At 37.6% G+C, this 461,373-nt stretch carries 411 protein-coding genes, 13 tRNA genes, 3 rRNA genes, 12 pseudogenes and 7 riboswitches (1 of these 446 cut by a window edge); of the genes and pseudogenes, 331 read left to right on the top strand and 108 right to left on the bottom strand.

Annotated features, from left to right (window positions below):
* From ACZ5N5_RS07785 to ACZ5N5_RS07810, 6 genes are all read left to right on the top strand, one after another.
* A protein-coding gene (locus ACZ5N5_RS07785; RefSeq protein ID WP_464368454.1) for a rhamnogalacturonan acetylesterase crosses the window boundary here: on the top strand, positions 1 to 180 show its final stretch. Its footprint begins 516 nt before the window's first position; the window shows 180 of its 696 coding nt (coding positions 517-696); its start codon lies off the left edge, out of view; it ends in the stop codon at positions 178 to 180.
* Positions 177 to 821, top strand: a complete 645-nt coding sequence (locus ACZ5N5_RS07790) for a bifunctional 2-keto-4-hydroxyglutarate aldolase/2-keto-3-deoxy-6-phosphogluconate aldolase (protein ID WP_054788473.1) — start codon at positions 177 to 179, stop codon at positions 819 to 821. The genes ACZ5N5_RS07785 and ACZ5N5_RS07790 overlap by 4 nt, the downstream gene beginning before the upstream one ends.
* The gene (locus tag ACZ5N5_RS07795) at positions 818 to 1,828 is read left to right on the top strand and encodes a PfkB family carbohydrate kinase (RefSeq protein WP_464373586.1); all 1,011 of its coding nucleotides are present in this window, start codon (positions 818 to 820) and stop codon (positions 1,826 to 1,828) included. Before ACZ5N5_RS07790 ends, ACZ5N5_RS07795 begins: the two co-directional genes overlap by 4 nt.
* Before the next feature lie 20 nt (positions 1,829 to 1,848).
* On the top strand, positions 1,849 to 2,679 hold the full coding sequence (gene kduI, locus ACZ5N5_RS07800; RefSeq protein ID WP_054788474.1) for a 5-dehydro-4-deoxy-D-glucuronate isomerase: 831 nt from the start codon (positions 1,849 to 1,851) through the stop codon (positions 2,677 to 2,679).
* 12 nt (positions 2,680 to 2,691) lie between these two features.
* Entirely contained in the window at positions 2,692 to 3,474 is a 783-nt protein-coding gene (gene kduD, locus ACZ5N5_RS07805; protein ID WP_109984700.1) for a 2-dehydro-3-deoxy-D-gluconate 5-dehydrogenase KduD, read from the top strand.
* 65 nt (positions 3,475 to 3,539) lie between these two features.
* Positions 3,540 to 4,391 (top strand): TIM barrel protein, encoded by an 852-nt coding sequence (locus ACZ5N5_RS07810; protein ID WP_054788475.1) that lies wholly within the window; start codon positions 3,540 to 3,542, stop codon positions 4,389 to 4,391.
* Positions 4,392 to 4,699: 308 nt separating this feature from the next.
* Here ACZ5N5_RS07810 and ACZ5N5_RS07815 read toward each other — a convergent pair whose 3' ends face one another.
* Positions 4,700 to 5,242 carry a hypothetical protein gene (locus tag ACZ5N5_RS07815; RefSeq protein ID WP_464373587.1) on the bottom strand — a complete coding sequence of 181 codons (543 nt, stop codon included), beginning with the start codon at positions 5,240 to 5,242 and terminating at the stop codon, positions 4,700 to 4,702.
* Between the two features lie 82 nt (positions 5,243 to 5,324).
* Here ACZ5N5_RS07815 and ACZ5N5_RS07820 point away from each other — a divergent pair, with 82 nt between their 5' ends.
* Together ACZ5N5_RS07820 and larC2 are read left to right on the top strand one after the other, a co-directional pair.
* On the top strand, positions 5,325 to 5,945 hold the full coding sequence (locus tag ACZ5N5_RS07820) for a TetR/AcrR family transcriptional regulator (RefSeq protein WP_109984703.1): 621 nt from the start codon (positions 5,325 to 5,327) through the stop codon (positions 5,943 to 5,945).
* Positions 5,926 to 6,390, top strand: coding sequence for a nickel pincer cofactor biosynthesis protein LarC2 (gene larC2, locus ACZ5N5_RS07825; RefSeq protein ID WP_054788477.1), 465 nt, complete (start codon positions 5,926 to 5,928; stop codon positions 6,388 to 6,390). The genes ACZ5N5_RS07820 and larC2 overlap by 20 nt, the downstream gene beginning before the upstream one ends.
* On the opposite strand, the gene ACZ5N5_RS07830 is transcribed toward larC2, so the two are convergent.
* Together ACZ5N5_RS07830 and ACZ5N5_RS07835 are read right to left on the bottom strand one after the other, a co-directional pair.
* Positions 6,382 to 6,819 (bottom strand): PH domain-containing protein, encoded by a 438-nt coding sequence (locus ACZ5N5_RS07830; protein WP_054788478.1) that lies wholly within the window; start codon positions 6,817 to 6,819, stop codon positions 6,382 to 6,384. The genes larC2 and ACZ5N5_RS07830 overlap by 9 nt on opposite strands.
* Positions 6,820 to 6,869: 50 nt before the next feature.
* Positions 6,870 to 7,862: a LacI family DNA-binding transcriptional regulator gene (locus ACZ5N5_RS07835; protein ID WP_109984704.1), complete on the bottom strand. Its 993-nt coding sequence runs from the start codon at positions 7,860 to 7,862 to the stop codon at positions 6,870 to 6,872.
* A 148-nt stretch (positions 7,863 to 8,010) separates the two neighbouring features.
* Here ACZ5N5_RS07835 and ACZ5N5_RS07840 point away from each other — a divergent pair, with 148 nt between their 5' ends.
* Positions 8,011 to 9,483, top strand: a complete 1,473-nt coding sequence (locus ACZ5N5_RS07840) for a tagaturonate epimerase family protein (RefSeq protein ID WP_054860723.1) — start codon at positions 8,011 to 8,013, stop codon at positions 9,481 to 9,483.
* Between the two features lie 21 nt (positions 9,484 to 9,504).
* Positions 9,505 to 10,905 (top strand): glucuronate isomerase, encoded by a 1,401-nt coding sequence (uxaC, locus tag ACZ5N5_RS07845; protein ID WP_464373588.1) that lies wholly within the window; start codon positions 9,505 to 9,507, stop codon positions 10,903 to 10,905.
* 79 nt (positions 10,906 to 10,984) lie between these two features.
* Here the strand turns inward: uxaC and ACZ5N5_RS07850 are convergent, their stop codons facing one another.
* Entirely contained in the window at positions 10,985 to 11,359 is a 375-nt protein-coding gene (locus ACZ5N5_RS07850) for a PH domain-containing protein (protein ID WP_054788482.1), read from the bottom strand.
* 118 nt (positions 11,360 to 11,477) lie between these two features.
* On the bottom strand, positions 11,478 to 11,879 hold the full coding sequence (locus ACZ5N5_RS07855) for a secondary thiamine-phosphate synthase enzyme YjbQ (protein WP_464373589.1): 402 nt from the start codon (positions 11,877 to 11,879) through the stop codon (positions 11,478 to 11,480).
* Positions 11,880 to 11,983: 104 nt separating this feature from the next.
* Between ACZ5N5_RS07855 and ACZ5N5_RS07860 the strand changes: the two genes are divergently transcribed.
* Positions 11,984 to 12,361 (top strand): RidA family protein, encoded by a 378-nt coding sequence (locus tag ACZ5N5_RS07860; protein ID WP_054788483.1) that lies wholly within the window; start codon positions 11,984 to 11,986, stop codon positions 12,359 to 12,361.
* A gap of 116 nt (positions 12,362 to 12,477) precedes the next feature.
* A complete protein-coding gene (locus tag ACZ5N5_RS07865) occupies positions 12,478 to 13,395 on the top strand; it encodes a DUF1002 domain-containing protein (RefSeq protein WP_109984709.1) in 918 nt (305 codons plus the stop codon).
* Positions 13,396 to 14,019: 624 nt separating this feature from the next.
* On the opposite strand, the gene phnE (ACZ5N5_RS07870) is transcribed toward ACZ5N5_RS07865, so the two are convergent.
* The 4 genes from phnE (ACZ5N5_RS07870) to ACZ5N5_RS07885 form a co-directional block, all read right to left on the bottom strand.
* A complete protein-coding gene (phnE, locus tag ACZ5N5_RS07870; protein WP_464373590.1) occupies positions 14,020 to 14,829 on the bottom strand; it encodes a phosphonate ABC transporter, permease protein PhnE in 810 nt (269 codons plus the stop codon).
* Positions 14,829 to 15,629 (bottom strand): phosphonate ABC transporter, permease protein PhnE, encoded by an 801-nt coding sequence (gene phnE, locus ACZ5N5_RS07875; RefSeq protein ID WP_464373591.1) that lies wholly within the window; start codon positions 15,627 to 15,629, stop codon positions 14,829 to 14,831. Before phnE (ACZ5N5_RS07875) ends, phnE (ACZ5N5_RS07870) begins: the two co-directional genes overlap by 1 nt.
* Positions 15,622 to 16,401: a phosphonate ABC transporter ATP-binding protein gene (gene phnC / locus ACZ5N5_RS07880; protein ID WP_277677987.1), complete on the bottom strand. Its 780-nt coding sequence runs from the start codon at positions 16,399 to 16,401 to the stop codon at positions 15,622 to 15,624. Before phnC ends, phnE (ACZ5N5_RS07875) begins: the two co-directional genes overlap by 8 nt.
* A gap of 75 nt (positions 16,402 to 16,476) precedes the next feature.
* Positions 16,477 to 17,391 carry a phosphate/phosphite/phosphonate ABC transporter substrate-binding protein gene (locus ACZ5N5_RS07885; protein WP_464373592.1) on the bottom strand — a complete coding sequence of 305 codons (915 nt, stop codon included), beginning with the start codon at positions 17,389 to 17,391 and terminating at the stop codon, positions 16,477 to 16,479.
* A 201-nt stretch (positions 17,392 to 17,592) separates the two neighbouring features.
* Here ACZ5N5_RS07885 and ACZ5N5_RS07890 point away from each other — a divergent pair, with 201 nt between their 5' ends.
* The 6 genes from ACZ5N5_RS07890 (at position 17,593) to tnpA (ending at position 25,754) form a co-directional block, all read left to right on the top strand.
* A complete protein-coding gene (locus tag ACZ5N5_RS07890; protein ID WP_464373593.1) occupies positions 17,593 to 19,320 on the top strand; it encodes an ABC transporter ATP-binding protein in 1,728 nt (575 codons plus the stop codon).
* Positions 19,307 to 21,121: an ABC transporter ATP-binding protein gene (locus ACZ5N5_RS07895; protein WP_464373594.1), complete on the top strand. Its 1,815-nt coding sequence runs from the start codon at positions 19,307 to 19,309 to the stop codon at positions 21,119 to 21,121. Before ACZ5N5_RS07890 ends, ACZ5N5_RS07895 begins: the two co-directional genes overlap by 14 nt.
* 66 nt (positions 21,122 to 21,187) lie before the next feature.
* On the top strand, positions 21,188 to 23,548 hold the full coding sequence (helD, locus tag ACZ5N5_RS07900) for an RNA polymerase recycling motor HelD (RefSeq protein WP_464373595.1): 2,361 nt from the start codon (positions 21,188 to 21,190) through the stop codon (positions 23,546 to 23,548).
* Positions 23,549 to 23,651: 103 nt separating this feature from the next.
* Positions 23,652 to 24,491, top strand: coding sequence for an aldo/keto reductase (locus tag ACZ5N5_RS07905; RefSeq protein WP_109984716.1), 840 nt, complete (start codon positions 23,652 to 23,654; stop codon positions 24,489 to 24,491).
* Positions 24,492 to 24,819: 328 nt separating this feature from the next.
* Positions 24,820 to 25,056, top strand: a complete 237-nt coding sequence (locus ACZ5N5_RS07910; protein WP_054788484.1) for a DUF362 domain-containing protein — start codon at positions 24,820 to 24,822, stop codon at positions 25,054 to 25,056.
* 227 nt (positions 25,057 to 25,283) lie between these two features.
* The gene (tnpA, locus tag ACZ5N5_RS07915) at positions 25,284 to 25,754 is read left to right on the top strand and encodes an IS200/IS605 family transposase (protein ID WP_464372713.1); all 471 of its coding nucleotides are present in this window, start codon (positions 25,284 to 25,286) and stop codon (positions 25,752 to 25,754) included.
* Positions 25,755 to 25,885: 131 nt separating this feature from the next.
* Here the strand turns inward: tnpA and thiW are convergent, their stop codons facing one another.
* The gene (gene thiW / locus ACZ5N5_RS07920; protein ID WP_430735801.1) at positions 25,886 to 26,359 is read right to left on the bottom strand and encodes an energy coupling factor transporter S component ThiW; all 474 of its coding nucleotides are present in this window, start codon (positions 26,357 to 26,359) and stop codon (positions 25,886 to 25,888) included.
* A gap of 122 nt (positions 26,360 to 26,481) precedes the next feature.
* Positions 26,482 to 26,592, bottom strand: a riboswitch (TPP riboswitch).
* A gap of 127 nt (positions 26,593 to 26,719) precedes the next feature.
* On the opposite strand from thiW, the gene ACZ5N5_RS07925 reads away from it, so the two are divergent.
* Positions 26,720 to 27,688, top strand: coding sequence for a ring-cleaving dioxygenase (locus ACZ5N5_RS07925; protein WP_464368447.1), 969 nt, complete (start codon positions 26,720 to 26,722; stop codon positions 27,686 to 27,688).
* 310 nt (positions 27,689 to 27,998) lie between these two features.
* On the opposite strand, the gene ACZ5N5_RS07930 is transcribed toward ACZ5N5_RS07925, so the two are convergent.
* Positions 27,999 to 29,234 carry an IS110 family RNA-guided transposase gene (locus ACZ5N5_RS07930; RefSeq protein WP_054789366.1) on the bottom strand — a complete coding sequence of 412 codons (1,236 nt, stop codon included), beginning with the start codon at positions 29,232 to 29,234 and terminating at the stop codon, positions 27,999 to 28,001.
* 301 nt (positions 29,235 to 29,535) lie between these two features.
* On the opposite strand from ACZ5N5_RS07930, the gene ACZ5N5_RS07935 reads away from it, so the two are divergent.
* From ACZ5N5_RS07935 to ACZ5N5_RS07975, 9 genes are all read left to right on the top strand, one after another.
* Positions 29,536 to 30,756: an oligogalacturonate lyase family protein gene (locus tag ACZ5N5_RS07935; protein ID WP_464373596.1), complete on the top strand. Its 1,221-nt coding sequence runs from the start codon at positions 29,536 to 29,538 to the stop codon at positions 30,754 to 30,756.
* 338 nt (positions 30,757 to 31,094) lie between these two features.
* Complete coding sequence (locus ACZ5N5_RS07940) at positions 31,095 to 31,556, top strand: SRPBCC family protein (RefSeq protein ID WP_277679811.1); 462 nt, start codon at positions 31,095 to 31,097, stop codon at positions 31,554 to 31,556.
* 608 nt (positions 31,557 to 32,164) lie between these two features.
* Positions 32,165 to 33,439: an extracellular solute-binding protein gene (locus ACZ5N5_RS07945; RefSeq protein WP_464373597.1), complete on the top strand. Its 1,275-nt coding sequence runs from the start codon at positions 32,165 to 32,167 to the stop codon at positions 33,437 to 33,439.
* Between the two features lie 27 nt (positions 33,440 to 33,466).
* Complete coding sequence (locus ACZ5N5_RS07950; RefSeq protein WP_109984720.1) at positions 33,467 to 34,348, top strand: carbohydrate ABC transporter permease; 882 nt, start codon at positions 33,467 to 33,469, stop codon at positions 34,346 to 34,348.
* A gap of 119 nt (positions 34,349 to 34,467) precedes the next feature.
* Positions 34,468 to 35,316, top strand: coding sequence for a carbohydrate ABC transporter permease (locus tag ACZ5N5_RS07955; protein WP_109984721.1), 849 nt, complete (start codon positions 34,468 to 34,470; stop codon positions 35,314 to 35,316).
* Positions 35,317 to 35,390: 74 nt separating this feature from the next.
* A complete protein-coding gene (locus tag ACZ5N5_RS07960) occupies positions 35,391 to 37,244 on the top strand; it encodes a glycoside hydrolase family 127 protein (protein WP_464373598.1) in 1,854 nt (617 codons plus the stop codon).
* An 80-nt stretch (positions 37,245 to 37,324) separates the two neighbouring features.
* Positions 37,325 to 38,188 carry a Cof-type HAD-IIB family hydrolase gene (locus ACZ5N5_RS07965; protein ID WP_109984723.1) on the top strand — a complete coding sequence of 288 codons (864 nt, stop codon included), beginning with the start codon at positions 37,325 to 37,327 and terminating at the stop codon, positions 38,186 to 38,188.
* A 177-nt stretch (positions 38,189 to 38,365) separates the two neighbouring features.
* Positions 38,366 to 39,292: an ArsR family transcriptional regulator gene (locus ACZ5N5_RS07970; protein WP_054789262.1), complete on the top strand. Its 927-nt coding sequence runs from the start codon at positions 38,366 to 38,368 to the stop codon at positions 39,290 to 39,292.
* Between the two features lie 383 nt (positions 39,293 to 39,675).
* Positions 39,676 to 41,523, top strand: a complete 1,848-nt coding sequence (locus tag ACZ5N5_RS07975) for a family 43 glycosylhydrolase (protein ID WP_181397550.1) — start codon at positions 39,676 to 39,678, stop codon at positions 41,521 to 41,523.
* Here the strand turns inward: ACZ5N5_RS07975 and ACZ5N5_RS07980 are convergent.
* Positions 41,515 to 43,212: an IS1182 family transposase gene (locus tag ACZ5N5_RS07980; RefSeq protein WP_464373599.1), complete on the bottom strand. Its 1,698-nt coding sequence runs from the start codon at positions 43,210 to 43,212 to the stop codon at positions 41,515 to 41,517. The two genes, ACZ5N5_RS07975 and ACZ5N5_RS07980, sit on opposite strands and share 9 nt — an antisense overlap.
* A 402-nt stretch (positions 43,213 to 43,614) precedes the next feature.
* Between ACZ5N5_RS07980 and ACZ5N5_RS07985 the strand changes: the two genes are divergently transcribed.
* The 19 genes and pseudogenes from ACZ5N5_RS07985 to ACZ5N5_RS08075 all read left to right on the top strand — a co-directional run bounded on the left by ACZ5N5_RS07985 (position 43,615) and on the right by ACZ5N5_RS08075 (position 64,890).
* Positions 43,615 to 45,396 carry a glycoside hydrolase family 2 protein gene (locus ACZ5N5_RS07985; RefSeq protein WP_464373600.1) on the top strand — a complete coding sequence of 594 codons (1,782 nt, stop codon included), beginning with the start codon at positions 43,615 to 43,617 and terminating at the stop codon, positions 45,394 to 45,396.
* 19 nt (positions 45,397 to 45,415) lie between these two features.
* Positions 45,416 to 46,978, top strand: coding sequence for an arylsulfatase (locus ACZ5N5_RS07990; RefSeq protein ID WP_277678457.1), 1,563 nt, complete (start codon positions 45,416 to 45,418; stop codon positions 46,976 to 46,978).
* Positions 46,979 to 47,071: 93 nt separating this feature from the next.
* Entirely contained in the window at positions 47,072 to 48,622 is a 1,551-nt protein-coding gene (locus ACZ5N5_RS07995) for an extracellular solute-binding protein (RefSeq protein WP_464368443.1), read from the top strand.
* Between the two features lie 105 nt (positions 48,623 to 48,727).
* On the top strand, positions 48,728 to 49,663 hold the full coding sequence (locus ACZ5N5_RS08000) for an ABC transporter permease (RefSeq protein WP_054860751.1): 936 nt from the start codon (positions 48,728 to 48,730) through the stop codon (positions 49,661 to 49,663).
* 28 nt (positions 49,664 to 49,691) lie between these two features.
* Positions 49,692 to 50,585, top strand: coding sequence for a carbohydrate ABC transporter permease (locus tag ACZ5N5_RS08005; RefSeq protein WP_109984727.1), 894 nt, complete (start codon positions 49,692 to 49,694; stop codon positions 50,583 to 50,585).
* 44 nt (positions 50,586 to 50,629) lie between these two features.
* On the top strand, positions 50,630 to 54,745 hold the full coding sequence (locus ACZ5N5_RS08010; protein ID WP_464373601.1) for a carbohydrate-binding protein: 4,116 nt from the start codon (positions 50,630 to 50,632) through the stop codon (positions 54,743 to 54,745).
* A gap of 421 nt (positions 54,746 to 55,166) precedes the next feature.
* Positions 55,167 to 55,771, top strand: a pseudogene (locus tag ACZ5N5_RS08015) (glycoside hydrolase family 172 protein); the annotation flags it as partial.
* Positions 55,772 to 56,398: 627 nt separating this feature from the next.
* Positions 56,399 to 56,473, top strand: a complete 75-nt coding sequence (locus ACZ5N5_RS08020) for a hypothetical protein (RefSeq protein WP_464373760.1) — start codon at positions 56,399 to 56,401, stop codon at positions 56,471 to 56,473.
* 162 nt (positions 56,474 to 56,635) lie between these two features.
* Positions 56,636 to 56,833: a hypothetical protein gene (locus ACZ5N5_RS08025; RefSeq protein WP_464373602.1), complete on the top strand. Its 198-nt coding sequence runs from the start codon at positions 56,636 to 56,638 to the stop codon at positions 56,831 to 56,833.
* Between the two features lie 563 nt (positions 56,834 to 57,396).
* Positions 57,397 to 57,669 (top strand): hypothetical protein, encoded by a 273-nt coding sequence (locus ACZ5N5_RS08030; protein ID WP_464373603.1) that lies wholly within the window; start codon positions 57,397 to 57,399, stop codon positions 57,667 to 57,669.
* Positions 57,635 to 57,817 carry a hypothetical protein gene (locus ACZ5N5_RS08035; protein WP_464373604.1) on the top strand — a complete coding sequence of 61 codons (183 nt, stop codon included), beginning with the start codon at positions 57,635 to 57,637 and terminating at the stop codon, positions 57,815 to 57,817. The genes ACZ5N5_RS08030 and ACZ5N5_RS08035 overlap by 35 nt, the downstream gene beginning before the upstream one ends.
* A 676-nt stretch (positions 57,818 to 58,493) precedes the next feature.
* Positions 58,494 to 58,649, top strand: coding sequence for a hypothetical protein (locus ACZ5N5_RS08040; RefSeq protein WP_464373605.1), 156 nt, complete (start codon positions 58,494 to 58,496; stop codon positions 58,647 to 58,649).
* A gap of 1,280 nt (positions 58,650 to 59,929) precedes the next feature.
* Positions 59,930 to 60,067: a hypothetical protein gene (locus tag ACZ5N5_RS08045; RefSeq protein ID WP_464373606.1), complete on the top strand. Its 138-nt coding sequence runs from the start codon at positions 59,930 to 59,932 to the stop codon at positions 60,065 to 60,067.
* A gap of 262 nt (positions 60,068 to 60,329) precedes the next feature.
* Complete coding sequence (locus ACZ5N5_RS08050; protein WP_464373607.1) at positions 60,330 to 60,761, top strand: sensor histidine kinase; 432 nt, start codon at positions 60,330 to 60,332, stop codon at positions 60,759 to 60,761.
* Complete coding sequence (locus ACZ5N5_RS08055; protein WP_464373608.1) at positions 60,761 to 60,895, top strand: hypothetical protein; 135 nt, start codon at positions 60,761 to 60,763, stop codon at positions 60,893 to 60,895. The genes ACZ5N5_RS08050 and ACZ5N5_RS08055 overlap by 1 nt, the downstream gene beginning before the upstream one ends.
* Before the next feature lie 152 nt (positions 60,896 to 61,047).
* Entirely contained in the window at positions 61,048 to 61,506 is a 459-nt protein-coding gene (locus ACZ5N5_RS08060; protein ID WP_464373609.1) for a helix-turn-helix transcriptional regulator, read from the top strand.
* A gap of 114 nt (positions 61,507 to 61,620) precedes the next feature.
* A complete protein-coding gene (locus ACZ5N5_RS08065) occupies positions 61,621 to 62,949 on the top strand; it encodes an ABC transporter substrate-binding protein (RefSeq protein WP_109984732.1) in 1,329 nt (442 codons plus the stop codon).
* Between the two features lie 175 nt (positions 62,950 to 63,124).
* Positions 63,125 to 64,003, top strand: a complete 879-nt coding sequence (locus ACZ5N5_RS08070) for a carbohydrate ABC transporter permease (RefSeq protein WP_054789188.1) — start codon at positions 63,125 to 63,127, stop codon at positions 64,001 to 64,003.
* A 20-nt stretch (positions 64,004 to 64,023) separates the two neighbouring features.
* A complete protein-coding gene (locus tag ACZ5N5_RS08075) occupies positions 64,024 to 64,890 on the top strand; it encodes a carbohydrate ABC transporter permease (protein WP_464373610.1) in 867 nt (288 codons plus the stop codon).
* Positions 64,891 to 64,932: 42 nt separating this feature from the next.
* Here the strand turns inward: ACZ5N5_RS08075 and ACZ5N5_RS08080 are convergent, their stop codons facing one another.
* Positions 64,933 to 65,562: a YesL family protein gene (locus ACZ5N5_RS08080; protein WP_464373611.1), complete on the bottom strand. Its 630-nt coding sequence runs from the start codon at positions 65,560 to 65,562 to the stop codon at positions 64,933 to 64,935.
* Between the two features lie 195 nt (positions 65,563 to 65,757).
* Here ACZ5N5_RS08080 and ACZ5N5_RS08085 point away from each other — a divergent pair, with 195 nt between their 5' ends.
* The 19 genes from ACZ5N5_RS08085 (at position 65,758) to ACZ5N5_RS08175 (ending at position 94,922) form a co-directional block, all read left to right on the top strand.
* Positions 65,758 to 67,254 (top strand): extracellular solute-binding protein, encoded by a 1,497-nt coding sequence (locus ACZ5N5_RS08085; protein ID WP_464373612.1) that lies wholly within the window; start codon positions 65,758 to 65,760, stop codon positions 67,252 to 67,254.
* Positions 67,255 to 67,641: 387 nt separating this feature from the next.
* Positions 67,642 to 68,496 carry an AraC family transcriptional regulator gene (locus ACZ5N5_RS08090; protein WP_109984735.1) on the top strand — a complete coding sequence of 285 codons (855 nt, stop codon included), beginning with the start codon at positions 67,642 to 67,644 and terminating at the stop codon, positions 68,494 to 68,496.
* 334 nt (positions 68,497 to 68,830) lie between these two features.
* The gene (locus ACZ5N5_RS08095; protein ID WP_109984736.1) at positions 68,831 to 69,814 is read left to right on the top strand and encodes an aldo/keto reductase; all 984 of its coding nucleotides are present in this window, start codon (positions 68,831 to 68,833) and stop codon (positions 69,812 to 69,814) included.
* Positions 69,815 to 70,501: 687 nt separating this feature from the next.
* Positions 70,502 to 72,250, top strand: coding sequence for an ABC transporter ATP-binding protein (locus tag ACZ5N5_RS08100; RefSeq protein ID WP_109984737.1), 1,749 nt, complete (start codon positions 70,502 to 70,504; stop codon positions 72,248 to 72,250).
* Complete coding sequence (locus ACZ5N5_RS08105) at positions 72,247 to 74,271, top strand: ABC transporter ATP-binding protein (protein WP_464373613.1); 2,025 nt, start codon at positions 72,247 to 72,249, stop codon at positions 74,269 to 74,271. Before ACZ5N5_RS08100 ends, ACZ5N5_RS08105 begins: the two co-directional genes overlap by 4 nt.
* Positions 74,272 to 74,344: 73 nt before the next feature.
* The gene (locus ACZ5N5_RS08110) at positions 74,345 to 75,532 is read left to right on the top strand and encodes an ROK family transcriptional regulator (protein ID WP_464373614.1); all 1,188 of its coding nucleotides are present in this window, start codon (positions 74,345 to 74,347) and stop codon (positions 75,530 to 75,532) included.
* A gap of 150 nt (positions 75,533 to 75,682) precedes the next feature.
* The gene (locus tag ACZ5N5_RS08115; RefSeq protein WP_464373615.1) at positions 75,683 to 76,477 is read left to right on the top strand and encodes an AraC family transcriptional regulator; all 795 of its coding nucleotides are present in this window, start codon (positions 75,683 to 75,685) and stop codon (positions 76,475 to 76,477) included.
* 119 nt (positions 76,478 to 76,596) lie between these two features.
* Positions 76,597 to 77,877: a sugar ABC transporter substrate-binding protein gene (locus tag ACZ5N5_RS08120; RefSeq protein WP_109984741.1), complete on the top strand. Its 1,281-nt coding sequence runs from the start codon at positions 76,597 to 76,599 to the stop codon at positions 77,875 to 77,877.
* A gap of 76 nt (positions 77,878 to 77,953) precedes the next feature.
* Positions 77,954 to 79,261: a carbohydrate ABC transporter permease gene (locus ACZ5N5_RS08125; RefSeq protein WP_277678446.1), complete on the top strand. Its 1,308-nt coding sequence runs from the start codon at positions 77,954 to 77,956 to the stop codon at positions 79,259 to 79,261.
* Positions 79,261 to 80,103 carry a sugar ABC transporter permease gene (locus ACZ5N5_RS08130; protein WP_109984742.1) on the top strand — a complete coding sequence of 281 codons (843 nt, stop codon included), beginning with the start codon at positions 79,261 to 79,263 and terminating at the stop codon, positions 80,101 to 80,103. The genes ACZ5N5_RS08125 and ACZ5N5_RS08130 overlap by 1 nt, the downstream gene beginning before the upstream one ends.
* Before the next feature lie 22 nt (positions 80,104 to 80,125).
* Positions 80,126 to 81,202: a glycoside hydrolase family 53 protein gene (locus tag ACZ5N5_RS08135; RefSeq protein ID WP_464373616.1), complete on the top strand. Its 1,077-nt coding sequence runs from the start codon at positions 80,126 to 80,128 to the stop codon at positions 81,200 to 81,202.
* Positions 81,203 to 81,211: 9 nt separating this feature from the next.
* A complete protein-coding gene (locus tag ACZ5N5_RS08140) occupies positions 81,212 to 83,266 on the top strand; it encodes a beta-galactosidase (protein WP_109984744.1) in 2,055 nt (684 codons plus the stop codon).
* A gap of 488 nt (positions 83,267 to 83,754) precedes the next feature.
* The gene (locus ACZ5N5_RS08145; protein WP_181397554.1) at positions 83,755 to 84,753 is read left to right on the top strand and encodes a substrate-binding domain-containing protein; all 999 of its coding nucleotides are present in this window, start codon (positions 83,755 to 83,757) and stop codon (positions 84,751 to 84,753) included.
* Positions 84,754 to 84,774: 21 nt separating this feature from the next.
* Positions 84,775 to 86,580, top strand: a complete 1,806-nt coding sequence (locus ACZ5N5_RS08150; RefSeq protein WP_109984849.1) for a cache domain-containing sensor histidine kinase — start codon at positions 84,775 to 84,777, stop codon at positions 86,578 to 86,580.
* Positions 86,577 to 87,776, top strand: coding sequence for a response regulator transcription factor (locus ACZ5N5_RS08155; RefSeq protein ID WP_109984746.1), 1,200 nt, complete (start codon positions 86,577 to 86,579; stop codon positions 87,774 to 87,776). Before ACZ5N5_RS08150 ends, ACZ5N5_RS08155 begins: the two co-directional genes overlap by 4 nt.
* A gap of 657 nt (positions 87,777 to 88,433) precedes the next feature.
* Positions 88,434 to 89,540, top strand: coding sequence for a multiple monosaccharide ABC transporter substrate-binding protein (gene chvE / locus ACZ5N5_RS08160; protein ID WP_277678444.1), 1,107 nt, complete (start codon positions 88,434 to 88,436; stop codon positions 89,538 to 89,540).
* A 67-nt stretch (positions 89,541 to 89,607) separates the two neighbouring features.
* A complete protein-coding gene (mmsA, locus tag ACZ5N5_RS08165) occupies positions 89,608 to 91,140 on the top strand; it encodes a multiple monosaccharide ABC transporter ATP-binding protein (RefSeq protein ID WP_109984850.1) in 1,533 nt (510 codons plus the stop codon).
* Positions 91,141 to 91,143: 3 nt separating this feature from the next.
* Positions 91,144 to 92,304, top strand: coding sequence for a multiple monosaccharide ABC transporter permease (gene mmsB, locus ACZ5N5_RS08170; RefSeq protein WP_054860697.1), 1,161 nt, complete (start codon positions 91,144 to 91,146; stop codon positions 92,302 to 92,304).
* A 338-nt stretch (positions 92,305 to 92,642) separates the two neighbouring features.
* A complete protein-coding gene (locus ACZ5N5_RS08175) occupies positions 92,643 to 94,922 on the top strand; it encodes an Ig-like domain-containing protein (RefSeq protein ID WP_464373617.1) in 2,280 nt (759 codons plus the stop codon).
* Between the two features lie 46 nt (positions 94,923 to 94,968).
* On the opposite strand, the gene ACZ5N5_RS08180 is transcribed toward ACZ5N5_RS08175, so the two are convergent.
* Entirely contained in the window at positions 94,969 to 95,256 is a 288-nt protein-coding gene (locus ACZ5N5_RS08180) for a hypothetical protein (RefSeq protein ID WP_054789211.1), read from the bottom strand.
* 395 nt (positions 95,257 to 95,651) lie between these two features.
* Here ACZ5N5_RS08180 and ACZ5N5_RS08185 point away from each other — a divergent pair, with 395 nt between their 5' ends.
* From ACZ5N5_RS08185 to ACZ5N5_RS08200, 4 genes and pseudogenes are all read left to right on the top strand, one after another.
* The gene (locus tag ACZ5N5_RS08185) at positions 95,652 to 96,584 is read left to right on the top strand and encodes an ABC transporter permease (protein WP_277678458.1); all 933 of its coding nucleotides are present in this window, start codon (positions 95,652 to 95,654) and stop codon (positions 96,582 to 96,584) included.
* Entirely contained in the window at positions 96,585 to 97,454 is an 870-nt protein-coding gene (locus ACZ5N5_RS08190; RefSeq protein ID WP_054860692.1) for a carbohydrate ABC transporter permease, read from the top strand. It abuts the gene before it with no gap.
* Between the two features lie 17 nt (positions 97,455 to 97,471).
* On the top strand, positions 97,472 to 99,013 hold the full coding sequence (locus ACZ5N5_RS08195) for an extracellular solute-binding protein (RefSeq protein WP_109984750.1): 1,542 nt from the start codon (positions 97,472 to 97,474) through the stop codon (positions 99,011 to 99,013).
* Between the two features lie 148 nt (positions 99,014 to 99,161).
* Positions 99,162 to 100,004 (top strand): annotated as a pseudogene (locus ACZ5N5_RS08200) (type 2 periplasmic-binding domain-containing protein); the annotation flags it as partial.
* Between the two features lie 142 nt (positions 100,005 to 100,146).
* On the opposite strand, the gene ACZ5N5_RS08205 reads toward ACZ5N5_RS08200, so the two are convergent.
* Positions 100,147 to 101,382, bottom strand: a complete 1,236-nt coding sequence (locus ACZ5N5_RS08205) for an IS110 family RNA-guided transposase (protein WP_054789366.1) — start codon at positions 101,380 to 101,382, stop codon at positions 100,147 to 100,149.
* Between the two features lie 367 nt (positions 101,383 to 101,749).
* Here ACZ5N5_RS08205 and ACZ5N5_RS08210 point away from each other — a divergent pair.
* From ACZ5N5_RS08210 to ACZ5N5_RS08230, 5 genes and pseudogenes are all read left to right on the top strand, one after another.
* Positions 101,750 to 102,442, top strand: a pseudogene (locus ACZ5N5_RS08210) (type 2 periplasmic-binding domain-containing protein); the annotation flags it as partial.
* Positions 102,443 to 102,543: 101 nt separating this feature from the next.
* A complete protein-coding gene (locus ACZ5N5_RS08215; protein ID WP_464373618.1) occupies positions 102,544 to 104,841 on the top strand; it encodes an AraC family transcriptional regulator in 2,298 nt (765 codons plus the stop codon).
* Position 104,842: 1 nt separating this feature from the next.
* Entirely contained in the window at positions 104,843 to 106,897 is a 2,055-nt protein-coding gene (locus ACZ5N5_RS08220; protein ID WP_464373619.1) for a glycoside hydrolase family 65, read from the top strand.
* Positions 106,898 to 106,922: 25 nt separating this feature from the next.
* A complete protein-coding gene (locus tag ACZ5N5_RS08225) occupies positions 106,923 to 109,307 on the top strand; it encodes a glycosyl hydrolase family 95 catalytic domain-containing protein (protein ID WP_464373620.1) in 2,385 nt (794 codons plus the stop codon).
* A gap of 15 nt (positions 109,308 to 109,322) precedes the next feature.
* A complete protein-coding gene (locus ACZ5N5_RS08230) occupies positions 109,323 to 110,012 on the top strand; it encodes a DUF624 domain-containing protein (RefSeq protein ID WP_464373621.1) in 690 nt (229 codons plus the stop codon).
* On the opposite strand, the gene ACZ5N5_RS08235 is transcribed toward ACZ5N5_RS08230, so the two are convergent.
* Positions 110,009 to 111,586, bottom strand: coding sequence for a Vga family ABC-F type ribosomal protection protein (locus ACZ5N5_RS08235; RefSeq protein ID WP_464373761.1), 1,578 nt, complete (start codon positions 111,584 to 111,586; stop codon positions 110,009 to 110,011). The genes ACZ5N5_RS08230 and ACZ5N5_RS08235 overlap by 4 nt on opposite strands.
* 477 nt (positions 111,587 to 112,063) lie before the next feature.
* Between ACZ5N5_RS08235 and ACZ5N5_RS08240 the strand changes: the two genes are divergently transcribed.
* Together ACZ5N5_RS08240 and ACZ5N5_RS08245 are read left to right on the top strand one after the other, a co-directional pair.
* Positions 112,064 to 112,186 (top strand): GapA-binding peptide SR1P, encoded by a 123-nt coding sequence (locus tag ACZ5N5_RS08240; protein WP_425454586.1) that lies wholly within the window; start codon positions 112,064 to 112,066, stop codon positions 112,184 to 112,186.
* Positions 112,187 to 112,344: 158 nt separating this feature from the next.
* On the top strand, positions 112,345 to 114,420 hold the full coding sequence (locus ACZ5N5_RS08245) for a glycosyl hydrolase 115 family protein (RefSeq protein WP_464368436.1): 2,076 nt from the start codon (positions 112,345 to 112,347) through the stop codon (positions 114,418 to 114,420).
* Between the two features lie 65 nt (positions 114,421 to 114,485).
* Here ACZ5N5_RS08245 and ACZ5N5_RS08250 read toward each other — a convergent pair whose 3' ends face one another.
* A complete protein-coding gene (locus tag ACZ5N5_RS08250; RefSeq protein WP_109984757.1) occupies positions 114,486 to 115,133 on the bottom strand; it encodes a helix-turn-helix transcriptional regulator in 648 nt (215 codons plus the stop codon).
* 172 nt (positions 115,134 to 115,305) lie between these two features.
* Here ACZ5N5_RS08250 and ACZ5N5_RS08255 point away from each other — a divergent pair, with 172 nt between their 5' ends.
* From ACZ5N5_RS08255 to ACZ5N5_RS08290, 8 genes are all read left to right on the top strand, one after another.
* A complete protein-coding gene (locus tag ACZ5N5_RS08255; RefSeq protein WP_054789132.1) occupies positions 115,306 to 115,926 on the top strand; it encodes a superoxide dismutase in 621 nt (206 codons plus the stop codon).
* A gap of 109 nt (positions 115,927 to 116,035) precedes the next feature.
* Positions 116,036 to 117,028: an acrylyl-CoA reductase family protein gene (locus ACZ5N5_RS08260; protein WP_109984758.1), complete on the top strand. Its 993-nt coding sequence runs from the start codon at positions 116,036 to 116,038 to the stop codon at positions 117,026 to 117,028.
* Between the two features lie 339 nt (positions 117,029 to 117,367).
* On the top strand, positions 117,368 to 118,495 hold the full coding sequence (gene yfkAB / locus ACZ5N5_RS08265; RefSeq protein WP_464373622.1) for a radical SAM/CxCxxxxC motif protein YfkAB: 1,128 nt from the start codon (positions 117,368 to 117,370) through the stop codon (positions 118,493 to 118,495).
* A gap of 100 nt (positions 118,496 to 118,595) precedes the next feature.
* A complete protein-coding gene (gene desA / locus ACZ5N5_RS08270; protein WP_054860686.1) occupies positions 118,596 to 119,651 on the top strand; it encodes a Delta(5) desaturase DesA in 1,056 nt (351 codons plus the stop codon).
* A 92-nt stretch (positions 119,652 to 119,743) separates the two neighbouring features.
* Positions 119,744 to 120,220, top strand: a complete 477-nt coding sequence (locus tag ACZ5N5_RS08275) for a DinB family protein (protein WP_109984760.1) — start codon at positions 119,744 to 119,746, stop codon at positions 120,218 to 120,220.
* Between the two features lie 108 nt (positions 120,221 to 120,328).
* Complete coding sequence (locus ACZ5N5_RS08280) at positions 120,329 to 121,459, top strand: sensor histidine kinase (protein ID WP_109984761.1); 1,131 nt, start codon at positions 120,329 to 120,331, stop codon at positions 121,457 to 121,459.
* Positions 121,456 to 122,055: a response regulator transcription factor gene (locus ACZ5N5_RS08285; protein WP_109984762.1), complete on the top strand. Its 600-nt coding sequence runs from the start codon at positions 121,456 to 121,458 to the stop codon at positions 122,053 to 122,055. Before ACZ5N5_RS08280 ends, ACZ5N5_RS08285 begins: the two co-directional genes overlap by 4 nt.
* A 90-nt stretch (positions 122,056 to 122,145) precedes the next feature.
* Positions 122,146 to 123,564, top strand: coding sequence for a DHA2 family efflux MFS transporter permease subunit (locus tag ACZ5N5_RS08290; RefSeq protein WP_109984763.1), 1,419 nt, complete (start codon positions 122,146 to 122,148; stop codon positions 123,562 to 123,564).
* Between the two features lie 50 nt (positions 123,565 to 123,614).
* Here the strand turns inward: ACZ5N5_RS08290 and ACZ5N5_RS08295 are convergent, their stop codons facing one another.
* Positions 123,615 to 124,442: an MBL fold metallo-hydrolase gene (locus ACZ5N5_RS08295; protein ID WP_054789128.1), complete on the bottom strand. Its 828-nt coding sequence runs from the start codon at positions 124,440 to 124,442 to the stop codon at positions 123,615 to 123,617.
* Between the two features lie 252 nt (positions 124,443 to 124,694).
* Between ACZ5N5_RS08295 and ACZ5N5_RS08300 the strand changes: the two genes are divergently transcribed.
* On the top strand, positions 124,695 to 125,294 hold the full coding sequence (locus ACZ5N5_RS08300) for a YpjP family protein (RefSeq protein ID WP_109984764.1): 600 nt from the start codon (positions 124,695 to 124,697) through the stop codon (positions 125,292 to 125,294).
* Between the two features lie 208 nt (positions 125,295 to 125,502).
* Positions 125,503 to 126,408, top strand: coding sequence for a homoserine O-acetyltransferase MetA (gene metA / locus ACZ5N5_RS08305; protein ID WP_277678530.1), 906 nt, complete (start codon positions 125,503 to 125,505; stop codon positions 126,406 to 126,408).
* Between the two features lie 53 nt (positions 126,409 to 126,461).
* Here the strand turns inward: metA and ACZ5N5_RS08310 are convergent, their stop codons facing one another.
* A complete protein-coding gene (locus ACZ5N5_RS08310) occupies positions 126,462 to 126,824 on the bottom strand; it encodes a carboxymuconolactone decarboxylase family protein (RefSeq protein ID WP_109984766.1) in 363 nt (120 codons plus the stop codon).
* A gap of 155 nt (positions 126,825 to 126,979) precedes the next feature.
* Here ACZ5N5_RS08310 and ACZ5N5_RS08315 point away from each other — a divergent pair, with 155 nt between their 5' ends.
* The 7 genes from ACZ5N5_RS08315 (at position 126,980) to ACZ5N5_RS08345 (ending at position 134,888) form a co-directional block, all read left to right on the top strand.
* Positions 126,980 to 127,135 (top strand): hypothetical protein, encoded by a 156-nt coding sequence (locus tag ACZ5N5_RS08315; RefSeq protein ID WP_181397558.1) that lies wholly within the window; start codon positions 126,980 to 126,982, stop codon positions 127,133 to 127,135.
* A gap of 343 nt (positions 127,136 to 127,478) precedes the next feature.
* Positions 127,479 to 129,413 (top strand): BglG family transcription antiterminator, encoded by a 1,935-nt coding sequence (locus ACZ5N5_RS08320; RefSeq protein WP_109984767.1) that lies wholly within the window; start codon positions 127,479 to 127,481, stop codon positions 129,411 to 129,413.
* Between the two features lie 126 nt (positions 129,414 to 129,539).
* Entirely contained in the window at positions 129,540 to 131,459 is a 1,920-nt protein-coding gene (locus ACZ5N5_RS08325) for a PTS fructose transporter subunit IIABC (RefSeq protein ID WP_109984768.1), read from the top strand.
* Between the two features lie 194 nt (positions 131,460 to 131,653).
* On the top strand, positions 131,654 to 132,922 hold the full coding sequence (locus ACZ5N5_RS08330; RefSeq protein WP_109984769.1) for an ammonium transporter: 1,269 nt from the start codon (positions 131,654 to 131,656) through the stop codon (positions 132,920 to 132,922).
* A gap of 49 nt (positions 132,923 to 132,971) precedes the next feature.
* On the top strand, positions 132,972 to 133,910 hold the full coding sequence (locus ACZ5N5_RS08335; RefSeq protein WP_464373623.1) for a DUF294 nucleotidyltransferase-like domain-containing protein: 939 nt from the start codon (positions 132,972 to 132,974) through the stop codon (positions 133,908 to 133,910).
* Positions 133,910 to 134,626: an exonuclease domain-containing protein gene (locus ACZ5N5_RS08340; protein ID WP_347403247.1), complete on the top strand. Its 717-nt coding sequence runs from the start codon at positions 133,910 to 133,912 to the stop codon at positions 134,624 to 134,626. The genes ACZ5N5_RS08335 and ACZ5N5_RS08340 overlap by 1 nt, the downstream gene beginning before the upstream one ends.
* A gap of 22 nt (positions 134,627 to 134,648) precedes the next feature.
* Entirely contained in the window at positions 134,649 to 134,888 is a 240-nt protein-coding gene (locus tag ACZ5N5_RS08345) for a MerR family transcriptional regulator (protein ID WP_054788226.1), read from the top strand.
* 46 nt (positions 134,889 to 134,934) lie between these two features.
* Here ACZ5N5_RS08345 and ACZ5N5_RS08350 read toward each other — a convergent pair whose 3' ends face one another.
* Complete coding sequence (locus ACZ5N5_RS08350) at positions 134,935 to 135,717, bottom strand: TIGR00266 family protein (protein WP_109984772.1); 783 nt, start codon at positions 135,715 to 135,717, stop codon at positions 134,935 to 134,937.
* Between the two features lie 319 nt (positions 135,718 to 136,036).
* Here ACZ5N5_RS08350 and ACZ5N5_RS08355 point away from each other — a divergent pair, with 319 nt between their 5' ends.
* The gene (locus ACZ5N5_RS08355; RefSeq protein ID WP_181397560.1) at positions 136,037 to 136,213 is read left to right on the top strand and encodes a hypothetical protein; all 177 of its coding nucleotides are present in this window, start codon (positions 136,037 to 136,039) and stop codon (positions 136,211 to 136,213) included.
* Positions 136,214 to 136,314: 101 nt separating this feature from the next.
* On the opposite strand, the gene ACZ5N5_RS08360 is transcribed toward ACZ5N5_RS08355, so the two are convergent.
* Positions 136,315 to 137,100, bottom strand: coding sequence for an RDD family protein (locus ACZ5N5_RS08360; RefSeq protein ID WP_464373624.1), 786 nt, complete (start codon positions 137,098 to 137,100; stop codon positions 136,315 to 136,317).
* Positions 137,101 to 137,188: 88 nt separating this feature from the next.
* Between ACZ5N5_RS08360 and ACZ5N5_RS08365 the strand changes: the two genes are divergently transcribed.
* On the top strand, positions 137,189 to 138,160 hold the full coding sequence (locus tag ACZ5N5_RS08365; RefSeq protein ID WP_109984774.1) for a stage II sporulation protein M: 972 nt from the start codon (positions 137,189 to 137,191) through the stop codon (positions 138,158 to 138,160).
* On the opposite strand, the gene ACZ5N5_RS08370 is transcribed toward ACZ5N5_RS08365, so the two are convergent.
* Positions 138,140 to 139,351 (bottom strand): DUF58 domain-containing protein, encoded by a 1,212-nt coding sequence (locus ACZ5N5_RS08370; RefSeq protein ID WP_464373625.1) that lies wholly within the window; start codon positions 139,349 to 139,351, stop codon positions 138,140 to 138,142. The genes ACZ5N5_RS08365 and ACZ5N5_RS08370 overlap by 21 nt on opposite strands.
* On the opposite strand from ACZ5N5_RS08370, the gene ACZ5N5_RS08375 reads away from it, so the two are divergent.
* Entirely contained in the window at positions 139,314 to 139,550 is a 237-nt protein-coding gene (locus ACZ5N5_RS08375; protein ID WP_464373626.1) for a hypothetical protein, read from the top strand. The genes ACZ5N5_RS08370 and ACZ5N5_RS08375 overlap by 38 nt on opposite strands.
* Here the strand turns inward: ACZ5N5_RS08375 and ACZ5N5_RS08380 are convergent.
* The 7 genes from ACZ5N5_RS08380 to pepT all read right to left on the bottom strand — a co-directional run bounded on the left by ACZ5N5_RS08380 (position 139,449) and on the right by pepT (position 147,159).
* Positions 139,449 to 140,378 carry an AAA family ATPase gene (locus ACZ5N5_RS08380; RefSeq protein ID WP_109984776.1) on the bottom strand — a complete coding sequence of 310 codons (930 nt, stop codon included), beginning with the start codon at positions 140,376 to 140,378 and terminating at the stop codon, positions 139,449 to 139,451. The two genes, ACZ5N5_RS08375 and ACZ5N5_RS08380, sit on opposite strands and share 102 nt — an antisense overlap.
* Positions 140,375 to 141,517 carry a DUF4350 domain-containing protein gene (locus ACZ5N5_RS08385; protein WP_464373627.1) on the bottom strand — a complete coding sequence of 381 codons (1,143 nt, stop codon included), beginning with the start codon at positions 141,515 to 141,517 and terminating at the stop codon, positions 140,375 to 140,377. Before ACZ5N5_RS08385 ends, ACZ5N5_RS08380 begins: the two co-directional genes overlap by 4 nt.
* The gene (locus tag ACZ5N5_RS08390; protein ID WP_277678539.1) at positions 141,514 to 142,176 is read right to left on the bottom strand and encodes a DUF4129 domain-containing protein; all 663 of its coding nucleotides are present in this window, start codon (positions 142,174 to 142,176) and stop codon (positions 141,514 to 141,516) included. Before ACZ5N5_RS08390 ends, ACZ5N5_RS08385 begins: the two co-directional genes overlap by 4 nt.
* A gap of 13 nt (positions 142,177 to 142,189) precedes the next feature.
* On the bottom strand, positions 142,190 to 143,116 hold the full coding sequence (locus tag ACZ5N5_RS08395) for a DUF7847 domain-containing protein (RefSeq protein WP_109984778.1): 927 nt from the start codon (positions 143,114 to 143,116) through the stop codon (positions 142,190 to 142,192).
* Between the two features lie 178 nt (positions 143,117 to 143,294).
* Complete coding sequence (locus tag ACZ5N5_RS08400; protein ID WP_109984779.1) at positions 143,295 to 144,776, bottom strand: MDR family MFS transporter; 1,482 nt, start codon at positions 144,774 to 144,776, stop codon at positions 143,295 to 143,297.
* Complete coding sequence (locus ACZ5N5_RS08405) at positions 144,776 to 145,606, bottom strand: TetR/AcrR family transcriptional regulator (RefSeq protein ID WP_464373628.1); 831 nt, start codon at positions 145,604 to 145,606, stop codon at positions 144,776 to 144,778. Before ACZ5N5_RS08405 ends, ACZ5N5_RS08400 begins: the two co-directional genes overlap by 1 nt.
* A gap of 323 nt (positions 145,607 to 145,929) precedes the next feature.
* Positions 145,930 to 147,159, bottom strand: coding sequence for a peptidase T (pepT, locus tag ACZ5N5_RS08410; protein ID WP_464373629.1), 1,230 nt, complete (start codon positions 147,157 to 147,159; stop codon positions 145,930 to 145,932).
* A gap of 119 nt (positions 147,160 to 147,278) precedes the next feature.
* On the opposite strand from pepT, the gene fni reads away from it, so the two are divergent.
* Both fni and ACZ5N5_RS08420 read left to right on the top strand, forming a co-directional pair.
* Positions 147,279 to 148,310 (top strand): type 2 isopentenyl-diphosphate Delta-isomerase, encoded by a 1,032-nt coding sequence (gene fni, locus ACZ5N5_RS08415; protein WP_109984782.1) that lies wholly within the window; start codon positions 147,279 to 147,281, stop codon positions 148,308 to 148,310.
* Positions 148,311 to 148,326: 16 nt separating this feature from the next.
* Positions 148,327 to 149,325: an NAD(P)/FAD-dependent oxidoreductase gene (locus tag ACZ5N5_RS08420; RefSeq protein WP_464373630.1), complete on the top strand. Its 999-nt coding sequence runs from the start codon at positions 148,327 to 148,329 to the stop codon at positions 149,323 to 149,325.
* A 107-nt stretch (positions 149,326 to 149,432) separates the two neighbouring features.
* Here the strand turns inward: ACZ5N5_RS08420 and ACZ5N5_RS08425 are convergent, their stop codons facing one another.
* A complete protein-coding gene (locus ACZ5N5_RS08425; RefSeq protein WP_464373631.1) occupies positions 149,433 to 149,972 on the bottom strand; it encodes a M15 family metallopeptidase in 540 nt (179 codons plus the stop codon).
* Between the two features lie 120 nt (positions 149,973 to 150,092).
* Between ACZ5N5_RS08425 and ilvD the strand changes: the two genes are divergently transcribed.
* Positions 150,093 to 151,784: a dihydroxy-acid dehydratase gene (gene ilvD / locus ACZ5N5_RS08430; RefSeq protein ID WP_277678543.1), complete on the top strand. Its 1,692-nt coding sequence runs from the start codon at positions 150,093 to 150,095 to the stop codon at positions 151,782 to 151,784.
* 157 nt (positions 151,785 to 151,941) lie between these two features.
* On the opposite strand, the gene ACZ5N5_RS08435 is transcribed toward ilvD, so the two are convergent.
* Positions 151,942 to 153,063, bottom strand: coding sequence for an NAD(P)/FAD-dependent oxidoreductase (locus ACZ5N5_RS08435; RefSeq protein WP_464373632.1), 1,122 nt, complete (start codon positions 153,061 to 153,063; stop codon positions 151,942 to 151,944).
* 193 nt (positions 153,064 to 153,256) lie between these two features.
* On the opposite strand from ACZ5N5_RS08435, the gene ACZ5N5_RS08440 reads away from it, so the two are divergent.
* The 3 genes from ACZ5N5_RS08440 to ACZ5N5_RS08450 all read left to right on the top strand — a co-directional run bounded on the left by ACZ5N5_RS08440 (position 153,257) and on the right by ACZ5N5_RS08450 (position 156,110).
* The gene (locus tag ACZ5N5_RS08440; protein ID WP_464373633.1) at positions 153,257 to 154,249 is read left to right on the top strand and encodes an ABC transporter substrate-binding protein; all 993 of its coding nucleotides are present in this window, start codon (positions 153,257 to 153,259) and stop codon (positions 154,247 to 154,249) included.
* Between the two features lie 81 nt (positions 154,250 to 154,330).
* On the top strand, positions 154,331 to 155,323 hold the full coding sequence (locus ACZ5N5_RS08445; protein ID WP_109984787.1) for an ABC transporter permease: 993 nt from the start codon (positions 154,331 to 154,333) through the stop codon (positions 155,321 to 155,323).
* Positions 155,316 to 156,110 carry an ABC transporter ATP-binding protein gene (locus ACZ5N5_RS08450; RefSeq protein ID WP_054788236.1) on the top strand — a complete coding sequence of 265 codons (795 nt, stop codon included), beginning with the start codon at positions 155,316 to 155,318 and terminating at the stop codon, positions 156,108 to 156,110. The genes ACZ5N5_RS08445 and ACZ5N5_RS08450 overlap by 8 nt, the downstream gene beginning before the upstream one ends.
* A 311-nt stretch (positions 156,111 to 156,421) precedes the next feature.
* Here ACZ5N5_RS08450 and ACZ5N5_RS08455 read toward each other — a convergent pair whose 3' ends face one another.
* Positions 156,422 to 157,420 (bottom strand): Gfo/Idh/MocA family protein, encoded by a 999-nt coding sequence (locus ACZ5N5_RS08455; protein ID WP_054788216.1) that lies wholly within the window; start codon positions 157,418 to 157,420, stop codon positions 156,422 to 156,424.
* A 474-nt stretch (positions 157,421 to 157,894) separates the two neighbouring features.
* On the opposite strand from ACZ5N5_RS08455, the gene ACZ5N5_RS08460 reads away from it, so the two are divergent.
* Entirely contained in the window at positions 157,895 to 159,082 is a 1,188-nt protein-coding gene (locus ACZ5N5_RS08460) for an aminotransferase-like domain-containing protein (protein WP_109984789.1), read from the top strand.
* A 31-nt stretch (positions 159,083 to 159,113) separates the two neighbouring features.
* On the opposite strand, the gene ACZ5N5_RS08465 is transcribed toward ACZ5N5_RS08460, so the two are convergent.
* The 4 genes from ACZ5N5_RS08465 to ectA form a co-directional block, all read right to left on the bottom strand.
* Positions 159,114 to 159,542, bottom strand: coding sequence for a YueI family protein (locus tag ACZ5N5_RS08465; RefSeq protein ID WP_054788235.1), 429 nt, complete (start codon positions 159,540 to 159,542; stop codon positions 159,114 to 159,116).
* Positions 159,543 to 159,860: 318 nt separating this feature from the next.
* Positions 159,861 to 160,247: an ectoine synthase gene (locus ACZ5N5_RS08470; RefSeq protein ID WP_054788215.1), complete on the bottom strand. Its 387-nt coding sequence runs from the start codon at positions 160,245 to 160,247 to the stop codon at positions 159,861 to 159,863.
* Positions 160,248 to 160,315: 68 nt separating this feature from the next.
* Complete coding sequence (gene ectB, locus ACZ5N5_RS08475) at positions 160,316 to 161,584, bottom strand: diaminobutyrate--2-oxoglutarate transaminase (RefSeq protein WP_054860669.1); 1,269 nt, start codon at positions 161,582 to 161,584, stop codon at positions 160,316 to 160,318.
* Between the two features lie 86 nt (positions 161,585 to 161,670).
* Entirely contained in the window at positions 161,671 to 162,180 is a 510-nt protein-coding gene (gene ectA / locus ACZ5N5_RS08480; protein WP_277678205.1) for a diaminobutyrate acetyltransferase, read from the bottom strand.
* Positions 162,181 to 162,527: 347 nt separating this feature from the next.
* Between ectA and ACZ5N5_RS08485 the strand changes: the two genes are divergently transcribed.
* Positions 162,528 to 163,385, top strand: coding sequence for a VanW family protein (locus ACZ5N5_RS08485; RefSeq protein ID WP_277678204.1), 858 nt, complete (start codon positions 162,528 to 162,530; stop codon positions 163,383 to 163,385).
* A gap of 46 nt (positions 163,386 to 163,431) precedes the next feature.
* On the opposite strand, the gene ACZ5N5_RS08490 is transcribed toward ACZ5N5_RS08485, so the two are convergent.
* Positions 163,432 to 164,901, bottom strand: a complete 1,470-nt coding sequence (locus tag ACZ5N5_RS08490; RefSeq protein ID WP_054860668.1) for a catalase — start codon at positions 164,899 to 164,901, stop codon at positions 163,432 to 163,434.
* A 407-nt stretch (positions 164,902 to 165,308) separates the two neighbouring features.
* Here ACZ5N5_RS08490 and ACZ5N5_RS08495 point away from each other — a divergent pair, with 407 nt between their 5' ends.
* From ACZ5N5_RS08495 to ytzI, 4 genes are all read left to right on the top strand, one after another.
* Positions 165,309 to 166,082: an ABC transporter ATP-binding protein gene (locus ACZ5N5_RS08495; RefSeq protein ID WP_054788233.1), complete on the top strand. Its 774-nt coding sequence runs from the start codon at positions 165,309 to 165,311 to the stop codon at positions 166,080 to 166,082.
* Between the two features lie 12 nt (positions 166,083 to 166,094).
* Entirely contained in the window at positions 166,095 to 167,024 is a 930-nt protein-coding gene (locus ACZ5N5_RS08500; protein WP_109984792.1) for a bile acid:sodium symporter family protein, read from the top strand.
* 68 nt (positions 167,025 to 167,092) lie between these two features.
* The gene (locus ACZ5N5_RS08505; RefSeq protein ID WP_054860665.1) at positions 167,093 to 167,440 is read left to right on the top strand and encodes a DUF1360 domain-containing protein; all 348 of its coding nucleotides are present in this window, start codon (positions 167,093 to 167,095) and stop codon (positions 167,438 to 167,440) included.
* 280 nt (positions 167,441 to 167,720) lie between these two features.
* A complete protein-coding gene (gene ytzI, locus ACZ5N5_RS08510) occupies positions 167,721 to 167,870 on the top strand; it encodes a YtzI protein (protein WP_109984793.1) in 150 nt (49 codons plus the stop codon).
* A 265-nt stretch (positions 167,871 to 168,135) separates the two neighbouring features.
* Here ytzI and ACZ5N5_RS08515 read toward each other — a convergent pair whose 3' ends face one another.
* Complete coding sequence (locus ACZ5N5_RS08515) at positions 168,136 to 169,302, bottom strand: iron-containing alcohol dehydrogenase (RefSeq protein ID WP_464373634.1); 1,167 nt, start codon at positions 169,300 to 169,302, stop codon at positions 168,136 to 168,138.
* Between the two features lie 332 nt (positions 169,303 to 169,634).
* On the opposite strand from ACZ5N5_RS08515, the gene ACZ5N5_RS08520 reads away from it, so the two are divergent.
* The gene (locus ACZ5N5_RS08520) at positions 169,635 to 170,054 is read left to right on the top strand and encodes an organic hydroperoxide resistance protein (RefSeq protein WP_109984796.1); all 420 of its coding nucleotides are present in this window, start codon (positions 169,635 to 169,637) and stop codon (positions 170,052 to 170,054) included.
* A gap of 194 nt (positions 170,055 to 170,248) precedes the next feature.
* Here the strand turns inward: ACZ5N5_RS08520 and ACZ5N5_RS08525 are convergent, their stop codons facing one another.
* Both ACZ5N5_RS08525 and ACZ5N5_RS08530 read right to left on the bottom strand, forming a co-directional pair.
* Entirely contained in the window at positions 170,249 to 170,563 is a 315-nt protein-coding gene (locus ACZ5N5_RS08525; protein ID WP_464373635.1) for a hypothetical protein, read from the bottom strand.
* Between the two features lie 113 nt (positions 170,564 to 170,676).
* Positions 170,677 to 171,855: a CynX/NimT family MFS transporter gene (locus tag ACZ5N5_RS08530; RefSeq protein WP_464368427.1), complete on the bottom strand. Its 1,179-nt coding sequence runs from the start codon at positions 171,853 to 171,855 to the stop codon at positions 170,677 to 170,679.
* A gap of 185 nt (positions 171,856 to 172,040) precedes the next feature.
* On the opposite strand from ACZ5N5_RS08530, the gene lepB reads away from it, so the two are divergent.
* The 12 genes from lepB (at position 172,041) to ACZ5N5_RS08590 (ending at position 183,089) form a co-directional block, all read left to right on the top strand.
* Entirely contained in the window at positions 172,041 to 172,589 is a 549-nt protein-coding gene (gene lepB, locus ACZ5N5_RS08535; RefSeq protein WP_054788213.1) for a signal peptidase I, read from the top strand.
* Positions 172,590 to 172,653: 64 nt separating this feature from the next.
* Positions 172,654 to 172,762, top strand: a riboswitch (TPP riboswitch).
* Positions 172,763 to 172,855: 93 nt separating this feature from the next.
* A complete protein-coding gene (gene thiD, locus ACZ5N5_RS08540; RefSeq protein WP_464373636.1) occupies positions 172,856 to 173,680 on the top strand; it encodes a bifunctional hydroxymethylpyrimidine kinase/phosphomethylpyrimidine kinase in 825 nt (274 codons plus the stop codon).
* The gene (thiM, locus tag ACZ5N5_RS08545) at positions 173,680 to 174,486 is read left to right on the top strand and encodes a hydroxyethylthiazole kinase (RefSeq protein WP_464373637.1); all 807 of its coding nucleotides are present in this window, start codon (positions 173,680 to 173,682) and stop codon (positions 174,484 to 174,486) included. Before thiD (ACZ5N5_RS08540) ends, thiM begins: the two co-directional genes overlap by 1 nt.
* A complete protein-coding gene (gene thiE, locus ACZ5N5_RS08550) occupies positions 174,486 to 175,130 on the top strand; it encodes a thiamine phosphate synthase (RefSeq protein WP_464373638.1) in 645 nt (214 codons plus the stop codon). Before thiM ends, thiE begins: the two co-directional genes overlap by 1 nt.
* 58 nt (positions 175,131 to 175,188) lie before the next feature.
* Positions 175,189 to 175,713, top strand: a complete 525-nt coding sequence (locus ACZ5N5_RS08555; protein ID WP_109984800.1) for a type 1 glutamine amidotransferase domain-containing protein — start codon at positions 175,189 to 175,191, stop codon at positions 175,711 to 175,713.
* A 383-nt stretch (positions 175,714 to 176,096) separates the two neighbouring features.
* Positions 176,097 to 177,245 (top strand): MFS transporter, encoded by a 1,149-nt coding sequence (locus tag ACZ5N5_RS08560; protein WP_464373762.1) that lies wholly within the window; start codon positions 176,097 to 176,099, stop codon positions 177,243 to 177,245.
* Between the two features lie 102 nt (positions 177,246 to 177,347).
* Entirely contained in the window at positions 177,348 to 178,856 is a 1,509-nt protein-coding gene (locus ACZ5N5_RS08565; RefSeq protein WP_277678195.1) for a glycine betaine uptake BCCT transporter, read from the top strand.
* 207 nt (positions 178,857 to 179,063) lie between these two features.
* Complete coding sequence (locus tag ACZ5N5_RS08570) at positions 179,064 to 179,540, top strand: DUF456 domain-containing protein (protein WP_277678194.1); 477 nt, start codon at positions 179,064 to 179,066, stop codon at positions 179,538 to 179,540.
* Positions 179,541 to 179,559: 19 nt separating this feature from the next.
* Positions 179,560 to 180,363: a bifunctional hydroxymethylpyrimidine kinase/phosphomethylpyrimidine kinase gene (thiD, locus tag ACZ5N5_RS08575; RefSeq protein WP_464373639.1), complete on the top strand. Its 804-nt coding sequence runs from the start codon at positions 179,560 to 179,562 to the stop codon at positions 180,361 to 180,363.
* 428 nt (positions 180,364 to 180,791) lie between these two features.
* Positions 180,792 to 181,697: an ABC transporter ATP-binding protein gene (locus ACZ5N5_RS08580; RefSeq protein WP_054788231.1), complete on the top strand. Its 906-nt coding sequence runs from the start codon at positions 180,792 to 180,794 to the stop codon at positions 181,695 to 181,697.
* On the top strand, positions 181,690 to 182,640 hold the full coding sequence (locus tag ACZ5N5_RS08585) for an ABC transporter permease (protein WP_277678193.1): 951 nt from the start codon (positions 181,690 to 181,692) through the stop codon (positions 182,638 to 182,640). The genes ACZ5N5_RS08580 and ACZ5N5_RS08585 overlap by 8 nt, the downstream gene beginning before the upstream one ends.
* Positions 182,641 to 182,657: 17 nt before the next feature.
* Positions 182,658 to 183,089, top strand: coding sequence for a DUF4064 domain-containing protein (locus ACZ5N5_RS08590; protein WP_109984804.1), 432 nt, complete (start codon positions 182,658 to 182,660; stop codon positions 183,087 to 183,089).
* Between the two features lie 47 nt (positions 183,090 to 183,136).
* Here ACZ5N5_RS08590 and ACZ5N5_RS08595 read toward each other — a convergent pair whose 3' ends face one another.
* Entirely contained in the window at positions 183,137 to 184,072 is a 936-nt protein-coding gene (locus ACZ5N5_RS08595; RefSeq protein WP_109984805.1) for a DUF4349 domain-containing protein, read from the bottom strand.
* 287 nt (positions 184,073 to 184,359) lie between these two features.
* Between ACZ5N5_RS08595 and ACZ5N5_RS08600 the strand changes: the two genes are divergently transcribed.
* The 6 genes from ACZ5N5_RS08600 to murB all read left to right on the top strand — a co-directional run bounded on the left by ACZ5N5_RS08600 (position 184,360) and on the right by murB (position 193,536).
* Positions 184,360 to 185,619, top strand: coding sequence for an argininosuccinate synthase (locus ACZ5N5_RS08600; RefSeq protein WP_109984806.1), 1,260 nt, complete (start codon positions 184,360 to 184,362; stop codon positions 185,617 to 185,619).
* Positions 185,616 to 187,043, top strand: coding sequence for an argininosuccinate lyase (gene argH, locus ACZ5N5_RS08605; protein WP_277678191.1), 1,428 nt, complete (start codon positions 185,616 to 185,618; stop codon positions 187,041 to 187,043). The genes ACZ5N5_RS08600 and argH overlap by 4 nt, the downstream gene beginning before the upstream one ends.
* A gap of 190 nt (positions 187,044 to 187,233) precedes the next feature.
* Positions 187,234 to 188,328, top strand: a complete 1,095-nt coding sequence (locus tag ACZ5N5_RS08610) for a carbamoyl phosphate synthase small subunit (RefSeq protein ID WP_464373640.1) — start codon at positions 187,234 to 187,236, stop codon at positions 188,326 to 188,328.
* On the top strand, positions 188,321 to 191,557 hold the full coding sequence (carB, locus tag ACZ5N5_RS08615; RefSeq protein WP_464373641.1) for a carbamoyl-phosphate synthase (glutamine-hydrolyzing) large subunit: 3,237 nt from the start codon (positions 188,321 to 188,323) through the stop codon (positions 191,555 to 191,557). Before ACZ5N5_RS08610 ends, carB begins: the two co-directional genes overlap by 8 nt.
* Complete coding sequence (argF, locus tag ACZ5N5_RS08620) at positions 191,554 to 192,495, top strand: ornithine carbamoyltransferase (protein ID WP_464373642.1); 942 nt, start codon at positions 191,554 to 191,556, stop codon at positions 192,493 to 192,495. Before carB ends, argF begins: the two co-directional genes overlap by 4 nt.
* 117 nt (positions 192,496 to 192,612) lie before the next feature.
* Positions 192,613 to 193,536, top strand: coding sequence for a UDP-N-acetylmuramate dehydrogenase (murB, locus tag ACZ5N5_RS08625; protein WP_109984811.1), 924 nt, complete (start codon positions 192,613 to 192,615; stop codon positions 193,534 to 193,536).
* Positions 193,537 to 193,934: 398 nt separating this feature from the next.
* Here murB and ACZ5N5_RS08630 read toward each other — a convergent pair whose 3' ends face one another.
* Positions 193,935 to 194,861: a helix-turn-helix transcriptional regulator gene (locus ACZ5N5_RS08630; RefSeq protein ID WP_464373643.1), complete on the bottom strand. Its 927-nt coding sequence runs from the start codon at positions 194,859 to 194,861 to the stop codon at positions 193,935 to 193,937.
* 164 nt (positions 194,862 to 195,025) lie between these two features.
* On the opposite strand from ACZ5N5_RS08630, the gene ACZ5N5_RS08635 reads away from it, so the two are divergent.
* From ACZ5N5_RS08635 to ribH, 7 genes are all read left to right on the top strand, one after another.
* Positions 195,026 to 195,442 (top strand): GyrI-like domain-containing protein, encoded by a 417-nt coding sequence (locus ACZ5N5_RS08635; protein WP_245902337.1) that lies wholly within the window; start codon positions 195,026 to 195,028, stop codon positions 195,440 to 195,442.
* Positions 195,443 to 195,682: 240 nt separating this feature from the next.
* Entirely contained in the window at positions 195,683 to 196,015 is a 333-nt protein-coding gene (locus ACZ5N5_RS08640) for a PadR family transcriptional regulator (RefSeq protein WP_054861632.1), read from the top strand.
* On the top strand, positions 196,015 to 196,992 hold the full coding sequence (locus ACZ5N5_RS08645) for a permease prefix domain 1-containing protein (protein WP_464373644.1): 978 nt from the start codon (positions 196,015 to 196,017) through the stop codon (positions 196,990 to 196,992). The genes ACZ5N5_RS08640 and ACZ5N5_RS08645 overlap by 1 nt, the downstream gene beginning before the upstream one ends.
* Positions 196,993 to 197,366: 374 nt before the next feature.
* Positions 197,367 to 197,518, top strand: a riboswitch (FMN riboswitch).
* 183 nt (positions 197,519 to 197,701) lie between these two features.
* Positions 197,702 to 198,769, top strand: a complete 1,068-nt coding sequence (gene ribD, locus ACZ5N5_RS08650; RefSeq protein ID WP_464373763.1) for a bifunctional diaminohydroxyphosphoribosylaminopyrimidine deaminase/5-amino-6-(5-phosphoribosylamino)uracil reductase RibD — start codon at positions 197,702 to 197,704, stop codon at positions 198,767 to 198,769.
* Entirely contained in the window at positions 198,769 to 199,404 is a 636-nt protein-coding gene (gene ribE / locus ACZ5N5_RS08655) for a riboflavin synthase (protein WP_054788203.1), read from the top strand. The genes ribD and ribE overlap by 1 nt, the downstream gene beginning before the upstream one ends.
* A gap of 10 nt (positions 199,405 to 199,414) precedes the next feature.
* On the top strand, positions 199,415 to 200,635 hold the full coding sequence (locus ACZ5N5_RS08660) for a bifunctional 3,4-dihydroxy-2-butanone-4-phosphate synthase/GTP cyclohydrolase II (protein WP_277678187.1): 1,221 nt from the start codon (positions 199,415 to 199,417) through the stop codon (positions 200,633 to 200,635).
* 1 nt (position 200,636) lies between these two features.
* Complete coding sequence (ribH, locus tag ACZ5N5_RS08665) at positions 200,637 to 201,104, top strand: 6,7-dimethyl-8-ribityllumazine synthase (RefSeq protein WP_464373645.1); 468 nt, start codon at positions 200,637 to 200,639, stop codon at positions 201,102 to 201,104.
* A gap of 429 nt (positions 201,105 to 201,533) precedes the next feature.
* Here the strand turns inward: ribH and ACZ5N5_RS08670 are convergent, their stop codons facing one another.
* From ACZ5N5_RS08670 to ACZ5N5_RS08690, 5 genes are all read right to left on the bottom strand, one after another.
* Positions 201,534 to 202,013: a glutathione peroxidase gene (locus ACZ5N5_RS08670; RefSeq protein ID WP_054788202.1), complete on the bottom strand. Its 480-nt coding sequence runs from the start codon at positions 202,011 to 202,013 to the stop codon at positions 201,534 to 201,536.
* A 48-nt stretch (positions 202,014 to 202,061) separates the two neighbouring features.
* Positions 202,062 to 202,712 (bottom strand): hypothetical protein, encoded by a 651-nt coding sequence (locus ACZ5N5_RS08675; protein WP_464373646.1) that lies wholly within the window; start codon positions 202,710 to 202,712, stop codon positions 202,062 to 202,064.
* 97 nt (positions 202,713 to 202,809) lie between these two features.
* Positions 202,810 to 203,784, bottom strand: coding sequence for an oxygen-dependent tRNA uridine(34) hydroxylase TrhO (gene trhO / locus ACZ5N5_RS08680; protein WP_277678183.1), 975 nt, complete (start codon positions 203,782 to 203,784; stop codon positions 202,810 to 202,812).
* 289 nt (positions 203,785 to 204,073) lie between these two features.
* Entirely contained in the window at positions 204,074 to 205,483 is a 1,410-nt protein-coding gene (locus ACZ5N5_RS08685; protein ID WP_464373318.1) for an ISLre2 family transposase, read from the bottom strand.
* Between the two features lie 136 nt (positions 205,484 to 205,619).
* Positions 205,620 to 206,489, bottom strand: a complete 870-nt coding sequence (locus ACZ5N5_RS08690; RefSeq protein ID WP_109984817.1) for an NAD(P)-dependent oxidoreductase — start codon at positions 206,487 to 206,489, stop codon at positions 205,620 to 205,622.
* A 109-nt stretch (positions 206,490 to 206,598) separates the two neighbouring features.
* Between ACZ5N5_RS08690 and ACZ5N5_RS08695 the strand changes: the two genes are divergently transcribed.
* Positions 206,599 to 206,943: a TraR/DksA C4-type zinc finger protein gene (locus ACZ5N5_RS08695; protein ID WP_054788956.1), complete on the top strand. Its 345-nt coding sequence runs from the start codon at positions 206,599 to 206,601 to the stop codon at positions 206,941 to 206,943.
* A gap of 32 nt (positions 206,944 to 206,975) precedes the next feature.
* Here the strand turns inward: ACZ5N5_RS08695 and ACZ5N5_RS08700 are convergent, their stop codons facing one another.
* A complete protein-coding gene (locus ACZ5N5_RS08700) occupies positions 206,976 to 208,232 on the bottom strand; it encodes a S1C family serine protease (RefSeq protein ID WP_464373647.1) in 1,257 nt (418 codons plus the stop codon).
* Between the two features lie 242 nt (positions 208,233 to 208,474).
* Here ACZ5N5_RS08700 and ACZ5N5_RS08705 point away from each other — a divergent pair, with 242 nt between their 5' ends.
* From ACZ5N5_RS08705 to ACZ5N5_RS08720, 4 genes are all read left to right on the top strand, one after another.
* Complete coding sequence (locus ACZ5N5_RS08705) at positions 208,475 to 209,164, top strand: response regulator transcription factor (protein ID WP_109984819.1); 690 nt, start codon at positions 208,475 to 208,477, stop codon at positions 209,162 to 209,164.
* Positions 209,161 to 210,516 (top strand): sensor histidine kinase, encoded by a 1,356-nt coding sequence (locus ACZ5N5_RS08710; RefSeq protein ID WP_464373648.1) that lies wholly within the window; start codon positions 209,161 to 209,163, stop codon positions 210,514 to 210,516. Before ACZ5N5_RS08705 ends, ACZ5N5_RS08710 begins: the two co-directional genes overlap by 4 nt.
* 80 nt (positions 210,517 to 210,596) lie before the next feature.
* A complete protein-coding gene (typA, locus tag ACZ5N5_RS08715; RefSeq protein ID WP_277678179.1) occupies positions 210,597 to 212,426 on the top strand; it encodes a translational GTPase TypA in 1,830 nt (609 codons plus the stop codon).
* Between the two features lie 107 nt (positions 212,427 to 212,533).
* Entirely contained in the window at positions 212,534 to 212,812 is a 279-nt protein-coding gene (locus ACZ5N5_RS08720) for a YkvA family protein (protein ID WP_464373649.1), read from the top strand.
* A 22-nt stretch (positions 212,813 to 212,834) separates the two neighbouring features.
* Here the strand turns inward: ACZ5N5_RS08720 and ACZ5N5_RS08725 are convergent, their stop codons facing one another.
* Both ACZ5N5_RS08725 and ACZ5N5_RS08730 read right to left on the bottom strand, forming a co-directional pair.
* Positions 212,835 to 214,172, bottom strand: a complete 1,338-nt coding sequence (locus ACZ5N5_RS08725) for an ABC transporter permease (RefSeq protein ID WP_054788954.1) — start codon at positions 214,170 to 214,172, stop codon at positions 212,835 to 212,837.
* Positions 214,169 to 214,861 (bottom strand): ABC transporter ATP-binding protein, encoded by a 693-nt coding sequence (locus ACZ5N5_RS08730; RefSeq protein ID WP_054788953.1) that lies wholly within the window; start codon positions 214,859 to 214,861, stop codon positions 214,169 to 214,171. Before ACZ5N5_RS08730 ends, ACZ5N5_RS08725 begins: the two co-directional genes overlap by 4 nt.
* Before the next feature lie 183 nt (positions 214,862 to 215,044).
* Here ACZ5N5_RS08730 and ACZ5N5_RS08735 point away from each other — a divergent pair, with 183 nt between their 5' ends.
* The 9 genes from ACZ5N5_RS08735 to ACZ5N5_RS08775 all read left to right on the top strand — a co-directional run bounded on the left by ACZ5N5_RS08735 (position 215,045) and on the right by ACZ5N5_RS08775 (position 221,936).
* Positions 215,045 to 216,220, top strand: coding sequence for a CapA family protein (locus ACZ5N5_RS08735; RefSeq protein WP_464368416.1), 1,176 nt, complete (start codon positions 215,045 to 215,047; stop codon positions 216,218 to 216,220).
* 48 nt (positions 216,221 to 216,268) lie between these two features.
* Positions 216,269 to 217,081 (top strand): DUF368 domain-containing protein, encoded by an 813-nt coding sequence (locus ACZ5N5_RS08740; RefSeq protein ID WP_277678175.1) that lies wholly within the window; start codon positions 216,269 to 216,271, stop codon positions 217,079 to 217,081.
* 70 nt (positions 217,082 to 217,151) lie between these two features.
* Positions 217,152 to 217,472, top strand: coding sequence for a thioredoxin family protein (locus ACZ5N5_RS08745; RefSeq protein ID WP_464373650.1), 321 nt, complete (start codon positions 217,152 to 217,154; stop codon positions 217,470 to 217,472).
* A gap of 101 nt (positions 217,473 to 217,573) precedes the next feature.
* Entirely contained in the window at positions 217,574 to 218,266 is a 693-nt protein-coding gene (locus ACZ5N5_RS08750; RefSeq protein ID WP_464373651.1) for an ABC transporter ATP-binding protein, read from the top strand.
* Complete coding sequence (locus ACZ5N5_RS08755; protein ID WP_464373652.1) at positions 218,263 to 219,660, top strand: hypothetical protein; 1,398 nt, start codon at positions 218,263 to 218,265, stop codon at positions 219,658 to 219,660. The genes ACZ5N5_RS08750 and ACZ5N5_RS08755 overlap by 4 nt, the downstream gene beginning before the upstream one ends.
* Positions 219,661 to 219,770: 110 nt before the next feature.
* Complete coding sequence (locus ACZ5N5_RS08760; protein ID WP_464373653.1) at positions 219,771 to 220,235, top strand: MarR family winged helix-turn-helix transcriptional regulator; 465 nt, start codon at positions 219,771 to 219,773, stop codon at positions 220,233 to 220,235.
* Positions 220,236 to 220,336: 101 nt separating this feature from the next.
* Complete coding sequence (locus ACZ5N5_RS08765; protein ID WP_109984827.1) at positions 220,337 to 220,576, top strand: glutaredoxin family protein; 240 nt, start codon at positions 220,337 to 220,339, stop codon at positions 220,574 to 220,576.
* A 69-nt stretch (positions 220,577 to 220,645) separates the two neighbouring features.
* Positions 220,646 to 220,987 carry a YppG family protein gene (locus ACZ5N5_RS08770; RefSeq protein ID WP_054788948.1) on the top strand — a complete coding sequence of 114 codons (342 nt, stop codon included), beginning with the start codon at positions 220,646 to 220,648 and terminating at the stop codon, positions 220,985 to 220,987.
* Between the two features lie 217 nt (positions 220,988 to 221,204).
* Entirely contained in the window at positions 221,205 to 221,936 is a 732-nt protein-coding gene (locus tag ACZ5N5_RS08775; RefSeq protein ID WP_109984829.1) for an alpha/beta hydrolase, read from the top strand.
* Here ACZ5N5_RS08775 and ACZ5N5_RS08780 read toward each other — a convergent pair.
* Positions 221,933 to 222,838, bottom strand: coding sequence for a DMT family transporter (locus ACZ5N5_RS08780; RefSeq protein ID WP_109984830.1), 906 nt, complete (start codon positions 222,836 to 222,838; stop codon positions 221,933 to 221,935). The two genes, ACZ5N5_RS08775 and ACZ5N5_RS08780, sit on opposite strands and share 4 nt — an antisense overlap.
* A 634-nt stretch (positions 222,839 to 223,472) precedes the next feature.
* Here ACZ5N5_RS08780 and ACZ5N5_RS08785 point away from each other — a divergent pair.
* The gene (locus tag ACZ5N5_RS08785) at positions 223,473 to 224,939 is read left to right on the top strand and encodes a DEAD/DEAH box helicase (protein ID WP_109984831.1); all 1,467 of its coding nucleotides are present in this window, start codon (positions 223,473 to 223,475) and stop codon (positions 224,937 to 224,939) included.
* 43 nt (positions 224,940 to 224,982) lie between these two features.
* Here ACZ5N5_RS08785 and ACZ5N5_RS08790 read toward each other — a convergent pair whose 3' ends face one another.
* Positions 224,983 to 225,429, bottom strand: coding sequence for a hypothetical protein (locus tag ACZ5N5_RS08790; RefSeq protein WP_054788947.1), 447 nt, complete (start codon positions 225,427 to 225,429; stop codon positions 224,983 to 224,985).
* Positions 225,430 to 225,476: 47 nt separating this feature from the next.
* Positions 225,477 to 226,241, bottom strand: coding sequence for a rhomboid family intramembrane serine protease (locus tag ACZ5N5_RS08795; RefSeq protein WP_464368414.1), 765 nt, complete (start codon positions 226,239 to 226,241; stop codon positions 225,477 to 225,479).
* A 150-nt stretch (positions 226,242 to 226,391) separates the two neighbouring features.
* On the opposite strand from ACZ5N5_RS08795, the gene acpS reads away from it, so the two are divergent.
* The 15 genes from acpS to ACZ5N5_RS08870 all read left to right on the top strand — a co-directional run bounded on the left by acpS (position 226,392) and on the right by ACZ5N5_RS08870 (position 239,116).
* Entirely contained in the window at positions 226,392 to 226,760 is a 369-nt protein-coding gene (gene acpS, locus ACZ5N5_RS08800; RefSeq protein ID WP_054788946.1) for a holo-ACP synthase, read from the top strand.
* A gap of 45 nt (positions 226,761 to 226,805) precedes the next feature.
* Positions 226,806 to 228,305 carry an NAD(P)H-hydrate dehydratase gene (locus tag ACZ5N5_RS08805; protein ID WP_464373654.1) on the top strand — a complete coding sequence of 500 codons (1,500 nt, stop codon included), beginning with the start codon at positions 226,806 to 226,808 and terminating at the stop codon, positions 228,303 to 228,305.
* A 54-nt stretch (positions 228,306 to 228,359) separates the two neighbouring features.
* Positions 228,360 to 229,376 (top strand): LolA family protein, encoded by a 1,017-nt coding sequence (locus ACZ5N5_RS08810; RefSeq protein WP_464373655.1) that lies wholly within the window; start codon positions 228,360 to 228,362, stop codon positions 229,374 to 229,376.
* Positions 229,377 to 229,522: 146 nt separating this feature from the next.
* Positions 229,523 to 230,638, top strand: coding sequence for an alanine racemase (gene alr / locus ACZ5N5_RS08815; protein ID WP_054788945.1), 1,116 nt, complete (start codon positions 229,523 to 229,525; stop codon positions 230,636 to 230,638).
* 126 nt (positions 230,639 to 230,764) lie between these two features.
* Positions 230,765 to 231,046, top strand: coding sequence for a CopG family ribbon-helix-helix protein (locus ACZ5N5_RS08820; protein ID WP_054788944.1), 282 nt, complete (start codon positions 230,765 to 230,767; stop codon positions 231,044 to 231,046).
* 3 nt (positions 231,047 to 231,049) lie between these two features.
* Complete coding sequence (locus ACZ5N5_RS08825) at positions 231,050 to 231,400, top strand: type II toxin-antitoxin system PemK/MazF family toxin (RefSeq protein WP_109984836.1); 351 nt, start codon at positions 231,050 to 231,052, stop codon at positions 231,398 to 231,400.
* Between the two features lie 328 nt (positions 231,401 to 231,728).
* The gene (locus ACZ5N5_RS08830) at positions 231,729 to 232,595 is read left to right on the top strand and encodes an RsbT co-antagonist protein RsbRA (protein WP_054861506.1); all 867 of its coding nucleotides are present in this window, start codon (positions 231,729 to 231,731) and stop codon (positions 232,593 to 232,595) included.
* A 13-nt stretch (positions 232,596 to 232,608) separates the two neighbouring features.
* Positions 232,609 to 232,965, top strand: coding sequence for an STAS domain-containing protein (locus tag ACZ5N5_RS08835; protein ID WP_109984837.1), 357 nt, complete (start codon positions 232,609 to 232,611; stop codon positions 232,963 to 232,965).
* Between the two features lie 2 nt (positions 232,966 to 232,967).
* Positions 232,968 to 233,372 carry an anti-sigma regulatory factor gene (locus ACZ5N5_RS08840; protein ID WP_054788943.1) on the top strand — a complete coding sequence of 135 codons (405 nt, stop codon included), beginning with the start codon at positions 232,968 to 232,970 and terminating at the stop codon, positions 233,370 to 233,372.
* Positions 233,373 to 233,506: 134 nt separating this feature from the next.
* On the top strand, positions 233,507 to 234,517 hold the full coding sequence (locus ACZ5N5_RS08845; RefSeq protein ID WP_109984838.1) for a PP2C family protein-serine/threonine phosphatase: 1,011 nt from the start codon (positions 233,507 to 233,509) through the stop codon (positions 234,515 to 234,517).
* Positions 234,518 to 234,686: 169 nt separating this feature from the next.
* Positions 234,687 to 235,022, top strand: coding sequence for an STAS domain-containing protein (locus ACZ5N5_RS08850; protein ID WP_054788941.1), 336 nt, complete (start codon positions 234,687 to 234,689; stop codon positions 235,020 to 235,022).
* Positions 235,023 to 235,024: 2 nt separating this feature from the next.
* Positions 235,025 to 235,501: an anti-sigma B factor RsbW gene (gene rsbW / locus ACZ5N5_RS08855; protein WP_054788940.1), complete on the top strand. Its 477-nt coding sequence runs from the start codon at positions 235,025 to 235,027 to the stop codon at positions 235,499 to 235,501.
* Positions 235,473 to 236,264: an RNA polymerase sigma factor SigB gene (sigB, locus tag ACZ5N5_RS08860; protein WP_109984839.1), complete on the top strand. Its 792-nt coding sequence runs from the start codon at positions 235,473 to 235,475 to the stop codon at positions 236,262 to 236,264. Before rsbW ends, sigB begins: the two co-directional genes overlap by 29 nt.
* Complete coding sequence (locus tag ACZ5N5_RS08865; RefSeq protein ID WP_109984840.1) at positions 236,264 to 236,869, top strand: SpoIIE family protein phosphatase; 606 nt, start codon at positions 236,264 to 236,266, stop codon at positions 236,867 to 236,869. Before sigB ends, ACZ5N5_RS08865 begins: the two co-directional genes overlap by 1 nt.
* Before the next feature lie 78 nt (positions 236,870 to 236,947).
* Positions 236,948 to 239,116, top strand: coding sequence for a Tex family protein (locus tag ACZ5N5_RS08870; protein WP_109984841.1), 2,169 nt, complete (start codon positions 236,948 to 236,950; stop codon positions 239,114 to 239,116).
* Between the two features lie 86 nt (positions 239,117 to 239,202).
* Here ACZ5N5_RS08870 and cmpA read toward each other — a convergent pair whose 3' ends face one another.
* Positions 239,203 to 239,316, bottom strand: coding sequence for a cortex morphogenetic protein CmpA (gene cmpA, locus ACZ5N5_RS08875; protein WP_109984842.1), 114 nt, complete (start codon positions 239,314 to 239,316; stop codon positions 239,203 to 239,205).
* Between the two features lie 102 nt (positions 239,317 to 239,418).
* On the opposite strand from cmpA, the gene ACZ5N5_RS08880 reads away from it, so the two are divergent.
* The 22 genes from ACZ5N5_RS08880 to tsaD all read left to right on the top strand — a co-directional run bounded on the left by ACZ5N5_RS08880 (position 239,419) and on the right by tsaD (position 250,779).
* Positions 239,419 to 239,874 carry a SprT family protein gene (locus ACZ5N5_RS08880; protein WP_054788939.1) on the top strand — a complete coding sequence of 152 codons (456 nt, stop codon included), beginning with the start codon at positions 239,419 to 239,421 and terminating at the stop codon, positions 239,872 to 239,874.
* Between the two features lie 169 nt (positions 239,875 to 240,043).
* Positions 240,044 to 240,118: transfer RNA gene (locus ACZ5N5_RS08885), tRNA-Asn, on the top strand.
* Position 240,119: 1 nt separating this feature from the next.
* Positions 240,120 to 240,210: transfer RNA gene (locus ACZ5N5_RS08890), tRNA-Ser, on the top strand.
* Positions 240,211 to 240,220: 10 nt separating this feature from the next.
* Positions 240,221 to 240,292, top strand: a tRNA-Glu gene (locus ACZ5N5_RS08895).
* Positions 240,293 to 240,368: 76 nt separating this feature from the next.
* Positions 240,369 to 240,445, top strand: a tRNA-Asp gene (locus ACZ5N5_RS08900).
* Between the two features lie 4 nt (positions 240,446 to 240,449).
* Positions 240,450 to 240,524 (top strand) — tRNA-Gln (locus tag ACZ5N5_RS08905).
* Between the two features lie 111 nt (positions 240,525 to 240,635).
* Positions 240,636 to 240,711: transfer RNA gene (locus tag ACZ5N5_RS08910), tRNA-Lys, on the top strand.
* Between the two features lie 21 nt (positions 240,712 to 240,732).
* Positions 240,733 to 240,816 (top strand) — tRNA-Leu (locus ACZ5N5_RS08915).
* Positions 240,817 to 240,885: 69 nt separating this feature from the next.
* Positions 240,886 to 240,962, top strand: a tRNA-Arg gene (locus ACZ5N5_RS08920).
* A 4-nt stretch (positions 240,963 to 240,966) separates the two neighbouring features.
* Positions 240,967 to 241,043, top strand: a tRNA-Pro gene (locus tag ACZ5N5_RS08925).
* Positions 241,044 to 241,257: 214 nt separating this feature from the next.
* Positions 241,258 to 241,331, top strand: a tRNA-Gly gene (locus ACZ5N5_RS08930).
* A gap of 10 nt (positions 241,332 to 241,341) precedes the next feature.
* A tRNA-Ile gene (locus ACZ5N5_RS08935) sits at positions 241,342 to 241,418 on the top strand.
* Between the two features lie 104 nt (positions 241,419 to 241,522).
* Positions 241,523 to 243,084, top strand: a 16S ribosomal RNA gene (locus ACZ5N5_RS08940).
* A 275-nt stretch (positions 243,085 to 243,359) separates the two neighbouring features.
* Positions 243,360 to 246,273: ribosomal RNA gene (locus ACZ5N5_RS08945) — 23S ribosomal RNA — on the top strand.
* Positions 246,274 to 246,373: 100 nt separating this feature from the next.
* Positions 246,374 to 246,490: ribosomal RNA gene (rrf, locus tag ACZ5N5_RS08950) — 5S ribosomal RNA — on the top strand.
* The 16S, 23S and 5S rRNA genes sit together here with 13 tRNA genes alongside, the layout of an rRNA operon.
* A gap of 149 nt (positions 246,491 to 246,639) precedes the next feature.
* A tRNA-Met gene (locus tag ACZ5N5_RS08955) sits at positions 246,640 to 246,716 on the top strand.
* Positions 246,717 to 246,796: 80 nt separating this feature from the next.
* Positions 246,797 to 246,873 (top strand) — tRNA-Asp (locus ACZ5N5_RS08960).
* 291 nt (positions 246,874 to 247,164) lie between these two features.
* Positions 247,165 to 248,142: a thiamine-phosphate kinase gene (gene thiL / locus ACZ5N5_RS08965; protein ID WP_109985668.1), complete on the top strand. Its 978-nt coding sequence runs from the start codon at positions 247,165 to 247,167 to the stop codon at positions 248,140 to 248,142.
* 7 nt (positions 248,143 to 248,149) lie between these two features.
* Positions 248,150 to 248,605: a tRNA (adenosine(37)-N6)-threonylcarbamoyltransferase complex ATPase subunit type 1 TsaE gene (gene tsaE / locus ACZ5N5_RS08970; protein WP_054788163.1), complete on the top strand. Its 456-nt coding sequence runs from the start codon at positions 248,150 to 248,152 to the stop codon at positions 248,603 to 248,605.
* Positions 248,602 to 249,309 carry a tRNA (adenosine(37)-N6)-threonylcarbamoyltransferase complex dimerization subunit type 1 TsaB gene (gene tsaB / locus ACZ5N5_RS08975; protein ID WP_277679375.1) on the top strand — a complete coding sequence of 236 codons (708 nt, stop codon included), beginning with the start codon at positions 248,602 to 248,604 and terminating at the stop codon, positions 249,307 to 249,309. The genes tsaE and tsaB overlap by 4 nt, the downstream gene beginning before the upstream one ends.
* Entirely contained in the window at positions 249,302 to 249,748 is a 447-nt protein-coding gene (rimI, locus tag ACZ5N5_RS08980) for a ribosomal protein S18-alanine N-acetyltransferase (RefSeq protein ID WP_054861147.1), read from the top strand. The genes tsaB and rimI overlap by 8 nt, the downstream gene beginning before the upstream one ends.
* The gene (gene tsaD / locus ACZ5N5_RS08985; RefSeq protein ID WP_109985849.1) at positions 249,745 to 250,779 is read left to right on the top strand and encodes a tRNA (adenosine(37)-N6)-threonylcarbamoyltransferase complex transferase subunit TsaD; all 1,035 of its coding nucleotides are present in this window, start codon (positions 249,745 to 249,747) and stop codon (positions 250,777 to 250,779) included. The genes rimI and tsaD overlap by 4 nt, the downstream gene beginning before the upstream one ends.
* 74 nt (positions 250,780 to 250,853) lie before the next feature.
* Here tsaD and ACZ5N5_RS08990 read toward each other — a convergent pair whose 3' ends face one another.
* The 3 genes from ACZ5N5_RS08990 to ACZ5N5_RS09000 are packed head-to-tail and all read right to left on the bottom strand — an operon-like array spanning position 250,854 to position 253,778.
* Positions 250,854 to 251,402 (bottom strand): NADPH-dependent FMN reductase, encoded by a 549-nt coding sequence (locus tag ACZ5N5_RS08990; protein WP_054788164.1) that lies wholly within the window; start codon positions 251,400 to 251,402, stop codon positions 250,854 to 250,856.
* A gap of 26 nt (positions 251,403 to 251,428) precedes the next feature.
* A complete protein-coding gene (locus ACZ5N5_RS08995) occupies positions 251,429 to 252,343 on the bottom strand; it encodes an NADP-dependent oxidoreductase (protein WP_464368412.1) in 915 nt (304 codons plus the stop codon).
* 22 nt (positions 252,344 to 252,365) lie between these two features.
* Positions 252,366 to 253,778 carry an MFS transporter gene (locus ACZ5N5_RS09000; RefSeq protein ID WP_464368411.1) on the bottom strand — a complete coding sequence of 471 codons (1,413 nt, stop codon included), beginning with the start codon at positions 253,776 to 253,778 and terminating at the stop codon, positions 252,366 to 252,368.
* Between the two features lie 138 nt (positions 253,779 to 253,916).
* Here ACZ5N5_RS09000 and ACZ5N5_RS09005 point away from each other — a divergent pair, with 138 nt between their 5' ends.
* Positions 253,917 to 254,831, top strand: coding sequence for a LysR family transcriptional regulator (locus tag ACZ5N5_RS09005; RefSeq protein WP_109985671.1), 915 nt, complete (start codon positions 253,917 to 253,919; stop codon positions 254,829 to 254,831).
* A 229-nt stretch (positions 254,832 to 255,060) separates the two neighbouring features.
* On the opposite strand, the gene ACZ5N5_RS09010 is transcribed toward ACZ5N5_RS09005, so the two are convergent.
* Positions 255,061 to 256,101 (bottom strand): LCP family protein, encoded by a 1,041-nt coding sequence (locus ACZ5N5_RS09010; protein ID WP_464373656.1) that lies wholly within the window; start codon positions 256,099 to 256,101, stop codon positions 255,061 to 255,063.
* Between the two features lie 119 nt (positions 256,102 to 256,220).
* Positions 256,221 to 258,152 (bottom strand): ABC-F family ATP-binding cassette domain-containing protein, encoded by a 1,932-nt coding sequence (locus ACZ5N5_RS09015; protein WP_464373657.1) that lies wholly within the window; start codon positions 258,150 to 258,152, stop codon positions 256,221 to 256,223.
* 156 nt (positions 258,153 to 258,308) lie between these two features.
* On the opposite strand from ACZ5N5_RS09015, the gene ACZ5N5_RS09020 reads away from it, so the two are divergent.
* The gene (locus ACZ5N5_RS09020) at positions 258,309 to 258,953 is read left to right on the top strand and encodes a redox-sensing transcriptional repressor Rex (RefSeq protein WP_464373658.1); all 645 of its coding nucleotides are present in this window, start codon (positions 258,309 to 258,311) and stop codon (positions 258,951 to 258,953) included.
* Between the two features lie 23 nt (positions 258,954 to 258,976).
* Here ACZ5N5_RS09020 and ACZ5N5_RS09025 read toward each other — a convergent pair whose 3' ends face one another.
* Both ACZ5N5_RS09025 and ACZ5N5_RS09030 read right to left on the bottom strand, forming a co-directional pair.
* Positions 258,977 to 259,177, bottom strand: coding sequence for a DUF4305 domain-containing protein (locus tag ACZ5N5_RS09025; protein ID WP_054861183.1), 201 nt, complete (start codon positions 259,175 to 259,177; stop codon positions 258,977 to 258,979).
* 4 nt (positions 259,178 to 259,181) lie between these two features.
* Positions 259,182 to 259,886 (bottom strand): CPBP family intramembrane glutamic endopeptidase, encoded by a 705-nt coding sequence (locus ACZ5N5_RS09030; protein ID WP_109985674.1) that lies wholly within the window; start codon positions 259,884 to 259,886, stop codon positions 259,182 to 259,184.
* Between the two features lie 430 nt (positions 259,887 to 260,316).
* On the opposite strand from ACZ5N5_RS09030, the gene groES reads away from it, so the two are divergent.
* The 6 genes from groES to ACZ5N5_RS09060 all read left to right on the top strand — a co-directional run bounded on the left by groES (position 260,317) and on the right by ACZ5N5_RS09060 (position 263,322).
* Positions 260,317 to 260,601 (top strand): co-chaperone GroES, encoded by a 285-nt coding sequence (groES, locus tag ACZ5N5_RS09035; protein ID WP_054861151.1) that lies wholly within the window; start codon positions 260,317 to 260,319, stop codon positions 260,599 to 260,601.
* 63 nt (positions 260,602 to 260,664) lie between these two features.
* Positions 260,665 to 262,302: a chaperonin GroEL gene (groL, locus tag ACZ5N5_RS09040; protein WP_109985675.1), complete on the top strand. Its 1,638-nt coding sequence runs from the start codon at positions 260,665 to 260,667 to the stop codon at positions 262,300 to 262,302.
* Between the two features lie 125 nt (positions 262,303 to 262,427).
* Positions 262,428 to 262,655, top strand: coding sequence for a hypothetical protein (locus tag ACZ5N5_RS09045; protein WP_464373659.1), 228 nt, complete (start codon positions 262,428 to 262,430; stop codon positions 262,653 to 262,655).
* Positions 262,652 to 262,843, top strand: coding sequence for a hypothetical protein (locus tag ACZ5N5_RS09050; RefSeq protein ID WP_464373660.1), 192 nt, complete (start codon positions 262,652 to 262,654; stop codon positions 262,841 to 262,843). The genes ACZ5N5_RS09045 and ACZ5N5_RS09050 overlap by 4 nt, the downstream gene beginning before the upstream one ends.
* The gene (locus ACZ5N5_RS09055) at positions 262,844 to 263,176 is read left to right on the top strand and encodes a site-specific integrase (RefSeq protein ID WP_464373661.1); all 333 of its coding nucleotides are present in this window, start codon (positions 262,844 to 262,846) and stop codon (positions 263,174 to 263,176) included.
* An 11-nt stretch (positions 263,177 to 263,187) separates the two neighbouring features.
* Positions 263,188 to 263,322, top strand: a complete 135-nt coding sequence (locus ACZ5N5_RS09060) for a hypothetical protein (protein WP_464373662.1) — start codon at positions 263,188 to 263,190, stop codon at positions 263,320 to 263,322.
* Between the two features lie 427 nt (positions 263,323 to 263,749).
* Here ACZ5N5_RS09060 and ACZ5N5_RS09065 read toward each other — a convergent pair whose 3' ends face one another.
* Both ACZ5N5_RS09065 and ACZ5N5_RS09070 read right to left on the bottom strand, forming a co-directional pair.
* Positions 263,750 to 263,941: a hypothetical protein gene (locus tag ACZ5N5_RS09065; RefSeq protein WP_464373663.1), complete on the bottom strand. Its 192-nt coding sequence runs from the start codon at positions 263,939 to 263,941 to the stop codon at positions 263,750 to 263,752.
* A gap of 209 nt (positions 263,942 to 264,150) precedes the next feature.
* The gene (locus ACZ5N5_RS09070; protein ID WP_054788167.1) at positions 264,151 to 264,441 is read right to left on the bottom strand and encodes a hypothetical protein; all 291 of its coding nucleotides are present in this window, start codon (positions 264,439 to 264,441) and stop codon (positions 264,151 to 264,153) included.
* 43 nt (positions 264,442 to 264,484) lie between these two features.
* On the opposite strand from ACZ5N5_RS09070, the pseudogene ACZ5N5_RS09075 reads away from it, so the two are divergent.
* The 6 genes and pseudogenes from ACZ5N5_RS09075 to ACZ5N5_RS09100 form a co-directional block, all read left to right on the top strand.
* Positions 264,485 to 264,874, top strand: a pseudogene (locus ACZ5N5_RS09075) (recombinase family protein); the annotation flags it as partial.
* Between the two features lie 729 nt (positions 264,875 to 265,603).
* Positions 265,604 to 266,515 carry a hypothetical protein gene (locus tag ACZ5N5_RS09080; RefSeq protein ID WP_464373664.1) on the top strand — a complete coding sequence of 304 codons (912 nt, stop codon included), beginning with the start codon at positions 265,604 to 265,606 and terminating at the stop codon, positions 266,513 to 266,515.
* Positions 266,516 to 267,186: 671 nt separating this feature from the next.
* Positions 267,187 to 267,393, top strand: a pseudogene (locus tag ACZ5N5_RS09085) (IS1595 family transposase); the annotation flags it as partial.
* Between the two features lie 65 nt (positions 267,394 to 267,458).
* The gene (locus ACZ5N5_RS09090; protein WP_464373665.1) at positions 267,459 to 268,016 is read left to right on the top strand and encodes a hypothetical protein; all 558 of its coding nucleotides are present in this window, start codon (positions 267,459 to 267,461) and stop codon (positions 268,014 to 268,016) included.
* Between the two features lie 586 nt (positions 268,017 to 268,602).
* Positions 268,603 to 268,752, top strand: a complete 150-nt coding sequence (locus ACZ5N5_RS09095; RefSeq protein ID WP_464373815.1) for a hypothetical protein — start codon at positions 268,603 to 268,605, stop codon at positions 268,750 to 268,752.
* Positions 268,753 to 269,241: 489 nt separating this feature from the next.
* Positions 269,242 to 270,228 (top strand): aldo/keto reductase, encoded by a 987-nt coding sequence (locus ACZ5N5_RS09100; protein ID WP_054788171.1) that lies wholly within the window; start codon positions 269,242 to 269,244, stop codon positions 270,226 to 270,228.
* A 199-nt stretch (positions 270,229 to 270,427) separates the two neighbouring features.
* Here the strand turns inward: ACZ5N5_RS09100 and ACZ5N5_RS09105 are convergent, their stop codons facing one another.
* Positions 270,428 to 271,234 (bottom strand): sulfite exporter TauE/SafE family protein, encoded by an 807-nt coding sequence (locus tag ACZ5N5_RS09105; protein WP_109985730.1) that lies wholly within the window; start codon positions 271,232 to 271,234, stop codon positions 270,428 to 270,430.
* Between the two features lie 195 nt (positions 271,235 to 271,429).
* On the opposite strand from ACZ5N5_RS09105, the gene ACZ5N5_RS09110 reads away from it, so the two are divergent.
* The 5 genes from ACZ5N5_RS09110 to ACZ5N5_RS09130 all read left to right on the top strand — a co-directional run bounded on the left by ACZ5N5_RS09110 (position 271,430) and on the right by ACZ5N5_RS09130 (position 277,482).
* The gene (locus ACZ5N5_RS09110) at positions 271,430 to 272,395 is read left to right on the top strand and encodes a formylglycine-generating enzyme family protein (RefSeq protein ID WP_464368409.1); all 966 of its coding nucleotides are present in this window, start codon (positions 271,430 to 271,432) and stop codon (positions 272,393 to 272,395) included.
* Positions 272,396 to 272,760: 365 nt separating this feature from the next.
* A complete protein-coding gene (locus ACZ5N5_RS09115) occupies positions 272,761 to 273,255 on the top strand; it encodes a PTS sugar transporter subunit IIA (RefSeq protein WP_464373666.1) in 495 nt (164 codons plus the stop codon).
* Between the two features lie 39 nt (positions 273,256 to 273,294).
* On the top strand, positions 273,295 to 274,122 hold the full coding sequence (locus ACZ5N5_RS09120) for a PRD domain-containing protein (protein ID WP_054861155.1): 828 nt from the start codon (positions 273,295 to 273,297) through the stop codon (positions 274,120 to 274,122).
* Positions 274,123 to 274,574: 452 nt separating this feature from the next.
* Positions 274,575 to 276,110: a glucose-specific PTS transporter subunit IIBC gene (ptsG, locus tag ACZ5N5_RS09125; protein ID WP_464373764.1), complete on the top strand. Its 1,536-nt coding sequence runs from the start codon at positions 274,575 to 274,577 to the stop codon at positions 276,108 to 276,110.
* Positions 276,111 to 276,141: 31 nt separating this feature from the next.
* Positions 276,142 to 277,482: a sulfatase family protein gene (locus ACZ5N5_RS09130; RefSeq protein ID WP_464373667.1), complete on the top strand. Its 1,341-nt coding sequence runs from the start codon at positions 276,142 to 276,144 to the stop codon at positions 277,480 to 277,482.
* Between the two features lie 192 nt (positions 277,483 to 277,674).
* Here ACZ5N5_RS09130 and ACZ5N5_RS09135 read toward each other — a convergent pair whose 3' ends face one another.
* Positions 277,675 to 278,568, bottom strand: coding sequence for a LysR family transcriptional regulator (locus tag ACZ5N5_RS09135; RefSeq protein ID WP_109985734.1), 894 nt, complete (start codon positions 278,566 to 278,568; stop codon positions 277,675 to 277,677).
* 203 nt (positions 278,569 to 278,771) lie between these two features.
* Here ACZ5N5_RS09135 and ACZ5N5_RS09140 point away from each other — a divergent pair, with 203 nt between their 5' ends.
* The 3 genes from ACZ5N5_RS09140 to ACZ5N5_RS09150 all read left to right on the top strand — a co-directional run bounded on the left by ACZ5N5_RS09140 (position 278,772) and on the right by ACZ5N5_RS09150 (position 283,519).
* Positions 278,772 to 279,536, top strand: coding sequence for a MurR/RpiR family transcriptional regulator (locus tag ACZ5N5_RS09140; protein ID WP_181397687.1), 765 nt, complete (start codon positions 278,772 to 278,774; stop codon positions 279,534 to 279,536).
* A 176-nt stretch (positions 279,537 to 279,712) separates the two neighbouring features.
* Positions 279,713 to 281,488, top strand: coding sequence for a sulfatase (locus tag ACZ5N5_RS09145; RefSeq protein ID WP_464373668.1), 1,776 nt, complete (start codon positions 279,713 to 279,715; stop codon positions 281,486 to 281,488).
* 120 nt (positions 281,489 to 281,608) lie between these two features.
* A complete protein-coding gene (locus ACZ5N5_RS09150) occupies positions 281,609 to 283,519 on the top strand; it encodes a beta-glucoside-specific PTS transporter subunit IIABC (RefSeq protein ID WP_109985737.1) in 1,911 nt (636 codons plus the stop codon).
* Between the two features lie 219 nt (positions 283,520 to 283,738).
* Here the strand turns inward: ACZ5N5_RS09150 and ACZ5N5_RS09155 are convergent, their stop codons facing one another.
* Together ACZ5N5_RS09155 and bglX are read right to left on the bottom strand one after the other, a co-directional pair.
* A complete protein-coding gene (locus ACZ5N5_RS09155; protein WP_464373669.1) occupies positions 283,739 to 287,026 on the bottom strand; it encodes a GH36-type glycosyl hydrolase domain-containing protein in 3,288 nt (1,095 codons plus the stop codon).
* Complete coding sequence (gene bglX, locus ACZ5N5_RS09160) at positions 287,026 to 289,209, bottom strand: beta-glucosidase BglX (protein WP_464373670.1); 2,184 nt, start codon at positions 289,207 to 289,209, stop codon at positions 287,026 to 287,028. Before bglX ends, ACZ5N5_RS09155 begins: the two co-directional genes overlap by 1 nt.
* Positions 289,210 to 289,564: 355 nt before the next feature.
* On the opposite strand from bglX, the gene ACZ5N5_RS09165 reads away from it, so the two are divergent.
* The 6 genes from ACZ5N5_RS09165 to ACZ5N5_RS09190 all read left to right on the top strand — a co-directional run bounded on the left by ACZ5N5_RS09165 (position 289,565) and on the right by ACZ5N5_RS09190 (position 295,902).
* Positions 289,565 to 290,797, top strand: a complete 1,233-nt coding sequence (locus ACZ5N5_RS09165) for a sugar ABC transporter substrate-binding protein (RefSeq protein ID WP_464373671.1) — start codon at positions 289,565 to 289,567, stop codon at positions 290,795 to 290,797.
* A 65-nt stretch (positions 290,798 to 290,862) separates the two neighbouring features.
* The gene (locus ACZ5N5_RS09170; protein ID WP_109985741.1) at positions 290,863 to 291,750 is read left to right on the top strand and encodes a carbohydrate ABC transporter permease; all 888 of its coding nucleotides are present in this window, start codon (positions 290,863 to 290,865) and stop codon (positions 291,748 to 291,750) included.
* Between the two features lie 11 nt (positions 291,751 to 291,761).
* Positions 291,762 to 292,583, top strand: a complete 822-nt coding sequence (locus tag ACZ5N5_RS09175; protein WP_054861161.1) for a carbohydrate ABC transporter permease — start codon at positions 291,762 to 291,764, stop codon at positions 292,581 to 292,583.
* Positions 292,584 to 292,662: 79 nt separating this feature from the next.
* Complete coding sequence (locus ACZ5N5_RS09180; RefSeq protein WP_109985742.1) at positions 292,663 to 293,649, top strand: LacI family DNA-binding transcriptional regulator; 987 nt, start codon at positions 292,663 to 292,665, stop codon at positions 293,647 to 293,649.
* Between the two features lie 37 nt (positions 293,650 to 293,686).
* Positions 293,687 to 294,385 carry a carboxylesterase family protein gene (locus ACZ5N5_RS09185; protein ID WP_054861162.1) on the top strand — a complete coding sequence of 233 codons (699 nt, stop codon included), beginning with the start codon at positions 293,687 to 293,689 and terminating at the stop codon, positions 294,383 to 294,385.
* A 53-nt stretch (positions 294,386 to 294,438) separates the two neighbouring features.
* Positions 294,439 to 295,902 (top strand): sulfatase family protein, encoded by a 1,464-nt coding sequence (locus tag ACZ5N5_RS09190; RefSeq protein ID WP_054788179.1) that lies wholly within the window; start codon positions 294,439 to 294,441, stop codon positions 295,900 to 295,902.
* 241 nt (positions 295,903 to 296,143) lie between these two features.
* Here the strand turns inward: ACZ5N5_RS09190 and ACZ5N5_RS09195 are convergent.
* Positions 296,144 to 296,388: pseudogene (locus tag ACZ5N5_RS09195) on the bottom strand (MBL fold metallo-hydrolase); the annotation flags it as partial.
* A 227-nt stretch (positions 296,389 to 296,615) separates the two neighbouring features.
* Between ACZ5N5_RS09195 and ACZ5N5_RS09200 the strand changes: the two are divergent.
* Positions 296,616 to 297,026: an Lrp/AsnC family transcriptional regulator gene (locus tag ACZ5N5_RS09200; RefSeq protein ID WP_464368483.1), complete on the top strand. Its 411-nt coding sequence runs from the start codon at positions 296,616 to 296,618 to the stop codon at positions 297,024 to 297,026.
* A 31-nt stretch (positions 297,027 to 297,057) separates the two neighbouring features.
* Here the strand turns inward: ACZ5N5_RS09200 and ACZ5N5_RS09205 are convergent, their stop codons facing one another.
* Positions 297,058 to 297,939 carry a MurR/RpiR family transcriptional regulator gene (locus ACZ5N5_RS09205; RefSeq protein ID WP_464368405.1) on the bottom strand — a complete coding sequence of 294 codons (882 nt, stop codon included), beginning with the start codon at positions 297,937 to 297,939 and terminating at the stop codon, positions 297,058 to 297,060.
* A 185-nt stretch (positions 297,940 to 298,124) separates the two neighbouring features.
* Between ACZ5N5_RS09205 and ACZ5N5_RS09210 the strand changes: the two genes are divergently transcribed.
* The gene (locus ACZ5N5_RS09210; RefSeq protein ID WP_464373672.1) at positions 298,125 to 299,507 is read left to right on the top strand and encodes a 6-phospho-beta-glucosidase; all 1,383 of its coding nucleotides are present in this window, start codon (positions 298,125 to 298,127) and stop codon (positions 299,505 to 299,507) included.
* A gap of 53 nt (positions 299,508 to 299,560) precedes the next feature.
* Here the strand turns inward: ACZ5N5_RS09210 and brnQ are convergent, their stop codons facing one another.
* Entirely contained in the window at positions 299,561 to 300,880 is a 1,320-nt protein-coding gene (brnQ, locus tag ACZ5N5_RS09215) for a branched-chain amino acid transport system II carrier protein (protein WP_464373765.1), read from the bottom strand.
* 657 nt (positions 300,881 to 301,537) lie between these two features.
* Positions 301,538 to 301,635: riboswitch (TPP riboswitch) on the top strand.
* A gap of 117 nt (positions 301,636 to 301,752) precedes the next feature.
* Between brnQ and tenA the strand changes: the two genes are divergently transcribed.
* Together tenA and ACZ5N5_RS09225 are read left to right on the top strand one after the other, a co-directional pair.
* The gene (gene tenA, locus ACZ5N5_RS09220) at positions 301,753 to 302,436 is read left to right on the top strand and encodes a thiaminase II (RefSeq protein ID WP_054788181.1); all 684 of its coding nucleotides are present in this window, start codon (positions 301,753 to 301,755) and stop codon (positions 302,434 to 302,436) included.
* Between the two features lie 12 nt (positions 302,437 to 302,448).
* Positions 302,449 to 303,699: an acetylornithine deacetylase gene (locus ACZ5N5_RS09225; RefSeq protein ID WP_464373673.1), complete on the top strand. Its 1,251-nt coding sequence runs from the start codon at positions 302,449 to 302,451 to the stop codon at positions 303,697 to 303,699.
* Between the two features lie 194 nt (positions 303,700 to 303,893).
* Here the strand turns inward: ACZ5N5_RS09225 and ACZ5N5_RS09230 are convergent, their stop codons facing one another.
* Entirely contained in the window at positions 303,894 to 304,064 is a 171-nt protein-coding gene (locus ACZ5N5_RS09230; RefSeq protein ID WP_181397689.1) for a hypothetical protein, read from the bottom strand.
* A gap of 110 nt (positions 304,065 to 304,174) precedes the next feature.
* On the opposite strand from ACZ5N5_RS09230, the pseudogene ACZ5N5_RS09235 reads away from it, so the two are divergent.
* A pseudogene (locus ACZ5N5_RS09235) lies at positions 304,175 to 305,094 on the top strand (SDR family oxidoreductase).
* 61 nt (positions 305,095 to 305,155) lie between these two features.
* On the opposite strand, the gene bioB reads toward ACZ5N5_RS09235, so the two are convergent.
* Positions 305,156 to 306,142, bottom strand: a complete 987-nt coding sequence (bioB, locus tag ACZ5N5_RS09240; RefSeq protein ID WP_464373674.1) for a biotin synthase BioB — start codon at positions 306,140 to 306,142, stop codon at positions 305,156 to 305,158.
* A gap of 197 nt (positions 306,143 to 306,339) precedes the next feature.
* Between bioB and ACZ5N5_RS09245 the strand changes: the two genes are divergently transcribed.
* The 7 genes from ACZ5N5_RS09245 to ACZ5N5_RS09275 all read left to right on the top strand — a co-directional run bounded on the left by ACZ5N5_RS09245 (position 306,340) and on the right by ACZ5N5_RS09275 (position 315,347).
* Positions 306,340 to 307,893, top strand: coding sequence for a BCCT family transporter (locus tag ACZ5N5_RS09245; RefSeq protein ID WP_464373675.1), 1,554 nt, complete (start codon positions 306,340 to 306,342; stop codon positions 307,891 to 307,893).
* 198 nt (positions 307,894 to 308,091) lie between these two features.
* Positions 308,092 to 308,397, top strand: coding sequence for a PTS sugar transporter subunit IIB (locus ACZ5N5_RS09250; protein WP_054861165.1), 306 nt, complete (start codon positions 308,092 to 308,094; stop codon positions 308,395 to 308,397).
* Between the two features lie 30 nt (positions 308,398 to 308,427).
* Positions 308,428 to 309,708 carry a PTS cellobiose transporter subunit IIC gene (gene celB / locus ACZ5N5_RS09255; protein WP_054788182.1) on the top strand — a complete coding sequence of 427 codons (1,281 nt, stop codon included), beginning with the start codon at positions 308,428 to 308,430 and terminating at the stop codon, positions 309,706 to 309,708.
* A 207-nt stretch (positions 309,709 to 309,915) separates the two neighbouring features.
* Positions 309,916 to 310,221, top strand: a complete 306-nt coding sequence (locus tag ACZ5N5_RS09260; protein WP_054788183.1) for a PTS lactose/cellobiose transporter subunit IIA — start codon at positions 309,916 to 309,918, stop codon at positions 310,219 to 310,221.
* Between the two features lie 14 nt (positions 310,222 to 310,235).
* A complete protein-coding gene (locus ACZ5N5_RS09265; RefSeq protein ID WP_464373676.1) occupies positions 310,236 to 311,624 on the top strand; it encodes a glycoside hydrolase family 1 protein in 1,389 nt (462 codons plus the stop codon).
* Between the two features lie 82 nt (positions 311,625 to 311,706).
* Complete coding sequence (locus ACZ5N5_RS09270) at positions 311,707 to 313,623, top strand: BglG family transcription antiterminator (protein WP_109985752.1); 1,917 nt, start codon at positions 311,707 to 311,709, stop codon at positions 313,621 to 313,623.
* Between the two features lie 524 nt (positions 313,624 to 314,147).
* Positions 314,148 to 315,347 (top strand): MFS transporter, encoded by a 1,200-nt coding sequence (locus tag ACZ5N5_RS09275; protein WP_464373677.1) that lies wholly within the window; start codon positions 314,148 to 314,150, stop codon positions 315,345 to 315,347.
* A gap of 46 nt (positions 315,348 to 315,393) precedes the next feature.
* Here the strand turns inward: ACZ5N5_RS09275 and ACZ5N5_RS09280 are convergent, their stop codons facing one another.
* From ACZ5N5_RS09280 to ACZ5N5_RS09295, 4 genes are all read right to left on the bottom strand, one after another.
* On the bottom strand, positions 315,394 to 316,080 hold the full coding sequence (locus tag ACZ5N5_RS09280) for a winged helix-turn-helix domain-containing protein (RefSeq protein ID WP_054788184.1): 687 nt from the start codon (positions 316,078 to 316,080) through the stop codon (positions 315,394 to 315,396).
* Positions 316,081 to 317,160, bottom strand: coding sequence for a sensor histidine kinase (locus ACZ5N5_RS09285; RefSeq protein WP_464373678.1), 1,080 nt, complete (start codon positions 317,158 to 317,160; stop codon positions 316,081 to 316,083).
* A 76-nt stretch (positions 317,161 to 317,236) separates the two neighbouring features.
* Positions 317,237 to 317,425 (bottom strand): DUF5957 family protein, encoded by a 189-nt coding sequence (locus ACZ5N5_RS09290; RefSeq protein ID WP_054861169.1) that lies wholly within the window; start codon positions 317,423 to 317,425, stop codon positions 317,237 to 317,239.
* Positions 317,426 to 317,566: 141 nt separating this feature from the next.
* Positions 317,567 to 317,944, bottom strand: a complete 378-nt coding sequence (locus ACZ5N5_RS09295; protein ID WP_464373679.1) for a DUF6220 domain-containing protein — start codon at positions 317,942 to 317,944, stop codon at positions 317,567 to 317,569.
* Between the two features lie 482 nt (positions 317,945 to 318,426).
* Here ACZ5N5_RS09295 and ACZ5N5_RS09300 point away from each other — a divergent pair, with 482 nt between their 5' ends.
* The 8 genes from ACZ5N5_RS09300 (at position 318,427) to ACZ5N5_RS09335 (ending at position 330,246) form a co-directional block, all read left to right on the top strand.
* A complete protein-coding gene (locus ACZ5N5_RS09300; RefSeq protein WP_109985757.1) occupies positions 318,427 to 319,200 on the top strand; it encodes a TerC family protein in 774 nt (257 codons plus the stop codon).
* A gap of 307 nt (positions 319,201 to 319,507) precedes the next feature.
* Positions 319,508 to 321,250: a sensor histidine kinase gene (locus ACZ5N5_RS09305; protein WP_464373680.1), complete on the top strand. Its 1,743-nt coding sequence runs from the start codon at positions 319,508 to 319,510 to the stop codon at positions 321,248 to 321,250.
* Between the two features lie 16 nt (positions 321,251 to 321,266).
* Complete coding sequence (locus tag ACZ5N5_RS09310; protein ID WP_464373681.1) at positions 321,267 to 322,781, top strand: response regulator transcription factor; 1,515 nt, start codon at positions 321,267 to 321,269, stop codon at positions 322,779 to 322,781.
* 129 nt (positions 322,782 to 322,910) lie between these two features.
* Positions 322,911 to 323,867: an ABC transporter permease gene (locus tag ACZ5N5_RS09315; RefSeq protein WP_464373682.1), complete on the top strand. Its 957-nt coding sequence runs from the start codon at positions 322,911 to 322,913 to the stop codon at positions 323,865 to 323,867.
* A 12-nt stretch (positions 323,868 to 323,879) separates the two neighbouring features.
* On the top strand, positions 323,880 to 324,791 hold the full coding sequence (locus ACZ5N5_RS09320) for a carbohydrate ABC transporter permease (protein WP_109985761.1): 912 nt from the start codon (positions 323,880 to 323,882) through the stop codon (positions 324,789 to 324,791).
* A 72-nt stretch (positions 324,792 to 324,863) separates the two neighbouring features.
* Positions 324,864 to 326,549, top strand: coding sequence for an ABC transporter substrate-binding protein (locus ACZ5N5_RS09325; protein WP_464373766.1), 1,686 nt, complete (start codon positions 324,864 to 324,866; stop codon positions 326,547 to 326,549).
* Between the two features lie 160 nt (positions 326,550 to 326,709).
* The gene (locus ACZ5N5_RS09330; protein ID WP_464373683.1) at positions 326,710 to 327,636 is read left to right on the top strand and encodes a glycosyl hydrolase; all 927 of its coding nucleotides are present in this window, start codon (positions 326,710 to 326,712) and stop codon (positions 327,634 to 327,636) included.
* 72 nt (positions 327,637 to 327,708) lie between these two features.
* Complete coding sequence (locus ACZ5N5_RS09335; RefSeq protein ID WP_464373684.1) at positions 327,709 to 330,246, top strand: glycosyl hydrolase; 2,538 nt, start codon at positions 327,709 to 327,711, stop codon at positions 330,244 to 330,246.
* A gap of 55 nt (positions 330,247 to 330,301) precedes the next feature.
* Here the strand turns inward: ACZ5N5_RS09335 and ACZ5N5_RS09340 are convergent, their stop codons facing one another.
* The gene (locus tag ACZ5N5_RS09340) at positions 330,302 to 331,108 is read right to left on the bottom strand and encodes a VLRF1 family aeRF1-type release factor (RefSeq protein WP_464373685.1); all 807 of its coding nucleotides are present in this window, start codon (positions 331,106 to 331,108) and stop codon (positions 330,302 to 330,304) included.
* Between the two features lie 168 nt (positions 331,109 to 331,276).
* On the opposite strand from ACZ5N5_RS09340, the gene ACZ5N5_RS09345 reads away from it, so the two are divergent.
* Positions 331,277 to 331,711, top strand: a complete 435-nt coding sequence (locus tag ACZ5N5_RS09345) for a DUF2512 family protein (protein WP_054788196.1) — start codon at positions 331,277 to 331,279, stop codon at positions 331,709 to 331,711.
* A 34-nt stretch (positions 331,712 to 331,745) separates the two neighbouring features.
* Here ACZ5N5_RS09345 and ACZ5N5_RS09350 read toward each other — a convergent pair whose 3' ends face one another.
* The 8 genes from ACZ5N5_RS09350 to ACZ5N5_RS09385 form a co-directional block, all read right to left on the bottom strand.
* Positions 331,746 to 333,068: an amino acid permease gene (locus tag ACZ5N5_RS09350; RefSeq protein ID WP_464373767.1), complete on the bottom strand. Its 1,323-nt coding sequence runs from the start codon at positions 333,066 to 333,068 to the stop codon at positions 331,746 to 331,748.
* Positions 333,069 to 333,198: 130 nt separating this feature from the next.
* Entirely contained in the window at positions 333,199 to 333,825 is a 627-nt protein-coding gene (locus tag ACZ5N5_RS09355) for a LysE family transporter (RefSeq protein WP_109985766.1), read from the bottom strand.
* A gap of 125 nt (positions 333,826 to 333,950) precedes the next feature.
* Entirely contained in the window at positions 333,951 to 335,765 is a 1,815-nt protein-coding gene (locus tag ACZ5N5_RS09360) for an ABC transporter permease (protein ID WP_464373686.1), read from the bottom strand.
* 42 nt (positions 335,766 to 335,807) lie between these two features.
* Complete coding sequence (locus ACZ5N5_RS09365) at positions 335,808 to 336,572, bottom strand: ABC transporter ATP-binding protein (protein ID WP_464373687.1); 765 nt, start codon at positions 336,570 to 336,572, stop codon at positions 335,808 to 335,810.
* Positions 336,573 to 336,704: 132 nt separating this feature from the next.
* Entirely contained in the window at positions 336,705 to 337,340 is a 636-nt protein-coding gene (locus ACZ5N5_RS09370; RefSeq protein WP_181397691.1) for a FusB/FusC family EF-G-binding protein, read from the bottom strand.
* Positions 337,341 to 337,405: 65 nt separating this feature from the next.
* Complete coding sequence (locus ACZ5N5_RS09375; RefSeq protein WP_109985770.1) at positions 337,406 to 337,678, bottom strand: CD3324 family protein; 273 nt, start codon at positions 337,676 to 337,678, stop codon at positions 337,406 to 337,408.
* Positions 337,679 to 337,783: 105 nt separating this feature from the next.
* A complete protein-coding gene (locus tag ACZ5N5_RS09380) occupies positions 337,784 to 338,263 on the bottom strand; it encodes a hypothetical protein (protein WP_464373688.1) in 480 nt (159 codons plus the stop codon).
* A gap of 4 nt (positions 338,264 to 338,267) precedes the next feature.
* Positions 338,268 to 339,218: a nuclease-related domain-containing protein gene (locus ACZ5N5_RS09385; RefSeq protein ID WP_464373768.1), complete on the bottom strand. Its 951-nt coding sequence runs from the start codon at positions 339,216 to 339,218 to the stop codon at positions 338,268 to 338,270.
* 100 nt (positions 339,219 to 339,318) lie between these two features.
* Here ACZ5N5_RS09385 and ACZ5N5_RS09390 point away from each other — a divergent pair, with 100 nt between their 5' ends.
* The 6 genes from ACZ5N5_RS09390 to ACZ5N5_RS09415 all read left to right on the top strand — a co-directional run bounded on the left by ACZ5N5_RS09390 (position 339,319) and on the right by ACZ5N5_RS09415 (position 344,093).
* Positions 339,319 to 339,681 (top strand): nuclear transport factor 2 family protein, encoded by a 363-nt coding sequence (locus ACZ5N5_RS09390; RefSeq protein ID WP_054860869.1) that lies wholly within the window; start codon positions 339,319 to 339,321, stop codon positions 339,679 to 339,681.
* A gap of 40 nt (positions 339,682 to 339,721) precedes the next feature.
* Entirely contained in the window at positions 339,722 to 340,477 is a 756-nt protein-coding gene (locus tag ACZ5N5_RS09395) for a DUF817 domain-containing protein (protein WP_277678715.1), read from the top strand.
* Positions 340,478 to 340,624: 147 nt separating this feature from the next.
* Positions 340,625 to 341,563 carry a metal ABC transporter solute-binding protein, Zn/Mn family gene (locus tag ACZ5N5_RS09400; protein WP_464373689.1) on the top strand — a complete coding sequence of 313 codons (939 nt, stop codon included), beginning with the start codon at positions 340,625 to 340,627 and terminating at the stop codon, positions 341,561 to 341,563.
* Position 341,564: 1 nt separating this feature from the next.
* Positions 341,565 to 342,335: a metal ABC transporter ATP-binding protein gene (locus ACZ5N5_RS09405; protein WP_054789251.1), complete on the top strand. Its 771-nt coding sequence runs from the start codon at positions 341,565 to 341,567 to the stop codon at positions 342,333 to 342,335.
* Complete coding sequence (locus ACZ5N5_RS09410; protein WP_109985775.1) at positions 342,310 to 343,215, top strand: metal ABC transporter permease; 906 nt, start codon at positions 342,310 to 342,312, stop codon at positions 343,213 to 343,215. The genes ACZ5N5_RS09405 and ACZ5N5_RS09410 overlap by 26 nt, the downstream gene beginning before the upstream one ends.
* Positions 343,212 to 344,093 carry a metal ABC transporter permease gene (locus ACZ5N5_RS09415; protein ID WP_464373690.1) on the top strand — a complete coding sequence of 294 codons (882 nt, stop codon included), beginning with the start codon at positions 343,212 to 343,214 and terminating at the stop codon, positions 344,091 to 344,093. Before ACZ5N5_RS09410 ends, ACZ5N5_RS09415 begins: the two co-directional genes overlap by 4 nt.
* Before the next feature lie 72 nt (positions 344,094 to 344,165).
* Here the strand turns inward: ACZ5N5_RS09415 and ACZ5N5_RS09420 are convergent, their stop codons facing one another.
* Positions 344,166 to 344,336 (bottom strand): hypothetical protein, encoded by a 171-nt coding sequence (locus ACZ5N5_RS09420; protein WP_181397693.1) that lies wholly within the window; start codon positions 344,334 to 344,336, stop codon positions 344,166 to 344,168.
* 78 nt (positions 344,337 to 344,414) lie between these two features.
* Between ACZ5N5_RS09420 and ACZ5N5_RS09425 the strand changes: the two genes are divergently transcribed.
* Positions 344,415 to 345,377, top strand: coding sequence for a LacI family DNA-binding transcriptional regulator (locus tag ACZ5N5_RS09425; protein ID WP_464373691.1), 963 nt, complete (start codon positions 344,415 to 344,417; stop codon positions 345,375 to 345,377).
* 201 nt (positions 345,378 to 345,578) lie between these two features.
* Here the strand turns inward: ACZ5N5_RS09425 and ACZ5N5_RS09430 are convergent, their stop codons facing one another.
* Positions 345,579 to 346,109: a YceI family protein gene (locus tag ACZ5N5_RS09430; RefSeq protein WP_054860872.1), complete on the bottom strand. Its 531-nt coding sequence runs from the start codon at positions 346,107 to 346,109 to the stop codon at positions 345,579 to 345,581.
* A gap of 139 nt (positions 346,110 to 346,248) precedes the next feature.
* Between ACZ5N5_RS09430 and ACZ5N5_RS09435 the strand changes: the two genes are divergently transcribed.
* The 13 genes and pseudogenes from ACZ5N5_RS09435 to ACZ5N5_RS09495 all read left to right on the top strand — a co-directional run bounded on the left by ACZ5N5_RS09435 (position 346,249) and on the right by ACZ5N5_RS09495 (position 360,673).
* Positions 346,249 to 346,572: a winged helix-turn-helix transcriptional regulator gene (locus ACZ5N5_RS09435; RefSeq protein ID WP_054789253.1), complete on the top strand. Its 324-nt coding sequence runs from the start codon at positions 346,249 to 346,251 to the stop codon at positions 346,570 to 346,572.
* Between the two features lie 98 nt (positions 346,573 to 346,670).
* On the top strand, positions 346,671 to 347,603 hold the full coding sequence (locus ACZ5N5_RS09440) for a nucleoside hydrolase (RefSeq protein ID WP_464368387.1): 933 nt from the start codon (positions 346,671 to 346,673) through the stop codon (positions 347,601 to 347,603).
* A 13-nt stretch (positions 347,604 to 347,616) separates the two neighbouring features.
* Entirely contained in the window at positions 347,617 to 348,486 is an 870-nt protein-coding gene (rbsK, locus tag ACZ5N5_RS09445) for a ribokinase (protein ID WP_054789254.1), read from the top strand.
* 5 nt (positions 348,487 to 348,491) lie between these two features.
* Positions 348,492 to 349,172 carry a uracil-DNA glycosylase gene (locus ACZ5N5_RS09450; protein WP_464373692.1) on the top strand — a complete coding sequence of 227 codons (681 nt, stop codon included), beginning with the start codon at positions 348,492 to 348,494 and terminating at the stop codon, positions 349,170 to 349,172.
* 101 nt (positions 349,173 to 349,273) lie between these two features.
* Positions 349,274 to 350,641 carry a TrkH family potassium uptake protein gene (locus ACZ5N5_RS09455; RefSeq protein ID WP_464373693.1) on the top strand — a complete coding sequence of 456 codons (1,368 nt, stop codon included), beginning with the start codon at positions 349,274 to 349,276 and terminating at the stop codon, positions 350,639 to 350,641.
* Between the two features lie 645 nt (positions 350,642 to 351,286).
* Positions 351,287 to 352,240: an AAA family ATPase gene (locus tag ACZ5N5_RS09460; protein ID WP_464373694.1), complete on the top strand. Its 954-nt coding sequence runs from the start codon at positions 351,287 to 351,289 to the stop codon at positions 352,238 to 352,240.
* Positions 352,237 to 353,511 (top strand): DUF58 domain-containing protein, encoded by a 1,275-nt coding sequence (locus ACZ5N5_RS09465; RefSeq protein ID WP_464373695.1) that lies wholly within the window; start codon positions 352,237 to 352,239, stop codon positions 353,509 to 353,511. Before ACZ5N5_RS09460 ends, ACZ5N5_RS09465 begins: the two co-directional genes overlap by 4 nt.
* On the top strand, positions 353,508 to 355,718 hold the full coding sequence (locus ACZ5N5_RS09470; RefSeq protein WP_464373696.1) for a DUF4129 domain-containing transglutaminase family protein: 2,211 nt from the start codon (positions 353,508 to 353,510) through the stop codon (positions 355,716 to 355,718). Before ACZ5N5_RS09465 ends, ACZ5N5_RS09470 begins: the two co-directional genes overlap by 4 nt.
* A 31-nt stretch (positions 355,719 to 355,749) precedes the next feature.
* A riboswitch (purine riboswitch) is annotated at positions 355,750 to 355,850 on the top strand.
* Positions 355,851 to 355,975: 125 nt separating this feature from the next.
* Positions 355,976 to 357,496 carry a glutamine-hydrolyzing GMP synthase gene (gene guaA, locus ACZ5N5_RS09475; protein WP_277679469.1) on the top strand — a complete coding sequence of 507 codons (1,521 nt, stop codon included), beginning with the start codon at positions 355,976 to 355,978 and terminating at the stop codon, positions 357,494 to 357,496.
* A gap of 511 nt (positions 357,497 to 358,007) precedes the next feature.
* On the top strand, positions 358,008 to 358,268 hold the full coding sequence (locus ACZ5N5_RS09480; RefSeq protein WP_464373697.1) for a hypothetical protein: 261 nt from the start codon (positions 358,008 to 358,010) through the stop codon (positions 358,266 to 358,268).
* A 407-nt stretch (positions 358,269 to 358,675) separates the two neighbouring features.
* A complete protein-coding gene (locus ACZ5N5_RS09485; RefSeq protein WP_054860881.1) occupies positions 358,676 to 359,392 on the top strand; it encodes a DNA alkylation repair protein in 717 nt (238 codons plus the stop codon).
* 10 nt (positions 359,393 to 359,402) lie between these two features.
* A pseudogene (locus tag ACZ5N5_RS09490) lies at positions 359,403 to 360,109 on the top strand (SDR family NAD(P)-dependent oxidoreductase); the annotation flags it as partial.
* Positions 360,110 to 360,400: 291 nt separating this feature from the next.
* Positions 360,401 to 360,673, top strand: a complete 273-nt coding sequence (locus ACZ5N5_RS09495) for a conjugal transfer protein (protein WP_464373769.1) — start codon at positions 360,401 to 360,403, stop codon at positions 360,671 to 360,673.
* Positions 360,674 to 360,936: 263 nt separating this feature from the next.
* Here ACZ5N5_RS09495 and ACZ5N5_RS09500 read toward each other — a convergent pair whose 3' ends face one another.
* Both ACZ5N5_RS09500 and ACZ5N5_RS09505 read right to left on the bottom strand, forming a co-directional pair.
* Complete coding sequence (locus tag ACZ5N5_RS09500; protein WP_464373770.1) at positions 360,937 to 361,014, bottom strand: hypothetical protein; 78 nt, start codon at positions 361,012 to 361,014, stop codon at positions 360,937 to 360,939.
* 124 nt (positions 361,015 to 361,138) lie between these two features.
* Positions 361,139 to 361,699 carry a TetR/AcrR family transcriptional regulator gene (locus ACZ5N5_RS09505; protein ID WP_464373698.1) on the bottom strand — a complete coding sequence of 187 codons (561 nt, stop codon included), beginning with the start codon at positions 361,697 to 361,699 and terminating at the stop codon, positions 361,139 to 361,141.
* A 320-nt stretch (positions 361,700 to 362,019) separates the two neighbouring features.
* On the opposite strand from ACZ5N5_RS09505, the gene ACZ5N5_RS09510 reads away from it, so the two are divergent.
* Complete coding sequence (locus ACZ5N5_RS09510) at positions 362,020 to 362,460, top strand: carboxymuconolactone decarboxylase family protein (RefSeq protein ID WP_464373771.1); 441 nt, start codon at positions 362,020 to 362,022, stop codon at positions 362,458 to 362,460.
* A gap of 250 nt (positions 362,461 to 362,710) precedes the next feature.
* Here the strand turns inward: ACZ5N5_RS09510 and ACZ5N5_RS09515 are convergent.
* From ACZ5N5_RS09515 to ACZ5N5_RS09550, 8 genes and pseudogenes are all read right to left on the bottom strand, one after another.
* Positions 362,711 to 362,942: pseudogene (locus ACZ5N5_RS09515) on the bottom strand (site-specific integrase); the annotation flags it as partial.
* A 147-nt stretch (positions 362,943 to 363,089) separates the two neighbouring features.
* Entirely contained in the window at positions 363,090 to 363,854 is a 765-nt protein-coding gene (locus tag ACZ5N5_RS09520) for a hypothetical protein (RefSeq protein WP_109985789.1), read from the bottom strand.
* Positions 363,838 to 364,773: an ABC transporter ATP-binding protein gene (locus ACZ5N5_RS09525; RefSeq protein ID WP_109985790.1), complete on the bottom strand. Its 936-nt coding sequence runs from the start codon at positions 364,771 to 364,773 to the stop codon at positions 363,838 to 363,840. Before ACZ5N5_RS09525 ends, ACZ5N5_RS09520 begins: the two co-directional genes overlap by 17 nt.
* Entirely contained in the window at positions 364,770 to 365,543 is a 774-nt protein-coding gene (locus ACZ5N5_RS09530) for a MerR family transcriptional regulator (protein ID WP_181397694.1), read from the bottom strand. The genes ACZ5N5_RS09525 and ACZ5N5_RS09530 overlap by 4 nt, the downstream gene beginning before the upstream one ends.
* Positions 365,544 to 365,718: 175 nt before the next feature.
* On the bottom strand, positions 365,719 to 365,898 hold the full coding sequence (locus ACZ5N5_RS09535) for a DUF3173 family protein (RefSeq protein ID WP_109985792.1): 180 nt from the start codon (positions 365,896 to 365,898) through the stop codon (positions 365,719 to 365,721).
* Positions 365,899 to 366,096: 198 nt separating this feature from the next.
* Positions 366,097 to 367,248, bottom strand: a complete 1,152-nt coding sequence (locus ACZ5N5_RS09540) for an acyltransferase family protein (RefSeq protein ID WP_109985862.1) — start codon at positions 367,246 to 367,248, stop codon at positions 366,097 to 366,099.
* A 103-nt stretch (positions 367,249 to 367,351) separates the two neighbouring features.
* Positions 367,352 to 367,573 (bottom strand): hypothetical protein, encoded by a 222-nt coding sequence (locus ACZ5N5_RS09545; RefSeq protein WP_054788050.1) that lies wholly within the window; start codon positions 367,571 to 367,573, stop codon positions 367,352 to 367,354.
* Positions 367,574 to 367,597: 24 nt separating this feature from the next.
* A complete protein-coding gene (locus tag ACZ5N5_RS09550) occupies positions 367,598 to 368,311 on the bottom strand; it encodes a GAP family protein (protein WP_464373699.1) in 714 nt (237 codons plus the stop codon).
* A 96-nt stretch (positions 368,312 to 368,407) separates the two neighbouring features.
* On the opposite strand from ACZ5N5_RS09550, the gene ACZ5N5_RS09555 reads away from it, so the two are divergent.
* Entirely contained in the window at positions 368,408 to 369,013 is a 606-nt protein-coding gene (locus tag ACZ5N5_RS09555; protein WP_054860889.1) for a TetR/AcrR family transcriptional regulator, read from the top strand.
* 149 nt (positions 369,014 to 369,162) lie between these two features.
* Here the strand turns inward: ACZ5N5_RS09555 and ACZ5N5_RS09560 are convergent.
* Positions 369,163 to 369,378 (bottom strand): annotated as a pseudogene (locus ACZ5N5_RS09560) (IS4 family transposase); the annotation flags it as partial.
* A gap of 182 nt (positions 369,379 to 369,560) precedes the next feature.
* Here ACZ5N5_RS09560 and ACZ5N5_RS09565 point away from each other — a divergent pair.
* The gene (locus ACZ5N5_RS09565) at positions 369,561 to 370,103 is read left to right on the top strand and encodes a hypothetical protein (RefSeq protein ID WP_054788049.1); all 543 of its coding nucleotides are present in this window, start codon (positions 369,561 to 369,563) and stop codon (positions 370,101 to 370,103) included.
* Between the two features lie 1,112 nt (positions 370,104 to 371,215).
* Here the strand turns inward: ACZ5N5_RS09565 and ACZ5N5_RS09570 are convergent.
* Positions 371,216 to 371,494, bottom strand: a complete 279-nt coding sequence (locus tag ACZ5N5_RS09570) for a DUF1572 family protein (protein WP_109985794.1) — start codon at positions 371,492 to 371,494, stop codon at positions 371,216 to 371,218.
* Between the two features lie 923 nt (positions 371,495 to 372,417).
* Positions 372,418 to 373,170: an alpha/beta fold hydrolase gene (locus ACZ5N5_RS09575; RefSeq protein WP_054860893.1), complete on the bottom strand. Its 753-nt coding sequence runs from the start codon at positions 373,168 to 373,170 to the stop codon at positions 372,418 to 372,420.
* Positions 373,171 to 373,489: 319 nt separating this feature from the next.
* Here ACZ5N5_RS09575 and ACZ5N5_RS09580 point away from each other — a divergent pair, with 319 nt between their 5' ends.
* Positions 373,490 to 373,630 carry a hypothetical protein gene (locus tag ACZ5N5_RS09580; RefSeq protein ID WP_181397695.1) on the top strand — a complete coding sequence of 47 codons (141 nt, stop codon included), beginning with the start codon at positions 373,490 to 373,492 and terminating at the stop codon, positions 373,628 to 373,630.
* Positions 373,631 to 373,642: 12 nt separating this feature from the next.
* Here ACZ5N5_RS09580 and ACZ5N5_RS09585 read toward each other — a convergent pair.
* Positions 373,643 to 374,552: pseudogene (locus ACZ5N5_RS09585) on the bottom strand (conjugal transfer protein).
* 184 nt (positions 374,553 to 374,736) lie between these two features.
* Between ACZ5N5_RS09585 and ACZ5N5_RS09590 the strand changes: the two are divergent.
* The 24 genes from ACZ5N5_RS09590 to ACZ5N5_RS09705 all read left to right on the top strand — a co-directional run bounded on the left by ACZ5N5_RS09590 (position 374,737) and on the right by ACZ5N5_RS09705 (position 406,118).
* Positions 374,737 to 375,762 carry an ROK family transcriptional regulator gene (locus ACZ5N5_RS09590; RefSeq protein WP_109985795.1) on the top strand — a complete coding sequence of 342 codons (1,026 nt, stop codon included), beginning with the start codon at positions 374,737 to 374,739 and terminating at the stop codon, positions 375,760 to 375,762.
* Positions 375,763 to 375,948: 186 nt separating this feature from the next.
* Positions 375,949 to 377,154, top strand: coding sequence for a Bcr/CflA family efflux MFS transporter (locus ACZ5N5_RS09595; protein ID WP_109985863.1), 1,206 nt, complete (start codon positions 375,949 to 375,951; stop codon positions 377,152 to 377,154).
* A gap of 540 nt (positions 377,155 to 377,694) precedes the next feature.
* Positions 377,695 to 378,357 (top strand): G protein-coupled receptor family protein, encoded by a 663-nt coding sequence (locus ACZ5N5_RS09600; RefSeq protein WP_054860894.1) that lies wholly within the window; start codon positions 377,695 to 377,697, stop codon positions 378,355 to 378,357.
* Between the two features lie 73 nt (positions 378,358 to 378,430).
* Positions 378,431 to 379,270, top strand: coding sequence for an AraC family transcriptional regulator (locus ACZ5N5_RS09605; protein WP_181397696.1), 840 nt, complete (start codon positions 378,431 to 378,433; stop codon positions 379,268 to 379,270).
* Positions 379,271 to 379,326: 56 nt separating this feature from the next.
* Positions 379,327 to 380,292: a DMT family transporter gene (locus ACZ5N5_RS09610; protein ID WP_109985798.1), complete on the top strand. Its 966-nt coding sequence runs from the start codon at positions 379,327 to 379,329 to the stop codon at positions 380,290 to 380,292.
* A gap of 310 nt (positions 380,293 to 380,602) precedes the next feature.
* Complete coding sequence (locus ACZ5N5_RS09615) at positions 380,603 to 381,598, top strand: ABC transporter substrate-binding protein (protein ID WP_464373772.1); 996 nt, start codon at positions 380,603 to 380,605, stop codon at positions 381,596 to 381,598.
* Positions 381,591 to 382,595: a FecCD family ABC transporter permease gene (locus tag ACZ5N5_RS09620; RefSeq protein ID WP_054788041.1), complete on the top strand. Its 1,005-nt coding sequence runs from the start codon at positions 381,591 to 381,593 to the stop codon at positions 382,593 to 382,595. The genes ACZ5N5_RS09615 and ACZ5N5_RS09620 overlap by 8 nt, the downstream gene beginning before the upstream one ends.
* Complete coding sequence (locus ACZ5N5_RS09625; protein WP_109985801.1) at positions 382,592 to 383,374, top strand: ABC transporter ATP-binding protein; 783 nt, start codon at positions 382,592 to 382,594, stop codon at positions 383,372 to 383,374. Before ACZ5N5_RS09620 ends, ACZ5N5_RS09625 begins: the two co-directional genes overlap by 4 nt.
* A gap of 40 nt (positions 383,375 to 383,414) precedes the next feature.
* Positions 383,415 to 384,335, top strand: coding sequence for an ATP-binding protein (locus ACZ5N5_RS09630; protein ID WP_464368370.1), 921 nt, complete (start codon positions 383,415 to 383,417; stop codon positions 384,333 to 384,335).
* Entirely contained in the window at positions 384,323 to 386,152 is a 1,830-nt protein-coding gene (locus ACZ5N5_RS09635; protein WP_464368369.1) for a VWA domain-containing protein, read from the top strand. The genes ACZ5N5_RS09630 and ACZ5N5_RS09635 overlap by 13 nt, the downstream gene beginning before the upstream one ends.
* A 48-nt stretch (positions 386,153 to 386,200) precedes the next feature.
* Entirely contained in the window at positions 386,201 to 389,866 is a 3,666-nt protein-coding gene (locus ACZ5N5_RS09640; RefSeq protein ID WP_464373700.1) for a cobaltochelatase subunit CobN, read from the top strand.
* 146 nt (positions 389,867 to 390,012) lie between these two features.
* Positions 390,013 to 390,282: a 30S ribosomal protein S14 gene (rpsN, locus tag ACZ5N5_RS09645; RefSeq protein WP_464373701.1), complete on the top strand. Its 270-nt coding sequence runs from the start codon at positions 390,013 to 390,015 to the stop codon at positions 390,280 to 390,282.
* Between the two features lie 104 nt (positions 390,283 to 390,386).
* Positions 390,387 to 391,352 (top strand): CobW family GTP-binding protein, encoded by a 966-nt coding sequence (locus ACZ5N5_RS09650; protein WP_464373702.1) that lies wholly within the window; start codon positions 390,387 to 390,389, stop codon positions 391,350 to 391,352.
* A 47-nt stretch (positions 391,353 to 391,399) separates the two neighbouring features.
* Complete coding sequence (locus ACZ5N5_RS09655; RefSeq protein WP_219987243.1) at positions 391,400 to 392,512, top strand: NAD(P)/FAD-dependent oxidoreductase; 1,113 nt, start codon at positions 391,400 to 391,402, stop codon at positions 392,510 to 392,512.
* A complete protein-coding gene (locus tag ACZ5N5_RS09660; RefSeq protein WP_109985805.1) occupies positions 392,506 to 394,179 on the top strand; it encodes a FeoB small GTPase domain-containing protein in 1,674 nt (557 codons plus the stop codon). The genes ACZ5N5_RS09655 and ACZ5N5_RS09660 overlap by 7 nt, the downstream gene beginning before the upstream one ends.
* An 18-nt stretch (positions 394,180 to 394,197) precedes the next feature.
* Positions 394,198 to 395,388 carry a GTP-binding protein gene (locus tag ACZ5N5_RS09665; protein WP_464373703.1) on the top strand — a complete coding sequence of 397 codons (1,191 nt, stop codon included), beginning with the start codon at positions 394,198 to 394,200 and terminating at the stop codon, positions 395,386 to 395,388.
* Positions 395,389 to 395,404: 16 nt separating this feature from the next.
* Positions 395,405 to 395,935 (top strand): dCTP deaminase, encoded by a 531-nt coding sequence (gene dcd / locus ACZ5N5_RS09670; RefSeq protein WP_464373704.1) that lies wholly within the window; start codon positions 395,405 to 395,407, stop codon positions 395,933 to 395,935.
* A gap of 161 nt (positions 395,936 to 396,096) precedes the next feature.
* Positions 396,097 to 397,284, top strand: coding sequence for a GTP-binding protein (locus tag ACZ5N5_RS09675; RefSeq protein WP_464373705.1), 1,188 nt, complete (start codon positions 396,097 to 396,099; stop codon positions 397,282 to 397,284).
* Between the two features lie 655 nt (positions 397,285 to 397,939).
* Positions 397,940 to 398,413, top strand: a complete 474-nt coding sequence (locus tag ACZ5N5_RS09680) for a 2-thiouracil desulfurase family protein (RefSeq protein WP_054788029.1) — start codon at positions 397,940 to 397,942, stop codon at positions 398,411 to 398,413.
* Positions 398,414 to 398,441: 28 nt separating this feature from the next.
* Complete coding sequence (locus ACZ5N5_RS09685) at positions 398,442 to 399,011, top strand: DUF3267 domain-containing protein (RefSeq protein WP_464373706.1); 570 nt, start codon at positions 398,442 to 398,444, stop codon at positions 399,009 to 399,011.
* A gap of 95 nt (positions 399,012 to 399,106) precedes the next feature.
* Positions 399,107 to 399,209: riboswitch (purine riboswitch) on the top strand.
* Between the two features lie 114 nt (positions 399,210 to 399,323).
* Positions 399,324 to 400,622 (top strand): NCS2 family permease, encoded by a 1,299-nt coding sequence (locus tag ACZ5N5_RS09690; protein ID WP_464373707.1) that lies wholly within the window; start codon positions 399,324 to 399,326, stop codon positions 400,620 to 400,622.
* Positions 400,623 to 400,883: 261 nt separating this feature from the next.
* Positions 400,884 to 402,794: a PTS mannitol transporter subunit IICBA gene (locus tag ACZ5N5_RS09695; RefSeq protein ID WP_109985811.1), complete on the top strand. Its 1,911-nt coding sequence runs from the start codon at positions 400,884 to 400,886 to the stop codon at positions 402,792 to 402,794.
* Between the two features lie 97 nt (positions 402,795 to 402,891).
* On the top strand, positions 402,892 to 404,973 hold the full coding sequence (locus tag ACZ5N5_RS09700; RefSeq protein WP_464373708.1) for a BglG family transcription antiterminator: 2,082 nt from the start codon (positions 402,892 to 402,894) through the stop codon (positions 404,971 to 404,973).
* Positions 404,974 to 404,978: 5 nt separating this feature from the next.
* Entirely contained in the window at positions 404,979 to 406,118 is a 1,140-nt protein-coding gene (locus ACZ5N5_RS09705) for a mannitol-1-phosphate 5-dehydrogenase (RefSeq protein WP_054788062.1), read from the top strand.
* Positions 406,119 to 406,168: 50 nt separating this feature from the next.
* On the opposite strand, the gene ACZ5N5_RS09710 is transcribed toward ACZ5N5_RS09705, so the two are convergent.
* Positions 406,169 to 406,600 carry an Hsp20/alpha crystallin family protein gene (locus ACZ5N5_RS09710; RefSeq protein WP_054788026.1) on the bottom strand — a complete coding sequence of 144 codons (432 nt, stop codon included), beginning with the start codon at positions 406,598 to 406,600 and terminating at the stop codon, positions 406,169 to 406,171.
* Between the two features lie 116 nt (positions 406,601 to 406,716).
* Here ACZ5N5_RS09710 and ACZ5N5_RS09715 point away from each other — a divergent pair, with 116 nt between their 5' ends.
* From ACZ5N5_RS09715 to purD, 14 genes are all read left to right on the top strand, one after another.
* Positions 406,717 to 407,316: a DUF2179 domain-containing protein gene (locus tag ACZ5N5_RS09715; RefSeq protein WP_054788025.1), complete on the top strand. Its 600-nt coding sequence runs from the start codon at positions 406,717 to 406,719 to the stop codon at positions 407,314 to 407,316.
* Positions 407,303 to 407,470 (top strand): NETI motif-containing protein, encoded by a 168-nt coding sequence (locus tag ACZ5N5_RS09720; protein ID WP_245902402.1) that lies wholly within the window; start codon positions 407,303 to 407,305, stop codon positions 407,468 to 407,470. The genes ACZ5N5_RS09715 and ACZ5N5_RS09720 overlap by 14 nt, the downstream gene beginning before the upstream one ends.
* Before the next feature lie 83 nt (positions 407,471 to 407,553).
* Positions 407,554 to 407,652, top strand: a riboswitch (purine riboswitch).
* A 318-nt stretch (positions 407,653 to 407,970) separates the two neighbouring features.
* A complete protein-coding gene (purE, locus tag ACZ5N5_RS09725) occupies positions 407,971 to 408,462 on the top strand; it encodes a 5-(carboxyamino)imidazole ribonucleotide mutase (protein ID WP_054788023.1) in 492 nt (163 codons plus the stop codon).
* Positions 408,449 to 409,579, top strand: a complete 1,131-nt coding sequence (gene purK / locus ACZ5N5_RS09730) for a 5-(carboxyamino)imidazole ribonucleotide synthase (RefSeq protein WP_464373709.1) — start codon at positions 408,449 to 408,451, stop codon at positions 409,577 to 409,579. The genes purE and purK overlap by 14 nt, the downstream gene beginning before the upstream one ends.
* An 11-nt stretch (positions 409,580 to 409,590) precedes the next feature.
* The gene (gene purB, locus ACZ5N5_RS09735) at positions 409,591 to 410,886 is read left to right on the top strand and encodes an adenylosuccinate lyase (RefSeq protein ID WP_464373710.1); all 1,296 of its coding nucleotides are present in this window, start codon (positions 409,591 to 409,593) and stop codon (positions 410,884 to 410,886) included.
* Positions 410,887 to 410,899: 13 nt separating this feature from the next.
* Positions 410,900 to 411,613 carry a phosphoribosylaminoimidazolesuccinocarboxamide synthase gene (purC, locus tag ACZ5N5_RS09740; protein ID WP_464373711.1) on the top strand — a complete coding sequence of 238 codons (714 nt, stop codon included), beginning with the start codon at positions 410,900 to 410,902 and terminating at the stop codon, positions 411,611 to 411,613.
* Positions 411,610 to 411,861, top strand: a complete 252-nt coding sequence (purS, locus tag ACZ5N5_RS09745; protein WP_054788022.1) for a phosphoribosylformylglycinamidine synthase subunit PurS — start codon at positions 411,610 to 411,612, stop codon at positions 411,859 to 411,861. Before purC ends, purS begins: the two co-directional genes overlap by 4 nt.
* Positions 411,858 to 412,541 carry a phosphoribosylformylglycinamidine synthase subunit PurQ gene (purQ, locus tag ACZ5N5_RS09750; RefSeq protein ID WP_054788021.1) on the top strand — a complete coding sequence of 228 codons (684 nt, stop codon included), beginning with the start codon at positions 411,858 to 411,860 and terminating at the stop codon, positions 412,539 to 412,541. The genes purS and purQ overlap by 4 nt, the downstream gene beginning before the upstream one ends.
* A complete protein-coding gene (gene purL / locus ACZ5N5_RS09755; RefSeq protein WP_464368358.1) occupies positions 412,525 to 414,753 on the top strand; it encodes a phosphoribosylformylglycinamidine synthase subunit PurL in 2,229 nt (742 codons plus the stop codon). The genes purQ and purL overlap by 17 nt, the downstream gene beginning before the upstream one ends.
* Positions 414,729 to 416,141 (top strand): amidophosphoribosyltransferase, encoded by a 1,413-nt coding sequence (gene purF, locus ACZ5N5_RS09760; protein WP_277678901.1) that lies wholly within the window; start codon positions 414,729 to 414,731, stop codon positions 416,139 to 416,141. The genes purL and purF overlap by 25 nt, the downstream gene beginning before the upstream one ends.
* Positions 416,142 to 416,302: 161 nt before the next feature.
* The gene (gene purM / locus ACZ5N5_RS09765; RefSeq protein WP_277678902.1) at positions 416,303 to 417,331 is read left to right on the top strand and encodes a phosphoribosylformylglycinamidine cyclo-ligase; all 1,029 of its coding nucleotides are present in this window, start codon (positions 416,303 to 416,305) and stop codon (positions 417,329 to 417,331) included.
* A complete protein-coding gene (gene purN, locus ACZ5N5_RS09770; RefSeq protein ID WP_054788019.1) occupies positions 417,324 to 417,902 on the top strand; it encodes a phosphoribosylglycinamide formyltransferase in 579 nt (192 codons plus the stop codon). The genes purM and purN overlap by 8 nt, the downstream gene beginning before the upstream one ends.
* A gap of 2 nt (positions 417,903 to 417,904) precedes the next feature.
* Entirely contained in the window at positions 417,905 to 419,440 is a 1,536-nt protein-coding gene (gene purH / locus ACZ5N5_RS09775; protein WP_277678903.1) for a bifunctional phosphoribosylaminoimidazolecarboxamide formyltransferase/IMP cyclohydrolase, read from the top strand.
* A gap of 110 nt (positions 419,441 to 419,550) precedes the next feature.
* Positions 419,551 to 420,804, top strand: coding sequence for a phosphoribosylamine--glycine ligase (gene purD / locus ACZ5N5_RS09780; protein ID WP_277678904.1), 1,254 nt, complete (start codon positions 419,551 to 419,553; stop codon positions 420,802 to 420,804).
* 63 nt (positions 420,805 to 420,867) lie between these two features.
* Here the strand turns inward: purD and ACZ5N5_RS09785 are convergent, their stop codons facing one another.
* From ACZ5N5_RS09785 to ACZ5N5_RS09795, 3 genes are read right to left on the bottom strand one after another with little or no spacing between them, the layout of a single operon-like run.
* Entirely contained in the window at positions 420,868 to 421,653 is a 786-nt protein-coding gene (locus ACZ5N5_RS09785; RefSeq protein WP_464373712.1) for an ABC transporter permease, read from the bottom strand.
* Positions 421,637 to 422,575, bottom strand: coding sequence for an ABC transporter ATP-binding protein (locus ACZ5N5_RS09790; protein ID WP_464368354.1), 939 nt, complete (start codon positions 422,573 to 422,575; stop codon positions 421,637 to 421,639). The genes ACZ5N5_RS09785 and ACZ5N5_RS09790 overlap by 17 nt, the downstream gene beginning before the upstream one ends.
* Position 422,576: 1 nt before the next feature.
* Positions 422,577 to 423,191, bottom strand: a complete 615-nt coding sequence (locus tag ACZ5N5_RS09795; protein WP_054860938.1) for a TetR family transcriptional regulator — start codon at positions 423,189 to 423,191, stop codon at positions 422,577 to 422,579.
* A gap of 196 nt (positions 423,192 to 423,387) precedes the next feature.
* Here ACZ5N5_RS09795 and ACZ5N5_RS09800 point away from each other — a divergent pair, with 196 nt between their 5' ends.
* The 13 genes from ACZ5N5_RS09800 to ACZ5N5_RS09860 all read left to right on the top strand — a co-directional run bounded on the left by ACZ5N5_RS09800 (position 423,388) and on the right by ACZ5N5_RS09860 (position 436,615).
* Positions 423,388 to 423,813, top strand: coding sequence for a hemerythrin domain-containing protein (locus tag ACZ5N5_RS09800; RefSeq protein WP_342767762.1), 426 nt, complete (start codon positions 423,388 to 423,390; stop codon positions 423,811 to 423,813).
* Between the two features lie 15 nt (positions 423,814 to 423,828).
* Entirely contained in the window at positions 423,829 to 424,113 is a 285-nt protein-coding gene (locus ACZ5N5_RS09805) for a hypothetical protein (protein WP_054860939.1), read from the top strand.
* 24 nt (positions 424,114 to 424,137) lie between these two features.
* Positions 424,138 to 424,413, top strand: a complete 276-nt coding sequence (locus ACZ5N5_RS09810; RefSeq protein ID WP_054788014.1) for a hypothetical protein — start codon at positions 424,138 to 424,140, stop codon at positions 424,411 to 424,413.
* Entirely contained in the window at positions 424,403 to 428,080 is a 3,678-nt protein-coding gene (locus tag ACZ5N5_RS09815; protein ID WP_464368353.1) for a nitrate reductase subunit alpha, read from the top strand. Before ACZ5N5_RS09810 ends, ACZ5N5_RS09815 begins: the two co-directional genes overlap by 11 nt.
* Positions 428,070 to 429,572, top strand: a complete 1,503-nt coding sequence (narH, locus tag ACZ5N5_RS09820; RefSeq protein WP_109985833.1) for a nitrate reductase subunit beta — start codon at positions 428,070 to 428,072, stop codon at positions 429,570 to 429,572. The genes ACZ5N5_RS09815 and narH overlap by 11 nt, the downstream gene beginning before the upstream one ends.
* Complete coding sequence (narJ, locus tag ACZ5N5_RS09825) at positions 429,569 to 430,162, top strand: nitrate reductase molybdenum cofactor assembly chaperone (RefSeq protein ID WP_109985834.1); 594 nt, start codon at positions 429,569 to 429,571, stop codon at positions 430,160 to 430,162. The genes narH and narJ overlap by 4 nt, the downstream gene beginning before the upstream one ends.
* Positions 430,163 to 430,185: 23 nt before the next feature.
* Entirely contained in the window at positions 430,186 to 430,878 is a 693-nt protein-coding gene (narI, locus tag ACZ5N5_RS09830; protein ID WP_109985835.1) for a respiratory nitrate reductase subunit gamma, read from the top strand.
* Positions 430,879 to 430,993: 115 nt separating this feature from the next.
* Positions 430,994 to 431,842 carry a VOC family protein gene (locus ACZ5N5_RS09835; protein ID WP_054788012.1) on the top strand — a complete coding sequence of 283 codons (849 nt, stop codon included), beginning with the start codon at positions 430,994 to 430,996 and terminating at the stop codon, positions 431,840 to 431,842.
* Between the two features lie 175 nt (positions 431,843 to 432,017).
* On the top strand, positions 432,018 to 432,932 hold the full coding sequence (locus tag ACZ5N5_RS09840; RefSeq protein WP_464373713.1) for a WD40/YVTN/BNR-like repeat-containing protein: 915 nt from the start codon (positions 432,018 to 432,020) through the stop codon (positions 432,930 to 432,932).
* Positions 432,919 to 433,776 carry a hypothetical protein gene (locus ACZ5N5_RS09845; protein ID WP_464373714.1) on the top strand — a complete coding sequence of 286 codons (858 nt, stop codon included), beginning with the start codon at positions 432,919 to 432,921 and terminating at the stop codon, positions 433,774 to 433,776. The genes ACZ5N5_RS09840 and ACZ5N5_RS09845 overlap by 14 nt, the downstream gene beginning before the upstream one ends.
* 13 nt (positions 433,777 to 433,789) lie before the next feature.
* Positions 433,790 to 434,302 carry a MogA/MoaB family molybdenum cofactor biosynthesis protein gene (locus tag ACZ5N5_RS09850; RefSeq protein WP_109985838.1) on the top strand — a complete coding sequence of 171 codons (513 nt, stop codon included), beginning with the start codon at positions 433,790 to 433,792 and terminating at the stop codon, positions 434,300 to 434,302.
* A gap of 472 nt (positions 434,303 to 434,774) precedes the next feature.
* The gene (locus tag ACZ5N5_RS09855) at positions 434,775 to 435,791 is read left to right on the top strand and encodes an AraC family transcriptional regulator (RefSeq protein ID WP_464373773.1); all 1,017 of its coding nucleotides are present in this window, start codon (positions 434,775 to 434,777) and stop codon (positions 435,789 to 435,791) included.
* Positions 435,792 to 435,820: 29 nt separating this feature from the next.
* Positions 435,821 to 436,615 carry an SDR family NAD(P)-dependent oxidoreductase gene (locus ACZ5N5_RS09860; protein ID WP_464373715.1) on the top strand — a complete coding sequence of 265 codons (795 nt, stop codon included), beginning with the start codon at positions 435,821 to 435,823 and terminating at the stop codon, positions 436,613 to 436,615.
* An 88-nt stretch (positions 436,616 to 436,703) separates the two neighbouring features.
* On the opposite strand, the gene ACZ5N5_RS09865 is transcribed toward ACZ5N5_RS09860, so the two are convergent.
* The 3 genes from ACZ5N5_RS09865 to moaC form a co-directional block, all read right to left on the bottom strand.
* Complete coding sequence (locus tag ACZ5N5_RS09865; RefSeq protein WP_054788006.1) at positions 436,704 to 437,333, bottom strand: hypothetical protein; 630 nt, start codon at positions 437,331 to 437,333, stop codon at positions 436,704 to 436,706.
* On the bottom strand, positions 437,326 to 437,853 hold the full coding sequence (locus ACZ5N5_RS09870) for an RNA polymerase sigma factor (protein ID WP_464373716.1): 528 nt from the start codon (positions 437,851 to 437,853) through the stop codon (positions 437,326 to 437,328). Before ACZ5N5_RS09870 ends, ACZ5N5_RS09865 begins: the two co-directional genes overlap by 8 nt.
* A gap of 113 nt (positions 437,854 to 437,966) precedes the next feature.
* Complete coding sequence (moaC, locus tag ACZ5N5_RS09875) at positions 437,967 to 438,449, bottom strand: cyclic pyranopterin monophosphate synthase MoaC (RefSeq protein WP_109985842.1); 483 nt, start codon at positions 438,447 to 438,449, stop codon at positions 437,967 to 437,969.
* 108 nt (positions 438,450 to 438,557) lie between these two features.
* On the opposite strand from moaC, the gene modA reads away from it, so the two are divergent.
* The 20 genes and pseudogenes from modA to ACZ5N5_RS09975 all read left to right on the top strand — a co-directional run bounded on the left by modA (position 438,558) and on the right by ACZ5N5_RS09975 (position 461,345).
* Positions 438,558 to 439,331, top strand: a complete 774-nt coding sequence (gene modA, locus ACZ5N5_RS09880; RefSeq protein WP_464373717.1) for a molybdate ABC transporter substrate-binding protein — start codon at positions 438,558 to 438,560, stop codon at positions 439,329 to 439,331.
* Positions 439,306 to 439,956, top strand: a complete 651-nt coding sequence (gene modB / locus ACZ5N5_RS09885) for a molybdate ABC transporter permease subunit (protein WP_109985844.1) — start codon at positions 439,306 to 439,308, stop codon at positions 439,954 to 439,956. The genes modA and modB overlap by 26 nt, the downstream gene beginning before the upstream one ends.
* Positions 439,957 to 440,050: 94 nt before the next feature.
* Positions 440,051 to 441,792: pseudogene (locus ACZ5N5_RS09890) on the top strand (adenine deaminase C-terminal domain-containing protein).
* 93 nt (positions 441,793 to 441,885) lie between these two features.
* Entirely contained in the window at positions 441,886 to 442,917 is a 1,032-nt protein-coding gene (locus ACZ5N5_RS09895; protein WP_464373718.1) for a DUF3048 domain-containing protein, read from the top strand.
* A gap of 26 nt (positions 442,918 to 442,943) precedes the next feature.
* Entirely contained in the window at positions 442,944 to 443,240 is a 297-nt protein-coding gene (locus tag ACZ5N5_RS09900) for a YerC/YecD family TrpR-related protein (protein ID WP_054788002.1), read from the top strand.
* A 60-nt stretch (positions 443,241 to 443,300) separates the two neighbouring features.
* Positions 443,301 to 444,284: a Gfo/Idh/MocA family protein gene (locus ACZ5N5_RS09905; RefSeq protein ID WP_109985847.1), complete on the top strand. Its 984-nt coding sequence runs from the start codon at positions 443,301 to 443,303 to the stop codon at positions 444,282 to 444,284.
* Positions 444,285 to 444,420: 136 nt separating this feature from the next.
* Entirely contained in the window at positions 444,421 to 445,500 is a 1,080-nt protein-coding gene (locus ACZ5N5_RS09910; RefSeq protein ID WP_464368343.1) for a PRK06851 family protein, read from the top strand.
* 477 nt (positions 445,501 to 445,977) lie between these two features.
* On the top strand, positions 445,978 to 446,502 hold the full coding sequence (locus ACZ5N5_RS09915) for a CueP family metal-binding protein (RefSeq protein ID WP_054788000.1): 525 nt from the start codon (positions 445,978 to 445,980) through the stop codon (positions 446,500 to 446,502).
* Positions 446,503 to 446,526: 24 nt separating this feature from the next.
* Positions 446,527 to 447,126 carry a YdhK family protein gene (locus ACZ5N5_RS09920; protein WP_425454570.1) on the top strand — a complete coding sequence of 200 codons (600 nt, stop codon included), beginning with the start codon at positions 446,527 to 446,529 and terminating at the stop codon, positions 447,124 to 447,126.
* Between the two features lie 164 nt (positions 447,127 to 447,290).
* Positions 447,291 to 447,974: a heptaprenylglyceryl phosphate synthase gene (gene pcrB / locus ACZ5N5_RS09925; RefSeq protein ID WP_054787998.1), complete on the top strand. Its 684-nt coding sequence runs from the start codon at positions 447,291 to 447,293 to the stop codon at positions 447,972 to 447,974.
* Between the two features lie 19 nt (positions 447,975 to 447,993).
* Positions 447,994 to 450,234 (top strand): DNA helicase PcrA, encoded by a 2,241-nt coding sequence (gene pcrA / locus ACZ5N5_RS09930; RefSeq protein ID WP_464373719.1) that lies wholly within the window; start codon positions 447,994 to 447,996, stop codon positions 450,232 to 450,234.
* 16 nt (positions 450,235 to 450,250) lie between these two features.
* A complete protein-coding gene (gene ligA / locus ACZ5N5_RS09935) occupies positions 450,251 to 452,263 on the top strand; it encodes an NAD-dependent DNA ligase LigA (RefSeq protein ID WP_464373720.1) in 2,013 nt (670 codons plus the stop codon).
* Complete coding sequence (locus ACZ5N5_RS09940; protein WP_109983909.1) at positions 452,264 to 453,415, top strand: CamS family sex pheromone protein; 1,152 nt, start codon at positions 452,264 to 452,266, stop codon at positions 453,413 to 453,415. It begins immediately after the preceding gene.
* 150 nt (positions 453,416 to 453,565) lie between these two features.
* A complete protein-coding gene (gene gatC, locus ACZ5N5_RS09945; protein ID WP_109983908.1) occupies positions 453,566 to 453,856 on the top strand; it encodes an Asp-tRNA(Asn)/Glu-tRNA(Gln) amidotransferase subunit GatC in 291 nt (96 codons plus the stop codon).
* Between the two features lie 12 nt (positions 453,857 to 453,868).
* Entirely contained in the window at positions 453,869 to 455,341 is a 1,473-nt protein-coding gene (gene gatA / locus ACZ5N5_RS09950) for an Asp-tRNA(Asn)/Glu-tRNA(Gln) amidotransferase subunit GatA (protein ID WP_054861529.1), read from the top strand.
* Entirely contained in the window at positions 455,338 to 456,771 is a 1,434-nt protein-coding gene (gatB, locus tag ACZ5N5_RS09955) for an Asp-tRNA(Asn)/Glu-tRNA(Gln) amidotransferase subunit GatB (protein WP_054861528.1), read from the top strand. The genes gatA and gatB overlap by 4 nt, the downstream gene beginning before the upstream one ends.
* A gap of 232 nt (positions 456,772 to 457,003) precedes the next feature.
* Positions 457,004 to 457,921: a diacylglycerol kinase gene (locus ACZ5N5_RS09960; RefSeq protein WP_109983907.1), complete on the top strand. Its 918-nt coding sequence runs from the start codon at positions 457,004 to 457,006 to the stop codon at positions 457,919 to 457,921.
* Between the two features lie 223 nt (positions 457,922 to 458,144).
* Positions 458,145 to 459,536 (top strand): 23S rRNA (uracil(1939)-C(5))-methyltransferase RlmD, encoded by a 1,392-nt coding sequence (gene rlmD, locus ACZ5N5_RS09965; RefSeq protein ID WP_464373721.1) that lies wholly within the window; start codon positions 458,145 to 458,147, stop codon positions 459,534 to 459,536.
* Between the two features lie 814 nt (positions 459,537 to 460,350).
* Positions 460,351 to 460,482, top strand: coding sequence for a hypothetical protein (locus ACZ5N5_RS09970; RefSeq protein WP_464373722.1), 132 nt, complete (start codon positions 460,351 to 460,353; stop codon positions 460,480 to 460,482).
* 134 nt (positions 460,483 to 460,616) lie between these two features.
* Entirely contained in the window at positions 460,617 to 461,345 is a 729-nt protein-coding gene (locus ACZ5N5_RS09975) for a GntR family transcriptional regulator (RefSeq protein ID WP_464373723.1), read from the top strand.
* The last annotated feature ends 28 nt before the right edge of the window (positions 461,346 to 461,373 follow it).

A 461,373-nucleotide genomic window follows, 5' to 3' on the forward strand; every position in this document is an offset into this window, starting at 1 on the left:
AAGAAGTGGTTTATGTGGCTTGAAACAAACCAATTTTCTTCATATCCTGATGGGGCGAAGGATGATACTCATTTACGGGAAGAAGGAGCAATGGCTCATGCAGGAATCTTTATACAGGAGTTAATAGAAAGGAGTCATCCTTTAAGTAGATATGTCAAAAAGATAGAGGTGACCGAATGAACAAATTACGTGTATTATCCAATATTGAAGTCCAAAAAGTAGTAGCGGTGATTCGTACAGATACGGAAGAGCAAGCTTTAAAGGTCGTGGATGCCTGTATAGAAGGTGGAATAAAAGCGGTGGAGCTAACTTATTCGATTCCCCATGTAGAGAACGTTATCGAGCAGTTAGTAGAAAAATATCGAGGGGGGAAGGAGATAACGATCGGCGTAGGTACCGTATTAGATGCCTATACAGCAAGACAGGCGATCTTTGCTGGCGCTACCTTTATTGTCAGCCCATCATTTGATGCAGCTACAGCAAAACTTTGTAATTTGTATCAAACCCCATATATGCCGGGTTGCCTAACTGTCACAGAGATTAAGGAAGCAATGGAAAGTGGAGCAGATGTAGTAAAAGTATTCCCTGGCAGTAATGTGAGTCCTGGATTTCTAAAGGCTGTACATGCCCCAATCCCTCAAGCGAACATGATGCCCACAGGGGGAGTGAACCTAGACAATATAAAGGATTGGCTGGAGGCAGGTGCCATTGCTGTGGGGATAGGAGGAAATCTCGTAGCCCCAGCTAAAATGGGTGATTATACAAAAATTACAGAGCTTGCAAGGCAATATGTAGCAAAAGTAAAAGAGGCGAGTGTATGAAGGTAGTTACGTTTGGCGAAATGCTAATGCGTCTCACCACAGATCCTACAGCTAGACTTCAGCAAACGAATCAGTTCAGTTTTTATTATGGGGGAGCAGAGGCTAATGTTGCCGTTTCACTTGCCAATTTTGGAGTGAATACTAGTTATATTAGTCGCGTTCCACTTAATCTAATTGGTGACACTTGTGAAAGATATTTACGTGGTTGTAGTGTGGATACGTCTTTCTTATTAAAGGGTGGTGATCGCTTAGGACTGTATTTTGTCGAATCAGGAATTGGCAACCGTCCTGGTCAGGTCATCTATGATCGGAAGTTTTCTAGTTTTTCGCAAATAAAGAAGGAAAACATAGAATGGGATCGAATATTAGAAGGTGTAGAGCTTTTTCATACGACAGGTATTACGTTAGCGCTCTCAGAGGAGCTCCAAGAGATCACGATAGAAGGAATGAAACGAGCGAAGGAACAAGGAATAAAGGTTAGCTTTGACTTCAACTATCGTGCAAAGCTCTGGAGTCAACAAGAAGCAAGTATTGTGATCCAAAAGGCTTTGCCATATGTCGATATAGCCTTTTGTAATCATATGGATGCTATTTATCTATTAAATATCGAACCAGTCGAAGAAGAGCTAACGCATAAAGAGAAACTACAGTATTATTATGATAATATCCGAGAGTTATATCCAAATATCGAGCTATTCGCTTCGACGAAAAGGGATGTAAAATCGTCATCTGTTCATTTTTTACAAGGTTATCTATATAGGGAAGGGATGCTCGAGCAAACAGCTACTTATACCATTGAACCAATTATTGATCGTATTGGTGGGGGGGATGCTTATGCAGCAGGAATTCTATACGGGATTCTCCATAGATGGAACCCGATAGATATGGTTCGTTTCGCAACAGGTGCAAGTGTATTGAAGCACACTGTCAAAGGAGATGGCAATGCCTTTTCCGTACCTGAGGTGGAGCAATTTATCCAAAGTATAAATCAAGAGATTAATCGATAATTTTCAAGGAGGAATTATTCATGGAAGTACGTTATGCCAACCATCCAGAGGAGATTAAAAGATATAACACAGACGAGCTGAGAGAAAAATTTCTAGTAGAAAAACTATTCGAAGCAGGGAAGGTTCATTTAACCTATACACATGTTGACCGTATGATCTTTGGTGGTGTGACACCTTCATCTGAAGAATTAACGATTAAATTAGATAAACAACTAGGGGTTAGCTATTTTTTAGAGCGAAGAGAGCTTGGGATCATTAATATTGGTAATGATGGCTATGTCCTACTAGATGGGGAACGTTATGAAATGAAACGACATGACGGTCTATATGTAAGTAGAGGAACAAAAGAAGTATGGTTCGGCTCCAATGATCCGGCAGCACCTGCGAAATTCTATATTAATTCAGCACCAGCACACCATACTTATCCAACCGTGAAGATCGATATTAAAGATATTAAGCCACTGGAATTAGGAGAGCCAGGTACGTTGAATGAACGAAAAATTCACCAATATATTCATCCAAATGTGTGTGAAAGCTGTCAATTACAAATGGGCTTAACGATGCTTATGCCAGGAAGTGTTTGGAACACGATGCCTGCACATACTCATGACCGTCGAAGTGAAGTCTACTTATATTTTGATATGGAGGAAAATACGCGTGCCTTCCACTTTATGGGCGAGCCAGAAGAAACAAGGCATCTTGTTCTGAAAAATGAACAAGCCGTTATCTCACCAAGTTGGTCCATCCATTGTGGTACAGCAACTAGTAACTATACATTCATTTGGGGAATGTGTGGCGAAAACATTACTTATGATGATATGGATCATATAAGTATGGATCAGTTACGATAAGGAGGTAGTGTTATGAGTGCAGGAATCCAAGATTTTTCACTAAATTATTTTTCATTAAAAGGAAAAACAGCGATCATTACTGGTGGTAACACGGGTCTTGGTCAAGCGTATACCGTTGCACTGGCAGCAGCTGGAGCGGATGTGTTCGTTGTGACACATGGAACGAATTGGGATGACACAAAAGCATTATTAGAAGGAAAAGAAGGGAAAGCACAATTCTATCAGGCTGATTTAATGGATCGTGAGCAACTATCCAATGTGGTTCCTGCTTGTCAAAAGGAGTTTGGCACAGTAGATATATTAGTCAACAATGCTGGGACAATTCGCCGTAATCCTTTATTAGAGTATAAGGATGAGGATTGGGATGATGTGATGGCACTAAATTTGGATGCTGTCTATTTTCTAAGCCAAGCGGCAGCAAAGGCTATGGTCGCACAAGGTTCAGGCAAAATCATTAATATCGCCTCCATGCTCACATTCCAAGGAGGAAAATTTATACCGCCATATACAGCAAGCAAGCATGCGGTAGCGGGCTTGACTAAATCGTTTGCCAATGAATTAGCAGAGCATGGGATCCAAGTGAACGCAATCGCACCTGGATATTTTGCAACCAAAAATACAGCGCCTATCCGTGCCGATGAAAAACGAAATGCAGAGATTTTATCAAGAATTCCTGCGGGCTATTGGGCAGAGCCAAGTGATTTAATGGGTACAGTAGTCTACCTCGCCAGCCGAGCATCTGATTATATGAATGGTCATGTATTAGCCGTAGATGGTGGCTGGTTAGCAAGATAATAAAAGAGTGACTAGCTGTTTGGTTAGTCACTCTTTTCATTTTTTGATGATGAGGAGGGTCCATATTGGAACTTAATCTAGGAATACGAGCACACGATATCACCTATCAAGATCCAGAGCAGATCGCAGAAGAGGTATCTTCCAAAGGATTAGGCTCTGTTCAATTAGCATTGGCCAAATCCTTCCCAAATCTCCCGACCCAAACAGGAGCCTTAAGTCCAGGCTTTGGCAAATATATGTACCAAGCTTTTTCCAAAAAGAAGGTAAATATCGCCATACTAGGTTGCTATATTAATATGATCCATCCAAATGTAGAAAAACGTAAGCAGCTTTTGGCAAGATTCAAGGAACATATTCGATTTGCGAAAGACTTTGGATGTAGTATCGTCGGCTCTGAAACAGGCAATATTCGTGAACAAATGGGTTATACAGAGGATAATTTTACAGAAGAAGCATTCCAAAAGGTAGTAAAAAGTATTCGTGAATTGGTAGAAGAAGCTAAAAAGTGGGGCATTATTGTTGGGATAGAAGGGGGCATTAATCACCCGATCCATACGCCTCAGTTGATGAGACGCTTATTGGATGAGGTTCCGTCTAGCCAGCTACAAGTTATCTTTGATCCTGCCAACTTTATGTCAATGGAAAATTATCAGAATCAGGCAAAAGTGTTTCAAGAATCATTTGAGCTCTTTGGTGAAAGAATTGTAGCGATTCACGCAAAGGATTTTATTATTGAAGACAACTGGATTAAAATGGTGCCCGTTGGACAGGGAATGCTGCGCTATGATTATTTATTTTCTTGGATCAAAAAGCATAAGCCCTTTGTTGAAGTCTTGTTGGAAAATACGAAAGAGCCGTATATTGATGAAAGTATAAAGTATCTGCATAAAAAGTTTGCGGAAGTAGATGGGGCATAGACGTTTCACAATATTGCCAAGTGTAGACTGATGAAATTGGGAAATATAACTAACCCAAGCGAGAGCTCAAGTGTAGATGTCTGAATTAATCTGTATATCGGACATCTCAGTTGAGAGATCAGGCTGAAATGTCTAATAAAACCAGATATCGGACAATTTAAACGAGGGCTCAAGTGGAGTTGTCCGATAAAACCAGATATCAGACAATTCAAGGGAGAGCTCAAGACAAAACTGTCCAATAAAACTAGATATCGATCAATCTAAGCGAGAGCTCCAGCCAAACTATCCGATAAAACGAAGATCATCACTTAAAATGTGCCTTTTTGTTGACGAGGAAATACCGTATAACTAAAACTAATCAGGAAATCTATTATTAAAATAATAGACCAGAGACGAAAGATATGGAAAAGCTGTTCCGTCTGAGGATTATTATCAATATAATAAATAATTGCGAAAATAATGCCACTACCAATAACCCAGGATAATAAATGGCGGAACCAGCCTTCTCTTTCAATTTTTGCATATTCACTTCCATATTTTTTCTTCTTATCTGGCTTCGGCCCATTGCGAAAATAATAGGCAAAGCGAACATCCGCCCATGCAATCATGCGATGGCCAAAGGCTATACTTACCCCGATATAAATAGCTGCAATCCCGTGAACCGTCGTTGCTACTGCACCGTTCTTTAAATCTATTACTGTTGCCACGAGTAATAACAAGTCTACAATTGGGGTGCAAATTAATAAAAGGTTTCCTAACTTTCGTTGATTGAACACATATCTAGCGATTAGACCAGCCAATACAAAAATCCAAAAGCCTACCTCACATGCAATAATAATCCACGCAATCAAAATTTTCTCCACTCCTTTTTAGTACAACTGTATTAAATCATATCACATTTCTTAAATAATACAAGTGTGTTAAAATAAAAATATGCCAAAATTCGTGGATCATGAAAAAAGAAAAATAAAAATTGCAGAAGCAACCTGGAAGTTAATCGTCGAGCAAGGAATTGAGCAAGCTACGGTTAGAAAAATAGCACAAGAATCAGGCTTATCGGTTGGGGCCTTACGACATTATTTTACAACACAGTCTGAATTATTAAAATTTTCAATGGAGCTAGTCGTACAGCGGGTAATGGATCGTACGCATTCGACTAATTACAAAGGCTCCCCCTTTGAAATAGCAATGGATGCTATTAGCGAAGTACTACCAATTGACTCTGATCGTAGGGTAGAAATGGAGGTGTGGTTTGTTTTTTCAGCCAAAACCCTTGTCGATCAAAGCCTTCGTTCTGTTGGAGAAAAAACGTATCAAAATATGCATCAAGGATTGTATCGGGTTTTAGAATTCCTATACTCCCAACATTTATTAAAAAAGGACATTGACCTAGAAATGGAGGCAAATCGCTTGCACCCATTAGTAGATGGAATGGCTTCCCACCATCTACTCTATCCGTCTATTTATACGTATGAAAAAATGATAGCAACATTGAGGTACCATTTAAAAACATTATGGAATGGAGATGATCTAAATGAGTCTACATCCTCCTAATCATGAGCACACAGATGAACAGATGCTAAAGGTAGAAGTCAACTTAGATGATACACCTGGCGAATGGCTAGGATATGTGATGGATCAATTATTTGAAATGGGCGCAAATGATGTATATTATACACCCATTTATATGAAAAAAAATCGTCCAGCTGTACAACTCCAAGTCCTTTGTAAAAAGAATATTTTAGAGAATATTAAGCAGATTATACTTACCGAAACGACAACACTTGGTATTCGCTACTATCCTCTTACCGTTTATCGAATGGAAAGGCAAATGCGAACAATCGATACGAAGTGGGGAAAAGTAACGATAAAAGAGGGGATTTGGGAAGGGAAAGTAATCCAAGCATCCCCTGAATATGAAGATTGTCGTAAGCTAGCAGAGCTGCATCAAGTTCCATTAAAGGATATCTATGCAGCAGTTTGGCAACAGCTAAAATAATGAAAGATGGGGGCACCTTTTATGTAGCTCGTGTAAAAATGTTTCCTTCTTGCAAGGTGAAATTTTCACACTACCTAACATTCCTTTTTTATAGTAAATTTCAACGCCATCCTTAGACGACATAATGCGGTAGCCTGTTAACATATCGTTAGTTGAAGTGATTTTAGTAATATCGCCATATGGAATTTTACTTCTGAATGGCCCGCCTTTTACATAAAGATAATCGTTTGTAAGCACATACCTTATGCCGATAAATGGCCAAATGATGATTCCGATTAACAATAGAAGAATGGATAATAAAATTGCTACATCTAATCGTGTAATATGAGGATCTAAAAACAACGGTAATAGAGTAACTGATGTGATAATCATCATAGCGATACCAATCAATAAGGCAAAAGAACGGTCTAGTTTTGAATAAAATACCATGAAATTACCTCCTACGACTGATTACGGAATAGGAGGTAAAATGGTTTCGTTTATTTTTTCTTTGGAGCAGGACCTGAGCTTTCCCTTTCTGTTAGTATGGGGGATAGTTTTTTCACTAAATTCTTCTCTTCCTTTGATTCAATTTGTTCAATAATGGCATGGACGATTTCCTCTGCTAATAAATCTACAGGTACACCGATACACGTCATGGGTACCTCTAATGTTTCCATTTGTGGGATATTGTCATAGCTAATCAAGGAAATATCCTTTGGAATCTCCAGATTTTTCTCCTGAAGGGCTCTTAGAATACCTCCACTAATATCATAGCTTCCACCAATAATTGCTGTTGGTTGCTGTTGTTGATGAAAGATCTCTTTTACAGCACTATATCCATCAAACCAATTTAATCCTCCAGCATCAATAATTTGAGTATGCCTCGTTAAACCATGCTGCTTCATCGCCTTTGTGTATCCTTCAACTTTTTCTAATTGAAGCACATCGTCTGTTTCATGGAGACCAATGTAGGCAATATTCCGATGTCCAAGCTCGTACAAATATTGGACTGCATGCTGCATGGCTTTTTCGTGATTAGCGTCAATAATCGGATAGGAGGAGGTTCTTTTTTCCGACACACCATAGGCTACCATTGGTATATTCTCTTGGGTGATCGGTGAACTGGTCGATTCCTCAAACACAATCATGCCATCTACTTGAAATTTTTTAAAGGTTTCAATGGCTGTTTCTGGTTGATCAACTGATAAAATCATCGAGTATGGAGTTGCTTCAAAGGCTTTGCTTATATTCGTAACTAAAGTGGCTAGTACAATTCGTTCAATAGTTGGCCAAAGTAGTCCAATTACTTCCGTTTTTTTGCGAACGAGCTGCTTAGCTGCTAAGTTTGGTTCATAGCCCATTTCTTCAGCGACTTGAATGATTTTTCTTTTGGTTACTTCCTTTACTAGCGGGCTATTGTTCAATGCTTTTGATACCGTCGAATAGCTAACACCAGCCACTTTAGCAATATCTTTAATGGTTATTGACATAACATCACCTATAACTTTCTTAGAAAATATTTATTTATTGGTTGTGTTCTATTTTTAAATAGTATATCATAAAAATAACAACGTTGTTATTTATTTTTTGAAAATAACTGAAACCGTTAACATGTAATTTAAAAGGAGTGGAGACATAGTGGAACAATTTACAGATGTAGTGCAGGCATTAGCGCAAGGTAAGCAACCAGCCTCTAATAATCATATCTCGGTTTATGAAAGCTCATTTGAACAAAAAGATGGAACAAATGTGATAATGGCAAAAGCAGGAACAGAAAAATATTTAGTTGCTGCAGGGCAAGGAGAACTATTCAATAGCCTGACAGGTGACACCGTGGCAGGTGGAAAAGTATGTGGGTTAACACATGAAAACCGTATAGTCCTAAATAAATTTTTTGCTTACACGGTACCTCAAGCATTTGGTACAGAAATAGCGACAATGGGACTTGGAGATCGATTGGGTGTGGCATCCCCTGGCCATATTGAAACAACACGAAATCGCAAGGTAAAACCAATTTTGGCACAACAAAGTATTCGAGAACTAACCCTATTAAATCGAACAATGACAGATATATTAGATGCAGCAAGCTTTGCTGTGTTCCAGGAAGGCTATAAGGATGGATATGGTGCCGATGCAGATCATATCAAACTAGAAAAGGACATAGAATATGCTCTAGAATTGGGCTTTAGTTTTATTACATTAGATTGCTCAGAGCAGATCCGAAATGACGTTGAGGATGCTCAAAAGGAATATGCTGGATTACCTGTCGATCGAAAAGAATATTATAACCATTATTTGAACAAAACATTTGAAGTACAAGGCTTGAATATTACATTTGACGATGAAAGCTTAGCGAAAAACGTTTTAGTATATGGAGAAGCAATAGATTTTATGGAGCATGTCTATAATGAGTATATTTCAAAGGCGGAAAAAGCAATAGATTTTGAGATTTCCATTGATGAAACAGAAACTGTAACAGCACCAGAGGCTCATTTCTTTGTGGCAGAGGAGTTAAGAAGAAGAGGAGTTACAGTACAAAGCTTAGCACCAAGATTTTGCGGTGAGTTCCAAAAGGGAATTGATTATATCGGTGATCTGGAGCAATTTGAAAAGGAATTGCATGAACATGCAGAGATTGCTAAATACTTCGGTTATAAGCTAAGCATCCACTCAGGTAGTGATAAGTTCAGTGTATTCCCGATAATTGGTAAGTATACAGAAGGGTTATTGCACATCAAAACAGCAGGAACGAACTGGTTAGAGGCTGTTCGTGTTATTGCTGTAGAGAATCCGGATCTGTATCGTCGTATGCATGTATATGCAGAGGATCATTTTGAAGAAACATTAAAATATTATCATGTAACACCTGATTTAGACAGTATTGCTCCATTAAATGAAACGGCTGACGCTGATCTACCAACATATATGGATCATGATGCAGCTCGTCAATTATTCCATGTCACTTATGGAATTTTATTAACAGCAAAAAATGAAGCAGGTGAGGATTTATTCCGCAAAGAATTTTTTGATACCCTATTGAATAATGAAGATACGTATCGTCAAGGCTTAGTGAAGCATATTGGTCGTCACTTAGACTTATTAGGACTTTAATCAAGAGAAAGTAGGGATAAAATGAAAGCATTTATGGACGAGAATTTTGTCTTAACCAATGAAACTGCTAAAAAACTTTATCACAATTATGCGAAGGATCTACCAATTATTGATTACCATTGTCACCTAAGTCCTCAGGAAATCTATGAGAATACGAAATTTGAAAATATTACGAAGGTATGGCTATATGGAGATCACTATAAATGGCGTGCAATGCGTGCAAATGGTGTGGAGGAAAAGTACGTAACAGGTGATGGCAGTGATTATGAGAAATTTCTAGCATGGGCAAAAACTGTCCCAATGCTAATAGGTAATCCACTGTACCATTGGACACATCTCGAGCTAAAAAGATATTTCGGTATAGAAGAGCCTTTAAATGAAGATACTGCACCAGCGATTTGGAATAAAGTAAATGATCTATTAAATAGTGGTGAATGGAATGTTCGTGATTTTATTGTGAAATCAGGTGTGGAGGTGGTCTGTACAACAGATGATCCAACAGATTCCCTTGAATATCATGAAAAAATTAAGGCAGATGCTGATTTTGATGTCAAGGTATTACCAAGCTTCCGCCCAGACAAAGGACTAGAAATTAATCGTGAAACCTTCCTTCCATGGGTACAAAAGCTAGCAGAAGCATCTAGTATTTCCATTGATTCCTATGATGCTTTCTTGAAGGCACTTGCTAATCGTATCCATTTCTTCCATGAAATCGGTGGGCGTGTTTCGGATCATGCATTGGATGTGATGATGTATGAAGAAGCGTCTGAAGAAGAGGTTGCTAGTATTTTTGAAAAGGCATTAGCAGGCAATAAAGTTAGTTTAGAAGAAGAAAAAAAATATAAATCCTATACCCTTACCTTCTTAGGAATGCAATATCACCAAAAGGGCTGGGCGATGCAATACCACATTAATGCCCATCGAAATAACAATACGAGAATGTTTAATGAATTAGGACCAGATACTGGGTATGATTCGATGAATGATGATCTTTTAGCAAAGCCTTTACAGAAACTATTAGATTCATTAGATCAAGCGGATGCTTTACCGAAAACGATTCTTTATTCATTGAACCCGCGTGATAATGTGACGATTGCGACACTTATTGGTAGCTTCCAAGGTGGCGGGATTCCTGGGAAAATGCAATTCGGAACCGCATGGTGGTTTAATGATACGAAGCTTGGCATGATTAACCAAATGGAAACATTAGCAGATATCGGTGTATTCAGTCGCTTTATCGGTATGCTAACAGATTCGCGAAGCTTTTTATCTTATACACGTCATGAATATTTCCGCCGCATCATGTGTAATTTGATTGGTGAATGGGTGGAAAATGGGGAATATCCTAATGATGAAGAAACATTAACAAAAATCGTCCAAAATATTTCTTATTATAATGCAAAAGAGTATTTTGGTTTTTAATGGAGTGCTTTGCTCTGATGGTTTTTATTCGGCCCTTACATGCATTCGTGGATGAATGCATGTAAGGGCTGTTTTGCCTCTATAAAACATAACTAGCTAATACACTCTGAACCTCATAAATATTCAAGCTTTTATTAAACTGTTTTTGAAATGGAGTAGAGCTTCCAGAAACCCATATTTTTAATTCAGCGTCTAAATCAAAGCTCCCAGCAGTCTCAATACTAAAGTAGGTAATATTTTTATACGGAAGTGAAAGGATTTCTGTTTTCTTTCCAGTGACGCCTTGCTTATCCACTAAAATCAATCGTTTATTGGTGAAAATAAACAGATCACGAATCAATTTGTAGGCTTTTTCCACTTGTTCGCCTTGTGCTAAAGTGGTGGGGAATTCCTTTTCGATATCACTCACTTTCATTTCAGAAGCATTTCCCATTAGTCCATCTAAAAATCCCATCTTTAAAACCTTCCTTCATTGTTTATCCTTTGCCTTATTATATAATCAAGAACGATTTATCATGCACTTTCTTTATTGCGAAAAGTGGAATAATAGCATAGATGTAGTAAATGATATGCTATCCTTCGATCAGCTTCACATGAAATTTCCGATGTCTAGGTCCGTCGAATTCACAAAAATATACGCCTTGCCATGTTCCAAGCACTAGTTCTCCATCTGAGATCACTAATGTTTGATTATGCCCAACTGTACTCACTTTTAAATGGGCAGCCGTATTTCCTTCCATATGCAAATCCTTCGGGTGCTCCCAAGGGTAAACCTCATCTAAACGGCGTAGGAAGTCTGTTTTAACATCAGGATCAGCATTTTCATTTACCGTAATTCCAGCAGTCGTGTGTAACGATGAAACAATGATAATTCCATTTACAACATTATTTTCCCGGATGAATTGCTGAACATGTGACGTAATATCAATCATCTCATCATGTTTGCTCGTTTTTAATGGGAATAGCTTTTCCATTTGTTCTCAACCCTTTCTAAAAATGTCTCTATAAATATTCTACTAAAAATCGTTTCTATGTTAAAATTTCAAGTGAAGGAAATGATAGAAAGGATGCGATTCATTTGGTAAAAGCACTACATACAAATAAAGCCCCACAAGCAATAGGGCCATACTCACAAGCAATAGATATTGGAGATTTAGTTTTCGTATCTGGTCAAATTCCATTAGATCCAGAAACAATGGAAGTAGTGGAAGGAGATATTGCGGCACAAACAGAGCAGGTGATGAAAAATCTTCAAGCAATTCTTTCTGAAGCAGGACTAACGTTTGCGAATGTAGCAAAGTTTACTATTTATATTACAGATATGGATAACTTTGCGACAATTAATGAAACTTATTCAACGTTTTTACAAGAGCCATACCCTGCTCGTGCGACGGTAGAAGTGAGTAAACTACCAAAAGGAGTAGGCGTAGAGATGGATGTTATCGCCAAAAAGTAATGTAGATAGTCTTCTTTCTAGTAGCTTTGTTAGAAAGAAGATTTATCTTTTTTCTTCCCATATTTTCATAAATCCTGCATAATATAAGTGTAAGTCTAAGAAAAAGGAGAAAATCTATGAAAAAGTTAATTTGGATGCTTGTATTAACAGCTTTGATAGGACTAGCTATCGTGCCAGTAGCTTTTGCTAGTGAAGGTAATACCAATACGGATGATGTAGGAATAGATGAGCGTAACGGAAAACCAAAGGTCGTACTCGGTGAGGCTCTGTCTGAGGAACAAAAGGACAAGGTTCGAAGCTTACTAAAAGCAACCGATCCAGACCAAGTGGAGGAATATATCGTTACAGCTGAGGACCTAGTGAATTTTATTGGTGGCGACCCAAGCTCCAACATGTATTCTTCTGCCAAAATTACACGTAAAAATGAGGGTTATGGTGTTGTTGTTAATATTGTAAACCCAGAAAATATTACCCAAGTAACTAATGAGATGTATGCCAATGCTTTACTGACAGCTGGAGTAGAAAACGCGCTAATTGAAGTGGCATCTCCTTTAAAGGTAAGTGGCCATTCTGCTTTAACAGGAATTTACAAAGCCTTTAATGTTGATGGGGAGCAGTTAGATCAAGAACGAATGGAAGTAGCGAACGAGGAATTAGATGTCGCAACAGACCTTACTGAGCAATCTGGCATTGAAAAAGAAAAGGTTAGTCAACTATTAACAGAGATTAAGCAGGAAATAGCAGACCAAAATCCTGCAACTAAAGAAGATGTCGAAAGAATTGTTAGTGAACAATTAGAGAAATTAAATATAGAGTTGAGTCCAGAAGATAGAGAAATGCTAACAAACCTATTTGAAAAAATGCGTAATATCAATATTGATTTCGGTAAAGTGACCGATCAGTTAGATAGTATTGTCAGTGATTTAAAAGGAAAATTAGATGAAGTGACCGGTGGAGATACAGAAGGATTCTGGCAATCAGTCAAGGATTTTTTCAAAAATATCGTTGATGGAATTAGAGGATTGTTTAATTGATGAATCTGACTTAGCTTGGTGAAAGCACTGCGCATGTTTAGGCAGTGCTTTCTTTGTGCAATTTTTATATTCTTGCGTGCATTGAAGCATTTGATAAACAAGAACGAATACTACCATAATAAAACGTATTATAAACGGAGCCCCTTGCCGAGGTAATGATTAAAGATCGTATAAAACGCATTATAAGCGAAGCCCCTTTGCGAAGTGATGATTAAAGATCGTATAAAACGCATTATAAGCGAAGCGCCTTGCTGAAGTGATGATTATAGCCTGGATAAAACGCATTTCAATCGAAGCCTCTCACCGAAGTGATGATTATAGCCTGTATAAAACGCATTATAAGCGGAGCCTCTCGCCGAAGTGATGATTAAAGATCGTATAAAACGCGTTATAATCTAAGCGCCTTGCTGAAGTGATGATTAAAAGATCGTATAAAACGCATTATAAGCGAAGCCTCTTGTCGAAATGATGGTTAAAGATCGGATAAAACGCATTTCAATCGAAGCCTCTCGCCGAAGTAATGATTAAAACCCTAATAAAATACATTTTAACAAATACTCCCGCCATAAGGATGTCCACATAGCTTCAAGCAAGAACACAGACGTATTACAATTGAACATCCACCTATACTAATCTTTTCCGGATAAACCCAGAAATCTGGTCAATGATCGTGACAGTGATAATAATAACTAAAAGGATCATTCCGACCTCTTCCCAGTTCCGATTCATATAAGCAAACGTAATGAGTGTTCCGATACCTCCTGCCCCTACAATACCAAGAACAGAGGATGCGCGAACATCGATTTCAAACCGATAAATAGCATAGGATAAAAACTCGGGCAAGACCTGTGGTAAAATCCCATAAAAAAGGATTTGTAATTTATTCGCACCGCTTGCTTCCAATGCTTCCATAATATCCATATCGATCGACTCTATTACTTCCGCATACAATTTTCCTAACATTCCAGTTGAACCAATCGCAATGGCAAGTACTCCGGCAAAAGCATTTGGGCCAACAGCCGCAACAAAAATAATCGCCAAAATAATTTCAGGAAAAGCTCGAACTGCCCCGAGAATCCACATTCCGATATTATTTAAAAATTTATTTCGTGCAATATTGGTGGCACATAAAAAGGCAAGTGGAACCGCAAGAACAGCAGCAGCTAATGAGCCAGTATAGGCAATAAAAATTGTCTCGAACATCTTACCGAAAATAGAAGAGGTTTCCTGCCATGCAGGTTGGAAAAATCTTGGAATTATTCGATCAAAATTCTCCATTGTTCTTGAACTAAAAATGACATCCCATTTAATCGTAACACTTGAGATCGTCCAAATATAAATCCATACAATAATTATCAAAGTTATGATTCGTTTTATTAAAGTCCATTTACTTCGTGGTTTTGTCGGAAGGGTAATTTCAACATTTTTCGCCATTACAAAAGACCCTCCCTTAACTTTGCGCTTATGAAGTCAATGATGACAACTACTACAAAAATGATGATAACGATCGTACTTACAGCAGGATAGTTCATGAAATTAATTTCTTTATTGATTAATTGTCCAACCCCACCTGCACCGACGAGTCCAAGAACGACAGATGCCCGTATATTAATCTCAAAAACATATAAACTAAAAGAGATAAATTGGGGTAGGATTTGTGGTACAATCGCATAACTAATCGTTTGAAGTGCATTTCCTCCAGTTGATCGAATCGCCTCCGTAGGATTCATATCTATTGCTTCAATAATTTCACTCATTAATTTTACTAGAATTCCAACGGCAAAAATAATTAAAGCGATAATACCAGAAAAAGCGCCAATTCCGAATAATCCAACGAAAACTACAGCTAATATAATGTCAGGTATGGTGCGAATAATATTTAAGATAAATCGCATAAATTGATAAATAATGGAATTAGTCATGACATTTCTAGCAGCTAATAGGGAAAAAGGAATACTGATCAATACGGCAAGAGTTGTTGCAATAATCGCCATATGGATTGTTTCAAACAACTTTGGCCAAATTTGCTCGACATATCCCCAATCTGGTGGAAAGAAATCACCGATTAGGCCAAAGACGTTCGGAATTTTGATGAAAAAATCAATAATAAAGGATTCAGTAATGATGGAACTAAGTAAATAAAAGCCGATCACAACAACAGCAGAAATAGTAAAAATTCGTTTTGTTCTGAGAGGGTATAGACCCCGAGGAATGAAGGATGCTTCCTTATCCATCGATTTCCCCTCCTCCACGCTTATCCTCTTCACGGATCGCTCGACCATAGATCTCTTCAAATGTCTTCTCCGTCACTTCACTCGCTGGCCCATCGAATACGATCTCACCTGCTCGCATGCCGATAATACGATCTGCATATTCGATTGCCATATCGATAAAATGCAAATTAACAATCGTTGTAATATGGTCTTCTTGATTAATTTGCTTTAAATATTGCATGACCTGATGAGAGGTAGGAGGATCAAGGCTTGCGACAGGCTCGTCTGCCAAAATTAATTTTGGCTGTTGTGTCAAGACACGAGCAATGCTTACCCTTTGTTGTTGTCCGCCACTTAATTCATCGGCACGATTATAGAGCTTTTCCTCAATATTTACTCTCTTTAAGTTTTCATAAGCAAGTAGTTGTTCCTCTTTAGAAAAAATATTAAAAATGCTTTTCCATGTTCCGGTATAACCCAATCTACCGGAAATAACATTTTTCATTACTGTCGAACGCCTAACGAGGTTATAGTTTTGAAAAATCATGCCGATCTTCGTTCGGAGCTTGCGTAACTCCTTGCCTTTTAAACGAAGAATATCGTTGCTATCTACTAATAACGCTCCGTCTGTTGGAGTCACTAGTCGATTAATACTCCGTATAAACGTTGACTTACCAGCACCAGAAAGTCCGACAATAACAACAAATTCTCCTTGATTAATTTTAATATTGATATCTTTCAACCCTTGGGTTCCGTTGGGATAGACAAGGGAAACATTCTGAAATTCAATCATGACACTGTCCCTTTCTTTCTCTAATTAGATGGAAAAACAGGAGAGAGCGTGCTCTCTCCTGTTATTTTCAAAATTTTAAAGATCATTGATACTAATGGAGTCACTAAATTTCTCATACGTGTCTCTTACAACATCATATTCGCTATCTTCAGCTTCAATAATAGCATCCCAGCTGTATACATCATTCATAATTTTAATCATTTCTTCCTCTTCATTAAAGCCTAAGAAGGTATCCTTTATTTTTTGTACAAATTCATCATTTAGTTCACTTGTGACAGAAATCGTATCATTTGGAATTTCAGAGGTATACGTAAGAACGCTTAATTTATCCATTATGTCTGGGTATTCTTCTTCTAATTCTGTACGAACATCATCAAAAGTTGTTGCCACATCAGCTTCTTCATTGTAGACAGCAATTGCTGAGTTGTCGTGGCCACCAGTTTGAATGGAATTGCTGAAGAAGTCTGTTTCAGGATTCTCCACATTAAACTCGTCCATTATTTGTGCAGCTGGGAACAAGTATCCACTTGTAGAGGTAGGGTCACCATATGCCCAAAGTTTTCCTTCTAAATCCTCTAGATTTTTAATATCCGAATCTGAACGTACTAAATATTGTGCTTTATATGTTCCACTGCCATAACGCTCAGACTTAAGAATTACCTCCACATCATGCTTTTCGTTTGCTAATACATAGGCAAAAGCAGGGATGAAACCGATCTGTACTTCATTTGTACCCATTGCCTCAACGAGTGCTGTATAGTTTGTCATTACTTTTCCTTCAACCTCTACCCCAAGTTTTTCTGCAAGCTTGTCCGCTAAAGGTTTTACCGTATCAGCAATCGTATCCGAATCCTGTGAAGGGACGAATCCCATGACCAATTTATCAGGTGTTCCTTCTCCACCTCCGCTTGCTTCTCCGTCACTACTACCACAGCCTGCAATGATTAGAACAGCAATCATTGAAATAAAAAGCCAGCCTATTTTTTTCATTCTTTCTTTTCCCCCTAGAGATCTTTTTGCATTACAATAGTATTATCTATACAAAAAATGTGGAAATCTAGGGTATTTACCAAAACCTAACAAAACTATCAAAAAATTTATAAATTTTACGTCAGTTTAAAAATACAATTAAATGGAGTAAGCGTTTTACTTCCTATATAATAAAGAAGTAAGCTGATTTGGGGGAAGAGTATGAAAAAAGTATTTCAATATGCCATGCTGTATAAAACGGCGATGTTCATCGCATTAGCGCTCATGATTGTTGAATTAATTGTGGAATTAGTCCAACCAATGATTATGTCCAAAATAATTGATGATGGGATTATAGCTGGAGATATGGAGACGATTTATTTTTATGGGGCTATTTTATTATTCATGACACTGGCTGCATTTATTGCAGGAATAAGCAGTTCCTTTTTTGCTGCAAAGGTGAGTCAAGGTGTTGGCTATGATCTCAGAAAAGATATGTTTCACCAATTGCAGATGTTCTCTGCTATGAAGATAGAACAGTTTCAGACATCTACCTTATTAACAAGGCTCACAAATGATGTTACCCAAATACAGGGCTTGCTGTTTGCCTTTATGCGAATAATGCTTCGTGCACCATTATTTATCATTTTTGGTATAGTAATGTCCTTTACCATTAATCCATCATTAGCATTTATTTTATTATCCACTATTCCAGTATTGTTTATCATTATGATTTTTCTCATGGTAAAAGGAATGAATCTTTTCCGCATGGTACAAGAGAAAATCGATCAAGTGAATAACATTATTCGTGAGAACTTACTTGCGATAAAATTAGTGAAAGCTTTTCATCGGATTGGATTCGAAAAAAAACGTTTTTCTAAGGTGAATCATTCCTTAAAGGAACAAAATAAAAAAGCCTTATGGGTAATGGAAATGGTGATGCCGATTGTGATGCTAATTATGAATATCGCCATGATTGTCCTATTATGGTTTGGGGCAGTACAGCTTGAATCAGGATCTGCTCAAGCAGGTGAGGTTGTCGCAATCATTAATTATGCGACAAGAATGCTTGCTTCCTTCGGTGTCTTTTCCTTTTTATTGATGAACCTTTCAAGAGGAAGAGCTTCCGCAATCAGAATAAATGAAATTCTTCATACTGCAACAGATGATGCGGTATCTACCACTTCGGTGAAAGGCTTGGTAAAGGGAGGGGTTTGCTTTGAAAAAGTATCCTTCCAATATCCGAAATCTGATCAACCCACATTACATTCTATATCGTTTGAGGTAGAATCAGGGCAAAAAATTGGTATTCTCGGTGAAACTGGTTCTGGTAAAACAACCTTACTTCATTTGATTCCCTATTTGTATCAAGCAACAAGTGGTATGATTAAGATCGATCATGTGCCAATTGAAAAGTGGGGAAACAAGGTGCGACATGATATCACCCTAGTGCCACAGGAAGGGTTTCTCTTCTCAGGTACGATCCGTGAAAATATCTCTTGGGGGAATGACCATTTAACCGCCGATGAAATTGAAAAAGTCGCGAAAGAAGCACAGTTACATACTTTTATTGAAACATTACCCGAAAAATACGAAACACTAATTGGTCAACGAGGAGTGAATTTATCTGGTGGTCAAAAGCAACGCTTGTCGATCGCCCGTGCACTAGCAGATAATCCAAGTATTCTGTTGTTAGATGACAGTACGAGTGCCCTTGATGCTGCAACAGAACACCTTGTACTAGAAGCCATTCGTGAACGACAATGTACTACCTTTATTGTTTCACAAAAGATTAGTTCTGTTATCGATGCCGATCAAATTATCATTCTCGATAAAGGGAAAATAAAAGGAATAGGATCACATGAGAAATTAATGCAAAAGCTTCCACTGTACCAAAAGATGTGGAGATCCCAGAAGAAGGAGGGAATTGGAACTAATGAAACAGAGTAACCAATCTAACATTCTTAAATCAAGACACCACCCTCCGATTGGGAAAAAGCCAAAAGTGAAAAATTTACGTTATACGGTGAGGAGAATATGGAGTTACATGGCAACAGATCGTTGGTTATTTTGGCTTGTTATTTTCTTTGTTGTTCTTAGCTCCATCCTAGGATTGTTAGGCCCCTATTTTATAGGAGTAGCTGTTGATACAATGACAGGAGAGGCAAACTTATTTACTTTTTCACAAATTTTAGGTATTCTCATTGTCGTATTTATTTTTCATTCCCTAACGTTAGCCCTGCAAAATTATTGGATGATCGAGATTTCGCAACAAACTGTCTATTCTATGAGAAAAGATTTATTTGCACATGTTCTTCTTTTACCACTTTTATATTTCCAAAAATCTCAAAGTGGGGATTTGATGAGTCGGCTGACGAATGATATAGAGAATGTCAGTCGTACATTGAATACAGCGGTTATCCAATTAACAACGAGTATATTGACATTAGTCGGAACATTAGCTGTCATGTTTTGGCTTAGCCCATTGCTAACATGGATGACGTTAACGATAGTTCCGATGATGTTTTTTGGGATGAAGTGGATTACGAATAGAACAGGAAAATATTTCAAACAACAACAGAATGAATTGGGGAAAATGAATGGTTTTTTAGAGGAAACCTTATCTGGCCATACAATGGTAAAACTATTTCATCAAGAACACAGGGTAATCGACCAATTTGACAGCCACAATCAACCATTACGAAATGTAGGGTACTGGGCACAAGTCTATTCTGGATTTATTCCTAAATTGATGAATACATTAAACAACTTTAGCTTTGCAATTATCGTCGGTATAGGTGGTTGGGTTGTATTATCTACAAACGCCACAAGTGTCTCCATCGGAATCATTGTTACCTTTACGACTTATGCTCGTCAGTTTACCCGACCATTGAATGACTTAGCCAACCAATTTAATATTATTCTCTCAGCAGTCGCAGGGGCAGAGCGTGTGTTTGAGGTAATGGATGAAGAGCCGGAGGAAAGGAAAAAGAAACAATCACTGACAAACGTTGACGGAGATGTATTGTTCCAAAAGGTAACTTTCTCATATAATGAGGAAGAGAAAGTATTAAGAAATGTTTCTTTTCATGCAAAGCCTGGTCAAACGATTGCACTTGTCGGACCAACGGGCGCGGGGAAAACAACCATTATTTCTTTATTAGCAGGGTTTTACCAGCATTATAAAGGCAGTATCCTATTAGATGGTCAGGATATTTCCGCTATTTCTTATGCAAGCTTACGTGATCAACTAGGAATTGTCTTACAGGATGCCTATTTATTTGATACAACTATAAGAGAAAATATTCGGTATGGAAAGCTTGATGCAACAGATGAAGAAGTGATGACAGCAGCAAAGCTTGCCAATGCCCATTCCTTTATTGAGCAGCTTCCAGATCAATATGATACGATACTAGAAGGAAATGGACATGGAATTAGCCAAGGTCAAAGACAGCTAATTTCAATCGCTAGAGCTATGTTGCGCAACCCATCCATTCTTATATTAGACGAAGCAACGAGTAGTATTGACACCATTACCGAAATAAAGATAACCGATGCGTTAAAACGATTAATGAAAGGGAAAACTAGTTTCGTTATTGCTCATCGATTGAACACCATTCAAGAAGCTGATTTGATACTTGTCTTGAAGGACGGAGAAATTTTAGAGCAAGGAAATCATCAAACACTTATACATGAAGGTGGTTTTTATGCTAATCTAGTAGCAACACAACAAAAAACTGGTCATGGATAATTTTACCGGTATAAAACTTTTGAAATTATTGGGTATAGTAAAAGTAAGCGTCATGGAGGTGAAAAAATGACGGAAGATAGACAAAAGCATGAACGAATACAGGAACAAAAAAGAGTCGATGAAGTAGTAGCGGAAATTAAACGCAAAATTAATCTTTTACAAACAAAGGCGAAGCAGCTAAAAAAAGACGTGATCGATATTCGTCGTGATTTCTGGGAAGACGTTACCGTTAATATAGAAGAAATGGATGATAAAATTGAAACAGAAGCAAGTATAAAGCAGCAAGCAGAATTCCTCTCCGAACGTGAGCGGAGCCATGGGCAGGTAAGCGAAAGACTAGATATTTTAGAGCGTTTGAAGGATACCCCTTATTTCGGACGGATTGATTTTCGACCAGAGAGAGAAGAGAAGGAGCTGCCAATTTATATTGGGCTTGCCTCTGTTTTGGATAAAGAAGAAAATGATTTCCTAGTCTATGATTGGAGAGCTCCAATAGCGAGTATGTATTACGATTTTCCTCCAGGTCCAGCAAATTACGACACAGTTCAAGGAAATATTTCCGGGGAAATAACACTAAAACGTCAATATATGATAAGAAATGGCGAACTAAAAGGAATGTTTGACACTGGTCTGACAATAGGAGATCATTTATTACAGTCTGTATTGGGGAATCAGGCAAACACAAAAATGAAAAGCATTGTGGCCACTATTCAACGAGAACAGAACCAAATTATTCGTAACGAGAGAAGTAAGGTATTAGTCGTACAAGGAGTTGCTGGAAGTGGTAAGACATCTGCCGCATTACAAAGGGTGGCCTATCTTCTATATCGTTATCGAGAGACCTTAACCTCAGAACAGATTGTCTTATTCTCGCCGAATCCATTGTTCAATAGCTATGTTGCGACAGTATTGCCTGAGCTAGGTGAGGATAATATGCAGCAAATGACTTTTTATCAATACTTACACCTACAGTTAAACGATAGTTTTCAACTAGAAACCCCTTTTGAGCAAATGGAATACTATTTGCAGGAAAAGGGTGATGATTATACAGCAAGAGTAGAGGCAATGCATTATAAAGCTAGTCTATCCTATAAGCATGTGATCGATGACTATTTAGCACAGCTAGCAAGCAATGGTTTAGTTTTTCGAAATATTACTTTTCGTGGCCAGATTATTATTCCTAAGAAGGCAATCGAACAATATTTTTATCGAACAGAATCCAACCTTTCTATTCCAGAACGTTTGGAAAAAGTTGCTAACTGGTTATTACATCAGTTAAAAAAAGTTGAAAAATACGAAAGAGAAAAGGATTGGGTACTTGAGGAAAGTGAATTGCTGGAAAAAGAAGATTATGTCGATGTCCACCATACATTACAGGAAGAAAATCGGTTCACAGAGGATACCTTTGATGATTATGAACGGGAAGAGGCACTATTAAGAAAAAGGGTGGTAGCAAGTAAATTAAGACCACTTCGTCTCAAAATAAGAAAATTGGCTTTTGTTGACCCATTAAAAACATTTCGAAAATTATTTCAACCTTCTTTCCAAGTTAAGGAGAACATTTCCCTTCCATCACATTGGGAGGAAATATGCCGATTAACAGATAATCATTTAAAGAAGAAATTTTTAACATGGGAGGATGCTCCAGCATATATTTATTTCGAAAAAAGTCTGCTCGGTTTCAACGCACAACGTACGATCCAGCACTTGTTTATTGATGAAGCACAAGATTACACGCCATTTCAATTTGCTTTATTGAAAAAAATGTTCCCTGTTAGCAGGATGACCTTATTAGGAGATATTAATCAAGCAATCTATGCTCATGCACTAGAAAATGAGACGTTGCTATCTGAGAAATTAGAGGAAAAGCATGAAAGAATTGTATTGACGAAAAGCTATCGATCAACAGAACCGATTGTATCTTTTACGAAAGCTTTTATGCCTAATGGTGATTTGATTGAACCCTTCGAAAGAGAGGGGAATCTTCCTATTCTAATGGAAGTTGAACAAAATGAAATGGCAGAAGAAAAAATGATTTCACAAATACGACTCTTTCGGGATCAGGGCCATGAGACGATTGCCATTGTTGGTAAGACCATGGAGGAATGCCAGCAATTACACGAAAGACTACGTCATCGCATTCCTGTCAGCTTAATGACACAAGAAGCACATACCTTTAGTAAAGGAATTGTGATTATTCCCGCATATCTTGCAAAGGGAATAGAGTTTGATGCTGTTATTCTGAGCAATGCTTCTGACAAAAACTTCCATCACACCTTAGATCGAAATCTGTTTTATACAGCATGCACGAGAGCAATGCATGAGCTTGCACTATTTTCTATTGGACGCCCAAGCCGTTTTATAGATGAGGTACCTAAAGCAAGATTCAAGCATTATAAAATTCACGAGATTATGGCGAAAAAATAGTGATCGTTTCAAAACGGTCACTATTTAAGTTGAGCTACTTATTTTCATTATCGAGCATTTTGTGGGAAGATAATATCGTAGTGAAACAAAGGGAGGAATGAAAATGGTGAAAAGTTTACAATCCACCACAACATTAAACAATGGGGTAGAAATGCCTTGGTTTGGTCTTGGTGTTTTCCAAGTGGAAGATGGAGAAGAAGTCATTAATTCTGTAAAATGGGCTCTCGAACATGGCTACAAGAGTATTGATACTGCCGCCGTCTATAAAAATGAAGAAGGTGTAGGACAGGCCATAAAAGAATCAGGAATTCCTCGCGAAGAACTATTTATCACATCAAAGCTTTGGAACAAAGATCAAGGCTATGAAGAAACGTTACAAGCTTTTGAAACGACGTTACAAAAATTAGGTTTAGATTATTTAGATTTATATTTAATCCATTGGCCAGTACCAAAGCAAAATAAATACAAGGAAACATGGAAGGCGATGGAAAAGCTATATCAGGATGGCAAAATTCGTGCTATTGGTGTAAGTAACTTCAAAGAGCATCACTTGGAGGATTTATTAACTGAGGCAAAGATTGTGCCGATGGTAAATCAAGTAGAATTCCATCCACATCTACAACAAAAAAGCTTACATGAATTTTGTAAAAAGCACAACATACAGCTAGAGGCATGGTCTCCCTTAAAGCAAGGTCAAATATTATCTGATGAGACGATAACTAAAATTGCGAAGCATCATGGAAAATCAACCGCTCAGGTTATTTTACGATGGGATCTACAAAAAGAGGTTGTGACAATTCCGAAATCGGTAAAACAACATCGTATTCATGAAAATGCCGATGTGTTCGATTTTGAATTATCAGAAGAAGAGATGAAATTAATTGCTGATCTGAATAAGGAAGAGCGTATCGGACCAGACCCAGATGATTTTGATAAGAGATAATAAAAAAGAAAGATGCTGGGACATAACTAAATAGAGAGAATCAAAATCCGAACAATATTCTGACTACGCGTAGTCAAAATACGTAGACTCCAGTGGGAACAGCACGAGCTGAAGATCCACTTTGCAAAGCGGTTTTCTTTGCAAAGTTAGCAGATCGCCGTGCCCACGGAAAGCGAAGTATTTTGACGAAGCGATTGCAGTGCAGAAATATTAACGTTCGGATTTTTTCCTTCTTACTAATCTTTTGTCCCAGGCACTTTTTCTTGCAAAATGCTAGGAAGATAAGATATCGTAGTTAATAGATTTAAACACTTAAGGGGGTTTCGAATTGGCTTTTGTAATAACGGAACCTTGTCAGGCAGAAAAAGCTGGTGAATGTACTACTGTTTGTCCAGTTGACTGTATTGTAGAAGGTCCAGATCAATTTTATATAGATCCTGATGTGTGTATTGACTGTGGGGCATGTAAAGCTGTCTGTCCAGTGGATGCCATCGAAGAGGAGTATGATCTTACTCCTGAACAGGAAGTTTTCTTGGAAAAAGCAGAGGCATATTTTGCACGTTAGAAAATTAAAAAGCTAACTTATTCGTTAAAAAAGACGAGTTTCTAACGTAGTAATAGCAAGATGCGACCATCATAAGCATGGTCGCATTTTCTTAATGTTGTTGAAAACCCCTTGCTATGCGAGGGGTTCCGGAAAGCTTTCAGCGTGGGCCAAAAAAGCCTCACTTCATGGTAAGATAAAGTTGGTTTCCCGACCACTAAATCTCACCAAAGAAGGAGGCGAGTCCTATGAAGGACAAGAATAGTTTAGCACACACAACATGGAATTGTAAGTATCATATAGTGTTTGCACCAAAGTACAGAAGGCAAATAATATACGGAAAATACAAAAAAAGCATAGGTCAAATCATACGCGATTTATGTGAACGAAAAGGTGTGATCATACATGAAGCAAATGCTTGTCCGGATCACATCCATATGTTAGTAAGTATCCCACCGAAATTAAGTGTATCTCAATTTATGGGGTATTTAAAAGGGAAGAGCAGCTTGATGATATTTGATCGACATGCCAATTTAAAATATAAATATGGAAATAGAAAATCTTTATGCCGAGGATTCTATGTCGATACAGTGGGACGAAATAGAAAGCAAATACAAGAATACATTAGAAATCAGCTAAAAGAAGATTACATGTCGGATCAATTAACTATATTCGAAGAATTTGATCCGTTTATAGGACAAAAAAATAAGAAGAAGTAGGAGATTCTTTAGAATCAGTGAGTGAATGTGGTGCAAAAGGAGAAACCGTTCGGTGGGCCTTTTAGGCCGAGGCCGGTAATAGAGGCTTCCAGCCGCAGAGCAAACCACCAGTTCACACTGGTGGTTTTGATTTACTTAGAGGAAAGTGGATGGTGTAACAGATTCGTAGTTTTTATCTTTGATAGAATCAAAAGTCCAATTAAAGCACCAGTGACACTACTAACTAAAAAGCCTGGTAGGAAGGCAAGTGCCCCAACAGAAGTGCCCATAAGGAGATAAGCATATGGGACAGATAGAAAGGAACCAACAACACCTGTACCTATCACTTCTCCAACTGCTGCCATTTGTTTCTTACTTGTTAGTCGATAAAGAATTCCTGCAAGTAATGCACCAATCATCCCACCTGGGAATGCTAATAGTGTACCTAGTCCAAGAAGATTTCTCAATAGACCGATCACAAATGCAATCAATAAAGCCGGAATTGGCCCTAGAGTTACGGCTGCCATCACGTTAACGGCATGTTGAACAGGATAGGCTTTGGCGATGCCAGTTGGAAACCATAAAAACTGTGATCCAATCGTTCCAACCGCGACATATACTGCCATCGTTGTAAGTATTAATGTTCTTTTTTTCACAATATTCTCCCCTTATTTTTGTGTATAGAAAACGGTAGTAGAGGGAAAATATAAAAAGCCAGCTCCAAAATGGACCTGGCTTCACATACCAATAGTAAGATCAGCTACTTCCCTCCGCTGGTATAAACCAGATCAGGTCCTTAAGGGTTGAAAAGCACATGTGCTTCTCTCTCAGCCATTCATTGGCACCCCTAGTAGTTATACACGTATAGAATTTAATGAAAATTTTATCATAAGTGGGTGAAAAGTCAATAGGTGATACTAATTACTTTGAATTCGAGATATTTTGTCATATAATTGTAGAATAGAACAACGTGGAGGGGTGATAACATGGAATTAAAAGGTATCCATCATGTATCAGCAATAACTGCTAATGCTAAGGACAATTATCGTTTTTATTCTAACGTGCTTGGGATGAGATTAGTAAAGAAAACGGTAAACCAGGATGACCCCAGTATGTATCATTTATTTTATGCCGATGAACAAGGAAGTCCTGGTACAGATCTTACCTTTTTTGAAATAGCAAGAGCAGGACACACCTATACTGGGAATCAAAGTATTTCACAAACTTCTTTAAGGGTACCAGATGATGAAGCTCTAGCCTATTGGTTAGATCGTTTTCGGCAATTTAAAGTGAATCATGAGGGAATGGGAGAGCAATTTGGGAGAAAGGTAATTCGATTTCGTGATCATGAAAACCAACGATTAGTTTTAGTGTCAGATCAGACCAACCAAGGGGTAGCTTCTGGTATTCCATGGACAAATAGTGCAGTTCCACAAGACAAAGCGATTACAGGTCTTGGGCCTGTTCAATTAACCGTTCCAGATATCTCCCCTACTGCACGAGTATTAACAGAATTATTAGGTTTTCGCCAAGTTGGAAGCTACCCTTCTCGTAATAAAGGGATGCCAGATGTAGAAGTTTTCTCAACTGGAGAGGGTGGAACTGGGGCAGAATTGCATGTAGAGCTAAGCTCAGATTTGCAGAAAGAAAGACCTGGACGTGGAAGTGTGCATCACGTAGCATTACGAGTCGACAACCGAGCAGAATTGGAAAAATGGCACGAAAAAATTCGAAGGGAACGACTACCAAACTCAGGATTGGTGGATCGATACTATTTTCAATCCTTATACTTTCGAGAGCCAAATGGTATTTTAATCGAGTTGGCTACAGACGGACCAGGGTTTGCTACAGATGAAGAAACGGAGCATTTGGGTGAATCTTTAGCTTTACCTCCATTTTTAGAAGACCGTCGAGAAGAGATTGAATCGAGGTTAGAGCCATTGGATACAAAATAGGACAAATGGTAGATCGATAACGGAAATAGATTGGTTATATGAGCACCTCTAATCAGGTGCTTTTTTCTTTTTGGCTGAATAGTATAGTTAATATATAATCGGATCATTGTTCATTAAGAGTTAGTAAGCTATTGTAAATGTAAATGTTTTATATTGTAGAAGAAAAAAGACCTGCGGTAATATGTCAAGATACAAAATAAAAAAGATTTAGATATCAAGGTGCAATTTTGTTAAAAAAGGCAATAGGAAACTAGACCATTAATCAAATGTAAATTAATGGTAATTACACAAGGGTTGTAGAAGCTACTTTCTAAGCTTCATGTTTCACGCTCCCTTGTGGCGTGTAGATTTGATGGTTGCGTAGTAGCGCATCCACCAAACGCACTAATTTTCTAGCGGTTAAGACGAGTGCTCTTTTATGTTGGTGTTTCGGTACTTCACGGTATTTCTTCTCGTAATAAGCTTGGTATTCAGGTACATGCCTTCTCACCGAGTTGGCGGCTTCAACAAGGTAATAACGCAAATACTGATTCCCGTTACGAGATAAGGAAGTATCATCTGCCGTAAACCTGCCTGATTGGTGTTTTCGCCAGTATAGTCCTGCATATTTGGCTATTTTGGCCTCTGCTTCAAATCGTTCAATCTGACCGATTTCTGCGATGATACCAGCAGCGAATACAGGTCCAATTCCGGGTGTGGATTGCAGGGTATTGGGTAAGCCAGCCATGATTTTAGTGATCGCTTTATCGATTTGCTTGATTTGTGCCTTCATGGTGCGAATCAGCTCAATAATAGTGCCCAAGATGAGATCAATCGAGTCTTCCACTACCTTATCCAAACGATAGGAAGAACGTACTGCTTTTTGAATGGACTTGGCCACTTTTTCAGGGTCGTGAAAACCATTTTTACCTTTGGTTTGGAGGTAATCAGCTAGGTCTTCGATCGACATCTGAGCGAGTTCTTCCAGGCTATATTTTTCAAAGAATAAGTCCATCATAGCTTGTCCAAACACGGAAGATTCGACGTTTTCTTGAAACGTATTACACTTATAACTCAAGTGTTGAAGAAAATGTTGCTTTTCTTTGGTCATCTGATGTACGAGTTGGTAGCGAGAGCGTGTCAACTGTTGTAGGGCAACGTATTGACTCTCTTTGACCACCGACATCGATAAACGACCAAATCGTAAATAATCGGCAATCACAAATGCATCAATCTCGTCGGTCTTGTCCATGTCTGGATAACTCTTTTTGAAGTTGGCAATCTGTTTTGGATTCATCACAAATACTTGTGCACCAAGCTTACGGAGCTCTTCATCCTGATGAAAAAACATCGCTGGATGAAAACTGTACACGGAAGTGGATTCTAAGCCAATCTTTAATACTTCCACAGATTGTCCATCCATGGTACGAAAAATAGCTTCACGTAAAGCAGTAGCACCAGGTAAATCATTCGACACGGTGAAGGAAGATAACTTTACACCTTCACTATCTAACAAACAAACCTTGATATCAAAAGAACTAACATCTAATCCGACAAATAATCGCATGGGGAATTCCCCTCCTTTCTAAATTAGAATCATTGGAACCTATCTTGGACGCCTCGGGATATCCCTAGTGTGAACGCCGATCAACAACCTCGTGTATCAGTACTATCTCTGTATCGAAAGCCGCCTTGGAGCTACTACCATCCAAGTTCGAGGGACAGAGTGCACAGCCTGCGAGTAGGAAGGTCTGCACGTACACTGGGAAACAGTCTTTAAATGTGGTTAGCCACAGGAGATGACAGAATTGTCCCAAATGATCCTTAAGACCATTATCTAGGAACATCACAAGACGTCCAAGTGTTTTTTGAAATTTATTGCAGGTCAAATGAGGAAAATAGTGAGTCCAACAGATGGGCTTAAATATAATATACGAGGAGATGAGAAGATGGGGAAGGGAAAAGAGTGGCAACCGGAATGGAGGAAATTTCAAGATAGAATTACTGGTATATCTACTCTCCAGCTAACAAGCTATACTGGACATAGTCATCATTTTTATTTTACGGAGAATGGCTGGTATGACGAAGGTCGTAAACTATTATTTTGTTCAGATCGTAATAATAAAACAGATTTATTCAGCATCTGTATAGAAACAGGTGTAATTACCCAATTGACTGATCATGATAAAACCTATGAAGGACTTTCACCATGTTTACATCCTGATGAAACGAGAGTTTACTTTCGTAAAGATCAGCAGATAATAGAATTAGATCTAAATACTTTGAAAGAAAAAGTAATATATGAAGAATTAAGCTCATGGTTAGGTGGAAACCTAAATTGTACGGCAGACGGAAAATACTTAATTACTTGTAAGAGAGAGGATCTCTCAGATAAGGTTTATACAGATCTAGGGAATGGCTATATTGGTCATCGTGCATTAATGGAAGCAAGACCAAAATCTCAAATCATCAAGATTTCTCTCGAAACAAATGAGGTAACAGTAGTGTATCAAGAAGATAACTTCATTACCCATATTAATACCTCTCCAACAAAAAAAGAATTAATTACGTTTTGCCATGAGGGACCATGGAATTTGGTGGATCATCGTATTTGGGTACTTAATATCGAGTCTTTGGATGTGTGGAAAATTAGACAGAGAAAAGAAGAGGACGAAATGATTGGACATGAATATTGGTATCAGGATGGAGAAACAATTGGCTATCATGGATTTAGGCAAGATCGGACAGGCTTCTTTGGCAAAATTAAATATGATCATACGGAAGAAGAAGAAGTTGAGTTTAATTTTGTAAATTGGCATGCCTTTTCGAATGATTTTTCAAAAATAGTGGTAGATGGTAGAGCCCCTTTAAAGAATATCATTATATGGTACAAGAACGAGGATGGATTTTCTAAACCAAAGGTTCTTTGTGAGCATAGATGTAGCTTTCATGTACAAAAGGTTCATGCACACCCTAGGTTTACACCAGACGGGAAGAAATTACTTTATACAAGCGACCGAAACGGCTATGCAAATCTTTATCTTGTAGATGTTCCAGATGATGCAAATGAACTGCCGGATTATGTGTAGCTTTGAAATATAATCGCGACGTTTTACCCTTTGGATATCCTTTTGTCCAAAGGGTATTTTAATAGTAACAATAAAATAAAGTTGTATATATAACGAATATGAATTACTTAGTTAAGCGGAAGTCTGATCCAATATCGATTTTCCTTATAAATTAGATCTTGTTGTTCCCAATACTTTAGATTATCTATACACACCAATGTGTTATGCAAGAATTTAATAGAGAATGAACTTTTAAGCAATCGGAAAGAAATGCTTATCAGTCATATATGATAAACTTAAGATTGATACCAAAAGTAATAAAATAAGGAATGAAGCTAGAAAGAGGAAGGAGAAATAAGATGGTAACATTGAATCATATCCCGATTGTTAAATCAGAAATGCTAATTCGGAGACCAGTTGATGAAGTATTTGAAGCTTTTATTAACCCGGAAATTACTACAAAGTTTTGGTTCACCAAAAGTAGTGGAAGATTAGAGGAGGGAAAGCATATTAGATGGGAATGGGAGATGTACGGCGTTTCTGATGATCTATATGTAAAAGAAATTAAGCAAAACAAACTGATTCGGATCGAATCATCGGACAACACAAAAACCGAGTGGTCGTTTTTCCCGCGAAATGAAAATGAAACATTTGTTTCAATTACAAACTCAGGGTTTGCAGGCAATGGAGATGATATGGTAAACAATGCCATTGATTCAATGGGGGGATACACGATGGTGCTCTGCGCGTTAAAAGCACTTCTTGAGCATAACATCATTCTGGCTGTTGTAGCTGACAAAGCCCCTGATGCTCACGTTTAATGTGAAGAATTAGTGACTTTTGACCTGAAAGAAGCCACTTTAAGGGATAAAAATATTGCTCTCCACGCATACAGTTGGTTCAGTTACACCTGTCAGTTGAAAAGCTGTTCTGTTCAAAATGTTTGTATAAATCGAAAAACCCAGATCAAATATTCAAATACTTTGGAATGGAGTTACTCACTATTCCCTCAAGCTACACATGGATATAAGAAGACCTAAGTCTAATGAAAATTAGATTTAGGTCGTTTTTTATTGAAATTGTAGACTATAATCTATTTTCTCTGATACCGATATCCATAGGTTCTTATTTGGCTTGTGTAACCTGGTTCACCCTTTCCGCCTTTTAATCCATTTAATTTTCTAAAGTCCCCTGATAATTATTTCCCTTCTAATGATAGATTTAAATCTCAGAGATTAGATGGAAACATATATTTTCCCTGTTTGCTCCAATAAAAACATAAAATGTGTAATAAAACACAAATGAGATAAAATAATGTTGACATATTAAAAATGTAAGCGTATTATTTTACTAATGTTACATATAATTTGTAATAAAACAAAAATTGTAACGATTTACCCTTTTTTTCGTTACAAGGAAAGGAGAAAAAATGAATAAAATTTTCAAACTGATGCTGATTTTACCTTTCTTTCTTTTTGTGTTAGCTTCGTGCTCCTCAGACAGTGAAACGAATAATAATGCCAAAATTGAATTAGACTTCTGGACATTGTTTGGTGGAGGTGATCTCAGTTTTATGGAAGAAATAGTAGAGGAGTTTAATAACAGTCAAGATGAGATTGTTGTCCATATGCCGGCGATAAGAAACAGTGATTACTATACCAAACTGGTAACTAGTGTTGCTGCCAATCGAGGACCGGATGTAGCAATAGCGCATACTTCTAAAATTCCTGAACTTAACAGTCGGGGGTTAACAGAGCCAATTGATGATTTTGCAGAAGAGGTAGGGCTCGATTTTAATGAATTCACTAAAAATCTAGTCGAAGGAACTAATTTGAATGGGAAGCATTACGGTGTTCCGATTGATACACATCCATTTATTATGTATGTAAATAATGATCTTGCAGCCCAAGCGGGAGTGTTAGATGAAAATGGAAACATCATAATGGAAGAAACACCTGAAGGGTATATCGATTTTCTGCTCAAAATAAAGAAAGCGCTACCGGATAAAATACCATTAGCGATTAGTAATGCTGGCGCAGACCCATTTCGTATGTGGTGGGCATTTTACTTTCAAATGGGAGGGTCACCAATTTATTCAGGGGATCTGTCCAGTCCAGATGTAACAATCGATCGAGAAATAGCGATTAAGGCGGCGAACTATGTGCGTTCTCTCTTTCATGAGCATGAGATTGTCCCATTAAACCTTGCCGATTTTTATCAGGATTTTCAAACAGGTCGAGCAGTTACCATGACAACAGGGGTTTGGGCGACTGGAATCTGGGAAACAACGGAAGGGTTAGATTTTACTGCGCTGCCTTTACCGAACCTTTTTGAGCAAAAAGCAACATGGGGAGATTCCCACACACTAATTATGCCAATAAAGGAAAATACGACTAGAGAGAAACAACTCGCTGTTGTAAAGTTTATGGATTTCGTAACAGACCGTGGGGTTGATTGGGCGGAAGCAGGTCATATTCCAGCAAAGAAATCGGTTGTAGAGTCACAAGAGTTTCAAGATCTTCCTTATCGATCTGATTATGCAAAAGTAGCAGAATATGTTGCTCTACCAAACAAGACAGCCTATGGAGATATGTCTAAAAGAGTCTTTGAACAAAATCTGGATTTAGCCTGGACAAACAGAGAATCTACAGAAAAAGTGATTGACACACTGATTAAAGATTTAGAGAACCTCGTGAAGAAGTAAATTTTAGTTGAAAGGAGAAGAAAACGAATGAAAAAATCATTATGGAAAAAGGACCTTTATGCTGGTTTGTTCTTGTTACCCTTTTTTCTAGCTTATGTAATTTTTACGATATTTCCAATCTTTAAAGGTTTACAAATGAGCTTTTTTAATTGGTCGTTAATAGAAAAAGGTGAATTCACAGGGTTTAGCCAATATATTGCTTTGTTTACAGATATAGACTTCTGGCAATCGTTATGGAATACGACATTGTTTGTCATCCTATCAACCCCAGGAATGATCATACTAGCACTTTTGTTAGCTTTACTAGCAAATTTAAATTCGAAATTAAAGACATTATTTCGCAGTGCTTATTTTCTCCCAAGTATATTATCGGTTTCCGTTATTTCTTTCTTGGCGATTTTTATATTACAACCTTATAATGGTTTCCTTAACAACTTCATTCAGTTATTTGGAATAGATGCAGAGCCTTTTTGGTTAAGTAATCCTGTATTGGCATGGGTAAGTATTGTCGGGGTTACGTTATGGTGGACAGTGGGTTTTAATATGATTTTGTTTTTAACAGCTTTACAAGACATTCCTGATCACTTGTATGAAGCGGCAGAAATAGATGGTGCCACTCGCTGGCAAATGTTTAAATCGATTACATTGCCACAGCTTATACCGATTTCAAGGGTGATTTTGTTGCTACAGGTTCTTAGCTCATTCAAAGTATTTGCTCAAATTCTATTAATTACAGATGGAGGACCCGGGACTTCCACAAGGCCACTAATACAGTACATTTATGAGATGGGATTTGAGAGATATGACCTTGGTTATGCTGCTTCTATGTCCTATGTTCTGTTCTTTATCCTGTTAGTATTATCTATTATTCAAATTCGTGCAGGAGGTCAAGGAGGGCGAATGATTTAAATAGATTGGCAAAACTTCAGTAAGTCAGCAATGCACTGCATCTATAATGGGAAATTAAGACAAACACATTAACTCTAAGTATAAGGAATGCGAGTTTTTCTAAAGAAAGGAGAATTTTTATGAGTACCCCTAATGCACTACTAGAACGGAATCGCGATCCACTCCGTTTATTAAAGGTTATCATTGCTTTAGTTGTGGCTTTACTATTTATCTTTCCGATCATTTGGATGCTATTTGTTTCGTTAAAACCAAAAAATATGGCTGTCGCCAATCCATTAGATTGGTTTACTCCACCATATACCTTTGCTAATTATACGGAGATTTTAATGGAAAGTGATGTGCTTCTCTGGCTGTGGAATAGTGTGATTATTGGTGTGATCACAACAGTATTAACATTAATTATTACTTCCTTAGCTGCTTTTGCACTATCGAAAATGCAATTTCGTTATAAGACTCCAATTTTTCTATTCTTTTTGGCTGGAATGATGGTCCCAGGGGAGGCGACGATTATTCCACTCTTTGAGATTGTAAAAAGTATGAATATGCTAGATACCTATGCTGGATTGATTTTACCTATGATTGCCTCCCCAATTGGTGTAATCATATTAAAGAGCTTTTTTGATAGTGTCCCGCACGAGGTAATGGAAAGTGCTAGAATTGATGGTTGCTCCAACTGGCGTTTATTTTGGAATATTGTGCTTCCTTTAGCCAAACCTGCTCTTGCTGCAATAGCTATTTTCACTTTTATTGGATCCTGGAATAACTTTTTGTGGCCTTTTCTAGCTATCGTTTCTGAGGAATTATATACCTTGCCAGTAGGAATTCCAACATTTAATTCTACTTATTCCTCTAGTTATATGTTACCGATGACCGTCAATGCTATCGCATCGATCCCTGTCATTATTGCCTTTTTACTATTTGAAAAACAGATAGTAAAGGGTGTAAGTTTTACAGGATTAAAAGGTTAATTAGTTAAGGAGATCGGTGGCTGGTAGCCGATTTCCTTCCATCTCGCTGTTATTTGAAAGGTAGGGAATAAAGCATGAAACAAACAAGATGTTCAGAAGTATCATTTACGAATGTCACCATCCTAGATGGTTTTTGGAAAGACCGATTTTATGACCACCAAAAAACAACATTACGTGTCTCTCTAGATAAGTGCTGGCAAACGGGCAGAATTGATAATTTCTCAAAAGCTGGTGGGTTAATGAGCGGTGATTTTGAAGGGATTTTTTTCAATGATTCCGATGTATATAAGGTGTTAGAAGGGGTCGCCTACTCCTTAGCTAATCAATATGACTCAGAACTTGAATGTGAAGCGGATGATATCATTGATAGAATTGCAAGTGCGCAAGAGGAGGATGGCTACCTCATGACTTATTATACTTTAGTAGAGCCAGAGAATAAATGGACAGATATGGACAAACATGAAATGTATTGTGGAGGCCATTTAATAGAAGCAGCTATTGCCTATAAGCACGCTACTGGAAAAGATAAGCTATTGGGGGTTGCTTGCAGATTGGTAGATCATTATGATACCATTTTTGGCCCAAGTAAACGACACTGGGTTCCTGGCCATGAAGAAATCGAACTTGCCCTAACGAAGCTTTATCAAGAAACGAGTGAAAAGCGTTATCTAGATTTGGCAATATGGTTATTGGAGCAAAGAGGAAGAGGGCTTGGGGAAGGTGCGATTTGGAATAAAGAAGATTGGGGCCCAGCATATTGTCAAGATGATCAGTTAGTACGTGAAATAGAAAAAGTCAAGGGGCATGCGGTGAGGGCGATGTACCTGTATACCGCTATGTCTGAGGTTGCCCGCTTAACAGAAAAGGAAGATTATTTAGCTGCTTTAGATAGAGTATGGGAAAATGTGATCACTAAAAATATGTACATTACAGGGGGGATTGGCTCTTCTCATCATAATGAGGGTTTTACGAAGGATTATGATTTGCCAAATGAAACTGCCTATTGTGAAACCTGTGCATCTGCAGGAATGATATTTTGGAATCATCGAATGAATCTATTATATGAGGATGCCAAATATGCGGATATTGTTGAGACCGAGCTATATAATGGACTTTTGAGTGGTGTATCTCTTGATGGAAGGAAATTTTTTTATGATAATCCACTCGCCTCGAATGGACAGCATCATCGAGTAGAATGGTTTGGCACTTCGTGTTGCCCAACTCAGTTAGCTAGATTTATACCTTCGATTGGGAATTATCTGTATAGTGTTAGTAATGATACCCTTTATATTAATCAGTTTATCCATAGTAAATCTAATGTGACATGGAATGAAAAGCAGGTGTCTATTACACAAAAAACGAATTACCCATGGGATGGGAAGATTGATCTGCAGTTCGATCTCCAAAGTGAGTCATCGTTTGAATTAGCTGTAAGATTACCAGGCTGGTGCAATCAATATAGGCTACTGCTCAATGGGGAACTATTAGAGGAATATCAATCGGAAAATGGTTATGTAAAAATAAACAGAGTATGGCATGCAGAAGACCGGATAACGCTTGATCTACATATGGAAGTAGAAAAAGTCTATTCTTCTCCAGCAGTTAGAGAAAATGTTGGTAAAGTAGCTTTGAGAAACGGTCCATTAGTCTATGCGTTTGAAGGTGTGGATCACCTCAATAGAGATTTAGAAAGAATTTTTTTATCCGATTCATCACATTTCACCACAAAATTTGATGAATCGATTCTTAGCGGAGTGAGTGTCATAAAGAGTAATGCGTTATACGTGAAGGATGAATGCTTAAAGGAACCCTTATATCACAGCAATAAACCTGATTTAATACCAATTGATATCAAAGCAGTGCCATATTACAGTTGGAATAATAGAGGTAATGGTCAAATGCGTGTTTGGTTGAATCATAGAATATAAAACTGCTTATTAAACGATGAGTCCCCCTATTAATTATCTCTGTGCTATAATGGATATTGTGTTGAAAGGGGGATATTTTGATGTCTTTTTTTATGCCTAAAGCTATTTGTTTAGATATGGATGGCACATTACTAAATAATAAAAATGAATTAAAAAAACAAACGATTGATGTAATACAAGTCATCAGAGAGAAAGGGATCCGAGTATTTATTGTCACTGGTAGATCGTTGAATGAGATTTATGATTCTGCTCCGAAGGATTTAGAACTAGATGGATTTGTAACAGCAAATGGAATGATTACTTACGTAGAAGAAAAAAAATTGGTAGAACATAGCTTGTCCACAGACCTTGTTCAGAATGTTATTTTATCTGCCAGAGAGCATGGGATTTATTATGAAGTACATCCGAATGACGGTCAGCGCCTGAGCTTGAAGCAGGATCAATCTTATATGAAGGATATGATCGAAAAAGACAAGCCGGAGGAAGTAGGAATAAATGAATGGTTAGAGAGAGAAGCCGCTATAGCTGAAGACATTGCTTGGGTTGAAAAAATACCTGAGCAAAAGTATGCCAAGATATATTGTTTTAGTACAGAACATAAGCAAATGGATGCTTGGATTCAGGAGCTAGAAAGAATGAAAAAAGAAGAGGATTTTACAACCTCCTCCTCTTCCTATCATAATGTGGAAGTAATGGTAGCAGGAGTAAACAAGGCTACCGGAATTAAAGCACTGCTGGAATTATACAACATAGCTCCAGAGGATACGATGGCAATAGGTGATAGTAATAATGATTTGCCGATGATGCGTTATATTGGTTACCCAGTTGCTATGAAAAACGGAACAGATCAAGTGAAGGAAATCGTAAAAGAGATCACTGCATTTACGAATGAGGAAGACGGAGTAAGAAAATACTTGCAAGAATACTTTTCAATAAACAAATAGTAGCCAGCTTCAAAAATCAAGTGATCGAGCCATCGCTTGATTTTTTTAATAAAAATTAAAAAATTTAAACCAAATACTAGAATTTTATATAAACACTAGATAAAAACATTTTTTTTGTTTATATTTATGATAGACTTAATACTAATTGGGAACAAACTGTTTAGGGAGGGGTTAGAATTGTTGGAGCTTTCTATTAATGAACCAGAAAAATTAAGTAAAGTAACACATGCATTATCCTCGAAGGTAAGACTTAGTATTCTTGAATTATTAAATAAAGGAAATTTAAACATACATCAGCTAGCGGAGTCTTTAAATATACCGATCTCTACAGCTGCTTCGCACGTCAGAGTATTAGAAGAAGCAAATCTTATCTTGACTGAATTAAGGCCAGCTAGTAGAGGTGCGATGAAGGTGTGTACCCGCAATTTTGATGACGTACATATTGTTTTGAACAGTCTACATAAGTCGTCCGCAAGTGATTTAAAAACATACGAAATTGAAATGCCTATTGGGCAGTATGTGGACTTTCAAGTAGCACCTACTTGTGGGATGGCAAACCATGAAAGGTTTTTAATTCCGGAAGATTCCCCGGTTTACTTTCATAATCCCGAAAGAATTCAGGCTCAAATTATCTGGACGCGAAAAGGATTTCTAGAGTATAAATTCCCTATCGTGATTCATCCTGATTCTGTCATAAAAGAAATTCAGTTTTCGCTAGAATTATGCTCTGAAGCACCTAATTATGATCCTAATTGGCCTTCAGATATCACGGTCTGGGTAAATCATGTCGATATAGGTACATGGACTAGTCCAGGTGATTATGGGGATCGGCCAGGAAAGCTGAATCCAACCTATTGGAAAGATACTACAAGTACTCAATATGGAACATTAAAAACATGGAAGATTTCAAATGAAACTACCATGATAGATGATTTTCACTTATCTAATACCACATTAGCAGATTTAGCGCTATCAGATAAGGATTATATTACCTTTAAAATTGGAATTAAAGAGGATGCGGTTCATAAAGGTGGTATTAATATATTTGGAAAAGAGTTCGGTGATTATGAGCAGGATATTAAACTGAAAATTCTGTTCGAATAATGTGATTCGAGAAGAGGTCTTCGGTCAAAGAAAACTAACGCATTTCTTCCTTCATTGAGAGTGTGTTAGTTTTTTTATTTTCTGCTTGAGATTTCAAAATGCCCTCCTTTTATTGTGAAATAGCTTGTATCCGAATGGAATGATTAGTAAAAACAAGCATTGACTTATCTATAATGAAAGCGTATTCTTTAACCTATGAACAGCTAATGTGTATAAAAACATGAATATTGAATGAAAGGGAGGGAAAATTGTTTCATCCATTGCTAAATGAGAAAGGGAGTGATGAAACAAGGACTTGAATACCTTGATATTTTGATTGATTACGGAAAAATGGCTCTGTCCCTATTTGCTTTGGATTATATTTTTTAAAGGAGATGATAAAAATGAATTCAATAAAGAAAAAAACCTATATTCTTTCCTTGTTTTTACTTGTGTTGTCCTTGTTTATTGCATCCTCTTATTTTGCTAAAAGTAAATCTGGAACAAAATCAATAAAAGCTTCTACTACTACATTTACTAATCCAATTAATACAGCGGGAGCAGACCCGTATGTCATGCTGCATTCGGATGGATACTATTATTTCACGCGTACTTTAGGCCATCGTATCGATATTTGGAAGTCAAGAACGCTGACAGGGATCGAACTTGGTGAACGAAAAACAATCTGGACGAAGCCGGATCACTTAAAAGACATTTGGGCTCCGGAAATCCATTACATTAACGGAAAGTGGTACATTTACTACACGGCTAATACAGGTTGTGGTGATGCGTGTCGTGGCGTGTATGTCCTAGAAAATGATTCACCTGACCCGCTTCAAGGAGAATGGATCGAGAAAGGTAAGGTCAACACACAATACGATGGTCTTGATGGATCTGTTTTTGAGCATAAAGGAAAGTTATATTTCATGTATGCGGCATATGGTGACTGGTCGGGAGAGCATGGTAGTGCAGTCGCTATTGCACCTATGTCTAATCCATGGACATTAGATGGTGAAAATGTGATCCTAACCTATCCAGAGTATGACTGGGAAAAGAAAGGCATGCATGTAAATGAAGGGGCGGTGATCTTAAAACGAAATGGCAAAGTTTATCTTGTTTATTCAGGTAGCGCTTGTTGGGAGGATGATTATGCAATCGGAATATTAACTGCTTCCGAGGATAGTAATTTATTGGACCCACACGCTTGGTCCAAATCAAAGGAACCAGTTTTTAAGAAGTCTATTAAAAACAGTGTCTACGGTCCAGGTCATAATTCTTTTGTTCCATCTAAAGACGGAACGGAAGACTGGATTGTTTATCATGGTAACAGCGCTCCTGGGCAAGGGTGTAGTGCTCGCCCGACGAGGATCCAAAAATTCAGTTGGAACGAGGATGGTACACCGAATTTTGGTGAGCCATCAACAGAATTAATGAATGTTCCATCAGGGGAATATAAAATAGAGGCTGAGCATGGGATAATAAACAAAGCAAAAGTAAACGACCGACCGGGCCAAGAAACGGTGACACTGAATAATAAAAATAGCTCCATACTTATTGAGGATGTGAATGTTCCGGAAGCTGGGACATACACCATAACAGTTAAATATGCCAACAATGCTAGACCTGATGCGGAAAATTATATCTACGTGAATGATCAACCTGTATCGATATTGACCTATCCATATACTGGTAAGAAAAACTTTGAAGAAGTCACAATGGAAGTTGATCTTAATAAGGGGTATGATAACACGATTAAATTCATGAAGAAAAAACATGTGGTGGAAATTGATTATGTCGAAATTTCTGGAGAGGTTAATTTTTCAATAGAATCTGGGGTTGAGTACAAATTAGTAAATCCTAATGGTGGGAAAGTATTAGATGTAGAGGATGGTTCATATAATGTTAGAACATGGGATGGATCTGATGTTACTCTGTCGCAACGTTGGAGAATGACAGATGTCGGTGACGGCAAGTATAGTGTAAAAAATACTAACAGTGGAAAATATTTAACTGTTGATGGTGATCTGACCGCACCGTGGGTAAATGTAAACCTCCAAGCGTGGAATGGAACGGATGCACAAAAGTGGAGTATAGAAAAAGTAAGTAATAAATATTATAAATTGATCAATGTAGCTAATGGAAAAGCATTAGATGTGGATGGTGCGAGTATTGATCGCGGTGCGAATATAGGTACATGGGAAGATCTCCCTAGTGGGCCAGCACAAATGTGGTTGTTTTATCCATTAGATTAATGATTGATGAGAAGGGGCTGGGACATAACTAGCCAAAAAAGTATAAAAAGTGTCTCTGAACAATTTATTTTGTTCAGAGACACTTTTTGTTTGTTTATTTTCTATTTTCAACAAAAGTTTTCCATCCTTGGCGGTATACTTTCTCAAGTTTACCGCCATAAACGCAAATCCTAATTCATTTTTAACTTTGTCTTTGCCTCTTAAAGACATTCGAGTGAAACCCAAATTAGCCTTCAAGAATCCAAAAACTGGTTCCACATCGATTTTACGTTTACCGTATATTTCACCAGTTTTCTCATCTGAAAGCTTCGCTCTCACATATTCTTTTTGAGTTTCCCACTTTTCATTGTAATGAACTTTCCGATTATTTCCTTCTTTTGCTTTCGTACAAAGTGAACGTAAAGGACAATCAGTACAATCTTCACACTCATACACTTTGTACTGTCGGGAATAACCATATTTATCTGTTCGATTAGACACATAGCTAAACGACACTCTTTTGCCATTTGGACATGTATATGTATCGTCTTCCTTGTTGTACGCCCAATTATCTACATGAAAAGCGTTATTTTTATGCTTCTTTTTTTTCTCCTTTCGGTATTGATTATATGTAATGAGAGGTATTCTTTTTCTTTGTTCGAGGACATCTTCATAATTTTGCTCGCTACCATATCCGGCGTCGGCCACAATGTATTTAGGTAATTCAAAGAAATTGTTTTCTATATGATTGAGAAATGGAATGAAGGTTCGCGTATCCGTAGGATTCGCAAAAACATCATAGGCTAAAGTATACTGACCTTCGGTCGCGATCTGTATATTATAGCCTGCTTTTAATTGACCGTTCTTCATATAATCATCTTTCATTCTCATAAACGTGGCATCTGGGTCTGTTTTGGAATAACTGTTGCGATCTCCAAAGATTTTCATAGCTTTTTGATATTTATGTTTACGCTGTATAAAATCCATAAAGTGCTTGCGAGATTGCTTTGGTAGCTTCCGTTCACTACGTAATTGTTTTCGTTCACTTACAATTTTATTCTCTTCAATTCTTGTATCATATTCTTTTATCTTTTCATCAAGTTTTTCCACTACTTCTTCCATTTCTTCTGTCGATAATTCCTCAAGATTTTCTCGTTTTATTTCTGGGATGATTTGCTTCTCTAGTAGTTCATCATACATTTGATTCGACTTTTTAATCAGGCTAGAACTGTATTTCTCCACAGACTTCCGCCACACAAACGTAAACTTATTTGCATTCGCTTCAATCTTTGTGCCATCAATAAAAATAGCTTCTTCCTCAATTAAATCTTCTTTCACTAAATGAGAACGAAATTGAACAAAGCATTCCCTTAGTAATTCTTCAACCAAAGGATTGGAACGGAATCGATTAATGGTACGATAACTTGGTTCATGACCTTGAGCTAACCACATCATTCGAACACTATCTACTAACATCGCTTCAATCTTTCTTCCTGAGAAAGCTGACTGCGTATAGCCGCATAAGATAATCTTCAGCATCATGCGAGGATGGTAAGCAGGACAACCAGTTTTTCGTAGAAAACTCTTGAACGCTTCCTCCGGAATGCTTTCCACTAATTCATTAATGGCAAAAGCAATATCATTTTTTCGTAGTTTAACTTCTAAATCTAAAGGCAAAACAACTTGGTTCATGGTATAATGTTTAAACATAAGGACACCCTTTCTGAATTATGGTTTGGTCACTTTAATTCTATCAAAAGGTGTCCTTTTTGTTTACATAAATTTCGAAGAAATATAAAAACGTGATACCATCACTACGCTGAGTGACGGCATCACGTTTATTTTTTATCTACTGGGGTTTTGTCCCAGCCTCTTCTTCTTTAGGTGATGTGATATCACTTCATTTATTAAAACAGAAAATTTGAATTAAACTATAAAAATTAAATTTAAGTATTGACTTTTAGGATTTGAAAGCGTAATCTTATACATAATAAACAGATATTAGGAATTAAAGCAGAAATAGTGAATAAAAATAAATAAATACTGCTTATTTAAAAAAAGAATAATATCTGATGGGTGTATTGATTATTAAGGAACAAAGGAGAGAATAGTATGTCAACAAATGTAACCACTTATCAAAGAACAGAATATCCACGTCCTCAATTTCAACGGGATACTTGGATGAATTTAAATGGCCAATGGAATTTTCATTTTGATGATGAAAATATTGGGGAAAAGGAGTCGTGGTACAAAGCGGCAAGTTTTACTAAAGATATTCAAGTACCCTTTACTTATGAAACCGAAGCAAGCGGTATTGGGGAAGAAGCATTTCATCCCAACGTTTGGTATCAAAGAGAATTTGAGATTCCCAAAGATCAAATAGGAAAAAAAGTTATCTTACGTTTTCAAGCAGCTGACTATTTAACGAAGGTGTGGATCAACGGTATTTTCATCGGAGAGCATGCAGGCGGAAATTCGGCCTTTTCCTTTGATATAAGCCATGCAGTTGAAGAAACAAAAACTAATAAAATCGTTGTAAAAGTCGAAGATAGTCAGAGCTGTATGCAACCAAGAGGAAAGCAGCGTTGGATTGATGAAAACTTTGGTTGCTGGTATGTACAGAACACCGGTATTTGGCAGACTGTCTGGCTTGAATTTCTGGAAGAAGAACATATGGAAAGCGTAAAAATAACCCCAAATATCGATAAAAATACCGTAGCGATGGAGTACAAATTGAATGGAAAGGTGCAGGATAATTGGAGATTAGATGCTGTGATCCACTTTAACGGGAAAAAGATAAAACAGTTGTCCATTGTACCAGATCGTGAAAGCGGAAGATTTGAGATAGATTTGCAGTCTGATCTCCATGAATGGAAGGTGTTTTATTGGTCACCACAGCATCCTAATTTATATGATGTCACTTTTCAGTTAACAGTAAATGGATCTGTTAAAGATGAGGTGGATTCCTATTTTGGAATGAGGAAAATATCTATTAAAGATGGCCAGATACTTTTAAATAATGTGCCTATCTATCAGAAGCTTTTGCTAGATCAAGGATATTGGAAGGAAACGATGCTTACCCCTCCATCAGATGAAGCGATGATTGAAGATATCGAGAAAACCTTGGCTATGGGATTCAACGGTGTTCGTAAGCATCAAAAACTAGAGGATGAACGATTTTTATATTGGTGCGATAAAAAAGGGTTACTCGTTTGGTCAGAAATGGCTGCAACCTATGAGTTTAGTGATCAAGCCATTGAGAACTTTACAAAAGAATGGTTAGAAATCATGCAGCAGCATTATAATCATCCATCTATTATTACGTGGGTTCCTTTCAATGAGTCGTGGGGTGTTCCAAAAATATTCAACGATAAGAAACAACAGGCATTTACGGAATCGATTTATTACTTATCGAAAGCAATCGATGGGGAACGTCCGGTAATTGTCAACGATGGCTGGGAGCATACTGTTTCCGATATTATCGCCCTTCATGATTACGAAGAGCTCGGATCTGAATTTGCTCAGCGTTATAAAGATAAGCAACTGATCTTAGAAAATAAGCTTCCTCACAATAAGCATAAATATGCGTTTGCAGAGGGGTATAGCTACCAAGGTCAGCCAATAATGATTACAGAGTACGGTGGTATCGCCTTTAACCATGAAAGTGGCTGGGGATATGGTAATCAAGTAGAAACTGAAGAGGAATTTCTAAAAAGATATCAAGATATTACAGATGCTATTAAGTCCATTCCATACATTTGTGGCTATTGTTATACGCAAACAACGGATGTTCAACAAGAGGTGAACGGTTTATTGAGAGAAGACCGTACTCCGAAAATCGCCTTAGAAAAGATTAAATCTGTCAATGATGCGAAAAGAAAACCAAATACCTAATGATTTAGGAGGAATTAGAATGACGTCCAATAATAAACCAAATATTGTGTTAATTCTTGCAGATGATCTAGGGTATTCTGATTTAAGCTGTTTTGGAGGGGAGATCGATACACCGAATATCGATAGTCTTGCCTCCAATGGATTGCGATTCACTCAATTTTATAATTCTGCTCGGTGTTGTCCTAGCCGAGCCTCCCTTTTAACAGGGGTTTATCCACATCAAGCAGGGGTTGGAGAGATGACTGAGGATCGTGAAACACCTGGATATCGGGGGTTTTTAAAGGATCAATGTGTGACACTTGCTCAAGTACTAAAGGGTGGAGACTATCACACTTATTTAGCGGGTAAATGGCATGTTGGGAAGCAGGGTCCGATTAAAAAAGGATTTGATGAATTTTATGGTCTTTTAGGTGGCTTTACGAGTTTTTGGGATCAGAAGGATTATTCCCGATTACCAGAAGGAAGACCTCAGCACCAGTATAAAGATGGAGAGTTTTATGCAACAGACGCTATTACTGATTATGCACTAGATTTTATGGAGGATTCTAGAAAGGATGATAAGCCTTACTTTTTATATCTCTCCTATAATGCTCCTCATTTCCCTTTACAAGCACCTGAAGCGGATGTTGCTAAATACGAGGGAATGTATGATAGAGGCTGGGACAGAATTAGGGAAGAACGTTTTAATCGATTGAAGGAGCTAAAGCTTATTCCAGAGGATGCCAAGTTACCACCGCGGTCAGAATACTGGAGTCGTGACAGAGAGATTCATGGTGTTATTCCTTCGTGGGATTCACTTGATCCGGATCGCCAGAAGGATCTATCAAAAAGGATGGCAATATATGCAGCAATGGTGGACCGGATGGATCAAAATATTGGAAGAGTGATAGAGGACTTAAGAGAGAATAATGAGTTAGACAACACATTGATCTTATTTTGTTCAGATAACGGTGCATGTGGTGAATGGGACCCATGGGGATTCGACAATTGGATCACCACCTCGAATTTCCTCCATCGTAAAGGAGATTTAGACAAAATGGGTGGTCCAGATTCCTATCATAGCTATGGATCTGGCTGGGCAAGCGCATGTAGTACACCACTTCGTCTCTATAAACATTATGGACATGAAGGAGGAATCAGTACACCATTAATTGCACAATGGCCAAAGGTTGTCACACGTCAAGGAGAGATTGATCATCGACCAGGTCATTTCATTGATTTTATGGCAACAATGGTTGATATTGCTGGGGTAGAATACCCTGAAAAATATGAAGGACATCAAATTCTTCCAATGGAGGGTAAAAGTATGCTACCTGCATTCCTTGGGAAGGAAGAAGAGCAAAGGACACTTTGTTTTGAGCATGAGCAACATTGTGGTATCAGACATGGAAAATGGAAGCTATCGAAAATAAAAGAAAGAGATTGGGAGCTTTATAATATAGAAAATGATCGAAATGAATTAGTGAATGTAGCGGATATCTATCCAGAGCTAGTGGAGAAATTAACATCAATGTGGAAACAATGGGCAGATAGAACAAATGTTACTCCAAGACCGAAAACGAACCTTTATCAATCATCATGATCTTGACACTCCATCTTCATTTAGATGGATTTCTTTTTACCATTTATGAAAACGCTAACAAAATTTGTTTTTAAAAATGAAGGAGGTAAAAAAATGAAAAAGTTTGTCTTGTTACTTATTCTGGTAGGTTTCTTGGCTGGGGGATGCTCGAATTCAGAGGAAGTTAAGCAAGATCATGTGGATGAAGGACCTTCCGAAGGTTTCCGTGAGGAGGGTATGCCCATTGTGGAGGAAGAAATAGATTTAAGGTTTTTTGCAAGAAGATCACCTGTAAATTCGCCATATCAAGATATGCGAATGTTTCAGGAATACGAGGAAATGACTAACATGAACATCGAATGGGATGATGTCCCTCAAGATGGATTTGCTGAAAGAAAGAACTTAGAGTTTTCCTCAGGCGAATTGCCGGATGTATTCTATAAATCTGATATTTCGCAATTAGAGGCAGTGGAGTACGGATCATCAGGTATTCTCATTCCACTTGAAGAATTGTTAGAGGAGTATGCGCCTAACCTAACAGCACTCTACGAAGAGTATCCTGAAATAAAAGCATCGATCACGGCTCCTGATGGGCATATATATGCATTGCCTGCATTGATAACATTAAATGCAGCTCGTACGGATAAAATCTGGATTAATAAAACATGGCTAGATAACTTAGGGCTTAAAGAGCCAACGAATCCTGATGAACTGATAGAGGTATTAACGGCTTTTAGAGATAATGATCCAAATGGAAATGGCGAACAGGATGAAGTACCAATGACTTCTCGTAACTGGGGACAATTAATGAACTCCATGGCTGGTTCGTGGGGACTGGTTAATCAAATGGGATATCAGCTTAATATTAAGGACGATCAAGTAAATATATGGATGACAGATGATAGACTCAAGGAATATTTGCAATTTTTAAACAAATTATACACTGAAGGATTAATGGATAGAGGGATATTCACCCAGGAAGAATCGATATTTGTCGGAAATATGACGGCAGGAAAGGTCGGCATTTTTTGGAATCAAACAACAGATGCCTTTAATGATGTGAAAGAGCATTATATTGGAATGTCACCAATTGTCGGTCCACATGGCGATCAACTACATCCATCTTCTCCAATCGCAAGGGATTTCGGAACATTTGCTATTACTTCGGCAAATGAATATCCACAGGAAACCATGAGATGGATTGACCATTTCTTTAGTGAGGAAGGCTCTATTTTCTTCCGTTATGGAGTGGAAGGAGAAACCTTTGAATATGATGAAGAAGGAAATCCCCAATACTTAGGATCCGTGTCTGGAGAGAAAATTGGCCAGTTTACTCCATGGCCAGGTGGAGGTTCACCTCAGCTCGTGACAGAAAAAAATGCATCTGCTATTAATCCACCAGAAGCACAAGAGGCACAAGGAAAGTTAGATCCTTATTTACCAGAAGCAGTCTATGGTGCTCCGATTTTCGATGAGGATACAACGAAAGAAGTTGAGCAATTAAGGCAGGATATAGATATGTATTATCAAGAATCGACGGCTAAGTTTATTACTGGTGACCTAAGCTTTGAGAAGTGGGAAGAGTATGTGGCAACACTTGAAAATATGGGATTAGATCGTTTGGAGGAGATCTATCAGGAAGCATACGATTTAAATTATAAATAACTTTTAGAAAAAAATGTCGCTAAGTACAATTAGTGCTTAGCGACATGATAGAAGAGAGGGTGTTATAGAGTGGCTACTTTTAAGAGTGATGCTTCTCATTCAGACATAGAGCTAAGGAAAAAGACGGTACCAAGAAGTAAAGTCATACTCAAGCAAGTAATAAAGCGCTATGATTTGTATCTTATGCTCTTATTACCACTACTTTGGTATATAATCTTTCAATATGGCCCTATGTATGGATTGCAAATTGCTTTTAAGGATTTTAATCCAGCCTTAGGCTTCATGGGGAGTGATTGGGTAGGCTTTGAGCATTTTGAACGGTTTTTTTCTTCCTACTATTTTGGTAGATTGCTATGGAACACATTTTCCATTAGTGTACTGTCCTTAGTCATCGCTTTTCCTATCCCTATTATGCTAGCACTATTAATTAATGAAATACGGAGTACAGCGTTAAAAAAATGGGTGCAAAATGTAACTTACATTCCTCACTTCATCTCTGTTGTTGTTATTGTTGGGATGTTAAGTTTATTCTTAGATCCTGATAGTGGATTTGTTAATGTTTTGCTTCAATCCTTTGGAAAGGATTCGATCGCCTTTTTAGAGAAGCCAGAATGGTTTAAGACAATATTTATTGGATCGAATATTTGGCAAAGTATGGGCTGGCAATCCATTATATATGTTGCCGCACTTAGTGGAATTGATCCACAGTTGTATGAAGCTGCTAAAATAGATGGTGCGACAAGATTTCAACGAATTATCCATGTTTCCTTGCCCGGAATCTTTCCCATCATTATCATTCTATTAATTTTGGATATCGGACAATTTATGAATGTTGGATTTGAGAAAATTTTATTAATGCAAAATAGTTTAAATTTGGAATCCAGTGAAGTCATTCAAACCTTTGTCTATAAGAACGGTATTTTAAACGGAGATTTTAGCTACAGTTCTGCTATAGGTTTATTTAATTCGATAATTAATTTTATTTTATTAGTCTTAGTAAACCATTTTGCACGGAAAAAGGCAGAGACGAGTTTATGGTAGAACACTTTTCAAGAAAGGAGTACTTGTCATGACTTCTCGTACGAAAGGAATATCCGATGGAAAAGTATTTGACTTCTTGGTTGGCGTAATGTCTTTCATTATTTTGGCAGTGGTGCTATATCCTTTGATTTTTGTTGTAAGTGCTTCCTTTAGTGATCCTTCAAGAGTGATGAATGGCGAAATGTGGTTATTGCCAAAAGGCTTTACTGTAGATGCCTATACGGAAATCTTTAAGAATAGTGACATTTGGAATGGCTATAAAAACACATTTATCTATACAACATTAGGTACCTTTATCAATATTATTCTAAGTACACTTGCTGCTTATCCACTATCGAGGCGAGATTTACCTGGTAGGAACATCTTTATGTTTTTAATAACATTTACGATGTTTTTTCATGGAGGTCTAATTCCAACCTTTTTAGTTGTCCAAGATTTAGGGATGGTAGACACGATTTGGGCTATGGTTATTCCAAATGCAATTGCGACCTATAATTTAATTGTCATGAGAACATATTTTCAAACAAGCATACCATGGGAGCTTCAAGAATCCGCCATGATTGATGGTTGTTCTAATATTAAGCTTTTATTTAAGATTATTTTGCCACTGTCCAAGCCGATTATTGCAGTAATGGTTTTGTTCTATGCAGTGGGGCATTGGAATGCATTTTTCAATGCATTAATTTATTTGCGAGATGATCAGCTTTACCCATTACAGCTCATCCTTCGAGAGATCTTACTTGTCAATCAACTAAGTGGTACAGAGTCTGCTGGTATGTTTGGCATGGATGAAAAGATATTACTCGGTGAAAGTATTAAATATGCCTTAGTAGTCGTTGCTAGCGTGCCAGTACTAATTATGTATCCATTTGTACAAAAGCACTTTGTAAAAGGTGTCATGATTGGTTCTATAAAAGGATAAGCACTATTTTGATAATATTTATAAAAGCGAAGGAGCTGAACATGATGAATAAATTCACTTTATCCTTCATCACTTGTTTGATTGGCTGTTTTGTATTTTTTCCTTCTATTTCTTTAGGTTATAGTAATCCATTAGATATACCTGATTCCTGGGTGTGGGATCATGGAGGATTCTATGGAGAAGGGGATCCTTATATACTTAAGCATAACGGAATATACTACCTCTATGTGAGTACAGTCGATGATAAGAGTGGAGTAAAGGTATGGAAATCTAATAATCTAATAGATTGGGTGTATGGTGGTTTAGTTACAGAAGAAGCAAGTACAAAAGCAGCATATGCGCCAGAAGTAACGTATTGGAATGGTGCTTTTTATATGTACACATCTCCAGGAGGTAATGGTCACTATGTATATAAAAGTGACAGTCCTCTTGGTCCTTTTAAGAAACAAACAGAGAATCTAGGGATGGGTATAGATGGCCATGTGTTTATAGATGATGATGGTAAGTGGTATTTTTATAGCACAGGATCGAATCAGATTATAGCTAGGCCAATGAGTGATCCCTATACCTTCGGTGAACCAGTGGATACGGGAGCTGCTATGAACGGCTGGACAGAAGGAGCTACACTACTTAAAAGAAATGGGAAATATTTTATGACCTATACTGGTAACCATATATGGAATAAAGCATACCGAATTAACTATAGTAGCAGTGATGTGCCAACAAATGGCTTTGGAGATGATTCCTATCAAAATCCAATTATCATTCAAACCGAAGGATCACATACAGGATTAGGTCATAATTCCATTATTAAAGGCCCAGATCTCGATACTGATTATATCGTTTACCATAGTCATGCTAATCCAGGACGAGAAACGAATATCGATAGAATTGTTTGGAATGGGGATAAAATGCTTACTCTTGGCCCAACGACGACGGCACAGCCTAATCCAGATATGCCTGAATTTAGTGATCTATTTAAAAGAGATATAATCGGTGACGACTGGGAGAACGTTAATGGCGGAGATTGGAAAATAAGTAATAAGAAATGGTTATCTCAAGATAAAAAAGGGGATGAAAACTGGTATCGATTAGTCACAACGGAAAAAACAGCTGAAAATTATACAGCGGAGTTCAATATGAAGATGAAAGAACAGGGAACTAGTGATAATCCTAGATTTGGAGCGATATTTTCCTACACAGATGAAGAAAATTATGGTGTGGCGCTGTTAAGCCCTAAGAAAAATCGATTAGAAACCTTCTTTAAAGTAGATGGTATTGATCAAGGGTGGGAGAGCACAGATTTACCATCTGGATATGACTACTCTAATCTTCATCAAATTCGAGTGGAAAAAGAAGACGACACCTTTAAGATTTACGTTGATGGAATGTTAAAACAAACGAGAAAGGGTCTTAAACTGAATGGTGGAAAAACAGGATATACCACTCAAGATTTAAGTGCGCACTTTGGTTATGTTGCGTTTAGTAATAAAGTAAATGGAAGCAATGCCTTTGATGCTTATAAGCCTTTACCTGGATCAATTGAAGCTGTACATTACAACACTGGCGGGGACGGAAAAGGATATCATGAATTAACAGATAAAATTAATTTGGAGTACAGAAAAGATACAGTAGATATTGAACCTAATTCTGAAGGTGGATATATGGTTGGATCCAATCAGAAAGGTGAATGGCTGAAGTATAACACGAATATAAGTGCGAGTGGGAAATATGATTTGTCCTTGAGAGTAGCATCTGAAGAAGAAAATACTAGAGTAAAGCTTTGGTTGGATGAAGAAACGGATTTAACTGGAATAGTAGCCATTCCAGACACAGATGGCAATTGGCAGAATATCCTCGTGGATGGAGTTGCGTTGCCAGAAGGAAAACACACGATTAAGGTGGAAGTACTTGAAGGTTCCTTCGATTTTTCTCAATTGAAAGTGAACAAGCATAAAAAAGTAACTGCTCTTTACGATGACTTTAATGATGGGAATGATGAAGGTTGGACTAGCTATGATGGTGACTTTATAGTGGACACGAATTTGCCAAGTCCTTTTGATGCCTATAAACCAGTGCCAGGGAAAATAGAAGCACCATATTACAATACAGGCGGAGAAGGCGTTGCTTATCATGATAGAACATCGGATAATATTGGTGGCGTTCTTCGAGAGGATGCGGTCGATATTCGGAACAAACCCCAAGGCGGTATGGCGGTTGGATGGAACCAGACAGGTGAATGGCTAAAATATAATATAAACGTAAAAGAAAGTGGTGAATATCATTTCAGTATTGATACAGCTACTACGTTTACGAATGCCAAAATGAGATTATGGCTAGATGACGAAATAGACTTAACTGGCGTAGTGGATGTTCCGAGTACAGGTGACTGGAATAATTGGAATCCCGTTACGGTCGAAGGGATACGCTTACCTGAGGGTGAACATACAATTAAACTAGAAATAGTCAATGGAGAATTTGATTTTGCCAGCCTTCAGTTTGCTTCTTATGAAATTTACAAGCCTCTTCCTGGATTACTTGAAGCAGAAGATTATAATTCTGGTGGTCAAGGAGTAGCTTATCTGGATAATACGGAAGGTAACAGTGGTGGTGAATATCGCGACGAGGATGTGGATATTCGACTGCTACCTCACGGTGGATATGCTATAGAAAGCTTCGAACAGGGAGAATGGTTGAAATATAACGTCGATATTAGTGAGGAAGGCAATTACGGCTTGGATTTAGTGGTATCTTCAACCGATGACAATGCCCAAGTAAAATTAAAGTTAGATGATGAAGCTATTTCAGATACAATAACCATTCCTAACACCGGTGGCAATAACAATTGGGAAACTATTACTTTTAACGATATTCCATTACCAGAAGGCAAGCATGTAATTACCGTGGAAGCAGTAGAGGGCGAATTTGAACTTTCCAAAATGATCGTGCAAACCTTTGATAATCATAAAGAACTCCCAGGCACCATAAAGGCTGTAGACTATATCACTGGTGGTGAAGGTGTGGGCTACCACGATCTTACTGCTGGTAATACGGGAGGAGAGTTCCGTGAAGATGATGTAGATATGAGAGTACACCCAGACGGTTCTTATAATATTGGGTGGAATCAAAAAGGAGAATGGTATAAATATAATGTAAATGTAAGTGAAGGTGACAACTATACGTTGGATATGAAGGTTGCCACAACTTTTAAAGATAGCCAGGTAAGATTATGGCTAGATGATGAGATTGATTTAACAGGAGTAATAGATATACCAAGTACAGATAGCTGGGACGACTGGTCAAGTGTCATTAAAGAGAACATCTCATTACCTGCTGGAGACCATACGATTACAGTAGAAGTTGTAAATGGCGAGTTCGATTTTCATAGCTTTCGGTTTTATCAAGGGCCGAAAGAAGAAATGGAAATAGAAGGGGAGTATACCGCAAGCCTTGGAACATTCGCAAAATCGGTTATCGGGGAAAAAGATTGGAAAGATTACAGTGTGGAAGCAGATATTAATTTAGTGGATGGCAATGGTGAAGCCGGATTAATTTTTAGAGTAAACAACCCAGCCGATGGAATCGAATATAATCAAAACAGATCAGACTTCATGCAAGGCTATGTAGCCTATCTAGATGAAGATGGGGTGCATCTAGGAAAACTAAATTATAATTGGGAGTATTTGGATGGGGTGAAGATATCTGGTATAAAGGATGAGTGGCAGCATATGAAGGTAGAAGTGTTAGGATCCAATATTCGTGTATATGTAGGGGATATGGAGACCCCGAAAATTGATTATGATGATCATAGTGTCACGGCAATTAGTCATGGGAAAGTTGGGGTGAAAAGCTTATTTAGTAACGCTAAAATTGACAATTTCCTTGTAAAACCTATAGATATTAATCATCTTTCAATTGAGGAAATACTCAAAACAAATGAGAAGCTCGGTAACCTAAGTACACCCTTGTATAGGAAATTATACAATAAATTAAATCAATCACAGCATCATATGGACAAAGGTCGGATCGGACAAGCAACAAAGCACCTTAAGGACCTACTAATGAATCTAGAAAGAAATAAAGAAAAAATGGCTTTCCGTATTTATGAACAATTAAAATATGATGTAAATTATTTGATAGAATATTTGCAAAATAAATAAGAAATATTTTAGTTATTAATCCTTGTGCTAATTTTTCTTAAGACCCCACTTCAACATTGGGAAGTGGGGAATCTCTGTCAGAAAATGTCCAATGGAAGATTTCATTTAATGGGAGGTTAGGAAAATGAGTGGATTTAATGGGTTAGGAATGGGCTTAGGAAGCTTATCGAGATTATCCAAAGCGAAAACAAGGTCGATTAGTGCAGAAAACTTTGATGGGGGAAAAGGTAGAGGGGGAATGGCAACAGAAGGAACAGGTGCAGAAGCAGCAAGAGACTTAGGTCAAGGATGGAAGGTTTCCCCGTCTGTGATGTTGAAATCGAACACTTCTTTTACGATTGCTAATATAGAAGGGCCTGGTGTTATCCAGCACATTTGGATGACTACTTTCCCAGCACATTGGCGCGATTTAATTATCCAAATGTTCTGGGACGATGAAGATCATCCCTCCGTCGAAGTTCCATTTGGTGATTTTTTCTGTAACGGATGGAACGAGAGATGTCATGTTAATTCGATACCGATATCTGTTAATCCTGCTGGGGGAATGAATGCCTATTGGGAAATGCCGTTTAGAAAGTCAGCAAATATGAAGGTCGTTAATCTCAGTGATCAGGAATTCCCTCTATATTATCAAGTGGATTATAGCTTAACTGACATCCCAGAAGATGTTGGGTATTTTCACGCACAGTGGAATAGGAGTAATCCGTTGGCTTATAAAGAAGTTCATACAATTGTTGATGGAATTATGGGTCATGGTCATTACGTAGGTACTTATTTGGCATGGCAAGTAAACAGTAATCAATGGTGGGGCGAGGAGAGATTAAGTTTTATATGGATGGAGACGAGGATTTTCCGACGATATGTGGAACTGGGACAGAGGATTATTTTGGCGGTGCCTGGAATGGTGAACAACCACAAGGGGAGTATGGTCACTATTCAACAGCTTTTTTAGGCATGCCCCAAGTAAGCAGTAAACACTGGTGGGGCGTTACCGAGCGAATCAACGATTTGGAATGTATGGATGGCAGATCGATGGACCCAATACGCTTTGCCGACGATATGAGGGTAACCATTCAAGCTCTAGGGTGGCGTTCAGGAGGAAGGTACCTCCGTTGCAAGACGAGATGTCTTCTGGAGCTTATTGGAATCAACCGGAACCGCATGGGGAGTATGGTCCAACACTACCTAATCAACATGCGTTGGAAATTATTTAGGTATGCCCCAAGTGAATAAAAATCTTCTGATGGGCGTTACCGAGCGAATCAACCATCTATGGAATTTGCTTATATTTTTGTATGGCCTATGATCGAATGGATCCCAATACGAACTTGGAAGCTTCAGATTATGAATGGGTAACCATAGGTCAAGCCGTCAAATAGAAGGTGGGCATAGACTATGCTAGTTGCAGGAAGGCACCACCGCAGTGTGGCGGAAGTGAATCAGAAAAAACGTGTGCGGTATCAGAATTATCTGCACGTTTCTCCGTAACAGATGAACCGCATCGGAAGAGATTTTCCAGACAGCTACCAAAGGAAAGAAAGCGTAGCCAGAAGCCATGGAGGATGCTGTAAGTAAAGAACCTTCTATCACGATGGACCAGAGATTCCTATTCAAGACCGGCGATAATTAGCTCATGTAGAGGAAAAGAACCAAATAGCAAAAGAAGCGGTAAAACACATAGAAGAGACCGAGAAGATCTTCTTAGACGCTAGTACAACCGCGAAATAGGTAGCCGAAAAATTTACCGAAGGTGCCCATTACCGTTTTAACTAATTCGGTGAATGTTGTCTTAGAATTAAGTACAAAACATCATGTAACGGCTATTGCAACTGGAGGGACGTGACTTGCCCGCACCTTTTCATATGTCGGTCCCCTAGCAGAGCGTATCGATTGATTTATATCATCTGCATAAGGCATTTCTCTCCTGTAACAGAGGAACCAATTCGAGAAGAGGCATTTAGTGAGTCCAATGCTACAACAGCACGTGTCAAACAGAAGATGATCGGATTGCCAGATACGCCTTATAGAGTAGCAGAGCATCGTAAAGTTCATCGACAAGCCTTCTGCACATGGACCAGAGATTCCTGATCAAGTTCAACGGATTGTAACAGATAGCTCAAGTGGAGGAAGAGGATGATCATCAAATAGCAGAATTAGGATTAGCGAGTGATCAAAGCACATTGCTAGAGACCTGATAGAGACACTTAGTAGACGCAAGTACAACCGCGTTTATATGTTGCCGTAATATGATAGTATACTCGAATCATACCCTAGGTTATCCGTATAAACAAAGTCGCGTGAGTGATAGAATGCTCAAACATATTAGAAAGTGGAATACAGTAAGAAAACAATTACTAGTCGTCTATTTATTCGGTTATCTTACTAGTACTAAGCATAGTGAGTGCCGTTACTTGCCTTTCGCTCGCGGATTTGTTACAAAATAATGTCAGAAGAACAAATTCGACAAACGGCTATTGAATCAAGAGGCCGTTCTGATTGCTTTATACGAGCAATGTGAATAAGGTAACGATAACAAGTAATTACGAATGAAGAAGTAAGCATACCCTATTCAATGAAACAAGAGGAGATACCATTACAGTTGAGTCCAAAGAACAATCCTTAAGGCATACCGTGAATCAAATTCAAGCAAGATGCGGATCGTAGTTATTGCCGATACGACATTTATACAAAAAATTACGCAGCGTGTCATCCCGATAGATTCTACGAGTCAAGCTGATAGCCTAAATGCACAGTGGATTACAGCTGCCAATGAGAGCAAGAGGGGGATTCAATCTGGCTTGGTGAACACCCATATGCCGAAGATGGATGAAGAGGATGGTCGTCAAATCAACTTAGTCGATCGGAATTTTCTTAGAGGAGGTTACATCCTTGCAAGTGATAAGCAGAAGCCATTTTCAGCTTAATCCTGCTAAGCAGGACGACGGGGCTCAAGAGATTACTACGGTGGTGTTAGATGAACAGAATAGACCAATCGTTCTAAGTTTAATGGAGATAGGAATCGATAACTGCATACGGATATCCGACAGGCACATGATCGCTGATGAAGAATGATATGAATGCTCACAACATACCTCAGAACTACAGGCTGGACCACTTATATGATAATCAACTGTACTAGGCGTCTAACCAATCGGGATCTCTACTCGTACTAGGCAGGGAGTGTAGTGCCAGGACTTACATTTCGGTAGTAGGATTTGCTTAGCATCCTCCCTCAATAAATGCAGATAGAATCTTAGAATTTCATCGTTTTCCTTCCAATATCTCTTGCTTACTTGAAGTCCATGATAGGCCACGTTACTGATTCTTTATACGAGCATGATTAAATATGGAATTCAATCGTCATACTTCTAACAAGGTATCGGATTTATTTTCCAATGAATGGATATTGGTGCAACATACGCACAATGGATCTCCACTTGACACAAGGCGGAGAGACCCTCCCACGTCTCTCGGCGTCAAAGCGCGTAAATTCCTTCGATCGACCTGACCATGGTGGAGGCCGGAAATGCTCCTATAGTGGGTCAGATGCCCGGATGGTATGTAATAACGACCGGCTTCTCCGTGCGTCAATTGATACAAAAGATTGACGTAGACGTTGGTTCTATCGCTACTTATGCAACTTCCTGTATATCGAATCATGGGAATATCCCGAATCATTCGTTCGTCACTGAATGCGCAGTTACGTGTCCCTAATAGGAAAAGTGGATCTTCACGACGTTTCTGCCTAATGCGAGCAAGAGGAGGGCTTGCTCTGGCAGTGGATGAAGGGACCCATATGACGATAGTAATGATGCAATTGTTTGGATCCGTCATTGTGCAACGATCAAGGGTCTTGCCACTCGATACGAGAAGTTTCGCAGTCTTCGACGCCCTCGTTTGGTGATAGTCGTCTGACCCTTGCAAGGATAACCAGATTGAGTCATTTTCAGCTTAATCCCGCTAAGCTAGGAGGAGGTGGCGTCAAGGATCTTGATACGGTGGTGTTAGATCGCCAACTTCAGCAAAAGACCAGCCATCGGTAATGGCGCTCACACCTTTGAATGGCATCATCTGATCAGCACCAGCGAATACTGCAGAACGGAGTTCGGACAGTTGTGCTTCAAGAGCGATTCGATCGTTCTTCCAACGCCTTATACTGATCCAGGAGACAACGGATACCTCATGAGCGTCCCATGCGCAAGCCTACTTAAGCCCACGCTATGCTTAGCTGCTTCTTTTAAGGCCTGAATTCGTGTGATGTCCCACCGCTCGAGTTGCAGGCCTGATTGTACTGCCAGGAAGTAAGCTTTCTTCGGTATGCTGCTCGTATATCTTCTGGCAGATAACCTCCTATCTAATAACTGAAGGGCAGCCTTTCCCGACCAAGCCGATTACACGACCGTCACGAAACTCTGGACAATAGCGATCCAGTGCAGGAGGCAGGTGTGCCTTGATCGACGCGATATCCTCCTGGATCATGTCCATCAAGCGTCACGCCATCCCGCAATTCCGCATTACACATCCTCGGGTAACGTTGGTTCGTGGTAACCACCGTCACGCATGACCTGAGACGATGACTTTCGCATCTTTGGTGTCAAATGGTCGTATGGAGAAGCGTCGTCCATTTCCTTGAACCGTTTTACCTTCATCGGAGTAACAGCCACCGCGGGAATGTCTCGCGCCTTTACATAAGCAGCGAGATTCACCCACATAGTGGCCAGTCGGTTCCATTCCAATTAACAGATTAGGTGCCGTTGTGTTTCTCGGACAGGTTTTGAGCCCATGCTAGCAACGCCAGAAGAACCTTGATAGGAATTAGTGCACACTAGTCGTTGTCACTAGCGATCTCGCCCACGAGCATCTATCGCTCGGGCTACATGTTATGCGATTGGCCACATCCACCCCAATAATGAAGAGGAGTGGGTCATTGACTTAAAGACGAACTAGCCGTCTACATGTGTAAAGATCCATACTGGAAGTCCTGCGCATCGAGTACTTAATGCGAGGTCATGCATGACACTCTCGAGCGTACCAAGGAGGCTTTTTTTATGCATTTCTCAGATTCGGCTAGATGTCCTCAAATTTTCTTATTCCAGGAATGCTCCGATGTTTTATCTACGTTTAGCACCAAGCCGATTACACGAATGACGATATAACAATGCGTGAAGCAGGGGAAGGTGTAGCTTGGCCCAGAATCCTGTCATTCCGTCAACGAACGAAATAAATGAATTAAATCAAACCTATAACCAGCTAGCAGCTGAGACGAACTATCTTGTGCAAATGGTCTATGAAACAGAGCTATTAAAGATAGAACAGAGCTGAAGGCATTACAAGCACAAATTCACCCACAGTTCCTGTTAATACAGTAGATGCCGTGTACTGGTCACTAGATGAGAACGAAGAAGAGGAATTAGCCAATGTTGTACTAGCGATGTCAGAGCTATTCCGTTATACGATTACAGAAGGAGACTGAAGAGGAGTGGGTGAATGATTAAAGACGAACTAGCAGCCACATTGAAAGATATATGGAAATCATGCGCATGAGATTTGGAGATCGATTAAATTGGGTACGAGGAAGTTAGCTTTGCAATGGTCCGATGCAAAAAGTCCGAAGCTGATGAGTCAGCCAATCGAACGAGAAAGCGATATTACGTGGGCTGGAAATGTAGTTGAGCCCATGTCATGTCGCCACGGGATAATATTGAAAGACAACGGAGCTAGAAACGCCATTGACCGTATATCAGTAAGTGATAATGGACCAGGAATGCAATCAAGAAATGCTTGCACATGTCAACAGCCTGATGAGTGGTTATCACAAAAACAAAGAGGTTCAGGACTAGCTTTATATAATGTTCAGAAGAGACTAGAGATGTTACATTTTGCAAGAAAAGGAATATCAGGCCCAATTGTGATTGCAAGCGAAGTAGTAATCAGGGTATCGCGGCTTAGCTCTGAAATTCCGACTAAGGCGCATCAGAGCGACTGGAGCGAGGAGTGGTCAATTAGTAGTGGATGATGAGCCTAGAAGTCGCCAAGGGAAAGAAAAGACTAATAGAGAGAAACGCCATTGACCGATACGAGGTACTAACGGCAGAAAATGCAACAGAAGCAAGCAAGCAAATTCATCAACAGAAGAGGGCCATGGTTTAATAGCAGATATTCGCATGCCTGAGGTAACATGGACTGGAGATGTTACAGCAATTAAAGGAAAAGGCCCAAGATCCAGTAGTAATCCGTAGCTCTGCTTACTCTGAATTTGACTATGCGCATCAAGCACTGGAGCTAGGTGTGGTCAATCGCATTTGTTAAAGCCGATTGCGAAAGCAAAGCTCATGGAAGCAATCGAGAAGGCGATAGCAATGGAAGAAGTCCATCTAAAAAGCAGAGGGATGGTAAAGAGAATCGTAGATGAAAAATGGATGGAAGTAAGCAATGAAACATCCTATAACCGAGCCGTAAAAGAAACGATCGCCTTTATTGAATCGCATTTTGCTGAGGAGCTTACTCTGAAAAAAGTTGCAGGAGAAGTCCATCTAAATGCTAGTTATTTAAGTGCACTCTTCAAAGAAGAACTGAATATGACCTTTAGTGAATATCTCACTCGCAGAAGATTGCAGGAAGCAAAAAAGCTATTATTATCAACTGATTTAACCATTTTTGAAATCGCAGAACAAATAGGTTATCAAACTTCTAAATATTTTATCAAGCTATTTAAGCAATATGAAAATATGACACCAAATGTGTATCGAAAAAGTAATTGAAAACGATTTCTAAAATTAGTGGTATTTTACCTAATCATTGATACCTTACAGAGAAAAAAACTTGGTGCTAAACTGAAATGGAAATGAAAAAACATATTTCAAGGGGGTTTTACAATGAAGGGTAAATGGAAGAAGAGTTTGTTCGTTTTGTCTCTCGCTTTTGTTTTCATTCTTGCAGCATGTGGAGGAAATTCTGAATCTGAAACGAGTGATGATTCAAATGAAAGCGGTTCAGACTCAGGGAAGAAGACGATTGAATTTATGCACTTATGGCCAGAAGGTAGTTCTAAACAGCATCATGAAATCGTCAATAATATTATTAAAGAATTTGAAGAAGAAAATCCAGACGTTAAGGTGGAAGTGGAGATATTAGGAAATGAACAATATAAAGAAAAATTAAAGGTTTTATCCACCTCTAATGAGCTTCCTGATGTGGGAATGGCATGGCCAGCTGGATTTTTGGAGCCATATGTAAGCGGTAATATGTTTGCTTCATTAGATGATGTTCTTGAAGGTCCATTAAAAGACAAATTTGTAGCTGGTACTGCAGAAGCTTATCAAATTGATGGAACGACTTATAGTTTACCATTAGAATTAAATATTACGCCAATCTATTACAACAAACGTATTTTTGATGAAAATGGAGTGGAAGTTCCAAAGACATATGAGGAGTTAAAAGCTGCGATTCAAACATTGGCAGATAATGGCGTTACTCCTGTAGCTCTTGGAAACAAGGATCGTTGGACAGGGTCTATGTGGTATATGTACTTAGCTGATCGTATTGGTGGTCCAGAAGTATTGAATAATGCGATTAATCGCACAGGTAGCTTTGAAGATCCTGCATTGATTCAAGCAGCAGAGGAGATTCAAGAGCTTGTAGATATGAATACATTTATCAATGGTTTTAACGGTCTTGGTAATGACGAAGCAAAAGGATATTTTATTAATGAACAAGCAGCCATGTATCTTATGGCAACTTGGGATTTACCAGAATGGACTACTAATGAAGATAATCCAAAGGAATTTAGAGATTCTGTGGAATATATGAAGTTTCCAACGGTTGAAGGCGGAAAAGGCGATATAAATAGCTTCGTAGGTGGTCCAGGTGTTGGATTATTTGTGGCAGAAAATTCAGATGTAAAAGAAGAAGCAAAAGATTTTGTTGCCTTTTTTGTAGAAAAATGGGGCGAAAAATCGGTTACAGATGCTGGTGTTATCCCTGCGACAAAAGTAAACACAGAAGGTATGGAGTTACCACAAATGTATATTGATATCTTAAATGATTTAAATGAAGCATCTAATTTAACACTTTATGCAGATGTACAAATGAGTCCAAGTGTTGCAGAAGTTCATCTAGATATGATACAAGCATTATTTGGTAAAGCTGTTACACCAGAGGAATTTGCAAAAGAGCAAGAAGATGCACTAGCAGCAGAAGAATAAATTAGTATTCTCTATCGAAGTAACCAATCAATCATTATACAACAACTTCGAAAAGGAACTGTCTTAAAAGCTAGTTTACAAATGTATGGAACTTGTCATTGCTCCAGTCCGCCGTGAGCTAGCTTTGAGTACAGCTCCTTTTCTTTTCTAAAAATAAGGAGAAGGGGATTTTTCTATGAACAAAGTAATGTCAAATAAACTAGTCATTGCTTTATATGTATTGCCAGCGCTAATACTAATCGTTGCTTTAATTTATGGGCCGATTTTATTAACTGGATACTATGGGCTAATGGAATGGAATGGTATTGGTCCCATGACATTTATTGGTCTTGAAAATTATATGGAATTAGTAAAAGATGCGAAGTTCTGGGAAAGTGCAGGACATTCCTTTTTACTAGCATTATTTTCAACGATCAGTCTTGCAGGATATTTAATTATTTCTTTAATATTAGCTGGAAAAATAAAAGGATCTAATCTATTAAGAAAAATTTACTTAATCCCAATGCTGTTGTCATCTGTTGCGATTGCGCAGCTATGGATTAAGATATATGATCCAAATAATGGAATGTTAAATAGTTTATTAATGAGCTTAGGTGTTGAGTCTCCTCCAGCATGGCTTGCAGATCCTAATTTAGTTTTATATGCAATTTTTGTAGCGATCTTATGGCAATATGCAGGCTTTTATATCATCATCTACTATGCCGCTTTAAAAGGTATTCCAGAATCGTTGATTGAAGCAGCAAAGATTGATGGAGCAAATCCTATACAAATTGCTTATAAAATTAAGGTACCTTTAATTTCCGGGGTTATAAAAGTAACCGTCGTTTTAGCTATTGTTGGGTCATTGAAATATTTTGATTTAATTTATGTGATGACCGGTGGTGGACCAAATGGAGCGAGTGAAGTGATTGCTTCCTATATGTATCAAAAGGCCTTTGGAAGCTATGAGTTTGGCTATGGTAGTGCAGTAGCATTCTTCCTATTGATCATTACCTTAATCGTAACATGGTTGACCCGTAAGCTGACGGCTTCAGAAGATGAAGTGCAATATTAATGGAAGGAAGGTATAACAGGATGGCTTTGAGTAGACAAAACGTTAAGTCCGACCAAAGTGCTTGGACAAGAATTGGTATGACTGTGCTTTATATAGCTTTAATTATAGTAGCTATTTTTCAAATATATCCATTAATCTGGTTGTTTCTATTTTCGCTAAAAAGTAATGCAGAGGTATTTGGATTGTCTCCATTCGCTTTACCACAAGAACCGAAATGGGAGAATTATGTTAGGGTATGGACAGACGGTAATATTGATCTCTATTTCTTTAATAGTGTCTGGATTACAATAGTATCGGTTATTTTAACGGTATTACTTGCAAGCTTTGTCACATTTGCGATAACGAGAATGCAATGGAAGCTAAATAAGCTCGTTCTTGGATTATTTATGGTTGGCTTGATGGTTCCCATTCATTCTGCCTTAATTCCACTATTTGATTTTTTCTTACAGCTAGACTTAGTAGATCATCCGTTATCGATTATTTTATCCTATACGGCTTTTAATTTACCTTTGACCATTATGATTTTATTAGGATTTTATTACACGTTACCACGTGAGATAGAGGAAGCTGCTGTCGTAGATGGTTGTTCTGTTCATCGTATCTTCTTCCAAATCACATTACCAATGACAACACCGGTGATGGCGACAACAGCGATCATTAATATGATCTACAACTGGAATGAGTTTGTCTTTGTAAATACATTTATTAGCTCAGATAAATTTAAGACATTAACAGTAGGTATCCAAAATTTTATCGGTCAATATTTGACAGATTGGGGTGCGATTGGGGCAACACTAGTCATTAGTATTATCCCGATTTTAATTGCCTTTTTAATCCTAAGTGATCGTATCGTAGAAGGGATTGCAGCGGGATCGATCAAAGGTTAAATTTTATATAGCTTGATGAAAACCTGAAGCTTTTAAGGAGCTTCAGGTTTTACTACTTTCTTCTAATAGCTTCTCTTGTTTCGCCTCAACTCTCTTAAATGTGAGATAACTATTCCCCATTATTAGAAAGGCGATGATACTTCCACTAAAGAATGGAATTAATCCAGGTATTGCTTGCATGACGAATAGAAGGATGATAATACTTACAACTAAAGCAATGTTATGCATTGGATGTAATAACATGAGGAAGAATGCATTTCTCCATATTTGTTTAAACCGGACATCGTAATGTACATATACCGGAATCACATAAAGGATAGTTAAACTAATTAAGAACATAAATAGATATAATGGAATTTTAATAATATCATGAAATCCACCTTGATTCATGCCGATGTATTGAAAATTAACATAGAACAAAAAGGCAATGATCATAATAATTAAACCGATTACATTACTCTTTAAAAATTCTTGTTTATACGTTTTCCAAAAGGTTAAAAATACCGGATCATCGATATTCCCCATAATCCATTGCCTAACAAGCGTAAACATGGCTACCGTCGCAGGGAAAAACCCGAATACGACTAACCCGAGTAAGGAAAAACCTATCCACAGGATATTAACATAGGCAAAGCGCGTAATCCATTCTGTTCCTTTATATAAAGCATTCATTATTTATAATCTCCCCTGCTTATTTGTGATATCTCTATTTTAACATAAAGTAGTGCCATATTGCGGATGAAAATGGACAGAAATAAGCTCAAAATGTAAGAATAATAGGTTAAATCAATAAAAATATGTAAACGTTTAATTGATAAAATAGTGTTAAGTGTTAAGAGAAAGAAATTTAGAAAGGGTTGTGGTCAAATGAAAAAAATATGGTTAATTAGTGCATTGTGTATGGTTGCTTGTTTGATCGTTGCATGTAGTAATAATACGACAAGTAAGAAAGAGAATGACTCCTCTAGCTCAAGCAATTCAGATGGCCCTTTTGAAATGTCAGTCATGCTGAATCTTCACACACCTGAAGTCCCTCAAGATAAATTAGAGAAATTGCTCGAAGAAAAAACAAATACAGAGCTGGAAATACAATGGGTACCAGATGGCAATTATGAGGAGCGTGTGAATACAGCTTTCTCAACTAATACATTGCCTGATGCCTTTTTAGTTAAGACAGAACAGTTTGTTCAATTTAAGGATGCTATTCGGGATGGACAATTTTGGGAGATTGGGCCATATTTAGAGGAATTCGAAAATTTAAGTAAACTAAGAGAAAGCACACTAGAAAATTCGAAGGTAGATGGTGGATTATATTCTTTATATATGGGGCGTCCCTTATCCCGATCTGGTCTTATTTACAGAAAGGATTGGGCTGATAACCTAGGAATCGAAACACCAAAAACCATCGATGAATTCTATGAAATGCTCCGTGCTTTTACAGAAGACGATCCAGATGGTAATGGAAAGAACGATACGATCGGTCTTACAGACAGAGGAAATTTAGGTACTTTTGTAACCGTCTTTTCATGGATGGGTGGACCTAACAGATGGGGAGAACAGGATGGTAAGCTATTACCAGAGTTTATGTTTCCGGAATATAAAGAGGCGATGGATTTCTTTAAGGATTTGCACAGTAATGGCTATATGAATAAGGATGCACAAGTAACGAGCAAAACAGATCAGCAGGAAATGATGAAAAATGGGACAGCAGGCGCCTATATTGGCTCCATGCAGGATGTTCACGGAATCTATCAAGATGCAAAAGTGATTAATCCTGATGTTTCCTTTGATGTACATAATTATATCGAGGGGGCAAATGGTGAGTTCGGACTTCGATCGATCCCTGGCTATGGTAGTCTTATCATGTTTCCGAAATCAGCTATCACATCAGAAGAGGAGCTGAAGGAAGTACTGAAATTCTTTGATTTTTTAATGACAAAAGAAGGAGCTAACTTGCTCATCTGGGGTCAGGAAGGAGAGCACTACAAAGTGGTAGATGGCCGTGCGGATGTCATTGACCAAGATAAATTCGATGTAGAAATCAAGCCATATACAGCTTTTGAAATAGGAGAGCCGATGACTAATGGCAGATATGAATCCTATTATGATTATGAACCAGCAGCAAAAGCAACAGAATTATATAAGGATAATGATAATTATGTCGTCAATGACTTAAGTGTGGGGCTTGATTCGGAGACATATATTAAAAATGCAGGTACATTGGATCAAATTATCGAAGATGCTACCTATCAATATATTCAAGGTCAAACAGATGAAGCAGGTTTTGATGCAGCAATAGAAAAGTGGAAAGAAGCAGGCGGTGAGGAAGTAATAAAAGAGTACAATGAGCAATGGAGTAAATAAAAAAAGGATAATAATGGACATGTGCAGGGGCAAGGAGAGCTGTTGCACATGTTTTTTTATTGCTTAGGAAATTATAAAATTTTAGGTTGTGGATAACATATAGAACCATGATTAGCCACTTCCAGCTCCGAGCGCCAGAAACTAGGCGACTTCCCGAAAGCGCCCTACGATAAGTCATCATCGGTTCGTAACCTCACCGTGATTCCTTTATCTCAGTTGCTTCGCTCCAGCCGCTACGTTTCTAAGCAGGCGCTCTGCGCTTTTGTTCTTGGTTTTTTACTGAAGATTTCTTCCATCAACTATGGTCATAGGTATTATGACACTTTCTAGATTTTGTGAAATCCGATATGCTAAAACTACTTCACCATACTTTGAGGAGGGGTAGTTTTGGTTGATAAGGTTAATGTCTCATTGAGAAATCAATCCTTTTACCTAGATTATTCACGAGGATATGAGAATAGCCAGGATATGCAACATTATCACCTTCATCAAGATTATGAGATCCTATATCTTTTAGAAGGCGAAAAAATTCTTTTTATGAATGGTGGAAAATTTACGGTTAAAAAGGATCATATCATGTTCATTGATAAAAATGTAATGCACAAAACGATTGTCAATGACCACAAGTATCAACGAATTGTCATGAACTTTAGAGATGGTTTCCTGTTGAAGGAGGACCAGGCACTAATTATGAGTCTATTTAAGCAGGGGCCACTTATGTTATCGATAAGGAATCAACAACACTTACCCTTTATTTTAGAGAAAATGCTAAAGGAATATTTCCTCAACAAGCAAGACAGTTACCGTTATTTGCAATTGTTATTATCTCAGTTTCTAACAGAATGTAAGCGATTACTAAACGAACAAACACCATCTTTAGAGCAAGAACACGTCCATCCGTCATCTGAAATTATTGACGATCTTATAGCATATATTAATGAGCATTTCCATCAAGAGATTACATTGTCCGTGCTTGCTGAGTCATTTTACCTTCATGAGCAATCCATTAGTAAGCTATTTAAAAAGTCGATAGGGTGTAGCTTTATTGAGTATTTAAATGCAGTAAGAATAACAGAGGCTAAACGACTGTTAACAGAGACAACTATGAAAATAAATCAAATTATGAAGCGAGCGGGTTATACGAACCATGTCCACTTTTGGAGAATATTCAAAAAATTAACAGGTCTATCCCCAAATGAATACCGAGAACAAGAGATATCTAAGATAAATAGAACCATATAATGTGGATAAAGTATACCTATCCACAAAAATCTGTGGATAGGTATAGAATGTGTGGATGATTCTAATCCTTATTTTTTGGCATTATGGAACGATTACGAAAAAATATATAAATCCGAAAAAGGTGATGAGAACAAGCATGTTGAGTCTTATAAACAACTTTTGTGGATAACCTGTGGGTATGTTTGATCCCTTGTGTATAATTTTCTGTGCAAAAGCTTTCCAGGATGAAAACGAATTCTTTTTTAATCCAAGGAAAAAGACGTATAATGTTAGTTGAGACTCTGGACAAAGTCTAAGAAAACCTATGACTGATAACAAAGGAAAGGGAGATTACATGGAGTATCGTCAATTTGGTAAAACAGATATGAAAATAAGTGAATTAAGCTTTGGTACTTGGGCAATTGGGGGAGCTTGGGGAAAAACAAATGACCAAGAGGCATTAAATGGACTAGCCCGTGCGATGGAAGCAGGAGTTAACTTTTTTGATACAGCAGATGTTTATGGTGATGGTCATAGTGAAGAGCTATTAGCAAAAGCCACAAAGGGCAAAGAGGATAAAATATATATCGCGACGAAGTTTTGTCGTGCTGGTGATATTCATGATCCAGAGAACTATTCAGAGGAGTCTGTCACCAATTATGTCGATAATAGCCTAAGACGTCTTAAGCGAGAGCAACTAGATCTCCTCCAAATTCACTGTCCACCCATTGAAATATTACGAGATGGGTCGGTATTTGAAGTATTGGACAAGCTACAACAAAAAGGGAAAATTCGCCATTATGGTGTAAGTGTGGAAACAGTAGAGGAAGGTTTGCTTTCCATGGAGAATCCTAATGTAGCTGCTTTGCAGGTGATTTTTAACATCTTTCGTCAAAAACCAATGATGGAGTTATTTCCAGTGGCGAAAAAGAAAAAGGTGGGAATTCTCGCAAGGGTGCCATTAGCTAGTGGTCTTTTAACAGGTAAATTTCAATCCAACCATCAATTTGAGGCAGATGATCATCGCCACTTTAATCAAAACGGGGAAGCCTTTAATGTTGGGGAAACCTTTGCTGGACTTCCGTTTCATAAAGGTGTAGAGCTTAGCAGACAATTAGAATGGATTGCGGACAGGAGAGGTAATATGACTCGTGCTGCCTTAAAGTGGATATTAAGTCATGATGCCGTTACTTCTGTAATACCAGGCTTCAAAACAGTCCAACAAGTAGAGGATAATTTAGCAGCAATGAATGTGCCTGAATTCTCAGAATCTGAACTAGAAAAATTACGTGAATTTTACCAATTAGAAGTTCATGATTCTATCCGTGGGCCATATTAATAAAGAGAGGAAATTTTTTCAATAAATGCTTGCAATCTATCCGATGAAAAGGTATACTTCTAAGGGATTAACCAAAAAATAGGTAAAGGAGGTCACGTGAGATGAGGAAAATAACGAAGAATAAACCACCTAAATTAAATAATGAAATGAACGTGACCATGCCTATATGGATTTTGCATCTTGATAAATAAAAGGGATGCTTTTACAGGATATTTGAGCTATCAGTGTGTCGCGATTTCTTAGTAGATCGCGACATTTTTGGTTTATCGCAACGCTAATCGTCCACTATCCATTTACTTTACGCTACGGTCGTGTCGGGTTAATGGACGCTAAGCCTACGATAAGTTTCTTTAACCAACAATAGGGGATAAGAATACCCCACTGTTGGAAGTCTCAATTGATAGCTTATTAATGAAACACACTTGGCTTTAGGTCTGGTGTGTTTTTTTAGTTTACGTTTGGAACATATAAATTTTTTGCAGGGAGTAAAGCGATGAAGCGAAAATTTTGAAGTCCAAAGTATAAGAAAAGCTAACGCATCCGCTAAAAGACGAGCGAATGCGAGTGTTTTTCTAATCGATACAAGAGATTGTTTCATGTGATCAGAAAGGGGTGGATAATATGAAGGAACTCGAATGGGAGGATCGTTATGGAGGTAGTTAGCTAATGTGATGAGGAGGAGTAACAATGTTTAGTGTAATGAAAAAATTATCATGGTATTTTAAAGAACAATGGGTGCGTTACATACTTGCTATTCTCGCACTGACGACATCAAGCTTATTATTTATCATTCCACCTATGATTGTGGGAGATATTATTGATGCCATTCAGACGAATCAGCTTAGCTATCAAGCATTAGCGCAAGCGACATGGCTGTTTGTCATTTTATTAGTCGTGATCTATCTCTTATCCTTCTTCTGGGGACATACGTTGTTTGGAAGAGCGATATTTTTAGAGAGAACATTACGTTCAAAACTAATGCATCATTTTATGAAAATGACGCCATCCTTTTATAGTCGTTACCGTACAGGAGATTTAATGGCACGGTCTACGAATGATTTACGAGCAGTGGCGACAACAGCTGGATTTGGGATTTTAACACTAATCGATTCAACGGTTTTTATGGCATTCATCATTGGGGTGATGTTTGTTGTGATTGATTGGAAATTAACGCTTGCTGCTTTAATTCCTCTACCTGTTATGGCATTAATAATGCAAAAATACGGTGCCAAGATCCATACAAGGTTTATGAAGGCACAAGCATTGTTTAGTGAATTAAATAATAATACGTTGGAATCGATCCAAGGTGTACGTGTTATTCGAGCATTTACCCAAGAAAAACAAGACGAACATCGCTTTAATGAAAAAGCAGAGGAAGTTTTTCAAAAAAATATTGCAGTTGCAAAATTAGATGCGCTTTTTGAACCAACTATCAAAATATTAGTAGGTTTATCCTACACCATTGGGTTAGGCTATGGTGCTTATCTAGTTATTCATGGGGATATTACGATAGGGCAGCTCGTCACCTTTAATGTGTATTTAGGAATGCTAATTTGGCCGATGTTTGCAGTAGGAGAATTAATTAATGTAATGCAACGAGGGAATGCATCACTGGATCGAATTGAAAATGTACTTGAACAAAAAGCGGATGTAAAGGATCCTTCAAAACCAATAGAGGTTAAAGCACCAGAGAACATCGTGTTTCAAGACCTTTCTTTTCAATATCCAGAAACAGATGCTATAGACTTGAAGAATATTAATCTTGAAATAACAAAGGGTGAAACTATTGGTATTGTAGGCATGACTGGAGCGGGTAAAACAACGCTTGTCAAGCAGCTTTTGAGAGAGTATCCGCCTGCTAAAGAAGGGAAACTTTTTATCAATCGTACACCTATTGAAGAGATTGCCTTAAAGAAAACAAGAGGCTGGATTGGTTATGTACCACAGGATCATATTTTATTTTCGAAAACGGTAAGAGAGAATATTATGTTCGGTCATGCGGAAGCGACGGAGAAGGATATACAGCATATCTTAGAGGCTGCATCCCTACTAGAGGATATCGAGAATTTACCTCAAGGCTTAGAGACACTTGTCGGGGAGAGTGGTGTCACCCTGTCAGGTGGACAGAAGCAACGGGTTTCGCTGGCGAGAGCCTTAATAAAAAATCCGGAAATTTTAATTCTAGATGACTCCTTATCGGCAGTAGATGGAAAAACCGAAGCAAATATTATTAAACATTTAAAACAAGAACGTGCAGGGAAAACAACGATTATTGTGGCGCACCGTCTATCTGCTGTAAAGCATGCCGATCAAATATTGGTCTTGGAAGACGGACAAATAAAGGAGCAAGGAAGACACGATGAGCTGATGCTTGAACATGGTTGGTATTATCACCAATTTCTAATCCAGCAAATGAAGGGAGGGGAAACGGCATGAACAAACAAACAACAGAAAAGCGACTATTTCAATATGCGCTTTATTTTAAGAAGACAATTATTATTGGATTGGTCTGTTTAATGTTTGCCGTAGCATTTGAATTAAGTGGACCGTTTATCGCTAAGCGACTAATTGATCAGCATATAGTCGGTGTAGAAAATCATTATGTTATCACAGACAGTCAAGATGGTGTTGATTTGGAGGGAAAGCATTATGTCCGAGTAGACAGAGCAAAAGGTAAGAATCCAACACCTGATGTGACATTATTTCAGGATGGATTAACCTTTTATTTATTAGAAGGAAAGGTTCCATTACAATCCACGATCAAAGATGTAAATGGTTCCGCAGTCACATTAGCATATCAAGAGGAAAGCATAGAAGTGGCTGGAGAGAAATTATCGGCTACGGAAGTTTTCGCTTTTTTCAAAGGAGAGATGAAACCGGTCATCTGGTTACTTGTCCTCTATATGGCACTCATCTTACTCGCTTCCATCTTTGTATATTATAAAACTTATTTATTACAATATGCTTCCAACCGTATTATTCAAAAAATGCGTAAGGATGTTTTTCATCATATCCAAAGGCTACCAATCCAATACTTTGTGGATCAACCAGCAGGTAAAATCGTAGCAAGAGTGACAAATGATACAGAAGCAATACGAGAATTATATGTGAAAGTGTTAGAGGTATTTGCCTCTGGGATAATATATATTTTTGGTATTTATGTTGCCTTATTTCTCTTAGATGTTCAATTGGCGTTGATCTCCTTAGTATTAGTCCCGATTCTATATATTTGGATGAAGGTATACAAAAAAATTGGAGGCCATTACAATCGTATCATTCGAGAAACAAACAGTAATATTAATGCAAATATCAATGAATCGATCCAAGGAATGACTGTTATTCAAGCTTATGATCAGACTGAGCGAATGCGACAAGAGTTTGAGGTTTTGAATGAAAAGCAATGCACTTATCAAACAAAGATGAACACATTTAATGCGATGTCTTCGTTTAACTTAGTAGATCTATTAAGAAATATAGCATTTGTTGCATTTATCTTATATTTTGGTACCCACGCATTAGATGGAGTAACTATTGCCTCCGCTGGTTTACTGTATGCGTTAGTGGACTTATTGACCCGTTTATTTGAACCAGTCAATCAAATCGTAAGTCAGCTTGAGCAATTGGAACAGGCCAGAGCCTCTGGAAGTAGAGTATTCCATTTACTCGATGAAAAAACAGAGGACATGAATGATCGTCGAATCTCTCGTTATCACGGTGAGGTGCAATTTGAAAATGTTTCTTTTGCGTATAAAAAAGAGGAGTATGTACTAAAGAAAATTAGCTTTAATATAAAGCCAGGGGAAACGGCTGCATTTGTAGGACACACTGGATCTGGAAAAAGTACGATTATGAATCTGCTTTTCCGATTTTATGATCCAACAAATGGACGCATACTTATTGACGGGGAAGATACGACAACCTACGCCAAGCAACAAGTAAGACAGCATATTGGCATTGTATTACAAGATCCATTTATTTTTACTGGTACGATTCTATCTAACATAACGATGAATGATTCTTCTATTAGTAAGGAGACAGCAATAGAAGCATTAAAAGCAGTAGGAGCTGATCGTTTTATTGAAAAACTTCCGCGAAAATATGAAGAACCTGTAAAAGAAAAAGGAAATGAATTCTCAACAGGTCAACGACAGCTCTTATCATTTGCACGAGCGCTTGCCTTTGATCCAGCGATTTTGATCCTAGATGAGGCGACCGCGAATATTGATACAGAGACAGAAGGACTTATTCAAGAGGCTCTCGAAGTTTTAAAAGAAGGGAGAACGACCTTAATTATTGCGCATCGATTATCCACTATCCAACAGGCTGATCAAATCTTTGTATTGAAACATGGGCAAATCATAGAGACGGGGAACCACCAATCACTCCTAGAAGCTGAGGGAGAATACTTCAAGATGTATGAAATGCAGCTGGGTAGAAACAACGAAAATGCTTCATAAACATTTACGAGATGAAGCGATAGCGGAACCATGTTATACTTAATGAAGTATCTTAAGAAAGTTGGGGAAAAGCATGCAGCGCGGCAGTTTTCAATGGATGAAATCCTTAAATAAAGCAATCATTTTAAACAAAATACGGACATCAGGTTCTATCTCGCGGGCTCAAATTGCTAAAGAAACGGAGCTCACACCACCAACTGTTGGAACAATCGTGAAAGAGCTTTTGGATCAGGAATTGATTAAAGAGAGTGAGCTAGGAGAATCCCAAGGTGGGAGAAAACCAACCATGCTTGTATTAAATACAACAGGTTTTCACATTATCGGGATTGATGCTGGGCCTAGTAATATCTTATTTATTTTGTCTGACCTGTCAGGAAATGTAGTAGATAAGATTGATAGAAAGATCGGAAATCCAATAAATGAAACAAAATTTCTTGAGCTTCTCACACATGGTGTGCAGCAATTGATCGAACAAAATTCTCAATTAAAGTTTATCGGAATCGGAGTAGCTATGCACGGGGTAGTAGATTCTGAAGTAGGATTGGCTATTTTTGCCCCTAATTTACAACTACGAAACATTCCTATTAAACAACATCTAGAATCTACCTTTGATATGGAAGTAAAGGTAGAAAATGATGCAAAATCACTCGCCCTCGGAGAGGCATGGTTTGATGACAATCAAATATCATACAAAAGTATGGTAGCAGTAAATGTTGGTCGTGGAATCGGTGCTGGTATGGTGATTAACGGGAAAGTCTACAATGGAGAGCATGGTATAGCTGGTGAGATTGGTCATATGATGATTGATATTAATGGCAAGAGATGTACATGTGGTAACAAGGGCTGCTTACAAACACTAGCTTCAGGTCCAGCAATAGCCGATAGAGCGATGGAATTATTGAAACATGGAGAGAAAAGTGTACTGGCGGAGCACCAAATAGTCACTGCCAAAAAAGTTTATGAAGCAGCGGAACAGGAAGATGTTTTAGCGAAGCAGTTATTATATGAAACAGGAGTCTATCTCGGCATTGCCTTTACGAACCTTATCCATATCTCGAACCCGAGTAAGATTATTATCGGTGGTGGAGTTTCCAAAGCTGGTAAGCACCTCTTAGCGCCAATAACGGAAACAATTAGAAAAAGGGCTATATCAGAACAAGCGCAGAACACTCCTGTTACGATTTCTACATTAGGGGATTATGGGTCTTCCTTAGGTGCGGTTGGACTCGTTTTAAGTGAACTTTTTGAACCGAATGTATAACTAATCAATAGGTGCTGAAATGTTAGAACTTCCTTTCATTAATGAGTAAAATGTCCTATAATAGTGAGTGTTTAGAACAAATCTTAATGAAAAGAGTTGTTACGATTGACGGAGAAATTACGATATACCTTTTCTATTTCGGAGAACCCTTTGCCTTTATATATCGAGAGTATTGGCTATAACCCTGAAGAGCTAGACTTTGATCGTCCAGAAGGCTATCCTTACTATCATTGGTTACAAACAGTGAAAGGGGAAGGGATGATTGAATTGGCTAATCAAACCTTCTCACTACCTGTTGGAAAAGGAGTATTGTTAACCCCATATACGCCACATAAGTATTACTCTGACCATGATGCAGAGGAGCTTTGGGAAACCTATTATATTACTTTTACAGGTGCCGCGATTGATCCGATCCTTAATTCTCTTGATATGAACTATTCTGCCTTTTACGAAGAAACTGATAATATATCATTTCCTCTTCATATTGAGAATATATTGAAGAAGCTTGTCAATGATGATGCCCCACATCATTTAGCCTACGAAACTTCAGCTGATTTGTATCAATTTTTAATGCATCTTAAAAAATTTGGGAAAGTGAATAATCAGCTATCGATCTTGCAGTCGTTTGAGAAAATTAGATATATCGTAGAATGGTTAGAACAAGTATACCCACAAGATATTGGCTTAATGGAGATTTCGGAAAAAGCAAAGGTAAGCTCACAACATCTAAATACGATGTTTCATGATACTTTTGGCATAAGTCCATATTCCTTCTTAGTGCAATTAAGAATAAGGGAAGCAAAAAGAATTTTAATCACCAATCCAGAGCTATCGCTAAAGGAAATTGCGAAAAAGGTTGGCTTTAATGCGGTTAGCCATTTTGTCACAACCTTTAAGAAAAGAGAAGGAGTTACACCTAGTATGTATCGAAACCTGCATCAATAGGATGCAGGTTTGTTTTTTGAAAGTAAGTTAGAATAATTTAATATATAATTAATTGTGAAATCGCTTTATAATAAGCTGTAGAGAGATAATTAAAATAATTTATTAAGGAGGTCATGAAGTTGTTCAAAAACAAAACTTTATGGGGTTTATTATTAATTGTGTCATTTGTACTACTTTTAGCAGCATGTGCTCCAGAACGAGAAGGGGCAGAGGAAGCAAACGGAACAGATGAAAGTAAAAATAATTCGGAAGAATCAGGGGAATCAGACAAGCCTGAAAAACTAGTTGTTTGGATAAATGATGAAGATATTGCAGAAGATGTTTCCAAGCAAATGTTTGAAAAATATACCGAAGAAACAGGTATTGAAATCGAATATAAAAGGGTTGCCATACCAGATCAGGTTCAAGAATTAGCATTAGCCGGACCAACTGGAGATGGACCAGATTTGTTCTTCCAGCCACAGGATTCTTTAGGTGATATCGTTGCCCAAGGTCTTGCTGTACCGATAGAATACACTGACGAAGAAAAGGGTCAATTTACAGACGTTGCCATGGATGCCTTTACTTATGATGGCGATATCTACGGTGCTCCTGTCGCAATCGAAACCTATTTTACTTTCTATAATAAAAGTTTAATAGATGAAGCTCCAGAAACGATTGAAGATGTGTTTAATATGTCAAAAGAACTAACAGATGCAAGTAAAGATCAATATGGATTTCTTATTTCACCAGAATTTTATTATCTCTATTCCTTTATGAATGCTTACGGAGGGTATGTGTTCGGTGAGGAAAATGGTGTATATGATCCAACTGATATTGGTTTAGACAATGAAGGATCAATCGAAGGATTGAACAAGTATAAAGAGTTTATTGATGCAGGGTTACTTCCTAAGACATTGACTGTAGACATACTTGATGGTCTTTTCAAAGAAGGAAAAGTAGGGATGGTTGTCAGTGGTCCGTGGAATATGCCGATCTATAAGGAAGCATTAGGAGAAGATGTAGCTACTGCACCACTTCCGAAAATGAATGGAGAAGTTGCTCCTTCCTTTGTAGGTGTTAAGTCTTGGTTAGTATCCTACTTTAGTGATAATCAAGAATGGGCAGCTGATCTTGCGAAGTTTATGACAAATGATGAAAATTCACAAGTTTACTTTGATGTAACAGGTGAATTACCACCAAGACCAGAGATTTTGGATGCAGTGAACGATCCGATGTATGCAGGTTATACAGAACAAGTTCCACACGGTACACTAATGCCTAATATTCCTGAAATGTCCCCAGTATGGGATATGGATACGGCAATCGAATTGATCAATAATGGTGCAAAAGTAGAGGAAGCTGTTCCAGAAACAGTGCAATCCATTAAAGACAAAATTGCCGCATCTGCATCACAGTAATGATAAATGAGTGGAAAGGATATTCTTTTCCACTCTCCATTTTTCTAAAGCTAGTAAGACGAAAGAGGTGGATTTGATGCCTAGTAATGAAGCTAGTATTGAAATGAAAGAAAAAAAGCTTAATCCTACCATTGCGATGGTGTTATCGATTCTCCTAGCAGGATTAGGCCAGATATATAACAAGCGTTATATAAAGGGAATTTCTTTTATTATATTGGAAATTGCCTTTATTGTAGCGACTTTTGATTTTCTATGGCTAGGTTTATGGGGGATTATTACATTAGGAACGATACCAGGTGTGGACCATTCTATATTTTTATTAGTCTATGGAATTGTCGCATTGATTTTACTAGCATTTGCGGTTACTTTTTATGTTTTTAACGTACTAGATGCTAGAAAGCAAGCAATCAAATTGAACAATGGCTGGGAGCCCCCGACATTTTCACAGGCCGTAAAAAACGGATATGATAAAGCTTTTCCTTATATTATGACAGCTCCGGGGTTAATCCTATTAATTTTTACGGTTGTTTTTCCGTTACTATTTGCCATTGCATTAGCCTTTACAAATTATGACTTGTATAATTCTCCTCCAAGAAATCTCGTGGAGTGGGTTGGGCTGAGCAATTTCTTAGACCTAGGTACGGTAGATATCTGGAAAAATACCTTTGCAAGTGTATTTACATGGACAATTGTCTGGACGATAGTGGCAACTTCGTTTCAAATCGTTGTTGGATTAATTCTTGCAGTATTAGTCAATGACAAACGAATTAAATTTAAGAAAACGATACGAACTATTTTAATTTTGCCATGGGCCGTTCCTGGATTTGTCTCGATCTTAATTTTTGCAGCAATGTTTAACGATGAATTCGGAGCGATAAACCAGGATATCATTATTCCTTTGATAGGTGGCGAAGGTTTACCTTGGCTGACAGATCCTTTCTATACGAAAATTGTTTTAATTCTTATTCAAACATGGTTGGGATATCCTTTTGTTTTTGCATTATTTTCAGGTGTGCTTCAGAGTATATCCTCTGAATGGTATGAGGCAGCAGAGGTGGATGGAGCAACTCGTTGGCAAAAATTCCGTCACATTACCTTACCACATGTTTTATTTGCAACAGCACCACTATTAATTATTCAATATACAACGAATTTTAATAACTTTAATATTATTTATTTATTTAATGAAGGTGGACCAGCAGTGCAAGGTCAGAATGCCGGAGGAACGGACATTCTTATTTCATGGGTATATAAATTAACCTTTGAAACAAATGACTATAGTATGGCTGCAGCTATTTCCTTAATTATCGGTTTGATCGTTTCGATTTTTGCGATTTTCCAATTCAGAAGAACAAGCTCATTTAAAGAGGAGGGGAACATGTAATGAATCCAAAGGTAAAGTCAAAACTAGAAGTAGCAGGTATATATACGATTTTTGGCTTGATGGCTGTTATCATCATTTATCCCCTTGTTTGGGCATTTGGGATGTCTCTGAATCCAGGAAATAGTCTGTATTCTGCTTCCATCATTCCAGAGAATTGGTCACTCGAGCATTATAAATGGTTATTTACAGATCCAAATAGTGATTATTTACTTTGGTATAAAAATAGCATGATTGTTTCGGGATGTGCGGCACTATTTTCGGTGATTATGACTTCATTTGTTGCTTTTTCCTTTTCACGATATCAATTCGTTGGGAAAAAATCAGGACTCTACACTTTTTTAATATTACAGATGTTTCCGGTCATGATGGCGATGGTAGCCTTATATATCTTTTTACATCTAATTGGATTATTGGATACATTAACGGGATTAATTTTAATTTATATTGGAGGACAGATTCCGTTTAATGCATGGTTAGTAAAAGGTTACTTAGATACGATTCCAAGAGAACTAGATGAGGCAGCTAGAATTGATGGTGCAGGACATTTTACGGTTTTTGTTCGAATTATTCTACCACTTGCGAAGCCTATTCTGGCCGTAGTAGCACTGTTTAATTTTATGACACCATTGTTTGATTTTATCTTGCCATCAATCATATTAAATAGCCCAGAAAAATACACGATAGCATTAGGGTTATTTAATTTTATAAATGATCAATTTTCAAACAATTTTACTAGATTTTCAGCAGGGGCTATTTTAATAGCAGTACCAGTTGCGATTGTTTACTTATTCCTACAACGCTTCCTGATTTCAGGCTTAACTGCTGGTGGTACAAAAGGTTAAATAAAGCTTGGAGGAATAAATGATGACAGAAAAAAATAAAGAATTTTTAAAGGGTGTAGACCTATCCTTTGTCGATGAGGTAGAAAGTGAAGGTGGGGTTTATTACGAAAATGGTCATTCCGTTGATGTGATAGATTTATTACATCGATCTGGTGTGAATACGGTACGCCTTCGCTTATGGCATACACCTTCAGGGGGATATTGTAATATAGCTCGGACGATAAAAATGGCGCAACGGATAAAGGAATATAACATGCATTTTCTACTAGATTTCCATTATTCCGATTATTGGGCAGATCCAGGTAAACAAACGAAGCCAAAGGCATGGCAAGCTTTAACCTTTCCACAACTTAAAGAGGAAGTGAAAAGGTATACCTATGATGTGATGCATGAATTGAGTCTTGCGAAGGCTTTACCAGACATGGTGCAGATTGGAAATGAAATAACAAATGGTATGCTCTGGGACGATGGGAAAATATATAAAGAAAAAAACGGAGTAGAAGTAGAAGAATGGGCAGGAATTATTGCCTTAATTAGGGCGGGGCTTGAAGGGGTCAAAGAAGCAACAAATGAGAAACGAGTAGAAACGATGATTCATATTGATCGAGGCGGAGACAATGAGGGGACTCGTAAATTTTTTGACAAGATGGTAGATGCATCTATGGAGTATGATGTTATCGGACTTTCCTATTATCCATGGTGGCATGGTCCTTATCAAGATTTCGTTACGAATTTAGAGGATGTTGCCAATAGATATCAAAAGGAAATTATCGTTGTAGAGGTCGCATATCCGTGGACGGTGCCAGCTGACTTGCCACAAGTAGATAATGAACCGGACATTCGAAAATATCTGGTAGATGGCTATCCTGCTACACCAGAAGGCCAAAAAGCCTATCTAACTAAATTAATCGAAACGATAAAAAACGTTCCTGGACAATTAGGTAGAGGTTTTTACTATTGGGAGCCATGTTGGATTCCTAGTAAAGAGAAGTGGTCAGTAGGACATGAAAACAATTGGTCCCACTTAACCTTATTCGATTACGAGGGAAATAAATTAATAGGCTTGGATGCCTTTTATGATAAAAATACAGAGAAATAAGGTGATCATATGAAGAAATTCAATCCAGTGAGTGAGAAAATACCAAAAATGCTACATGGTGCTGATTATAACCCAGAGCAATGGGAAAAGTATCCAGAAGTTTTAGAAGAAGATATTCGTTTAATGAAGCTTGCTAATTGTAATGTGATGTCTGTGGGGATTTTCTCTTGGGCAAAGCTAGAACCAGAGGAAGGCAAGTTTAATTTTGAATGGATGGATCGATTATTAGATACTTTTCACGAAAACGGGATCTATGCCTTTTTAGCAACCCCGACAGGTGCAAGGCCTGCTTGGATGTCAGAGAAATACCCAGAAGTGCTTAGGGTAGGGGCTAATCGTGTCCGCAATCTCCATGGAATGCGCCATAACCATTGCTTCACTTCACCAGTATATCGTGAGAAAACTACGATGATGAACACAAAGCTCGCAGAAAGATATGCACATCATCCAGCTGTAATCGGTTGGCATATATCCAATGAATATGGTGGAGAATGTCATTGCTCTTACTGCCAAGATGCCTTTAGAGAATGGTTAAAAAAGAAATATCAAACTTTAGATGCACTCAATGATGCGTGGTGGACAACATTTTGGAGTCATACGTATACTAGCTGGTCCCAGGTAGAGTCTCCAGCACCTCATGGCGAAACAATGGTACATGGTCAGAACTTAGATTGGAAAAGGTTTGTAACAGATCAAACGCTAGATTTTTATCGCCATGAAATCAAGCCATTGAAAAAGGCGAATCCAGATCTACCTGCAACCGCCAATTTTATGGAGGCATTTGAAGGACTAAATTATGCGAAATTTGCGGATGATTTAGATATCGTATCATGGGATTCTTATCCAACCTGGCATGATGAGCAGGATGAATCGAATCTTGCAGCATGGACAGCAATGAATCATGATATGTTTCGCTCTCTGAAGGGTGGAAAGCCATTCCTATTAATGGAGAGTACACCAAGCTTAACGAACTGGCAGCCTATTAGTAAATTGAAGAAACCGGGAATGCATGTCCTTTCTTCTTTACAAGCTGTCGCACACGGATCGGATTCTGTTCAATATTTCCAATGGCGGAAAAGCAGAGGATCCAGTGAAAAATTTCATGGAGCTGTTGTAGATCATGCTGGACATGAAAATACACGTGTATTTCAAGAAGTATCGGAGCTTGGAGGGAATTTATCCAGACTTGATGAGATCGTAGGAACAACGGTGAATGCGGAAGTAGCGATTATATTTGACACAGAAAATCGTTGGGCAGTAAAGGATTCACAGGGCCCAAGAAATAGTGGTGTTCATTACGAAAAGACGGTTAGGGAGCACTATCAAGCATTTTGGGAGCAAGGAATTGCGGTAGACGTAATTGATATGGACAGAGATTTGTCAAAGTATAAACTTGTTATAGCGCCAATGCTTTATATGGTCAAGCAAGGTGTCGGTGAGAAAATAGAGAAATTTGTTCAAAATGGTGGAACCTTTGTCACGACGTATTGGTCTGGAATTGTAGATGAAAATGATCTCTGCTTCCTTGGCGGGTTTCCAGGTCCATTGCGTAAAACACTAGGCATATGGTCAGAGGAAATTGATAGTCTCTATGACAGTGAAGTGAACAAGGTGGAAACAATCGGAAATAATCGCTTCGGATTGGAAGGTGAGTTTGAGGCAAAAGAACTTTGTGACCTCATTCAACTAGAAGGCGCAGAAGCAATTGCACAATATACGAACGATTTTTATGCGGGTAAGCCCGCATTGACAGTGAATCAATTTGGAGAAGGTGAAGCGTATTATATTGCTTCAAGAAATAATTCGTCCTTCCACCAAGCCTTCTATAGTAATTTGGCGAAGCAATTAGGATTGAAAAAAGCACTTGATGGTAGTTTACCAAAGGGTGTAAGTGCACAGGTTCGTACAGATGGAGAGAAGGAATTTATCTTTCTTATGAATTTTTCTAATCAAACTAAAAGTGTTGATCTAGCAGATAACAGGTATCAGGATCTGTTAAATGATCAAGAACTTACAGGGATAGTAACACTGGATGGCTTTAGTGTAAAGATATTAAAAAATTAGTTTATTTTAAAAGGGTACTCTCAATGTGAGGGTACTCTTTTTTAAAAATTTGTTGGAAAGAATTATGGCGAAGCTTGTTTTAAAAAGAACGCATTTTTAATGATCAACCAATACAATCAAATGCCGATAAAGAATATTTCAACATTTATGGGACTGATTCGAGGCAGATCCTCGTTGAACCGTCCTATATTTGAATATATTGGACAGAACGAAGCTAGGCGCACGTGGAAATGTCTGATATCGGATTAAATGGAACAGACAGAAGTCAGAAGAGTCAGAAGCACGCTGGAATGTCTATTGTATTGGGACTATAGAGAAACAACCTCCTCACATCATTAAGCTTGAAAAGTTTTCCTCCATTATAGGAAACACACGCTATGGAAAAGGTTTTCAAAAAGGTGTTGTAATAATAATAGGAATCTTTATACTATAAAAGGAGAACTAGAAAATAGGTAAAACTCCCTATTTTTATGAAAGGGGTTACAATATTGAGGAAATTATTATTCGTTTATCTCATTCTAATTGGTGTATTTGTCGTCTATGTCTATCAGTATCAATCAGAGAACACCTCCAATAATCAATGGTCAGAGCATGAATTACGAGGGACAATTGATGAAAATTATGTAATGGTCACCTTCCAATCAGGAATTGATTACTGGAAAAGGGCATTGAAAGGATTTGAGGATGCGGCAGAGGCATTGAATGTATCGGTAGAATATCGTGGTGCCACACAATATGATGTGAATGAACAAATAACCGTTTTAGAACAAGTTATTGCGAAAAAGCCTGCTGGTATTGCTGTTTCGGCAATGGATCCTGATGCATTAAATGATGTAATAAACAAAGCGGTTGAGGCAGGGATTCCAATTGTTGCATTTGATTCGAATGCACCTGAGAGTAAGGTGTTTTCCTTTTTAGGGACTGATAATTATTATGCTGGAGTGACGGCAGCCCATAAAATGGCGGAATTATTAAATGGCGCAGGAGAAATTGGAATTGTTACACATCCTAAACAATTAAATCATAAAGAACGAACAAAAGGGTTCCGAGAAACTATTGCAAAGGAATACCCAAAAATGAATATCGTTTCCATTCAAGATGGTAGAGGAGATCAAATGACTTCCAAAGAAGTAGTGGATGAAATGATCGGAAAGTTTCCTAATTTAAAAGGAGTCTTTGCCTCAGAAGCAAACGGAGGAGTCGGCGTTGGACAATCGATATTGGAGCAGCAAAAAAAAGGGGAAATACACATTATCAGCTTTGATACGGACAAGGGTACATTAGATATGGTGGATGAAGGGGTTATTTCTGCTACACTGGCACAGGGAACCTGGAAGATGGGATATTGGTCCTTGCAATACTTATTCCATCTGCAGCATGGCTTGGCAGAGAACATGGAGGTAGGTAGGAGCTTACCGCGTTATGTAGATACTGGTATCACGATTGTTACGCAGGAAAATGTAGAAGCATTTTATCCAAATGAATGATAGAGAATGGGTGAGGAAATTTTGAAAAAATGGACACAAATAAACAATATACCGATTCGATATAAGTTAATCACACATTTTTTATTAGTTGGTATTTTACCCATTCTTTGTCTAGGGTTACTCGTAAGCTGGACAGTTGAAAGGGTTCTAGAAGAACAGGCGAATGACAACACGATGCAACTAATTAGCAAGGTTAACCAAACGTTTGAATTCTACATTAATAACATGCAAAGCATTACCTATATGATTGCCTCCGATAACGAGATTCAACAGTTTTTCGATTCACCAGATGGTGCAGAGAATAAGTATGAGCTTCAACGTTATCTTCGTAGCTTTACGACTATCACTTCAGAGGTTGCAGGCATCATGGTAGTAAACAAAGATGGCGAGTATATTAGTAATGAGCTGTATGCTCCTTCGGTTATCGATTTAACCCAAAGCTTTTGGTATCAAGAGGCGGTAGAAAGTGATGGTATTTTCCATATCATCGGTAGACCGGATGGAAGAAGGCTTATTTCGATTGTGGATTATAAAAATGAGGATGTTGTATCTGTAGTTCGTGCGGTGATGGATCCTTTTACAAAAGAGGTAAAAGGAGTTATTCTTATTGATCTAAAATTACGTGTCATTGCCGAGACAGCACGAGATATTCAGCTTGGTAAAAGCGGTTATCTGATGGTAGTTGATAATAAAGGGAAGAATATTTATTTACCGAACCAGCCTATTGTTAAAGATATACCATTAGATTGGATTCATCGGCAAGCTTCTGGAAATTTTTCCAAGACGATAAACAAGGAAAAAATTCAATTTATTTATCAGCGTTCCCCTTTTGCAGACTGGACAACTGTTGGTGTTTTTCCTGCAGAGGAAACATTGTTTGAATTAAGGGAAATCCGATTTTATTTGATTGTCTTTATTTTTATCATTATGCTTTTCGGCATTCCAGTAAGCTATTATTTATCACGTTCTATCTCAAAGCCAATCGTTGATCTGATGAAATTTATGCGCAGGGCAGAAAGCGGAGATTTACACGTTCGCTACAAGGAAAAAAGGGAGGACGAAATCGGGCTGCTCGGCAGGAGCTTTAATACAATGCTTCAAAAAGTGCTGGAGCTCATGCGTGTTACAGAGAGACAGGAAAGACAAAAGCGTGATGCGGAATTTCGTAGTTTGCAGGCAAATATTAATCCACATTTTCTATACAATACATTGGACACCATTCAATGGATGGCACGTAAACAAAATGTAATAGATGTTGCAGAAGTGGTCGAGTCCTTAGCCAAGTTATTTCGAATTGGTCTAAGCAAAGGACGCGATATTATTACCGTATCAGCAGAGATGGAGCATATTGAGAGCTACTTAAAAATACAAAAAACACGTTATAGAGACAAACTAAATTATCAAATGAATATAGACCCACAAGTTCGGTCCTTTTATACATTGAAATTTATCCTACAGCCGATTGTGGAAAATGCGATTTATCATGGAATAAAGGAACGAAGAGGTCCTGGTACTGTCCTAATAAATGCTAGCATTGCCAGAGATGATCTTCTGATTATTATTGAAGATAATGGTGCAGGGATGACAATAGAACAGCTTCATGATATGAAGCAGGCGTTAGCAGAAGCTATGCAAAGGACAGAAAAGGTAGAGGATGGTCATAAGAAAAAAGGTTACGGCATATTAAATGTACAAGCAAGAATACAATTAACGTATGGAGAGAAGTATGGGCTATCGATCGATAGCGAAAAAGCCAAAGGGACAAGGGTAGAGATTCTGTTACCTGTTATTAGAGAGCAATATTCAGAAAAGGGGAAATCATCATGACAAAATGGAAAGTATTGATTGCCGATGATGAATTTATTATACGAGATGGTATTCGCACAGCAGTAGACTGGGCTAAATTTGATATGGAGGTCGTAGGAGAAGCAGAGGATGGAGAAGAAGCGGTTGAGATCGCCTTAGCCGATAGGATAGATATTTTGTTAATTGATTTGAATATGCCAATTTTAAATGGTATTGAGGCAATGAAAAAAATTAAAGCAGAAATAGATTGTCGAATGATTGTTATTTCTGGGTATGATGATTTTCAGTATGCACAAGAAGCCATTCGTTTACAGGTAGAGGATTATATTCTTAAACCAGTAAACCCTGATAATTTGATCCATATATTACAAGGAGTTAAAAATGATTTAGAAAGGAGAGAAAAGCAAGAAGCTTATTTAGAGCAAGCCTCCAAGCAAATAAAGAAAAACCATTCGCAGCTCAAGGAACGATTCTTTTTTGATTGGATACACAATCGTCTCCAACCAAATGAAATACAATCACAGCTAGAGTTTCTGCAATTACCAACAGCAGTCCCAAAGCAGCTAGTATTACTTAAATGGTCGAATGATCAAGTAAATTATGATCTACTTTCCAACCAAGACCGAAAGATCTATTTGTCTGCTATTGAAAACATAGCAGAAGAAATTTTAGCAGACACCGTCAATGTTATCATCCATGATTCATCTCAATGGTTACAGATCTTTGTGTGGGAGGATGTGACAAAGGAGATAGCTGTTCCAATAGAGGAAGCAGTCAAACTATACTTGAACCAAACGGTCTATACTGGGATGGTGCGGGTGGAGGATGGTGACTATCAGCATTTAATCGTCGCCTATGAAAGGTGCAAAAACGAGATTAATAACTACATTCACCTCTCCCCTATTGTTAAACAAGCGTTAACGATTATGCGCCGAAATTACTGTAGGTCTGATTTAACACTAGAATTGGTTGCCGAAAACCTCCATGTTTCCACGGTTTATTTAAGCAAGATGATCAAACAAGAGCTCGGGCAATCATATGTTCAGATTGTCGCAAATATGCGAATACGTCGAGCAAAGGAGCTTCTGAAGGACTCTGATTTAAACATCCGAGACATCGCCGAAAAAGTAGGATTTGATTCTCAGCATTATTTCAGTACGGCCTTTAAGAAGAAGGAAGGTGTTTCTCCAAAACAATATAAAATGATCAAGTCATAGCAAACGTGATCGTACAATCAGCAGTAGGGTCTACTCATGAATAAAAACTATAATGTATTCGTGAGTAGATCCTATCATTCGTTTCATCTAGCCTCTTGGCCCCTCCTAAATCCTAAAAGAAGCTTCATCAAGTAATATATCAAAAGCCCAAGGAGAAAGGCTAAAATACACCCAAACCCGGTTGCTTCCGTAGAGAAGGTAGTTTCCTCTATTTCTATTATATACAAAGAGGATCCTAATAGAGTTGGCTTCGATACAATGTTGGAATATCCTAGTAACAACATAACGATTGGTGCAATGAAAACAGTTAGTACATATAAAAATAGAACACTTAGGCCAGTTGAAAATGCTTTTAAAAGCTGAGCCATGGTATTATCCCTCTCTTCCTTTATTAATAATTCTCAATGTATTATTGCTCCCCTGTTTCCTTCGTATGTCCCCCTAACAGATTCCCTTGAGTTTTTGTTTATTTAAACTGGAAAATTTTAACTAAATAAATCATGCCATATGATCAGAATGGAGTTCAATAAAGTTTTGAGGAACTTGTTTAAAATTTTATAAAAACTGTTTAAATAAGTGTAAAGCCTTTCCTTTTAATTATTGGTATATTAACGATTGTAACGATAATCCATTCTAATATTGAAAGGGGTTTCAATGATGAAGAGAAAAAAATTAGGTTTTCTTGCAATTTTGTTTAGTCTTCTATTAGTACTAGCGGCATGTGGTGGAGGAGAGAAGTCCAGTGGTTCTGGAGAGGATGGTGAGTCATCCGAATCAGGTTTAATTGGAGTTGCGATGCCAACGAAATCATCCCAACGATGGGTAGATGATGGAAACAATATGGTCGAGCAATTAGAGGCACTTGGATATGAAACAGACCTTCAATATGCAGAAGATGATGTAGATAAACAAATCGAGCAAATAGAAAACATGATTGTAAAAGGTGCAAAGGTTTTAGTAGTCGCATCCATTGATGGTACTGCTCTTACCAATGTATTGCAAAAGGCAAATGATCAAGGAATAGAAGTAATAGCTTATGACCGTTTAATTATGGAATCAGATCATGTGAGCTATTATGCTACCTTTGATAATTTTCAAGTAGGGGTGTTACAAGCATCCTATATAGAAGAAGCGTTGAATTTAAAAGAAGAAGCAGGTCCTTTTAATATTGAATTATTTGGCGGATCACCAGATGATAACAATGCCTATTTCTTCTGGGATGGTGCGATGAGTGTCCTTCAGCCATATATCGATGAAGGTAAATTGGTTGTTCAAAGTGGTCAAACAGACTTTGAGCAAGCAGCAACCATGCGTTGGGATGGAAATACAGCAAAATCACGAATGGAAAATATTCTAAGCAGCTCTTATTCTGGTGGAGAAACAGTGGATGCCGTGCTCTCACCATATGATGGTATTAGTCGAGGTGTCATTCAAGCCTTAAAAGGTGTAGGCTATGGATCTGGTGATCTATCATTACCAGTTATATCAGGACAAGATGCTGAACTTGCTTCCATCAAATCTATTATTGCGGGTGAACAAACCCAAACCGTTTTTAAGGATACTCGGGATCTAGCAGCTGTCGCAGTCAATATGACAGAATCTATTCTGAATGGTGAAGAAGCAGAAGTGAATGATACGGAAACATATGATAATGGAGTAAAAGTGGTTCCAACCTATCTAGTAGAACCAGTATCCGTGGATATAGACAATTACCAGGAAGTAGTCATTGATAGTGGTTATTACTCTGAAGAAGAGCTTCAATAAATAAGGAGATGAAGTGGTGAATTCGCCACTTCATTCCCCATGTTTTTTTATAAAAGAGGTGATGGACATGTCTGCATATATATTGGAAATGGAGAGCATTACAAAGACCTTTCCTGGAGTTAAAGCATTGGACGATGTAAATTTACAAGTGGAGCAAGGTGAAATTCATGCACTTGTTGGTGAAAATGGAGCAGGGAAGTCAACACTGATGAAGGTGTTAAGTGGTGTATATCCATATGGAACGTATGATGGCAAAATCCTTTTCGAAGGTCAGGAATGCCAATTTAAAAATATCAAGCAAAGTGAGGAATTAGGCATCGTCATTATTCATCAGGAATTAGCGCTAAGTCCATTTCTGTCGATTGCAGAAAATATTTTTTTAGGAAATGAACGCCAATCCAAAAGTATGATTAAATGGCAGGAAACCTTTGCCCAATCCAAAAAGCTCCTAGAAAGAGTTGGCCTAAAGGAATCGCCAGAAACACCAGTAATGGAAATAGGGGTAGGGAAGCAGCAATTGGTAGAAATCGCCAAAGCATTATCAAAAAATGTTAAGCTTCTTATCTTAGACGAACCAACTGCAGCATTAAATGAAACCGATAGTGAGAATTTATTAAAACTATTACTTGAATTAAAAAATCAAGGCATTTCCTCTATTTTAATCTCCCATAAATTAAATGAGGTTTCAGCTGTGTCTGATTCGATTACCGTATTACGTGATGGTCAGACGATCGAAACAATAGATGCCACAAACGAGAAAATATCAGAAGATCGAATTATTAAAGGGATGGTTGGTCGTGAATTAACGAGCAGATTCCCAGAAAGAGTACCAAAGATTGGCGAAACCATCTTTGAAGTGAAAAATTGGAATGTTTATCATCCACAGCAGACAGATCGCAAGGTTATTCGGGATGTAAATATACATCTCCGCAGCGGGGAGATTGTAGGAATTGCTGGGCTTATGGGAGCAGGACGTACAGAATTTGCGATGAGTATCTTTGGAAAAAGCTATGGTAAAAAAATTAGTGGTGAATTATACAAAAATGGAAAACTGATTCAAGTGAACACAGTGAGTCAAGCAATAGATCATGGTATTGCTTATGTGTCAGAGGATCGTAAAACATATGGACTGAACTTAATTGAGGATATAAAGCGAAATATTACATTAGCCAATTTAACTAGGATCTCCAATGGATCGGTTGTTGATGAAAATAAAGAAATTATGGAAGCACAGCAATTACGAGAAAAGCTAAATATTAAAACACCAAGTGTAAAACAAATTGTAGGGAATTTAAGTGGTGGAAATCAACAAAAAGTAGTATTAAGTAAATGGATTTTCGCTGAACCAAATATATTAATTTTAGATGAACCAACTCGCGGTATCGATGTTGGTGCAAAATACGAAATTTATTCACAAATAAATGAACTCGCTGAGGAAGGCTTAGCGGTTTTAGTGATTTCATCAGAGCTACCCGAGGTTTTAGGATTATCTGATCGAATTTATGTGATGAATGAAGGTCGTATTACAGGAGAGTTAAGCAGTGCTCAAGCAAATCAAGAGAATGTTATGCATCTCATGACCGGAACAGGGGGGAACTAGTTCATGCAAACACTTATTCATTTATTTAGAAATAATATTCGCGAATACGGAATGGTTATTGCATTAGTATTTATTACCGCATTATTCTGGTTCTTAACAGATGGTGTGAATTTTAAACCATTAAATATAACGAACTTAATCTTGCAAAATGGTTTCATTCTTGTATTAGCCATTGGAATGGTACTTGTCATTATTACAGGTAATATCGATTTATCCGTTGGATCGATCGTTGCCTTTATTGGAGCAATAGCAGGTGTTTTAATTATTAACAATAATGTACCCGTTTGGCTAGCAGTAGCTATCGCTCTGTTAGCAGGCGCTCTGATTGGAGTATGGCAAGGCTTTTGGGTCGCCTATGTAGGGATACCATCGTTTATTGTAACCTTAGCAGGAATGCTTATATTTAGAGGATTAACCTTATATTTATTGGATGGTCAATCTCTCGCGCCATTCCCAGAATCCTTTCAAAAAATAAGTAGTGGTTTTATTCCAGATGTATTTGGTGGAGCATCCATTCATATTTTTACGTTAGTGTTATCCGCTGTCTTATCCATCGTTTTAATTTATTTGGATTTTCGAAAAAGAAAAATTCAGCTTCAATATAATTTTGAGGTGATTCCAATATGGATCACGATTGCAAAACTAGCATTATTGATTCTAGCAATCAATTGGTTTATGTATCAATTAGCATTAAATAAAGGTATTCCAACTGTTCTCGTTATCGTCATAGTGTTAATTATCGTCTACACATTTATTATGAAAAATACGATCATGGGTCGTCATATTTATGCAACAGGTGGAAACAAAAAAGCGGCGGATCTATCCGGTATTAAAACAAAGCGCGTCGTATTCTGGGTGTTCGTCAATAATGGGCTTCTAGCTGCGTTAGCTGGTCTAATGTTCGCAGCAAGGCTAAATTCTGCCACACCTGCTGCTGGTAACATGTTAGAATTAGATGCAATTGCTGCCGTATTTATCGGTGGTGCTTCCATGGCAGGTGGTGTTGGTACAGTCATTGGAGCAATCGTCGGTGGATTAGTAATGGGTGTGATGAATAATGGTATGTCCTTGATCGGTGTTGGTATCGACTGGCAACAAGCGATCAAAGGGATGGTTCTTTTAATTGCAGTTGGCTTTGATGTGTATAATAAAAATAAAGGTTAGAAAAGGCTCGCTTTGAAAGCGGGCTTTTTAGTGTGATGACGTAATTTTTACGAATAACTTTAGTAAAACTCTGAATGTTACAGATTTTTGTATTATCAAGCTTTCCCTTTTTATTTTGGCAATCTTCCCCCGGGAGAGCAAGATAACCAAGATATCCTCCCCTCAGTCCGCCTGCATTAACCCTTCTTAAATTCCTTTCCACTGGCAGAAAGCTTGTATCCAATTCAAAGCTCAAAAATGTAAGCATTTAACGCGAAAAAGAGGAAAAAATGTAATCCTTTCCTTGATAAAATGAAGACAAGCTATAAAATTCATTAAGAAAGGGTGGTAATGGTAATATGAAAAAATTCATATTCATAATTACGCTATTGCTTACATTTTCCCTAATACTTGATGGAGTTTCCGTGCAGGCAATTAGCACAAGCGAAAATCCAGAAAACGTATTGGCCTTCCCTGGAGCGGAGGGGGGAGGGAAGTACACATCAGGTGGTAGAGGTCAGGATGTATATGAAGTTACAACAATAGAAGATTATGGAGAAGGAGAAGAACCGATTAAAGGTTCATTAAGAGATGCGGTTAGCCAAGATAATCGCACGATTGTCTTTCGGGTTTCTGGTACGATTCATTTGAAACAACCATTACGAATTAAACGAAAAAACATTACCATTGCAGGTCAAACTGCACCAGGAGCAGGGATTACAGTTGCGGGATATGGAACAGATATTGGTGGCTCGAAAAATATCATCGTCCGATATATGAGATTTAGACCAGGTAGCGACAATCTAGAAACGGAATTCGATGCATTTGGTGGGAGAGATATTAAGGATGCGATCATAGATCATGTTTCTGCAAGCTGGGGAATAGATGAAGCCTTTTCCTTCTATCGGAATGAAAATACAACGGTACAGTGGAGTATTATAAGCGAAAGTCTTTTAATATCTGGTCATTCTAAAGGCCGTCACGGATATGGTGGAATATGGGGTGGGGAAAATGCTACCTTTAGTAATAATTTAATTGCTACACATATTAGTAGAAACCCCGCTTTAGGTAATACGGGAAATGAAATGCACCCTGTTTCCCATGCAGACTTAGTGAATAATGTTATTTATAACTGGGGATTTAATTCCATGTATGGTGGGGAAAATCAACAAAATAATATTATCAACAATTATTATAAGCCTGGTCCAGCAACCTATGATCAAGTAAAACAAAGAATTATTAGTCCCGGAAGAGATGGAGAGCCAGGTTGGTTCTATATTGATGGCAATGTGATGCATGACAACGAAGAAGTTAGTAATAATAATTGGTTAGGCGTAGAGGATATTAAAGAGGATGTAACCTTTGGCGATAGTCCATATCCTGTATTAGGGCATGATACATTGAATATTAAACGAGCAGAAGAAGCCTATGATCTAGTATTAGAAAGAGCTGGTGCTACATTACCTCGAAGAGATGCAGTCGATGCTAGAGTCGTCTATGATGTAAAAAATGGAACAGGACGTATCATTAATAATGAGTGGGAGGTTGGAGGATTTCCAGAAATGGAGTCGGAGGAGCCTCCGACAGATTCTGATCATGATGGTATGCCGGATGAATGGGAAATAGCCAACAGTCTTGACCCGGATAACGCAGAGGATGGAAAACTAATAACAGAATCAGGGTATTCTAATCTTGAGCTTTATCTTCATTCCCTTGTAGATATGGAGCATGAAGCAGAAAATCCTTCTGTGGAATTAGTATCACCAAAAGCAAATAGTGTCCACAAAGCACATAAAAAAATCCAATTTAATGTAAAGCTTGAAGATAAGAAAAATATTGAAAAAGTAGAGTATTTTAAAAATGATGAAAAAATCGGAGAGGCGACAAGCGGTTCCTTCTCATTCACATGGGAGGATGCTCCTGATGGAACATGGTTTGTTTCAGCAAGGGCAACAGATAAGGAAGGAAATGCGACGCAAACAACCTCCACTGCCATTTATGTGAATAGTAAAAACCGAAGTGATTGGAAATCAAAGGATATTGGCTCTGTTGAGGTGAAGGGCAATGCAAGTATAAAGGATGGTTTATTAACGGTAAAAGGAACAGGAAGAATTATGGGGGAAAAGGATGCCTTTCAATTGGCCTATCAAAAGCTAGAAGGAGATGGATCGGTAACGGCTAAGGTGGAATCCATCACCAAACGAAACAATAATGCGATATCTGGTTTAATGATTAGAGATCAGTTAAGCCCAGATGCCAAAACGGCGATGATCAGTACTTCTGTCATAAAAGCAGATCGTCAGGATACATTATATGCGATACACTTTTCTTCAAGGGATACTAAAGGAGAAAGCATTGTGGCTCCTGGAGAGAATGATAGACCAGAGGAAAATGGTGTCCCGTCCTTATTAAATACAACTATTCCTTATTGGTTAAAAATTGAAAGAGAGGGAAATGAATTCATCGGTTATGCTTCTGCAAATGGAAATGAGTGGATCGAGGTAGGAAGAAAAGAGATAGACATGAAGAAGAAAGTTTATATCGGATTTGCCGTCGATGGGGCAAAGAATCCGAATGATCTTGTTCATTACACAACAGCAGCCTTCTCAAACATCCAATTGGAAGGTAATATTAAGTAACGTACTGCTCTCCATCCATTTAGCTGATGGAGAGATCTTTTTAATACTAGGAGTAACCCATTATGATCATTAACAATGCAGTAATCCAAACTGCTATCATTCCAACAGAAGAGATGACTTCTAGTTTCTTTAGCCCCTTCATTTTCCCTTTGAGTAACAGATACACGAGAAGTAAACTGGACATACACAATAGGGTAAGTAAGAGCGGATTATATTGTATTTCTATGCTCCAAAAAATGGTATAAAGTAATAACCATATGGCATTAAAAATGATGAGCTTTAAGCCTTCATACTTAGGACCGAATAAGTTGTGTATCCATCTCTTGTTCTCCAATCCACCATCCTCCTTTATGAAATGCTCCTACCGATTTTAGAACAAACAAAACCAACAAGTCCTCAACAAATTATTGATTATGCCTCGAAATAAGAATTGAATAGTAAATGTAGGAATGGTTGATTGTTTGTTAGATTAAGTTCACGATATGATTTTATCACAGTGATAGCTGTCTGCAACCTTCATTCTAAGATTAAATGAGGGATAACAGACGATAATATCCTGAAAAGTTTCGCTAACCATCGGTGGGAAACTATCAATCCTTTGACAAAAAGCCTAGTCCAACACTGGTGGGGGTCCCAATTTATCAGGATAGTTCACTGATCGAAAGTGAGGTTCAAAAAAGAGAAAGGGGGGAGTGCATGGAGGAGCATGTAGGAAATGAACAAGCTGTAATGAAAACAAATAGCCGGTTTGATCGATTGCTTCAAAATGGATTGATCAAAAATGTACGTAAACATTGGATGCTTTATTTAATGATTTTACCTGGTATTATTTATTATATTGTCTTTAAGTATATTCCGCTTATGGGTAGTGTAATAGCATTTCAAGATTATCAAATTTTCAATGGGATACTAGGTAGTCCATGGGTAGGTCTTGAAAATTTCAAGCATCTACTACATTATCAGGATTTTCATGAAGTATTGAGAAATACGGCATTGATTGCCTTATATCAATTGATATTTCAATTTCCAGCACCAATTATTTTAGCTTTACTATTCAATGAAGTAAGATTATTAATTGTGAAGAAAACTGTACAAAGCTTATTTTACCTTCCGCACTTCTTATCATGGGTTGTAGTTGGAGGTATTGTGTTTGAGCTTCTGGCAAGCCAAGGCTTAGTAAATGCAATAAGAGACCTTTTTGGACTGGAACCGATATTGTTTATGCAGGAGGAAGGTTATTTCCGATCGATTGTTATTATTTCTGGGATCTGGAAGGAAGTTGGTTGGGGTACCATTATATATCTAGCTGCCATAACAGGAATTAATCCAAGCCTATATGAAGCAGCAGTGATTGATGGAGCGAACCGATTTAAACAAACGATTTACATTACCCTTCCATTATTGTTACCAACGATTTCTGTCTTGTTCTTATTAAACATTGGTAATTTCTTAGAATTAGGCTTTGACCAGATCTTTAACTTATTAACACCGATGACGTACTCCGTTGGGGATATCATCGAAACTTATGTATATCGCGCAGGGGTTCTACAAGGACAATATAGTTTAACAACAGCCATTGGCCTGTTCCAATCGGTTATCGGTTTTGCGTTACTGTGGATATTTAACAGACTGGCAAGAAAATCAGAACAGGGGTTGTGGTAAATGAAACAATCAATTGGAGAAAGATTATTTCAAGTGTTTAACTACACGGTGCTTATCGTATTGGCATCCACGATGATTGCGCCTTTATTGCATTTATTGGCGGTTTCCTTTAGCTCCCCAATAGCCGCTGATTCGAAAAAAGTATTTTTAATACCGGTAGAATTTACACTAGCTACTTGGGAGCATATCCTTCAAAATGAAGTATTATGGAGAGCGTTCGGTGTCACGGTATTTATTACGATTGTCGGAACCTTACTAAGTATGCTGTTCACCATTTTGACAGCGTTTCCATTATCGAGGAAGGAATTTTTGCTTAGAAGACCGATTATGTTAATCATGGTGCTCACGATGATATTTAATGCACCGATGATTCCTTTTTTCTTGACCGTAAGAGAAGTGGGATTGATGGATTCGATATGGGCCTTAATTATACCAGGACTTGTTAGCACCTTTAATATGGTCATTGTTCGTACATTCTTTATGGGAATTCCAAAGGATATTGATGATGCAGCACGCATCGATGGCTGTAATGAATTTCGCTTATTGTTTCAAATTTATTTACAGTTATCCAAACCAGTATTGGCTACAATTGGCTTATTCTATGCTGTCGGGTATTGGAATACCTTTAAGACGGCGGTGCTTTTCTTAAGAAATCCAGAGCTTTGGCCATTGCAAATGCGTTTACGAGCATTTTTTACGTCAGAAGAGGAGCTTGCAGCTGTCGATTTAATAATGGGTGATTTTGACTTCAATACCACTACATTAAAAGCAGCTACGATTATATTTGCTACGATTCCCATTGTTTTAGTTTATCCCTATTTACAAAAATACTTTGTTAAAGGTGCGGTACTTGGGTCATTGAAAGAATAATGAAGGAGGAAAAGGGTATGAAAAAAAATCGTTATCATGTATTCCTGTTTTCTATAGTCGTGTTGTTCTTGTTGGTACTGACAGCTTGTTCTAGTAGCAATAATGAATCGACCAGTAAGGATGAAGGAAATAAAGAAGAAACAGCTGATGGATCTGCAACTGTAACGGTGTTTAAGAGTCATATGGGAAAAGGGACAATTCCTGGTAGTGATGATCCTCATGTTCAATATATTAAAGAAAAAACAGGTGTGGAATATCAATTGGAATCCACCCCTCCAGGCTCAGAACCAGCCGAATATATTAATCTAATGATTGCTTCAGAGGATTTCCCTGATATTTTAAGACCAATAGGCGGTGTGGAGCAAACGCTAATTAACCAAGGTGGAGCACTTGCATTAGATGAATTATTACCTAAACATGCACCAAATGTATGGGAGAGAATTCCTGAAGAAGCGTGGAATATCGTAAGATCTGCTTCTCCTGATGGGAAAATCTACTATGTGCCTAAAGTCTATTTAATCCCTGAGAGAGCTGCTTTATTACGACAAGACTGGCTAGACGCAGTAGGGATGGAGATGCCAAAAACACTAGATGAATATAAAGAAATGTTAATTGCTTTCCGCGATCAGGATCCGAACGGAAATGGAAAAAAGGATGAGCTACCGACAAGTGGTAGGGAGTTCGGTAGATGGATGGATCATTTATTCGCCATGTTCGGTGTAGCAATGTGGGAAGGCTATCCGGAATGGGATATTTATGATGGTGAAATCAACTATGCTGGGACTTCTGAAAACATGAAAGCAGCAATCGCATTTATACGTGAGCTTTATGCAGAAAAGTTACTCGATAATGAAACATTCTTGAACAAAGGGGATGTTTGGACAGCCAAAATTAATAACAATTTAGTTGGAAGCTGGTATCATCTCCCAGCAAACCTTCGTGAACGCTATGCGGCAATGAAGGAAGGAGCACCAGATGCCTATATTACAGGTATGCCTTTACCTGAGGTAGAAGGGTTTGATGGATTTATCACGCAGAAGAGTATGGGAGAACCTGAGTGGATGATCCCGAAAGCATCAGAAGATAATGCAATTAATGCACTGAAGCTTCTTGACTTTTTCTATGACCCGGAAAATGCAGAGTTTGTTCAGTATGGTATTGAGGGTGTTCAACACGAAGTAGTAGATGGCGAAAAAGTTCTTCTACCATCATCAGATGATAAACCACTTGCATTAGGAATGCTGAATTTAACGACAGATGAATCAATGAAGCTAAGAATCGAAAATTCCTTCGTTGAAGAGGAACAGCAGATGGTGAAGGATATTTTTGAAGTAAGTAAGGCAGATGCAAGAAGAATCGCAGGCGATGGATTACCAAGTACGGTTTATGAGGGCTATCCCGATATTCAATCACACAAGCTATTCCAAGAATATTTGACAAAAATTGTGATTGGTGAATGGGAGCTTGATAAGTTTGATGAATTCGTAGAAAAATGGAAGCAATCTGGTGGAGAGGAAGTAACGAAACAAGTACAAGAGTGGTATGAGAAAGTAAAATAAAGCTATAACTCCCCTGCCGTTGTGCAGGGGAGTAGAATCGTAAGATCCCACATCAAGATTTCGAGAGGTATAAAGCAACTATGTGGAGATCGGCCATTAAGTATTCTGATAGGTTCTGCTTGATAAAAATGCTTGGGGAGAGAAAAGCATGAAAAGAAATCATAATTATTTATTAACGGTTTGGATCTTATTTTTAGTGTTATTCACCGCTTGCTCTACAAATGAGGAATCAACTAGTCAGAAGGATAATAATGAAGTAATAGAAAAAGACAATAAGGCCACTGTAACTGTCTTTAAAAGTCACTTAGGAAAAGGAACGATCCCTACTAGTGATGATCCGCATGTGCAATATATTAAAGAAAAGACTGGAGTAGAGTATCAATTGGAAACAACACCGCCAGGATCAGAACCAGCAGAATACATTAACCTAATGATTGCTTCAGGAGAGTTTCCTGATATATTAAGACCAATTGGTGGTGTGGAACAAACATTGATCACTCAAGGCGGCGCACTAGCACTAGATGAATTATTGCCCAAATATGCACCAAATGTTTGGGAGAGAATTCCTAAAGAAGCTTGGGATATTGTTCGTACAGCTTCTCCTGATGGAAAAATCTATTATGTGCCCCAAGTATACATGGTGCCTTCACGTGCAGCATTATTACGTCAAGATTGGCTCGAAGCTGTTGGAATGGAAATGCCAAAGACGTTGGAAGAATATAAAGCTATGTTAATTGCTTTTCGAGATCAAGATCCGAACGGAAATGGAAAGCCAGATGAAATCCCAACAACTGGGAGAGAATTTGGAAGGTGGATGGATCACTTGTTTTCCATGTTTGGTGTGGCAATGTGGGAAGGTTATCCGGAGTGGGATATATATAATGGTGAAATCCATTATGCTGGTACTACGGAAAATATGAAAGCAGCTATTGGATTTCTTCGTGGATTATATGAGGAGAAATTACTTGATAATGAAACATTTCTGAATAAAGACCTGCGGTAATATGTCAAGATACAAAATAAAAAAGATTTAGATATCAAGGTGCAATTTTGTTAAAAAAGGCAATAGGAAACTAGACCATTAATCAAATGTAAATTAATGGTAATTACACAAGGGTTGTAGAAGCTACTTTCTAAGCTTCATGTTTCACGCTCCCTTGTGGCGTGTAGATTTGATGGTTGCGTAGTAGCGCATCCACCAAACGCACTAATTTTCTAGCGGTTAAGACGAGTGCTCTTTTATGTTGGTGTTTCGGTACTTCACGGTATTTCTTCTCGTAATAAGCTTGGTATTCAGGTACATGCCTTCTCACCGAGTTGGCGGCTTCAACAAGGTAATAACGCAAATACTGATTCCCGTTACGAGATAAGGAAGTATCATCTGCCGTAAACCTGCCTGATTGGTGTTTTCGCCAGTATAGTCCTGCATATTTGGCTATTTTGGCCTCTGCTTCAAATCGTTCAATCTGACCGATTTCTGCGATGATACCAGCAGCGAATACAGGTCCAATTCCGGGTGTGGATTGCAGGGTATTGGGTAAGCCAGCCATGATTTTAGTGATCGCTTTATCGATTTGCTTGATTTGTGCCTTCATGGTGCGAATCAGCTCAATAATAGTGCCCAAGATGAGATCAATCGAGTCTTCCACTACCTTATCCAAACGATAGGAAGAACGTACTGCTTTTTGAATGGACTTGGCCACTTTTTCAGGGTCGTGAAAACCATTTTTACCTTTGGTTTGGAGGTAATCAGCTAGGTCTTCGATCGACATCTGAGCGAGTTCTTCCAGGCTATATTTTTCAAAGAATAAGTCCATCATAGCTTGTCCAAACACGGAAGATTCGACGTTTTCTTGAAACGTATTACACTTATAACTCAAGTGTTGAAGAAAATGTTGCTTTTCTTTGGTCATCTGATGTACGAGTTGGTAGCGAGAGCGTGTCAACTGTTGTAGGGCAACGTATTGACTCTCTTTGACCACCGACATCGATAAACGACCAAATCGTAAATAATCGGCAATCACAAATGCATCAATCTCGTCGGTCTTGTCCATGTCTGGATAACTCTTTTTGAAGTTGGCAATCTGTTTTGGATTCATCACAAATACTTGTGCACCAAGCTTACGGAGCTCTTCATCCTGATGAAAAAACATCGCTGGATGAAAACTGTACACGGAAGTGGATTCTAAGCCAATCTTTAATACTTCCACAGATTGTCCATCCATGGTACGAAAAATAGCTTCACGTAAAGCAGTAGCACCAGGTAAATCATTCGACACGGTGAAGGAAGATAACTTTACACCTTCACTATCTAACAAACAAACCTTGATATCAAAAGAACTAACATCTAATCCGACAAATAATCGCATGGGGAATTCCCCTCCTTTCTAAATTAGAATCATTGGAACCTATCTTGGACGCCTCGGGATATCCCTAGTGTGAACGCCGATCAACAACCTCGTGTATCAGTACTATCTCTGTATCGAAAGCCGCCTTGGAGCTACTACCATCCAAGTTCGAGGGACAGAGTGCACAGCCTGCGAGTAGGAAGGTCTGCACGTACACTGGGAAACAGTCTTTAAATGTGGTTAGCCACAGGAGATGACAGAATTGTCCCAAATGATCCTTAAGACCATTATCTAGGAACATCACAAGACGTCCAAGTGTTTTTTGAAATTTATTGCAGGTCAAATGAGGAAAATAGTGAGTCCAACAGATGGGCTTAAATATAATATACGAGGAGATGTTTGGCAAGCAAAAATTAATAATAATTTAGTAGGAAGCTGGTATCACCTTCCAGCTAATTTGTTAGATAAGCTTAATGCCATGAGAGAAGAAGCACCTAATGCTTATGTGAGTGGAATGCCTTTGCCTGAGGTAGAAGGGTTTGATGGATTTATCACACAGAAAAGTATGGGACTTCCCGAATGGCTAATTCCTAAGGCTTCAGAGGCTAATGCTATCCATTCCCTGAAACTACTAGATTTCTTCTATGATCCAGCGAATGCTGATTTTATTCAATATGGCATAGAAGGTGCCCAGCATGAAGTGGTGGATGGTGAAAAAGTATTACTTCCAGCAACCGATGAGACACCATTGGCACTAGGAATGTTAAATTTCCAAACAAAGGAATCGATGGATATTCGTATCGAAAACTCTTTTCCAGAAGAAGATCAGCAAATGATAAAGGATATTTTTGACGTAGCTACTAGTGATGCAAGAAGAATCGCAGGCGATGGATTACCGAGTACGGTTTATGAGGGTTATCCCGATATTCAATCACATAAGCTATTCCAAGAATATTTGACGAAAATTGTAATTGGCGAATGGAAGCTTGATAAGTTTGATGAATTCATAGAAAAGTGGAAGCAATCTGGTGGAGAGGAAGTAACGCAACGAGTACAGGAGTGGTATGAGAAAGTAAAGTAATCATTGGGAGCTGTCACTTCGCAGGACAGCCCCCCTAAAATAATCTTATCAAATGGTTGGACATATCATAGAATAAGGAGAAAAGGGAAGCAGGTGAATGTATGTCAAAGTTTTTTCCGTCAAGAATTAGGAATATGCTTCGAAAGAATCTTTCCGATACCCAGACAAGGTTGCTGCTCATATTAATGATACCTGTTCTTTTTATTATTTTAACGGTTGGTTTTTCTTCTTATTACACATCTAAGGATATTTTACAACAGGAATTAAACGAACCACAGCACCAAATGTTAAAAATTAATATGAATTATATTGATGAATATTTAGTTGAATCGGATAAAATAGCGGTTAAACTGGCGCTTGATCATAATATCAACCATTTTTTAACTAATCCATCCCCATTCTCGTATCAAAATATGAGGGAGATTTATGGTAAGCTGACAACCTTAACCCAAAACTCCTCCTTTATTAAGAGTATTTATATTTATAATATCGTAAAGGACAGCTTTGTAGCTATTCCTCAAGGCTATAGCTCAAGCAGTGCTAATTTTAATGATGCAAAATGGACTAATGTACTAGAGGAATTTAATGAAAAGTCGATGATCGTAAAATACCGAGAATTACCAGAAGGGGCAAGACATAAAGGCTCTAACATTACTCTGTTTCGGAAAGTGAATGTAAAAGGAGAAACAAAAGGAATCATTGCGATTAATCTTAATCAAGGAGAGCTATTCTCCAAATTAAGGTCCTCGGATGATCCACAATCTAATAGCATGCAATATATTTTGGACCAAAACAATTCCATATTACATATGACAAGAAACCATACATTTGATGCAGATACCGTTCAATTTGTGAATGAGGAAGTTAGTAAAGGTAATCTTACTAATATTACGTATAACGATAAAATTTTATTAGCTAATCAAATCAAATCAGAATTTACTGGCTGGAAATATATTTCCGTAGTATCACAAGAGAGTATTCTCGCTAAATCAAAAACCATTCGTAATGTAGTATTTATCGTATCACTAGTTGCACTTATTATAGGCGGAATTGCCATTTTCTTTATCCATTCTGTTGAATTAAGGCCAATCAGACGTTTGAAGAAACTGTTCTTTGTTGATGATAACCAGCATTACAGACGGGATCTTCTTCATTTAGAAAATATTGTAGATGACCTAGTTAGTGACCATGCCCAGCTATCACGACTAATCCAGAAAATGAAGGTAGAGGCCAAATCTAAATTTCTATATGACATGTATATTGGAAAATTAGTGAACTCCTCCGAACAGAAGGAGAAGTGGCAAACCTATTTTGGGGAATGGAAGAGTGACCAGATTCAATTATTGGTCGTTTCAATCGATAACTACCCAGCCTGGAAGGAAAGTGTTACAGCTAATTACCGAGCAGTTGTAAAATCCGGAATGATTAATATTCTGACAGAGGTGCTATCCACCCATTATGAGGTAGAAGCGGTCGATATCGGTAAGGATAAAATGATGGTTATTATTCAACAATTAGAGGAAAAAGTACAGTTAGAAAACCATTTAAAGATAGCGCTTTCGAACATTGATAACATTCTAGGGTTTTCTGTTTCGATAGGTCTTCACCAAACGGGGGTGAAAGTACAAGACTTGAAAAATAAGATGAATGAAGCGGAGGAGGCACTGCAATATCGCCTTTTTGACGGTTACCGCAATATTTATACTAAGGTTCCAAAAGAAGAGGATAAGGATACGAAAAATATAGAGTTAATGGATCAAATCGTATCATCCATGACAATGGAGAACCCGATGCAAGCCATTGAGAATGTGTCGAAATTATTTCAATTAATAAAGAATAGTAGAATTAGTCCGAAATTATCTTTTTATTTTATCGAACAGGTGAGAAAGGTTATTTTCTCCAATGCTAATAATATGAATCCATCAACTTACTACTCATATGAAGAAATTCTAACAATGAATTTGGAGGATATCTACAAGCTGTTCCAAGATAGAATTTCCGAAAGAATAGAAAATATTAAGAAATTAAATGACACGAAAAGATATGTTCAATGTAGGAAAATGATTCAATATATGAATGATCATCTCGGTGAGCCGATTGGAATTCCAGAAATCGCTGAATCCGTTCAAGTGAGTGTTAGTCTCGCAAGTCAGTGGTTTAAGGATGAGATGGATGAGACGATTTATGGCTATTTTACTAGATTAAGAATGGAAAAGGCGCAGGAGCTTTTAACGAAAACAGATAAGAAAATTGCAGACATTGCCTCAGAGGTAGGCTATCAGCATGAGAATAGCTTTATTCGGAAGTTTCGCGAATATAAAGAAATGACACCAGGGAAGTACAGAAAATTAAACAAAGTATTAGAACACCCTGATGAAAACATTCGAGGAGGAGACTAATTTGAATAGAAAAAAAACCGTACAAAAGCATAATCCTAAAATACATGGTATCGAACCACTATCACCGTTGTCTATTGGAAACGGGGAATTTGGTTTTAGTGTTGATTTCACCGGCTTACAAACATTTCCCCATTTATATGAAACACCATTAGGAACTCAATCTAATTGGGGATGGCATGATAGTGGTGGCAAAGATTTATATACGAAGCAAGATATCGAATATCAAGCCTTTAATCATTATGGAAGAAAGATACCTTATCCAATGAAGCCTGGTGAACAAGCAAAAGCCTATCATTGGCTTAGACAAAATCCACATCGATTACAGTTGGGGCAAATTTCCTTTCAATTTCTGAACGATAAGGGAGAAGAAATAGATATAAATGAGATAAAAGAAATCGAGCAGGAGTTAGATCTATGGTCTGGAGTTATAAACAGTCGCTTCCTCGTCTGTGACGAAGAAGTAATCGTAACGACAATTTGTGATCCTGTTATGGATGCGATTGGAGTCAAGGTGGTGTCCAATCTCCTACAAAAAGGAAGGCTTCGAATTCTTCAATCATTTCCATCTCCTGATATTAGTCATAATAGTTGGGCGAAAGCAACAAAGCTTAACTGGGATCATCAAGATAGGCACGAATCGGAGCTAATTGATCAAAATGAGCAAGAAGCCCATATAAAACGAGTGATGGATGAGGACAGTTATTATGTGAAATGGGACATAAATGGTGCTAGCTTTACAAAGTTAGATAGGCATTTTTTTCAGCTCGTCCCACCAGCAAATGAAGAATATTCCTTCACAGTATCCTTTAGTCCGAAGAAAATTACAAATTCACATTCAGTAGAGGCAATAATTAAAGGCTCTGAGCGATACTGGGAAGATTTCTGGAAAAGTGGATCCTTTGTATCCTTTGAAGGTAGTACCGATACTCGAGCAACAGAATTAGAACGGAGAATCGTTCTTTCACAATATTTAACGAACATTCATAGTAGTGGATCGATCCCACCACAGGAAACGGGCTTGATGTATAATAGCTGGTTTGGTAAAGCACACCTAGAAATGCATTGGTGGCATGCAGCTCATTTTCCGTTATGGGGAAGATCGGAAAAGTTAGAGAAGAGTCTAGAATGGTATTCGAACATTCTACCACTAGCAAGAAAATTAGCTAGAGAACAAGGATTCGAGGGAGCAAGATGGCCTAAAATGGTTGGAATAGATGGAAGACAAAGTCCCTCTCCAGTGGCACCTGGACTTATATGGCAACAGCCCCATCCGATTATGCTACTAGAATTACTCTATAGGGCAAATCATGAAGAAGAGGTGATTAAACAGTATAAGGAGCTGGTATTTGAGACAGCAGATTTTATGGCAGATTTCGCAGAGTGGGATGAAGAGCAGGAAGTATATGTATTAGGGCCTCCTTTAATACCTGCACAGGAATGTCATCGTATGGAGGACTCCATTAATCCACCATATGAGGTCGAGTATTGGAAGTATGGCTTAGAAATATCGATCAAATGGTCAGAAAGGTTAGGAATCCATCCTAAAGAAAAATGGCTCCATGTTGCAGAAAATATAAAGGCTCCCCGTGTGAAGGATGACGTTTATTTAGCCCATGAGCGTTGTGACAATACCTTTACCGAAAAAAATCATGATCATCCTTCGATGGTGGCCGCCTTTGGTATTTTACCAGGATCATTGATTGATAAGGAAAAGATGAAACTTACACTAGATAAAGTGAAAAAGGAGTGGCAATGGGATACAGCATGGGGCTGGGATTTTCCGATGTGTGCCATGACAGCTGCTCGCTTAGGGGAGAAGGAATTAGCTGTTGAGTTCTTATTAATGGATGCCGTAAAAAATACTTATTTGCCGAATGGACATAATTACCAAAGACCTGGATTAACCGTATATCTTCCTGGTAATGGAGGCCTATTAACTGCGATTGCAATGATGGTAGCAGGATGGGATGGAGTAGAGCAAAAGGAAGTAGTACCAGGCTTTCCTGACAATGGAAAGTGGAATATTCAAGCCGAAGGGTTCCAAGTCTATATCTAGTATAGGAAATGGGAGGAGGAGCATCATGTTTGACAATGTAGCAGATCGAAACAAGCTTGTACTTCAATACCCTGCCTCCTGGTGGAGAAATATGTGGCGTGAAGCATTGCCAGCAGGAAATGGTGAGATCGGTGCAGCTGTATATGGTGGAATAAAAAATGAAACAGTTTTAATCAATCATTCTCAATTATGGCATATGGGCGTGAAAGGGGAATTGCCAGATGTAAGCTATACTTTAAATGAAACAAGAGAACTTATGGATAAAGGGAATTTTCAAGAGGCTAATTGGCATTTAACAAAGGAAGTAAAAAAACGCGGTTACTTTTCCAAATTAGAAAGCCCCTTACCACTTGTTGATCTATGTCTTACAATGCCTTTCGAATCAGGATTTAGCCACTATAATAGAGGAATCAATTTAGAAACAGGCGAGGTTTCTGTGTCTTGGCAGGAGAATGATACGAGCTTCACACGAAACCTTTTCGTATCCCGAGCTGACGAGATCATCGTTTATGAAATCTTTTCGGATAAAAGCAATGCCATTGATACAGATATAAGCTTTCAACTCCATCCAACGGACTCTCCTCGTATGAAAGAAAGGCATGGGGAGTTAAGGAATACTGTTCAGGTGGAAACGGAGGATAATTTTTTGTTTTACAAGGCAACGAATCAGGATGGTACGGATTTTGGAGCCGTTGCTCGTATTATCACAGAGACAGGCGAAATTAGCTCTAGTGAGGAAAAAGTAGTTTGTACTGGTACTAATCGTTTATTAATCCTTGTCAAAGTCTTCGTCCAAGCGGATAGTCAAATAGAGTGGAAAAAATTAAAACGAGAATTAAGCGAAATAGAGAAAAACTATGAGCAATTACTAAATGAACATCTTATGATCTATCAGCCATTATTTTTTTCGTCTAGTTTGGAGTTATCGAATGATCCTAAGGAGCATTCCAATGAAGTATTACTTCTACAAGCATATAAAGAAAAGGCACCAACAAGACTAATCGAGAAATTATGGACTTTTGGGCGTTACTTATTCCTCTCTGGAACGAAAGTAAATGGTCAACCTTTTTCGATGTATGGTCTATGGCATGGCGATTATCAATTAATGTGGAGTCACCGAATGGCGAATGAAAATATTCAGATGATGTATTGGCATACGGCAGTGGGAGGGTTGAACCAATTACAATTGTCGTTTACCAAATATTATGAACAATTGCTTGATGATTTTCGAGATAATGCGAAAAAGCTCTTTGGCTGCCGTGGGATCTACATACCGGCTGGGACGACCCCAGGAATTGGGAAGCCGAATCAATTAGTACCCGTTATTATGAACTGGACCACTGCTGCTAGTTGGATAGCACAGCATTTTTATTCTTACTATCAATTTAGTGGTGATGAAACCTTTTTAAGGGAAAAGGCACTTCCCTTTATGAAAGAAGCTGTCCAGTTTTATCAGGATTTTTTAGTTATAGGAGATGATGGGTATTATCAGTATTTCCCGTCCGTATCTCCAGAAAATACGCCTGGCAATTTTATGCCGGACAGCAAAGAACCCATCGCTCACCCAATGCCAACTGCGATTAATGCCACAATGGACTTTGCCGTGATGAAGGAATTACTCACCAACTTGATCGAAGGAAGTGAGCTTGTTACCACAGAAGATACCTCTACTTGGAAGGCGATGCTTGAAAGAATTCCTCCTTATCAAGTTGATCAACAGGGAGCAATTAAGGAATGGATGCATGATGAGTTTGATGAAAATGATGAACATCGACATTTATCGCATATTTATCCGATTTTTCCTGGCCAGGAATTAGTAAAGGAAGCAGGGATTTTATTTGAAGCCTTTAGAAAAGCGGTTCGAAAAAGAAAGCTAGGTGCACAAACAAGCTGGTCTTTTGCTCATATGGCAAGTATTTATGCAAGGCTTCAGGAGGGGAACGAAGCCCTTCGTTGTTTAGAGCATTTAACCCGTTCTTGTTTATTAAATAATTTGTATACTGTTCATAATGACTGGCGTAACATGGGCTTGACAATGGAAATTGATACTGCCCCTGTGCAAATGGATGCTAACTTAGGAGTGGTAAATGCGATACAGGAAATGCTGCTTTATGTGTCGCCAACAATGATAAAGCTACTACCAGCCCTACCAGATGATTGGAAGGAAGGAAAGGTTAAAAGCTTTCATTTTTGTACAGGAACAATAAGCTTTCAATGGAATCTTTTACGAAATAGTTTCTCAGTAACCGTGAAAGCAGAGCGCGAGACTGAGTTAACAATAGGATTGCCTGTTCACTTTCATGATTATGAGTGGAAAGGAGAGGGAGAAGTTTCACGATCCAAATTAGGGGAGGCGTACGTTCACGTTAAGCTGGCACCGGAAGAAACGGTAGAGATGTTCACTAAATAAAGAAAGGTGATTAGGATGCATTATACAGGAGTATTGGGTGGTTTTTATACTGTAGCTGATTGGGTCTATAAATTCTTTTTTGTAAATATTATCTGGTTCTTCTTTAATTTACCGATTGTTTTCCTATTATTTAACCTTTTGATAGCAGATTCCCTTGCTGTCATCATTGGTTTATGTTGTCTGATTTTTGCCATACTTCCTTTTGTCTTTTATCCATCGATAATGGCATTGTTCTCGGTCGTCAATCAATTCATCCATAAGAACGAGATTAGCATATTTCGAGATTACTGTTCTTTTTTTAAAGAAAATTATAAAAAAAGTATGAAGCTGGGCACTATCTTCACTATTTTTTGGGCTATCTTCTTCATCGACTTTTTCTACATGTTAGATATAAAAAATACCTCACTAATCTATCTATTCTTGATTATCGGATTTTTCGGTTTTATTTATCAATTGCAGGTGTTTTCTGGTGCTATCTATATGAAGGGGAAGCTCCGTTCCATATGGAAACATGTAGCCATATTAATGTTCGGTCACCCATTTCTATCGATGTCTTTAGGTTTGATTAGTTCAATCTATCTTTATGTTATGATCGAATGGTTTGCTTTTCTGTTACCTATCTTTTCAGGGTCTATTCTAGTCTTTTTCTCTCTTCTTGTTTTTTTGAAGATATATAGAACAGAGGAAAGAGCACTGATCACTTAGTGATCAGTGCTTTTGGATAAGTTTTGTTTTTCTTTTAGTAATGCCTGGAATTCTTTTTCCAATGCCTCGGAAGGTTCGATGCTTAGTCTACTAAGTACATCGGTGATTTTTGTTTCTAAAACAAGCTTTTGTTCCGCTAAGGTATCTTTTGTTTTTACCTTTTTTCTATTTCTAAATTGCTCGTAGCTTCCTTCAAAATAGGTTATCTTTTGATTTTCGATGGAAATTACTTTTGTTGCTAACTTTTCGACAAATCTGCGATCATGCGATACAAAAATGATTGTTCCTTCATACTCGTTCAATAACCTTTCTAATGCTTCCATCGCTTCTAAGTCTAAAAAATTAGTTGGTTCATCTAGTATCAACGTATTACAATCACTGACAAACAGCTTTGCGAGAGTAACCTTTACTCGTTCTCCGCCACTTAGCACTTCTACCTTTTTATGGACTTGTTCACGATAAAAATGCAGTCTAGCAAGCACTGTTCGAACTAAAGTATCATCATGAACAGAGCCTTCCTGTACATTTTCTAAGATGGTTTTTTTCGGATCTAAAATGGATAGATCTTGTTTGAAATATGCCATCCTGCATGCTGGTGAAAGGTGAATACCTTCCTCATTTTGGATAATTTTTCGAATTAAGGTGGTTTTTCCTGTTCCGTTTGCTCCAATGATCGCGGCTTTATCGCCACCATGAATGAGTAGATTCGCTTTATCCCAGAGAGTTTTGCTACCGATTGTGCCAGGGAGATTTTCTACTTGAATAAGCTTGCGACCTTTTATTTTATCCTGCTGAGGTAGCTCCATTTTTATCGGTGTTTCTTCATATGGTTTTTCTACCTTATCCAGCTTCTCAAGTCGAGTTTCTATTGCTTTGGCTGTTTGCTGTAGCTTTTTTTGCTTTTTGGCAAAATAAGGCTTTGCCCCGGTGATTTTGGCTTCCGATGCACTTGTGTTCTTTGGTTTTTTAGTGGCTCTTGCAGCTTTTTCTGATTTTAATACTAAAGCATTTTCTAATTGCTGCTTTTTTGTTTGATATTTTTCATATTCTTGTAGTTGCTGTTGTTTTTCGAGCTCCTTTTGTTCCTTGAATCGCTGGTAATTTCCTTTATATTCCTTCAGCCGTCCTTGATCTATTTCCCATATCTTACTACAGGTAACATCTAAGAATTTACGGTCATGGGAAACTACCACATAAGCCCCTTGCCAATGCTTTAACGTATTTTCTACCCACTCAATATGATTGGTATCTAAATGGGTCGTTGGTTCATCGGCTAATAATAGGCTGCTTTGATTTGAGAAAGCCCGTTGAATGTATGCCTGTGTTATTTCTCCACCACTTTTATGTCCATCTGATAATTTAAGCTGGGGCAAGAGCTCCAAGGTGCCATGATAGGTAATGCTTCCCTTCTCTGGTGCAAGCTGTCCAGATAGTGTGTGAAGTAAGGTGGACTTTCCTGTTCCGTTTTTCCCAACAAGTCCGATCCTATCTCCTTCGAAAATCTCCAATAGATCAATCTCTAGTAATGTCCTTGCCTGAACGGAAATCGTAAGGTTTTTCGCTTGTAATAGCATAGGATTATTCACTCCATTTCTTGATGGAGACAAAAAAAGCCTCCTTATTCACATTCAGAATAGGAGGCATAATTCAGGTGTATAAAGACACCAAGACAATTTGTTTAACTAAGTCGATTAGTATGCCATATAAAGCTAATCCTATTCTGAACATTTACCATAAAGACAGACGTATCCCAATGTCGAACTTCAACAAGTCTGTATTATGGAAATATTGCATAAAAATAGGATTAATACTTCATTTTAAATGGCTCACCCTTTCAAATTAATTACTGTAAGTATATGCAAAATGGAGAAGAATGTCAATATCACTTTTGTTAACCTAGGCTAATATATAATGTGCACTATATTTAATTTTAAATTATATAATGTACATTATATAATATTTATGTTATTATAAATTCAACATAATTAATTTTTAGTACAACACAAAGGAAGGGATGGTGTAAATTGAAATCAAATAGACAAACAACGAAAATGGGTACCATTATTTGTGTGCATTGTAATAACGTTGTTGCATCGGTGGAAACGAATGGAGTAACTAAATATTATTCTTATTGTAATGCCGAATGCAGGAAGAGTAGACAAAATAAAATATAGCTTAATTATTCTGTCTGGATTCTTACGGGATCTAGGCTTTTTTATCTCCTTTTTAATCATTTCTCTCTGTTATTTCATCCTATATAAAGCATAAAATTGTTATACTTGTAACAATTGAAATCGTTTTCTAATGATATTATGTGCGAGGAGAGGTTATCGTGATTCATTCATTTATTCTAGACAATAATGTGTTGATAAAATACCCACAAAATCGTACAACACCCATTCAGCATGGAATTTCGATGTTTGAGCGAGATTTTAAAAAGGTATTCCAATCTTCACTAAAAGAAACGGAACAGGAGGATAATGCCACAATTGTTATTCGATATGCCGAGGAAGACGAGCCTGTTTTTCATAGACAGGAGTCCTATTCTATACGATTTATTAAAAGAGAAAAGACTGTCATGCATGTAGTCGGTAGCGATGACTTAGGTATTATTTACGGTTTGCTTCATATTAGTAACGAATACTTTGGTATTGATCCTTTCTGGTTCTGGGCGGACCTTGAGGTGGAAACGAAAGAGCAAGTGCGTATTCCGATAAAAAATTATGCTTCAATTGAGCCTGTTGTCCGATATAGAGGCTGGTTTGTCAATGATGAGGTTTGTCTGATTGGCTGGAAGCCTGAATATCCGCCAACTGAAGAGGTTTGGTATCCTGTATTTGAAGCATTGTTAAGATGTGGGGGGAACATGGTGATCCCTGGAACGGATTTACCGAAGCATGGTATTCACTTTCATTTAGCATCAGAGATGGGGCTATGGATTACGCATCACCATGCGGAGCCACTCGGTGCAGAGATGTTCCTCAGAGCCTATCCAGGAGAAAAAGCAAGCTATAAAGAAAACCGTGAACGATTTGAACAACTTTGGGAGGAAGCCATCATCAAACAAAAGGACAAAAAAGTCTTATGGATGCTTTCTTTCCGAGGTCAAGGAGACCAGCCTTTTTGGGACTTTGATCCGAGCTTTAATACACCTGAAAAGAGAGGGGAAATGATCAGCTATGTTATCAATAGACAGAAAGAATTGATCGAAAAGCACGTGGAGAATCCTGTCTGTGGTGTTGCTTTATATGGCGAGATCTCTGAGCTTTACAAACAAGGAGTAATGAAGCTACCTGATAATGTGATTAAAATGTGGGCAGATAATGGGTATGGGAAGATGGTTTCCAGAAGTCAAGGGAATGAAAACAACCGAGTTCCAGCATTGCCTGATCTCGATGATAAGGGATTACATGGTATATACTATCACATTACTTTTCATGATTTGAAAGCTTCTAATCACTTAACCATGTTTCCATCCTCGTCTACCTTCATTTTAAAAGAGCTACAAAATGCTTTTCATCACCAGGCAGATAAGTATCTTTTGCTCAACAGTGGAAATATTCGTCCACATCTATATCAGCTGGATCTTGTCAGTGAAATCTGGAAAAATGGCACTACAGACATCGATAGCCACTTAGATAGCTTCATAAATCGCCTATTTTCTACTTGTCAAGAGGAAATTGGAAAGATTTATAAGGAGTATGCTACCTGTACGGTTTCATTTGGTGGATATGCAGATGAAAAGGCGGGGGAGGAGTTTTATCATCATCCTGCAAGAATCATCATTGGTCATTGGCTAACCGGAAGCATAGCAAAACGGGCTGAAAAACTAGGCTGGGTTCCGGAAAATAGAACATTCGATGAACAGGTAAGCTTTTTTTATCAGAAATGTACAGAAGGCTTGGAAAATTGGGCTAAATTAAAGAAAAAATGCTGGAAGGTTTTGGCACAATTGTCAGACAAGGAGAAAACTCGTTTTCGTGATCAAGTTTTATTTCATGTAGAATTACATGAATCAGGCTGTCTGGGGTTTGTTCGTTTATGTAAAGCTTTTTTCTCTTTTAAAGAAGGGAATTATCCTGTTGCTTTTGTATGGGCTTCAAAGTCAATGGCGGCATATAGCATGGGTGTGGATACATTAAGAAAATCAGAGCACGGAAAATGGAAGAACTTCTACCGGGCAGATTGGTTGACGAATATTCAATCAACCGTAGACAATTTAGACACATTGCGAAAATATCTTCGCGTGTTTGGAGATAGTCCTGACTTCTTCTTATGGTATAAGGAATACATTATGCCAGAAACAGAAAAATATATTTATCTAGAGAACACCCATAGAGAGCCTCTATCTGATGATGACCTAGCTCAGAAACTAGAAGAGAAGTTTTTAGAAAATGGAACCATATAGCGTGGAATGCAAAACATCACCACTTTAAAAGCCTGTCTTTAAAGTGGTGATGGTGTACCATGAAATCATACCTTTAAAGCTACCTCGTCTGAAAAATGAACGCTAAACTTACAGTGATTGTCTCCTTCTGCTCTACATTGCACTCTTTCAACTTGATCGGTAGCCAACACCTGCTTAAACATATTGGTCTCACATTGACAGGCGATATGATACTCGTTTGCAACGGCAAATATAGGACAGTTGTATTCTGTCATTTCATATTGATTTTCATTAATCTGTCTTAGCTCCGCCATATAGCCTTTTTCATTTTGAATCTTCACCATTTCCTCAACTTTTTCTTTGTTTGTTGCTCTTGTAACACGTTTTTTGTAATCATTAGTAAGTCGTTCTTCCCGCTTTTTAAAGAGCTGATTTATCGACTCATCCCCATGTATTGCTTGAATATCTTTTAGAAATTCGACACTAATAGATTCATAATTGTTAGGGAATAATCGATTTCCTTTTGAGGTTAAACAGTACCTTTGTATTGGTCTACCGATAGATTGTTTATGATGCTCACTTCTAATCAGGCCATCTTTTTCTAATCTATGAATATGTTTGCGAACAGCCATATCTGTCATGTTTAAAAAATCGGTTAATTCTTTTACAGACATGGAGATTTCTTTTTTAAATAATTCTAGTATTTTATCTTTCGTTGTTTTAACGGATGGCATCTTCAGAACCCTCCTATTTATAAATGAATGTCCTTTCTTTATTATACAAATGATAAAAAAAGATTGGAAATATTAAGAAACAAATTAATTGAATCCTAGAAAAATATGGTTTATGATTATATTATACTTTTTATACCCAAAAGTATAATAATTAATCTTGGAGGTAGGAAAAATGGGAAAATTCACGTTACCTGCATTAACTTATGCCTTTGATGCCTTAGAACCACACATTGATCAAAAGACAATGGAAATTCATCATGGAAAACATCATCAAACCTATGTAGACAAATTGAATGCAGCACTGGAAGGTCAAGAGGGATTTGCTAACAGTAGCTTAGAAGAGCTTCTTGCTAATATAGACAACGTACCTGAAAGCATTCGTACCGCTGTGAGAAATAATGGTGGAGGCCATCTTAATCACACATTGTTTTGGGAAGTGATTGCACCAGGATCGAAAGCAGATAAACCAGAAGGAGAGCTTGCTAAAGCGATTGATCAACAGTTCGGAAGCTTTGATCAATTCAAAGAGGAATTTTCCAATGCTGCTGTAACAAGATTTGGTTCTGGTTGGGCATGGTTAGTTGTTAACTCGGATGGGAAGTTAGAAGTGACAAGTACGCCAAATCAAGATAATCCTATTTCAGAAGGGAAAACGGCTATCCTTGGGATTGATGTCTGGGAGCATGCATACTACTTAAAATATCAAAACAAGCGTCCAGATTACATTGCTAACTTCTATCAAGTCATTAATTGGGACGTAGTTGCAGAAAAATATCGACAAGCAATTAAATAATTTTAAATGATCGGATGGAAAGATACTAATGGTTATCTTTCCATCTTTTTATGTGTTAAGATTCTGTTAAAAGTGTAAGGATTCGATAATTAAAAAAGGAGCGATAATGATGGATCAGTCCTTTCAATCTTTAGTTGTGGATAAAGATCAAGATCAATTTTCAGTGAAAATTCAGGAGCTTTCCTTAAAAGACTTACCAGAAGGTGAAGTATTAATTAAAGTACACTATTCAAGTGTAAATTACAAAGACAGTCTTGCAGCCATTCCAAATGGTAACATCATTAGACACTATCCTATGGTTCCTGGTATTGATCTAGCGGGAATTGTGGAATCATCCACAGATCCACGCTATAAAGAAGGTGACAAAGTAATTGCTACTAGCTATGAGATCGGCGTGAATCATTTTGGTGGCTATAGTGAATATGCGAAGATTCCAGCTGATTGGCTAATACCTTTACCTCCACAGCTTTCACTAAAGGAGGCAATGATTATAGGGACTGCAGGTTTTACTGCAGGATTGTCAGTAAAACGTTTAGAGGAAAATGGTTTTCCTTCTAAAAAGGGAAAAGTCCTGGTTACTGGAGCAACAGGTGGTGTAGGTAGCTTCGCTATATCGATTCTGTCTAAACTAGGCTACCACGTGGAAGCAAGTACAGGCAAAAAGGCGGAGCAATCTTATTTAATGGAATTAGGGGCAACATCTGTTATTTCAAGAGAAGCGGTTTATGATGGGCAAATTCACTCTTTACATAAACAAAAGTGGACAGCAGCAGTGGATCCTGTTGGTGGTGAACCACTAGCATCCCTTTTAAGTCAAATCGAGTATGGGGGATCTGTTGCGGTAAGTGGGCTAACTGGTGGAACAAAAATACCTACAACTGTATTCCCGTTTATTTTACGAGGAGTTAATCTTCTTGGTATTGATTCGGTGTATTGTCCTATGGAAGTGAGAAGAAAGGTATGGGAGTGCTTGGCTACTAATTATAAACCAAAAAATTTGGGGGCACTTCTTCAACAAGAAGTAACACTCCAGCAATTGCCAGAAGTTTTACCAACATTATTAAAGGGACAAGCAAGAGGAAGAATAATCGTGAGACTTTAATCGATCGTTTAAGCCGATTTTTCTTTATGGAAAATCGGCTATTTCTATTATTTATATCCAACGATTGAAAAAAGATATTCAACGACCGAGTGGGCAATGGCAATTAGAATAATAAAATGAGCGGATTAAAGCTAGCCCTAGCAATTATGTTGCTAGGGCTAGTAAGCTACAATAGTTTTCTTGTTACATGTCCCCTCATCATTCCTCTTCAAAAAAGAAAAAGATGATTTTCGATAAGCATTTGCTATTTTTCTGTTACAATAATATGGATATGTATGGACATAATTCTATACGTCTTAGAATAGATAGGTTAGAAAGAGAAAGGATGTTTTATAGAAAATGACATCAACAGAAACATGGACTCCAATCACTCCAAAGTTTGACCCTTGGGAAGCTTATATGGATGTGGATGAATATGGGGAAATGACGTTAACCAATATAGAATTTACGACAACACATCTTTGTAATATGAGGTGTGCACACTGTGCCGTAGGATATACATTAAGAGATAAAGATCCGGAAGCTCTACCTTTTGAATTATTAAAACAACGTCTAGATGAAATTCCACATCTTAGAACATTGAGTATCACTGGTGGGGAACCGATGATGTCGAAAAAGTCAATTAGGGAATATGTCGTCCCATTGTTGCGATACGCCCATGAACGAGGTGTCAGGACCCAAATTAATTCTAATTTAACCTTACCCTATTCTCGTTATGAAGCAATTATTCCTTACTTAGATGTTTTACATATTTCACATAATTGGGGCACACCAGAGGAGTTTGCTGAAACAGGATTTGCGAATATGGACAGAAAGCCATCCGAAGAAAATCGCAAAAAATATTTTGAACGAATGGTAGAAAATTCACAGCGTTTAGCTGCTGAAGGTGTTATGGTATCAGCAGAAACGATGCTGAATAAGCGTACTTTTCCTTACTTAGAGTCCATTCATGATCATATTATCAAAATGGGCTGTGCTAGACACGAAGTACATCCTATGTATCCTGTTGATTTTGCTAGTGATCTCCAGACATTATCATTGGAGGAAATGCAGGAAGCGATCGAAAGGCTATTAAATCATCGCGATTCATCGATCTGGATGCTTTTTGGTACCTTACCTTTTTACCCATGTAATAAAAATGAAAAGGAGCTAGCACTATTAAAACGTCTCTATCAGGAGAAAAATGTCACTATTCGGAATGACCCGGATGGTCGTTCCCGTCTCAATGTCAATATTTTTACAGGAGAGGTTATTGTAACAGATTTCGGTGATGAGGAATCATCATTAGGAAATATTCAGCATACAACCTTACAGGAAGCCTATGATCGTTGGATGAATTCGAAGACTGCTCACTCTCTCAATTGTCATTGTCCTAAGGTGCGATGCCTTGGTCCAAATATTTTAGTGAAGAATACGTATTATCAAGGTGTGGATTTTTCGGAGAGAGTTAGTAATATCTCGAGATAAATATGACATTTGTCATATCGAAATACTGACAGCTGCCTCTAATAATTATCCTGAAAAATTCGTAAAATACTAACAAAGAAGCTACGAAAGTAGGGATAAGATGAGTAAACAAAAACAGGCGCAGCTCCGAAAAGATGTAATGCCATACGCTACATCACATACTAAAAAGAGTGTTTTTCAAATATTAAATACCATTTTACCTTTTTTTCTACTATGGTTTTTGGCATATCAAAGTCTATCCATTTCCGTTTTCTTAAGTATTGGAATTTCAGTGATTGCTGCAGGCTTTATGGTCAGGACCTTTATTATTTTTCATGATTGTGCTCATCAATCATTTTTTAAAAATAAAAAATGGAATCGTATATTAGGTACCATTACGGGTGTAATTACTCATTTTGCTTTTGAAAAATGGAAAAGAGAGCATGCCATCCATCATGCGACAAGTGGGAACCTTGACCAACGTGGTATTGGTGACGTATGGATCATGACAGTAAAGGAATATAAGGAGGCATCTAAAGGGCTTCGATTACAATATCGTCTATACCGTAATCCACTCATTATGTTTGGACTTGGCCCATTGTCCTTGTTTCTATATTCCAATCGTTTTAATCGGAAAGATGCAAAGAAGAAGGAGCGCTGGAATACGTATCTAATCAACGTTTTACTTCTATTAATTTATACCGTAATCATATTAACACTTGGTTGGGAAGCTATTTTGTTTGTACAGCTACCAATTGTTTATGTTGCGGGAATGCTAGGAATTTGGTTATTTTACGTACAGCATCAATTTGAAGATTCTTATTTTGAAAATGAATCAGAATGGGATTATGTCAAAGCAGCGGTTGATGGGAGTTCTTATTATAAATTACCTAAATGGTTAGAATGGCTAACAGGAAACATCGGCTACCACCATGTACACCATTTAGCACCAAGAGTTCCAAATTATAATCTAGACAAAGCACATCAACAAACACCGCCACTTCACAATGCAACCACTATTACGATATGGACTAGCCTAGAGTCAATACGTTTTCGTCTATATGATGAAGAGAAAAAAACCTTTGTTAGCTTTAAAGAAGTGAAAAGGGAATGGAATAGGGAAAATTCGATGTCTATTTCTTCAACTGCTAAAGGATCTCAAACGCTTCGATCTTAATTCGAAGCGTTTTTTTCTACTGCTAGGAACAGGATTCCTCAGGAAAAGGTCGAACTTATTAGTAAAGATAATTTTTACTAGGAGGGAATCTTTTGCAAAAGAGAGAGCAGCTAATGAAGGAATTTTCGGAGCTCATTCAGTTTGTTGAATCATTAAGGGAGTTAGACCAATTAACTTGGATTACGCCGCTAGCTGAAGGGAAGTGGACATTAAGAGATGTGGTCGCCCATATCATGCTTTGGGATAAATATTTTCTGGAGGAAGGAATCCAAAAAATAACAAATAACCAACCGGTAACAGTTCAGCATCTAAACTTTGATCAATTTAATCAAAAAGCTGTAGACTATGCCAAAAGAACGAGCCGGCAGGAAATCATCGATAGGACTATTCAATATAGGTCTGAGTTGATCAATCAAATACAATCCTTATCAGAAGAAGCGTTTATAGAAGAACGCGTGGATGGAGATGGGAATAAATTCTCCGCCTATCAATACTTATTAGACTTTATCTGGCATGATCATCATCATATTAATCAATTAAAAACCTTCTTGTCAAAAAGGGAAGCATAACAGAACAATGATAGAAAAAGGTATGGATTCCTTGTGAATGCATGCCTTTAAATAGTTTTAGGTTAAGTAAATCGGTTATACTGGAAAAAGCGATGAGAGGTGACTATTTTGCAAAATTGGTATCATTTATTCCCTAAAAATACTGGTTTGAGTTTATACATATGGATTATTTTTTGTGTATTGCCATTTTACTTTATTTTTCGTTCTACGGCATTGTATGAAATTATTTTTGGTATTGCTGTCACTTTAATTTTCTTTATTACCTACTGGATTTCATATACTTCTAGAGGAAGACTTGTGTACATAGGATTAAGTATTGAATTTGTGATCAATATTGCGATGACCCTATTATTTGGTTATGTTTATTTCGCTTTGTTTTCCGCTTTTTTTATTGGGAATATTAAGAGAAAGGCAGGGTTTGTTACTTTTTACGTGATCCATCTCGTTACAACGGTAGCGGCGATGGCACTTGCCTTCTGGTTAAACTATGATTTAATTATAAGACAAATCCCATTTCTTGTGATGACAATACTAGGAGTTATCCTTATTCCGATTAATCGATATAGTCGCTTAAAGCAAGAGGAGCTAGAAGGGAAGCTAGAGGATGCTAACCGAAAGATTGCTCGGTTAGCGATCGTCGAAGAAAGACATCGAATTGCTCGTGATCTACATGATACATTAGGACAAAAGCTTTCTTTAATCGGACTGAAAAGTGAACTTTCTCGAAAATTAATGAAAAAAGACCTCATGGCAGCAGAAAAAGAGATGCAGGATATTCAACATGTAGCTCGTCAAGCTTTAAAGGAAGTACGAGAAATGGTCTCGGAAATGAGAATGATAAAATTAACGGACGAGCTCGACCATGTTCAGCAATTGTTAACAGTAGCAGGAATCCAAAATCATGCAGAGATGAAGGTGAACATTGACCATATTCCATTACTTATTGAAAATGTGTTAAGTATGTGCCTAAGAGAAGCAGTAACCAATGTTGTCAAACATAGTGAAGCAAGCCATTGTACTATTTCCATTATCGAAAAGCAGGATAGTTTTCAACTAGAGGTTACGGACAATGGTGTTGGGACAAATCAAACGATAGCTTTTGGTAATGGTTTAAAAGGAATGAGAGAAAGATTGGAATTTGTAGAAGGCAAAATAAAGTTATTAAAAAAAGAAACAGACTTTACTATCCAATTAACAGTACCAAAAGTAATTAAGCAGATGGAGGTGGATGAGGTTTGATTCGAATTGTATTGGCTGAGGATCAACAGCTTTTATTAGGAGCGCTTGGTTCCCTGCTTGACTTGGAGGAGGATATGAAGATTGTTGGCAAAGCAAGCAATGGGGATGAAGTTCTGGCATTAGTAAAAAGGGAAGATCCTGATATTTGTATTATGGATATTGAAATGCCAGTTAAAACAGGGCTAGATGCAGCGGAGGAGCTGACTGATCATCCGTGTAAGGTGATTATCTTAACAACCTTTGCAAGACCGGGTTATTTTGAACGGGCAAGAAATGCAGGGGTAATGGGCTATCTATTGAAGGATAGTCCAAGTGAAGATTTAGCACAATCGATTCGCCAAATCATGAGAGGGAAAAAAATTTACGCACCAGAATTGATTGACTTAGCGTTTGCAGATTGTAATCCATTAACGGAGAGAGAATTGGATGTCATGAACCTGATGGCAGAGGGCAAAACTACTAAAAATATTGCAAAGGAACTTTTTTTAACAAATGGAACAGTTCGAAATTATATATCGATTATTTTGGATAAATTAGAAGTAGAAAACCGAATTGAAGCGATTGCAAAAGCAAAGGATAAAGGGTGGCTAAAATAGGGACATGAACTCGAGTTCCTATTTTTTGCTTTTTTCTATGAAAAAGCATACAATAGCTTTCGTGATTATACGTGAAAAAGGAGTGAAAAGATGACTGCATCGACTCAGAAGAGAAGTACTATTGTAGCATTACTATTAGCTGGAGCATTTATTGCGATCTTAAATCAAACGTTAATGATTACCGCTATACCACCAATTAAAGATGAAATGAATATTACAGCCAATTCTGCACAATGGTTGACGACCATTTTCATGCTGGTAAATGGTATTATGATTCCTGTTAGTGCATTTTTAATTGATCGTTTTACAACAAGGCAACTATTTATTACGGCAATGAGTGTTTTCACTCTTGGTACTTTAGTTGCAGCTATTGCGCCAAACTTTGCCATGCTCCTTGCGGGACGTGTGATTCAATCTGCGGGTGGGGGGATTATGCTACCATTAATGCAAACAGTGTTTTTAATGATTTTCCCTGTAAATAAGCGAGGCACTGTAATGGGGCTAGTTGGTTTAGTTATCTCTTTTGCTCCTGCTATTGGACCAACATTATCTGGTTGGATAACAGAGCATTATTCTTGGAGGATGTTGTTTTATATTATTCTTCCTATTGCGATTATCGATATTATCATCGCTTATTTTGTTATGAAGAATGTGACAGAGGTTTCTAAACCAAAAGTAGATATATTATCTATTATTCTATCATCATTCGGTTTTGGAGGATTATTATACGGCTTTACGAGCGCGGGTAACAGTGGCTGGAGTTCACCAGTTACGATCATCGTTATAACCGTTGGCGTATTATCGCTTATCGCCTTTATTCTCCGTCAATTCAAACTAGAAAACCCTATGTTAGAGTTTAGAGTGTTTAAGTATTCCATTTTTCCATTAACCGTTAGTATTGGTATGATTTCGTTTATGGGATTGATTGCAGTAGAAACACTAGTCCCTTTATATATGCAGGATGCTAGGGATTTTTCAGCTGTAGATTCTGGCTTGGTTATACTACCGGGGGCCTTAATTACCGGTTTGATGTCACCGATCACTGGACGTATATTTGATAAAATTGGTGCAAGATGGCTCACAATTACTGGACTTTTCCTAATGACTGGTGCCACCTTCTTCTTTTCGTTCTTGGATGATAAGACATCGATCACTTACTTAACACTTGTTTTTGCGATAAGAATGCTTGGAGTTTCCATGGTCATGATGCCTGTTGCTACTGCAGGGCTAAACCAGTTACCAAAACGCCTAATTGCCCATGGTGCAGCTATGGATAATACTTTGCGAATGGTGTTTGCTTCTGTTGGTACTGCAATTATGGTATCCATCATGACAACTGCCCAACAAAAAGCCCAAACAAGTGGAGAAGCTTTTCCTGGAATCGTAGGAGCTAATACAGCATTTTTAGTATTATCATTTGTTACACTTGCTGGCTTTATTGTATCGCTATTTATTAAAAATAGTAAACCTTCAGATATTGATCAAGAGTCATATGAAAAAGAGGATTAAATAGAACAAAGGGATAAAGGAGTGTTATTACTCCTCTATCCTTTTTTTATTTAATGATATTTCCTATGCTTCGGGATTGCTTTTTCAATAAAATTGTCGGCAAGCTCTTCTAATTCTTCTTGCATTTCTTCTCCATCCATCGGTAATCCGTGCCCTGCTATTACAATGGAAGGCTTTAGCTCGGCAATCTTTTTGACGGAATTGCCTGCTTCCACCCAGTCTTCTGTAAAATAGGCTGGAGGTCCATAAATATGTTGGATCGGAAAGAGAATGGACCAAGAGGATTCGGGTTTTTCGGTGGAAATGGCATCACCCGCAATAAGGACACGATCCTTCTCGCGGAAAAAGCTTATATGTCCCTTTGAATGTCCTGGTGTCTCAATATAATGCCAATCTTCTAAAAATGGAACAGATCCATCACTTGGTAATGGTTGAACGAATTTTTCTAAATGCTCTGGTTGAGTAGGGAAGATGACCGATAAAATAGAGATTATCCCACCACCAACTGTTGGATCTCCTGGTGGATAAGATTCTTTTCCAGTGACATAATCCATTTCCTTTTCATGAACATAAATCGGTACATTCCAATATTCTGCTAGCTTTCTTGCCGATCCGGAATGATCGAAATGACCATGTGTAAGGATGATAGCCTTCGGTGGTTTATTTCCATAACGTTCCTCACAGGCATGAATGATTCTCTGTTGATATCGTTTGAGACTTGTATCGATTAATACCCAATCCTGATCTGGTGCACCAATCATCACCACATTTGTCAAAAGAGTACGATAATAAGCGATATCATCGGTCACTTTCTCTGGTACGGCATGTTCATAGTTTTGTTCCATTTCTTCTAATTGTTTTAAACGTTCATGTTCCATGTCGATTCCCCCAATCTATTGATCATAATGCTAAAAAACTCCTGTGATTAGAAATGATAAAATGTAGATGATAGAACTCTCTCCTTATATCTTGATAATATTGGACGTATTTTATACAAATCAACAGTGTTGGCCGATGAATATGTTTTAGTAAAAAATGTGTAAAATGAGAAAAATCGCTTTACACATATAGACAAATGTAGGAAACATGATAAACTTTTATATAAGATGAAGTGAGGGAGCTCGGTTACAATGAAAATGTGGACGAAAAAAATAATGGTATGGTTAGTGGCGATTCTAACACTTGGTTTATACGTTCCCCCAATATATTTGGATGCAGATATCGATAAAACAGATAAAGGTGAGATTACACCTAATGAAGAGAATGATTCGACTTCCATAGAGCAGGTAGCGGTTCTAGAGCAAGTAGAAGAGACTTTATCGAATGAGGAACTGTATTTAGAGGCTTTGAATCATCAAGCACAGGAGCATTTATTTTTAAAGCTAGGTAACAAGATCTCCCATCAAATTGATGAGGAAATAGAAAGCGCTATTGTACCTCATTTAGAATTGGTTTTGGAACAGCTTTATGACCAGCTCGGTGAAGAAAGAAGCCAATACTTAATCATTTCAGAGGGTCCATCGTCGGGATATGGAGAACGTATATTTAATTTATATGATACGGTCCAAAAACAAAATATAGCAACCTTCCATGTAAACCGTGTGAAACGACCGCAATCTGGTTATTATTTTCAATTCCACTATCATTTACAACAAGATAATTTTGAAGAACACTATCCAATCGGGGATGTTTATTGGGGAAAAAATACACCCCCAAGATGGATGTCCTAGAAGAAGTAATAAGAGATGCCTTCTGTAGTAAAAGGGCATCTTTTTTGCCATAGTGAGATCATTCTTTTATTACAAAGAGAATTATAAGAAAATTTAGAACTTTTTTCTTTATTTTATCGAAAGAAATAGGTACAATAGAATCTATCGTGTTAAATGATTAACAAGGAAGAAGAGATCAAAGAATATTCATCATAAAGGAGTATTGTCAATGCCTATTAAAGTGCCAGATTTATTACCAGCAAAAAGTAAATTGCAGGATGAGAATATTTTTGTCATGGATGAGAGCCGTGCTTTTTCGCAAGATATTCGTCCACTTAAAATTCTTATATTAAATCTGATGCCATTAAAGCAACAAACAGAGACACACTTGTTGCGTTTATTAGGCAATAGCCCGTTACAAATCGAAATCGGGTTGCTTCATACGAATACACATACTTCAAAAAATACATCACCAGAGCATTTAAAGCAATTTTATAAATCGATTGATGATGTGAAAGCAAATAAATATGATGGACTAATTATAACAGGTGCCCCGATAGAAAACTTAGCATATGAAGACGTTAATTACTGGGAAGAGTTGACACAAATCATGGAGTGGAGTAAGAAAAATGTCACGTCAACACTTCATATTTGTTGGGGGGCAATGGCTGGTTTATATTATCACTTCGGTGTAGACAAATATATGATGGATAAAAAATTATCTGGAATCTATACCCATACATTGAATGATCCTAGAGAGAAGCTTTTAAGTGGATTTGACGAAGAGTATTTGGCGCCACATTCTAGGCATGCAGATATACGAAGAGAAGATATTGAAAGTGTTCCAGAACTCAAGATACTAAGCGAATCTGATGAAGCAGGGGTTTACCTGGTTGCTTCCAAGGATGGTAAACAAATTTTCATTACGGGACACCCCGAATACGACTCCTATACCTTAAAGAAGGAATATGATCGTGATGAAGCAGCTGGTTTGAATCCGATGTTGCCAATAAATTATTTTCCAAATGATGATCCAACACAACAGCCAAAGCTGCGCTGGAGAACACACTCCAATATTCTCATCTCTAATTGGCTTAATTATTATGTGTATCAAGAAACACCTTACCAATTGTAAAAACCTTTAAAACCCGGGCTTATCTGTAAAAGATGTCCGGGTTTTTTCTTAAATTAATGCAACTTTTGCTCGTAATGATGATACGTATCCATTGCAAGGGTTACGGCTTGGGCAAATGCTGCTCCCCCGCCTAATGCTGCACTTATCGCTAATGTCTCCATTATTTCTGTTTCGTTTGCTCCATGCTCTACTGCCCCTTTTGTATGATAAATGATACAATATTCATCTTGAGCATAAATGCTTATCGCCAGGGCCATTAATTGTTTGTTTTTTTGATTAATCTCTCCAGCTTTAAATGCCTCTTCTGTAAAATGAAAGAAGCCCTTTGTCATTTCGGGTAATTGTTCTTGCATTCTGGTAGTACCACGCTTGTAGTCCTCTATTGCCTGATCAAAATAATTAATATGATTATCCATTTTATTTTCTACCTACCTTTCCTTATTTAATCTGAGTATTATGCCACATTTTATACAAAAACGTTGAACACAAGCCTATCTAAATTTTTCCAAAGTTTTAAATTTTCATAATAGGGGTAATATTTAATAACTCGAATTCGAGAGGAGTGGTCATCTTGGATGAAAACAAAGAAGTAGAGGTTGAAAAGAAAGAGAAGAAATCTGATTCAAGTAAGGTTGGCGTAGCAGCAATCAAATATATAACTTATTTAATTATTTTCTTCGGTATTCTTTGGTTCCTAATCAATTACGTATTTGGGCAATTATTATAACTTTTCACAAGAAGCTGGGACATAACTAAATAGGAAGAAGGAAAATCCGAACAACCTTCTGACTGAGCGTAGTCAAAATACGGAGACTCCTGTGGGAACAGCACGAGCTGAAGATCCACTTTGCAAAGTGGTTTTCTTTGCAAAGTTAGCTGAGGCCGTGCCCACGGAAAGCGAAGTATTTTGACGGAGCGGTTACAGTGCACAAATATTAACGTTCGGATTATTCCTGCTTTACTACTCTTTTGTCCCAGCCCCTTCGCTATTTACGCTATAAAATGCTTGTTAGTTTTCTTTTTCTACAACACCCTCTAAGATAGAGATATGGAGAAGGGGGTGATTCATATTGCGTGTAAGACAACAAGAAATATTGAAGGAACTTTTATTTACAGAAAAGGATACGCTTTTGATTCATCATTTCGCAACCGAATTTAATTGTTCAGAGAAAACGATAAGAAATGATTTGCAAGAGATTGAGAATGATTTAAAAAACTTTAAGAGTGCCAATTTAATTAGAAAACCTGGTGTAGGCATCTCTTTACAAATATCAAAAGAGGACAAAAAGCGGTTAATCGCTTTACTGTACTCCAATCAATCCAACTACCTTGAAAAGCTAGAACTAACAGGAGCAGAAATACAAGAAGTTACTTACCGACTTTTAATGGAAAGAAATCTTACGGTAAGATCATTATCTCAACACTATTTTGTTTCTACTCCTAATATGCGAAGAGAATTAGAGAAAATCAGAAATTGGTTAACTACAAAAAATATTAAATTGAAAACTAAGCAACGTGTCGGATTAATGATAGAAGGTATGGAACAGGATATTCGTATGGCTCTAATCAGTTTGGATGAAATATTTCCTAAGAGTGATAGGAAACCATTCTTATTTCAGACAATGCATTCATATGAAATATCGAGGATTGAATCCAGTGTTTATAAACTGCTGAATGAGCAGAGAATTCCTATAACAGATGAGAGTATTATACACCTAATATTTTATGTGATGGTGATGATTAAGCGAATTAAGACTGGTCATACCCTAGAAATAAAAGAGCAGCAACGAGCGTTAATCCAAGGGAAAAGAGAGTTTAGCTGGATGAAGGAAATTGGTCAGCAATTAGAGCATGAGTTTCAATTAACCTTCTCTCAAGATGAAATCATCTATCTGACAATGCAACTACTTGGCGCAAAGCTTAGTGACAAGCATGGAGCATTTTATTCTTATGATATAGAAACAGAGAAACAAGCGGAAAGAATTACAGATATTCTCAGCAAGCGGCTAAGTATTTTAGCATTAATGCCATTTAATCAGGATGCCCGCCTAAAAGAAGGATTGCATACACATTTCTATTCCGTGCTACATCGTTTAAAATATGATCTGCCACTAAAAAATCCGCTAGTCTCTGATATTAAACAGATGTATCCTTTTATGTTTGATGCAATTATAACTACCTTAGCAGAGATGAAAGAAGAATTACCATCTGCATTACCGGAGGATGAGGTTGCTTTTTTAACCTTGCATTATCAAGCGGCAGTGGAACGGATTCGTTCAAAAAATAAAAAAATGAAACGTGTTGCCATTGTTTGTCATATGGGTGTTGGTGTATCAGAGATTTTACGTTCCAAATTACAGGGGCTTTTTCAAGATATAGAAATAATCGCAACATTGTCACAGAATGATTTAAAAAAATATTTGAAGCATAAGCAAGTAGATTTCATTATAACAACGATGTGGACAAAGGATATTACGATCCCACAAATTATCGTATCTCCACTGTTAACAGACGAGGATAAACAGAAATTGAGAGTAGCATTTTCTAAAAAAGATTCAGTGAACCATGAAACAGTTCCGATATTAAAACAATTGATGGATGAAAAGTATATCTTTATTCATGGCCAGTTTGAGCATCGTTTTACTTTGATTGAGAAAATTGCGGACAGATTGCATCATGATGGAATCGTTGAAAGAGATTATGGACATCAAGCATTGTTAAGAGAAAGAGCTGCAGCGACAGCAATCGGTGGGGGTATTGCCATTCCACATGGTAGTCCAGGCCTTGTAAAGGAATCTAAAATTGTTGTTGCAACATTGGACAAACCTATGATGTGGGGAACGGAAATGGTGACTTTGGTATTCTTCTTAGTCCTTAAACACGAGAATTCGGATAAAAGGAGGAGACTATTCCATCAATTATCCAGACTTGCTGGAAATCCAGAAATGGTAGCAAAGATTACCGCACAGACAGATCGAGAGCAATTAATCGAATTATTAATCTAATCCTATGACAATACTGTGATAGGATTTTTATCTTTTTACCACAATTTCCGGTAATAAATAAATATTTTGAAATGGTTATATAGGGGTATACTAAAGAAAATAAAAGGAATAGAGAGGTGTGAACAGATGAAGCTATTAGCCATAACATCTTGTCCTAATGGTATCGCACATACGTATATGGCTGCAGAAAACCTAGAAAAAGCAGCAAAGGAAATGGATATAGATTTAAAAGTCGAAACACAGGGGTCTATCGGCGCTGAAAATCAACTGACTGCAGCAGAAATTGAAGAAGCAGAAGCTATCATTATTGCGGCAGATAAAGCAGTAGATAAGAGTCGCTTTATCGGCAAAAAGTTGATTTCAGTAGGAGTACAAGAAGGAATTAGAAACCCAAAAGATCTCATCAATAGAGCGATCAGTAACAAAGCTCCCGTTTACCAAGGAGAAAAGGGAAATAAGGACAAAATGCCGACTTCCTCTGAGACTACAAAGCAAAATCCAATCTATCGTCACTTAATGAATGGTGTTTCCTTCATGGTACCATTTATTGTTGTTGGGGGATTATTAATTGCCATTTCTTTAACACTTGGTGGTGTTCCAGGTGAGGGCGGAATTGTTATTCCAGAAGATTCCTTTTGGAAGACGATTGAACAGATTGGAAGTGCTTCCTTCAATTTTATGGTTCCGATCTTAGCAGGGTATATTGCTTATAGTATTGCGGACAGGCCTGGTTTAGTACCAGGTATGATTGGTGGATACATTGCAGCAAATGGTAGCTTTTATGGAAGTGAAGCAAGTGCAGGTTTTCTAGGTGGGATTATTGCCGGCTTTCTTGCGGGATATGTCGCACTTTGGATTAAGAAAATCAAAATTCCTAAGATGATGCAGCCGATTATGCCGATCATTATTATTCCGGTATTATCCTCTTTAATTGTCGGACTCTTATTTGTATTATTAATTGGAGCACCAGTAGCACAAGTGTTTGAAGCTCTCACATCATGGTTAAAAGGAATGCAAGGAACCAGCTCGATTCTACTTGCCCTTATATTAGGTGCGATGATTTCTTTTGATATGGGTGGTCCTGTCAACAAAGTAGCCTTCTTGTTCGGTTCAGCGATGATTGGTGAAGGAAACTACGAAATCATGGGTCCGATTGCGGTTGCGATTGCAGTGCCTCCTATCGGCCTAGGACTAGCAACCTTAATATTCAAAAATAAATTTGAAAAGGCACAACAAGAGACAGGTAAGGCGTCCTTAACTATGGGACTATTCGGTATTACAGAAGGTGCCATTCCCTTTGCGGCCCAAGATCCTTTACGAGTTATCCCAAGTATTATGGTCGGATCGATGACAGGATCAGTTATTGCCATGCTAAGTGGTGTAGGTGATCGAGTGGCACATGGTGGCCCTATTGTTGGTGTATTAGGTGCTGTAGATAATGTACTGATGTTTTTTGTGGCGATCATTATTGGCTCTATTGTTACAGCATTAATGATTAAGCTATTAAAAAAGGATGTTGTTAGCCCAGAAAACAACCAAGCATCATCACAGCAAGAACCAGAAGTGACGACTGAAAAGCTTGAAGGTATAAATAAATTAACAGATATAACAAATCTAGATTTGATGGATGTTAACCTTCAAGGAGACACTCGAGATACAGTAATAGATGAATTAATTGAAAAGCTTTACGAAGAGGATATACTAACTTCAAAGACAGAATTTAAGCAAGCAATTCTAGAGCGTGAGGCAGAAAGCTCAACAGGGATAGGTATGAATGTGGCAATCCCTCATGGAAAATCTGATGCTGTGAAAACTCCAAGGGTAGTCTTTGGGATAAAAAAGGATGGCATTGATTGGCACAGCTTGGACGACTCATTAGCTAAATTAATTTTTATGATTGCTGTTCCAAAACAAGCGGAAGGGGATGCACACTTAAAAATATTACAAATGCTTTCCCGAAAATTAATGGACGAAGAATTTAGAGAGCAGTTATTAAGGGCGAAATCAGATGAAGAAGCATTTCAATTATTAGAACAAATTCAATAAAAACTTTTACAGTCACCAGGGTAACGCCCCCTGGTGATTTTTGTGCATTCAGAAGAAGTTTTACTATTGTGAACCTCTTCCTTTAGAAAAAGCATGTAAGGAAACCTTACATGGAAATGGTGTGCTTTCTAAAATCAGATTACACTATGTTTAACAGTTGATGTTAATACTTTTTACAAGGAGAGAGAAATCAGATGGAAACTGTATTGATGGATAATGTATGGGTTATTATTGGGACTTTTTTAGTTTTATTAATGCTTGGTGGTTTTATTTTATTAGAAGCTGGTTCCACTAGAATGAAGAATGCCGGTCATATTGCCGGTAAAACAATCTTTACAGCAGGAATAGGTTCACTCGTCTTCTGGGCAGTAGGATATGGCTTTATCTATGGAGACGGCAACTGGTTTATTGGACTTTCTAATTTTTTCTATGGGGATACAAGCTTTAGTGAAGAAGGACTTTCACCAGCGGTAGACTTTATGTTTCAGATGATGTTTGCCCTTATCGCTTTAACGATTGCATTTGGAGGCTTTGCTGAGAGAGCGAAATTATCGGCTTATGTCGTATTTGCAGTTTTATTCTCTGCTATCGTCTATCCGGTTGTAGCCCATTGGATATGGGGTGGAGGATGGCTAGCAGATCATGGAAAACAGGACTTTGCAGGATCTACTGTTGTCCACTTAACTGGTGCAATGGCGGCCCTTGCTGCAACGATTATTTTGAAGCCACGTATAGGTAAATATAATAAAAATGGTTCCACAAATAATTTAGCTGGACATAACCAAGTGTACACCGCTTTAGCTGTTTTGCTTTTGTGGGTAGGATGGTTTGGCTTTAATGGGGCAAGTACATTCGGAGTTTCTGAGGCTTTCTTTGGTTACGTTATTTTAAATACACAACTAGCAGCAGCAGCTGGTGCACTTGCCGCCATGTTTACAGTTTGGGCAATTACTGGTAAAGCAGACGTACCGACAACACTGAATGGTGCATTAGCAGGATTGGTTGCCATTACCGCTTCATGTGGCTTTGTAGAACCTTGGGCAGCAGTGGTGATAGGTGCAATTGGGGGCATAATCGTATATGGAAGCATGAGATTCTTCGATCGAGCAAGAATCGATGATCCAATTTTTGCCTTATCTGTTCATGGAACTGTAGGAGTATGGGGAACGATCTCTACTGGTTTCTTCGCAACAGAATCCTTATCAATTGGTGCTGACTGGGGCTTGCCTGGGTTGTTTTATGGAGGAGGCTTAGAACAACTAATGGTACAAATTTTAGGTGTTGTAGCAAGTGGTGCCTATGCATTCATTGCTTCCTTCATTATTCTTAAGGTAATGGATAAAGTCATGGGCGGTTTACGTGTAACAGAAGAAGAAGAAATAATTGGTCTTGACTTGAGTGAGCATGGTAGCTATGGTTATCCAGAGAATATCTCTCCATTAAATGAACAACAGGCTAAATAATTCGGAAAAGGGGATGACTTCCGACATGAATTATGAAGCGATCTATCTTATGCGGAAGCAAGAAATCCATAAGCAAACCACATCAGAACACTTGAATCAATGGCATGATGAACTGATGAAAAGAGTAGTCCATCTTGCCATTGAAAAAGTAGAAGCAGAGCAGGGGAGAATACCTGCTCCCTTTGCCTTTTTTGTCATGGGGAGTGCTGGACGAAGGGAGCAATCCATTTGGAGTGATCAAGACCATGGGATTGTATTTGATGGAAAAAAAGAGCATAAACGATACTTTCTAAGGTTAGGAAAGGAGATTGTGACTGGACTTGAGCTAACAGGCTATCAACGCTGTGATGGTAAGGTAATGGCTTCTGAATCAATGTGGACTCAAACTCTTGCTAGCTGGAGCGAACAAGTAATTGGATGGCTAGAGCAGGCTTCCTGGCAGTCATTAAGGCATTTTTCTACCTTTTTTGATTCAAGAGTATTAATTGGTCAAAAAAATTTATTAGCAAAGGTTAAGGTTACGACCTTCTGTTATTTAGAAAACCATCGACAGCTTTACAATAGATTTATTGATAATTTTGACTTTATTCGAAAAGGCACAAATATCTTTGGAAAGCTTCTAACAGAGCAATCTGGACCAATGTCTGGAAGAGTTCCGATAAAAACTACGACTATCCTTCCTTATGTTAATGCGATGCGTTTATTAGCGCTTCACCATCAAGAATCGCGAGCCTCTACACTGCAACGCATGCAAGAGCTAAAAACAAAGTATACCTTTTTACAAGAATATGAAGCAATTTACCACCAATTGATGGAATTTAGATTTGTTCATACAAAAGCAGCGGAAAATTATGATGCCGTTCATTACATTCCTTTGCATCAATTATCTAAGGATGACAAAAAGGAGCTGAAGCAATTCATGAAGAGTGGTTCAGAGCTATTTCAATTGGCTAAAGAGGCGATCGAAACTGAGTGTTCCAAATGGTAATGAATCAAATGCTACAATTTCTGAAGCAAATCTATGGGAATCAGGTTACTTCCATGTCTAGTGAGACAGATCCAAATAAAATTGCTTATATTAGGAGCCTGCAACGGGAATTAAAGAAGAAGGATGTACTGAATTTACCCATATATGAACTACCAATGGTTGTCTTTGATATAGAAACAACTGGCTTTTCTCCATACCATGGTGATCGTATCTTATCGATTGGGGCAATCAGGATGGTGGGGCCAAGGGTGTTAACTGATCAACTCTTCTATAAAACGGTGAATCATGAATGGCCTCTTTCAAAGGAGATTGAAGCATTAACTGGTATAACAGCCTTTGAACTAAAAAAAGCGGCACCACTCGTCACAGTGTTACGACAATTCTATCAGTTTGTGAAAAGTGATACGTTAGTAGCACACCATTCCAGTCATGAAAAGCAATTTATGAAGCATGCCAGCTGGACCGAGTTAAAAACTAGCTTTCAGCACCGCATACTGGATACGACGTTTTTAACAAAGGTGGTGGCAAATGGATGCAATTATGTTAGTCTGGATGACTGGTGTAATCATTACGGGATAGACATTGGAATTAGGCACCATGCTCTTTATGATGCAGTTGCGACAGCAAGAATTTGGTCTGCATGCATAAGACAAGTGGAAGCAATGGGATTTCAAAGCTTAAAGGAAGTGTATGCTCATATTGCTAGACAATCATAATATCTGAAAGGAGCAAAACAAGTTGAGTCATGATATTCCTGAATATAAAGCCACCTTTCCAATAAGTGTCGTAGAGGAATTGACCGAATTATCAGGACGACAAATTCGTTATTATGAAAAGCAGGGTCTTATTTCACCGAGGAGGAATAATGGCAATAGAAGAATGTTTTCCATCCACGATATTCATCAACTAAAGAAAATAAAAGCATATATTGATCAAGGTATTAATATTGCAGGTATAAAAGCAATGCTAAAGGATTAACACCCTTCGCTGTTACAAGAGGTAGCGAGGGGTGTTTATGCTTACACTATTCATTAAACAGATTAAATACACCGCCAATTCCACCTTCCCCTTTGTTTCCACCTTTTTGAGGAAGAGCAGCAAATACTTTACTAGCTAAACGACTAAATGGCAAGGATTGAATCCATACTGTACCAGGTCCAGATAATGTAGCGAAAAAGATCCCTTCTCCACCGAATAGTGCTGTCTTAATGCCACCAACAAATTCGATATCATATTGGACGTTACCTGTCATCGCTACTAAACAGCCTGTATCTACCTTAAGCCTTTCTCCTGGTTGAAGTGTTTTTTGGTGGATGGTACCTCCAGCATGGACAAAAGCCATACCATCTCCTTCAAGCTTTTGCATAATAAATCCCTCCCCACCAAAGAATCCAGTTCGAATCCTTTTCTGGAATTCGATACCTACAGATACACCTTTTGCAGCTGCCAAAAAAGCGTCTTTTTGACAGACGATTTTTCCTCCTTGCTCACTCAAATCCATTGGTACAATTCTTCCGGGATAAGGAGAGGCAAAGGATACACGTTTTTTCCCCATTCCTTCATTAGTGAAGGTAGTCATAAATAAGCTTTCTCCGGTAACTACACGTTTACCTGCCCCGAGCAATTTACCTACAATTCCACCATGATGGGAGGATCCATCTCCAAAAATCGTTTCCATTTTAATGCCATCATCCATCATCATCAAACTACCAGCTTCCGCAACTACTGTTTCATGAGGATCTAGTTCTATCTCGACAAATTGCATATCATCTCCATGAAGCTCATAGTCAATTTCATGAGTATTCATATTATCCACTCCTTATAGATTTATCCTTTCTAACTAAGCATACGTTAAATAGGTTGAAAAAGTTTCAACTATAGAAAAACAGATATAACAGAAAATTCAGAAAAGTATGTGAATAAATATTCAAAAATTTTATAAAAAATTTGAGGTCGTTTCTTCTATTTTTAGGGGTAAATCATGAGTATTTGAGGATTAATAAGAGTATTAAAAAGAATTATAAAGAATTTCGAAAAATATATTTACAAATTAAAAAAATATGGTACGATATAAGTGAATTCATTAATAAATGGATAAATTTTATTGGGAAAGGGGATAGTTGACTATGGTGACATCTTTATACATGGTTTCTTTAACTATTCTACTAACTTTTCTGGTTTTGTCTGTCGTGGAAAAAATCTCTTCACGTCGTAAAAAGCTAAAAGTAGAGATAAGTTTAGACACAACAGAACAACCCAATCCACAGGTCCAACCAGTCATTGCTGGGAAAAATATGAGATAATCCAAACTAACCTTTTCGTAAGGATAGATAATGCGAAATAAAACCTCCTGAAAAATTCAGGAGGTTTTTTGTATGACTATATAAGAGAGTGAGACGATATTTTAGAATTCCCATTCTTCTTTTAAATGTAAATAAAGCAAAAGAAGGATATCTTCATCGCTTCGATGAAGACTAGCTACTTCTGATTCAATCTTAGGAAGTAGGATATCTGCAATCTGTCTAGTTAATTCGGTACGCTCTTCCTGCTTGATATCAGGTAGACGAGAACAATAAGTAGAAAGTAAGCGCCAATCCTTGTTAGTGAACTGTTTTAAGTGGAAGGCATCGATCACTAGTTCTTCTTTTTGTAAATTCTTCTTCTGAATATATTTTTCTAATGGTGATAGTCTGTTCGATTTATTTGCTCGTTCATGAACGACAATGGTGCCTGCTGTTAAATCTCCTAATCTTTTATGCTTTTGGTGGGAAAAAATCATAATCATTCCAACGAGATAGCCAAAAGGGAGCATATCTACCACTCGCAAAAAGTTTCGAATAATACTCGATAAAAAGGTAATGTTATGACCATTTTCTTGTATTACGCGAATATTTAACATCCTTTTTCCGATAGTTCGCCCACTCCAAAAATACTCCCAAAAAATAAAGTAGCCGAATTGAAGGAGTAGGGTGATGATAAGATAAAAGGCGATGGCATACCCAATTCCTTCATCAAACAAAATAAAATCATTGATACCGGAAAAAATGATTAGGAGAAGAAGGATGATCTCAACAATTGCAATAATCGTATAGTCAATGATTTGTGCAGTAGCTCGAGATCCTAATCCAGCCAATTGAAATTGTAATGAGACGTATTCAGGGGTTTTGACATTAACCTGTTCCTGTGCCATAAGTATTCCTCCAAGAAAAAATGTGATCTGTTCATTTGCTGTTCGTTGCAGTATAATGTAGTAAAAAGTTAGAAAATTAGGTGAATATATGCAATTAAATCAATTTATGAAACAAAACCGTGACGACTGGAGAAACTTAGAAAAGCTTATCAAGCTAATCCAATCAAAAAAAGATCCAGAAACGATCGATTCGTTTCAACTAACCTATCAAAAGGTAGCAAGGCAGTTGTCGTATAGTCAAACCTATTTTCCTGATGAAGAGATTACTCGTTATTTAAATGAGCTAGTTGCAAAAGCACATAATGTCTTATATAAATCTGAGCAAACCTCTGGAAAGCAAATCTACCATTTCATTAGTTCAAAATTCGTAGGTTTGCTCTTAGGACAGTGGAAGGCTATCGTGCTCGCGATGCTATTGTTTGGATTCGGATTTTTGGCAAGCTATTTGGCCGTAATAGAAAACTCCACTTATGTATATGCTATTCTTCCACAAGAAATGGTACAATCGGTTGAGCCTGAAACTTTAGGAGAAGAGCCAAGAATGGAAGTGGATTCTGCCTCAATGTCTGCAGAGATTATGGTCAACAATATCCGAGTAGCAATATTGGCATTTGCTGGTGGAATTACGTTTGGCATCTTGACAGTATATGTTTTAATATACAATGGTATCATTATCGGTGCTTTAGCAGGTCTATTTTATCAGTATGATAATTCCTATGCATTTTGGGCATATATTGTTCCACATGGTGTAATCGAATTGTTAGCGATATTTATAGCAGGTGGAGCGGGCTTGCTGATGGGATATAAATTATTTGTCCCAGGTGCTTATACAAGAGGATACCAATTAAAACTGCAGACATTAAGATCTGTTCAACTTTTATTAGGTACCATCCCGCTCTTTGTTATTGCCGGTATTATAGAAGGATTTATTACACCTGCTAACTTATCATTAGAAATGAAATATGCAGTTGCTATTTTAACAGGATTAGGCTTAATCTTTTATATGATATTCGGATATTACCATATGCAAAAAAGAGCACTACAGCAATCCTCTATTTAATGTATCAATATATTGAGAAACTGCGGTTACCGCAAGGTCTTCTGCAGGGGATTCTAGCATGGGCAAACCATGCTTCTCCCATTTTCTCATTCCTTTCTTTTGAAGGAGATACTGCTTTTGTGCCACGCTTTTTTCCATTGCCAGCTTTACTGTTGTTGGTTTCTTTTCTATTTTTTGATGTAATAACAGATCTTTTATTCCTAGCATCAAAAATAAGTGCTTCCTCCGGAGCTCCTTTAAATAAAATAAATGATGGTCCTCATGGATAAATGTTTGGATGTCACTAAATAAAATAATCATACTCCGTTTGTTTTGAACGGATTGTATATATCTTATCGCCAGTTCATAATTCGATTCCTGAGGATCTACTTGAAGTGAGTATATTCCTTGAAGAATCGTATTTAAATGATCCAACCCTTTTCCTGATGGGATAACTGTCTTAATATCTTTAGAAAATGCAATCACAGAGACATGATCACCATTATCTAATGCAGCAGTAGCTAGCGTGATTGCTGCTTCGATCGATTTTTCTAAGCGATTTCCTTCCTCAAGCTCCACCCCCATCATTCTTCCACAATCAATTAATATGGTAAGGTTTTTTCCATGCTCAGGCTCATATTCGTTTGTCATCATCTCTTGAAGTTTGGCAGATTGCCTCCAATTCATTTTTCGAGGATCATCACCAACCACATAGGATCTAACCTTAGAAAATTCACCCATCCCACTTTTCATTTTTCTAATTTTAATTCCTTCATGTAGTAAATAATTTTGTGCACTTGCTAAATATTTCTTTGTTTCTGATAGGTTAGGAATGACCTTTAACTCATCTTTTTGGTTAAAAGTTAATTGTCTCTCCCATAATCCAATCTTACTCCTATATCTTGTATAAAGCTTATCAATCGTGTATTTCCCTCGTATTAGTGGTTTTATCTCATAAGAAAGCATGGTTTTTTGAAGCTTTGGTATCGATTGATTTTCAGGGAAAGTAGTCTGAAACGATACAGGAAAGCTATCCTTTATTCTAATGATACAGTCAAAGCTTGATTTATTTTCGATCGTCATCTTTACTAAGTAATTTTCATAGCGCTCCATTTCTTTTGTCAATTCGCGTGTAATTGTTAGTTCCTTGCGTCCTGGCATTAGATATAAATCTATGAAACTAAGCCAAAGAAACAGGATTGTTGCAAACATTAAAAATAACCAACTGAAACGCCAAAAGGATAAGAAAAACAAAGCGATGATGAATAAGCTAAAATATATAATAAAGGTTTTCGTTGGTAATACACCTTTATCTTGGAACAGCAATCGATCCCACAAGGGCTTTAATCGTTTCATCAATATCAGATCCCTCCAATTCTGCATAGGGAGACAGTTGGATTCGGTGTCTTAGACTCGGTACTGTCATTAATTTCACATCATCTGGAGTTACATAATCTCGATTGTCTAAATATGCCCATACTTGAGCAGTTTTGGCGATAGCGATAGCTGCACGAGTGCTTGCTCCGTGTTGAATTTGTTCAAGCTCTCGTGTTTTCCTCACTATTTTCAAAATATAATCGGCTATACTATCACTAATTTTAACCTGTTGTACTTCTGTTTGTATGGAAGCAAGCTCCTCTTTGGTAAACATTGCCTTGAGCTCCGTTGGGTGTAGCTGTTCAGTTATCACCATTTGTAATACTTCGATCTCCTCTTCTAATGAAGGGAAATTGATTCTAAGCTTGAACAAAAAACGGTCCTGCTGTGCTTCCGGTAAAGGATATGTACCTTCAAATTCGATCGGATTTTGAGTTGCTGCTACGAAGAAAAAATCTGGCAATGGATAGGTTTCTCCTTGGATCGTCACTTGTTTTTCTTCCATTGCTTCTAATAATGCCGCTTGAGTTTTAGCCGGTGTACGATTAATCTCGTCTGCGAGCAAAACATTGGTGAAAATAGGTCCTTTTAAGGTTTGGAAGGCTTGCTCCTTCATGTTATAAATCGAGCTACCAGTGATATCACTTGGCAGTAAATCGGGAGTGAATTGGATTCGATTAAACTCCCCGTCCACTAACTTAGCCAATGTCTTGACCATTTGTGTTTTTCCTGTCCCTGGTACGCCTTCAATAAGTACATGGCCACCAGCCAATGCTGCGGTTAATAATAATCGAAGATTTTTTTGTTGGCCAATAATACGTTGTTCATATTTTTCTAATAGATTGATCATCGTTTGACTCATCTAGTTTCCACCTCTTCTCTTATTTTTTCGATACTTGCTGATAGAGTTAAGAATTCGTATTTATTTATTTTATCCTTATTCAGTACTGTTTCTAATTCTTGAGCGAAGTAAGTTGCGTCCTTCGTAGATAAGGATTCTAACGTAGGAACTAAATGTTCCATTCTTTCTTGCCAGGAATTGTCGTATGGTATACCATATCTTTCTCGTATAGCCTCTTTTAAATAGTCCACTTGATGAAGAATCGCCGATTTGTAATTTTTCCCTTTCAAATGCCAAATGGCAACAGCATTTAATCTTTCATCACCTAATCGGACATGTTCCTCTCTGGCTATTCGAATAGGTCCAAAACGTTTTCCTTGATACCACAGTACAAAGAGAGCAAAGATAATTCCTTCTACGAATAAAACATATGCCCACCCAGGGAATATTTTCAATGGAGAGACAAGGCCGTTTGATGAATGAAAATGGAATTCATCAAAGGTAATGGATGGAAATCTCTCGAAGGACAGTGTATCAAAAATGATTTCTGTATGCTCATAATCGGTAATTTGGTCATTCGTCAACCAATTTGGTTCTGTTATGACAATCAAATGCCCATCACCGATACGTCTTTCTAAGGCAAGTACACCATAGGAATCCTCTAATAGCACATTATCTTGTTCCGTTGATTCAAGTCGATAGGCGCTATTTATAACAGCTTCATAACTATTGTTAGGGCTTTGCACCTGACTTGGTTGCTGCGTTTGTTTGGTATAGGGATCCACTTGTAATGTTGCTTCTATACCGAACAAATCATTAGGATTTTCTTTCCATATCACAAGCGTATTTCCCTTTTCGATATATTCCAGATAACTTTCTTCTGCTACTTTATCTGTTAATACAGGAGGATTTATCGTCATGCGTAATTCCTCTGTATTCGTTTCCTCATGTGGTAGTGATGTTACTCTTGTGACATCATCTGATTGTTGCTTTAAATAAGTATATATTGCTTTCGTTCCTGTTAAGGAAGGAGATTCTGTTAAAAAACTGGGATATTGCTTGGGTGCATCACTTGTAGAGAAAAAACTTAACAAAATAAGCAGTAAAAAGAACACTACACCAACTATCCATGTCTTTTTATGAAATTTGCTAGAATTCATGATGAATCACCCGTTCCTTCGTTTGAAAACCCTTCTATTATCGCTGAGATCAATTCATTGATCGTTGTATAATAAGTCTGATAATCATTTTCTTCTACTTTCCGCTCGCCATAGGTTGCTTGCTCGAAAAATAGAGCAGCTTGATAGAAGTTATTTGCCAGATCCTTATCTTTTTTTCTTAATTCATCGTAATACTCCCAATTCGTTTTCCACCTTTTAACTTCTAGTAGATTTCTTTCACGGAGTATTAGTAGTAAAGCTAAAAAATGATGTCTAGTAGCAATACGAAATTGGCCTTCATTTGCTTGCTTTTCGGCTTCACGTAAATGTTTCTCATAGCTCCATTCAAGCTCCCTATTAGACTGGAGTGGTTGGGAACTCCTTAGCTTTCGACGTCTTACAATATTCATAATAACCAGAAGGAATAGAAGGATTATCGCAATAGCAAGAATAGCCATGACGGTAATAATGATAGTATTACCGATTGCTGAGTCACTGGAGACAGGTATGTTTAGCTTTGATAATAAATCTGTAAACCATTCCTTAATATTAGACCAAATGATTTCTAGTAAACTACGATTATCCTCATAATAGACTTGGTATTCTTCCTGTTTGAGTATTTGATTCATTTCTTCTCTTGCGTTCGTATAAGCTGACATCGACAAGTCTCCTTTAAGGTCTCTCCGTCACGTCATATTCATCGATCATATCTTTAAGATCAGTAGCTTCCTGTCTTACTCTAGCATCAAAATACATCACCGAATAACCAACCGTAAATATGATGGAGGTGATCATGGTAAGGAAATTGTATAACAATTGGTATAGTACGCTGTCTCCCAACCAACCTAGAAGTAATTCAAATATGGAGCTAAAGATCCCAATAATAATGGCTAAAACAATAAACATCCCAAAAAATTTCCATGTTTGTCTTTTCGTTAATCTCCAGCTCTTTGCCAGACCAGGAGCAACTCTTTCAAATAAAGTGGCAGGTAGATACAAGCTCCATCTTGTAAATAATAGCCCTGCACCTAATATAAAACCAATAATTAAAAGAATTAAAATAGGAATACCTGCAATAGGCTGTAGTGGGATCATCACGAGTAGTGTTAAGAAAACGAACATAAAAAATGCAAACATGATACCAAAGATAATAAGGCCAAGTAAGAACGTACCACCTAATAAAGGCCAATATCTTTTAGAAGCTTTTTTTAACATATCCTTTGCCATGAAGGACTCTCCATCACGGGCATGCTTCACACCCCAAACAGTGGCACCAGCAATCAACGGTGTGGCAAAAATAACTAATAATGAGGAAAGTAAAATTAATGATTCCTGAAAAAGATCTCCTGCAGCATATCCTAGCTCATATCCCTGTACATACGGATCATTCAAAATCTGGTCAAAAAAGCTCTCATTCGGATCAATACTTGAGAATAAATCTCGACCACTTAGGGCTAACATAATGGATTGGATGATCAAAATCGGTGCCATGACAAGAAAAGAAATCATAAATAATGACCCGAAATTCGTTTTTACAATTCGAAAGGTTTGGTCTAAAATCTCTCCAAAACTTAAAGGTTTTTTCATATTATTATTCATTAAATCGGTCCCCCTTGATAAATACTACATAGTGACTATTTTAACATGATTTAGACGATATGGAATAATTTTTAATAAAATAGTGAAGGATTGGAAGGAGGATAGAAAAGGACATAGGGAGGTCAACTCCAACCTGAAAAAATCAGTGGGGTATGGATCAGCCCCACTGAAAGGATAATTAAGCAATTTTTTCTTGTTGCTCTTTTGTTTTTGGCTTGGAGCTTAAGAAGAAGGAAAGGGCTAATCCAACGATTGATAAAGCAGTAGCAAGCCAAAATGCTGTATTAAATCCGCTCATCGATGCATTGTTAGCAACCTGCAAGATTGCCTCTTCTTCAGATAATCCGGCTAATGCTGCTTGCTCTGGCTGGTAATTTTTAGCTGCTGACGTCATTACAGTTATGAGAATCGCAGTTCCAATCGAGGCAGATACCTGTTGGAAGGTATTTGCCATCGCTGTACCGTGTGGATGCCATTCCTGTGGAAGCTGATTCAGTCCTGCAGTCATAACTGGCATCATTACTAAGGACAAACCAAGCATTCTAATGGCATAAACAACGACAAGCAAGGTATAGGAAGTATCCATAGTTAAATTGGTGAAAAAGTATGTTGTAATCGTTACAATGGTTAACCCAATTGCAGCAAGCCATTTAGCTCCATATTTATCAAAAAGCATTCCTGTAATAGGGGACATAATCCCCATCACAATAGCACCTGGTAGCATCATCATACCAGCTTCCAATGCAGAAAACCCTCTTGTGTTTTGCATATAGAGTGGAAGCATTGTTTCAGCCCCGATTAGTGCCATTAGTACAATCATCGTAATGACTAATGATAGGGAGAAGATGGGATAACGAAAAACCCGAAACTCTAGCATTGGTTTTTTCAATTTGATTTGGCGAATAATAAACAATGCTAAAATGATTGCTCCTCCAAGAATGATGAAAAGAGCGGTTTGGCTCAAGCCATCAGAAGACTCGCCACTATGTCCACCAATTGTACTAAAACCGTAAAGTAATCCTCCAAAACCTAAAGAAGAGAGAAGAATAGATAGAATATCAATCTTGGGATACGTTAATTTGGTCACATTCTTCACAAACATAGAAGCAACGATAATCGCAATCACGACAATTGGTAGGACGACATAGAACAAGCCTCTCCATGAGAAAAATTCAAGTAACCATCCTGATAACGTAGGGCCAATTGCTGGTGCAAAGGAAATAACAATCCCCGCCATCCCCATGGCAGCTCCCCTTTTTTCGACTGGGAAGATCGTTAACATAACCGTCATCATTAATGGTAGCATAATCCCTGAACCAGCTGCTTGAACAACTCTGGCTACTAATAACAGCTCAAAGGTGTGGGAGATAGCTGCAATCAATGTCCCTAATGCAAAAATACTTAATGAGGTTAAGAATAATTGTCTTGTTGTAAATCTTTCAATAAGAAAAGCAGAAATGGGGATCATCACCCCATTTGTTAACAAAAAGGCGGTAGTTAACCATTGAACTTGGTTTTCTTGAATTCCAAAATCATTCATGATACTTGGTAATGCTGTAGCAAGAAGTGTTTCATTTAATAGACCAACGAAAGCCCCAATTAACATCACTGCCATCATTGGTATTCGTCTCACTTCCTCTATATTAGGTTGCTGTGTCATTATATTTCCTCCTGTAAAATTAATTGTTCTAATTGCAAAATATCAAAGCAAAGCGTGTTTTCTGATTTCAAATAATGAAATAAAATTTCGAGTAACGTTTTATTTTTGTTTGTTTTTTGCCACTCTAATTGTATTAAATGAAGCGTCTCCTCATACTTCCTTTTTTGGTTCTCATCAGGCCATACCTCTATTTGTTTCTTTAAATTTTTAAAAATGTCTTCTACACTTTGAGTTTTTTCGTGTAGTAGAGGTTGTTTTTCTTGTAAGTGCATAACAATGGAATGAATTAGGTGACCGATCCATTCACTTAACTCGTGCGCATGGATGCTTCTATTATTTATCTCTACGTAGAAGGTATATTCTTTCACCAGTCCTTGCATAATTACGATCAAATCCGTGTAATAAGACTCAAATTCCTTTCCATAGATAAGCCGAAAAATATTTAACTGATTATTTGTTATCGTTATTTGTGTTTCGTCCATCCACTTGGTTACTTGTTCATCTGCTTTTGGCGGAAACTCCTTGAATACAACATAGAAAAAAGATTGATGTTCAAGCAATGTACGAATTTCGAGCTCTATATAACTTGCTAATTGCTGCCAAGGTGAGGCATTCTCTAATAATTGAAATTGACTTGCTTGATCGATGATTTTGTCATGGTATTCTTTAATCATTTCAAGCATTAGGCCATTTTTGGAAGAGAAATAGGTATAAAATCCGCCTTTGGATATATGTGCTTCATTTGCAATTTCTTGAACCGAGGTTTCATTAAAGCCCTTTTCAGAAAAAAGCCTTAGTGCAGCTTGTGAAATTTCTTGCTTTTTATCCAATTTGATCACCACTTTGACTTTATAGTCATTATTATGACTTATTGGTCATGTTAGGATTTTATAGGATGAGAGAAGGATTGTCAATGAAATAAAATTTAAGAGATTGTAAAGTTTAGTGCAGGGTTGGAAGGATTATTTTATTAGAAAAACTCGCATTCGCTCGTCCTTTTAGTGGATGCGTTAGCTTTTCTTATACTTTGGACTTCAAAATTTCCGCTTCGTCGTTTTACTACTTGCAAAAATTTTATACTTTCTTAACGTATAAAAAAACAAATAAGAGGACGATCTAATTTTGAATCGTTCCTCTTATTTGCCTTAAAATCCTAATTCTTTGTAGCTAATTCAGCAATTTTTGTAATCGTGTGGACGGCTTTTTCCATATTTTCAATAGATATATATTCATATTTTCCATGGAAGTTTTCGCCTCCAGTAAAAATATTCGGTGTAGGTAAACCCATGAAAGAGAGCTGTGATCCATCTGTCCCCCCACGAATTGGTTTCACATTAGGGGTAACACCTGCTTCAGTCATTGCTTGATAAGCCAAATCAACAATATGCTTTACTGGTTCGATTTTTTCAGCCATATTATAATATTGGTCTATCATTTCTAATGATATTCTTTCTGTTCCATACTTCTTTTGAAGTACTTCTACCATATCATTTAAATTCTGCTTCTTTTGATCAAATTTTTTTCGGTCATGGTCACGGATAATATAATAGAGCTTGGCTGTTTCTACATCGCCTTCAAAAGATAATAAATGGTAGAACCCTTGATATTCCTCCGTATACTCAGGTGCTTCTTGATTTGGTAGTAAGGAATGGAGTTCCATCCCAATCTTTATAGCATGGATCAGTTTCCCTTTTGCAGTACCTGGATGTACATTGTTGCCTTTAATTGTGATTTTTGCTGCGGCAGCATTAAAGCTTTCATACTGTAGCTCTCCGAGGGGGCCACCGTCTATTGTATAGGCAAAATCTGCCCCGAACCGTTGCACATCGAATTTATGTGGTCCTCGTCCGATTTCCTCATCTGGAGTGAAAGCCACTCTTATATCTCCATGCGGAAGCTGAGGGTTTTTGATTAAGTATTCCATTGCAGTCATAATTTCAGCAATTCCTGCTTTATTATCTGCACCAAGTAATGTCGTTCCATCTGTCGTCATCAGTGTATGGCCAGTATAATTTTTAAGTTCTGGAAACTCTTTTGGTGAAAGAATAATATTTAAGGCCTGATGAAGAATAATATCCTTACCATCGTAATTTTTTGTTAGTTGTGGATTTACACCGTTACCTGTAAAATCGGTTGCAGTATCCATATGCGCTAAAAAGCCTATGACTGGTAGTTCTTTATCTGTATTGTTTGGTAAGGTTGCCATCACATAGCAGTTTTCGTCAATAGCGACATCCTTTATACCAATAGATTTTAATTCATCAACGAGGAGGTGTGCTAACTCCCATTGCCCATCAGTAGAAGGACAGCTCGAATTATTCTCATTAGATTGGGTATTGATTTTCGCGTAGGTGGTAAGTCTTTCTATTAATTTATTTTTCATATAAAAATCCCCTTCTTTGCAATTAAGAAAATCAAAAAATATGATAATAATATATAGTATATATCAAATTGGATACACTTACACATTGGAAGCAAAAGAGATAAGAAAGGAAGGATCAGATGACAGACTCTATTCATCGTAGAAAACAAGAACATATAGAGCTGAGCTTGTCAGACGAGGCACTAGGCCGTAATATCACTAACGGATTCGACCGTTATCGTTTTAAGCATAATGCATTACCAGAGATTGATTTTAATCAAATAGATTTGGCAACAAGTTTTTTTCATCACCTACTTCCTACCCCTTTTTTGATTAGCTCCATGACTGGAGGAGCAGCGCTTGCTGAATCGATAAATCAGAATCTGGCCATTGCAGCAGAGGAACGGGGATGGATTTTTGCCCTAGGATCTACTAGAGTGATGCTAGAGAGTGATAAGTATCGAAGCTCCTTTCAAGTGAGAAGATTTGCACCGACCATTCCAATTATTGCAAATATCGGTGCTGTACAGCTTAATTATGGGATAGAAATTAAAGAAGTAAAACAAATTTTAGAGTGGACAGAGGCAGATGCGCTTGTGTTACACTTGAATTCCATTCAAGAGATTATTCAACAAGGTGGTGACGTTAATTTCTCTTATCTATTACCGAAAATCGAAAGGCTCGTAAAGAATCTTCCGGTTCCAGTAGGGGTGAAGGAAGTTGGATTCGGGATAGATGAGGATGTAGCCAAACGTCTCATCGATGTTGGGATAGCTTTTGTTGATGTAGCTGGTGCAGGAGGAACCTCCTGGAGTCAAATCGAAAAATTACGTTCCAATGAACCGATAAAAAAACAAGCCGCAGAAGCTTTTGCAAGCTGGGGCAATCCGACAGCAGAGTGTTTATTTAATATTAGTGAAAAATTGCCGAATCAAAAGCTTATGGCAAGTGGTGGTATTCGAAATGGTTTAGATGCTGCTAAAGCTCTAGCGCTAGGGGCTAGCCATGTAGGATTTGCTCGCTCGGTGTTAAAGGAAGTAATAAAATCTCCGGAAGCATTAATGGAATGGATGCAAACGAGAGAGCTAGAACTGAAGATAGCGATGTTCGGAATCGGAGTGGAGAATATTTCTGAATTAAAGGCTACGGACAGATTACAAATACTTTCATAAAAAAGGAAGAGAATTTATGGGGAAAAGAGTAGAAGAGTGCGTTGATTTAATTATCATTGGTGGAGGAACGACAGGACTTTTTGCTGCTTACTATGCAACAATGAGAGAGATGAAGGTTATGCTCATAGAGGCACAAGAGCAGCTTGGTGGCAAGGTTATGCAATTTCTTCCTGAAAAGATCATTTATGATGTCGGTGGCTTTCCCGATATTTCTGGTGAAGCATTAGTAGAGAATATGATTGAACAAGCAAAACGTCATCAGCCTGAGGTGGTAATGGGGGATTTCGTAGAGAAGCTAACGAAAGTCAATCATTTGTTTCAGCTAGAAACAGCTAAAGGTCATATAGTTACCGCCAAAACCGTTTTAATTGCGACAGGTTCAGGGACGTTTCATACGAAAAGACCTTCTGAATGGCCTAATTTACCTCATTCTGTCTTTAAAGAATCCGTTCCTACAACGCTAATGCATAAAGCTAACTATGAAGGAAAAAAAGTCGTGATCTCTTCAAATAGCAAAGTAGGTGTTGGTTGGGCATTGTTTTTAGAAGGCTTAGCGAAAGAAGTGACACTGATTAATCCTGTAGACAAGTTTCTACAAGTGAAAGATGAAGATATAGACAGCCTATATAAGAGTAAGGTGAAGGTATATTACCAAGTAGAAATGACGGATTTCATCGTCGAGGGACAAGAGCTAACCCATATAGAGATAAAAGAGAAGGGGCAACGTATTGTGATGGAGGCGAATAAGTTGCTTACTTATCATGGTTTAGAGCTTCAAGCAGTGCCTTTTGAACAATGGGGAATTCAAATCGAAAAGGGAAGGATACCTGTAACGCCTTTAATGAAGACAAACCTTGAAGGGGTTTTTGCTGCAGGTGATATTGTCCAATATCCAGGTAAAACCACCTTAATCGCTTCGGGATATACAGAAGCAATCACTGCTGTGAATCATGCTCATCTAATGATTGATCCTAAAGCGACCGAGCAATTGTATAGTACCGTTATTTACCGATAATTGCTAGTGCCCATCAATTGGTAATGTCGCAGACTTTAGAGCGCGATGTCAACGTGAAAGTAACTCCTAATGATAGAACTTCAGAGGGGCATATAGAACATCACGCTCTATTCATCTAAAACATCGCTTGGTCTTTTTCCTCTTTGTAGGTCGCGAATACTCAAGCCGAAATCCATCTGCAAGTGAGGGTAATCTTTAAAACGGGTAAAATCGCCACCCCAGCTAAACCCTAAATCCTTCGCTATTTCAACTACCTCCATCCAGTCACTCTTTCCATTATTGTTCCCATCATATTCCATGTCCCAGCTTGCTTGATCCGGCTGTGGTAAGAGGGCAAAGTCAATAGCTAACCCATAATTATGGTAAGACTCTCCTCCCTTTGCGTAAGTGACAACACTGCCTTCTGTTGTCCTTCCTTGTTCATAAATTTGGTCTTGGTCTGCAATGGAACGGAAATCATCTGTAATTAAAATCGGTATTCCGATGGATGCTGTCCTTTTTATTAAATCATCCCTTGCTTGCTTGACTAGTGGATGAAGGTCTGTAGGCATAGGTCTGTCTTGATATTTTTGGTATAAATAGTACTGATAGCTTCCAAATAATACTAGAATCAACAATGAAAAAATAAAAATTTTGCGAATTTTCATTATTTTCTCCTTTATGAGACATTTCGTATATCCTAAATATATGATACTATATCTGTATTGAGATTTGATAGAAATAGATTTCTATATATTTTCGAAGATAATGGTTGGGAGGCAAAAGGTATGGGGAAAGATTTACGTATCAAAAGTAAAGTGTTTGATGATTCCAAGCGTGCGCCAAACCGTGCTATGCTTCGTGCGGTAGGTGTAACAGACGAGGACTTTAAAAAACCAATGATCGGGATTGCTAGTACATGGAGTGAGGTTACACCTTGTAATATTCACTTAGATGATCTAGCAATTAGTGCAAAAGAAGGGGCTAAAGCTGCGGGCGGTGTGCCTATGATCTTTAATACGATTACCGTTTCTGATGGTATTTCAATGGGGACGTCTGGCATGCGCTATTCTCTTCCGAGTCGTGATGTCATTGCAGACTCTATCGAAACAGTAGTAGGGGCGGAGAATCTAGATGCATATGTAGCGATTGGAGGCTGTGATAAAAATATTCCTGGATGCTTAATCTCGATTGCTCGTTCCGATGTTCCAGCAGTATTCGTATATGGTGGTACGATTTCACCAGGCTTCCGCAATGGTGAAAAACTGGATATCGTTTCTGTTTTTGAGGGCGTTGGGAAACATAACAATGGGGATATAGATGACGAGGAATTAAGAGGAATTGAATGTGCTGCTTGCCCGGGAGCTGGGTCTTGTGGTGGTATGTATACTGCGAATACAATGGCCACAGCGGTAGAGGCGCTTGGAATGAGCTTACCTGGTAGCTCCTCTAACCCTGCTGAATCCAAATTAAAGGCAGAGGATTGCCGTAAAGCGGGAGAAGCTGCCTACAAACTATTAGAACAAGGCATATATCCAAAAGATATTTTAACGAAAAAAGCCTTCGAAAATGCGATTACTGCTGTAATGGCATTAGGTGGATCAACGAATGCGGTACTCCATTTATTAGCTATTGCGAATGCTGCGCAAGTGGACGTAACAATGGATGACTTTAATCGTATCCAAGAAAAAGTACCTCATTTAGCAGATTTAAAGCCAAGTGGAAAATACGTTATGGAGGATTTACACAATATCGGTGGGGTTCCGGCTGTTATGCGTCTCCTACTAGACAACGGATTTTTACATGGAGATTGTTTAACGGTAACTGGCAAGACGATTGCCGAGAACTATGAAGATGCACCGGTATTATCTGATGACCAAGATATCATCCATCCATTAAGTAATCCATATCGTGAAAATGGACCACTCGTTGTGTTAAAAGGAAACCTCTCACCAAATGGTGCTGTAGCAAAGGTTTCTGGTGTTAAGGTTAAACGTCACACAGGTCCTGCTCGTGTATTTAATACAGAAGAGGAAGCAACAAATGCAGTGATGAACAATGAAATTAAAGAAGGCGATGTTCTAGTAATCCGTTATGTGGGGCCAAAGGGTGGACCTGGAATGCCTGAGATGCTCTCTATTTCTGCGATTCTAGTAGGAAAAGGCTTAGGGCAAAAGGTTGCTTTACTAACTGATGGTAGATTTTCAGGTGGTACCCATGGACTCGTTGTCGGTCACATTGCACCAGAAGCACAGGTTGGAGGGCCAATTGGTCTATTAGAAGAAGGGGATATGGTAACCATTGACTCTGAATTGAAAGAGATTACTATGGATGTTTCCGATGAAGAATTAGAAAAACGCCGTGCCAATTGGAAAGCTCCAGAACTTTACAAACGCGGAGTACTTGGGAAATATGCTCATAATGTCTCCTGTTCCTCACAAGGTGCTGTCACTGACTTTATTAGAAGAAACGATCAATAAAAACATAAAAAGTGGAGAAGCCAATTTGGTTTCTCCACTTTTTCATTTTAAAAGTAGGATAAATAGCTTGGGAATAACCGAATTACTGTACGATAAAGCCAAGATAAAAGTACATATCTTGGCAATAGCACAGGAACCGAAGAAATTAACTATCTGTTTATTCAGAAGATTTTATAATAGAGTGAATCGGGTAATCTTTCGCATCTAAAATCCCATCTTTTCTTAATATCATTTTGGCGAGCTCTCTTCCGATAAAAGGACCAGTAGTTAGACCAGAGGAGCCAAGGCCATTGGCAGCATAAATTCTTTCATAACCAGGGAGCCTGCCGAAGACTGGTAAAAAATCTGGAGCAACGGGTCGAAATCCTACATTTACCTTTACTAAAGCACTGCTTAATAAAGCTGGTGCTACTTCTCTCAGATCCGAAAAGATTTTTTGTAAACCTATTGGCGTTACATGTGTATCCCAACCAACATCATCCTCATGTGTAGTACCTGCTGCAATTTGCCCGTGTTCAAAAGGAACAATGTAGTGTGTTCCTCTTGGCATAATTACTGGCCAATCACCTGTGTCATCCTCCTTCCATTTTAAGGAGACAATTTGGGCTTTTTGTGGTCTGATCAATCCATTTAACCCTAAGGACTCCACAATAGTGGAAAACCAGGACCCATTGGCTAAAACAATTTGATCTGCTTCAATAAGAGTGTCGTTCACTTTGATATTTGCATGGTTGGCTGTTTTCACTAAGCTTGCTTCTCCAGTGATTATTTTTACTCCATGGTTCATGCAAGCTTCTAGTAAGGATTTTCGCAATTTTCCACCGTTTACTCTAGCTGCACCACTAACGTAAAGGGATTGATACTTTTCATCAAGTAAAGGAAATCTTTGCTTTGTTTCCGCAACATTTAATCGAGTAACCTCCCCGATTTCAGGAGCATCGACCAGGCGCTGCTGGGTCATCTCATATATTTTTTGTAGTGTTTTCTCTTCCTTACGGATAACAAGAGCTCCCGTCTGTTTATATCCTGTATTGGAAATACCTTGATTCTTCAGTTCATCGATAAGTGTTGGATAAAAGCTAGCACTGTTTTTGGCAAGCTGATACCATTTTTTATTTCTACGCTGTGAAACCCACGGGCAAATGATTCCTGCTGCAGCAGTAGTTGCCTGCCCAGTATGGTCAGCATCGACAAGGGTTACTTCAACGTTTTCTTTTGCTAGATAATAAGCAACCGATAAACCTACAATTCCTCCACCAATTACTATAACATTAGCCATCTATTCATCCCCTTTTTCTGTATGCACCTATCCATAGTTTGCAGTATTTTGTCGAACCAAGCAAGAATTCCATTAATTTCACGCGTAAAATCATAAAGAAAGTATACTATTGGACAAAAACATATGCTATAATGTATCATAACTATTTTTGCTGTTCATTTAATGAAGAAATTGGGGGAAATAAATAAAAATGATGAAAAAAGGGATTTTGTTACTGTTGGTAGCAATGGCTATGAGTGTTCTAACAGCTTGTGGAACAGAAGGAGAAAGTGATTCGTCAGGAGATGGAGAAACATACACAATCGGTGCAACACAAATTGTAGAACATCCGTCTCTAGATTCAGCATATGAAGGATTTCAAGCAGCAATTGAAGATGCTGGTTTAAACGTAGAATATGATTTCCAAAGTGCTCAGGATGATCAAAATAATGCTATGACCATTGCGAATAACTTTGTGGCAGATGGAGTCGATTTAATTTTTGCTAACTCCACACCAAGTGCACAAAGTGCTCTACAAGCCTCTAATGGTATTCCGGTTCTATTTACATCTGTAACAGACGCGGCAGGAGCAGGGCTAGTTGAGTCAATGGATCAGCCAGGTGAGAATATTACTGGTGTACTTGATCTTCACCCAGAGGCCATTACGAAGACCATTGAATTTATTGATCAAAATTTCAAGGATGCCACTATTGGATTAATTTATGATTCTGGTGAAGCTAATTCTATTGCTCAAATCGAAGCTGTGAAAGAAGCGGTGGAAGGAACTAGCTTGAGCACTGCTGAAGCAACCGTGGGTAACTCTTCAGAGGTACAGCAAGCGGCAACTTCCTTAGTCGGAGAAGCAGACTTATTTTACATTATTACCGATAATACCGTTGTTTCTGCGTTAGAAACGGTTGTTGGAGTAGCAGAAGAACAAGATCTTCCGTTAATCGTAGGAGAGCCAGATTCAGTGAAACGTGGAGGCTTTGCAGCTTACGGTTTTGAATATTACGATATCGGTTATCGTACTGGAGAAATGGCAGTAGAAATTTTAACTGGTGAGAAAACTCCTGCAGATATTCCTGTAGAATATCCACCAGAAATCGATCTATATCTTAATAAAGATGCAGCAGAAGCCCAAGGTATTGAATGGAATAGTGCCTGGGAAAAGGATGCTGAGCTAGTAGAAGTCAACGAAGAATAGAATGAAGAAAAACCTCGACATGAAGTTGGTGTCGAGGTTTTCTCACAAAATGCTTGTTATAGGATAGAGAGGAAGATAGACATGTTTATATCAATTTTTACGGCCTTTGAGTCAGGAGTGATTTATGCACTAATGGCTTTAGGTGTCTATCTTTCGTTTCGTATTTTAGATTTTCCAGATTTAACGGTAGATGGGAGCTTTGTAACAGGTGGAGCAGTTGCGGCTGTGTCGATAGTGAATGGTGTACCACCTGTTTTGGCAACCTTTTATGCTTTAATTGCTGGATTTATTGCAGGGATGATAACTGGAATTTTGAATACGAAAGGGAAGATAAATCCCTTGCTATCTGGGATTTTAATGATGATAGCTTTATATTCGATTAATTTACGGATAATGGGTGGAAAATCAAATGTTGCACTGTTGAATGAGCCCACCTTATTTAAGCAAATCGAAGGATTTTGGGGCACATTAGGTATTGATACGTTGCTAAACGATATGTTAGCTGCACTAAATATAGACCCTTTACCTAGTACTTGGGCTGTTCTAATTATTATGATTATCGTTACATTACTAATCAAGCTTTTAACAGATTACTTCTTGAAGACAGAAGTAGGACTCGCCCTACGTGCAACAGGTGACAATGAGAAAATGATTCGAAGCTTCTCGGCAAATACTGATATTTTAACCATCGTAGGATTAGGTATTTCGAATGGATTAGTAGCATTGTCTGGTGCGTTTATTGCACAATACGGTGGTTTTACCGATGTTGGAATGGGTATCGGTATGATCGTAATTGGATTAGCCTCTGTTATTATTGGTGAAGCACTCTTTGGTACAAAAACCATTGCCAGAACAACATTAGCCGTTGTCTGTGGAGCGATTGTCTACCGGATTGTGCTAACATTAGCGTTAAAGGCGAAGTTTTTGGAAGCTGGAGATACGAAGCTGATTACAGCAATTATTGTTATTGCGGCATTAGTTATGCCAAAAATAATAACAACTCGAAAAGAAGCTGTCCGAAAAAAGAAAAAACGACGGATGCTTGAAAATGGAGAGGAGGGTAAAGGTGCTTAGTTTAAACAACATCTCCATTACGTTTAATGAAGGAACTTTAGATGAGAAAAAGGCATTACAAACTGTGAACCTTCAATTAGAAAAAGGCGATTTTGTTACAGTAATTGGTAGTAATGGTGCTGGAAAGTCAACTTTGATGAATATGATCTCAGGTTCGTTAAAGCCTGATGTCGGATCTGTTAAAATTAATGAGAAAAATGTAACTTTGCTACCAGAGTATAAACGTTCTCGTCTGATTGGACGTGTATTTCAGGATCCTATGGCTGGAACGGCTCCAACGATGACGATCGAAGAGAATCTTGCAATGGCCTATGCTCGGAATAAAAAGCGTACATTGAAGTATGGAGTAAGTAAGAGAAGAAAGTCTCTTTTTAAAGAGCATCTTGCTACTTTGCATTTAGGATTGGAAAATCGTTTGAATGCAAAGGTAGGTTTACTATCAGGTGGGGAACGTCAAGCACTTTCTCTTTTGATGGCGACTTTTACTGAGCCAAATATTTTATTATTAGATGAGCATACAGCAGCACTGGATCCGTCTCGAGCAGATTTAATAACCAAGCTTACAGGAGAAGTAGTCGAACAATTTGGATTAACTACTTTAATGGTCACACATAATATGCAACAGGCATTAGACCTAGGAAATCGACTGATTATGATGGATAAAGGTCAAATTATTCTAGAGGTTTCTGGTGAAGAAAAACAAGCACTTACGATCGAAAAATTATTAGCAGAATTCCAACGGATACGTGGAAAGCAAATGGATAACGATCGAGCGGTGTTAGGTTAATATTAATTTTAGGCAGTTACTTTACAAAAGTAGCTGTCTTTTTAACATGATAAGGAGATTTTAGCAGGGAGTAATGCACGTAGCTGAAATCGAGACGAAATGTAACTCGTTTGTTCCCTTCATAGGATTTCGTTTTTTAATTCATAGGAAATGAAGTATCTAAAACTAAAAAAATAAAGAGCCCGAAAAGGGACATCTTTACGCTAATAGACGTGGTAAACCTTAGCTTAACACGAATAAAAATATTACTTCTCTATAATAAACTTAAGTTCTTTACTTTAAGTAAAAGAAAGCAAGTTTTTGATGATAAGTTAGTTGTTTGCTACTTTATCTAGTAGTACTCTTTCACCAGTCTCATTTGATTGTGCTGCTGCTTGATTAATAAGGGTAAGATGGTAGAAATCTTCTGCTTTCAGACTTGGTTCTGCTGTCTTATTGATGGCATGCACCCATTGCTCCATTGGCATTGGTTCATAAACAGTGTCTGTGACATCCACCCAGTCTGTATCTGTTTTTAAACGAACAGATTGCTCTTCTACCAATAAAGTACCCTCTGTACCATATAATTCTAATTGGAATGGACTTCCACTAGATAAAAAGCTAGTCTCTAGGATACCAATTGCTCCAGATTCATATTCTACTAAGACTACCGAATTGTCATCCACATCGTACTGATCGCTAGTTGATTGTAACATTGCTGATAAAGATCGAGCAGGCCCTGCTAAACGATTAGTTAAGTAGATAGGGTGTGCACCTAAATCAATTAATGCCCCACCTCCGCATTGCACTTTATCAAAGAAATGTGCTGGAAGCCAGCCTGTTGCACTATTTTTTGATGGAACGGCACCATTATGTGCAAAGCGGCAACGAATCGTTGTAAGCTTACCTAAAGCACCATCATCTAACACTTTCTGTGCGCGCAAATAATAATCATCTGTTAATTTCGGTAAAGACACCATTAACACTACCCCAGCCTCTTCAATTGTCGCAACAATCTCTTGATAATCCGATACCGTAATTGCTAACACTTTTTCTGTAAAAATATGCTTTTTATTTTTCGCTGCTTTCATGATGACATCTTTGTGCATATTAGTTGGTGTATCTACAATTACCCCATCAATATCTGATTGAGATAATAATTCGTCTAAATCTTCATAAAATGGAACATCTAATTCATCTGCCCATTTCTTACCACGTTCAAGGTCTTCATCCCATACGGCACTAATATTTATTCCATCATTTGCTTTTGCTTGTCGTGCATAATCATCAGCATGTACGTGCCATCTACTTAATAATGCTACGTTTAACATGTCTCTCACTCCTTATTCGTATGTATGCGCTTTCCTTGTAGTATATCAAATCCCTATATTTTTGCATAATAATTTAATACAAGTAATATTTAACGGATATCCGATAAAAGTATCTCTTCGATCATTAAGGAATGTAAAAGGACATTGAGTAGATGGAGATGAATTTTGGTATGCTTAAGCCAAAGCCTATGATATAATCAGTCATAAGAATTCTCTACGATACTTCAAATATATCAAAAAACTGAACAGTTTATGCAGAGATCTCGTGAATAACATGAGAGGAAAGGTTTACACTACAAGCAATAATCGATGATAATGTAAGCTGCTGGGTTTCTATATGAACAGTATACTCTTAAATGAAGACTGTTCACTAGAATAGTTTGAAATATCTAAAAATTTCAACATAAATAAGAGGCAAATAATTAAATAAGTCTTTTTATAGGTCTTAACATCATATACGGGAGAGTGAGTGGGTTGAAGTATGGTTTCTCTGAACGCGTAAAATTTTTAAAATCATCCGCTGTAAGGGATATATTGAAGGTAATTAATGAAGGCAATATTATTTCATTTGCTGGCGGATTACCAGAGGAAAGTCTTTTTCCTGTAAAGGGAGTAGATGAAGCATTTCATAAAGCGATAACAACCAGTAGTAAGACATTACAATATGGAGAAACAGAAGGTGTACCTGCGTTAAAAAATGCTTTAGCTGAGCAGATGCGAAAAAAAGGTATCGATAGGGATCCGGGAAATATATTGATCACCTCAGGGAGCCAGCAGGCAATCGACTTGTTTTCTAGAGTGATGTTTAATAAAGGGGATATTATTTTAACGGAAAATCCAACTTATCTAGCTGCATTACAGGTTTTTGAGTCATATGAAACAAAGGTTGTAGCAGTAGACTCTGATGAAGAAGGTATGGTCATTTCAGATTTGGAGGATAAAATAACGAAGCTTAAACCGAAATGTATCTATGTTGTTCCAACTTATTCTAATCCCACTGGGAAGGTGTGGTCCTTAGAACGACGAAAAAAATTATTAGCATTAGCAGAAAAATACCATGTGGTTATTTTTGAGGATGATCCCTATGGCGAATTAAAATTTGATACAGATGTGGCACCACCTTCTATTGCCTCCCTTGATCAAAATGAACTGGTTCTATATACAAGTACTTTTTCTAAAACCGTTGTACCTGCTATGAGAATTGGTTGGATTGTTGGTCCACATCAAATTATTCGAATTATGGCGCAAGCCAAACAAGCAACGGATTTACACACAAACTCCATTAGTCAGCATGCATTGGTTCATCTTTTGGAAGATTTTGATTTGGATGCCCATATTCAATTAATCCGAGAGACGTATTATGAACGAATGATTGTGATGAAAGAATTATTGGATTCTGTAAAAATAGAGGGTTTATCGTATATCGAACCAAAGGGCGGGATGTTCTTCTGGGTGACCTTACCAGAATATATAAACACGACTAAGCTTTTAAATGAAGCGGTTAAAGCAGGTGTTGCTTATGTACCAGGAGCACCGTTCTATGTATCTAATCCAGAACAAAACACCATGCGTCTTAACTTTACTAATTCTAAACCAGAACTCATCCAAACAGGGATGGAGAGATTAGTACACATACTTGAATCTACTCAAATGAATGTTTAAAGAAGAACCCAAAGATTTTGGGTTCTTCTTTTTATAGGCCGAAAAGCTTTTTCCACCATGGTTTATTAGCTTTCGTTAATTGTACCGGCTTTGTTTCCTGTAAAAAAATATCCTCTTTATCAATGGCATGGTCGGAAGTGAGAACGAGGCCATAGTCACTGGAAACATTTTTGTTGGAGACAGAGGTATAATGTATTTTTAAAGTTCCAGCTAAGTCACGGTAAGGTTTAAAATAACGAAAGCTCATATTTCCATTCATGAGCATGGTAGCTTTAGGGTAGGTTTTTGCTAGTTGTTGCATTTCTTTTATTCCCTTACCACTGCGCACTTCTGATTTTGTTAAAGCAAGAATAACACGTTCCCTAATTGTACCGAGGAACTTCTTTCTTTCATCTAGTTTAATCGTTTTTGGACCATATACACCTTCTTGAATATAATCCTGAACATCCTTCTTAGGCATCTTTCCACCTCTCATAGATTCATCCTTCTTATAAGGAGATTACTACAATATCTATATGTTCTATATTAGAAAAACTTGCATTCGCTTGTCTTTTAGCGGATACGTTAGCTTTTCTTATACTTTGTACATTTCAAAACCACTACGTCGAGTTTCTCCTTGCTAAGATTTTATATTTTCCTAACGTGTAAAAGTAGTAGAAGATACATTATTTTTAACACTAATTATATAGAAAGAGCAAGAAAAAACTCCTCAAATTTGAGGAGTTTTCGGATAAGAATGTTATATCAACAAAAGAACTGGGGTTGTTCTAGTCAATTATTAATCTTCATCAACTGGATAAACACCATTTTCATCATGAACCTCTTTACCTGATAATGGTGGATTAAATACACAAACCATACGCATATCGGTTTTTGCTCGTAATAGATGTTCATCATGTTGATCAAGTGCATATAGAGTGTCTTTAGTGATTGGCCATACTTTATTATCACTCAATGTGACAACTTCGCCTTCTCCTTCAATACAATATACTGATTCCAAATGGTTTTGGTACCAAATGTGAGTTTCTGTACCTGCTTTAATAATTGTATCATTAACGGAATAGCCCATTCCATCCTTTTTATTGATTAGACGGCGACTTACCCAAGTACCTCCATCTACATCATGTTCTGTACCTAATACATCTGCTAGTTTTACTACTTTCATAAAAAGTATTCCTCCTGTTAAAATTTCTATATATTTAAGGCTTCATCATAAAAGCCTTTTACACATATTTAATTTGCTACTGGATCTTTTACTAATTGTTTAATGCTTTCTTCAATTATAGCTAACCCTTTTTGTAAGTCCTCTGTTGGAATATTTAGAGGTGGGAATAGCTTAAATACTTCATCATTGGGACCAGCCGTCTCCATAATTAAACCTAAATCAAAGCATTTTGCCGTTACTTTTGCAGCAAGGCCTTCCACTTCTGAAGCAATTCCTACCATGAATCCACGACCACGAACTTCTCCTTTGATCTCTGGATATTTTGAAACAATATCCTCAAGGAAGCTATAAATAACCTCGGATTTTTGATGAATTTCTTTTTCAAAGGATTCATCCTTCCAGTAATCAAGAGCAGCTGTAGCTGTTACAAATGCATGATTATTTCCACGGAATGTTCCATTATGCTCACCAGGCTTCCAAATATCAAGCTCAGGCTTGATTAACGTTACGGCGAGTGGAAGTCCATAACCACTTAATGATTTAGATAGACAAACAATGTCTGGCTTAATTCCAGCAGCTTCAAAGCTAAAGAATGTACCAGTTCGTCCAATTCCTGCTTGAACATCATCAATGATTAATAAAATACCCCAGCGACGGCAAAGGTCCTCTAGATTCTTCAACCATTCAAATCGAGCAGCATTAATTCCGCCTTCACCTTGAACGGTTTCTACAATCATAGCAGCTGGAATCGCAACACCACTACCGTTGTCTTCTAAGAATCGCTCTAAATATACTAGGGTATCGTGATCAACATAGTTATCATAGGCCATCGTTACCGTATTTTGAAGTGGAATACCAGCACCTTTACGTTTCATGGAGTTTCCAGTTACGGATAAAGAACCAATTGTCATACCATGGAAACCACCTGTAAAGCTAATAATATCTGTTCTACCAGTTACTTTACGCGCTAGCTTTAATGCACTCTCCACACTGTTTGTCCCCGTTGGACCTGGAAACATGACTTTATAATCTAATTCACGTGGTTTTAAAATAACGTCTTGAAATTTCTCAAGAAACTCTGCTTTTGCATTAGAGGCCATATCCAAGGAATGAGTAATGCCGTCATTCATAATATAATCTACTAGTTGCTTTTTCATGTGATCATCATTATGGCCATAATTTAAAGCTCCGGCACCTGAAAAGAAATCAATAAATTCTTTGCCATCTTCGTCCCACATTAGATGTTTTTTTGCTTTCGTAAAGACTGTTGGAAAGTTGCGTACATAACTACGTACAACAGATTCATGTTCGTTAATAATATTAATATGTTTACTCATTAATCATTTCCTCCTAATTTATAAATAAGAATGATGATTGAAAAAAATCCTACTGAATATCTGAAAATTCAAAATATTCAGATGATTTAATGCTGAATTGGCCCCACGACGAATCTCCATTCTTCCTCATGTTCATCTCCAGGAAAAATATCTTTCGTAAAGAACTCGTCGGAGTGAATTTCAGTATGAAAATCACGTGCTAGCTTTTGAAATAAGGATTGTGATGCACGATTTGTAGGTGTGATGGTTGCTTCCACAAATTGAATGGATTGACATGCTTCGCTTTCTAATAAAAAATGTAACATTTTGGAAGCAATTCCTTTTCCACGCTGATTGGTGTCTACACCTACTTGCCAAATAAAAACGGTATTTTGCTTTTTAGGGGGGATAAATGCGGTTATAAAACCAATTACTTGGTCATTTTGTTTTGCAATAACACAGGTTTCATTAAAGTATTCACTCATCAAAATATACTTGTAAGATGAGTTTGTATCTAGAGTTGATTTGGTTACTAATTCCCACATCGCTGCTCCATCCTTTTTGGTAGGATGTTCTAAAATAATATCAGCAGCATTACTAGTATGATTAACTGTCACAATGAACTCCTTTCTTATTTGGCCAAGTTTCCTTGTTCAAATAGTACATTGTTAATAATAAAGGGAACTGGGCTTTATCGCAAACTGCCTATAAAGTGATTAAACAGTTTTAATCTGCTTGAGTTAGGGTGAGCGCCATTCAATTCGGCGTAGGTTTATAAATCCTTCGATATTGTCACGTATCCTTACAAATGAGCAGAATTTGTTTTTGACACAGTTCTTTTTAGTTATAACCTTTTTATCTAAATACGAAACATAAAATAATGAGAAAATGTTAGCTATAGAAGAATAAGTTTACTACATGAAATGATGTGATCTAATTCATACTATTGAAAGGAGGAATTTTTATGATGACAATTATAGCAGCTTTTATCGTATGGTTTTCGCAAGTCATTGTTCAGAATGAAGTAATCGTGACTTTTGATGGTCAGCAGGTGGCGAGTGCTCAAAAATCTGACTTTACGGTTCCTTTACTGGAAGAACAAATCATTGATACAAGGAATTATACACAATTTATAAAGAGGATTAATGAAAAGATTTATCAGAAGCCTTTGAATGCTACAATTAATGACCAAGGGTCCATTGTACCTGGAAAGGTGGGAATTCAATTACATCAGGAGAAATTTAAAGAACAATTTTATCGCCATTATTTTGAAAATAGTACTACGCAAATAGAAGCACCAGTCGTAGAGATCCATCCAAAAGTAGACACAGAGCTTTTAGCGAATATAAGAACACATAAAATTGGACAATATGTTACGTATTTTAATCAAAATAAAAAAGCTCGTGCTCACAATATATCTCTTGCTGGAGAAGCAATTAATAACCATGTTGTTTTTCCTGGAGAAACATTTTCTTTCAACGAAGTAGTAGGGAAAAGAACGAAAGAAAAAGGATATCTTCCTGCACCTGAAATTGTGAAAGGTGAGTTAACGGAGGGGATAGGTGGCGGGATTTGTCAAATATCTTCCACTTTATTTAATGCAGTCGACAGGGCAGGAGTAAAAATTTTAGAACGATATTCCCATAGTAAAAGGGTACCCTATGTCCCTCCAGGACGGGATGCAACAGTAAGCTGGTATGGACCTGATTTTACCTTTAAAAATAGTCTGAATCAGCCATTGTTAATTCAATCTAAGACACAAAATGGGCAAGTAATCATTGAAATTTACTCTTCAGATATAGTAGAGAATCGTAATGAATAAAAAGGAGCATTAAATGTCACCATTCAATGCTCTCTATTTTACGTTATTATTTTTTTAAATGTGCTGGAACTTCTACATTTAATTTTGCTGCGATTCTTTCTGCTAGCTCTGGATCTACTTTATAGAAGTTTTCCAATTGACGTTCAATAATACCTTCGCGTGTTACTCCACTCATGTGATCAGCAAAGTTTTGAACTAAATGTTCGCGTTCTTCATCATTCATTACATCACGGAATAATGCACGTGGTTGAGAATAGTGGTCATCACTATCATAAGCGACACTATCAGCAAAACCACTTACTTCAAATGGAGTAATATTATTTTCCGGTGTTTCTTTTGGTGTTTCGCTAAAGCTATTAGGCTCATAGTTTGGCGCACTACCACCATTGCCATCAAAACGCATCTGTCCATCGCGTTGGTAATTGTTTACCGCAGATTTAGCTCGATTGATCGGTAATGCTTCATGATTTGCTCCAATACGATAACGATGAGCATCAGAATATGCAAATAAACGACCTTGAAGCATTTTATCTGGAGATGCTTCAATGCCAGGTACAAAATGTCCAGGTGAGAAAGCAGCTTGTTCTACTTCTGCAAAGTAGTTTTCAGGGTTTCTGTCTAACACCATGCGTCCTACCTCAATTAATGGATAATCAGCATGTGGCCATACCTTTGTCACATCAAAAGGATCATATCGATAGGTTTTAGCATCTTCAATTGGCATAATTTGTACTTTTAATGTCCAAGAAGGGTAATCCCCTTTGGCAATAGCATTAAATAGATCTGCTGTATGATAGTCAGGGTTTTCTCCAGCGAGTTGGTCGGCAACTTTTGGATCTAGTCCTTTAACACCTTGATCGGAGATAAAGTGATATTTTACCCAAACAGCTTCTCCGTCTTTATTTACCCACTTAAATGTATGGCTTCCATATCCGTTCATATGACGAAGAGTTGCTGGAATACCACGGTCAGAGTGTAAATACGTAATTTGGTGTAGAGATTCTGGAGATAATGACCAGAAATCCCATACTGCGTTCGGATCCTTTAGGTTTGTTTGTGGATTCCGTTTTTGCGTATGAATGAAATCTGGGAATTTTATTGCATCACGAATAAAGAAGATGGGCGTATTGTTTCCAACTAAATCGTAATTTCCTTCTTCTGTATAGAATTTCACAGCAAAACCACGAGGGTCACGGACTGTATCTGCTGAACCTAATTCCCCAGCAACAGTGGAGAAACGAATAAACATAGGTGTCTTTTTGCCAACTTCTGATAAGAAATCAGCTTTTGTATATTTTGATACATCATTTGTCACTTCAAAGTAGCCGTGTGCACCTGCACCTTTGGCGTGCACGACACGTTCAGGTACTCTTTCGCGGTTGAAATGTGCAAGTTTTTCGAGTAAATGTACATCTTGGATTAAAGTAGGACCTCTATGTCCCGCTGTAATTGAATTTTGATTGTCGCCAACAGGAGCTCCTGAGGCTGTCGTTAAGTATTTTTTATCTTCACTCATTAAAAAGCACCTCTCCTTTATAAATAATTCATCTTTTATTATAATACAAGTTTTATAAAAATCAATATTTATTTAAAATAATTTTAATTAAAAAAGTAAAAAAAAAGAGAGGCACCTATGTAAAAATAGTTGCGCTCCATGGATTGGGAAACATCCTTAGTAAAAAAACAAAGGCTTCTACCCTAAGGGAGCGGGAAAGAAGCGTTTGTTTCTCTTTTGTTGATTGGGGGTAACAAAAGATATGTGTAAAGGGAATGTTTCGGGCACATGTGAGTGTGCTACGATTACATTATATCGATAATGAGAATCATTTTCAATAGTTTTGATAAAAAAATACAAAAAATTTGTGAAATGGACAATTTAAGTTTATAAAAGAAGGATAGAGCTTTTTAGGTGAGGTGAAGGAAATGATACTAGACTTAGAGAAAGTCGGATTAAAGAAAAGTGGAAAATGGATTCTTCATGATATTGATTGGACCATTAATCAGGGAGAGCACTGGGTAATACTCGGATTAAATGGTGCGGGAAAAACAGCGCTCTTACATATGCTTTGTGCTTATTATTTTCCGACAACCGGAAAAGTACAAGTAATTGGGAAACAATTTGGACAAGATATATTAGGAGAACAATTACGTCAGCAAATTGGCATTGTTTCATCCAAAATAAAGGATCGGATGTATGGATCAGATAGTGCTTATCAGGTTGTGCTCAGTGGTGGTTTTGCATCGATCGGTCTTTATGAAGAGCCTACGGATGAAATGAGAGCAAAAGCTCAGCAATTATTGAAAGATTTGAAATGTTTTCACTATGCTAATCAAACATTTCAGACCTTATCACAAGGGGAACAACAGCGGGTATTAATTGCTCGAGCACTCATGGGCGATCCGAAGCTCTTAATTCTCGATGAACCAACAAATGGATTAGATTTTATTGCAAGAGAAGCATTGTTAGAATCCATTGAGAATATTGCAGCAAAACCTTCTCCTACCATTATATATGTTACCCATCATGTAGAGGAGATTTTACCAGAATTCAATAAAACTCTTCTATTGAAAGAGGGTACTGTCTTTGGGAAAGGAGATAGTCGTGACATGATTACTTCGACAAGGTTATCAGAGTTTTTTGGTATATCTGTGGAAGTTAGCTGGAACGGCCAACGTCCATCCATCCAAAAAAAATAGGAGCCATTCTTTATGTTAAGACAGCTTAATCAACTATTACAACGAATTATGCCTTTCATAGCACCTTCAAGTGTTGTGTTAGGTGTTAGCTTTTCTAGCTTTTTTAGCCATTTTGACGCAATGGTTATTTATATTTTTGCCTTTATGACCTTTGCTGGAAGTTTAAGCTTAAACTTTATTACACTACATCGAGTCTTATCTCATCCACTTTCGATCATTATTGCTCTTATTTTGTTGCATTTTATTATGCCACTATGGGCATGGCTAGTTGGATGGATAGTATTTACTGAGGATGTATTAACGATTACGGGTTTTGTTATTGCGATGATTATTCCAACAGGTATCACTAGTTTTATATGGGTATCCATGAATAAAGGAAATGTTGCTTTAACTTTATCGATTATATTGATCGACACGATTTTATCCCCTTTTATTGTTCCATTGAGTTTATCCTTTGTGGTTGGTCAATCCGTGGAGCTTGAGGTTTGGTCGATGATGAAAGGACTCTTAATTATGATTGTCATTCCATCTATTTTAGCGATGATTTTACATGAATGGACAAAGGGAAAGATTCATGAGGTGTGGAGTCCAAGACTTGCTCCATTCTCCAAATTGGCATTAGCGATCGTTATTATGATTAACAGTGCGGAGGTAGCTCCTTATTTACAAGCAATAGACTGGAAGCTTTTGAAGATTGCACTATGTATGTTTTTCATTGCAGCAACAGGCTATTTACTTGCATGGCTTGTAGCTAAATGGCTAAAGCGGTCAGGTAAGGATGTGATCTCGTTAACATTTAGTGGTGGAATGAGAAATATAAGTGCAGGTGCTGTTATCGCGGTACAATACTTCCCTGGTCCAGTAGCGGTACCAGTAGTTGTTGGTATGTTATTTCAGCAGGTGCTTGCCTCCATTTACAGCAAGCTACTCATACGAAAGTAACATTCGAATTAGTCATCTTTTGGGCAAATCAAAAATAAGATAGTAAAAAAAGGAAAGTAGGTGCCCAATTGATCACTTGGCTCTCTTTTGTATTATTATCACTAGCTTCTTTTAGACTTACACATCTTATTGTCTATGATAAAATCACTGGTTTTATCCGAGCACCATTTTTTGAAAGGGAGGAAAGGCCTTTATCAGATGGTACGGTGGAAGAGATTATCTCTTATAAGGGGACGGGTTTAAGACGATGGATAGGAGAACTATTAAGCTGCCATTGGTGTACAGGGATATGGGTAGCTTGCCTTTTATTTATCGGCTTTCACTTTTTTACTTCATTGTTCATGCCGATTCTAATCATTTTGGCTGTTGCAGCAGTGGCAGCAATCATTGAGGTCATTATTTCCTATTTTATTTAAACACTATTTTCTTTCACCTCTTAAGGAACTCAAGCAACCACATGACTTTCTTCTTCTGGATTTTTTATTCGTATTGACCTTTTTCGTAGACTTTTCATATCCCATAAATCTCTCTCCTTTATGTTTGATTAAAAGGTATACCATGCTTTAAGATATGTAAGTCGCTAATATTAAGTTCGGGAAAGTAGAAAAAATGTGTTGCTGCTGGATTGGGAGATTCTTAGCTCTAGAAGGTATGTTATAATGATGGAAAATGACGAATGATGGGGGATTTACTGTCATGTGGATAATATTAATCATTTGTATCGTAATTGTGATCGGAGTATTATTCCTATCTGTTGCGACATTAAGTAAAGGTTACGCCTACAAGCATACTATTGATCCGTTACCAGAGGAGCAAAAGAAAGAAAGTCAATCCGTACAGGAATAACCGAGGATGTTTTGTCGTGTTAATCAGAGCAATGGAAAGAACTATTTTCAAGATAGAGGAATATATCCTGGTAAAGAGAGAAACATGAGAGCGTTTCGCCAAGATAAAAAAATATCTCTTGGTAATCTAAGCAATTCAATGTACTGTTACCAAGATGAAAATTCTGGCTTTTACCATTATATAGAAAGCATCCATGTATACATTCCTCAAAAATTCACGGCACATTGTAGGATAACTTGATCCATACAATGTGCCGCATTTGTATTTATAGTGATGCTTTATAAATGGCTATTGCATCATCTCTGTTTAATTTTTTGAAATTGCCAAATTCACTTTTTGCGATGACTGTTTTGTCTGCCATTACGTCGATGGAATCGTCTGTTATACCATAATCTCCAAGTGTGGAAGGGGCATCAATGCTGTTCCAAAAGTCTCGAAGCTTGTCGATTCCCTCTAGTCCAATTTCTTTATCAGATTTTCCTTCTGGATCCACGTCAAATACTCTTATCGCGAATTGCTTGAACCGTCCTACATTCTCGTCAATAGCATATTTCATCCAATTAGGGAAAAGAATCGCTAAACCTCCGCCGTGCGGAATATCATGGACGGCAGAAACGGCATGTTCTAGATTATGGGTTGCCCAGTCGCCGTGATATCCCATATTTACCATTCCATTGAGAGCCATTGTTCCATTATAAAGAATGGTTTCTCTATGAGCTGTATTTTTAAGATCCTCTAGTAATTTAGGGGCTGTCTCGATCACCGTTTTTAAAATGCCTTCTACCATTCGATCCTGTAGAAGAGTATTTTCTTCATGATGAAAATAATGCTCTAATGCATGGGACATAATGTCTACCATTCCATATATGGTTTGGTCCTTAGGTACCGTTTTTGTGAAATCTGGATCTAAAATAGAAAAAGTAGGGAATGAATAGGGGCTACCCCAACCATGCTTTTCATTCGTTTCCCAATTCGTAATAACAGACCCTGAATTCATTTCAGATCCTGTTGCTGCAAGGGTGAGTACTGTTCCGAAATCTAGTGCTCCATTTGCAGTTTCTTTCTTCGTTACAATATCCCAAATATCTGTTTCAGATTTAGCTCCTACCGCGATGGCTTTCGTACAATCAATTGTACTGCCTCCACCAACAGCGAGAATGAAATCTATCTGTTCTTTTTTACAAATTTCAATACCTTTCCTTGCTGTTGTCACTCGTGGATTCGGTTCAACACCACTAAGTTCGAAAATTTTCTTACCTGCTTTATGTAATATCTGGGTAACCTGATCATATAAGCCATTACGCTTAATGCTTCCTCCACCATATACAAGTAAAATATTTTCTCCATACTTCGTTATTTCATCAGATAGATTAGTGAGCTGCCCTTTACCGAAATAGAGCTTTGTTGGATTGTAAAATGTGAATTTTTGCATGATTTTTCCTCCTATTCACCATAATAGAAACCACATCTTTAAATATCGCAATAATCTTAATTTATGTAAAGAATTTTGTTTTATCCTTAGCCACGAGCTAGTAATGTTTAATATTTGGAGAAAAAGGAATAGTATTGGTAGAATATAAATGTAAGCCATTAATGGTTTTATATACTATCATAAAATTGGTTGATAGTATAAGTAAAACTTAGGCTTTCGCCATTACTTGCACCCAAAGGGCACAAGTCATTCTTTAGCAAGTAAAATACTCTTGCTAAGTAATGCTACGACGATAAGCCAAGTTTTCTAATTAAAAAAAGGAGTGGATAAGTATGAGTAATGTATTATTTACATCAAAAGCAACTGCTAAAGGTGGCCGCGATGGTCATGTAAAGTCAGATGATGGGTTAATTGATTTAAATCTAGTGAATCCAGCAGGTGATAGTAGTGGTACAGGCTCCAATCCTGAACAATTATTTGCTGCAGGATATTCAGCCTGCTATGATGGTGCGTTAAACCTAATGGCTTCTAAACAAAAAAAGGACATTGATTCCTCTATTACTGCAGAAGTAAGTCTCCTTAAAGACACTGATGATGGTGGATTTAAAATTGGTGTTGTTTTGAATGTAGAGATTAAAGGTGTATCTCAAGAAGAAGCAGAAGAGCTTGCAAAAGCTGCACATGATTTCTGCCCATATTCCAAAGCAACTAGAGGAAACATTGACGTGGAGTTAAAAACAAAAGCAGTTTAAAAAACATAATAAGAGGCCCTCACCACATTAGGTGAAGGGCCTTTTTAGTTATTGTTTATTTTGAAAAAGATCTTGAAATGCATGGAAAACCTCTATCCCTTGATATACAAATAGGGAAATAGCTGTTATAGAAAACATTCCGATCATAATAAAACGCGCCCAAAGCATGAAACCTCCTCCTCTCCTTCTTAAACTTATCCTTTAAGAGAGAGGAGGGTGATCAAATAATTTGATTGACACATTTTTGGAATGAGTTTTCTTTCTCTTATCTCTGTACTCGCAGTTCCGTTTGAAGTTAATACAATCGAAATCAGAATCGAACTCCAAATAAATGCTGATAGAATGAATAGCGAATTATCTGGTTGAAAATCAGTCTTCGAAACGGAATGATCTGCGACATCCATACTATGCTCCATCACGAGCACAGGGTGCATCGCTCCTGTTGAAATCGGGAGCATGCCATGAATAAGAATAGTGAACAAGAAGATGAGGGCAACATATTTTTTCAATTCTAATCCCTCCATTTTTAAACCATTCTCATTATATGTTCATTATACGCTTCAGATGACAATTCGTAAAGCAAGTGAAAGATCGGAGTCTAATCAATTAGATAAGCTTCACCTTATAAAACATATTTGTTGCGACTAGCACCAATACCAAAGCCAATCATTACGATCGTTACAAGGATAATGGCCATAAGAGAATTATCCCAGCTTCCAGTAAGATCAAATAATAATCCAACGATAATTGGTCCTACAGAAGCTAAAAGGTATCCAAATGACTGGGCCATCCCTGATAACTCTGCAGCTTGTCTGGCATTTTTTGTCCGTAGACCTAGAAGTGCTAATGCTAAGCTAATACTAGAGCCTAACGTAAAACCGATAAGCGTGATCGAAATTGTTGTTAGGATGATGGATGAGTGAAATAGTAACCCAATATAGCCGATAACTCCTGCACTACCGAAACCAAGAACGAGACTTCTTTGATTCTTTAATTTACCAGCAATAATAGGGGTAAGAAAGGTTGCTGGAAGACTTATAAATTGCATATAGGCGACAAACCAACCGGCCGTTGATGGTAAAAATCCATCTGCGATCAGAATCTCAGAAAGCCATGAAATCGTCACATAAAATAAAAAGGATTGAAGCCCCATAAATATGGTAACCTGCCAAGCAATACCAGATTTGAGCATCTTTCTAGCACTAGGCTCATATAGTTTTAAATCCTTTTCAGCTGGGGTGTTCTTCATCACAAATAGCCAAATAGCTATTCCAATTATTGTTATAACACTCCAGCTTGCCAGGGACAACTTCCAGCCGAGATCTATACCAGATGTTAGTGGGACACTGAGACCAGATCCAGCTGCTGCAAATGTAGACATACAGGTTGTATATACTCCTGTCATGATACCAATTTTACTAGGAAAGCTCCCTTTTATGAGACTCGGAAGAATAACGTTAATGATCGCAATACCAACGCCAACCAACGTGGTTCCGAGATAGAGAAGAGCGATTGTTGCAATGGATCGGATCCAAATTCCACTCATTAAAATAATTAATCCAATCAGTAATGCACGCATATTTCCAATTCGATTTGCTAACCTTGGTGCAATTGGAGACATGAAGGCAAATGCCAGTAGTGGTAGACTAGTAATGAACCCTACGCTCCAGTTACTAAGGGATAAATCATCACGAATCATACCTATTATAGGTCCAACCGATGTAATGGCAGGACGTAAATTGAAGGAAAGTATAATAATTCCAATGATTAAAAGCACTGTCTTTTTTTTAGTTAACTGCATTGATTTTCACCTGTTTCATAAGTTTTAATATCAATTCACATACAAATTATGTTAATATAATAGAAGAACACCTTATCTATCTTCGTAATTCATAGATAGAAAAATGGTAAGCTAATACCCTATAAAGGATAGCACAAAAACTTTATAAAAAAAATTTCCTTAGTTCAGACGAAAGAAGGTTACCTATGGATAACAAATTTATATCAGAATTACTCTCATGGTTAAAAGCACTATTAATAGCAGTAGTTATTGTTCTAGTTTGTCGCCATTTTTTATTCACTCCATCTATTGTTAAGGGTGAGTCCATGATGCCTAATTTACAGGATGGGGATCGCATTATTTTAAGTAAGATAAGTGAAATAGAGCGATTTGACGAAATAGCTTTCGAAGCCCCGGACTCTGAAGATAATTATGTTAAAAGAGTAATTGGTATTCCAGGTGATAGTATCGAAATGAAAAATGACCATTTATTCATAAACGGCAAGGAATATAAAGAAGATTACTTGACAGCATACAAAGAAACGCTACCTGAAGGGGAAAGCTTAACGAATGATTTTACCCTCTATAATTTGACAGGTGAAGAAACAGTTCCTGATGGGAAATTCTTTGTGCTTGGAGATAATCGTCGTGTGAGCAAGGATAGTCGCTCCTTTGGATTCATTGATGAGGAATCCATTATTGGAGATGTGAAAATGAGAATCTGGCCACTCGATTCGATTGGGTGGATCAACTAGACATATATATCGCTTTCTTGACAGAATGGAACTCACATGTTTTATTAGAATTAATTGAATACAAAAATTCCACTAGGGGTGCCATCGGAATGGCTGAGATAAGAATAGTTCTTCTTGATCCCTTTGAACCTGAACTAGTTAAAGCTGGCGGAGGGAAGTGGAGTCGGTCAAAAGTGATAGATTGATGTAATAAATAACCGCTCCATTTATATAAGGGGCGGTTTTTTTATTTCCCTTCATTTCGTAAAAAGAGAGGAGAAAGGTTTATGTCCAATCAAATAGTAAGTGCAGTAACGATAGCCGGTACAGATCCTTCTGGTGGTGCAGGGATCCAAGCAGATCTAAAAACATTTCAGGAAAGAGAAGTCTATGGAATGAGTGTCATTACATCGGTTGTCGCACAAAACACTATGGGGGTAAAGGCAGTAGAGCATCTCCCCATTGATTTTATAGAAAAACAGTTTGATGCGGTATGGGAGGACATTACCCCACACGCCGTCAAGACTGGAATGATTGCTACCATTGAGATGATGGAGCTCATTGCAAAAAAACTTACAAACAGTAAAATCCCATTTGTTATTGATCCAGTGATGATTGCTAAAAGTGGTGATCCATTAATGGAAGAGAAGTCTCGCGAGGTTATTCGAGATATACTCCTACCACTTGCAACGGTTGTTACGCCAAACGTACCAGAAGCAGAGTTTCTAGTAGGTTTTTCCATCAACTCACAAAAGGACACTGAAAAAGCAGCCAAAGTGTTGGTCCATCAATTAGGGGCAAAAGCGGCTGTAGTGAAAGGTGGACATCTTGATGGCGATGCGAAGGATGTATTATATGATGGGGCTCAATTTGATTATTTCAGTACGAAAAGAATCGATACACCTCACACCCACGGAACAGGCTGTACGTTCTCAGCAGCCATTACGGCCGAGCTAGCTAAAGGTAAATCAATTAACGAAGCGGTGGGGCTTGGAAAAGAATTTATTACAGAGGCTATTCAACATTCTCTGTTACTGGGCAAAGGGAATGGCCCAACTAATCATTGGGGATATCGACTAAAAGGATTACCAAATAGAGGAGAAATGGAATAATGAAGCTAACACAGATTCAACTATTACAGGAAAAGCAACCATTAATTCATAATATTACCAACCAAGTAGTGATGAACTTTACAGCAAATGGCTTATATGCAATAGGTGCATCACCTGTTATGGCGCATGCTAAAGAAGAAATAGAGGAAATGGCTCAAATAGCGGATGCGGTCGTTTTAAATATTGGTACATTGACGCAAGATCAGGTGGATGCCATGATCCTTGCAGGTAAATCAGCTAATAAAGCGGGAGTGCCCGTCGTTTTAGATCCAGTAGGTGTAGGAGCAACTACATTTCGCACATCCTCTGCTTTAAGAATATTAGACAAAGTAGATGTAACGATTATAAGAGGAAATGCTGGTGAGGTTGCTAATTTAGCCGGTATGGAGGTAAAAGTGAAGGGGGTTGATGTGACGGGTGACCTTCAGAACGAAAATCTTGCAACACTTGCTGCTAAAAAATTTAATACAAATATTGCGATAACAGGGGAAGTGGATGTAGTGACAAATGGGCTATCAAGATATAGGATCACTAATGGTCATCCATTGCTAACAAAAGTCACAGGTACAGGCTGTCTATTATCCGCTGTGATTGGGGCATTTTTAGCAGTAGAGAAGGATGTCTTAACCGCAGCTACTACAGCCATCAGCTATTACGGGGTTGCTGCTGAAGAAGCTGCCCAACAGTCCAATTTGCCAGGCAGTTTTCAAATCAACTTCTTGGATCAACTGAATCATTTAAACATGGAGGCTTTTGAGAGAAAATCACGTATTTCAATGGGAACATTCGGGAGTGAACATTTTTGATGAAGCCGTCTATTTTGCAGGTTTATTTTATTTTAGGAACGAATAATACAGAACAAGATCCATTAGAGGTATTGGAGAAAGCCCTTCAAGGAGGAGTGAGCCTTTTCCAATTTCGAGAAAAAGGGAAAGGAGCACTCATCGGAGAGGAAAAGAAGCAGATGGCTTTGAAGATGAAAGGGCTTTGTCACCAGTACGATGTCCCATTTCTGATTAATGATGATATCGATCTCGCGCTAGAAATCGGGGCAGATGGTGTTCATATTGGGCAGGAGGATGAACCTTTTGTACAGGTGAAAAGCAGATGCCCGGATCATTGGATTATTGGTGTTTCTGCAACGAATGAAAAGGAAGCAATTAAAGCAAAAGAGGATGGAGCAGATTACATCGGAGTTGGCCCCATATATGGGACGAATACAAAGGAGGATGCAAAGCAGCCAATAGGAGAAGATGGTTTAAGGAATATTCGTGAGCAAGTCGGAGATTTGCCAATTGTGGCGATTGGTGGAATTAAGTTGGGCCATATATTCGGACTAAGAAAAGCTGGCGCGGATGGCGTATCTATTATTACGGCCATTAGTCGTTCGAAAAAACCAAAGGAAATGGCTCACTTATTTAGAAAATTTGCTCATTATCAATCAAATTGAATCAATAGCCACTTGCTTGGGTTGTCTGATAGACTAATATATAGAGGAGGCAGATAGGATGCGTTTAAAGGATAAGAAAGTGATTGCATTATTAGAGGAAGACTTTGAAGATTTAGAATTATGGTATCCTGTATTAAGATTGCGAGAAGAAGGCGCAATCGTAGATTTAGTCGCAAAAGAAGCGAAGAAAAAGTATTTCGGAAAATACGGAGTACCGGCAGAATCGGATTATAGTTTTTCACAAATCGATGTAAATGACTATGATGCGATACTTGTACCAGGTGGTTGGGCGCCTGATAAACTTAGGCGTTATCGAGAAGTGTTAGATATGGTGAGATCTATGAATGAGCAGCAAAAGCCAATTGGTCAGATTTGCCATGCTGGCTGGGTACTTATTTCTGCTGGCATTTTGCGAGGGAAAAAAGTCACCAGTACCCCAGGAATCAAGGATGATATGACTAACGCTGGTTCCTTATGGTTTGATGAAGCTGTCGTAACGGATGGACACATTGTTTCTAGCCGCAGACCACCAGATTTACCCCCATATGTAAAAGCATTTGCTGATCTACTAGCAGCAAATTAAGGAGGAGCCGCAGAAGGCTCCTTTTTTTACACGTTAGAAAAGTATAAAATCTTTACACAGCAGAAGTTCGACGTAGCGGAGATTTTAAGGTGCCAAGTATAAGCAAAACTAGGCATTCTCCAAAAGACGAGCGAATGCGAGTTTTTCTAACATTATTTTTTGGTAAAGATGTGCTTATCTAGCATTTTTAACTTGAAATGATGAAGAGATTTGATACAATGAAGCTTATCGTTTTTGTTAAAGTACTAGCAGAGTAAATGCTGGAAAAAAAGCAGTAGATGGAATGGCAATGGGTACACTACCTACATTTTAGCCAGCAGTTAGGGGCGGAATACGAAGTGAAGCAAATCAATGTATCATCAAAGATAGTCTTAGCAATTTTTATGATTGGTACCTTTTCTGTTGGGATGACAGAGTATGTTGTAACAGGATTACTGACACAATTTGCAAACGATTTAGATGTCGATGTTTCCACAACAGGATTACTATTAAGTGTTTATGCGATAAGTGTAGCAGTGTTTGGACCAATTCTTAGAATGGTTACATTAAAATTCTCCCCCAAGCCACTCCTAGTTGGACTGATGGCTTTATTTGTTATCAGCAATATTATTGCTGCAACAGCACCAAGCTTTGAAGTATTATTACTATCTAGATTATTGTCTGCTGCTATGCATGCTCCGTTTTTTGGCCTGTGTATGGCGATAGCTGTGAATATATCTGCACCACATAAAAGAACAGGTGCGATTGCAGCTGTGCAAGGAGGACTTACCATTGCCATTATGCTAGGTGTACCTTTCGGCTCCTTTCTAGGCGGTATATTAGATTGGAGATTGGTTTTTTGGTTTATGGTAGTACTAGGAATCGTCACACTAATAGGTCTCGTTATCGTAACACCAAATCAGAAATCAACAGATGTACCAAAATTGAAAAAAGAGCTTAAAATGTTCCGTAATAAAAATGTCCTGATGGTTATATTCATTATCGTCTTTGGTTTTTCAGGTGTGTTCACTGCATATACGTTTATGGAACCAATGATTAGAGAGTTCACAGGCTTTGGAGTTACAGGTATTACAGTTGCTTTATTTTGCTTTGGTGTAGGATCCGTTATTGGGAATTTTGCTTCTGGAAAAATTCAGGAAGCACGCTTAACAGAGTATCTTATGCTAGCATTAGCTAGTTTAGCAGTTGTTTTGTTGATTTTTGCGTTTACTGTTCAATTTGCTGCACTAGCACTGATTGCCAGCTTTTTATTTGGTGCAGGGACGTTTGGGACATCTCCAATCCTGAATTCTAAAATAATTTTGGCCGCAACAGAAGCTCCATTACTATCAGGAACTATTGCAGCTTCTGTTTTCAACCTAGCAAATTTTATTGGAGCAACACTCGGAACCGTATTATTAAAGAATGGCTTCTCTTATGTCATGATTACAGTAATTGCTGCAGGTATCATCGGATTGGGTTTCATTTTAGCCATTGTGACACATTTGGTGGAAGACAAGGAAGTATTTCGGGTAGTGCGGTCTGATTCATGAGTAGGAATGATGTCTTTCAGGATGTATAGTGTCAAAAATTGTTTGATAATGTTTGAAAACGGGCATAATATAGAGACTGGACGTGGAATAGGGGTTGAGTAAATGAGAAAATACAATGCTGTTTTTTGGATAGCACTTTCCATCTGTGCCCTCATTGTTTTATGGGGCATGATTGATCCAAAAAATTTGAAGGATTCAACACAAGCAATCACTACATATATTTCTGAATATTTTGGCTGGTATTATTTACTTATCATCATGGTTTTCTTAGCTTTTTGTATTTATCTTATTTTTTCTCGTATAGGGAAATTGCGGTTAGGTAAAGACAATGAAAGACCTGAATATTCAACCGCTTCATGGTTTGCCATGCTTTTTAGTGCAGGTATGGGAATGGGGTTAGTATTTTGGACTACAGCAGAGCCTATCTCACATGCTTTTAAAAGCTCACCAAATGCAGAAGTAGGATCGAATGAAGCGATTCGCGAGTCATTACAATATTCCTTCTTTCATTGGGGAATTCACGCATGGGCGGTATATGCTATTGTCGCCTTAGCACTCGCTTATTTTAAATTTAAAAAAGATTATCCAGGACTAATTAGTGCTACCCTTACACCTGTTTTTGGGGAGAGGGCAATGAAAGCGACTCCTGGTAAATTAATTGATATCTTAGCCATTTTTGCAACAGTCGTCGGTGTGGCATCCACGCTAGGCTTTGGATCTGCTCAGATTAATGGTGGTCTAGCTTATCTATTTGATACACCTAATAATTTTACGATGCAGCTTGTTATTTTAGCTGTGGCGACTGCCCTTTTTATTTTATCTGCATGGTCAGGGATTGGTAAGGGGATCAAATACTTAAGTAATATTAATATGGGGCTAGGATTTTTCTTATTACTTTTGTTATTTATTGTAGGTCCTACACTTTATATTCTGAATATGTTTACTGCTACATTAGGAAGCTATATCGCTAATTTTTTCGATATGAGTTTTCGTCTTGCCCCATTAAATGAAAAAGGACGTACTTGGATTGATAACTGGACGATCTTCTATTGGGCATGGTGGATATCATGGGCTCCATTTGTCGGTATATTTATTGCAAGAATATCTCGTGGTCGAACGATTAAACAATTTATGGTCGGAGTATTATTCGTACCAGCCCTAGTCTGTTTTATTTTTTTCGCAGTCTTTGGGGTATCTGCGCTAAATATTGAACAAAATGGAATAGAGGCAATTTCTGAATATACGTTAGAGACCACAACTTTTGGGATGCTGCAGCATTATCCATTAGGTGACTTTATGGCTTTAATTACGGTCTTTGTGATCGCGATTTTCTTTATCACTTCTGCCGATTCTGCTACCTTTGTCTTGGGAATGCTTAGTTCTAATGGATCAATTAATCCAGCAAATTCGATCAAAATTGCTTGGGGGTTAGCAATGTCAGCGATGGCTGCCATTATTGTATACTTTGGTGGAACAGCGGGATTACAGAACATGCTAATTATTGCCGCACTCCCATTTTCGGTAATTATGATTCTGATGCTAGTATCCTTTCTTAAGATAGTAAATAAGGATGTTAGAAAGGATAAAAAACCAAGAAAAAGAGTGAGTTAATTTATTTTGCTGATTACTGAATATTTAAAAAAAGAACCTCCGGACTATTTCATTCGGAGGTTTATGCTTTTGCTGATAAGGAATATAGTCAATATAAAGGCTTTGATTGCATAAATTCTCCTAAAATCATTTGTCTTTTGCTACAATAAATATAACAAATGGAAGACAATTGTGGAGATTGTATCTAGATTAGATGGGAGTATGAATATGGATATTTTATGGTGGATATTAATCATTGCTTGTTTTGTGCTGGCATTTGTAGGGATTGTTTTTCCGATTATACCGGCAGTGTTAGTAATCTGGGTGGGATTTTTTCTGTATCAATTTTTATTGACAACAGACAATATTGGCTGGGTCTTTTGGATTGCAATGGCCATTTTAACGATTATATTAATCCTGTCTGATATTATTGCAAATAGCTACTTTGTCAAAAAATATGGTGGCTCCAAGTGGGGCGAGCGGATGGCGGGTTTAGGAGTGATTGTCGGTTCCTTTATCATTCCGCCGTTTGGGATTATTATCGTTCCATTTATCTTAGTCATTATCACAGAATTAATACAAAAAAGAACGAGTGGTGATGCAATGAAGGCAGCATATGGTTCCTTACTTGGTTTTTTAGGTGGGACAGTTGCTAAAATCGTCATTCAACTAATGATGATCATTTGGTTTTTCATCGCCATTTAAATACATCGAGGTGTTAGCAATGGAAAGAGTATTGACGATTGCAGGTGCTGCTGCACAAGGAAGTGCAGGAATTCAAGCAGATTTAAAGACGTTTCAGGAAAGAAACGTCTATGGAATGTCTGCAATCACAGCAACAGTAACCAATCAATCAAGAACAGAAAAGAAAATTTTTTTGCGTACGATAGAGGAAATCGAAGCACAGCTATATACAGCAGTAGAAAAGGTAGGAATCGATGCGATCAAAACTGGAATGCTTTTTTCTACTACTATTATTGAAAGGGTAGTGACATTCATAGCGCGAAACAAGTCCCCTTATTTAGTAGTAGATCCAGTCATGATTGGCAAAATGGGCTCTCAATTATTAGCAGATGATGCGATCGAAGTATTGAAAAAGCAATTAATTCCTTTGGCCACCATTATAACGCCAAACCGATTAGAAGCAGCAAGGCTTTTAAATAAAAAAATCCCCGAAACGGTAGAGGAATTAAAGGCATATGCCGTTCAATTACATGAGCTAGGCGGTTCCTATGTATTTGTAAAAGGTGGGAAAATGGAAGGGAAGGCAGTAGATGTATTGTATGACGGAGAAAGCTGTCACATATATGAGACAGAATTTGTTGATACGATACATACAAGTGGTGCTGGATGTAGCTTTGCGGCTTGCTTAACTGCTGAATTAGCAAAAGGAGTCGAGATAAGGGATGCAATCGAGATAAGCAAATCTTATGTCTATTATGCGATTAAGCATAGCTTATCCTTTGGAAAAGGGGTGGGCTCCGTTCAACCAGCAGCCTACCGCTTGTTTCATAATTCTACTCAATAAAAGAAGTGGTGGGGTCATAATTATATAAGGTGAATGAGAGTCCGAACAATCCTCTGATTGAGCGTAGTCAAAATACGGAGACTCTTATGGGAACAGCACGAGCTGAAGATCCACTTTGCAAAACGGGTTTCTTTGCAAAGTTAGCAGACCACCGTGCCCACAGTAAAGGAAACACTGCGAAAGTTTACTTGAGCAGATGTTGACTTATGCCCGATGGGTAAAAGCGGAGTATTTTGACGGAGCGGTTACAGTGCAGAAATACCAACGTTCGGATTTTCTCTATTTTATTACTCTTTTGTCCCAATCTCTTTTCTTTTTTTTGTTTAAATAAACAGAAATTTGGAAAAAAGTGAAACCATGTTTATTTTTGGACGTATATATTAATAGAGGTAAAAGTATTTAATGGAGGTGTCTGCGTGCAACCAGCAATGCAGTTAAAGAATGTGAATAAAAGCATTGGTAAGAAAAAAATTATTAAAGACTTAAGCTTTGAGATTTATCCAGGTGAAGTTTTCGGATTTTTAGGACCAAATGGGGCCGGAAAAACGACAACGATTAGAATGATGGTAGGTCTAATGAAGATATCGGCAGGGGATATTCTAATTAATGGGGTAAGTGTGAGCAAAAATTATAAACAAGCAGTCCGACAAGTTGGGGCTATTGTGGAAAATCCAGAAATGTATCCATTTATGAGTGGATGGAAAAATTTAAAGCATTTTGCTCGAATGATACCTGGTATTACGGATGAACGTATCAAGGAAGTGATTGCATTAGTAGGTTTAGAGAAGGCAATTCATGAAAAAGTAGGAAAGTATTCCTTAGGTATGCGTCAGCGTATTGGAGTGGCTCAGGCATTATTACATAATCCTTCTATTCTTATTTTAGATGAACCAACCAACGGACTCGATCCTGCAGGAATAAGAGAAATAAGACAGTATATTAGAAAACTTGCAGAGGAAGAAAATGTTGCGGTCATTGTTTCTAGTCACTTATTATCAGAAATTGAGCTTATGTGTGATCGAATTGGTATTATTAAAAATGGAGAGCTTGTAACAGTGGAAAAGGTTGCAGATGAGTCAAACGAAGATCAAGATCTTCAAGTATTGATAGAGGTCTCTCCTATTGATACAGCAGTTAAAGTGATAGAAGATGCCTTTAACATATCGGCATCCATAGAAGAGAACAAATTAGCTATCAAAACAAAGAAGGAAATCATACCTCAGATCATTCAAGAACTAGTGAAACACCAGCTAGAAATCTATGAAGTAGTAACAAATAATGCTAGCCTTGAAGATAAATTCTTTGAAATGATTGGAGAGAACACGATTGCGTAACTTTTTTTCTTTAATAAATAATGAACAAATCAAGCTCTATAGTCGATTTTCGACATGGTCGATGTATATAATCCTTGCTGGTATTATCCTAGCATCAGGATTAATTACCTTCTTCTTTTCAGATGGACTTGAGGAATATGGAGATAATTGGCGAGAAGAATTACAAGCAAAAAATGAAGAATATTTAGAAATGCAAGCAGAAGACGAAGTGTTTGGTGATATTCATGCATATGATATTGCCAAAAATGAATATTACTTAGAGAACGATATTAAGCCCTTGTCTTATGATGCATGGCAATTTGCCCTGGAGAACGCAGGCTTAACCATGTTAGTTAGTTTATTTACGATCATTGTTGCTGCAAGTATCGTATCAAGTGAGTTTAAATGGGGGACGATTAAGCTTTTATTAATTCGCCCAATTTCTCGAGGTAAGATTTTATGGACAAAATATGTGAATGTATTAATCTTTTCTATTTCGATGCTTATATTCTCCTTTTTAATTAATTTAATCATTGGAGCTATTCTATTTGGTATAAATGGATTAAGCCCTAATATAGTAATAGAAGGGGCAAATGGGTTTGAACAAGTAAGTGTTGTTTCTGAAATATTGACAAAGTACGGCTTAAATATGGTAAATTTAATCATAATGGCTACATTCGCTTTTATGATCTCCACTTTATTTAGAAATAATAGTATGGCAATTGGACTTGCGATTTTCTTGATGTTCGCAGGGGATATCATTGTGAGTTTCCTGTCTAAATACGATTGGGCGAAATTTATATTATTTGCAAACACGAATTTAAATCAATATATGGGGAATCAAAGCCCTGTAATTGATGGAATGACCTTAGGCTTTTCCATAACCGTGCTTGTTGTATACTATATTATCTTTTTACTTGTTTCATGGTTATCCTTTACAAGAAGAGATGTAGCTGGACATTAAAGAGAGGAGAATGAAAATTGAGAAGAACTGCTGAAGTAGTATTAACCTTTATTGGAGCATTTGTTTATTTAATTGGCGCTTTTTTAGGAGGTATGTTTACGATGTTCGAAGACCTCCTAAACCAACAAGAGTTTGTTGATCAAGTAGAACAAACCGACCCTAGTCTTAACCCTAAAGATATTGAAATGGTGTTAGAAAGTGCAAGTAGCTTCGGTGTATATATTCTAGTCATTTCGATTGCTGCTATCGTTCTAGGAATTGTTTCCATGTTCTTGTTTAAAGGAAATAATAAACCAAAGGCTGCAGGTATTATTCTGATCGTAGTTGGGGGATTATCCACTTTACTTACCATTGGCTTTGGTATCTTTGCAGGAATATTCTACATCATTGCAGGTATTATGGGAGTTGCCCGTAAACCAAAGCAGGAAGTATCCCTCGAACAGTATTAATAAAGATCACAACGTTCCACGATATATTTTGGAATCAAAGCCAGACATTAATTCGTGTCTGGCTTTTTCTTCTTTCTCCGTTTGAGAAGAACAATGGTGATAACGAAGATTATCAATAAAAGAACGATAATCGGTGCATTACCAATTAAAAAAACAAAAATGGTAGATACCAATGTGACTAGAAATTGAATACTTTCTTTAAATTGTTCCTTCGTTTTTTCCCAGGTACTAGCCGACTCGTTTTGTACGGATGGTAAAGAGGTATTATTTTCTTTGATAAAGAGATCAATTGTAGCAAAGTCTGATTGGTTTTCTAAATATTTAATTTTACCCGTTAGTTGTTCTATTTCTTCTTGTACTTCCGCTAAATCGGCAGATATTTTTAGTAAATCCTCTGTTTTCTCTGCCTTTTCCATAAAGGAAAGCAAGCGTTTTTCCACTACCTCTTTTGCTTCTAGTCTTGCGGTTAAATCCACATATTGCTCTGTTACATCCTCCCCGCTAACAGCTTTCTCCTGCACCTTCATATTACCTTCATCTAAAATCGTCAAAAAGGATTGAAATTGCTTTGCCGGGATTCTTACGGTCATGCTTCCTTGTTGGGTTTTTTCTTCTTGATGCTGAGAAGCTTGAGACGAAACGATATAGCCACCTTTTTTTAAGGTTTCCTCTTCTATAAATTTAGTTGCTTCAGTGAAATTAGAAGTTTCAATGGTTAGACTGGCATTATAGATGATTTTTCGGTTAGCAACCTCTGTTTCTGTGGCATTCGAAGAATCGTTAGCATTCTTATCATTCTCTACAGCCGATTCAGTTTGTAGATTGTTTGCTCGACTATCTTCTTTATTGGCCATACTGAAATCCTGTGGAGCTTCAGCTTGCTCGTCCGCTGTACTTTCCGCTAATTCACTACTATCATTGTTCGAACAGGCTGTGAGAAATAGAATCAAAACAAAAATGAATAAGCACCATTTTTTAAACATAGGAACCCCCTTTTTTTAGATTAGACGTCCGATCTGTTGATTGGTTACAAGAAATTGAAATTAATAATTATTCATTTCCTTGTATGATTTACGGCACTGTCCTAAGCAAAACGTATTTATGTAAATAATACTTTTGTTAGTTAGCGTAATAATTCAAACGACTTTTTAAAAAAATAAATTTTTTTCAGCATAACTATTGAATTAATATACTGAATAGTGCATAATAATACATAATTACTTTAAACGAATAGGAATTAATAGATATTAGACTTAAGGAGAGATTATTAATGAGTAAAGAAAAAGTAGTATTAGCATATTCTGGGGGACTTGATACTTCTGTTGCTATTAAATGGTTACAGGATAAATATAATTATGATGTGATTGCAGTAGGCTTAGATGTAGGGGAAGGTAAGGATTTAGAATTTGTTAAAAATAAAGCGATCGATGTTGGTGCGATTAAATCTTATTCAGTTGATGCAAAGCAATTGTTTGCAGAAGATTTTGTATTACCTGCACTTCAAGCGAACGTCATGTATGAAAATAAATACCCGTTAGTTTCCGCACTTTCTCGTCCATTAATTGCAAAAGTATTAGTAGACATTGCAGAAAAAGAAGGTGCGGTTGCCGTTGCGCATGGTTGTACTGGTAAAGGTAATGACCAAGTTCGTTTTGATGTGGCATTTACAGCACTAAATCCAGAACTGAAAATTGTAGCACCAGTTCGTGAATGGAAAATGACTAGAGACGAAGAAATTAAATATGCAGAAGAAAACGGTATTCCTATTCCAATAGATTTAGATAGTCCATATAGTGTTGATCAAAACCTGTGGGGACGTGCGAACGAATGTGGTATTTTAGAGGATCCGTGGGCAGTTGCTCCGAAAGATGCCTTTGAGCTAACAGTTGATCCTATTGATGCACCTGACCAACCAGAAATTGTCGAGATTGAGTTCAAACAAGGAAAACCTGTTGCCATTAATGGTGAAGAATATCCATTACACGAATTAATCTTAAAATTAAACGATATAGCTGGTAAACATGGTGTTGGAAGAATTGATCATGTCGAAAACCGCCTTGTAGGTATTAAATCACGTGAAATTTATGAAGCACCTGCAGCGATCACTTTAATTAAAGCACATCAAGAGATCGAATCCATCACTTTGCCAAGAGAGGTGACGAAGTTTAAGCCAGTGGTAGAACAGCAATTAGAGCAGGCAATTTATGATGGTTTATGGTTTACACAGCTAACCGATGCGTTAAAAGCATTTATTACAGAAACACAAAAATATGTAAATGGTGTAGCAAAGGTTCAACTATACAAAGGTCAAGCATTTGTTGTTGGTCGTAAATCGGATAATTCACTGTATGATTTCAATTTAGCGACATATAACAAGGGTGACGCATTTGATCATGAAGCAGCACTTGGCTTTATCAAGCTTTGGGGCTTACCAACAAAAGTGCATTCAACAGTGAATGATGTTCATGCAGACAAAGCAAAAATTATGGAAAAAACGAAAATTGATATAAAGGAATCAGTGACACAATGAAATTATGGGGCGGACGTTTTACAAAACCAACAAATGAATTAGTAGATGAGTATACAGCATCCATCAGCTTCGATCAAAAGCTTGCACAATATGATATTCAAGGTAGTCTTGCACATGTAGAAATGCTAGCAAAATGCGAGATTATACCGAAAGAAGATGCAGAGAAGATTAAACAAGGCCTACAGGTAGTTGCAGAAAAAATAGCAACAGGAAAAGCAGAGCTAACCGAAGCAAATGAAGATATTCATATGAACGTAGAAAAACTTTTAATCGATGAAATAGGTGCTGTCGGTGGTAAGCTACACACCGGGAGAAGTAGAAACGATCAGGTGGCATTAGATATGCGTCTGTATCTAAGAGATGCACTAGTAACATTAGTGGAGCTTTTAACCAAACTACAGGATGCTTTAATTAAGCAGTCTAACGAGAACCTTGATACGATTCTTCCTGGCTATACACACCTACAACGTGCGCAGCCAGTATTGTTCGCCCATCATATGATGGCATATGTCTCCATGTTCGAGCGAGATGTAGAGCGGCTAAAAGATAGCTATAAACGCGTCAATCGTTCCCCATTAGGAGCAGGGGCGTTAGCGGGTACGACCTTTCCAATTGATCGCCATTTCGTAGCAGAGCAATTAAATTTCGATGGTGTGGTGGAGAATAGCTTAGATGCCGTGAGTGATCGGGATTTTGTTGTCGAATTTTTGTCCAATGCATCCTTAGTGATTATGCACTTATCTCGCTTAAGTGAGGAGCTCGTGCAATGGTCAAGTGCAGAATTTAATTTTATTGAATTAGATGATGCCTTTTGTACAGGAAGCAGCATGATGCCACAAAAGAAAAACCCAGACGTAGCAGAGCTTGTTCGTGGTAAGTCTGGTCGAGTTTATGGACATTTAATGGGCATGTTAACAACACTAAAGGGTTTACCAATTGCGTATAATAAAGATATGCAAGAGGACAAGGAAGGTATGTTTGATACAGTAGAAACAATCAAAGGCGCATTGGCATTATTTGCACCAATGATTGAAACAATGGAAGTGAAAAAGGATAATATGTATGCAGCAGTTGCGGAGGATTTTTCGAATGCTACAGATTTAGCAGATTATTTAGTAAACAAGGGTTTACCTTTCCGTGAGGCGCATGCAGTAGTTGGGCAAGTGGTGCTTCATTGTATCCAAGAGAACAAGTATTTGTTAGACCTTCCGCTTGAGGCGTTCAAACAGTTTTCTGACCTTATCGAAGAGGATATTTATCAAGTACTTTCGCCTAAAACGGTTGTCAATGCAAGAGACATTGTCGGAGGAACCGCGAAAAACAGAGTAGAGGATCAAATAAAGCTTGCTAGCAGTCGATTAGAAGAAAGCAAGCATTGGATAGCAGTTTTTGCAGAAAAAGTAAATGTACTAAAGAAAAACTAAGTCCCTTCCTTATAAGAGGCTTAGTTTTTCCTTTCCTTTATCGAACAAAATGAAATGAGAAGTAAAAGTTCTCATTTTTTTGTAAAAATAAATGCATAAATATAAATTTTATAGTATAATTATAAGAAATTGAAAATTCATCTTTAAATGAATAGATACAGTTTCTTGGTTTGACAAGGAGGAGATAATATTGCAGCAAACAAAAGGTTATCTTGTTTTAAATACTGGGGATGTTTTAGAAGGTAAATGGCTAGGAGCCCCGAAAAAAATGGAAGGTGAGCTCGTATTCAATACTGCAATGACAGGCTATCAGGAAGTGATGACAGATCCATCCTATGCAGGACAAATTGTTACGATGACTTATCCATTGATCGGAAATTATGGCTGGAATGAAATCGACTATGAAAGCTTAAAGCCCTCTGTCGCGGGTTTTATTGTATCAACATTAAGTGAAAACCCCGAGCATTATGAATCGAAAAATACAATGATTGAGATTCTTGAAAAATATCAGATATCTGCATTAGCTAATATTGACACACGTGCACTAACTAGGATTATTCGAGAAAAAGGGGAAGTGTATGGCAAAATTACGGACGATCCGGCTGACAAACCAATACTGAATGATGTTGATCCAGCAGTCGTATCCAGTGTATCAACGAAGGAAAAGCTTTTCTATAAAACAAGTAATCCTGCAAACCATCCAACCCCGCACGTTGTCGTGATGGATTTCGGTTATAAGCATTCGATTACCCATTCATTACTAGAACTGGGCTGCGATGTTACAGTTGTACCATATGATACGGCTTTCCTTGAGATTCAACGAATAGCTCCAGATGGTGTATTATTATCCAATGGACCTGGAGATCCAAAAGCATTAAAAGATTTATCTGAAAATATCAAGCAAATTTCCGAGAGTTTTCCGACATTAGGAATTTGTTTAGGCCATCAGTTGATAGCTTTAGCACATGGTGCGACAACGAAGCGCCTTCCATACGGACACAGAGGAAGTAATCATCCAGTCAAAGATTTACAAACTGGTAAAGTCATGATTACCTCACAAAATCATGGCTATGTTGTAGATTATGATTCTGTTAATAATACGAATTGGTATGTATCTCATATCAATGTTAATGACAAATCGGTGGAAGGATTAAAACATAAATCACTGCCTTTAATGACCGTGCAGTTTCACCCTGAAGCACATCCAGGACCAATTGACACACACCATTTATTTGTAGATTTTATTCAGCAGTTTATTACTAAGGGAGAGAGACAGCATGCCTAAGTTGACAGATATAAAAAAAGTATTAGTAATTGGCTCCGGACCGATCGTTATCGGTCAGGCAGCCGAATTTGATTATGCTGGTACACAAGCATGTCTAGCTTTGAAAGAGGATGGAGTAGAAGTTGTTCTTGTTAATAACAACCCAGCAACCATTATGACAGATGAAAATATTGCCGATAAGGTTTATTTAGAACCATTAACGTGTGAATCGATAACGAAAATTATTGAAAAGGAACGACCTGATGGAATCTTGCCAACATTAGGTGGGCAAACCGGCTTGAATATGGCAGTACTCTTAGATGAGGCAGGAGTGCTAGAAAAATATCAAGTTACCTTATTAGGAACACCGCTTGAAACTATACAAAAAGGGGAAGACCGTGAAATATTCAAATCAATGATGAAGGAAATTAAAGAGCCAATTGCCGAAAGCTTGTCCACTTCTTCTGTTGATGAAGCACTCGATTTTGCTAGGAAGGTTGGTTATCCAATGATTGTACGTCCTGCATATACACTAGGCGGGGCTGGTGGTGGAATAGCGGATACAGAAGAAGAGCTCCGTCAAATTGTGAAAAACGGCCTTCATTATAGCCCAATTAATCAGGTATTAATTGAACAAAGTGTAAAGGGATGGAAAGAGATTGAATACGAAGTAATGCGTGATTCCAATGATACTTGCATTATTGTTTGCAACATGGAAAACTTTGATCCAGTTGGTGTGCACACAGGGGATAGTATTGTTGTAGCACCTTCTCAAACGTTAACAGATCGCCAATATCAAATGCTCCGAACTTCTTCTGTAAAAGTGATCCGTGAATTAGGTGTGATTGGGGGGTGTAATATTCAATTCGCTTTAAATCCGGAAAACGATGATTATATTATTATTGAGGTAAACCCTAGGGTTAGTCGTTCCAGTGCTCTTGCATCCAAAGCAACCGGTTATCCAATAGCTCGGATTGCTGCTAAAGTTGCTCTTGGCTACCACTTAGATGAGGTCATTAACCCAATTACTGGTGATACATATGCCAGCTTTGAACCAGCGATCGATTATATTGCAGCCAAAATTCCGCGTTGGCCATTTGACAAATTCACACAAGCAGACCGATTACTTGGTACACAAATGAAAGCAACTGGTGAGGTGATGGCTCTAGCGCGCAATTTTCCAACTGCTATCAATAAAGCGATTCGTTCATTAGAGATCGGTCTCGACTCTATTTATCTACCTGGTATAGAGAAATGGACAGACGAAAAGCTTGTGCTAGCTTTAGATAAAGCAACTGATGAGCGATTGTTTGTTGTTACGGAAGCATTAAGACGTGGAAAGACAGTGGAGGAAATCCATAACATTACCCAAATTAATAATTATTTTTTGTATGAGTTAGAAGCAATGGTTAAAAAAGAGAAGGAGCTTGCCACAAAAGAATGGGATCAAATAAAAGTAGAGGATATTAAAGAGGCGAAAAGCTATGGCATATCTGACACTGCTCTTGCCAAAATATTAAATGTTTCAATTGAACAAATACAAGAAAAAATAAAAACAGAGAAATTAGCCCCATCCTTTAAGATGGTGGATACTTGTGCGGCGGAATTCTCTGCTGAAACCCCATATTTTTATAGTTCATGGAATGAAAGAGACGAGGTAGAAGCTCTAAGTGGTGAGAAGAAAATGATCGTACTGGGGTCTGGTCCAATACGGATCGGACAAGGGGTAGAATTTGATTATTGCTCCGTACATGCGGCTAAATCATTACAAGATCAAAAGATAGATGCCATTGTTATTAATAACAATCCAGAAACTGTCAGTACGGATTTCAATACAGCAGACCATTTGTATTTCGAGCCACTAACAGTGGAGGATGTTTTACATGTTGTTAGAAAGGAACAGGCTGAAGGAGTGTTAGTACAGTTTGGAGGCCAAACAGCGATTAATCTAGCAGACGGATTACAAAAAGCTGGTGTGAAGATTACAGGTACAGCTCTTGAAGCAATTGAAGCAGTGGAGGACCGTGACCAGTTTTATCAATTATTACAGAAATTAAACATCCCTCATATCCCAGGTGATACGGTAATGGCAGTAGAGGATGCAAAGGCAGTAGCCGAAAAAATCGGTTATCCTATCCTCCTTCGTCCATCGTATGTAATCGGTGGTCAGGGCATGGTCATCCTTTATAGTGAAACACAACTAGTCAATTATTTAGCAAATCTTGAGCAAAGCTCTCACGATAATCGCATCTTTCCACTCTTAATTGATCGTTATATTGAAGGCTACGAGGTCGAAGTGGATGCGATTTGTGATGGAGAGGATATTTTAATACCAGGTATTTTTGAACATGTAGAAAAAGCAGGAGTTCATTCAGGGGATAGTGTTGCTATTTTCCCTTCCCCTACTTTAACGGAAGCACATAAACAAACGATAGAAGCATATACACAGCAGATATCAAAGGCATTACATGTAAAAGGGATCATGAACATTCAATTTGTCCTAAGTGAAGATCGAAAAACAATTTATGTCTTGGAGGTAAACCCTCGTGCATCACGTACAGTCCCTATTGCAAGTAAGGTAACAGGAGTTCCAATGGTGGATTTAGCTACTCGTGTTCAAATGGGTGAAGCATTACAGGATCAAGCATGGAAATTAGGACTTCACCGTGAGGTCCCATACTACGCAGTAAAAATGCCGGTATTTTCCACAAATAAATTACCTGGTCTTGATCCGATCCTCGGTCCTGAGATGAAATCAACTGGGGAAGCAATCGGAATTGGAACAACCGTAGATCAAGCGATGGCTAAGGCATTTGGTTGGAAGGAGAATAGCTTAAAAGCTCTTACTGTAAATGATGTAATCTTCTTATCCTTAACAAAGGTAGATAAGGTACTAATCGAAGCATTACAACTACTCAATATACAGATTGAGGTAGATCCAAAAACAAAAGCCTTATTAGAAACGGAAGGTGTAACCATAAGTAAGGTAGTTAGTTTAGAAGTTGCGACCAACAATTGTCTTGATGAAAAATATGCCCTGATTGCTGATACGAACCGTACAGGAGAAAAAGATGAACATGTTGTTCTAAGAGAGGCAGGCTTGAAATCTGATACATTATGCTTCTCATCTAATGAGACATTAGTAGCCTATTTAAAAGCAACAGAAGAGGCTTTAGAGGCACCTCAATCCATCCAGACCTATCGAAAAGACAAGAACCAAGTGAATAAGAAGGAGCGTGTGATCGGATGAGTTATAAAGAAAAGTTAAAAGGCAGAGATTTACTTACATTAGCGGACTACTCAAAAGCAGAAATCAGCTATTTATTAGAATTAGCTGACCAAATTAAGCAAAAAAGAAAAAAGGGCGAGATTTATGAACCTTTAAGAGGAAAAACATTAGGCATGATCTTTGAGAAGTCATCAACTCGTACACGCGTTTCCTTTGAGGCAGGTATTTATCAGCTTGGTGGAACTGGTCTATTTTTAAGTGCCAATGATATACAAATTGGTCGTGGGGAACCAATTTCTGATACAGCTAAGGTTTTGTCAGGTTACTTGGATGGTATAATGATTCGTACTTTTTCTCAACAGGATGTAGAGGATTTAGCCGAGAATGCTACGATTCCTGTTATTAATGGTCTTACAGATGAGTATCATCCATGCCAGGTTCTTGCTGATTTGCAGACAATGAAAGAAATAAAAGGTAAGCTTGAAGGCTTAAAACTCGCCTATATTGGAGACGGGAACAATATGGCACATTCCTTAATGATTGGCTGTGCCAAGATGGGCTTAGACGTAGCTATCGCAGCGCCAAACGGTTATCAGCCGAAAGACGAAATTACAGCAGTCGCTAAATCATTTGCTGAAGGAACGGAGGTATTAGTGACAGACGATGTTATCGAGGCTGTAAAAGATGCTGATGTCATCTATTCAGACGTATGGGCAAGCATGGGGCAGGAAGCTGAGCAGAATGAACGGGAAAAGGCATTTGCTGCTACTTATCAAGTAAACACGGAGCTTTTCTCCCATGCAAAGGAAGATGCCATATTCATGCATTGCCTTCCAGCGCACAGAGGAGAGGAAGTAACGTCAGAAATTATTGATGGGCCACAGTCTGTCGTATTCCAAGAAGCAGAAAACAGATTACATGCACAAAAAGCATTGATGGTTGCATTGATGGGTAGCTAGATTCCAATTAGGGATCTAGCTTTTTTCCTCTTCATTTGCAGTTCATATTTCATTATTGATATAATAGAATGAATTGTGAGTTATTTTCACAATAGAATAATAAAGGATTGAATCTACATGAACAAACAAACTGTTATCTCAGAATTGCAGGATATTTTGGCAAAAGACCATATTTTAATAGATGAGGAATTAAAAAATCATACTTATACAAAGCTTGGTGGAAAGGCAGATTTTTTTATTACACCAGGTACGATAGAAGAAGTACAAGAAGTCATTCGTTATGCAATTAGAAAGCAAGTTCCTTTTACTCTGCTCGGTAATGGCTCGAATGTCATCGTGCGTGATGGAGGTATTCGAGGAATTGTACTGAGTCTAAAGAAATTTCGTGCGATTAGACGAGAGGGCAATAAAGTAGTTGCAGAGAGTGGTGCGAGAATTATTGATGCATCACGATTTGCTTTGCAAGAAAAATTAACAGGCCTTGAATTTGCTTGTGGCATTCCTGGAACCGTTGGTGGTGCCTTATATATGAATGCAGGTGCATATGGTGGGGAGATTAAAGATTGTCTAGAGCATGCATTAATTGTCGATCGCGGGGGCGATGTGCATCAAGTATTGGCAGAGGAGTTTGATCTAGATTATCGAACGAGTAATATCGCAGAAAAAGGATATATCGTTTTAGAAGCAACCTTTCAGTTAAAGGAAGGACATTATGAGGAGATTAAGGCTGTGATGGATGATTTGACTTTTAAGCGTGAGTCAAAGCAGCCATTAGAGTATCCATCCTGTGGTAGTGTGTTCAAACGTCCACCAGGCTATTTTGCAGGGAAACTGATTCAAGATAGCGAGTTACAAGGTAAAGGTGTTGGAGGGGCAGAAGTATCCACCAAACATGCTGGATTTATTGTGAATAAAGATAATGCAACGGCAAGTGATTATATTGCTGTGATTGAGATGGTACAGCAGACGGTGAAAGCGAAATTTGGTGTAAAATTGGAGAGAGAGGTTAGGATTTTGGGAGAGGATGAAGAGATGGCTTAGGTTGTTTTGTTAATCTGGATTTGTAACAAACTGTGTAGGTAAGAAAGGCGTAGATACTGACCCAGTGAAAAATCTAACTTTCGTTGGTTACCATCTTACTCACTCAGCTTTTTATTTAGCTAACTCTTTTATTCAAACGACTTTAATTCTCCTTTTTTAGATGAATTCAATAGATGTAGTTAAATAGTGGCTGGGACATAATTAAATAGGGTGAATGAGAATCCGAACAATCTTCTGATTGAGCGTAGTCAAAATACGGAGACTCCTGTGGGAACAGCACGAGCTGAAGATCCACTTTGCAAAGTTAGCTGAAGCCGTGCCCACGGAATGCGGAGTATTTTGACAGAGCGGTTACAGTGCAGAAATCTATTGCCATTTTTCTCTCTATACTATTAACCCTAGTATTTTTCCATTATTTGAGCCAAATATTTTTTGAAATTATTTCTGATACTTTGAGGCTCGATAATTTCACATTTATCCCCAAACTGTAGGAGAGCATTGTATCCGTGTTCATTATCAACTATGGGATACTTTGCAATATAACCATTCTTATGTTGAGATATAACATAATCTTCTCCAAATCGTTCAATGATCTTGTCTTTGATAGATTTATCAATTTTTATAATCACTGGAACTGTTTCTTTTGTCATCCAGTTAGATCCATCCATAGGTAGGGAAACAAATTCCTTAGGTGAGAAGGATTCTACAGACATACTTACATCGTTCATTCTAGCTATCTTAAATGTGCGATAATCCTTTCTTTTAACGCAGAAGGCTTGTAAATACCAACTACTTTCTTTAAAAATGACTTTGTAAGGCTCTACTTTGCGAGAAGTATCCTCACCATTTTTATCGATATATTGGAACACCAAATATCGATGATCCTCCATAGCAGTTTCGATTAACTTCAAGCGATCTCGAAGGAATCGATTACCCTGATTCAAGGTAAGATCAACCGAGAAATGTCCATCGTTTTTCCATTGCTGTATTAAATCTGTTTCACTTTCCATACTTTGTACTTTTGCTAACGTATTTGCTATTTCATTTTTTTCCAGTAATTGATTATAGCTCTCTAAACTTGTTATTAAGCTTCGAACATCTTTTGGAGTGAATAACTTTTTGTCTACTTTATAGGACTTCATTAAGCTTACTCCACCATCCGTCCCTCTAGTAGTGAAAATTGGTAGCCCAGCCATAGTTAAGGTATCAACATCCCTAAATATTGTTCTTCGGCTAACCTCTAATCTTTCAGCCAATTCGCTAGTAGTTACTACTTCTCGATCCAACAGCAGCATGATAATGGCAACAAGTCGATCAATTTTCATAGTAATCTCTCCCTTTAACTATCATTATGACATACAGGTGTCATAATTGACATTGTAAAATAAACTTGTACTCAAAAATAAAGAAATACAGGGAGGTAATTTCAATAAGTAATTACAAGATTTTAGAAAAAGACGCATTTCGGTTCATAGGTTTCAAAACAAAATTGGAAGGTTCGGTAAATATCCATGCAGAAGAATTTTCTAGCCAGAAAACCGAATTTTTCAAGGGAATCATTCATGATGGAAAGATGGCACTATTACAACCTCTTTCGGAGAGTAAATACGGGTATGGGGTCGTCACAACAGATAAAAAAACTGCCTATTACTACGCGGGTGTACGAACTACTCAAAAGGGAATAGCAGGAACAGAGGAAGTGCTATTTTCGGGAGGTAAGTACCTCGTGCTTAGTGATGAGGGTGGCTTATCCCGTTTAGCCTTTGATAAGCTAGAGAATCAAGCATTTAATCAAATTCTTACTAATGACTTTGAGTATACCTATAATGGGAAGCCAATTGCCGAAGTGCTATTAAATGGAAATCCAGCAGATGCTGAAGTGGAAGTATGGATACCTATTGAGTAACATTGTTTTAGCAGGGGATAGTATAAGCTATCTCCTGCTATTTTTTATACGATTTTTTGCTCTCAGTGCAAGGCAGACTCTCGTCTATATAGACAATCCCATCTGTAGCCCCCTCCTTTTGATTGCAAATTTTACTTTACCTGTCGTAGTAATCATGATAAAATAAAATTACTACGACAGATAAAGTACGGCAGTCGTAGTAAAATCAATCGCTGACATAGTAGAAGGGAGGATCAGCTTTTGATTAGTAGTGATGTAATTCGTGGCTATAATGACACCATCATTCTTTCTCTCTTATTAGAGCAAGAATCATATGGATATGAAATTTCCAAGAAAATTAAAGAAATATCAGAGGAAAAGTACGTTATCAAAGAAACAACCCTATATTCGGCATTTAATCGACTTATGAAAAATGGATATATCGAAGCCTTTCATAAACAACAAACCTTTGGCAAAAAAAGAACGTACTATAGAATGACAGAAGCAGGGTTGCTTTTTTATAAAGAGAAATGTCGCGAATGGGAGCTAACAAAAGAAGTGATGAATCGATTTATTAAGGAGGAGTTTCGATAATGGACACCATTATGAATTATTTAGAAAACATGTTTGCTTCAATGCCAAAATCTAAACAGATGCAGCAATTAAAAGATGATTTGCTAGTGCATATGGAGGATAAATATCAAGAATTAAAACGAGCTGGAAAATCAGAAAATGAAGCAATCGGTGTAGTGATTGCAGAGTTTGGAAACATGGAAGAAATTATGGACGAATTTGGTATTGATTTAGATGATGATAGAGCTAATGAGCCTTTTTTAATGGATGAAGAAATAGAAGAATATTTACATGTGAGTAAAAAAACAAGCATTTGGATTGGTATAGGTGTCGGTTTGTGTATAATAAGTGCTGCGATGTTTGTGTTTATAGCAGGATTACAAAACAATGGTTTTTTAAATGAAATTCCAGTAAAAACAGCTAATATTATTGGAGTTATTTGTTTAATTGTATTTGTTGCCATTGCTGTTGGTTTGTTCATTTATAATGGCTTGAAGATTGAAAAATATGATTATATTCATACAGAGCATGCCTTTCAATTATCGTTTGAACAGAAAAATAGTATTCAAACCCGTAAAGAAGCTCATCAACCAAAGTATCTTGCAGCCCTAATTTGTGGGATTGCCCTTATTATTCTTTCACCAGTTGTCCTTTTCACCACTCTAGCAATAAACGAGCAATTCACTCATTTTGGTGTTGTTGGACTATTATGGATAGTAGCTATAGGAATATTCCTATTAATTTTTTTCACTACGGAGATGGACGCATATAAAAATCTGTTAAAGGAAGGGGTAGCCTCCAAGTCTAAAAAGAATGAGAAGCGAGACAGAATAACAGGAGCAGTAGCTGTAATCATTTGGTCATTAGCTACTATCATCTTCCTAATAAGTGGTTTCCTCTACAATCAATGGCATATAAATTGGCTCGTATTTGCGATTGCTGGTATTTTTATCGGAATGTTCAATGCAGCTTATTCCATTCTAACAAAAAATGAATGAAAAGGAACTGGCATCCAGAGCACGATAAGTTCTAAAATGCTGGCGATCTCTATTAAAATGGCAGTAATAATGAGGATAAGTACCAAAATGCCAGAGTCAGCATCTCAAAATGGCACTTATAACAAGGATAAATGCCAAAATGCCAGAGATCCCGCTCGAAATGGTACTTAAAATGAGAATAAGTACCAAAATGCCAGAGTCAGCGCCTCAAAATGACACTTATCAAACGGATAAAGCCCAAAATACCGGTGATCCCGCTCAAAACGGTAGTAACAAGCGATTAAAATGCTCGCACAAATGACCATGTATAAGCTAATTTTTTGCAAATCATTTCAAGATTCTATATAATAAAAACACTAACTAAATAAACGCATGTATTCCTTTGGGGCAGGGTGTAATTCCCGACCGACGGTGATAAGCTAAGGAGCTTTTAGTCCGTGACCCGGATCATTTTTCATTAAATGTGAAGGTGGATTTGGTGAAATTCCAAAGCCGACAGTGAAAGTCTGGATGGGAAAAGGAATGGTGGAGAAGTGGTTATTTTTTCTATGGAATAAGCATTGTTTATTGCTGATTCTGTCGAAAATTTCTTGATTAATTCAAGGCTTCTTTGCTATGAATGAAAGACTATCCAGCCCTAGGGTCATTATCCTAGGGCTTTTCTTATTTTAATATAGAAGGTGATGAAGTGAGAACAAAGGAAGAATGGATGGAGCTCGCTTTAACGATGGCCGAAGCTACTACTGGTCAAACTAGCCCAAATCCGTCTGTTGGGGCGGTTGTCGTCAAGGATGGTGTACTGCTTGGGGTTGGTACACATTTAAAGGCAGGAGAACCGCATGCAGAGGTCCATGCTATCGCACAGGCTGGTGAAAAGGCAAAAGGTGCTGATATCTATGTAACGTTAGAGCCTTGTGCCCATTATGGCAAAACTCCTCCATGTGCGGAATTACTAGTAGAGAAGGGAATTAAAAAGGCTTATATCGCATCGGTTGATCCAAACCCAAAGGTAGCTGGAAAAGGGGTAGCAATTCTTGAAGCAGCAGGAATCGAAGTGGAAGTAGGATTATATGAAGAAAGAGCGCTCCAATTGAATAAGCACTTCTTTCATTTTATGAATAAAAAACGACCATTTATCACCTTAAAAGCAGCGATGACATTGGATGGGAAGACAGCGACAGTGACAGGGGATAGTAAATGGATCACATCAGCCGAAGCTAGACTAGATGTGCATAAGGAAAGACATAAGCATGATGCGATATTAGTTGGCAAGGGAACGGTCGGGGCTGATAATCCAAGCCTGACAACTCGCTTACCTCAAGGTGGAAAAAATCCAATTCGGATTATCCTTGATACTAAGCTATCATTGCAAGAGGAATTTGCGATCTATGATAAAGAAGCAACTACCTGGTTTTTTTGCGGAAATGAAGCAGATCCGATTACTTTTCAAGAAAAACATCCTCACATCAAGGTGGTTCAGTTAAAAACAGAAGATATTCAATTAGAAGATGTCATGAACGAATTAGCACAAAATAAAATTCAATCATTATATGTCGAAGGTGGCGGAACCATCCATCAAGCCTTTCTACAGGAGAACCTCGTAGATGAATGTCATTGGTATATTGCACCAAAGCTTTTAGGTGGCCAGGATGCTAGATCTGTTATAGCAGGGAATTCGCCACACTGGATGGAAGATGCAAAGGAATTAACTTTCATTGATTTTGAGAAGCTGGGACCAGATCTGAAGATTATTGCAAAACCAAAAGGGGGATTCTAATGTTTACTGGTATTGTCGAAGAAAAGGGTAAAATTGAAATGATTAAACAATCCAATCAAGCATTACAACTGAAGATTCAAGGCGAAAAAGTGACAGAGGATGTGGCGATTGGCGATAGTATTTCCGTAAATGGTGTTTGCTTAACCGTGACTAACTTCACTAAGGAGTGGTTTACAGTAGACGTCATACCTGAAACATTTCGTAGCTCCTCTTTATCCACACTAAAAGCACAGTCCATGGTTAATTTAGAGCGCGCCATGCATGCAAACGGAAGATTTGGTGGTCACTTTGTGTCAGGACATGTCGATGCAGTTGGTACAATCGAACGAACTTGGATCGAAGATAATGCAAAATATTATTACATCACTGTCCCGGAAACACATTATGTGACTCTAAAGGGATCAGTAGCCGTAGACGGCACTTCATTAACTGTATTTGGAGTAGACGATAATGGGTTCACTATCTCCTTAATTCCAGAAACACAAGCAGCGACCATTCTAGGTGATAAAAAACAAGGGGATATCGTGAATGTGGAATATGATATGTTAGCAAAATATATGGAGCGATTACTTCGTTCCTCCCATCAACAGCCACAAGGAATAACAGAAGAGAAATTGACGCAATTGGGTTTTTAGGGGGCCAATAATGAAACATTCAGTAGATGAAGCAATAGAAGCATTAAAAAAAGGTGAAATTGTGATCGTTGTAGATGATGAAGACCGTGAGAATGAAGGAGATTTTGTTGCACTAGCGGAAAAAGTAACACCTGAAATTATTAATTTTATGGCAAAAGAAGGACGTGGATTGATTTGCACACCTATGTCCCAAAATTATGCCGATCGTTTCCAATTAGGTGCAATGGTAGCACGTAATACAGATGATCATGGCACCAATTTTACAGTGAGCATTGATTATCATACCACTCATACAGGGATTAGCGCTCATGAAAGATCGTTAACGATTGAAAAGTTAGTCGATGAAACAACGACTGCTTATGACTTCAAACGTCCAGGGCATGTATTTCCTTTAATTGCAAAAAATGCAGGAGTTTTGGAACGATCTGGACATACCGAGGCAGCCATTGACTTAGCCCGTTTATCCAATTCAAAACCGGTTGCAGTTATTTGCGAAATTATGAATGAAGATGGCACTATGGCTAGACAGGATGATTTAGAAAAAATTGCTGAAATCCACAGTATGCCAATGGTCTCCATTCAAGAGTTGATTCAATACCGAAAGAGATATGATAAATTAATCACGAAAGAAACAGAAGTAAATATGCCAACAGCTTATGGTGAATTTAAGCTTGTTGCTTATACAGAAAAATATACTGGTAAGGAGCATGTCGCCTTATATAAAGGGGAATTAACACCTGATGAGCCAACCCTTGTCCGTGTCCACTCTGAATGTTTAACAGGTGATGCATTTGGTTCGCAGCGATGTGACTGTGGCCCACAGCTTAAAAAAGCGTTAGAAGAAATCGAAAAAGCAGGACGCGGTGTGTTAGTGTATATGCGCCAAGAGGGCCGAGGCATTGGGTTAATTAATAAAATGAAGGCATACAAGCTTCAAGAGGAAGGCTACGATACAGTGGAAGCAAACCATCAGCTAGGCTTTCCAGATGATCTTCGCGATTATGCCATAAGTGTTCAAATTTTAAGAGATTTAGGTGTCGGGAAAATTCATTTATTAACAAATAATCCTCGCAAGCTTTCAAGCATGAAGGAATATGGTTTAGAATTAGTAGCACGAAAAGCGATTGAAATACCCGCTAATAAGAATAATGAAAAATATTTACAAACGAAAGTAGAAAAGCTTGATCATTTATTACACATTGAAAGTAACCGAGATGGGGGAGGAATTTAACATGGGGAAAATATATGAAGGTAATTTAGTTGGTACAGGTTTAAAGGTTGGTATCGTTGTAGGAAGATTTAATGAATTTATTACCGGGAAACTGCTAAGTGGTGCAGAAGATGCATTTAGAAGACACGGTGTTGCTGAAGAAGATGTAGAAGTAGCTTGGGTTCCAGGAGCATTTGAGATTCCGCTTGTCGCGAAAAAAATGGTAGAAACGGGTAAATATGATGCCGTAGTTACATTAGGAACGGTTATTCGGGGCTCTACGCCACACTTTGATTATGTGAGCAATGAAGTGTCAAAAGGGGTAGCAAGTGTTTCTATGGATGCAGGAATCCCAGTCATTTTTGGTGTTCTAACTACTGACACCATCGAGCAAGCAATCGAACGTGCAGGAACAAAAGCAGGAAACAAAGGAGCAGAAGCAGCGATATCAGCAATTGAAATGGCTAATCTGTTGAAAGATATTGAATAGAGCACAATGGCAGTGTGGCGGGTAAATCAATCTCGTCACACTTTTTTATACGTTTGAAAAAACGCACATTTTGGATATCGGAGAAAATGGGAGGTATCGCATCTAGAGGTGTCGAATATAATCGGATATCGGACAAAATGCGTGGTGCTGCATCTAGAAGTGTCCAATAAAATCAGATATCGGACAAAATACGTGGTGCTGCATCTAGAGGTGTCGAATATAATCGGATATCGGACAAAATGCATGGTGCTGCGTCTAGAGGTGTCCAATAAAATCAGATAAAGGACAGAATAAATGGTGACGAACCCATATCTGTCCAATATATAATTGGTTCACCCCAATCACTTTACATCTGCTTTCACTTTCGATATGAAATTTACAGCGCCAAAGAGGAATCACCAATTCCCCTTTGACAAAAACTCATACAACTCACTTATTAAGTAATGTTTTAATATCATCTTCTATCTTCTCTGGTTCTGTTTTTGGAGCATATCGTTTTACTACATTGCCATCTTGATCGATGAGAAATTTTGTGAAATTCCATTTGATTTGGTCAGACACGATGCCTGGAGCCTCTTTCGTTAAATACTTATATAATGGATGTGCATCTTTGCCGCGAACATTAATTTTGGCAAACATTGGGAAGGAAACTCCAAAGTTTAATCGACAGAATTCCTCTGCCTCTTCACTCGAACCAGGCTCTTGATTCATGAATTGATTGCAAGGAAAGCCTAGTATCTCTAATCCTTCTTCCTTATACTTCTGATATAGCTTTTCTAGACCATCGAACTGAGGGGTGAAGCCACACTTACTTGCTGTATTGACGATAAGTACTGCCTTCGCTTGAAACTCAGCTAATTCCTTTTCTTTTCCCTTTACTGTTTCAACCTTGAAATCATATATAGACATAAAAAAAGCCTCCTTACTATAAGATTAGCATAAGGAAGCAAAAATTGTTTAATCAGAAGTTCTAAACAGATAGTAATTCGTTAAAACGAGAGAAAGTAGCAATATTGCTTCACCTATATTCGTCATTGCCTTTGTGGGGATAGGTAATTGAACAATGCTGGTAACACTAATAATCAAGCAACCAACAAAGAAAAGATAGAATCCAGTTTTTCGCCAAACAATAATAGAGGTTAAAAGTAGGATGATACTAATTGCAATAACCATAATCGGCAATCGATCCTCTGTCTCTTGATAACTGAGAATGCCATATTCCCATACTGGCTCTAAATCAATCGTTAGTATACCAATTATTTCCGCTAAAATTAAACAAGCTGTGATCAGAAAAGTCGCTAATTTGGCAAGGGAATGTTGAGCAAAATGAACGTTTATCCTTTTTAAAACTGCATATGAATATAACACAAGAAGTGGTGTAAAGAATGCATGGAGCCAATATCTTAATTCATTCCATTTCTCCAACCAACTACTTTCTCCAATGAAACGCCCTACTGTTAGTATTCCATTGTCATAGATTAAACCAACAATAACTAGGAGAATAACATTTAGCAGCGATCCCCATCCAATCCATTGCGCTTGACGTATCACAACAATCCATAACACTACATAAAAAAACGTTAGTAATGCATATAAATAGAGATCCATCATATCACCACTTTTCTTATTTCGTTACTGTCATTATTATAACCAAATAAGAAAAAAGATGCTTCCTTTCATTAAAAAGGAAACATCTTTCAGACTATTATTCTTGTGTAACCCCATCTTCTTCGGCAATACGATCAAGGCGTGCTTGGATTTCTTCCTCTGTTAGGTTATGTTCCGCGATATATAAATTACGAGGATGGGTACGGCATTCATGAGAACAGCCGCGCATATATTTGTGTTCATTTTCTTCTGAGCATAGCATTTGTCGATTACATTCAGGATTTGCGCAATTCACATAGCGTTCACAAGGTTCCCCGTCAAAATAATCCTTTCCAACAACGACATGTTCTTTGCGATTTACTGGTACAGAAATACGTTCATCAAATACGTAAAGCTGTCCATCCCAAAGCTCCCCTTGAACTTCTGGATCTTTACCATACGTTACGATACCGCCATGTAATTGTCCGACATCCTCAAATCCTTGTTTTACAAGCCAACCAGAGAACTTTTCACAACGGATTCCACCAGTACAATAGGTTAGAACCTTTTTACCTTCTAATTTATCTTTGTTTTCCTCCACCCATTTAGGAAGCTCTCGAAATGTTTCGATATCAGGTCTAATCGCTCCACGGAAATGACCTAGCTCATATTCATAATCGTTACGAGCATCTAAGACTACTGTATTCTCATCACGCATAGCTTCATAAAATTCTTGTGGTGACAAATATTTTCCAGTTGTCTCTCTTGGATTAATATCCTCTTCAAGACGTAGGGTAACTAACTCTGGGCGAGGTCTAACGTGCATTTTTTTGAAGGCATGTCCATCTGCTTCATCTACTTTAAACACCATGTCCTTAAATCGAGGATCATTATGCATTGTCTCCATATACGTATTCGTTTGCTCGACGGTACCGGAAACTGTTCCATTAATACCTTCATGTGCAATGAGAATACGGCCTTTAAGTCCTAATTCCTTACAGAACTTTAAGTGCTCACTTGCATAGCCTTCTGGATCCTCCAAATCTACATAGTGATAGTACAATAATACTTGGTACTTTTCCTTTTTTTCCATTCTTTCTACCACCTATCAATTCATATTTGCAAGATATAAATGTGTTTAGGTTGGTTTATACTTTTATTATCTTGCAACACTTTATTCTATCATGTTTTTTCTCTCTTCACAATGCTAGTAGGAGGAGTCGTTTGTGTCAAACTTTTCTCGGTACCCTATTCATCCCAGTATTTCTGGCACTCTAAATTTGTACGCTTTTCCAGCTACCGCGCGAATGTCTTCGCTTGGTTCCCCGTCATTTTAAGTTACGTTCTAAAGACCAAGAACCTAACTTAAAATGCCAGGATGGTTATCTAAAACTTTTAGCTAGCTTTCCTATGGCGGATGAATGAGGTGCATACACACCGATTACGCCTTGCTTAGCACCCATCGACGGGCGTGTAGGTTGATGCAAATAAGAAGACATGCGGACAACCTTCTTCACTTCTCGTTGCTTTCTTGCACTTCGTTTAAGATCCGCAAGATAAACTTCTCGTAAGGTGCCGTTTAGTATGCCTTGTTTTACCTTTACCATCGCCTCTGCGCCCTCTGAACTCCAATGCATGCCTCGTTTCTTCATACGGTAAGTAACACGTCGCTGATTCGATTCCATCGCACCTAGATTTCTTGCGTCTTCTGGAGGATTATCTATACGCTTTTTCCAATTCAAAATACGATCCCAATTGTTCAAGATATACGTACGAAACACCTTAACTTTTTCGGTTTTTTTGGAGTCTTCAAGCGTGCTTTCGTAAGTATCCAGCCATAAGTTAAAATGCTCTAAGTCATGATTCTCTAACGCTTTTCGTAATTCCGTTTTATAGTCACTCTGTTTGGCACCAAGTGCTCGATTAAGCCCTTGGAATACATGGTAAGGGTCTAGTTGGTTTAGAACAGGATATTCTGACTGGGAAAAGGCTTCTTGAAACTTCTCAGCTGTGTAACCGGCTCCACCATCACTATTCGTTACAACTCGTGTCTTTTCCAAAGAATAATGATTGGCAGTAAGTGCCTGAACTTCTTTCCAAAATTCCGAGGTTGGTTTGGTTGTCATAAGCACTTTCTGATTACGCAAAGATACGCGTTTCCCACTCTTATCCCAGCCTTCGTAAATAATCGCATGGCTTACCTCGTGACTCTTTTTCTTTTCCGTTCCCCTAACGAATACCCCATCAGCTTCTGCATAAAGAAACTCAACTTTTTCACCTTCTGGCAATTCAGCGGAATCCTCTAAATCAATGACCATGTCCTTATCCGCTATAGCTTGTGCTCTCCCAACCTCTCTCACAATCGTTCCAACCGTTGCGTGACTAATATCTACAGCTGTCCACTCCTTCAGTACATGAGCCACTTCTCTGTAGGTACTTTCAGCGGCCATTTCGGCAACCTTTACTTCTACAAAAGGACTTCTACGCTTGTACTTTTTAAATCCAATCCATTCATCAAAAGGATAGTGGGAATGACCTTCTAAATCATGCATAAGCGTATGTGTAAATCTCACTCCACCAAAAGTGAATTGAATTTCCCTTTCGTCATTTCTTTCAACCCTCCAGCCTTCCGCTTGTTTTTTCTTCACAATGACAGTGTTCATATTGGTGAATACGTCCCCCAACAAGGACGCAAACAACTCATACATCAAGGTACGAACACTTTCCTCGAAATCAATTAAATTATCTGTTTGGTGTATTAATCTGTATAATTTTGATATAATAGTATTCATGAAGAGGCCTCTTTCTACGATGTATTTGCTCTGGTAGGCATACATTTATGATAGAGTGCCTCTTCTTTTTTGGCTAGGATTTTGTAGAAATACCACCGAGAACTATTTTACACATACGGAGGAGTCATACTCCACATTATCCTTGCTCAAACCACTTCATCAATGCTTGCGTTCCTTTGTCGCCTTCTCCAGCTTGCTCTAGCTCTGTATACAGCTTTAACGATAATTCAAGTCCTGGAGTGGTTAAATCCATTTCCTTAGCAGACTCAAGCGCAATTTTCATATCTTTAATAAAATGCTTGATGTAAAATCCTGGTTGATCATCCCCGTTAATCATTCGAGGTGCTAGGTTGGATAACGACCAGCTCCCTGCTGCCCCTGTTGAAATACTTTCTAATACTCGAGTAGGATCTAGTCCAGCTTTTTTCGCGTACATTATCGCTTCTGTTACACCAATCATGTTGGAAGCAATTGTGATTTGATTAGCCATTTTCGTATGCTGGCCAGCACCTGCTGGACCTTGAAGAACAATGTTTTCTCCCATTATTTCAAAAATAGGTAGCATGGCATCAAAGTCTTTCTGTTTCCCACCTACCATAATCGCTAGTGAGCCATTCCTTGCGCCGATATCACCACCAGAGACAGGTGCATCTAGAGCGTGTAACCCTTTTTCCTCTGCAGCTTCCGCAATCCTTTTGGCAAGCTTTGGATTAGAAGTTGTCATATCAATTATATAGGTGTCGGTGCTTGCATTTTGGATAATCCCATTTTCTCCGAAGTAAATTTCTTCTACATCAGAAGGGTAGCCAACAATGGAAATAATGATATCTGATGATGTAGATAATGCTGTTACACTGTTCTTCCAGATCGCTCCTTGTTCTACTAGATCACTTGCTTTTTCTTTTGTTCTTGTGAAAATCTGTACATGGTAGCCTTCCTGCATTAAATTCCTCGCCATACTTTTTCCCATCACACCAATACCAATAAAACCAATCGTTTTGTTCATTGAGCATTCCATCTCCTTTTTCTTCTACTTTATCATGGTGGGATGGCCGCTACAATAATGTTTTTTATGATAGCGAAAGTGGAATATATGCAATAGGAGGAGATAAATCATGACACAAGATATTTGGAAGGAATGTAAAAGCATGCTGGAAAAAAGGAAGAAGGAGCTACTTGAAAATAAAGAGGATCGCCTCGAGCAATCATTAGAGGATACTGTAGGAGAATTGTCCACCTTCGACAACCATCCAGCAGATATGGGAACAGAATTGTTTGAAAGAGAAAAAGAAATTACGTTAAATGAACGGAAGAAGCAAGAATTAGAGGAAATTGACCAAGCGCTACAAGCTATGAAAGACGTGACATATGACCTTTGTCAGGAATGTGGGAGAAAGATCAAGGAAGAAAGACTTCTTGCAGCACCAACTACTCGTTATTGCTTTGAGCATGGAAAATAAAAAATCCGAGCACTGCTCGGATTTTTCTTTGATTACTGTTGCTCTTCTTGTTCGGCTAGCTTCAGTGTAGTCGTATCCTCTTTACCATCACGATAGTACGTTATGTTGATTTCATCACCAATGTTTGTATTGTTATACAAATAAGTTTTTAATTCAAGCATGGACGTAATTTCTTTATCATTAATTTTCGTAATGACATCATATTTTTGTAAGCCTGCTTCTTCTGCTGGCGATCCAACTTGAACCTTTGCTAAGACTACTCCATTTTCGACATCTTCATCTAAATTCAATGTTCCCTGTTTATGCTGTTCTGGCACGGTATTTAAATCAACGGCACTAATACCGATGAATGGGCGAGTAACCTCTCCATCTGTTTCTAATTGCTCGATTACTGGCTTAGCATCATCAATTGGGATCGCAAATCCAATCCCTTCCACAGCATCTAAGGCGATTTTCATTGAATTAATACCAATTACTTCACCATCGGAATTAATTAAAGCACCACCACTGTTTCCTGGATTGATGGCAGCATCTGTTTGAATAACCTGAGTTGTCCAATCTGGAGAACCATCCTGGTTTAAGTCAACATCAACGGCACGTTCTAGTCCACTAATGATACCCCTTGTTACAGAGCCCGCGAATTCTGTTCCTAATGGGTTACCGATTGCAATAGCTGTTTCCCCAACTGTTAGTTCTCCTGATGAGCCGAGTGGGGCAACAGTTTCTACTTGCTCACTGGATATTCGTAGTACCGCCAAATCTGTTAGAGAGTCTTTACCAAGAACATCTGCTGGAACCTTCTCCCCATTAGTAAGAATAACCTCTACTTCTTGAGCTCCTTCGACAACATGATTATTGGTAACGACGTATGCATATTCTCCTTCTTTTTTATAGACTACTCCAGAACCAGTACCAGCTGCATCCGTTTCCTCCCACAAACTCGTTTGTTGTATATTAGATACCCCTACGACAGCATCTGATACTCGATTAATTGCTTCACTCAAGGAGTCGATGTTTTCATTTGATACATTGGATGTTGGAACAGATTCTTTATTCTCGTTCGTTTCCTGTTGTGTTTCTTCACTTATATCTTGTTCTGTTTGTGCAGATTGTGCTTGGTTATCCTCATCATTTAGTATAGATAGGAAGATACCACCACTAAAAAGGGCAACAATTAATCCCCCTGCAATACCACTGAGTAGCATGCCGCCAAAATTTTTATCCTTCGATTTATGATTGCTATTTTCGGTTTTTACTTCATTTATTTCTTGCTTTTCGTTTTCATCCATTGTGTTCCCACCTTTCTGTTCAGTTGATTATTTTTGGATTGTAACCTTATTATAAAAGAGAGTTACGGAACAATCATGTGACAAATGTAGAAAATCTGTGTAAGAATAGCAGAAAACCGTCACTTAATTTTTTTTAGAGAATGTGCGAAAATAAGTTAATGATATATTCCTTTATAGGGGCTCTATGTACTTTATACCCCAAAACCCAAAAATTAATCTGTTATTAGAAAGGTGGTTGCATCTTGAACCAGCATATATATATCGTGGAGGATGATCCTAATATTCGGGATATCGTAAAAGCGTATTTAATAAAAGAAGGCTATCAAGTAACCATGATGGAAACAGCAGAGGACGCATGGGAAAATGCGAAAAAGCAACAGCCTAACATGTGGATATTGGATATTATGCTACCAGGGATGGATGGTTATGAATTATGTAAGAAAATTCGTGCAAGAAGTGAAGTACCTATTATCATTATTTCAGCAAAAGATGAAGAGGTTGATAAGATTCTTGGATTGGAGCTAGGAAGTGATGATTATCTCACGAAACCATTTAGTCCAAGGGAATTAGTTGCACGAGTAAAGCGATTATTTAAACGCTTAGAGAATAGTCCTATGGTTCAGAAAAAAACGAATACTGTGGAGATCGATGATTTGAAGATGGACCAAGCTGCAAGACAGGTGTTCTGGAGGGATCAAGAAATAGATGTAACCACAAAGGAATTTGATATGCTTGAAATCTTTGCTAAAAGGCCTAATCGTGCTTTTGCTCGAGAAGAGCTGCTCTCCTTAGTTTGGGGAGAGGATTATTTTGGCAGTGATAGAGCCGTCGATGATCTTGTAAAAAGGCTTAGAAAAAAATTAGAAGGGCTACCAGTGGAAACCGTCTGGGGCTATGGTTATCGATTGCATATTGATGAGGAGCAATCATGAAGCTTCAATACCAATTAACGATAGCATTTACAACTCTTTTAATTGTCATCATGACGGTAACGGGAATCACCCTCTATTCTCAAATGCTTCAAATGTTAATTCAGGATGAACAACGCCAATTAGAGGATAAAGGGGAATTAATCGTAAATTTTTTACTATATGAAGATTTAAACAGTACGTATAATGTACAGCGTTTAGCAGAAATGTTAGATAAATATAGCTTGCAGGTTTTTGCGTATGACGAAGGTTCAGACCAAATCATTTTTACTTCAATAGCAGATCTTCAAGTGATTGAAAAATGGGTGGACCGCTATGATATGGACAAGGCGGAACAACCATTATGGCAAAACGGTAACGAAAAATACGTTGTATCGATTATCCCCTTTTATGGTGCTGTATCTACTCAGCACTTGGTATTATTAACACCATTGGATGACCTACAAGAAGTTAGACAAATTATAATGGAAAGGCTGCTCTTAATCTTTTTCATTGGAATCGCGGTCGCTGTGCTTCTTAGTCACTATTTAACAACGAAGTTAGTCACACCATTGACAAAGTTAAGGCATCAGTTAAAGAAAATCGAAAAGAGAAATTTTAGTGAGATGGAAGAAATCAAAGCAACTGGAGAAATTAAAGAAGTAGAGCAGAGCCTCAGAGATATGGCGAATGAATTGAATAGCTTTATACAGACACAACGACACTTTTTCCAGAATGCTAGTCATGAGCTGAAAACCCCTTTAATGACCATCCAAGGATATGCTGAAGGGATTAAGGACGGCATATTTGAAGGAGAAGAAGCAAAGCGCGGTTTAAATGTCATGATTGAAGAAATAAACCGTTTGAAAAAAATTATTAATGAAATTATATTGCTAGCAAAGCTCGATAGTGAGGCCAATATTTATGAGGAAGAGCAAGTTAACTTACAGGAATTCATTGAGCAAGTCATGGCACGGGCAGTTCCGATTGCCAATGAAAAAAATATATTAATAGAACTAAAGAATTCTGTTCCATATATGGTCTATTTTGATTATGATAAAATGCTGCAAGCAGTAATGAATATTGTAGCAAATGGAATTAGGCATGCGACTCATAAAGTAGAAGTTAGTGTTTATGCTAAGAATAAACAGGTTATTATGGAAGTAAGAGATGACGGAGAGGGTATTGAAGAGGAACTGTTAACCAAACTATTTCATCGCTTTGTAAAAGGAGAAGATGGAGAAACAGGGCTTGGTTTAGCGATTGCTAGAGCAATTGTAGAACGCTCTGGTGGAAGTATTCGAGCAACTAATCATGAGGAAGGTGGAGCTGTATTCCAAATTCGGTTCGTAAATTTTCAAAAAAATACCGATTAAATTGTAGTATTTACTTCCTTTTATGTTATAATCATTAAGTTGTTAAACTATTGAACGCATCATTAAGAGGAGAGAATGAGATGACGCAGGTAAGAGAAGATCTTCGCAATATTGCAATCATTGCCCACGTAGACCATGGAAAAACAACTTTGGTAGACCAATTGCTCCATTATTCTGGAACCTTCCGTGAAAATGAGCAAGTAGCGGAGCGAGCAATGGATTCGAATGATATTGAAAAAGAACGCGGAATTACAATCTTAGCTAAAAATACAGCCATTAATTATAAAGATACACATATAAATATTTTAGATACGCCTGGACATGCGGATTTTGGTGGTGAAGTGGAACGAATCATGAAAATGGTGGATGGGGTGTTGTTAGTTGTCGATGCCTTTGAAGGCTGTATGCCCCAAACCCGTTTTGTTTTAAAGAAAGCACTTGAACAAAAGCTACGTCCAGTTGTTGTATTAAACAAGATTGATCGTCCAAATGCACGACCTAGTGAAGTAGTAGATGAGGTGTTAGATTTATTCATTGAGCTTGGTGCAGACGATGATCAGCTAGAATTTCCTGTTGTCTATGCCTCTGCATTGAACGGAACATCCAGCTATGAACCTGATGCTCAAGAGGAAACAATGCAGCCGATTTTTGATACGATACTAGAGCATATTCCTGCACCGATAGATAATCAAAATGACCCACTACAGTTTCAAGTAACCTTACTCGACTATAACGATTATTTAGGACGTATCGGTATTGGCCGTGTATTCCGAGGAACGATTCAAGTGGGGCAACAGGTAGCTTTAATGAAAACAGATGGAACGGTCAAAAACTTCCGTGTGTCAAAACTGTTTGGCTTTATTGGTCTAAAGCGCGTAGAGATAGAAGAAGCAAAGGCGGGAGATATTATAGCAGTTGCCGGGATGGAGGACATTAACGTCGGGGAAACGGTTTGTCCAATAGAGAACCAGGAAGCACTACCAACCCTTCGTATTGACGAACCGACCCTGCAAATGACGTTTGTTGTAAACAATAGTCCTTTCGCTGGAAGAGAAGGTAAGCATATTACTTCTAGAAAAATCGAAGAGCGTTTAATGTCCCAATTAGAAACAGATGTAAGCTTAAGAGTAGATCCAACCGCTTCTCCTGATGCATGGATAGTTTCTGGACGTGGCGAGCTTCACTTATCTATTTTGGTAGAAAATATGCGTAGAGAAGGCTATGAGATTCAGCTATCCAAGCCAGAGGTCATTATTAAAGAAATAGATGGAGTAAAATGTGAGCCGATTGAACGCGTTCAGATTGATGTTCCTGAGGATTATACTGGCCCTGTCATGGAATCTCTTGGTACTCGTAAAGGAGAAATGGTTGATATGGTCAACCATGGGAATGGACAAGTTCGAATGGAATTTCGAGTACCATCTCGTGGGCTGATTGGATATGCAACAGAGTTTATGACCCAAACTAGAGGATATGGAATTATCAACCATACCTTTGAAGAATATGCGCCATTTGTAAAAGGTCAGGTTGGCGGAAGACGTGAAGGTGTTCTGGTCGCATTAGAAAATGGTAAAGCATCCACTTATGGAATTATGAACTTAGAGGATCGTGGCATTATCTTCGTCGATCCTGGGACAGAAGTGTATGCAGGTATGATTGTTGGGGAGCATAATCGCGAGAATGATCTTACGGTTAATATTACAAAAGAGAAGCATTTAACGAATGTTCGATCCGCAACAAAGGATCAAACGGCAACGATACGAAAAACACGCACGTTATCATTAGAAGAGGCTATCCAGTACTTAAATGATGATGAGTATTGTGAAGTAACACCTGAATCTATTCGTCTCCGTAAGAAAATTTTAAATAAGAGTGAACGGGAAAAGGCAGCAAAAAGAAAAACTAATTAAACAAAAACCAGCGGATTGTTAAGATCTCCGCTGGTTTTTTCGCTAGAGTAGATAGATACCAATAAATTAAGCTATCATTTATAATACAAGAAGGAGGAGGAAATATCATGCGTTTTTGGCGTCGTTTAATGTTTATATTTAAGTTTCATCGGTCCATTCCATTTTTTAAGGATTTTTTCATTTCAAATGAGATTACAATAGGAAAGAAGCTGATTTCTATTCTATTGATCGTAGGTTATATTATATTTCCATTTGATGCAATCCCTGATTTTCTACTCTTTTTTGGCGTGCTCGATGATGTAATGGTAGCTACGCTAATTTTACAGCAAATCGTCAAAATGGCCCCAGCTTCTTTAAAGGAAAAATATAAAGTGAGTCTTCCATAAATAGAGATCACAGGTGATCATTTTAAATCTCGCGGCGCATAGCTTTTAATACATCTATCTTTGTTGCTCGTTTTGCTGGTTTTAAGCCAGAAACAATGGTAACTAACAAACAAATAGCAACAGATATGGCAATCAGACTCCAAGGGATTGCTGAGAACTGAAAGCCTTCTGGTAGTTGTTCATCAAAGGCGTTCTCTACAATCACAGGAAGGAATAGATTCACTAAGAAGCTAATTAGATAAGCTACAGCTATTCCTACAACGGCACCAAGAATACCGATATACCCACTTTCTAATAAGAAAATTTGTTTAATTTTCTTTGGATGTGCACCAAGAGCCTTCATGATACCAATGTCAGGGGTTCTTTCCGTAACGGCCATTGTCATCGTATTATAAATACCAATGGAAGCAATAATAATGGCAATTGTACCAATAAAAATGAGTCCTGCCTTGGCAATAGTGAAAACAACATCCATACTTTTCAGTTCATCCGCTGCTGAATAGACTAAATAACCTTGATCCTTTAATTGCTCGGAAATATCGCTCACCTCTTCCATATTATGAGCATATCCCCTTACCTCGTCATAGCCTTCTGGTTCTTCTATCCCTTGCATGTCAGGTTGAGTAATCATACCTCTAGCGGTTTTAGTAAATGCTTCGACCTCTTTTAATATAGAATCAGATATAAAGACGGTTTGATCCATCATCCAATCACGTGCAGGCTTCTCGGTAATACCAGTGATGATTAAAGGGATCGTATGCTCCTTCTGCTCTCCATCAACGGTTTGCATGACCGTCATCTTAAGTTCTTTGCCAATCACTTCTCCATCATATTGAAATTCCTTTTTTAACATTCCATCTTCACCATACATATCCTCTGTTTCTTGTTGCTCACTAGAGACGAGGGTTTTCACAAAGTCATGGCCAACTATAATTTCATTTTCTTTTTCTGGTAAACGTCCTTCTGAAAGCTCAAGACCCGCATCTATCTCTGAGGGGAAATGGGCCATCACTGTTTGAACACTTCCTTCATATTGATCCAATTGAAATAAAGGAGTTTGTTGCAGGTTGATTCTTCTTGTCACTGCCTTCATACCATCTTTTTTTTCTAATTCTTCTATCTCTTTATCTGTTATTGGTTGGTATTTTCCGTCTACTTCCATCCCGCCAATCTGTAGCTGGGTAACTGAACGAGATTCTAGAATATCCTTTGCAAGAGATTTATGTAGTCCAAATCCTACCGATGCTAATACAATAAGGAATGTAACCCCCATAGCAGTAGCTAAAACAGTCATAAAAATCCTTGATTTACTTCGTTTCATATTGCGGCGGACGAAACGCCATCTATCCTTCATATTCATATTGCAATATCTCCTTTCAATACTTCACCATCATGTAAGTGGATCTGTTGATGACCAATACTGGCAACCTCATTGTCATGTGTAATAATGACGAATGTAATGCCATATTTTTGATTCAATGATTGAATGAAATCTAATATTTCCTTTTCCGTTTCACTGTCTAAACTACCAGTAGGTTCATCTGCTAGAATAATGGGTGGTTCAATAACTAATGCTCTTGCAATACTTACTCTCTGTTGTTGTCCACCTGATAACTCGCTTGGATAATGATTTTTATAATCGATTAAACCAACACGCCCAAGAGTTTGATTGGTTAATTCTTCTCTTTTCTTTTCAGCTACCCCTTTTAAAACTAAAGGAAGTTCAATGTTCTCATATGCTGTCATTGTAGGAATTAACTGAAAGTTTTGAAAGATAAATCCGATGTGCTGTAATCGAAAATCTGCAAATTCTCCTTCACTAAAGCTTGTAACCTCTGTACCATCGATGAATATCCTACCGTGTGTAGGTTTCATAAAGCCACCGATAAGGTTGAGCAAGGTCGATTTCCCTGACCCACTCCTACCTGTGATAACAGCAATATCTCCTTTTTTAACCTCAAAGGAAATATCCTTAAGTACATTAAGCTCTGTTTGATTATTTTTCTTTCCTAATAAAAATGTTTGGTGTAATGATTGTACTTTGATCATATAGATCCCCCTTCTTTTTGCTTTTCAATAATATGGACGAATTGTATTCGAAAAGTATTACATTTTTTTAAAAAAAGATTTTATTGTCTATGAAAAGGTGGAGACCAATTAGCTGGCATTACGAAAAAAATTTAGGAATATGGTAAAATAGTAAAGAATTGAACAAAAAAGGAGATTTACAGCATGAGAAAGCGACTTATACCCATTATTGTGGTACTTATTTTACTGGTTGGCTGTATGGGAATATCCCAACCTGAAAGTGCTTCTCATTCCAAACATAAAAGCTTATTAACAGAAAAAAATCAAAACGGAGAGCTATTCACCTCGTTAGCACCTGTATTGACAGAAATTGATATTACTGCAATTGGTGATTTGTTAATTCACTCACGGGTTTATGAAGATGCAGAAGTGGATGGGGGCTATGATTTTAGGCCAATGCTTCAATCCGTCGAGAGCTACTTGAAAAGTTCGACCATTACGATCGCCAATCAAGAAACTATTACAGGTGGTGCTGAAATAGGTTTGTCCACTTATCCTTCTTTTAACAGCCCTTATGAATTAGCGGATAATCTGAAGGAAGTCGGTGTGGATTTAGTAACAATGGCAAATAACCATACACTTGATCGTGGGGAAGAAGCGATTCAAAATGCTATTACGCACTATGAGGAAATTGGAATGAAGTACACAGGAAGCTTCAAAGATAAAGAAGACAGAGAGAAAATTCGTGTAATCGAGACTGATGAGAATATATCTGTTGCATTTCTGAGCTATACATATGGCACAAATGGCATCCCTGTTCCAGAAGGGAAGGATTATTTAGTCAATCTTATCGACGAACAACGAATCAAAGCAGATGTGAAAAAGGCAGAAAGGCTAGCCGACGTAACCGTGTTAAGCTATCACTTTGGTAATGAATATGAACGGATGCCTAACGGTTATCAAAAAGAGCTAGCACAATTTGCTTCAGATTTAGGGGTCGAGGTGGTTATAGGACATCATCCACATGTACTGCAGCCAATTGATTGGATCGAAGGCAAAAATGGTAACCAAACATTAGTAGCCTATTCTTTGGGAAATTTCCTTTCTGGACAGGATAAGCTCTACCGACGTATTGGTGGAATATTCCAGTTCAAGGTGGAAAAGAAAGTAGATCAAAAGTCTGAATCGATCCGAATACATACTCCTGCCTTTTTACCAACCTTCGTACAGTATGAGATGAATGGTGGTAGAATGACAAACTTCGCTGTGTTACCATTTCATGAAGTGACAGAGGAACAATTACCTGATCATCAAGTGAAATGGGATGAAATAAAAGCCCATATGTCCCAATGGGTTTCTGACTTAACCATATTAAAATAATGAGATTACGAGGATAGATAAAATTTTAAGATAGAGGAGAATAGTTGAATGGAATGGAAGAATATTTATAGAGGATTGTTAATGGGAGCAAGTGATGTAATTCCTGGAGTTAGTGGTGGTACAATAGCTGTATTGCTCGGGATTTATGATCGTTTGATTGAGGCGATTAACGGTTTTTTTAGTAAGGATTTAAAAAAGCATTTGATGTTTTTAATCCCGCTTGGAATAGGGGTCTTAACAGCCATTTTTCTATTAGCGGGCGTGATTGAATGGCTTTTTGAACATTATCCAAAACAGACACAATTTGCTTTTCTTGGGCTCATTATAGGGGTTTTACCTTTCTTATTCCAAAAATCAAATGCAAAGGTAAATTTTAAAGTTCCCCATTATTTATTTATTATAGTTGGGGTAATAGTGGTCGCTTCGATGGCTTTTTTTAATACTGGTGAGCCTGAAGCAGTAACTCATTTTACTACATCTACCTATCTCTGGCTTTTTGCATCTGGCTTCATAGCGAGCTCTGCCATGATTCTACCAGGTATAAGTGGTTCCTTTATGCTCTATGTAATTGGTTCCTATACAACGATTATAAGTGCGATCAAGAACCTAGATATAGTAGTCATTGGCGTAGTTGGTGTGGCCATTCTATTAGGAATAATAGTGATGAGTAAGATTATTCATTATTTCTTAGACCATTTTCCATTTGCCACCTATGCGGTTGTTATTGGCATGGTAATCGGCTCTATCTTCGTCATGTTCCCAGGTTGGCCAGTGAATACGGGTGAGATGATTTTCTGTATCCTCACTTTTGCAGGAGGTTTACTTTTTGCTTATTTATTAGGCAGAGTAGAATATAAGTAAAACAAATGATTTGCGAAAATAATATAAACATGCTAGATTTCACATATAGAGCAAAAAAGGAGACTTTCATATGGAAGCAATTCAAACAGTGGAACAATTTAATGAAGTGATCCAATCAGATAAGCCAGTCATCATTAAATTCTATGCAGACTGGTGTCCTGATTGTAAACGAATGGATATGTTTATCGGAGATATTATGGAACAATATAATCAATTTGATTGGTATCAAGTTAATAGTGATGAAGTAGAAGGATTAGCGCAAAAGTATGAAGTGATGGGGATTCCGAGTTTATTAATTTTTGAAAATGGTGAAAAAACTGCCCACCGCCACAGTGCTTATACTAAAACACCAGATGATGTCATAGAATTTCTCCAGCAGGAATTAGATTAATTCAAACGCCAAGGCCTAAAAGCTTTGGCGTTTTTTACTTTTCTTTAAAATAAGAAACCTATTTAACTGCTCAATCGTACTTCTTTTAGGGGTGATCTCACATGAGTCAATTAGTTGTTGAAAATGTTACGGTAGCCATTGGACAAGAATCGATTTTGAAGAATATTCACTTTACGGTTGAAACTGGCCAATTAATTGCGTTAATTGGCCATAATGGTGCAGGGAAATCTACGTTGATGAAAACGATTATGGGGTGGCAAGAAAAACAAAAGGGTAATATTTCTGTACAGGGTATCGACCAAGATCAGGAATTTCTACACTATAAGAGGCAAATAGCTTACATACCTGAAGAACCTTTTTTGCTTTCTGAGTTAACTGCGATGCAGCATTTTCAATTATACGGAAAAAGCTACCAACTATCCGAAGAGAAGCTTAATCAAAAGGTAGAGGAACTTACTAATCTTTTTGAAATTAAAGATAAATTAAACGTATATCCTGAATCACTTTCCAAAGGAATGCGACAAAAGGTACAAACGATTTGCGCTTTATTGCCAGAGGTAGATTTACTACTTATTGATGAACCATTTATGGGCCTAGATATTCATGCAGCAGCAGCTTTACAGCAATTATTATTAGAAAAGACACAGGGTGGTACTAGTATTTTACTAACTTCCCACCAGCTTGATAGGGTAAATCAAGTTGCGGACAAGTATATTTTACTCGATAAAGGCGAAATCAGGGAATATGATGAAATGGCCAATTTTGATACGATTACGAGGAGAACATCTCAATGAGTCAAGCGTGGAGTGTATTTCTATTTTTGCGGAAAAACCGTATAAAGAAAAAGCAAAAGCTTTATAACCTTGCCCTCGGTGTTGCCTTTGATTGGACAATAAGTATTTATATAGGTTTTTATATCGTTGTCTTAATGGCAATGGTCTATGATGCAGTTAGCCAATTCGAGAATTGGTTTTACTCTATAGAACAGTTAGCCGATCAATGGATACCGTTAATGGTGGTAGCACTTATGGTTCGTACTATTATACTTTCCTTTCACTCTCCTGGTATATCCTTTTCAAGTGCAGATTGGAAGGCAGCAACATTACCTATATTACGCCAATATGTTTGGCTTTTTACCTATTTCGAAGCGATCCTAAAGACGGTTATATGGAGTTTCGGTTTATTCTTGCTAGCATTTATTTTAACACCTTTATCAACCGGATTCTTATTAAAATGTTTGATGATCTTGATTCTAACAAACTGTTTACTCCTTTTACCTCAATGGTATTTATATCAAATAGAAGGAAAGAAAAAAGTCATTATCTTTCTACTTGTTACGGTTATGCTTGCTATTATTCGTTTTGTCTATTTATTTGTCTTACCATTTGAAGGCTTTTTATATAGCTTGCTTGCTATTATCTTTTCCTTTAATTTGGTAATTTGGAATAAAAGGTTGGAAAAGATAAACTGGCAAAGCGTTATCGAAGTCGTTGATACAAAAATTTGGAGTATGTTTTTTATTCAAAAAATGAGTAAGACAGAAACGAAACCAGTACAAAAACCTATTCTTCCAGCTCTTTTTCGGTCCGCAAAAGAGAAATTACCATTTCCGTATCATCATGAGACAATGATTTATCGTAAACTATGGAAGATTAATTTTCGTCAGGAGAAGGCATATTTTGTTCAGACATTAGGTGTTAGCATCATTTGCTTAGTGCTCTTGAGCTTTAGAGGAGACTTGGTCCAAGGCGTTTCAGTAGCGATCGCTATATTTTTGTTCAATAAAATGTCTACAAGTTATTTTCAAGCAGGATTTAAAGATCGTCTACTGCACGCTATACCATGGGATATGAAAGCTATAAAAAAAGCCTACCTACAACGCATGACAGTGTTCATGGGCTTGATCATGGTAGTACTTGCGACCCTGTTAGTTATAACAGAGCACTTAAGTATTTGGGTGTTTTTACAGCTGTTACTTTATGGTACTTCATTATATGTATTGTTGGAGTTGAAGCTTCATATAACTGTGAAAAAAATGAATGATAAATGGTATACTCCGACCATATTAGAGCAACTAATCAGTCCCATTATTTATATCTTGCTTATTAGTAGTTTTGCCTACAATTTAGTAAGCATATTTGTTATAATTCTTTTGTTATATTGCTTTCTACCTAAGAAAGCGATATAAGTAATGTCTTTTCGGTATACAAAAATGGGGATTATTTCCTTTTGTATTGACGAATGTGAAATCTTTCCATATAATACGTGCATATACATAAAGAGGAGAGGATGAAAGGGATGGATGATCGAACACGATATTTAGAAAAAAAACAAGACCCTTCCCTAAAGCTGTTTGTTGTCTTATCAAAAGCTTATCGAGCCTTGATGGATCAAGTAGCCGAAGATATTAGAGGTCATGGCTTGAATATAACAGATTTTGGTGTAATGGAATTACTATACCACCAAGGAGATCAGCCCTTACAAAAAATAGGAGATAAAATTCTCTTAGCTAGTGGAAGTATTACATATGTTGTTGATAAACTAGAGAAAAAAAATTACGTAAAGCGCATACCGAGTCCGACTGACCGAAGGATAACATATGCCTCTCTAACGGAAGCTGGTGAACAGCTACTCAACGATATTTTTCCAGAGCATTGGAAACAAATTGAAGCTGTTACTGCAGGCTTATCGAAAGAAGAAAAATTAGAGGCAATAGATTTATTAAAAAAATTAGGTCTTTATGCGAATGCTCTTTCATCCTAATATTGACTAGTATCTCCTTATCACATTTTATTTCGTTTATCCAAACCGAAAAAAGGGTATAAATGACTAGAAAATGATTTTTGAAGTTTGGAGGAGCACCTATGAGGAAGCAGCATGTGATAGTCTATATTAGTGATGATTGTGAAGCGTGCGATCATCTCGTGGAGTTTTTAAGAAACCACAAGGTAAATTTCACATTGAAAAATACTTCAGAGGATAAAGTTTTTTTAAAAGAACTTCAGCAGAAAAATATTTATGTTACACCTGCAGTATTAATTGGTGACAGCCATAAGATATTGGGGTTTGATAAAGAAAAACTAAGAAGGATACTCGGGTTCTGATTTGAACCGATTTCCCCCTATTTGCATAGCCTATATTAGAAAACATAGATGGAGAAATGGGGGAATAGTATGTATAATTGGCAGAATCAACAGCATTCCACGTATTATCCTAATTATTATGGTGCCACACCGTTCCAATCAGTACCTAATACTTCTCAAAATTCTTATACACCATATCAATTTTATCAAAAACCATTATTGCCTGTGCCGCAGCAAAATAATTCACAAATGCCACCATTTTCTTTTGGCAAACAAACAAACCCAATGTTGAGCTATTTCCAGGATAAAAACGGTGAGATGGATTTTGATAAAATTTTCAAAACCGTTAATCAGTTAGCGAATACTTATCAGCAGGTTTCACCATTAGTTAAAAATGTTGGAAGCATTGTGAAATCATTTAAGGGGTTATAATATCCGTCAAACCGAAATCCTTGTCATTCGCTTGACAGGGATGTTTCATTTTAACAACATACTGTCGGTTTGAAGGCTTGATTAATTTTTGCGAATCATAAGCGGGATGAGGCCTGTTGTTGGAAGTCTCCTTAGTGATAGTGGATAATAGTGTAAAAGGAGTAAAGATCCTTCATATGGGTAAACTAACGGCATATTAATAGAAGGAGGATTCACGATGAGTGGCTGTCTTATCATTCATGGCTTTACAGGAGGGCCATATGAGGTGGAGCCATTAGCAGATCACTTACATCAAGTGACAGATTGGGAAATTGTTTCTCCAAGATTACCTGGTCATGGTTTAGGTGAAAACGGGAAGGAATTAGAATTGACAAAAGTCACCTACCAAGAGTGGATTCAAACATGTGAACAAGCCTATTTAGATTTAAAGAAAAGACATGAGAAAATTTATTTAATTGGGTTTTCCATGGGAGGGATGATCTCTGCTTTTTTAGCTGGAAAGTATTCTTGCGAGAAGCTTGTACTTTTGTCGACTTCAAGGAAGTACATAAGCATCCCGCGAATGGCGTTAGATATCATTGGCTTTGGACAGAAAGCTTTACAAAGAAAGCTAAAAACAGACCCACTATTCGTTCACTATATGGGAAAGTATGGTTCTGTACCAATTAGGGCAACTCTTGAATTTTTGAAGTGTATGAGGTTTACGAAGCCATACTTGAAGAAGGTTCATTGCCCAGTCTTTATCGCACAAGGAATGCAGGACGGTTTAGTTCCATATAAAACGGTTCATTATTTAGATAAGGAAATTCCGGGTGAAACAGAGATCATCTATTATTACGACTCCAAGCATCTTATCTGCCTAGGGGAGGATAAAGAAGTGGTAATTGATGGAGTCCACCGTTTTTTAATGCGTCCTACTACTACCAAAAACGCCTTAGCAATGAGCTAAGGCGTTATTGTCATTTTCATTTTGCGTTTTCTCCTTGTACTAGCAATAAAAAGTAGTAAGCCAAAAATAATAATCGTACCACCTAACCATTGAGACCATGTGATAGTCTCCTCTAGAAGGAAATAGGCTAGAATAGCTGCACCTACAGGTTCAAACACAATTCCCATAGAAATGACAGAGGAGCTCACCCATTTTAGTGACCAGTTCAGCAGATTCAACCCAAAAATGGTTGGAATGATAGCAATGAAAACAAATATACTCCATTCAAAGCTAGTATAGTGAAAAAACGAATTTTTTAGAATCATATTATACATAATAAGCATAATCGCCCCGATAGAGTATGCGATACAGGTATAAGTCATCATTGATACTTTTTTTCTGACCCTTTGTCCAAATAAGAAATATGCTGTGATAAATATAGCGCCTAATATTGCTAAAAGATCACCATACAATGCTTTACCAGCTATTTGAACGTCTCCCCATGCGATAATAATACTGCCAAATATCGCGATAAACATACTAATAATGGTACCTGATGAGAAACGCTCATGAAAGAAAAAGTAAGTGCCAATAAAGGCGAAAATCGGTTGTAAGGTTACTAAAACGACCGAACTGGCAACAGAGGTATACTGTAATGATTCAAACCAGACAATGAAATGGATCGCAAGGCTGATTCCTGCTAAAATCGTTAGAATCCATTCCTTCTTTTTTAGCATTTTTATTTCCTGTCTTTTTTTAACCACAACATAGGGGAGCATTAAGAACGCCGCCAATAGTAGGCGGTAGTTGGCGATAATGGAAGGTGGTACATCCCCAGCTAACTTAACAAATACTGCAGCAGTTGATAGAGATATGACGCCAATCACAATTGCAATATATGGATAAATTTGATTGTCTCCCATTCTGACACCTTCCGATATACAGATTTTTTATAGATAATCATAGTATAACAATATTTATGGAAAATAAAAAAAGAATCCATGTATTATTGTTATGTTTTTGTTATCCGAAACAGCAATGTTTGAAACAAAAGGAAAATTTTTATAGAATAAAAAAGAAGAGTGTGTTATGATATAATAATCCATTGAATGGTCATTATAAGCCTCTTCCAAATGTGGAGGAAGGCTTTTTTCATTGTTATTTATTACAGCTCTAAAGTCGTTCGTGCATCTACTTGAAGATTGAATAAATCAAGAAGCTAAATGCAATTGGCGGACGAATATCCTAAGATGTTCCGTTATCCATCTTTATACTGAGGAGACTTTTATAGGCATAGCACAATAATCAAAAGCGGTTATTGGGAAATGTAGTATGATTGAATCCTTATCGGGCAATTTAAGAATAGATAGCTACCTCTTAATAATCGAAATGCGTCCTAATTTAATTTATATAAAAGTTCCCTAAGAACGATTTTACTACCACTTTTACTATAAGTGGGATTCGTTTCTATTTGTGAATTATAGGGTACACTGTAGATAACGAAGAAAAATGATAATTGATGAGATTTTTAAAAGAAAAAAGGAGTAGAAAAAAATAGTGACAAATTTTAGTGAACTAGGTATTTCAGAATCAATCATGAAAGCATTAGAAAAAATGGGATTTGAAGAGGCTACACCAATTCAAGCACAAACGATCCCATTAGGAATTACAGGGAAGGATGTAATCGGTCAAGCACAGACTGGTACAGGTAAAACGGCAGCATTTGGTATTCCAATGATCGAAAAGATAGATCCAGGTCTTCGCAAAATACAAGGATTAGTAGTAGCTCCGACGAGAGAGCTTGCTATTCAAGTCTCAGAGGAGCTTCACAAATTAGCGAAGTTTAAAGGTGTGCGTACACTGCCTGTCTATGGTGGACAGCATATGGAGCGCCAAATTCGTGCATTAAAGGATCGCCCACATATCGTGGTTGCAACTCCAGGTCGTTTATTAGATCACCTTCGTCGCCGTACGATTCGTGTCGGAGATGTGCATACAGCAGTACTGGACGAAGCAGATGAAATGTTAAATATGGGCTTTATTGATGACATTAGAGATATATTAAAGGCGATTCCAGAAGACAGACAAACCCTACTATTCTCCGCTACCATGCCAAAGGAAATTCGTAATATTGCCGCAACCTTAATGAAAGAACCTGCAGAGGTTAAGGTAAAAGCGAAGGAGATGACAGTTTCCAACATTGATCAATTTTTTGTGGAAGTACATGAGAAGCAGAAATTTGATACATTAACTAATTTGTTAGATGTTCATGTTCCTGAGCTTGCGATTATATTTGGTCGTACGAAAAAACGTGTCGACGAATTAACGGATGGACTACAAGCAAGGGGATTCCGTGCAGAAGGCATACACGGTGATTTAACGCAAGGAAAACGAACCTCTGTCTTAAACAAGTTTAAGTTTGGTCGGATTGAGATTCTAGTAGCGACAGACGTTGCGGCACGTGGGCTCGATATTTCAGGTGTAACCCATGTTTATAATTTTGATATTCCTCAAGATCCGGAAAGCTATGTTCACCGCATAGGTCGTACAGGACGTGCTGGAAAAACTGGTGAGGCAGTCTCCTTTATCACACCAAGAGAATTGCCACATTTGAACTTGATTGAAAAAGTAACAAAAAGCAAAATGAAGCGCATGACACCACCTAGCTATGATGAAGCAAAGCGTGGTCAACAACAGGTAACAGTACAGAAGCTTACATCTACCATTAAGAATAAGGATTTAAAGGATTACAGAGAAACAGCGACAGAACTATTAGATGAATATGATTCTGTAACGATTGTTTCGGCTGCTTTGAAGCTTTTGACGAAAGAACGTCGTCAAACACCAGTTACATTGTCCTCTGTTCAGCCAGTTAGTGTAAAACAAGCAAATAAAGGTAAGAATAGTAACAAAAAGTTTAGAAATGATAATAAACGAGGATATGGTGGACGAAAAGGAAAGCCGAGCGGAAGAAACCGTAAATTCCAAAATAAACGTTCGAATACTAAGCAAGGTCGTCGATAGACATAAAAAAACTGCATTCCCTATATTAGGGATGCAGTTTTTTCTAATTGATCAAGAGGATAATTCCGACAATGGAAATAACAGGGATACATAATATCGTGGAAAAACCGATTAACACAATTGTATTGATGTAGCTTTTCTCTGACTTTCCAATATCAGGATGAGACAATACTTCTTGTTTCGATGACCAAATCTGACTGATACAAATCAAAATAATTCCAAGTATCACAATCAATGGAATGCTTAAAGAAACGAGGCTTGCTTCATTATCCTCCATAAACATAAACCCGAGCACAAGTAAGAAAATCGGTATTGCTTCAAATAGTGCCACTTGGATAAAGTATCTTGTTTGATCCTTTTGTAATCCTTGTTGATTAAATTCCTTCCGCTCCATTCGATAAGATAACCCTCTTAGTAATCGTTTGAATGCAAATAAAATACCAAGACCTGCAATAATTGCTGCAGAAGTAAATAGCCATGCTGCTGTCATTTTCCCACTCCCTTTTCTCTATCTTTTTCACAGCGATGAAGGGCATTTTATAAGATGGAAGATAGTAAACCTAATAGAACAAGTATAATCAAAATTGCTGTAATAATAGGTTTTAGGTATGGCTTCCATTTATATCTCTTTTTATTCCATCGATTAGGATCGAAGCCGATATCATCATTTCCGTGACTCACTCTTCTTGTATTTTTCCATGGTGAAAAAGGCTGAACATTTTTTAAGATGATTGGACCTAAAGCAAACCCAGCAATAAAGCCGAATATATGTGCCTCGACATTTATATTTGCTCTTATAAACGTCATGATTAGTCCAAGTATAGAAACAATTAATATTAACCTTGCATTATTAGGATCAATTAATCTTTTTTCAAAAAACACCATGAATAAATAGAGTCCTAATAATCCATAAATCGCACCAGATGCTCCAAGATGGGTATAACCAAGACTAGGTTCTACGACAAATGTTAGAATATTTGCCACAATACCAGCAAAAAAATAGGTGAAGATAAATTTCCCTTTACCGAGCATTTGTTCAAGTGCTGGAGCAAAGATAACAAGTGCAAAGGAATTAAATAAAATGTGTCCGACACCACCGTGTAAGAAAATTGGTGTAACGAAACGCCAATACTCTCCCATACTGATAGCATAATGAAAACCAATGCCAAAATCAATGATCATTTGACCGAGAGGTGGGATGATCCAGTTGATGAGCCAAATACCAATTTGCAGTCCAACAATACAAGCGGTCACGGGGTAAAAAGAAAGAAAATCTTTAAAGCTTTCTGTTCGTAAAAACATCTCACACTTCCTCTGAAAAATTGATGCCTATATTTTAGCATAAATCCCTTACTATATATAGTTAGATATATGACCATTAGCTTCTTCTTTAAAAATAGGGTAGTAGTAGGCTATACTAAAAAAAAGACTAAAAAGAGGTTGAAGACGAAGATGATAAAAGGGATTGGTATCGATATAGTGGAACTAGACCGTATTAGAGAAATGGCAACAAAGCAACCGAGATTCATTAGTAGAATTTTAACAAAGAAGGAACGGGACCTATACGAAAATCTAAGCTCTGATAAAAGGAAAATAGAATTTTTAGCAGGTAGATTTGCAGCAAAGGAGGCATTCTCCAAAGCAATTGGAACAGGGATAGGAAAGGTAAGTTTTCAAGACATAGAAATATTAACAAATTTAGAAGGTGCGCCTATTTTCTATTCTAATATTACTGAAAAAGATAAAATCTTTGTTTCGATCTCTCATAGTAAGGCTTATGCAACTGCACAAGTAATAATTGAAGCAGATTCGGCATATTAAGAGAGGTTGTCTCATACTATTTTAATGCGGGTAGGAGGGAACAAGATGTACATCGTAACCGCGGAGGACATGTACGAAATCGATCGATTTGCTATCGACCAGGGGGGAATAGATGGAACGATTTTAATGGAGAACGCAGGTCAGGCAATTGCTAAGGAAATGATGGTCGCTGAAGAAAAGAGTTGTCATATGGCTATTTTAGTAGGCAGTGGAAACAATGGTGGAGATGGCTTCGTTATAGCTAGATATTTAAAAAATGAAGGCTATCCAGTGAAGGTTTTGCAATTAGTCCCAAATGAAAAAATAAAAGGTGATGCCGCATACCATAAACAGCTATTGATTCACCAAAAAGTTCCTATCCAAGAGGTGTTAACTACCGATAAGTTACTGGAATGCTTAGTGAATGTCGATATCGTGATTGATGCGATCTTAGGTATTGGTGTAACCGGAGAGATTCGTGAACCATTAAGAGGGATGATTTCTATTATAAATGAACAAAATGCACGTATCTACTCTGTTGACATTCCAAGCGGATTACCTGCCAATGAGAATCATACCATCGATATCGCGATAAAAGCAGATAGAACCTATATTGTAGAAGCACCAAAGCAATCCTTATTCTTGGAGAATACAGCTCCTTACTACGGAGAATGGAAGGTAGTCCCTATCGGAATTCCGATTGAGGCGTATGGGATGATACCAAAAGTGAGAAGCTGGAATTTAAAGGATGTTAAAGTATCCTTTCCAAGGAGAGCAACTTTCTCTCATAAAGGATCTCATGGAAAAGGACTAGTTATTGGTGGACAAGAGCTAATGCCAGGCTCCGTTGCACTTAGTTCACGAGCTGCCCTAAAAGCAGGTGCAGGTTTAGTAACGGTTGCTACAATGGAACGGAATATTCCAGTTATCGCTAATTACTGCATGGAAGCTATGTACCAGAACCTAAGCAATATCGGTCATATAGATTTAGCTGGTTTTGATGGTGTAGCAATAGGGATGGGAATGGGTAGGAATCGTACTGCCAAAACCTTCGTAGAAGATGTGTTGGCACAGGAAGATGTACCAGTCATTATCGATGCCGATGGATTATACCATCTGAAAGAGCTTCTGGGTATGCTACAAGAGCGAAGATCTCCTACCATCTTAACACCACATTATGGTGAAATGGCAATGCTGACAAATCAAGAGATAGAGACAATTAAAAAAGCCCCATTTACTATGGCAAAAGAGTTTGCACAGAAGCATCAAGTTTATCTAATTCTAAAAGGCAAATATACGATTATAACAGCTCCAGATGGCACGCAAATGGTAAATGCCACGGGCAATGCCGGTCTTGCCAAAGGGGGAACTGGAGATGTTTTATCCGGAATCCTTTTAGCCTTCATTATGCAGCATGAATCTGTGTTAGAGGCGATGAATAATGCTTGTTTTATTCATGGTATGTCGGCTGATTTGCGTATAGAAAGTGGACAAAATACGGTAATTGACCTGCTTGCTTCTGATGTGATTGATGGTCTTACAAATGTTTTTCGTACAATGTCCTAGCGCGTAATCGTGTTCCCTTTGTCCTCTTATTTGAGACAAAGGAGAGTTGTCGCGATGAAGAAATATATCATCTTTTTTATGAGTGTTTTGTTTGTTGTGTTTTTAGCTGCATGTGGGGAAAAGTCAAAGGACGATGTTTTAGAAAAGCTTGAAAGCACTGCTGATAAGATGAATGCTTATCAAACACAAGCATTAATGACATTACAAACCGGTAACGAGGACCAGGCTTATCGTATTGAAGTAACACATAAGAAAAAGGACTTTTACCGTGTTTTGTTGAAAAATGAGCAAGACGAGGAGAGTAGTCAAATTATTCTTCGAAATAAAGAAGGAGTATTTGTACTCACACCAGCATTAAATAAAAGCTTTAAGTTCCAAAGTGAGTGGCCAGATAATAAGAGCCAGCCATACTTATACCAGTCATTAATCCAAGACATTAAGGATGACAGTGAAGCAACCTTTACCTCAACGGATGATTATTTTGTTTTTGAAACACGGACAAACTATGAAAGTAATAGTAACTTACCATACCAAACGATTTATTTCGATAAAAAGACTTATGCACCAGTCCTTGTTGAAGTACTAGATAATGATAAAAAATCAATGGTGGAAGTAGAATTTACCTCCTTTGAATTCGATCCAGAGCTACCTGAAGATACTTTTAACATGGAAAAAAATATGACAAGCAGTATTTTTGGTGTGCCAACAATGGCACAAGAGGACTTACCTAGTGAGTTACAGATTTTTTATCCAGCGGAACAGTTAGGTGCAGAGCTAGTCGAAGAGAATAGGATGGAAACAGAGAATGGTGATCGAGTGATGCTGTCCTATGAAGGAGAGAGAAATTTCACGATTATTCAGGAAATGGTGACAAGCTATCCAACTAGTGCCCAATCTCCAGAGCTAGTGAACGGTGATCCAGTTGATCTAGGCTTTACGATGGGAGCCATGTCTGAAACAACGTTAGAATGGCAATATAATGGAATTAATTATTATTTGGCAAGTGAAGATTTAACGAAGCAAGAAATGATTGATGTCGCAACTTCGATACACCAAACAGCAGAAAAATAATAGAGAAAAAGCTTTAGCTAATAGGCTAGGGCTTTTTTTGTTTGTTCTCAAGAAATACACAGTCTTTGTTCCACCAATGTTTATAAGTTATAATGAAGTGTAGTCATTCAAAAGATAAGTAGTTCACTGAGGAGATTAAGGACATAATGAAAGAATTTTATCGGGATTCATGGGTAGAAATAAAATTAGCGCATATTGATTATAATATAAAGCAGTTGACGAAAAGACTGCGAAAAGAAACCAATATATATGCAGTGGTCAAGGCAAATGGTTATGGACATGGTGATATCGAAGTAGCGAGAACAGCGATCGATGCTGGCGCAAAACGACTTGCGGTAGCTTTGTTAGATGAGGCTATTAAGCTAAGGGAGGCAGGAATCCATGTTCCGATTTTAGTAATGGGAAGGGTTCGCCCAGCCGATGTCCCTGTTGCAGTAAAGTATGAGATTACCTTGACGTGTTATCAAAAAGAATGGTTAGAGGAGGTCCGGCAGCTTGAGCTCGAAAAGCCGGTTACCGTCCATTTGAAATGGGATACAGGCATGGGGAGAATTGGGATAAGAAGTACAACCGAGCTTTTAGACAATTTGAAATTATTAAAACATAAAGCTTTTTATTTAGAAGGAATTTTCACTCACTTTGCCACTGCAGACGAAGAAAACCTCGGACATTTTGAATCACAGTTAGTCCATTTTCAAAGGCTTCGAGAGGCTTTTGAGAAAAACTGGCACGAAAAAGTATTATTCCATACGGGTAACAGTGCTGCTAGTATGCGATTTCCAGATAAAATGTTTGATTTCGTTCGATTTGGAATTAGTATGTACGGACTTTACCCTTCGCCAACCGTTAAGTTAGAACAACCAATAGACTTAAAGCCAGCCCTATCATTGCAGAGTAGATTGATCCATGTTAAAAAGGTGGAGCCTGGTACAACGATTAGCTATGGAGCGACCTATACCGCGCAGACCGAGGAATGGATTGGTACTGTCCCATTAGGATATGCAGATGGGATCAGGAGAGGATTGCAAGGCTCAGAAGTATTAGTCAATGGCAAGAGATGTGAAATAGTTGGTCGAATTTGTATGGATCAATTTATGATAAGATTAACAGAACAAGCGAAAGTAGGAGATTTAGTTACCGTAATAGGTAAGCAAGATCAAGAAGAAATTGAAATGGATGAGCTCGCAGAAAAGCTAGAAACCATTAATTATGAGATTGCTTGCATGATTAGTTCAAGGGTTCCCCGTATATATGTTGACTAATTGTGACATAATTTATAAGGACAGGAAAAATTCAAAAAATCGTTAAAACCCCTTTGCAAGCATGTTAGAGAATGGTATGATATTAGTGGATAATTATTTTAGGCTTGTCAATGTTGGTGGAGGTGTATGGTTTTGTCTGAAGACTTACAAGAAGTTGCGGTGAGATTACCAAAAAACCTACTGAATGAGGTGGATGGCTTGATGAAGAATGAGGATAGTAATTTAAGTGATTTTATTTGTCAAGCAACAAAAACATATTTGCGTGAGAAGAAGAAACGTCATATTCAGGAATCCATGCAAAGAGGATATCTCGAAATGGCAAATATCAACTTAAACATTGCTTCAGAAGCTTTTCAAGCTGAAGAGGAGGCTGAAAATACCCTTGGTCGCTTAGTGAGCGGGGTGTAGGTTTTGATTGTAAAAAGGGGCGATGTTTACTTCGCCGATCTTTCTCCTGTAGTTGGCTCTGAGCAGGGAGGGGTTAGACCAGTACTTGTTCTCCAAAATGATATTGGGAACCGCTTTAGCCCCACCGTTATTGTAGCGGCGATCACTGCACAAATTCAAAAAGCTAAGTTGCCAACACATGTCGAAATTGATGCCAAAAAATATGGATTTGAACGGAACTCTGTTATTTTATTAGAGCAGATTCGCACAATAGACAAACAAAGATTAACAGACAAGATTACTCATCTAGATGGCTATATGATGGAGCGAATTAATAAAGGATTAGAAATTAGTTTAGGCTTAACTGATTTTTAGCGCCTTTACTCCAATTTAATGACAGATATTTAATGGGAGAAACCCAAGAATAGATCCTCAAGGAAAAAGCACCCTGTCTAATGTGGAGGCAATGGGTGTTTTTATATCTCATGACCTATTGTCATATTGCAAATTTTGTCAAATAAGTCATAAACAATAGAAAATAATCGTAAAAATAAGTATTATCATGTAGAATTATGATAATACTTATTTTTTACATGTTAGGAAAATATAAAATTTTCACATGGATTAGTGAAAATTTTGAAGTCCTAAGTACATAAGAAGAGCTAATGCGAGTTTTTCTAAAAATAATATCGGAGGGGTAAGTATGCCTGAAACCATGCGCAGAATTGTGATTGAAAATAGTGATGAAATCTCAAAGAAATGGCTAGAGGAAGTGGCGAAAAAAAAGAATGAGGATTATACCTCTACTATATCCGAAGAACTCTATGAATCGACAAACCGAGAATTTGTCAATGTTATTTTTGCGAGTATTAATAAGCAGCAAAACCTTAAGGTATTAACAGAATTCTCTGATCGATTAATTAATTTAGGGTGGCCACTTAGCTATATAACAGATGGTTTACAGACATTTCGCCGTGTAACTATTGATTTCATTCTGAATCAGTCTGAAAAAGTTGATTCTGACTATTTGTCAAGAATATTAAATGTTGTCGATGATTGGGTAGAGCCAATTATCAAACAACTAGTTCGTGAATACTCTGGTAGCTGGGAACATACTGTTTCTCTTCAACGATTAGCTTTACAAGAATTATCAGCACCATTAATTCCTGTAATGGAAAATATAACGATCATGCCACTTATCGGTACGATTGATACTGAAAGAGCCAAGCTCATCATGGAAAACTTATTAGATGGTGTGATTAAAAATAATGCAGAAGTGGTACTTATTGATATAACCGGTGTACCAGTAGTAGATACAATGGTAGCACACCACATCATACAAGCAGCTGAAGCTGTTCGTTTAATCGGAGCAACTTGTATATTAGTTGGTATTCGACCAGAAATTGCACAAACGATTGTCAATTTAGGTATTGATTTAAGCAAATTCCCTACAAAAAGTTCCTTGCGTAAAGGATTTAACACAGCATTGAAGTTGACTAATCGTGATATTGTTAGCTTGTCTGATGATAAGGATCAAGATATTAGTAATCTACTAGATTCGTTAAAATAAGGGGGTGCTAGGAATGAGAATACCAATTCTAAAACTTCACAATTACTTGTTGGTATCCATTCAAGTAGATTTAGACGATCAAACAGCAATTGAGTTTCAGGAAGATTTATTGAGCAAAATCCACAAAAGTGGTGCAACAGGAGTTGTTATCGATCTTACTTCTGTAGATATTATTGATTCCTTTATAGCAAAGGTACTCGGTGATGTCGTATCTATGTCAGATTTAATGGGGGCAAAAGTCGTCTTAACAGGAATTCAGCCTGCTGTTGCGATGACATTAATTGATTTAGGAATTCATCTACAAAATGTACCAACAGCACTTGATTTAGAGCAAGGGTTGATTAAACTTCGCCAGGAATTGGAGGAGTGATTATGAAGGCTCAATCCTCTGTGCAAATTAATAAAGAATGGGATATTGTCGGGGCAAGACAAATGGGACGTGAAAAAGCGAAAGAATTGGGATTTGGTAGCGTCGATCAAGCACGGATTGCCACTGCGATTTCAGAACTAGCACGAAACATCTATCTATACGCTCAAAGAGGTAGAATTCATGTTGAAGTGATCAATGATTTAAATAAAAAAGGCCTAAAGATTATCGCGCAAGATGAAGGACCCGGAATAGCAGATATTAGTAAAGTGATGGAGGATGGTTACTCAACATCAGGTGGTCTGGGAGCTGGTTTGCCAGGTGTGAAAAGATTAATGGATGAATTTGATATCCTTTCTGACAAAGAAAAAGGAACGACAATTAGTGCGATCAAATGGGTAAGATCATAATGGAAGGCTGCTTTAAATAGATTTCGATTTCAAAATAGGAGAACAGCCTTGTTTATACATATTGCTTCCTAAAATTAATCGCCTGAATTATATGATGTATGGAAATGTTAAAGTCATAATTAGGAGGTAATTCAGTGGAGCTAAATAAATTCGATTTTAATAATTACCGTGATTTATTAGATCGTTATATTCTTAAACAAGATGAAAGTGCGTTATACCAAGCAGAGCAATTTACCAAATTATCAATGCAGAATAACATTTTGCCAGAAGAGTTTATTAACATCCACATCCAAGCATTGAAGGAATTGTATCCGGATCTTCCCAAAGAAATATGTGCATCTCTAAACTTCTTATTAGAGACAATGATTTCGTATGGTTTAGCATACCAAGAATTTCAAACATTAAGAGAAAAGCAAGGAGAATTAGAGTCAGAAATTTCTGTTGCTGCAAGTATGCAACAAACATTACTATCGACAACAAAGCCAGAAATTTCTGGTTTAGATATAGGAGCAATTAGTGTCCCGGCTAACAGAATGAATGGGGATTATCATCACTTTGTGAAGGATGAATCAAATAATCTTGGGATTGCCATAGCTGATGTGATTGGGAAAGGCATTCCAGCAGCGTTAGCGATGTCCATGATTAAATATGCGTTAGATAGCTTTCCTGAATCCCAGCTTAGCCCGAGCGTAATCTTAGAGAACTTAAACAGGGTAGTAGAAAGAAATGTCGATACCAATATGTTTATTACGATGTTTTATGGATTTTTCGATTCGAAAAACAGTGTGTTACAATATGCCTCAGCAGGTCATGAACCTGGCTTCTATTACTGTGCGAAAGAAGACAAATTTATTGAAATAAAAGCAAAAGGCTTAGTATTAGGAGTAACACCTGACGCTATTTATGAACAATTCGAGCTAAAGCTAGAAAAAGATGATATTGTTATTCTTCTAACAGATGGAGTTACAGAGTGTAGAATTGGAGAACGTTTTATTGAAAGTGAAGAAGTGCTCCATGTTATTCGTCAATATATCCACCTACCTGCACAAGAGGCTGTCGAAAAAGTGTTCAAGTATTTTGAGAGAATCCAGGATTTTCACCTAAGGGATGACTTCACCTTAATATTTTTGAAAAAAGAGGTTTAACGATAAGTGAATGAGGGTAAATCTGTAGCATACCCCCTGTATTCATATAGATCGTTTTCATTCACTTTATTTACACTTACTTATATTCGTTTATTACTGGTATTAGCAAAGGGCTGATGCCAGTATAATTTCCATAACAGGGATAGGTTTTTTAAGGAGGAATAGCACGGTGGATTTAAATATTAACATTCTGGGAAATGTCGAAGGTACGAAGCAGATTTTGAAATTAACTGGTGAGATTGATGCATACACAGCACCTAAACTGAAAGAAGCTTTACTACCGTTAGTGAAAAAAGATGGGGAGCTTGTCATCGTTGATTTAGAAAATGTGTCTTATATGGATAGTACTGGATTAGGTGTTTTTATTAGTGCGCTAAAAGCAACAAAGGAACATAACAGTGAATTACGACTCGTATCGCTACAAGACCGTGTCGAACGATTGTTTGAAATAACAGGCTTAAATAGTATCATTAATATCGATTCAACTGTACAAGGTGGGAATTAAAAATGGAATCCTTTGACTTCATTGAAATGAAAGTGCCAGCAAAAGCAGAATATGTAGGTGTCGTCAGACTAAGTACATCTGGAATAGCAAATCGTATGGGATTTAGCTATGAGGAAATAGAAGACTTAAAAGTAGCCATTTCGGAGGCTATGTCTAATGCTACGACTCATGCCTATGATGAAAAAGATGGTGGAGAGGTTACTGTTGGCTTCGGATTATATCCAGATCGTCTCGAGGTCATGGTCGCAGATCGAGGTGGAAGCTTTGATTTAAATAAAATCAAGGCAGATATAGGTCCATATCAGAATAATCAATCGATAGAAGATTTGCGAGAAGGAGGGTTTGGACTTTTTCTGATCGAAGCATTAATGGATAAAGTCGAAATTAAGAATGATTATGGCGTAATCGTCCTAATGACAAAATACCTCCGCGAAAATGAGGTGGATATCAATGACGACCAAATCTCAACCACACAGTAATCGTGAGGATGAGATTTACCAGTGGATAAGAACTTTTCAACAAAATCCTGATGATAAAGATACCCAGGAAAAAATCGTTATGACCTATCAAAAACTTGTAAAATCCTTAGCAAGGAAATATGCTAAAAACAGTATGATATACGAGGATCTAGAACAGGTAGGCATGCTCGGTTTGCTAGCAGCGATCAGAAGATATGATCCTGACATTGGTAAATCCTTTGAATCTTTTGCTATTCCCACGATCATTGGTGAAATCAAACGATTTATTCGTGATAAAACATGGAGTGTTCATGTTCCTCGAAGAATTAAAGAACTTGGACCTAAAATCAAAAATGCCATAGATCGGTTAACACAAGAGAATCAAAAATCTCCATCTATTAAAGAAATTGCCAATTATCTAGAAGTTTCCGAAGAAGAAATCCTAGAAACCATGGAGATGGGGCAAAGCTATAATGCCCTTTCTGTTGATAGAAAAATTGAAGCAGATTCAGATGGTAGTGAGGTTTCAATACTAGATATCATCGGAAAAAGTGATAAAGGCTATGAGGACATTGATCGAGAACTATTACTGGAAAAGATTTTGCCAATACTGAGTGAAAGAGAGCAACAAATATTACGGCATACCTATTTCGAGAACAGAAGTCAAAAAGAAACTGGTGAATTATTAGGTATTTCCCAAATGCATGTATCAAGAATCCAAAGAAATGCGCTTAAGAAATTAAGAGAAGCGTTGCATGCAGAGAATCTGGAGGCCATTCGCTAATGCAAAAAAGTCAACAAGTAGAAGTTTCGGTTTTTCAAAAAGCAAAAGATGATAACTATTATTGTGGTGATAGTTATTTCTATAAAGAAGTAGATGGAACCTTTATTTGTGCATTGGCGGATGGGCTTGGAAGTGGTAAATATGCTAATGAATCTTCCCAGCTTGTAGTAGATATTATTAGAGAGTATAGTACCCTTCCTTTAAAATTAATAATGAAAAAGTGTAACGAAAGCTTATTTGGGAAGCGTGGTGTAGTGTTAGGAATTCTACAAATTGATTTAGAAACACAGGAGTATGCCTACACCTCGATTGGGAATATAGGTTTGATGACAATTACTGCTGATTCGATCAAAAAAAGAACCATTCCACAAGCAGGATATTTAAGCGGATATGAACGTCCGGTTAAGATAGTCAAGGATCGAGTGGAGGATGGAATGATTTTTGTGATGTTCTCAGATGGAGTAACGTCTAAAGAAATTTCCAATTCCTACTTTTTACATAAAGAAGTAAACCACATCACAGATACTTTTGCCTATTTATACCAGAATAAATTAAATGATGATACAACCTTAATAGCAATGAAATTTGTAGCTGGGACCTCTTGATTCAATTCAAGGGGTTCTTTTTACGAATGCGCATTGTTTTGATAAAATGATAAGGATGAGTACGAAGGAGGAAATAGTGTGTCGGATAAAGAGTCGAAACAATTATTAGTTCAAACGGTAGCGGATAAGACGAAGCTTGGAACGAAGTCGATTACCAGTGTTATTGCATTATTAGAAGAAGGTAATACAGTTCCTTTCATCGCAAGATATCGAAAGGAGCAAACAGGTTCATTAGATGAAGTTCAAATAAAGGATATACAAGAGGCATGGAATTACGCAAAGGCCCTATCTGATAGAAAGCAAGAAGTCATACGCCTTATTGAAGAGCAAGGAAAAATGACCACAGAACTAAAAGCGGATATTGAGAAGGCTACGCAATTACAAAAAGTAGAGGATTTATATAGACCTTATAAGCAAAAGAGAAGAACAAGAGCTACGATTGCAAAAGAGAAAGGATTAGAGCCACTAGCAAAAGAAATTTATCAACAGCAGAATATCTCTTCTATAGAAACAATAGCAGGAGACTATCTATCAGAGGAACATGAATTACATACAACGGAGGATGTCCTATCAGGAGTGAAGGACATTATTGCTGAGTGGATAGCAGATGAGCCTACCTATCGAGAAATGATTAGACAGCAAATTTCTCAAAAAGGATTAATTCAATCATCTGTGAAAAAAGCAGAATTAGATGAGAAGAAAGTATATGAAATGTACTATGAGTACAGTGAAGCAATTCGATCGATTGTTTCTCACCGGATTCTAGCATTAAACCGTGGTGAAAAGGAGAAAATACTTAAGATATCAGTGGAAACACCAATCGAAGCAATTATTTCATATTTAGAGAACCAAGTAATTAAGAAAAATGCCACCTCGCTTGTAAAAGAGCTTTTGCAGCAGACCATCGAAGATAGTTATAGTCGGCTGATTCAACCATCTGTTGAGAGAGAGATTCGATCAACTCTTACAGAAAAAGCGGAAGCTCAGGCAATTGAGATATTTTCTAAAAATCTTAAAAATTTACTGCTACAGCCGCCACTTAAAGGGAAATATGTTTTAGGAGTGGATCCAGCATTTCGAACGGGCTGTAAGCTTGCTGTTATTGATGAAACGGGCCAAGTGAAAGCAATAGATGTGATGTACCCAACAGCTCCTAGAAATGATGTAATAGGTGCGGAGAAAAAGGTGCGAAAGCTGTTAGCGGAATTTCCTGTTGAGCTCATTGCTATTGGGAATGGTACGGCATCAAGAGAAACAGAACAATTCATTGCTGATACGATTAAAAAGAATGAATTAAATATTGCTTATATAATCGTTAATGAAGCAGGAGCGAGTGTTTACTCTGCTTCGAAGCTAGCAAGAGAGGAGTTTCCTGATTTACAAGTAGAGGAACGAAGTGCTGTTTCGATTGCTAGAAGGGTTCAAGATCCATTAGCAGAGCTCGTAAAAATCGATCCGAAATCGATCGGTGTTGGGCAGTATCAACATGATGTTAGTCAGAAACAATTAAATGAATCCTTGGTATTTGTTGTAGAAACGGCAGTGAACCAGGTTGGAGTGAATGTTAATACTGCTTCCTCCTCCTTATTGCAACATGTATCGGGATTAAATAAGACCGTTGCGAACAATATCGTAAAATATCGCAATGAGAATGGTAAGTTTAAGAACCGAAAAACATTGAAGGATATACCAAGACTTGGTAATAAAACCTATGAGCAAAGTATTGGGTTTTTGCGTGTGATAGAAGGGGATGAACCATTAGATAGAACACCAATTCACCCCGAGAGTTACCTGGCAGCTAAGCAGTTGTTAACAGAATTAAATTTATCTACTGAAGACCTTGGAACTGCTCCGTTAAAGACAGAGTTGAATCATATAGATAAGAAGCGAATGGCAGAAAAGCTAGGAATAGGTTTACCTACATTAGATGACATGGTAAAAGCTTTAATTAGTCCTAATCGAGATCCACGTGATGATTTGCCACAACCACTATTGAAGAAAAGTGTATTATCCATGGAGGATCTAACAGAAGGAATGGAATTGCAAGGTACGGTGCGAAATGTAGTTGACTTTGGTGTATTTGTCGATATCGGCGTCAAACAGGACGGGCTTGTTCATATTTCAAAAATGTCTAATCAATATGTGAAGCATCCTATGGATTTAGTATCTGTCGGAGATGTGGTCACCGTATGGGTGGATAGTGTTGATCAACATAAGCAAAGAATTGCCTTGACGATGATAAAATGAAATGACCTTTAGTGGGGATTTTAACTTCCCCGCTTATGAATGACAAATAAGGCTTTTCGCTTTACCAAAATATGTAGTGAAAAGCCTTAATCATTTTCTCGTGTACAATAGAAAAACCAACATTGATTAAGCAAGCGTATTTGATATTTATCCTTTTGTAAAAAGGCACCTGTCAATTGTTTTTTTAGCCATGTAGGCATCGGATCTCCCTCCAGGTTTATTTTATACTATACTATGTTTATCCATTGAAGGTGTGAATGTTTGTTAGTTGCAGATACATAATCGTGAAAAGGTGAGGACAGATGGATCTTTTAAATGAACAGGAGCTAGTAACCATGGTGGAACAGTTATCCAAAAAGTATTTCAACAAACCTTTTGTAGATACTGTTACTTATAATCCCAGATTAAGGACTACTGGCGGAAGGTATATACCGAGCAAAAGAAGAATTGAGTTAAATCCGAAATATGCGCTTGAATTTGAAAAAGAAGAGCTTATCGGTATAATAAAACATGAATTGTGTCATTATCACCTTCATATAGAAGGTAAAGGTTATAAGCATCGTGACAAGGACTTTAGGGAATTATTGAAGAAAACAGGTTCCCCTAGACATTGTCGACCACTGCCATCTTTAGAAAGTACTTATCGATATCATTACGAATGTAAAGATTGTCAGCAATCTTTTCCGAGAAAAAGAAAAATCAATCTTTCACGTTATCGTTGCGGTAAATGTCATGGTAAGCTACAATTAATAGAATAGAAGAAATATGCTGCATTCTATTGACGAATATGCTTTTTCTATGTTAAATTATATAAGCCTTATACAGCGAAGTGATTTTTCGTGTATACATATTAAAAAAGTTGCGAAATCTATTGACAAACATTCTTGTTTGTAGTAATATTTTTAACGTCGCTGATAAAAAGATTATTCCACAGTAGCTCAGTGGTAGAGCAATCGGCTGTTAACCGATCGGTCGTAGGTTCGAATCCTACCTGTGGAGCCATGGAGAAGTACTCAAGTGGCTGAAGAGGCGCCCCTGCTAAGGGTGTAGGTCGTGTAAGCGGCGCGAGGGTTCAAATCCCTCCTTCTCCGCCATTTTTTAATTGGCCCGTTGGTCAAGTGGTTAAGACACCGCCCTTTCACGGCGGTAACACGGGTTCGAATCCCGTACGGGTCATTTCTTTAGTTGATTAGATACTTGGCGCTATGCCAAGTTTTTCTATCACATTTAAAAGAGAATATGTAGATGAGTTGGTCCGGTAGTTCAGTTGGTTAGAATGCCTGCCTGTCACGCAGGAGGTCGCGGGTTCGAGTCCCGTCCGGACCGCCATTGTTGGGCTATAGCCAAGCGGTAAGGCAACGGTTTTTGGTACCGTCATGCGCTGGTTCGAATCCAGCTAGCCCAGCCATTTTGTTTTTTGTTTTCTATTCGTTTATTAGAATATTACTGCACGACAAAGTTTGATCGTCTTTTCACAAGCTATTCTATTATTTAATGTTTAGTTCAGATGCGATCAGAAGAGCCATTAGCTCAGTTGGTAGAGCATCTGACTTTTAATCAGAGGGTCGGAGGTTCGAATCCTCCATGGCTCACCATTTCATATACTGTGTGTTTATGCGGTCGTGGCGGAATGGCAGACGCGCTAGGTTGAGGGCCTAGTGGGAGGTAATCCCGTGGAGGTTCAAGTCCTCTCGACCGCATTTAAAATAAATATCTCATTGACAGAGTCATTCGCTTTATGATATAATGATAGATGTCGCTTTTGTTGAGCGCCCGTAGCTCAATTGGATAGAGCGTTTGACTACGGATCAAAAGGTTAGGGGTTCGACTCCTCTCGGGCGCGCCATTTCCGGGAAGTAGCTCAGCTTGGTAGAGCACTTGGTTTGGGACCAAGGGGTCGCAGGTTCAAATCCTGTCTTCCCGACCAGTCGATATTTATTACTAGATTGTGAAGAACACATTTTATAAACTTTCATATATTATTTGCGGGTGTAGTTTAGTGGTAAAACCTCAGCCACGAGCGAAACATCTTCCGATTAAACTTCGAGTTGTTCCGAAGCATCCATCATCTTTGAATTAACAAGGAGATGCAGGGACATGTCTTGCGTCAGAGGTTATTTTATAAAATTTATATTTCACATGCGGGTGTAGTTTAGTGGTAAAACCTCAGCCTTCCAAGCTGATGTCGAGGGTTCGATTCCCTTCACCCGCTCCATATTTTAAATGGGCCTGTAGCTCAGCTGGTTAGAGCGCACGCCTGATAAGCGTGAGGTCGGTGGTTCAAGTCCACTCAGGCCCACCATTTATAATTGATCATTGAAAACTGAACAAAACAACCAGTACAAAAAGTAAGAACATGCTAGCTTTAAGCGAGCTTGATCAACACAAGCACTTCGGTGCATCTATTTTATGGAGAGTTTGATCTTGGCTCAGGACGAACGCTGGCGGCGTGCCTAATACATGCAAGTCGAGCGCGGGAAGCTGACTGAATCCTTCGGGAGGACGTGAGTGGAACGAGCGGCGGACGGGTGAGTAACACGTGGGCAACCTGCCTGTAAGACTGGGATAACTCCGGGAAACCGGGGCTAATACCGGATAGTACTTTAGTTCATAGGAACCGAAGTGGAAAGGTGGCGCAAGCTACCACTTACAGATGGGCCCGCGGTGCATTAGCTAGTTGGTGAGGTAACGGCTCACCAAGGCAACGATGCATAGCCGACCTGAGAGGGTGATCGGCCACACTGGGACTGAGACACGGCCCAGACTCCTACGGGAGGCAGCAGTAGGGAATCTTCCGCAATGGACGAAAGTCTGACGGAGCAACGCCGCGTGAACGAAGAAGGTTTTCGGATCGTAAAGTTCTGTTGTTAGGGAAGAACAAGTACCGTTCGAATAGGGCGGTACCTTGACGGTACCTATCGAGGAAGCCCCGGCTAACTACGTGCCAGCAGCCGCGGTAATACGTAGGGGGCAAGCGTTGTCCGGAATTATTGGGCGTAAAGCGCGCGTAGGCGGTTTCTTAAGTCTGATGTGAAATCTTGCGGCTCAACCGCAAGCGGTCATTGGAAACTGGGGAACTTGAGTACAGAAGAGGAGAGCGGAATTCCACGTGTAGCGGTGAAATGCGTAGAGATGTGGAGGAACACCAGTGGCGAAGGCGGCTCTCTGGTCTGTAACTGACGCTGAGGTGCGAAAGCGTGGGGAGCGAACAGGATTAGATACCCTGGTAGTCCACGCCGTAAACGATGAGTGCTAGGTGTTAGGGGGTTTCCGCCCCTTAGTGCTGCAGTTAACGCATTAAGCACTCCGCCTGGGGAGTACGGCCGCAAGGCTGAAACTCAAAAGAATTGACGGGGGCCCGCACAAGCGGTGGAGCATGTGGTTTAATTCGAAGCAACGCGAAGAACCTTACCAGGTCTTGACATCTTCGGATGTCCCTAGAGATAGGGAGTTCCCTTCGGGGACCGAATGACAGGTGGTGCATGGTTGTCGTCAGCTCGTGTCGTGAGATGTTGGGTTAAGTCCCGCAACGAGCGCAACCCTTGATCTTAGTTGCCAGCATTGAGTTGGGCACTCTAAGGTGACTGCCGGTGACAAACCGGAGGAAGGTGGGGATGACGTCAAATCATCATGCCCCTTATGACCTGGGCTACACACGTGCTACAATGGATGGTACAAAGGGCAGCGAAGCCGTGAGGTGAAGCCAATCCCATAAAACCATTCTCAGTTCGGATTGTAGGCTGCAACTCGCCTACATGAAGCCGGAATCGCTAGTAATCGCGGATCAGCATGCCGCGGTGAATACGTTCCCGGGCCTTGTACACACCGCCCGTCACACCACGAGAGTTGGCAACACCCGAAGTCGGTGGGGTAACCTTTGGAGCCAGCCGCCGAAGGTGGGGCCAATGATTGGGGTGAAGTCGTAACAAGGTAGCCGTATCGGAAGGTGCGGCTGGATCACCTCCTTTCTAAGGATATAAGGAAATGATCTATTAGCGTAGATCATCATAGATTGTACTTGGTTGTTTGGTTCAGTTTTGAGCGATTGATGCTCAGAGGATCTTCTGTCAAAACCCGTCACGTCCTGTGACGAACACAGAAGTCACCACCTCGTGTGGAAGCTGTACCTTGAAAACTAGATAAGAAGAAATCAGGACGTGAAGGCACCAAAAGAAGCCAACACGAAACTGATGACAAGACATCAAATAAAAACCAACGACTTTTTCATCTGAAGCATGAGTATAGTTAAGTGAAAAAGGGCGCACGGTGGATGCCTTGGCACTAGGAGCCGAAGAAGGACGGGACAAACACCGATATGTCTCGGGGAGCTGTACGTAAGCATTGATCCGAGAATTTCCGAATGGGGAAACCCTCTACTCGTCATGGAGTAGAACCTCTATCTGAATCCATAGGATAGAGGAGGCAGACCCGGGGAACTGAAACATCTCATTACCCGGAGGAAGAGAAAGCAAACGCGATTTCCCGAGTAGCGGCGAGCGAAACGGAATTAGCCCAAACCAAAAAGCTTGCTTTTTGGGGTTGTAGGACACTCTATACGGAGTTACCAAGAAATACGTTAGACGAATCGATCTGGAAAGGTCAGCCACAGCGGGTAACAGCCCTGTAGTCGAAAGCGTGTTTCCTCCAGAGTGGATCCTGAGTACGGCGGAACACGTGAAATTCCGTCGGAATCCGGGAGGACCATCTCCCAAGGCTAAATACTCCCTAGTGACCGATAGTGAACCAGTACCGTGAGGGAAAGGTGAAAAGCACCCCGGGAGGGGAGTGAAAGAGAACCTGAAACCGTGTGCCTACAAGTAGTCGAAGCCCTTTTATGGGTGACGGCGTACCTTTTGTAGAATGGACCGGCGAGTTACGATCTCCTGCAAGGTTAAGTGGAAGACACGGAGCCGCAGCGAAAGCGAGTCTGAATAGGGCGAGATAGTAGGGGGTCGTAGACCCGAAACCGTGTGATCTACCCATGTCCAGGGTGAAGGTCAGGTAACACTGACTGGAGGCCCGAACCCACGTACGTTGAAAAGTGCGGGGATGAGGTGTGGGTAGGGGTGAAATGCCAATCGAACACGGAGATAGCTGGTTCTCTCCGAAATAGCTTTAGGGCTAGCCTCAAGGGATGTATGTTGGAGGTAGAGCACTGATTGGACTAGGGGCCCTCACCGGGTTACCGAATTCAGTCAAACTCCGAATGCCAATCATATTACCTTGGGAGTCAGACTATGGGTGATAAGGTTCATAGTCGAAAGGGAAACAGCCCAGACCGTCAGCTAAGGTCCCCAAGTATACGTTAAGTGGAAAAGGATGTGGCGTTGCTTAGACAACCAGGATGTTGGCTTAGAAGCAGCCATCATTTAAAGAGTGCGTAATAGCTCACTGGTCGAGTGACGCTGCGCCGAAAATGTACCGGGGCTAAACGTATCACCGAAGCTACGGATTGTTCTACGAACAATGGTAGGAGAGCGTTCTAAGTGCAGGGAAGTCAGACCGTGAGGACTGGTGGAGCGCTTAGAAGTGAGAATGCCGGTATGAGTAGCGAAATAGAAGTGAGAATCTTCTACACCGAATGCCTAAGGTTTCCTGAGGAAGGCTCGTCCGCTCAGGGTTAGTCGGGGCCTAAGCCGAGGCCGAAAGGCGTAGGCGATGGACAACAGGTGGATATTCCTGTACCACCCAATTCCGTTTGAGTGATGGGGGGACGCAGTAGGATAAGGAAAGCGCACGACTGGACGTGTGCGTCGAAGCAGTGAGTGAGTCAGATAGGCAAATCCGTCTGGCAATCACAAGCTGTGATCGGGAGGGAAAATGAGTACCGAAGTTCCGGATTTCACACTGCCAAGAAAAGCCTCTAGCAAGGAAAAGGGTGCCCGTACCGCAAACCGACACAGGTAGGCGAGGAGAGAATCCTAAGGTGATCGGGAGAACTCTCGTTAAGGAACTCGGCAAAATGACCCCGTAACTTCGGGAGAAGGGGTGCTTACTTACGAGTAAGCCGCAGTGAAAAGGCCCAAGCGACTGTTTAGCAAAAACACAGGTCTCTGCGAAGCCGAAAGGCGAAGTATAGGGGCTGACACCTGCCCGGTGCTGGAAGGTTAAGGGGATGCGTTAGCGTAAGCGAAGCGTTGAACTGAAGCCCCAGTAAACGGCGGCCGTAACTATAACGGTCCTAAGGTAGCGAAATTCCTTGTCGGGTAAGTTCCGACCCGCACGAAAGGTGCAACGACTTGGGCACTGTCTCAACGAGAGACCCGGTGAAATTATACTATGCGTGAAGATGCGCATTACCCGCGACAGGACGGAAAGACCCCGTGGAGCTTTACTGTAGCCTGATATGGAATGTTTGTACAGCTTGTACAGGATAGGTGGGAGCCTTGGAAACGTGAGCGCTAGCTTACGTGGAGGCGCCGGTGGGATACCACCCTGGCTGTATGAACCTTCTAACCCAGAACCGTGATCCGGTTCGGAGACAGTGTCAGGTGGGCAGTTTGACTGGGGCGGTCGCCTCCTAAAGAGTAACGGAGGCGCCCAAAGGTTCCCTCAGAATGGTTGGAAATCATTCGAAGAGTGTAAAGGCAGAAGGGAGCTTGACTGCGAGACCTACAAGTCGAGCAGGGACGAAAGTCGGGCTTAGTGATCCGGCGGTACCGAATGGAAGGGCCGTCGCTCAACGGATAAAAGCTACCCCGGGGATAACAGGCTTATCTCCCCCAAGAGTCCACATCGACGGGGAGGTTTGGCACCTCGATGTCGGCTCATCGCATCCTGGGGCTGTAGTCGGTCCCAAGGGTTGGGCTGTTCGCCCATTAAAGCGGTACGCGAGCTGGGTTCAGAACGTCGTGAGACAGTTCGGTCCCTATCCGTCGTGGGCGTTGGAAGTTTGAGAGGAGCTGTCCTTAGTACGAGAGGACCGGGATGGACACACCGCTGGTGCACCAGTTGTTCCGCCAGGAGCATCGCTGGGTAGCTACGTGTGGAAGGGATAAGTGCTGAAAGCATCTAAGCATGAAGCCCCCCTCAAGATGAGACTTCCCCACACTTTAAGTGAGTAAGATCCCTCAGAGACGATGAGGTAGATAGGTTCGAGGTGGAAGCATGGTGACATGTGGAGCTGACGAATACTAATCGATCGAGGACTTATCTATACGTTCTTTGGATGAAAAACCGATGGTTTGTCTACTTCTTATCTAGTTTTGATGGTATAGTTTTTCCCATCTTAATAAGGATTAGTTTATATCCACCAAGTCTGGTGGCGATAGCGGAGAGGTCACACCTGTTCCCATACCGAACACAGTAGTTAAGCTCTCCAGCGCCCATGGTAGTTGGGGCTCACGCCCCTGCAAGAGTAGGACGCTGCCAGGCATGTTCTAAATATTCTTTATTATCGTGGTGTGGAGCAAGGAGCAAAACATCCACCGAATTAAACTTCGAGTAACCTAGTAGATGCAGAGGTCACCTTAGACCACACTATTTATAGCATTATGGATTACAATTTAATAATTTTTTACTATCGCGGGGTGGAGCAGTCTGGTAGCTCGTCGGGCTCATAACCCGAAGGTCGTAGGTTCAAATCCTGCCCCCGCAACCAAAATAATTTACTCACTACTAAGCTTTTTGCTAAGTAAATAAAAGTAGTGTTAAAAGTCAATTTATAATACATAAAATAACGGTCCGGTAGTTCAGTTGGTTAGAATGCCTGCCTGTCACGCAGGAGGTCGCGGGTTCGAGTCCCGTCCGGACCGCCAGATATGAATAGCAAACCTTAAGTTAACAAACTTAAGGTTTTTTAGTGGATTTTTTTAAGGGCCTTTTGGTAAAAGTTTCCGTAGAAAAAGGGTTCATAAGTGTGATGAGGGATATTTCACCAAAGAATAAATAAAAGTTCGTCATGAGCGTAATGAAAGCCGTTTTGCTAAGAATTTTAGTAAGAAATGAGCATCATTAAACTTAACCTTAATTGATATGCAAACATTTAAAAATAATGGAAGTTTTGCTATGATAGTTGGAGGACATAATAGATCTATAAGGAGATCACAATGGATGAATTTCAGTTTATTCAATCAGTGACACCAAAATTTTATCGACAACCAAATGTTATGAAAGGCATCGGTGATGATGCTGCGATTATTCGGAACCAACACGAGGATACAATATTGACTGTTGATACGATGGTTGATATGATTCATTTTTCATTAAAAACGACAAAACCATACCATGTCGGCTATCGAGCGTTAGCTGCTAATATAAGTGACATTGCTGCTATGGGAGGCAAACCAACCTCATTTCTTGTGTCAATCGTCATACCTGATGACTGGCAAGACCAGCAGTTGAATGAAATTTATCAAGGGATGAAAGACCTCGCTAAAAACTTTCAAATGGACCTAATTGGAGGAGACACGGTTTCAGGAAAGCAACTGACACTTACGATAACCGTAATAGGTAGTGTTCCCCAAGGGAGAGCTCGATACAGAAGTCAAGCAAAGCAAGGAGATATCGTATTTGTAACTGGTACATTAGGAGATTCAGCATGTGGATTACATATCTTACTCCATGGTAATGAGAATGAGCACGATAACTATGAATATTTTATTAAACGTCATCAAATGCCCATGCCTAGGGTTGATTTTGTCCAAGCATGCCAAGGGATAACACGAATGGCTTTAAATGATATAAGTGATGGAATCGCCAATGAAGCGAATGAAATTGCGTTAGCATCTAATCAATTAATTGAGTTGGACTATAACAAAATTCCTTGCCAATCTGATTTGTATCATTTTTCAGAAGCAGATAGGAGTAAGTGGATTCTTTCTGGTGGAGAAGATTTTGAACTTATCGGTACCATTCCTGCTAATGAATGGGATATACTAAGGAAAGTGGCAAAAGAGACAAATACAAAAATCTCACAAATTGGTGTAGTGAAAAACAATCCAGAAAAGAATGGATCCGTTTGGATATATCAGCACGATAGATATGCTAAGTTGAATAAATCTGGATACACACATCTAAGTAGGTGAATAAAGATTGAATGAATATATAATGGAAACAAAAACAGAAGAGGAAACGAAACGACTAGCTGAGAAATTAGCACTTTTAATCCGACCTGGCGATGTTCTTACACTTGAAGGTGATCTAGGTGCGGGTAAAACTACTTTCACAAAAGGATTAGGTACTGGTCTTGGAGTAAGAAGGACGATAAATAGCCCAACTTTCACCATTGTGAAGGAATATATGGGGGAAATACCATTATATCATATGGATGTTTACAGGCTAGAAAACAGTGAAGAAGATATCGGATTTGACGAGTATTTTCACGGTGATGGAGTCACTGTGATTGAATGGGCCTCCTTTATTAAAGACTTCTTACCTGCTGAACGATTAGATATTTGGATTAAAAGAGTAGATGATCACACAAGAAAAATACACTTTTTTCCTAGGGGTGATCATTATGAGTTTGTTTGTAAGGAGTTATATCGATGAATATATTAGCGATAGATACCTCTAATCAAGTGATGGGGGTTGCAATTTGGAAGGATTCAGTGCTTAAGGCTGAATATACGACGAACATAAAACGAAACCACTCGATTGGTCTTATGCCAGCAATTGATCATATTATGAAGGAAGCAGATATTTTCCCAAAGGAATTGGATCGGATTGTTGTAGCAAAAGGACCCGGTTCTTATACAGGGGTGCGCATTGGGGTATCGATTGCCAAAACAATGGCATGGACCTTAAATATCCCAATTGTCTCCATCTCTAGTTTAGAGCTTTTAGCCTATAACGGGATGGGACATGCAGGTTATATTTGTCCCTTTTTTGATGCTAGAAGAGGGTTAGTGTATACAGGTCTGTTTGAAGGGAAAGCAAAGGAGCTACATTTAATAAAAAAAGAACAGAACATTGATTTCAAAGCATGGCTTGACCAAGTCAAAGAAGTTCAAAAGCCCATTCTTTTTTTAAGCCAGGATCTCTATATTCACCAAAAAGTGATAGAGGAAAAGCTTGGTGAGCTAGCATTGTTTCCTTCTTTATCCATCGATCATCTACCTAGACCAGGAATTCTAGCAGAGCTTGGGGAAAAGTTGCCTGTTGAGAGCACCCATGCTTTGACACCTAATTATTTACGGCTAGTGGAGGCAGAGGCAAACTGGCTAAAGGAACAAGGAAAGAAAAGCAATGAGTAAAATATTATTTCGCAAAATGACAGTAGCAGACATTGAGGCAGTATCCAAAATTGATCAAGCCTCTTTTTCCATACCTTGGCCGAAGCATATCTATTATGATGAGATGAACACGAACCAATATGCACAATATTTTGTGGCAACAGTAGACGATGAAATTGTCGGGTTTTGTGGTTCTTGGATGGTATTAGATGAAGCACAAATTACAAATATTGCGATTGATCCTACCTATCGTGGAAGAGGGTATGGGGAAGGGTTATTCCAGCATGTGATTAATTATGCGATAGCAAGTGGTATTAAACGTTTGTCATTAGAAGTGAGGGTTTCCAATTTGATCGCACAACAAATGTATAAAAAGTTCGGACTGGTCCCTGGTGGTATTAGAAAAAATTATTATACAGATAATCAGGAAGATGCATTAGTATTGTGGGTGAATTTATGAGTGAATATATATTAGGAATCGAAACTAGCTGTGATGAAACAGCGGTAGCCATAGTGAAGAACGGAAAAGAAATTGTTGCAAATGTTGTCGCCTCCCAAATAGAAAGTCATAAGCGATTTGGTGGGGTTGTACCCGAAATTGCGTCAAGACATCATGTAGAACAAATTACAATGGTATTAGAGGAAGCTTTTAAAGAGACGGAAATGACGATTGACGATATCGATGCTGTCGCGGTGACGGAAGGTCCAGGACTTGTAGGTGCCTTACTTGTTGGTGTTAATGCAGCCAAGGCCTTAGCTTTTGCTCATCAAAAGCCACTTATTGGAGTCCATCACATTGCGGGACATATCTATGCTAACCGTCTTGTGAAAGAATTTTCCTTTCCTTTATTAGCTTTAGTCGTTTCAGGAGGCCATACGGAATTAGTATTAATGAAAGATCATGGTGATTTTGAAATTATTGGGGAAACACGTGATGATGCAGCTGGTGAAGCTTATGATAAAGTGGCCAGAACGTTAAAGCTGCCATACCCTGGTGGACCAAAAATCGACCAATTAGCACAGGAGGGTAATATGGTAATCGATTTTCCGAGAGCTTGGTTGGAGGAGGGCTCCTTTGACTTTAGTTTTAGTGGATTAAAGTCTGCAGTAATCAATACCTTACACAACGCGAAGCAACGTGGAGAGGAGTTTAGACAGGAAGATATTGCAACAAGCTTTCAAGCAAGTGTGGTGGATGTCCTGGTAGAGAAGACTTATCTTGCAGCAAAGCACTATCAGGTAAAACAAGTGATTGTAGCGGGCGGTGTTGCCGCAAATAAAGGGTTGAGAGCCGCTATGGAAGCGAAATTTAAAAAATCGAAGCCGGAATTACTTTTCCCACCGATCTCATTATGTACTGACAATGCTGCAATGATTGCAGCTGCTGGTTCTGTTGCCTTCAAGCAAGGTCACCGTGCGGACTGGGATTTAAATGCGAATCCAGGTTTAAGTATGGAAAAGTATAGTCAAAGAATGATGTCCTGTGATTAATAATATCAAATAGAGGAAATAGAAACACAGAAGGAGCATGTAAAAACATGCTCTTCCGATATTCAGGACTACGGCTATGATTTTCTTACTGCTTTTAAAGCCTTGCTCCATAAAAGGATTTGACTTAACATCGTCGTGACATAATTAATATGAATGTCAGCAGGTTTAAACACTTTAAATTCTGTAAAATCAGTAAAAATAGATAAGGTTGGATGAGCACGCACTGTTGCGATTGATAATTCCCCTAAGATTCCCCGTAAATGCTCAGCTGCACGAGCTCCGCCTGTAGAACCATAACTTACGATTCCAGCTGCTTTATCATTCCATTCTTCATATGCAGAATCAAGTGCATTTTTCAATGCTCCGGTTAAACTATGATTGTACTCTTGAACAATAAAGATGAATCCATCCATGCTGGATAGTTTCTTTTTCCAAGCAATAATTCCTTCTTCTTTTTCTGTCCCCGTTCCGAAAAAAGGCAAATTATAATCTGCTATATCGAGTATTTCATAATTGGCATCTTTGTGTTGCTGACATATTTCTTTTACCCATTTTCCAACTTGTGGACTTAGCCGTCCTTGACGTGTGCTTCCAAGAATAATGCCAATGTTTAGTTTTTCCATATTACTCCTCCTTGTTTATTAAACTTTTAATTCACTATGAGAGCAATTTTACCTCGAACGTGCCGAGTCTCAACAGCTCTGTGTGCATCGGCAGCCCTGTGTAACGGAAATGTTTGTGATAGGAAAACACGTAGCAGTCCTTTTTCATACATCTGGGTGAGCTCAGATAATCTGAATACACTGCGCTTACTGCGGATGGGAATGGTTCCAAGCTCATTTGAAAGATCGAAAGCAACGATTGTACCGATCCTTTTTTTATCCTGTATAAGTTCTATAGATGCTCTAAGGGCTTCCTCACCTGCTGCGTCAAGAGCAGCATCAATTCCATTTGGCGCAAGCTTGCGTACTCGTTCTACAAGTCCCTCCCCATATGTGACTGGAATAGCACCTAAAGTGCGTAAGTAGTCATGGTTATTTGGGCTAGCGGTACCGATCACCGTTGCTCCCCAAGCGCGTGCCAATTGAACGGCGAATGTTCCAACACCTCCAGCAGCTGCGTGTACTAGCAGGGTGTCTCCTTTACCGATGCCAAGTTCCTGCAGTGCTGTATGAGCAGTCTGCCCAGAGGCGGTAAACACACCAGCCTCTTCCCAAGACATACTTTTAGGCTTTTTAACGATTTGAGATGTTGGGACGACCACATATTCTGCATAGCTAGATAGAAGTGACCACCCAATCACTTCATCGCCAACTGAAAAGTCTTCAACCCCAGCGCCAACCACATCGATGATGCCAGCAAATTCATTTCCTAATATTTGAGGGTATCGAATTTCCACGCCTGGCGGGCTAAAACCTTGCCCACGAATCGCACAGTCTACTGGCTGTACTCCAGCTGCTTTTACTTTTACTCGAACTTGATTAAGCTTTGGTACAGGTGGATCAAACTCCATTATTTGCAATACGTCTGGTGTACCGGGTGAATGAAATGCTACTGCCTTCATTTTCATCAGCTCCTCTAAATTTTTAGTTTTTTGTTAACTTTAATGGTGTTCTATATCCAAACCTAGTGATGTAAATTAGGATCAAGCCTGTATAGGAAAGGGAGAACATCAAATAGAGATTGCTAAACGTGTTACCTTCTGCAAAAAAATAGAATGGATTCCAAGCAGACAGAGCTCCCTGATCTAATACTAAACTAATGACAGCTCCAGAAACGGAACTGGCTATAAAGTTCAACATGGACATTAGACCCATTCCAACACCTGTCTGTTCTTTCGTCAATGTATTTGCAATAGTATTGGACATGGCGACAACGATAAACGTCTGTCCTACTTGGCCAATTATTAATGCAATAGCGACGAATATTAAGGATCGGCCAATGAGAAAGGACAGAAGGAAAAAAGCCGATAATAGTAGAAGTGATGCGAACAAAAACAAACGTGTATTTCCCCTTTTGTCAGCAAGTTTCCCTCCTTGTTTTCCTAATAAAGCAGCTGTGAGCGAGGCAGGGATCATTACTAATCCAATAGATACTGGAGATAGGTGATACGTATCAACCAGCATGATTGGAGTTAAAAACGGAATGGAATAACCAATGGCACTCACTAAAAATGTCAATAAAATCCCCACAGAGTATCGCCCATTTTGAAACAGTCTTGGCTCTATAAAAGGCTCTGTAGTTGAGTGAATACGCGTCACAAACATCAGAAACAAAGCAATGGATGAGATGGCTAACGACCATCTTTCTCCAGTAATTGCTAATAACAATGTCGCCACTGTTCCTCCAAGTAATAAACCTCCGATCCAATCAAAAACAGAAGGAGTACGGACTTTTTCAGAAGCTAAGTAATGCCGAAATAATGGCAATGTAACCAATGTTAGCAATGGAACAACAAATAACCAGCGCCAATGTGCGAAATCGGCAACAATGGCAGAGGCAATAGGTCCAAGTACCCCTCCGAGAGCGAGTCCACTGGCCATGATCCCAAACACTTTTCCTCTCCGGTTAGTTGTTATATAGCGTGCTGGGATAATCATTGCAAGTGCAGGAATTACGGATGCTCCAGCCGCTTGAATAAATCGGCTGAATAAAACCATCCAGTAGAACTGAGCAGCAAGTCCGATTAAGGAACCAAGCGATAATAGAAGAATTCCCACTGTCAATAGTGATTTGAGCCGAAAACGGTCAGACAGCTTGCCATAGATCGCAGAACCAATGGCATAAACGAGTAAATAAGCAGATGATATCCAACTTACTTGTGTGTAGGTCAGTCCATACTCTTGGCTGATTTCAGGTAGTACAATATTAAACATCGTTGCACTCATCATCGAAATAACCATTGTAAAAACCATTGTATGAATGAAATTGTCACTAATTTCGAGTTCAACCGCTGGTTCCATCATGTTTGTAGATGACCTTCCCTGTATATTTTTCATAGCTATGCACCACCTCTCCTATATAGCTGGCTGTTGTCGGCTTGCAATAATGATTATATAATGATAAATAGATAATGAAAAATACATGTTTTGCTATATATGCATATATTTAATGTAATGAATAGGAGGGAATAACAAATGGAATTACTCCAGCTTAAATATTTTTTGACTGTGGCTAGATTAGAGCATATGACTAAAGCCGCACAAGAGCTTCATATCGCTCAGCCAGCTTTAAGTAGAACAATTCAACGATTGGAAGAGGATTTAGGAGTATCACTTTTTGATCGTAAAGCTCGGCAAATTCGTTTGAACCCTTTTGGAAAAGCATTTGAAACGAAAGCAAAGGCTGCGATCCATTTGCTAGAAGAGGGGCGTAGGGAAGTAGAGGATCTAGCTGGCTTAAAACAAGGTCGTATTCATTTAGCAATTATGAATATGGAACAGGTGAGAGAGCCCTTGCAGAATTTTTTGACTGAACATCCAGAAGTAAACCTTCAGATGATTCAATCGTCTATGAAGGATATTGAGGATATTGAAATTAACCGAGAAGTAGACTTCTATTTAACTTCATTGCCAATACAACAAGAGGGATTTAGTGAAATTCCATTGATAAAGGAAAAGCTTTATCTCGCTGTGCCACACGGACATAAATATGCAGATCGCAAAGCCATTCACCTTAGTGAAGCATCAGCTGAACCTTTTGTCGGATACAAAGAAAATTCACCTTTACGGATGATGAATGATGATTTATGTGATCAAGCGGGTTTTTGTCCAAAAATGGTGTGTGAAACGGAAGATCCAGCAAGTATCGCTGAACTTGTCCGTTCTGGATTCGGTGTCGCCATTGTCGGTGGCTGTAAAAGTGGGGAAGAGTTGGATTTAGTCAAGCTGCCAATCGAAGATCCCGCAGGAGAAAGGATTTTTCGGATAGTTTGGAGGGAAGATCGTTATTTATCACAGGCAGCGATCGCATTTCGAAGTTTTATTATCAACTATTTTAAAGATGAAAAAACAATTGGAAGCGAAACTAGGAGAGCATTGATGTTACGATAGGATTCTTTATTCACAGATCTATTTTAAAATTGTGGATAAAAATATAATCATTGCTATACCAGGGTTAAAATTATCGCTACTTCTGTGGATAATTCAAGATAGAATTGTGGATTGTGTGTATAACCCTTTGGATAACTGATAAAAGAAGAATGAATAAGTGGATAACCTTGGGGATAAAAAATGTATATTAAAAAATACAGCGAGTCCAAAAAATGACTCGCTGTACCGCTTATTCTGTTTGATTGATGGTGTCTGATGGTAATCCTAAAGCTTGTTTTAATTGCTGAGACACATTATATAATCCGTTTTCTGTTGGTACGAAATAGGAGATACCACCTAACATTTGATTCGATCCTTCAATTTCAAATGTTTCAATACTTGATGCATTCATTGATGAATAGGCTCTTTGTAAATGATAAATTTCAGTCGGGCTTAAGCTTGTCGTAACATTCTTACCTAGAATATCCGTAATTTCTCCGACTTTAAATAATGTACCAGCTGAAATAGCTTGATCAATCGATGCTTGGATAAATTGACGCTGTCTTTCTTCACGTGAATAAATAGCATTGACTTCACGTTTTCTCATTCGTACAAACGCTAACGCTTCCTCACCATTTAATTTTGCTGGACCTTGTTCAAAGTATATTCGTTCCCCCCCAGCATAAATATTTTTCTCATAGAATGGTTCTTTAATATCAACAGTAACTCCACCAAGTGCATCGACAATGTCTCGGAATCCATCGAAGTTAACCGTGACATATTCATCTATTGGTATATCGAGTAATTGTTCGACTTTTTCTACGGTTAGCTTATTCGGACCATAGTCAGTTATTGATCCATAGGTATAGGCTGCATTGATTTTGTGGGAGCCAGCATATTGCCCCGCTTCCTCCGCTGTAAATTCTACCTGTGAATCCCGTGGCACAGTAGTCATGGTCATTTGATCTGTGTCCGGGTTCAGTGTGACGACAATTTGTGTATCGGCACGACCGTTTTTTCCATCTGTTTCATAATCCTCTACCCCAATTAGTAAAATCGAGAAAGGGTCATCTCCAATGGTGACCGCTTCGTCTCTTAGCTCTGATTTCCCGTCTGGCCGATCTAATTCAACGTGTGAATCCTTGGCTGCATCAAAAATTTGGGTAAAAAAGTAGATAGCATAGGCGATAATGGCAATAAGCATCAATAATAAAATCCAAATAATTCGTTTCTTCCACTTTTTCGGCTTCTGTTTTTGTTTTCTTCTTCGTTCTGATCTAAGTTCACTCAATATTATCCATACCTCACTTATTGTCTATTATTCTAACTTTTTGTAGTATTTTGTTGAAAAGTTTCCACCTCTATATTAGACGATTAAAATGATAAAAAGTTTCACATTTTTAATAGGATTCATTCGTCCATGTGTAAGGATTCCCACTCTTCCATATGTTTTTCCATTTGTTTTTTTAATTCCTCACTTTCCGTTGTAAGCTGCAATGACTTCTCGTGATCCTGGTACACTTCTGGAAGACATAATTGTGCTTCAAGAGCTGCAAGAGCGGTTTCTAGTTCTTCCATTTCCGCTTCAATTTCCCTTATTCTTCTTTCTTTTTTCCGTTGTTCTCTTTTTAATTCTTTTTCTTTTTTAAAATCCGATTTCGTGCTTGGCTTCGTGTCTATTTCTTTGGATTGCTCCCTTTTCAGTTCTTCCAGCTCTTTTTCCTCTTGTTTTTTCTCTACATAATAATCATAATCACCTAAATATACCGTCGTGTGCTGTGGTTGCATTTCTAGTACCTGTGTCGCCAGCTTATTAATAAAGTAGCGATCATGGGAAACGAACAATATCGTGCCAGGATAATCGATAAGGGCAGATTCCAATATTTCTTTACTATCTAAGTCTAAATGGTTGGTCGGCTCGTCTAAAATTAATAAATTGGCCTTTTCCATCATTAATTTAGCAAGCGCGAGCCGAGCCTTTTCCCCACCACTAAGAGCTGATACTGGCCGTAGTACATCATCTCCACTAAAAAGAAAGTTTCCTAGAATGGTTCGTATATCCTTTTCGTTCATAAGCGGATAATCATCCCAAAGTTCACTTAGGACATTCTTTTCATGATGCAGTTGTGTCTGTTCCTGATCATAGTAGCCAATTTTCACATTAGCACCTAGTTGTATGGTACCCTTATCAGGATCTAGTTCGCCGATTATATTTTTTAATAATGTAGATTTTCCGACACCATTTGGGCCAACAAGGGCCATGCTCTCACCACGGGTTAGCTCAAGATTAAGATTTTCAAAAGTAAAAGGCTCAGCATTGTTATAACGGAATGCTAGGTCATTTACCTTGAGGACATCATTACCGCTCCTACGCTCCACGTTGAAACTAAATTTGGCAGAGCCCTCATCACCAAGTGGCTTGTCCATTAATTCCATTTTTTCTAACTGTTTGCGTCTGCTTTGTGCTCTTTTCGTCGTGGAGGCTCTCACAATATTTTTCTGTATAAAATCTTCCATTCGCTTTATTTCGGTTTGTTGTTTTTCGTAAAGCTTCCTATCACGTTCATAATTGGCTGCTTTTTGCTTTAAATATTTACTGTAATTACCGTGATACTTCTTCGATTCATGACGCGAAATTTCATAGACAATTTGAACCGTTTTATCAAGGAAGTATCGGTCATGGGATACGATCACAACGGCACCTTGATAGCTGTTTAGATAGCTTTCAAGCCATGTTAAGGTTTGAATATCTAGATGATTGGTTGGCTCATCTAGTATTAGTACATTAGGTTTTGTTAGAAGAAGCTTTCCAAGGGCGAGTCTCGTCTTCTGACCACCACTTAATGTGGCAATCGATGTGTCCCACATGGATTCAGGAAAATCTAGACCGTTTAGAACGGCTTTGATTTCAGGCTCATATTCATAGCCACCAGCTTGCTTAAATGCTTCTTGTTTGCGGTCATAGCTTACTAGTAGTTGTTGATATTTTTCTGTATCTGCTAATAGATCAGAATCTCCCATTTGCTGTTCCATGCTTCTCAGTTCCTTTTCTTCCTTTAACAAATGGGAAAAGATCTTTAACATTTCATCCCAGATCGTTTCTGTAGAATCAAGTCCCGTATGTTGGGCAAGATATCCTAAGGTAACATCCTTTGGTTTATGGATCTCTCCTTCATCATAGCTAAGGTTACCTGCAATTATATTTAATAAGGTAGATTTTCCCGCACCATTTCGACCAACAATGGCAATCCGGTCATTTTGTTTAATTTCTAGTTTTATATTAGATAAGATCAGCTCAGCACCAAATCGTTTGGTTAAATTGTTCACCTGTAAATAAATCATCATCGTTCACCTCAATGATGTAAGTGTATCTAAAAGGCGAACGAACTGCAAGTAAGGGAAGTAGATAGACAAGTGAACAATTTCACGACTTTTTTCTTTTTTTCTGTTAGAATAAAGAGAGAATAATATTTAATGAAGAAATAAGGGGAATAAAGGATGCCTAATCAACATAAAATTCCACAAGCTACAGCGAAGCGATTACCTTTATATTATCGTTTTTTGAATAATTTACATATCCAAGGAAAAGACCGTGTCTCATCAAAGGAACTTAGTCTTGCAATGAAGGTCGACTCTGCTACCATTCGCAGAGATTTTTCGTATTTTGGTGCATTAGGAAAAAAAGGATATGGCTACAATGTCGACTACTTACTCGGCTTTTTCCGTAAAACCTTAGACCAGGATGAGAATACGCCTGTTGTCCTGATTGGTGTCGGGAATTTAGGAACCGCTTTTTTAAATTATAATTTTACCAAAAACAATAATACGAAGATAGAAGTGGCATTTGATGCGGATCCAATCAAGGTAGGAACAGAGATTCGAAATGTCAATGTTCATCATATAGATGAATTAGAAGAAAAAATGGGAGATATTCAGGTAGCTATTCTTACCGTACCAGTTTCTGAAGCGCAGTCTATGGCAGATCGGCTGGTGAAAGCAGGAATAAAAGGTATCTTAAACTTTACCCCTGCAAGGATTACCGTTCCAGATAATGTTCGCGTCCACCATATTGACCTATCAGTAGAGCTGCAGTCACTCGTTTATTTTATGAAGCATTATCCATTAGAAATAGAAGAAAAATAAGAAGTGCTGATGAGAGGCACTTCTTATTTTTTCTTCGCCTTTTTAATTTTAAAATGTAAGCTTACTAGTCGTATTGCAACAACGAAATCAATGGTAGCAAAAAACGCTAATGCAAGTGTAATGAAATTAAATACCGTATCATCGGCAGATTTTATGCCAATATAGATAAATAATGAGCCCAAAATGAAATAGATGATGGCAGAGCCCAATGGTGAAAATCTCATGTTTTTAAAAGCCCCCAACTAAGATGAACTGTACCTGTTCTAGCATTTGTTCCATTTCTTCTGGATCAAGTGATAATTGCCCAATGACTGCAAATGTGTTCATCGCCATATGTGCAAGAATAGGTACGAGAATTCTTTTGGTTTCGACATAGATAAAGGCAAGCACAAATGCAACTGCTATATAGGTTAAGAGATGACTGAAATCGTTATGCAAGACAGCAAATAAAACCCCTGAAATAATTCCGGCAAAGAAGAAGTTCATTTTTTTATATAGGGAACCAAAAATCGCTTTACGGAATACGAGCTCCTCCAGGATTGGACCTAAAATAGAAATAAGAATAATAAATATTGGTGCTTGTCTCGCTACTTGCATCAATTGCATCGTATTTTCAGAACCAACTGGTGCACCAAATACAAAACGTTCAATGACGGTGGATGCTACCTGAGCAATTAATACTAAGAAGAAACCGAGTATTGTCCATAATACAATTTGTCCAATTCTTTTATCCCGTGATTGAAAGAAAGAATTTATTTCATCTCGTAGTAAATAGCAAGAGATAATCAAAGCAAGAACGAAGCTACCGATATTCCATCCAACCATTAATGTTAATGGATCTACGTTTGTGTACAACCGAAATGGTATAACAAGAAAAGCTGACAATTGTACCGCAACATAGGTAAGAATTATATAAATATACTTGGCAGGCAAATTCAAACGACTCCTTTTTATTTTTTTCTTACATGATACGTATTTTAACATAATTTTAGAATAAAATTGAAATAGTTCGTCTAAAGTTATTTTAAAATAAATGTGTTGTTCTTAAAATAATAGATGGTGTCCCTCTGTTTACTTCACGAAGCTCAAAACCCCTTTTATTGAAACCACACTCTATTAGGGTTCCTACAATAATAAAAACTCATACTAATGACGGCTGTTTGGAAATGCCGTAAAATTGCAAAGAGATCGATAGCATTCCCATTAACAAGAGATATTAAAAAATTTTTAAAAAAATTTATACTTTGTACTTGCAAAAAAAAATAGATTTCATTATTATAATAATTGTGTTAGCACTCAGGGTGATCGAGTGCTAAAATGATAAAAATCTAAATAAAGTCAATTTCAAGGAGGTTTTTAAACGATGCTAAAACCATTAGGTGATCGTGTCATTATTGAGCTTGTAGAGCAAGAAGAAAAAACAGCGAGTGGGATTGTTCTTCCAGATTCTGCGAAAGAAAAACCACAAGAAGGTAAGGTAGTAGCTGTTGGTTCTGGTCGTGTAACGGAAAATGGTGAGAAAGTGGCGCTTGAAGTTGAAGAAGGAAACAACATTATTTTCTCAAAATTTGCCGGTACAGAAGTGAAGTATGAAGGTAAAGAATACTTAATTCTTCGTGAAAGTGATATTTTAGCGATTATCGGCTAAGTATGTAGCGAAGTACGTTTGGATAAATATCATATCATTTAAATATTCAGGGAGGTATTTTTCATGGCTAAAGAAATTAAATTTAGTGAAGATGCACGTCGCGCAATGCTACGTGGGGTAGATACACTTGCGAATGCAGTTAAAGTAACATTAGGACCAAAAGGTCGTAACGTTGTATTAGATAAGAAGTATGGTTCTCCACTTATTACAAACGATGGGGTAACTATTGCTAAAGAAATCGAATTAGAAGATAAATTCGAAAACATGGGTGCTCAATTAGTATCAGAGGTAGCATCTCAAACAAATGATGTTGCAGGTGATGGTACAACAACTGCTACAGTACTCGCTCAAGCAATGATCCAGGAAGGCTTGAAAAACGTAGCTTCTGGTGCGAATCCAGTAGGGGTGCGCCGTGGTATTGAAAAAGCAGTAGAGGTAGCTACAGAGGAATTACGTAAAGTATCTAAACCAATCGAAAGCAAAGAATCGATCGCTCAAGTTGCGTCTATCTCTTCTGGTGATAATGAAGTTGGTCAATTAATCGCTGAAGCTATGGAGCGCGTAGGTAATGATGGTGTTATTACTATCGAAGAATCAAAAGGCTTCAATACAGAGTTAGAAGTAGTAGAAGGTATGCAATTTGACCGTGGATACTCTTCTCCATACATGGTAACAGACCAAGATAAAATGGAAGCAGTGCTTGATGATCCTTATATCTTAATTACAGATAAAAAAATCAACAATATTCAAGAAGTATTACCAGTGCTTGAGCAAGTAGTTCAGCAAGGTAAACCATTATTAATGATTGCTGAAGATGTTGAAGGGGAAGCACTTGCAACACTTGTATTAAACAAACTACGTGGTACGTTTAATGTAGTAGCAGTGAAAGCTCCTGGATTCGGTGATCGTCGTAAAGCAATGCTTGAAGATATCGCTGTATTAACAGGTTCTGAGGTTATTACAGAAGATCTTGGACTTGATCTTAAAAATACAACGATTGACCAATTAGGTCGTGCTTCTAAAGTTGTAGTAACGAAAGAAAACACTACTATTGTAGAAGGCTCTGGAGATTCCGAGCAAATTGCTTCTCGTGTTGCTCAAATCCGTGCACAAGTAGAAGAAACTACTTCTGAATTTGATAAAGAAAAATTACAAGAGCGTCTTGCAAAACTTTCTGGTGGTGTAGCAGTAGTAAAAGTTGGTGCTGCAACAGAAACAGAATTAAAAGAACGCAAGCTACGCATTGAGGATGCATTGAACTCTACTCGCGCAGCGGTAGAAGAAGGTATCGTTTCTGGTGGTGGTACTGCACTACTTAACGTTTATAAACAAGTGGCTGAAATCAGCCTAGATGGTGATGAAGCTACTGGTGTTAATATCGTACTTCGCGCACTAGAAGAACCAGTACGCCAAATCGCAGCAAATGCTGGATTAGAAGGATCTATCATCGTAGAACGCCTAAAAGGCGAAGATGTAGGCATTGGTTTCAATGCAGCATCTGGAGAATGGGTAAACATGATCGATGCAGGTATCGTTGACCCAACAAAAGTTACACGTTCTGCACTTCAAAACGCAGCATCTGTAGCGGCTATGTTCCTTACTACTGAAGCGGTAGTAGCGGACATTCCAGAAGAAGGTGGCGCAGCGCCTGATATGAGTGGAATGGGCGGCGGAATGCCTGGAATGGGTGGAATGATGTAAGAATTTAATCCTTCTTCTTGAGAAATAGTTGAAGCTATTTTTCGCCCATTCTGTGAACCAGTCATGTAAATGATTTTTTTCTAAAGTATAGACTACTTCCTAAAAACTAAGGAGGTAGTCTTTTTATGTTGTTAAAATTTGCATTTCAAGATTTTTTAGAAGGCAGACGTGTTAAAAACACAACCAAGACTAACATAAGAAATTATCAGACCATGCTAGGAGAATTTATTAATTATTGTATTGAAAATGAGGTAGTGAATGTTGAAGATATTAATTACATTCACATTAAACAGTATTTAGGGGGGGCCAAGATAAAGGAAATCAAGCGGGAACTATTAACACAAAACTTATGAGGATTCGAGCATTTTTGAACTACATGGTTGAGTTTGAAGTAGTTAATAAAAATCCAGCACGCAAAGTAAAAAGACAGAAAGAAGATGTGAAGATTGATGTTTTCACTGATGAGCAAATTAGACAAATGTTGAGTTTTTACAGACGAATTAAACGTCGTGAAAAAAACAGAGATTACTTGATGATCTAGTTGATCTTAGGTACTGGTATAAGGCGTGGGGAAATTATCAATCTTAAATGGTCGGACATAGATTTTATTAACCATAACATATCAGTTTTTGGAAAAACAAGAAGAAAAGAAATTATACCAACTACAGAAAAACTATCAAGAGAAATAGCAGGGTATAAGACATTCTGTTCACAATATTGGGGTGAGTTAAGCGAGTATGTATTTGTGAAAAGAGATAATACACAACTAACCCAAAATGCGATAATGATGATATTCCGTTATCTTCAAAAAAAGATGAACTTTAAAGATGTACATCAGCACACACTTTTCGTCATACATTTTGTCATAGACTAGCTATGAGTGGGATGAGTGTATTCGCAATACAAAAACTAATGAGACACCAGAATATCTCTGTAACTATGAGGTACGTTGCAATGTGGGGCAATGAGTTGCGGGAACAGAATGATAAATATAATCCATTAAATTCATTGGATATATAATGATTTTATTGACTTAAAGAATTTATATCAGCCCAATTTCTTACAAGTACTGACTTCCATAATTTAGATTAATATGGTATAAAAACTTTTAAAGTCGATCAACCTCTAGTAAGATAATAACTTGCTATGTTGTAGAATAACCTACGTAAGCTTGGTTGGCAGGGTAGGTTACTTCATTTTATCAATCAAAGTAATGATCACTATTAAAAAATTAAGGTAGACGGGGAGTCTTTACAGTATTATTAGATTTTGTTTATACTTGATTGCTTAGTACAATGTATTGTATCAACACTGTTATATTTATCCATGAACGTTTAATTTATTTCTTTTTATCGTAGGGTTTTAATAGCACTTATAAAATGTAAACTACCTGTTGGAATTTCTCTTAATTAGAAATATATCTTGTTTAGTTCTCATTTTCGTATGATCAATCCCTTGTATTTTTTTCGATTTGTTTCACCAATGCAATTATGTCTTCATTGGAGTGTTGCTCTATCCTACCTAAACTTTCATTAATTTTTTTAAAACCCCTATCTATTTCGCCTTTCATTCCTTTTAATCGTTCATCAATTACTGAAACTTCTTCTTTGATTAAATGAAAAAGTCTATCTTCGTCCATAATTTTAGCCCCTCTCAATAAAAGGTTTTATTTCATATATTAAACAGAACAAATAAAGATTTTTAACAATTTCTTTATTTTGAGGTATTAGATGTAATCCCAAAATGGTCTTAATTTATTATCCTTAACTTTAAGACTACCATTTATATCACACCAATTGAAACTATGAAAATTTATTATTTTACCTTTATTTTCAACAAAATGTGCTATTACCTTTTCACATAACTCTGAATTTTTTTAATATCGGTTTCCCGCAAGTATAAAATATCCATTTCTTCTTCTTGTATCGATTTCTGTTTTCGGTAATCTCTTCGAATGTCTTTTAATTGAATTTGATTTAGATCTTTTAAGGAGCTGTATTTCATCGGATTAGCGTGCCAATAATCTCCCATTACTTCAATGTATAAATCATCATTATAAAGATAATTATCGAATGAAAAATTATGATGCGCGTATTCATTTGTATATGCTATATTTAGGTTTTCTAATAATTCGTTCACTTTTTTTTGAATTTTATTGTCCCTTCTTTCAGCATATTAAGAAGGAGACACTTTAGTAATAACTAAGTTGGATCGTTTTGCTAGATCTGCTGACAATGCTATCAGAACAATTAAAGAGTTATTTAAGAAGGGGGTAAGAGTTCATATCCTTAATATGGGTATAGTTGAAGATACTCCAACAGGAAGATTAATATTCAACATACTTAGTTCTTTTGCTGAATTTGAAAGGGATATGATTGTTGAACGTACACAAGAAGGTAAGGAAATAGCTAAGCAGCGTGAAGATTATAGAGAAGGCAGACCAAATAAGTACAGTAAGAAACAAATTGAACATGCTTTAGACTTGCTTAAAACTAACTCATATAAAGAAGTAGAAGAAAGAACAGGAATAAGTAAGAGTACATTAATAAGAGCAAAAAGAAAGTTAAAATAGCAATCGTGCAGCGAATCGGTTGTCTTTTTACAATTGAAATCTACACATTACGTTTCAACCACTTTGTGGATGTCTGTCTATGCTATAAATAATATTAAGCACTTTAATTTCTCTTTAAAATAGTTCATCTGAAGGCGATCTATTTTAAACAACTTTACTTATCTGGGAGAAAGTGCAAGAGGGAGAATTGGTAACAGACCTGAAGAAGGATAGAAAGGATATTGAGATGGCATTAAAGACTGGGGAAATACTCGTTATGTTAAAAACTTATCATATAAAATAGTACTCTAGATATAAAGAAGCACTTTTCTAATAGATAAATATGTTGGTGATGTAAGGTGAAGTCATCTGAAAATATAAGTTAACTTATAAGTGAAATCAAGTAGCTATATTTACTAAGGATAAGAACAATAACTAATTTATAGTTAAATATTTATCTATTGAACAGGTGTAACTACTAAACTTAAATGGACATTCTTGATTTAACATTTCGATTTATTGGTTTCGTTAAGGATATATATGACTTTAGCAAGATAGTGAACCAAAACATTCATAATTAACCCCTCTCTAACAAAAAGGGTAAGGAAAAACTCACACAATGTTCACATAATATGGTTTTTATGTTATATTATGTATGGTTCAAATATACCAATTTGAGTTTACTAAAGTTTTAATAGAAAGGAGGATTGGGAGTATTTATAACAATAACATATAATCGGAGGTAATATTATGAAAATTATTAAGTTTTCGAGTGTTTTAATTATGTCAATACTATTGACATTTGCACTTTCATTGACTGTAATTGGAGAATCTAAATCTAAGTCACTTTCTCCTGATGAAATTAATTCATTGAAGGATAGGGGGCTTACTGAATATCTTATTGAAAGATATATTGAATCGGGTGATACATATGAAGATTTAAAAGAAATGGAAGTTGTTTCAGTCGATAAAAAACATTACAAAGTGACTCGAACAAATGATTCAAGTGGTCAAAATACTCTTTTAAGTCTTGATGAAAATAATCCATCAATCCATGTAGAAGAAATTAGTGAACAACAACTAGAAAAAGAATTAAATGAGGAAGCTACTGATTCTACAGAGGGTTTCTCAACTTTAAATGATTCTAGTACAACATCGACTAGTTATAAAACCATGACTGTGTCAATAACTAGAATTAATAATGATAGGTATAGAGTAAGTAATAGGGTAGAATGGCATGAAGAACCAATATTGACACTCACAGACGCAATTGGAGTCGGAATAAATGCAAATACTTCACCTATTCCAGGCACAGAATTCGGTGTGCAAAATGTATATAAAATCAATGGGGACATGGCACACCAATTTTTGTACCTTAGTAATAATAGTAATTGGAACAGGAGCGGAGACTATGGCTTAAATGTAAATCTAAAAGGTGATCCTGCTTTAATGTACACTTATGATATTTTCATGCATTATGAAGTCACTCCTAATGTAAGTACCGTTACAAAAATTGACGCATACGGTCACTATGCACATCGAGAAATGGCTTGGAATGCAACGCCTTCATATAGTATTGCTGGACCAAGTATGGGTTTATCATTTAAAATTAATTACTCTGTACATCAACCACAACCCCATGCTCAAGTCACTAGATACTAGATAAGAGAAATGAGTTATGTTTTAAGCAGTAATTTGATTTATTACTAAAACTACTTTAAGAAATTAAAAAACTAGATAACATTTGCTTTAATATTTAGAGAAATACTTTTGAAACATTTCAGTTAAAGTAATACTTAAAATAAATTAGCTCCTTATAATTCTGAAAATTATGAGGGGCTTTTTTAAAACAGTTATACTGCATATACTATTAAGACAATCAATTATAAATTATAACGTAGTGATCTAAGATCCATTTGTTGTGTTAGGAATTAGATCATCGTAATGTAAGACTTCTAAATGTTTATGCAAATTAAATATGTGTGTAATGGCATTTGGCTGGTGCCTGCTACATAAATTTTAAAAAACCACTTGCCAATGCATCTCTTCAAAAAACTTTAACCTCCTTGTTGGACCATCAACGTTTAACAGGAGGCTATTAGGAAATGTTAGCAGTGGCACAAGTTGAGATTATATTAGACATGAGATAAAAGAACAGCTGGATATGATGCCTTCTTTCAAGAAGGAGTGATATCAAATAGATGAGCAAAAAGTGGCTTACGCAAAGCGTTTAAAGTTAAGTTGGGTTAGAGAAAACTTTACTAGTAATGAAAGTAGATACAAACAAAAAATCCTTCTCAAGTTATTTGAGAAGGAAGGAACAAAAATGTGAATATTATAGCCCGCTTAAAGGCTGGATAAACCGTTTTAATGGCGTGGCCACAAAATACCTCGACCATTATTTGAGTTGGTTTCAATTTCTTGATAACATCAGACATCGTAATAATGGTGCAACGGTTAGTAGAATGATTGTGAAAAGTTTTTTGTTCTCAACTAATGTTACCTATGATAAGATTAGACTATTAAAGTTTGCCAAATAGAGTTGTTTCTCACTTAATTGTTTAGGGAGTTAAAAGAAGAGCGTGATTAAATGTGGGGTGATAAATTGAAAAAAATGATATATTTGGCTTCGTTTATTATAATTATTTTTATTGGTTATTCGTTGTATTATGTTACTCAATATCATATTGAAGATAATAGAGCAGCTATTCAGTCTAACCTAAAAGAATGGAGCAGCAGAGGTTCTGAAAGCATTACTCCTGATGTCATGGAGGTTGTTCAATTAGATGATACAAGTTCTTATATAGTTTTATTCCAGACTCAAAGCAGTAATATCGGATATGCTCATATTATTAAAGGGTGGAACGGTAAGTTTAAAATTGATCATACTGCACACTGGACAAATATCGTCGATTATCAAAAAATACAAACAAACAAAGGAGTGTACGGCATAATCGTTGGAAAAAATCCTAATTTAAAAATTGACCATATTATAGCGGATTTGTATTATGGAGATTTTAATTTTAATTCTAACGTGAGTGCTGATGAAAAATTTGTAAGATATGAAAAAATTCCTAGTGACATAGAAGAACCTTTTCCTGCGGAGTTAACTTTCTACGACAAAGAGGGCTCCGTAATTGAAATGTCAGAGTTTCAAAACTAACAGATGCTTAAAATAAAAGGGAAACCCATTCTACTGTTATGAGGTTCCCTTTTAATTCGGTAAAAATCAACAATATTCTTTAACATAGATTATTACTAAGTTAAGATCATTTGCCAAAGGTGGGTACAAATACATTCCAATGGAAGCATGTTCAAAACCCTCAGAGGATTGACCGAAATACAATCTTGAATGGAGAATTTATTGAGTAGAAGGAAAATCTATTTCTATATAGAGTTGATGAAACTAAAGACATGCCTCTTTTGAAAGTAATAAAGCAGTTGAAGTAGAGTAGAAGAATCATCTACTGTTCCTATAGACATCTCTTTGAATAATTATGACAATCCAAATCAGAAATTAATATTTATAGGGAAAATGAACCGAATGATAAGATAAATTTACAAATAGAAGAATAGAATTTTCAAAGGAGTTTAATAGGAAAGGAACACGAATTTTTAATACCGGCTATTTTTAGAAAATGCAAAAAATTAAAACTTTACTTATTGCTATCACTTCTTTATACTTGATTTGTAAACATAAGCTTGAGAAGTAGTCTATCTACTTTAGATAAAGATTAAACAGGATTAAATTGCGTTCTGCACTTCAAAACGTAGCATCTGTAGCGGCTATGTTCCTTACTACTGAAGCGGTAGTAGCGGACATTCCAGAAGAAGGTGGCGCAGCGCCTGATATGAGTGGAATGGGCGGCGGAATGCCTGGAATGGGCGGCATGATGTAATAACCGCTCAAACACTTAATGTATAAGGGTTTTTGTTTGTTAACAAAATGCTAATATCAAGTATATAAAAAGGCTTCTCATTAGTTGATTTAACTTTTGAGAAGCCTTTTTCATTGCTGACGGTTAGAGATGATGTATTTTAATAATTACCGAATCATCTAAAAGTGACACCTTAATTAAGGAAAATGTGCTTAAAGAGTAGCATTTCTTCAATAAGAGTGGATCCGGTTTGAGTGAACTAGCAGGTTGGTCGAAGAAATAATGGACAAATGGATGGAGAAGTTTCACTTTTGAAAAACTTTGGAAGGTTCAAAACGACATCCGTTGAACTTTGATTCCATTCATGATGAGTTGGCGTAGCCTAATACGCTGTCTCCCCTTCTTACCATGATTAATTTTTTCAAAAGAAAAGTAATCAGATTTGTTTGAATTATATTAATCTCCTATAATGTAAGAGAGAAGCTAAGTACATAGGAGGAGGGGAAATAAATGGAATACACCAATCTAGGTCGTACAGGCATGAAGGTAAGTAGACTTTGCTTAGGAACCATGAATTTTGGTCCGTCTACTGAGGAAAAGGAAGCACACAAAATTATGGATGCGGCACTCGATGCAGGCTTAAACTTCTTTGATACCGCAAATGTATATGGTGGTTATCGTGGTCAAGGTCGTCACGGCTGGACAGAAGAAATTATTGGTCGTTGGTTTGCTCAAGGCGGAAATCGCAGGGAGAAGGTTGTACTTGCTACCAAAGTCTATAATAACATGGGGGATCAGAACGATGGACCAAATGAGGGAAGATTTTTATCTGCTTATAAGGTACGTCGTCATTTAGAAGGGTCACTTAAACGATTGCAGACCGATCACATTGAACTGTATCAAATGCACCATATTGATCGTAATGTTTCTTGGGAGGAGCTTTGGGAAGTATTTCAAGCAGAAGTACAGAAAGGCACGATTGATTACGTTGGTTCAAGTAACTTTGCAGGTTGGGACCTTATTAAAGCGCAGGCAGCTGCGAAAGAACGCAATTTCTTAGGCCTCGTATCTGAACAACATAAATACAGTTTACTGTGCCGTCTTCCAGAATTAGAAGTACTACCTGCAGCGAAGGATCAGGGAATTGGTGTGATTGCCTGGAGTCCACTAGATGGTGGCTTGCTTGGGGGAAATGCATTAAATCCAGATAAAGGATCTCGAACTGCTGGTCAAACAGAACGAATTGAAAAACATCGAGCACAATTGGAAGCCTTTTCAGATTTTTGCAAGGAATTGGGAGAGCGTGAAGCTGATATAGCTCTCGCTTGGGTATTGCATAATCCCGCATTAGATGCACCAATTATCGGTCCACGTACACTGGAACAATTTGAAAAATCTCTGCGTGCCGTTGACATCAAATTAGATCAAGCATCCCTGGACCGTTTAGACGAAATTTTCCCAGGTTATGGTGAAGCACCAGAAGCATACGCTTGGTAAAGTTTTTATAGAGTAGAAAGGAATAAGGGCTTGTTGTAGTTTTCTATTATTTATAGCTGATTAGCGCCGTGATCATGCTAAAATGTGTGAGGAAATTATTTTAAAACCTTCAGATTCTTTTTGTTAAAGTCTCTGAAGGTTTTTTAGATTTATACTAACTTATAAACTTATGAAAAATGGATTATCATTCTTAAAAGCCTCACCCAAAGTACATCCGAAACCCAATCACAACCAAAACAATCGAAAGCATTTGCATGATGACTTTACCAGGTAATTTCTGAGATAATAAGACACCAAGCTGTGATCCTAAAATAACTCCAATTCCACCCCATGCTACGATCATCCAATCAATACTACTGTAGAATAGCTGTGAAACAACACCAACTGATGTATAGAGACATAAAGAAAAGATCGATGTGGCGACAGCGTAATGGGTAGAAAGCCTAAAAGTATAAATTAAGATGGGAACAAGTAGCCATCCACCACCAATACCTAAATAACTTGATAATATCCCCATGAAAAAGCCTAGCGGAATCAACCATTTAGACTGAATGGCTGTTGTCTTCTCAACAATTGGTTCCACTGCATCAGTTGTCCTAGCTCGAGTAACACTTTCTTGTTGCCTCTTTCTTAAAATCGTGGTGTTCTTACTAAAAAGAAATATTCCTAATCCAACTAAGATTGATGCAAAAATAACGTAAAAATAATTGGATGAGTAGACCTGTAATAACCATACTCCCAACACAGATCCTGGTAATGCACTTATTCCAATAGTGAGACCTGTTTTGTAAACAATTTTCTTTTGCTTAGCATAGCCAATCATTCCTGAGATGGAATTGATCAATACAATAACTAAGCCAGACCCCGCAGCGATGGCAGGGTCTGTATGTAGAATTAGTAGCAATGCCGGTACGAAGATGAATCCTCCCCCGGCCCCGACAATTGTACCATAGCACCCGGCTATTAAGCCGATAATTAATAGTAATAGTCCTGTTGTGATATCCATAGTAGTTGCCCCCAAGATAAATTTTTCTATATACATCATCTCAGAAGTTGGGCTCTTTGAATATTCACTATTTGTAATAGGGTATAACCAAATGGATGACTTGGTTTTCTAGCATTGTTATATAAAAATAATGTACACTAGTAAAAGAACTACAAAAGTATTTGGTTTGGTTTAACTTAAAGGATGTGAATACAAATGGATACAGAGAATACACCATGTTCTTGTTGTGCTGGTAGTCGTGCTGATTTGGAGAAAACGATTAAACCAGAAAAACAAACGGAGAAAATAGAACAAAGTCAACAGATAAAATATAAAGAAAAAATGATCCACCTCACGGGAGGGGAATTTTTAATGGGAACCGAAGATAATGAGGGGTTTCCTGCAGATGGTGAAGGACCGATAAGAAAAGTAACCGTAGCACCATACTATATCGATACTTATGCGGTAACCAATGAAGAATTCAGTGCTTTTGTGAAGGATACAGGTTATATTACAGAGTCGGAAAAGTATGGATGGTCGTTTGTTTTCTATAAATTTATCTCGCAAAATGTAGCAAAAAGGGCAAAACAATTACCACAAACCCCATGGTGGTATGCAGTAGAAGAGGCTTATTGGTACCAACCAGAAGGGCCAGATTCAAACATTGATGACCGCATGGATCATCCTGTCATACAAGTCAGCTGGAACGATGCGTTAGCTTTTTGTAAATGGGCTGGAAAACGTCTCCCGACAGAGGCAGAATGGGAATATGCAGCAAGAGGTGGCCTTGAGCAGAAGCTTTTTCCTTGGGGGGATGAGCTGACACCGAATGGAGAGCATTATTGTAATATTTGGCAAGGTGATTTTCCAAAAGAGAATACAGAAGCGGATGGCTATACTGGAACAGCACCTGCAAAATCTTTTCCTGCGAATGGATATGGACTCTATAATGTTGCGGGTAATGTATGGGAGTGGTGTGCAGACTGGTTTACAAGGACACCTGATTTATCCCAGGTCGTAAATCCAGTTGGACCGAAGACAGGTCAAAGTAAAGTAATGCGTGGTGGCTCGTACCTTTGCCACAAATCCTATTGTAATCGATATCGAGTTGCGGCACGAAGTTCGAATACGATCGATAGTGCTACAGGTAATTTAGGATTTCGTTGTGTGGTCGATGCATAAGTTAGGGTGAAGATGTATTTCAGGAGCTCTAAGTTAAGTAGAGAGCTGGAAGTTAATCAATTCCTAGCCACTACTGGCCAAGCAAATCACCAGTAATAAGAACTTGTTATATCCATGCTAACCGTCTCCTAGAATATTTATTTTTTAATCAACATGAATTTTATGCTTGTAAATATTCACTATTTGTTATAGGGTATAACTAAATGGACTGACTATTTTGTTATAAGTTGTGGTAAAGTATCGTTATAGTAATCGTAATTAGGTGAATATGAGGATTGTGACTGGTAAAGCAGGCAAGACCTAAGTTGGTGATTAATTTCACTAATTTGGGTCTGTTTTTTTATACGATAAAAGGGGGATTTTCCATGTTTAACAAATTATTTGGAAAAAAGAAAATCACTGAAGAATGGGTTACACCACTATCAGGTAAATTAATTGCTATAGAAGAAGTGCCAGATCCAACTTTTTCTAAAAAATTAATGGGAGATGGTGTAGCGATTGTGCCGAGTGAAGGAAAAGTAGTATCACCTGTAGATGGTGAAATTATTCAATTATTTCCAACGAAACATGCTATAGGGATAAAATCGGAAAACGGAATAGAGATCCTCATTCATATTGGATTAGAAACCGTATCATTGAATGGAGAACCATTTGAGACATATATTAAGACAAATGATAAAGTAAAAGCTGGCCAATTATTAGTATCTTTTAATTTGGAGCAAATAAATGTCGAGGCAGCAAGTACTATTACTCCAATTGTTATTACGAATGAAGATAAAATAGACAACCTTTCTAAACAGGATAGTAGGGAGGTATCCGCTGGAAAGACAGCGATTGTCAGCTATGAAGTAAAAAAGTAAATGGCAGGCTAGCCATCCTAGGAAGAAGGTGATGTACACATGAAAATTAATCGGGTATTGAATAACAATGCGGTTGTTATCAAAGAAGGAAATACGGAGAAAATAATTTTGGGTCCTGGTATTGCTTTTCAAAAAGGAAAAAATGATCTGATTGATCAGGCTAAGGTTGAAAAAATATTTATCTTAAAAGAAGAGAATAAAAAATTTCAAGAGCTATTAGAGACCTTGCCTGAGGAACATATTCTATTAGGAGAAGAGATTATCAGTTATGCAGAAGAAAAACTCGGAATTAAACTCAATGAACATATTCATATCTCGCTTACAGACCATCTGTCCTTTGCGATTGAACGTTCCCAAAAAGGAATTAATATTAAAAATAAGTTAATAAATGAAATAAGGTTACTTTACCATGAAGAATTTGATATCGGTTTATGGGCAGTAGAAAAAATGGAGGAGAGAATGGGGATTCCAATACCAATAGATGAAGCTGCTTATATCGCTGTCCACATTCATACTGCTAAAATGAATTTTCAGAATGTGGAGAAAACGGTGCAAAAGGCTGCGATCATCCAGGATATGGTAGATATTATTTCGAGTGATTTAAATATTGCTATAGAAAAAGGAAGTATGACCTATCAACGACTGATTACACACTTAGAATTTGCAATAAATCGTTATTACAGTGATCAAGATTTTTATCAGTTAGATGAGGAAATGCTGAAGATGATTAAAGAGAAACATGAACAGGCATACACATGTGCATCTGTCGCAGCCAATTTTGCTCGAACCGAGTATAATATTGATTTTCCGGAGTCAGAGTTAGCATATATTGCACTTCATGTACAGAGACTGATTTATGAAAAATAAATTTAGTAGTTGACTCATTTTATGTAATGTAATGATAATCAGATAATAATTTAAATAAAGTGGGATTGTGACTGGTAGTGCAGGCAAGACCTAAAATAGTTAAGAGGACTTTGATTATCTTAACTGTTTTAGGTCTTTTTATTTTTTAATGGAAAGGAGACTTCGTGATGACAAACCAAGAGCTTTACCAACAAATTTTATCGAAAGTCGGTGGTATATCGAATGTGACTAGTGTTTCGTTAGATGGATCACGGTTGTCACTTACATTACTAAATCAAGATTTAGTAGAGGAAGAACAATTAAAACAAATGGATAATATCCACGGAGTGTTAGCACGAACAGATCATATTGAACTTATTATTGGAAATGAAATTGGATTTTCTATTTATACCAAAATAAACCAATTGCTACAATCGTCACAAACACCAATAGATAAAAAGGAGAGAGGTTCCATGTTTAACAACTTGTTTAGTAAGTTCCAAGTATTTGGAAAAGCAATTATGCTACCAATCGCTGTACTTCCGGCGGCCGGTTTATTATTAGGGATTGGTGGAGCATTTTCTAATCCAGCAACAATTGAAAATTATCCATTTTTAGATCTAGTATGGCTACAAGCAATCTTTACGATTATGAGCTCTGCAGGTCAAATAATATTCTCTAACTTACCTATAATCTTTGCTATAGGCATTGCCGTAGGGCTGGCGAAATCAGATAAAGGTGTTGCAGGTTTAGCAGCCATTTTATCCTACATTGTTATGAATGCGACAATCAATGCTATGTTACAAATCACTGGAAAACTTGCTACGGAAAACCTTGCTGGTGCTGGCCAAGGCATGACGGTAGGGATTCAAACATTACAATCAGGTGTTTTCGGTGGGGTTATTGCTGGTTTATTAACGGTTTACCTACATGGTAAATTTGGTAAGGTTCAATTACCACAATTTCTCGGTTTCTTCAGTGGTTCACGCTTTATCCCAATAATAACTGCTTTTATGTCTATTTTTCTTGGTGTTGCAATGTTCTTTGTTTGGCCGCCAATTCAATCAGGTATTGCAAGTATGTCCGATCTTGTAGATAAAACAGCATACTTTGGTACCTTCCTATTTGGATTTATTGTGAAGTTGTTAGGGCCACTAGGTTTGCACCATGTTTTCTATCTTCCGTTCTGGCAAACTGGTCTTGGTGGAACAATGACAGTAAATGGCGAAGTTATCCAAGGGGCACAAAATATCTTTTTTGCTCAATTAGCAGATCCTAACTTAGAACATTTCTTTGTTGGCACATCAAGATTCATGAGTGGTAAATATTTGCCTATGATGTTCGGGTTATTAGGGGCAGCTTTAGCGATGTATCATACTGCTAAACCTGAACATAAAAAAGTTGTTGGTGGTCTGTTATTTACAGGAGCATTAACCTCTTTCTTAACAGGTATAACGGAACCGCTTGAATTTACGTTCCTATTTGTAGCGCCAGTGCTATATGTTATTCATGCTGCTTTGTGGGGAGTTGCTTATGTTGCCGCACACCTTTTAAATATTACAATCGGTATGACATTCTCAGCTGGACTTATTGACTTCACTTTATTTGGAATACTACAAGGAAACGACAAAACAAACTGGATTCTTGTACCAATCGTAGGTATCTTATTCTTCCTTGTTTATTACGTTGTCTTCCGTTTCATGATCGTGAAGTTTAATCTAAAAACACCAGGTCGTGAAGATGAGGAACTAGAGGAAACAACTATCGCAGGGTCAGAACGAGCTCAGGCGATTATTGCAGCACTTGGTGGGGGAGAGAATATTGAGGATGTAGATAATTGTGCAACTCGCCTACGTGTCACAGTAAAAGATGGTGATAAAGTTTCTGAAGAGCAACTCAAAAAATCTGGCGCAAAAGGTGTTTTTGTAAAAGGACAAGGTGTTCAAGCAATTTATGGTCCGCACGTAACGATTATTAAAACAGAAGTAGAAGAAGGTCTCGGTGACTAATAAAGATTCGTTGAAGGAAAGGATGCTATAAATGAAAAGACCAAATATTATCTTTATGATTACTCATGATACTGGTAGATATCTAGGAACCTATGGACACCAAGTAGAAACACCAAATCTTGATAAGCTAGCGGAAAACGGTGTCCGATTTGATCAATACTATTGCCCAGCACCACAGTGCAGCCCAAGTAGGGGAAGCATTTTAACGGGAAAATACCCGCATAACAATGGGTTGATTGGACTTGCACATTTAGGATTTCATATAAATGAAGGAGAAACAACTACACCGAATGAACTAAGAAAAGCAGGCTACGAAACTTCTTTAATTGGATTCAGCCATGAAACAATTGGAGAAGAGGAATTTGGTCAATACAGTTCCACCTATAAACTAGGTTTTGATCGCTATGAGGCTATCGAGGGCGCACGTTCACCTCGGGTTGCTGACAAGACCATTGAATTTCTTAAGGAAAAAGCGGACAAAGATGATGATCAACCTTTTTACGCTAATGTAGGGTTTTGGGAAACTCACCGTTCTTTTGATGAATACGAACCATTAGCAGATGATGTCGATTCCATTAATGTGATTGACTACTTACCTGATACGCCGAATATCCGAAAAGATTTGTCACAGTTTCATGGATCGGTAAAGGTGTTAGATGAAGCAGTTGGCCGAATTATGCATGCATTAGAAGAGACGGGTCTTTCAGATAATACAATCGTAATTTTTACAACAGACCATGGAATTGCTTTTCCGAGAGCTAAAGGAACAATGAAGGATGCTGGTTTAGAAACGGCACTCATTTTTTACAACCCAGCACTTTTCGGAAAAGGTAGAGTTATTGGTGATTTACTATGTAACATTGACATGATGCCAACTATTTTAGAATTAACGGAAACCGCGATTCCGGATCAGATTGATGGTAGGAGCTTTGCTTCTTTACTAAGAGGTGAGTCTTCGGTTGTACGCAATGATTTCTTCTGTGAGCTTACGTGGCATGACAAGTACCATCCGATGCGAGGTATTCGCACAAACCAGTATAAATATGTAAAAAATTTAAAGGATGGACCAAAAATTTATATGCCTGTGGATATTCACCGAAGCCTTTCAGGTCCCGATGTTCGTAAAGAATATTATGTAGCTAATGAACCTGAAGAGCTTTATGATCTAGAGAAGGATCCGTTTGAGGAGCATAATCTCATAAATGACCCTGCTTATAAAAAGGTTGCAAGTGAATTACGAGAAAAGGTGTCTAAGTGGATGAGGGACACAAAGGACCCACTATTGAGTGGGCAGGATATTCCAGGTGTTGAGTCAAAGAAATGGGCAGAGGAAACACATAAAGGCAATACTTATGAAGCGATGAAGAAATAATAGAACAGCTATTCAGCATTACGCTGGATAGCTGCTTTTTTTCAAAATAGTAAAAAATGTTGCTGAAAATTATAACAAGACAGATATCCTATCTATTTATTGAAATGTAGAGGAGAAGTAATAAATTTAAATTTTCGCTGTGGATGAAAGCATAAGCTTTTTGTTAAATGGAAAAGATGAATTCCGTAAACTTCATCTTTTTTCCTTCGCACGTATGTATGCCATAAAGATTTGTACACTTTTTTTGGTGAATCTTTTAGATTTCCACACCATCCATAAATTACGTTTTAATTCAGCGTCATGTATTTTCTTTTCATGTAAATATCCTTGCTCAATTTCACGAGCAACGGTTAGTCTTGAGACGATACTAATTCCAAGACCTGCCTCTACCGCACTTTTTATCGATTGGGTACTACCAAGCTCCATATAGCTTTCGATTTTTTCTAATATACCCCATTCATTTAAGAAATTTTCGATAATCGCTCTCGTTCCAGAGGTGGGCTCTCTCCAAATCATTCTCTCTTGAGCAATCTCGTCTATTTTGACTTCACTTTTCAAATTCCAGGGATGATCTGGTGCGTGGATGAGAACTAATTCATCTTCTTTAATTTTATCAATCGATAGTTTTGTATCATCTACGATTCCTTCGACTAGTGCAATGTCAATCATATCGTCTAACAGCAGTGCTAAAACCTTTGGAGTATTTTCCACATATAAAGATAAATGAAAATCGGGGTTTTCCTTTTTAAATTTTCCTAGTAAACCGGGTAATAAGTATTCCCCGATTGTGAGACTTGCACCCATCTTTAATGTGCTTTCATATCCTGCTACACTTGCAATAACTGCTTCCTTTGATTGGTTGTAATCTTGAACAATCGACTTGGCAAATGGATATAGCACATGTCCGCTCTCAGTAAGTAACAATCTCCCGTCTTTTCGATTAAAGAGGAGCGCTCCATATTCTGCTTCGATTTGATGTATTTGCTTTGTTATGGCAGGTTGAGATAAATATAAGGATTTCGCCGCCTGATTGATACTACCAGTCTCTACGACCAGACAGAATGTTTTTAATACTTGGATGTTCATACGATCGGCTCCTTTAATGGTGTTGTAGCGTTTGTAATCATTATATATCGGAGATAGAACTGTGTCACCTTTGGAAAGAATCAAAGGTTTATAATTTTATTTGGTTGTACTATTATTAAATAAATAAGTATCAAACTTGATGATTTATCATGGTGTTAAGGTAACTAGAAACAAAACATCAATAAAATAAGAAGGTGATTCTAGTGAAGCTAGAAGAATTAATTAATGATAACCACACGACCTTTAGTGAAGGAGAAAGAGTCTTGGCAAAGTTTATATTAGATAATAGGAAAGATATCTATGATCTAGGAATTAATGAGCTTGCTAAAAAAAGTTTAAGCTCTAAATCTTCTGTATTACGATTTGCACAGAAGCTAGGGTTCTCTGGATATACAGAAATGAGAAACTTTATGAAGTGGGAAAATCATTCGGAAAAATCTTTTACACAAGAAGACTTCGGAAAAATAGTGATTAGCAATGTAGAGCAGACCGTTAATCAGTTAAATGAAATGGATCTTACTAAAATTTGCGAAGCTATTGATAGAAGTCCAAATGTCTATATAACGGGGACTGGTCTCATGCAACAAGGTCTTGCCAAAGAAATGCAAAGAATGTTTCTAGGTATTGGTAAAAATATGCAAACCCTCCCTTTGGATATTGGTACAAATATCTACCAATTGTTGATGGAAAGAATTTCGGAAGAGGACTTGATAATAGTATTTTCAGGTTCTGGCAACAATGCGACTCTTAAGGAGGCGCTTAGTATTCCCTTAATTAAGAATGTTAATATCGTTGCCATCACTGGTTCTCATCATAACTGGTTAATGAATCATGCAACCTTCTGTATTCCGGTAAATATCAATCATAATTCCAGTTGGTTTTCTTCCTCAAGTGCCTTTTACAGTGTCATCGATATCTTTGCCTATCATTATTTTGAATATAAAAATAAAACGTTACAGGATAAATAAACTATATCGCAGAGGCTATTGCAGTTATGTAATAGCCTTTTTCTTATGATCTAAAATATTCCCATCTCATGAATCCGTTTCCCAATATGGCTGGAAGACCTTCTTTTACAGTGTTTTCTATACTATAATCTCATCATGATAGAGCAACATGAAAATGCTAGGGAAGGAGATAGATGATGAGAGCGATTCAAGTTATGTTTGACACCTTAAAAAGAAATTATTTAAATGCTTATGAACATTCTGATGTAATAACACCTAATTTCGACCGATTGCAAAGAAAGACTGTTCAATTTGATAATTTTTTTGCTGGCAGCTTACCTTGCATGCCTTCAAGGAGAGAGTTGCACACAGGTCGTTACAACTTTTTGCATCGTGGTTGGGGACCAATCGAACCTTTTGATGACTCCATGCCAGAAATATTAAAACAAAATGGGGTTTATACACATCTTGTTACAGATCATAAACATTATTGGAGAGATGGTGGTTCCACCTATCATACTCGTTATTCCTCCTATGAATTAATACGAGGACAGGAAGGAGATAACTGGAAAGCAAAAGTTGATAAGAAAATGGATGTTGAAGGGCTAGACAACCTTCCTGATTTTGCAAAAAAACGAAAGCAGGCTAGTATTTCTCAAGATCTAGTGAATCGAACCTTTATGAAAAAAGAAGAAGATCACTCCTTATATCGAACTGTCGATGCAGGTATGGAGTTTTTGAACGAAAATAAGGATGCGGATCAATGGTTCTTGCAAATTGAATGCTTTGATCCACATGAGCCATTTTTTGTACCTGAGGAGTATTTACATTTATATGGGCTATCGAAAGACGATTTCAATGGTTGGCTCCAATATTCACACGATGATTTTTCTCCAGAAAAAGCGGATGTTGTGAAAGGGTATTATAAAGCCCTATTGACAATGTGTGATGCATATTTAGGGAAGGTACTAGATTTTATGGATGAGAATAATATGTGGGAAGATACGATGTTAATTGTGAATACAGATCATGGACTACTTCTAGGAGAACATGAATGGTGGGGTAAGAATATCATGCCAGTCTATAATGAAATTGCTCATATACCATTTTTTATATGGGATCCAAAACTAGGTGTTCAAAATGAAACTAGAAACCAGTTAGCACAAAACATCGATATACCTGCAACTATATTAGAGTTCTTTGAAGTAGATTTACCAGAATACATGATGGGGAAACCGTTAAGCTCGGTAATTGAATCAGAAGAAATAATTCACGATGCTGCTTTATTTGGTTATTTTGGTAGCAATATTAATGTGGTCGATGGTGACTATATTTATATGAGAGGACCAATGCCTGGTCGAGAAGCGGAGCTACATGAATATACGTTAATGCCAATGAGGATGAATAGACGCTTTACTAAAGAGGAACTACAGGGTGCTGAATTGGATAATTCTTTTGCCTTTACAAAGGGGATCAGTACTTTAAAGATGAAAACGACTGATTATATGGCGAAAAGTTATCAGCGTTTTGGTAATAAATTATTTAACTATAAGGAAGATCCCAATCAAGAAAAGCCGCTTTATGACCTAGAGAAAGAATTTGAAATGATAACAAAATTAAAGGAATTAATGAAGGAAAATGAAGCTCCTGAATCGCAATATCTCTATTATGGTCTAGATCGAATTAATAGTATAGAGGATTTATTAGAAGAGCATAAGACTTTTGATAAAAAGCAAGAAATTGTTTGTGAAAATATTAAATTCTCCAATTATTGTATGAAAGAGGGCTATTTGGCAATGGTAGCTATCATGAAAGAAGAAAAAGTGGCATTGTTGAAGGCAGATCTTGAAAAAACAAGTGAGCATAATGCAGTAACAGATGAACATTTGAAGAATTGGATAACAGAACATATAGACAAGCAAGATCAAGGATTTATTTTTTATCAATTAGACCTAGCTCTTCGAATAGACTAGCTTCTACTATCGAAAAAGCTCGAAAAATGATCAAAAACTTATGAGGGCTTAAAAAAATGAGATAATCCTGCATGTTACAGGATTATCTCATGAATCTATCAAAGAAAGAGGGTTGGAGAGATGAAATACGAACAATTGGCAAATGACATTATAAAAAATATTGGAGGAAAAGAAAACGTTAACAGTGTTGTCCATTGTGTGACACGCTTGCGTTTTAAATTGAAAGACGAAGATAAAGCAAATACTAGTGTATTAAAAGATATGGATGGTATTGTTACCGTTATGAAAAGTGGTGGGCAGTACCAAGTAGTGATTGGCAATCATGTATCTGATGTATATAAAGCAGTACTATCTGTTGGAGGGTTTGATACTCAATCATCTGCGGATGAGGAAAGTGAAGAAAAGCAGGGATTATTTAACAAATTTATTGATATTGTCTCTGGAATATTTGCACCAATACTGGGTGTTTTAGCTGCTTCAGGAATGATTAAAGGTTTTAATGCTTTGTTTGTTGCATTAGGTTTGTATGCGAATACAACTGGAACCTATCATATTCTACAGGCTGTTGGTGATGCTCTCTTCCATTTTTTTCCTGTATTTTTGGGCTTTACAGCAATGAAAAAATTTGGTGGAAACCATTTCGTTGGGATGGCTATAGGTGCAGCGTTAGTGTATCCTTCACTTTCTGGTATTACGGAAGGGGAACCACTTTATACCTTATTTCAAGGAACTATATTTGAATCACCTATCCATATTACATTCCTTGGAATACCAGTTATTCTAATGAGTTATGCATCTTCTGTGATTCCAATTATATTGGCAGCATATGTTGGATCAAAATTGGAAAAATGGTTTATCAAAGTAATTCCTGATGTTGTAAAGTCCTTTCTTGTACCATTTTTCACATTGCTAGTAATCGTCCCAATCACTTTTATTGTGATTGGACCAATTGCTACATGGATTAGTTCACTATTAGGACAAGCTACTGTCTGGGCATATGATCTAAGTCCATTATTGGCAGGTTTGATACTTGGTGGATTATGGCAATTATTTGTAATGTTTGGTCTCCACTGGGGCTTCATTCCGATTGCAATGAACAACCTAGCAGTTTTTGGTTATGACTTTATATTAGCTTTAATATCAGCCACATCGCTAGCAACAACTGGTGTCGTACTTGGGGTAATGGCTAGGACGAAACAGCAAAAGATTAAAACTCTAAGTATACCTGCTGCTATATCCAGTATCTTTGGTGTGTCGGAGCCTGCGATTTATGGGATTACCTTACCTTTAAAAAGACCGTTTATTATAACTCTTATCACCTCTGCAGTTGGAGGAGGTATTATGGGAGCAACAGGTACGAAAGTATATATGATGGGTGGACTAGGTGTTTTTGGTATACCGTCTAAAATTGGTTCCGAGGGTCTTGACATCGGATTCTGGGGTGGAATCATTGCAATGGGAGTAAATTTAGTATTAGGCTTTATACTTGCTTATTTATTTGGATTGAGTAAAAAAAATAAAGATGGAGAATCCCTGAAAGAAGAAGATAACCATAATAGTACAGACAACAATCAAGACGAAAACATCACTAGTCCACTGAAGGGAACTGTTCTATCATTATCAGAAGTGAAGGATGAAGCTTTTTCTACTGGAGCGCTTGGAAAGGGGCTTGCAATTGATCCTACAGAAGGTAAATTGGTTTCTCCAGTTTCCGGGACAGTAACTGCACTATTTCCAACCAATCACGCTGTCGGAATAACAACTGATAATGGTGCTGAAATCTTAATGCATATTGGATTAGATACTGTTCAATTAAACGGGAAGTTTTTTAAATCCTCGATTAAACAAGGAGATAGGATAGAGAAAGGTCAATTACTGATAGATTTTGATGTAGAGCAAATCAAACAAGCCGGTTTTTCAGTAGTAACTCCTGTTCTCATTACTAATAGTGATAAGTATAAAGAGCTTATTCTAACAAATGCAGATAATGTAGATCCTGGTGGACAATTAATCAAAGCAGTGATTCATTAATTACATGACTTTTAGAAAAAAATAGAAAAATCTAGACTTGATAGTTAATTAAGCGACTTCCGGAGTATGGAAATAAAGGGTTTCCAAATGCCTAGTAAAGCTTAGGGGCATTTCCTTTAATCTCAATAGTTTTTCGGAAGTCGCTTTTATTATAAGTATTGTTACTGTACTATACTAATTTATCCAAGTGGTAAAATCCCCACTGAGGGAAGTTTCCCATTATAAATATACTTTTATTATATTTTGTGAACCATTTAAATGGTGTAAAAGTTCTTTTTTATAAAGCTTAAACCCGTTATTGCGATAGCGGTTTTGAACTTTTTTAAATGCTATTTTGTGGTTGTTCACATATACTCTTTTTTCCTTGCTACTTGTATAATAGATAAAGGTAACTGGCTGGTCTTCATATTGAAAATCAAACATTAGTTGATTCAATTCCCTTAAAATGATCGGATCAATAATAAGCGCATCGCTTACTTCTCTAATTCCCAAGACGTTGGAAATCAATTGATTCATAAAGATTCCGGGACCGCTTGAATAAATTCGCCAACCACCTTTTACTTTTACGCTACCATCTTTCAATTGGTTAAATTTTTCTAGAGCTTCATATCTAGTGTGAAATTTCCCATCAGAACTGCTAAAATAAGCATTACTCTGACGAATGTCAGCATTAGGAACTGATTTATTTAGAAGTATTGGGTTAATGACGTTTAAACCGTTCCAAACTTCTTCTTCCTTTCCAAGTTTAGCCATTGCTTCAATGAAGCGTATATGTGCATGTACATACTGTAGTCCTATTTCGCGACCGAAGTTACTTGCTTGCTCTGCACGTTTAAATTGATAACTAACCCCACCGTTGTATGATGCAGGTCGATTCATTAATCGGACACCGTCGGGGAAGAAAAGATGTTTTTTGATATATCCATAATGCCTATTTGCCTGGTCAGACGAAAATAATTCACTGATAATAGCACGTTGCATTGGTAGTAAACGGTATTGTATTCCTGTATCGTGATCAGATGGATGTAGCATTTTTTTAACTTTACTAGGATCTTCCATATAGATAAAACCTGGTATAACATCACTATCTAGAATATAATGTTCAATATCATTTTGAAGCAACAATACGATATCTTTTAGTTTCCCTAGCTCCCTTTCATAACAAGTGGTTAATAGTGTTGCTAGCTTTTTCATTGATTGATACATCAATGCGACAGACCAGGTGCTGACCATGTATTGTTTTAAATCCTGATTTGCAGGCTGTAACGTGTCATCCCAGTCCCCATCATCATAAGCTGGTAATGATGTATTGTGTAAAAAGGTGGATGTAATATAGTTAATTTGTTTTCTTAAATGATCTATTATCGGTATTTCTTCAGCAGAAAAATTCTTAGTAAGACGATCCATATAAGGAACTTTTTCTTCCAGTAAAGTAAAATCTCCTGTCGCTTCAATATAATCACCGATAATTTTGAGTGGCCAGATAATAATGTCTCCGTGGCTATCTTCTTGCTGAATGGAGACATATTGATCAAACATAAACCATTGCGGCCAATCTCCACTATCTTGGTATTGATGAGAATAGATTGTTTTGATAATTTCCTTAGCGGTTTGATAATGTCTAGTTGCCATAAAGTATTCAAAAGGTCCTTGACTCACATCTCGTGTTCCCCATGCAGCACCACCATATTGCTCCAGACCATGTGGAGTGGAGAAATGGACTAGCATATTGTGTGTATACCACCATGCTATTGCATTAGTTTTTTCTAGATATTCCGTTGTATCACCTTTCATAGAAAGGTGGAAACCTCTCATTACATCATGGAAAAATATACGGTAGCGTTCTTTTTCTAATGTAAAGTCTTTTACCTGCAATGGTTGTTGACTATGTTTTAGCTGACCTTCTATCACCATACTCCAGCTATCTGTCTTGTCCGTGGTGAAACATACTAATGAAGTTGAATTGTTATCTTGAAATACCTTGCTATTAGTGGGTAACTTCATCCGGTATTGTAGATCAGGGTATACTTGGTTTGCTTTCTCCTTCCAGTTAAATAGATAGGTACCTGTTGCTTGGTCATTGGTAAAGATAAATCCTTTTGTGTGATCAATTTGCTGTGTAACAAAGTAACGATAGCTCTTCCCTGATGCACTCTGAATTTGCAACTGTACATCATTTGTAGCTACTGCTGTAAAATTAGTAACAATCAATAGATCTTGTTCTGTTTTATAGTACCATTTGCAATAATTAAAGCCCATTTCAAAGGCAGAGGGCATAGCTAACAAATGGAGGGTTTTATTAATTTCTATATAAATTCGTTGTCCAGATGTTTTATGAATATTTAAAGGATTACGAGCATTGGTCGATAATTTATTCATCTCAACATTGCCAACAGATAATTGAGAATTAAAAATGCCATACATGTAAGAAGTTGTAGTAAATACATCATCTCGTATTTGATCATTGCTACCGCTCATTAAGATGTGTCCATGCGGTCTTTCCATCCATCGCTCTTTTTCCTTTAGTACAACATGTTCATACTGATTAGTGAAAAAAGATAATAGATTCCCATTCTTGTACTCCTCTAATTGTCGGATAGGATAATAAGCATTTAATTCTTCCTCGGTTAATGGCAAAGTATTTAGTGATACGTAGTTAAACAAATTAGCATTTATTTCAACCTGTTGATAAGGTGGCGTTGGCTTACTTTGGATACTTTCCCATGTTTGCATAATATCCGCTAGTCCATCCATTTTTGTTATAGCAGGTGGCTGGTCAGGTCGATAGGATCCATAGAAAACAAATTGATCCTTACCCTTCAATGTAACAGCTTCTGTTTGTAAGGCGGTATAGGCAAATTCATATTGATATACTTCCTTTGCCAAATGTCTTTTTGAAAGCACTTCTGGTAGATTGGTTAATTTATAGGATATCCCGAAAAATTGAAATCCATCTGTTGAATAACCAGTGGCCTTGTTTAATGTCCCTTGCTGAATAAATGGAAAGCGACCATTTTGTGGTTGATTTTGACGGGAACAGATTGTATAGCCTACCTGTTCGTCTTCAAATACCGTATGATCGATGTATTGAGAAACATATGCTTCATTTGAACGGACAGCTGCTAGCTCGGCAAGCCCTAAATCCTGTCCATATATTATATCTACATTATTGTTGTTTCCCTCTAGGTTGACTTCCCAGAACCAAGTATAATCAACAGCATGAAAAATAACTTCATAATGAACATTAGAAAATGTACCTACCCATTTCAATGTATGATCCGATTGATAAAAGGTACTTTCAGAATGAACACCTAGTAAGGGGTGATAGATGATTTGTCCATTATCCTCTATAATACGTAAGTAAATATTCTGCATAGAACCATCTATAGTATTGGATAATTGCTGGTTTATAAGTAAATTGTCTTTTGTAATAGCATATAAGTCACCACTTGATAAAAAGGAATAGCTTAACCCACTTGTTTTAATTTCAATGTTATTATTGGACATTATTGATCCTCCTTAGTTGGTATTAATTGAAATGAAAGTTCGATTACTTCTGTACTACTACTTCCGACAGAAACAATAAACGTACCAGGATCGCTTTTATATGCTAGATTGCTATGGAAATATCGTAAGTCTACTTCTGACAATTCAAAATAAATCGTTTGTTCTTCATTTGAATCTAATTCTATTTTTTTGAATCCTTTTAATTCTTTTACCGGACGTACGACTTCACCAACCGTATCACTAATATATAATTGAACTATTTCTTTTCCAGAAACACTGCCGGTATTTTTCACATTAAATGAAACAATTAGCTTGTCTGTTTTGGTGATTTGATTTTTTGATAGTTTCAGATTACTATACTGAAAAGTCGTATAGCTTAAGCCGAAACCAAATGGGAATAGAGGGTCATTTGGACTGTCTAAATATTGGGAAACATAACGTACTTGGGCATCTGGTGCACCTTTAGGACGTCCTGTATTATAATGATTATAGTAAACAGGAATTTGACCTGCTGAGTAAGGAAAAGACATCGTTAATTTTCCAGATGGATTTTGATCACCGAATAAAATGTCACCTATTGCGTTACCGCCTTCTGTACCAGGGTACCATGCTTCTAACAATGCATCAGAATGCTCTATTACACCATGTAAGTCAAGTGGTCTACCATTGAATAGAACCGTTACAATAGGTTTTCCAACGGTTGATATTGCTTTGATCAATTCTAACTGTGCTTCTGGCAATTGAATATTCGACCTTGATCCTGCTTCACCACTCATACTCGAATGCTCGCCGACAGCCATGACAATTACATCTGCCAATTTAGCTGTCTCGATAGCTTGCTTCTTTAAATCTTCTGTAATCATTGTAATGTCAGAGCCTTTAGAAATAAGGACTTCATTTTTTTTACCTTTTTTGCTTAGACCAGCTGCTATGGTAACCGCATCGTCGGTTGAACCTAGCCAAGACCATTGTCCAAGAATGTCTCCGCTATCCACAAATGGGCCAATTAACGCTATTTTTTGCATTGGCTCTAGCGGAAGTACGTTCTTCTCATTTTTTAACAAGACACAGGACTCTGCTGCTAATTCTCTAGCAGCTTTCCGATGAGAGTTGGACATGACTACTTTTTGCTCTCGCTTAATGTCAGCACCACGATAAGGATTTTCAAATAAGCCTAAATCATCTTTTAATTGCAAAATTCTTATCACTGCTTCGTCGATGAGAGATTCATCGAGTTCTCCACTCTCCACTAAATTTTTTAAGTTTTCTGTATAACAATGAGTCATCATTTCAATATCTGTTCCTGCTTCTAGTGCTTTTAAGGCAGCTTCACGCTCGTTTGATGCAACACCATGGGATATTAGCTCTTTGACAGCACCCCAATCTGAAATAATAACACCATCAAATCCCCATTGCTCTCTCAGAATGTTACGCATTAAATATTTGTTTGCGGTTGCAGGAATGCCGTCAACGATATTAAAGGATGACATGATCATTTTAACTCCAGCATTGATAGCATTTTTAAAAGGAGGTAAATAGTTTTCGTGGAGCTCGCGATCAGACATATTTACAGTATTATAGTCTCGACCTCCTTCTGCAGCTCCATAACCTGCGAAATGTTTTACGCAAGCAGCTATATGATCTAAGTTAGTCTTTAAATCTTTTCCTTGAAATCCTTTCACTTGTGCTTTTGCAAACATACTATTAAGAAATGGATCTTCACCAGTTGACTCCATTACCCGTCCCCATCGCGGATCTCTGACTAAGTCAACCATTGGAGCAAATGTTACATGGATTCCAGAAACTGCTGCTTCTTTTGCAGCTATTTTGGCGCTTTGTTCAGCAAGATCAATATTCCATGAACATCCAATTGCTAAAGGTATAGGAAAAATAGTTTTATATCCATGGACAACATCCGACATGAATAATAAAGGTATTCCTAGTCGGTTTTCCTCTAAATGTTTCTTCTGAATAGATATAATATTTTCAGCCCCTGAGGCACCTAGTACAGATCCAGCGTTTTGAACATTTTTTACGTCTACCTTTAAATGAACCATTGGACCAGTGATTTTACCGTTGTCTGAAGCTCCTTTAAAAAAGGGAGTAGCCAACTGCATAAGTTGATCAATTTTTTCTTCTAAAGTCATTTTTGCTAATAATTCAATAGCTTTATTGCTTTTCATCCGTTGTTACCTCCTGTTAATTGATACACAAAAAAATAAATCTATTGCAATTGATTTTAAAACTACTATAATCTATTTGTAGAAACGTTTCAACAAAAAATATATAATTAAATTTGTGTTTATTAACATATATCGTCTATAAAACAATGTTCACAAAAAAATAAAAATCACTTGAAACCGATTACAGATTAATCTATAATAAAATTGTTGAAACGTTTCGATTCGTTTTTTTGAAAGGGGTTGTTTTCCAAGAACGCACTATCGTTTATAAGATTAGTTTATTGGATGTAAATGAATGGAAGATAATACTTAGAAGAAATTTTATTGCTGTATAAATTTATGAAAGGGTGTTCCTATGTTTAAAGTGAAGCCATTTATTTTTGTATCTTTTTTAACAGCCATCATTACATTAAGTGCATGCTCTTCAGGAGATAGTTCAGGGGAAGATGAAGCTGGTGATAATACTATCCAGGTATGGACAATGTCAGAAGGATTAGATGATTTTGTAACAGATTTTGAAGAAGAAAGTGGCATAACAGTCGATGTTCAATCAATTCCTTGGGATAGTGCACATGATAAATTATTAACTGCTGTTGCTTCTGGAAAAGGACCAGATGTCTTACAGATTGGAACGACTTGGGTGGCAGAGTTTGCGGAAGCAGATACTTTTATGGATATCTCTGAATACATTGATGATTATGAAAATCTAGCTCCGGATAATTTCTATGATAGTGCGATAGGGACAACGGAATTTGATGGTAAAACAATAGGTATTCCGTGGTATGTAGATACGAGGGCATTATTCTATAGAACGGATATTTTAGAAGAAGTAGGCTATCCGAATGGTCCAGAAACATGGGATGATATGATCGATGCTTCCAGAAAGCTAGCAGATAGAGGGGAAGATCAGTATGCGATTGATTTACCTACGACTGATCCGCAATTTCCATTTATTTTAGCATGGGAGCATGGTTGGAATTACGATATCGATAAGGGTGCGGAAAGCTTCGATAGTGAGAATTTTAAGGAAGCGATTGAGTTACATCATTTATTTTATGAGGAAGGACTATCTCAAATGGGAGAAGGGAAAGAATTCTTTCAAGCATTTAGTGATGGGTCAAAACCAATGTTTTTCAGTGGGCCATGGGATATTGGAACAATAAAAGACAGAGCTCCTGAAATTGATGGTAAATGGAATGTAAAAGTAATGCCGACCGCTGAAAATAATAAGTCTATGATGGGTGGTGCACATCTTTCTGTATTCGCTAATTCTGAAAAGGTGGACCAATCACTAGAATTTATTAATTGGATGGCAGATCCTGAAACACAGGTAAAATGGTATGAAACAAAAAGTGAATTACCTGCTAATAAAGAAGCATGGCAAGATCCTGTTTTAGCCAATGACGGATTGGTTAGTACTTTTGGAGAACAATTGGAGTCGACGCAACCATTACCCTTAATTCCAGAATATGAACGATTAGGTAACGAGATTTTAAATGTCCTAGAGGAAATCAATCGTGGTGGAGCAGATATTGATCAATCATTAGAGGAATTCCAAGTAGAGGCTTCAAAGATTCTCTCAAAATAATGGAGTGTATTAAAGGAGAGGGATGTACGAGATAGCATTCCCTCCTTTGTAAAGGAGTGATTTCGTTGAACGCAATGAAAAAGAAATGGACACCGTTTCTTTTTATCGGCCCAGCAGTACTGCTTTTAATAGTTTTTTCATTTTTGCCAATTATTGTCGCTTTTAGTATTAGTTTCACAGATACTAACTTAATAGGATTAGCGAACTGGTCGCAAATTAACTTTGTTGGCTTAGATAATTATTTTGAATTGTTTAAAGATGAAACATTTATGCAATCAATGAGAAATACGTTTATCTATGTAATTATAGGTGTACCGTTAGCTGTAGGAAGCTCTTTCTTTATCGCTTTCTTTATCAATTTAGTGGGACAGAAATTAGCTTCGACATTTCGGGTGATTTACTATGTCCCTTCGGTGACGAATATTGTAGCAATTGCGGTTGTTTGGGGTTTTTTATATAACCAAGAGTATGGGTTGTTTAACTATCTATTATCCTTAATAGATGTTGGTCGAATCCCATGGTTAGAAGACCCATTTGTAGCTAAATTGTCTTTGATTTTATTGGCTGTTTGGAAAAGTAATGGTGTTAGCATGCTTATTTTTTTAGCTGCATTGCAATCCATTCCAAGAGTATATTACGAAGCTGCCGATATTGATGGAGCCAATAGATGGCAGAAATTGATTAGGATTACATTGCCATCGATGAGCTTTGCTACTTTCTTTGTTACGGTAACAACATTGATTGGCTGGCTACAGTTTTTTGAGGAACCTTTTGTTATGACAGAGGGTGGTCCATTAAATGGAACGAATTCGATAGCACTTTTTATCTATCAAGAAGGTTTTCAATACAATGAATTTGGCTATGGTGCTGCGGCCTCTTTTATTTTGTTTGCAATCATTATTGTAGCAACATTGATTCAATTCAAATTCAGAAAATCTGATCAAACATTATGAGGTGATCGACCATGTACTTGAAAAATAGAGTGGAAAAGACGGTTGTTATAGGAATTATGACCTTTGGTGGACTGCTCGTTTCCCTTCCTTTCGTATGGATGATCTTAAGTTCGCTCAAAAATGAGCGTGAAGTATTAAATATTCCACCAACATTGTTTCCAAATGAACCAACCATTGAGCATTATATTAATTTGTTCCAAAACTTAAACTTTGATGTATATTTAATTAATACGTTAATCCTTGTCTTTTTTTCCATGGTCGGGCTATTTTTAAACACAATGGCTGGTTATGGTTTTGGAAAATTTCAATTTAAAGGAAAGGAAACATGGTTTATCATTGTTCTGATTACGATGATGTTGCCAGGGCAAGTAACGATGATTCCGACCTACCTTATTTTAAATGAAATGGGATTAACGAATACAATGAGTGGTATTGTATTGCCTGGATTAATAGCAGCTTTTAATATTTTTTTAATCAGGCAATTTATGGTGACGATCCCAGACGATCTAATAGAAGCAGCAAGGCTAGATGGAGCAGGAGAATTTTATATTTTTATACGGTTGATTATTCCGTTAGCAAAGCCTATTCTGGCCGTGCAAGTTATATTAACATTTATCGGCTCATGGAATAGTTTCTTATGGCCGTTAATTATCGCGAATGATGAATCGTTGTATACATTATCGGTCGGATTAGCATTATTGAAAGACCAAAATGTTACCAATTATGGTTTGCAAATGGCAGGTTCTACCTTTATGGTAATACCAGTATTAATCATATTTGTAATTTTTCAAAAATATATTATTGAAGGGTTTAACGTGTCTGGTATTAAATAATCGGATGAAAAATGACTTCAATCTATCGTTCTGATAAAGTTAAATACAAGGAAAAGAAGCAGTAATGGAGGAAGTAGGAATGGCAACAATCAAAGATGTCGCTAAGTTGGCAGGTGTAGCGGTTTCCACCGCTTCATATGCATTAAATAACAGTACAAGGATCAGTGCAGCAACTAAACAAAGAGTGGAGGAAGCGGCCAGGACACTAAATTATAAAAAGAATGGTATAGCTTCTGACTTGAAACGGACGAAGACCAATACGATCGCTTTGATTTTAAGTGACCTATCTGGCCCATACTACTCAGAATTAATTAAAGGTGTTCAAGATGTAACAATGGCCAATGGTTATGATTTAATCGCTTGTAGTTCAATAGGAGGCCCACAGTCAACAGCTGTTAAATTTTTACGGGAAAAACGCGTAGATGGAGCAATTATTTTGGCTCATAACATCAGTGACCAAATTACAATAGAATCTGCCCAAGAGGATTTTCCGCTAATTGTTCTGGATAGAGATATTTCAAATAAATATGTGTATCATGTAGAAGTTGATAATGAGCATGGTGGTTATTTAGCGACAGAATATTTAATTGAGAAGGGTCTTCGTAATATTGCATATATTGGGGGACCGCAAGATTCTAATGATAATAAGAAACGTTTAAAGGGATACATGGAAGCATTAAAAAATCACAACTTAACTGCCTATTCCAATCTGAATTCGATCGGTAATTTTACGAGAGAAGGAGGATATAAAGCAACCAAATTATTGATTGCTCGTGGTGAGTTGCCCGAGGGGATTTTTTATGGTAATGATGAGATGGCAATAGGTGGTTTGCAGGCATTTAGAGACCACCAAATCAAGGTGCCAGAAGAAATTTCTGTCATCGGTTTTGATGATATTCAACTATCTGAATATGTTTCACCACCATTGACAACAATCAAGCAACCAAAATATGAAGCTGGAGCACTTGCTGTAGACCTTATTTTTCAATTGATAGAGGGAAAACAGATCAATCAAAAGTATACATTATCCACGGAATTGGTCGTTCGAGAATCAGTTAGAAAATAGTTATCCATCTATTAGCCAAGAAAAGAGGGGGAGCTTTTTGCAAAAGGAAAAAGTATTTACGAAACAAGAAAAAACTATTCGTTATTTGTTATATTTGCCTGATTCGTTAGAAAAGCAGCCAGAATATACATTTCCATTAATTCTTTTTCTCCATGGGGCTGGAGAGAGAGGTGACAATTTAGAAACTGTTAAATATCACGGAATTCCGTCTTTTCTAGATAAGGACAGTTCCTTTCCGTTTATCGTAGTGTCACCACAATGTTCGGCTGATTCTTATTGGACTGAAGATTTAGACGTGCTAATGTCACTAGTGACAACTATTGTTACTTCTTACCATGTTGATACAAAGCGAATTTATTTAACAGGAATGAGTATGGGGGGAGTCGGTGCATGGAATTTAGCGTTACAATACCCTGATTACTTTGCGGCATTGGTTCCAGTTTGTGGAGCTGTGACATTACCGCAGCATAGAAGAGAGGAATTTACAGAGATAGTCACAGAAGAAATGCTCCCGGAGAAATTACAGGTATTACGACATATGCCGGTTTGGGCGTTCCATGGTGATCAAGATGATATCATACCAATGAATGAATCGGTAATGATAACCAATTATTTGAAAAACATTCACTCTAATGTCCATTTAACGATTTATTCTGGAGTTGGACATGATTCATGGGTAAATGCTTATCAACATCGAGAGTTGTATAAGTGGTTGCTCCAACAGAAATTAACATAGTTAATATAAAGAATCGAAGAGTATTTACAAATTTTTTACTAGGAGGATTCTTCATGCGAGTATTATTGTTAGATTTAGATTCCACAAGACCAGATCATTTAGGGTGTTATGGATATCACCGAAATACAACACCAAATATCGATCGAATTGCAGAAGAAGGAGTCCGTTTTACTAATTATTACACCACAGATGCTCCTTGTGCTCCTTCCAGAAACGCATTTATGACTGGAAAATTTGGCATTCATACAGGGAATGTTGGACATGGTGGCACAGCTGGAGATATGCGAATTGAGGGACCAAACCGAGAATTTTTTGATCAATTAAAAACAGATAGTTTTCCAAATATATTTCGTCAAGAAGGCATGAAAACTGCTTTAATTAGCCCTTTTGCTGAAAGACACTCCTCCTGGCAATTCTATGCTGGCTTTAATGAAATGTATAATACAGGGAAAACAGGAGACGAATCCGCTGAGGAAGTGACGCCGACAGTATTGGATTGGCTAGACCGTAATGGACAAGAGGATGATTGGTTTTTATATGTGAATTACTGGGATCCACATACACCATATCGAGCACCGGAAAGCTATGGAGAACCATTTAAGAATGATCCTTTACCGAAATGGATTACAGATGACGTACTACAAGAACATTTGAAAAGTGTTGGACCACACTCTGCAAGAGAAATCAATATGTATGATAACAATAGCCTGCCACAATTTCCGCGTCACCCTGGTGAAATAACAGATCGTGAGAGTTTAAGAAAAGTGATCGATGGTTATGATACAGGCCTTCGATTCATGGATGAAAACATCGGTATGATTTTCAAAGAAATGGAAAAGCAAGGAATTATGGAAGATACAATTATTATTGTCACAGCAGATCATGGTGAAAATTTAGGGGAATTAGGTATTTATGCTGAACATGGAACAGCTGACCAAATGACATGCCGAATCCCAATGATTGTACGTTGGCCAGGGATGCAGAAAGGGTATGTCGATCATGATTTGCATTACCATTTAGATTTTGCTCCAACTGTTGCAGAATTATTGAACCAACAGCCTAAATCATCTTGGGATGGCCAAAGTTATGCTTCTGTTTTATTAAAAGGAGAAAGTTGTGGCAGAGACTATTTAGTGGTTTCACAAAACGCCCACGTATGTCAACGAAGTGTAAGGTTTGATGATTGGTTGTATATTCGAACTTATCATGATGGTTTTCATTTATTTAAGAAAGAAATGTTATTCCATCTTAAAGAAGACCCATATGAGCAATATAATTTGGCTGAGCAATATCGTGATACTTGTATGGAAGCAGTGTATTATTTGAATGAATGGCATGATGAAATGATGATGTCAATGGATTATGATGTAGATCCACTGTGGACAGTAATGAAAGAAGGCGGACCATATCATGCGCAAATACACAGCCTAAAAGGATATTTAAAACATTTGAGAAATACAGGAAGAGAAGAAGGGGCAAGGGCATTAGAAAATCTCTATGTAAAAGAGCTTAACTAAAATTAAAAGGTCAGATCAGACAAGCCAAATGAACCTTACCGAATTCAATGTATTACTTGTGAGTATATTGACAATCGTTTATAATCTTGTCAATATACTCAGATTATCAGAATATCAGAGAAAAGTCACAGATCTCTTGGTCTAACAATACTTGCTCCTTGTTTAAAAAACGTCAGGGGAAGTTTATGCAATAAAAAGGTAAAATTTCTCTTGTACAAGTCATGCATGCGTGTCTTTTATTTTAAAATGTGTAAGATTCACCATCATCAGGGACCAACAGATAAGATGATATTCCCTTTTCTGTAGCAAGCTTCTTAATTCTTCTCTCGATAAGGTCCAGTGGTTGACAGCTTCCATATGAACAGCTATAATCTTTGCCTCAAGAGCAGCCCTGTGCACTTTATAAACATCCACTTTCCTCATTACGAGGGATCCACCTTCCAAGAATGGATTATTCCCAGTATTGCTTACTATAATTTCTGGTTTCTATTTGTCGATCACTTCTTGAACCGCATCATCCAAATGAAGATGTGTGACGATAGCTGCATCTATATTTTCCTGAATCTTATTCATAGATATTGGTAAGTTTTCTAAAATGATTCTTTTCTTTTAAAATTGCTTGTAACACTGTATATTCTAAACTATGAGCTGTAGGAACGCTACATAGATAAAATAAAGTATTTTTTACTTTATTAATGAAAGGAATGAAGGTTATGTTAGATCATACAGATAGACATATTTTAGATGAACTTTCCAAGAACAGCCGCCTAACCATGAAAGAATTAGGGGAGAAGGTACATCTGACTGGACCTGCAGTTGCAGCAAGAGTTGCCAAGTTAGAGGATAAAGGAATTATTGAAGGCTATACCATTCACATTAATCAAGTGAAAATGGGCTATCCTGTTCACACAATCATTCATATCTATACCAAGAGCACGAACCACCAGCCATATTTATCCTTCATAAAAAAGCAGAACCAGTATGTTTTACATAATTACAAGGTAAGTGGAGAGAGTTGTTACATTCTCGAATGTAGGTTTCCATCGAATGAAGAATTAGATGAATTTTTGACAGATATCAGTAATTACGTGGGCTATAAACTTTCGATCGTTATTAATAAATAGCTATGTAGAAAACTTAGATTATCAAACAATCTTATTTATCGGAATCAAGCTCTTCCATTACTTTGTTGGAGCTTTTTCTTGGATCAAATGATTTTGATACACCTATTGTATAATGAAGGTTTTTTTGATAATCCACGGAGAATACGCATGAATACAAAATATCCAATAGGAAACAGATCGAATCATTTAAAGTAAAGCTACCTATCTTGGAATACAAGCGTTCGCGTGTCGTAAGTCTGAATATACAGTCCGCATATTTAGTTAAAGTGTTATCACCAATACTAGTTAAGGCAATAATAGATGAATGACGTTTTTTTAGCATCGGTAAAAGGCTGGTAGTACCCTCCGTCTCTCCAGTGTAAGAGATGACAATAGCACAGGTTTCAAAAGTGCAACTCGCAGCTTCATAGTCTGGATCAACCATGGCAAGATCTACTTTTCTACCAATTCGGTTCATTTTTGCTTTGAAATCATGACAGAGGATTAAATTATTTTGGATCGCAAATATCTTTATACTGGTCGCATTTTTTAATAGCTTTGTTGCTTTATGTAGTTCTTCATTATTAATAAGAGATAAAGTATCGTTAATGGTCATTTGATTCAAATGTGCCATTTTATTTGCTATGGTCATCAGATGATCATCTTCATTAAAAGGATAGTTGGCATCAATGTTATGAAAGTGACTGTTGAGATAGTCAATTTCTTCAAGGAAAGCCTCTCTTAAATCGATCCAACCATTAAAACCAAGCTTTTTTCCTATCCGAATGAATGTGGAGGGATGAGTATAGGTTTCCTTAGAGATTTGTTTTACGGTTTTATTTTTAATATTTTCTCTTTCCTTAAACATATAATCAATGATGATTTCTTCGGAAGGGGAGAAAGCTTCCTCCTTCATTTTTTCTGTTAATAACATTTCTATCACCCTCTAAACTATAGCATATAAATGGATATCACTTCTATAAAGACACTCTTTGTAAATAGCATTTACAAAAAAGTAAGATTATTATCATGAATTTGAGAATATCAGTTGATTATCACGATAACTTATTGTATCGCTTTCTTCTTTTTCTATAATAGAGTTAAGAGGGAGGAATGAAAATGACAAAAGGTGTAAAAATTGTAACCATTGGTGGGGGCAGCAGTTATACTCCAGAATTAATGGAAGGTTTTATTAGAAGGTATGATGAACTGCCAATAAGAGAGATATGGCTTGTTGATATAGAAGCAGGGAAAGAAAAGCTTGAAATAGTAGGCGAGATGGCACAAAGGATGTGGGACGCATCTCCTTATGATGTGAAGGTTCGTTTAACCATAGATCGACGTGAGGCGTTGAAGGATGCAGATTTTGTCACCACTCAATTCAGAGTAGGACAACTGAATGCTCGTGTTAAGGATGAGAGGATTCCTCTATCTTATGGGATGATAGGTCAAGAAACGAATGGTGCAGGTGGAATCTTTAAAGCATTAAGAACTATTCCTGTTATTCTAAGCATTGTCGAAGATATGAAGGAATTATGTCCAGATGCTTGGTTAGTTAATTTTGCTAATCCAAGTGGTATGGTAACAGATGCTATTATTCGTTATGGAAAATGGGAAAAGGTAATAGGTTTATGCAATGTACCTGTTATGGCGATGATGGAGGAACCAAAATTAATTGGCAAAACTACAGACGAACTAGTGTATTCATTCGCTGGGATTAATCATTTTCATTGGCATCGAGTCCAAGATTTAGAAGGAAATGATGTAACTTCTCAAATAATTGATAAGCTGTATGAGGAAGAAAACGGAACTCCAGCAAATATCTTTGACGTTGCTTACTTTAAAGAACAATTAAAGCAAATGAATTTAATCCCATGTGGTTATCACCGTTACTATTACCGCTATGATGAGATGTTAAATCACATGCTAGGAGAATACAATGATCCGAATATAGGAACAAGGGCTCAACAAGTCAAACAAACAGAAGCAGAGTTATTCGAATTGTATAAAGATCCTAATCTACATGATAAACCGGAGCAGTTGACGAAACGTGGAGGGGCATACTATTCAGATGCTGCTTGTGAAACCATTGCGTCTATTTATGCAAATAAAAATACACAAATCGTCGTGTCTACGAAAAATAATGGAGCTGTGCCTGATCTTGCCCCAGATGATGTAGTGGAAGTATCTGCTTATATTGGTGCTGCAGGTGCACGACCAATCGCCTTTGGATCCTTTGAACCGGCAGAAAAAGGCTGGTTGCAGCTAATGAAAAGCATGGAACTTTGTGTAGAAAAGGCAGCAGTGACAGGTGATTATGGCGTATTATTGCAAGCATTTATCATCAATCCTCTAATACCTAGTGGAGAAACGGCAAAACGTGTGTTAGATGAATTATTGCTCGCTCATAAAGAGTATTTACCACAATTTGCTGAGAAAATAGAGGAACTAGAGACTGCAGAAGTAATCATTAAAGACGAAATTGCGAGAAATTTAAATTAATAAAAGAAAGGAGCTTCTCATAAGTAAAAAACTATTGAGAAGCTTCTTGTCCATTAAGAAACGTCTTTTTTGATCACACTACAACCATATCCTATTATGCCCCCAACAATTGCTGGAGCTATCCACCCTAGACCTTGATTATATAGAGGGAGAATTGTTTGAAATAAATCATTCACTGCCACAATTTTCAGCCCTGCAGCATTTAATCCATCGAACAATGAAACAATAAAGGTAAATAATATACTAGCTTGATATATTTCTTTTTTTCCTTTAAAGAGAGGATGGAGAAATGTTAAGATCATCAAACACATTGCCATTGGATAAAGCATCGATAAAACTGGAACAGAGAACTCAATAATGGTCGTAAGTCCAAAGTTAGAAATGACGGCACCGAGTATTGTAAAAATAATCGCCCAGATTGAATAGGAAATTTTAGGTATGATTTGATGAAAATAGGATGCACAAGACGTTACTAGACCAATACTTGTTGTTAAACAGGCTGCAACGACAATTACTCCGAGAATGATTTTTCCATACGAACCAAAGTAAAAAGCAGAGGCAGCAGCTAATATTGAACCACCATTCTCCATATAGCCGATTTCTTCGACACTAATTGCGCCAAGGTATGCAAGTGAAGAGTAGACAATACCTAGAAGAAGTGCTGCAATTAGTGCAGCTTTCGATGTCGAGATGATTAGCTGCTTTTTCGTGCTATAACCGATGTCCTTCATCGCATTAATAATAATAATTCCAAAAACAAAGGCAGCCAACAAATCCATCGTTAAATAGCCTTCTTGAAAGCCTGTGAAAAAACTGTTCGAGATATAAGCATCTGTCGGTGGTTGGATTTCTCCAATTGGATTTAGAAAGGAAACTATAATTAATAAGGCAATTACCACTAATAGGAGTGGAGTTAACACTTTTCCGATTATATCGATTAGTTTCTTCGATTGTAAGGAAAAATATAGTGTGAAGCCAAAGAATACGATCGTAAAAATAAGTAAGGCAACATTACTTGTCTGGTTACCGAAAAAAGGCGCAATGCCCATTTCATATGCAACGGTATTGGTTCTCGGTAGAGCAAAAAAGGGACCAATAGTTAAATATAAAGTGACAGTGAAAATAAGACCATATATTGGGTGTACCCGACTTGCTAATGACTGTAAGCTCTCTTTTCCTGAAATAGCAAGTGCTAGGACGGTGAGCACCGGCAATCCGACACCTGTAAATAGAAAGCCTAGGTTTGCTAGAAATAGGTTTTCTCCAGCAGCTTGTCCTAATAATGGTGGGAAAATTAAATTACCCGCACCAAAAAATAATGCGAAAAGCATAAATCCTATCGTGATAATACTTGTTGTGTTTCGTGATGACATAATAACCTCCGCAACAATTAATGTTTCATTTATATGAAATGTTAAGCTTTTATTTTTATTTTCAAAATATTTAAATAATAGCATGTAATTATTCGAAAAGCAATGATATTTATTGATAATTTGAAAATTAGTCATTTGTTCCACTTACAATACTTAGATAGATAAATTTGGATTTATTGTAATATACCCCAAAATCTCCTTCTTTCCTATTTAAATTGGTTGCATTAATTGCTGGTCTTTCGGATTATATTTAGTAAATTTACAAATTGTCATTAATAAAAAGTAAAATTATTACATAGTTTGTAAAAATAAATAATTCTTTACTAGTTATTTACGAAGACTTTACACTCAGCATTTATAATGAACAACAGATTTTTATTATCTACAAACAGAGTTGGCGAATGATAAGGAATACAGAGATTACTTGTGATTAGTAAAGAATAAATCAACAATGCAAGCAGATGTCCAGGTTAGTGAGAAGGACAAGATCACATTATCGACATGTGTAGTCTGTTAGGTCCTGAACAGGGTAGGCTCGTGATTCATGATAAGATAAAGAGCGAGGATGTGCTACACGACTAAGTGACCTCCTTATTTCCAATTAATTTGTCATTCTATAATCGATGTCTTATACTGGTAGGGAATAAAAAAATAAGTAGATTCGACTAGGGGAGCATGTAGGTGCTGAGAGATTTGATCGACCCTTTGAACCTGATCTAGTTAACACTAGCGTAGGGAAGTGGAATTGGCAGTTTGTGCATAGACGAATCATTGGCTATGTATGTTCAACCCATCTCCTTACATTGGTGATGGGTTTTTTGGTTTGTCACGGGATGTTACCGCCTAGTCGGAAATAAAGAGGAGGAAATAAATTGAATCAATTATTTACGGATCATCTTTGGAAAAAGGTGGAACCAATTTGGAGCTCTTACTTAGAGCATCCTTTTGTGAAAGGCCTTGGAAACGGTACTTTAGAGCAGGATAAGTTTAAGCATTGGTTAAAGCAGGATTATGTCTATTTAATGGATTATTCGAGACTATTCGCATTAGGGAGTGCGAAGGCAGAAGACTTAGAAACGATGACTATATTTGCCAAGCTACTACACGGTGTGCTTGATCTTGAAATGGATTTACACAGAAAATATGCGGCTGATTTTGGTATAACCAGAGAGGATCTCGAGTCCACAGAACCTTCCGCTATTACTACTGCCTACACTAGCTATATGCTAAATGTATCTCAGCGTGGAGGGATAGAGAATGTCGTCGCATCGGTACTTGCGTGTGAATGGAGTTATAATTTTATCGGTAAATCACTAGCAACATGGCCAGGAGCATTAGATGAAAATTTTTATAGTAGCTGGGTGAAGATGTATCAATCTCCCGAATTTACAGAGCTTGCAGAGAATTGCAAACATTTAATGAACAAAATGGCAAAAGGAAAATCAGAAGAGGATTTAACTAGACTAGAAGAGATTGTCATTCGAACAAGTCAGTTTGAATATATGTTCTGGGATATGGTAGAAAAACGAGAAGATTGGCCAGTAAGCCTAAATTAGGAGGAATAGCTTATGATTGATTTAGTCGATGAACACGCGCAGGAGTTAAAAGAAATATTAGCAAAATTGATTAGCTTTCCTACTGTTAGCCCACCAGCTAGAAATACAGAAGGAATTCAGTCCTATATCGCCAATTTTCTAGAAAAGGAAGGATTTGATACAACGAGGTGGGATGTCTTTCCACAGGATCCTAATATGGTTGCAGTGAAAAAAGGTGAGGAAAGTAGTTCATACAATAGCTTGATTATAAATGGTCATGTGGATGTTGCTGATGTTGGGGATAAAGCAGATTGGACAGTGCCGATATTTGAATTGACAGAGAAGGCTGGCTTCGTCTATGGTCGTGGTGTTTCCGACATGAAGGGAGCAATTGCTGCTACTTTGTTCGCAATGAAACTATTAAATGAGCAAGGTATCTCATTAAAAGGAGACTTACAGATTCAAACGGTGATCGGTGAAGAGGTAGGAGAAGCAGGGACATTATCCTGTCTGGAAAAAGGTTATACTGCCGATTTTGCACTAGTTGTCGATGGAAGTGATCGAAAAATCCATGGTCAAGGAGGTGTAATCACTGGATGGATTACTGTAAAAAGCAAGGAAGTTTTTCATGACGGAATGCGTGCAGCTATCTTACAAACATCCGAGGGTGCAAGTGCAATAGAAAAAATGATGAAAATTATTGCGAGCTTACAAGATTTGGAGCAAGAGTGGGCAGAAACCAAACAATATCCAGGCTTTAGAAAAGGAACAACTACAATTAATCCTGCGGTCATAGAAGGGGGCAGACATGCGGCATTTGTAGCAGATCAATGTAGTCTATGGGTGACTGTACATTTTTATCCGAATGAGAGCTATCAATCGGTGGTGGCGGAAATTGAAAATCACCTGAGAAATTCAATAAAAGACGATCCGTGGTTCCAAGAAAACCCGCTCCTCTTTCGTTGGGGAGGGAAATCTATGCTAGAAGAAAGAGGAGAAGTTTTTCCTTCTGCCGAAATTAGTAAGGATCATCCTGCAATCCAAATGCTCCAACAATCCCATCAAAAAGTGGAACAATCAAAGGCGATGATAGGTATGTCGGAAACCGTTACAGATGCAGGGTGGTTTCATGAAGGTGGTATCCCCACCGCCATTTATGGACCAGGGAAATTAAAGGAAGCCCATTCTGTTGATGAAAAAATAGAATGGGACGAGTTATTACGCTTTGCCAAAACATTAATGATCTTCATTACAGACTGGTGTAACAAGAGAAAAGAAGGATAAAATCTGGATATCATCGTGTTATAATTGAACCGGGTTGCCAAGATATAAATAGATATATCTTGGTAATCTTACAATGTCGAAGCAGATGGCAAGATAAAAAGATATATCTTGGCGATCTCGCAATGTCGAGACAATATGGCCAAGATAAAAAAATGCACCTTAGCAACTCCATCCTTAGAAATCATAGCTGCACTTTATATAATCGGATAATAAGACTGATAGATCGGATTACAATAAAATGGGGGTCTCGGCCCAATCATGGGAGCTTCGAATGGTTTTGAGTTGTGAGCATATAAGATTTTTTCTTTATGATATGCCTCTGTTAACAGTAAATATTTCACCTCAGGGTTATAATAGTATTGCATGTTTTGCACCTCCTTCTTCTACATTATGCTCGTATAGTAAAAAATGGGCACATATCCATTCTAAATTCATAAAGTATCTATATAACATGTTGATAGGAAGGTGCTTTCGCATGAATGAAGAGAGATCAGATCCACAACATTATCCTATACCTCCTAATTACGGGAAAATAACCAAGTATGAGGAAATAGCGTTGACAGTGCCTGAACAAAGGCAATACCGCCAGCCTGGGGTAGAAAAATTAATGGTGCCAGAACCAGTTGTCGAAAATCCACATTATAAAGGAAGTGAGAAGTTACAAGGGAAAGTAGCGCACTTATAACAGGTGGAGATAGTGGAATTGGAGCAGCAATCGCTATTGCTTTCGCAAAGGAAGGAGCAAATGTTGCAATTTCCTATTTAGATGAACACGAGGATGCTGGTAGAACAAAAAGAAGAATTGAAGAACTAGGTAGAAGTTGTCTCCTCTTACCGGGAGATTTAAGAGAAAAGCAACAATGTATGACCATTGTAGAAAAAACGGTAGAAGTATTTGGTCAGCTGGATATTCTATGTAATCATGTAGGGATCCAGTTTCAACAATTAAATTTAGAAGATATCTCTGACGAACAATTCGACGAGACCTTTAAAGTGAATGTTTACTCTCATTTTTATACAACCCGTGCTGCATTACCATATTTACATGCTGGTAGTTCGATCATTAATACCGCCTCAGTAGTGGCATTTGATGGAAATGAGCAACTGATGGATTATACAGCAACAAAGGGAGCAAATGTAGGATTCACACGTGCATTGGCGAAGAATTTAATCAAGAAGGGAATTAGAGTGAATGCTGTTGCACCTGGGAGGTTTTGGACTCCTTTGATTCCTGCTAGCTTTTCTCCTGATCAAGTGCCGCTTGCAGGTAACCCAATGGATCGCCAAGGACAGCCCTTTGAAATTGCTCCAACCTATGTGTATCTTGCTTCTGATGATTCTAGGTTTGTCACAGGACAAACACTTCATGTAAATGGTGGTCAAATCTTTGTCTGATCAAATGGCCAAAGCCCTTGCTAGAAAAAGTTTTAGCTTTTCTTCCCTTATTAAATAAGGGCTAATCATCCATTGGCACATAATCAATTTGGAAACCTAAGTCTTCAATCATTTGATGGTCGCTTAAACCTTCTTGTCCTTTTGTTGTTAAATAATCACCGATAAAAATGGAATTAGCAGGATAAAGTCCAAGTGGTTGAAGACTTCTCAAATTTATTTCTCTCCCTCCTGATATACGAATTTCTTTACTAGGATTTATGAACCGAAATAGGCAGAGAACCTTTAAACAATAAGTCGGATTCAATTCGTTCGTCCCCTCTAATAATGTTCCATCTATTGCATGTAAAAAATTAATAGGTATAGAATCAGCATCAAGTGCCTTTAATGCTCTTGCCATATCGATAACATCTTGTTTTGTTTCTCTCATCCCGACAATGACACCAGAGCATGGCGAGATCCCGACATTTTTCACTTTAGTTACTGTTGCTACACGGTCATGGTAGCTGTGACTTGTCGTGATGCTAGAATGATGGTTTTCAGACGTATTAATATTGTGATTGTATCGGTCAACCCCAGCATCCTTTAGCTTTCGAGCTTGTTCTGGCTTTAACAATCCAAGGCAAGCACAAATACGAATATCATATTGTTGTTTGATTTCTTTAACAGCAGCAGTTACGATATTCAGCTCTCTTTCTGAAGGGCCTCTACCACTTGCTACGATACAGTAGGTTCCAGATTGAAGCTCATGAGCATTTTTCGCCCCTTGCACGATTGTTTCTTTATCCATCATTCTGTATTTTTTTATCGGTGCTGTTGAATCTCTTGATTGAGAACAATAGCCACAATTTTCTGGACATAATCCAGATTTCGTGTTGATGATCATATTGAGCTTAACCCTATTGCCGAAGTAATGCTCGCGAATGTGGTAAGCGCTATGTAATAAAGAGAGCAACTCCTTATTTGGGCATTCTAAAATATGGAATGCCTCTAAATCGGTAATATCTGCTCCATGAAGAACTTTTTCCGCTATTGATTGCCAGTTTGTCATCTTCTCTCCCCCGTTATCTTTATTCGTAAACTCCTATTTTTCCCTTTACTTTTCCTTAACAGCTTAAGCAATAAATTTTCTATTGTCAACCTATAAAATTTATAAGTTAACATATTGACGTGGTTTAAACCAATACAAACGTGGTATAGAGTTTAATATCTCGTAATTTTCATCATTACCATAGGAGGAAGAAGGTTATGGAAAACAAAACTTTACAAAAAAATAGAAAACTAATCGATTATGGGATCTTTCTCCCAGCCTTACTAATCATTCTAATCATTTGCATCCCTTTTTCTTTATATGAGTCTGAATCACTTGCTTTACTAAATAGTATTTTTGATAAGATTGTAGAAGTTTTCAGCTGGGGCTATATATGGTATGCCTTGATTTTATTGGCTGCAGGACTTTATTTATCGTTTTCGAAATATGGAAAAGTAGTATTAGGAGACCCGAAAGAAAAGCCTTCATTTACCATGTTTGAATATGCCTCGATATTAATTGCAATGGGCATCGGTTCTACAATTATGCGTACAGGGATGGTGCAGTGGACACAAGTAGCCATTGATCCACCCTTTGGGGTGCAGCCAGAATCTTCCGAGGCGGTATTGTGGGGAAATACATATAGTATGTTTATTTGGAGTTTTCAAGTTTTTGCGATCTTCGTGATGGCCGCTCCAGCAATGGCGTATATCCTCCATGTAAAAAAAAGACCTTTAATGCGTATTTCTGAGGCTTGTCGTTGTATTTTGGGAGATAGATTCACCGACGGGATTGGTGGAAAGGTGATCGATGTTCTATTCCTATTAAGTATTCTTTCAGGAGCTGCCGTTACATTAGGGCTTGGAACACCAATTATTACATCCAACCTATCCAATTTATTAAATATTGAAGTTACCTTTGGGATGACGATGATTGTAACCATTATATGGGTGGTTTTATTTTCCGTTAGTGCCTATTTAGGAATTGAAAAAGGCATTAAGCGTTTGAGTACCTTCAATATTTATTTAGCAGGTGGGTTAGCCATTTTTATTTTGACAGCAGGACCAGGGATTTTTATTTTAGACTTTTTTACAGACACGGTTGGTCATTTAGTGAACCATTACTTTTCCCTTTCCTTTTATACGAATTCAACCGATTTAAACTCCACTACTCATATACAGAGTCATATGATTTTTTGGTTTGCCTATAGTGCAACATGGGCAATGCTTCACAGTGTCTTTGCTGCTAAAATTTCGAAAGGGCGAACGGTAAAGGAAATGATTCTAACTTATTTGTTAGCCCCGACGATGATATCCTGGGTGGCAACAGGAGTCCTAGGTGGATTAGGGGTACACCGTTTTCTAACAGGGGAGGTAAATATTCTTCAATTAGTGGAAAGTAACCAACCTGTTAACGCTATACCAAATATACTAATGACATTACCGTGGTCAGAGGTAATCATGATTCTATTCATTGTGGTTTCGATGATTTTCTTAACCACAACTTTAGATTCCACTACTTATACTATTGCGGCATATACTAGTAGACAAAATATGAGCAAGTATGAACCATCAAGGAATTTAAGAATAATAGTTGCTGCTATTATTACAACACTTGCCCTCATTCTGATGCAGATTGGAGGATTAGCTCCACTTGAGGTCATTTCAGGATTAATGGGCTTACCTATCATTGTGATTCAGTTTCTCACCATTTATGCCGCAAAGAAAATGATGGATCAAGATAAAGCGTGGATTTATAATATAAGAGGATAAGTAGGATTATGTAACTATTATTACCATTATGGCTGACAGAGACATCCCATCTGTCAGCCTTTTTATCTGAAAAGATACTGTAATCGTTTTAGAGACTTCCTACCTATAGAGGAAAAACAATAGGTTCAGTTTTGAAAGCGTAACACTTACAATAATGATAGATTCAAAATAAAACATTAACCATTGGAGGAATTATAAATGAAAAATATTTTACTAGCATGTTCATCAGGTATGTCTACAAGCTTACTAGTCTCTAAGATGGAGGAAGCTGCAGCTGCACAAAATCTTGAAGTGAAGATTTGGGCTGTAGGTCAAGATAAAGCGATTGCTGATATGGAAAAAGCGGATGTGCTTTTAATCGGCCCACAAATGCGTTTTATGAAAAAAAAGTTTGAAACAGCAGCGAAGGATTTTAATGTACCAGTAGATGTCATTGATCCAGTCGCTTATGGAAGAGTAGATGGAAAAGCAGTTTTAGCTAAAGCACTTGAGCTTATTGGTTAAATAAGTTTATTAAATAAGGGGGCAAAACAAGTGAATAAATTTATGGATTTTTTAGAGAGAGTGCTATTACCTATTGCGGATAAATTAAATAATAACCGTTATTTATCTGCATTGCGTGATGGCTTTATGGTTGCATTGCCATTGATCATATTTGGTTCCATTTTTGTTGTTATTGCTAATTTCCCGTTTTTAGATAAGTTTTTAAGTGAGGATGCCTATGCAGCTTACCAGAATGCTCTTGGACCAGCATCTGCTGCAACCCTTAGCATCATGGGGATATTCGTTATCATAGGTATAGGGTATAAACTAACCGAGCATTATGGAGTCGATGCCATCTATGGAGGGGTAGTTGCGCTTGCTGCATTTCTTATCTTAACCCCTCAAGTATTAGAAGGTGTTTCCGGTGTTATCCCAACATCAAGTATTGGCGCTGAAGGGATGTTCTTAGGAATCTTTACTGCCTTTATTTCAGCAGAATTATATCGTTTTTTCGTACAAAAGAATTTAACAATCAAAATGCCAGCAGGTGTACCAGGAGCAGTATCCAGATCATTTAGTGCACTAATTCCGATTACATTAACGTTATCCGTATTTTTAGTGATTCGTATTATTTTCAGCTATACACCATTTGATACCGTACAAAACTTTATTTATACCGTAATCCAACAGCCACTAACGGTGTTAGGAAGTGGACTTCCTGCAACACTTATTGCAGTTCTACTCATCCAAATCTTCTGGTTCTTTGGATTACATGGACAAATTATTATTAATTCCGTATTTGATCCAATTTGGTATGCGTTAAATGATGAAAACTTACAAGCATTTCAAGCTGGAACAGAGCTTCCGAATATTGTAACAAAGCAATTTATTGATACCTTCCTTGTTGGAATGGGTGGATCAGGTATGACCTTAGCTGTTGTTATCTTAATCTTTATGATTGGGAAAAGTAGACAGCTAAAAGAATTAGGTAAATTAGGTGGACCAGCAGGTATCTTTAACGTGAATGAGCCTATTATCTTTGGATTACCGATTATTATGAATCCAATTATCATAATACCGTGGTTAATAGCGCCAGTAGTCGTAACGATCATTACCTATTATGCAATGTCCATTGGGCTAGTTCCACCACCAGCTGGTATTATCGTACCGTGGACAACACCACCAATCTTGAGTGGATTCTTAGCTACCGGTAATGCATGGCAAGGAGCAGTGCTTCAAATGTTCAACATTATTGTAGTTGGTATTATTTGGTGGCCATTCTTGAAAGTATTAGACAAAAATTATTACGAAAATGAAGCAAAAGGTGAATAAATTGTGACTCTATCAAGGGGGGTAACCTTCTGTGATAAGTATACTTTGGAAAGAGATTTACCATTCGTTTGTCGCCAAATAGCTAGATTTATTGGAAATTGGAAGTGGACGTCAAACGGACAGTCAGCGCAGTATAAATGAAAACCCCCAGGCCTTTCCCTGGGGAAACATTTTATTCTTATCAAATTGTTAGTAGAGGTGAAGAGCATGGACTCAGTTACGGAAATCGCATTTCAAATTATTTTGTATGCAGGAAATGGTAGATCAAGTGCAATGGAAGCAATCCAGTATGCAAAAGAAAATAATTTTGATGAAGCAGATCGTCTAATTAAAGAAGCAACAGAAGAGTTAGGAAAAGCCCATGGCTTTCAAACAAAGCTATTGCAAGAAGAGGCTAATGGAGAAGGATCTAGTGTGAATGTTATACTTGTTCATTCACAAGATCATCTTATGACAGCAATGACCGTTAGAGATCTTGCTGTAGAAATCATTGAGATATACCGTAACAAATAAGAGGGGGTAAAAGGATGACAATCAATTACAAATTTCCAGAAGGCTTTTGGTGGGGAAGTGCAACTTCTGCTACACAAATTGAAGGAGCAGCTGAAGAAGGAGCTAAAGGAAAAAATATATGGGACTACTGGTATGAAGTAGAACCAAATCGTTTTTTTGAAGATGTTGGACCAAAAGAAACATCCGACTTTTACCATCGTTATCAAGAGGATATTCAGTTAATGAAAGAGATTGGTCATAATACGTACAGAATGTCCATTTCATGGTCTCGTCTTATTCCTGGCGGTCGAGGAGAAGTAAACCCTGAAGCAGTCGCTTTTTACAATAAGGTGATCGATGAGTTACTTGCCAAGGATATTGAACCATTTGTCAACTTATTTCACTTTGATATGCCACTAGAGCTACAAGAAGAAGGTGGCTGGGAAAGTAGAGCGGTAGTTGATGCTTTTGTTGACTATGCGAAGGAAGCATTTCGTTTATTTGGAGATCGCGTAAAAAAATGGTTTACCTTTAATGAGCCGATTGTGCCAGTAGAAGGTGGATATTTATACGATTTCCATTATCCGAATGTAGTTGATGCTAAAAGAGCAACACAGGTTGCCTATCATACTGCCATTGCAAGTGCAAAGGCAGTGGAGGCATTCCGAGAATTTGAGATAAAAGAAGGAAAAATAGGTATTGTCTTAAACTTAACGCCATCTTATCCTAGAAGCAATAACCCTGCAGATCTAAGAGCTTCTCGTATTGCGGATCTATTCTTTAATCGTAGTTTTCTTGATCCTGCTGTTTTAGGTGAGTACCCACAAGAGCTAATTAATATTTTGGAAGAGCATGGGCAATTACCTGTTACCGAAAAAGGTGACAAAGAGCTACTAAAGCAGAATACAGTTGATTTATTAGGTGTAAACTATTACCAACCACGACGTGTAAAAGCGAAAGAGCATTTGCCAAATCCATATAGTCCTTTCATGCCAGAATGGTTCTTCGATCATTACGAAATGCCGGGACGTAAGATGAATGTATACCGTGGCTGGGAGATTTACGAAAAAGGTATTTATGATATTATGATGAATTTAAAAGAAAACTATGGTAATATAGAATCCTTTGTTTCGGAAAATGGAATGGGTGTGCAAGATGAGCATCGTTTCCTACAAGATGGAGAAATTCAAGATGATTACCGAATTGAGTTTATTAGCGAACATTTGAAATGGTTGCATAAGGCAATAGAAGAAGGCTGTAATGCGAAAGGCTATCATATGTGGACATTCATGGATAACTGGTCATGGTCCAATGCCTATAAAAACCGCTATGGTTTCGTATCCGTAGATGTAAAAACGAAAGAGCGTACATTGAAGAAAAGTGCTCATTGGTTTAAGCAAGTATCCAATCAAAATGGTTTTTAATAAGTTATGCTATGTGAAGGGGCTGGTTTTTACCAGTTCCTTTGCGTACACTTATTGATGATGATGAAGGGAGGGAGACATATTGTTGAACTCACGATTAAAAACGATCTTACGTGAATTAATGGCGGGAGAAGGACCGATATCCGGCACCTATTTAGCTAACATGAATCAAGTGACATCAAGGACAACGAGAGAAGATATTAAGAAACTAAGTGAGCTATTAAATGAAAATGGTGCAACAATTGAAACGATAATGGGTAAGGGCTATCAATTAATGATTCAGGATGATAACCAATATCGGGAATTTTTGAAAACAATGTTTGCAGAGGAGTCTAATTCTGAGAAGCTGCCGAGGTCACCAGAAGAACGAATAGCTTATATTATAAGAAGATTGTTATTAAGTGAGGATTACCTTAAATTAGAGGACATAGCTGATGAAATTTATATAAGTAAGTCAACCATTCAAAATGATATTAAAGAAGTAAGGAAAATTTTATTAAAATATGATATTACATTAGAATCACGTCCAAATTATGGCTTGAAGGTAACAGGAGATGAATTGAAGCTTCGTTTTTGCATGTCTGAATATATTTTCGATCGTAATGAACCAGTTACTGAGGTTTATTTAGATAGTGTCTCACAAAAGGATTCGGACAAAGTCGCAGAGATTATTTTAAAGGAAATTAAATCCCATCACATTACGTTATCCGATATTGCAATGAATAATTTAGTAATCCATATTTTAATTGCTTATAAACGAATTAAGACAGGTAATCATGTAACCTTGTACAAACAGGATATGCAAGAGATTATCGAACAAGCAGAATATAACGTGGCAAAAGAAATTGTCCAAAAAGTGGAAGAGACATTTGATGTTACTTTTCCAGAAGTGGAAGTTGCCTATATAGCGATTCATTTACTCGGAACGAAGTTACTAACACAATCAAGTGATGTGGTAGAACAAGTAATGGATCAATCGATTATAGATTTAGTGAAAAAAGCATTGGATAGAGTGGAAGAAAAGCTTCAATTGGGTATTAGTGAGGACAAGGAATTGATTATGGCACTACGCCTCCATCTTAAGCCTGCGATTAACCGATTTAAGTTTGGAATGAACATCCGAAACCCAATGCTTGAGGATATTAAAAATAATTATCCGCTTGCTTTTGAAGCAGGAATTATTGCAAGTATGGCAATAGAGGAAGAAAGCTCGACGAAAATCGACGAAAATGAGGTAGGATACTTAGCTCTTCACATTGGGGCTGCAATTGAACGAAGAAAGCTAGTGTCTGGACCGAAGCGTTGTATTATTGTTTGTGCTTCCGGATTAGGAACATCCCAGTTGATTTATTATAAGTTAAAGTCCCACTTTGGTCAGTACCTGGATATTGTAGGTTCAACGGAATACTACCAGCTTCACCAATATAACCTGCAAGAAATAGATTTTATTGTAAGTTCTATCCCAATACCTAAAAAGCTGCCAATACCCGTGATTGAGGTGAATGCAATCCTCTCAAACCAGGATTTAGGTAAAGTAGAAACACTCGTCCTAGAAGAAAAGCATGAAATGACACGCTTTCTCGGAAAGGATTTCACTTTTCTAAGAAAACAGCTTCATACAAAAGAACAGGTATTAGAGTATGTTGCAGAGAAATTGGGCGATATTGGTTTAATCGATGATGATTTCCTAGAAGCCATTTATGAAAGAGAGGACGTAGCACCAACAGCGTTCGGTAACCTTGTGGCAATCCCCCACCCGATTACACCGAAGACAAATGAAACCTTTTTATCAATTTGTACATTGGATAAACCTATTATGTGGGCCGAAAAGCCAGTTCAATTTATCTGTTTCCTCTGTGTAAAGAAAAACAGCCAAGAGGATTTACAAGCAATGTATAAGGTTTTAGGAAAAGTAATTGAAAGCAGAAGGCTTGTGCAGCAGTTAATTAAGGCATCAGAGTTCGAGGATGTAGTTAAAGTATTTCATGATATTGATTAAAAATGGCATTCCAGTAACGGAAAAAGGGAATGTCTTTTTTGTTTGAATTAGAAGCTATCACATTCGTTAAAAGAATAGCGGATGTGCGTTTTTTTTGATTTGTAAATTTTTCGTGCCTTATAGAATGCGTTATAATGTGAGGAAATGGTTCTAAAATGTCTGAATAAGGGGTGCTGAGGATGGGCTTAAAATCAAAACTTTTTAAGGCGTTACGAATATATAATAATGTACAAGCTGTCCGAAAGGGAAGAGTACATCATCGAACAAGCGACAGTATGAAACGGAGAATCATTTCCAAATTGATAAGGAAATTTTTTAAATAAACGAAGGAGGGATCTAAGATGGGTCCCCTTTTTTAAAATGTATGTAATACTCAGATAGCCATTTGCAAGAACGATAAGCCGCTTTATTTCCAAAAACAATGGAATAGGAGTACAATAATATTTAGGGAATCGAAATAAATATTAAAGAAGGGATTAGACATTTTAGATCAAGAAAAACGAACAAAACGTAATCTTGGGATCATGTGGTTCGCCAATTTCTTTATTGGCGGTAGTATGACAATGGTTATTCCTTTTCTTTCATTATATATAGAAACACTAGGGGATTATCCTGATAAACTCGTGCAGCAATGGTCTGGATGGGTTTTTGCTATTACCTTCTTCATCGCCTTTTTAGTTGCACCGATTTGGGGGAGATTTGGTGATAAGCATGGACGGAAGAAGTTTTTAGTAATTGCTGGCTTTGGTTTAGGGGTTTGTGTGTTTTTTATGGGGTTTGTTACTACTGTGTTTCAGCTCTTTCTATTACGTATGTTAATGGGCTTTTTCTCTGGATTTATCTCCATGTCACAAGCGCTCATATCGACACAAATTCCAAAACGAATCGCAGGAAAAGTGCTCGGAACATTACAAACAGGTAATGTAACAGGAAGCTTACTCGGTCCACTATTTGGAGGGATTTTAGCTGATTCATTAGGCTATGCAACCACCTTTCAGATCACATCAATCACTTTATTTATGGCCGCTTTCTTTGTCTTGTTTGGTATAAAAGAAGTAAAGGTAGAGCAAAAAACATCCGAACAGCGAAAAAGCTATTCAACGAGAGAAGTATTACAACATATCTTTTTCAATCCAGTACTTGTCATGGTAATGGTTATATCGATGTTTGTGCAAATTGCGAACTTTAGCATTCAGCCAATCCTGTCATTATTTGTGCATGAATTACATGGATCAGAGAGTATCGCCTTTTTCTCGGGATTAGCGTTTTCGGCAACTGGCCTAGGAAATTTGTTAATGGCACGTAATTGGGGAAAGCTCGCCGACAAAGTGGGTTATGAAAAGATTCTAATTTTACTATTGTTCTTATCAGCATTGTTCTATCTTCCAGAGGCTTATGCATCGAATATTTGGCAATTAGTTGGATTGAGATTTTTATTAGGTATCGCTATAGGGGGAATTATACCGTTACGAACTGCTTATATTCGTCAGGTTACACCATTAGCCATTCAAGGAGAAGTACTCGGTTATAATACAAGTGTCCGATTCTTAGGCAATATTATTGGACCATTAATCGGTGGCTGGATTTCTGGCTTATATTCTATTTCCGCCGTTTTTTATTTTACAAGTGCCTTATTATTGATAAGTGGTATTGCATTATGGATAACGGTGTATCGAAATACAAACTCCTCCTCACACCGATATCCAGCTCATTCTAAAGTGTAAAACAGTGGGAGGGAATACCCCTTTCCACTGTTTAAATGGTTTGTTACTAATGCTTAAATCTGTAGCCAACACCCCAAATGGTTTCAATATAGCGGGGCTTTGCAGGATCCTTCTCGATCTTTTCTCGAAGCTTTCTAATATGAACTGTGACAGTAGTACTATCTCCAAGTGCATCGTAACCCCAAATTCTCTCCAACAACTGCTCTTTACTAAAAACCTGATTTGGATTATTTGTGAGAAAGTATAACAAATCAAACTCTTTAGCGGTAAGAATTCTTTCTTCCTCATTTACATAGATTCTTCGGTCACGAGGATCAATTACTAAGCCATTTATTGAGATGCTGGAATCCTTTTGCTGCTGATTTGTTAAACGATCATATCTCGAAATATGCGCTTTTACTCTAGCAACAAGTTCATTAGGATTAAAAGGCTTAACAATATAATCATCTGCTCCTCTGTTAAAGCCTTTTATCTTATCAATATCTTCTTTTCTTGCCGTCACCATCAAAATAGGAATATCTACAAATTGACGGAATTTTTGACATAATTCAAAGCCATCGATTCCTGGTAGCATAATATCAAGGAGAATCAACTCATATTTCACTCGTTTGGCGGAGACGAGCCCTTCATCACCTGTCGAAACAATATCTACTTCAAACCCACTTAGTTCGAGATAGTCTTTTTCTAAATTTGCTATGCTTTCTTCGTCTTCAATGATTAAAATTTTGCGCATTTATCTCACCTTTTTAAATCGGATATAGATGGATGTTCCATTCTTTTCTTTGCTTTCTGCCCAGATTGTACCACCATGTGCATCGACTATTTTCTTGACAATGGATAAACCTAAACCACTCCCGCCTGTTGATGAATTTCGAGAGCTATCAGCTCGATAAAAGCTGTTAAATATAAAGGGCAACTCATCAGGGGCAATGCCTAGACCGTTATCTCTTATCACCATTTCTACATGGTCTTTGACAGATTGTAAGCTAACATCTATTTTTTGATCTTTCTTATTCATATATTTCAAGCTATTCTGCATAATATTGGTAATCGCGCGGTATATTTTATCACGATCCGCATAAATCAGATACTGCTCATTCTGATTTGCGTTTAATTCCACTTCTAAATCGTCTTGATAGAAGGTGAGCTCCCCTAAAAAATCATGAAGAAATGCATGTAAATCAAGTGGTTCAAAGTCGAATGGTACTTGAGCTAAATCTAGCTTAGAATACAAAAAAAGTTCATCTATCAAGCCATCCATTTGTTCTGCCTTTTGGTAAATAGTGGATAAATAGCGCGATAGTTTTTCAGGAGAGTTAGCTACACCATCATGAATCCCTTGTATATATCCCTTTATGGAGGTAATCGGTGTTTTTAAGTCATGGGAAATGCTTGCTATTAATTCTTGACGGTTCTCTTCATATTTATCTTGAAGACTTCTTGCTTCTTTTAGACTAATACGCATTTCTTCAAAGTTGTTGGATAATTTGGCAAGTTCATCTTTCTTATTAGAATAGACACTGTAATCTAAATCTCCTTGTTTAATCCTTTCTGTAGCCTGGGATAGTTTTTGTATAGGTTTGAGAATGCTCCTCGAAACAAAATAGGTTAATAATCCGTTAGTGACAATAAGGACCAATAGAAGAGTAAAAAATCGAAGCCCACTAAAAAGCTCGATTGTTCTGCTATCGGTCTCTCTATTTAAAAATACAAAGAAAATAAACCCTAATACGATTTCAATCACAAATAGGCTCAATATAGGAAGGATGATCATGCCTATATTCGAGAGGATTAACCGTTTTTGGATAGACATGACGGCCACCTCCTTTTACTTTTAGTATGGGATCTTTTCCTCATTATAATAAATACTCAGAAAAAGGCTATACCTTTCACTTATTTTTTTGATCTATTATAGGAACAATAACTGCACAAATGAGGGCAGTATAGTATGGAAGAAATTTAATTCCAATAGGTTGGTGGAAAATGGTCATACCAATAATTCCAATTATACTAGATAGTGCGATACCTAATATGAATCCTCCAATTAATCCCACTAATATGGCAATAAAAACTCTCATAATAATGCTCCTTTCTTCATTTTCTAATAATGATTAAATAAATGATGGTAAAAATAAATAAAGCAATAAAGATTATAAAAATACTAATAATGAAATATTTAACTGAAAGCATTTGTAGAGAAATTTCTAACATTTCCCTATTCACCTTCTAATAAAATGCGATGTTCTTAATACTAATCTGTAGGAAACCAACACGAGAAATACAGCAATAACAGGATGAATAGCCCCGAGCCAAGGTAAATTAGAAGTGATATTTGCGGTGAAATACATCATGAATACACCAAGTAACATGCTAAAAATATACCAATATGCCCAACGTGGAGTTTTAGCAAAAAAAGCTACTAAAAGCATGATCACCGGAAGATTAAAACCAAATAGATGGACAAACATCGTGTGGTTTTGCCAATGCGATGGATGGATAAAAATAGCCGCTCCAGCTAAAAAGATTTGCACCGTAATAGCAGCTGCAAATAACATGGCTAATACGAGAAATAGTGTTTTATTAAAACTTTTGTTCATTATTCAACATCCTTTCTATCTGTTGATACAACAAATATAAAAGCTAATTCTAAATAATTCATTAGCAAAGAATTAAATATTTCTTAAATAAAAACCATAAATTAGACCCTAGATTAAATAATCTGTAAATTGTCTTGACTTTTAAAGGTTTGTTTTGGTATATTTTTATTACGAAGAAGGGGAGTAGCTTTTACAGTATTGTCGTCATTACAGAACATTTTAGTTCTCGGCAATACTGGCGACTTACACGTTGTTAGCAAGACCTTTGCCATGATTGGTAAAGGTCTTTCATTTTTTTAGAGATCTTTGCCAATAATAAGTGGTAAAGATCTCTATTCTCGTTTGGATGATTATAGAAAAAGGCGAGGTATCGCTAGTCGACTTTTGCAAAATGCAATGGAGAATTAGCTTGAAATGAAGACGATCATGATACTTACCATTCCATTCGTTTTGGAGGTTGTTATTTTAAAGGAGGAAATCTGTTGGAATCGATTTGGTTGGAGTATGGTTGGACATTACTAGTATTAATTGGATTAGAGGGGTTGCTATCAGCTGATAATGCATTAGTTTTAGCGGTTATTGCAAAGCATTTACCTGATGATCAGAAAAAACGTGCGATAAATTACGGTATTATTGGTGCATTTGTATTTAGGTTTGGTGCATTATTTGCTATTTCATTTATTGCGAATGTATGGCAAGTACAAGCAATTGGGGCTATTTACTTAATTTATTTAGGTTTAAAACACATTATCCCGAAAAAAAAGAAAGAGGGAGATGCGGAAGAAGAGAAGGAAAAGGCGGGAAGTGGCTTCTGGCCAACTGTTGCCAAAATTGGTTTAGCAGATCTTGCATTTGCGATTGACTCGATTCTCGCAGCTGTTGCTTTAGCAATTGCACTACCTGATTCCCCATTAGGAGATTTCGGGGGAATGGATGGTGGCCAATTTATCGTAGTTGTCATCGCAGGTATTGCTGGTCTAGTTCTTATTAAATTTGCGGCAACATGGTTTGTGAAGTTGTTAGAGATCCGTCCAGGCTTAGAAACTACCGCATATGCTGTTGTAGCTTGGGTTGGGGTGAAGCTTGCCGTAATCACCTTATCTCACCCTTCTGTTGGTGTGTTGGATTCACACTTCCCACACAGTACGGGTTGGACCGTTGTCTTCTGGGGTATATTACTCGGAATCGTTATTGTGGGTTGGTTCCTATCTGGTAAAAATGCTCCAAAGAATCCGGAAAGCACGGAAGTTAACTAATATTAAGGAAAACAGTGGAGAAATAAACATCTATTTCTTCACTGTTTTTTTATCCTCAAAAACATACCTCTAACTACTTTTATCCTGAAAAAATAGCCTAGTTAAAATTATTAAGTTATAATATGATAAAATGTAAGTGTTTTCATTAATATACTTACTTAAAGGAGAAGCTAATAATTAAATTTATTAGCTAATTGGATCAGATTTTTCTTCAAGAAATCATCTCGTTATGTAATATAAGAAGCACATATACTTAAACAAAGAGGTGAGCTATATTAAAAAATACCTTAAAGAGAAAGTCAACCATATGAAATTACGAAATAAGCTTTTTATCTCCTTTGTTTTGGTTGTTTTTATCCCTGTTATCATTATCGGTGGTTATCTGACGAATGAGTTAAGACAAGTAGCCCTAGAAGAGGCAGAAAAGCAAGCCACCATTAATATGGAACGTGTTAAGGAGCGAACATTAGAAGTTTTAAAGGTTCCTGTCTACTTGGCTGATAATATTAGCATCGATAAGCGATTCATCCAACTAGTCAATAAAGAATATCAGTCTGTTTATGATGTAGTAGATGCCTACTGGCAATATGACACATTAAAATATTATCAAGATATGTATAGTTCGGAAATTTCGAATATTCGATTTTATATGGATAATCCAACATTATTAAACAATTGGGAAATAATCCCTGTTTCGAAAGAATTGAAAGGTAAGGATTGGTATCAGCATGCCATGAGTAAGGATCCTACTCCACATTGGCTTTATCTGAAAGATGAAACGAAAAACAACTATTACTATTTAAGTTTAGTTAGAAAGATAACCTCATCGGAATTTGACACAAATGGCCTTTTGGTCATAAATGTGAATACTAAAACGTTAAATCGAATTTTATCACAGGAATCAGAGCCGATTCTTCTTGTAGATGAAAAGAATCATGTAATTGCTACAAATCAAAAAGAATTTCGTGGGAAAAAATTGAACTCCATTCTTACTGCGCCAGAAGTAATGGAAGGGGAATTAGGGATTTTTCAAGATGTAACTTCTGACGAATCGAAGAGAATTTTTGTTGACGAAATTTCCTTAGAAAAAAGTGATAATAAGCTACGAATTATCTCCATTATTTCAGATGAGACGATCGTACAAAACGCTCAGCACTTTGGAAAAATGGGTGCCACTGTTGTGATGATAAGTGTAAGTGTTGCACTAATAATTATTTATTATCTTTCTAAATTGCTTTCCAATAGACTCATCATCCTAACAAAGCAGATTAATCAAGTAGCTAAGGGCAATTTTGAAACATCTATCGTAATCGATGGTAATGATGAAATAGGGATGCTATCGAAACAACTAGACGTCATGGTGAGTAATACAAGGAATCTCTTAGCAGAAGTATATGAATCCAATAAACAAAAAAGGTTATTAGAGAGAAGGCAAAATGAAATCAAATTTAAAATGATGGCAAGTCAAATCAATCCACACTTCCTGTTTAATTGCCTTGAGTCCATTCGAATGGAGGCGCATTATAAAGGGGAAAAGGAAATAGCGCGTGTGATCAAATTACTAGGAAAATTAATGCGAAACAGTATTGAAGTAGGTTCTGGAAAAATTAAGTTAGAAAGCGAAATAGAAGTAATTGAATGGTATTTAGAAATTCAAAAATTTCGCTATGATGAACGGTTAAACTATTACTTAGATATAGATCCTGATACAAGGGATTTTTTGATTCCTCCACTTATCATCCAGCCATTAGTAGAGAACAGTGTTATTCACGGACTAGAAGGAAATCGTTCGGGTGGGACTATACATGTGAAAACACAGTTAGTAGAAGGAGGATTATATGTAGAAGTAAGCGATAATGGTATCGGCATAACGAAACAAAAATTAGATGCCATTATAGCATCCCTCTCGGAAAAGGAAGAAAAATCCGGTGTGAGAATCGGACTACGCAACGTTCATCAAAGAATTCAACTCACGTATGGTGCCCGAACAGGATTATCGATTCAAAGTATTCCAAATGTAGGGACTAACATATCGTTTCATATAAAATGAATGGAGGGGATACAAGATGTATGAAGTAATGATCGTTGATGATGAGCGAAGAACACGCCAAGGATTAGCTACACTTGTTGATTGGGAGAGTTATGGTTTTACAATTACTAATATTGCTGCTGATGCTACTGAAGCAATGGAACTCTTTGAGAAAAGAAGACCTTCCCTTATGATTGTAGATATAAAAATGCCAGGGGTTTCGGGTATCAAACTAATCGAAGCCATTAGAAAAAAGGATCAGAAAATTTGTTTCCTCATATTAAGTGGTCATGCGGAATTTGATTACGCTAAAAAAGCCATACAATATCATGTTTCAGGATACTTGCTTAAACCAGTAGATGAAGAGGAATTATTAAGTTATTTAGTAGAGATAAAGAAAAATCTGGATCTAGAAAAGACAAGCCATCATGCAAACAAAAAAGGGAAGATAGAAAAACTTATCCAAGCTGCTCTATCAGATGAGATTACGACAGAAGCTGCGGTACAGCTTCAACAAATGATCTATTGGAACAAGTTTACTATTATACTAATTAAATGTTATAAAAAGAATGATCTTGACTTAAAACAAATGCTTAAGGAATCCTTACAAGAAAGTGTACCTTTTACGAAGGACTCTTATTTGGGAATAGTAATAGAACAAAAGGGAGAAGCCGTTACGATCCCATCTGAATTAGACAACCTCTTGGGAGCATATGGTATTTCCTATTTCTCCGTACGATCACAGGCTGTTGGCAAAGTAGAAGATTTAGCAACCTGTTACAGAGAGGCTTTAGAGTTAATGAGAAAAAGCTTTTTCTATATCGAGGATCAAATAGTAACAAAGGATTCTCTCCATATTAGGGAATATGTGGAGGAGTCTCGGATATCCTTATCAGCATTAGAGGAACAGTTCGTGTATTCTGTAGAGATAGGGGATTGGAGTAACATCCATCCACTAATTTGGAAAATAACAGCAAGTCTAGAGGCAAAAGAATACACAGAAGCAAAAATAAAAAAGCGATTTATTCAGCTTTTATCCTCCATCGTCAATACACTAAGCACAGAATATCCTGAAAAACGAGAAACATTCTCTCATAAATTATATGAATTAACAGAAATAGAATACCTCTTTCATGTGACACAATTAGTAGAATTTATTCATCAATTTATCAAAGAAATAGTCGAACTGATCGATTGCAATAAAGAAAAGATCGTTGTAAACAAAATGATCCATTTAATCGAACAAAATTATCATAAGAATATCAAATTGGATAATATTGCAGAAGTTGTCCATTACCATAAAGTCTATCTAGGTAAATTATTTAAGGCCCACACGGGAGAATATTTTAATACGTATTTAGATAAAGTTAGAATGGAAAATGGTAAGAAGTTTTTGCTACAAGGCTTCAAAGTTTATCAGGTTGCCGAAAAAGTAGGTTATTCTAATCCTGATTATTTTCATAGTAAGTTTAAAAAATATGTAGGTATGTCCCCTTCCACGTTTCGAAAAAAGAGTCAGAAGAAGGAGTTTTCTAAAAAGGAGCTGGGTTAGACAGCTCTTTTTTTGATCCATCATCAGTAAGCGCTTTCTTTGATTTTTATATGATTTTTGTGTTAATTTGTATGGTATTTTTAACTAATAGATTAAGTTAGAATTAACCTAAGAAGAAGGGGGGATTAGATGGAATTAGCATCAAAAAAATCAACAAACACTTCCAAAACAAAAGTTCATAGCTTTTGGAAGACAGCAAAAAATCAGAAAATATTATATTTGATGTCACTGCCATTTGTTGCATGGGTTTTTGTTTTCAATTATTTACCTGTTTGGGGCTGGACGATGGCTTTTCAGAACTTTCGTCCAGGTAATGCAATATGGGAGCAAGAATGGGTAGGATTTGAGCATTTTATTGCACTATTCCAAGATGAGCGGTTTTTCTTAGCATTAAGAAATACGCTTGCTATGAGTTTTCTTGGAGTATTATTTGGTTTTACAATCCCCATTATTTTTGCCATTTTATTAAACGAAGTTCGTCACTCGATATTCAAAAGAGTGACTCAAACGGTTACGTACTTGCCACACTTTGTATCCTGGGTGGTTGTAGCAGGGATTGTGACAAAAATGCTCTCGACAGATGGTGGGATTGTCAATGATTTATTAATGGGAATAGGTATTATTGATGAACCATTTCAATTTATGGCCCAAGAAAAATGGTTTTGGGGTATTGTAACGGTTTCGGACATTTGGAAGGAAATGGGTTGGAATGCGATCATCTTTTTAGCAGCAATAGCGGGGTTAGATCCTCAATTATATGAAGCAGCGAAAGTAGATGGAGCAGGAAGATTCAGGCAAATATGGCATATTACCTTACCAGGGATTCGCCCCACTATTTTAGTTGTACTAATCTTAAATATTGGCCATTTAATTCAAATCGGTTTTGAAAAACAGATGCTATTAGGTAACCCACTTGTGGTGGATTATGCAGAAGTCCTAGAATTGTATGCGCTTAACTATGGGATTGGACTTGGGCAATTCTCGTATGGTACAGCTATTGGTATTTTCAATTCTGTTGTCAGTATTTTCTTATTATTCCTAGCAAATGGTATTTTTAAGAAATATTCGAATCAAAGTGTTATGTAGGAGGAGTGTGAAGTGGCGAAAAAATCTTTAAATCAATTATCGTATAAGGACTATCTGTTTGACATCATTAATTATAGCTTCTTAATCGTTGTAATTATTGTCACTTTGTATCCATTTTTAAATGTGTTGGCGATTTCCTTAAATGATTCAACAGACACCATCCGAGGTGGCATTTATTTATGGCCTAGAGAGTTTACCTTTAATAATTATATGGAAATTATGAAATACGATAATCTCGTTACAGGCTTTTTTAATTCTGTGTTAAGAACAGTTATTGGGACGGTTTTAGGTGTATTTATCCAAGCTATGGTAGCGTTTACTTTAAGTCGGACGGACTTTCAAGGAAGGCGGTTTGTATCTACTGCAATTGTTCTCACGATGTATTTCTCTGGTGGGTTAATTCCTGGTTATATGCTGATTCGTGATTTAGGCTTAATCAACTCCTTTTGGGTGTACATTCTGCCTGGTTTAGTTAGCGCCTTTAATATCATCATCATTCGTTCCTTTATGGATAGCTTACCATTTTCCCTTCAAGAATCTGCCAAGATGGATGGGGCAAGTGATTTCACGATTTTCTATCGAATAATTCTTCCATTATGTAAGCCAGTACTTGCTACGATTGCATTATTCGTCGCTGTTGGCCAGTGGAATCAGTGGTTTGATACGTATTTATACAATAGTATGAATGAAAATTTAACCACACTGCAATATGAGCTGATGAAAATATTAGAGAACACGACAATGGGCGGGAGTCAGGATGCCAATCTGATGCGTCCAAATGAAGGCGAGCAAGCCAATATGGTATCTCCCCAATCGATTAAAATGGCGATTACCATGGTTACTGTTATTCCGATTATTTTAGTTTATCCGTTTGTTCAAAGATATTTTATTCAAGGAATGACATTAGGTGCTGTGAAGCAGTAAAACTACTGGTATTAACAGGGAACCCCTGTTTATGCAATAAATAAATGATAGGAGGAAAAAAAAGTGGGTACAATGAGAAAGCTCTTATGTTTTGTTTTTATTACGATGTTTTTATCTATTCTTGTCGCATGTCAAGGCTCTGATGACAAGACATCAAGTGAAGAGAAAGAGAAGCCTAGCACAGAAAGCTCTTCAGGAGATGAACCGGTAACCTTTACTGTATTTGATTCCGATACGAACCCTGACTGGGTAGAGGATATGGATACACCAATTGGTCGTAAAATCAAAGAAGATACTGGTGTTACCCTAGATCCAGAATTTGATATTGAAGGTGGGCAAACCAAAATTCCTTTAATGGTTGCAAGTGGAGAATATCCTGATTTAATTGTCTCAAAAGGTGCGGGACAGTTAGTCGATGCCGAAGCACTAATAGATTTAGCTCCATTAATCGAAGAGCATGCCCCAAATTTGAAAAAAATGCTTGGTGATGAAATCAACCGATTGAAATGGAGTGAAGAGGATCCATCGATTTATGTCCTAACAACTGCAGCCATTGATAACCAGGCAATGACACCAACCTACGGAGCATGGGTACAGCACGCTGTCGTAAAGGAATTAGGTTATCCTGAATTAAGGACATTAGATGATTTAAAAAATGTGATCAAAGAATATAAAGAGTTACATCCACAGATTGACGGTCAGCCAACGATAGGTTTAACAATGAATACAGATAGCTGGAGAATACAAGCATCCTTCTTAAATTCAGGGTTTATGATGACTGGGGCTGGTGATGATGGTGAATATTATGTAGATCCAGAAACGTATGAGGCTATGTTACACTATCGCCGTCCAATCGAAGAGGAAGTGTTCAAGTGGTACAATGAACTAAATGCAGAAGGATTATTAGACCCAGAAACATTTGTCCAAAAAAGTGATCAATTTGATGCTAAGCTTGCATCTGGTCGTGTGCTTGCTACCATTGGTCCTGATTATATGATGAACAGCGGACAAGAAGCATTAAGAGAAGCTGGAAAAACGGAGAGAATGTATGGTGTTTATCCAGTGACATTAAGTGAGGAGTATGTCAACCATTCTTATCAAAGCATCGGCTTGCAAGCGGGATGGGGCATTAGTATCACAGAGGATTGTGAAGACCCCGTTCGTGCTATTAAATTTTTGGATTATCTAGCATCAGAGGAAACACAAATTATGCTGAACTGGGGAATTGAAGGAGAGCATTACGAGGTCGTTGACGGAAAACGCGTGATTCCAGAAGAGGAATGGGAAAAGCGTAATAATGATAAGGATTATTTGAAGAAAACTGGTATTGGCTATAACTTCCTTCGATTTGCACCACGCTATGGAGATGGCGTTTTAGATTCAACTGGCCAGACCTATACAGTAAATACACGGGAAATCGCCATTAAAAATCAAACAGATATAGAAAAAGAAGTATTAGCAGCATATGGAGTGGAGCTTTGGAAGGATTTATATCCATCTGCAGAGGAATTTCCTGTTAAGCCTTGGGGAGCTGCCTATAATATTTCTATCCCTGCTAATTCAGAATTACAAGGCTTGAATCAAAGAGCACTGGATATTACGAAGAAGCTTGTACCAGAAGCTGTATTGGCTAAACCGAATAATTTCACAAATGTGTGGGATGAATTTATGACGTCCTTGGAAAATGCAAATATTGAAAAAGCGGAAGAAGAATATACAAAGCTTATTCAAGAGAAAGTGGAATTATGGAGTAATTAAGCTTATTTCATTCAATCCTCGGAAAGAATACAGTCTTCCCGAGGATTGTTAACATTGGAGAAATGTAAAGCGCGCTAACTATGCAAAAGGAAATTTTCGTTCACAGCGTTACATTCACAATGCTTAACTCATGAAAACGAATAAAGGAGGAAATATAAATTTGGAAGGAAAAATAAATGTAAAAAAAAATCATTTATCTAATTCAAATGCAAGTTATGAAGCAAAAAAATTATTTGAATATATCTGTGGAATTTATGGAAATAACATTCTTTCAGGGCAACAAGAATCCGATTGGAAAGCACCCGCAAATGATGAGCTAGATTATATTAGAGAAATAACAGGTAAACTTCCTGCGATTCGTGGTCTTGATTATATCAATGAAGATTATGAAGGTGTCAATAAGCGATCAATTGAATGGTGGGAAAAAGGCGGGATCGTATCTATATGCTGGCACTGGGGATCACCACCAAATGGGATAGGATATGAATCCTCTAAGGGAACGATTAATTTGGAAGAGGCATTAACAGAAGGAACAGATCTATATAATGGTATGATTGCTAAAATGGATGATGTTGCAAAACAACTTAAAAAGTTGCAAGATGCTCGAGTACCAATTCTTTGGAGACCATTTCATGAATTTGATGGAGCTTGGTTCTGGTGGGGAAAAGGTGGCTCGGAACAATTTATAAAACTTTGGCGACTAATGTATGATCGTTATACTAAATATCATGGTTTGAACCATTTGATTTGGGTGCTTGGTTACTCTGGAAAAATAAAAAATGGCTGGTACCCAGGAAATGATTATGTTGATATTGCCGGTGCAGATACTTATAACTCAGGACCACAGACTGAATTGTATCAAAAGGTTATTGACATAGTAGGTAAGAAAATGCCAGTAGCTTTTCATGAATGCGGGCCAATTCCAAATCCTGATGAGATGATAGAAAATGGGGCAAAATGGGTGTGGTTTTTAACATGGCATACCATTCACATTAAGGAACAAAATACTCCGAGTTATTTAAAGGATGTATATAATCACGAATATGTAATTACGTTAGATAAAGTGCCTAACATGAAATTAAGATAGATAGTGATTTTCTTTTGGCGCTATTTTGTAAGCGTTTTATATAGGCGATTAATTTTGTGGAGGTAGTTAATAATGATAAGGTATTTGTTAAATAGAATAATTATTCTTCTATTTTTTGTTACTTTGGTACTAAGTTTAGCTGAATCAGGTGTTGTATCAGCATACGCGGAAACGGGAAACGAAGTTGATGAATTAAAACTTGAGGCGGAAGAAGCTACATTAAGCGGACTTACCGTGCAAGATGACATGCCTGGTTACTCTGGAACTGGATATGTTGGTAATTTTACTGAAGATGATGCGAAAGTTACTTTTACTATGGATGTGCCTGACAAGGCTTTATATAACTTAACTGTTGGTTATGGCGGAATATATGGTGGAGGTAAACATGCAAATATTCATTTAAATGGGGAGGCCTTTACTTCCTTCGAATTGGGAGAAGGTTTTGGAGAATCCCCAGTAGGAAAAGTATTACTAAATGAAGGATCGAATACTATTGCCTTTACACCAAATTGGACACACTTTGCAATTGATTTTATTAAGCTATCTTTGGCACAACCTTCAATTGATCATGAAGTGAAAAAACAATTAATCAATCCTAATGCAACGACAGAAACGAAGACTTTGTTTAGCTATTTAGTGGATAACTTTGGTAAAAATATCATCTCAGGTCAACAAGATGATGCTAATAATGATTTAGCTGATGTCAAATATATTAAAGAGTTAACAGGAAAAACGCCAGCTATTCTAGGCTTAGATTTGATGGATTATAGTCCATCACGTGTCGAAAGAGGAGCAGTTTCTCATGATGTTGATCTCGCACTTGAATGGTCTGAGAAAGGGGGAATTGTTGCATTTGCTTGGCATTGGAATGCACCTAAGGATCTGTTAGATACGGAGGAGCAGCCATGGTGGAGTGGGTTTTATACAGATGCAACAACGTTTGATGTGGAATATGCCATGAATCATCCTGAATCAGAGGATTATCAATTACTCATTCGGGATATTGATGCAATCGCTGAGCAATTAAGGCGATTACAAGAGGAAAACGTGCCCGTTCTATGGAGACCATTGCATGAGGCAGAGGGCGGTTGGTTTTGGTGGGGAGCGAAAGGACCAGAGCCAACAATAAAGCTATGGAAGGTAATGTATGATCGACTAACGAATTATCATGAATTAAATAATTTAATATGGGTATGGAACTCTGTTGATCCAGCTTGGTATCCAGGTGATGATTATGTCGATATTGTTAGCTTTGATTCTTACCCAGGTGCATATAATTATTCCCCACAAAATAATAATTATGAAGCACTTGTTGATCTTTCCTCTAATAAAAAGCTAATTGCGATGACGGAAAATGGGCCAATCCCAGATCCAGACATGTTAGACCGCTACCATTCCATGTATAGTTATTTTACAACCTGGATTGGTCTAATTACAGAAAATAATAGCAAAGAGCATTTACAGAAAGTATATAATCACGAAAAAGTAATCACATTAGAGGAATTACCGGACTTAACGACATATGGACAGGAGAAAAGTTCTGATACCAGTCTGCAAAATTTAACGGTTTCTACAGGACAGCTGAGCCCTGGCTTTTCCAAAAATGTAAAGGAATATACGTTAGAGGTTGAGAAAACAGTGGATGAAATCATATTGTCACCTGTTGCTAATTCTCATTCTGCAACTGTTACGATTAATGGTAATACGGATTTGACTAAAGGGATTAAGCTCCAATCAGGCGATAATATTATTCACATTGAAGTAACTGCAGAAGATGGAACAAAGTCTAAATACTTAATCCGTGTAAAAAGGCTGACAAGCTATTTGTCATTGGATTTAGTAAAGAAAAGTGATCATTATGTTTTACCTGATAAGAGTATCGAGAATCTCGATATCAATGGATTATTAGAATTGAAGATACCAAAGAATACTGATCATTTACAGATTGTCTTCAATCACGAGCAAATGAAAAGCTTAAAAGAGAAAAATAATAAAATTCATCTAAGAAAAGATGATCTTCGAATGAATTATAATATGAAATTATTCCCATCGGATTCACCACTAACTTTATCGATAGAAAGAATAGAAGAAAAGGCATTAGAACATGGGGAGCATGCCACAACAAAATTATATGATTTAAGATTTGAGCAAAACGATCGGGTTATCAGTCAGTTCTCTTCTAGTGTTCAACTATCCTTCTTAATGAAAGAACCTAATGACAATCAAAAAATTTATTATTGGAACATACAGCAGTCAGAATGGATAGGGATCGGTGGTAAAATCGAGAATAAGTGGATAACAGCGGAAACAGATCACTTTACTATCTTTTCGGTATTTGATGAAAAAGAACTCTCGCAAGCATCTGATCATGATAAGCAAGTGGAGCACAAAACAGATGCAAACGACCAACCCTCCACAGATCAAAAAAAAGACAAAATGGATAAAGAAGTAATAGGGATGGAGCAAGGTAAGCTGACCACTGATGATTCAAAAAAGGAACAATCACTACCTAATACCGCGACATCTATGTATAATTGGTTGGTAATCGGAGGAATTACCCTTCTATTTGGTATTGGTGCCCTCTTATTCAGGAGATTGAAGCGCAACTAATAGTAGTAAATCCACCCGATTATGGGTGGATTTACATCGATTTAAACAAAAAGTTTTAGTGAAGGACAACTTCATGAATGATTTTCATCTCTTCATGATCGAGCATATTTTTATTAACGACCTTTTTAATCGGCTTATTCATATTTTCTCTAAGATCGTTTACTTCATCTTTATCTCCAACAATATAAATCTGCTCCCAATTCAATCCCTTAGCAAATCGATCCAATGTAGAGGCAAGGCTTTTATACCAACGATAACGGTTTGCGTTAAACCTTTCCTTGAATTGCTCTTGTTTTGTACTTTTGCCACCACTTCCCATGGATACACGAGCACGGTGTGGTCCTGAATGTTTTTTCCAGTTTTCTGTTTCGATGTCTAATTCGAATATATGTGAGTCTTTAACGGTTCCAAGCTCTGTATCTAAAACCTTTACGGCTTCCTTTTGTGTAAGAATAATTCCTGTTTTAGGGAATTCGTTATACATCTGTTTTAATTGGTCAAGCTTTGCAGAGTCGCTCCATTCAAATTCTGATTGAACAGGCATTTGAAATTTTTCTGCAAACCAGATCGAATCATCCGCTGTGGCGAAGATGACTACACTTTTAGCAAGTTCTAATTCATTTTCCTTCATATATTTTTCTACTTTTTCTTTCACGGCCCAGTAATTCCGCTTCTCCTCAGAATTACCATCCTCTTGTAAGTAGTTATCAAAATTTTTTAATCCATTCTTCAGGTGGATTTTCCACTCTCCGCCTTGTTGTTCAGGATCTGCTGGGTCTGTATTTAAGTACATGGTAAAAACGCGATTGGGCTTCTCTAGATAAATGGATTCTAATTTCTTCATTTCCTTAGCGATATTCATTTTATTCTACCCACTCCTTCGTTTAATATTAGACCTTCCCTTATCTGTAACCTGAAATCGATCCATTAAAACATATGAATAATTTTCCTGTCCAAAATTTTCCATAAGAAATTAGGAATAGGTTTATCAACATTACAAAAGCTACATAAGAAAAAGGAGGTGTTTGGTGTGGAACATATAAAAATGATGGCAGTAAAGTTTTTCATTAGTTTAGCACTCCTCTATGTAATTTTAGGTATAGGTTACGATGTTTCGTTTGGTAATGTTTTTCTCATTACATTAGTATTAGGAGTCTTGTCATATATTCTTGGAGACCGAATAATTTTACCTAGAACGAATAATACGGTTGCGACTATTTCTGATTTTGTTTTGTCTTTTGTCGTTATTTATTTGATGACAGATGCATTAACTGTTGGGGATGATGTTTTACAAGCGACGCTCATTTCATCAATTGCCTTAACAATATTTGAATATTTCTTTCATAAATACGTTGCATCAAATCTGGATGATCAAGAGTCAACTACTGATATGAGACCTAGATCCATTCAGACAGAATCCGCAGAAGAAATCCATCCCATTGACAACGAGAAGAACGAGGAATAGAGGAAACGAGAAGGGCCTTTGCTCTTCTCGTTTTTTAACTTTTCTTATTGCGATAATAGGTGACGATTCCAATGATGATGAGTAGTAGAATGGAGATATAAAATCCTGGTCGGATGCTTTTTTCACTAAGTGTACCAATAACCGTAATACCTAACAACAAAATTCCGAATAACCCAACAAAGGATTGTAGCTTATTTCTTTGTTTTTGTAATTTCAAGGACGAAGCGATAATACATGCCCAATTGTACAGCAGTAATATCCCCGCCGCTGTGGTGATGTATTCGTAAATTTTTTCTGGCAGTAGCAATGCGATGATAATAGATGCTAGTAGCCCAACAGTTGCAAGAGCTAGTGACGGTAGTGGTAAGTTTTTAAATTTTTTGATCTTTTTTTCAAAAAGTGGAGGAGCATCACCATCTTTTGCTAAAGTTACGAGAAGTGTCATGACACCAAACAAGGTAGCGGTCATTGCTGAAAAACCTGCTATGATGATAGCTGCATTAAATCCATGCTTAAAGTAAGACAAATGATAATCAGCTAGTGCTGTAATAAAAGGACTCTCATTAGGATCAAATGCTTCGACTGATACCAAAGTGACAGATAGACCAATGGAAACAATGTATATTAATGCTAAAAGCAGGAGCATCATTTTTCCCGCTTTTGGTGCATCTTCTTTTTTCTTTAATCGAATCGTCATTAATCCGATTACTTCAATTCCGCCGAAGGCATAAAAAGCATAAATGAGTGAGGACCAAAATCCTTGCCATCCACCAGTGAAAAGCTGTTTCAAGGAATTTGGAATCCCAGGTTGTTTGACATTGGTACCAGTAAACCAACCGAATAATGCCCCAAATGCCATAATAATGAATATGATAATAGCAGCTGTTTTAATAACTGCCAAAATGTCCTCTACCTTATCAAATCCTTTTGTTCCGAGTAATACCACTAAAATAGCAAGAATAGAGTAGATGGCAGCAAAAACCCATAGTGGGATATTTGGAAACCAAAGCTGTGTTAAGATAGAGAGAGCAATAAGTTGACTTCCCATTATTAGAATACTCGAACTCCAGTAATTCCATCCACAGCTGAAACCTGCCCATTTACCAAATGCTTTATTGGCATAGTAGCAAAATGAACCTTCTTGAGGGTCATCTGCGGACATCTTGGCAAGAAAATGGAATACAATATAGGTTCCAAGTGCTGCTAAAATAAAGGAAAAAACGATGGAAGGGCCAGTAAGGCTAATCCCAATACTTGAACCGAGAAAATAACCTGTTCCAATGGTGCACCCTATTCCAGTTAAGGAAAGCTGCCACCATGTCAGATCTCCTTTAGTAGAGGATTTTTGTCTTGTCATCCGATGCATGCTATAACTCCTTTACAATAACATGATCCTTATTGTACCCAAATCGTTTTAGAAAAACTCATTAGAAGAGCTTGAGTGAAGAAGCTTAAAAAAACGCATTATCCAAAGTTAGATAATGCGTTTAACGGAAGATTAAAAAATATGCTTGATAGCCGAAATAGACAGCAAACCCAATTAAGGAAATTCCTGTTATCATCGAAATCCATTTAATAGTGGTTTGATTAAGAAGATGCCGAAAGCTACTTGAAACACAAGCCATAAAAATATCCCACACGACCAATCCAATCACAATCGCTGCTGTATATAAAAACAAATGACTAGTATCATATTTGTGAATCGTATTAGCTAGGACAGATCCATAAATCCCTAGCCAAAAAAGAATCGAAAGCGGGTTACTAATGGAAATCAAAAATCCTGTTGTAAAAACTTTAAGTAAGCTGTCCTTTGATCGATGATTATCTGTCGTTAGTTTATGTGAACTTTTTAAGCTTTCGATCCCTGTATAGCCTAGTACGAATGTTCCAAATGACCAAAGGAATGTTTTCATTAGTGGCGTTTCCAAGAAATGTACTACCCCAAAAAATACAGCTAAAATAAATAATAATTCAGCAAATAAAGAACCAATCGCAAGGAACCATGAATGAAGGAAACCATTTTTAATTCCTTGATTAATTTGTGCAGCATTGATCGGCCCAAGCGGTGCCGCTAGTGATAATCCAAGAAAAACATAGCTGAAAAATATCCCCAAAGTTTTCACCCCTTAACAAATATGGCTTGTACTATTTCTATTCAATAGTTGGATAAGTAGAACAAGGGTGGAGATATTTGCGTAAGAGGCTAGGGAAACGGCATTAGATTTATGCCGTTTTCCTATTATTTCTTTTTGGGTAAAACAATCCTTTTATACATTTGTACTGTCAATAAATAGTACAAGAAGTAAATAATAAGGAAAATAACCACAGGAATCCAAAATTTTGTGAATGGTTCGATTAAAATAATGGAGAACATTTCCATTCCCACTAACACATGGACAAATCCGAGTAGGGCAGGGAATAAGAAGATCAAAAATAATTCTTTATGGATAGAATTGGATAATTTTTCTCTTCTCACCCCTATTTTGTTTAACATATGATATCTCTTTATATCAGCTGTGGCACTGGATAGTAATTTAAACATTAGCACACTCGCCATCATCATAAGAAAAGCAACACCTAGAAATAATCCCATAAAAATAGTCCCACTTGCAAGGTTTTTTAAGGAGGTATAGGTTTCTGATTTACTTCCAATCATGAGTGGTTTTTCTCCGGTGTACGCCTTGGCAAGGTTAACATGTTTATTATCTATATGCTTCAATGTCTCGATATGGTCAGTGAATCTTTCCACTTTACCTAGTATTATTTGCTCTGAAGAAGTATTTAGCTGTTCAAAGCTTTGTTGATCAAGTATATAGAGTTCCCGTTCACCGAAAAGGCTAGGAGTTACCAAGAGTTCGGATCGGAAAGCCTCTAGCCAATCCTCAGGGATTTCATTTTGAGAATAGTCTGTTTGAGTTAGTGGTGTTGTTACTTTTTCCTCTACTGGCAATGCATTAGAATCATCACTATACGTTTTGATGGATGGTGGGCTATTTTGTAAATCATTTTTAAGAAAATAAACGCCATCCTCTGTCACCTTGTAGCTATAACTGTTTTTTTCAATGAAATCCCAGCTCTCGATTTCACTTAATTCTTCCTCGGTCGGTTGATGAATGGTGACATCATTTGCATGTACGAGAGATGCTTGAATAGCTGTATTGTGATAGAACGATAAGCCTGCAGCCATTGCCCCTAAACCTAACGCAATTAACATCGCAACCGTTCCAAGTACTTTTGTTAGCTGACTAATCCGAAATCGTAATTGAGCGAACGTGAAGGAATTTAGTCCTTTTTCATTGATAGAGCGAATTGATTTAACCCTTCTGATGAGAAAAGGTAACAATGCCATAAAGAAAAAGTAAGTTCCTGGTGTTACTGTAAATACAGCTACGATGACACCAACATGTAGGAAGGTACCCATATGAATCATCACATAGTATCCAATAGCTATGAGGAGTAATGAAATAAACGCTCCTATCACCGTTTTCCATCCTTTTGATGTGAGAATATCCGCCTTTTGTTCAGAATGTAACAATTCCAATACCGTTTTCTTAGCTACTTTCCATCCATTGACCAATGCTGTTAATAGAAAAAGAATCACATAGAAAATAATAGTTGTTATCAGAGAGGAAGGATAAAAAGGTTGAAATCCTTCTCCAGAGAAATTTAATTGATTCATGATCATTTTAGAAATGACTTCTGTGATTCCAACTCCAACAAAGAGACCGATGGCAAGAGAAATCATCCCTATCATTAGTGTCTCGATAAACATCATTTTTGTCACTTTGTTTTTCTTAGCTCCTAAGGTCATATACATTCCAAGCTCTTTTTGTCTTAATGACAAAATAAACGAAGTAGCATAGAAAATATAAAATATCGTGACAATCGCTAGGATAAATGAACCCGCATGGAAGACGAACACAATTGGGCTAATCAAGGCATTTTCTTCAAGAAATGTTTTATTCTGAGCGAGTGTTTGAAACATATAGAAAATAGCAATGGATATGGTAAGTCCAAACAATAATACAAGATAATCCTTCCACATTTTTTTCATACTAGAGCTTAGTAGTTTAAAAAGCATTTTCCTTCTCCTTCCTTATGACATGTCCAAGCTAGAGAATTCTGCTAATACATTTAATATTTCTTGATGAAAGGCTGCTTGATCACTTAGCCGATGGATTTCCTTATAGATTGTGCCATCCTGAATAAACAAAATTCTTTCGCAATAGCTGGCACTAAGAGGATCGTGTGTGACAAGCATGATGGAAACTTCATGATGGTCGTTTAGCTGTTGTAATGTTTCCATTAAACTTCGGGCATTTTTGGAATCCAATGCACCTGTAGGTTCATCTGCGAGGATTATAGCTGGTTCATGAACGAGCGCTCTTGCTGCAGCAGTTCGTTGCTTTTGTCCCCCAGAAACCGTAGCAGGATATTTTTCCAATATCTCGCTGATGCCTAGCTTATTGGCTACTTGTGTGACAAGTGGTTTAATTTTTTTAATAGAAATCCCTTGTAAGGAAAGTGGTAGGGCAATGTTTTCATAAATCGTTAAATTTTCTAATAAGTTAAAATCCTGAAAGATAAAACCTAACTGATCTGAACGAAAATCAGCTAACTCTTTTTGCTTCATCGAAGTAATATCTTTGCCCGCAATTTCAATGGATCCAGATGATGCTGTATCAAGTGTGGATACGACGTTTAATAGAGTCGTCTTCCCAGCTCCTGAAGGGCCCATGATTCCAACAAATTCCCCCGGATAGATATCAAATGATACATCATCTAATGCTTTGAAGTTTGTTTCAGATTTTTTTCCAAATATTTTTTGAACATTTTTTACATGTACAACGGATTGTTCCATGTTTTTTCCCTCCTGTAACAATTTGCTGTTTCTATTGTAGACTAGCCCTTTATAGATTACCTATCGATTTTTCTTTCAAGTGTCTTACATTTTTGTAAGAATAAAAAAGAAGCCATCTTAATCGATGACTCCTTACTTCAAATTTTCTATAAATTGGTTTAATTGTTTCCGGTCACTTAAATGACCATTACAAACTGCTGGATCCTTACAGATATAATTTCCTTTTTTGGAATAGGTCCCACGAATTTTGCCTTTCTTCTCACTCGTAAATAACGATACTTCTTCAAGTCCATTGCAGATGGAACAGATTCCTTTATGTTGTGTGGTTTCTAAATAACCCTGCACACCTATAAATTTATCTTTGAAAGGTACGATCAAAAAGCTTTTATTTAATCCCTTGTCAAACCAACGAAGATAGACGGTTTCTTTAAAATCCAGCTCAGAAAGGTCAGGGGCTTTTAATTTTTTTATTTTTGGGAAAAGCTTTCGAATCCTTTGCTCCGATATCTCAGGAAAAGGAATGACAAGTTCTTTCAGGGATAGAAGATATTCCTCCATATCCTCTTTATTTTTTAATTGTAAAATATGATCAATTCGATCTTTTTGTTCGGATGTTATTGACTCAAGATTTTCCGTTGCCTTTTCATATGCCATCGTCTTGGCTGCATCTTGTACATGCTTATCTGTAGTGGTGGATAATGCATTCACAATTGCTTTCGCTTGTTTTCGAATTAGATGGAATTGATCTACTGTAAGAAAAGCTTCCATTGTTACCACACTCCTCATTTAAAGTGTAGCAAATATTGTGAGATGTAACTATGGAAAAAATACTCTTAGAGCAATTTTTCTTTTTTCTTGGCATAAATAATTTTCTTTATCGATTCTGTGGATAAATGATAGACCCGAGCAAGTTCTTCCATTGATTTTCCGGACCGAAAAGCTTTTCGAATTTCCTGATTGCGTTTATCTAAATACTGTCTACTCCCCGAACAAATTCCCCACTTTTGATAGGAATTCGCTCTTTTAGGGATATAGATAGTTTCTCCTTGAATGTATTCTTGTATCGCGTCTAAAAGCTCTTTTGGTAAAATTTCATGCGCCTTCATTTCAAGCCAGCTCCTTATTATTTTGTTTATCATAAGGGCAAAGCCTAGTAGCGCTTATCAGGCGATAATAGTGGTATCACCCCTAGCAAAGTATCGCCTCAATCTCTAGGCTTTGCAGGGGCCAGTGTAAATTCGGGCAATTGTCTTGCCATCCCAAACACCTCCATTACTATTACAGTTTACCTCAAGTTCGCTTTTTTTTGAATAGAGAAGGCATTTGCAAAAATACAGCCGAAGTTGCAAAAAAGCGAGAGTCACTTGCAAAAATACAGCCGAAGTTGCAAAAAAACGGGAGGCACTTGCAAAAATACAGTGGAAGTTGCAAAAAAGCGAGAGCCACTTGCAAAAATAAAGTGGAAGTTGCAAAAAAGCGAGAGCCACTTGCAAAAATACAGCCGAAGTTGCAAAAAAGCGAGAGCCACTTGCAAAAATAAAGCGGAAGTTGCAAAAAAGCGAGAGCCACTTGCAAAAATACAGTGGAAGTTGCAAAAAAGCGAGAACCACTTGCAAAAATAAAGCGGAAGTTGCAAAAAAGCGGGAGGCATTCGCAAAAATACTGCGGCAAAAAGCAAGCGCTACTCGCAAAAAATTATCTCTTAAACAAACTAGACAGATCATATCTCGCATTCTTCGTAATACCAGATCTTTTCATGCCTAATGATTGAAGTAATCTAGAAGTGGTATAAACAGAATCCATGCAAAGAAACCATCTGGCTTGGCGATTAGTAATCGTATGACCGAATAGGTAATAAAAATCTTCAAATGCAGCTAAATGCGCTAACGAATTTCTTTTTTTACATTTCGGACATTCCCAAGAACCATAGATGCGCCGCATAATGATAGGCTTACATCTGTTGCAAAATACGCCTCTTTTTATTTTCGGAAATATCTTGTCATTAGGATTTATAAATGCACTACCACGTTCCTCGTGCAGAGATATTAATTTTCTTCCTAGATGGTATAATTCATTTCTTTGTAGAAGTTTGGTTGGATATTTTTGTGTGATCCTCTTAAGCCTTGCAGGGAGTTGTTGAGAGGTGATTAAATCAGGGTGGTTGAAAGTAAGGTGAACCTTCTTATGTGTAAAAACAACGAGGGTCTCAATTGGGATTGTGGGGTAGCCATGTTTATCCAAGAGCTGTATTAGTTGCTCTTTTTGCAATTCTACTTGGGTCAATGGATTATCAAAAACTTCCTCTGATCCTTCTTCTTGAAGTTGAATTAATTGATTTGCTTCATTTAGTAGAATTTTATTTTTAAAATTTTTCACCTCTGTTATCAAGAAAAATCCTTCAAATAAATAGAGACCATCCATTTGAAATTTGTTTCCATTTAAGTTTAAACGTAATCCATATAAATCGTAATGTGTGGAAATGGAGGAAATCTCTAAATAGTAAGGAAGGCTAGCTTCACCTAGGTATCCTGCGAGTTCGCGTCCTAGTTTTTCTTCGAGTGTCGTAGAGAGAGTTGTGCAGCGGTTATTTAAAGCTTCTAAGTGACGTAGGTGCAGCGTCTTTCGAGGGGGGGAGAGGATAGAAATGGGGAGTCACTCCTTATGCATAAATTTTCCTTATTATAGCATAGCCTCTTATCTGAAGCCACCATATGGTATACTAATTTTAAAAAGGAGCGTGGAGTAATTGGAAACAAAAAATCAAGCATTTTTTCGTACATTTAATGAAGCATTCGTTAAAGGAGATATTGAGAAGATTCTCGCTAGTGTTACAGATGATATTGTATGGCGCATGGTTGGTTCCGATACGATAAACGGAATAGAAGCCTTAACCCAAGCATTGACGGGTATGGATAATGATAGTGACTTTGAATTAGAAATCGAGCATATGATTACACATGGGAAAGAAGCAGCGGTTAATGGAATGATTCATTCTACCAATTCGGATGGTGAACAGAAGCATTATAGTTTTTGTGATATCTATCGATTAAATAAGCATAAGGATGGAAAAATTAAAGAGATCATCAGTTATGTGCTGGAGGTTCACTAAATAGATGTTTGTTGCGATTACACAAAAAACCCTTCATCCCATGAAACAACTTTGGACATTTGGCTTAGAAGAGGCAAAATCTTGCTTTTTTGCTGTTATTATTTTTTCAACACTTGCCATTACCCAAATAATGGAGACTTTATTTATTCCACGTTATGATTTTATTCTATTAATTTGTCTATTAACGCAAGCTTTTATGATGATAACTAAAATGGAAACATGGGATGAGGTAAAAGTTATTGGTGTTTTCCATGTAATTGGTCTTGCGTTAGAAATTTATAAAGTACATATGGGATCATGGAGTTATCCTGAAGAGGCGTGGAGTAAGGTATTCGGTGTTCCGCTTTATAGTGGATTTATGTATGCAAGTGTTGCAAGTTATTTGTGTCAGGCATGGAGAAGACTCGATGTAGAGATAGTTCATTGGCCAAAGACATGGGCGGTCTTCCTTCTGAGTGCTGCTATTTATTTCAATTTTTTCACCCATCATTATATTTATGATTTTCGTTGGCTCTTAAAAATTGCAACTATCCTATTATTCTTCCGTACCATCGTTTACTTCAAGGTGAATGCCATTACGTATAAGATGCCTGTTGTCCTTGCATTTGTATTAATTGGTTTTTTTATTTGGATAGCAGAAAATATTGCTACCTTCTTTGGGGCATGGCAATATCCTAATCAATCAGAAACATGGCATATTGTTCACTTCAGCAAAATCAGCTCATGGCTATTATTAGTCATTGTTAGCTTTTTAATTGTGGCTATGCTTAAGCATATAAAAGGGAAAAGAGAATAACTTTCATCACATGGATGCGATAATCGCATCCATTTTTTATTCTGAGAAAAGTTTCCTTGAAGAAATATTCTTGACAAAATGAAAATATTGCGTTAATTTTTAGTTACAACAAAAAGTTTCCTAAGGGAAAAAGAAGAGGAGATTAAAATGAAAAGGAAATGGAGTTTATTTTTGACACTGGGATTTGTTCTATTTTTGGCAGCTTGTGGGAATGAAGTAGAATCTTCTAAGAATGATTTAAGTAGTGACAAAGTGAAAGTAGTCACAACGATTGCACAAATAGGAGAACCACTATCTGTGATAGGAGGAGATCGTGTAGAGGTCGAAAGCTTAATGGGGCCATCCGTAGACCCACATTTATATAATCCAACACAGAGTGATGTGAAAAAGGTCGATGAAGCAGATGTTATTTTTTATAATGGCCTCGATTTAGAAGTGAACATGAAGAAAATGTTTGAAGAAATAGGCGATTCTAAGCCCGTTTTAGCCATTGGGGATACCATTTCTGAAGATTCTTTGCTAGAGGATGAGGAAGGAGCAGTGGATCCGCATATTTGGTTTGATATTGATTTATGGAAGCAAGCACTAGAGGCTGCAGTGGAAGAATTGAAGGAATCTTCACCGGATGATGCAACATATTTTGAAGAAAATAAACAGGAGTATTTTGCAGAATTAGATCAGGTGAAAAAGGAAGCAGAGGTACTTCAGACTATACCTGAAGAAAACCGAGTTCTCGTCACAGCCCATGATGCATTTGGTTATTTTGGAAATATGCATAATATGGAAGTGATTGGACTGCAAGGGCTAAGTACGGAAGATGAGATAGGTGTTTCTGACATTAATGACACGATTGATATCATTAAAAATTACTCTGTGCCAGCAATCTTTGTCGAAAGTAGTATCAATCCTGACTCTATAGAAGCAGTGATTGAAGGGGCGAAGAATCAAGGAATAGATGTATCCCTTGGTGGCGAGCTTTTCTCTGATGCAATGGGTGATCCTGAAACGGAGGAAGGTACATATATAGGAATGTACCGTCACAATATCGATACAATCTATGATTCCTTAAGTAAAGGGGAGGAATAACTTGACACATTCAGCACTAAAAGTAGTCAATTTAGCTGCATCCTACCGAAAAAACAAGGTATTATATGATGTTAATTTCGACATAGAGGCCGGGTCTCTAACAGGTGTTGTTGGTCCAAATGGTGCAGGTAAGTCCACATTAATCAAAACAGTTCTAGATCTCCATCCAGCTTTAACTGGGGAAATAGAATTTTTCGGTTTACCCTTTAAAAAAGCAAAAAAGAAAATTGGTTATGTTCCTCAACGAGGTTCCGTTGATTGGGATTTTCCTACAAATGCATTAGATGTTGTCACAATGGGGTTGTACGGTAATATTGGTTGGTTAAAACGTCCAACACGAGAGGATAAAGAAAAAGCATACGAGTCACTAGATAAAATGGGGATGGCGAGTTATGCTAATCGACAAATTAGTGAGCTTTCTGGTGGACAGCAGCAAAGAGTATTTTTGGCACGTGCATTAGTGCAAGACGCTGTGTTATATTTTATGGATGAACCACTAGCTGGAGTGGATGCGGCAACAGAGAAAGCAATCATGAAAATCTTGCAAGAATTAAAGAATTTAGGTAAAACGGTTCTCGTTGTCCATCATGACCTTCAAACAGTTGAAGACTATTTTGACCATGTTCTCCTATTAAATAAGACAGTCATTCATTATGGGAAAACAGAAACTACCTTTAATCCGACTAACATCTCAGAAACGTATGGAGGGAATATGTTGTGGATTACCTCCGGAAAGGAAAATGGTCATGTGGTCAGCTCTTTTAACAAGTAATACACAGTGGGTTCTGATGAGTACAATGGTTTTGGGAATTGCTGCAGGAACGATAGGATGTTTAGCATATTGGAAGAAGCAGAGCCTGATGAGTGATTCATTGGCTCATGCTTCTCTTCCTGGGGTTGTGATAGCCTACCTATTATTTGCGAGAAAGGATTTGTATCTATTAATTGCTGGCGCTGCAGTTAGTGCATTGCTCGGTGCTGTTTTTATCCAGACAATTCGCAAAAATTCAAGAATCACGGAGGATACAGCGATGGGGATGATCCTGTCGGTTTTTTATGGATTAGGCATCATGCTATTAACGATTGTTAATCGGTCAGCTGGTGGAAACCAGGCAGGCCTGGATAGTTTTATCTATGGGCAGGCAGCAGCAATGGTCCGATCAGACGTATGGACAATGATTATTCTTGCCTGTGTATCTATAATGATTGTTGTCATGATGTTCAAAGAATGGAAAATATATTTGTTTGATCCTGACTTTGCAAAAGGAATTGGTTTATCTTTAAAAGGAATGAATGTGTTATATACCTTAGTACTTGTCACAACCATTGTTATCGGGATTCAAGCAGTAGGAGTTATTTTAATTGCTGCATTAATCATTATACCACCTGTTAGTGCTAGGTATTGGACACACTCCTTTGGAAAGATGTTGTTATTGTCCGCATTGTTTGGTGGATTAGCTGGAGCGATTGGTACGGCAGTAAGCACCCTTGGAAGTGGATGGCCAACAGGCCCGTTTATTGTTCTATTTGCTTCGATTCAATTTGTTTTCTCACTTGTCTTTGGTATACAAAAAGGGATCTTAGTGAATTATTATCAATTTAAGAAGCGACAAAAACTAGCACAGCTTCATGCTCAGGGGGTGGGTAAATGACTTACTCAGCATGGATTATTTTAACTGCATGCTTAGTTGGTGCAACTTGTGGATTAATTGGCGTCTTCTTAATACTGAGGAAAATGGCGATGATGGCTGATGCGATTAGTCACACGGTTTTATTAGGAATTGTTATTGCTTTTTTAATGACAAGAGAGTTAAGCGGTCCTCATATGCTTATTGGGGCAATCATAGCAGGTTTATTAACAGCCTTCTTAGTACAATGGCTTCATACATTGGACATTGAACAGCATGCCTCGATGGGTATCGTATTTACGACATTATTTGCTATAGGGGTTATCCTAATTGCAACATCGGTGGGGAATGCGCACCTAGATGTAAAGCATGCCCTTATGGGAGAAATTACATTTATTCCTTGGGAAACAACTGCTGTGCCGCTTTTGGGTAATATACCTGTTGCAACTACCATGCTTGGGTTGGCGTTTGTGATTGTTTTATTTTTTATCCTTGCCTTCTATAAGGAATGGAAAATCACTTCTTTCGATCCAGCTCTTGCTGCTAGTTTAGGAATCCCTGTATTTATTTTGCATTATGTTTTTATGAGCCTAGTATCGGTAACAACAGTGGCTGCTTTCGATGCTGTTGGAGCTATTATGGTCGTTGCGATGTTAATCACTCCTGCTGCTTCTGCTTATCTTTGGACAGACAGGCTATCGGTTATGCTCGTCATGAGTAGTTCATTCGGTGTTTTATCTGCTATTTTAGGCTATTATATTGCTACTGTTATCGATACCTCTATCTCAGGATCAATGGCTTTAGCTACAGGAGTTATATTTATTATTAGTTTTTTATTCTCTCCAAAGCATGGTTTAGTCTCCAAGTGGGTAAAGCCAGCCACAACTGATGTAATGCCCTAGAGGATTCGACTCACAGACCACCGTAGATACACTACATACGGTGGTCTAGTCTTTTTTTTCTGAATCGATCCTTTATTTTTTCTGATCTGTAACATTACGGTTATACACCTTTTCAATGTAGCCAATATAGCCCTTTAACTTCTTTTCTTGTTGTTCTCCTTCGAATTTAATGGCAAGTGATGCTAGAATAAGAATACTACTACACATAGCTAACCAAACTAAGATACCGAGTAAAATATTCATGAACACACCCTCCTTACCATTATCTTAGAGGATGAAACGCGTTCCATAGCAAGAGTTTTTTAAAAAAGGATGAAAAATATGGCAAATATTCGTGATATAGCAAATCTAGCTGGCGTATCTGTAACGACCGTTTCAAGAGTATTAAATAATCATCCTTATGTAAGTGATGAGAAAAGAAGAGCAGTATTAAACGCAATTCAAAAGACAAACTATCAAATAAATATGAAGGCTGTTCATCTTAGTAAAGGAAAGTCGCGATTAATCGGAGTGGTGGTGCCATTTGCTAATAATCCTTATTTTGGTTTATTGGTCGAGGGGATCACCAAAATGGCTTATCAACATCAGTATCATATTGTATTAATTCAAACTAATTATGAAAAAGAACGAGAACTAGAAGCGTTAAACATGCTGAAGCACAAACAAATTGATGGGATAATCATTTGTTCCAGAATTTTAGATTGGAATACAATAAAGCCTTATGCAGGATATGGCCCATTAGTTGTTTGTGAAAAAGCTACGGATATAGATTACGTACAATCTGTATATGTGGATCATTATCAGAGTTTTACAAGGGCCCTCCATTATTTATACGATAAAGGTCATCGACAAATTGGCTACTGTATTGGGCGAGAAACAGGTTCCAATAGTTATTATCGAGCAAAGGCTTATCAAAACTTCTTAAAAGAAAAGGGACTTCCATTTTTGGACGAATTCGTTTTTACGGAAAACTATTACTTTGAAGATGGGAAAAAGGTGGTAAAAATGATCATAAGTCAATCAAATGCCCCTTCTGCTCTACTAGCAAGCGATGTCGTAGCAGCCGGAATTCTTACTGCCTGTCAGCACAACGGAATAGCTGTACCAGATGATTTAGCTATTATTGGCTTTGATAATCAACCCATCGCAAAGGTGATGAATATAACTACCTTTGAGATTCCAATTGTAGAAATGGGAGAAAAGTTATTTTTACAAGTAATTGAAAAAAGGGAAAATAAGCACGAAAAATTAGAGGTAACTTTGATTGAAAGGAACACGGTATGACGTTCTTTCTACCATGCTTGAATCTTGAAAGCTAATGCAGGTCTACCATTATAAGTAGCTCTTTCAATTTTGCAACTATCCGATTATTTTTGCGAGTGCTACTCTCATTTTTGCAACTTCTATAATAATTTTGTGAGCGAGGCCCTCATTTTTGCAGCATATAAAAACCCAGACTGGAATAGTCTGGGTTACCGTCTATTATTATTCTGCTATAACAAACTCAAATGATCCGCTTAATTTGATTTCTTTACCGATTAAGACTCCCCCAGTTTCTAGTGGAGCATTGTAGGTTAAGCCATAATCTTCGCGGTTAATCTTTCCTTCAAGATCAATACCTGCAACAATATTACCACTCATTGGATCCTTTGCTTTTCCATTATACTCTACAACGAATGTTTCTTCATTTGTTGCATCTTTAATTGTCACATCACCAGTCACTTCGAACTCGGAGTCACTAATTTTTTTGACAGATTTACTTGAAAAAGTAATGTTAGGATAGCTTTCCGCGCTAAAGAAATCATCTGATTTTAGGTGACCATCACGATCCTCGTTGTTGGTATCAATAGACGCTACTTTAATGGTTACATTTACACTTGCCGCTTCAAGGTTGTCAAAGTCTCCATTGAAATCCACATCAAAATCATGGAATTCACCTTTCGCTTTAGATACCATCATATGTTTTACTTGAAAATGAATCCCACTATGCACTTTATCTAACGTTACATTTGCCATTTTAAAATTCCTCCTAAAAAAATATAATAACTTACTTTATGTAAGTAAGTATACAAATAGAATTAGATTACGTCAAGTAATTTAGTTATTTTATTTCTGTGCTTTTTTTTGGTATACTACTGATAAAGAGGTGAAAGGAATGACTGATAAAACGATTTGTCCAAAATTTGAATCAGCATTAGATATTTTAAATAAACGTTGGACGGGTTTGATCATATTTCAATTATTAAAAGGATCTCAGCGCTTCTCAGAGATTGAGTCATCGATTGGAATTAGTGGGCGCGTTCTTTCTGAAAGGCTGAAGGATCTTGAAAAACAAGGAATTGTCAAACGCGTCGTATATGACGAAACCCCAGTTAGAATTGAGTATTCCCTTACAGATAAAGGTTATGCATTAGAGCCTGTACTTCATAGTATTCAGCAATGGGCAGATGCTTGGATGGACTTAAAGGCTATCCTATAAAGTTTTTATAGAACTCTACCCCTAGTCAAAGTGATTAAACATGCAAAAGTGAAGAGGATGCTCTTCGCTTTTGTTATTTACATAGAGGAGGCTTTTGGATGAAAGTAATATTAGACTGTGACCCTGGCCATGATGATGCCATTGCGATTATTCTGGCAGCTTCGAGGATAAGTCCATTAGAATTAGAAGCAATCACAACGGTTGCCGGAAACGTAGAAGTAGAAAAAAATACAATGAACGCCCTAAAGGTGTGTGATATGATTAGTCTAGAGAGTGTACCAGTTGCGCAGGGTGCAACTGGACCGTTAGTGAAAAAAGCAGTGATTGCAGAAGAAATTCACGGAGAAACAGGACTAGATGGGCCAAAGCTCCCTCGGCATCCATCTAAAACAGCTATTGATCAGCATGCAGTGGATGTTATTATTGAAAAATTGTTAACAACAAATGAGCCAATTACACTTATTCCAACAGGTCCATTGACAAATATTGCGCTAGCGTTAATTAAAGAACCACGGATTAAAAGTAATATTCGCGAAATTGTCCTGATGGGCGGTGGAACATTTGGTAATTGGACACCAGCTGCGGAGTTTAATATTTATGTGGATGCAGAGGCCGCAAAAGTAGTTTTTGAAAGCGGAATACCAATAAAAATGTTTGGATTGGATGTGACACATCAGGTTCTCGCTACCAAACAAACAGTAGCAGATCTAAAGTCCATCAATCATACGATAGCGACATTCGTATCAGAACTACTAAGCTTTTTTATCCAGGCATATAAAAATCAATTCGACTTTGATGGGGGACCAATTCACGATGCGTGCACGGTTGCTCATTTAATCGATCCAACTATCTTTACCTTTGACCATGTCCATGTCGATATCGAAACAAAAGGCGAATATTCTTATGGAATGACCGTCATTGACAAACATGGCGTAACAGGAAAGCAGCCTAATGTTTACGTAGCGAAGGGTTTAGATCAGGGAAAATTCTGGTCCTTATTTTACAATGCGATTGCTTCTTATGCAGAGTGAGGAGAGAGTAATGATGAAGAAGCCAAAGATCACAGTAATTGGTAGTATAAATATGGACTTGGTGACTTCTACCGACAAATTCCCAGAACAAGGGGAAACGATCAGAGGGACACAATTCCAAACAAGTCCAGGTGGTAAAGGAGCGAATCAGGCTGTTGCTGCGGCTAGACTAGGTGCTAATGTCAACATGATTGGGCTTGTAGGAGAAGATAGTTTTGGAGAACAGCTTCTTACTAATTTACATAATGAGGATGTGGACGTGACAAATGTTGCTAAACAAAAAGGAACTTCCACAGGCTTGGCGAATATTGTATTGTCGGAAAAGGATAACCGAATTATCATTATTGGTGGAGCAAACGAATATGTCATCCCATCCTATTTGGAAAAGTGTAAGGAAGCTATCATTGAAAGTGATTATGTTTTACTTCAATTCGAAATACCGAAGCAAACGATTGAGTATTGTTTGGAGATTTGTGCTGAACACCATATACCTGTCATTGTCAATCCAGCCCCAGCGATGAAGTTATCTAAGAAAGCTTGGAAACAGGCTACCTATATTACTCCTAATGAAACAGAGAAAAAGCAATTATTCCAGAATCAACTGGATGAGAGGTTTATTATCACCGAAGGAAAACAAGGAGTTTCTTATATGGAGGATAATCAGCCAAAGCATGTCGCTGCTCATGATGTAGAGGTGCTGGATACAACAGGTGCAGGGGATACATTTAATGGAGCACTAGCTGTTGCGTTAGCAGAAGGGCGTAGTGTAACAGAGGCCATTATTTTTGCAAATGGTGCTGCAGCTCTTTCGGTTCAGAAGATCGGTGCACAAAGTGGAATGCCAACTAAAGAGCAAGTATTCAATTTTTTACATAAGGATTGATCAAAATGACAAATATATTAAAAAATGATTGGGCAGAAGTCCTTGATGATGAGTTCCAAAAAGATTATTATTTGAGGTTACGAAGTTTTTTAAAAGAAGAATATCAGAAATTCACCATATATCCAAATATGTATGATATTTTTAATGCCCTCCATTACACTGATTTTGCTAAAGTAAAGGTGGTAATATTGGGACAAGACCCTTACCATGGACCAAATCAAGCACATGGACTAAGCTTTTCCGTTAATCCGGGTATTGCGATTCCACCTTCTTTGAAAAATATATATAAAGAATTAGCTGATGATATTGGATGCCCCATTCCAAATCATGGATATTTAAAGAAATGGGCAGTAGAAGGAGTACTTTTGTTAAATAATGTGTTAACCGTAAGAGCTGGCCAAGCCCATTCTCATAAAGGTCAAGGCTGGGAGACTTTTACCGACAATGTCATCAAAAGCCTAAATCAAAAAGAGACACCGGTTGTTTATATCCTTTGGGGAGCGGCAGCACAAAAGAAACAAGCACTAATCGATATGTCAAAGCACTTTGTCCTAAAATCTCCGCATCCAAGTCCATTATCCGCACATCGAGGATTTTTTGGAAGTCAACCTTTTTCGAAGACGAACGAGTTACTTGAAAAAGCGGGACAACAACGAATTGATTGGGAGATACCTTCATTAAGTTAATCCAAGCATATAAAGTTTCATTTTTCATAGAAATAGATGATTATTAAAGCCATTTATGGTAAACTAACGCCTAGTGTAAGGAATACAAGGAGTTCGCTATTATGAAAAATGAAACTTTTTTTAATCGAATTTTTAAGAATTGGTCAGCAATCCATCATATTGTGACCTACTATTTATTAGCCGTTATAGTATCGACCATTATTATTAGTATGCCTATCTTTCATGAGGATGGGGTTCACTTGTCTTTTATTGATGCTATGTTTACGGCGGTTACTTCCGTAAGTGTAACGGGTCTTACTTCTGTTTCTATTGTCGAGACCTTTAACCCATTAGGCCAAGTAGCGATAGCGGTGATTTTACACCTTGGCGGAATTGGTATTATGACAATGGGTACTTTTATTTGGGTTATTTTAGGTAAAAAAATTGGCATCAAAAGCCGGAAATTAATTATGGCCGATCAAAATAGTAAGACCTTATCCGGATTGGTAAAATTAATGCTCGAAATATTTAAGTTAATGTTACTAATTGAGTTAGTTGGTGCGATAATCTTAACCATCCATTTTCTTAACTATTTTGATACTTTCCAGGAAGCTTTATTGCACGGGGTTTTCGGTGCGATTAGTGCAACAACAAACGGTGGCTTAGATATAACAGGTGCATCACTCATTCCATATGCCAATGATTATTTTGTTCAATTTATTAATATGGTACTTATCATTCTAGGTGCAATAGGCTTTCCGGTATTAGTGGAAGTAAAAGAAGTATTAAAAGGAAAAATGGAGGATAGGCACGATCGATATAAATTCTCTTTATTCACGAAAATTACAAGTGTTACTTTTTTTAGTCTTGTAGTTATCGGTTGTTTGTTGTTTTTAATCCTTGAGAGAAATGCCTTTTTAGCGGATAAAAGCTGGCATGAATCCTTTTTCTATAGTTTATTTCAATCTGTCACTTCTAGAAGTGGTGGATTGGCAACAATGGATGTGTCAGAGTTAACATTGCCAACACTGGTTATGACTAGTGCTTTAATGTTCATTGGTGCATCGCCGAGCAGTGTTGGTGGGGGGATTCGAACAACGACATTTGCGATCATGCTTCTTACGATTTGGAACTATGCAAAAGGTAACTCTGGTGTAAAGGTTTTTGGTCGTGAAATTCATCAAGAGGACATGCTTAGGTCTTTCATCGTTATTACAACGGCCATGATGCTTTGTGTGACAGCAGTTGTCCTCTTAACATACACAGAGGATTTTTCCCTAATCGCGATTGTATTCGAAGTAACTTCTGCCTTCGGGACTACCGGATTATCATTAGGCATTACTCCCGAGCTATCTAATCTTGGTAAGCTCCTAATTATGGCTTTGATGTTTATCGGTAGAATTGGAGTTTTCTCCTTCCTATTTTTAATTAGAGGAGATGCAGGTCAAGACAAATTTCATTACCCGAAAGAACGAGTTATAATTGGCTAAGCTCCCGGTGTGAACTGGGGGTTTTTTTGTTGAGAAATAGAGCACGATTCTGAGCCATTTGGCCGTTCAATTTAGACTAACGTAAGGATAAGAACCATTTTGGAAGGAGCAGCAGCTCAAAATGGTCGTAATAGCTAGGATAAGAACCATTTTGGAAGGTGCAGTGGCTCAAAATGACGGTTATAGCCAGTATAAGAGCCGTTTTGGAGGGAGCAGTGGCTCAAAATGGTCGTAATAGCTAGGATAAGAACCATTTTGGAGGGAGCAGTGGCTCAAAATGGTCGTAATAGCTAGGATAAGAACCATTTTGGAAGGAGCAGTGGCTCAAAATGGTCGTAATAGCTAGGATAAGAACCATTTTGGAAGGAGCAGTGCTCAAAATGGTCGTAATAGCTAGGGTAAGAACCATTTTGGAAGGTACAGCAACTAAAAATGCCCGTTATAGCCAGGATAAGATAAATTTACAAGAACTCTATCTCGTTCTTTTGCTATTGCCGACTATTGCACTTCATACATGCTACCGCTGATTTTTTATGTTTTTTATAATTCAATAGGTGGTCGGGATAGCTAGCTATATAGTATAGTTATAAGTAGAGAGGTTAGAATAATAATAACTAGATTTGCGATAGATTTGGAGGCAAAAGGATGATAGATTACCATAAACAAATAAATGAGGTATTAGAGAATATTCAAAAGGTTATTATTGGAAAAGAGCGAGAGGCAGCATTGAGTTTAGTTGCACTACTAGCTAACGGTCATGTACTGATTGAGGATGTTCCTGGTGTTGGTAAGACAATGCTTGTAAGAGCATTGGCGAAATCCTTGAATTGTGAGTTTAAGCGAATCCAGTTTACACCTGATTTACTTCCATCTGACGTCACAGGTGTTTCGATATATAATCCAAAGGAAATGATATTTGAATTTAGAAAAGGTCCCATTTTCGGTGATATCGTATTAGCAGATGAAATCAACCGTACCTCACCTAAAACGCAATCCGCCTTGTTAGAAGCAATGGAAGAAAACAATGTCACTGTAGATGGTGTGAGCAAGCCACTGAACGAACCTTTTTTTGTCATGGCAACCCAAAACCCTATTGATTATGAAGGAACCTATCCACTGCCAGAAGCACAGCTAGATCGTTTTATTATGAAGCTTAGCTTGGGCTATCCGAACGAATTGGATGAACTAGAAATGCTCAATCGTACAGATCAGCAGCATCCTATTGATCAATTAGTACCAATAATGGACCGAAGTCAATTAATAGAGATACAGCAATTTATAGATAATATTTATGTTGATGAAACGGTAAAGCATTATATTGTTCAACTAGTTTCTGAAACGAGAGAAAATGAGTATGTGCAATTAGGTGTTAGTCCAAGAGGTTCGATAGCCTTAATGAAGGCTACAAAAGCATATGCTTTTATCCAAAATAGAGATTATGTAATTCCTGATGATATCTTATTTCTGGCACCATATGTGTTGGCACATCGGATAATACTACGGCCAGAGGCGCGTTATGATGGTATTACTCAACAAAATTTAATCACACAGCTTTTGAAAAAAATAGATGTGCCAATTAGGAAGGAAGTACATGGATGAAATCAACGATGCACCGCATTCGGAAAATCATTCAACTATTGCTATTGAGTGGTGTTCTTTTCGCATTTGCTATGTTTCAAGGTGGTTTTGTTAGTTGGTTCTTATTTTATAGTGTCGTACCACTCCTAATTTATATGCTATCCATTCCCTTTTATCCATTTAACAAATGGAGGGTTAACAGGGTGCTATCCTCTAAGTATGGTCAAGCAGGTGGTTCTGTACTGATTACAATTACGTTAGAAAGAAAAATTCCTTTTCCATTATTTTATCTTGTGGTAGAAGAAAACAGTCCTACCACATTAAACTATCAGGACATTGGTCAGGAAAAATATAAATATTTAAACGACCAGCAATTTTATGTAGAAAATAGAGTCTTTCGTAAATTATTATTTCCATTGTTCAAAAGAAAACTTACAGTGACGTTTCGTGTAGCAAATCTACCGAGAGGTCAGCATTCATTTCATTCTATAAATGTTCAAACAGGTGATCCGTTTGGGTTAATTTCTAACCAATATGTATGGGAAATAGAGGATAGCTTAGTCGTCTATCCAGCTGTTAGAAGCCTAGAATGGAAGCAAAGGATGGACAGCAATGAGGCAGGGGCAAATCCTGTCCTCCTACACGATCATAAGCAAGCAAATGTCGTATCAGGTGTTCGAGAGTATATTCCAGGAGATAGGTTTTCCTGGATTGATTGGAAAACTACCGCTAGAAAAAATTCAATTATGACAAAGGAATTTGAACAAGAAAAGGATGCTCATATGGCGATAGTTCTAAGTGCTGAGCTTAAGTCTAGTATGCAACAATTGTCATTTGAGGCATTGGTGGAGCTTGCGGCATCTATTCTGGTAAGTACGAGGAAAAAAGGGCAGAGTGTATCCTTTCACATGTTAGGAGAGGCCGAAAAGCATTTTACGGAACAACAAGTAAAATTCGAGCCAACAGTGATACAAAATTATCTAGCATTGATAAATCCAGACAAAAAAGATTCCCTTTTCACTAGTAAACTAGTAACTTCCTTGAATCATTTGCCAAAAGGGTCGTTATTATTATGTATTACTAGTCAATTGGATCAAAAATTAGTAGATAGTTTAGTGATAAAAAGTAAACAAGACCTTCAGATAGCTCTCTATTCCATCATTTCCAAAAATGACTATACATCCTTTCACCAATCATTAATAGAGTCATTGCGTATGCATCGAATTTCTGTACAAATCTTATCAGAGGACGACTTAAAAAAAGTGCGATGGGAGGTGAATGCATCTCTATGAGAATAGCTAAAGAGAAAAAATCAATACCTTCGTTCTTTATCATGACTGCAGGATTTCTATTATTCTGGGAATGGCTGAGACCGCTGGGGCAAGTAACTGATACAGGTCATATTCCATTACTTGTTCTATATGCTGCTCTGTGCTTTTTGGTATCCTTTTTCATCCAAAATGGTTTGTGGAAGTTTATCATAAAAGGATTAAGTCTTTTATTTATACTTGATTATCTTTTCTTACCGGGAATTTTCCTATCAAGTGAGTCAATACAATTCATTAGTCAAGAGCTTTCCTATAACCTGAGTGCAGTATGGGATAGTCAATGGTATTTAATGACCCCGTTCTTTCGAAGCTTGTTATTTCTAATGGTTCTCTGGTTAATGAGCTATTTGTTGCATTATTGGTTTTTAGTTGCAAATAAGTTTTTCTTATTTGTTGTACTAACCATTATGTATTTAGCTGTTTTAGATACTTTCACGAGCTATGAAGCGGAAATAGCCATTGTCCGAACGTTTGCTATTTCGTTTATTGCACTTGGACTAAGTCGGTTTATGAAGTTTAGGGAGCAAGGAGTAGAGGTTGAGATACAGAAATACAGTATTCTAAAATGGATCATTCCTATTATTGGAGGAGTGCTAGTAACGGCATCCATAGGTATTTTTGCACCTAAGTTGGCCCCACAATGGCCCGATCCTGTTCCGTTTATTCAAAGTCAAGCGAATCATGTGGGATTCGGGAATACGGTTCAAAAGGTAGGCTATGGAGAGAATGATTCACAATTAGGTGGATCGTTCGTTCAGGATGATACAGCAGTCTTTGAAGCCATATCGAAGGAAAGGTTATATTGGAGAATTGAATCAAAGGATCTCTATACAGGAAAGGGCTGGGAGCGTTCCTCTTCTCTTGATTATAACCCATTGCAATCTGGTGCTGTCCAATGGCAAGCTTTTTCCACACAAGCAGTAGATACAACGGAAGAAGAAGCTTCTGTTACTTATACGAAGGAAAGTAATTTAGATAAAGTACCTATTCCATATGGTGCTACGGAAGTTACGACATCTTATAGTGCTCTTCTTTTCCAAGACCTAGAATCTGGGATGATGGAGATGGAAGTAAGTGAACAGCAGGGCAGATCACAGCCATATACGGTTCAATATGATGATCCATCTTTTTCTATTGATCAATTAAAACAAGTCAGTGATAAAGATCCGTCTGCGATCCAAAACAAATATTTACAACTACCAAGCTCGTTACCTGATCGTGTTCGTGCGTTGGCTCAAGAGATAACGACAGATAAGCCGACTCGATATGATAAAGTAAAAGCAATTGAACGCTATTTTTCGCAAAATGGCTACACCTACCAGATAGAGGATGTTTCCATACCAGAGGCTGGGGAGGACTATGTGGACCAGTTCTTATTTGAAACAATGGTCGGATATTGTGATAATTTCTCTAGTTCCATGGTAGTCATGCTCCGTACCTTAGATATTCCTGCAAGGTGGGTAAAGGGGTTCACTGGTGGTGAAATCAAATCAAATCAGCCTGATTTACCAAATGGTTATAAGCTATATGAAATCACAAACAATAATGCTCACTCCTGGGTTGAAGTGTATTTTCCAAATGTAGGTTGGGTACCGTTTGAGCCTACGAGTGGGTTTACCAATCCAACTGAATTCTATCAAGAAACGGTAGCGGAGGATATGGACTCAACTAATCCTGAGGAACAAAGAATAGAAGAAACAAATCCTCAACAAGAGCAACTGGAACAGCAAGCAACAGATCCAGCCGATAATGAAGAAGATGAATCAGCTTTAGGAAGCTCCCGATCTAGTCGTATTAATATGCCGATCAAAGTGATGATAGTTATTGGTGTCATCCTTATGGTTTTACTCGGTGGGTTTTCGTATTGGAAAAGGCAAGAAATCAGAACTTGGTATTTACAGAAGAAATGGCGTAAAATTTCTGAGCAGCTGGATATCGAAGAATGTTATCATTATTTGCTAAAGTTACTTGCTAAAAAAGGCTTTAATCGTAACAAAGGACAAACGCTTCGCCAATATGCTAAAGAGGTAGACGAGACAATCGGTAAAAGTGATATGTATGATTTAACCCTTTTATATGAACAATATTTATATCGAAATGGGCAGGTAGAGGTCGATTCCTCTACACTTAGGAATCTTTTCCAACGCATTGTTCATCAAATAATCGCTTGACCAATGAATATAACCATTGATAGAATAAGATAAATTAACAGGATTAGACCTTCATATATGTTTGGGAATATGGCCCAAACGTTTCTACCTGAACACCAATATGTTCAGACTATGAAGGTGAGGGTCTGTCGTGGCATCTGCCTTTCTGATAAGGACAATAAGAGAAGGGCAGTTTTCTTTTAGCTATCTGGAAGTGGGTAGTAAACATAGATAGAAGAAACCTTGAAGGAGTGGACAATTTGGAAATAAACAATGAAATGATTTTAGTGCTTGATTTTGGTAGTCAATATAACCAACTGATTACAAGACGAATCCGTGAATTTGGTGTATATAGTGAGTTGCATTCCCATCGATTAACTGTGGAAGAAATTAAACAAATGAATCCTAAAGGAATTATTCTTTCTGGTGGACCTCACAGTGTTTACGGAGAAAATAGCTTCCGTTGTGATGAACGTATTTTTGACTTAAATATTCCTATCCTAGGTATTTGTTATGGTATGCAGTTAATGACCCATCATTTTGGTGGAAAAGTAGAGCGTGCGAACCAACGTGAATATGGAAAAGCGGACATTCATGTAAAGGACGACTCCATCTTATTTGAAGGTACTCCACAAGAGCAAACGGTTTGGATGAGCCATAGTGACAAGATCATTGAGGCACCTGCAGATTTTAAAATCGAAGCAACGAGTGCTTCGACTCCAGTTGCTGCAATGAGTAATACGGATAAGCAATATTATGGAGTTCAATTCCACCCAGAAGTACGTAACACAGAGTATGGAAATGACCTACTTAAGACTTTTGTCTTTCATGTTTGTCAATGTTCTGGGGATTGGACAATGGCGAACTTTATTGATATGGAAGTAGAGAAGATCAGAGAGCAGGTTGGTGACCGAAATGTTTTATGTGCATTAAGTGGGGGAGTGGATTCTTCTGTTGTTGCTGCTCTAATTCATAAAGCCATTGGTGATCAATTAACCTGTATTTTTGTAGATCATGGTTTATTGCGTAAAAATGAGGCAGATACCGTTATGGAAACATTCCGTGATCAGTTCCATATGAATATTATTAAAGTCGATGCACAGGATCGCTTTTTGAATAAGCTAAAAGGTGTTTCAGATCCTGAGCAAAAACGGAAGATTATTGGAAATGAGTTTATCTACGTATTTGATGATGAAGCAGCTAAGCTTGAAAACATGGATTTCTTAGCACAAGGAACCCTATACACGGATATTGTAGAGAGCGGAACGGAAACAGCTCAAACGATTAAATCTCACCACAATGTCGGTGGTTTACCAGAGGAAATGGAATTCCAATTAATTGAGCCTTTGAACACCTTATTTAAGGACGAGGTGCGCGCACTTGGGACAGAATTAGGTGTCCCAGATGAAATTGTGTGGCGTCAACCATTCCCAGGGCCAGGCCTAGGTATCCGCGTTCTTGGTGAAATTACTCCTGAGAAGGTAGAAATTGTTCGCGAATCAGATGCTATTTTGCGTGAAGAGATTAAAAAAGCGGGGTTAGATCGTGATATTTGGCAATACTTCACCGTTTTACCTGACATCCGTAGCGTTGGTGTAATGGGGGATGCAAGAACCTATGATTATGCTATCGGTATTCGTGCTGTCACTTCCATCGATGGAATGACTTCTGATTGGGCACGTATCCCATGGGATGTTTTAGAGAAAATTTCAGTGCGTCTTGTAAATGAAGTAGATCATATCAATCGTGTACTTTATGATGTGACAAGTAAACCGCCTGCGACTATTGAGTGGGAGTAAGACGCTAATTTAATTTGAAGAGGAAACGCCTATTTATAGAGGATTTTAACCTAGCTAAAATGGATAAAACAATTTAAAATATTTGGTTCCCTACCAATGAAAATTTTGGTAGGGATTATTTTTGGGTGATTTTTCCTTGTTTTGAACTATGGCATTTAACTTTTTTTAATAGGCATTTTCCACTTTAAAAGTGAGGAATGTGTAAGATGTATAGCTTTTTTTGAAAGCCTATTCATCGTGATATTTATATTGTTTAAACCAATTTAATAAAATGAATAGTCAATCCCCGGTGATTTAGCTATTGACTTTACACCTTCTGTTCCATTTTGATAACGAATAACTACTTGTATTTTCCGTGAATTTGGCCAAAAGAAGCTACACCTCCAACTATTAGATTTGTGACTAACAATTAGGGTGCAGTTCATTACCACGGGTGGTTTTGATTCAATCTTTTCCAGACCCTATAAGCGGTTGTAAAAACGGCAGCAACCTGAAACACTAACCAACCAGGATGCCGGACATTCCAAATAAAACCGATTTCCAGAAAAATAACAGTCGCCAATGGCCAAATTACCGCATGAATTCAGCCATGTTTGCTCGATTTCTCATATTTCCATATTCTTCATTATTAGTAACCAATCGTTCGCTCTCCATTGCCGACCCTGCAATAATGAACAAGTATACAGTAAATGCCCATGTTAGAGGCATTAGTGCTAAGAGGGGATCACTGTCTGCATGGCATGTGTCGTTAGTCAAAAAAGATATCCCATAACTTAATATAATAGTCACAATTCCAGTAACGATTAATATTCCATACCTTTTACCATTGGCCAAACTTTTCTGTCTAAAATCTTGAATAAACGAATCATCAAAAATTAATGGTTGTGTTTTCCCACATTTTTATAAGACAGGACGTTTCTTCCATAACGGAAAAAGTACCTTCATGGCTTACTCGAAATGAGATTCGGTCTTGACCAGTCGGATTGGCCCCTTCATCATTGTACAAGCGTGTTATTGTGGAAACAGAACAGCCTGAGTAAATCAAGCAGCAGTTGATGGCTCGTTGTTCGTTATTTATCTAAAGAGTGATTACTTGCTTGCGGCAATTCAGAAGAAATATGTGAATCGTTAGTATGCTATACTTTTTTTATCCTAACAACCGAAAGGAGTTTTGTATTCATGGATACTCATACCTCTGAACGCTTTATACATGAGTTGCAGCAATACCAAAATGAAGCGGGAATCGAAAAAATGAAAAGGTTTTTTAAAGGTTCAGATGAAAATACGAAGTGCTTAGGTCTTAACATGCGTACGGTATTCCAAATTGCTAAACAATTTACGGATATGCCTTTAACAGAAGTCGAACGGCTTCTAGAAAGCGATTATTATGAAGTGAGAATGGGCGCCGTGAGCATTATGGATTTTCAGGCCAAAACCAAGAAACTCCCAGAGGAAAACAGGCAAGCTTTGTACGATCTGTATATTCGAAGGCATGATCGAATCAACAATTGGGATTTCGTTGATCGTGCCGCTCCTTCTGTAATCGGGACTTATTTGCTGGATAAACCAAAGGATAAACTATACGAAATGGCACACTCCTCTAATATTTGGGAACGTAGAACAGCGATGGTAAGCACGTATAGCTTTATCAAAAACGGCAATACGGAGGATACATTTGCTATCGCTGAGATTCTGGTACATGATCCTGAAGATTTAATCAACAAGGCGGTGGGCAGCTTTATTCGTGAAGCTGGCAAGAAAGACGAAGACAGGCTGAAATCTTTCTTAAATAAACACGCTCACACCATGCCCAGAGTCACCTTGAGATACGCTATAGAAAAGTTTGATAAAAGTACAAGGGACTACTACTTAACTTTAAAGAAGAAAGAGAAGTAGGTAGTCAATGATGAAGCCTCTATCAGGGAAAGTGGCTTTGGTAGCCGGAGGAACTCGGGGCGCAGTCAGAGGGATCGCTATTGAATTGGGTGCAGCAGTCTACGTCACCAGAAGTACTACACGGACGAGGCGATCTGAATACAACCGGCCGGAAACGATTGAAGAAACTGCTGAACTGGTTGATCAGGCGGGTAGCACAGAATTGCGATGCAAGTCGATCACCTCGAACCTATACAGGTTCAGGAGTTAATCGCACCAATTGAACACGAGCATGGTCAACTGGATAATTTGGTCAACGATATCTGGGGTGGCGAATATATGGTGGAGTGGAATGTTCCAGTTTGGGAACACTCTTTAGAAAACGGGTTGCGTATGCTGAACCTGGCCATAGACACCCATATCATTACAAGTCACTACGTGCTCCGCTACTTATCCGCAACCCTAACGGGCTCGTTGTTGAAGTCACGGACGGCACGAAAGCCTATAATGAAACAAACTACCGGCTGTCGTTATTCTACGATTTGGCAAAGAACTCAGTCATCACGAATGACCAAGTCTTTGGCACTTGAACTCGCCTCTTACCAAGGAACTGCCCTATCCATATTGCTAGGCTGGCTGTGCTCCGAAATCGTGCTGGAGGAATACGGCGTAACCGAAGCAAACTGGAGAGATGTACTTGCCCGCGAACCGCATTTCATCATTTCCGAACAAGACAAACATTTTCAAATACTTTTATTTCCTCATTTGCACCTAAAGACTTGAGCTTGTTAGTAAACTTCGTATAAAGTGTTTTCCAATCAACATTAATCTTTTCAATACTTTTTTATCCTAGACTTATTTGCCTCATTCTCCATAGTCTCTAATGACAATAAAAATTCAAGTACTCTTTGCTTAACATCCATAATTCCATAGTTAGGCACACGTGCTAATATATCGGTCAAACCACTTTTTTGTTCAATAAAGAGAGCTCCAAATATAGTAATTACACAAAACCCTATCTTTTGGGGCATACCGAATAAATCAGATTATGAGCCACAACAACCTGAAAGTAATGGAACAGTTGATTCCAATACCGTGCAAAAAGTGACAGAGTTTTTGGAAACATTTTTTTGCCTATTATGTGAAAATGCCTTACCATCAATAGGTAAGGATTATTTATTTTCAGAGCTAGTCCATCCAGTATTTCAGACAGTAGATTATCGAATAAAAGTATGGGTGACTGTTAAATATATTGATGAAGCAACAATAGCAACACAGTTTTCACAATATTACTCACATTAGAAAAAGATATAAATTGGATGATTGTAGAATAAAAATTTAAACACCACGACTTGTTCTTACTGGTTGATTAAGTCGTGGTGTTTAATAATGATTGGTTATCAATAAATATACTACTCCATTAAAATTCATGTATTAATTGTCAAGTCTTGAAGTGAATTACTTTATATCATCGTTTTCATCATCTTCAACAATAGAAAAACTTCATTCATATCTTCAATATCAAGTGCCTGAACAATTTTTTCTAAATGTTCAAACTGAATTCGCTACCTTTTTCCATTTGCAAGTTCGCTCAATGTAGCTAAGCGAATACCCGTTTTAACATAGAGTTGAGGAAGAGAAATATCACGATCAGATAATAATTTATATTAACTTAGTAGGATAATGATACTCCTCACGTTAGAAAATATATAAATGTGATGATTAAAAAACTTAAAAAATATGAACCTTTGCTTCACCACCATATTTTTATTTTTTGACAAAGTTAAAATTACTTATTTCGTAAAATGCTTTTACTATATCTGAATAAGAATGGACAAAATCTTCATCAATCCATTTCATAAGCATATTCCACATGCCTCCTGCATTAAATGCTAACGCAAATTCTAAGTGTTCTTCACTAATTGTATGAGGAAATTTGTCTTGAGTGAGTTTATGAATATAAGGTAAATACTTATTAAAAGCATCTAACAGAAAACCAGATAGCCCATTTTTTCTGAGGGCAGAAATGAAGTCAATATGTTCATACATTAATTCTAGAAATATCTTTGATACCTTCCTCATATCGATTTCACCTGCTTCAACAAGGTTGTTTACATACTTCTCTGCTAACTCGTTTAAATATAAATTTAGGACATTCTCTTTTGACTTAAAATTTCTATAAAAAGTACTCCTGTCTAAATCAGCCTTTTCAGCAATTTCCTTAATCGAAATTTTGTCATAGGGTTTTTCTTTCATCAAATCTAGTAGAGCAGCTACTAACCATTTTTGAGATTGTATTGCGATCGGATTATCAGTTGAATATATCATAAGTCTATCTCCTCCTAGTACAACATATCGTAGTGATTTGTAGTATTTGTTGTCATTCTATTGATATTAGGTTATCACTACAATACAATATAAATATAAGTGCAACAAGTGTGGCACTCTAAACAATCTTGCTAAGTAAAGTTCATGTATTATTCTTTCTTGATTATTGTGAATATGGCAATGATTATTATTGATGAATACGATTTCTTCAAATTTGCTACAGTGGCTTAATCAATAAAATAGTTTAAAATTATATGAGGAGAGATAACATGAGCAAGCTCGTTAATAAAGGTATTGTAAAAGCAGCAGGGTTTATGAATATGAAAAATAGATTTAACTATTTCAAAGTGGCACCCAATGCTTTAGAAAAATTAATGGGGTTGGAGCGATATGTTAGAAAAGCAGTCATTGATAAAAAATTTGCGGAACTAATCAAGTTAAGAGTATCGCAAATTAATGGTTGCTCTTATTGTATAAACATGCATACAAAAGGGGCAAAAAAGTTAAAAGTAACAAATGACCAGCTTGTTCAATTAAAAAATTGGAATGCAAGTGATATTTATAGCCCAAAAGAGAAAGTGGCACTACATTTAGCGGAAAATATGACTTTAATTTCGGAAAAAGGCGTCAGTGATGAGTTGTATGACCAAGTGAGAGAGCATTATGATGAAAAAGAATATGTAGATTTAGTGATGATTATTAATCAGATTAATATGTGGAATAGGCTATCTATTTCCATGGGCAATCAAGCTAGTGAATAAATGGCAATAATGATTAACATATGAAAGCGACCAATAATAATTGCCATTTTAAAATTTTAACACTTTTTCCTTAAAGGAGATAAAAATAAGTTCCGCCAGAATCCCCGCCAAAACAATTTGAAGGTGCGAAAAACGTTGGTATAGAAATGTTTTGGCGTCACCTGTAAACTTGGAGCCGGAGTAATAAGAGATGTCCTAAAATCCTTGGTAACACAAGATTTTTAGGGCTTTTATATTCTTCATGGCACAGTTATGGCACACTTTGATAAGTGGTCCTCATATATTGAATCAGTTCAAGTTGTGTATCATTGCTTGTTTTTAACTGAATAAAACTGCTTAATATATCGGAAACTTGAAAATGGCTGTTTGGATAGAGGTGCCTATAAGTTCCTAAAGTAGTTTGCTATCTTCATGTCCAAATCTATTTGAATCATCAAAGGGTTTTCTCCCGTACTAATTAACAAAGAAGTATGAGAGTGTCTCTGAAGTAGTTCCATCGCCTTATCATAAGCAATATGAAAGTTTCCTTTTCCCTTCATAAAGGTAAATGGTCAATCAGCAAATGCCTCTTACACACGGATTTTTACACTTAATACCTCCACTAAACAATCTTCTTTTTATGAAATTTGCTAGAAATCAGCTTTTTTTAGTTTCCACAATCCAAGGATATTTGAAATGAGTATCCATGATAAAAGGATTAATATGGCACTCATCAACTGACCATTAAATGTGACAGTACTCATTTCGGTAAGGGTATGCAATGATTTTTCGGGTAGCAACATTAAAACCATATCTGAGAAACTAGCTGGGAATAGTTTAATTAAAGCAGGTAGGAACATTACACCAATTGCAAATATAATTCCACCAGCAGCAGATCGAAAGTAAAATGTACCAGCTGCACTTAATAAACTATAAAATAAGGGCAGAATGACAGTCCCAAACAGTTTAGACAGCAATACTTGATCGTTGAGTGAAACTGTACGCATGTTATTTGTAAGAAGGACAAGTTGATCTAATCCAAAAATGATTAAAGTCAAGGTTATACTAATAATGAGAGATAAAATCATGATAAACAAAATTTTAGAGAGATAGAATTTTTGACGAAGTGGCGTAATCGCCAAAGATGTATGTATGGCATCATGTGAAAACTCTTTAGAAATAAAAGTTGCTGAAAAAATTATCAGCATGATGGCCGCAACATCCATCCCCAGCAATGAAATATCAATAACTTCCATAGCTGGCAGTTCAGTTAAATCCTTTCCCTGGGTCACCCCAAGTGTAAATAAAAAAATTAAACCAAAAGATATACTCAACAAACTTAAAACTATTAAATAATTTCGGTGGCTTGTCAGAAAACTGATTTTCTTAAAATCAGCATTAATTAAGTGCTTCATTGTTTTTCCCTCTTTCATTTTTATGTGAGACGTAATCAGCTTTCCCTTTAGTTATTTCCATAAATAATTCTTCCAATGTAGGTTGAACTTTTTTGAGCTGGTAGATGACAATATCATGTTCACGGGCAAGATGACCAATTTCTCTTGAATCTAAATTGCGTACTTCCAAACCATCTTTTTTTTGCACTACTTCAGCACCATTTGTTTTTAAAGCCGCAGTCATTTTAACTAAATCATTTGCTTCAACATAGACATAAGAATTTAAACTTTTTTGATTCATTTCTTCAATGGTCATATCTGCAAGAAGCTTACCCTGCGCAATAATGATAATACGATTGGCTACGGCTTGTATCTCACTCATCAGGTGACTCGATACAATAACAGTTTTTCCTTCATCAGCAAGCTGTTTAAATAACCTCCGAAGCCACTTAATACCATCTACATCCAAACCGTTAAATGGTTCGTCAAGAATAATTGTATCGGGATTACTGATCAAAGCAGTTGCAACTCCTAATCGCTGTTTCATGCCTAAAGAGTAAGACTTTATTTTTTTATTTTTAACTTTTTCCAATCCCGTAATTTTTAACATATCCTCAACCTTGCTTTTATCAATATTAGCGGCTGTTGAGAAGAATGATAAATGTTGACGTGCTGTTAAGTTAACATCTATAGCCGAAGGATCAATTAATGTACCAATTTTTTGTGTCGGTTCAGCAAAGGAATGGTAATATTTATTATCCACGGTAACCTTCCCAAAGGTGGGATGTACAAGTGAAATTATCATTTTCATTGTTGTTGATTTACCCGAACCATTAGGTCCTAAAAAACCTGTTACCACACCTGGTTTAAATGTTAAATTCAGCCGATCTACAACTGTCTTTTGATCATATTTTTTCGTTAAATTGTTTAATTGTATCAATTTTTCTCACCCTTTTTCTCACAATAATAGTTATATGTACAATCAATAAAATCACGGCAGAAATTAAATAAAAACAGATCCTCTTCCGGCCATTGATGACTTTGTTCCAAACCGCTAGTATAAGCTTCAATCACTTCAGAATTGTGATCTGTCGCCCTTTCGATAAATTCATACCATTTCTTTCCAAAGTGATAGCCTGTATCACTTTTGTAAAGTATGTTATTTATTTTGTGTGATGTTGCCTCCAAAATAAGTTTTTTCCAATGCCAATAAACTTCAATGATTTCTTTATAGCTGGGATCCCTTTCTTTAAAAAGTTCAGTTGTTTTTTGGTCAAATGAGACAGTAGAATAATCAAGAATCGTTTCTTTATTCAATTTAAGTGCAAGTTCCATCATCGACTCCAAATCATGATTTGAATGGCCCGTATCAATGGTTGCAACTATGGCCTCGATAATAGCAATGTTCATTTTGATTTCCATTTCCTTTTGAAAAAGGATTTCGGATTGATCTTTTAAAATATCTCTTACACCGTGTTTATTATTGACATTGACAAGATGGTTTTTAATCTCCTTGAGTGGAACGCCCAACTTTTTATAAAAGAGAATTTGTTGAAGGGTTAATAAGTCATTTTGTGTATAGTACCTCTGTTTTTTATTTTTATCTCGTTTTGCAACGAGCAATTCGATTTTATCGTAATACTGAATAGTTCTGATGGTTGCTCCTGACAATGCTGCTAACTCGCCAACGGAATACAGTTTTTCACACACATGATCACCTCTTAACATTTATTAAACCATGTAACGTAACGTCACTTGCAAGTAGTTTATAGGGAAAAGTTAAATTTAATCTACCAAAACGCCTTAAACAATAAAATGTGCTTATTCAAAAACGCTTCATTGGAATAAGGAGCTACTAATCTGATATGGTGAGCATCAACTTAACTCATGAATATTTAGATAAACAATATGTGTTTTCCGGGGAAACTGTAAATTTTTCTGCGTGTTGTAAGAAACATGATAAAGAGGATTTAGTGGGAGCTTCTGCAGGTAATTGACCTAATTTTTTCGTATTGTAGAAACCATATCCTTTCTTTACCCATCGACATTTAGCTTCACGGATCATAGCTTGGAAGATTAGCAAGGCATAAAAATTAATAATATAAGAATTAAAAAACAGGAGCTATTACAATGCTCCTGTTTTTTAATCCCTTATTGCTTCGCTAAAGAACTTACCAAATGGACTTTCTCTTGAATATTCAATGATACAACTTTATATACACGTAATCCGCATCTCCATTTTTTATTTGAAATTCACCATCCCCTAAAGAATTCTTGACACAAAGGGAATCTGTCGAATTATATAACCTAACATGAAGCAAAGTGGTATCGTGATCAGCACCGTAGCGAGAAACATGAAAGAAGGGGGAAACTGGATGACCTTCAATCCAGAGATAACAATAGCGATAATCGGTATATGAATGATGTAAATCACGAAGGAGTGGGTTGACAAAAAGCTCCAACCCTTTCCTTGATAAAAAATTCTTTTACGAAAGAATATGATTAATCCAAGGTTGATTCCAACGCAGAATAGAGCTTCCCACAGAGAGAAGACCAAAGATGTCCAGCTCCAGCCGCCAGAGAACTGTAATCGGTCTAATCCAAATATAAAGGCTAAAGGAAGAAGAAGAATCGATGCTCCAATTGCGATTCCAAACCCCGCCCTACCCATAGAATCAGAAGTATTTCGAAACCAATTGCGTTGGTAAGCGATGATTCCCATAATGAATAGCCCGACATATTGTGGGAGATCATAGCCACTTGCGGTAAAAAGTCCAACGAATGATTGAACTTCGGGAGCCCCGCCGGGTAAACCGAGAGCCGGGATCCACAATCTTATGATGAAATACGATACTGCTAATATCATGACAAAGAAGGTAAGCATCGTGTAGGTAGGTGGCGTACTCTGACGAACTACCGATAGCTTATTTTTGCTCATAAATTTTATCCAGACTGCGTATAAACAAATGAATACGAAAAGTAGCTCTACATACCACATCGGCCCATAGGTTAAATGTGAAAAATAGGTTTGCCATGTAAATGGCTCCTGACCGAGTATATAAACTTCAATGTGTTGAACTTGGCTAAGAATGAGAACGTAGAAGATAAACGGGAATAAGAAGCGGATGCATCTATCTTTGATAAATCGAGTTGCTCCCCTACGTTCAAAAGATGAAGGGACAAAATAACCAGAAATTAGAAAAAACGTCCCCATGAAAAAAGTCTGATTAAAAGCAAGAAATAGAAGGCCTATAAAAACCTCAATAGACCCTTGTGTTAATACATCATTATATATGGAAAAATAAACCAAGTGGTGTAGTACTACCAATATTGTAAGTGCTGCCCTTAGGTTATCAATAAAGTATAACCGACCTTCCTTTTGTGGAGATGAACTCCCTATATGGTTTGGATTCATCATAATTCTTATGTTCTCCTCTATAAAAATTTAAAAATATATCTCAAAGGAACATTCGCAAAACTGCACGGCTATATATAAGCCGTCCTATTTGCTGTATATTTTAATTTTCACTTTTAGTTGATCCGCCTATTTTCCAAGAGGCTAAACCTATGATCCCACCAAGTACAATAAATACAATGTCCATAACAATTTCAAATCCCTGTAACGCATCAATATAATTTACCAAAAACCAACTTTTCCCACCGTTAGTCAAATGATTGATTAATCCGCCTATTCCTTGTATAAGAAATAGTAAACTAAGCCCACTAATAAATTCTTTCATGATGAACACCTCATTAATAATTTTTTAATTTAATATGCCTCTAAGACCGATGTTGAAAAAAACTGCACCTACTATTCCTATCGCTACCAAAAGTGAAGAAATTGGAGCTTCAATTAATTTTGATCTGATTTTATTAAGAAATTGTTGCAGTTTCTCTTTAAACATAATATTAACCCCCAACAGAAGAAGAGAAGGAAGTACCATTACTAGATTGTAGCCAATTATAATAAAGATAGAAGAGGAAGGCTCAATTGTTAGGTGATTCATTAACAAAATGGAATAAAAGTAAGGCAATGCAGTTATAAATTCAATTAGAAAAACAATGATACCTAAGACGATTATCCCTTTCATCGTTATTTTTTGGGGGATAAATGAAATTAAACGTTTTTTTGTAGTATCTTTTGGTTTACTGAAACTAATTAGAGCAATAATCGCTCCAAAAAGCATATAAAACCAATTGATAAAGTCAAATTCAGATAATTGTCCGATTCCTTTCAATAATGAATCTCCACCAAAGTATAGTAATAAACCCACCAGAAAATAGCCAAACTGCGTAATAAACAAAAAAACAAGCAAGTGAGAAGAAAATTGATTAGGCTGTGTCAGTAATAAATAGGCAGTTACTGCAAGTACACCAGGACTTAATATATCAACTAATGAGCAAATAGAAATAATTAGCAAAGCTATTGGTGTGTCCATTGATGAAGAAGGCATTAAGGCTTCAATACTTTCGATCAAATATAGAGTCCCTCCTTTTTATATGTTATCATTAAAATAACACATCGTGCTAAAAAAATAATAACACACTGTGCTAAAAAAGGGAAGTGATTTAATATGCCAAGGATTGTTAATCATGAAAAAAGAAGGAAGTCAATTGCTGTAGCGGCTTGGAATATTATTAAGAAAGAGGGAATCGAAAAAGCATCTATAAGAAGAGTTGCAGTTGAAGCAGGGATGTCTGCTGGAGCGTTAAGACATTATTTTTCAACTAAGGATGAAATGTTATTATTTATCATGAATTATTACTTGGAAGAAGGGAAAAAACGTTCTCAAAGTAAAAGTTGGTCAGAAAATCCATTGCAGGCAGTCGAGGAAGTTTTATTGGAGCTTGTACCAATTGATGAAGAAAAGAAGATCGAATCGAGTGTATGGTGGATCCTTGCACTTCAGTCACTTACAAGTGACCCATTAAAGGAAAAAAAAGATGAAATGACTAACGGTACGTATGAATTAGCAAATTCAATGATCGAGATACTAGTTCTTCGAGGGATTTTATCTGATTCAACTAATGTAAAATTAGAAAAAAGTAGGCTATCGGCATTAATTGATGGATTGTCCATTCATGCTCTGTTAAGACCTGATGTCTACTCTCCGGAAAAGGTGAAGGAAGTAATCCATTATCATTTAGAAACACTCTGTAATGAAAGTCAATTGAGTTAGTTGATCATGTATCAATATTATTCGATGAGTTAGTAGATTTTGTTTTTTAGAAAAAATTGAATTTTTTCACTTAAAAGCTGCAATAGCCGAGCAAGGAGTGACCCAAAATTTGGCAACTACTATTGTGTTAAAAAAGCAGATTAGTGGAAGAAACCAACTGTTCGTTTGTCTATATTCGAATCGATGTTCTGGTACCGATTTTTCTCTGTTTTTGAACTCAAAGAAAAAAGCAAGCGGCCTAAAAGACACACCATCTGACCAGCCAAGAGTGAGCATACGAAATCCCTTGAAAACCTTCCAGTTGTGTGGTTCTTCATTCTGCTAAACAGTTCAATCTCCTTACTTCGATTAGATGAAAATAAGGAGGATGATTCTGAACCTCAAGAGAAGACAATAAGAAGAAAGCTAACCCAATGCTTGTTTTATTCACGTTGGCCGTGGCCAGTTAATAAATGAAAATCGTTTAGTAACTGTTATGCAACTGTAAATCCATTAAGATTATATCATTGTCGATAAACAAAGTATTGTGCTAGGAGGAGAAAAAATTATGTTCAATGAAAGAATTATATTACAAAATGATATAGACTCATTCCCAGGAAGATGGTTAGGAGGGCTTTCTTTAATAATAGCTCCTATCTTATTAGTTATTTCTGCACTGCTTAGAATACAATATAATTTCTTTTTCCCTGATCAGTTAGCAACTTATGATACACATCCAACCTTAATGCTCACATCCTATAGTCTATTTTTAATTGGAATGATTTTATTATTTCCAGCTATTTTAATCCTTGTACAGTTAATTAGTAAAAAAAAGCCACGTCTAGGTCTTTGGGGTGGTTTATTAGTAATTGTTGGTTTATTTGCAAGGGCGTTCCACTCGGGAGTAGATCACTTCGCTTTTCAAATTGTAGAAATTGAAAATGTTGAAGTAGCTACAAATTTTGTTGGCGAGTTTTACGGTATGTTCCATGTTGTTAATATATTAAATTTTTCTATCCTTTTTGGCTGGATTGTATTAGCTATAGGAGCATATCTGTCTAAGGTTTTTGGGTGGTTTCGATCACTTGCTTTAGGAATGATGTTTGTCTAAGCATTGGGGGTACTAAAAGGAACAAATACGACAACAATAATCTCACTAACAGGACTCTGCATAGCTCTTCCTCCTTTAGGTGTTCAAGTTTTGAAAAGTGGGAGTAAGCCCAAATTGAAAACCGTACTTTTTTACGTAGTTATTATTGTATTGGTGCTCAGTTCGTGGTTATTCATGAGTGAAATGGAAAGACCTAATTAAATTCATGTTGTGTTTATTACAATTAGAGGTATATGTAAAAGGTGCTTCTGTTGATGTAATGGGACTTCCCTAATCCACAGAAGCTTTGCATCTCTTTCACATTTCAATTTTCCACAATCGGGCGCTATTCTTATAAACAAATTAGCCCATTTAAGGCCATTTTCTTTGTGAATCTGATGTGGATTTGAAAAAATTGTTATAATTCAAGTTTTGGATATGAAAAATAAGCTCTAACGATTGGTATGAAAGGGATTTGAAAGGGATAGGTGCAATTCTATTATCTTACAATCAACCGGATATTAGATAGCAAATTGAAGTGCTAAGGGAACAAAAGGAAAGCCATACACGTACAAAAAATTAAAAACAGATAACGGATAAAGGTAAGGATCTCCTCCTGGCAGCAAAGAATGAGCGTATCAAAAAACTTGAAGAGGGAAACAGACAGCTCACTAAAAAGTTTCGTGGGAAGCTTTATGGGACACATTTAGAATAAAGATCCACAATGTCACAGAGATTTACCCATGTACACTCATTATTCTCATGGCGCAATTTCATCCGCTGGCAATATTGATCAACTGATTCAATAATTCCGTGCAGTATCAATTGATCATAAGGGTGAAAAACCTTTACATAGATGTTTGTTTACTGGTCTATAGCATCAAAATCGTTCTAGCAACCTCTTCTATTCGCTAAACATAAGGAAAACGTGAACTAACGTTCCCTTCCTCATTTTTGCAATGTCATAATTTGCCCTGTAGGGTTATGTATTCCTGGCATCATTTGTACCATCATATTGAGTATTGTTAAATTCGTTACTATTAGCACTAAAAGTAAGTGGAGGCATATTCAGATGAGGTTGCGACACTAACAATTGGTGTTTTAATCTCGCATCTTCTAAAATCTGAATTATATCAAATGTTAGCAAGTGTAAGAGCTTCTTTTTTTGATAAATGAAGCCCTCGCTCAAACTCTTTATCTCTATCTCTTTTATCTGCTACATTAAAAAATACTGTTTCAAATCGTTGAGGCACTGGACCTTTTATATGAGATATTAGATTTGCTATGGTTACTCTCTGGAGTTGGATGCCATAGTCTTCTTCTGATAATTGTTTAATTGCTTGATAAACCCCATTTTTTTCAGATATACATTTTTCCAACATACTATCAATAAGTAAGATAGAAATATCCAATGAGCAACCTACTTTTCTGTACTAGTTTGAAATACTATTATACCTATTTCTACGTCGTAAAATAAATTCCCTTCTTAGCTACCTGCTAGTTCGCTTAAAAACTTCAACAAAAAAGCATTAATTCTTACTCAATTAACTACCTCTTTAACAGAATATGGATGCCTTGGCATTCCCTTCAGATTTTTAAGTAAAGATGTTCGGCTATAAGAATGATGAGAAAATTGACATTTACGCGATATTAAAGAGAGTTTTATTTATACCGGAAAAACTTATCATAATCATCAATTTGATCCGGACTTATTCCAGTTTTATTAATCGCTTCTTGTTGAAATGAATTATTGCAACTTTTACATATATAGTATTTATTTTCTCCTTTTTTGATTTTATAATATTGTGAATCAGAATGATTAATCGTAAATTTATTTTTGCAAAAAAAACATATAGTATCCAACATATTTTTTTCACACTTCCTATCAGATTTTTATTGAAAAGTAACTATTTTTTAAACCTATGATTCAAAATATGAATTTTTCCTCTAATTTCCTGCCATTCTAAAATAATTTATTTTTAACTTCAACAAGTTACAAGCTTATCCGTGAACTGTATTTTTACTAAAAATATGACGGCTATGCCTGTAATGGAAGGAAAAGCTGTAATATAATAAAGCTACTTCATGCAACTGTTCAACAAAATGCCCCTTTGAAGTGCAACTCGTTTTAACACAAACGGACTATAACTTCAAAGGCATATTCAATGTATTTCATCTACCTCAAGCCATTTAGGAGTCTCAAACTTAAATGATAAGTAGTCTTTAAAGACTTTCTGACGGTAACCACATTCTGGATAACATTATGGTGAGTCGATTGCTTCCACTTACGATTTTCCCGAACTGGAACGGATCCCTTATCTGTGTTTTCGTGATATTACCATTCTAGTAAGGTCAAAAAATGACTGATGTGGTCGGAAACCTTCTTAGGATGGGTCAAAGTGATGATGTGATTAGCGCCAGGTATACTCACAAAGTTAATATTGGGAATTTCCTTATATAATTGTGCGATTTTAAAGAGATCTTCTGAGTCCTCCTCGCCTATGATAAAAAGTGTCTTCGTTTTAATATCTCCCAATCTTTCCATCGCTGAATTGAAGGAGACAGTTTCGAATGTTTTCCAATCAAAGGACTTTTGAATATTATGTATCATCATTTCGCGCAATAAATCGTATGCTTTTCCGATAGAAACGCTCCAGGAAGGCTCACTTAATGTTATATTAGTCATTTTCTCGACATCTGGTGCAGCTTTAGAAACTCGGCTCTCTAATTCCGCATGTTCGGAAGAAAATTTAAACCCCGACAGGCCTGGAGCGACCAATACCAGTTGAGAAACCCTTTTCGGATAGGTCAGAGTAAAATCAGTTGCAATTTGTCCGCCTAGGGAATGTCCAACGAGGGCACCTTTCTTAATTTTAAGATGGTCCAAAAGTTTTCTAAGATCCTCAACATAATCAATGGGTTCATTCGGAATGGGTGACCTTCCTGCACCCCGGACATCAAGAGTGATTACTTTGAACGACTTTGAAAGATGTGGTGTGATGAATTCCCAGTCACGTGAATCCATAGCTCCACTATGAAGGAGTATAACCGGCTTTCCGTTTCCTTTAATTTCGTAATGAAGATCCATCTATTTCAATCTCCTTTCCCTGAAAAAAGTAGGCACTGCTCATGACTATCTTCGTTTCATTTCTAAGATTCCTTTTCATATCCCCCAAACAGTTCATAAAACCATTTATTAAACTTGTTCGGTTAAAAAGGAAGTTTAATGTACCTTACAAATGATTTAATTGTTTAAGAAGGTCCTATTTCACGACTTTATTAATGTCCATCCGCTTTAATGTTCCAATGAGTGATTTTAGAACCTAAACATCCCCCTTATTTATTTCACACACTGTGATGAAACGATAATAACACAGTGTGTGAAATAAAAGCAAGAGGTGATTTAAATGCCGAAAATAGTTGATCATGATCACAAAAGAAAAATGATCGCTGAAACAGCTTGGTTCAAAACGGGTTCTTTTAATTTAATTATGGGTCTGCGGGTTGTTTTTGATCAAACCTTTATTCTAAAAAGCTACAGTAAATAAACTTAATCATTTTTACTCGACAATCATCCAATTTGTATCTTTTTCTAACGTGATTATATATTGCGAATACTGTGTGGCTTTTGTTGCTTCGTCAATATATTTAACAGTAACCCATACTTTTATTTGGTTCTCTATGGTCTGGAATACTGGATTGACTAGCCCTGAAAATAGATAATCCTTACCAATCGGTGGTAAAGCATTATTTTTCACATAATAATCAAGTTCCTGTTCTGTTGCAGTCGGATAAAATGTAAAGAACGTCTCCAAAAGCTCTGTCACTTCTTGCACAGTATCGGAATCAACTGTACCATTACTTTCAGGTTGTTGTGGCTCATAGTCTGATTTATTCGGTAGCTACATAAGGTAGGGTTTTGTTTAATAACTAAGTTACCTATATTATCTTGATGTAGTATGATTCGATAGGTGGATCGGACCCTTTCGCTATTTTTATCTTCCGTAATTTTTTGATCTACCGAATAAACAACCGCATAGGTACTATCATTCTTTGGTGACACTGACCAGATATCAATACCACTCACACTGGAACTAGTAGGAATATCCACTCTAACAGTATCGGTATTTAATGCTTGTAATTCCTCTGTCAAATAGTGACTGATCTTTTCCACCCGTTGTTCAATGGAATCTTTTTCATTTTGCCATGTGTAGTAATCTTTCACAAAGTTTTTCGTAAAGCTCTCAATCGCATTGGTATCCATGATCTTGGTTTCAATGATTTCTCTTTCATGAACGGTATGTTGATCAATTGCTGTAAAGTTTTTATAGATCCCAAAGGCTAGGCTACCAATAAGTAATATCCATAAAAGAGTTACTGTTTTTTACGTGTACCGACAGTCCGTACTTTCATTTTTCTGGATTTTGCTTCGGTCGTTTGTTTTTCTTTTCTTTTAAAAAATCTTCTCATCTGATTCAAACCTTTCTATTGTTTAATACGTCCAGCTCCAATTAAGTGCTTTTGCCAGTAGGTTGTAGTCTACAGATGGAGTTTAATAATAAGCATAGACTTATTGAATTTCATCATGTGGTATGCTACATTAGGAATGTCACTTATTAAAAGGCTTTAATAAGTTGAATGAGGTGTAATAATGATGAATGAGACCGAAAAATCATTAGATAAAGAAATCCTATCGAGCATCCGTCAAGTGATGTTCAAAAATGGAAGTGCAACTAAAGGCGAACTTAGAGATACATTAGATATTAGCTTCCCGACAATAAGTAAGTTCCTCTCGCGAATGGAGAAAAATGAGGAAGTGGTATCAGTTGGTTTAGATGAATCGAGTGGAGGAAGAAGGGCCAAACGATACCTGTATAATCACGACTGTATGTTAGGTTTGGCTATTATCTTAGAGCGTGACAAGGTGAATTATCTTATTTTTAATTGTGCGGGGGAAGTTAAAGAAGAAGGGAAAGGACCAAGTGTCTTAACAGATGATGGGCTTTCTTCATTAACAACTTTTATTGAAGAAATAATCACAACGCACTCTTCGAAAATTAAATCTTTAGCAATTGGTGTGCCGGGTTCGGTTAATAATGATCGAATATTTTATATACCAGACTATAAATCATTTCAAAATGTTGATCTAAAGGGCCACTTTGAGGATTATTTTTCATTGCCTGTTGTCATTGAAAATGATATGAATGCAGCTGTACTTGGGTTTTACTATCACAGAAGGATGAAGGATAATCGATCACTCGTCTATTTAAATGTTAGTCACAATGGTCAAGGTGCTGGATTTATGATAAATGGTGATGTCGTTCGTGGAAGCACATTTTTTGCCGGGGAGATTTCCTTTGTGCCTCAATATAGTGATCGAAATTTTGGACAAGCTTTTGAAAAAAAAGCCAGCTTCGGTAAGAAACTGATTTATGAAAATAAACAAATCGATGCTATCAGCAGGTTAGTCGCCTCCTTCGTAGCAATCATCAACCCTCATACAATTATTTTTTGTAGTGATGAAATGAATCAACGGCTGGTAAAAGAGATTAATAGGATTAGCTCAACCTATATCCCATCAGAGCATCTTCCCGAGATTGTGATGAGCAACTGGAGACAAGACTATTTATTTGGGTTACGGAAGTTAGGTCTAGATTTAATAATGAATCGACCAATATAGAATATTTTTTAAAAGATTCTAAGGAATTTATGTTACTACTTATTAAAGTAGTTTAAAAAGTGGTTAATAGCTTCAAGAATGAGGGAATCATTAATGAAAAAGCAAATGAGGAAGCTATGGGATGAAATCAGTGAGTTTTGATATATTTAGGAGTGATGATAAATGAACCTTGAAAAAGAAGTAGCAATACAACATAATCCGACAGGAACAGCTCGATTGGGATTAGCATTGCTCCTTGGATTGCTTGCCTTTTTAGGACCACTTAATATTGATATGTATTTGCCTAGTTTCCCTGGAATTGCTCAAGATTTAGATACAAGTGCTACACTTGTGCAATCAAGTTTAACGGCATGCCTACTAGGGCTGGCGATAGGACAGTTGCTAGTTGGCCCTATTAGTGATGCTGAAGGAAGACGGAAACCGTTAATTGTTGCTACGTTCCTGTTTGCTTTAGCGTCCATTCTATGTGCCCTTGCTCCTAATATTGTGGTATTGATTGCAGCACGATTTATACAAGGACTAACCGCCTCTGCAGGGGTTGTTCTTTCACGTGCAGTAGTACGAGATGTGTTCAACGGACGAGAACTTACGAAGTTTTTTTCATTACTAATGGTTATTAATGCGGTAGCTCCGATGATAGCACCAATAATGGGTGGTTTCATCTTGTCTTTTGAAGCGACCAGTTGGAAAAGTATTTTTTTCTTTTTAGGCTTCATTGGGCTGTTAATGGTCATGGTAGTTGCAACAAAACTAAAAGAAACATTACCAGCAAGTAGACGGATTCCAAGTTCGGTAGGAGCTTCATTAACAACGATGGGCAGCTTGCTCAAGGATCGTTCATTTATTGGCTATGCCTTAGTAGTTGGTTTTGTCCATGGCGGCAGTTTTGCCTATGTATCTGGTACACCTTTTGTCTATCAGGATATTTATGGAGTATCTCCTCAAGTATTTAGTGTGTTATTTGGTATCAATGGACTGGCAATTATAACAGGTAGCTTTCTTATAGGGCGTTTTAGTGGAATTATTCACGAACAAAAGTTGCTTCAGACCGCAGTTGTGGTTGCGTTAACTGCAACCTCGCTTTTGCTTGTGATGACAATCATAGAAGGACCATTAGTATCGCTCGTTATCTTAATTTTTATATACATGATTACGATGGGGATGATTACGACAAGTACCTTTACATTAGGGATGGCTAATCAAGCTCATCGTGCAGGAAGTGCAAGTGCAGTTTTAGGTATGCTTCCATTATTGCTTGGTTCCATATTTTCACCACTTGCGGGTATTAATGAGGCATCGTCGATTCCAATGGGGGCAATATTATTTACAACCTCCCTCATCGGTTTTATTATATTATTTACATGCGTTAAAAAGGTTGAGGTTGAGGCATGATGTACCTTTTGTTTTCGTACAATGCTAGTTATGAAGATTATTAGTTCTCATGAAAATGAACATATACAATTATTTGTCCCACTGATTTTATTTCAGTTGGGCTTTTTTTATGGGAAAAAGAATAAAGATATGCTCAATTGTGTCTAGCTCCAAGCATCCAAAAAATCGCTGTCATTCTTTTCAATTTCTGTACTTTCAATTCATTTGTGAATGACTATATCGTGATTATTAGGCTTGTTGCTCTAGCATCATTTCGATCCTTATTAAAATTATATTGAGGTAATAGTCGAGTGCAGAGTAAGATAACCTTAATAAATCGATATAGTAAGCGGGTGCTTAAGATAGCCTAAAATAATGAAATACAAGTTGCACAATGTTACACAGACCCATTCAATTCTATTTTTAAACCGTTTAGAAAGTTTGTCTTTAGCTCAAATTCCATTGCAATAGGTAAATTTAACTTTCTTTCCATCTATAAATTGTGTAATCTATATTAATAGAGTAACCTATTTATTTCCACCAAAAATAGAGGTGATCATGATGCTAAAACAATATAAAAAATGGCAGCGAAATAAGAGAGTGAAGAAAATTAAAGAAGGTGATGGACATCGGATAAAGCCCTTTCGGTTCTGGCAATTGTTTACGAGGACAATCTTTCATATACATTTGAACGATCAAGAAGGTGTAAGGAGGAAGTATTCTGTCAGTGTAGAGTTTTTTGACGAAAAAGAGCAGGCAAAGCTTTATATCGATGATCGGCATACCGCTACATCTGATGTACCTGCATCTTTTCCAGTGCCAGATGGATACATTGAGCTCGACATGACCATGTATGGCTTGAAGCGTATGCATTATGTAAGTGGAGAAGCAGAACAAATGCTTGAACCAGATCGCAGAAGTGCTGAGGGCTTGAGGAAAAGGTTTCACTGGAGATTTCCAATGATTAGTAAATGGGTTGGTTGGATTGCTGTTTTTACTCTACTTGTGTCACTTGTACTTGGAATTCCGCAAATCATTGAGGTTATTACATATATGGACTTTATCAGAGAGCATGTGGGTACTTTTACCTCACCTATTCAACTGCCACAATCGCTGAACATAACCTTACTTATTCTCTCAGCTATTGCTGCCCTTGAACGTGCACTGACACTTAAAAATCATTGGCTGATAGATATGGAAACAAACAGCTTCGAGGATTTTTAGGAGAGTACGAGAAAAAGAAATGCATTTAGCTTTAAAAAAAGAAGTGGAGGAGAAAGCAAGGGGGCATTTTATTTTGAACACACAAACAGATAAGGTGAATTTTTGGAAAAGTAAACATTTGGATTTAATGGCTTGTTTACGTGCTAGCTATGTTAATCATGCTTTCTCTAAGCATGCCCATCGTGAATTTGCTATCGGAGTTATTGAAGATGGTGTGGAGGGATTTTACTATAAGGGAGAAATACAATTTGCGCGGAAAAATAATTTGGTTATTATAAATCCTGAAGAAGTTCACACAGGCTATCCAGCTAACACTTGTGGCTATACTTATCGTATGATTTATCCAGAAAAAAAATTAATTGAAGAGATATTAGGGATCGAGCATACAGCTAAAAATCATTTGTTTTTCAAAAAAGTGCTGATTAGCGATCCTGAAATAGTCTATTTGTTCCTAGATTTGCATTACACTCTAGAATATTCAGACTCTGAACTGGAGCAAAAAGAGAAATTTATCCGTTTTTTTTCAATGCTGCTACAAGGTTTTGCGGAAAAATCATGGAATCATGTGAAGGAAAGCACTTTACCACAACAAAGAATCCAAAGAGTAAAAGACTACATACACGAATGTTATGATGAAGATATTACGTTATCAACACTGGCAAGAATATCAGGTTTAAGTGAGTTTCAATTCTCTCGAACATTTTCGAAGCAATGCGGTATATCACCTCATGTTTATCTTAGTCAAATTCGAATGGAAAAGGCAAAGAAATTATTAGATAACGGAATAACAATTGCGGAAGTAGCGGTAGCTGTAGGTTTTGTCGATCAAAGCCATTTCTCCAGACGTTTTAAGAAAATTTTTGGAATTACGCCCGGACAGTATGTAGCTGCCAGCAAGGATGTACAATACTGATTACCATCTTTCCCCTATAATCAAATCACATCACGATTTTTTGAGGGGGAACAGAATTGAGCGATAATAACCAATCATCTTTTTTAGGAGTTATATTTGGTATAGTTGCAGGCGCAGCATGGGGTTTAGCCTTTCTTATACCGAGTATGCTCTCCACTTTCACTTCGTTGGAAATTACTTTAGGGCGCTATTTGATGTATGGTTTATATTCTCTTACTTTATTCATTATCTACAAAAAACATATCTTACCTATTCCGATAAGAATATGGTCTAGAGCGTTGCTTTATGCTTTTACTGGAAATGTCGGTTATTTCTTCTTTCTAGTATTAGGAATCCAATATGCAGGAGCTACCATTACTACATTAATTATTGGAACATTGCCGATTGTCATCAGTTTTGTTGGAAATTTACTGAATAAAGAATTTCCTTTTAAAATCATGTTAATTCCTGCATGTTCCATACTAATAGGAATCCTTCTGGTGTATAGTAGTGAACAAGGAAATGACAGTAGTATCCTTGTTTCAAAGGGGAATCTTTTGCTCGGATTGCTATGCTGTTTCATTGCGCTCACCTTTTGGACCTGGTATGGAATATCTAACGCCAATTTTCTTAAAAAAGAATCCCAAGTTTCTGCTGATCTTTTTTCTACGATGGTTGGGATTCAAACATTAACATTGGTGTTATTCGTTTTGTTTATTAGTTGGGTAACCAATCAGCAAATAATGAGTAACCTTTTGGCTAAAGATTATCTTACGCATTATTTTATTGGTATTATCGTGTTAGGTATTATTGCTTCATGGATAGCGACATGGGCTTGGAACCAAACTTCAATGCGCTTAACCGTATCTATGGCTGGGATGATGATTGTTTTTGAGACATTATTTGGGCTCCTTTATTCTTTTGTCTATCACATGACCATTCCTACTATTTGGGAATGGATGAGTATCTTTTTTATTCTATTCGGTGTTACATTTGGCATTTGGAGAATTAATGGATTTAAAATTCTAAACAAAAGTCTATAGAAAACGATTAACTTATTAATAAAAATAAAGCAACCTAAGCCTTATATTGCTACGTGCTCTGGTTGCTATATTTTACCCAGCGTAAACTGGCAGTAAACTCCTCTGATTGAAGTTCACTTTATTGTAAGATGCTAGAGGGAAAAAAGGTTGCAACTCTCAGAAAACATGATATAATACGTAATCATTACGATTTATTCTGATGTATATAGTTATTTAATAAAGGGGAGTGAAGAAAGACGCACCTTACATAAATGGAAAGTTTTTTATTCAGTAAATCGTAATAATTACGATAAAGGCGGGGAATATTTTGGTGAATTTATTAAAAACGAGCAAATCATTCATAATGGTACTTGCTATTTTCGGGATTGTGTTTATGGCGGCCTGTCAACAAAATGAATCTTCATCTAAAGAGGCTGTCGCCAAGAATCAAGATGATATAGATCAAGAGCAACTATCCTTTACAGATAGCATGGAAAGAGAAGTAATCCTTGAAAAACGTCCAGAGAAGATAGTTGTACTATCACCAGAAATGCTTAAAATGATCTACGATTTAGGTGGCGAAGCGGTCGGAAGAATGTCAACTAGCGCAATTCCTATTCCTGAAGAAGCACAGGATTTACCTGAATTAGGGACGGTGAATCAAATTAATACAGAGCAATTAGTAGCCCTGTCTCCAGATCTAGTCATAGGGTCACCGAATTTCCATGCAAATTTGGAAGGGATCATGGAGAGTAGCAACATTCCATTTGCGTTGTTGCAAATGCGTTCTTTTGATGATGTGAAAGAAGTGGCATTGCTGATCGGTGAAATATTGGATAAAGAAGACATAGCTAGTCAGAAAATAAGAGAAGCGGAAGAGGAGATATTCAATCTCCAAAATAAGTTACCACAAGATGACCACCCTTCCGTAGTTGTTCTAAATGTTACCGCGAAAAGTGTTTCTGTTCAAAGAGCGAATACGACTGCAATTGAAATAGGGGATTTGCTCCATGTAGAGAATATTGGAAAAGATATGCAAGCAAATCCTGATTCCCAAACGTCTGCCCCATTTAGTTTAGAAACGATCGCCGATAAGCAACCGGACTATGTGCTATTAACGATTCATGGAAGTGTAGATGCAGGAAAGAAAAAAATCAAAGAAGATTTAGAAGCAAATCCAGCTTGGAACTCACTAAAAGCGGTTCAAGAGGGGAACGTTCATATCATTCCTTCCGAGAAATATCTATCCAATCCTGGCTTTGATTATGCAGACACTATGAAGCATATGGCGGAAATCGTCTATCCAGAAGTGTTTCATAATGATTGAGAAACATGCATTAAGAGATAGAGCAAGCTGGAAAGGTTTTATGATTGCTATTTTTGCAGTTTTATTAATAATTTCTATCGTTTTTAGTATTCAATTTGGCGCTGTGAAGATTCCTTTCATGGAAATTTGGTCAACCTTTAGCGGAAATCTAGAAGGCGAATTTCAGAATATTATTTGGAATATTAGAATTCCGCGAACCATTGTAGCTATATTGGCAGGAGCAAATTTAGCAGTGGCTGGTGTATTACTTCAAGGAATTATGAAGAATCCACTAGCCGATCCATCTATTATTGGTGTATCCAGTGGTGCGGGTTTAGCAGGAATGATTATCTTAATCCTCTATCCACACCTACCTCATTTACTAACACCTGTTGCGTTTATTGGTGCAACAATCGTAGCTTTTATTGTATATGCATTGGCATGGGAAAAAGGAATTGCCCCAACAAGAATTATCCTAGCAGGTGTAGCTGTTTCTGCATTTTTAGGATCCGGTATATCTGCTTTGATGGTTTTTTATAGTGATAGAGTACAAGGTACCATTGATTTTATGGTAGGTAGTTTAAGTGCAAGAAGCTGGCCAGAAGTGGAAGTGATCCTTCCTTACTCGATCTTAGGTATTCTTTTGGCCATCATTGGTATCAGAAGAATGAATTTGTTAATGCTTGGGGATCGAACAGCTAGGAGTCTTGGGGCAAGAGTTGAATGGATTAGGTTCACGATGACGGCTGTCGCAACATTATTGGCTGCAAGTGCTGTCAGTGTCGTTGGCTTATTAGGATTTGTTGGTTTAATAGTTCCTCACACAGCAAGGTTAATCGTGGGTAATGATTATCGTGTACTCCTACCAGCCTCGATTTTCTTAGGAGCAGCGATTCTACCAGCCTCTGACACTATAGCACGAATCATGTTTGCTCCAATTGAATTACCGGTAGGAGTGATTATGGGGGCATTAGGAGCGCCATTCTTTCTATATTTATTGAGGAGGAAAATGGTATGACTATATTAAGAACTGCTTCCATTTCTCATTTTTTTTCTGATAAACAAGTATTAAAGCAAATGGATTTGGAGCTGAGAGAGGGTCAAATTTATAGCATTATTGGCCCAAATGGATCTGGCAAAAGTACATTACTACATATACTTTCTCGTCAGCTAAAGCCAAGTCAAGGTAATGTATATTGGAAGGAAGCAGACCTTTACCGACTTTCACCAAAAAAAGCAGCACAAGAACTCGCTCTGCTTGCACAAGTCAATGATTCTATGGATTTAACTGTTGAACAATTAATAGCATATGGTCGAACACCACATAAATCCATGTTTAAGAGGATAGATGAACAGGATCAAATATTAATCGAAGAAGCTATTTCTTTAACTAAGTTAGATTTACTAAGAAAGCGAAATCTTTCTCAACTATCGGGAGGAGAAAGACAGCGTGCGTGGATTGCTCTTAATTTGGTACAACAGCCAAAACTGTTATTTTTAGATGAACCAACCACTTACTTAGATATTTCACATCAATTGGAGGTATTGGAAGTAGTAGCACAATTAAAAAGGAATCAAAAGGTAACGATTGTGATGGTTTTACATGATTTGAACCATGCTGCAGCTTACTCCGATGAAGTGATTGTTGTAAAAAAGGGGTGTATCTATGGTCAAGGAGCACCCGAAAAGATTATGAATCAAAAGATGTTTAAAGAGGTTTTTGGAGTAGAAGCGGATATCTATAAGGATGGACATGATGAAACTTTACGAATTGTGATGAAACCTTTAAAAAATTGAAAGATTACCACTTATTTTTTTGATAGAAAGAGGGTTAAATGTGAATAATTATCCTTTTACAGCAATTGTCGGGCAAGATAACATGAAAAAAGCACTGATATTGAATGGAATAAACCCTAAGATTGGAGGGGTGTTAATCCAAGGAGAAAAAGGAACAGCGAAGTCTACTGCTGTTCGAGCATTAGCCGATGTATTAACGAATTCAAAGGTTGTCAATCTCCCCGTGAGTGCTACAGAAGATCGTGTAGTAGGGACACTAGATATGGAACATGTACTAAAAACAGGTGAAAAGAAGCTAGAGCCAGGAATCCTGGCCAAAGCTAATAGCAATATCCTTTATGTTGATGAAGTGAATCTATTAGAAGATCATCTAGTAGATATCCTTTTAGATACAGCTGCAATGGGGATCAATCGTATTGAAAGAGAAGGAATTTCCTATGAACATCCTTCTCGCTTTGTATTAGTAGGAACGATGAATCCCGAAGAGGGGACACTTCGCCCTCAGCTACTAGATCGTTTCGGTTTGTGTGTGGATGTCGAAAGCGAGAAACAAGTAGAAGAACGAATGGAAGTTGTTAGGCGTCGAATGGCGTTTGAACATGATCAAGTTCAGTTTGAGAAAGGGTATGAGCAGGAGCAGAGAATATTACGGCAACAGATACAAAGTGCCCAGCTGCTTCTATCCTCGGTAGAAGTAAATGATGATCTTATCAGTGTGGTAGCAGATTTATCTATTGAACTAGGGATCGAGAGTCACCGCGCAGATATAACGGTTATCAATACAGCACGAACGATAGCAGCCTGGAAACAACGTACAGAGGTGCAAGCACAAGACATTTATGAAGCAGCAGAACTAGCCTTACCACACCGGTTATTGCAAGATCCTTTACAAGCTACCTCTAGTGAGGAGCTTACCATGGTACTTAATAAAAAGATCGTAGAGAACAAATGGATCGTATAATTGGACAAATGAAGGCGAAGCGTGGAATTGCTGCAGCGCTTGTCCATCCATCATTAGATCGTGTCTGTATTGTCGGAAACATAGGAACAGGGAAAACGACTGTATTAGAAGCCATCCTTGATTATTTTTCAGATGAAAAAAAAGTGACAATCCCGGCAAATGTAACTGCTGAAAGGTTATTAGGAGAAAGAGAGATTACATTGCTTTCAAAAAACGAAATAGATTCCTTGTCCCAAAGTCTTCTCTATCAAGCAAAAATCGTTGTATCGGATCAATTTGCTCTGATGAGGAAGAGTAGTCAAACAATGCTTGTGCAATTGTTAAAGAACAAAGAGTTACAAGTTTATAAGAATTCTAGACTTTCTACTTATCCTCTTTTAGCAAAATGGTTTTATTGTCTTCATCAAGAGGAGCAAGATAGATCAAACTTAAAACACGCAAGGCTATGTGTGCGAATGTCTCCCGTTTTTGAACTATCTGATCGTAGCAGAATTAGCAAATTTTTGGGTGAAGGAACAGGGGAATATAGTAAGGGGGTTATACAAGAAGCAAAACACCGATTACCTCATGTTCGAGTTCCCGAAAGGATGCTACGTCTAGCAATCGAAATAGTAATACGTTCAGGATGTAAAAACCAAGAGGCAGATATCGATTTAGTGGAAACTGCCCGTGCATTAGCAGCTTTAGACTTCTGTGAAAGCATAGAGCAGAGACATATAGAAGAGGCTGCTGAATATGTCGTGTCCCATCGAATGGGGGAGCATCAAGAATCTCCAACCTCTGAAGATTCATCTTCAACCACTGATGAAGAGCGTTTCACAGCTGACCTGCAGGAAAGAAATAACCAAACTGCTGATGAAGAAACAAAAACAGTGGATAGTGATAAAGAAAGTCATGCTAGAACGGATAAGCATCCGTCAAAAGAGTCATTTCCTAATGAACAAGTAGACTCTGACGGGATGGATGAGGAAGTAGAGCGGATGATTGCATCACTTAACGTTCAGGCTGAGTTACTCTTTACGAAAAATAAAAGGAATCCGTACAATTTAAATGGTAAGCATCAAGAGTCCAGGTCTGTAGGAGGGAATGGTCGGACAATTCGAATAATCAGTAGGCAATCAGAATCACTTTCTCTTCATCATACCTTGGTAGCCGCAGCTCCGTTTATGAAAGTTCGTACTCCTAGACAGGGGATGAAATGGGCAATTGAAAAGGAAGACATGCGTTTTAAATGGAAGAGCAAACGTGAGGGTTTTACCATCCTTTTCTTAGTTGATGCTAGCCGTTCCATTGCAGTGAAACAGCGGATGAAAGTAGTAAAAGGTGCGATTATGGAGCTATTGCGTCAAGCGTACCAAAAAAGAGATCGAATTGGTCTCGTTACGTTTAGAAAAACGGAAGCAGTTGAAATATTACCTTTTACGAATAATTTTTCAGAAGCAAAGAAAAGACTTGAGGAAATTGCTACAGGTGGAAAAACACCGTTAGCAGCCGGGTTACAGCAGGCATTAAGGATATGTGTAAAGGAAAAACGGCTGAATAAGCAATCAGTACCTTACGTAGTTATTGTCACGGATGGAAACGCTAATGAAACAGTCCTTCCAGGTGGTACGGCAGCACAAGCGAGAAATGAGGCCTATCGTATAGCAAGAAGTATTGCTAATGAACATATTCCCGTGTCCGTCATTGATACACAGAGTGGAAGGAATAGATTTGGCTTAGCGGAAGAACTAGCAAATGCTTTGCATGGCGAATATATCTCACTAGATATCTTGACGGAAAAGAATATTACAGAAGTAGTTCAAAATAAACGGTAGGATTGATTTGTCTATTCCAATTTTAGAGAAGGGAGCGTATACGTATATATGCATATCATTTTTGCAACTTCTTCATCTGGAACACTTAATGAAGCTAGAAAAGCACATACGGGAGTACTAAAAACTTATCCGAATATAAAACTTTCTTTATTTTCAATGGAGGAATCGTTGCATGCAGAGCAGTGGAGCCGATTCGAACATGCATGTAGCTCAGCGAATGTATTCATTTATGATCCACATGGTGCTGACAATGAAGTGATGGAGCGAATGGTGGATATTTGTAAAGCATACGAATGTGATCAACTGTCATTGATGATTAATGGGGCAAAGTGGGAAGAATTCATCCGTTTTGGTCCACTAGATGGAAGCGACATACAGCTAGAACCTAGATCTGGACAATTAGCAATATCTGATAAGAATAACGATGATGTGGATCAACAAAAACTAAGGAAGCAAGCACTAGAAGATTATGAGCAGATTAAACGCTACTGGCATGCCTCTAGTATCCCAAATTGGCAAGAATTAATCTATTTTGTAGCAAATCTCTATGGAGAAGCAGGAGTTCCTTTAGCAAAAGCCCCAAGTTATCATGATAAAACAGGTATCATTGATCCCGAAACCAATATTTACTATGACAGTGTCGATTTATTCTTGCATGAGTGTGGAGAGGATCCATTTAAACCTAAAATAGTATTCTTTTATCTTGCTTCACAAGCTAGAATAAAGACAGTAGACATGATAAGAGAACTTAAAGAGCGCTTAAAACCTTTTGCCACCGTTATTCCGATCGGCTTTTCAAGTATTATGAAGCTGGATGTAGAAGAATTGGATCGTATATTCACGGAGATGACAGATAAAATAGAATTAATTGTTAATTTTATTGGTTTTCGTTTAGGAATAGGACCCAAAGGAGAAGGTAGAGCAGATGTCACAGAGTGGTTGGAGAAACTAAATGTTCCGATGATTCATCCCTTTTTCCTAACACGAACGACATTAACAGAATGGGAAGAAGCAAAGAGCCTCTCTCCTGTAGAAGCTATGGTGAACGTCGTGTTACCTGAGCTGGATGGAGCCATTGAAACTTATCCTATTGCAGCGATACAATCTATAGGTTTTGATGAAAAATATCAATTTGAGATAAAAGAACTTGCTTTAATAGAGGATCGTGTGAACTATTTTATTCATCGGATCGATCGGTGGCTACGCTTGCGTCGGACCGAAAATCGTTACAAGCGGCTTGCTTTGATAGGTTATAATTACCCACCTGGAGAAGGAAATTTGTTTAGTGGATCTTTTCTAGATACCTTTAGCTCTATTTCTGCCCTACTAAATAAATTAGCCGAAGAAGGTTATCAGGTTGAGCCAATGTCAAAAGAAGAGCTGGAGATACAATTCAGACGATATCAATTGTTTAATGAAACAAGTTGGGGTGTGGATGAGGATTTAGATGAACGATTGCGATATTCGGTCGATAAAGCAAATCTCCATCTAAACAAGTATCGGGAGCAGGAAAAGGTCAACAGCTATTGGGGTCACTATCCAGGTGAAATAATGACGGATGGAACGGATTTCTTCATTCCTGGGTTTATCAACGGTAATGTTTTTATTGGATTACAGCCTAGTAGAACTGGCAGTGACCGAGATTCGTCCACGAATTACCATGATCAATCTATTCCTCCACATCATCAATATCAAGCGTTTTATACATGGCTGGAGAAAGAATTTCGGTCAGATGCGATTGTTCATATCGGAACCCATGGCACATTGGAATATTTACCTGGGAAAGAAAATGGAATGTCTTCAGCATGTTTTCCGGATCAGCTAGTTCAGTCACTTCCGCATTTCTATCTTTACTATATTGGTAATCCTTCCGAGGCCATGCTTGCTAAACGTCGTACACATGCCGTGGTAAGTAGCTATCAAGCACCGCCGTTTAGAGAGGGTGGGCTGCATGGAGTTTATCTAGAACTAGAACATTTATTACACGAATATCGAGAAGCAGAACAGCTTGATCCACTTCGATGTGGAAAAATTTTGGAAGAGATAGAAGCTATAGCAAATAAAAGTGGATTTTCCAATAAGCAATTCGAGGAGATTGAGCAAGAGTTACACCGCATGCAATATGCTCTAATCCCATATGGATTACATACAATTGGAGAAGGCTTGGGTCATGAGGATGCGATAGATCATACGGTATATACGATGCGAAAAGAACACAAAGGCATAATGAGTTTGAAACACTTAGTTGTCCAGCTAAAGCCTGCTTTGGAAGATCGAGAGGGAGTTTTAGAAAAGGAAGCAACAATTTTATTAGAAAAATATATAGAATCAAAGGAAATACCTTATGCCAAGGAAGATTCTCTTGTAAAAGCCGCTTCAAATACTTTAGCATATGGGGAACATATTTATCTGCAAGCAAGAGGAAATAAGGAGCTTCCTTCTATTATAAGAGCATTAAATGGTGGCTATCTTTCAGCCAAATTGGCAGGCGATGTATATCGAAATCCAGAATCGTTACCAACCGGATCTAACGTCTATCAATTTGATCCCCGTTCTGTACCTAGCTCCTCTGCCATTAATAGAGGCAAAGAGATAGCAGAAGCAACACTAGCACAATATTATGAAGCAAATGGACGAATTCCTCACACGGTGGCCTGCGTACTCTGGGGTGTTGAAACCTCCAGAACCCAAGGCGAGACCATTGGACAGATTCTCGCATATGTTGGAGCAAAAGCAGTAAAACGCTCTGATGCTACCAATATGACTTTTGAGCTCATACCACTTGCTGAGCTAGGGAGACCAAGAATAAATGTAGCAATTAATATATCCGGCGTTTTTCGCGATTTATTTCCGAATGTTATAGAGGAATTGAACAACCTGTTTCAAAAAATTTCACTAGCAAATGAAGAGGAAGATAATAATTTCTTCAAATCCTTAACCTTAAAAATCAAAAAGGCATTGTTGAGGGAAGGATATACAGAAGATGATGCGTTTGATTTGGCAACTTCACGAATTTTCGGGCCTAGAGCGGGTGAGTATGGGACTGGAATTAATCATATGATCGAGGGTGGCAATTGGGATAACGAAGAGGAATTAGGTGAGATGTACAAACACCACAGTCACTATGTCTATAGTAAAGTAAGAAGGGGGGAAAGCTTTCCTTCGTTATATGATGTGAATATGGAAGCAGCTGATGTTGTATCACAGTTACGTGCAAGTCATGAATACGAAATTACTGATTTAGATGATTATTACAATTTTTTTGGTGGATTGTCAAAATCTATTGAAAAAGTTAAAGGTAGGAAGGTTGATATTTATATAACAGATACAACTCAAATAACTCCTCACACAGAGAGTGTTAAGTATGCTATTAATCGTGGGGTTAGAACACGCTTAACTAACCCAAAATGGATAGAAGGATTGCTTAAGCACCCATATCATGGTGTACAACATATGGCTAAAAAGACAGAGAATTTACTAGGATTAGCCGCAACTACTAATCAAGTGGAGGATTGGGTTTTTTCTAATATTCATGACACTTACGTAAGAGATGAAACATTACAAGAGAGGATTCGTCAAGCAAATTCTCATGCCTATCGTCAGTTATTAGGAACTTTGGTTGAGGTGACAGAGCGCGGTTATTGGAAGCCTACCGAAGAACAATGGCAAAATCTAAAAGAAGCCTTTTTAGAAACAGAAGCCTCGATGGAATGAGCACGAGATTATTTTCATGCAGTAAATCGTAATCATTACTATTTACATTATTAAAAAGTTGTTATATAATGTTCAATGCGTAATCATTACGATTTAATAGAGGTTTTGATATAAAAGATAAAAAATATAGAAAGGAGTTAGTCAAAATGGCTAAAAAATCTAAAATTGCAAAAGCAAAAAAACGCCAAAAAATGGTGGAACAATATGCTACCTTAAGAAAAGAGTTAAAAGCAAAGGGCGATTATGAAGCTCTTCGTAAGTTACCACGAGACTCATCACCAACTCGTTTAAAAAACCGTTGCGAGATTACTGGAAGACCACGTGGCTATATGAGAAAATTCAACATGTCACGCATTGCCTTTAGAGAGTATGCACATAAAGGACAAATTCCCGGCGTGAAAAAATCTAGTTGGTAATGGCACATGTAGAGAATGAAATAAGTAACAGGGACATCTCGAAGTGTTGTCCCTGTATTATTTTTGATATACAGAAACGTATATAGCAAGAGGAGGAAAGCCCATTGTCAACAGAACAAACGATTCCAGTAACCATTTTAACTGGTTTTTTAGGTACAGGAAAAACAACATTGCTTAATCACTTATTAAAGGGCATGTCTGACCAAAAAATTGCGGTCATCATCAATGAATTTGGCGACACATCCATTGACAGTCACTTGGTAGTGTCAACGAAGGAAGAAATTATCGAAATTAACAGTGGTTGTATTTGCTGTAATGTACGAGGTGATTTAATAAACATCTTAAGTAATCTGATAAAGCAAGAAGAAAACATCGATCGCATTGTCATTGAGACAACAGGTATGGCTAATCCAGCTCCGATTATTCAAACCTTCCTAATGGATGAACAAACAGCAATGGCATTTGAGATAGATAGTGTGATTACGATGGTTGATGCCAAGCATATCTGGCAACATTTAAAGGAAGAAGAACCCGGGCAACAAATCGCTTTTGCAGATGTCCTGCTATTAAATAAAATGGATTTGATCACAGAAAATGAAAAGAAAGAACTGGAACAACAACTGATTAACATGAATCCACATGCAAAACAGGTATACACTACCTATGCAAATATAGACAGCCGAGATTTAATAGGGAAGAGATCCTTTGATTTAGATAATATATTAAACATAGATCCCAATCTATTAGTTGAAACACATCACCATCATCATAATGATCAAATCACTTCCTTTGTTTTTCGAGAGGATCGTCCGCTTGATCTAGATAAAGTGAATCATTGGTTTGCCTATTTAGTTCAATTTAAAGGTGAACATTTATATCGATATAAAGGTGTCCTCTATATAAAACAATTGGAGAAAAGAGTTGTTTTTCAAGGTGTACATATGCTGTTTGCAGGTACAGAGGGAGTTGCATGGGCGAACGACGAAAAACGACAAAGTGAGATAGTATTTATTGGCAAGGAACTCAACTATCGAGAGCTAGCAAAGGGATTTCAATATTGTTTAGCTTAATTTTGCGATGTAAATCGTAATTATTATTATTTATAAGGGTGGTAACTGTGAATAACATCCATGATGTCATTATTGTAGGTGCTGGTCCTTCCGGCATTGGTATCGCAGCTTTATTACAACAAATGGAATGTACATCTTATTTGATTTTAGAAAAAGAAGAGGTAGGAGCTTCTTTTCTCCAGTGGCCAAAAGAAATGCGGTTCATTACACCTTCCTTTCCAGCACAAGGGTTTGGTCAGACGGATTTAAATGCGATTGTTCCGAAAACCTCACCAGCTTACACGTTAGATATGGAGCATCCTACTGGTGAAGCGTATGCTGAATACCTTGATGTGGTTGCAGATCATTTCGCTTTACCTATTAGAGAAGGAGTCCAGGTAAATCATATCGATAAAAACGATGGTATTTTTTCGATAGATACGACACAGGGAATTTATCAAAGTCGCTTTGTTGTTTGGGCGGCTGGGCAATACCAATATCCCAATTTAAATCCTTTTTCTGGTGCCGAGCTTGGTGTGCATAATAGCTTAATTCCATCATGGCGAGAAATGGAAGGGGATGATTTCATTATAATCGGGGGCTATGAAAGTGGGATGGATGCGGCATTCCATTTAGGGTGTTTGGGTAAGAGAGCTACTTTAATAGCTAAAACGAATACTTGGGAAATAGATGATAGTGATCCTAGTGTTGCTCTATCACCTTACACATATAGTCGTATTCGTCATTTGTTAGTCTCTGATTTGTTTACAGTGGTTGGCAACACATCTGTCACAGGTATAAAGTCAGTGGCTTCGGGTTATGACATCTATACAAATAAAGGAAAAGTTTTCTCAACAGCGGTGAAGCCGATATTAGCTACTGGTTTCTCAGGGAGTACAACCAAGATAGAAAATCTTGTGACACGTGGAAAACATGGGGAAGTACTTGTCAATGATAAAGATGAATCTGTAGTGACTACTGGCTTATTTCTAGCAGGACCGGAACTTCGTCACGATGATCATATTTTTTGCTATATTTACAAGTTCCGCCAGCGCTTTGCTGTAATAGCGGAAATGATTGGCCAACATTTAGGCTTAGACTTATCTATATTAGAGGAGTATAAACGAGAGAACTTTTATCTTGATGATCTTTCGATGTGTGGGGAGAGGTGTCAATGCTAGAGTGCGTGCAGTCTTCGCCTTCTCGTCCAATAGATGTGTTGCTAGTAGGTTGTGAATCTGTTGGGAAATCGGGATTGTTTCGTCATTTGACTGGCGAAAAAAGAGCGCTGACAAGTAATGTAAAAGGTTCTACAATAGCTGCGTTAACTGCACCATGTAAATTAAATAGCAAATTGAGATTAACAGACTTGCCAGGACTTCAATTCGATATGGATAGTAAAAGTACACAGCTTACTTTAGATCGTATAGAAGAAGAACAAATCCTGCTATTAGTTGTGAAAGCAACAGAACTGAAAGAGGAATTAACCCTACTACAGAAGGAATTGAATTTGAAAGGTAAAAAAGTAGCTATCGTCGCAACACATCAGGATAAGTACTTACCTTCTAATGCTGAACAAAATAGAGTGCACGAACTGTTACAAGTACCAGTTGTCTGGATTAATGCCAGAAGGATGAATCAAGCAGAACAGGAAAAAGTAATCACATGTATCGAACATGCCAAGACTTGGGCTGTTACAGCGAGTATTCTTCATTTTCTGCCTTCATCACCTAATCCTGTTAATAAACTGATTCCAATTCTTCGCTTGAGGGTAATAGGTCCAATATTAGCTTGCCTTATGATTCTAGCAATGTTTGCCTTGCCAGTTTATGTAGCCTATTTATTTGTCAGCTGGTTAGAGCCGATTACAGAACAGTATCTACTTACACCGATAACTGCATGGTTGGAGCAGATACCTGCCTTTTTAGCGAAAATATTGGTCGGTGATTATGGATTAATTACCCTAGGCTGGTACTCCTTCCTCTGGGCGTTTCCTGTTGTCTTCTTGATCAGCATAACCACGACTATCACAGAAGAGACGGGTATACAAGAACACTTAACGAATGCTTTAGATCCATGGCTCCGTAAAATCGGATTAACAGGAAGAGATTTGCTTCCTGTCATCACTGGGTTCGGTTGTAATGTTGTCGCAGTCATGCAAAGTAGAAGCTGTAGTAGCTGTACCCGAATATCTTGTGTTTCCTTGCTTGCTTTTGGTTCAGCCTGCAGTTATCAAATAGGAGCTACCTTATCTATTTTTAATGCAGCACATGCTCCGGTTTTATTTATTCCTTATTTGTTCTTTCTATTTATTGTAGGAGCTATTCATACAAGGATTTGGAACAAAAATGCTACGAATGAGCTAACTCGTATCACTCCCTTGCCTTATCTACAAGGAATCAATTGGAGTGCATTTCGGTGGAAGGTTTCTGGTGTTATTAAACAATTTTTATTCCAAGCTATGCCGATTTTCTTGTTGATATGTTTGCTTGCCTCTGTACTGGAAATAGTAGGGATATTATCGATTTTGAGATGGCTTGCAATGCCATTATTATATCTATTTTCAATACCGACAGATGCAGCACCTGGATTGATTTTTTCTTTTATTAGAAAGGATGGCTTACTTGTCTTAAATGAGGGGCAGGGCAGTTTATTAATGGAGATGTCGATCAGTCAAATATTTATACTCGTTTACTTGGCATCAACACTATCAGCTTGCCTTGTTACATTATTTACTATCGGTAAAGAATTAAGCTGGAAGCATACTATATCAATTGCGTGGAAGCAAATGCTGACAAGTGTTGTTAGTGCAGCTTTTCTTGCTGCAGGACTATATTTCTTATCATAAAAAAAGGAGGAGTAGCAGATGAAAAAGATTCCTGTTACTGTACTAAGTGGATATTTAGGTGCTGGTAAAACAACGTTATTAAATCATGTCTTACATAATCGAGAAGGATTGAAGGTGGCAGTGATTGTCAATGACATGAGTGAAGTCAATATTGATAGTGAGCTTGTTCAATCGCAAGGTGGCTTTTCCCGTACAGAAGAGAAATTAGTAGAAATGTCTAATGGTTGTATTTGCTGTACATTACGAGAAGATTTATTGGTAGAAGTGGAGCGACTCGTGAAAAAAGGGGACGTTGATTATATTTTGATTGAATCATCAGGAATTAGTGAGCCTGTCCCGGTTGCACAAACCTTCTCTTATATTGATAAAGAAATGGGGATTGATTTAACGAAATATTGTCGCTTGGATACGATGGTTACCGTTGTCGATGCTAATCGTTTCTGGCATGATTTTGGTTCAGGAGACAGCTTGCTGGAGAGACAACAAGCAGTAGGTGAGGAAGATACGCGTAATATTGCCGATTTGTTACTTGACCAAATTGAATTTTGTAATGTTCTTGTTTTGAATAAGACAGATTTAGTTAAAGATGTAGATTTACAGAAGCTAGAGAAAGTCATTCGAAAGTTACAGCCTGAAGCGAAAATTATCCGTACAGTTCATAGTAGGGTAGATCCAAAAGAAATAGTAAATACACGTTTGTTTGACTTTGAAAGAGCTAGTGAATCGGCAGGCTGGTTGAAGGAACTTAATGCAGGAGTAGAAAATCATACCCCTGAAACAGAGGAGTACGGCATTGGTTCATTCGTCTATACATCCAGACTTCCTTTTCACACGGAACGATTAGTGAGCTGGTATCAAGATCTACCGAAAGAAATTGTTCGGATAAAAGGTGTGATGTGGTGTGCGACTCATAATGATTTAGCTTTATTGCTATCACAAGCTGGTCCATCAGTGTCGGTTGAACCGTTAGCCTATTGGGTAGCTTCCTTATCAAAAGGTCAACAAAAGGAAATTTTAAGGAATAATCCTGAAGTCAAAGATTTATGGGATCCTCAATATGGAGATCGTCATACAAAGCTTGTATTTATCGGAATGGACTTAGATGTTAAGGAGATAACTAGTGAGCTAGATCATTGTCTATTAACAGAGTCAGAGATGTCGGAAGACTGGTCACGATTTAGAAACCCATACAATTGGCGAATTTCGTAATCAGGGGTGAGAACAGGTGATTTTATCAGGAAGAACGATTAAACAATTAATATATGAGGAACAAGTGGGTATTATTCCTTTTGAGGAATTAAACATACAACCAGCGTCTATTGATCTATGTTTAGGAAAGCATTTTTTAGTAGTGGATGATATGTCTACTCCTTTTTTATCCGTCAACGAACCGGCAAATTATCATGAAATGCAAGTAACAGATGGAGAAGTTATCACGATTCCACCTAAAACCTTTCTATTAGGAACAACGTTAGAGCAAATTCGCTTGCCTAACAATTTAACGGCCTTTGTTGAAGGGAGAAGTTCTATCGGAAGACTTGGTGTTTTTATTCAAAACGCAGGATGGATCGATCCGGGCTTCTCTGGCCAGATCACCTTAGAGTTATTTAATGCAAATCGTGTCTCTGTTCAATTAAAAGTCGGGATGCGGGTCTGTCAATTGGTCATAGCGCATGTTGATCAAGCTACAGAAGGATATAGCGGGAAATATTTATTTCAAGAAGGGGCCACAGCTAGTCGGGTATATTTGGATTAAGGCGAAGAAGGCAGAGCAATACATGTTTTACAGGTAGATCTCTTGGATAGGAGAAATTTCGAAAAATATGTTGGTACTTTTGCCTGGAAGTCTCAATAAATATCGCAGGTGATAGGAAAACAGCTGAACCCATTACACTAAACGATTAGGAGGTAAAGAGATTGAAAAATAAAATACCAGTTACCGTGCTAAGTGGTTATTTGGGGGCAGGAAAAACCACTTTATTAAATCATTTGTTACACAATAGAGAGGATCTTAAAATAGCTGTAATAGTGAATGATATGAGTGAAGTGAACATAGATGCTGATATGGTGAAACAAGGTGGGTTCAGACGTGCTGAAGAGAAATTGGTCGAACTACAGAACGGATGCATTTGCTGTACATTAAGAGAAGATTTAATAAAAGAGGTAGAAAAGCTTTCTAGGCTGAATATCGATTATATTGTGATTGAGTCGACAGGGATATCAGAGCCAATTCCTGTTGCTCAAAGCTTTTCCTATGAGGATAAGGAGCTTGGAATCAACCTTGGCAAGCTATGTCGATTGGATACAATGGTGACGGTGGTCGATGCAAGTCGTTTTTGGGAGGATTATGGATCAGGAGAAAGCTTACTTGATCGTAATCAAGGAGCAAATGAGGAAGATGCTAGAGAAGTAATTGATCTATTAATTGATCAAATAGAATTCGCAAACGTTATCCTTTTAAATAAAGTGGATTTAGTAAAAAAATTGGATAAAGAAGCATTAATAGCAGTTCTGAAGCAATTAAACCCTGAAGCTCATATTATCGACACAACTTTTGGCAGAATTCCGCTGGATTCTGTCCTGAATACGGGATTGTTTGAATTTGAAAAAGCAAGCCAAGGAGCGGGATGGATCAAAGAACTAAATGAGGAACACGTACCTGAAAGTGAGGAGTACGGCATCTACTCCTTTGTTTACCGGAGGGACAGACCGTTCCACCCTGAACGGTGGATGAACTGGTTAGAAAATTGGCCGACAGGTATTGTACGAGCCAAAGGATTCTTTTGGTTAGCTTCAAGAAATGAGATATCTGGTTTATTATCACAGGCTGGTACCTCCCTCTCTATTCAGGGTGTAGGAAAGTGGGTTGCCACTTATCCTGAAAAAGAACAAATGGAAGTTTTGAATAAGGAACCTGAGTTAGTGAAGCGCTGGGACGTGGAATATGGGGATCGTATGACGGAGTTAGTGTTTATCGGTATGAATATGGATGAAGAGGAGATCATTAAGGGATTGGATCAATGCTTGCTAACAGATGAAGAAATGAAACAGGATTGGAATAAATTTAATGATCCATTGCCAGCATTTACTGAGAGTGGGCATTAAAATTGTAGAAGTAAAAAACGGTTCTTTTAAATATGAAAAAGAGTGGACAATTAGTCTGTGAATTTTTCATATAGATAAGCGTCAATTCGTTGCATTGATTGGACCTAATGGTTCAGTAAAATCTACTTTGGATGAAAAACTATCTATGTAAACATATGAACCATAATATCCATTTCAGTAAAATTAGAGCGAATGATGTGTGGATAGAGATTATCTATCATCCGTAATCAATAGAGAAGAAATTAGGCATAAACATTATATTCTCCATGGCAACCAATAAATATCTCATATTTATTGGTTTTTTTCTTTATAAAACTTATATGTAGTTTGAGATCAAATGGCTTATGAGCATTTAATCGAACATTTACAAATGATATAATTAATCTGTGTTGAAGAGATTTTATATGGAGTAAAAGAGAAAAGGTACTTACTATAGCTAGTGAAACGAGGAGTTTAAGAAACTAAATAATGATTGTCATTATTTCCAAAATGTTCGGAGTGGGGAGGATTAACTGCTGGCATAAAAATTAGAGCAATACTAGTTACTGGAGGAATTTTTCTAGTGCTCCTTCCCCTGGTGTGTTCTAGTTTTGGTAAGGTAATGATAGGTAATACATTGTTTGTCAAAAAATTATGCTAAAGGGGATATAGAGATATGATATTAGTTAGTTCCTGCTTAGCAGGCTTAAATGTAAGATATAATGGTACAAACAGTTTTAATAGTAAAATTGCAAAACTCGTAGAAGAAAAGAAAGCTGTTACAATATGTCCAGAATTACTAGGGGGCTTTTCAACCCCACGAGAACCTGCAGAAATTGTAGGTGGTAATGGAGAAGATGTACTTGATGGAAAGGCTAAAGTAATCGAGAAATCTGGAAGAGATGTTACGGAACTTTATATCAAGGGTGCTTATGCTACTCTGAATAAAGCTAGAAAAATAAATGCATCCATTGTTGTTTTAAAGGAATCCAGTCCATCCTGTGGCAGCTCCATGATTTATAATGGTAATTTCATTGGTGAAAAACAAAAGGGAATGGGTGTTACTTCTGCATTATTACTTAGAAATGGAATAAAAGTAATTTCGGAAGAACAATTTGCTGACTTGTCATCTTTGCAGGGGCTAGAATAGAGCAATAGTTCAAATTTAGGAGGAAGCAATGAATCTAAAAGTGATAGAAAAAATTAATCTGCTTACAAATAATAAATTGATTATCTGGTTAAATATTTGGGCATTGGTAATATTTTTAGGCTTAGTGCTTGTTGGCATTTATGCTATGGGAGAGTTTGAGATATTTCCAAAAGAAGAAAAAACATTACTATTTATATTATACATGGTATTAAGGGTGCTGTTATTCTGTGCCAGTTTTATCGTTCTTCTCGTATTACATGAATTAATCCATGGCTTGTTTTTTAAAGTATTTAAGCCGGAAAGTAAGGTGAAATTCGGCTTTAAGAATGGGATGGCGTATGCAGCCAGCCCTGGCTCGATCTATCCGAGAATTCCGTTTTTTATCATCATTATCATGCCATTTATAATCATTAGTGCACTGCTTTCCATTATCAGTTTATTTGGTATTGATTCTACCTTTCTCTATCTATTATTTGCTTGTCATACATCGGGCTGTGTTGGTGATTTTTATTATTGCTACTTGCTTACACGTAAAAAAGGTAAAATTTATATAGAAGACACCGAGGTGGGAATAGATATTTATGAGGAAACAGCATAAAGCGAACATTCTGCAGAAAATATTTATAAATATTCGGTTTTAGTATTGACTAATCTTTGCTAGCCTAGTATGATATGAATTGAATTTATTATAATTTAATAATCATTACCTTCCGTCGTATAATATTGGGAATATGGCTCAAAAGTTTCTACCAGAGCACCGTTAAATGCTCTGACTACGAGGAGGATGAAGTTATTATTTAATAGGATAATAACTTCATCTACTTGTAATAGGAACCCCTTTGGATCATGTCCAGAGGGGTTTTTATTTCAGCAAAACTAGGGTGATGGATGAAATGGGAGGAAAAAATAGATGAAAAAGTTTTTTGAGTTTGAGCAGCTTGAAACGAATTATCGTAAAGAAACGATAGCTGGTATAACTACATTTCTAGCTATGGCTTATATTTTGTTCCTTAACCCTTCAATGCTTTCCGATGGCACTGGCATGGATAAGGGTGCGGTTTATGTTGCCACTGCATTGGCCGCTGCCATAGGTACATTAATTATGGGTGTACTCGCAAAGTATCCAATTGCTCTTGCGCCAGGTATGGGATTAAATGCGTTCTTTACTTATACCGTTGTATTAGGCTATGGTATTCCTTGGGAAACAGCATTAGCAGGAGTATTGGTTTCAGGACTTATCTTTATCCTATTAACCTTAACAGGTCTCCGTGAAAAAGTAATTAATGCCATTCCAGCTCATTTGAAAATGGCAGTTGGAGCAGGGATCGGTCTTTTTATTGCTTTTCTAGGGTTTCAAAATGTAGGAATTATTGTATCTGATGAAAGTACAGTAGTAGCACTTGGTGATCTAACCAATCCTGAAACGTTATTAGCCATTATTGGTCTATTTGCCACAGTTATCTTAATTGCAATAGGTTTTAAAGGTGGCGTGTTTTATGGGATGGTGATCACAGCAATTGTTGGAATCATTATTGGCCAAATCCCATTACCTGATAAAATTATAAGTGGAGTTCCTAGTATTGAGCCAACATTTGGGGCTGCCTTCACTCATCTTGGTGATATTTTTACGATTCAAATGCTTGTCGTTATATTAACCTTTTTGTTCGTCGATTTCTTTGATACAGCAGGTACTCTAGTAGCTGTGGCATCAAAAGCGGGTTTAATGAAGGATAATAAGCTTCCAAGAGCAGGAAAAGCATTATTTGCTGATTCTGCTGCAACAGTAGTTGGAGCAACATTAGGTACATCAACTACTACTTCTTATGTGGAGTCTACAACAGGTGTTGGGGCTGGTGGTCGCTCAGGGTTCGCCTCTGTTGTCACAGCGATTTTATTCCTATTAGCACTATTCTTTTCACCATTATTAAATGTCGTCACACCATCTGTAACAGCTCCAGCCTTAATCATTGTTGGGGTATTAATGGCATCTTCTTTAAAGGATATACCTTGGGACAAGTTTGATATTGCAGTACCAGCATTCCTAACGATTATCATGATGCCACTTGCCTATAGTATAGCAACAGGTATCGCAGTCGGGTTTGTCTTTTATCCAATTACTATGGTTGCAAAAGGAAAAATAAAAGAAGTCAGCCCAGTTATGTGGGGGCTGTTCGTGATCTTTATTCTTTATCTTGGATTTTTACATTAATAGTTGAAAAGGCTTCGGCATTATGCCGAGGCCTTTTGCGTTGTTTGAAGAAGAAGTATTAGGGTAATAAAGAAGAAAGCTTTTCATAATAAGCACTAATGTGCATAATTTGAATCTGCATAAATCTCTTCTTATAGAGAAAAAATAGATTTGTCACCTGCTATGCGACAAAATTAGTTTTCAAGTATCTTGAAGATAGCATAACGGTGTCCTATGATTAGAATTGATGAATAGGAAAATTAGACGGAGAGGAGAAAGATAATGGCTCAGTCAAATATAAAAGTAAAAGTCCAGCAGTTTGGTAATTTTCTAAGTTCGATGGTTATGCCAAACATTGGTGCATTTATAGCATGGGGGCTTATTACTGCTTTATTTATTGCAGATGGTTTTATTCCAAATGAAAACCTTGCAAAATTAGTGGATCCAATGGTGTTTTACCTACTACCATTGTTAATCGGTTACACAGGTGGTAAATTGATTCATGACCAGCGTGGAGGTGTGGTAGGTGCTATCGCGACAATGGGGGTTATTGTCGGTGCGCCAGATACACCGATGTTTTTAGGTGCCATGATCATGGGTCCACTTGGTGGTTATGTGATTAAAAAGTTTGACCAATTAGTGGAGGGTAAAATTAAATCTGGCTTTGAAATGCTGGTAAATAATTTTTCGGCGGGTATTCTCGGAGGACTTCTTGCCATTCTATCCTTCTTGGCTATTGGTCCTGCTGTCAATGGTTTTACTCAACTACTTGTTGCAGGAGTAGATTGGTTAATTGGTGCAGGTCTTTTACCATTAACAAGTATCTTTATTGAACCTGCCAAAATATTATTCCTAAATAATGCAATTAATCATGGGATTCTCTCTCCAATAGGTTTAGAACAGGCGAGAAGCACAGGTGAGTCTATTCTATTCTTATTAGAAGCAAACCCTGGTCCAGGTCTTGGTGTTTTATTAGCCTTTATGCTATTTGGAAAAGGTTCTGCAAAGCAATCCGCACCTGGTGCAGGAATTATTCATTTCTTTGGAGGTATCCATGAAATTTACTTCCCATATGTATTAATGCGCCCAATGCTATTATTTGCGGTTATTTTAGGTGGTATGGGTGGAATACTAACATTAGTACTTTTAGGTGGAGGATTAGCAGCCCCTGCATCTCCTGGTAGTATTTTAGCAATTGCTGCAGTTACCCCTGGAAAAGCAAGTGTTTATATCGCAAACTTTGCTGCTGTTATCGTAGCTACGATTATTTCGTTCGTTGTTGCTGGATTTGTGCTAAAATCAAGTAAACAAGATGACGAAAATATAGAAGAAGCAACACAAAAAATGCAAGAAATGAAAGGGAAGAAAAGCTCTGTGGCAGGGGCACTTCAATCTAATTCAAGAACACTTCCTGATAAGGTAAACAAAATTGTATTTGCTTGTGATGCTGGAATGGGATCGAGTGCTATGGGGGCATCATTATTACGTAAAAAAGTGAAATCTGCTGATCTTGACGTTTCTGTCACCAATACAGCAATTAGTAACCTGCCAGGTGATGCACAGGTTGTTATTACTCAAGAAGAATTAACGCCTCGTGCAAAAGAGAAATTACCCAATGCTTATCATATTTCCGTTGATAATTTCTTATCAAGTCCCGAATATGACAAGCTAATTGACAGCTTGCAAAATGGTGTCACGGAAGAGTTATCTGAAGTGGTAGAAGAAACAGAAGCAGAGGTAACGGGTAAAGATCACGAGCACGATGATGACGATCTATTGCGGGAAGAAAATATCTTCCTTAATCAAGAATTCAATACAAAGGAAGACGCTATTCGATTTGCTGGTGAAGTGTTAGTGAAAGCAGGCTATGTAGAAGAAAGCTATGTGGAGGCAATGATAGAGCGCGATAACATAACATCTACCTATATGGGTAATCATGTTGCCATTCCACATGGTACAGAAGCAGCAAAAAAGGCTGTATTACGTTCAGGGTTTACAGTCCTTCAGGTTCCAAATGGGGTGGATTTTGATGGCAAGGAAGCGAAGTTAATCTTCGGTATTGCAGGAAAAGACGGTACCCATTTAGACATCCTTTCCGGTATTGCCGTAGTTTGTTCAGATGAAGAAAATATTGAACAGATGGTGCAAGCAAAAACAGCGAAGGAATTGTTAGCTATAATTAATAGTAAATGATGGTAATGAGTAGAAAGATGGGGTAGGTCCATCTTTCTATTCTGCTATCTGCTATATTCACCCTAAGGACATTTTGGAAAAGAAACGAGAGGGTAGAATGTTTATAACGTCAAGAGAAAAATTAATCATTGAATTAGTAATAAAAACTTCTGGTAAACACACACCACAGTCATTGGCCAATTACCTACAAGTTAGTGTAAGGACTGTTCAGCGTGATCTAAAAGCTGTGGAGAATATCTTACATTCCTTCGAGCTACAGCTGAAGCGAACACCCAATGATGGTTTAATGATTGATGGAAAAAATGAACATATTTTCAAACTGACCCAAAATTTATACCATGTCCATCCGACAGATGAAACACCAGAAGAAAAAAAATTACAGTTACTTATTACCTTATTACATGAAGGCTCTTTTTTTAAGACACAAGTGCTGGCAAAACAGCTCGGAATTAGTGTTACAAAGCTTTCTTCTTATCTGGATGATCTAACGAAATGGTTAGATAACTTTTCTATTGAATTGAATCGAAAAAGAGGTGTTGGTGTAAGCTTAGCTGGAAGAGAAGCAAATAAGCGTAAAGCTCTCGCTACCTATTTCTTATTTCATTTTCATGAAGAGTTATTAGAAAGCTTATATCTATTACAAAAGCATCACCTACTAGAAGGTCCGATACTAGGCTATTTTTCTTCTCAATATTTATTCACCATTGATGAAATGGTTCATCATTTATTTGACAAGGGGCAGACACGCTTAGCGGATAATGACTATTTAGGATTTATCGTCCACACGGCGATTACTCTCCAACGAGTAGAGAATCATTTTCTTTTAGAGGATGATGAACCAGTATTGTATGAGGAATCTACCCGAACCTTTCAACAAATTAGCCAACTAGCAGAACATATAAGATCGAAATTATCGATTCCGTTAACTCATAAAGATGTTTATTATTTAGCTGTTGTTTTAAAAGGATCCAAATTGCAGGATTCGGATACAGTTGATTATGACAGTATTATGCTAGGACAGCTGATTAGAAACATCATTCAAGATGTTTCCAAGCAACTTCACATTGATCTTTCTAAGGACTTTTCGTTATTCCAAGGATTGCTTGCTCATATGGAGCCCTCGATTTTTCGATTAAAGCATCAGATGGGCTTTTTTAATCCGTTAACCGAGGAAATAAAAAAGAAATATCCTATGTTATTTATGGCAGTTCGAAATAGTTTAGAGAAGGAATTTAATGATATCTCCTTTCCAGAGGATGAGATTGCCTTTATTGTGCTTCATTTCGGATCTGCATTATTAATGAATGAGGAAAAGACAGCGATACGTGCGGTTATTATCTGTCCTACAGGAATAGGTACATCTAAGATGCTAGCAAGCCGTATTCAGAAAGAATTTGCGGAAATTAACACAGTGGACATAAAATCAATTAAAGAAATAGAGAAATCGAAATTAAATGTGTTTGATATGGTTATTTCCACTGTAAAGCTTCCGTTTGATGATCTGAACTATATATTAGTATCACCACTATTAAACGACGAAGATATTCAAATGATAAGAAGCTTTTTGCAGCATAATATACGACAGTTAACAAGTAAAAATGAATATATGAAAAATAACAATAGCAAGAATTTTAACCTCCAGCCATCCAAATTGCAAGATGTGTTGCAGGAAATGGAGGAAGTACATTCTAGTATCGAAGCAATTCTGAATAACTTCCGTTTATACAGGAGATCGAACGCTGGATATTTGCAAGTATTAAGAGAGATGACCGAACGACTGGAACAAGCAGGGTTAGTCTCTAATGCAGAAGAAGTTTTACAAAAGTTAGCGGAAAGAGAAACAATGGGAGGATTGGGAATTCCTAATACCAATATGGGGCTTTATCATTGTCGATATGACGGTATTCAAGAACTTATTTTTCAAATATGTCATCTAGATAATCCTTGTGTCATTAAAGGAATGGATGGCACAGAAGTACAGTTAAAAAACCTACTATTGATGTTATCACCTGAAACGTTAAGTACAAAACAACAAGAAATACTAAGTCTCATAAGTACGAGTCTAATAGAAAGTGACGAGGCGATGATGATTTTTTCTTCTTCGAGTGAATCAATGATTAGAGAGAAATTAGAGGAGTTATTTTCAGACTACCTCGAAAATAAATGGATAAAGGAATGATTATAATGAAACAGACCGTCCACTTTGGTGCTGGAAACATTGGAAGAGGTTTTATTGGAGCTTTATTCTCTGAATCAGGTTACCATGTTACCTTCGTAGATATTGCAGAATCAATCATTCATTCTTTAAATGAACAGAAGAGCTACAAGGTAAAATTAGCAACAGACCAACATGAAACAACTACGATCAAGAATGTAGCGGGCTTAAATAACATGACACAGGAAAATAAGGTGATCGAGGAAATTACAGGTGCTACTTATTTGACTACTGCTATCGGACCGAATATTTTGCCTCGAATTGCACCACTTATTGCACGAGGTATCTCGGAACGAGTGTATCAAACAGATGAAAAGCTGTATGTGATTGCTTGTGAAAACCAGATAGGTGCAACTGACATATTGAAGCAGCACATATTAGATAATCTTGATGAAGACACAAAAGATAGACTAGCAGGGAGAGTATATTTCTTTAATTCTGCTGTCGATCGTATCGTTCCCATACAGGAAGATAATTCTTTAGATGTGTTGGTCGAACCATATTACGAGTGGGTAGTCGAGACGGAGGAAGAGATTCCGGAAGTTGAAGGGATGACTATCGTATCTGAGCTTGCCCCTTTTATTGAGAGAAAGTTATTTACCGTTAATACAGGGCATGCCGTCATTGCATACCTTGGCTACTTGAACGGGAAGTCAACCATTGATAAAACGTTAGCAGATGAAGCCATTAAGGAACAAGTCGAAGCAACATTAAAGGAAACTGGTGATTACTTAGTTAAACAGTATGGTTTAAAGGCAGATGAACATAACGAATATATTCAGAAAATAATTAAAAGGTTTAAAAATCCCTATCTTCAAGATGGGGTTACAAGAGTAGGGCGTGCACCGATCCGAAAATTAGGACCCGAGGATCGACTAATTCGCCCTGCAACAGAAGCGCAAAAAGCTGGTCTATCATTTACGAACTTAGCGAAGGCTATTGCTGCTGCACTATTATTTGATTATCAAGAGGACGAAGAAGCGATGAAGCTTCAATCAATGATCAAAGAAAACGGAATGGCGAAAGTGTTAGAGGATGTAAGTAAACTTCCTAAGGATAGTGACATTACACAAGAAGTTATCAAACAATATGCGTTATTAAAAGGGTAAATAAGGAACGGTTCAGTATCGTCTTGCTGGACCGTTTTTTTAGATCCTGGTTACTCCTCCTCATTTTCAATATTTACTCTCTTTCTTTTCCTAGTATTGTCCATTTTCTTATGCAAATGGATACACATCAGTCCATTACGAAGATTTGCGCTTACACGGTCCTTTCTCACAGCGAAAGGGAGGTCTATTTTTCTTGAAAAATCTCCTTGTAATATTTCTTGATGATGCATCTTGCCACTTTGTTTGATGGGAGATAGCTGTCCTCGTATTTCCAAGACATACTCGTCTACATATACTTCTATTTGCTTACTATTTTCCATACCGGGTAAACTAATATAACCAATCAATTCATTGTCTAGCTCGTATAAATTAATTGCTGGGATGGGAGGTTTGATAATATGCTCAAACTCATTCCAAAAGTTCCCACCGAAGAATTGATCCATATTATTTTTCCATTCGTGCATTTGCTGAAATGGATCCATCATTTTCCCTCCATTTTGTACTATGATAAGTAAGTTTTATATGATAAAATGATTCCGCCTAATTGTTATTATGTTATGTTAGAGAAATGATCCTGTTCCTTTAAGGAGGTATTTTTATGCTAGAAAATGCACTTATAATGGTTACGATTATTATGGCTATTAATATCGTGTATGTATCCTTATCGACATTACGTGTTATTCTTACATTAAAAGGAAGAAGATATATTGCGGGAACGATTGGTACATTTGAAATTGTCATTTATACCCTCGGACTTGGGTTAGTGTTAGATAATCTTGGAGAAATACAAAATCTAATTGCTTATGGGCTAGGCTATGGACTTGGTGTGATAATAGGGTCAATGATTGAAGAAAAACTGGCACTTGGTTATATTACCGTTAATGTTATTTCATCGAATCCAGACATTTCCTTTACGAAACAGCTCAGAGCAAAAGGCTATGGCGTCACCAGCTGGTATGCTTATGGAATGGATGGTGACCGTTTATCAATGCAAATACTATCACCAAGAAAATATGAGCTTCATCTTTATGAAACAATTAAATCTATTGATCCCAAAGCATTTATTATTGCTTACGAACCGAAGCAAATTCACGGAGGCTTCTGGGTGAAGCAAGTAAGAAAGGGGAAGATCAGAAAAAGTGTCGAAAAAGAAGAACAAAAACAATCAGAAGAAATACTTTCAAGTGAAGAAAAATGAAACCATTGCTAGCTGTTTAGAACGGATAAAGCAAGAGGGCTATCAACCGATTAGAAGAATAGAAAAGCCGATCTTTGAAGAGGTAGGTAGCAAAATCCAACCAATTGATCGAATCATACAATTTGAAGCCATTTTGTCAAAACACGAACGTTAATTTAATTATGTTAATTAACGTTCGATTTTTTATTGACAAGAGGGAAATGGACTTGTTATCATATGTGTAGAGTTAAAAAATCTTACAATTGAAAATGATGACCTCATATAATTTGGGAATATGGCCCAAGAGTTTCTACCCATCACCGTAAAAGATGGACTATGAGGGAAGATGTAAAAAAGCGTTAGGAGTTTGCTTTTACGGGGTGATCGATAAGGAACGAAATGTTCGGAAAAATGAATGAGCATCTAACCTGTAAAAGAAACGAGATTAAATGGCAAAAAAGTTACACTTCAGCCTATTCATCTTCTCTTATTACAGGAGGAGACCGAATAGGCTTTTTATTTTACGTTAGGAAAGTATAAAATTTCTACACAGTAGCTTTCGACGTAGTTGAAATTTTAAGATACCAAGTATAAGCAAAACTAGGCATTCGCCAAAGGACGAGCGAATGCGAGATTTTTCTAATGTACTTAAATATAGAAGAAAGAGGGGAAAGTATGGCACAAGTAGGAGTTATAATGGGGAGCATCTCCGACTGGGAAACGATGAAGCATACATGTGAGGTATTAGATGAATTAGGTATTTCCTATGAAAAAGAAGTGATTTCTGCACACCGTACCCCAGAGGATATGTTTCAATATGCAGAAAATGCAAGAGACAAGGGCTTAAAAATAATCATTGCTGGTGCTGGTGGGGCAGCACATTTGCCAGGTATGGTTGCTGCCAAAACGACATTGCCTGTCATTGGTGTTCCTGTCCAAACCAAAAGCTTAAACGGTCTTGATTCATTATTATCCATTGTACAAATGCCAGGTGGTGTTCCGGTTGCCACAGTTGCCATTGGTAAGGCTGGTGCTAAGAATGCAGGGATATTAGCTACACAAATGATTGGGGCATTTGATCAACAAGTGGCAGCTACATTAGCAAATTATCAAGTACAGATGCGCGAGAAGGTAGCAGAAATGAGGGAAGAACTTGCAGAACAATAGATTATTATTTGGACGAACGATCGGTATTATCGGTGGAGGACAACTTGGCAGAATGATGACTACCGTCGCAAAGCATATGGGTTACCATGTGATTGTACTAGATCCAACTCCTAATTGCCCAACTGCACAAGTTTCAGGTGGACAAATTGTCGCAGCATATGACGATATGAATGCCATAAAGGAGCTTGCTGAGAAATGTGACGTTGTTACCTATGAATTTGAAAATGTCGATTTAACAGCAGCAGAGTTTTTAGAAGCAAAGGGGATTTTGCCACAGGGTGCCAATTCTCTAAAGGTGACTCAGGATCGTGAATTAGAGAAAAAGGCAATGGTAGACAGCAACCAGCCTGTTGCTGAATTTGCAATCGTACAAACAGTACAACAAGTAGAGAAGGCAGTCGAAAAGCTTGGCTATCCTTCTGTAGTAAAAACCTGTCGCGGAGGCTATGACGGAAAGGGACAAGTCAAATTAACCAATGAACGGGATATAAAGGAAGCATCAGAAATGCTGTCTGCAACAGATCAATTGATCGTAGAAAAATGGGTGCCATTTGATAAAGAAATCTCTATCGTTTTTACAAGGTCACAAGCAGGGGATATCAGTTATTTCCCAGTTGCAGAGAACATTCATCGCGATCATATATTACATGCAACGATCGCACCAGCTCGAGTAGCAGGTCATATTGCTGAAAAAGCTAAAAAGGCAGCAAAGGCCATTGCGGAAACAATCGGTGTTGTGGGAACTTTTGCTATCGAAATGTTCGTGGTAGGGGATGAGATATTGATTAATGAACTGGCCCCTCGGCCACACAACTCAGGACATTATACGATCGAGGCATGTAATGTATCACAGTTTGAACAGCATATTCGAGCAATCTGTGGACTACCACTAATCCCGGTTTATGCACATGGTGGAGCAGTGATGTTTAATTTACTAGGTAAGGATATAGAACCTTTTTTCCGTAAAATGGACGAATTAACTCCAGCACACGTGCACATGTACGGTAAAGAAGAAAATAAACCATTAAGAAAAATGGGACATGCAACATTTATTGGGGACAATGCTTTAACCATATATAATGATTTAGTAGAAAAAAAGTTAATTGAATCGAATTAGGAGGAAGTCAGATGATTGAACGTTACACACGTGAGGAAATGGCTAAGATTTGGACTGATGAAAATCGTTTTAAGGCATGGCTAGAGGTAGAAATATTAGCATGTGAGGCATGGAGTGAACTCGGATTTATCCCAAAGGAGGACGTCCAAAAAATTAGAGAAAATGCATCATTTAATGTCGAACGAATTTTTGAAATTGAGCAGGATACGCGTCATGATGTCGTTGCCTTTACTCGTGCTGTATCGGAAACATTAGGAGAAGAGCGTAAGTGGGTCCATTATGGACTAACTTCAACAGATGTTGTCGATACAGCCTTATCTTATATGCTAAAACAAGCGAATCAAATTATTCGCCGGGATATTGTTCGCTTTATTGATATCTTAAAGGAAAAAGCAATCGAGCATAAACACACCGTCATGATGGGACGTACGCATGGTGTGCACGCAGAGCCGACAACCTTTGGTTTGAAAATGGCACTATGGTATGAAGAAATGAAGCGAAACCTCGAACGATTTGATGCTGCAGCAAAGGTTATGGAAACTGGAAAGCTTTCTGGAGCAGTGGGAACATATGCAAACATTGATCCATTTGTTGAAAAATATGTGTGTGAAAACTTAGGGCTTTCTCCTGCACCTGTATCAACACAAACGTTACAGCGTGATCGACACGCACAATACATGTCCACAATCGCTTTGATCGCCACATCCATTGAAAAATTCGCTACAGAAATTCGTGGATTACAAAAAACAGAAACACGTGAAGTGGAGGAGTTTTTTGCGAAGGGTCAAAAAGGTTCATCTGCTATGCCACATAAACGGAATCCGATCGGTTCGGAGAATATGACGGGAATGGCCCGTGTCATTCGTGGTTATATGATGACAAGCTATGAAAATGTATCATTATGGCATGAACGTGATATTTCTCACTCATCTGCAGAGCGTGTCATCCTTCCAGATGCTACGATTGCACTCAATTATATGCTCAATCGATTTAGTAATATTGTGAAGAATCTAACCGTATTTCCAGAAAATATGAAGCGCAATATCGACCGAACCTATGGCGTTATTTTCTCACAACGTGTGCTGCTTTCCTTGGTTGATCAAGGAATGAGCCGTGAAGAGGCTTACGATATGGTTCAACCAAATGCCATGAAAGCATGGGAAACAGCTACTCCTTTCCGTGAGTTGATTGAGAAAGAGGAACGAATTACGAGCACATTGACAAAGGAGCAATTAGACGATTGCTTCGATTATACGTATCATTTGAAAAATGTTGATCAAATTTTCAAAAAAATCGGCTTAGCATAAGGAGTGAGTAAGAATGAAGGACAAGCTGTTATATGAAGGAAAAGCAAAGCAAGTTTTTACAGTAAAGGATAGCGATGAATTACTCGTCCTATCCTATAAAAATGATGCAACAGCCTTTAATGGAGAGAAAAAGGCAAACTTTGAAGGCAAAGGTCGCTACAATAATCTAATCTCTGCTAAAGTGTTCGAATATCTCCGGAAAAATGGCGTGAACAGCCATTTTAAAGAAGCATTAAATGAAACAGAACAATTAGTAGAGAAAACAACAATTATTCCCCTAGAGGTAGTAGTGCGCAATGTAGCAGCGGGAAGTATTGTTCGCCGACTTGGAATAGAGGAGAAATCGACCTTTCATCCACCACTTGTTGAATTTTATTATAAAAAAGACGAGCTAGGCGATCCGTTTATTAGTGATAGCCACGCCTTACTTCTAACAGATGCTACAGAGGATGAGTTAGCTCAAATTAAACAAATGGCACTTCGTGTCAATGAAAAATTGCAAGCTTTTTTCAAAGAAATCCATCTACAGCTTGTTGACTTCAAATTAGAGTTTGGTCGCAATAAAACTGGTGAAATTATACTCTCGGATGAAGTAAGTCCTGACACGTGCCGTTTATGGGATGTAAGAACAGGAGAAAAAATGGACAAGGATGTTTTCAGAGAGGACCTAGGTGATCTCATATCTGTCTATGATCAAATATTAACTAGACTGGAGGCAATACAATGAAATTAGTAAAGGTGCATATTACATTAAAAGAGGGTGTCTTAGATCCTCAAGGTAAAGCGGTACAAGGATCTTTAAATACATTAGGCTATGAAAATATCGAAGAGGTACGTGTGGGGAAATATTTAGAGCTAACCGTTGCTGATGACGCCAATATTGAACACCAAATTGAAGAAATGTGCAGCAAGCTATTAGCCAATCCAGTTATCGAGAATTATAAATACACAGTGGAGGAGGGTGTTACACAGTGAAGTTTGCTGTTGTAGTGTTCCCGGGTTCCAACTGTGATCGAGATATGTACTATGCAGCCAAGGATGCACTTGGAGAAGAAGCCGAATTAGTTTGGTACCAAGAGGCCAAGCTTGATGGTTATGATGCCATTTTGATTCCTGGTGGCTTCTCTTATGGGGATTATTTACGATGTGGCGCCATTGCTTCGACGTCAGATATTGTCACACAGTTAAAAACACAAGCAGAAATTGGTGTACCCATCCTAGGAGTGTGTAATGGATTCCAAATTTTATTAGAATCAGGTTTATTACCAGGTGCCATGTTACGCAATAAGAATTTGAAATTCATGTGTCATTTTGAGAATTTAGTCGTAGAAAATAATCAGACCATTTTCACAAGTGAGTATAAGCAAGGAGAAGTCATCTCTGTACCAATCGCTCACAATGAAGGAAACTATTATTGTGATGAAGCAACGCTTGCTAGATTAAAAGAAAATAATCAAATTGTGTTTACTTATCAAACTAATCCAAATGGTTCTGTAGCCGATATTGCAGGAATCACAAATGAGAAAGGGAATGTACTTGGCATGATGCCACACCCGGAGCGTGCAGTGGAAGCATTATTAAACAGTGCTGATGGGTTGAAACTATTCCAATCAATGTTAGCGAACTGGAGGGAAAATTATGTTGCAGGCGCCTGAAATCACCCCAGAATTGGTAGAAAAAGATAAAGTCTACCGTGAAATGGGTTTAACAGATAAAGAATACGACATGATTAAAGAAATTATGGGTCGTCGCCCGAATTTTACGGAGATTGGAATTTTCTCTGTTATGTGGTCAGAGCATTGTAGCTATAAAACCTCAAAGCCTTTATTGAAGAAATTCCCTACAGAAGGTAAGCAGGTAGTTCAAGGACCTGGGGAAGGTGCAGGTGTTGTCGATATTGGAGATGGACAGGGTGTCGTGTTTAAGGTAGAAAGTCATAATCACCCATCAGCAGTGGAGCCATATCAAGGAGCTGCAACTGGTGTAGGTGGTATAATTCGTGATGTCTTCTCAATGGGAGCCCGTCCGATTGCTTCTCTGAATTCCTTACGTTTTGGTAATTTAAATACAGGTCGAGTGAAATATCTATTCGAAGAAGTGGTACATGGAATTGCTGGTTATGGAAATTGTGTTGGGGTTCCAACTGTCGGTGGAGAGGTACAATTTGATGACAGTTATGAAGGGAATCCTCTAGTAAATGCTATGTGTGTCGGATTAATTGATACAAAGGATATTCAAAAAGGAATTGCCGCAGGTCTTGGTAATACCATTATGTATGTTGGGTCTAAAACAGGCCGTGACGGTATTCATGGGGCTACCTTTGCTTCTGAGGATCTGTCAGAAGACTCTGAAAGCAAACGCTCCAACGTACAGGTCGGGGACCCATTCATGGAAAAATTATTAATTGAAGCATGTTTGGAAGTCATTCATTCAGATGCTTTAGTTGGTATTCAGGATATGGGGGCAGCAGGGTTAACATCGTCTGCTAGTGAAATGGCAAGTAAGGCTGGAATGGGAATGGAAATGAATCTAGACTTAATCCCACAGCGTGAAGAAAATATGACAGCATATGAAATGATGCTCTCTGAATCTCAAGAGCGTATGCTCTTATGTGTGAAAAAAGGACAAGAGCAGGAGATCGTCGATATTTTCAGAAAATACGGACTAGAAGCGGTAGCGGTTGGAACGGTAACAGATGATAAAAAATTCCGTCTATTGCACAAAGGTGAAGTGGTTGCAGATATCCCTGTTGATAGTCTAGCAGAGGATGCACCGATTTTTTATAAAGAGTCTAAGGTACCCGCTTTTTATGAAGAAAATCAAAGCATGCCTTCATATAAACCGGTCATAGACGATTATGCCGCAATGCTTCGAAAGCTATTGCAACAGCCAACCATTGCAAGTAAAGAATATGTTTATGACCAATATGATTCCATGGTACAAGCAAATACGGTATTCTCTCCTGGGTCTGATGCTGCCGTTATTCGAGTACGTGGCTATGACAAAGCACTAGCGATGACCATTGACTGTAATTCTCGTTATATTCATTTAGACCCAGAGGTTGGTGGACAAATTGCTGTGGCCGAGGCGGCACGAAATATCGTTTGTTCTGGTGCAAAGCCGTTAGCGATCACGGATGGTTTGAATTTCGGAAATCCAGATAAACCAGAAAACTTTTGGCAAATGGAAAAAAGTGTAGATGGAATGAGTACAGCTTGCTCAAAGCTCGATACACCAGTTATTAGTGGAAATGTATCCTTATATAATGAATCAAACGGTCAAGCGATCTTTCCGACACCAATTGTTGGAATGGTAGGTTTACATGAATCACTTTCTCATATTACTCCATCCCATTTCCAAAATGATGGTGATCTAATTTATGTGATAGGGGAAGCATCAGCAGAATTCGGTGGAAGTGAACTGCAGAATATACTCGAGGGGAAATACTTCGGCAAAGCACCTACCATTGATTTAGATATAGAGACACAACGTCAATCCCAATTACTAGAAGCCATTCGTGCAGGTTTAGTCGTGTCTGCACATGATTTAGCAGAAGGTGGACTCGCTGTAGCTGTTACGGAAAGTCTATTTACTAAAAAAGGGTTTGGTGCAACAATCATGGTTGAGGGCGATTTAACTGCAGGATTATTTAGTGAAACTCAATCTCGTTTCTTAGTATCTGTGAACAAAGAAAATCGTGAAGCTTTTGAGAAAGCAGTGGCAGATGCGAAATGGATTGGATCGGTATCTCATAATGGGAAATTAGTAATAACTAATAATGGAGAAGAAATAATGCAGGAAGATGTGGAAGAATTACAACAATTGTGGAAAGGAGCTATCCCGTGCTTGCTGAAATCAAAGGCTTAAATGAGGAATGTGGAGTATTTGCTGTCTGGGGACATGAAAAAGCAGCAGAAATGACGTATTACGGTCTTCATGCTCTACAGCATCGTGGACAAGAAGGGGCTGGAATTGTCACAACTGATGGGAAGAAGCTCCATGTTCACAAAGGCGTTGGGCTTGTGAATGACGTTTTTTCAGAGGACAAGTTTTCCTCATTAAAAGGACATGCTGCCATTGGCCATGTACGTTATGCAACACAAGGTGGTGGAGGCTTTGAAAATGTTCAGCCACTTGTGTTCCGTTCTCAAAAAAATAGTATGGCTTTGGCTCATAATGGCAATTTGGTAAATGCCCATGCTTTGAAGAGTCAGCTCGAAGCACAAGGAAGCATTCTACAGACTACTTCTGATACGGAGGTTATTGCCCATTTAATTAAGCGGAGTGGAAATGTACCTTTAGAAGAAGCGATTGGTTCTGCGCTTAGTATGATAAAAGGAGCCTATGCTTTTTCGATTCTAACTGAGGAGCAAATGTTTATCGGTTTGGACCCACGAGGATTGCGTCCTTTATCCATTGGTCGTTTAGGTGATGCGTATGTCGTCGCATCAGAAACGTGCGCCTTTGATTTAATTGGTGCAACATATGAACGCGAAGTAAAGCCTGGTGAATTAATTGTTATCGATGCAGAAGGTTTTCGTTCGTTCCAATTCACCTCACCATTACAGCGAACATTATGTTCAATGGAATATGTCTATTTTTCAAGACCAGACAGTGACTTAAATGAATTAAATGTGCATGCAAGCAGAAAAACAATGGGAAAACAGCTTGCATTAGAAGCACCGATAGAAGCAGATGTGGTGACAGGTGTACCTGATTCCAGTATTTCCGCAGCAATTGGTTTCTCTGAAGCAGCAAGTATTCCATATGAACTCGGCCTTATTAAGAACCGCTATGTTGGTCGTACCTTTATTCAACCATCTCAAGAGCTACGCGAACAAGGTGTGAAAATGAAGCTATCTGCCGTTCGTGGTATTGTTGAAGGTAAGCGTGTAGTGATGGTCGATGACTCGATTGTACGTGGAACAACCAGTCGTAGAATTGTGCGGTTATTGAAGGAAGCTGGTGCGACAGAGGTCCATGTTCGAATTGCTTCACCACCAATTCAAAATCCTTGTTATTATGGGATTGATACTTCGACAAAAGGGGAATTAATCGCATCTCATAACTCTATCGAAGAAATCCGTGAAATCATCGGTGCAGATAGCCTTGCATTTTTATCAACAGAAGGATTAGAAGCATCGATCGTTGCTGACCGTGATATAAAGGATCATGGTGTGTGCCAAGCATGTTTTACCGGAAATTATCCAACAGAGATATATCCTGACACGGTTATACCAGCTTATAAAGACTGAAGTGGCGGAAAACTGCCCATAAGTGGCGGGAATAAACAGAAAAGTGGCGGGAAACTACCCAAGAGTGGCGAAAAAAATTAAAAAAATGGCGGGTAAATGTATAAAAGTGGCGGGTTTCTTATAGCTATTCATTTGCCCTCTAATATTAAAGGAGTATGACGATGAGTGATGTTTATAAAGACGCTGGAGTCGATGTCCACGCTGGTTATAAGGCTGTCGATTTAATGAAAAAACATATCGCTAAAACCAATCGTCCTGAAGTAATTGGAGGAGTTGGTGCGTTTGCTGGATTATTTGATCTGAGTAATTTTTCATATGAGGAACCAGTTCTAGTTTCTGGAACGGACGGTGTTGGTACAAAGCTGAAACTAGCATTTGCCCTAGATCAACATGATACAGTTGGAGTGGATCTTGTCGCGATGTGTGTGAACGATATTGTTGCACAAGGCGCAGACCCGTTATTTTTCCTTGATTACATTGCTTGTGGAAAAAATGAGCCAGAAAAAATAGAGCAAATCGTCAAAGGAATAGTCAATGGCTGTGTACAGAGCAATGCAGCACTTATTGGTGGAGAAACTGCTGAAATGCCTGGAATGTATGATGAAGGGGAATATGATTTAGCAGGCTTTGTCGTTGGAATGGCGGACAAAAAAAGAATTATTACAGGTGAGGATATTCAAGCTGGAGATAAAATCATTGGTATTCCATCATCAGGCGTCCACTCTAACGGTTTTTCATTAGTTCGAAAAATAATAGATGAGAATGGCTTACATTTGAATGAAACAATTGAAGAGCTAGGATCTACTCTTGGTGAAGCTTTATTAACTCCAACCAAAATTTATGTCAAAGCCATACAACAGCTTAAGTTAGACTTAACGATTAAAGGAATTAGCCATATAACAGGTGGCGGATTCTATGAAAATATTCCACGTGCACTTCCTAAAAATTTAGGTGTGAAGCTAGAAGAAGGTAGCTGGGAAGTACCAGCCATTTTTTCTTATTTACAAAAACAAGCCGATTTATCATTAACCGAAATGTATGGTGTATTTAATATGGGAATTGGTATGGCGATCATCGTAGAGGATCACGAAGCACATATGGCACTTCAGTTATTGGAAGACATCGGAGAAAAAGCTTATATTATCGGTGAGGTGACGAATGAATCTGGGGTGAGTTTTACAAATGAGTAAAGCAAAGTTAGCTGTTTTTGCATCAGGCACTGGAAGCAATTATGATGCTATCATCGAAGCAACTCAAAATGGTAAACTAGATGCAGAGGTTGTATTACTCGTCTGTGATAAACCGAATGCAAAGGTGTTAGACAAAGCAAGAGTAAACCAAACACCATTGTTTGTATTTGATCCAAAGCAATATGCAAGTAAGGAAATGTTTGAAGCAAAGATAGTCGAAGTATTGCAGGAAAAAGAAATTGATTGGATCATCTTAGCGGGATACATGCGTTTGATCGGTAACACCTTATTAGCACCATTTGAAGGTAAAATCATTAATATTCATCCATCATTGCTTCCAGCCTTTCCAGGACTTGATGCGGTTGGACAAGCATTTACGGCTGGTGTGAAGGTATCCGGTGTGACGATCCATTATGTTGATTCAGGAATGGATACTGGAAAAATCATCGCCCAAGATGCTGTTCATATCAAAGAAGGAATGACACAAGAGGATCTGCAGCAAGCCATTCAAAGAGTAGAACACAAGCTCTACCCAGAAACGATACAACAACTGATTTTGAAAGGGGAATAATGTTGAAAAAACGTGCATTGTTAAGTGTATCTGATAAAAGTAACTTAATTCCATTTGCAGAGGGCTTAGACAAATTAGGCTATGAATTAATCTCAACAGGTGGAACGTTAAAGGCATTAAAGGAGGCTGGTCTTCCAGCATTACCGGTTTCTGCCGTAACCAATTTCGAGGAAATTCTCGATGGACGTGTTAAAACACTCCATCCGTACATCCACGCAGGGCTTCTGGCTCGAAGAGATGAAGACTCCCATGTAAAGCAGCTAGAAGAACGTGATATTGCTCCAATTGATGTCGTAGTAGTGAATCTCTATCCGTTCAAAGAAACGATTGCTAAGCCAGATGTAACAGAAGAAGATGCGATCGAAAACATCGATATTGGTGGACCAACAATGCTTCGTGCAGCATCCAAAAACTTTCGTGATGTAACAGTGGTTGTTGACCCAGACGATTACCATGCTGTCTTAGAACAGCTTGGCAATAATGGTGGTACGGTAGAGTTTCGTAAAACATTAGCAGCAAAAGTTTTCCGTCATACGGCCAATTATGATGCGATGATTGCTCATTATTTTGTGGATATTACTGGTGAGGAGGATCCCGAAACCTTCACCCAAACATTTGAAAAAGTGCAAACCCTTCGCTATGGAGAAAATCCTCATCAGAAGGCTGCCTTTTACAAAACAGGGAATGTTAAAGGCGCATCCCTTGCGAATGCGAAACAATTACATGGAAAAGAGCTTTCTTATAATAATATCCAGGATGCCAATGCAGCTTTAGAAATTGTGCTAGATTTCGATGAGCAACCAGCAGCCGTTGCGGTCAAACATATGAACCCTTGTGGTGTTGGAATTGGTTCTAGCATTGAATCAGCATTCCAAAAGGCCTATGATGCGGATCCAGTTTCTATTTTTGGTGGCATTGTAGCATTGAATCGTGAAGTGGATGAGGCAACGGCCAATCTATTAAAGAATATTTTCTTAGAAATCGTCATCGCTCCAAGCTTTTCAGAGAAAGCATTTGAAATTTTAACCGTAAAGCCGAACATTCGTTTATTAGAAACACCAATGGAAGTGAATAGAGATGATTCGAAAAAAGTGGTAAGTGTCATTGGTGGATTACTCGTACAGGATCGTGATAATGGACGTGTGATTGCTGATGATTTAGAAGTAGTGACAGATCGAAAACCAGATGCAGAGGAAATCGATGATCTACTATTTGCATGGAATGTTGTGAAGCACGTGAAATCCAATGCGATTGTAGTAGCAAAAGATAATCAAACAGTTGGCGTAGGGGCAGGACAGATGAATCGGGTTGGTGCTGCAGCCATTGCATTTGAACAAGCTGGTGACAAAGCTAAAGGTGCTGTGCTTGCTTCAGACGCATTTTTCCCGATGCCGGATACGGTTGAAAATGCAGCAAAAGCAGGAATTAAAGCAATCATCCAGCCAGGTGGTTCCAAACGTGACCAGGATTCTATCGATGAATGTAATAAACACGGAATTGCGATGGTATTTACTAAGATGCGTCACTTTAAGCATTAAGAAACAAGGATTCCCAAGTACTTGGGAATCCTTTCATATAGGAAGCATCATAAAAAGGAATTTAAGTTTTTTAACAAAGCCTATGCATATAAATTATAGGGAGTGATTGGATGAAGGTACTTGTAATTGGCAGTGGTGGAAGAGAACATATCATTGTAAAAAAGTTAAAAGAGAGTGAACGGGTAACGGAAATTTTTGCTGCACCAGGAAATGGTGGTATTGCAGAGGATGCCACCTGTGTCCCAATTAAAGATGATGCGATTCAGGAATTAGCCGCATTTGCAGAAGAAAACCAAATCGACTGGACAATTGTTGGGCCAGAAATTCCTCTTACTCTTGGTGTTGTCGATGCCTTTCGCGCAAAGAATTTGAAGATATTCGGTCCAACAAAGGCTGCTGCAATCATTGAAGGAAGTAAGGATTTTGCCAAAGCATTTATGCAACAATACGATATTCCTACAGCAAAATATCAAACGTTTACGGATATAGAGAAAGCAAAAGCATACATAAAACAAGAAGGTGCACCTATTGTGATTAAAGCAGATGGACTTGCAGCAGGAAAAGGTGTCGTAGTCGCAATGGAAGAGCAAGAGGCATTTGATGCTGTAGAAAGCATGCTTGTAGGTAATCGCTTTGGTGAAGCTGGTAGTCGAGTTGTCATCGAGGAATTCTTGGATGGTAAGGAATTCTCTTTGTTCGCATTGGTGGATGGTGAGAATGTTTATCCAATGATTCCTGCGCGTGACCACAAGCGAGCTTATGATTATGACAAAGGACCGAATACTGGTGGAATGGGAGCATACTCACCAGTACCAGATCTAGATCCAAAGCATGTTGAATTTACTGTAGACAAAATCTTGAAACCAGCTGCAAAAGGAATGAAGCAAGAAGGTAGAACCTATACAGGCGTACTATATGGTGGATTAATTGAAACAAAAGAAGGTCCGAAGGTTATTGAATTCAATGCACGCTTCGGTGATCCAGAGACTCAAGTTGTTTTACCATTACTAGAGAATGATCTTATCCAAGTTATCGAAGACGTTACCGCAGGAAAAGATCCAAAGCTCCAATGGAAGGATGCTTATGCGATTGGAACGGTGGTAGCCTCTAAAGGGTATCCAGGAGCCTATGAAAAAAATGTGACACTCCCAGATTTAAAAAATGACAACAAAGTTTATGTCATCCATGCTGGTACAGAACGCTCAGAAGATGGTAATTTTCATTCAACAGGAGGTCGTGTTCTCCTAGTAGCTTCTATACAAGATACTCCTGAAAAAGCACAACAGCAAATCTATCAATATCTCGAAAAATTCGATCAAACAGATGCATTCTTTTATCGCAAGGATATTGGATTTATAAAATAAATGTAAACAAAAGAAAACCAAATTACCTCCGGACCGTTGTCGGAGGTTTGTTTTTTAAACTTACTAACCTTCATGCTGAACTGTAAAAAGCCACCAATATAATGTGCTAAGGAATCCTATTAAACCTGTTGCGAGGATGATAAGGAAAGAATTCCACCCTATAGCGCCTGCTTCTCTTGCAATACCACTGTATATTGCAGGGATAGACCATGGGAAGAAATCACCAAAGCCAGCAGCTGCAATTATTTGAGATAAGACCAATGTTAAAATAACAAAGCCTAATGGAGCTAAATAACCACCACTGTAGCATGCAAAGAAAGCAACGGGTGAGCTTAGGAGTATCGTTAGTATAGTAACCACTAATAGTACGTAAAGACCTTGTGTGAATATTTCGTGAGACCATTGAGGAAGTCCTAACATCAAACCAATAAAGATACCGAGACAGACTATATAGATACTTAATAAGAAATTTGTAAGCATAGCTATTAAAAATTTTGCGGTCACAATAATGGATCTTGAATAAGGTAGTGCCAAGAGGTCCTTAGCGGTTTTGTCAGCATATTCTCTACCGAATATCCAGCTTGTAACAAAGCCAAAAATTAGAATTCCTCCAACCGAAATGATTTGGGCAAGTAAGCTTAAATATGATGGCCAGCTTGCTTCTCCAGCAATTTGGGCTTTTGCTCCGAGTAACCCTGCGTTTTTTGCAAGCACTGGACTTTTTAAAACAAACATAAAAAATCCGGCCATTAATGGTGCAATCGTGAAAGCTGCCATAATAATCCAAACTACTTTAGATTTACGAATCTTTAGCCCTTCGGCATACAAAGCATTAAGAAAGTAATTCATTAGATTTTGTCCCCTTTGATTCAATGATTCTTAAAAAATAAGATTCTAAGTCTTCCTCTTCCACGGTTAATCTAGATGGTGGAAAGCCTTCGAATACAAGAAAACGAGATATTGCCTCCGGATGATAGATGGCTTCTTTGTCGTATAACTCGATAAATCCATTCTTATTTATTGCACAGGTGTAGCCAGTGGCTAAAAGCTTAGACATGGCTGACCTTCTATCTATACAGTCAATAATAAGCCGTTGATTGAGAAGTTGATTCAATTTAGTTGCTTCCATTTCTTGCAATAACTGCCCTTCGTGAATAATTCCAATTTTTGTAGCGATTTTAGCCACTTCACTAAGAATATGGCTAGAAATCAAAATAGTAACCCCCTTATGGAACGCCAGATCTTGAAGTAACTCTCGTATCTCCACAATACCTGCTGGGTCTAATCCGTTAACAGGTTCATCTAGGATTAATACTTCTGGACTCGACAGAAGTGCTTTTGCAATTCCTAACCGTTGAGCATTTCCTAAAGAGAGGTTTTTGGCTTTTTTGGTGGCATACTTTGTTAACTGAAGCTGATTCATCACTTTTGCTATCGACTGTCGATCTGAAATCAATCTGAGACGACCATAGATTTTTAGATTTTCTTCAACCGTAAGCTCAGGATAGGAGTAAGGGGTTTCCACCATATAGCCCACCTTTTTCCATATACTAGAATTGGTTAAACTAACTTTCTCTCCATTTATATAACAAGCACCTTGATTAGGACGGATCATTCCTAGTAACATTCGAATAATAGTAGTCTTTCCCGCTCCATTCAAGCCGATAAATCCATAAATCTCTCCTTTATTAACTCGTAAGGAAATATCCTTTACTGCCTGATGTCCTTTGTAACTTTTGGATAAATGCTTCGTTTGGATAATGGCGCTCAATTTACTTTCCTCCCTCACTTTGTATGAGACCATCCACGATAAGGTCAATGAAGAGATCGATTGTTTGCTGATAGACTGCTAGCCCAATTTCCTTTTGGTGTAATGTTAACAAGAACAAGGAACGAAGCAGTCCTGCTATTACCTCTGGTTTTTCTTCAATCTTGAATCCTTTCCTTTTTAATTTTTCAAGCAAGGGTAAAAATGATGACGAGTCATTTTTAAAATGCTTCTCTAGTAATTCTGGTGATAGTTTTTTTAGCATTTCCTGCAAGTTGTTGCCGATGTATAATTCACGAATTAATGGATTTGTTTCAATCGTATGAATCAATTCGCGAAGCATGCTTTTGATTGCTTTTTTTGGTTGCTTCTCCTTGAAAATATCTACTTTCGTGAATTGCTCCCTAATCTTTTCTTCTTCCTTTTCTAGGATGATGAAGTACAGCTCTTCTTTTGAATGAAAGAATTTATAAAAGGTTCCTTGAGCGATTCCTACATTTTTAGTGATTTCAAGAATACTTGTTTTTTGAAAACCCCACTTACTAAACAGAATTTTTGCTTGTTCTATAAGAGAATTAGTGATCACTTCTTTCTCATGTTCATTAAATCCTCTTGCCATAATAATCACTCCTTCGATATGATTTTATGAATAAAATTATTTTATATTCATAAAGATTATACTACTTTTTAACAAATAGGAAAAGATTTATTTTTAGTTCAATTGCTTAACATCCTAATAAGCCACCCTGTATTAAGGGTATATTTCAATAAATACATGGAAAAAATAAGTAATATAAAAAATTGGATGAAAAGGGGTGGACCACTTGTCAGGACCAGCATTAAGAAAAGTAGATAGTCATTCAGCCATTCATGATGCTGCATTGCAGGAAGCAAGAGAATTGACGAATGTTATCGAGCGTTTTTGGAGAAATGGTAATAAGGAAAGGGCATTAAAGACGGCTTTTATTACGATAGAGCATTGGCAAACAAGAACACTCGCTCATGCTGATGCGGAAGAGGAAGGGCTTTATCAAGAGATTGCTGCCCAATCTAGCGAGAAACACGAAAAAATTATGGGACTAAAGCGAGACCATGATTTAATGCGAGGAATCGTAAGCGATTTAAAAGAGGAATTAAGTACGAATGGGATGAATGAAGGTATCATTCAACAATTGCATGCACTTATCATTATTGATGAATTACATAATCAGGATGAAATGAAAGTATTACCAGACCATTAATAGGAGGTGAGTGTATTGCTATTAGTATCCTTCTCTCCATTTTTATACCAACAGTTGCTTGATACGATTCAAAAGGAAAATCTACATTCATTTGATATCGATGCACATGTGATAAAAGGAAATCATCACATAGAAATTGAGATTTACTTTGGTGAAAACTTTCAGCATGTAACGAAGCAAAGTTTTCCAGTCAAGATTTTAGAAGAAAGAGATCAAGACTATTTAAACTTTTGTACAAAAATTGGCCAAACATGTAAAGAAACGATGATTCAGGATTATTTCAAGATGATGAAGCTATAACTTTCTAAAAGCGAGGGAATTACTATGTTTTTATATGAGCAAGAAGCTCAAATGGGTGATGATCGTCAAGATTTGATTGAAATATTACAGATGCGTTTTGGTGTCCTTCCCGAAGAATTAGAGGAGCATCTCTATCAACTTAGCGAATTCGAAACATTGCAGCGACTCATTTTAGTAGCTGCCAATGCTCCTACTCTCCGTGTATTTATGGAAGAACTTCAGGAAGGTAACCATCCTTTTAAACTAGTAGGGGAAAGATTTAATCCATTAAGAAAAATAGGTGATAGAAATGAAGAATAATCCCCTTTTTAAACATTTGAAATTTTTAACACCTGGTCAAAAGATTAACCAAGGTTTTACGGAAGAAAGTAAACGTCCGCGCGATTGGGAAAAAATCTATCGAAATAGATGGGGTCATGACAAAATTGTCCGATCCACACATGGTGTAAATTGCACTGGCTCCTGCAGCTGGAAGATCTATGTAAAAGATGGCATCATTACCTCAGAAACACAACAAACGGATTATCCTTCAACAGGGGAAGATTTCCCTGAATACGAGCCTCGTGGATGTCCACGAGGTGCTAGTTTTTCTTGGTATACCTATAGTCCTGTACGAGTTAAATATCCGTATATTCGTGGTGATTTATACGCAATGTGGAAGGAAGAAAGGGAGATAGGCCAGGATGCTGTTCAAGCATGGAAAAATATCACAGAAAATCCAAAGAAACGTGATAGCTTTATAAAAGCACGTGGAAAAGGTGGATTTGTTCGAGCGGAATGGCAAGAGGTGTGTGAAATAATTGCAAGTGCGACCATTGCGACAATTCAAAAATACGGCCCTGATAGAATTGTTGGATTTAGCCCTATCCCAGCGATGTCTATGGTTAGTTATGCTGGAGGAACCCGTTTCTTATCATTAATTGGTGGAACGATCCTAAGCTTTTATGACTGGTATGCTGATTTACCACCAGCTTCTCCACAAGTATGGGGGGATCAAACGGACGTACCAGAAAGCGCTGATTGGTACAACTCTAAATATTTTATTATTTGGGGAACAAATCTACCACAGACGAGAACACCAGATGCTCATTTTATGGTGGAGGCTCGTTACAATGGAACCAAAGTGGTTGGTGTTAGTCCTGATTATGCAGAATACGAAAAGTTTGCAGATCTTTGGTTGCCAGCTCGTGCAGGTACAGATGGAGCATTAGCTATGGCAATGACACATGTCATACTCAAAGAATTTTATGTGGATAAACAAACCCCCTATTTCATAGATTATGCCAAGCGTTTTACTGATTTACCTTTTTTAATCACCATTGATCAAAAGAATGGTCAATTTCGTTCAGGTCGTTTCCTTCGTTCATCGGATTTGTCTGAAGACCATAAATTAGGCGAGTGGAAGCCAGTTGTCTGGGATCAAACAACTAACCACTGGGAGACACCAAATGGAACCCAAGGTCATCGTTGGGATGAATCAAGTAAATGGAATTTAGAGCTAACCAAAAAGGATGGAACAGTCATTGACCCTCAATTAAGCTTTATCAACCAATCTGACACCGTTATCGAAGTAGAGTTCCCCTATTTTGCAAAAGCAGAAGGTGACGTGATAAAGCGAGGGGTTCCGGTAAAGGAGATACAACTAAAAGATGGTGAGCAAAAGTATATCACAACGATTTATGATTTAATGATGGCCCATATTGGCGTACCGCGAGGGTTGTCAGGAGATTATCCGGAAAATTATGAAGACCCCAAACCATATACCCCTGCGTGGCAGGAAAGTATAACAACAGTACCAAAACAGCATGTGATTCAAGTAGCAAGAGAATTCGCAGACAATGCAGAAAGAACAAAAGGTAAATCCATGATTGCCATGGGTGGTGGTACAAATCATTGGTTCCACAGTGATCAGATATACCGATGTATATTAAATCTCATTTTGCTTACAGGGTCACAAGGTGTCAATGGTGGTGGATGGGCTCATTATGTTGGTCAGGAAAAGGTGCGACCAGTGGAGGGCTGGCAGCAAGTAGCCTTTGCTAGGGATTGGGGGGAAGTCCCTCGTTTGCAAAATGGAACATCCTTCTTTTATTTTGCAACAGATCAATACCGTTATGAAGAAAGTCAGGCATATCCTGAAAATAATTGGCGTAGCAAGTATATGAAAATGCACCCAGCAGATGTAAATACTTTAGCGGCGAGACTTGGCTGGTTACCATCATATCCACAATTAACGCAAAATAGCATCGATGTTGTGGCACAAGCGCGTCAACAAGGTGCTAAGGATGAGCAAGAAATTATTCAAAGAGTAACAGACCAATTGAAGAAGGGAGAACTTGATTGGGCAATCGAAAACCCTGATAATCCACAAAATTTCCCGCGGGTCTTTTTCAATTGGCGTTCTAATCTATTAGGGGATAGTGGAAAAGGTCACGAATATTTTGTAAAACATTTTATTGGTGGCGATAATCAAGTATTGGCACAGGAGGGCACATCCTGGCGACCGGAATCTGTCCATATGAACGAAAAAGGGGCGGAAGGGAAGGTTGACCTATTTGTCAGTATGGACTTTCGAATGACAAGCTCTGGGCTTTTCTCTGATATTGTGTTACCAGCGGCTACATGGTATGAAAAATATGATATTTCCACAACCGATATGCATCCATTTATTCATCCCTTTAATGCTGCAGTTAACCCGCCATGGGAAGCCAAAAGTGATTGGAATACTTTCCGCGAAATTGCGAAGGTTTTCTCAGAATTGGCAGCAGAGCATTTGCCTGGAGAGACAGAGGAGTTAATGATGTCACCACTTGGCCATGATTCACCAGGAGAAATAGCCCAACCATTCGGTGAAATTAAGGATTGGCGTAATGGAGAGACCGAGGCTATCCCAGGAAAGACCATGCCAAGCATGCAAGTGGTTAGAAGAAATTATAGCAAGACCTATGATAAAATGACGACAATTGGTGACACATTAAAGAACGGCTATGGAATGAAGGGAGTGCACTACCCTGGGGAAAAGGTCTATCAAGAATTAGAAAAACGATTGGGAACGTCCAAGCGGGAGGGACTTGGAAAAGGTCATCCTGAGCTCTATAAAGACAAGGATGCGATCGAGGCTATTCTGCTTATGTCTGGAGCATCTAATGGTAGACGAGCGGTGGAAGGATGGAAATCATTAGAAAGCAAAACAGGTCAGCCATTAGCTGAAATCTCTAAAACTAGAGAAGAAGAGGCCTTCACCTTAGATGATCTGACAGCACAGCCAAGACATACCATTTCTACACCTGTATGGAGTGGCTTAGAAAAAGACCATCGACGCTATTCCCCATTTACGGTTAATAAGGAATATAAGATTCCTTGGCGTACATTAACGGGTCGTCAAAGCTTTTACTTAGACCATGAAATGATGCTTGACTTTGGCGAAGGATTGCCAACCTATTTACCACCACTTGCCCATGGACCTTATATTAAGGGAGAAAAAGAAGCAGAGCATGATCAACCATCACTTACGATTCGTTATTTAACCCCACATCAGAAATGGGGTATTCATACGATGTTCACAGAAGCTACTCCAATGGTCCAGTTATTTAGAGGTTGGCAGGTTGTTTGGATGAATGAAAAAGATGGTGCCAAAATCGGGCTAAAGGATAATGATTGGATTGAGGTTTATAACCGTAATGGCGTAGTGGCAGCACGTGCAGTGTTAACCTACCGAATTCCAGAAGGGATGGCCTATATGTACCATGCACAGGATCGCACAATGGGTGTACCTGGAACGACCATTACGAAAAAGCGTGGTGGAACACATAATAGTGTGACTAGAATTACTGCGAAACCAACTCATATGATTGGTGGGTATTCGCAGTTAAGCTATGGTTTTAATTATTATGGGCCTACGGGAAGCCAACGAGATACAATCGCTATTATTAAACCGATGAAGGAGGTCAACTGGCTTGAGGATTAAAGCGCAAGTAGCAATGGTCATGCATTTGGACAAATGTATTGGATGTCATACATGCTCTGTAACCTGTAAAACAACATGGACAAATCGACCAGGGGCAGAATATATGTGGTTTAACAATGTAGAAACACGTCCAGGCCCTGGCTATCCAAAACAATGGGAAGATCAAAATCGGTATAAAGGGGGTTGGGTGTATCGTAATGGAAAACTCCGCCTACGTGCAGGTGGTCCATTATCTAAATTAAAAAATATTTTCTATAATCCTGATATGGAAACCCTCGACGATTATTATGAGCCTTGGACCTATGATTATCAGAATCTGATCCATCGTAAAAAGGGGGACAGTTTACCAGTTGCTCGGGCCAAGTCTATGATTACAGGTAAATATATAGATAAACCAGAGTGGGGATCGAACTGGGACGATGATTTGGCAGGTGGTAGTGAAGTGGTACCAATGGATCCTAATGTCGAGAAACTGCAGGAACATATTGCAATGGAATATGAAAAAACCTTTATGATGTACTTGCCACGCATTTGTGAGCATTGCTTAAATCCATCTTGTGTAGCATCCTGTCCTTCAGGAGCATTGTACAAAAGGGAGGAAGATGGCATTGTCCTAGTTGATCAGGATGAGTGTCGTGGTTGGCGTTTTTGTATGAATGGCTGCCCATATAATAAAGTGTACTATAACTGGAACACACATAAAGCAGAAAAATGTAATTTCTGTTATCCAAGAACAGAAGCAGGCTTGCCCACGATATGTTCCGAGACATGTGTCGGACGTATTCGTTATATTGGGGTCGTTTTGTATGATGCTGATAAAGTGAAAGAAGCGGCATCTGTAGAAGATCCAAAGGAATTATACGAGGCTCAATTGGCTTGTTTCCTCGATCCGTTTGATCCAGAAGTGATCGAAAAAGCAAAAGAAGCTGGGATAAACGAAGAATGGATTACCGGGGCTCAGGATTCGCCTATTTACAAAATGGCGATGAAATGGAAAATTGCTTTACCATTACATCCGGAATATCGTACTTTACCAATGGTTTGGTATGTTCCGCCACTCAGCCCGATTATGAACCACATTACTAATGAAGAAGAATTAAACACAGATGGTTACATCCCTGCAATTGATCAAATGCGAATACCGGTAGAATATTTAGCATCACTTTTATCAGCTGGAGATACCGATGTCATTCGTAATGTCTTACTTAAATTAACTGCCATGCGCGTGCATATGCGTCAAAAGACAGTAGGAGGGATTGACCCATTAAGTGAAAGTGATTTATTAAAAGCTGCTGATATGTCTGAAGAACAAATAGAGGAGATGGCAAATTTACTCGGAGTCGCAAAATATAAAGATCGTTTTGTCATCCCAACTGGAAGAAGAGAAATGCAGGATGATTTATTTTACAAACAAGGTGCATGTAGTTTAGAGGAAATAGCTCCACCTGAAGGTATGGTTACCTATCCATTTGAAAGAGGGAAAGATGCATGAAACAAAAAGAAGCAGAATTATTAATAATAGCAGCTCGATTGTTAGATTATCCATCAAAGAAAAGTCTCGAATATGCTCTAGCATGGACTAGACAATCAACGATTTGGTCTAAAGACCAGGAACGTGTTGTCAACGTGTTAAGTCCACTTCAAAAAATGAACTTCTTAGAGCTAGAAAAACTTTATGTAGATACATTTGATCTCAAGGCAAAAATCGGATTATATTTAACAGCTCACGAGATTGGGGACAGTCCCAAAAGAGGCGCGGCTTTAGTTAAATTACAGAAAATCATCAACCAAGCTGGTTTTGACAGGAGAGATGGTGAATTAGCGGATTATATGCCGATGTTATATGAATTAGTGGCGGTTATGGATGAAACGGATGATGCCATTCGTTTGTGGAAGCGATTAGGGAATGCCACTCAAATTATTTATAATCAATTGCCAGAAAATAATCCGTATTATCCTCTGATTTCATTATTAATGACAGATGTATTCCAAGCACCAACAAAAGAAGAGTTAAAGCAAATGGAGCGAGATCGTGAAAAAACGGATCTAGATGAGTTACCATACCCATTGCTGTATAACTAGCTATTCTTAGGGAGGAAAACAAAATGTTAGATATCTTTTTGTGGGTGGTTTTTCCTTATATTACACTAACAATCATGGTTTTAGGTTGTTTGTATCGTTTTATGTATCGACAAAAAACTTGGGTAGCGCCATCAACAGAATTTCTCGAGAAAAAATGGTTGCGAATTGGTTCACCACTTTTTCATTATGGAATTCTCTTAGCTATTATCGGTCATGCGATGGGGCTAATCATCCCAATCGAGTTTTATCGAGCACTTGGGATTAGTGATCATCTCTATCATATTGGGGCTATTTATGGTGGAGGAATTGCAGGTCTAATGGTAGTAGCAGGTGTTATCATTTTGTTGATTCGCAAGGTTACAATGGATCGTGTCAGAATCCATGCTACCTTTGCTGACTTTTTCACTGTGATTGCTTTAATTATAGTAGCTGGAATCGGTACCTATATGACGATTGTTTATAATACGACCGTAGAAGCCTATGAATACCGGACTACGATCGGACCATGGTTCCGAAGCTTGTTCGCATTTCAACCACAGTATCACCTAATGGCAGAAGTCCCTACTCTCTTTAAGGTACATGTAGTAGCATCCTTTGGCTTATTTGCATCGATTCCTTTCACGCATTTAGTTCATATCTACAGTGCTCCTATCCATTATTTAGCAAGATCACCACAGCAATATCGATCACGATCCGGTTATCAGGTGAGAAAATGATAAATCTGGCTACCAATCAAGAATAGTTGGTAGCTTCATTTGTTTTTCTTGACTTCATAAACTTACAAAAGTATAATTACTTACATAAAGTAAGTTAGCGAAAAGGAGGAAGTTTATGAACTTTCATCAAAAACCGATTACCTTTGTTAGTCATGTTCATTTGAAAGTAGAAGATTTAATTCGATCTGTTCAATTTTACAAAGAAGTGGTCGGATTTACTATATTAGAACAAACCAAAACATTAGCAAAACTAACAGCGGATGGCAAGAATACCTTATTAACCATTGAACAACCCGAAGATGTTCTACCACAACAAGGGAGAACTACAGGTCTTTATCACTTTGCTATCCTGTTGCCAAAACGCTCGGACCTTGCTGATTTTGTTTATCATTGTGTTGAACGAGGAATAAGGCTTGGTTCCTCTGATCACTTGGTCAGTGAGGCACTTTATTTTCATGATCCAGATGGAAATGGCATTGAAGTATATACTGATAGAGATCCATCCACATGGATATGGCAGGATCAGCAGGTAAAAATGGCCGTCGATCCATTAGATTTCGAGGATTTATTAAAGCAAGGTAGTCGTCATGGCTGGAAGGGGCTCCCTAAGGATACAGTGATGGGACATATTCATCTTCACGTCGCAGATCTTGCTACAACCGAGGAATTTTATAGGCAAGGTTTAGGCTTTGAAGTAGTTGAACGCTTCAGCGATCAAGCTCTGTTTATTTCAACAGGAAAGTACCACCATCATATTGGGTTGAACACATGGAATGGAGTAGGTGCACCAAGACCAGTAAGGAATAGTGTTGGACTTAAATGCTATACTATTAAATATCCAGATAAAGCGACACTACAAAAGGTTGCAACAAACTTAAAAGCAATAGGCGCAAAAGTTGATGTGAAAGAAGGCAAATTAATTACAGAGGATCCTTCTGGAAATCAGATTATTCTATCTATTTAAGCAGTTTATAATTAAATTTAATACGAAACAAATTAAAAGAATCTATTTATAAAAGTGGATTCTTTTTATTTTATTTTTCACAGCATTAATCATCTGTAAGACTCCACACTTATACATTGGAAAAATGTGTTAGAATTAGTGTTAAGAGAAAATTGTTAGAAGGAAGGATCCTTGAATGAAAAAAGCAATCATAAGCATCGCCACCATAATTGGAATCACTTTAATACTTACCCTTATTTACTATCAAAATAGCGAACCTACACTACCCACAGATCAGCTTGTTCAACAAAATATAACCCCACAAACACAGCAAGAACCAGAGCCATTACAACCGATCGGGGTAACAGAGAAGCTTGGCTATTCCCTTCAAAATGATGAGGTGCAAATGACTTACGATAACGGCGAAACTTGGATGAAGGTACCAATTGAAAAACAAGATTTATTTGAAATAACCTATAGAGGGAACGAGCAAGAATTAGAAGAAGGCAGCTTCATTTTTTCAGAAGAATTAACTGGATTTCTATATTCAAAGGCGGGAAATATTGTATTTCACTATTCAAGGGATAAAGGGGAGACATGGCAGGAGGCAATAGTGCGAAATTCACCATTTCCGATGCGCTTTCGAAAGATAGACTTTATTGATTCTAGCTTCGGGTATGCCATCTTCACTGGAGATAAGGCGATGAGTCAGGAAGAATCGTTTGTCTATCTCACATTTAATGGTGGCGAAACATGGCAAAAAACAAATCATCCTGGTGTAACGCGACTCATAGCAGATGGAGGATTTGTTGACCATCAAACAGGTTTTTTATCCTTTGGAATTTTAAACCCAGAGGCACCTGAGCTTCATGTATCCCAGGATGGGGGAAATAGCTGGACAAAAGCACAAATAAATATGCCTAATAAATATGATAGAATATTTGTTATTGCTGAGGTTCCCTTTATAGAAGATGACCATTTAGCACTTCTTATTCATCAAGGGCCATCTGGAGATTACATGGGTGGTAAGGTGAAAGGTAAATTTATTTCCAAAGACAATGGGCTTACATGGGAATTTTTGATGGAGGTTGAACCGAATGAAGAAGCATAAGCTATCCATCTTCCTTGGATGGATTTGTTTGCTAATAGCATTAGGCAGTTTTTTGTTACAAATAGGTAGTCTATATGTACAACAAAAATACCAGTTAGAATATATTGATCATCGCCTATTTTATATCATTAATATCGTATGTCTTATTTTTATCTTGCTGGCACTCTTTTTATTTGTTTCATTTAAGAAATCGTGGATCATTTCTATGAGTTGCTTTGTGCTACTATTTACGATTATTCATCTCCTTTTCATGCAAAATGATCAAAAGGAAATTAGGAATGTTACCAGTATTTCTCCAGATAGGAACCATGTATTTTCGATTAAGCATAATATTAGCACTGGAGAGAGTGTATATTATAGGTCGCGTTACAAAATTTTAGGTCAGGCTAAAGAAACTTTACCAGACTTAATTCAAAGTGACTTGAAAATAGATTGGTTAGTCAATGATGTGGCAGCCGTTACATATCAGGCATCTAATGGATCGATTCAACAGTTTGTTGCTACATTTGGTGATCGTGGTGATGGAATGAGCTACTACTATGTGGGTGCAGAAATTCACGGAAGATGGCAGTCAGATCAATTGGAAGTACGATCTTCCTCAGATGGAATTTTAATAAAGCAAGGAACAAAAGAAGCTTTATTTAACTGGGAAAATATCGAACAATTTGGAACATTGGCGTTAGTATTATCGAAAAATGGTGAAGCGAAGTGGACAATTGCATTAGACGAAAACTTCCAAAAATCATCTGATACAGCAACTATGGCTCCTTCCGGTAATATTATTTTATCGAAAGCAGTGCTCACAAATAATCAGCCAGTAAAGCTATCCTTTGTAAAAGAGTAAGGAGGAAATATATATGTCACAACTACATAAGAAAGAAGCACCAAAATCAATTACTTGTAAAATCATCACAGTCAGTGATACAAGAACTGAAGAAACGGACAAAAGTGGAAGACTGATGCGCGATTTTTTAGAAAGAAATCATCATCAGGTGAATGCTTATGAAATTGTCAGAGACGAGTATAAAGAAATCCAAAAGGCGATCGAACGAGGAATCGAACAGGAAGGTATTGAGGCCATCTTGTTAAATGGAGGAACAGGGATTGCTAAACGTGATGTCACAATAGAAGTAGTGAACAATATGCTAGAAAAAGAGATGCCAGGATTCGGTGAAATCTTTCGAATGTTAAGCTTTCAAGAAGATATAGGATCGGCAGCGATCTTATCAAGAGCAACTGCTGGAGTTATAAGAAATAAAACCATTTTCGCAACACCAGGTTCTTCAGGAGCAGTTCAATTAGCGATGGATAGATTAATCATTCCTGAGCTTGGACATGTGATGAGGGAAATCTATAAGGATATAAAATGAGGGGGTGTCCTAACTGAGAATAGAATTTATTCATTATATGATAAAATCGTCCATCGGTGTTATGATTGGTACTATCTTAGGAATACTCGTTAGGATTTATATCGTATTAGAATCAGGTGATGAATTCATATCATTAAAAAGTTTAGATATATTCATCATGTTGATTTTATTCCTTGTTAACTTAATTGTTTTCATAGTTTTCAAAAGAAAGAAGAGCCAGTTTAAGGGAGAAGAAAAGCAACACTCCTTCTAAATGTTAATCTAAAAGCTGCCTAGAATAATGGCAGCTTTATTATTGCTAACTAAAACATTACTTTTTTGATGGAGATCTTTCGTCACTAGGCGTACTGTGCAAGCGAAATGTCGCTTTCTACTAGTTACAATGTTAAATAAAGAAGCTATTATGATATATAGGCGTCAATACATTTCAGCATGAAATATAAGCAATGCATAAGGAGGGCACCTACCTATGATGCCTCAAAAACGAATAAAATTCCCTGTAGGCTTTTGGAAAGGAATAGCCCAATTAGGGATTACTGCACAAGATGTTGTTCGAAAAGCTCACCTACCTTTAACTATCATAAAAGAACAAGCTGTTACGAACGACCAATATTTCGCGATCTGGCAGGCATACTCAGATCTGATGGATGACACAGCCGAAGGAATTATTAAGCTCGCATCTGGGTTTGAAACAACGCTTTACCCGCCAACTGTTTTAGCGACTTATCATGCTCGAGACTATCGTGATGCTTTACATCGAATGGCTCGATACAAACGAATGTGTCCTCCAGAAGCTTTACGTATCACAGAGAAGAAGGATCATTGTATCATCGAATTAGCCTGGTCAGAGTCAGATAACGTGCAAGCAGGTCCACCGATGTTAATTGGTATCACACTAGCATTTCTATTAGAACTAGGGCGTAGAGGTACAGGGCAACCTTTGGCTGCAAAGAGTGTCGAATTCGCGCAATCAATGGGTGATGTACAAGCACTTGAATCCTATTTCGGTTGTCGTGTGAAGACCTGCGGCACAAGTAACCGATTAATATTAGAACGGAAAGATTTGGATCGACCGTTTGAATCGTATAATGCAGAATTATTGGAGATACTTACGCCAGTATTAGACCAATCATTAGAGGCTGAACAAAGTAATCGTTCGATTAAAGAGATGGTGAAGTGGATCACGAAACGCAGTCTTTCAGGAGGACGTCCTAACATTCAAATTATTGCCAACGAATTAGGGATGAGTGGGCGTACTTTACAGCGTCGGCTTAAAGATGAAAGCACTAGCTTCAACGATCTATTGACACAAGTCCGACATGAGATGGCAAGAGAGTTCTTGGCAGATCTAAAGCTTGATTTAAAAGAAGTGGCTTTTTTGCTTGGCTATGAAGATTATAATTCCTTTTTTCGAGCCTTTCGTCATTGGGAAGGAGATACCCCTTCAAACTGGCGTGATGATCATAGAGAAACAGAGTCAAAAATCTAACAATGCTTTTTTAGGAGGAGAACATTACCATGGATATGGGATTAAATAATAAAACTGCTTTAGTTACAGGATCGACGAAAGGAATCGGTAAAGCAATTGCTTTTGAGCTTGCCAGAGAAGGAGTAAATGTACTCATTAATGGACGAAGTAATGAGGAGGTAGAACGGATTGTTCAAGAAATAAAATTAGAATTTCCTGCTACCTCTCCTCAAAATGCCACTGCAGATATTGTAGATAGCAAAAAAAGAGAAGCTTTATTTAAAAAATACCCAAATATTGATATTTTAGTTAACAACATGGGAATCTATGAAATTATGCAATATGAGGATATTGAAGATGAGGTATGGGAAAAATATTTTCGGACAAACGTGCTTGCTGCAAATGGATTATCAAAATTTTATCTACAAAGTATGTTAAGAAATGAATTTGGACGCATTATTTTTATTGCAAGTGAAGAAGCAATGATGCCCTCAGGGCAAATGCCTCAGTATTGTATGACAAAATCTATGCTATTATCCTTGTCAAAAACATTATCGAAATTAACAAGAGGAACGGAAGTGACAGTCAATACGATTATGCCAGGACCAACCCTTTCTGAGAATGTTCAGCAAATCATTGAGGGTATGTACTCGAATAAAGAGATGTCATTTTCAGATAAAGAGAAAGCATTTATGACAACAAATCTGCCGCAATCTGAACTTCAGAGGTTTATCAAGCCGAATGAAATAGGCCGATTAACGACATTTTTAAGTAGTCCCTATATAGCGGCATTTAAAGGATCTCCAATCCGTATGGATGGGGGAATGGTGCCGACTATTTATTAAAAAATATCTTCTCTACAGGAAGGGATCCGAACCTCTATCCAAATCAAAGATTGAGTTCGGATTTTCCTTTCGTTTTAGACATCTACCATTACTCCACTTTCATTAACCTAGCTTGTTTTATAGTTGAGCCTGTTATGGCAAAATGATACTCCGCACCTTTAGTTGCTTCTATTATCATACTTGGTTTGAGAGTTATACCAACATTATCCTGTTCTGATTGGAAGATAACAACTTCTACTTTCATCTCACCATCGAACGGGAAATCCTTCTCAAGGAAGTGAAATATCATATTAGAATCTTTAGCTAGGTTGGACATATCGGCATTCATCATAGTTGGTGAAGTGACCTGTTTTCCATCTTTGAAAACTACAAGACGTATATGGTGAATCGTGAAATTACCCTGGTGCTCAACGATTAACTCCATCCCTTCATCTGTTTTGATCGTGGAATCTTGAGAAGAGGCATTTGGTGGATCGGTTAAATATCGATCTGGATTAATTAAGGTAGGTACACTTAATAAAGCAATTATCATAAGAGCAGCAATCGTAACCATCGACATTTTCCAGTTTATTCGTGAGTGTCTGCTCGTTTTAACCGGCTCGTCAATCATTTTGTTTATTTTAGAAAAACTCTCTTCCTTTTCCTTTTTCGATAGATGGATTTTGGCATTCAATTGCTTTAAATCATTATCAAGTTTTTGATAATTACCTTTATTCATGAATATATCCCACCTTGTTTAATTCTTTTTTCAATGCTTTCATCCCTCTAAATAAATTGACCTTTACTTTATTTTCGGACCAACCTAGTATGTAACTAGTTTCTTTTATCGATAATTCCTTTATTTTGCGTAATACGATCACATCTCGATAATGATGCTTTAAGTTACTTAACGCTAAATATAGTTCCTTTTCAGATTCATTCATCATCGCGATTTGTTCGGGTGAACTCTCGTTTATATTGGATGTTGACCCGACCTCTAAGAAATAAGCAATCGGTCTCTGTTTACGTACATAATCTATCGTAAGATTACGTGCAATGCGGCTTAACCAGCCTTTGTAATTTTCCCCCTGGAATGTCTGCAAATGGTGATACGCTTGTAGGAAGGTATCCTGCATGATATCTCTTGCTTGGTTATAATCCCCTAGCATAAAAAAGACATATTGAAAGATATCGTTATGGTATGCATCATACAATTGATTAAGCAGATGTTGGTACTTGTTGTGATCCAAAACCTCCATTCCTTTCTCTGATCTTATTCTTGGTTTCTACTATAACAACGGATTCATTACATTAAAGTTACACTTTTTCTCATAAAAATAAAATAGCATCTGAGCTTAAGCCAGATGCTATTCTATCCCCTTATATATGGACCACTTTTTCCGCCAGTCTTTTCGACTAGGTAGGTTTCTCCAATCACCATATCCTTATCGACAGCCTTACACATATCATAAACCGTTAGTGCGGTAACAGATGCAGCAGTAAGTGCCTCCATCTCCACACCTGTACTTCCTTTTGTTTTCGCTTCAACCGTTATGATTAAATCATATCCATTATCCAGCGTACTCCATGCAAACTCGATATTTACCCCACTAAGTGGTAATGGATGACACATAGGGATGATCGTCGAGGTTTGTTTAGCGGCCATAATTCCAGCAACCTGTGCTACAGACAGCACATCCCCTTTACCAATTGTTTGATCTACTATTTTTGTATAAATTTCTTTATTTACTTGAATACTAGATTTAGCGATTGCTGTTCTACTTGTTATTTTTTTATCGGTAATATCGACCATTTTTGCTCTACCTTGTTCGTTAATGTGTGAAAATTTTCCCATAATTGTCACCAACCTTTGAACACTATTTGAATACTATTATACATTATTCTAATTCAGAAAAGAAACGTGTTATAATAGAGAAAATGAATTAGTGAAGAAGGTCACATAATGAAATTTGCTGAATACTTATTAATTTTCATGCTTTTTATCATGAGTGGTTGTTCGACAGAATCTAAGGAAATCACTGTTTCCGCAGCAGCATCCTTAACGGATGCTCTAAATGAGGTAATAGAAGTCTATGAAAAAGACCATCCCAATGTGGAAATTCATGTCAATTTAGGTGGATCTGGAACACTTAGTCAGCAAATCATTCAAGGAGCCCCAGTTGATTTATTTTTTTCCGCTTCTTTAGAGATGTTTAACCGTGTGGTTGAAGAAGGAATGATTGATAAGGAGGACGCGATTCCACTATTATCTAATCAGCTTGTATGGATTCAATCAAAGGATCAAGCAATAGTAGAGAGTATCGAAGAAATGAACAAAATAGCGATCGGAACACCTGAAACCGTTCCAGCTGGAGCCTATGCGCAACAGGCTCTTACCTCCCAAAAGCTGTATGATCAAGTAAAGGATAAGCTCGTTTTTACAAAGGATGTTCGTCAAGTATTACAATATGTAGAAAGTGAAAACGTAAATGCTGGAATAGTGTATAAAACAGATGCCCTTCCATCAGAGAAAGTAATGGTTAATGAAGAATTATCCATTGGAGAACATGATGCAATTATTTATCCAGTAGGGATCATTAATAATTCTAAAGAAAAGGATACGACCAACTCTTTTTTAACATTTCTACAATCAAATGAAGCGATTAAGATATTTAAAGAATATGGTTTTAATGAAATTGATGGTGACATAGATGGAAGCATTTTTTCAACCAATTAAATTATCCCTTTTTATTTCCTTTATTTCCTTAATTATTGTGACAATATTAGGGATGCTTATTGGATGGGTAATGGAAAAGAAAATATTTAAAGGGAAAGTGGTCCTTGATACGATTCTACTATTACCAATTGTACTGCCTCCGACGGTGATTGGCTTTTTGTTAATCATTATTTTTGGTACCAATGGGGTATTTGGCGAGATCAGTTCTTTTTTCTTTGATCAAACTATCATGTTCACGATCTGGGCGGCAGTTATCGCAGCAGTTGTCGTTGCCTTTCCATTAATGTATCAATCGGTTCGAACAGGTATTTCTCTTGTGGATCCTGCGATTGAGGATGCGGCAAGAGTGGATGGAGCTGGGGAATGGCGAGTGTTTCGATATATCACCCTTCCATTAATAAAAAAATCAACGATGACAGGCGTTGTGTTAGCATTTGCTAGAGCATTAGGTGAATTTGGGGCTACCTTAATGTTTGCGGGCAATATTCCAGGTACAACCCAAACCGTTCCGATGGCCATTTATGTAGCGTTTGAATCGAACAAAATGGGTCTGGCTTGGGCTTGGGTATGGTCGATTATTGTCGTTTCTTTCATTATGATCGGAATTATACGTAAATCTGCCTAAACAATCGTTGAAATTTTGTCAAAAACACACAATGCAAACGCTACCAAACCATGCTACAATAGACTTAAATTAAATATAAGTTGAGGAGATTAGCATGAGTGAGCATTTATATAGATGGCGTAATAAAGAAATTCGGAAGCAGGTAGCGGTTATTGATGGAAAAGAACTACCGACAATGGTATTGAAAATGCCCTATACTTAAATGTGTTCTTACGAAAGTGGATAGAAGCCCATATTTGGGTTTATAAGGATCGCATTGTGTACGTAGGGGATAAATTGCCTCTAAACATGACAAGTATGGAGGTGGTGGATTGTAGCGGTAAATATGTAGTACCTGGTTATATTGAACCACATGTCCATCCATTTCAACTATATAATCCGTATGAATTAGCCATGTTTGCAGGACAGACAGGAACTACAACACTAATGAACGATAACCTGCCATGGCTTTATTTAATGGATAGGAATAAAGCGTTCTCATTATTGGAAGACTTTATGCAGCTTCCGGTATCCATGTACTGGTGGGCACGATTTGATTCACAATCCGAAATCAACGAAGAGCAAGAGATTTTTAATGATGAGGATATCCAAGCATGGCTCCAGCATGATGCTGTTGTTCAAGGTGGGGAATTAACAGCATGGCCACAAGTGATGAAGGATGACGATCGTATTCTTTATTGGATGCAGGAGGCGAAGCGATTACGTAAGCCTGTCGAAGGCCATTTTCCGGGTGCATCCGAAAAAACGTTAGTAAAGCTTAAGCTCTTAGGGGCAAGCTCTGATCATGAGGCATTATCAGGTGAGGAAGTTTTCCACCGCTTGGCAATGGGCTATCGGGTTGGATTACGTAATTCTTCTGTCAGACCTGATTTAGCAAAATTACTTCAAGAATTACAGGAATTAGAGCTAACTTCTTATGATCATTTAACCATGACAACAGATGGATCTACTCCATCATTTTATAAGAATGGGATCATTAACGAGTGTGTACAAATTGCTATTGATAACGGAGTCCCAGAGATTGAGGCATATATGATGGCAACCTACAATGCAGCAGAGCAATTTCATTTGGGGGAGCGTTTAGGTGGCATAGCACCAGGTCGTGTCGCTCATCTTAATATCTTGGAAGCAAAGGATAACGCAACACCAATTTCTGTAATTGCTAAGGGTCAATGGCTTAAGCGTGATGGTAAGATGATAAACCATAATCAACAAATAGATTGGGGCAAATACGGTCTTGACAAGTTAGATTTAAAATGGCATTTGTCAGAGAGTGATTTGCAATTTTCGATGCCTGTTGGTCTTCGAATGGAAAATGATGTGATTATGAAGCCATATCCTATCTCCATTGATGCCAATACAGAAAAAATTATGAATTCATGTGATGAATCTTTTCTCATGTTGATTGATCGAGAAGGAGAATGGCGAGTAAATACAATTATCAAGGGATTCACGGAGACCTTGGGTGGTCTGGCAAGCTCTTATTCTCTGACAGGGGATATTGTATTAATTGGTAAGAGTAAATCAGATTTAATGCTTGCCTTTTCTAGAATGAAAGAAATTGGTGGAGGCATTGTGCTAGTGAACGAAGGGAAGGTAATCTTTGAATTACCATTAAATATAGCTGGAATGATGTATGATGGAAAAATGTCAGCTCTTATTAAAGAGGATGAAAAACTAAAAGAAATTTTAATAAAACATGGCTATAAATATGAGGATCCTCCATACAATTTATTATTTTTATCTTCCATGCATCTACCTTTTGTTCGAATAACTCCATTAGGAATAATTGATGTCAAGAAAAAAGATATCTTATTTCCTGCGATTATGCGTTAATCAATGCTATAATGAAATGGTTGATAAGACATGTACTTATAGTGCATGTCTCATTTTCTATTCAAAGAATCTTGAGGGAAGGCGGATTATATTATGAAATGGAAAATTATGCTTATTCTTGTTTTTTCTTTATTGTTAATGGCTTGCTCAACTAATGAAAAAGAGACATCCAATCCAAAGGAACCAGAACAAGAAGCCCCCGTGGAAGAGCCAGTCGAGGAGACGGAACCAATCATTGCGCCACTCACTGGGCTAGAGTTAGAGAGCGAACCGCCGAATCGAATGCTAGCTATTATGATAAACAATCATCCGAAGGCAAGACCACAAACGGGGTTTTCACAGGCAGATATTGTTTTTGAAATATTAGCTGAGGGTAATATTACGAGATTTATGGCCTTGTTTCATAGTAATCTCCCAGAAAAAGTAGGACCTGTCAGAAGTGCGCGACCGTATTATTTTAATCTTGCTAATGATTATGGTGCGCTTTATATTTACCACGGAGCGGCTGACTTTATTGAACAAATGCTTCAAAATGGTGCAGCCGATCATTTAAATGGTAGCTACTATGATAATGATAAAGTTTTATTCGAACGTTCTAGTGATCGTGTAGCACCACATAATTCTTATGTGTTAATTGACAGTGTGTATGAGGAAGCGGAAGAAAAGGGATACGAAATAGAAGGAAGCTACTCACCGTTTTCCTTTTTAAGTACAGAGGAAGTTGTAGAAGGTGACCCGGCAACAAATGTCCAGTTTGATTATATCGGAAATCCTATTCAATATATCTATGAATCTACCAATGAAAAATATATTCGTTACGATGGTGGAACAGAGACGACTGAAAAGGCTACTGGCGAAGAAGTAGAAATAGATAATGTCTTTATTTTAGAAACGGCACATGAGGTTGTCGATAATGCGGGAAGACGTGAAATTGACTTACAATCTGGCGGGGACGCTTTATTGCTCCAAAAGGGTAAAGTACAACACGTGCAATGGGAGCGAATTGATGATAGAATAATCCCAACGAAGAATGGAAAACCTGTTCCACTAGTTCCAGGGAAAACATGGATTAATGTTATTCCAACATCCCCAGGCATTGATGGAGTAGAGGTAACGAGTGAATAAGATGGAATAAAAGGAGAGATTATTCCATGCAAATCGATAAATTGCGTGGCGAACAACTAGATCAGTTATTTGATGCCATATTGACGTTAAAGGATCGAGAAGAATGCTATCGATTTTTTGATGACATTGCAACAATGAATGAGATTCAATCATTAGCACAGCGCTTACAAGTTGCGAAGATGTTAGACGAAGGTAGTACTTATACAGCTATTGCAAAGGAATCTAGTGCATCAACGACAACTATTTCCCGGGTGAAAAGATGTCTAGCCTATGGGAATGACGGTTATCGTATCGTACTCGATCGTTTAAAAGAAAAAGAATAAAGAGGGTGCCTCTCTTTTTTGGGGGACTCTTTTTCATGTGTGAAAAAGGAGAGGATAGTAATGGTTCGTTTTGGTGTAATCGGAACTAATTGGATCACAGATCGATTTATTGATGGGGCGCAGAAAATAAAGGATTTTCAGCTTACAGCTGTTTATTCAAGAACAGAAGAAAATGCAAAAGAATTTGCAAATAAATATGGTGTGACATCAACCTATACAGATTTATCCGTATTTGCAGAAAGTGATGTAATAGATGCTGTATATATTGCAAGCCCGACTGCTTTTCATGCTGAGCATGCCATGACCTGTATGAAGGCTGGAAAGCACGTAATAGTGGAAAAGCCGTTTGCCTCCAACCAGCGCGAAGTAGAATCGATGATAGAAACAGCGAAGGCTAACAATGTTACTTTAATGGAAGCAATGAAAACGACACACCTTCCAAACTTCGATCTTGTAAAAAAGAGTCTGGATAAAATAGGGCCAGTCCGTCGCTATGTAGCGAATTTTTGTCAGTATTCTTCCAGGTATGATAAATACAAAGAAGGTATTGTCTTAAATGCTTTCAAACCAGAATTATCAAATGGCTCCTTAATGGATATCGGAGTGTACTGTCTATACCCTATGGTAGCTTTATTTGGAGCACCAGAAAGAGTGAAAGCAACTGGTTATATGCTAGATTCAGGAGTAGATGGGGAAGGTACTGTTACAGTGGATTATCCTACTTTAAATGGTGTAGCCATGTTTTCGAAGATTACAAACTCGAAATTACCATCTGAGATACAAGGAGAAAAAGGCTCGATTGTTATCGGAAAATTTTCTGATATGCGAGATGTGAAAATTGTTTATCATGACGGCACAGAGGAAAAGCTAACTACGGATCAAGTTGAGAATTCTATGTATTATGAAGCCTTATCCTTTATTCAATCTGTACAAAAAGGCGAAATCGAAAATAGTACAAACACCTGGGAATTATCCTTAGAAACAATGAAAGTATTAGATCAAGCACGTGAAGATATAGGGCTCGTGTTTCCAGCAGATAAATAAGTAGTCAAATCCTCAAAAGGCTGTGATCTTTTGGGGATTTTTTAGTTGAGAAATACTAAGATGAATACGTGGTATCAGAAATTGAAACATTTGCATAGGCTAATGTGTAAATCTTTTTTCAAAGAGGTGATGATTTTTGTCTGGGAAAGGGATGCATTATTATGCAAGTGGGAATACGGCAAAAGGATTCTATAATTTGTTTGAATCAAATATGCAAGGATTAGAAAATATTTATCTTTTAAAGGGTGGTCCTCATACTTTAAAATCCTCGATGATAAAAAAGTTAGCTGATACATGGACAGAACAAGGATATTATACAGAGAGAATTCATAGTTCATCTGATAATGATTCGTTAGCTGGCCTTATTATTCCAGCACTTCAATTTGGGATTTTTGATACATCTACTTCACCTATTTCAGAGGTTCACTATGTGGATTTTGAAGCAGCTTTAGATAAAGCAAAGTTAAAAGCTATGCATACCGAATGGCAGGAATTACATGCAAAAATTTCAGAGACATTTCAAGCAGCATATGATTGCTTTGCAGATGGTCTACACATTCATGATTACTTAGAGGATATATATATTAAGGAAATGGATTTTAATAAGGCCAATCAAGTAACAGACGAATTAATTCAAGAAATTTTACTTGATAAAAAGAGTAACAACGAAAATGCAATTATTCGCCATCGTTTCTTCGGTGCCTCTACCCCTGCAGGTGTTGTGGATTTTATTCCATCAATTACCGATGGATTGACAAAGCGTTATTTTATTAAAGGGCGTGCTGGAAGTGGAAAATCAACACTTTTAAAGAAAGTAGTCTCAGCAAGTAAAGAACGTGGATTCGATATAGAAGTTTATCATTGTGGCTTTGACCCAGAAAGTGTTGATATGGTAGTGATTCGGGAGCTTAGTGTATGTTTATTTGATAGTACGGATCCGCATGAATACTTTCCTAAGAGAAAGGGAGATGAAATTGTTGATTTATACAAGCTAACCATCACCCCTGGTACAGATGAAAAGTATGAATCTGATATTATATACTATACAAAAAGCTATAAGCAAAGGATGAAGGATGGTATTGCTCATTTGAAAAAGGCAAAGTCTTTGAATGATCAATTAGAAGCTATGTATATGGATGCCGTTGATTTTTCGGTAATTGATGAAATGGATATAGCTATCAATAGGGAGATTGCTAAGCTAGCGAAAAATAGTTAGCTTTGCGAATAACCATGAAGCATTGGAAAAGAAGATGCTTCATGGTTTATGCAGTGACGACATTTGTATTCTCTCCCATAAGCTACCGCCTGTATCCAAGAGATAACGTACATTTCAAAGCTACCACCTGTCCGAAATGTTCTTTATCCAAGAGATAACGTACATTTCAAAGCTACCGCCTGTCCGAAATGTTCTTTATCCAAGAGATAACGTACATTTTAAGCTACCGCCTGTCCAAAATGTTCTTTATCCAAGAGATAACGTACATATCAAGCTACCGCCTGTCCGAAATATTCTTTATCCAAGGGATAACGCACACCTCCGGCCAGTCCGACCCACAAAATGTTTTTCATCTAAATGATAACAGACAGCAAGTCCTTATTAATTCCCAATAGCTATAGCCCCCTATAGATTGACCAAAGCAACTATGGACCGGATAATAGTAGGAGAGAATAAGAAACATTAGGGGTGAAGTATATGAAAAGAAGTATAGTGGTTATAATGTGGATAATGTTGCTTAGTTTGGCAATGGTGGGATGTGATGATAAGGCTTCAAAGGAAAAAGAACCACGGGATATTAAAGAAATGGTAGAACGCTATAGTGCAGGAGATTTTGAAGATCTGTCCGCTTCTATCACCTCCCAGGAGCTTATTGTGACAAATGGTAATAAAAACCAATCTACTTATGAACTGCCTAATGATGAATTTTTTGTTTCGATTGCTCCTTTTTTACAAAACACTCATCCTTGTGAAAATCACAGCTTAACTGGCTGTCAAGGAGAGCTGAAGGAAGAAGAATTCGAAGTACATATTATGGATGAAGATGGAAATGTAATCATAAATGAAAGAATGACATCTTTGGAAAATGGATTCCTTGATCTTTGGCTGAAGAGGGATAAGACATACGAGGTGAAAATTGAACATAACGGAAAAATGGCGGAATCTAAAATTACTACTTTCGATGGTGACAATACTTGCATCACCACTATGCAATTAATATAAGTCAATAATAATGGAGGTATAGTTTTGAATCAAAAAATACTAATAACGATAGTTACCTTTATGGTATTTTTACTAGTAGGTTGTGGTGGAAATAATGAGACAGAGCCTAGTGACACAAAGAATGATTCTAATATGAATGAAGAATCCCAGCAGGAAAAGGAATCAGATTCTACTGAACATGCTAGTATGGATCATTCTAGCTCAGGAGAAGTTCCAGAAAATCTAGCGAAGGAGGATAATCCGACATATCCTCTTGGAAGTGAAGCGATAATGAGTGCAAAACATATGAAAGGAATGGATGGAGCTGTAGCAACAATTGAAGGTGCCTATCACACTACAGTTTATGCAGTAACCTACAAGCCAACGACTGGTGGTGAAAAAGTAGAAAATCACAAATGGGTGATCCATGAAGAACTTGAAAATGCAGAGGAAGCGCCATACGCTGAAGGAGATGAGGTGGTTCTCGAGGCAGATCATATGAATGGCATGGATGGAGCGAATGCTACAATCGACTCTGCACAAAATACCACTGTTTATATGGTTAGCTATAAAGATACAGAAACGAAGAAAGTAGTCAAAAATCACAAATGGGTGACGGAAGACGAGCTTTCTCCAGTAGAATAGGATAATTTTTCAAGCCCTCACTTTACTAGTGGGGGTTTCCTATAGCCTGGAACTATCCTCAGATTTTTTCCTTCTTTCTTCTCTATATCACTCTGAAATGGACGGGATTTTTGCTATAATGAAATAATGGATATAGAATCGTCATTATTGGAGGATTAATTATTGTGTATAATATGGATGAGTGGAAGCATGTGTTCAAACTAGATCCAGCAAAGGATATTTCAGATGAGGTGTTGGATCAAATCTGTGAATCAGGAACAGACGCGATTATAGTTGGTGGAACAGATGAAGTGACATTAGATGGAGTACTACAGTTGCTCAGCTATATTCGTCGCTACTCCGTTCCAGTTATTTTAGAGATTTCGAATCTAGAATCTGTAACTCCAGGCTTTGATTACTATTTTGTGCCAATGGTGCTTAACAGTCAAAATAAAAAATGGCTGATGAATAAACAGCATGAAGCTGTTGTGGAATATGGAGATGTCATTAATTGGGAGGAAATGTATGCAGAAGGATATTGTATCATGAACCCCGAATCAAAGGTATTTCAGCATACAGATTGTAGTCTCCCTACAGAAGATGAGGCGATTGCTTATGCGAGGATGGCTGAACATTTATTTCGATTACCTTTTTATTATGTAGAGTATAGTGGCAAATATGGAGATCCCAATCTCGTTGAAGCGATAAGCAATCAATTATCAAATACCAAGCTTATCTATGGTGGAGGTATTTCAACAAAATCCCAGGCAGAAGAAATGAGCCAATTTGCCGATATGATTGTTGTTGGAAATGCCATCTATGAAAACCCAAAAGAAGCATTAAAGACAGTCAAAGCAGTTAAGAAGTAATTTTTTCTGAAATAAAAGGATGGTGTTAACATTGAGTCCGATCAAGCATAACCTACTCAATGGTTTAAATAAAGAACAACAAGAGGCTGTCAAGCATACAGAGGGCCCATTACTGATCATGGCAGGTGCAGGAAGTGGGAAAACCCGAGTATTGACACACCGGATAGCATACTTATTGGATGAAAAAGAAGTATCCCCCAGAAGTATATTAGCGATTACCTTTACGAATAAAGCAGCAAGGGAAATGAAGGATAGGATGGAGGCTTTAGTGGGCCCTGTTGGTAATGATATGTGGGTTTCCACTTTTCACTCTATGTGTGTCCGTATTTTAAGAAGAGATATTGATCGTATCGGCTACAGTCGAAACTTTACGATTTTAGATAGTGGTGACCAATTAACCGTCATAAAAAATATCGTAAAAGAGAAGAATTTAGATCCGAAGAAATTCGAGCCTAGAGCATTTCTAGGAGCGATAAGCAGTGCGAAAAATGAACTGATTACACCAGAAAAATATGCAGAATCTGTTGCAGATTTCTACAGTAGACAAATTTCTGAGGTGTATGCAGAATACCAAAGACGATTAAGGAAAAACCAAGCATTAGATTTTGATGATTTGATTATGCAAACTATTCATCTATTTAACCGTGTTCCAGAAGTTCTAGAGTACTATCAACGACGCTTTCAATATATTCATGTGGACGAATATCAAGACACAAACCATGCCCAATATTATTTGGTAAAACAACTTGCAGCACGTTTTCAGAATCTTTGTGTTGTTGGGGATTCTGACCAATCTATCTACGCATGGAGAGGGGCAGATATCACGAACATCCTTTCCTTTGAAAAAGATTATCCAACTGCAAAAGTAGTCATGTTGGAGCAGAATTACCGTTCGACAAAATCTATTTTGCAAGCTGCTAATAAAGTGATAGAAAATAATACTGGAAGAAAACCGAAGAACTTATGGACGGACAACCAGGAAGGAAATAAGATTCATTATTTCCATGCTTCCACAGAACGTGAGGAAGGATTGTTTGTTGCAGAAAAGATCGAAGAATATATTCGTGAAGGGAAATACTCCCATAAGGATATTGCGATCCTTTATCGAACAAATGCACAGTCCCGTGCGATTGAGGAGACCTTTATGAAAGCAAATATCCCCTATCAGATGGTCGGGGGAACCAAATTCTATGATCGTAAAGAAATAAAGGACATGCTCGCTTATTTACGTCTCATCGTCAATCCTGAAGATGATATTAGCTTTTTACGGGTAGTCAATGAACCGAAAAGAGGAGTAGGCAAGACCTCGATTGATAAATTACAAGCATATGCTGCGGCAAATGATATTTCCTTATATACAGCTGTGCAGGAGGTAGACTTTGTCGGTGTTAGTGCCAAAGCGGCAAAATCTTTAATAGAATTTGGTCAAATGATTAAAAATTGGGAACAACAGCAGGAATTTCTGACTGCTACAGATATGGTGGAAGAGGTAATTGAGAAGACAGGTTACGAGAAAATGCTAATCAATGAAAGAAGTATTGAAGCCCAAACAAGACTTGAAAATATTGAGGAATTTAAAACAGTTACGAAGCACTTTGAAGAGACAAATGAAGACAAAACCTTAGTTAATTTTCTAACCGATTTAGCCTTAATCTCTGATATTGACCGTATGGATGATGACCCAACTGCAGATGATAAAATCACTATGATGACATTACATGCAGCGAAGGGTTTGGAATTCCCGGCCGTGTTCTTAATCGGAATGGAGGAAAATGTTTTTCCACATAGTAGATCGATGATGGATGAAGAGGAGATGCAGGAAGAACGTAGGCTCGCGTATGTAGGGATAACCAGAGCAGAAGAATTACTGCATGTTTCTCATGCGAAAATGCGGACACTATTTGGTAGAACCAATATGAATCCTATTAGTCGTTTTATTAATGAAATTCCTGAAGAACTGTTAGAAGGAAAAGAACAAGTAGAAGATTCTATGTTTGGCTTTAACCGAGTAGATATCCAGGATAGTGAGCTTCCGTTTGATCAGCCAAAACGTAAACCAAGAAGAATCGTACAACAAACAAGTGGTGGCGAGAAGCAGGAGTGGAAGGTTGGCGATAAAGCAAAGCATAACAAATGGGGACAAGGAACTGTTGTTAAAGTGAATGGGGAAGGGGAAGGATTGGAGTTAGATATTGCTTTCCCAGCACCAACTGGAATTAAACGACTATTGGCAAAATTCGCTCCGATTACGAAAGGATAAGAAGGAGGGTGTCTCAATGACCGAACAAGAGGCGAAAAAAAAGCTAGAAAGCTTACGCGAGGTGTTAGCACAATACAATTATGAATACCATGTTTTAGACAAACCTAGTGTGCCTGATGCCGAATATGATCAAAAAATGCAAGAATTGAAACAAATAGAAGAGCAATACCCTCATTTGATCACCCCAGACTCTCCTTCCCAACGTGTCGGAGGTGAGCCGTTAGAAGGGTTTCAAAAAGTGACTCATCGTGTGCCGATGCTTAGCTTAGGCAATGCCTTTAACGAAGAGGATTTAAAGGATTTTGATCGCCGAGTACGTGAAGGGTTAGACGTAAACAAAGTAACATATGTATGTGAATTAAAAATTGATGGTCTGGCGATTTCTTTAAGATATGAGAATGGTTTTTTTGTTCAAGGAGCAACACGTGGTGATGGAACAACTGGTGAAGATATTACGAATAATTTAAAAACTATCCGTAGTATTCCGTTAAAAATTAAGGATGACAATCCGATTGAAGTACGCGGGGAAGCCTATATGCCACAAAAATCCTTTCTAGCATTGAATGAAGCAAGAGAACAGATGGAGGAAGAACCGTTTGCTAATCCTAGAAATGCTGCTGCAGGATCGCTTCGACAGCTAGATCCTAAAATTGCAGCCAAACGAAACCTTGATATATTTCTCTATGCAGTAGGAGAATGGGAATCAGGTGAGCTTAACACACATAGTGAGCGTCTTACTTATTTACAACAGCTTGGGTTTAAGACAAACCCAGAATGGCGAAAATGTGAGGGCATCGAAGAGGTTTTAGAATATGTTGAGAATTGGGTAGAAAAACGAGCAGAACTCTCTTATGATATAGATGGAATTGTTATCAAGGTAGATAACTTAGAAGCACAAGAGCAACTAGGGTTTACAGCGAAAAGTCCGCGCTGGGCTATTGCTTATAAATTTCCAGCAGAAGAAGCGGTAACGGAATTAACCGATATCGAATTGAGTGTCGGTAGAACTGGTGTGATAACTCCGACGGCAATCCTTGAACCAGTGAAAGTTGCAGGTACTACTGTGCAAAGGGCCTCTTTACACAATGAGGATCTAATTAAAGAGAAGGATATTCGTATTGGGGATACAGTGGTTATAAAAAAGGCTGGTGACATCATTCCAGAAGTTGTTCGTGTTGTGATGGATAAACGAATAGAGGAAGGGAAACCTTTTGCGATGCCAACTGAATGTCCGTCGTGCGGTAATGAGCTTGTTCGATTAGAGGAAGAGGTTGCCTTAAGATGTATCAATCCGAATTGTCCTGCCCAACTGAAGGAAGGCTTGATACATTTCGTTTCAAGACTTGCTATGAATATTGATGGGCTTGGAGAAAAGGTGGTGGAACAGCTTTTCCGTGAGAAGCTCATTCATACAATTGCAGATCTATACAGATTAGAAAAAGAAAAGCTACTCCAGCTGGAAAGAATGGGAGAAAAGTCCGTTTCGAATCTGCTTCAAGCGATTGAACAATCAAAGGAAAATTCCTTGGAGCGGTTGTTATTCGGGCTTGGAATTCGCTATGTTGGATCGAAAGCTGCCAAAACATTAGCAGCACATTTTGAAACAATGGAGAATTTACAACAAGCATCCTTTGAAGAATTAACAGCTGTCGATGAAATCGGAGATAAAATGGCTGATTCTATTGTGCGTTACTTTGAAGATGATAAGGTACAATATCTTTTAACAGAGCTAAAGGACCTAGGATTGAATCTTACCTATAAGGGACCAAAGGCTACAGATGTTGCAGAAGACGCTGTATTTGCTGGTAAGACGATTGTTTTAACTGGAAAATTGTCGATCTATACTCGTCAGGAAGTAAAACAACAGATTGAGTCCCTCGGAGGAAATGTAACAGGAAGTGTTAGTAAAAAAACAGATATTGTCATTGCCGGTGAGGATGCAGGATCAAAACTAGATAAAGCGAATAAGCTCGGGATTCAGGTATGGGACGAGGAAAAGCTACAAACTGTTTTAGAGGGGGAAGCATAAATGAATAGAATCAAGTATAGTCTGTTAATCATCGTGCTTCTTCTGGCAGGTTGTGCGCCACAATTTGGAGAAGATCCTGAGGAAACGATAGTAGATGATTCAACGGAAGAAGCGGAACAGGAAACAGCGATTATTCCGACACATAATTTATCAGAAGATACGTATCGTGTCTTAGTCGATTCAAGTCTTAGTCAGGCTCGAGGGGTTATCACCAACCAAGTATCCAATCGATTAGATATTGATGAGTTAGAGGAAGGATTGCGGAGACATTCCACTAGTGTTTATGACCCAGACAAGTATTTCTTTCAAGAAGGCCAATATTTGACAGAGGATATACTTTATTCATGGCTAGAACGCTATGATAAAGAAGAGCATCCACTTGGTTTAAATCCTGCATTGGGTGAGGGTGAGACATCAGAAGAAGCGGAAAGAAAAAATCCTAAATACTTATCACATATTGTGGAGCAAAATTACTTGACGAAAACAGATGGTGAAATGGTGAAGCTTTCCGGGATTTCGATTGCGATCGCCATGAAATCTGTTTACCGATTTCAAACAGAAGTCGGCGGACCTTATTACTACCAGGAGATATCAAAGAACAAAATGTTAAGTGAAGCAAATAAAATAGCGGATGAAGTGTTGAAGAGAATTAGAGAGATAGAAGGGTTGGAAAAGGTTCCTGTCATGATGATGATTTATCGGGAAGCTCCACAAAGCTCACTCGTACCAGGTAACTTTGTCGCCAAAACGAATATAGCTGGAGATGAATCATCAATAGGAGATTGGAAGGAAGTGGATGAGAACTATGTACTGTTTCCTTCAAACAATGCCGAGAAAAATTATTCAGATACTTCCGCAACCTTATCAGACTTTGAAGCAGATGTTGCTTCCTATTTTCCTAACTATGTAAGTGTGATAGGAAAAGGCTTCTATCAAGGTGAAGAATTAAGAGATTTAACGATCGATATACCAGTCTCCTTCTATGGGAAGTCAGAGTTAATCGGTTTTACCCAATATGTTTATGGCTTGGTTCTATCTGGCTTTCCGAATCATTATAATTTGGAGATCAATATTACCTCAGGTCAAAATCAAGAGGCACTAATTGTTCGTGAAGCTGGTGAAGAGGAAGGGTTTGTTCATATCTATAACTAAATTATGATACAAATCTGTTTTGAAATTAGTGTTTTAATGGTAAAATAGACCTTATGGATTTTAGTATTTGTAGATTCTTAGCGCCTATCATTGGCGCTTTGGATTTTTTCAATCAATTTATAAATGGGACTTTTTTTGGAGGTGAATATTTTGGCAGATATCTCAAAGGAACAGGTAAAGCATGTTGCTAATTTAGCACGCCTTGCTCTAACTGACGAAGAAGTAGAGAAAATGACTAAACAACTAGGTGATATTATTAATTACGCAGAGCTCTTGAATGAGTTAGACACGGAGAATGTAAAGCCAACAACACACGTATTAGACTTAAAAAACGTGATGCGTAAGGATGAGCCGAGAGATTGGATTAGTAAAGAGGATGCACTTAAGAATGCACCAGATCAAAAGGATGGTCAATTCCGAGTACCGTCTATTTTAGATTAAGGAGGAAGGCTAGTGTCACTTTTCGATTATACATTAAAGGAATTACAAGAAAAGCTACATAATAAAGAAATTACAGTTAGCGATCTTGTCGATGCGTCATATACTCGCATACATGAAGTAGATGACAAAATCCAAGCATTTCTTACTTTGAATGAAGAAGAAGCTAGAAAACAAGCAAAAGAACTAGACGAAAAACTAGGCTCTGATGCATCGATTTTATACGGACTTCCGATTGGAATCAAGGACAATATTGTAACAAAAGGCTTGCGTACAACATGTGCTAGTCAAATTTTGGACAACCTAAATGATCCATTATATGATGCCACCGTTGTGGAAAAGCTTAAAGCAGAGAATACAGTAACTGTTGGTAAGCTAAACATGGATGAATTTGCGATGGGTTCATCTAATGAAAATTCTAGCTACCAGAAAACACGCAATCCATGGAATACAGATTATGTTCCAGGTGGATCTAGTGGTGGTTCAGCTGCATCTGTTGCAGCTGGTGAAGTGTTCTTTTCATTAGGCTCTGATACTGGTGGTTCTATCCGTCAACCTGCTGCATTTTGTGGAGTGGTCGGCTTAAAGCCTACATATGGTTTAGTATCACGATTTGGATTAGTTGCATTTGCATCTTCACTAGACCAAATTGGACCACTTACTCGTACGGTAGAAGACAATGCACATTTATTACAGGCCATTGTTGGGCAAGATAAAATGGACTCTACTTCTGCCAATGTGGATATCCCAAATTATAGTGATGCTTTAAAGCAGGATGTAAAAGGATTACGTATTGCGGTACCAAAAGAGTATTTGCAAGAAGGGGTTAATCCAGAGGTGAAAGAAGCTGTATTAGCAGCCTTAAAACAATACGAAGAATTAGGTGCAACATGGGAAGAGGTATCCTTACCACATTCTAAATATGCTGTAGCTGCTTATTATCTTCTTTCCTCTTCAGAAGCTAGTGCGAACTTAGCTCGTTTTGATGGGGTACGTTATGGTGTCCGTACAGAAAAGCGTGTTGATATGTTAGATATGTTTAAATACTCACGATCTGAAGGGTTTGGAGATGAGGTAAAACGTCGTATTATGCTTGGTACGTTTGCTTTAAGCTCTGGATATTACGATGCTTACTACAAAAAAGCTCAGAAAGTACGGACATTAATCAAAAATGATTTTGAAAAAGTCTTTGAAGACTATGACGTGATTGTTGGCCCAACTACTCCAACACCAGCATTTAAAGTTGGCGAAAAGATAGATGATCCTTTAACCATGTATGCAAATGATATCTTAACTATTCCAGTAAACCTAGCAGGTGTTCCGGGCATCTCCATACCTTGTGGGTTTTCAAGTGAAGGATTACCAATTGGACTACAAATTATCGGAAAACATTTCGATGAGTCCACGATTTATCGTACGGCATATGCTTTTGAACAAGCTACCGATCATCATAATAGACGTCCTAACCTAGGAGGTGACCTATCATGACAAATTTCGAAACAGTCATTGGTTTAGAGGTTCACGTGGAATTAAAGACGAATTCTAAGATTTTTAGTCCAAGTCCCAATGCATTTGGTTCCGAACCGAACGCTAATGTGAACCCAATTGACTTAGGGTACCCTGGTGTTTTACCAGTTTTAAATGAAGAAGCAGTAAATTATGCGATGAAGGCAGCAATGGCGATTAACTGTGAAATCGCAACAGATACCAAATTTGATCGTAAAAACTATTTTTATCCAGATAATCCTAAAGCCTATCAAATTTCACAATTCGATCAACCAATTGGGGAAAACGGATGGATCGAAATTGAAGTGAATGGAGAGAAAAAGAAAATAGGAATTACCCGCCTTCATTTAGAAGAAGATGCTGGAAAATTAACACATAATGATGATGGCTATTCATTAGTCGATTATAATCGACAAGGTACGCCACTTGTTGAGATCGTATCAGAACCAGATATTCGTACACCAGAAGAGGCTTACGCTTATCTTGAAAAATTAAAGAATATTATTCAGTATACAGGAGTATCTGACTGTAAAATGGAAGAGGGTTCACTGCGATGTGATGCCAATATTTCTATTCGTCCAGTTGGCCAAAAAGAATTTGGTACAAAAACAGAGCTGAAAAATTTAAACTCCTTCTCCTTCGTGCAAAAAGGTTTAGAATTCGAAGAAAAGCGTCAACGAGAAGTACTATTAAATGGTGGGGAAATTCTACAGGAAACTCGCCGTTATGATGAACAAACGAAAGAAACCATCCTCATGCGTGTGAAGGAAGGTTCTGACGATTATCGTTATTTCCCTGAGCCAGATCTTGTACCACTTTATATTGACGATGCATGGAAGGAAAGAATTCGTGCAGAAATTCCAGAACTACCAGATGCACGTAGAGAACGATATGTGAAGGAATTAGATCTCCCTTCCTATGACGCAGGAGTGTTAACAAGTACGATAGAAATGTCTGATTTCTTTGAGGCGTCGATTGCCGCAGGAGCAGATCCTAAGCAAGCTTCTAACTGGCTAATGGGTGAAGTTTCAGCATATATGAATAAACATCAAATCGAAATTACAGATTTAAAGATGACACCAGAAGCTTTAGCGAAAATGATACAGTTGATTGCGGATGGAACGATATCCTCCAAAATGGCTAAAAAGGTCTTTGCTGAATTAGTAGACAAAGGCGGAGATCCAGAAAAAATCGTCAAAGAAAAAGGACTTGTACAAATTTCAGATGAAGGTCAGCTTCGTGAAATTATTGTCGGAATTCTTGATGCGAACGAGCAATCTATCATTGACTTCAAAAATGGGAAGGATAAAGCACTTGGCTTCTTAGTTGGTCAAACAATGAAAGCTACCAAAGGCCAAGCAAACCCACCAATGGTAAATAAAATCATTAAAGAAGAAATCGACAAAAGATAATCCATGTCTGATAGCGAAAGAAGAAGGACTGTGGCATAGTCGCTCAGTCCTTTTTACATGTTGATAAAGTACTCATCGAAGCAAAAATAATATTGAACACAACCTTAGAGATAATACTTGTATAAACGTCAACTTGTCTGGGCACTTACAAAAAATAGTAGTTTTTCTTTGCAATTATGATTAAATCGCTTATGATGTAAGATAGAAGGTTTACTTAAGAGGAGATATGAACATGAAACGTGCGCGTATTATTTACAATCCAACTTCTGGACGTGAAGTGTTTAAAAGAGAACTAGCGGAAGTATTGAAAAGGTTTGAGCAAGCAGGTTATGAAACATCGACACATGCCACCACATGTGAAGGAGATGGGGTTCAAGCTGCTCGATATGCCGTGGAACAAAAATTCGATCTAATCATAGCTGCTGGTGGAGATGGGACGGTTAATGAAGTAGTACAAGGTATAGCTGAACAGGATTATCGGCCTCAGCTTGCAATTATTCCAGTTGGTACGACGAATGACTTTGCTCGTGCGCTCGGGATCCCAAGGGAAATTCAGAAGGCGGTTGACGTGATTTTAGAACATAATGTTAGGTCACTTGACATTGGAAAAGTGAATGACCAATACTTTATGAACATTGCTGGTGGAGGTAAATTGACAGAGCTTACTTATGAGGTGCCAAGTAAACTTAAAACAATGCTTGGTCAGCTAGCTTATTATTTAAAAGGAATTGAGATGCTTCCTTCACTAAAGCCAACGAAAGTAAAAATTGAATATGATGGTAAGGTTTTAGAAGAAGAAATCATGTTATTTTTAGTATCAAATACAAACTCTGTTGGTGGATTTGAAAAACTAGCACCGGCAGCGAAAATGGATGACGGATATTTTGATTTAGTAATTCTTAAAAAAGCGAATTTAGCAGAATTTATTCGTATTGCTACCCTTGCGACAAGAGGAGCTCACTTAGAAGACAAACATATTTTCTATACAAAGGCCAATCGAATTAAAGTACACTCAGAAGAGAAAATGCAGTTGAATTTAGATGGGGAGTATGGTGGGCTATTGCCTGGTGAATTTGTCAATTTGTATCGTCATATTGAATTTTTTGTTTCGAAAGAGTTTATCGAAAAACAGGATCAAATTACAGAATAGGAAGGATACGATGTCTATAAGATAGATGTCGTATTTTTTATACGTTAGGAAATTATAAAGGATAAGGAAAGCTAACGCATCTAATGTTTCTACGAATGAGGTAATTATTTCCCAGGAAATGATGAATTTAGACAAGGAATTTCCTATTTACTTCTTACTATGATAAAATTTTGACAGCATACGATCAGACAACAAATATATCTCCAAGAAGGATGTAGATAAAATGACGAAAATAACACCTCCTGTAAAGAAAAATGAGCTGGTGGAGCTTATATTTGAAGATATAACACATGAAGGCGCAGGTGTTGGAAAGATAGGAGGCTATCCATTATTCGTTCCATACGCTCTACCAGGTGAAAAAGCCAAAGTAAAGGTGATTAATGTAAAGAAAAACTTTGGATTTGGTAAATTGGTAGAAACGGTCGAAGAAAGTCCTGCAAGAGTAGACCCTCCTTGTAATGTTTATTACAAATGCGGTGGTTGTCAGCTACAACATATGAGCTATCAGATGCAGCTAGAAATGAAAAGAAACCAGGTGCAATATGCACTGAAAAAGATTGGGCATATAGTGGATATTCCTATCCATCCAACAATCGGAATGGAGGATCCATGGCGTTATCGGAATAAAGTGCAAATTCCTGTTGGATCGCAAAATGGCGAGCTTATTACAGGATTTTATCGCAAAAGAAGCCATGATATTATCGATGATATGGAACGGTGTATCATTACCGATGAAGTCAATGATCGAATGATTGATGCTGTAAGAGAGATTGCCAACAGGCTGGGGATCTCTGCCTATGATGAAGAAAAAAATCGTGGTCTATTACGACATATTATGGTTCGTTCTGGTCAAGAAACTAAACAAACGATGATTGTTCTTATAACGAAGAAGGAAAAAATACCGGCATTAGAAAAGCTTGTAGATGAGATAGTGAAAACATATCCAGAAGTAAAGTCAGTCGTGCAAAATATCAACCCTGAACGGACGAATGTCATCTTAGGTAAGAAATCAAAGGTGCTTTGGGGAGACCCTTATATCTATGACGAAATCGGTGGTATTCGTTTTGCTATCTCCGCCAAATCCTTCTACCAAGTCAATCCTGTCCAAACGAAAAAATTATATGACAAAGCATTAGAATATGCAGCTTTAACAGGAAAAGAGACAGTAATTGATGCATACTGCGGAATAGGTACCATCTCCTTGTTTCTAGCGAAAAATGCGAAAAAGGTCTATGGAGTAGAAGTGGTGCCTGAAGCGATCTCAGATGCGAAGGAAAATGCAAAGCTAAATCAGATAGAAAATGCCGAATTTTTTGTAGGGCAAGCCGAAAAGGTTATGCCATGGTGGAAAGCTCAAGGATTACGTCCTGATGTCATTGTTGTCGATCCTCCAAGAAAGGGCTGTGATGAATACTTTTTGCAAGCAATGATTGACATGAAGCCAAAAAGAATTGTATATGTGTCCTGTAATCCATCCACATTGGCAAGAGACTTGAAATTTCTGGATAATGGAGGGTATGAGACGAAGGAAGTGCAGCCTGTGGATATGTTTCCGCAGACGACACATATCGAATGTGTGGCTTGGTTGGAATTGGATTTTGTAGATCAAAAATAAACTCTTGCTAATTTCACCACCAATTCTGTAAGAATAAACATTTGCTTTTCCAATAAGAAATCTAATAATTTCTCGGGTTTTCCTCAAATGGAGCCCGAGTTTTTTCATGCTCATAATAGAGTAAAGAGGGAGGAGGAAAGAATCTTATTCGATCATTCTTATCTCCGTTATTTCTTGTCATTACTGTGTTTTTTCAATATCTCATCCATGATTCATTTCAATAACAAATCAATACTCATCCACTATTTTTCTCTTTATTCTATCCCTCTTAACTCCACTATCTTTTCTCTCCTATTTTTTCATTCTATTACCAAAACTTTATTCCAACTCCGAAAAAAACGTGAAAAAACAGCCGAAAAAGGTCCGAAAAACGGTCATTTTTGATCCGAAAAAGTCTAATAATGGGGGTTCCGTAGCAAAACTTTATTTTAACTGATACGGTGGAATGGGGCTTGCAAGGGGAAAGGGAAAAGTTTTGTATTTTGATAAAGAGAGATTTGAAAATATTATTATCAAATTAGCTAAAGGTCGTGTAGCGTATGATTTTGATTTCTTGCTTTAGACTCTGAACCAACTTTAGAGTATGGATGGAAATTTGATTTAGATGATTGTGATATTTGGACGTTATCACAATCAAATGGAGAATATATATCAAAATGTACTATTAACAGTAGCAGACAAATACATTTCTTAAAAAATTAGAATTTTAGTATTTTCCTTACAAATGATAATAAAGGTTTCGTAAATTAAATAGAGTGCAACGATTTGAGGAAAAAAGAGCTAGGTGCCACTACCTGCCGGAGAAACTAAGAGGGTGAGGTTACAACTAGGTTTTGAAAAATTATCTATTTGGAATTTAGACATGAACCAGACAGTTGAACATGGGAACGTAAGGTTAATGGCTGTCGAATCATCCAATAGATTTATCATAATGATGATATTATGAATGATTAGCACCACGTTAAACAATTCAGGATATATATAAATTAAACATGCTCTTGACTCGAATAATTCTTGACTTTTTTACTAAAAAAACGGACACTGTCTTTAAGAATGTTAGCAAAAGAAAGCAGGTTAAGCATGAAGGTAAAAAGTCAAGATGCATATCCCTTATACGCTCAAATTGCAGATGATATGCGTTTAAATATTCAAACAGAAAAGTGGCCCGAGGGAGAGCGGATACCAACTGAAATGGAGCTTTGTTCGATGTATCATGTCAGTCGAATTACTATACGTAAGGCAATCGATGAGCTAATGAAGGAAGATATGCTTGTTCGCATTCGTTCAAAAGGTACATTTGTTAAAGAAGCTTTTCAGGAAGAAGACCATTTTACAGTTATTAAAGGTTTTACCCAAGAATTACAAGAGAGAGGAAAATATGCAAAAACAGTAGATGTTGAAATTCAGTTAGCTAATGCAGATAAACGAATCGCAAAGTTTCTTAATATTGAAACAGGCAGTCAGATATTGATCTTGAAACGTGTTAGAGGAGACGAGGACGCTGTATTTGCCTTCTTTATTACCTATATTGCTTATGATCGTGATTATTCAATAGACCCGAAAGATTACTATACTTCATTTTATGCTTATTTACGTACAAAAAATATTATCGTTAACCAAGAACGAGAGTATGTGGAGGCTGTCTCACCGAATCGGGAAGTTCAGCGAAAGTTAAAAATCAAAGAATCAGAACCAGTATTAAAACGTGTCCGCTTTACTTCACAAATTACAGAAAACTTTTATGAATATACAGAATGCTTCTATATAGGTAAGAAATATCGTTATTATTTAGACTTCCATCAAAGCTGAATTATATAACAAAGCCCTTCAACCCTAG

This window comes from Gracilibacillus sp. JCM 18966, assembly GCF_055392695.1.

What these genes read in the sequence shown, in the direction of transcription:
- pcrA (WP_464373719.1), top strand. Translation starts at nt 447,994, where the DNA reads ATGGTGTTAACATTGAGTCCGATCAAGCATAACCTACTCAATGGTTTA.
- ACZ5N5_RS09225 (WP_464373673.1), top strand. Translation starts at nt 302,449, where the DNA reads ATGATTGATTTAGTCGATGAACACGCGCAGGAGTTAAAAGAAATATTA.
- ACZ5N5_RS07795 (WP_464373586.1), top strand. Translation starts at nt 818, where the DNA reads ATGAAGGTAGTTACGTTTGGCGAAATGCTAATGCGTCTCACCACAGAT.
- groES (WP_054861151.1), top strand. Translation starts at nt 260,317, where the DNA reads ATGCTAAAACCATTAGGTGATCGTGTCATTATTGAGCTTGTAGAGCAA.
- ligA (WP_464373720.1), top strand. Translation starts at nt 450,251, where the DNA reads ATGACCGAACAAGAGGCGAAAAAAAAGCTAGAAAGCTTACGCGAGGTG.
- ACZ5N5_RS09845 (WP_464373714.1), top strand. Translation starts at nt 432,919, where the DNA reads ATGAAGAAGCATAAGCTATCCATCTTCCTTGGATGGATTTGTTTGCTA.
- ACZ5N5_RS09110 (WP_464368409.1), top strand. Translation starts at nt 271,430, where the DNA reads ATGGATACAGAGAATACACCATGTTCTTGTTGTGCTGGTAGTCGTGCT.
- ACZ5N5_RS07865 (WP_109984709.1), top strand. Translation starts at nt 12,478, where the DNA reads ATGAAAAAGTTAATTTGGATGCTTGTATTAACAGCTTTGATAGGACTA.
- ACZ5N5_RS09305 (WP_464373680.1), top strand. Translation starts at nt 319,508, where the DNA reads ATGAAATTACGAAATAAGCTTTTTATCTCCTTTGTTTTGGTTGTTTTT.
- ACZ5N5_RS09360 (WP_464373686.1), bottom strand. Translation starts at nt 335,765, where the DNA reads ATGAAAAAAATGTGGAAGGATTATCTTGTATTATTGTTTGGACTTACC.
- ACZ5N5_RS09680 (WP_054788029.1), top strand. Translation starts at nt 397,940, where the DNA reads ATGATATTAGTTAGTTCCTGCTTAGCAGGCTTAAATGTAAGATATAAT.
- ACZ5N5_RS07850 (WP_054788482.1), bottom strand. Translation starts at nt 11,359, where the DNA reads ATGGGATTTTTAGATGGACTAATGGGAAATGCTTCTGAAATGAAAGTG.
- ACZ5N5_RS09230 (WP_181397689.1), bottom strand. Translation starts at nt 304,064, where the DNA reads ATGCAATACTATTATAACCCTGAGGTGAAATATTTACTGTTAACAGAG.
- ACZ5N5_RS07835 (WP_109984704.1), bottom strand. Translation starts at nt 7,862, where the DNA reads ATGTCAATAACCATTAAAGATATTGCTAAAGTGGCTGGTGTTAGCTAT.
- ACZ5N5_RS08065 (WP_109984732.1), top strand. Translation starts at nt 61,621, where the DNA reads ATGAAGGGTAAATGGAAGAAGAGTTTGTTCGTTTTGTCTCTCGCTTTT.
- ACZ5N5_RS08835 (WP_109984837.1), top strand. Translation starts at nt 232,609, where the DNA reads ATGAGAATACCAATTCTAAAACTTCACAATTACTTGTTGGTATCCATT.
- ACZ5N5_RS09470 (WP_464373696.1), top strand. Translation starts at nt 353,508, where the DNA reads ATGAGAATAGCTAAAGAGAAAAAATCAATACCTTCGTTCTTTATCATG.
- purL (WP_464368358.1), top strand. Translation starts at nt 412,525, where the DNA reads ATGTTGCAGGCGCCTGAAATCACCCCAGAATTGGTAGAAAAAGATAAA.
- ACZ5N5_RS09850 (WP_109985838.1), top strand. Translation starts at nt 433,790, where the DNA reads ATGTCACAACTACATAAGAAAGAAGCACCAAAATCAATTACTTGTAAA.
- helD (WP_464373595.1), top strand. Translation starts at nt 21,188, where the DNA reads ATGACGGAAGATAGACAAAAGCATGAACGAATACAGGAACAAAAAAGA.
- ACZ5N5_RS08255 (WP_054789132.1), top strand. Translation starts at nt 115,306, where the DNA reads ATGGGAAAATTCACGTTACCTGCATTAACTTATGCCTTTGATGCCTTA.
- ACZ5N5_RS08100 (WP_109984737.1), top strand. Translation starts at nt 70,502, where the DNA reads ATGTTTAGTGTAATGAAAAAATTATCATGGTATTTTAAAGAACAATGG.
- fni (WP_109984782.1), top strand. Translation starts at nt 147,279, where the DNA reads ATGACAGACTCTATTCATCGTAGAAAACAAGAACATATAGAGCTGAGC.
- ACZ5N5_RS07990 (WP_277678457.1), top strand. Translation starts at nt 45,416, where the DNA reads ATGACGTCCAATAATAAACCAAATATTGTGTTAATTCTTGCAGATGAT.
- ACZ5N5_RS08440 (WP_464373633.1), top strand. Translation starts at nt 153,257, where the DNA reads ATGAAAAAAGGGATTTTGTTACTGTTGGTAGCAATGGCTATGAGTGTT.
- ACZ5N5_RS07895 (WP_464373594.1), top strand. Translation starts at nt 19,307, where the DNA reads ATGAAACAGAGTAACCAATCTAACATTCTTAAATCAAGACACCACCCT.
- ACZ5N5_RS08250 (WP_109984757.1), bottom strand. Translation starts at nt 115,133, where the DNA reads ATGCCATCCGTTAAAACAACGAAAGATAAAATACTAGAATTATTTAAA.
- ACZ5N5_RS08530 (WP_464368427.1), bottom strand. Translation starts at nt 171,855, where the DNA reads ATGCAGTTAACTAAAAAAAAGACAGTGCTTTTAATCATTGGAATTATT.
- larC2 (WP_054788477.1), top strand. Translation starts at nt 5,926, where the DNA reads ATGAGTCTACATCCTCCTAATCATGAGCACACAGATGAACAGATGCTA.
- ACZ5N5_RS08495 (WP_054788233.1), top strand. Translation starts at nt 165,309, where the DNA reads ATGATACTAGACTTAGAGAAAGTCGGATTAAAGAAAAGTGGAAAATGG.
- ACZ5N5_RS08110 (WP_464373614.1), top strand. Translation starts at nt 74,345, where the DNA reads ATGCAGCGCGGCAGTTTTCAATGGATGAAATCCTTAAATAAAGCAATC.
- ACZ5N5_RS08385 (WP_464373627.1), bottom strand. Translation starts at nt 141,517, where the DNA reads ATGAATTCTAGCAAATTTCATAAAAAGACATGGATAGTTGGTGTAGTG.
- purC (WP_464373711.1), top strand. Translation starts at nt 410,900, where the DNA reads ATGAAGGACAAGCTGTTATATGAAGGAAAAGCAAAGCAAGTTTTTACA.
- ACZ5N5_RS09325 (WP_464373766.1), top strand. Translation starts at nt 324,864, where the DNA reads ATGAGAAAGCTCTTATGTTTTGTTTTTATTACGATGTTTTTATCTATT.
- ACZ5N5_RS09540 (WP_109985862.1), bottom strand. Translation starts at nt 367,248, where the DNA reads ATGAATCCAAACCATATAGGGAGTTCATCTCCACAAAAGGAAGGTCGG.
- ACZ5N5_RS09440 (WP_464368387.1), top strand. Translation starts at nt 346,671, where the DNA reads ATGAAAGTAATATTAGACTGTGACCCTGGCCATGATGATGCCATTGCG.
- ACZ5N5_RS09415 (WP_464373690.1), top strand. Translation starts at nt 343,212, where the DNA reads ATGACTTACTCAGCATGGATTATTTTAACTGCATGCTTAGTTGGTGCA.
- ACZ5N5_RS08500 (WP_109984792.1), top strand. Translation starts at nt 166,095, where the DNA reads ATGTTAAGACAGCTTAATCAACTATTACAACGAATTATGCCTTTCATA.
- carB (WP_464373641.1), top strand. Translation starts at nt 188,321, where the DNA reads ATGCCTAAGTTGACAGATATAAAAAAAGTATTAGTAATTGGCTCCGGA.
- ACZ5N5_RS08325 (WP_109984768.1), top strand. Translation starts at nt 129,540, where the DNA reads ATGAAGCTATTAGCCATAACATCTTGTCCTAATGGTATCGCACATACG.
- ACZ5N5_RS09420 (WP_181397693.1), bottom strand. Translation starts at nt 344,336, where the DNA reads ATGAATATTTTACTCGGTATCTTAGTTTGGTTAGCTATGTGTAGTAGT.
- desA (WP_054860686.1), top strand. Translation starts at nt 118,596, where the DNA reads ATGAGTAAACAAAAACAGGCGCAGCTCCGAAAAGATGTAATGCCATAC.
- ACZ5N5_RS08105 (WP_464373613.1), top strand. Translation starts at nt 72,247, where the DNA reads ATGAACAAACAAACAACAGAAAAGCGACTATTTCAATATGCGCTTTAT.
- ACZ5N5_RS09590 (WP_109985795.1), top strand. Translation starts at nt 374,737, where the DNA reads ATGAATGAGACCGAAAAATCATTAGATAAAGAAATCCTATCGAGCATC.
- ACZ5N5_RS07820 (WP_109984703.1), top strand. Translation starts at nt 5,325, where the DNA reads ATGCCAAAATTCGTGGATCATGAAAAAAGAAAAATAAAAATTGCAGAA.
- kduI (WP_054788474.1), top strand. Translation starts at nt 1,849, where the DNA reads ATGGAAGTACGTTATGCCAACCATCCAGAGGAGATTAAAAGATATAAC.
- ACZ5N5_RS08580 (WP_054788231.1), top strand. Translation starts at nt 180,792, where the DNA reads ATGCAGTTAAAGAATGTGAATAAAAGCATTGGTAAGAAAAAAATTATT.
- ACZ5N5_RS07790 (WP_054788473.1), top strand. Translation starts at nt 177, where the DNA reads ATGAACAAATTACGTGTATTATCCAATATTGAAGTCCAAAAAGTAGTA.
- thiL (WP_109985668.1), top strand. Translation starts at nt 247,165, where the DNA reads ATGGATGAATTTCAGTTTATTCAATCAGTGACACCAAAATTTTATCGA.
- ACZ5N5_RS08185 (WP_277678458.1), top strand. Translation starts at nt 95,652, where the DNA reads ATGAAAACAAATAGCCGGTTTGATCGATTGCTTCAAAATGGATTGATC.
- ACZ5N5_RS08435 (WP_464373632.1), bottom strand. Translation starts at nt 153,063, where the DNA reads ATGGCTAATGTTATAGTAATTGGTGGAGGAATTGTAGGTTTATCGGTT.
- ACZ5N5_RS09435 (WP_054789253.1), top strand. Translation starts at nt 346,249, where the DNA reads ATGACTGATAAAACGATTTGTCCAAAATTTGAATCAGCATTAGATATT.
- ACZ5N5_RS08745 (WP_464373650.1), top strand. Translation starts at nt 217,152, where the DNA reads ATGGAAGCAATTCAAACAGTGGAACAATTTAATGAAGTGATCCAATCA.
- ACZ5N5_RS08350 (WP_109984772.1), bottom strand. Translation starts at nt 135,717, where the DNA reads ATGAATACTCATGAAATTGACTATGAGCTTCATGGAGATGATATGCAA.
- ACZ5N5_RS09940 (WP_109983909.1), top strand. Translation starts at nt 452,264, where the DNA reads ATGAATAGAATCAAGTATAGTCTGTTAATCATCGTGCTTCTTCTGGCA.
- ACZ5N5_RS08040 (WP_464373605.1), top strand. Translation starts at nt 58,494, where the DNA reads ATGCGAGCAAGAGGAGGGCTTGCTCTGGCAGTGGATGAAGGGACCCAT.
- ACZ5N5_RS09900 (WP_054788002.1), top strand. Translation starts at nt 442,944, where the DNA reads ATGCAAATCGATAAATTGCGTGGCGAACAACTAGATCAGTTATTTGAT.
- ACZ5N5_RS08375 (WP_464373626.1), top strand. Translation starts at nt 139,314, where the DNA reads ATGAAACTAAGCCAAAGAAACAGGATTGTTGCAAACATTAAAAATAAC.
- typA (WP_277678179.1), top strand. Translation starts at nt 210,597, where the DNA reads ATGACGCAGGTAAGAGAAGATCTTCGCAATATTGCAATCATTGCCCAC.
- ACZ5N5_RS09580 (WP_181397695.1), top strand. Translation starts at nt 373,490, where the DNA reads ATGCCGAAAATAGTTGATCATGATCACAAAAGAAAAATGATCGCTGAA.
- thiW (WP_430735801.1), bottom strand. Translation starts at nt 26,359, where the DNA reads ATGGCAGTATATGTCGCGGTTGGAACGATTGGATCACAGTTTTTATGG.
- ACZ5N5_RS08300 (WP_109984764.1), top strand. Translation starts at nt 124,695, where the DNA reads ATGAAAATGTGGACGAAAAAAATAATGGTATGGTTAGTGGCGATTCTA.
- ACZ5N5_RS08810 (WP_464373655.1), top strand. Translation starts at nt 228,360, where the DNA reads ATGAAGAAATATATCATCTTTTTTATGAGTGTTTTGTTTGTTGTGTTT.
- purM (WP_277678902.1), top strand. Translation starts at nt 416,303, where the DNA reads ATGAGTGATGTTTATAAAGACGCTGGAGTCGATGTCCACGCTGGTTAT.
- kduD (WP_109984700.1), top strand. Translation starts at nt 2,692, where the DNA reads ATGAGTGCAGGAATCCAAGATTTTTCACTAAATTATTTTTCATTAAAA.
- ACZ5N5_RS09080 (WP_464373664.1), top strand. Translation starts at nt 265,604, where the DNA reads ATGAAAATTATTAAGTTTTCGAGTGTTTTAATTATGTCAATACTATTG.
- ytzI (WP_109984793.1), top strand. Translation starts at nt 167,721, where the DNA reads ATGTGGATAATATTAATCATTTGTATCGTAATTGTGATCGGAGTATTA.
- ACZ5N5_RS07975 (WP_181397550.1), top strand. Translation starts at nt 39,676, where the DNA reads ATGAATTCAATAAAGAAAAAAACCTATATTCTTTCCTTGTTTTTACTT.
- purN (WP_054788019.1), top strand. Translation starts at nt 417,324, where the DNA reads ATGAGTAAAGCAAAGTTAGCTGTTTTTGCATCAGGCACTGGAAGCAAT.
- ACZ5N5_RS09915 (WP_054788000.1), top strand. Translation starts at nt 445,978, where the DNA reads ATGAAAAGAAGTATAGTGGTTATAATGTGGATAATGTTGCTTAGTTTG.
- ACZ5N5_RS09705 (WP_054788062.1), top strand. Translation starts at nt 404,979, where the DNA reads ATGAAACAGACCGTCCACTTTGGTGCTGGAAACATTGGAAGAGGTTTT.
- chvE (WP_277678444.1), top strand. Translation starts at nt 88,434, where the DNA reads ATGAAGAGAAAAAAATTAGGTTTTCTTGCAATTTTGTTTAGTCTTCTA.
- ACZ5N5_RS08190 (WP_054860692.1), top strand. Translation starts at nt 96,585, where the DNA reads ATGAAACAATCAATTGGAGAAAGATTATTTCAAGTGTTTAACTACACG.
- ACZ5N5_RS08865 (WP_109984840.1), top strand. Translation starts at nt 236,264, where the DNA reads ATGCAAAAAAGTCAACAAGTAGAAGTTTCGGTTTTTCAAAAAGCAAAA.
- ACZ5N5_RS08125 (WP_277678446.1), top strand. Translation starts at nt 77,954, where the DNA reads ATGCCTAGTAATGAAGCTAGTATTGAAATGAAAGAAAAAAAGCTTAAT.
- ACZ5N5_RS09665 (WP_464373703.1), top strand. Translation starts at nt 394,198, where the DNA reads ATGAAAAAGATTCCTGTTACTGTACTAAGTGGATATTTAGGTGCTGGT.
- ACZ5N5_RS08765 (WP_109984827.1), top strand. Translation starts at nt 220,337, where the DNA reads ATGAGGAAGCAGCATGTGATAGTCTATATTAGTGATGATTGTGAAGCG.
- ACZ5N5_RS09395 (WP_277678715.1), top strand. Translation starts at nt 339,722, where the DNA reads ATGAAACAACTTTGGACATTTGGCTTAGAAGAGGCAAAATCTTGCTTT.
- ACZ5N5_RS08260 (WP_109984758.1), top strand. Translation starts at nt 116,036, where the DNA reads ATGGATCAGTCCTTTCAATCTTTAGTTGTGGATAAAGATCAAGATCAA.
- ACZ5N5_RS09640 (WP_464373700.1), top strand. Translation starts at nt 386,201, where the DNA reads ATGCATATCATTTTTGCAACTTCTTCATCTGGAACACTTAATGAAGCT.
- ACZ5N5_RS08465 (WP_054788235.1), bottom strand. Translation starts at nt 159,542, where the DNA reads ATGCCTAAGAAGGATGTTCAGGATTATATTCAAGAAGGTGTATATGGT.
- ACZ5N5_RS09205 (WP_464368405.1), bottom strand. Translation starts at nt 297,939, where the DNA reads ATGTTATTAACAGAAAAAATGAAGGAGGAAGCTTTCTCCCCTTCCGAA.
- ACZ5N5_RS09455 (WP_464373693.1), top strand. Translation starts at nt 349,274, where the DNA reads ATGAAAAATGAAACTTTTTTTAATCGAATTTTTAAGAATTGGTCAGCA.
- phnE (WP_464373590.1), bottom strand. Translation starts at nt 14,829, where the DNA reads ATGGCGAAAAATGTTGAAATTACCCTTCCGACAAAACCACGAAGTAAA.
- ACZ5N5_RS08360 (WP_464373624.1), bottom strand. Translation starts at nt 137,100, where the DNA reads ATGGCACAGGAACAGGTTAATGTCAAAACCCCTGAATACGTCTCATTA.
- ACZ5N5_RS09350 (WP_464373767.1), bottom strand. Translation starts at nt 333,068, where the DNA reads ATGACAAGACAAAAATCCTCTACTAAAGGAGATCTGACATGGTGGCAG.
- rsbW (WP_054788940.1), top strand. Translation starts at nt 235,025, where the DNA reads ATGGAATCCTTTGACTTCATTGAAATGAAAGTGCCAGCAAAAGCAGAA.
- ACZ5N5_RS08195 (WP_109984750.1), top strand. Translation starts at nt 97,472, where the DNA reads ATGAAAAAAAATCGTTATCATGTATTCCTGTTTTCTATAGTCGTGTTG.
- ACZ5N5_RS09460 (WP_464373694.1), top strand. Translation starts at nt 351,287, where the DNA reads ATGATAGATTACCATAAACAAATAAATGAGGTATTAGAGAATATTCAA.
- ACZ5N5_RS08645 (WP_464373644.1), top strand. Translation starts at nt 196,015, where the DNA reads ATGGACACCATTATGAATTATTTAGAAAACATGTTTGCTTCAATGCCA.
- ACZ5N5_RS09210 (WP_464373672.1), top strand. Translation starts at nt 298,125, where the DNA reads ATGACAAAAGGTGTAAAAATTGTAACCATTGGTGGGGGCAGCAGTTAT.
- ACZ5N5_RS07950 (WP_109984720.1), top strand. Translation starts at nt 33,467, where the DNA reads ATGAAAAAATCATTATGGAAAAAGGACCTTTATGCTGGTTTGTTCTTG.
- ACZ5N5_RS08790 (WP_054788947.1), bottom strand. Translation starts at nt 225,429, where the DNA reads ATGACAGCAGCATGGCTATTTACTTCTGCAGCAATTATTGCAGGTCTT.
- ACZ5N5_RS09860 (WP_464373715.1), top strand. Translation starts at nt 435,821, where the DNA reads ATGGATATGGGATTAAATAATAAAACTGCTTTAGTTACAGGATCGACG.
- ACZ5N5_RS08750 (WP_464373651.1), top strand. Translation starts at nt 217,574, where the DNA reads ATGAGTCAATTAGTTGTTGAAAATGTTACGGTAGCCATTGGACAAGAA.
- ACZ5N5_RS08390 (WP_277678539.1), bottom strand. Translation starts at nt 142,176, where the DNA reads ATGTCAGCTTATACGAACGCAAGAGAAGAAATGAATCAAATACTCAAA.
- ACZ5N5_RS08365 (WP_109984774.1), top strand. Translation starts at nt 137,189, where the DNA reads ATGCAATTAAATCAATTTATGAAACAAAACCGTGACGACTGGAGAAAC.
- ACZ5N5_RS08690 (WP_109984817.1), bottom strand. Translation starts at nt 206,489, where the DNA reads ATGAACAAAACGATTGGTTTTATTGGTATTGGTGTGATGGGAAAAAGT.
- ACZ5N5_RS07980 (WP_464373599.1), bottom strand. Translation starts at nt 43,212, where the DNA reads ATGTTTAAACATTATACCATGAACCAAGTTGTTTTGCCTTTAGATTTA.
- ACZ5N5_RS07965 (WP_109984723.1), top strand. Translation starts at nt 37,325, where the DNA reads ATGTCTTTTTTTATGCCTAAAGCTATTTGTTTAGATATGGATGGCACA.
- ACZ5N5_RS08675 (WP_464373646.1), bottom strand. Translation starts at nt 202,712, where the DNA reads ATGGATCTCTATTTATATGCATTACTAACGTTTTTTTATGTAGTGTTA.
- ACZ5N5_RS08340 (WP_347403247.1), top strand. Translation starts at nt 133,910, where the DNA reads ATGAATCAAATGCTACAATTTCTGAAGCAAATCTATGGGAATCAGGTT.
- ACZ5N5_RS07905 (WP_109984716.1), top strand. Translation starts at nt 23,652, where the DNA reads ATGGTGAAAAGTTTACAATCCACCACAACATTAAACAATGGGGTAGAA.
- thiD (WP_464373639.1), top strand. Translation starts at nt 179,560, where the DNA reads ATGGAAAGAGTATTGACGATTGCAGGTGCTGCTGCACAAGGAAGTGCA.
- tsaB (WP_277679375.1), top strand. Translation starts at nt 248,602, where the DNA reads ATGAATATATTAGCGATAGATACCTCTAATCAAGTGATGGGGGTTGCA.
- ACZ5N5_RS09400 (WP_464373689.1), top strand. Translation starts at nt 340,625, where the DNA reads ATGAAAAGGAAATGGAGTTTATTTTTGACACTGGGATTTGTTCTATTT.
- ACZ5N5_RS09575 (WP_054860893.1), bottom strand. Translation starts at nt 373,170, where the DNA reads ATGGATCTTCATTACGAAATTAAAGGAAACGGAAAGCCGGTTATACTC.
- ACZ5N5_RS08135 (WP_464373616.1), top strand. Translation starts at nt 80,126, where the DNA reads ATGACAGAAAAAAATAAAGAATTTTTAAAGGGTGTAGACCTATCCTTT.
- ACZ5N5_RS07940 (WP_277679811.1), top strand. Translation starts at nt 31,095, where the DNA reads ATGGTAACATTGAATCATATCCCGATTGTTAAATCAGAAATGCTAATT.
- rpsN (WP_464373701.1), top strand. Translation starts at nt 390,013, where the DNA reads ATGGCTAAAAAATCTAAAATTGCAAAAGCAAAAAAACGCCAAAAAATG.
- ACZ5N5_RS09370 (WP_181397691.1), bottom strand. Translation starts at nt 337,340, where the DNA reads ATGGAAGCTTTTCTTACAGTAGATCAATTCCATCTAATTCGAAAACAA.
- ACZ5N5_RS08770 (WP_054788948.1), top strand. Translation starts at nt 220,646, where the DNA reads ATGTATAATTGGCAGAATCAACAGCATTCCACGTATTATCCTAATTAT.
- ACZ5N5_RS09005 (WP_109985671.1), top strand. Translation starts at nt 253,917, where the DNA reads ATGGAATTACTCCAGCTTAAATATTTTTTGACTGTGGCTAGATTAGAG.
- ACZ5N5_RS08425 (WP_464373631.1), bottom strand. Translation starts at nt 149,972, where the DNA reads ATGAAAATTCGCAAAATTTTTATTTTTTCATTGTTGATTCTAGTATTA.
- ribD (WP_464373763.1), top strand. Translation starts at nt 197,702, where the DNA reads ATGGAGCTCGCTTTAACGATGGCCGAAGCTACTACTGGTCAAACTAGC.
- ACZ5N5_RS09520 (WP_109985789.1), bottom strand. Translation starts at nt 363,854, where the DNA reads ATGAAGCACTTAATTAATGCTGATTTTAAGAAAATCAGTTTTCTGACA.
- ACZ5N5_RS09430 (WP_054860872.1), bottom strand. Translation starts at nt 346,109, where the DNA reads ATGGCAAATGTAACGTTAGATAAAGTGCATAGTGGGATTCATTTTCAA.
- ACZ5N5_RS08805 (WP_464373654.1), top strand. Translation starts at nt 226,806, where the DNA reads ATGTACATCGTAACCGCGGAGGACATGTACGAAATCGATCGATTTGCT.
- ACZ5N5_RS08400 (WP_109984779.1), bottom strand. Translation starts at nt 144,776, where the DNA reads ATGACACAGCAACCTAATATAGAGGAAGTGAGACGAATACCAATGATG.
- ACZ5N5_RS07960 (WP_464373598.1), top strand. Translation starts at nt 35,391, where the DNA reads ATGAAACAAACAAGATGTTCAGAAGTATCATTTACGAATGTCACCATC.
- ACZ5N5_RS07890 (WP_464373593.1), top strand. Translation starts at nt 17,593, where the DNA reads ATGAAAAAAGTATTTCAATATGCCATGCTGTATAAAACGGCGATGTTC.
- ACZ5N5_RS09660 (WP_109985805.1), top strand. Translation starts at nt 392,506, where the DNA reads ATGCTAGAGTGCGTGCAGTCTTCGCCTTCTCGTCCAATAGATGTGTTG.
- ACZ5N5_RS09340 (WP_464373685.1), bottom strand. Translation starts at nt 331,108, where the DNA reads ATGAATATCGCTAAGGAAATGAAGAAATTAGAATCCATTTATCTAGAG.
- purS (WP_054788022.1), top strand. Translation starts at nt 411,610, where the DNA reads ATGAAATTAGTAAAGGTGCATATTACATTAAAAGAGGGTGTCTTAGAT.
- ACZ5N5_RS09365 (WP_464373687.1), bottom strand. Translation starts at nt 336,572, where the DNA reads ATGGAACAATCCGTTGTACATGTAAAAAATGTTCAAAAAATATTTGGA.
- rbsK (WP_054789254.1), top strand. Translation starts at nt 347,617, where the DNA reads ATGAAGAAGCCAAAGATCACAGTAATTGGTAGTATAAATATGGACTTG.
- ACZ5N5_RS09835 (WP_054788012.1), top strand. Translation starts at nt 430,994, where the DNA reads ATGAACTTTCATCAAAAACCGATTACCTTTGTTAGTCATGTTCATTTG.
- ACZ5N5_RS08290 (WP_109984763.1), top strand. Translation starts at nt 122,146, where the DNA reads ATGACTGCATCGACTCAGAAGAGAAGTACTATTGTAGCATTACTATTA.
- ACZ5N5_RS08030 (WP_464373603.1), top strand. Translation starts at nt 57,397, where the DNA reads ATGCGGATCGTAGTTATTGCCGATACGACATTTATACAAAAAATTACG.
- ACZ5N5_RS08795 (WP_464368414.1), bottom strand. Translation starts at nt 226,241, where the DNA reads ATGTTTTTACGAACAGAAAGCTTTAAAGATTTTCTTTCTTTTTACCCC.
- ACZ5N5_RS09015 (WP_464373657.1), bottom strand. Translation starts at nt 258,152, where the DNA reads ATGATTTATTTACAGGTGAACAATTTAACCAAACGATTTGGTGCTGAG.
- ACZ5N5_RS09855 (WP_464373773.1), top strand. Translation starts at nt 434,775, where the DNA reads ATGCCTCAAAAACGAATAAAATTCCCTGTAGGCTTTTGGAAAGGAATA.
- trhO (WP_277678183.1), bottom strand. Translation starts at nt 203,784, where the DNA reads ATGGAAAAAAAGGAAAAGTACCAAGTATTATTGTACTATCACTATGTA.
- ACZ5N5_RS09895 (WP_464373718.1), top strand. Translation starts at nt 441,886, where the DNA reads ATGAAATGGAAAATTATGCTTATTCTTGTTTTTTCTTTATTGTTAATG.
- mmsB (WP_054860697.1), top strand. Translation starts at nt 91,144, where the DNA reads ATGCAAACACTTATTCATTTATTTAGAAATAATATTCGCGAATACGGA.
- ribE (WP_054788203.1), top strand. Translation starts at nt 198,769, where the DNA reads ATGTTTACTGGTATTGTCGAAGAAAAGGGTAAAATTGAAATGATTAAA.
- ACZ5N5_RS09130 (WP_464373667.1), top strand. Translation starts at nt 276,142, where the DNA reads ATGAAAAGACCAAATATTATCTTTATGATTACTCATGATACTGGTAGA.
- thiE (WP_464373638.1), top strand. Translation starts at nt 174,486, where the DNA reads ATGAAGCCGTCTATTTTGCAGGTTTATTTTATTTTAGGAACGAATAAT.
- ACZ5N5_RS09310 (WP_464373681.1), top strand. Translation starts at nt 321,267, where the DNA reads ATGTATGAAGTAATGATCGTTGATGATGAGCGAAGAACACGCCAAGGA.
- argH (WP_277678191.1), top strand. Translation starts at nt 185,616, where the DNA reads ATGAAATTATGGGGCGGACGTTTTACAAAACCAACAAATGAATTAGTA.
- ACZ5N5_RS08490 (WP_054860668.1), bottom strand. Translation starts at nt 164,901, where the DNA reads ATGAGTGAAGATAAAAAATACTTAACGACAGCCTCAGGAGCTCCTGTT.
- ACZ5N5_RS08395 (WP_109984778.1), bottom strand. Translation starts at nt 143,116, where the DNA reads ATGAATAATAATATGAAAAAACCTTTAAGTTTTGGAGAGATTTTAGAC.
- ACZ5N5_RS09025 (WP_054861183.1), bottom strand. Translation starts at nt 259,177, where the DNA reads ATGAGATTTTCACCATTGGGCTCTGCCATCATCTATTTCATTTTGGGC.
- ACZ5N5_RS09050 (WP_464373660.1), top strand. Translation starts at nt 262,652, where the DNA reads ATGAGGATTCGAGCATTTTTGAACTACATGGTTGAGTTTGAAGTAGTT.
- ACZ5N5_RS09600 (WP_054860894.1), top strand. Translation starts at nt 377,695, where the DNA reads ATGCTAAAACAATATAAAAAATGGCAGCGAAATAAGAGAGTGAAGAAA.
- ACZ5N5_RS09190 (WP_054788179.1), top strand. Translation starts at nt 294,439, where the DNA reads ATGCGAGTATTATTGTTAGATTTAGATTCCACAAGACCAGATCATTTA.
- ACZ5N5_RS09715 (WP_054788025.1), top strand. Translation starts at nt 406,717, where the DNA reads ATGCTAGAAAATGCACTTATAATGGTTACGATTATTATGGCTATTAAT.
- ACZ5N5_RS08630 (WP_464373643.1), bottom strand. Translation starts at nt 194,861, where the DNA reads ATGAAAATTGATCGACTTGTTGCCATTATCATGCTGCTGTTGGATCGA.
- ACZ5N5_RS09865 (WP_054788006.1), bottom strand. Translation starts at nt 437,333, where the DNA reads ATGAATAAAGGTAATTATCAAAAACTTGATAATGATTTAAAGCAATTG.
- ACZ5N5_RS08295 (WP_054789128.1), bottom strand. Translation starts at nt 124,442, where the DNA reads ATGGAACATGAACGTTTAAAACAATTAGAAGAAATGGAACAAAACTAT.
- acpS (WP_054788946.1), top strand. Translation starts at nt 226,392, where the DNA reads ATGATAAAAGGGATTGGTATCGATATAGTGGAACTAGACCGTATTAGA.
- ACZ5N5_RS09290 (WP_054861169.1), bottom strand. Translation starts at nt 317,425, where the DNA reads ATGAGAGTTTTTATTGCCATATTAGTGGGATTAATTGGAGGATTCATA.
- ACZ5N5_RS08085 (WP_464373612.1), top strand. Translation starts at nt 65,758, where the DNA reads ATGAAAAAAATATGGTTAATTAGTGCATTGTGTATGGTTGCTTGTTTG.
- ACZ5N5_RS09685 (WP_464373706.1), top strand. Translation starts at nt 398,442, where the DNA reads ATGAATCTAAAAGTGATAGAAAAAATTAATCTGCTTACAAATAATAAA.
- ACZ5N5_RS09295 (WP_464373679.1), bottom strand. Translation starts at nt 317,944, where the DNA reads ATGAACAAAAGTTTTAATAAAACACTATTTCTCGTATTAGCCATGTTA.
- ACZ5N5_RS08130 (WP_109984742.1), top strand. Translation starts at nt 79,261, where the DNA reads ATGAATCCAAAGGTAAAGTCAAAACTAGAAGTAGCAGGTATATATACG.
- ACZ5N5_RS08370 (WP_464373625.1), bottom strand. Translation starts at nt 139,351, where the DNA reads ATGTTTGCAACAATCCTGTTTCTTTGGCTTAGTTTCATAGATTTATAT.
- lepB (WP_054788213.1), top strand. Translation starts at nt 172,041, where the DNA reads ATGGATAACAAATTTATATCAGAATTACTCTCATGGTTAAAAGCACTA.
- ACZ5N5_RS08555 (WP_109984800.1), top strand. Translation starts at nt 175,189, where the DNA reads ATGCGTTTAAAGGATAAGAAAGTGATTGCATTATTAGAGGAAGACTTT.
- narJ (WP_109985834.1), top strand. Translation starts at nt 429,569, where the DNA reads ATGAAACAAAAAGAAGCAGAATTATTAATAATAGCAGCTCGATTGTTA.
- ACZ5N5_RS07885 (WP_464373592.1), bottom strand. Translation starts at nt 17,391, where the DNA reads ATGAAAAAAATAGGCTGGCTTTTTATTTCAATGATTGCTGTTCTAATC.
- pepT (WP_464373629.1), bottom strand. Translation starts at nt 147,159, where the DNA reads ATGAAAAATAAATTAATAGAAAGACTTACCACCTACGCGAAAATCAAT.
- bioB (WP_464373674.1), bottom strand. Translation starts at nt 306,142, where the DNA reads ATGACAAACTGGCAATCAATAGCGGAAAAAGTTCTTCATGGAGCAGAT.
- ACZ5N5_RS09810 (WP_054788014.1), top strand. Translation starts at nt 424,138, where the DNA reads ATGTTTTTATATGAGCAAGAAGCTCAAATGGGTGATGATCGTCAAGAT.
- ACZ5N5_RS08355 (WP_181397560.1), top strand. Translation starts at nt 136,037, where the DNA reads ATGGTGACATCTTTATACATGGTTTCTTTAACTATTCTACTAACTTTT.
- guaA (WP_277679469.1), top strand. Translation starts at nt 355,976, where the DNA reads ATGATTTTAGTGCTTGATTTTGGTAGTCAATATAACCAACTGATTACA.
- gatB (WP_054861528.1), top strand. Translation starts at nt 455,338, where the DNA reads ATGACAAATTTCGAAACAGTCATTGGTTTAGAGGTTCACGTGGAATTA.
- groL (WP_109985675.1), top strand. Translation starts at nt 260,665, where the DNA reads ATGGCTAAAGAAATTAAATTTAGTGAAGATGCACGTCGCGCAATGCTA.
- ACZ5N5_RS08330 (WP_109984769.1), top strand. Translation starts at nt 131,654, where the DNA reads ATGGAAACTGTATTGATGGATAATGTATGGGTTATTATTGGGACTTTT.
- ACZ5N5_RS08215 (WP_464373618.1), top strand. Translation starts at nt 102,544, where the DNA reads ATGTCAAAGTTTTTTCCGTCAAGAATTAGGAATATGCTTCGAAAGAAT.
- purD (WP_277678904.1), top strand. Translation starts at nt 419,551, where the DNA reads ATGAAGGTACTTGTAATTGGCAGTGGTGGAAGAGAACATATCATTGTA.
- ACZ5N5_RS09975 (WP_464373723.1), top strand. Translation starts at nt 460,617, where the DNA reads ATGAAGGTAAAAAGTCAAGATGCATATCCCTTATACGCTCAAATTGCA.
- ACZ5N5_RS09510 (WP_464373771.1), top strand. Translation starts at nt 362,020, where the DNA reads ATGAAAAATAGATTTAACTATTTCAAAGTGGCACCCAATGCTTTAGAA.
- ACZ5N5_RS08240 (WP_425454586.1), top strand. Translation starts at nt 112,064, where the DNA reads ATGGGTACCATTATTTGTGTGCATTGTAATAACGTTGTTGCATCGGTG.
- ACZ5N5_RS08205 (WP_054789366.1), bottom strand. Translation starts at nt 101,382, where the DNA reads ATGCGATTATTTGTCGGATTAGATGTTAGTTCTTTTGATATCAAGGTT.
- ACZ5N5_RS08010 (WP_464373601.1), top strand. Translation starts at nt 50,630, where the DNA reads ATGAATAAATTCACTTTATCCTTCATCACTTGTTTGATTGGCTGTTTT.
- ACZ5N5_RS07995 (WP_464368443.1), top strand. Translation starts at nt 47,072, where the DNA reads ATGAAAAAGTTTGTCTTGTTACTTATTCTGGTAGGTTTCTTGGCTGGG.
- yfkAB (WP_464373622.1), top strand. Translation starts at nt 117,368, where the DNA reads ATGACATCAACAGAAACATGGACTCCAATCACTCCAAAGTTTGACCCT.
- ACZ5N5_RS08780 (WP_109984830.1), bottom strand. Translation starts at nt 222,838, where the DNA reads ATGGGAGACAATCAAATTTATCCATATATTGCAATTGTGATTGGCGTC.
- tsaD (WP_109985849.1), top strand. Translation starts at nt 249,745, where the DNA reads ATGAGTGAATATATATTAGGAATCGAAACTAGCTGTGATGAAACAGCG.
- ACZ5N5_RS08005 (WP_109984727.1), top strand. Translation starts at nt 49,692, where the DNA reads ATGACTTCTCGTACGAAAGGAATATCCGATGGAAAAGTATTTGACTTC.
- ACZ5N5_RS09450 (WP_464373692.1), top strand. Translation starts at nt 348,492, where the DNA reads ATGACAAATATATTAAAAAATGATTGGGCAGAAGTCCTTGATGATGAG.
- ACZ5N5_RS09815 (WP_464368353.1), top strand. Translation starts at nt 424,403, where the DNA reads ATGAAGAATAATCCCCTTTTTAAACATTTGAAATTTTTAACACCTGGT.
- ilvD (WP_277678543.1), top strand. Translation starts at nt 150,093, where the DNA reads ATGGGGAAAGATTTACGTATCAAAAGTAAAGTGTTTGATGATTCCAAG.
- cmpA (WP_109984842.1), bottom strand. Translation starts at nt 239,316, where the DNA reads ATGCCTACATGGCTAAAAAAACAATTGACAGGTGCCTTTTTACAAAAG.
- modA (WP_464373717.1), top strand. Translation starts at nt 438,558, where the DNA reads ATGAAATTTGCTGAATACTTATTAATTTTCATGCTTTTTATCATGAGT.
- metA (WP_277678530.1), top strand. Translation starts at nt 125,503, where the DNA reads ATGCCTATTAAAGTGCCAGATTTATTACCAGCAAAAAGTAAATTGCAG.
- rlmD (WP_464373721.1), top strand. Translation starts at nt 458,145, where the DNA reads ATGACGAAAATAACACCTCCTGTAAAGAAAAATGAGCTGGTGGAGCTT.
- ACZ5N5_RS07985 (WP_464373600.1), top strand. Translation starts at nt 43,615, where the DNA reads ATGTCAACAAATGTAACCACTTATCAAAGAACAGAATATCCACGTCCT.
- ACZ5N5_RS09200 (WP_464368483.1), top strand. Translation starts at nt 296,616, where the DNA reads ATGTTAGATCATACAGATAGACATATTTTAGATGAACTTTCCAAGAAC.
- ACZ5N5_RS08760 (WP_464373653.1), top strand. Translation starts at nt 219,771, where the DNA reads ATGGATGATCGAACACGATATTTAGAAAAAAAACAAGACCCTTCCCTA.
- sigB (WP_109984839.1), top strand. Translation starts at nt 235,473, where the DNA reads ATGACGACCAAATCTCAACCACACAGTAATCGTGAGGATGAGATTTAC.
- ACZ5N5_RS09480 (WP_464373697.1), top strand. Translation starts at nt 358,008, where the DNA reads ATGCCGGACATTCCAAATAAAACCGATTTCCAGAAAAATAACAGTCGC.
- ACZ5N5_RS08725 (WP_054788954.1), bottom strand. Translation starts at nt 214,172, where the DNA reads ATGAATATGAAGGATAGATGGCGTTTCGTCCGCCGCAATATGAAACGA.
- ACZ5N5_RS08600 (WP_109984806.1), top strand. Translation starts at nt 184,360, where the DNA reads ATGAGTAAAGAAAAAGTAGTATTAGCATATTCTGGGGGACTTGATACT.
- ACZ5N5_RS08595 (WP_109984805.1), bottom strand. Translation starts at nt 184,072, where the DNA reads ATGTTTAAAAAATGGTGCTTATTCATTTTTGTTTTGATTCTATTTCTC.
- ACZ5N5_RS07925 (WP_464368447.1), top strand. Translation starts at nt 26,720, where the DNA reads ATGGAATTAAAAGGTATCCATCATGTATCAGCAATAACTGCTAATGCT.
- ACZ5N5_RS09145 (WP_464373668.1), top strand. Translation starts at nt 279,713, where the DNA reads ATGAGAGCGATTCAAGTTATGTTTGACACCTTAAAAAGAAATTATTTA.
- ACZ5N5_RS08560 (WP_464373762.1), top strand. Translation starts at nt 176,097, where the DNA reads ATGATTGGTACCTTTTCTGTTGGGATGACAGAGTATGTTGTAACAGGA.
- ACZ5N5_RS08720 (WP_464373649.1), top strand. Translation starts at nt 212,534, where the DNA reads ATGCGTTTTTGGCGTCGTTTAATGTTTATATTTAAGTTTCATCGGTCC.
- ACZ5N5_RS09545 (WP_054788050.1), bottom strand. Translation starts at nt 367,573, where the DNA reads ATGAAAGAATTTATTAGTGGGCTTAGTTTACTATTTCTTATACAAGGA.
- ACZ5N5_RS09555 (WP_054860889.1), top strand. Translation starts at nt 368,408, where the DNA reads ATGCCAAGGATTGTTAATCATGAAAAAAGAAGGAAGTCAATTGCTGTA.
- ACZ5N5_RS09695 (WP_109985811.1), top strand. Translation starts at nt 400,884, where the DNA reads ATGGCTCAGTCAAATATAAAAGTAAAAGTCCAGCAGTTTGGTAATTTT.
- ACZ5N5_RS08685 (WP_464373318.1), bottom strand. Translation starts at nt 205,483, where the DNA reads ATGAATACTATTATATCAAAATTATACAGATTAATACACCAAACAGAT.
- ACZ5N5_RS09485 (WP_054860881.1), top strand. Translation starts at nt 358,676, where the DNA reads ATGGATACTCATACCTCTGAACGCTTTATACATGAGTTGCAGCAATAC.
- ACZ5N5_RS08485 (WP_277678204.1), top strand. Translation starts at nt 162,528, where the DNA reads ATGATGACAATTATAGCAGCTTTTATCGTATGGTTTTCGCAAGTCATT.
- ectB (WP_054860669.1), bottom strand. Translation starts at nt 161,584, where the DNA reads ATGAGTAAACATATTAATATTATTAACGAACATGAATCTGTTGTACGT.
- ACZ5N5_RS08515 (WP_464373634.1), bottom strand. Translation starts at nt 169,302, where the DNA reads ATGCAAAAATTCACATTTTACAATCCAACAAAGCTCTATTTCGGTAAA.
- ACZ5N5_RS08730 (WP_054788953.1), bottom strand. Translation starts at nt 214,861, where the DNA reads ATGATCAAAGTACAATCATTACACCAAACATTTTTATTAGGAAAGAAA.
- ACZ5N5_RS08445 (WP_109984787.1), top strand. Translation starts at nt 154,331, where the DNA reads ATGTTTATATCAATTTTTACGGCCTTTGAGTCAGGAGTGATTTATGCA.
- thiD (WP_464373636.1), top strand. Translation starts at nt 172,856, where the DNA reads ATGTCCAATCAAATAGTAAGTGCAGTAACGATAGCCGGTACAGATCCT.
- ACZ5N5_RS09000 (WP_464368411.1), bottom strand. Translation starts at nt 253,778, where the DNA reads ATGAAAAATATACAGGGAAGGTCATCTACAAACATGATGGAACCAGCG.
- ACZ5N5_RS08880 (WP_054788939.1), top strand. Translation starts at nt 239,419, where the DNA reads ATGGATCTTTTAAATGAACAGGAGCTAGTAACCATGGTGGAACAGTTA.
- ACZ5N5_RS08520 (WP_109984796.1), top strand. Translation starts at nt 169,635, where the DNA reads ATGAGTAATGTATTATTTACATCAAAAGCAACTGCTAAAGGTGGCCGC.
- ACZ5N5_RS07855 (WP_464373589.1), bottom strand. Translation starts at nt 11,879, where the DNA reads ATGGAAAAGCTATTCCCATTAAAAACGAGCAAACATGATGAGATGATT.
- ACZ5N5_RS09180 (WP_109985742.1), top strand. Translation starts at nt 292,663, where the DNA reads ATGGCAACAATCAAAGATGTCGCTAAGTTGGCAGGTGTAGCGGTTTCC.
- ACZ5N5_RS08420 (WP_464373630.1), top strand. Translation starts at nt 148,327, where the DNA reads ATGGGGAAAAGAGTAGAAGAGTGCGTTGATTTAATTATCATTGGTGGA.
- ACZ5N5_RS09065 (WP_464373663.1), bottom strand. Translation starts at nt 263,941, where the DNA reads ATGGACGAAGATAGACTTTTTCATTTAATCAAAGAAGAAGTTTCAGTA.
- ACZ5N5_RS09060 (WP_464373662.1), top strand. Translation starts at nt 263,188, where the DNA reads ATGAGTGTATTCGCAATACAAAAACTAATGAGACACCAGAATATCTCT.
- ACZ5N5_RS09120 (WP_054861155.1), top strand. Translation starts at nt 273,295, where the DNA reads ATGAAAATTAATCGGGTATTGAATAACAATGCGGTTGTTATCAAAGAA.
- ACZ5N5_RS07930 (WP_054789366.1), bottom strand. Translation starts at nt 29,234, where the DNA reads ATGCGATTATTTGTCGGATTAGATGTTAGTTCTTTTGATATCAAGGTT.
- ACZ5N5_RS08310 (WP_109984766.1), bottom strand. Translation starts at nt 126,824, where the DNA reads ATGGATAATCATATTAATTATTTTGATCAGGCAATAGAGGACTACAAG.
- ACZ5N5_RS08470 (WP_054788215.1), bottom strand. Translation starts at nt 160,247, where the DNA reads ATGAAAGTAGTAAAACTAGCAGATGTATTAGGTACAGAACATGATGTA.
- ribH (WP_464373645.1), top strand. Translation starts at nt 200,637, where the DNA reads ATGGGGAAAATATATGAAGGTAATTTAGTTGGTACAGGTTTAAAGGTT.
- ACZ5N5_RS09275 (WP_464373677.1), top strand. Translation starts at nt 314,148, where the DNA reads ATGTGGTTCGCCAATTTCTTTATTGGCGGTAGTATGACAATGGTTATT.
- ACZ5N5_RS08775 (WP_109984829.1), top strand. Translation starts at nt 221,205, where the DNA reads ATGAGTGGCTGTCTTATCATTCATGGCTTTACAGGAGGGCCATATGAG.
- ACZ5N5_RS08080 (WP_464373611.1), bottom strand. Translation starts at nt 65,562, where the DNA reads ATGAATGCTTTATATAAAGGAACAGAATGGATTACGCGCTTTGCCTAT.
- ACZ5N5_RS08225 (WP_464373620.1), top strand. Translation starts at nt 106,923, where the DNA reads ATGTTTGACAATGTAGCAGATCGAAACAAGCTTGTACTTCAATACCCT.
- purB (WP_464373710.1), top strand. Translation starts at nt 409,591, where the DNA reads ATGATTGAACGTTACACACGTGAGGAAATGGCTAAGATTTGGACTGAT.
- ACZ5N5_RS08670 (WP_054788202.1), bottom strand. Translation starts at nt 202,013, where the DNA reads ATGTCTATATATGATTTCAAGGTTGAAACAGTAAAGGGAAAAGAAAAG.
- ACZ5N5_RS09250 (WP_054861165.1), top strand. Translation starts at nt 308,092, where the DNA reads ATGAAAAATATTTTACTAGCATGTTCATCAGGTATGTCTACAAGCTTA.
- ACZ5N5_RS08155 (WP_109984746.1), top strand. Translation starts at nt 86,577, where the DNA reads ATGACAAAATGGAAAGTATTGATTGCCGATGATGAATTTATTATACGA.
- ACZ5N5_RS08710 (WP_464373648.1), top strand. Translation starts at nt 209,161, where the DNA reads ATGAAGCTTCAATACCAATTAACGATAGCATTTACAACTCTTTTAATT.
- ACZ5N5_RS08235 (WP_464373761.1), bottom strand. Translation starts at nt 111,586, where the DNA reads ATGCTATTACAAGCGAAAAACCTTACGATTTCCGTTCAGGCAAGGACA.
- ACZ5N5_RS09620 (WP_054788041.1), top strand. Translation starts at nt 381,591, where the DNA reads ATGATTGAGAAACATGCATTAAGAGATAGAGCAAGCTGGAAAGGTTTT.
- ACZ5N5_RS09535 (WP_109985792.1), bottom strand. Translation starts at nt 365,898, where the DNA reads ATGATCCGTGAAGCTAAATGTCGATGGGTAAAGAAAGGATATGGTTTC.
- ACZ5N5_RS08230 (WP_464373621.1), top strand. Translation starts at nt 109,323, where the DNA reads ATGCATTATACAGGAGTATTGGGTGGTTTTTATACTGTAGCTGATTGG.
- ACZ5N5_RS09155 (WP_464373669.1), bottom strand. Translation starts at nt 287,026, where the DNA reads ATGTCCAATAATAACATTGAAATTAAAACAAGTGGGTTAAGCTATTCC.
- ACZ5N5_RS09710 (WP_054788026.1), bottom strand. Translation starts at nt 406,600, where the DNA reads ATGGATCCATTTCAGCAAATGCACGAATGGAAAAATAATATGGATCAA.
- ACZ5N5_RS08055 (WP_464373608.1), top strand. Translation starts at nt 60,761, where the DNA reads ATGAGCCTAGAAGTCGCCAAGGGAAAGAAAAGACTAATAGAGAGAAAC.
- purE (WP_054788023.1), top strand. Translation starts at nt 407,971, where the DNA reads ATGGCACAAGTAGGAGTTATAATGGGGAGCATCTCCGACTGGGAAACG.
- ACZ5N5_RS08700 (WP_464373647.1), bottom strand. Translation starts at nt 208,232, where the DNA reads ATGGATGAAAACGAAAAGCAAGAAATAAATGAAGTAAAAACCGAAAAT.
- ACZ5N5_RS08565 (WP_277678195.1), top strand. Translation starts at nt 177,348, where the DNA reads ATGAGAAAATACAATGCTGTTTTTTGGATAGCACTTTCCATCTGTGCC.
- ACZ5N5_RS08755 (WP_464373652.1), top strand. Translation starts at nt 218,263, where the DNA reads ATGAGTCAAGCGTGGAGTGTATTTCTATTTTTGCGGAAAAACCGTATA.
- ACZ5N5_RS09960 (WP_109983907.1), top strand. Translation starts at nt 457,004, where the DNA reads ATGAAACGTGCGCGTATTATTTACAATCCAACTTCTGGACGTGAAGTG.
- ACZ5N5_RS08735 (WP_464368416.1), top strand. Translation starts at nt 215,045, where the DNA reads ATGAGAAAGCGACTTATACCCATTATTGTGGTACTTATTTTACTGGTT.
- ACZ5N5_RS09045 (WP_464373659.1), top strand. Translation starts at nt 262,428, where the DNA reads ATGTTGTTAAAATTTGCATTTCAAGATTTTTTAGAAGGCAGACGTGTT.
- ACZ5N5_RS09165 (WP_464373671.1), top strand. Translation starts at nt 289,565, where the DNA reads ATGTTTAAAGTGAAGCCATTTATTTTTGTATCTTTTTTAACAGCCATC.
- bglX (WP_464373670.1), bottom strand. Translation starts at nt 289,209, where the DNA reads ATGAAAAGCAATAAAGCTATTGAATTATTAGCAAAAATGACTTTAGAA.
- ACZ5N5_RS09505 (WP_464373698.1), bottom strand. Translation starts at nt 361,699, where the DNA reads ATGATATATTCAACTGATAATCCGATCGCAATACAATCTCAAAAATGG.
- ptsG (WP_464373764.1), top strand. Translation starts at nt 274,575, where the DNA reads ATGTTTAACAACTTGTTTAGTAAGTTCCAAGTATTTGGAAAAGCAATT.
- ACZ5N5_RS08075 (WP_464373610.1), top strand. Translation starts at nt 64,024, where the DNA reads ATGGCTTTGAGTAGACAAAACGTTAAGTCCGACCAAAGTGCTTGGACA.
- ACZ5N5_RS09105 (WP_109985730.1), bottom strand. Translation starts at nt 271,234, where the DNA reads ATGGATATCACAACAGGACTATTACTATTAATTATCGGCTTAATAGCC.
- ACZ5N5_RS08140 (WP_109984744.1), top strand. Translation starts at nt 81,212, where the DNA reads ATGAAGAAATTCAATCCAGTGAGTGAGAAAATACCAAAAATGCTACAT.
- ACZ5N5_RS08740 (WP_277678175.1), top strand. Translation starts at nt 216,269, where the DNA reads ATGGAATGGAAGAATATTTATAGAGGATTGTTAATGGGAGCAAGTGAT.
- ACZ5N5_RS08380 (WP_109984776.1), bottom strand. Translation starts at nt 140,378, where the DNA reads ATGAGTCAAACGATGATCAATCTATTAGAAAAATATGAACAACGTATT.
- narI (WP_109985835.1), top strand. Translation starts at nt 430,186, where the DNA reads ATGTTAGATATCTTTTTGTGGGTGGTTTTTCCTTATATTACACTAACA.
- argF (WP_464373642.1), top strand. Translation starts at nt 191,554, where the DNA reads ATGAGTTATAAAGAAAAGTTAAAAGGCAGAGATTTACTTACATTAGCG.
- ACZ5N5_RS09410 (WP_109985775.1), top strand. Translation starts at nt 342,310, where the DNA reads ATGTGGTCAGCTCTTTTAACAAGTAATACACAGTGGGTTCTGATGAGT.
- ACZ5N5_RS09785 (WP_464373712.1), bottom strand. Translation starts at nt 421,653, where the DNA reads ATGAATTACTTTCTTAATGCTTTGTATGCCGAAGGGCTAAAGATTCGT.
- mmsA (WP_109984850.1), top strand. Translation starts at nt 89,608, where the DNA reads ATGTCTGCATATATATTGGAAATGGAGAGCATTACAAAGACCTTTCCT.
- ACZ5N5_RS09135 (WP_109985734.1), bottom strand. Translation starts at nt 278,568, where the DNA reads ATGAACATCCAAGTATTAAAAACATTCTGTCTGGTCGTAGAGACTGGT.
- ACZ5N5_RS08335 (WP_464373623.1), top strand. Translation starts at nt 132,972, where the DNA reads ATGCGGAAGCAAGAAATCCATAAGCAAACCACATCAGAACACTTGAAT.
- phnE (WP_464373591.1), bottom strand. Translation starts at nt 15,629, where the DNA reads ATGGATAAGGAAGCATCCTTCATTCCTCGGGGTCTATACCCTCTCAGA.
- ACZ5N5_RS09795 (WP_054860938.1), bottom strand. Translation starts at nt 423,191, where the DNA reads ATGGCAAGAGGATTTAATGAACATGAGAAAGAAGTGATCACTAATTCT.
- ACZ5N5_RS09565 (WP_054788049.1), top strand. Translation starts at nt 369,561, where the DNA reads ATGTTCAATGAAAGAATTATATTACAAAATGATATAGACTCATTCCCA.
- ACZ5N5_RS08840 (WP_054788943.1), top strand. Translation starts at nt 232,968, where the DNA reads ATGAAGGCTCAATCCTCTGTGCAAATTAATAAAGAATGGGATATTGTC.
- ACZ5N5_RS08455 (WP_054788216.1), bottom strand. Translation starts at nt 157,420, where the DNA reads ATGTTAAACGTAGCATTATTAAGTAGATGGCACGTACATGCTGATGAT.
- murB (WP_109984811.1), top strand. Translation starts at nt 192,613, where the DNA reads ATGAACAAACAAACTGTTATCTCAGAATTGCAGGATATTTTGGCAAAA.
- ACZ5N5_RS08095 (WP_109984736.1), top strand. Translation starts at nt 68,831, where the DNA reads ATGGAGTATCGTCAATTTGGTAAAACAGATATGAAAATAAGTGAATTA.
- ACZ5N5_RS08830 (WP_054861506.1), top strand. Translation starts at nt 231,729, where the DNA reads ATGCCTGAAACCATGCGCAGAATTGTGATTGAAAATAGTGATGAAATC.
- uxaC (WP_464373588.1), top strand. Translation starts at nt 9,505, where the DNA reads ATGAAAGCATTTATGGACGAGAATTTTGTCTTAACCAATGAAACTGCT.
- ACZ5N5_RS09335 (WP_464373684.1), top strand. Translation starts at nt 327,709, where the DNA reads ATGATAAGGTATTTGTTAAATAGAATAATTATTCTTCTATTTTTTGTT.
- ACZ5N5_RS09465 (WP_464373695.1), top strand. Translation starts at nt 352,237, where the DNA reads ATGAAATCAACGATGCACCGCATTCGGAAAATCATTCAACTATTGCTA.
- ACZ5N5_RS09285 (WP_464373678.1), bottom strand. Translation starts at nt 317,160, where the DNA reads ATGTCTATCCAAAAACGGTTAATCCTCTCGAATATAGGCATGATCATC.
- ACZ5N5_RS07830 (WP_054788478.1), bottom strand. Translation starts at nt 6,819, where the DNA reads ATGGTATTTTATTCAAAACTAGACCGTTCTTTTGCCTTATTGATTGGT.
- ACZ5N5_RS09115 (WP_464373666.1), top strand. Translation starts at nt 272,761, where the DNA reads ATGTTTAACAAATTATTTGGAAAAAAGAAAATCACTGAAGAATGGGTT.
- ACZ5N5_RS09020 (WP_464373658.1), top strand. Translation starts at nt 258,309, where the DNA reads ATGCCTAATCAACATAAAATTCCACAAGCTACAGCGAAGCGATTACCT.
- ACZ5N5_RS09150 (WP_109985737.1), top strand. Translation starts at nt 281,609, where the DNA reads ATGAAATACGAACAATTGGCAAATGACATTATAAAAAATATTGGAGGA.
- ACZ5N5_RS09870 (WP_464373716.1), bottom strand. Translation starts at nt 437,853, where the DNA reads ATGGAGGTTTTGGATCACAACAAGTACCAACATCTGCTTAATCAATTG.
- ACZ5N5_RS09280 (WP_054788184.1), bottom strand. Translation starts at nt 316,080, where the DNA reads ATGCGCAAAATTTTAATCATTGAAGACGAAGAAAGCATAGCAAATTTA.
- brnQ (WP_464373765.1), bottom strand. Translation starts at nt 300,880, where the DNA reads ATGTCATCACGAAACACAACAAGTATTATCACGATAGGATTTATGCTT.
- thiM (WP_464373637.1), top strand. Translation starts at nt 173,680, where the DNA reads ATGAAGCTAACACAGATTCAACTATTACAGGAAAAGCAACCATTAATT.
- ACZ5N5_RS09100 (WP_054788171.1), top strand. Translation starts at nt 269,242, where the DNA reads ATGGAATACACCAATCTAGGTCGTACAGGCATGAAGGTAAGTAGACTT.
- ACZ5N5_RS09245 (WP_464373675.1), top strand. Translation starts at nt 306,340, where the DNA reads ATGGAAAACAAAACTTTACAAAAAAATAGAAAACTAATCGATTATGGG.
- moaC (WP_109985842.1), bottom strand. Translation starts at nt 438,449, where the DNA reads ATGGGAAAATTTTCACACATTAACGAACAAGGTAGAGCAAAAATGGTC.
- ACZ5N5_RS09425 (WP_464373691.1), top strand. Translation starts at nt 344,415, where the DNA reads ATGGCAAATATTCGTGATATAGCAAATCTAGCTGGCGTATCTGTAACG.
- ACZ5N5_RS08820 (WP_054788944.1), top strand. Translation starts at nt 230,765, where the DNA reads ATGGTTTTGTCTGAAGACTTACAAGAAGTTGCGGTGAGATTACCAAAA.
- ACZ5N5_RS08070 (WP_054789188.1), top strand. Translation starts at nt 63,125, where the DNA reads ATGAACAAAGTAATGTCAAATAAACTAGTCATTGCTTTATATGTATTG.
- ACZ5N5_RS09315 (WP_464373682.1), top strand. Translation starts at nt 322,911, where the DNA reads ATGGAATTAGCATCAAAAAAATCAACAAACACTTCCAAAACAAAAGTT.
- alr (WP_054788945.1), top strand. Translation starts at nt 229,523, where the DNA reads ATGAAAGAATTTTATCGGGATTCATGGGTAGAAATAAAATTAGCGCAT.
- ACZ5N5_RS09840 (WP_464373713.1), top strand. Translation starts at nt 432,018, where the DNA reads ATGAAAAAAGCAATCATAAGCATCGCCACCATAATTGGAATCACTTTA.
- ACZ5N5_RS09905 (WP_109985847.1), top strand. Translation starts at nt 443,301, where the DNA reads ATGGTTCGTTTTGGTGTAATCGGAACTAATTGGATCACAGATCGATTT.
- ACZ5N5_RS08175 (WP_464373617.1), top strand. Translation starts at nt 92,643, where the DNA reads ATGAAAAAATTCATATTCATAATTACGCTATTGCTTACATTTTCCCTA.
- ACZ5N5_RS09635 (WP_464368369.1), top strand. Translation starts at nt 384,323, where the DNA reads ATGGATCGTATAATTGGACAAATGAAGGCGAAGCGTGGAATTGCTGCA.
- ACZ5N5_RS08660 (WP_277678187.1), top strand. Translation starts at nt 199,415, where the DNA reads ATGAAACATTCAGTAGATGAAGCAATAGAAGCATTAAAAAAAGGTGAA.
- ACZ5N5_RS09260 (WP_054788183.1), top strand. Translation starts at nt 309,916, where the DNA reads ATGGACTCAGTTACGGAAATCGCATTTCAAATTATTTTGTATGCAGGA.
- modB (WP_109985844.1), top strand. Translation starts at nt 439,306, where the DNA reads ATGGAAGCATTTTTTCAACCAATTAAATTATCCCTTTTTATTTCCTTT.
- ACZ5N5_RS07945 (WP_464373597.1), top strand. Translation starts at nt 32,165, where the DNA reads ATGAATAAAATTTTCAAACTGATGCTGATTTTACCTTTCTTTCTTTTT.
- ACZ5N5_RS07955 (WP_109984721.1), top strand. Translation starts at nt 34,468, where the DNA reads ATGAGTACCCCTAATGCACTACTAGAACGGAATCGCGATCCACTCCGT.
- ACZ5N5_RS09175 (WP_054861161.1), top strand. Translation starts at nt 291,762, where the DNA reads ATGTACTTGAAAAATAGAGTGGAAAAGACGGTTGTTATAGGAATTATG.
- ACZ5N5_RS09625 (WP_109985801.1), top strand. Translation starts at nt 382,592, where the DNA reads ATGACTATATTAAGAACTGCTTCCATTTCTCATTTTTTTTCTGATAAA.
- ACZ5N5_RS08995 (WP_464368412.1), bottom strand. Translation starts at nt 252,343, where the DNA reads ATGAAGGCAGTAGCATTTCATTCACCCGGTACACCAGACGTATTGCAA.
- ACZ5N5_RS09265 (WP_464373676.1), top strand. Translation starts at nt 310,236, where the DNA reads ATGACAATCAATTACAAATTTCCAGAAGGCTTTTGGTGGGGAAGTGCA.
- ACZ5N5_RS09700 (WP_464373708.1), top strand. Translation starts at nt 402,892, where the DNA reads ATGTTTATAACGTCAAGAGAAAAATTAATCATTGAATTAGTAATAAAA.
- ACZ5N5_RS08695 (WP_054788956.1), top strand. Translation starts at nt 206,599, where the DNA reads ATGACACAAGATATTTGGAAGGAATGTAAAAGCATGCTGGAAAAAAGG.
- ACZ5N5_RS08570 (WP_277678194.1), top strand. Translation starts at nt 179,064, where the DNA reads ATGGATATTTTATGGTGGATATTAATCATTGCTTGTTTTGTGCTGGCA.
- tnpA (WP_464372713.1), top strand. Translation starts at nt 25,284, where the DNA reads ATGAAGGACAAGAATAGTTTAGCACACACAACATGGAATTGTAAGTAT.
- phnC (WP_277677987.1), bottom strand. Translation starts at nt 16,401, where the DNA reads ATGATTGAATTTCAGAATGTTTCCCTTGTCTATCCCAACGGAACCCAA.
- ACZ5N5_RS09690 (WP_464373707.1), top strand. Translation starts at nt 399,324, where the DNA reads ATGAAAAAGTTTTTTGAGTTTGAGCAGCTTGAAACGAATTATCGTAAA.
- ACZ5N5_RS08990 (WP_054788164.1), bottom strand. Translation starts at nt 251,402, where the DNA reads ATGGAAAAACTAAACATTGGCATTATTCTTGGAAGCACACGTCAAGGA.
- rimI (WP_054861147.1), top strand. Translation starts at nt 249,302, where the DNA reads ATGAGTAAAATATTATTTCGCAAAATGACAGTAGCAGACATTGAGGCA.
- ACZ5N5_RS09375 (WP_109985770.1), bottom strand. Translation starts at nt 337,678, where the DNA reads ATGAAGGCGCATGAAATTTTACCAAAAGAGCTTTTAGACGCGATACAA.